The organism is Microbulbifer mixtoriginis (SeqCode), from assembly GCF_052466865.1.
Window position 1 is genome coordinate 2,048,101 of the sequence record NZ_CP174293.1, and the last position, 461,373, is coordinate 2,509,473.

The 461,373-nt window shown below is 47.0% G+C and carries 382 protein-coding genes, 6 pseudogenes and 1 riboswitch (2 of these 389 cut by a window edge); of the genes and pseudogenes, 239 read left to right on the forward strand and 149 right to left on the reverse strand.

Translation table 11 applies throughout. The annotated features are described in order from the left end of the window. The 6 genes in view from ACJJJA_RS09520 to ACJJJA_RS09545 are tightly spaced (at most 15 nt apart) and all read left to right on the forward strand, a layout consistent with a single transcriptional unit that may run on beyond the window. Positions 1-370 carry the 3' portion of a PspA/IM30 family protein gene (locus tag ACJJJA_RS09520; protein ID WP_252085407.1) on the forward strand. 326 nt of this gene lie to the left of the window's left edge, so 370 of the gene's 696 nt are visible here — the last part of the coding sequence; its start codon lies off the left edge, out of view; it ends in the stop codon at positions 368-370. Between the two features lie 4 nt (positions 371-374). Next, entirely contained in the window at positions 375-1,448 is a 1,074-nt protein-coding gene (locus tag ACJJJA_RS09525; RefSeq protein ID WP_252085408.1) for a potassium channel family protein, read from the forward strand. Beyond that, a complete protein-coding gene (locus tag ACJJJA_RS09530) occupies positions 1,433-2,086 on the forward strand; it encodes a YjfK family protein (RefSeq protein WP_252085409.1) in 654 nt (217 codons plus the stop codon). The genes ACJJJA_RS09525 and ACJJJA_RS09530 overlap by 16 nt, the downstream gene beginning before the upstream one ends. Positions 2,087-2,101: 15 nt before the next feature. Then, complete coding sequence (locus ACJJJA_RS09535) at positions 2,102-2,518, forward strand: DUF350 domain-containing protein (protein WP_252085410.1); 417 nt, start codon at positions 2,102-2,104, stop codon at positions 2,516-2,518. A 12-nt stretch (positions 2,519-2,530) separates the two neighbouring features. Beyond that, positions 2,531-3,154 (forward strand): DUF1190 domain-containing protein, encoded by a 624-nt coding sequence (locus ACJJJA_RS09540; protein WP_444888622.1) that lies wholly within the window; start codon positions 2,531-2,533, stop codon positions 3,152-3,154. Between the two features lie 3 nt (positions 3,155-3,157). Next, the gene (locus ACJJJA_RS09545; RefSeq protein WP_444904411.1) at positions 3,158-4,324 is read left to right on the forward strand and encodes a glutathionylspermidine synthase family protein; all 1,167 of its coding nucleotides are present in this window, start codon (positions 3,158-3,160) and stop codon (positions 4,322-4,324) included. A 102-nt stretch (positions 4,325-4,426) separates the two neighbouring features. Here ACJJJA_RS09545 and ACJJJA_RS09550 read toward each other — a convergent pair whose 3' ends face one another. Beyond that, positions 4,427-6,061: a two-component system sensor histidine kinase NtrB gene (locus ACJJJA_RS09550; RefSeq protein WP_444904412.1), complete on the reverse strand. Its 1,635-nt coding sequence runs from the start codon at positions 6,059-6,061 to the stop codon at positions 4,427-4,429. A 318-nt stretch (positions 6,062-6,379) separates the two neighbouring features. Between ACJJJA_RS09550 and ACJJJA_RS09555 the strand changes: the two genes are divergently transcribed. The 3 genes from ACJJJA_RS09555 (at position 6,380) to ACJJJA_RS09565 (ending at position 9,653) form a co-directional block, all read left to right on the forward strand. Further along, positions 6,380-7,792, forward strand: a complete 1,413-nt coding sequence (locus ACJJJA_RS09555) for an amidohydrolase (protein WP_444885393.1) — start codon at positions 6,380-6,382, stop codon at positions 7,790-7,792. After that, positions 7,789-9,090 (forward strand): amidohydrolase family protein, encoded by a 1,302-nt coding sequence (locus ACJJJA_RS09560; RefSeq protein ID WP_444904413.1) that lies wholly within the window; start codon positions 7,789-7,791, stop codon positions 9,088-9,090. The genes ACJJJA_RS09555 and ACJJJA_RS09560 overlap by 4 nt, the downstream gene beginning before the upstream one ends. Before the next feature lie 167 nt (positions 9,091-9,257). Beyond that, positions 9,258-9,653, forward strand: a complete 396-nt coding sequence (locus tag ACJJJA_RS09565; protein ID WP_444888626.1) for an MAPEG family protein — start codon at positions 9,258-9,260, stop codon at positions 9,651-9,653. A gap of 170 nt (positions 9,654-9,823) precedes the next feature. Here the strand turns inward: ACJJJA_RS09565 and ACJJJA_RS09570 are convergent, their stop codons facing one another. The 3 genes from ACJJJA_RS09570 to ACJJJA_RS09580 all read right to left on the reverse strand — a co-directional run bounded on the left by ACJJJA_RS09570 (position 9,824) and on the right by ACJJJA_RS09580 (position 11,687). Next, entirely contained in the window at positions 9,824-10,120 is a 297-nt protein-coding gene (locus ACJJJA_RS09570) for a YebG family protein (RefSeq protein ID WP_252085417.1), read from the reverse strand. A 344-nt stretch (positions 10,121-10,464) separates the two neighbouring features. Then, on the reverse strand, positions 10,465-11,082 hold the full coding sequence (locus tag ACJJJA_RS09575) for a LysE family translocator (protein WP_444885390.1): 618 nt from the start codon (positions 11,080-11,082) through the stop codon (positions 10,465-10,467). Further along, on the reverse strand, positions 11,082-11,687 hold the full coding sequence (locus ACJJJA_RS09580) for a DUF924 family protein (RefSeq protein WP_444904414.1): 606 nt from the start codon (positions 11,685-11,687) through the stop codon (positions 11,082-11,084). The genes ACJJJA_RS09575 and ACJJJA_RS09580 overlap by 1 nt, the downstream gene beginning before the upstream one ends. A gap of 177 nt (positions 11,688-11,864) precedes the next feature. On the opposite strand from ACJJJA_RS09580, the gene ACJJJA_RS09585 reads away from it, so the two are divergent. From ACJJJA_RS09585 to ACJJJA_RS09600, 4 genes are all read left to right on the forward strand, one after another. Continuing rightward, on the forward strand, positions 11,865-12,152 hold the full coding sequence (locus tag ACJJJA_RS09585) for a hypothetical protein (RefSeq protein WP_444898546.1): 288 nt from the start codon (positions 11,865-11,867) through the stop codon (positions 12,150-12,152). Between the two features lie 65 nt (positions 12,153-12,217). Continuing rightward, positions 12,218-13,018 carry a DUF6249 domain-containing protein gene (locus ACJJJA_RS09590; RefSeq protein ID WP_444904415.1) on the forward strand — a complete coding sequence of 267 codons (801 nt, stop codon included), beginning with the start codon at positions 12,218-12,220 and terminating at the stop codon, positions 13,016-13,018. 10 nt (positions 13,019-13,028) lie between these two features. Continuing rightward, positions 13,029-13,583: a sigma-70 family RNA polymerase sigma factor gene (locus ACJJJA_RS09595; RefSeq protein WP_252085422.1), complete on the forward strand. Its 555-nt coding sequence runs from the start codon at positions 13,029-13,031 to the stop codon at positions 13,581-13,583. Further along, positions 13,576-13,950, forward strand: coding sequence for a hypothetical protein (locus ACJJJA_RS09600; RefSeq protein WP_252085423.1), 375 nt, complete (start codon positions 13,576-13,578; stop codon positions 13,948-13,950). The genes ACJJJA_RS09595 and ACJJJA_RS09600 overlap by 8 nt, the downstream gene beginning before the upstream one ends. An 841-nt stretch (positions 13,951-14,791) precedes the next feature. Here ACJJJA_RS09600 and ACJJJA_RS09605 read toward each other — a convergent pair. The 6 genes from ACJJJA_RS09605 to ACJJJA_RS09630 all read right to left on the reverse strand — a co-directional run bounded on the left by ACJJJA_RS09605 (position 14,792) and on the right by ACJJJA_RS09630 (position 21,416). After that, entirely contained in the window at positions 14,792-15,946 is a 1,155-nt protein-coding gene (locus ACJJJA_RS09605) for a serine hydrolase domain-containing protein (protein WP_444904416.1), read from the reverse strand. Positions 15,947-16,471: 525 nt separating this feature from the next. Further along, complete coding sequence (locus tag ACJJJA_RS09610) at positions 16,472-17,497, reverse strand: hypothetical protein (protein WP_444904417.1); 1,026 nt, start codon at positions 17,495-17,497, stop codon at positions 16,472-16,474. Next, a complete protein-coding gene (locus ACJJJA_RS09615; RefSeq protein ID WP_444898541.1) occupies positions 17,494-18,195 on the reverse strand; it encodes an OmpA/MotB family protein in 702 nt (233 codons plus the stop codon). The genes ACJJJA_RS09610 and ACJJJA_RS09615 overlap by 4 nt, the downstream gene beginning before the upstream one ends. Continuing rightward, on the reverse strand, positions 18,188-19,498 hold the full coding sequence (locus tag ACJJJA_RS09620) for a MotA/TolQ/ExbB proton channel family protein (protein WP_444904418.1): 1,311 nt from the start codon (positions 19,496-19,498) through the stop codon (positions 18,188-18,190). Before ACJJJA_RS09620 ends, ACJJJA_RS09615 begins: the two co-directional genes overlap by 8 nt. Continuing rightward, entirely contained in the window at positions 19,498-20,730 is a 1,233-nt protein-coding gene (locus ACJJJA_RS09625) for a hypothetical protein (RefSeq protein WP_444904419.1), read from the reverse strand. The genes ACJJJA_RS09620 and ACJJJA_RS09625 overlap by 1 nt, the downstream gene beginning before the upstream one ends. 71 nt (positions 20,731-20,801) lie before the next feature. Beyond that, positions 20,802-21,416 carry a bactofilin family protein gene (locus ACJJJA_RS09630; protein ID WP_252085430.1) on the reverse strand — a complete coding sequence of 205 codons (615 nt, stop codon included), beginning with the start codon at positions 21,414-21,416 and terminating at the stop codon, positions 20,802-20,804. A 1,108-nt stretch (positions 21,417-22,524) separates the two neighbouring features. Between ACJJJA_RS09630 and ACJJJA_RS09635 the strand changes: the two genes are divergently transcribed. Further along, positions 22,525-23,190, forward strand: a complete 666-nt coding sequence (locus tag ACJJJA_RS09635) for a phytanoyl-CoA dioxygenase family protein (RefSeq protein WP_444904420.1) — start codon at positions 22,525-22,527, stop codon at positions 23,188-23,190. Between the two features lie 288 nt (positions 23,191-23,478). On the opposite strand, the gene ACJJJA_RS09640 is transcribed toward ACJJJA_RS09635, so the two are convergent. Next, complete coding sequence (locus ACJJJA_RS09640) at positions 23,479-23,640, reverse strand: hypothetical protein (RefSeq protein ID WP_444904421.1); 162 nt, start codon at positions 23,638-23,640, stop codon at positions 23,479-23,481. An 89-nt stretch (positions 23,641-23,729) separates the two neighbouring features. Here ACJJJA_RS09640 and ACJJJA_RS09645 point away from each other — a divergent pair, with 89 nt between their 5' ends. Continuing rightward, complete coding sequence (locus tag ACJJJA_RS09645; protein ID WP_444904422.1) at positions 23,730-24,734, forward strand: hypothetical protein; 1,005 nt, start codon at positions 23,730-23,732, stop codon at positions 24,732-24,734. 186 nt (positions 24,735-24,920) lie between these two features. Here ACJJJA_RS09645 and ACJJJA_RS09650 read toward each other — a convergent pair whose 3' ends face one another. Further along, positions 24,921-25,364: a CopD family protein gene (locus ACJJJA_RS09650; RefSeq protein ID WP_444890698.1), complete on the reverse strand. Its 444-nt coding sequence runs from the start codon at positions 25,362-25,364 to the stop codon at positions 24,921-24,923. Between the two features lie 650 nt (positions 25,365-26,014). Between ACJJJA_RS09650 and ACJJJA_RS09655 the strand changes: the two genes are divergently transcribed. From ACJJJA_RS09655 to ACJJJA_RS09665, 3 genes are all read left to right on the forward strand, one after another. Further along, positions 26,015-27,871 (forward strand): VCBS domain-containing protein, encoded by a 1,857-nt coding sequence (locus ACJJJA_RS09655; protein ID WP_444904423.1) that lies wholly within the window; start codon positions 26,015-26,017, stop codon positions 27,869-27,871. Positions 27,872-28,162: 291 nt separating this feature from the next. Beyond that, positions 28,163-29,110: a DJ-1/PfpI family protein gene (locus ACJJJA_RS09660; protein WP_444904424.1), complete on the forward strand. Its 948-nt coding sequence runs from the start codon at positions 28,163-28,165 to the stop codon at positions 29,108-29,110. Between the two features lie 1,070 nt (positions 29,111-30,180). After that, positions 30,181-33,666 carry a fascin domain-containing protein gene (locus ACJJJA_RS09665; protein ID WP_444904425.1) on the forward strand — a complete coding sequence of 1,162 codons (3,486 nt, stop codon included), beginning with the start codon at positions 30,181-30,183 and terminating at the stop codon, positions 33,664-33,666. A gap of 518 nt (positions 33,667-34,184) precedes the next feature. On the opposite strand, the gene ACJJJA_RS09670 is transcribed toward ACJJJA_RS09665, so the two are convergent. From ACJJJA_RS09670 to ACJJJA_RS09685, 4 genes are all read right to left on the reverse strand, one after another. Further along, complete coding sequence (locus tag ACJJJA_RS09670) at positions 34,185-35,660, reverse strand: ricin-type beta-trefoil lectin domain protein (protein ID WP_444904426.1); 1,476 nt, start codon at positions 35,658-35,660, stop codon at positions 34,185-34,187. Between the two features lie 338 nt (positions 35,661-35,998). Further along, a complete protein-coding gene (locus tag ACJJJA_RS09675; RefSeq protein ID WP_444904427.1) occupies positions 35,999-36,283 on the reverse strand; it encodes a 2TM domain-containing protein in 285 nt (94 codons plus the stop codon). A gap of 189 nt (positions 36,284-36,472) precedes the next feature. Further along, the gene (gene maiA, locus ACJJJA_RS09680; RefSeq protein WP_444904428.1) at positions 36,473-37,102 is read right to left on the reverse strand and encodes a maleylacetoacetate isomerase; all 630 of its coding nucleotides are present in this window, start codon (positions 37,100-37,102) and stop codon (positions 36,473-36,475) included. 75 nt (positions 37,103-37,177) lie between these two features. After that, positions 37,178-38,311 (reverse strand): homogentisate 1,2-dioxygenase, encoded by a 1,134-nt coding sequence (locus ACJJJA_RS09685; protein WP_444898530.1) that lies wholly within the window; start codon positions 38,309-38,311, stop codon positions 37,178-37,180. 266 nt (positions 38,312-38,577) lie between these two features. Here ACJJJA_RS09685 and ACJJJA_RS09690 point away from each other — a divergent pair, with 266 nt between their 5' ends. The 18 genes and pseudogenes from ACJJJA_RS09690 (at position 38,578) to ACJJJA_RS09775 (ending at position 51,117) form a co-directional block, all read left to right on the forward strand. Continuing rightward, positions 38,578-39,078: a MarR family winged helix-turn-helix transcriptional regulator gene (locus tag ACJJJA_RS09690; protein WP_444898529.1), complete on the forward strand. Its 501-nt coding sequence runs from the start codon at positions 38,578-38,580 to the stop codon at positions 39,076-39,078. Between the two features lie 25 nt (positions 39,079-39,103). Further along, positions 39,104-40,294: an amino acid aminotransferase gene (locus ACJJJA_RS09695; protein ID WP_444888645.1), complete on the forward strand. Its 1,191-nt coding sequence runs from the start codon at positions 39,104-39,106 to the stop codon at positions 40,292-40,294. A 68-nt stretch (positions 40,295-40,362) separates the two neighbouring features. Continuing rightward, positions 40,363-41,754 (forward strand): class II 3-deoxy-7-phosphoheptulonate synthase, encoded by a 1,392-nt coding sequence (locus tag ACJJJA_RS09700; protein ID WP_444885374.1) that lies wholly within the window; start codon positions 40,363-40,365, stop codon positions 41,752-41,754. A 438-nt stretch (positions 41,755-42,192) separates the two neighbouring features. Continuing rightward, entirely contained in the window at positions 42,193-42,771 is a 579-nt protein-coding gene (locus ACJJJA_RS09705; RefSeq protein ID WP_444904429.1) for a hypothetical protein, read from the forward strand. A gap of 479 nt (positions 42,772-43,250) precedes the next feature. Beyond that, positions 43,251-43,553, forward strand: coding sequence for a hypothetical protein (locus ACJJJA_RS09710; protein WP_444904430.1), 303 nt, complete (start codon positions 43,251-43,253; stop codon positions 43,551-43,553). A 186-nt stretch (positions 43,554-43,739) separates the two neighbouring features. Beyond that, entirely contained in the window at positions 43,740-44,009 is a 270-nt protein-coding gene (locus ACJJJA_RS09715; RefSeq protein WP_444904431.1) for a hypothetical protein, read from the forward strand. Between the two features lie 102 nt (positions 44,010-44,111). After that, positions 44,112-44,375, forward strand: a complete 264-nt coding sequence (locus ACJJJA_RS09720; RefSeq protein ID WP_444904432.1) for a hypothetical protein — start codon at positions 44,112-44,114, stop codon at positions 44,373-44,375. A gap of 320 nt (positions 44,376-44,695) precedes the next feature. After that, positions 44,696-45,001: a hypothetical protein gene (locus ACJJJA_RS09725; protein ID WP_444904433.1), complete on the forward strand. Its 306-nt coding sequence runs from the start codon at positions 44,696-44,698 to the stop codon at positions 44,999-45,001. Positions 45,002-45,093: 92 nt separating this feature from the next. Then, a complete protein-coding gene (locus ACJJJA_RS09730) occupies positions 45,094-45,447 on the forward strand; it encodes a transposase (protein ID WP_444904434.1) in 354 nt (117 codons plus the stop codon). Continuing rightward, positions 45,399-45,818 carry an IS3 family transposase gene (locus tag ACJJJA_RS09735; RefSeq protein WP_444904435.1) on the forward strand — a complete coding sequence of 140 codons (420 nt, stop codon included), beginning with the start codon at positions 45,399-45,401 and terminating at the stop codon, positions 45,816-45,818. Before ACJJJA_RS09730 ends, ACJJJA_RS09735 begins: the two co-directional genes overlap by 49 nt. 15 nt (positions 45,819-45,833) lie before the next feature. Continuing rightward, positions 45,834-46,286 (forward strand): annotated as a pseudogene (locus ACJJJA_RS09740) (transposase); the annotation flags it as partial. 104 nt (positions 46,287-46,390) lie between these two features. Further along, complete coding sequence (locus ACJJJA_RS09745; RefSeq protein WP_444904436.1) at positions 46,391-46,675, forward strand: hypothetical protein; 285 nt, start codon at positions 46,391-46,393, stop codon at positions 46,673-46,675. A gap of 44 nt (positions 46,676-46,719) precedes the next feature. Beyond that, complete coding sequence (locus tag ACJJJA_RS09750) at positions 46,720-47,160, forward strand: hypothetical protein (protein WP_444904437.1); 441 nt, start codon at positions 46,720-46,722, stop codon at positions 47,158-47,160. Positions 47,161-47,305: 145 nt separating this feature from the next. Next, entirely contained in the window at positions 47,306-47,722 is a 417-nt protein-coding gene (locus ACJJJA_RS09755) for a hypothetical protein (RefSeq protein ID WP_444904438.1), read from the forward strand. Positions 47,723-47,824: 102 nt separating this feature from the next. After that, positions 47,825-48,463, forward strand: coding sequence for a LysE family translocator (locus tag ACJJJA_RS09760; RefSeq protein WP_444904439.1), 639 nt, complete (start codon positions 47,825-47,827; stop codon positions 48,461-48,463). 106 nt (positions 48,464-48,569) lie between these two features. Further along, positions 48,570-48,992, forward strand: coding sequence for a DUF4279 domain-containing protein (locus ACJJJA_RS09765; protein WP_444904440.1), 423 nt, complete (start codon positions 48,570-48,572; stop codon positions 48,990-48,992). A 318-nt stretch (positions 48,993-49,310) separates the two neighbouring features. After that, on the forward strand, positions 49,311-49,535 hold the full coding sequence (locus ACJJJA_RS09770; protein ID WP_444904441.1) for a hypothetical protein: 225 nt from the start codon (positions 49,311-49,313) through the stop codon (positions 49,533-49,535). 658 nt (positions 49,536-50,193) lie between these two features. Then, entirely contained in the window at positions 50,194-51,117 is a 924-nt protein-coding gene (locus ACJJJA_RS09775; RefSeq protein WP_444904442.1) for a DMT family transporter, read from the forward strand. 634 nt (positions 51,118-51,751) lie between these two features. On the opposite strand, the gene ACJJJA_RS09780 is transcribed toward ACJJJA_RS09775, so the two are convergent. Then, a complete protein-coding gene (locus ACJJJA_RS09780) occupies positions 51,752-52,360 on the reverse strand; it encodes a short chain dehydrogenase (protein ID WP_444904443.1) in 609 nt (202 codons plus the stop codon). Between the two features lie 126 nt (positions 52,361-52,486). Here ACJJJA_RS09780 and ACJJJA_RS09785 point away from each other — a divergent pair, with 126 nt between their 5' ends. The 3 genes from ACJJJA_RS09785 (at position 52,487) to rho (ending at position 55,917) form a co-directional block, all read left to right on the forward strand. After that, positions 52,487-53,374 (forward strand): LysR family transcriptional regulator, encoded by an 888-nt coding sequence (locus ACJJJA_RS09785; protein WP_444904444.1) that lies wholly within the window; start codon positions 52,487-52,489, stop codon positions 53,372-53,374. Between the two features lie 574 nt (positions 53,375-53,948). Further along, entirely contained in the window at positions 53,949-54,833 is an 885-nt protein-coding gene (locus tag ACJJJA_RS09790; protein WP_444905236.1) for an alpha/beta fold hydrolase, read from the forward strand. Between the two features lie 145 nt (positions 54,834-54,978). Continuing rightward, positions 54,979-55,917: a transcription termination factor Rho gene (rho, locus tag ACJJJA_RS09795; RefSeq protein ID WP_444904445.1), complete on the forward strand. Its 939-nt coding sequence runs from the start codon at positions 54,979-54,981 to the stop codon at positions 55,915-55,917. Between the two features lie 103 nt (positions 55,918-56,020). Here rho and ACJJJA_RS09800 read toward each other — a convergent pair whose 3' ends face one another. The 5 genes from ACJJJA_RS09800 to ACJJJA_RS09820 all read right to left on the reverse strand — a co-directional run bounded on the left by ACJJJA_RS09800 (position 56,021) and on the right by ACJJJA_RS09820 (position 62,882). Next, a complete protein-coding gene (locus tag ACJJJA_RS09800; protein WP_444904446.1) occupies positions 56,021-56,482 on the reverse strand; it encodes a PaaI family thioesterase in 462 nt (153 codons plus the stop codon). Between the two features lie 21 nt (positions 56,483-56,503). Further along, positions 56,504-57,502 (reverse strand): DMT family transporter, encoded by a 999-nt coding sequence (locus tag ACJJJA_RS09805; RefSeq protein ID WP_444904447.1) that lies wholly within the window; start codon positions 57,500-57,502, stop codon positions 56,504-56,506. A gap of 80 nt (positions 57,503-57,582) precedes the next feature. Further along, the gene (locus tag ACJJJA_RS09810) at positions 57,583-59,685 is read right to left on the reverse strand and encodes a 3-hydroxyacyl-CoA dehydrogenase NAD-binding domain-containing protein (RefSeq protein ID WP_444904448.1); all 2,103 of its coding nucleotides are present in this window, start codon (positions 59,683-59,685) and stop codon (positions 57,583-57,585) included. Positions 59,686-59,745: 60 nt separating this feature from the next. After that, on the reverse strand, positions 59,746-60,948 hold the full coding sequence (locus ACJJJA_RS09815) for a 3-oxoadipyl-CoA thiolase (RefSeq protein ID WP_444898510.1): 1,203 nt from the start codon (positions 60,946-60,948) through the stop codon (positions 59,746-59,748). Between the two features lie 56 nt (positions 60,949-61,004). After that, complete coding sequence (locus ACJJJA_RS09820) at positions 61,005-62,882, reverse strand: acyl-CoA synthetase (protein ID WP_444888675.1); 1,878 nt, start codon at positions 62,880-62,882, stop codon at positions 61,005-61,007. A 457-nt stretch (positions 62,883-63,339) separates the two neighbouring features. On the opposite strand from ACJJJA_RS09820, the gene ACJJJA_RS09825 reads away from it, so the two are divergent. After that, positions 63,340-64,539: an acyl-CoA dehydrogenase family protein gene (locus tag ACJJJA_RS09825; RefSeq protein ID WP_444885341.1), complete on the forward strand. Its 1,200-nt coding sequence runs from the start codon at positions 63,340-63,342 to the stop codon at positions 64,537-64,539. A gap of 27 nt (positions 64,540-64,566) precedes the next feature. After that, positions 64,567-65,694, forward strand: coding sequence for an acyl-CoA dehydrogenase family protein (locus tag ACJJJA_RS09830; RefSeq protein WP_444888677.1), 1,128 nt, complete (start codon positions 64,567-64,569; stop codon positions 65,692-65,694). A gap of 76 nt (positions 65,695-65,770) precedes the next feature. Here the strand turns inward: ACJJJA_RS09830 and ACJJJA_RS09835 are convergent, their stop codons facing one another. Continuing rightward, the gene (locus ACJJJA_RS09835) at positions 65,771-66,571 is read right to left on the reverse strand and encodes an IclR family transcriptional regulator (protein WP_444885339.1); all 801 of its coding nucleotides are present in this window, start codon (positions 66,569-66,571) and stop codon (positions 65,771-65,773) included. Between the two features lie 376 nt (positions 66,572-66,947). Here ACJJJA_RS09835 and ACJJJA_RS09840 point away from each other — a divergent pair. The 4 genes and pseudogenes from ACJJJA_RS09840 (at position 66,948) to ACJJJA_RS09855 (ending at position 74,730) form a co-directional block, all read left to right on the forward strand. Then, positions 66,948-68,357, forward strand: a pseudogene (locus ACJJJA_RS09840) (serine hydrolase domain-containing protein). A 23-nt stretch (positions 68,358-68,380) separates the two neighbouring features. Next, positions 68,381-69,175, forward strand: coding sequence for a class I SAM-dependent methyltransferase (locus ACJJJA_RS09845; protein ID WP_444904449.1), 795 nt, complete (start codon positions 68,381-68,383; stop codon positions 69,173-69,175). Between the two features lie 502 nt (positions 69,176-69,677). Beyond that, a complete protein-coding gene (locus ACJJJA_RS09850; protein WP_444904450.1) occupies positions 69,678-71,894 on the forward strand; it encodes a M3 family metallopeptidase in 2,217 nt (738 codons plus the stop codon). 610 nt (positions 71,895-72,504) lie between these two features. Then, positions 72,505-74,730 (forward strand): M12 family metallopeptidase, encoded by a 2,226-nt coding sequence (locus ACJJJA_RS09855; protein WP_444904451.1) that lies wholly within the window; start codon positions 72,505-72,507, stop codon positions 74,728-74,730. Positions 74,731-74,920: 190 nt separating this feature from the next. On the opposite strand, the gene ybiA (ACJJJA_RS09860) is transcribed toward ACJJJA_RS09855, so the two are convergent. Beyond that, a complete protein-coding gene (ybiA, locus tag ACJJJA_RS09860) occupies positions 74,921-75,478 on the reverse strand; it encodes a riboflavin biosynthesis intermediates N-glycosidase (RefSeq protein ID WP_444904452.1) in 558 nt (185 codons plus the stop codon). Positions 75,479-76,015: 537 nt separating this feature from the next. Next, positions 76,016-76,165 carry a hypothetical protein gene (locus tag ACJJJA_RS09865; protein WP_444904453.1) on the reverse strand — a complete coding sequence of 50 codons (150 nt, stop codon included), beginning with the start codon at positions 76,163-76,165 and terminating at the stop codon, positions 76,016-76,018. Positions 76,166-76,808: 643 nt separating this feature from the next. Between ACJJJA_RS09865 and ACJJJA_RS09870 the strand changes: the two genes are divergently transcribed. Further along, positions 76,809-78,680 (forward strand): phosphatidylinositol-specific phospholipase C domain-containing protein, encoded by a 1,872-nt coding sequence (locus ACJJJA_RS09870; RefSeq protein ID WP_444904454.1) that lies wholly within the window; start codon positions 76,809-76,811, stop codon positions 78,678-78,680. A 359-nt stretch (positions 78,681-79,039) separates the two neighbouring features. Here the strand turns inward: ACJJJA_RS09870 and ACJJJA_RS09875 are convergent, their stop codons facing one another. The 5 genes from ACJJJA_RS09875 to ACJJJA_RS09895 form a co-directional block, all read right to left on the reverse strand. Continuing rightward, a complete protein-coding gene (locus tag ACJJJA_RS09875) occupies positions 79,040-80,695 on the reverse strand; it encodes an amidohydrolase (protein WP_444904455.1) in 1,656 nt (551 codons plus the stop codon). Between the two features lie 110 nt (positions 80,696-80,805). After that, positions 80,806-81,867, reverse strand: coding sequence for a PQQ-dependent sugar dehydrogenase (locus ACJJJA_RS09880; RefSeq protein WP_444885331.1), 1,062 nt, complete (start codon positions 81,865-81,867; stop codon positions 80,806-80,808). A gap of 1,011 nt (positions 81,868-82,878) precedes the next feature. Then, positions 82,879-83,280 carry a hypothetical protein gene (locus tag ACJJJA_RS09885; RefSeq protein WP_444885330.1) on the reverse strand — a complete coding sequence of 134 codons (402 nt, stop codon included), beginning with the start codon at positions 83,278-83,280 and terminating at the stop codon, positions 82,879-82,881. 1,166 nt (positions 83,281-84,446) lie between these two features. After that, positions 84,447-84,863: a DUF805 domain-containing protein gene (locus ACJJJA_RS09890; protein ID WP_444888688.1), complete on the reverse strand. Its 417-nt coding sequence runs from the start codon at positions 84,861-84,863 to the stop codon at positions 84,447-84,449. Between the two features lie 28 nt (positions 84,864-84,891). Further along, entirely contained in the window at positions 84,892-86,358 is a 1,467-nt protein-coding gene (locus ACJJJA_RS09895) for an MltF family protein (protein WP_444904456.1), read from the reverse strand. Between the two features lie 149 nt (positions 86,359-86,507). On the opposite strand from ACJJJA_RS09895, the gene ACJJJA_RS09900 reads away from it, so the two are divergent. The 8 genes from ACJJJA_RS09900 (at position 86,508) to ACJJJA_RS09935 (ending at position 89,767) form a co-directional block, all read left to right on the forward strand. Beyond that, positions 86,508-86,792, forward strand: coding sequence for a hypothetical protein (locus tag ACJJJA_RS09900; RefSeq protein WP_444904457.1), 285 nt, complete (start codon positions 86,508-86,510; stop codon positions 86,790-86,792). 129 nt (positions 86,793-86,921) lie between these two features. Beyond that, positions 86,922-87,191: a hypothetical protein gene (locus ACJJJA_RS09905; protein WP_152453976.1), complete on the forward strand. Its 270-nt coding sequence runs from the start codon at positions 86,922-86,924 to the stop codon at positions 87,189-87,191. Positions 87,192-87,250: 59 nt separating this feature from the next. Beyond that, positions 87,251-87,475: a hypothetical protein gene (locus tag ACJJJA_RS09910; RefSeq protein WP_444888690.1), complete on the forward strand. Its 225-nt coding sequence runs from the start codon at positions 87,251-87,253 to the stop codon at positions 87,473-87,475. A gap of 24 nt (positions 87,476-87,499) precedes the next feature. Further along, complete coding sequence (locus ACJJJA_RS09915) at positions 87,500-87,697, forward strand: hypothetical protein (RefSeq protein ID WP_152453974.1); 198 nt, start codon at positions 87,500-87,502, stop codon at positions 87,695-87,697. Positions 87,698-87,701: 4 nt separating this feature from the next. Then, positions 87,702-87,953, forward strand: coding sequence for a hypothetical protein (locus ACJJJA_RS09920; RefSeq protein ID WP_252085482.1), 252 nt, complete (start codon positions 87,702-87,704; stop codon positions 87,951-87,953). Positions 87,954-87,965: 12 nt separating this feature from the next. After that, entirely contained in the window at positions 87,966-88,202 is a 237-nt protein-coding gene (locus ACJJJA_RS09925) for a hypothetical protein (protein WP_444885327.1), read from the forward strand. Further along, positions 88,195-88,500, forward strand: a complete 306-nt coding sequence (locus ACJJJA_RS09930; RefSeq protein ID WP_444888692.1) for a hypothetical protein — start codon at positions 88,195-88,197, stop codon at positions 88,498-88,500. The genes ACJJJA_RS09925 and ACJJJA_RS09930 overlap by 8 nt, the downstream gene beginning before the upstream one ends. A gap of 514 nt (positions 88,501-89,014) precedes the next feature. Further along, the gene (locus ACJJJA_RS09935) at positions 89,015-89,767 is read left to right on the forward strand and encodes a hypothetical protein (protein WP_444904458.1); all 753 of its coding nucleotides are present in this window, start codon (positions 89,015-89,017) and stop codon (positions 89,765-89,767) included. A 94-nt stretch (positions 89,768-89,861) separates the two neighbouring features. Here the strand turns inward: ACJJJA_RS09935 and ACJJJA_RS09940 are convergent. From ACJJJA_RS09940 to ACJJJA_RS09955, 5 genes and pseudogenes are all read right to left on the reverse strand, one after another. Continuing rightward, positions 89,862-90,077, reverse strand: a pseudogene (locus tag ACJJJA_RS09940) (integrase core domain-containing protein); the annotation flags it as partial. 211 nt (positions 90,078-90,288) lie between these two features. Further along, a complete protein-coding gene (locus ACJJJA_RS22375; RefSeq protein WP_507021856.1) occupies positions 90,289-90,792 on the reverse strand; it encodes an ADP-ribosylglycohydrolase family protein in 504 nt (167 codons plus the stop codon). Positions 90,793-90,839: 47 nt separating this feature from the next. Continuing rightward, a pseudogene (locus ACJJJA_RS22380) lies at positions 90,840-91,211 on the reverse strand (ADP-ribosylglycohydrolase family protein); the annotation flags it as partial. 67 nt (positions 91,212-91,278) lie between these two features. After that, complete coding sequence (locus ACJJJA_RS09950; RefSeq protein WP_444904459.1) at positions 91,279-91,458, reverse strand: NrtR DNA-binding winged helix domain-containing protein; 180 nt, start codon at positions 91,456-91,458, stop codon at positions 91,279-91,281. Between the two features lie 305 nt (positions 91,459-91,763). Continuing rightward, positions 91,764-91,991 carry an NUDIX domain-containing protein gene (locus ACJJJA_RS09955; RefSeq protein ID WP_444888696.1) on the reverse strand — a complete coding sequence of 76 codons (228 nt, stop codon included), beginning with the start codon at positions 91,989-91,991 and terminating at the stop codon, positions 91,764-91,766. A 120-nt stretch (positions 91,992-92,111) separates the two neighbouring features. Here ACJJJA_RS09955 and ACJJJA_RS09960 point away from each other — a divergent pair, with 120 nt between their 5' ends. Further along, positions 92,112-92,318, forward strand: coding sequence for a DUF2905 domain-containing protein (locus tag ACJJJA_RS09960; RefSeq protein ID WP_444904460.1), 207 nt, complete (start codon positions 92,112-92,114; stop codon positions 92,316-92,318). Between the two features lie 258 nt (positions 92,319-92,576). Here ACJJJA_RS09960 and ACJJJA_RS09965 read toward each other — a convergent pair whose 3' ends face one another. After that, a complete protein-coding gene (locus tag ACJJJA_RS09965) occupies positions 92,577-94,748 on the reverse strand; it encodes a TonB-dependent hemoglobin/transferrin/lactoferrin family receptor (RefSeq protein ID WP_444904461.1) in 2,172 nt (723 codons plus the stop codon). Positions 94,749-94,972: 224 nt separating this feature from the next. On the opposite strand from ACJJJA_RS09965, the gene ACJJJA_RS09970 reads away from it, so the two are divergent. The 7 genes from ACJJJA_RS09970 (at position 94,973) to ACJJJA_RS10000 (ending at position 104,019) form a co-directional block, all read left to right on the forward strand. After that, entirely contained in the window at positions 94,973-95,503 is a 531-nt protein-coding gene (locus ACJJJA_RS09970) for a MotA/TolQ/ExbB proton channel family protein (RefSeq protein WP_444904462.1), read from the forward strand. Continuing rightward, positions 95,503-95,850, forward strand: a complete 348-nt coding sequence (locus ACJJJA_RS09975; protein ID WP_020414951.1) for a DUF2149 domain-containing protein — start codon at positions 95,503-95,505, stop codon at positions 95,848-95,850. The genes ACJJJA_RS09970 and ACJJJA_RS09975 overlap by 1 nt, the downstream gene beginning before the upstream one ends. 20 nt (positions 95,851-95,870) lie before the next feature. Then, the gene (gene cobN / locus ACJJJA_RS09980; RefSeq protein ID WP_444904463.1) at positions 95,871-99,803 is read left to right on the forward strand and encodes a cobaltochelatase subunit CobN; all 3,933 of its coding nucleotides are present in this window, start codon (positions 95,871-95,873) and stop codon (positions 99,801-99,803) included. 389 nt (positions 99,804-100,192) lie between these two features. After that, entirely contained in the window at positions 100,193-100,807 is a 615-nt protein-coding gene (locus tag ACJJJA_RS09985) for a protease inhibitor BamI-like protein (protein ID WP_444904464.1), read from the forward strand. 246 nt (positions 100,808-101,053) lie between these two features. Beyond that, complete coding sequence (locus ACJJJA_RS09990; RefSeq protein WP_444904465.1) at positions 101,054-101,875, forward strand: reprolysin-like metallopeptidase; 822 nt, start codon at positions 101,054-101,056, stop codon at positions 101,873-101,875. A gap of 492 nt (positions 101,876-102,367) precedes the next feature. Beyond that, positions 102,368-103,045 (forward strand): protease inhibitor BamI-like protein, encoded by a 678-nt coding sequence (locus ACJJJA_RS09995; protein ID WP_444904466.1) that lies wholly within the window; start codon positions 102,368-102,370, stop codon positions 103,043-103,045. 224 nt (positions 103,046-103,269) lie between these two features. Continuing rightward, positions 103,270-104,019, forward strand: a complete 750-nt coding sequence (locus ACJJJA_RS10000; RefSeq protein ID WP_444904467.1) for a M12 family metallo-peptidase — start codon at positions 103,270-103,272, stop codon at positions 104,017-104,019. 189 nt (positions 104,020-104,208) lie between these two features. Here the strand turns inward: ACJJJA_RS10000 and ACJJJA_RS10005 are convergent, their stop codons facing one another. From ACJJJA_RS10005 to ACJJJA_RS10015, 3 genes are all read right to left on the reverse strand, one after another. Beyond that, a complete protein-coding gene (locus ACJJJA_RS10005) occupies positions 104,209-104,565 on the reverse strand; it encodes a DUF4870 domain-containing protein (RefSeq protein WP_444904468.1) in 357 nt (118 codons plus the stop codon). A gap of 62 nt (positions 104,566-104,627) precedes the next feature. Then, a complete protein-coding gene (locus tag ACJJJA_RS10010; RefSeq protein WP_444904469.1) occupies positions 104,628-105,260 on the reverse strand; it encodes a LysE family translocator in 633 nt (210 codons plus the stop codon). Between the two features lie 334 nt (positions 105,261-105,594). After that, positions 105,595-105,951, reverse strand: coding sequence for a hypothetical protein (locus ACJJJA_RS10015; RefSeq protein WP_444888702.1), 357 nt, complete (start codon positions 105,949-105,951; stop codon positions 105,595-105,597). A 387-nt stretch (positions 105,952-106,338) separates the two neighbouring features. Between ACJJJA_RS10015 and ACJJJA_RS10020 the strand changes: the two genes are divergently transcribed. The 6 genes from ACJJJA_RS10020 to ACJJJA_RS10045 all read left to right on the forward strand — a co-directional run bounded on the left by ACJJJA_RS10020 (position 106,339) and on the right by ACJJJA_RS10045 (position 114,077). Continuing rightward, a complete protein-coding gene (locus ACJJJA_RS10020) occupies positions 106,339-108,621 on the forward strand; it encodes a TonB-dependent receptor (RefSeq protein WP_444904470.1) in 2,283 nt (760 codons plus the stop codon). 437 nt (positions 108,622-109,058) lie between these two features. Next, complete coding sequence (locus ACJJJA_RS10025) at positions 109,059-109,931, forward strand: alpha/beta fold hydrolase (protein WP_444904471.1); 873 nt, start codon at positions 109,059-109,061, stop codon at positions 109,929-109,931. Positions 109,932-110,387: 456 nt separating this feature from the next. Then, positions 110,388-111,761 (forward strand): nucleotide 5'-monophosphate nucleosidase PpnN, encoded by a 1,374-nt coding sequence (ppnN, locus tag ACJJJA_RS10030; RefSeq protein WP_444885314.1) that lies wholly within the window; start codon positions 110,388-110,390, stop codon positions 111,759-111,761. Between the two features lie 245 nt (positions 111,762-112,006). Further along, a complete protein-coding gene (locus ACJJJA_RS10035) occupies positions 112,007-112,414 on the forward strand; it encodes a PaaI family thioesterase (RefSeq protein ID WP_444885313.1) in 408 nt (135 codons plus the stop codon). 143 nt (positions 112,415-112,557) lie between these two features. After that, entirely contained in the window at positions 112,558-113,556 is a 999-nt protein-coding gene (locus ACJJJA_RS10040; protein ID WP_444904472.1) for a hypothetical protein, read from the forward strand. A 68-nt stretch (positions 113,557-113,624) separates the two neighbouring features. After that, complete coding sequence (locus tag ACJJJA_RS10045; RefSeq protein ID WP_444904473.1) at positions 113,625-114,077, forward strand: cupin domain-containing protein; 453 nt, start codon at positions 113,625-113,627, stop codon at positions 114,075-114,077. Positions 114,078-114,415: 338 nt separating this feature from the next. Here ACJJJA_RS10045 and pgmB read toward each other — a convergent pair whose 3' ends face one another. Continuing rightward, positions 114,416-115,087, reverse strand: coding sequence for a beta-phosphoglucomutase (gene pgmB, locus ACJJJA_RS10050; protein WP_444904474.1), 672 nt, complete (start codon positions 115,085-115,087; stop codon positions 114,416-114,418). Beyond that, positions 115,084-117,435 (reverse strand): glycoside hydrolase family 65 protein, encoded by a 2,352-nt coding sequence (locus tag ACJJJA_RS10055; protein ID WP_444904475.1) that lies wholly within the window; start codon positions 117,433-117,435, stop codon positions 115,084-115,086. Before ACJJJA_RS10055 ends, pgmB begins: the two co-directional genes overlap by 4 nt. 429 nt (positions 117,436-117,864) lie before the next feature. Here ACJJJA_RS10055 and ACJJJA_RS10060 point away from each other — a divergent pair, with 429 nt between their 5' ends. The 6 genes from ACJJJA_RS10060 (at position 117,865) to ACJJJA_RS10085 (ending at position 125,399) form a co-directional block, all read left to right on the forward strand. Next, the gene (locus tag ACJJJA_RS10060; RefSeq protein ID WP_444904476.1) at positions 117,865-119,118 is read left to right on the forward strand and encodes an MFS transporter; all 1,254 of its coding nucleotides are present in this window, start codon (positions 117,865-117,867) and stop codon (positions 119,116-119,118) included. Positions 119,119-119,194: 76 nt separating this feature from the next. Beyond that, complete coding sequence (locus tag ACJJJA_RS10065) at positions 119,195-120,256, forward strand: LacI family DNA-binding transcriptional regulator (RefSeq protein WP_444904477.1); 1,062 nt, start codon at positions 119,195-119,197, stop codon at positions 120,254-120,256. Positions 120,257-120,423: 167 nt separating this feature from the next. After that, the gene (locus tag ACJJJA_RS10070; RefSeq protein ID WP_444904478.1) at positions 120,424-121,815 is read left to right on the forward strand and encodes an MFS transporter; all 1,392 of its coding nucleotides are present in this window, start codon (positions 120,424-120,426) and stop codon (positions 121,813-121,815) included. Positions 121,816-122,195: 380 nt separating this feature from the next. Next, complete coding sequence (locus ACJJJA_RS10075) at positions 122,196-123,218, forward strand: class I SAM-dependent methyltransferase (RefSeq protein ID WP_444904479.1); 1,023 nt, start codon at positions 122,196-122,198, stop codon at positions 123,216-123,218. A 15-nt stretch (positions 123,219-123,233) separates the two neighbouring features. After that, entirely contained in the window at positions 123,234-124,208 is a 975-nt protein-coding gene (locus ACJJJA_RS10080) for an NAD(P)-dependent oxidoreductase (RefSeq protein WP_444904480.1), read from the forward strand. A gap of 9 nt (positions 124,209-124,217) precedes the next feature. Next, on the forward strand, positions 124,218-125,399 hold the full coding sequence (locus ACJJJA_RS10085; protein ID WP_444904481.1) for an FAD-dependent oxidoreductase: 1,182 nt from the start codon (positions 124,218-124,220) through the stop codon (positions 125,397-125,399). 106 nt (positions 125,400-125,505) lie between these two features. Here the strand turns inward: ACJJJA_RS10085 and ACJJJA_RS10090 are convergent, their stop codons facing one another. Then, positions 125,506-126,225 (reverse strand): glycerophosphodiester phosphodiesterase, encoded by a 720-nt coding sequence (locus ACJJJA_RS10090; protein ID WP_444904482.1) that lies wholly within the window; start codon positions 126,223-126,225, stop codon positions 125,506-125,508. Between the two features lie 374 nt (positions 126,226-126,599). On the opposite strand from ACJJJA_RS10090, the gene ACJJJA_RS10095 reads away from it, so the two are divergent. After that, positions 126,600-127,565, forward strand: a complete 966-nt coding sequence (locus ACJJJA_RS10095) for a UDP-glucuronic acid decarboxylase family protein (RefSeq protein ID WP_444904483.1) — start codon at positions 126,600-126,602, stop codon at positions 127,563-127,565. A gap of 66 nt (positions 127,566-127,631) precedes the next feature. Here the strand turns inward: ACJJJA_RS10095 and ACJJJA_RS10100 are convergent, their stop codons facing one another. Beyond that, positions 127,632-128,411, reverse strand: coding sequence for an amidohydrolase family protein (locus ACJJJA_RS10100; protein ID WP_444904484.1), 780 nt, complete (start codon positions 128,409-128,411; stop codon positions 127,632-127,634). 136 nt (positions 128,412-128,547) lie between these two features. On the opposite strand from ACJJJA_RS10100, the gene ACJJJA_RS10105 reads away from it, so the two are divergent. Beyond that, positions 128,548-129,951, forward strand: a complete 1,404-nt coding sequence (locus ACJJJA_RS10105) for an MFS transporter (RefSeq protein ID WP_252085516.1) — start codon at positions 128,548-128,550, stop codon at positions 129,949-129,951. A 278-nt stretch (positions 129,952-130,229) separates the two neighbouring features. Then, positions 130,230-130,862, forward strand: coding sequence for an MIP/aquaporin family protein (locus tag ACJJJA_RS10110; protein ID WP_444904485.1), 633 nt, complete (start codon positions 130,230-130,232; stop codon positions 130,860-130,862). Positions 130,863-130,884: 22 nt separating this feature from the next. On the opposite strand, the gene ACJJJA_RS10115 is transcribed toward ACJJJA_RS10110, so the two are convergent. The 5 genes from ACJJJA_RS10115 to ACJJJA_RS10135 all read right to left on the reverse strand — a co-directional run bounded on the left by ACJJJA_RS10115 (position 130,885) and on the right by ACJJJA_RS10135 (position 137,041). Then, a complete protein-coding gene (locus tag ACJJJA_RS10115; protein WP_444905237.1) occupies positions 130,885-131,364 on the reverse strand; it encodes an AAA family ATPase in 480 nt (159 codons plus the stop codon). A 198-nt stretch (positions 131,365-131,562) separates the two neighbouring features. Then, positions 131,563-132,420, reverse strand: a complete 858-nt coding sequence (locus ACJJJA_RS10120) for a hypothetical protein (protein ID WP_444904486.1) — start codon at positions 132,418-132,420, stop codon at positions 131,563-131,565. 634 nt (positions 132,421-133,054) lie between these two features. Further along, entirely contained in the window at positions 133,055-134,116 is a 1,062-nt protein-coding gene (locus ACJJJA_RS10125) for a HupE/UreJ family protein (protein WP_444904487.1), read from the reverse strand. Then, positions 134,106-135,020 (reverse strand): peptidylprolyl isomerase, encoded by a 915-nt coding sequence (locus ACJJJA_RS10130; protein WP_444904488.1) that lies wholly within the window; start codon positions 135,018-135,020, stop codon positions 134,106-134,108. Before ACJJJA_RS10130 ends, ACJJJA_RS10125 begins: the two co-directional genes overlap by 11 nt. Positions 135,021-135,124: 104 nt before the next feature. Further along, positions 135,125-137,041, reverse strand: a complete 1,917-nt coding sequence (locus tag ACJJJA_RS10135) for a DUF3604 domain-containing protein (protein ID WP_444904489.1) — start codon at positions 137,039-137,041, stop codon at positions 135,125-135,127. Between the two features lie 175 nt (positions 137,042-137,216). Here ACJJJA_RS10135 and ACJJJA_RS10140 point away from each other — a divergent pair, with 175 nt between their 5' ends. Continuing rightward, positions 137,217-138,245, forward strand: a complete 1,029-nt coding sequence (locus ACJJJA_RS10140; RefSeq protein WP_444904490.1) for an AraC family transcriptional regulator — start codon at positions 137,217-137,219, stop codon at positions 138,243-138,245. A 1,190-nt stretch (positions 138,246-139,435) separates the two neighbouring features. Here ACJJJA_RS10140 and ACJJJA_RS10145 read toward each other — a convergent pair. The 6 genes from ACJJJA_RS10145 to putA form a co-directional block, all read right to left on the reverse strand. Then, a complete protein-coding gene (locus tag ACJJJA_RS10145; RefSeq protein ID WP_444888723.1) occupies positions 139,436-139,807 on the reverse strand; it encodes a VOC family protein in 372 nt (123 codons plus the stop codon). Between the two features lie 138 nt (positions 139,808-139,945). Next, positions 139,946-140,302: a riboflavin biosynthesis intermediates N-glycosidase gene (gene ybiA / locus ACJJJA_RS10150; protein ID WP_444888724.1), complete on the reverse strand. Its 357-nt coding sequence runs from the start codon at positions 140,300-140,302 to the stop codon at positions 139,946-139,948. 330 nt (positions 140,303-140,632) lie between these two features. Continuing rightward, complete coding sequence (locus ACJJJA_RS10155; RefSeq protein ID WP_444905238.1) at positions 140,633-140,707, reverse strand: transposase; 75 nt, start codon at positions 140,705-140,707, stop codon at positions 140,633-140,635. Between the two features lie 170 nt (positions 140,708-140,877). Further along, on the reverse strand, positions 140,878-141,417 hold the full coding sequence (locus ACJJJA_RS10160; RefSeq protein ID WP_444904491.1) for a hypothetical protein: 540 nt from the start codon (positions 141,415-141,417) through the stop codon (positions 140,878-140,880). A gap of 115 nt (positions 141,418-141,532) precedes the next feature. Beyond that, positions 141,533-141,886 carry a hypothetical protein gene (locus ACJJJA_RS10165; RefSeq protein WP_444888726.1) on the reverse strand — a complete coding sequence of 118 codons (354 nt, stop codon included), beginning with the start codon at positions 141,884-141,886 and terminating at the stop codon, positions 141,533-141,535. 377 nt (positions 141,887-142,263) lie between these two features. After that, positions 142,264-145,410, reverse strand: a complete 3,147-nt coding sequence (putA, locus tag ACJJJA_RS10170; RefSeq protein ID WP_444898461.1) for a bifunctional proline dehydrogenase/L-glutamate gamma-semialdehyde dehydrogenase PutA — start codon at positions 145,408-145,410, stop codon at positions 142,264-142,266. Between the two features lie 141 nt (positions 145,411-145,551). On the opposite strand from putA, the gene ACJJJA_RS10175 reads away from it, so the two are divergent. The 4 genes from ACJJJA_RS10175 (at position 145,552) to ACJJJA_RS10190 (ending at position 151,108) form a co-directional block, all read left to right on the forward strand. Beyond that, positions 145,552-146,061 carry an Lrp/AsnC ligand binding domain-containing protein gene (locus tag ACJJJA_RS10175; RefSeq protein ID WP_252085528.1) on the forward strand — a complete coding sequence of 170 codons (510 nt, stop codon included), beginning with the start codon at positions 145,552-145,554 and terminating at the stop codon, positions 146,059-146,061. A 303-nt stretch (positions 146,062-146,364) separates the two neighbouring features. Continuing rightward, positions 146,365-147,519, forward strand: a complete 1,155-nt coding sequence (locus ACJJJA_RS10180; protein WP_252085529.1) for an acyl-CoA dehydrogenase family protein — start codon at positions 146,365-146,367, stop codon at positions 147,517-147,519. A gap of 281 nt (positions 147,520-147,800) precedes the next feature. Further along, the gene (locus ACJJJA_RS10185; protein WP_444904492.1) at positions 147,801-149,813 is read left to right on the forward strand and encodes an alkyl/aryl-sulfatase; all 2,013 of its coding nucleotides are present in this window, start codon (positions 147,801-147,803) and stop codon (positions 149,811-149,813) included. A 71-nt stretch (positions 149,814-149,884) separates the two neighbouring features. Further along, on the forward strand, positions 149,885-151,108 hold the full coding sequence (locus ACJJJA_RS10190; RefSeq protein WP_444904493.1) for a phytanoyl-CoA dioxygenase family protein: 1,224 nt from the start codon (positions 149,885-149,887) through the stop codon (positions 151,106-151,108). A gap of 102 nt (positions 151,109-151,210) precedes the next feature. Here the strand turns inward: ACJJJA_RS10190 and ACJJJA_RS10195 are convergent, their stop codons facing one another. Next, the gene (locus tag ACJJJA_RS10195) at positions 151,211-152,740 is read right to left on the reverse strand and encodes a flavin-containing monooxygenase (RefSeq protein ID WP_444905239.1); all 1,530 of its coding nucleotides are present in this window, start codon (positions 152,738-152,740) and stop codon (positions 151,211-151,213) included. 111 nt (positions 152,741-152,851) lie between these two features. Between ACJJJA_RS10195 and ACJJJA_RS10200 the strand changes: the two genes are divergently transcribed. Next, entirely contained in the window at positions 152,852-153,868 is a 1,017-nt protein-coding gene (locus tag ACJJJA_RS10200; protein WP_444904494.1) for an AraC family transcriptional regulator, read from the forward strand. Here the strand turns inward: ACJJJA_RS10200 and ACJJJA_RS10205 are convergent. Beyond that, positions 153,862-155,433: a DUF1254 domain-containing protein gene (locus ACJJJA_RS10205; RefSeq protein WP_444890624.1), complete on the reverse strand. Its 1,572-nt coding sequence runs from the start codon at positions 155,431-155,433 to the stop codon at positions 153,862-153,864. The genes ACJJJA_RS10200 and ACJJJA_RS10205 overlap by 7 nt on opposite strands. Positions 155,434-156,408: 975 nt before the next feature. Here ACJJJA_RS10205 and ACJJJA_RS10210 point away from each other — a divergent pair. From ACJJJA_RS10210 to ACJJJA_RS10290, 17 genes are all read left to right on the forward strand, one after another. Beyond that, a complete protein-coding gene (locus ACJJJA_RS10210) occupies positions 156,409-157,881 on the forward strand; it encodes a class I adenylate-forming enzyme family protein (protein ID WP_444904495.1) in 1,473 nt (490 codons plus the stop codon). Between the two features lie 150 nt (positions 157,882-158,031). Next, on the forward strand, positions 158,032-159,180 hold the full coding sequence (locus ACJJJA_RS10215) for a type III PLP-dependent enzyme domain-containing protein (protein ID WP_444888732.1): 1,149 nt from the start codon (positions 158,032-158,034) through the stop codon (positions 159,178-159,180). Positions 159,181-159,183: 3 nt separating this feature from the next. Continuing rightward, entirely contained in the window at positions 159,184-160,224 is a 1,041-nt protein-coding gene (locus tag ACJJJA_RS10220; protein ID WP_252085535.1) for a hypothetical protein, read from the forward strand. Next, positions 160,221-161,057, forward strand: a complete 837-nt coding sequence (locus ACJJJA_RS10225; RefSeq protein ID WP_444904496.1) for a hypothetical protein — start codon at positions 160,221-160,223, stop codon at positions 161,055-161,057. The genes ACJJJA_RS10220 and ACJJJA_RS10225 overlap by 4 nt, the downstream gene beginning before the upstream one ends. Further along, positions 161,054-161,581, forward strand: a complete 528-nt coding sequence (locus tag ACJJJA_RS10230; RefSeq protein WP_252085537.1) for a hypothetical protein — start codon at positions 161,054-161,056, stop codon at positions 161,579-161,581. The genes ACJJJA_RS10225 and ACJJJA_RS10230 overlap by 4 nt, the downstream gene beginning before the upstream one ends. Position 161,582: 1 nt before the next feature. Beyond that, entirely contained in the window at positions 161,583-162,602 is a 1,020-nt protein-coding gene (locus ACJJJA_RS10235; RefSeq protein WP_444904497.1) for a hypothetical protein, read from the forward strand. Then, a complete protein-coding gene (locus tag ACJJJA_RS10240; RefSeq protein WP_444904498.1) occupies positions 162,595-164,448 on the forward strand; it encodes an acyl-CoA dehydrogenase family protein in 1,854 nt (617 codons plus the stop codon). Before ACJJJA_RS10235 ends, ACJJJA_RS10240 begins: the two co-directional genes overlap by 8 nt. Then, complete coding sequence (locus ACJJJA_RS10245) at positions 164,448-166,415, forward strand: NAD(P)/FAD-dependent oxidoreductase (RefSeq protein WP_444885278.1); 1,968 nt, start codon at positions 164,448-164,450, stop codon at positions 166,413-166,415. The genes ACJJJA_RS10240 and ACJJJA_RS10245 overlap by 1 nt, the downstream gene beginning before the upstream one ends. Further along, complete coding sequence (locus ACJJJA_RS10250; protein ID WP_252085541.1) at positions 166,412-167,326, forward strand: alpha/beta hydrolase; 915 nt, start codon at positions 166,412-166,414, stop codon at positions 167,324-167,326. Before ACJJJA_RS10245 ends, ACJJJA_RS10250 begins: the two co-directional genes overlap by 4 nt. Continuing rightward, a complete protein-coding gene (locus ACJJJA_RS10255) occupies positions 167,323-168,459 on the forward strand; it encodes a hypothetical protein (protein WP_444904499.1) in 1,137 nt (378 codons plus the stop codon). The genes ACJJJA_RS10250 and ACJJJA_RS10255 overlap by 4 nt, the downstream gene beginning before the upstream one ends. Before the next feature lie 2 nt (positions 168,460-168,461). Next, positions 168,462-168,716, forward strand: a complete 255-nt coding sequence (locus tag ACJJJA_RS10260) for an acyl carrier protein (protein ID WP_252085543.1) — start codon at positions 168,462-168,464, stop codon at positions 168,714-168,716. Between the two features lie 21 nt (positions 168,717-168,737). Next, positions 168,738-169,472 (forward strand): tetratricopeptide repeat protein, encoded by a 735-nt coding sequence (locus ACJJJA_RS10265; protein WP_444885276.1) that lies wholly within the window; start codon positions 168,738-168,740, stop codon positions 169,470-169,472. Beyond that, entirely contained in the window at positions 169,472-170,206 is a 735-nt protein-coding gene (locus ACJJJA_RS10270; protein ID WP_252085545.1) for an ABC transporter ATP-binding protein, read from the forward strand. The genes ACJJJA_RS10265 and ACJJJA_RS10270 overlap by 1 nt, the downstream gene beginning before the upstream one ends. Then, positions 170,203-170,907 carry a hypothetical protein gene (locus tag ACJJJA_RS10275; protein WP_444898445.1) on the forward strand — a complete coding sequence of 235 codons (705 nt, stop codon included), beginning with the start codon at positions 170,203-170,205 and terminating at the stop codon, positions 170,905-170,907. The genes ACJJJA_RS10270 and ACJJJA_RS10275 overlap by 4 nt, the downstream gene beginning before the upstream one ends. A gap of 2 nt (positions 170,908-170,909) precedes the next feature. Further along, the gene (locus tag ACJJJA_RS10280) at positions 170,910-172,139 is read left to right on the forward strand and encodes an ABC transporter permease (protein WP_444904500.1); all 1,230 of its coding nucleotides are present in this window, start codon (positions 170,910-170,912) and stop codon (positions 172,137-172,139) included. A gap of 37 nt (positions 172,140-172,176) precedes the next feature. Further along, entirely contained in the window at positions 172,177-172,920 is a 744-nt protein-coding gene (locus ACJJJA_RS10285; protein ID WP_444904501.1) for an outer membrane lipoprotein-sorting protein, read from the forward strand. Positions 172,921-172,938: 18 nt separating this feature from the next. Next, entirely contained in the window at positions 172,939-174,288 is a 1,350-nt protein-coding gene (locus ACJJJA_RS10290) for a hypothetical protein (protein WP_444904502.1), read from the forward strand. Between the two features lie 50 nt (positions 174,289-174,338). Here ACJJJA_RS10290 and ACJJJA_RS10295 read toward each other — a convergent pair whose 3' ends face one another. Further along, positions 174,339-176,618: a tetratricopeptide repeat protein gene (locus ACJJJA_RS10295; protein ID WP_444904503.1), complete on the reverse strand. Its 2,280-nt coding sequence runs from the start codon at positions 176,616-176,618 to the stop codon at positions 174,339-174,341. Positions 176,619-176,756: 138 nt separating this feature from the next. On the opposite strand from ACJJJA_RS10295, the gene ACJJJA_RS10300 reads away from it, so the two are divergent. The 7 genes from ACJJJA_RS10300 (at position 176,757) to ACJJJA_RS10330 (ending at position 185,383) form a co-directional block, all read left to right on the forward strand. Beyond that, positions 176,757-177,806, forward strand: a complete 1,050-nt coding sequence (locus ACJJJA_RS10300; protein ID WP_444904504.1) for an HAD family hydrolase — start codon at positions 176,757-176,759, stop codon at positions 177,804-177,806. Positions 177,807-178,024: 218 nt separating this feature from the next. Beyond that, positions 178,025-179,683 carry an arylsulfatase gene (locus ACJJJA_RS10305; RefSeq protein WP_444904505.1) on the forward strand — a complete coding sequence of 553 codons (1,659 nt, stop codon included), beginning with the start codon at positions 178,025-178,027 and terminating at the stop codon, positions 179,681-179,683. A gap of 472 nt (positions 179,684-180,155) precedes the next feature. After that, positions 180,156-181,316, forward strand: a complete 1,161-nt coding sequence (locus ACJJJA_RS10310; RefSeq protein ID WP_444904506.1) for a serine hydrolase domain-containing protein — start codon at positions 180,156-180,158, stop codon at positions 181,314-181,316. 328 nt (positions 181,317-181,644) lie between these two features. Next, the gene (locus ACJJJA_RS10315) at positions 181,645-181,890 is read left to right on the forward strand and encodes a tautomerase family protein (RefSeq protein WP_444904507.1); all 246 of its coding nucleotides are present in this window, start codon (positions 181,645-181,647) and stop codon (positions 181,888-181,890) included. A 123-nt stretch (positions 181,891-182,013) separates the two neighbouring features. Beyond that, positions 182,014-182,397 carry a SpoIIAA family protein gene (locus tag ACJJJA_RS10320; RefSeq protein WP_444890602.1) on the forward strand — a complete coding sequence of 128 codons (384 nt, stop codon included), beginning with the start codon at positions 182,014-182,016 and terminating at the stop codon, positions 182,395-182,397. 172 nt (positions 182,398-182,569) lie between these two features. Continuing rightward, a complete protein-coding gene (locus ACJJJA_RS10325) occupies positions 182,570-183,019 on the forward strand; it encodes a GyrI-like domain-containing protein (RefSeq protein WP_444904508.1) in 450 nt (149 codons plus the stop codon). A 684-nt stretch (positions 183,020-183,703) separates the two neighbouring features. Then, complete coding sequence (locus ACJJJA_RS10330) at positions 183,704-185,383, forward strand: NAD-dependent malic enzyme (RefSeq protein ID WP_444904509.1); 1,680 nt, start codon at positions 183,704-183,706, stop codon at positions 185,381-185,383. A 50-nt stretch (positions 185,384-185,433) separates the two neighbouring features. Here the strand turns inward: ACJJJA_RS10330 and ACJJJA_RS10335 are convergent, their stop codons facing one another. Beyond that, positions 185,434-186,738: a patatin-like phospholipase family protein gene (locus tag ACJJJA_RS10335; protein ID WP_444898435.1), complete on the reverse strand. Its 1,305-nt coding sequence runs from the start codon at positions 186,736-186,738 to the stop codon at positions 185,434-185,436. A gap of 1,253 nt (positions 186,739-187,991) precedes the next feature. Beyond that, complete coding sequence (locus ACJJJA_RS10340; RefSeq protein WP_252085559.1) at positions 187,992-188,612, reverse strand: NHL repeat-containing protein; 621 nt, start codon at positions 188,610-188,612, stop codon at positions 187,992-187,994. Positions 188,613-189,421: 809 nt separating this feature from the next. On the opposite strand from ACJJJA_RS10340, the gene ACJJJA_RS10345 reads away from it, so the two are divergent. Continuing rightward, positions 189,422-189,967 carry a hypothetical protein gene (locus ACJJJA_RS10345; protein ID WP_444904510.1) on the forward strand — a complete coding sequence of 182 codons (546 nt, stop codon included), beginning with the start codon at positions 189,422-189,424 and terminating at the stop codon, positions 189,965-189,967. Between the two features lie 215 nt (positions 189,968-190,182). On the opposite strand, the gene ACJJJA_RS10350 is transcribed toward ACJJJA_RS10345, so the two are convergent. The 3 genes from ACJJJA_RS10350 to ACJJJA_RS10360 form a co-directional block, all read right to left on the reverse strand. Continuing rightward, positions 190,183-190,917: a siderophore-interacting protein gene (locus ACJJJA_RS10350; protein WP_444904511.1), complete on the reverse strand. Its 735-nt coding sequence runs from the start codon at positions 190,915-190,917 to the stop codon at positions 190,183-190,185. Between the two features lie 13 nt (positions 190,918-190,930). Next, on the reverse strand, positions 190,931-191,344 hold the full coding sequence (locus tag ACJJJA_RS10355; protein WP_444905240.1) for a MarR family winged helix-turn-helix transcriptional regulator: 414 nt from the start codon (positions 191,342-191,344) through the stop codon (positions 190,931-190,933). 251 nt (positions 191,345-191,595) lie between these two features. Continuing rightward, complete coding sequence (locus ACJJJA_RS10360) at positions 191,596-193,320, reverse strand: hypothetical protein (protein WP_444904512.1); 1,725 nt, start codon at positions 193,318-193,320, stop codon at positions 191,596-191,598. A 533-nt stretch (positions 193,321-193,853) separates the two neighbouring features. Here ACJJJA_RS10360 and ACJJJA_RS10365 point away from each other — a divergent pair. After that, the gene (locus ACJJJA_RS10365; protein WP_444888761.1) at positions 193,854-194,246 is read left to right on the forward strand and encodes a hypothetical protein; all 393 of its coding nucleotides are present in this window, start codon (positions 193,854-193,856) and stop codon (positions 194,244-194,246) included. A 27-nt stretch (positions 194,247-194,273) separates the two neighbouring features. On the opposite strand, the gene ACJJJA_RS10370 is transcribed toward ACJJJA_RS10365, so the two are convergent. The 3 genes from ACJJJA_RS10370 to ACJJJA_RS10380 are packed head-to-tail and all read right to left on the reverse strand — an operon-like array spanning position 194,274 to position 197,634. Then, complete coding sequence (locus ACJJJA_RS10370; RefSeq protein ID WP_444904513.1) at positions 194,274-195,662, reverse strand: hypothetical protein; 1,389 nt, start codon at positions 195,660-195,662, stop codon at positions 194,274-194,276. Between the two features lie 18 nt (positions 195,663-195,680). After that, entirely contained in the window at positions 195,681-196,043 is a 363-nt protein-coding gene (locus ACJJJA_RS10375; protein ID WP_444888763.1) for a hypothetical protein, read from the reverse strand. Between the two features lie 10 nt (positions 196,044-196,053). Then, on the reverse strand, positions 196,054-197,634 hold the full coding sequence (locus tag ACJJJA_RS10380) for a hypothetical protein (protein ID WP_444904514.1): 1,581 nt from the start codon (positions 197,632-197,634) through the stop codon (positions 196,054-196,056). Positions 197,635-198,184: 550 nt separating this feature from the next. On the opposite strand from ACJJJA_RS10380, the gene ACJJJA_RS10385 reads away from it, so the two are divergent. Beyond that, positions 198,185-199,408, forward strand: coding sequence for an enterotoxin (HBL) (locus tag ACJJJA_RS10385; protein ID WP_444888765.1), 1,224 nt, complete (start codon positions 198,185-198,187; stop codon positions 199,406-199,408). A 123-nt stretch (positions 199,409-199,531) separates the two neighbouring features. Here the strand turns inward: ACJJJA_RS10385 and greB are convergent, their stop codons facing one another. Beyond that, entirely contained in the window at positions 199,532-200,032 is a 501-nt protein-coding gene (gene greB, locus ACJJJA_RS10390; protein ID WP_444904515.1) for a transcription elongation factor GreB, read from the reverse strand. Between the two features lie 38 nt (positions 200,033-200,070). Further along, positions 200,071-202,017 (reverse strand): S9 family peptidase, encoded by a 1,947-nt coding sequence (locus ACJJJA_RS10395; RefSeq protein WP_444888766.1) that lies wholly within the window; start codon positions 202,015-202,017, stop codon positions 200,071-200,073. Between the two features lie 291 nt (positions 202,018-202,308). Here ACJJJA_RS10395 and ACJJJA_RS10400 point away from each other — a divergent pair, with 291 nt between their 5' ends. After that, positions 202,309-203,163, forward strand: a complete 855-nt coding sequence (locus ACJJJA_RS10400; RefSeq protein ID WP_252085571.1) for a beta-keto acid cleavage family enzyme — start codon at positions 202,309-202,311, stop codon at positions 203,161-203,163. A 317-nt stretch (positions 203,164-203,480) separates the two neighbouring features. Then, positions 203,481-204,953: an alanine/glycine:cation symporter family protein gene (locus ACJJJA_RS10405; RefSeq protein ID WP_444885250.1), complete on the forward strand. Its 1,473-nt coding sequence runs from the start codon at positions 203,481-203,483 to the stop codon at positions 204,951-204,953. Between the two features lie 60 nt (positions 204,954-205,013). Here the strand turns inward: ACJJJA_RS10405 and ACJJJA_RS10410 are convergent, their stop codons facing one another. Continuing rightward, positions 205,014-205,388, reverse strand: a complete 375-nt coding sequence (locus tag ACJJJA_RS10410; RefSeq protein WP_444904516.1) for a SirB2 family protein — start codon at positions 205,386-205,388, stop codon at positions 205,014-205,016. A 676-nt stretch (positions 205,389-206,064) separates the two neighbouring features. Here ACJJJA_RS10410 and ACJJJA_RS10415 point away from each other — a divergent pair. After that, positions 206,065-207,072 (forward strand): zinc-dependent alcohol dehydrogenase family protein, encoded by a 1,008-nt coding sequence (locus tag ACJJJA_RS10415; protein ID WP_444904517.1) that lies wholly within the window; start codon positions 206,065-206,067, stop codon positions 207,070-207,072. A 237-nt stretch (positions 207,073-207,309) separates the two neighbouring features. On the opposite strand, the gene ACJJJA_RS10420 is transcribed toward ACJJJA_RS10415, so the two are convergent. Both ACJJJA_RS10420 and ACJJJA_RS10425 read right to left on the reverse strand, forming a co-directional pair. Further along, positions 207,310-208,137, reverse strand: coding sequence for a hypothetical protein (locus tag ACJJJA_RS10420; RefSeq protein ID WP_444904518.1), 828 nt, complete (start codon positions 208,135-208,137; stop codon positions 207,310-207,312). 2 nt (positions 208,138-208,139) lie between these two features. Then, positions 208,140-209,270 (reverse strand): hypothetical protein, encoded by a 1,131-nt coding sequence (locus ACJJJA_RS10425; RefSeq protein ID WP_444904519.1) that lies wholly within the window; start codon positions 209,268-209,270, stop codon positions 208,140-208,142. Positions 209,271-210,205: 935 nt separating this feature from the next. On the opposite strand from ACJJJA_RS10425, the gene ACJJJA_RS10430 reads away from it, so the two are divergent. After that, entirely contained in the window at positions 210,206-211,498 is a 1,293-nt protein-coding gene (locus ACJJJA_RS10430; protein ID WP_444904520.1) for a phosphoinositide-specific phospholipase C-related protein, read from the forward strand. Between the two features lie 102 nt (positions 211,499-211,600). Here ACJJJA_RS10430 and ACJJJA_RS10435 read toward each other — a convergent pair whose 3' ends face one another. The 7 genes from ACJJJA_RS10435 to ACJJJA_RS10465 form a co-directional block, all read right to left on the reverse strand. Further along, positions 211,601-212,263, reverse strand: coding sequence for a class I SAM-dependent methyltransferase (locus ACJJJA_RS10435; protein WP_444888771.1), 663 nt, complete (start codon positions 212,261-212,263; stop codon positions 211,601-211,603). A 394-nt stretch (positions 212,264-212,657) separates the two neighbouring features. Further along, a complete protein-coding gene (locus tag ACJJJA_RS10440) occupies positions 212,658-213,101 on the reverse strand; it encodes a YtoQ family protein (protein WP_444888772.1) in 444 nt (147 codons plus the stop codon). 158 nt (positions 213,102-213,259) lie between these two features. Then, on the reverse strand, positions 213,260-213,721 hold the full coding sequence (locus ACJJJA_RS10445; RefSeq protein WP_444888773.1) for a nuclear transport factor 2 family protein: 462 nt from the start codon (positions 213,719-213,721) through the stop codon (positions 213,260-213,262). Between the two features lie 233 nt (positions 213,722-213,954). After that, positions 213,955-214,749, reverse strand: coding sequence for a phosphotransferase (locus ACJJJA_RS10450; protein ID WP_444888774.1), 795 nt, complete (start codon positions 214,747-214,749; stop codon positions 213,955-213,957). A gap of 99 nt (positions 214,750-214,848) precedes the next feature. Further along, positions 214,849-215,520 (reverse strand): nicotinamide riboside transporter PnuC, encoded by a 672-nt coding sequence (gene pnuC, locus ACJJJA_RS10455; protein ID WP_444904521.1) that lies wholly within the window; start codon positions 215,518-215,520, stop codon positions 214,849-214,851. Then, positions 215,513-215,788 carry a hypothetical protein gene (locus ACJJJA_RS10460; RefSeq protein WP_444885239.1) on the reverse strand — a complete coding sequence of 92 codons (276 nt, stop codon included), beginning with the start codon at positions 215,786-215,788 and terminating at the stop codon, positions 215,513-215,515. Before ACJJJA_RS10460 ends, pnuC begins: the two co-directional genes overlap by 8 nt. A gap of 138 nt (positions 215,789-215,926) precedes the next feature. After that, a complete protein-coding gene (locus ACJJJA_RS10465) occupies positions 215,927-218,095 on the reverse strand; it encodes a TonB-dependent receptor (RefSeq protein WP_444904522.1) in 2,169 nt (722 codons plus the stop codon). A 57-nt stretch (positions 218,096-218,152) separates the two neighbouring features. Continuing rightward, a riboswitch (TPP riboswitch) is annotated at positions 218,153-218,269 on the reverse strand. A gap of 618 nt (positions 218,270-218,887) precedes the next feature. On the opposite strand from ACJJJA_RS10465, the gene ACJJJA_RS10470 reads away from it, so the two are divergent. Further along, entirely contained in the window at positions 218,888-219,688 is an 801-nt protein-coding gene (locus tag ACJJJA_RS10470; RefSeq protein ID WP_444904523.1) for a nucleotidyltransferase domain-containing protein, read from the forward strand. A 545-nt stretch (positions 219,689-220,233) separates the two neighbouring features. Beyond that, positions 220,234-220,842, forward strand: a complete 609-nt coding sequence (locus tag ACJJJA_RS10475; protein WP_444904524.1) for an IQM protein middle domain-containing protein — start codon at positions 220,234-220,236, stop codon at positions 220,840-220,842. A gap of 189 nt (positions 220,843-221,031) precedes the next feature. Here ACJJJA_RS10475 and ACJJJA_RS10480 read toward each other — a convergent pair whose 3' ends face one another. Both ACJJJA_RS10480 and ACJJJA_RS10485 read right to left on the reverse strand, forming a co-directional pair. Then, on the reverse strand, positions 221,032-221,580 hold the full coding sequence (locus ACJJJA_RS10480) for a DUF934 domain-containing protein (RefSeq protein WP_444904525.1): 549 nt from the start codon (positions 221,578-221,580) through the stop codon (positions 221,032-221,034). Then, positions 221,564-223,225 carry a nitrite/sulfite reductase gene (locus ACJJJA_RS10485; protein ID WP_444898415.1) on the reverse strand — a complete coding sequence of 554 codons (1,662 nt, stop codon included), beginning with the start codon at positions 223,223-223,225 and terminating at the stop codon, positions 221,564-221,566. Before ACJJJA_RS10485 ends, ACJJJA_RS10480 begins: the two co-directional genes overlap by 17 nt. A 2,405-nt stretch (positions 223,226-225,630) precedes the next feature. On the opposite strand from ACJJJA_RS10485, the gene ACJJJA_RS10490 reads away from it, so the two are divergent. Beyond that, positions 225,631-233,760, forward strand: coding sequence for an RHS repeat-associated core domain-containing protein (locus tag ACJJJA_RS10490; protein WP_444904526.1), 8,130 nt, complete (start codon positions 225,631-225,633; stop codon positions 233,758-233,760). A gap of 1 nt (position 233,761) precedes the next feature. After that, a complete protein-coding gene (locus tag ACJJJA_RS10495) occupies positions 233,762-234,118 on the forward strand; it encodes a hypothetical protein (protein WP_444904527.1) in 357 nt (118 codons plus the stop codon). 200 nt (positions 234,119-234,318) lie between these two features. Here the strand turns inward: ACJJJA_RS10495 and ACJJJA_RS10500 are convergent, their stop codons facing one another. Continuing rightward, positions 234,319-234,483, reverse strand: coding sequence for a hypothetical protein (locus tag ACJJJA_RS10500; RefSeq protein WP_444904528.1), 165 nt, complete (start codon positions 234,481-234,483; stop codon positions 234,319-234,321). Between the two features lie 41 nt (positions 234,484-234,524). On the opposite strand from ACJJJA_RS10500, the gene ACJJJA_RS10505 reads away from it, so the two are divergent. The 3 genes from ACJJJA_RS10505 to ACJJJA_RS10515 all read left to right on the forward strand — a co-directional run bounded on the left by ACJJJA_RS10505 (position 234,525) and on the right by ACJJJA_RS10515 (position 236,417). Then, positions 234,525-234,941 carry a TonB family protein gene (locus ACJJJA_RS10505; RefSeq protein ID WP_444904529.1) on the forward strand — a complete coding sequence of 139 codons (417 nt, stop codon included), beginning with the start codon at positions 234,525-234,527 and terminating at the stop codon, positions 234,939-234,941. A 509-nt stretch (positions 234,942-235,450) separates the two neighbouring features. Next, the gene (locus ACJJJA_RS10510) at positions 235,451-235,600 is read left to right on the forward strand and encodes a hypothetical protein (RefSeq protein WP_444904530.1); all 150 of its coding nucleotides are present in this window, start codon (positions 235,451-235,453) and stop codon (positions 235,598-235,600) included. Positions 235,601-235,916: 316 nt separating this feature from the next. Continuing rightward, positions 235,917-236,417: a hypothetical protein gene (locus ACJJJA_RS10515; protein ID WP_444904531.1), complete on the forward strand. Its 501-nt coding sequence runs from the start codon at positions 235,917-235,919 to the stop codon at positions 236,415-236,417. A gap of 777 nt (positions 236,418-237,194) precedes the next feature. Here the strand turns inward: ACJJJA_RS10515 and ACJJJA_RS10520 are convergent. Next, positions 237,195-237,416: a DUF2970 domain-containing protein gene (locus ACJJJA_RS10520; protein ID WP_252085595.1), complete on the reverse strand. Its 222-nt coding sequence runs from the start codon at positions 237,414-237,416 to the stop codon at positions 237,195-237,197. Between the two features lie 10 nt (positions 237,417-237,426). Then, the gene (gene metH / locus ACJJJA_RS10525; RefSeq protein WP_444904532.1) at positions 237,427-241,122 is read right to left on the reverse strand and encodes a methionine synthase; all 3,696 of its coding nucleotides are present in this window, start codon (positions 241,120-241,122) and stop codon (positions 237,427-237,429) included. Positions 241,123-241,379: 257 nt separating this feature from the next. Here metH and curA point away from each other — a divergent pair, with 257 nt between their 5' ends. The 8 genes from curA to ACJJJA_RS10565 all read left to right on the forward strand — a co-directional run bounded on the left by curA (position 241,380) and on the right by ACJJJA_RS10565 (position 248,444). Next, a complete protein-coding gene (gene curA / locus ACJJJA_RS10530) occupies positions 241,380-242,402 on the forward strand; it encodes an NADPH-dependent curcumin/dihydrocurcumin reductase (protein ID WP_252085986.1) in 1,023 nt (340 codons plus the stop codon). A gap of 41 nt (positions 242,403-242,443) precedes the next feature. Next, entirely contained in the window at positions 242,444-243,124 is a 681-nt protein-coding gene (locus tag ACJJJA_RS10535) for a type 1 glutamine amidotransferase domain-containing protein (RefSeq protein ID WP_444888791.1), read from the forward strand. Positions 243,125-243,240: 116 nt separating this feature from the next. Further along, positions 243,241-243,831 carry a Fe-S biogenesis protein NfuA gene (gene nfuA / locus ACJJJA_RS10540; RefSeq protein ID WP_252085598.1) on the forward strand — a complete coding sequence of 197 codons (591 nt, stop codon included), beginning with the start codon at positions 243,241-243,243 and terminating at the stop codon, positions 243,829-243,831. Positions 243,832-244,135: 304 nt separating this feature from the next. Next, the gene (locus tag ACJJJA_RS10545) at positions 244,136-244,996 is read left to right on the forward strand and encodes a patatin-like phospholipase family protein (protein ID WP_444904533.1); all 861 of its coding nucleotides are present in this window, start codon (positions 244,136-244,138) and stop codon (positions 244,994-244,996) included. A 35-nt stretch (positions 244,997-245,031) separates the two neighbouring features. Then, positions 245,032-245,910, forward strand: coding sequence for a patatin-like phospholipase family protein (locus tag ACJJJA_RS10550; RefSeq protein WP_444904534.1), 879 nt, complete (start codon positions 245,032-245,034; stop codon positions 245,908-245,910). 127 nt (positions 245,911-246,037) lie between these two features. Further along, positions 246,038-246,916: a patatin-like phospholipase family protein gene (locus ACJJJA_RS10555; protein ID WP_444904535.1), complete on the forward strand. Its 879-nt coding sequence runs from the start codon at positions 246,038-246,040 to the stop codon at positions 246,914-246,916. Positions 246,917-247,150: 234 nt separating this feature from the next. Beyond that, entirely contained in the window at positions 247,151-248,026 is an 876-nt protein-coding gene (locus tag ACJJJA_RS10560; protein WP_444904536.1) for a patatin-like phospholipase family protein, read from the forward strand. Then, positions 248,010-248,444, forward strand: a complete 435-nt coding sequence (locus ACJJJA_RS10565) for a nuclear transport factor 2 family protein (protein WP_444885221.1) — start codon at positions 248,010-248,012, stop codon at positions 248,442-248,444. Before ACJJJA_RS10560 ends, ACJJJA_RS10565 begins: the two co-directional genes overlap by 17 nt. 68 nt (positions 248,445-248,512) lie before the next feature. Here the strand turns inward: ACJJJA_RS10565 and ACJJJA_RS10570 are convergent, their stop codons facing one another. From ACJJJA_RS10570 to ACJJJA_RS10580, 3 genes are all read right to left on the reverse strand, one after another. Further along, positions 248,513-249,514, reverse strand: a complete 1,002-nt coding sequence (locus tag ACJJJA_RS10570; RefSeq protein ID WP_444904537.1) for an endo alpha-1,4 polygalactosaminidase — start codon at positions 249,512-249,514, stop codon at positions 248,513-248,515. Between the two features lie 177 nt (positions 249,515-249,691). Then, positions 249,692-252,268, reverse strand: coding sequence for an ATP-dependent helicase HrpB (gene hrpB / locus ACJJJA_RS10575; protein ID WP_444904538.1), 2,577 nt, complete (start codon positions 252,266-252,268; stop codon positions 249,692-249,694). A 105-nt stretch (positions 252,269-252,373) separates the two neighbouring features. Then, positions 252,374-253,927, reverse strand: a complete 1,554-nt coding sequence (locus ACJJJA_RS10580; RefSeq protein WP_444904539.1) for an MFS transporter — start codon at positions 253,925-253,927, stop codon at positions 252,374-252,376. Between the two features lie 319 nt (positions 253,928-254,246). Between ACJJJA_RS10580 and ACJJJA_RS10585 the strand changes: the two genes are divergently transcribed. Then, positions 254,247-254,708 carry a cupin domain-containing protein gene (locus tag ACJJJA_RS10585; RefSeq protein ID WP_444904540.1) on the forward strand — a complete coding sequence of 154 codons (462 nt, stop codon included), beginning with the start codon at positions 254,247-254,249 and terminating at the stop codon, positions 254,706-254,708. A gap of 154 nt (positions 254,709-254,862) precedes the next feature. Here the strand turns inward: ACJJJA_RS10585 and pcp are convergent, their stop codons facing one another. The 9 genes from pcp to ACJJJA_RS10630 all read right to left on the reverse strand — a co-directional run bounded on the left by pcp (position 254,863) and on the right by ACJJJA_RS10630 (position 263,616). Next, entirely contained in the window at positions 254,863-255,531 is a 669-nt protein-coding gene (gene pcp, locus ACJJJA_RS10590) for a pyroglutamyl-peptidase I (protein WP_252085608.1), read from the reverse strand. 94 nt (positions 255,532-255,625) lie between these two features. Continuing rightward, positions 255,626-256,045 carry an ester cyclase gene (locus tag ACJJJA_RS10595; RefSeq protein WP_444890558.1) on the reverse strand — a complete coding sequence of 140 codons (420 nt, stop codon included), beginning with the start codon at positions 256,043-256,045 and terminating at the stop codon, positions 255,626-255,628. A 257-nt stretch (positions 256,046-256,302) separates the two neighbouring features. Beyond that, on the reverse strand, positions 256,303-256,764 hold the full coding sequence (locus ACJJJA_RS10600) for a hypothetical protein (protein WP_444885215.1): 462 nt from the start codon (positions 256,762-256,764) through the stop codon (positions 256,303-256,305). 710 nt (positions 256,765-257,474) lie between these two features. Beyond that, complete coding sequence (locus tag ACJJJA_RS10605; RefSeq protein WP_444904541.1) at positions 257,475-257,876, reverse strand: hypothetical protein; 402 nt, start codon at positions 257,874-257,876, stop codon at positions 257,475-257,477. Positions 257,877-258,139: 263 nt separating this feature from the next. Further along, complete coding sequence (locus ACJJJA_RS10610; RefSeq protein ID WP_444904542.1) at positions 258,140-258,748, reverse strand: OsmC-related (seleno)protein; 609 nt, start codon at positions 258,746-258,748, stop codon at positions 258,140-258,142. Positions 258,749-258,947: 199 nt separating this feature from the next. Further along, positions 258,948-259,403, reverse strand: coding sequence for a hypothetical protein (locus ACJJJA_RS10615; protein ID WP_444904543.1), 456 nt, complete (start codon positions 259,401-259,403; stop codon positions 258,948-258,950). A 281-nt stretch (positions 259,404-259,684) separates the two neighbouring features. Then, positions 259,685-260,758, reverse strand: coding sequence for a 3-deoxy-7-phosphoheptulonate synthase (locus ACJJJA_RS10620; protein ID WP_444890554.1), 1,074 nt, complete (start codon positions 260,756-260,758; stop codon positions 259,685-259,687). Between the two features lie 694 nt (positions 260,759-261,452). Continuing rightward, positions 261,453-262,739 carry an NRAMP family divalent metal transporter gene (locus ACJJJA_RS10625; RefSeq protein WP_444904544.1) on the reverse strand — a complete coding sequence of 429 codons (1,287 nt, stop codon included), beginning with the start codon at positions 262,737-262,739 and terminating at the stop codon, positions 261,453-261,455. Next, positions 262,711-263,616, reverse strand: a complete 906-nt coding sequence (locus ACJJJA_RS10630) for a LysR family transcriptional regulator (protein WP_444904545.1) — start codon at positions 263,614-263,616, stop codon at positions 262,711-262,713. The genes ACJJJA_RS10625 and ACJJJA_RS10630 overlap by 29 nt, the downstream gene beginning before the upstream one ends. A gap of 184 nt (positions 263,617-263,800) precedes the next feature. On the opposite strand from ACJJJA_RS10630, the gene ACJJJA_RS10635 reads away from it, so the two are divergent. From ACJJJA_RS10635 to ACJJJA_RS10680, 10 genes are all read left to right on the forward strand, one after another. After that, positions 263,801-265,468, forward strand: coding sequence for an amidohydrolase family protein (locus tag ACJJJA_RS10635; RefSeq protein WP_444904546.1), 1,668 nt, complete (start codon positions 263,801-263,803; stop codon positions 265,466-265,468). Between the two features lie 18 nt (positions 265,469-265,486). Further along, positions 265,487-266,623, forward strand: a complete 1,137-nt coding sequence (locus ACJJJA_RS10640) for a dipeptidase (protein WP_444904547.1) — start codon at positions 265,487-265,489, stop codon at positions 266,621-266,623. Positions 266,624-266,639: 16 nt separating this feature from the next. Next, positions 266,640-267,224, forward strand: a complete 585-nt coding sequence (locus tag ACJJJA_RS10645; RefSeq protein WP_444904548.1) for a hypothetical protein — start codon at positions 266,640-266,642, stop codon at positions 267,222-267,224. Positions 267,225-267,738: 514 nt separating this feature from the next. Continuing rightward, a complete protein-coding gene (locus ACJJJA_RS10650) occupies positions 267,739-268,686 on the forward strand; it encodes a ketopantoate reductase family protein (RefSeq protein WP_444904549.1) in 948 nt (315 codons plus the stop codon). Between the two features lie 481 nt (positions 268,687-269,167). Beyond that, a complete protein-coding gene (locus ACJJJA_RS10655; protein WP_444885204.1) occupies positions 269,168-269,662 on the forward strand; it encodes an HD domain-containing protein in 495 nt (164 codons plus the stop codon). 488 nt (positions 269,663-270,150) lie between these two features. After that, positions 270,151-270,477, forward strand: coding sequence for a hypothetical protein (locus tag ACJJJA_RS10660; RefSeq protein ID WP_444904550.1), 327 nt, complete (start codon positions 270,151-270,153; stop codon positions 270,475-270,477). A 252-nt stretch (positions 270,478-270,729) separates the two neighbouring features. Further along, on the forward strand, positions 270,730-270,939 hold the full coding sequence (locus ACJJJA_RS10665; RefSeq protein ID WP_444904551.1) for a VOC family protein: 210 nt from the start codon (positions 270,730-270,732) through the stop codon (positions 270,937-270,939). Between the two features lie 255 nt (positions 270,940-271,194). Further along, positions 271,195-272,355, forward strand: coding sequence for an acyltransferase family protein (locus tag ACJJJA_RS10670; protein ID WP_444904552.1), 1,161 nt, complete (start codon positions 271,195-271,197; stop codon positions 272,353-272,355). 717 nt (positions 272,356-273,072) lie between these two features. Continuing rightward, positions 273,073-274,431, forward strand: coding sequence for a serine hydrolase domain-containing protein (locus tag ACJJJA_RS10675; RefSeq protein ID WP_444904553.1), 1,359 nt, complete (start codon positions 273,073-273,075; stop codon positions 274,429-274,431). A gap of 1,386 nt (positions 274,432-275,817) precedes the next feature. Beyond that, complete coding sequence (locus ACJJJA_RS10680; RefSeq protein ID WP_444904554.1) at positions 275,818-276,261, forward strand: hypothetical protein; 444 nt, start codon at positions 275,818-275,820, stop codon at positions 276,259-276,261. 161 nt (positions 276,262-276,422) lie between these two features. Here ACJJJA_RS10680 and ACJJJA_RS10685 read toward each other — a convergent pair whose 3' ends face one another. After that, the gene (locus tag ACJJJA_RS10685; protein ID WP_252085628.1) at positions 276,423-277,475 is read right to left on the reverse strand and encodes a DMT family transporter; all 1,053 of its coding nucleotides are present in this window, start codon (positions 277,473-277,475) and stop codon (positions 276,423-276,425) included. 873 nt (positions 277,476-278,348) lie between these two features. Here ACJJJA_RS10685 and ACJJJA_RS10690 point away from each other — a divergent pair. Beyond that, on the forward strand, positions 278,349-278,750 hold the full coding sequence (locus ACJJJA_RS10690) for a VOC family protein (protein ID WP_444904555.1): 402 nt from the start codon (positions 278,349-278,351) through the stop codon (positions 278,748-278,750). A gap of 447 nt (positions 278,751-279,197) precedes the next feature. Here ACJJJA_RS10690 and ACJJJA_RS10695 read toward each other — a convergent pair whose 3' ends face one another. Then, positions 279,198-279,692: a DoxX family protein gene (locus ACJJJA_RS10695; RefSeq protein ID WP_444904556.1), complete on the reverse strand. Its 495-nt coding sequence runs from the start codon at positions 279,690-279,692 to the stop codon at positions 279,198-279,200. Positions 279,693-280,755: 1,063 nt separating this feature from the next. On the opposite strand from ACJJJA_RS10695, the gene ACJJJA_RS10700 reads away from it, so the two are divergent. Then, complete coding sequence (locus tag ACJJJA_RS10700; RefSeq protein ID WP_444904557.1) at positions 280,756-281,262, forward strand: GNAT family N-acetyltransferase; 507 nt, start codon at positions 280,756-280,758, stop codon at positions 281,260-281,262. Positions 281,263-281,351: 89 nt separating this feature from the next. After that, a complete protein-coding gene (locus ACJJJA_RS10705) occupies positions 281,352-282,116 on the forward strand; it encodes a hypothetical protein (RefSeq protein WP_444904558.1) in 765 nt (254 codons plus the stop codon). A gap of 357 nt (positions 282,117-282,473) precedes the next feature. Here ACJJJA_RS10705 and ACJJJA_RS10710 read toward each other — a convergent pair whose 3' ends face one another. After that, positions 282,474-283,301, reverse strand: a complete 828-nt coding sequence (locus tag ACJJJA_RS10710; protein ID WP_444888820.1) for a DUF2306 domain-containing protein — start codon at positions 283,299-283,301, stop codon at positions 282,474-282,476. A 190-nt stretch (positions 283,302-283,491) separates the two neighbouring features. On the opposite strand from ACJJJA_RS10710, the gene ACJJJA_RS10715 reads away from it, so the two are divergent. The 5 genes from ACJJJA_RS10715 (at position 283,492) to ACJJJA_RS10735 (ending at position 288,489) form a co-directional block, all read left to right on the forward strand. Further along, positions 283,492-284,763: a sensor histidine kinase gene (locus ACJJJA_RS10715; RefSeq protein WP_444904559.1), complete on the forward strand. Its 1,272-nt coding sequence runs from the start codon at positions 283,492-283,494 to the stop codon at positions 284,761-284,763. Continuing rightward, positions 284,763-285,437, forward strand: coding sequence for a response regulator (locus tag ACJJJA_RS10720; protein ID WP_444888822.1), 675 nt, complete (start codon positions 284,763-284,765; stop codon positions 285,435-285,437). The genes ACJJJA_RS10715 and ACJJJA_RS10720 overlap by 1 nt, the downstream gene beginning before the upstream one ends. Next, complete coding sequence (locus ACJJJA_RS10725; protein ID WP_444904560.1) at positions 285,424-285,876, forward strand: hypothetical protein; 453 nt, start codon at positions 285,424-285,426, stop codon at positions 285,874-285,876. Before ACJJJA_RS10720 ends, ACJJJA_RS10725 begins: the two co-directional genes overlap by 14 nt. A 615-nt stretch (positions 285,877-286,491) precedes the next feature. Continuing rightward, positions 286,492-286,812 carry a hypothetical protein gene (locus ACJJJA_RS10730; RefSeq protein WP_444904561.1) on the forward strand — a complete coding sequence of 107 codons (321 nt, stop codon included), beginning with the start codon at positions 286,492-286,494 and terminating at the stop codon, positions 286,810-286,812. 894 nt (positions 286,813-287,706) lie between these two features. Then, complete coding sequence (locus tag ACJJJA_RS10735; protein ID WP_444904562.1) at positions 287,707-288,489, forward strand: YwqG family protein; 783 nt, start codon at positions 287,707-287,709, stop codon at positions 288,487-288,489. Between the two features lie 198 nt (positions 288,490-288,687). On the opposite strand, the gene ACJJJA_RS10740 is transcribed toward ACJJJA_RS10735, so the two are convergent. Then, a complete protein-coding gene (locus tag ACJJJA_RS10740) occupies positions 288,688-288,792 on the reverse strand; it encodes a carbon storage regulator (protein ID WP_444905241.1) in 105 nt (34 codons plus the stop codon). A 35-nt stretch (positions 288,793-288,827) separates the two neighbouring features. On the opposite strand from ACJJJA_RS10740, the gene ACJJJA_RS10745 reads away from it, so the two are divergent. Further along, complete coding sequence (locus tag ACJJJA_RS10745) at positions 288,828-289,166, forward strand: hypothetical protein (RefSeq protein WP_444904563.1); 339 nt, start codon at positions 288,828-288,830, stop codon at positions 289,164-289,166. 96 nt (positions 289,167-289,262) lie between these two features. Here ACJJJA_RS10745 and ACJJJA_RS10750 read toward each other — a convergent pair whose 3' ends face one another. Continuing rightward, the gene (locus ACJJJA_RS10750) at positions 289,263-289,697 is read right to left on the reverse strand and encodes a PACE efflux transporter (protein ID WP_444904564.1); all 435 of its coding nucleotides are present in this window, start codon (positions 289,695-289,697) and stop codon (positions 289,263-289,265) included. 121 nt (positions 289,698-289,818) lie between these two features. Between ACJJJA_RS10750 and ACJJJA_RS10755 the strand changes: the two genes are divergently transcribed. Then, positions 289,819-290,733 carry a LysR family transcriptional regulator gene (locus tag ACJJJA_RS10755; protein ID WP_444904565.1) on the forward strand — a complete coding sequence of 305 codons (915 nt, stop codon included), beginning with the start codon at positions 289,819-289,821 and terminating at the stop codon, positions 290,731-290,733. Here the strand turns inward: ACJJJA_RS10755 and ACJJJA_RS10760 are convergent. Beyond that, positions 290,719-291,504, reverse strand: a complete 786-nt coding sequence (locus ACJJJA_RS10760) for an SDR family oxidoreductase (protein ID WP_444904566.1) — start codon at positions 291,502-291,504, stop codon at positions 290,719-290,721. The two genes, ACJJJA_RS10755 and ACJJJA_RS10760, sit on opposite strands and share 15 nt — an antisense overlap. Positions 291,505-292,281: 777 nt before the next feature. On the opposite strand from ACJJJA_RS10760, the pseudogene ACJJJA_RS10765 reads away from it, so the two are divergent. The 7 genes and pseudogenes from ACJJJA_RS10765 to ACJJJA_RS10795 all read left to right on the forward strand — a co-directional run. After that, positions 292,282-292,548, forward strand: a pseudogene (locus ACJJJA_RS10765) (GFA family protein); the annotation flags it as partial. 185 nt (positions 292,549-292,733) lie between these two features. Continuing rightward, positions 292,734-293,333 carry a dihydrofolate reductase family protein gene (locus ACJJJA_RS10770; RefSeq protein ID WP_444904567.1) on the forward strand — a complete coding sequence of 200 codons (600 nt, stop codon included), beginning with the start codon at positions 292,734-292,736 and terminating at the stop codon, positions 293,331-293,333. A 1,332-nt stretch (positions 293,334-294,665) separates the two neighbouring features. Continuing rightward, a complete protein-coding gene (locus ACJJJA_RS10775) occupies positions 294,666-295,961 on the forward strand; it encodes a serine hydrolase domain-containing protein (RefSeq protein ID WP_444904568.1) in 1,296 nt (431 codons plus the stop codon). Positions 295,962-296,400: 439 nt separating this feature from the next. Then, positions 296,401-296,742 carry a hypothetical protein gene (locus ACJJJA_RS10780; protein WP_444904569.1) on the forward strand — a complete coding sequence of 114 codons (342 nt, stop codon included), beginning with the start codon at positions 296,401-296,403 and terminating at the stop codon, positions 296,740-296,742. Between the two features lie 744 nt (positions 296,743-297,486). Further along, positions 297,487-298,653, forward strand: a complete 1,167-nt coding sequence (locus ACJJJA_RS10785; RefSeq protein ID WP_444904570.1) for an iron-containing alcohol dehydrogenase — start codon at positions 297,487-297,489, stop codon at positions 298,651-298,653. After that, the gene (locus ACJJJA_RS10790; protein ID WP_444904571.1) at positions 298,650-299,090 is read left to right on the forward strand and encodes an acyl-CoA thioesterase; all 441 of its coding nucleotides are present in this window, start codon (positions 298,650-298,652) and stop codon (positions 299,088-299,090) included. The genes ACJJJA_RS10785 and ACJJJA_RS10790 overlap by 4 nt, the downstream gene beginning before the upstream one ends. 1,272 nt (positions 299,091-300,362) lie before the next feature. After that, positions 300,363-302,606, forward strand: coding sequence for a hypothetical protein (locus ACJJJA_RS10795; RefSeq protein ID WP_444904572.1), 2,244 nt, complete (start codon positions 300,363-300,365; stop codon positions 302,604-302,606). 704 nt (positions 302,607-303,310) lie between these two features. Here ACJJJA_RS10795 and csrA read toward each other — a convergent pair. After that, positions 303,311-303,490, reverse strand: a complete 180-nt coding sequence (gene csrA, locus ACJJJA_RS10800) for a carbon storage regulator CsrA (RefSeq protein WP_444904573.1) — start codon at positions 303,488-303,490, stop codon at positions 303,311-303,313. A gap of 681 nt (positions 303,491-304,171) precedes the next feature. Here csrA and ACJJJA_RS10805 point away from each other — a divergent pair. Beyond that, complete coding sequence (locus ACJJJA_RS10805) at positions 304,172-304,681, forward strand: hypothetical protein (RefSeq protein ID WP_444904574.1); 510 nt, start codon at positions 304,172-304,174, stop codon at positions 304,679-304,681. A gap of 242 nt (positions 304,682-304,923) precedes the next feature. Beyond that, on the forward strand, positions 304,924-305,295 hold the full coding sequence (locus ACJJJA_RS10810) for a hypothetical protein (RefSeq protein ID WP_444904575.1): 372 nt from the start codon (positions 304,924-304,926) through the stop codon (positions 305,293-305,295). A gap of 191 nt (positions 305,296-305,486) precedes the next feature. Here ACJJJA_RS10810 and ACJJJA_RS10815 read toward each other — a convergent pair whose 3' ends face one another. The 3 genes from ACJJJA_RS10815 to murI all read right to left on the reverse strand — a co-directional run bounded on the left by ACJJJA_RS10815 (position 305,487) and on the right by murI (position 312,780). Beyond that, entirely contained in the window at positions 305,487-308,945 is a 3,459-nt protein-coding gene (locus ACJJJA_RS10815; protein ID WP_444904576.1) for a UvrD-helicase domain-containing protein, read from the reverse strand. Beyond that, entirely contained in the window at positions 308,942-311,641 is a 2,700-nt protein-coding gene (locus ACJJJA_RS10820; protein ID WP_444904577.1) for a PD-(D/E)XK nuclease family protein, read from the reverse strand. The genes ACJJJA_RS10815 and ACJJJA_RS10820 overlap by 4 nt, the downstream gene beginning before the upstream one ends. Positions 311,642-311,739: 98 nt before the next feature. Continuing rightward, positions 311,740-312,780 carry a glutamate racemase gene (murI, locus tag ACJJJA_RS10825; RefSeq protein ID WP_444904578.1) on the reverse strand — a complete coding sequence of 347 codons (1,041 nt, stop codon included), beginning with the start codon at positions 312,778-312,780 and terminating at the stop codon, positions 311,740-311,742. 31 nt (positions 312,781-312,811) lie between these two features. On the opposite strand from murI, the gene ACJJJA_RS10830 reads away from it, so the two are divergent. The 12 genes from ACJJJA_RS10830 to ACJJJA_RS10885 all read left to right on the forward strand — a co-directional run bounded on the left by ACJJJA_RS10830 (position 312,812) and on the right by ACJJJA_RS10885 (position 322,671). Next, positions 312,812-314,230, forward strand: a complete 1,419-nt coding sequence (locus ACJJJA_RS10830; protein ID WP_444904579.1) for a DNA recombination protein RmuC — start codon at positions 312,812-312,814, stop codon at positions 314,228-314,230. 6 nt (positions 314,231-314,236) lie between these two features. After that, entirely contained in the window at positions 314,237-315,166 is a 930-nt protein-coding gene (locus ACJJJA_RS10835; RefSeq protein ID WP_444904580.1) for an AEC family transporter, read from the forward strand. Further along, positions 315,166-315,630 carry a DUF2489 domain-containing protein gene (locus ACJJJA_RS10840; protein WP_444904581.1) on the forward strand — a complete coding sequence of 155 codons (465 nt, stop codon included), beginning with the start codon at positions 315,166-315,168 and terminating at the stop codon, positions 315,628-315,630. The genes ACJJJA_RS10835 and ACJJJA_RS10840 overlap by 1 nt, the downstream gene beginning before the upstream one ends. Positions 315,631-316,929: 1,299 nt before the next feature. Next, a complete protein-coding gene (locus ACJJJA_RS10845) occupies positions 316,930-317,409 on the forward strand; it encodes a DUF2059 domain-containing protein (RefSeq protein ID WP_444904582.1) in 480 nt (159 codons plus the stop codon). A 98-nt stretch (positions 317,410-317,507) separates the two neighbouring features. Beyond that, positions 317,508-317,942, forward strand: a complete 435-nt coding sequence (locus tag ACJJJA_RS10850) for a hypothetical protein (RefSeq protein ID WP_444904583.1) — start codon at positions 317,508-317,510, stop codon at positions 317,940-317,942. Between the two features lie 302 nt (positions 317,943-318,244). Beyond that, positions 318,245-318,667, forward strand: a complete 423-nt coding sequence (locus ACJJJA_RS10855) for a hypothetical protein (RefSeq protein WP_444904584.1) — start codon at positions 318,245-318,247, stop codon at positions 318,665-318,667. A gap of 90 nt (positions 318,668-318,757) precedes the next feature. Then, complete coding sequence (locus ACJJJA_RS10860; RefSeq protein ID WP_444904585.1) at positions 318,758-319,294, forward strand: hypothetical protein; 537 nt, start codon at positions 318,758-318,760, stop codon at positions 319,292-319,294. A 184-nt stretch (positions 319,295-319,478) separates the two neighbouring features. Beyond that, positions 319,479-320,132 carry a hypothetical protein gene (locus ACJJJA_RS10865; protein WP_444904586.1) on the forward strand — a complete coding sequence of 218 codons (654 nt, stop codon included), beginning with the start codon at positions 319,479-319,481 and terminating at the stop codon, positions 320,130-320,132. 410 nt (positions 320,133-320,542) lie between these two features. After that, entirely contained in the window at positions 320,543-321,010 is a 468-nt protein-coding gene (gene ybaK / locus ACJJJA_RS10870) for a Cys-tRNA(Pro) deacylase (RefSeq protein WP_444904587.1), read from the forward strand. Between the two features lie 168 nt (positions 321,011-321,178). Beyond that, a complete protein-coding gene (locus ACJJJA_RS10875; RefSeq protein WP_444904588.1) occupies positions 321,179-321,640 on the forward strand; it encodes a GNAT family N-acetyltransferase in 462 nt (153 codons plus the stop codon). A gap of 50 nt (positions 321,641-321,690) precedes the next feature. Further along, entirely contained in the window at positions 321,691-322,137 is a 447-nt protein-coding gene (locus tag ACJJJA_RS10880) for a GNAT family N-acetyltransferase (protein ID WP_444904589.1), read from the forward strand. A gap of 93 nt (positions 322,138-322,230) precedes the next feature. Beyond that, complete coding sequence (locus ACJJJA_RS10885) at positions 322,231-322,671, forward strand: hypothetical protein (protein ID WP_444904590.1); 441 nt, start codon at positions 322,231-322,233, stop codon at positions 322,669-322,671. Positions 322,672-322,849: 178 nt separating this feature from the next. Here the strand turns inward: ACJJJA_RS10885 and ACJJJA_RS10890 are convergent, their stop codons facing one another. Further along, positions 322,850-323,482, reverse strand: a complete 633-nt coding sequence (locus tag ACJJJA_RS10890) for a YrbL family protein (RefSeq protein ID WP_444885154.1) — start codon at positions 323,480-323,482, stop codon at positions 322,850-322,852. A gap of 926 nt (positions 323,483-324,408) precedes the next feature. Here ACJJJA_RS10890 and ACJJJA_RS10895 point away from each other — a divergent pair. Then, a complete protein-coding gene (locus ACJJJA_RS10895; protein ID WP_444925259.1) occupies positions 324,409-326,178 on the forward strand; it encodes a DUF885 domain-containing protein in 1,770 nt (589 codons plus the stop codon). Positions 326,179-326,262: 84 nt separating this feature from the next. Here ACJJJA_RS10895 and ACJJJA_RS10900 read toward each other — a convergent pair whose 3' ends face one another. The 6 genes from ACJJJA_RS10900 to ACJJJA_RS10925 form a co-directional block, all read right to left on the reverse strand. Next, positions 326,263-327,426: an acyl-CoA dehydrogenase family protein gene (locus ACJJJA_RS10900; protein WP_444904592.1), complete on the reverse strand. Its 1,164-nt coding sequence runs from the start codon at positions 327,424-327,426 to the stop codon at positions 326,263-326,265. An 11-nt stretch (positions 327,427-327,437) separates the two neighbouring features. Continuing rightward, positions 327,438-329,462, reverse strand: a complete 2,025-nt coding sequence (locus ACJJJA_RS10905; protein ID WP_444904593.1) for an acetyl/propionyl/methylcrotonyl-CoA carboxylase subunit alpha — start codon at positions 329,460-329,462, stop codon at positions 327,438-327,440. Beyond that, a complete protein-coding gene (locus ACJJJA_RS10910; protein WP_444904594.1) occupies positions 329,462-330,265 on the reverse strand; it encodes an enoyl-CoA hydratase/isomerase family protein in 804 nt (267 codons plus the stop codon). Before ACJJJA_RS10910 ends, ACJJJA_RS10905 begins: the two co-directional genes overlap by 1 nt. 9 nt (positions 330,266-330,274) lie before the next feature. Further along, a complete protein-coding gene (locus ACJJJA_RS10915; RefSeq protein WP_444904595.1) occupies positions 330,275-331,441 on the reverse strand; it encodes an acyl-CoA dehydrogenase family protein in 1,167 nt (388 codons plus the stop codon). An 83-nt stretch (positions 331,442-331,524) separates the two neighbouring features. Further along, positions 331,525-333,132: an acyl-CoA carboxylase subunit beta gene (locus ACJJJA_RS10920; RefSeq protein WP_444904596.1), complete on the reverse strand. Its 1,608-nt coding sequence runs from the start codon at positions 333,130-333,132 to the stop codon at positions 331,525-331,527. Further along, positions 333,132-334,025: an SDR family oxidoreductase gene (locus ACJJJA_RS10925; RefSeq protein ID WP_444904597.1), complete on the reverse strand. Its 894-nt coding sequence runs from the start codon at positions 334,023-334,025 to the stop codon at positions 333,132-333,134. Before ACJJJA_RS10925 ends, ACJJJA_RS10920 begins: the two co-directional genes overlap by 1 nt. Positions 334,026-334,240: 215 nt before the next feature. Between ACJJJA_RS10925 and ACJJJA_RS10930 the strand changes: the two genes are divergently transcribed. Together ACJJJA_RS10930 and ACJJJA_RS10935 are read left to right on the forward strand one after the other, a co-directional pair. Beyond that, a complete protein-coding gene (locus tag ACJJJA_RS10930) occupies positions 334,241-334,891 on the forward strand; it encodes a TetR/AcrR family transcriptional regulator (protein WP_252085690.1) in 651 nt (216 codons plus the stop codon). Between the two features lie 189 nt (positions 334,892-335,080). Next, positions 335,081-337,621 carry a hypothetical protein gene (locus tag ACJJJA_RS10935; protein ID WP_444904598.1) on the forward strand — a complete coding sequence of 847 codons (2,541 nt, stop codon included), beginning with the start codon at positions 335,081-335,083 and terminating at the stop codon, positions 337,619-337,621. Positions 337,622-337,655: 34 nt separating this feature from the next. Here the strand turns inward: ACJJJA_RS10935 and yciH are convergent, their stop codons facing one another. Next, positions 337,656-337,979: a stress response translation initiation inhibitor YciH gene (gene yciH / locus ACJJJA_RS10940; protein WP_252085692.1), complete on the reverse strand. Its 324-nt coding sequence runs from the start codon at positions 337,977-337,979 to the stop codon at positions 337,656-337,658. Positions 337,980-338,165: 186 nt separating this feature from the next. Between yciH and ACJJJA_RS10945 the strand changes: the two genes are divergently transcribed. Beyond that, complete coding sequence (locus ACJJJA_RS10945; RefSeq protein WP_252085693.1) at positions 338,166-338,999, forward strand: ion transporter; 834 nt, start codon at positions 338,166-338,168, stop codon at positions 338,997-338,999. A gap of 51 nt (positions 339,000-339,050) precedes the next feature. Here the strand turns inward: ACJJJA_RS10945 and ACJJJA_RS10950 are convergent, their stop codons facing one another. Further along, the gene (locus ACJJJA_RS10950; RefSeq protein ID WP_252085694.1) at positions 339,051-339,515 is read right to left on the reverse strand and encodes a PaaI family thioesterase; all 465 of its coding nucleotides are present in this window, start codon (positions 339,513-339,515) and stop codon (positions 339,051-339,053) included. A 109-nt stretch (positions 339,516-339,624) separates the two neighbouring features. Between ACJJJA_RS10950 and ACJJJA_RS10955 the strand changes: the two genes are divergently transcribed. The 17 genes from ACJJJA_RS10955 to ACJJJA_RS11035 all read left to right on the forward strand — a co-directional run bounded on the left by ACJJJA_RS10955 (position 339,625) and on the right by ACJJJA_RS11035 (position 359,959). Then, positions 339,625-340,770 carry a serine hydrolase domain-containing protein gene (locus tag ACJJJA_RS10955; RefSeq protein WP_444904599.1) on the forward strand — a complete coding sequence of 382 codons (1,146 nt, stop codon included), beginning with the start codon at positions 339,625-339,627 and terminating at the stop codon, positions 340,768-340,770. Further along, complete coding sequence (locus ACJJJA_RS10960) at positions 340,767-340,994, forward strand: SlyX family protein (protein ID WP_252085696.1); 228 nt, start codon at positions 340,767-340,769, stop codon at positions 340,992-340,994. The genes ACJJJA_RS10955 and ACJJJA_RS10960 overlap by 4 nt, the downstream gene beginning before the upstream one ends. A 675-nt stretch (positions 340,995-341,669) precedes the next feature. After that, positions 341,670-342,317: a YiaD family glycine zipper/OmpA-like lipoprotein gene (locus tag ACJJJA_RS10965; protein WP_252085697.1), complete on the forward strand. Its 648-nt coding sequence runs from the start codon at positions 341,670-341,672 to the stop codon at positions 342,315-342,317. A 340-nt stretch (positions 342,318-342,657) separates the two neighbouring features. After that, positions 342,658-343,113, forward strand: a complete 456-nt coding sequence (locus tag ACJJJA_RS10970) for a hypothetical protein (protein ID WP_444888869.1) — start codon at positions 342,658-342,660, stop codon at positions 343,111-343,113. Positions 343,114-343,404: 291 nt separating this feature from the next. Next, positions 343,405-343,956 (forward strand): hypothetical protein, encoded by a 552-nt coding sequence (locus ACJJJA_RS10975; RefSeq protein WP_444904600.1) that lies wholly within the window; start codon positions 343,405-343,407, stop codon positions 343,954-343,956. Positions 343,957-344,033: 77 nt separating this feature from the next. Then, positions 344,034-344,402, forward strand: coding sequence for a SpoIIAA family protein (locus ACJJJA_RS10980; RefSeq protein ID WP_444904601.1), 369 nt, complete (start codon positions 344,034-344,036; stop codon positions 344,400-344,402). 35 nt (positions 344,403-344,437) lie between these two features. Further along, positions 344,438-345,241: a class I SAM-dependent methyltransferase gene (locus tag ACJJJA_RS10985; RefSeq protein WP_444904602.1), complete on the forward strand. Its 804-nt coding sequence runs from the start codon at positions 344,438-344,440 to the stop codon at positions 345,239-345,241. 134 nt (positions 345,242-345,375) lie between these two features. Beyond that, positions 345,376-346,893, forward strand: a complete 1,518-nt coding sequence (locus tag ACJJJA_RS10990) for an amino acid permease (RefSeq protein WP_444890475.1) — start codon at positions 345,376-345,378, stop codon at positions 346,891-346,893. A gap of 14 nt (positions 346,894-346,907) precedes the next feature. After that, the gene (gad, locus tag ACJJJA_RS10995) at positions 346,908-348,281 is read left to right on the forward strand and encodes a glutamate decarboxylase (protein ID WP_444904603.1); all 1,374 of its coding nucleotides are present in this window, start codon (positions 346,908-346,910) and stop codon (positions 348,279-348,281) included. A gap of 116 nt (positions 348,282-348,397) precedes the next feature. Then, complete coding sequence (locus ACJJJA_RS11000) at positions 348,398-349,294, forward strand: SMP-30/gluconolactonase/LRE family protein (RefSeq protein ID WP_444904604.1); 897 nt, start codon at positions 348,398-348,400, stop codon at positions 349,292-349,294. A 690-nt stretch (positions 349,295-349,984) separates the two neighbouring features. Next, the gene (locus ACJJJA_RS11005; protein WP_444904605.1) at positions 349,985-357,115 is read left to right on the forward strand and encodes an FG-GAP-like repeat-containing protein; all 7,131 of its coding nucleotides are present in this window, start codon (positions 349,985-349,987) and stop codon (positions 357,113-357,115) included. A 5-nt stretch (positions 357,116-357,120) separates the two neighbouring features. Then, positions 357,121-357,531 carry a hypothetical protein gene (locus ACJJJA_RS11010; RefSeq protein WP_444904606.1) on the forward strand — a complete coding sequence of 137 codons (411 nt, stop codon included), beginning with the start codon at positions 357,121-357,123 and terminating at the stop codon, positions 357,529-357,531. Positions 357,532-357,649: 118 nt separating this feature from the next. Beyond that, positions 357,650-358,162 carry a hypothetical protein gene (locus ACJJJA_RS11015; protein WP_444925260.1) on the forward strand — a complete coding sequence of 171 codons (513 nt, stop codon included), beginning with the start codon at positions 357,650-357,652 and terminating at the stop codon, positions 358,160-358,162. 177 nt (positions 358,163-358,339) lie between these two features. Next, positions 358,340-358,669, forward strand: coding sequence for a hypothetical protein (locus ACJJJA_RS11020; RefSeq protein ID WP_444904608.1), 330 nt, complete (start codon positions 358,340-358,342; stop codon positions 358,667-358,669). Between the two features lie 105 nt (positions 358,670-358,774). Further along, positions 358,775-359,104, forward strand: a complete 330-nt coding sequence (locus ACJJJA_RS11025; protein WP_444904609.1) for a hypothetical protein — start codon at positions 358,775-358,777, stop codon at positions 359,102-359,104. A gap of 119 nt (positions 359,105-359,223) precedes the next feature. Then, on the forward strand, positions 359,224-359,541 hold the full coding sequence (locus ACJJJA_RS11030) for a hypothetical protein (RefSeq protein ID WP_444904610.1): 318 nt from the start codon (positions 359,224-359,226) through the stop codon (positions 359,539-359,541). 94 nt (positions 359,542-359,635) lie between these two features. Next, the gene (locus ACJJJA_RS11035) at positions 359,636-359,959 is read left to right on the forward strand and encodes a hypothetical protein (protein WP_444904611.1); all 324 of its coding nucleotides are present in this window, start codon (positions 359,636-359,638) and stop codon (positions 359,957-359,959) included. Between the two features lie 106 nt (positions 359,960-360,065). On the opposite strand, the gene ACJJJA_RS11040 is transcribed toward ACJJJA_RS11035, so the two are convergent. Next, complete coding sequence (locus ACJJJA_RS11040) at positions 360,066-361,067, reverse strand: AraC family transcriptional regulator (protein WP_444904612.1); 1,002 nt, start codon at positions 361,065-361,067, stop codon at positions 360,066-360,068. A 117-nt stretch (positions 361,068-361,184) separates the two neighbouring features. Between ACJJJA_RS11040 and ACJJJA_RS11045 the strand changes: the two genes are divergently transcribed. The 4 genes from ACJJJA_RS11045 to ACJJJA_RS11060 all read left to right on the forward strand — a co-directional run bounded on the left by ACJJJA_RS11045 (position 361,185) and on the right by ACJJJA_RS11060 (position 364,864). Then, on the forward strand, positions 361,185-362,528 hold the full coding sequence (locus ACJJJA_RS11045; protein WP_444904613.1) for a flavin-containing monooxygenase: 1,344 nt from the start codon (positions 361,185-361,187) through the stop codon (positions 362,526-362,528). 13 nt (positions 362,529-362,541) lie between these two features. Then, positions 362,542-363,510 carry an SDR family oxidoreductase gene (locus ACJJJA_RS11050; RefSeq protein WP_444904614.1) on the forward strand — a complete coding sequence of 323 codons (969 nt, stop codon included), beginning with the start codon at positions 362,542-362,544 and terminating at the stop codon, positions 363,508-363,510. A gap of 1 nt (position 363,511) precedes the next feature. Further along, complete coding sequence (locus ACJJJA_RS11055) at positions 363,512-364,339, forward strand: SDR family NAD(P)-dependent oxidoreductase (RefSeq protein WP_444904615.1); 828 nt, start codon at positions 363,512-363,514, stop codon at positions 364,337-364,339. A gap of 315 nt (positions 364,340-364,654) precedes the next feature. After that, positions 364,655-364,864: a cold-shock protein gene (locus ACJJJA_RS11060; RefSeq protein ID WP_020412807.1), complete on the forward strand. Its 210-nt coding sequence runs from the start codon at positions 364,655-364,657 to the stop codon at positions 364,862-364,864. A gap of 93 nt (positions 364,865-364,957) precedes the next feature. Here the strand turns inward: ACJJJA_RS11060 and ACJJJA_RS11065 are convergent, their stop codons facing one another. After that, on the reverse strand, positions 364,958-365,833 hold the full coding sequence (locus ACJJJA_RS11065) for a LysR family transcriptional regulator (RefSeq protein WP_444904616.1): 876 nt from the start codon (positions 365,831-365,833) through the stop codon (positions 364,958-364,960). Between the two features lie 121 nt (positions 365,834-365,954). On the opposite strand from ACJJJA_RS11065, the gene ACJJJA_RS11070 reads away from it, so the two are divergent. Continuing rightward, positions 365,955-366,728 (forward strand): FMN-dependent NADH-azoreductase, encoded by a 774-nt coding sequence (locus ACJJJA_RS11070; protein WP_444904617.1) that lies wholly within the window; start codon positions 365,955-365,957, stop codon positions 366,726-366,728. 141 nt (positions 366,729-366,869) lie between these two features. On the opposite strand, the gene ACJJJA_RS11075 is transcribed toward ACJJJA_RS11070, so the two are convergent. The 3 genes and pseudogenes from ACJJJA_RS11075 to ACJJJA_RS11085 form a co-directional block, all read right to left on the reverse strand. Further along, positions 366,870-367,496: an anaerobic ribonucleoside-triphosphate reductase activating protein gene (locus ACJJJA_RS11075; RefSeq protein WP_444904618.1), complete on the reverse strand. Its 627-nt coding sequence runs from the start codon at positions 367,494-367,496 to the stop codon at positions 366,870-366,872. A gap of 2 nt (positions 367,497-367,498) precedes the next feature. Beyond that, positions 367,499-369,457, reverse strand: a pseudogene (locus tag ACJJJA_RS11080) (ribonucleoside triphosphate reductase). Further along, positions 369,373-369,738, reverse strand: coding sequence for an ATP cone domain-containing protein (locus ACJJJA_RS11085; protein ID WP_444904619.1), 366 nt, complete (start codon positions 369,736-369,738; stop codon positions 369,373-369,375). The pseudogene ACJJJA_RS11080 and the gene ACJJJA_RS11085 overlap by 85 nt, the downstream one beginning before the upstream one ends. 459 nt (positions 369,739-370,197) lie before the next feature. Here ACJJJA_RS11085 and ACJJJA_RS11090 point away from each other — a divergent pair, with 459 nt between their 5' ends. Beyond that, positions 370,198-370,683 carry a hypothetical protein gene (locus ACJJJA_RS11090; RefSeq protein ID WP_444904620.1) on the forward strand — a complete coding sequence of 162 codons (486 nt, stop codon included), beginning with the start codon at positions 370,198-370,200 and terminating at the stop codon, positions 370,681-370,683. Between the two features lie 750 nt (positions 370,684-371,433). Here the strand turns inward: ACJJJA_RS11090 and ACJJJA_RS11095 are convergent. Continuing rightward, a complete protein-coding gene (locus tag ACJJJA_RS11095) occupies positions 371,434-372,333 on the reverse strand; it encodes an ABC transporter six-transmembrane domain-containing protein (protein ID WP_444904621.1) in 900 nt (299 codons plus the stop codon). Between the two features lie 19 nt (positions 372,334-372,352). After that, on the reverse strand, positions 372,353-372,919 hold the full coding sequence (locus ACJJJA_RS11100; protein WP_444904622.1) for a TetR/AcrR family transcriptional regulator: 567 nt from the start codon (positions 372,917-372,919) through the stop codon (positions 372,353-372,355). A gap of 95 nt (positions 372,920-373,014) precedes the next feature. Between ACJJJA_RS11100 and ACJJJA_RS11105 the strand changes: the two genes are divergently transcribed. From ACJJJA_RS11105 to ACJJJA_RS11115, 3 genes are all read left to right on the forward strand, one after another. Further along, a complete protein-coding gene (locus ACJJJA_RS11105) occupies positions 373,015-374,136 on the forward strand; it encodes an efflux RND transporter periplasmic adaptor subunit (protein WP_444904623.1) in 1,122 nt (373 codons plus the stop codon). 9 nt (positions 374,137-374,145) lie between these two features. Next, positions 374,146-377,280 (forward strand): efflux RND transporter permease subunit, encoded by a 3,135-nt coding sequence (locus tag ACJJJA_RS11110; protein WP_444904624.1) that lies wholly within the window; start codon positions 374,146-374,148, stop codon positions 377,278-377,280. Positions 377,281-377,664: 384 nt separating this feature from the next. Then, a complete protein-coding gene (locus ACJJJA_RS11115; protein ID WP_444904625.1) occupies positions 377,665-379,635 on the forward strand; it encodes a hypothetical protein in 1,971 nt (656 codons plus the stop codon). Positions 379,636-379,760: 125 nt separating this feature from the next. On the opposite strand, the gene ACJJJA_RS11120 is transcribed toward ACJJJA_RS11115, so the two are convergent. Next, positions 379,761-380,945 carry a serine hydrolase domain-containing protein gene (locus ACJJJA_RS11120; RefSeq protein WP_444904626.1) on the reverse strand — a complete coding sequence of 395 codons (1,185 nt, stop codon included), beginning with the start codon at positions 380,943-380,945 and terminating at the stop codon, positions 379,761-379,763. A 128-nt stretch (positions 380,946-381,073) separates the two neighbouring features. On the opposite strand from ACJJJA_RS11120, the gene ACJJJA_RS11125 reads away from it, so the two are divergent. Continuing rightward, on the forward strand, positions 381,074-381,541 hold the full coding sequence (locus ACJJJA_RS11125; protein ID WP_444904627.1) for a hypothetical protein: 468 nt from the start codon (positions 381,074-381,076) through the stop codon (positions 381,539-381,541). Positions 381,542-381,806: 265 nt separating this feature from the next. Here ACJJJA_RS11125 and ACJJJA_RS11130 read toward each other — a convergent pair whose 3' ends face one another. From ACJJJA_RS11130 to ACJJJA_RS11145, 4 genes are all read right to left on the reverse strand, one after another. Further along, positions 381,807-383,192 carry an L-serine ammonia-lyase gene (locus tag ACJJJA_RS11130; protein ID WP_444904628.1) on the reverse strand — a complete coding sequence of 462 codons (1,386 nt, stop codon included), beginning with the start codon at positions 383,190-383,192 and terminating at the stop codon, positions 381,807-381,809. 187 nt (positions 383,193-383,379) lie between these two features. After that, positions 383,380-384,357, reverse strand: a complete 978-nt coding sequence (gene cmoB, locus ACJJJA_RS11135) for a tRNA 5-methoxyuridine(34)/uridine 5-oxyacetic acid(34) synthase CmoB (RefSeq protein WP_444904629.1) — start codon at positions 384,355-384,357, stop codon at positions 383,380-383,382. A gap of 6 nt (positions 384,358-384,363) precedes the next feature. Next, complete coding sequence (cmoA, locus tag ACJJJA_RS11140) at positions 384,364-385,107, reverse strand: carboxy-S-adenosyl-L-methionine synthase CmoA (RefSeq protein ID WP_252085733.1); 744 nt, start codon at positions 385,105-385,107, stop codon at positions 384,364-384,366. Between the two features lie 122 nt (positions 385,108-385,229). Beyond that, positions 385,230-388,139, reverse strand: a complete 2,910-nt coding sequence (locus ACJJJA_RS11145) for an insulinase family protein (RefSeq protein WP_444904630.1) — start codon at positions 388,137-388,139, stop codon at positions 385,230-385,232. Positions 388,140-388,314: 175 nt separating this feature from the next. Here ACJJJA_RS11145 and ACJJJA_RS11150 point away from each other — a divergent pair, with 175 nt between their 5' ends. From ACJJJA_RS11150 to ACJJJA_RS11160, 3 genes are read left to right on the forward strand one after another with little or no spacing between them, the layout of a single operon-like run. Beyond that, entirely contained in the window at positions 388,315-389,043 is a 729-nt protein-coding gene (locus tag ACJJJA_RS11150; protein ID WP_252085735.1) for a DUF599 domain-containing protein, read from the forward strand. After that, the gene (locus ACJJJA_RS11155; protein WP_444904631.1) at positions 389,033-389,362 is read left to right on the forward strand and encodes a nucleotide pyrophosphohydrolase; all 330 of its coding nucleotides are present in this window, start codon (positions 389,033-389,035) and stop codon (positions 389,360-389,362) included. Before ACJJJA_RS11150 ends, ACJJJA_RS11155 begins: the two co-directional genes overlap by 11 nt. Beyond that, a complete protein-coding gene (locus ACJJJA_RS11160; protein WP_444904632.1) occupies positions 389,359-390,156 on the forward strand; it encodes a methyltransferase in 798 nt (265 codons plus the stop codon). The genes ACJJJA_RS11155 and ACJJJA_RS11160 overlap by 4 nt, the downstream gene beginning before the upstream one ends. Before the next feature lie 24 nt (positions 390,157-390,180). On the opposite strand, the gene ACJJJA_RS11165 is transcribed toward ACJJJA_RS11160, so the two are convergent. Then, entirely contained in the window at positions 390,181-390,708 is a 528-nt protein-coding gene (locus ACJJJA_RS11165) for a J domain-containing protein (RefSeq protein WP_444885110.1), read from the reverse strand. 174 nt (positions 390,709-390,882) lie between these two features. On the opposite strand from ACJJJA_RS11165, the gene msrA reads away from it, so the two are divergent. After that, entirely contained in the window at positions 390,883-391,506 is a 624-nt protein-coding gene (gene msrA / locus ACJJJA_RS11170; protein WP_444885109.1) for a peptide-methionine (S)-S-oxide reductase MsrA, read from the forward strand. Positions 391,507-391,649: 143 nt separating this feature from the next. Here msrA and ACJJJA_RS11175 read toward each other — a convergent pair whose 3' ends face one another. Genes ACJJJA_RS11175 through ACJJJA_RS11185 form a run of 3 tightly spaced genes read right to left on the reverse strand, consistent with a single transcriptional unit; the run spans position 391,650 to position 394,838 of the window. Further along, complete coding sequence (locus tag ACJJJA_RS11175) at positions 391,650-392,489, reverse strand: sulfurtransferase (RefSeq protein WP_444904633.1); 840 nt, start codon at positions 392,487-392,489, stop codon at positions 391,650-391,652. 35 nt (positions 392,490-392,524) lie between these two features. Continuing rightward, positions 392,525-394,168, reverse strand: a complete 1,644-nt coding sequence (locus ACJJJA_RS11180) for an alpha/beta fold hydrolase (RefSeq protein WP_444904634.1) — start codon at positions 394,166-394,168, stop codon at positions 392,525-392,527. Between the two features lie 52 nt (positions 394,169-394,220). After that, on the reverse strand, positions 394,221-394,838 hold the full coding sequence (locus ACJJJA_RS11185) for a trimeric intracellular cation channel family protein (RefSeq protein WP_444904635.1): 618 nt from the start codon (positions 394,836-394,838) through the stop codon (positions 394,221-394,223). Between the two features lie 267 nt (positions 394,839-395,105). Here ACJJJA_RS11185 and ACJJJA_RS11190 point away from each other — a divergent pair, with 267 nt between their 5' ends. Then, a complete protein-coding gene (locus tag ACJJJA_RS11190) occupies positions 395,106-395,987 on the forward strand; it encodes a DMT family transporter (RefSeq protein WP_252085743.1) in 882 nt (293 codons plus the stop codon). Between the two features lie 75 nt (positions 395,988-396,062). Here ACJJJA_RS11190 and ACJJJA_RS11195 read toward each other — a convergent pair whose 3' ends face one another. Beyond that, positions 396,063-397,247, reverse strand: coding sequence for an acyl-CoA dehydrogenase (locus ACJJJA_RS11195; RefSeq protein WP_444904636.1), 1,185 nt, complete (start codon positions 397,245-397,247; stop codon positions 396,063-396,065). Between the two features lie 314 nt (positions 397,248-397,561). Here ACJJJA_RS11195 and ACJJJA_RS11200 point away from each other — a divergent pair, with 314 nt between their 5' ends. The 3 genes from ACJJJA_RS11200 to ACJJJA_RS11210 are packed head-to-tail and all read left to right on the forward strand — an operon-like array spanning position 397,562 to position 403,378. Then, complete coding sequence (locus tag ACJJJA_RS11200; protein ID WP_444904637.1) at positions 397,562-398,998, forward strand: efflux transporter outer membrane subunit; 1,437 nt, start codon at positions 397,562-397,564, stop codon at positions 398,996-398,998. Beyond that, positions 398,998-400,236: an efflux RND transporter periplasmic adaptor subunit gene (locus ACJJJA_RS11205; protein WP_444904638.1), complete on the forward strand. Its 1,239-nt coding sequence runs from the start codon at positions 398,998-399,000 to the stop codon at positions 400,234-400,236. The genes ACJJJA_RS11200 and ACJJJA_RS11205 overlap by 1 nt, the downstream gene beginning before the upstream one ends. Continuing rightward, positions 400,229-403,378 carry an efflux RND transporter permease subunit gene (locus tag ACJJJA_RS11210; RefSeq protein ID WP_444904639.1) on the forward strand — a complete coding sequence of 1,050 codons (3,150 nt, stop codon included), beginning with the start codon at positions 400,229-400,231 and terminating at the stop codon, positions 403,376-403,378. The genes ACJJJA_RS11205 and ACJJJA_RS11210 overlap by 8 nt, the downstream gene beginning before the upstream one ends. Here the strand turns inward: ACJJJA_RS11210 and ACJJJA_RS11215 are convergent. The 3 genes from ACJJJA_RS11215 to phhA all read right to left on the reverse strand — a co-directional run bounded on the left by ACJJJA_RS11215 (position 403,375) and on the right by phhA (position 406,193). Next, positions 403,375-404,544 carry a cation:proton antiporter domain-containing protein gene (locus ACJJJA_RS11215; protein ID WP_252085748.1) on the reverse strand — a complete coding sequence of 390 codons (1,170 nt, stop codon included), beginning with the start codon at positions 404,542-404,544 and terminating at the stop codon, positions 403,375-403,377. The genes ACJJJA_RS11210 and ACJJJA_RS11215 overlap by 4 nt on opposite strands. A gap of 66 nt (positions 404,545-404,610) precedes the next feature. Then, the gene (locus tag ACJJJA_RS11220) at positions 404,611-405,087 is read right to left on the reverse strand and encodes an Lrp/AsnC family transcriptional regulator (RefSeq protein WP_252085749.1); all 477 of its coding nucleotides are present in this window, start codon (positions 405,085-405,087) and stop codon (positions 404,611-404,613) included. A 299-nt stretch (positions 405,088-405,386) separates the two neighbouring features. Continuing rightward, the gene (gene phhA, locus ACJJJA_RS11225) at positions 405,387-406,193 is read right to left on the reverse strand and encodes a phenylalanine 4-monooxygenase (protein ID WP_252085750.1); all 807 of its coding nucleotides are present in this window, start codon (positions 406,191-406,193) and stop codon (positions 405,387-405,389) included. Between the two features lie 195 nt (positions 406,194-406,388). On the opposite strand from phhA, the gene ACJJJA_RS11230 reads away from it, so the two are divergent. After that, positions 406,389-407,813 (forward strand): TyrR/PhhR family helix-turn-helix DNA-binding protein, encoded by a 1,425-nt coding sequence (locus ACJJJA_RS11230; RefSeq protein WP_444904640.1) that lies wholly within the window; start codon positions 406,389-406,391, stop codon positions 407,811-407,813. 6 nt (positions 407,814-407,819) lie between these two features. Here the strand turns inward: ACJJJA_RS11230 and ACJJJA_RS11235 are convergent, their stop codons facing one another. Beyond that, entirely contained in the window at positions 407,820-408,137 is a 318-nt protein-coding gene (locus ACJJJA_RS11235) for an Mpo1-like protein (RefSeq protein ID WP_252085752.1), read from the reverse strand. Between the two features lie 141 nt (positions 408,138-408,278). On the opposite strand from ACJJJA_RS11235, the gene ACJJJA_RS11240 reads away from it, so the two are divergent. Then, entirely contained in the window at positions 408,279-409,502 is a 1,224-nt protein-coding gene (locus tag ACJJJA_RS11240; RefSeq protein ID WP_444904641.1) for a CaiB/BaiF CoA transferase family protein, read from the forward strand. 179 nt (positions 409,503-409,681) lie between these two features. Next, complete coding sequence (locus tag ACJJJA_RS11245; RefSeq protein ID WP_444886062.1) at positions 409,682-410,047, forward strand: VOC family protein; 366 nt, start codon at positions 409,682-409,684, stop codon at positions 410,045-410,047. Positions 410,048-410,332: 285 nt separating this feature from the next. Here ACJJJA_RS11245 and ACJJJA_RS11250 read toward each other — a convergent pair whose 3' ends face one another. Further along, positions 410,333-411,160: a hypothetical protein gene (locus ACJJJA_RS11250; RefSeq protein WP_444904642.1), complete on the reverse strand. Its 828-nt coding sequence runs from the start codon at positions 411,158-411,160 to the stop codon at positions 410,333-410,335. Between the two features lie 960 nt (positions 411,161-412,120). Between ACJJJA_RS11250 and ACJJJA_RS11255 the strand changes: the two genes are divergently transcribed. From ACJJJA_RS11255 to ACJJJA_RS11290, 8 genes are all read left to right on the forward strand, one after another. Continuing rightward, on the forward strand, positions 412,121-413,521 hold the full coding sequence (locus ACJJJA_RS11255; RefSeq protein WP_444904643.1) for a tryptophanase: 1,401 nt from the start codon (positions 412,121-412,123) through the stop codon (positions 413,519-413,521). 349 nt (positions 413,522-413,870) lie between these two features. Beyond that, positions 413,871-414,539, forward strand: coding sequence for a TetR/AcrR family transcriptional regulator (locus ACJJJA_RS11260; protein ID WP_444904644.1), 669 nt, complete (start codon positions 413,871-413,873; stop codon positions 414,537-414,539). A gap of 27 nt (positions 414,540-414,566) precedes the next feature. Beyond that, positions 414,567-415,925: an efflux RND transporter periplasmic adaptor subunit gene (locus tag ACJJJA_RS11265; RefSeq protein ID WP_444904645.1), complete on the forward strand. Its 1,359-nt coding sequence runs from the start codon at positions 414,567-414,569 to the stop codon at positions 415,923-415,925. After that, positions 415,922-419,050, forward strand: coding sequence for an efflux RND transporter permease subunit (locus ACJJJA_RS11270; RefSeq protein WP_444904646.1), 3,129 nt, complete (start codon positions 415,922-415,924; stop codon positions 419,048-419,050). The genes ACJJJA_RS11265 and ACJJJA_RS11270 overlap by 4 nt, the downstream gene beginning before the upstream one ends. A gap of 611 nt (positions 419,051-419,661) precedes the next feature. Continuing rightward, positions 419,662-420,039, forward strand: a complete 378-nt coding sequence (locus ACJJJA_RS11275; protein ID WP_252085760.1) for a BlaI/MecI/CopY family transcriptional regulator — start codon at positions 419,662-419,664, stop codon at positions 420,037-420,039. A gap of 22 nt (positions 420,040-420,061) precedes the next feature. Further along, positions 420,062-421,558 (forward strand): peptidoglycan DD-metalloendopeptidase family protein, encoded by a 1,497-nt coding sequence (locus tag ACJJJA_RS11280; RefSeq protein ID WP_444904647.1) that lies wholly within the window; start codon positions 420,062-420,064, stop codon positions 421,556-421,558. A 3-nt stretch (positions 421,559-421,561) separates the two neighbouring features. Then, a complete protein-coding gene (locus ACJJJA_RS11285) occupies positions 421,562-422,932 on the forward strand; it encodes a M23 family metallopeptidase (protein WP_444904648.1) in 1,371 nt (456 codons plus the stop codon). Between the two features lie 356 nt (positions 422,933-423,288). Then, positions 423,289-424,164, forward strand: coding sequence for an alpha/beta hydrolase (locus ACJJJA_RS11290; RefSeq protein WP_444904649.1), 876 nt, complete (start codon positions 423,289-423,291; stop codon positions 424,162-424,164). Positions 424,165-424,272: 108 nt separating this feature from the next. Here the strand turns inward: ACJJJA_RS11290 and ACJJJA_RS11295 are convergent, their stop codons facing one another. The 3 genes from ACJJJA_RS11295 to ACJJJA_RS11305 form a co-directional block, all read right to left on the reverse strand. After that, positions 424,273-424,542, reverse strand: coding sequence for a hypothetical protein (locus ACJJJA_RS11295; protein ID WP_444885089.1), 270 nt, complete (start codon positions 424,540-424,542; stop codon positions 424,273-424,275). A gap of 174 nt (positions 424,543-424,716) precedes the next feature. Beyond that, positions 424,717-425,358 carry a hypothetical protein gene (locus ACJJJA_RS11300; protein WP_252085765.1) on the reverse strand — a complete coding sequence of 214 codons (642 nt, stop codon included), beginning with the start codon at positions 425,356-425,358 and terminating at the stop codon, positions 424,717-424,719. A gap of 293 nt (positions 425,359-425,651) precedes the next feature. Next, entirely contained in the window at positions 425,652-426,026 is a 375-nt protein-coding gene (locus ACJJJA_RS11305; RefSeq protein ID WP_252085766.1) for a hypothetical protein, read from the reverse strand. Between the two features lie 582 nt (positions 426,027-426,608). Here ACJJJA_RS11305 and ACJJJA_RS11310 point away from each other — a divergent pair. Then, complete coding sequence (locus ACJJJA_RS11310; protein ID WP_444904650.1) at positions 426,609-428,570, forward strand: GMC family oxidoreductase; 1,962 nt, start codon at positions 426,609-426,611, stop codon at positions 428,568-428,570. A gap of 59 nt (positions 428,571-428,629) precedes the next feature. On the opposite strand, the gene asnS is transcribed toward ACJJJA_RS11310, so the two are convergent. Further along, the gene (asnS, locus tag ACJJJA_RS11315; protein ID WP_444885086.1) at positions 428,630-430,036 is read right to left on the reverse strand and encodes an asparagine--tRNA ligase; all 1,407 of its coding nucleotides are present in this window, start codon (positions 430,034-430,036) and stop codon (positions 428,630-428,632) included. Between the two features lie 272 nt (positions 430,037-430,308). Then, positions 430,309-430,605 carry a hypothetical protein gene (locus tag ACJJJA_RS11320; protein WP_444904651.1) on the reverse strand — a complete coding sequence of 99 codons (297 nt, stop codon included), beginning with the start codon at positions 430,603-430,605 and terminating at the stop codon, positions 430,309-430,311. A gap of 184 nt (positions 430,606-430,789) precedes the next feature. Here ACJJJA_RS11320 and ACJJJA_RS11325 point away from each other — a divergent pair, with 184 nt between their 5' ends. The 6 genes from ACJJJA_RS11325 to ACJJJA_RS11350 all read left to right on the forward strand — a co-directional run bounded on the left by ACJJJA_RS11325 (position 430,790) and on the right by ACJJJA_RS11350 (position 437,997). Then, positions 430,790-432,424, forward strand: a complete 1,635-nt coding sequence (locus tag ACJJJA_RS11325; RefSeq protein WP_444886074.1) for an alpha/beta hydrolase — start codon at positions 430,790-430,792, stop codon at positions 432,422-432,424. A gap of 135 nt (positions 432,425-432,559) precedes the next feature. Beyond that, complete coding sequence (locus tag ACJJJA_RS11330) at positions 432,560-434,194, forward strand: alpha/beta hydrolase (protein WP_444886075.1); 1,635 nt, start codon at positions 432,560-432,562, stop codon at positions 434,192-434,194. Positions 434,195-434,245: 51 nt separating this feature from the next. Then, positions 434,246-435,487, forward strand: coding sequence for a lipoprotein-releasing ABC transporter permease subunit (locus ACJJJA_RS11335; RefSeq protein ID WP_444904652.1), 1,242 nt, complete (start codon positions 434,246-434,248; stop codon positions 435,485-435,487). A 72-nt stretch (positions 435,488-435,559) separates the two neighbouring features. Then, on the forward strand, positions 435,560-436,312 hold the full coding sequence (lolD, locus tag ACJJJA_RS11340; RefSeq protein ID WP_444904653.1) for a lipoprotein-releasing ABC transporter ATP-binding protein LolD: 753 nt from the start codon (positions 435,560-435,562) through the stop codon (positions 436,310-436,312). Then, a complete protein-coding gene (locus ACJJJA_RS11345) occupies positions 436,305-437,564 on the forward strand; it encodes a lipoprotein-releasing ABC transporter permease subunit (protein WP_444904654.1) in 1,260 nt (419 codons plus the stop codon). The genes lolD and ACJJJA_RS11345 overlap by 8 nt, the downstream gene beginning before the upstream one ends. Positions 437,565-437,577: 13 nt before the next feature. Continuing rightward, positions 437,578-437,997: a hypothetical protein gene (locus ACJJJA_RS11350; RefSeq protein WP_444904655.1), complete on the forward strand. Its 420-nt coding sequence runs from the start codon at positions 437,578-437,580 to the stop codon at positions 437,995-437,997. On the opposite strand, the gene ACJJJA_RS11355 is transcribed toward ACJJJA_RS11350, so the two are convergent. After that, entirely contained in the window at positions 437,987-438,514 is a 528-nt protein-coding gene (locus tag ACJJJA_RS11355; protein WP_444885079.1) for a DUF2062 domain-containing protein, read from the reverse strand. The genes ACJJJA_RS11350 and ACJJJA_RS11355 overlap by 11 nt on opposite strands. A 332-nt stretch (positions 438,515-438,846) precedes the next feature. Between ACJJJA_RS11355 and ACJJJA_RS11360 the strand changes: the two genes are divergently transcribed. From ACJJJA_RS11360 to ACJJJA_RS11390, 7 genes are all read left to right on the forward strand, one after another. Then, positions 438,847-439,500 (forward strand): GntR family transcriptional regulator, encoded by a 654-nt coding sequence (locus ACJJJA_RS11360; RefSeq protein WP_252085777.1) that lies wholly within the window; start codon positions 438,847-438,849, stop codon positions 439,498-439,500. A gap of 3 nt (positions 439,501-439,503) precedes the next feature. Continuing rightward, positions 439,504-440,382, forward strand: a complete 879-nt coding sequence (gene prpB, locus ACJJJA_RS11365) for a methylisocitrate lyase (RefSeq protein ID WP_252085778.1) — start codon at positions 439,504-439,506, stop codon at positions 440,380-440,382. Positions 440,383-440,480: 98 nt separating this feature from the next. Next, positions 440,481-441,608, forward strand: coding sequence for a bifunctional 2-methylcitrate synthase/citrate synthase (prpC, locus tag ACJJJA_RS11370; protein ID WP_444904656.1), 1,128 nt, complete (start codon positions 440,481-440,483; stop codon positions 441,606-441,608). A 129-nt stretch (positions 441,609-441,737) separates the two neighbouring features. After that, positions 441,738-444,335, forward strand: coding sequence for a Fe/S-dependent 2-methylisocitrate dehydratase AcnD (gene acnD / locus ACJJJA_RS11375; RefSeq protein WP_444904657.1), 2,598 nt, complete (start codon positions 441,738-441,740; stop codon positions 444,333-444,335). Beyond that, a complete protein-coding gene (gene prpF, locus ACJJJA_RS11380; protein WP_444904658.1) occupies positions 444,336-445,517 on the forward strand; it encodes a 2-methylaconitate cis-trans isomerase PrpF in 1,182 nt (393 codons plus the stop codon). Between the two features lie 296 nt (positions 445,518-445,813). After that, a complete protein-coding gene (locus ACJJJA_RS11385) occupies positions 445,814-446,488 on the forward strand; it encodes a 2OG-Fe(II) oxygenase (protein ID WP_444904659.1) in 675 nt (224 codons plus the stop codon). Positions 446,489-446,772: 284 nt separating this feature from the next. Continuing rightward, entirely contained in the window at positions 446,773-449,400 is a 2,628-nt protein-coding gene (locus ACJJJA_RS11390) for a TonB-dependent receptor (protein ID WP_444904660.1), read from the forward strand. Between the two features lie 143 nt (positions 449,401-449,543). On the opposite strand, the gene ACJJJA_RS11395 is transcribed toward ACJJJA_RS11390, so the two are convergent. Continuing rightward, positions 449,544-450,380 (reverse strand): DUF4349 domain-containing protein, encoded by an 837-nt coding sequence (locus ACJJJA_RS11395; RefSeq protein ID WP_444904661.1) that lies wholly within the window; start codon positions 450,378-450,380, stop codon positions 449,544-449,546. A 197-nt stretch (positions 450,381-450,577) separates the two neighbouring features. Here ACJJJA_RS11395 and ACJJJA_RS11400 point away from each other — a divergent pair, with 197 nt between their 5' ends. After that, on the forward strand, positions 450,578-450,823 hold the full coding sequence (locus tag ACJJJA_RS11400; protein ID WP_444904662.1) for a DUF2164 domain-containing protein: 246 nt from the start codon (positions 450,578-450,580) through the stop codon (positions 450,821-450,823). A 49-nt stretch (positions 450,824-450,872) separates the two neighbouring features. Here ACJJJA_RS11400 and ACJJJA_RS11405 read toward each other — a convergent pair whose 3' ends face one another. Further along, positions 450,873-451,817, reverse strand: coding sequence for a DMT family transporter (locus ACJJJA_RS11405; RefSeq protein WP_444904663.1), 945 nt, complete (start codon positions 451,815-451,817; stop codon positions 450,873-450,875). A 103-nt stretch (positions 451,818-451,920) separates the two neighbouring features. Between ACJJJA_RS11405 and ACJJJA_RS11410 the strand changes: the two genes are divergently transcribed. Continuing rightward, positions 451,921-452,826: a LysR family transcriptional regulator gene (locus ACJJJA_RS11410; RefSeq protein ID WP_444885071.1), complete on the forward strand. Its 906-nt coding sequence runs from the start codon at positions 451,921-451,923 to the stop codon at positions 452,824-452,826. A gap of 117 nt (positions 452,827-452,943) precedes the next feature. After that, positions 452,944-453,546 (forward strand): nitroreductase family protein, encoded by a 603-nt coding sequence (locus tag ACJJJA_RS11415; protein ID WP_252085787.1) that lies wholly within the window; start codon positions 452,944-452,946, stop codon positions 453,544-453,546. A 131-nt stretch (positions 453,547-453,677) separates the two neighbouring features. Here the strand turns inward: ACJJJA_RS11415 and ACJJJA_RS11420 are convergent, their stop codons facing one another. The 3 genes from ACJJJA_RS11420 to ACJJJA_RS11430 all read right to left on the reverse strand — a co-directional run bounded on the left by ACJJJA_RS11420 (position 453,678) and on the right by ACJJJA_RS11430 (position 455,287). Further along, entirely contained in the window at positions 453,678-454,154 is a 477-nt protein-coding gene (locus tag ACJJJA_RS11420; RefSeq protein ID WP_444904664.1) for an AgmX/PglI C-terminal domain-containing protein, read from the reverse strand. Between the two features lie 107 nt (positions 454,155-454,261). Further along, positions 454,262-454,768: a GNAT family N-acetyltransferase gene (locus ACJJJA_RS11425; RefSeq protein WP_444904665.1), complete on the reverse strand. Its 507-nt coding sequence runs from the start codon at positions 454,766-454,768 to the stop codon at positions 454,262-454,264. A 189-nt stretch (positions 454,769-454,957) separates the two neighbouring features. After that, positions 454,958-455,287 (reverse strand): cupin domain-containing protein, encoded by a 330-nt coding sequence (locus ACJJJA_RS11430; RefSeq protein ID WP_444890406.1) that lies wholly within the window; start codon positions 455,285-455,287, stop codon positions 454,958-454,960. Positions 455,288-455,408: 121 nt separating this feature from the next. On the opposite strand from ACJJJA_RS11430, the gene ACJJJA_RS11435 reads away from it, so the two are divergent. Continuing rightward, positions 455,409-455,840: a MarR family winged helix-turn-helix transcriptional regulator gene (locus ACJJJA_RS11435; RefSeq protein WP_444904666.1), complete on the forward strand. Its 432-nt coding sequence runs from the start codon at positions 455,409-455,411 to the stop codon at positions 455,838-455,840. Between the two features lie 37 nt (positions 455,841-455,877). Here ACJJJA_RS11435 and ACJJJA_RS11440 read toward each other — a convergent pair whose 3' ends face one another. The 3 genes in view from ACJJJA_RS11440 to ACJJJA_RS11450 are tightly spaced (at most 16 nt apart) and all read right to left on the reverse strand, a layout consistent with a single transcriptional unit that may run on beyond the window. Then, positions 455,878-456,249 carry a hypothetical protein gene (locus ACJJJA_RS11440; RefSeq protein WP_444904667.1) on the reverse strand — a complete coding sequence of 124 codons (372 nt, stop codon included), beginning with the start codon at positions 456,247-456,249 and terminating at the stop codon, positions 455,878-455,880. Between the two features lie 16 nt (positions 456,250-456,265). Then, complete coding sequence (gene pbpC / locus ACJJJA_RS11445; protein WP_444904668.1) at positions 456,266-458,632, reverse strand: penicillin-binding protein 1C; 2,367 nt, start codon at positions 458,630-458,632, stop codon at positions 456,266-456,268. Further along, positions 458,629-461,373: the 3' portion of an alpha-2-macroglobulin family protein gene (locus ACJJJA_RS11450; RefSeq protein ID WP_444904669.1), read on the reverse strand. Its footprint extends 2,382 nt past the window's final position; the window shows 2,745 of its 5,127 coding nt (coding positions 2,383-5,127); its start codon lies off the right edge, out of view; it ends in the stop codon at positions 458,629-458,631. Before ACJJJA_RS11450 ends, pbpC begins: the two co-directional genes overlap by 4 nt.

Consider the following 461,373-nt stretch of genomic DNA (forward strand, 5'->3'; position numbering starts at 1 on the left):
GGATGGCTTCATCAACTCTGAGCGTACCCTGAAAGGGAATATCTCCAAGGCGAAAATTAATGTCCGCCGTATGGAGCAGCAGATTGACCAGATCAAGGCCACCGAATCTGTACAAAAGGCCCAAGTAGCCGTTTCCTCTCGCCATATGGGGGCTAACAGCAAAATCAAAACGGCCCTGGACAGCCTTGATCGTATCAAGACCAAGCAACAGGAGCGTGCTGCGGAGCTGGAAGCTGCTGAAGAGCTGGCAACAGAGGAAAGCGGCTCTGGTCTGGACGCCAAGCTGAAGGCGGCGGGCATTAAGCCCGGTGGCCAGGTCAGCGGCAGCGACAAGCTGGCCCAGCTACTGGCGAGCCGCCAAAAGGCCTGATCCAGTGCTACTTTATCGAGTGCGGCGCCTTCTGGCGTCGCTTTTTGTTAAGGCCAATATACTAACCATTCTTGTCGGCGTGCTGGGTTATGTAATGGGGAGTTACCTATTACTCAGTGCTGCAGGGGAGCATGAGATTGTTGACCCCGCCAACTTTATATATTGGCTGATAGTGACTGCTTCCACAGTAGGCTATGGCGATTTCTCGCCGGTAACGCCCGCAGGTAAAGTGGTTGTGGCAACCTGGGTGATCCCCTTTGGATTGAGTCTATTCGCTTTGGTGCTTACCAAGGTGGGCTTTGTAATTTCAGAGTTTGTGCATAGAGGAAAGAGAGGGTTGCGCATGACAAACCATGTAAATCATACGGTTATAATTGGCTGGAATGGAACGCGAACCCTTCGTTTGATAGAGCTGCTGTTATCGAAAACCAATGGTACAGCAACAGATATCGTGCTTTGTGTCGAGGCCGACATCGAGAATCCCATGCCGGGTAAAATTGATTTTGTCCGGGTTGAATCCTTTTCCCATATTGAGAGCATGCAGCGCGCCGCACTTGTCGATGCCGCGCGAATCATTATCGATAATCCCCTGGATGATGTCACGCTCACCACAGCTTTGTTCTGTGACAAACTCAGTCCCAATAGCCATAAAACAGCCTATTTCCAGGATGAAAATGTCGGTGAGCTATTGCGCTCACACTGCCCGAATATTGAATGCATCCCCTCAGTAGCGGTGGAATTACTGGCTAAATCCTCCCTGGACCCCGGTTCTGCCAGATTACACCGGCAGCTTCTGGATAGCACTTATGGAATGACTCAGTACAGTATTGAGTATCAGGGTGAACGGCCATTGTTATTTTCTGCTCTGTTTGATCATTTCAAAAAGAATTTGTCCGCAACCTTGATTGCGGTACGTCGTCAGGGAATAGTTAAAATTGATGTAAACCCCGCGTTGACCGATGAGGTGAACAGGGGGGATATGCTCTATTACATTTCTGCTAAGCGGCTTACAGAAAAGCGCTGCTTCGATATAAAAATGAATGAAGGAGAGGGGACAGGTACGTGTTTACCAAGCTGATTGACAAACTCAAAGGTAAAGATATTCCAAAGGTGAAAACCCCGGAAATTATGGGATTGCGACTCGGCGCAAGTTTTGAACTGGACCCATTGGCTATTCGCCTGATACTGGATGAACTCACGATTGAATCCTGTTCTCCAACGCAGATTATCAAAGCCGCCGGAATTGTAGAGCTCGATGGAGCCTGGGTTTATCGGTTTTATACTGATGACGATGCCTGGCTACAGGTTGTGGCAGAAGGCGGTCAAAGTGATGAGCATGTAGTAGACGTAAAGCTGTTTCACTTTTACGATACCCTCGATGTCGCCAATCAGCAGGTTTGGGACAGGCTTCTAAAGCAAGAAATCGGTGCAGCTAATTACCAATTGCAGGACCGTAACTATCAGAGAGTCTGGACTGCTACAGGTGATTATCACAACCCGGTGCATATGGCCGAGAAGACCTATGACGCCGATGGGGACTATTCCCTCACCGACCAATTCACCATGCTTTTTGAACGCGATTTGTCCGATCAGCGTACCGAATCCCTGTTCCTTTCAGCGGAAGAGAAAGAGGAGGACGCAGGTTACCTGAGTCGCAGCCTGGTGATTAGTACCGGTATAACTTTGACACCATCACAGCTGACTATTCACGGATAATAAGGAGATGTATTAATGGACCAGCCCTACGATTTGATGACTGGTATCCTCCATTTTGCGGCCTATTTTGGCCTGTCACTGGTATTTTTAATCGCGTTTAAATTTCTTTATGCACTAGTGACACCCCATGACGAATGGAAGTTAATCCGTGAAGACAAAAACGCAGCCGCTGCCATTGGATTTGGTGGTGCGGTGCTGGGTTTTGCCATTGCTGTTGGCGGCGCTGCCAGTAACTCTGTTTCCATTATTGACTTTGCCACTTGGGCAGTGGTTGCTCTAATCGCTCAGCTTATTGCCTTTGCGATTATTCGTTTTGGCTTTATGCCACGTATTGTTGAGCGCATTGAAGACGGTGAAGTCAGCGCGGGTATTATGCTGGCAGCTACCACTATTTCTGTTGGTGTCCTCAACGCGGCTTGCATGAGCTATTAAGCGGAGGTGAGGATGAAGCGTAGTAAAAATATTAATCTTGCGCGGATGCGCAAGGGCAGGGGGGCAAGTTTTGTTTTACGCCCCCTGGCTCTGGGTATCACCGTGGCTCTGGTGGGCTGCTCCTCCGATGAAGAGGTTAAGGTGGTGTCCTCTGTCGAGGACTGTGTGAATAATACACAGCTTGATGAAGCCCAATGTGAGGCGGCCTACCAGAAGGCCCTCGCGGAAGCTGAGCGGACTGGGCCCAAATATGCCAATTTGTCCCAGTGTGAGACGGAGTTCGGTAGTTGTCGCGAGAGTAGCAGCGGTTTTTGGATGCCACTGATGACCGGTTTTATGGTCGCCTCTATATTGAATGATAATGACCGGCGCTATCACTCCTACGGTCATTACAACCCGGTATACCGTTATTCTGCCTCCGGCTCCCGCTATTATGATCGCTTGATGACCGCTGATGGTCAGGTTATCGGTCGCTACGGTAAAAACTCCTATACCGTAGATAAAACTGCGATGGATCCCAAGCCCAAGGTTACCAAGACGGTTTCACGCGGGGGCTTTGGAGCGGTCGCTTCAGCCAAATCCAACTGGGGTGGCGGACGCTCTAGTAGCAGTCGCTCCCGAAGCTGGGGGGGCTGATTGGTGCTGAGGTTGCCGATCGGTGAGCGCCCGCGCTGGAAAGAGCGGGCGCAGGAGTTTGGTTTCCATTTTCACACCATGTATGGGGAGCCATACTGGGATGAAACTGCTTACTATCAGTTCACTTTGGAACAGATAGAGCAGGATATTGAGGACCCCACCGAAGAAATCCACGCAATGTGCCTGGATGTTGTCGCTAAGGTGCTTGAGGATGAGGCGTTGTTAAGGCGCTTCCGCATACCGGAGCAGCACTGGGATTTTGTCCGCGCTTCCTGGAAAAATGGTGACCCCAGCCTTTATTCTCGCTTGGATTTTGCCTATTCGGGGCAGGGTCCGGCCAAACTTTATGAGAATAACGCCGACACGCCTACCAGCCTATATGAAACGGGATTTTGGCAGTGGCTTTGGTTGCAGGATAATGTAGATAGGCGGGCACTTCCCCTACAGTCTGATCAATTTAACAGCCTGCAGGAAAAGCTGGTTAATCGCTTTCGCGATGTACAGTTCCTGACCCCTGGTCGAGAACTACATTTTGCCTGTTGCAAAGATACGGTAGAAGACCGCGGTACGGTTCAATATTTGCAAGATTGTGCCAGTGAAGCCGGCATCACTAATCATTTTGTATTTATCGAAGATATTGGTTGTGATGCGCAGGGAGATTTTACCGATTTAGACGATCAGGTAATTACCTGGATGTTCAAGCTGTACCCTTGGGAGTTTATGTTCCGCGAGGAATTTGGCTCTCTGTTGGGGGGCAATAACGTACGTTGGTTGGAACCACCCTGGAAGGCGATATTATCCAATAAAGCACTCCTGCCCATGTTGTGGAAGTTGTTTCCCGGGCACCCCAACTTACTACCTTCATTTTTCGAAGATGAGCTGGATAAAGCTGAGGGCTATTCGGAGCTGGTTAAGAAGCCCATTTTCTCCCGTGAGGGAGCCAATATTTCAGTAGTACGCGGAGAAGATGTGCAATCGCTTTCGGATGGGCCCTATGGAGAAGAGGGCTTTATCTATCAGGCTATGCATCCACTGCCGAAGTTTGGTCAGAGTTTTACCCTGGTGGGTAGCTGGCTAGTGGATGATATGGCTGCGGGTATTTCAATTCGCGAGGATAGTAATCTTATAACTCAGGATATGAGTCGCTACCTTCCGCATATTATCCTTTAAAATACTTGCCAGAGTAATTTCTCTGGCAAGTATTCGTGTAAGTGTGCCACTTTCTTAAAGTAAGTGGCTTTTTTGCTTTAAGACACAAGTTATTTTAGATATTCAAAGCGCTGTTGTTATCAGTTGCCCGCTTAAAATCAATTCCTCAATTTTGTTGCTGAGCCTATCGTAAGTAAAAGGTTTTTGGATACAGTCGAGAACCCCATCTTTGATAACTTCCTGGACTTTGCTATCGACACTAAACCCGGTTGAAAGCAATGCTTTCACCTCCGGGTTGATGCGCTGCAGAAAGGCGAATAGTTCCTGGCCATCCATTCCGGGCATAATCATATCGAGAATCACCAGGTCTACCTGTTCGTAATGCTGTCGGTAATAGGTGATTGCCTGTTCCGCCGAAGCGAAAGTGGTTACGCTGTGGCCATTCATTTCAAAGAGTGTTTTCGAATAGCTGCGGACAATGGCTTCATCGTCCACCACCATAATACGAAGTTGGCGTTTGGCAGATTGCGGTACAGTTTGTTTTTGCTGTCTACTTACTTTTGCTTCGGCAATCGGCAGGTACAAATTAAAGGTGCTGCCCTCTCCCTCAATGCTATGGCATTGTATGGCCCCCTTATGCAAATGGATGGTGCCATGCACTGCGGCGAGACCCAGTCCGGCACCCCGGCCGCATTCCTTAGTGGTGAAGAAAGGCTCAAAAATTCTGCGGCGCACTTCAGGGGGCATACCTGTACCATTATCGCGAATGGTGATTAACAGGTAATGACCAGGTTGCACTTCAAAATCTGCGATAGTAGTAATTTTTTCAAAGGTAATATTGCTACTACTAAAATGCAGAGTGCCTCCACTCGGCATGGCATCCTTGGCGTTGATGCCGATATTTAATAATGCACTTTTCAACTGGGCGGGATCGCCGACTACATGAGGCCGGCCAGCTTCTAGTTGCTGTTCAACGCGAATACGCCGATCAATGGTGCGCTCAAGCATGGCACAGACATCGCGGGTGATTTCATGGGTATTGCAATCTTTTAGTTGATAGTTACCTTTGCGAGCAAAGGTAAGCAGCTGCTTAGTCAGCTCAGCGGCATGGCGGGCAGTAGTGAGTATATGATTGGTGTATTCGCTGATACGGGGGTCTTCCGCTATCTGCTGGATAACCTCGGCATAACCACTGATTCCATGAATCATATTGTTGAAGTCATGTGCGATGCCGCCGGCTAGCTCGCCAATAGCCTGCATTTTTTGCGCTTGGCGTAACTCCTCCTCCAGCAGGCGCTGTTTGGTGATATCGGTTCCAATACTGAGTATGCCTGTTGGGCAGCCACTTTCATCTGAAAGGATTTTATTAGTCCAGGCAATCCAAACCCTCTTGCCAGACTTGGTGATGTTCTCGTTAATGTTGTAGCGATGTTCTTGTGGATTATCGCAAACATGTTGAATGAGTTGACGTAGATCCCGGCCGCTGGACTCGCAGGCGGGCACTATGGTGCCGATCAGATGCCGCCCAATAATTTCGGCTTCAGAGTAGCCAAAAAGTTGTTGAGCATACTCATTAAAAGAGGTGATTCGCCCGTGCCTGTCGCAGCGCATAATGATGGAATTCGCATGCTCAACCAGTTCGCGATAGCGCTCTTCACTTTTACGTAAAGCCTCATAGACTTGCTGGGAATCCCGGCTTTGGCTACTGGTGACATAAGTGGATGTGGGGAATACCGGCAAGCTGTTTTCCTTGATCACCTATTCTCCTCCGGAATAATTATTGAGTATTTTTTCACCAGAAACTGCATCATGTGGAAACAAAAAAGTATATAGGGAACCTGGGGCCTTTTAAGGGCTGGTTTGCAGTCTTTGCTGACATGCCGACATTTATAAACCCTTTTGTAATTGTGTGTTTATTCAAATGTGATGGGTATCCACTTGCAGAGCAGACGAGTTTCTCGTTAATTCTTTGGGGCTTTTCTTCTCAGAAGCGAACTTTTCTTCTCTAAGTAGTGGCTAAGGTCAGACAAACTGATAGCATTCACCGCCATCTTCAAAACCATTGGATGAATAACTATGCAGCTGCATTCTCGAGTTTTCGGGCGCGGCATCGCGGCTTTGCTTTGTGCCTCGCTGTTGGTGTCTGCCTGCGGAGAGAAGAAAGCCGGGAGTGAGCAGAGATCTCTGGATTTTGCTCGCCTGGATGCTTTCCCTTCAACTTATTCTGTTACTCAGTCCCGGCCGGTGCTGATTCAGGATGCCACTTTGCTTACTGGGACTGGGGAGCAATTAGAGAACACAGACCTATTATTGAAAGGCGGAAAGATTGCAAAGATCGGTCAAGATCTTGAGGCTCCCAAGGACGCCTTGGTTGTCGATGGCAAAGGTAAGTGGGTGACCCCCGGAATTATCGATGTGCACTCTCACCTGGGAGATTATCCCGCCCCCTCTATTGAGTCCTCTCAGGATGGCAATGAGATGACATCCCCCAACACCGCGCAGGTATGGGCGGAACACTCTGTATGGACACAGGATCCCCAGTTCCCCTTAGCCCTGGCTGGCGGTGTGACCACATTGCAGATCCTACCGGGCTCTGCCAACTTGTTCGGTGGCCGCAGTGTAACCCTCAAAAATGTACCGGGTCGCAGCGTACAGGACATGAAATTTCCCGGTGCGCCCTACGGTCTGAAGATGGCCTGTGGCGAGAACCCTAAGCGTGTTTATGGTGGTAAAGGTACTTCCCCTTCAACCCGCATGGGTAATGTAGCTGGCTACCGCAATGCCTGGATTGAGGCCAGCAATTATAAGAAGAAGTGGGAGGAATATGTAGAGAAGGGTGGAGATGAACCAGAGCGAGACCTTGGCCTAGAGACCCTGGCAGGCGTTCTGAACGGCGATATCCTGGTACACAATCACTGTTATCGCGGAGAGGAAATGGCGGTGATGATGGATGTTGCCAAGGAGTTCGATTTCCAGATCTCTACGTTCCACCACGCAGTAGAAGCATACAAAGTCGCCGACCTGCTGGCGGAGAACAATGTATGTGCTGCGATGTGGGCTGACTGGTGGGGCTTTAAGCACGAAGCCTTCGATATGACAGAGGCAAATATTGCTATCGTCGATCAGGCCAAGGCCTGTGCGATGATTCACTCGGATTCCGGTGTGGGCGTTCAGCACCTGAATGAAGAAGTTGCTAAAGCGATGACTGCAGGTCAGCGCGCAGGTTTCGATATTCAGCCAAAGGATGCTGTGACCTGGATGACCATGAACCCCGCTAAGGCACTGGGTATCGATAAGCAAACCGGCAGCCTTGAGAAGGGTAAGATGGCCGATGTTGTTATTTGGTCTGGCAACCCGTTCAGTGTTTATACCCATGTTGATCAGGTCTTTATCGATGGGGAGCTGATGTACGATCGCTCCGATAAAAAGCGCCAACCGCGCAGTGATTTTGAGCTTGGTATTCTCAATGCAGAGGGAGAGCGACTGTGAAAAAAATAGCTGTATTCTATGCGCTGGCCCTGGGGGTTTTGACAGCAGGGGCTCAGGCGCAAAGTATCCTGATTAAGGGCGGCAAGGTACACACCCTGGCTGATATGGGCACACTGGAATCTGCCGATGTGCTGGTAGTGGACGGTAAAGTGGAGCAGGTGGCTCCCTCGCTGAATATGCCTGCCGATCGGGTAATTGATGCGAAAGGCAAGGTGGTGACTCCTGGAGTTATTGCACCCATTTCTGAATTGGGACTGGTGGAGATCAGCGCAGCCAGTGGCACCAACGACCATGCGGTAACTGGTGAGAGTATCGGCAGCGCCTTCAATCCTGTACCCGCATACAACCCCAAATCTACATTGATCCCTTTTAACCGGGCTGGTGGTGTTACCAGCGCTGTGGTGTTTCCAGCTATCAGTACTTGGGATAGCGCTGCGGTAGAGGCCCAGAGAGTGTTTGCCGGACGCGGCTTTGCTATCAAACTCAATGGTGAGTTCGATAGTGTCGAGGCGGAAGATGTTGCCCAGAAGGCTTATTTGGGTGAGGCCGGTGCTCAACTGGCCGGTGGTAGCCGTGCAAACGCCTATGCGAAAATTGAGAATGCCTTGAATGAGGCTAAGGAGTACCGGGACAATCGTGCAGCGATTCGTCTGGGAGAGTGGCGAGAGCTGAATTATAGTCTTGCGGATCTCGAGGCCTTACAGCCGGTGATTAATGGAACGGAACCGCTATTAATTACAGCTAATCGTGCCAGCGATATCCTTGCGGCTATTGAGTTGGCTAAGACTTACAATGTAAAGCTGGTGCTGCTGGGGGCGGCTGAAGGTTGGATGGTGGCGGAGCAGCTGGCCCAAGCTCAGGTGCCTGTCGTGATTGATGCGATTAACAACCTGCCCATTTCTTTCTCCAGCCTTGGCGCCCGCCTGGATAATGCTGCTTTGTTAACCAAAGCTGGTGTGAAAGTTGCCATTAGTGGTCCCGACTACGCTTCTACCCACAATGTATACCTCTCACGTCAGTCTGCTGGTAATGCTGTTGCCCACGGGTTGTCCTACGAGGAGGCTCTGAAGTCTATCAGTACAAATGTGGCAGATATCTTTAGCCTTAGTGGCGGTACCCTGGAGAAAGGTGCCGATGCTGATATTGTAGTTTGGAGCGGTGATCCACTGGAAGTAACCAGCTACCCTGAACAGGTACTGATTGAGGGAGAGCCCCAATCTTTGGTTACTCGTTCAACCCGCCTGCGCGATCGTCATCTTAAGCCGAGCAAGGGGCACGACTTTGGCTATCGCAATTAACTAGTGCTTAGTTTGTGAGCAGATGAAGAGCGGGCAAAGCCCGCTCTTTTTTTGTGTGACGAAAAATGAACAAAAAGGTCCAGCCACTTGTTTAGCATTGGTGTGGTGGGCTGTGTGGTGATAGGGATATATTTACATCTCGTATTAATAAGAAAAAGGAAAATGCCATGGTAAATATTACAGCGCTATATGCCAGCCTCTGTGCAATCCTCATTATCTACTTGGCAGGCCGGGTCGTTCAATTTCGTCGCACTAAGCGAGTAGGCATTGGCACTGGCGAGGATCGTCATAATGAGATTCGTGTGCGCGTGCACGCGAATGCGGTTGAATATACCCCCATCGCATTACTGCTCTTGTTGCTTGCGGAGCTAGGGGGCTTATCTGCACTGTGGTTGCATGTCTTTGGAATCGCCTTTTTTCTATCCCGCATTTTCCACGCTTATGGCCTGACAGCGGGTAAGGGAGGTACCCATGCCGGACGCTTTTGGGGCACATTAATCAGTTGGCTGGTGATACTAATACTCGCAGTGATCAATATTGTGATATCGATAAGATCTCTGTAAAAGCGTTTGTAGCAGTAAAGAATTTTTTAGGCGATCTGGAACGATTAACGATCTTTATGCGGTGAGAGGCTTCAGCTAAATACTGAAGCCCAGCAAAAAAGCCCGGTTGAACCGGGCAGAGTACAGGGATGAAACTTTAAATTACTACCAGAAAATTTCTTCTGGCAGTTTTACTGGTTTGCAGCAAAGGGAGTAACGGTCTCGTCGGAGGACTCTTCACCGCTCTCATCTTCTTCCAGCAGAACTTCTGGTTTGCCTTTGCAGGCTTTGGCCAGGGCATCGCGACGCTTGGCCAGCAACAGGCCGATCTCTTCGCTCACCTGCTCATCAATACCTTCAATACTGCGCTCAATGAGCGTGGTAATGTTGGCTGCAAGCTCCAGCATCTTATCGTGTTCTTCAGCATCTTTTTTGTTGTCGAACATTGCTCCGTCTCGATCGCATTTCCAAACAGCTACTACGGCCATGATATGCCTCCCAATTGCCTTTAAGACATTCCAGTTTGCTTGTATGGCTATACGGTAACTGTATAAATATTCAGTGTCAATGGTGGTTGGAACTGAAGTGGCGGAGGTTTCGTTGCGCTCAAGAGAGTTGCTATTGCGATGATTCGTCTTTAGGAAGCTGTCGTAACTGTCATAATGCGCCACTGCAGCCGGATGTACTCCCCCCAGGCATCCAGGCTGCAACCTCCGCACTGTGCAGGCCCGTTTGCGGGCCTGTTTTTTTTGGGGTGCCTAATCATCATTCTTGCGGGGGTAAGTTTCGATTTTGGCACGCCTGTACGGAGATCGTGCTTAGGTCCTACCCACTAAATAGTGAATACCAAACGTGCGGCCAAGCCAATCAGGAGCAGACCAAACAGCTGCTGGATGCGGTGGCCGAGGTGCTTGCTAACCAGTTGACGTTTGCGGCTGGCATGAACTGCCAGGGCAACGATGCAATACCAGAGTGTATCGACTCCTGAAACCATGGCAGCCATTCCGAGCTTGGTTGTGAGAGCCTGCTGCTCAGATACGAACTGGCTGAATAGGGCAGTAAAGAATACCGCGATTTTGGGATTAAAGAAGGCCACCCCGAAACCTTGTACGATCGAGCGGCGAACACTCATGTGGGGGGCTTCCAACTGGGTCGTTCCCGAGCCGGGAGCCGGGGCTCGGAAGGCCTTCCAGCCCAGGTATACCAACATGGCTGCACCGGCCCATTGCAGAATACTGAATAGTAGTGGAGAGCTGGTAATCAGTACTGCGAGGCCAAAGGCTGTCAGCGCAGCGTAAACGGCAACGCCCGCGCCGTGCGCAATGGCGCTGGCGAGGCCCTGCCGAAGACCGGAGGCGGAACAGCGCATTACGATAAGCAGGCTAGGGCCTGGTGACATTGCGCCTAGGGCACAGATTCCTGCAAGTGATAACCATCCGAGTAAATCCATTATTTAAAGCCGCCCCCTTGTGCCAGCCAGTGCTTTTCTTCTTCAGTGGAATTGCGGCCTAAGGCCGCATTGCGATGCGGATAGCGGCCAAACTGCTCGATAATCGCCTGGTGGGCCAGGGCGTATCGATAGTGGGTGGCGAGATAAGGGGCGATGGACTCATCATCCCCGTACTGCTTCTGCAACTGGGCGAAGTATGCCACGGAGCGCTGTTGGATAGCGGAGTTTTCACTGTGCTCAAGAGGCATGCCGACAAAAATCTGCTGAAACAGCCCAAGTTTTTGCTCATCTGCCCTCTGTAGAATCGACTCGGTGATATCGAGAGCCAGTGGGTCCCCCTTAAAGGCCAGAGAGTTACCGCGGTGGATATTGCGGGCGAATTGATCGCATAACAGCAACAGGGCCAGCTCGCCCTCCAGACTTTGGCGCCAGTGATCCAGCTTTCCCTCAAGGGCCAAATTGGTGATCTCGGTAAAGTCTTCAGCCATTTGTTCGTCCAGCTTTGAGTCTGCCGAAAACCACCGCTTCTGCCGTTCAGGTGTAGGGCGGTAATTTAAAGCGGGATCACCAAACCAAAAGATCAGTATTTCCTTAATACCGGTCATCTACGCGCTCCCCAATGGTTACAGGCCGATTATTGCGACTTTTGTACTTATTGGTCCAGTAGCCATAGGAAGAAGTCCTCTCACAAAATGTTTAAAAAAATATTTTTGCGCCTGCATCCAAAATCAATTCTGGCTCCGTCATAGAGGTGTACAAGGAAAAGCGATCTGGAGGTCACAATGTTTACTGCGGGATCATTTAAGAAGGTACAATTTTGCGCCGTACTGATTTTGGCGCTTGGCGGCATGCAGGCCGGAGCGGCGGAGCTGGGATTCTCGGTGGATGATATTCATCGTCAGCTCACTGAGAAAACAGACCAGCACTTTATGCAAAAGCTCAATGAATGTAAGTCAGGCAGTGAGGTTGAAGGCAGCGGGCTTCCCTACCCGGTGCGGATTGCCGAGGAGAGAGCTCCCCAAGGCGCCACCCCCGGACCTTACAGCCGAGGCCGCATAACAGTGATGTAGCGTGCAGGGCTTCCCCGGGCCGACGGTTAAACAGTACAAGAAAGACAACGATTAGAGAGTAACTAATGAGAGCGAGAAATTCACAATCCCTGCGGGTAGCTACCTACTGGTTGGCGGCGCTGGCAGCTACTTTTGCCGCGATGGGCAGCTGGGCACAGGATGACAGCAGCACAATACCCAACCCGCCAAAGCCGCCGGCAATGGAAAGTGAGGCATCTAAGCCAGATACGCGTGTACGCATCATGCGTGATGAGGAGGGTGTGCTCACCATCAAAACCCAGGGAGAGGACGGCGAGCGCAGTGAGGTCCAGGTGGACTTGGGAGCTGAGTTCGGAGGCCCTCTGAGCCAGCGCATTATCGAGAAACTGGAGCGCAAGGGGATTCTCGATGAGCGGGGACAGGTGGCTGAAGAGGCTCTAGATAGTGTGCCAGACAATGTGCAGATTGGCCTGTCAAAAAAATATGACTCTTCACATGAGGGCTGGGAAGAGTCTCAATCAGATTCTGGTTTCCACCAAGTGGTGACTTTACCAATTCTGGCCTTACTTTGTGTGTTCGGCATGCCGGTGTTGATCGTGTGGCTGGTAACTCGCAATAGCTACAGGAAGAAACAGCTGGTGATGGAAAATATCAATAACATGGTGGCTGATGGTCGGGATGTGCCGCCTGAGATGTTGGATATGCTGGAAGATAGCAGCCCTAAGAATACTGGGGACAGAGGGATTACTCTAATCGCAGTGGGTGCTGCAGTGTTTATCTGGCTCACTTCCCTTGCAGGATTTGGGGTAGGTAGTCTGGGCTTGATCCCACTGTTTATCGGCCTGGCCCGCTTTATCAACTGGAAGCTCGATACTAAGCAGGCGTAGGGACCGAAATATGGACCTCAATGATGAGGATTTGATCAGGCGCACCGTCAAAGACGGGGACCAGCGGGCATATGCCCAGCTGGTGCGTCGCTATCAATCCCAGCTGCGATTCTCGCTCCGCAAGCTGTGTGATGGCGATCAGGGCCTGGCCGATGATATGGCGCAAGAGGCCTTTATTAAGGCCTATAAGGCGCTGCCGGCATTTCGGGGAGATGCCCGCTTTAGCACCTGGTTGTACCGGATCGCCTACAATCTCGTCATGAGCCACAAACGCAAGAACGCTCCAGAAGTGGATCAGGAGGCGGTCGATCGGGCCCAGGCGGAAGAGTCGGTTGAAGAGTCTCAGCGCCTGGGGATGGCCCGGGACCTGAACTCCGCAATGGACTCTTTAAGCGATGCCCAACGCCAGGCGATACACTTGTGTATGCAGCGGGGCTTCTCCCATGAGGAAGCGGCAAGTATTATGAAGTTGCCGCTAGGTACGGTAAAATCCCATGTCAACCGCGCGCGAGCAAAGCTACAGAGCTTGTTGCAGCCGTGGCGCGAGGAGGTGGTCAATGGTTAACTTTGAACAGCGCAACACAAAGGGTGGCGCCTTGGGCGATTTAACTATAGAGGGCAAAGACCCACAATTTGATGCTTGGCTGGCAGAGCAGCTGCAGTTCGATGAGCCCTACCTGGACGATGACGGTTTCTGCGAGAGCGTCATGGCAAAATTGCCAATGCCCTCCAAGAAGAACGAACGTCGCGCCAGTCGTGTTCAATACATCGCTGTGCTGGCGGCTTCGGGTATTGTTGCCTGGCAATTTCCTTTTGGCGAAGTGCTTAACGAAGCCGCGCGCCAGTCTATCAGTCTTTATAGTTTGGTTGGTGTGGGAATGCTTTCCTCGCTGGTAGTGATGGCCGGCGGTATCTTTGCCGCTCGTCGCTGATCATCTTGTAGCGGGGAAGCACACTACACAAAATCTGTGCCGCCTCTAATGATGCATTAGAGGCAGACTATTATGCCTTATACCCCCGGGCTTCTATGGGCTTGGAGATTCCTCTCTTCAAAAGCCCGATGTCTTTTATAACTTAATGCCCCGATTTACTGAGCAGCGCTAATGCATTCAGCATTGAGTTGACTTGAACGCTATATTTTCTAAGCACCTTGATTGGCTGGTGTGGAGTTATGGCGTTGCGCCACATGTCACGATTCTTCCAATTTGATAAAGCAGAAAGTCGCTCGAACAGTATCACGAACTTCCTTGCCATCGGGAAGAGTGCCACCACACTTAATATGGCAGTGGGCAAAGCCTGTTTAACGCCCAGCGGTAATATTCAATTCTTCTAATTCAAACAGTGATGGAGCCTTAAAAGGTGGCTGGCATGGATGAATTAGGTTGGAACTTGTGGCTCTTAAAAGGCGGCAAGCGAAAGCTATGATTTTTCTCTGAATGGAAATTCTAGATTACATCTTTAAGAATTCTCTCTATTGAAAGCTATAGCTTTATCAAGTTGCAGTGTATTTTTGAGTCTTTATATTTAAATAAATTGCTCAGTACTATGTATGATAAATAGGATTCTTGTGGCGGATGACGGTATGCGTTTTCCGTGAGATTATTCTGTCAGGAATATAATTGACTCGCTTTATTCGCAGAGCCATGGGCTTGGATCTTGGAGGCTGGCTCTGATAACTATCCGATACGCGCTGCTGACTTTAATTAATTATCAAGTATATATTCCAGCAGCCGCTGGATTGCGGGCTTGTCAAGACAAGTCCGCTTTTTAGGTTCACTCAAATTGTGTTAGGCGCTCCATAAGAACCTTGCGGATATCTTTCATTGATTTTTCTGCAGTATCACCAGCGGAGTTCATCGCGATTAGAAAAATTATGTTGTGCTTTGGCATGATACGTGCGTCAGTGAGCCAATAGCCGTTACTACCGGTGTGTGTAAGCAGCAATAACTCTGGATCGTACAATGCCCCCCAGCCCAGTGCGTAATGACCATTTACGGGTGAGTGTAGTTTGCGATAAGTTTCGGGCTTCAGTAATTTACCGCGGCCATGTACGCCATTGAGTTGGTCCTCTGCGAAGAGAATCCAATCTTTTAGAGAAATATTGATTGTGCCGGCGGGGCCGAGCGCTTGAGGATTATCACTTTGTATGTCAGCGGGATCGAGTGGTACGAGCTTGCCCCACCAGATTTTTTTATGACCACGCGGTTGGTCCAACTTTCCAGAGGATCCGGGCGCTGCAAATCCTGCATTCTTTATGCCAAGCGGAGTAAAGATCTGTTCCTTGATGAGATCCTCCCAAGTCTTGCCTGTTCGTGCCTCGGCGATGGCACCCGCGATAATGTAACCGAGATTGGAGTATTTAAATGAACCAGTTGCGGATGTAGGTGGCATTGCAAGGTAACTGCGTGCAACCGCAATACGTTGCGCCCGAATACTGGGTACTGACTCGATTAAATCTTCAAATTGAGGAAGTTCATTATTGTCGGTCAGAGGTGATAAACCTGCGGTATGACTGAGCAATTGCGTGATCGTAATGTTGCGGTAAGCGGGGTCCATATTTTTTGCGAAAGACGGAAAAGAATCAGCAAGTGTATCCTCAAATCGCATGATACCTTGCTCAACTAAGCGTGCGATCATTGTTGCAGTTAGCGCCTTGGTATTCGATCCAATATGCCAACGATCGTCGATAGTGACTGGTTCCATATGACCATGTGCACGAAAACCGTCTGCAGCTATAGCAGCAGTCTTGCCATCGATTTGAATCAGCGCGGCGACGGCAGGAAGATCGTTTTTGTCACGTGCTGTGGTAAGTGTCTGTTCGAGAAATTTCTGCAATGCTTCGTCCGCACGTACAGCAATGGTTACTGCTAAGAGTGCGATTGTAAGAAAAATCTTTGACAGAATTTTTGTGTGCCGACTATGCATCATGATAAACCTGTATTAAAAGTAACTTGAAAACTGAGTCAGATCTTAGTTACCGCTAAAAGTGGTACGAAATTTCGAGGGTATTGGCGTACTACTTCGATTTCCGACTGGATCGTTTTGTTTAAGTCCCTAAAGAGTATGTAATTGTGAGGGGGAAATCCTATGCAGAAAATTATTGGCGGTAATTTAAACCGTAATCATGATATTTATAACCTTCCAATACCAAGAAGCTGCTTTTGCAAAGCTTGTAAAAGAGGTTGAGAGTATAAATAGGATAAAAAGCATTTGATAGAGTGTCTTTTAAAAATAATATCAAATAATTTATTTAAGTCATGCGTTTATAAAATTATTGAAAATAGTAAGTTGTTGATGGTCTGCTATATCTAAATCAGATAAGCCGCAGTAGGAAATACCTGCGTGCAACTTTAAGAATCTTCTAGAATTTTTCTTATTGATAGATTTTGAGAGTGAGGAAGCCGGATGTTTGTAAAAGCCAGCTGCCCGAAGGCAGCACAATGAAGTAATTGCTCAGCCTAAGCCCAGTTCTTGCTCAATTTGGGCTTTGCGCCAAACGGAATAGTGAGAAGGCAGTTTCGCTTCTTTGGTGTTATCAGCAATGATGGCACGTTTCATACTGGGCCAGGATAAGACGGCTAAAATTTTCGGAGTGATCACCTGAAAGACTTTGGGCGGCCCCATCAGAGTTTTCAGTTTCTGGATCAGCGGAAGCCAAGAGGCGGGAACTACTTGCTCGGCGATTGCCCAGGATGCTTGGGGTTCACTACCCAACTGTTTGGTAAGGGATTCGTAGCGCAGGGTTGCTGCACGCAGCGCTGCTTGAGGGGGTGCCACTAATACAGTACGAGCTCTCCGCTCGGCGCAAAGAAGGCAAATTTCTCTGGGGAGACTACTGAGTTCAGCCAGCTTAGGGTTAATCGCCCAGCCGTTGGCATTAATATGGCACTGACAAATTGAGCAGGAATACCTCGGGGGTTCAGTGGTGAATAGTGCAGTCACTTTTTGTGGGCGTTCACCGTTGCGCCAGAAGAGTGGGTATTTTTCAAAAATTGCACCGGCAAAGTATCGTGCGTAAATTAACCAATCGATAGCGGTAACATTACCAAAGCGGTCTTTGTGCAGTAAATCTGGAATATCCAAACTATAAAGGTGGCGCAAGCAGTGCGGACAAGGCTTTAGGTTGTCTCGCGGAAAGGACTTTTGTACGGCGGCGAAGTCGCTGCTCGCCCAAAGAGGCCCTTGGTAATTACTTACTGAAGGGCATTTGGGAGAAATATGGACCTGCCCAAAAGAATCTTCCTGTGTTGAGGGTGAATACTCAAGACCAAATACAAATACTGGGATGCCCCGGTAGCGCCAACCGCAAGAAAGTATATCGAGGTCTGAATAGTCCAGCTGAATACCTAAACGAATGGCGCTCGCCAAGCTATTTCGACTCGGCTTGCAAATAGTTAAAGGCTTCTGTTCGGGATTGAGAAGATTTTGAGAGCTTTGCCTTTGACGCTTATGAATAGGCCGCAAGTCGGTTAGTTTCACAGGGCCTCCTCAAGAATCTGCAAAATGTGGCTTTCAGAGTCTCGCACTACTCGGAATGCAACGCGACGAGAGCGATCTGGATCCTCAATACCATTGTTATTGAGGACTGGGCGGGCGGATGAATAACCTACGGCTGCAACTTTTGCACGTACTAAAACTGCTTGATTTGGGGGTAGTAGCGAGTGGGCATATTGCATTACCGCCCGTGACCGCTGCTGAGAAAGACGCAAGTTATGAAAATACCCCTCCTCTGGCGCCGACTGCTCACCCCACTCAGAACTTGTGTGACCTTCAATTTGTATTGCAGCAATGGAATCCATATAGGGGGTCAGTGCAGCAATATAGCGGGGCACAAATGAGGACATAATTTCACGCGCATTGTCACTCAAAGTAAAATCCCCAGTCTTGAATAGCGCATCGCTATTGTTAAAAGAGATAGCTAGGGTCTGTTTATCCAGAGAGGCTCCCCAGCGAGTAAGGTCGCGGGAGAATTCCTGTTGCAAAGTTTGATAAATCGCCAGCTGTGTATCGCGATAGGACTCGGCAAGTTCTCGAATTTTGGCTCGTTCATCTATTAGGGAGCGCATCACGAAGACGGCAATACAGAGAAAGACCATCATTAGGCCGGCCATCATGTCAGATAGGCTGATCCATTGGCTTTCACTGGATTCACTGTTGGAGTGAGCGCTCTCAAACATGCTCCTCTCCGGCTGCCTGCTTCACTTGATTGTCAATTCTTTTCATTTGCTGGATTAACTGGCGAAAATCCCGTGAAAACTCACCGCTCAAGGTACCTAGGGCATCACCCATCGCAGCCATTACACTCTCAACTTCGCTATGTAAGCGTTGATCCAGTAACTCATACTGGCGCTTGATGCTTACGTCTGCATTGGTCAAATCACGAGTGATCACTTGGGATAATTCAGTAATCATCTGTTGATGGGTCTTGGCAATAAGCTGCGCAAGCTCAACCATTGATTCACGATGGCTGTTTGCAGTCTCTTGTATAATGTTGGAAAAGTGGTTGGGGTCGATATTATTTAGGACATCGGCAAGAGCAACGACCTTATTCGTCCTCTGTTCAAAGACTTTCGCCTGGGTTTCACTCAGGGAGATTAGATGTTGAACTTGAGTGCCTAACTGCTGATTCGCTTTTTCGATTCCCTGGGTAATCGACTCAAACTTGGGCGCGATATCCGGAATAGATTTTTGTAGTATTTCAATGGATACCTGCTGTTCATTAAGCATGACAGAGATTTGTTCGGAGTGAGTGCGCTGCTGTTCAACCAGCGAAGGAATAACGTTAAAGATTTTCGGTAATTCAGTAATACGTTGATGCAACTGCAGAAGATTCTCCTGTGCACCATTAATTTCAATCAGTAGAGATGTAGTTTGTTCACGGTATATTGCAGCAAGTTCGGCGTGTTGCTCATGCTGATCGATTAATGCTTGCAAGGCAGGGGATACGGCCTCCAGCTGCCGAATAAACTGCTGTAAGTTATCACCCATTTGTGCGTTCAGCCCCTGATTAAACTTCTCCACAACTGAAGTTAGTGACTGCAGAACCTCTTCACTAATACTGTGTTGAAACTTTGCCAAATCCTGGCGCTGGTGATTGATCGCTTGCAAAATATCATCTGCAGTGGCTTTGGCTGGCTGATCTTTGCTGAATATTTGGAAGATAGTGCGCAAGACCAATGAGAGGAAAAGGCCTAAGATGCTAGTCATAAAGGCGGTTTCCAGACCTTGCATAAGTTCTGAAATTGAGGTGTCGATATCAGCAAGGTCAAAACCATAGATACCAAGAATAATACCGATAAAGGTACCCAGAATTCCAAGAGCGGTCAGTAGAGAAGGCGTTTCTTTTACGAAGCGTGGAAACTTGCCAAATGGGTAAAGGGTCAAGGCTATAGTGCCAAGGGCAAGCATAACTATAAGAAAGGTGTCTGTTACCTGCTCAGGAGATAACTTAGTCAACCAGTGGTAGAAAAACTGGGTCATTATTGATCCTTTACAACTTTCTGCATTGTTATTTCGTGATAAAAGGGCCCGTTGGGTATTCTTCCAGTGCCCTGACTTAGAACTTTCATTTGTGGTAGTGCTTTCACTACATCGGTAATTGTGCGGAACTTTGCCTGCTTATTTCCAGCTGCTTGGATATAGGTTCCAACAAGGCCTGATGGCTGAATCTCGAAAACACCACAATTAACCGGAAGTCGCTCTTGCTTGAACAACAGAAAATGCATCACAGCGCCATTGTTGAGATACTGATATAGCGCATGCGTGATTAACTGAATTTGTTCAGTGGAAAAGAAATTCAGAAGATCCCAGAGTAAAATACAATCCAGGTTTTCAGGCAGGGTGGCCTGTCGTAATGCTGCCTGTACCGCGCTATCAAAGGGTACCTTGCGGCTACATTGCCAGAGAATTGCAGAATAGAGATCGGAAATAAATAGTTCACCCACTTCTCGCTGGAGGTGCTGCATATTCCTACCAGCTTTTTTCCCTACATCCAGAGCTTTACTGACGGGAGAGCGCTTGGCGTGCATTAATGCTTGATCAAGTGCTGTCAAAGGGATTTCGGTAAGGCTTGTTTGTCTAAAAGCGGAAATTGCAGCTGAGGTTCCCCCCGCACGTATAGCGTTTTGTGACTTTACATTACCGTATTCAAACATCAGCTCAATAAGGTCTTTACGCATGCCTTTTCTATGCAGGAGAGAGGAGCGCAGAGAAAAGTTACCCATGGTTTTCATCAGATTGAGCGAAGAGTATCGGTATGTAGGTAATGGCTCCGGCAGTGCTAGGGGGGATGAGTTAAAAGTGAAGCCGGACAAACGCTTGAAGTCAGCGGGGGCTTTAGGCATTGTGCCGGTGTACAGCATTGTGTGGAAGACAGTGCCAGCTTTTAAGTGAGGTCGGATTTCCTCAATTAATTGGGCAATAAGCTCGGGTTCCATAAAGTTGAACAGGTCCCAGCAGAGCACGACATCAAGTTTTACCCGTTGTGGCTTTCTGGTCAGGTGTTCAGTTAACTTTATAGTTCGTGTCTGCAGGTCAAATGAGTGGATTTCAAGTAGCAGGCTACGTAAATCCTCAATAAATGTCTGGCAGGACAGTTCCAAAAAGGTTTGTGTAGTGCCAAATGAGAGGCACCCCAAATCCATTACTTTACCACCTGGTTGAATCACCTCGTCCACCAAGGCGGCAATACCAAACGAATGATGCTGCAACATACTTTCACACCAAAAGCTAGAGCCCCGGCAATAGCCGGGGCTCGTATGGAGGATTAACTGAGGAAGTTAACTCAGCTCTCCACTGTTTCCTCTTCAGTCTCCTTGGTACCAAACAGATAGTCGCTGGTATCGGATAGACGGGATGAATCACTCGCAGTTGAGCTGCTAGAAGTGTAGGAGGAGTTGTTCTGGGAGCGGTTTGCTGGCTTGTCTTCCGTTGCCGGCAGATCTGGGTGCACCAATCGGTCTGAGAATTCCTTGTGGCGTTCTTTCATTTCGGAGTCGGTATCTACCATATCCATAGAGCCACGGAACTTACCACCGTCGTCGAGTTTGATTCGAGGGGCAATCAGATTGCCGTTTACCTGGGCAGTATTTCTGATCTCAATTAACTCATCGGCAAGTGCGTCGCCGTCCAGTGTGCCTTCAACAACAATATTTTTTGCATGGATGTTTGCAGTTACTGCGCCGCCGGTACCAACAGAAAGGTTGTGGCCAACCATAATTACTGTACCGTCTACGGTGCCTTCTACATGAAGATCTTCGGTGCCAATCAACTCACCGCGAAAATTGATACCCTCACCAAGCACTGATTTGGCGCCTGAATTCGAGAGAGATGATTGCTGTTCACCAGCGCTCATGCCTGCTAGAAAAGGTGTGGAGTCATTACTTTTGTCAGTGCTCATCTAAATAAATCTCTTCGTTGTGGAAAAAGTCAGCGTTAAAACTCTTGTAGCCAGGCCCTCGGCTGAAGTCTTATCCGTAAGCCAGGTAATACATTGAGTCGAAAAATTACGAAAGCTCAATGCGGGAACCGTAATCTCTCGATGGCAAAAGATATATGTTCATTTTTTCACAGAAACATGGATATCATTACGCAAATATTTTCTATTATTAAGCCATCTTTATCTCTTATCCATGCTCTTGGCATTGGAGAATTTGGCTGAATACACATTTCATTCAGCAAGAAAAAGTACGTACATATGGTTTCACCTGTACGTAAATCTCTGGTAGATTTTTCATACCTACTCTTAGTAGCTTCAACTTTTTCACAGGCGGTTTGTGCCAGGCTAGAAAATTAATTTAGGCCAGTATGGGAGCATGACAACAGTGAGCACACCAAGTAATTTACAAAACTGAACCCGCAACCTTTAACTGTACAAAAATAGTCCTACTACCTAATTCTAGTGACGATGAATTGCTGGGATTGCTCGACATAACGTCACATTCTTACTTTTACATTAAGGTGTAATTTGTAAGTAAATATTTACTTTTTGTTGTGGAGGGCATACTGCTTATTATCTGCTGATGGGTATTGAGTTCTACTGGGCATACATCAATATAGATTGAGTTGTTACTACCTTACAGCGCGAAAGCCACCGTAAAACGGCTCGGCAATCAATCAAGCTGACCTCGACTTGAATGGGCTGAATTTAGCACGGATTCCACGTTAAAAGTGTGACATAGAGCACTTTTTCCCAGCCCTGACCTGGCTTGCAGTTGCTTTGGTGTTCCAGGTGCAGCAGTGTCAGTGCCATATGCTATTAAGGAGTGTGTTGCTGGGTAGGTAATATGAAGCGTGGAACAATTCCTCATGTATTATGAGCTGACAAAGATGATCTTTTGAATCTAAACCACAAAATACGGATAGTGTCTATGCGTAAATGGGGAAAGCATAAATGAAAGTTTCCGGAAATAAAAATTCCAGCTAGAAAACACTTTCTGGTCGGTAATATTTCGCTCATTGGGTGCGCTGTACATAAAATCCGGACTCTTTTTTGTGGTTATTAAATAATGATCGATTTGGAAAAAGGTTATTCCTTAATTAATGGCATCTTTCCGGAAGGCCAGCTTGAGGTTCTTCAAAATGAGTTTGCAGATTTAAAGCTCGCTAAGCGGACGGGAGGTATACGCAATGTAGAGAAAAAGTATAGCTCTATAGCGGCCTTGGCTACATCGGACTTGATTGTAAATTTAGCGCAGAAGTACTTAATTCAGCGCCCTCGATTGGTAAGGGGTATCCTATTTGATAAAAATGAAAAATGTAACTGGCTTGTTACTTGGCATCAGGATAAGACTGTAGCGGTCTCTTCAAAATTTACTAAGTCTGGATGGGGCCCCTGGAGTGTTAAGGATGGCGCTCACCATGTGCAGCCTCCACTACATGTTCTTAAGCAAATGATTACGATCCGTATTCATCTGGATGATATTGATGCTAATAATGGCTGCTTAAAGCTTATTCCTGGCAGCCATCAACATGGAATTTTGAAGAAAGATGAAATATATCAATATGTTAAAGAGCATATTCCAGTTGCCTGTGAGGCAAAATCCGGTTCTGCACTAATTATGTATCCTCATATTCTTCATGCTTCAGATAGAGCTTTATTCCCTAGGCGTCGCAGAGTGATACACTTGGAATATAGTTGCTATGAGTTGCCAGCTGGGGTTACTTGGGCATAGTGCAACTAGATTCAGTTTTCAGTAATAATGTACGACTTAACGCCCATTACACTACCTTGCTATCAATTAAGATGTTCGTGCTGTATGTTACGATCGAAATTAAAGCATGAAAGGTCGTGTGGCGTTACCTGTCGGGGCGCGGTCCACTGCTTTTGCTTTCTTCTTGAGATTGGGTAAAAAATATAATTATTTACATAGTATTCAGATGTTCTGAGGGGTTGGTCGGCGATCATGTTCTCTTAAATAAGTCGATGATTTTTTAGTTGTCTTGGCTGATTTAAGGGCGCTTTAAGTGTTGGGAATTACTGTTGACTGCTTATCAATTTGTTGTTTAGGTCTTTCCTGTTGTTGTATTTTTTGTCTTGGATTTGATTTTTTCTTATTTGAAAATTTAAGATTTGTTTTTTTATTGGTTTCTCTATTTGGTGGCATTTCGTCTGTTAAAATCATCTGCGGTCAGATAAGGGGTTGGTTTATTTGATTGGATGGAGGGTTTTACCTTCTGAATATAAGAATGATCATATTGAAAATGGTGAAAAATGAATAATCAAATAATAAGGATTTTAGCTTGCTGGGTGTTTCTATTGGGCTCTATTCAGGCTAAGGCATTTGAGCCTAAATCAGATTTATCGGTGAGCTTGGAGCGTGTCCGCTACTGTCAAAACTTTTGGTGTACCCAGCAAGCTACTCAATCTGAGTATCTAGCTTGGGAGCAAGAAGGTGTCAGTAATACATATCAATTATACACTCAGATTGCAAGAGTACGGCAGCCAGAACGAGAAGATGTGCGAAATTTGGTATTTATTGCAGCTGGACAACAGCCTCCGGGATACGGTTCTGAAAGTGCGGTAACAGGCCAAGAGGATAACTTTAAAAGGAACTGTGGTATCTCAGAAAAATCCTGTTCCAGAAGCATAGATGGCCGCTCTCTTGCCCGGCAGGTTTTGGATTCAGAGTATTTTCCAGCAGATGACACCTTCTTTGCCGTAGCTTTTGATGCACAATTTAACTATATGGTGAATAGTGTTGAGAAATCTCGTATAGAAAGTGCCTACCTTAATTGGTTGAAGTCAAAAGCTTATGTATCAAACCTAGAAACCATCTACTTGGCGGGATCATCCAGAGGGGGTTGTTTATCAATGCGCTTGGCAAAGGCTCTGCGTAATGATCCGGACTTTCGTAGCATTCGAACTATTGTTCATAGTTTTGATGGAGTCTGTAAATGGGATCAGAATGAAATGGGAGTAACTTCTTCTTTTTTCCGTAACCCCGAAAACTCAACTTATTTGAGCTACTATACTGATCTCAATACTCAGTTCCCCTATAAAGACAATTTATACATCCGTCAACTGGCAGGCGGTGACGAAGTTATCGAATTTACAGGGGTGCACTCTTTTGTCTATGCAGCAGAAGATATCAATCTAGGTTGGTATGCTCAAAGTTGGGTCGATTTGGATCATATTACTATTGATCGAGATATGTACCCAGCTGTGAGAGATCAAACCGTGGTACCCTTTTTAAAGCATTTGGAAGAAGTTTTTTAATTCGTTACCTTGATTTTAATTAATCTAAAATTCAATATTTGCATGTCTAATTGATTGGGTGTGAGGGCTGCTGTTAAGCAGCCCTCATTAACTAGTTAAGCTTTTTTCTGTGGAGTTCTAATAAGTAAGTGATTAACTGTATTTACGCCGGGTAGTTGGTCAGTTGCTGAGCCAATAAATGATAGTTTAATATAGCCAGCCTGTTCTGAAGGAAATTCCTACGTATACGAATAGAACGGAGAGAAGTGTTACTGGAATTATATGATAAGCGAGAGCTTTTAGGTTTCTGGTTGAAAGATGCGGAATAATCCTGAGTCTTGCGTCAATAGCAAGAAGGAATGTACAGCCCAATATGATTAGCTTATATGAAATAAGTCTCGAAACCGGATTCGAGAAGTTAAACCACTGGGATATATCGGGCAAAAGATTGAAAGCTAGATAGATGCCAGAAATAATCTGTACAAGAAGGGCAGGGATGCCAATTTTTTCATAGCTGCTTTCGAACCTTGAGATAAATTCTATATCCTGACTTCTTAGGGCGGAAGGGAGGATTGTACATGCCAGCACCAGATGCCCCCCGGTCCAAATAGTTGCACCTAGCAAATGCAAAAAAAGTACTACCTCGTACATCTTTATTCCTTTTTGGATCCTTTTAAGCACTATATCTATAAATGTAATGGGTGCCCACTAATTTCTTAGGTTGGTAAGCTGAATATTGTTGACGTGTCACTTGTGAGATTGTTTCAATTAATATGAGATGGTGATTGATATAAATCAAGAGGACACACTGGATCAGATGGTATTAGTTTACTGCCTTCTAATTAAATAGTGCCGAGATCCTATGTCTTTTGTGCATTAGTACTTGAAAAATTCTCATCCCCACTCCACTCGATAATTACCTTAACCTGGCTCGGGTCCTTATCTATTGTCAGAGGTTCTTAATTTAATGCCAATAGATTTTTAAAGTTAAAAATGAAGTCGGTTTAAGCTCGATAAATACTTAAGCTTTTTAGTGGACCTGATCGGCCGGCAAAGATATGTGTTGCGGGGACTACTTACTGTAGGGCTACTTGTAGTGAGTCAAAACTAAGAAATCCTTACTTGGCTCTCAACAGTTGATAAATGATGCCTAAAAATGGAAAAAGTCAATTGTTCGCAATTTGGAAACTCCAGGTACTCAATATAGAAACAATAATGTTTAACCTAGTTCACAAAATAGAAAAAGAATGTTCTTATAATTTTGTTCCAAAATAAGTGTGATTGAATCTGTAGAGAACAATATGAACAAGCTCTCTAAGCTTCTTATGGTTACTGTTTTGTCCGTTTTCGTAATTGCCTGTAGCGGTGGTGGTTCTAGTGACAGCAAAAACAATAATCCAGAGGTAACTAACAATGGTGGTAATGCTGGGCCCAACCCAGGTCCAGGTCCAGGCTCAGATCCAGGCTCAGATCCAGGCTCAGATCCAGGCTCAGATCCAGGCTCAGATCCAGACCCAAACCATGGGGTCATTAGTGGTGGGGAAGGTTACGTTAGTGAAGATAATGTAAAGTCTGCTACTGGCATACTGACTGATAGTACAAACCCAAATAGAATTTTTGAGGAAGTTAATGAGTGGGGAAAATACGGTCGCCTGCAAGTTCTCTCAGATGGCATCTGGACATATACTTTGGATAGTAATCTTTCCGATCCACTAGGTGCTAATGAGCTTGCTACAGATGAGTTTTCAATTGCTGTGGGAGATGGAGATAACTTTACAGTGATTGTTATCGAAGTAACAGGTGCTGATGATGCCTATACTTTCGAACCAGACTCGCCCCTGGCGACATTAATTGTAGGGAGCAGGGAAAGTGCTAATGGCATTTTGTCGCTGCATGATGTGGATGGTAATACGCCGAGCTTTTCAGAGAAAAATATAGAAAGCACCTATGGTAATTTTAACATTAACAGTAGTGGTGATTGGGAATATATCCTTAATGATAAGGCGGATAGTATAAAAAGTGGTGACTCAGTAAAAGATACTATTAATTTCCAGTTGACAGATGGTGCTCAACAATCTGTTACATTTTCAATAGTAACTAAAGACCCCAATGGGTCTGGCTCTTTTGAGCTTTCACTGGATCAAAAACGGGCAATGCTCGATAGGCATAATCACTTTCGTCAGCGGTGTGCCAGTGGTCAATCTGGAGAAGGAGAAGGACCTAAAACTGCGGGAAATATGCAAACTCTTTTTTGGGATGATGCCTTGGCTAAGATGGCGAAGGAGCGGGCATCGGCCTGCTTCTATGGACATCTAGGCGACTCTGCAGGTATTAGGGATTCTTTTGATAAAGTAAAAAGTGAAGTATCTTTTGTGTTGCCCGAGGGATACGTTGAAATTGGTGAGAATGTAGCCATTTATTTTATCAACCCCCCAGCATCTCAATATGATGGCGAGCAATGGGCTGGAGCAGTTCAGGCTTGGTATGATGAGAGCTATGCTTATAATTGGGAGACTGGGCAATGTCACGATGACACCTGTGGGCACTGGGCTCAAGTTTGCTATGGGGAAACTCGTTATGTTGGATGTGCGGTTCAAGAGTGTGATAGGATCAATGGTGTTGATAATCCTGCATATAATGATGGCGCACATGTCGCAGTCTGTAATTATTTCCCCGCAGTCGATAAGTCTGTGTTGCCTTTTGTAGATAATTTTGGGTTTGAAAACTGCAGAACTTGCCTTAATTATGATATGCCTTTTTGTGCAGATAATATGTGCACTGGCGGAATATCAAAAAATTGGAATGCATCTGGTAAAACCGACAAAGATATTGATCAGTGTACAGATGGCTTAGGCAGAGATATTGTACCTTGCAAGTTTGGAGATCATCCGCCACCCGCAAAGGTTAGTGGCTTTAAATATAGGGTAGATGGAATGCAGGTGTTTCTCTCCTGGAATCACACTATTGAAAATGACGGTGTGCTCCATTACGAGTTATCCCGTGATGAAGAATTGCTTGTAAATACCCGGGAACCTTCATACAAAGATTCAGGATTAGAGTTGGGGAAAAACTACCGCTATAAAGTCATTGCGGTGGATCATTCTGGTAGAAAAAGCCAAGAGCCCGCCTTCCTTGATGTTACGATAAGTAATAATTAGGTGCTTTAAAAGCAGATTTTAAATACGACTAATGAGTTAATGAAAGGGAAATACGGGTATGTTCATCGAAAAGGCGATTATCGAAACTGCTGCTAATAAAGCATAATCAAACCGGCTGCCCCTAGTAAATTTGCACCCTAATATAGTGCTTGGTATGGATTTCCTAACTGCCAATAGCCTATTCTAGATAGGTGCAATTCGCTTTTGTGGGGCGCAACCTAAAATAAATAGGTTTTCTAACCTCAATAATAAATAGTTGGATTTTATTTTGAAAAAATATTATATATCTTCGTGGCTGTTCTTTTAAGTTTAAATGCCTATGCTAGCAATGGAAAAGTGCTTGTTGTCGTTTCAGCAGCTGACCATTTGACCCTAAGAAATGGTGGTGTAGTCGAATCTGGGTATTTTGTGAGTGAGCTATCAGAAACCTTGAGGCAGCTGGAAGCTAATGGATATGAATTTGATATTGCCACACCAAAAGGGAAAACTCCTGTAATTGATGGTTTTGGCTTGCAAATGTATTTTTATAAAGCATCAGTGGTATCAAATTGGCCTCAGTATGCTTTAAACCCTAAGATAAAAGCCGAGGAGGAGCGCTTAAAAGATATCGCTACAGCAATGAAATATTTCGGTAGGCTCAAGTTTGCTAATCGTTACGCAAATGACGAAGTATCTGCTTTTCTAGATGATGTTGAATACATAATGGAGCAGCAGCAACTTACTGAAAAACCTTTGCTCTCGCTGGAGTCATTGACACAATCAAAATCTTTAGAAAAATATGATGGAATCTATATCCCGGGAGGTCATGCGCCAAAAACAGATCTCCTGTTTAGCGAGGAGCTGGGTAGTATCTTAACATATTTCCATGAAACCCAAAAGCCGACTGCTATAATTTGCCATGCTCCGATAGTGTTGTTGACAGCAATGGAAGGTATCTATGAACCATTTATCCCCTTAAGTGAAGAACAAAAAAATAACTTCATTTACAAAGGATACAACATTACACTGGGTAACAAGTCTGAAGAGTTAATTCTTGAGAACTTTCTTTATTTAAAAGGCAGTCGCCTAGAGTATTACGTTGCAGAAAAAGCAAGAGAGGCTGGCCTTAAAGTAAGTAATTTTCGTGTACCCTCAATGTCGCAAGTAATCGAAGACAGAGAGCTGGTCACTGGAGCGAATCCGTCCTCGGTTTATTCTCTGGCGGATAAATTTATTTATAAGTTGCAAAAAAGGCAGTAGCTTAGCCAGTAAGCGCAGTTCATTAGCATAGGAGGAATCACGATGTACCTAAAGTGGAGTGATCTCCTTTAAAACGTTTCTGAGTAATTTCTTAACTTGAAGGTTACAGATGTTAAGCGCAACTCTTGTGGGTGGACATTGCCTAGCAAGACCTAATAACTGTAGCCTTCAAGACCTGTCCTCTGGGATAAGTCTGTCACATACAAGCCTGCCTGATTTCAAGAAAAATTATTTCTTTAGAAAGAGCTCATCCCGGCCGGAATTTCCTGAAATTGATTTACGACAGCTTGGTATTTTCTTTCTGTTCGGAAGCAGATAGTTTTTCGTATCATTATCATCCATTTAAGTATTATAAAAACCTACAAAGCCTCAAAGTTGCCGGGTTGCTAAGAAGTGATTCCTTTCGGTTATTTTATTAGATCTTAAATTTGAAACCTAGATAATAAGTCACTTTGTTATCCCCGCAATTCGAATTATAAGGCCCGAAGCTATTGTTTTGTAAATTTTGTAAAGGGCTGCGACCATTCCGATGACTACCATTTGCAGCCTTTGCGACCCGTAAAGACATTGCGGAATTATGAGCGGACCTCCTTAATCTTCAATCTTTCTAATGTCGCTTTTAATAAGTTTAATTCTATTTAATGGCACAAGTCTTCAGATGAATTCCTGACAGGTTGATTTATTGTTCGTTAATTAGAAACCGGTTGTTGTGAAATTTGAAACAATAATCTATTGTCAGTTTCTTACTTTAAAAAATTCAATCCGTTTTATTTTTATGTATATTGTTGCTTTTGTACCAATATTATTTTTAATAGTAGGATGAAATTATTTATTTTCTGTTTTGTTTGTGAGGTTTGAGCTGGTCGGATAAAGTTAATATCATTTTTGCGCCATTTAGGGTCTCTTTAGTTTTTATATCCTTTGCATCTGAGTTTAGAGTTTATTTTTTGGGGAATGTATTGCTTTATTGGTAATTAACATTGCCATTGATTGTTTTAATTTTGTGTTAAGGGTGGGAGATCTTGCTCGGCATATCCTTTTATCAAAAAAATTAAATTTTGGATTTAGTTATGAATTTTAAGAGAGCCGGCCTGTATATCATGCTCCTATCTAGCTTAATCATGCCTACATACGCTCATGCAGGCATATGGGATAATTTCACAAGCTGGATTGCTGAAACCTGGGATAAAGTTGAAGAGAGTGCTGAAGAAACTATCGAAGATGTAGCCACTACAGTAGAAGATGCCGCAACTGCCTCTGTAGGATTCTTAGTAGACACTGGTGAATGGCTATATGATGGCCTGACAAATTCAGTTGAGGGGTCACTTGATTTTTTCTTTGGGGTAGCTGATAACTCAGTTACCGCACTAAACTATTTTGGTCTTGATGTCGATATATCTGATTGGTTTAGCACGGGGCCCCGAAACTCTGAAGATGGCGCACAGCCGTGGACTTTAGCAGACTACGATACTGGATCATACCCAGCCTATCTAGCAGCCTTCCGTGAGCGCCAGGCGGCCTATATAGAGCGAGTTTTCGACTCAGCGAGAGAGGAGCCAAATAATGACCACATGGTTCTCAGGGCTTATCTCGGTTTGCCCTTGGATAGGGCAGCATTGGCTCAGCGATTAACAGAACTTTTCACTCCGGGTAAGCATGCTTATAAAAATCCAGACATGCAGTTGATTCTATATATTCGTGTGTTGGCGGAGAGTGATGAGTACGATGACTTGATTCTAAATGAAATTAATAAGCTCCCTTATTGGCAGGACGAAGACACCGAGCGAGTACGTGTGTATACCTCTGAAAATCATGTGCTTATGTGGCTTTCCACTAGCTGGTTGTTATGGGAAATGGAGGGATGGAATATTGGGGGCGGGCCACAGAAAATCAAAGAGCGCCTTATACGTTATTTAGAAGTTAAAAAACGTTATGGTGTTTATGAGTCTACTTCAAATACCTATAGTGGATTTTCGATATCCGCGCTATTAAATCTTTACGACTATGCCAAGGATCAGGAGATTAAGGAGCTAGCCGGGGAGGTCGCATTAATATTTCTCAATGATATAGCTATGGTGACAAATGATCTTGGCGCTGCAACGGCTACAGATTCAAGGAGCTATGCGGGAAGTTATGGAGGAGTAAACACTATGAAAAATAGCTTCTCAGAGTATATGGCTTTAGTCACCGGCATGGGTCCACAGGTATTTACCGCTGGTAACCATATAGATATATTTGCCATGACTAGCCTTGATGCTAGCAGTGTTGCTTATAATCGTCTGGAAAAACTAAATGGCGAGGTCAATATCAGCTATTACTCAGGCCACCCCATCACTGAGGTGGATTCGGTATGGGCAGGTCTAGATTTGCAAGATAAGATTATTTTTTCCCAATCTGCTGGTGCCTATGCTCATCCTGAACTGGCTGATGAAATGTTGGAATACTACCTGACGCCTGTTGCCGGATTAAATTTCTTCTTTGAAGATATTATCGTGGAATCTAATCTAGCAGACGATTTGGTTGATATGTCTGGAGTCCTGCTTACGGAGACCAGTGCGCCTTTTACTACCAGTTCTGTAATTTCAGAAAAAACCTTGGATCTCTATCGCCATGGTGTAGTGCAGTTGAGCTCTTACCAAGATTACCATGCGGGCAATGCCGGTTGGCAACAACAGCCTTGGGTTGCCACAACCGGCACGCTTCAGGTTACCACGCGTTCAGGAGCGGGAAATGGTGGTTGGAAAGCTGGTGGCCAGAATATGATGAATACGAACTTGCCCTATATCAAGCAAAACAAGAATGTGGCTCTGGTTTTGTACAAGCCGGCTATGGAGTTGCGCTTTATGGATGGCGTAGGTAACGCCACGGATTTTCTACCGATTGATGACTTTGTTACGGAATCAGTTAACTTAACTTGGCCAGCTGATAAGTTTGATGAAACATCCAGATTCAATAACTGGTTATTTGCAAGAGAAGGGGAAGGTTACGTAGCTGTCTATCGTCATTGCCAGGATACAAAAACCTTTATAGATCACGGAAAAACTATAGAGCTTTTCAGCTGCAATGACGACGAGCAGGTTTGGGCAACCGTTGTTGGTAATACTCAGACTCATGGAGATTTTAGTAATTTTATATTCACAGTTTCACAAGCCAAGATTCAGAGCAAGTGGCGTTGGAGTTGGGCAGATAAGCGACATGTATGGGAAACTACTCTTGAGGTAGACGGAAAAACACTGGGTTACAGTTGGGAAGCCAATGTCGATGATTTAACCGACCAGGAAATGTGGAACCTGGCGGGTGCTAATAGCTCATCTACCATAGAAACGGCATCTGTGCGCGGTTACCAGGTAAATGATGTAACTAGTAATTTGACTCCTACAGGCCAAGGTAACTGTGAAAGCTCCAATGATATTCTTCTACATCAAAATGTGAGCTACCATGGTTCTGATCCAATTATTTCAAGAATATCGGAAGACGCTAACGGCGAGTGCTTTCTGCTGAATGTGGAGGAGCAATCTTTGGATACTGAAACTGACCACGGCGGTGAGCAAATCGATGTGGTGCATTTTCAGAATCGACGTTTTGTTGGAGGGGAAGCGGATAAAGTCTATGCCGTAGACCACGAGTGGACCACAGTTCAGCTGGATTTTAGCTATACAAACCCAGTGGTATTCACTTCTGTCATTGGTATCGCCGGTCCCGATCCTATTACGACTGAAATTCGCAATATAACCTCCAATAGTTTTGAGGTTCGGGTAGCAGAATTTTCATGGAATGATGGCGTTCACTTGCCTGAAACTCTGCATTATGTGGTGATGGAAGCGGGCACTTATACAACAGCTAATGGCGCTGAAATTCATGTGAATGCTGTATTGCTAGAAGATAATCTAACTGGTACCCCTGAGTTTCAAACCGTAGGTATTGATTTACAGGATTACCTCCTAGTGAGCCAAGTGCAAGGCAAGAATATGAATGAAACAATTGGTACTCGTATCAAGGATAAACAAACAGGTTCTTTTGACATTAGTTTAATGGTGCAAGAGGCCCACAAAGAAAAAGGAGAAAATCTGCAAGCCGTAGTAGGCTATATAGCTATTGGTAAACCCGCGGTTAAATCAATGAAAATTGCTTTAAGGGGCCACCATGGTAAATATTTGACCGCAACTAATAATGGTGGTAGAGGGCAAACAGTCAATGCCAATGCTTCAACAATCGGAAGCCATGAGACTATTATTCTCAGCGGTAATAGCAACCAGCAGGGCTGCTTTGTCGATGGTGACGATGTGTGGCTGCAAACCACCGATGGTTATTATTATGGTGCCCAAGAATGGGGAGCACTTGATGTAGCCGTTTCTGCCAGATATAGCTGGGAAACATTTAAATTAATTAATCATACGGACAGAACAGGCTGTTTGGAGGATGGTGATCGGATCTCCTTGTTCAATGTCCGACATGGTAACTATATTGTTGCTGAAGAAAACGGTGGTGCAAATGCAAATCGCAAGAATCTTGACATATGGGAGATGTTTACTGTACATAACTTGATCGTTAATTAAGCAATACGAAATGGGCACCTCAACTTGATGTGGTGGGGTGCCTTAATTGATTATGAAGAATCTCTCTCTGGATTGGATTTTTGCACTCAAACTAAACGAGCCCTTCATATAGGAGGGCTTACTTGAGTAAGAATTCCTATACGAGGACAGTTAGTCTGAACTTATGAATTTCTTAATTTCCAAACTTGAATGCCGACTACACCTTGTATTGGCATGGAAGGTAAGGCTTCCACTTCTCCATTTTCATTAAGGATATTTCGGAGCTTATCTTTACCTATGAAAGCTGGATAGCTGCAGGCGATGGCACCTTCGGTGACTGGAGGCAGTGTGAAGCTGGCGAACTGAACTAACTACTGATTTAATTGGGTATGTTAAGAGATTTCTGCATACCCAGGTTAATAGGCATTTATACGGTAAGGGTGTCGATCTTTGATCAATCTTAAGACCGACGCCTTTACTAACTGCAACAATACTCTTCTTTATACTTGACTCCTGAGAGTCTGAATAAAAAGTAATACTTAAAAGCTTGTTTGCTTCCATTCATTCACAGCATTCAGGAAAAATTTCTGACCAGTGTCACTACTGTTGCACCTATAAATTTGAAGTTGTTCTCCATTGTCGGCACTTACCCCTGGTGTATCAATACAGTATTGCCAATCTTTGTCGCGATTTTGAATAATACCGCTTTCCTGTACCTGCCATTTTTCTGAATTGCCACCATCGCAATCCCACAGGTGTATTTTATCACCATTGTCTGCAGAGCCTGAGTTGTAGTCGACACAGTATTTATTGTTGCCTTTAGGTCTTAACTGTCCCTCTGCGGTGTAGACAAACTGCTGTTCGTTGCTCGAGTTGCAGTTGGCCAAGGTCAGGTTGGAGCCATTGCCATAGCCTTGAGAAACATTCATACAGAGATTTGGGTTTTGAATGGACTGGATACGAAAATAACCAGGTAGGCTTTTTCGCACACCGACAAAGGGAATAGCTTGGCCGGTATAGCTGGGCGTGTCATTGACGGTATTTGGGTCCATGCCAATAGCGCTAGCGCCGTGTGCAACAGCGATATAGGAATAGCCAAAATCTGTATTGCTGAAGTCGCCAGAGCTGCTCCATAAATGCATCAATTGTTTACTGTTGGCCGCTTCATTGGCTGTTATTTGGTAGTGATCACCGGCTTTTACATTACCGCAAAATATCTTCTGGGAGCTGCTGGAATCCATGGAGTCGACATTGCCAGAAAACTCTTCAGGATCGGCAGTATCTACATCAGGGCAGAGGAAGGCATGTAATGGGTAGTTATCCAGTGCCGATTCCATACGATTATTGACGTTGCCACTCTGGCCACCGGTAAACATGACCAGGACTTTTTTATTCTGCGATTGCAGCTCGCCCAAAGTAGGCCAACCTATATTCTTTAGGGTGTTTCGATAGTCGGAGGAGGGGGAGCTTGCCTGTAGATGTGCTAGTAAGTCCTGGTAGCTGAATTGCAAATCGCCTAAGTGTTGCTTGATATATTGATCCAACACATATATCTCATCGGCATACCAGGCAGCGAACCAATTACTGTCTGGCTTCATATCAATATAAAGCATTAGCGGTGCATTGAGTTCGTTGTTGTTAAGCCATGCCTTGATGTCGTCAAGGCAATGAACCAGTCGATCATTGTCACCATTACTACGACACATATGATTGCCGATATCACTCTGGCCGTGGGCTACATAGGGCCCATGATTACTGCCCTGCCAGATGCCGTGGTCAACAACATCCACTTCCAACGAGCGAAAGCCCTTATCCAGCCAATCCGTAAGAGTTTCTTCAGTTGCAAGGCGCTCATAACTGTTGTGAGGTTGGAGGTAGTAGAGTTGGTCGATACGGTGATCATCTTGAGGGGGCTTCGCTGTTAATTGCGGTGTAGAAGCGATGCTTGCTTGTGGGCTTGCACAAAAAAAGAGGAGTAAGGGAAATAAAAATGAAAAACTAACTTTATTTGGCACAAGGATATCCATTTTGACTGTTATTATAAGGTTGCCCTAACTGATAGGGCGGCAATATTAGTATGGGTGTGTGAAAATGATATGACATCTAATAAGGTGTTATATTTTTATGAGATTGACCATGCTTTTCGATTATTATTTACAAGCATTATTCTAGAGCACAGACTGTGCGTTTGGATTCTTCAGTGACTAGTGGGTTAAATTTAGCAAGCCTGCTCTCTCGAGGCGTTAATAAATAAAGAGCGCCTGCACTGATTGAAATGGTTTGTAGATCTTTTACAAAGGTGTACACGGAGGAGAGCGTAACCAGGCTTGAAGCGGTAAGGCTGAGTCTTGACTTAAGGCTTCTTTTTTAATCTTTTCTCTACCTGCTTTTTCTCCCACTCAGGCCCAAACAATGTAAAAGGTTTAAAAGTTCGCACAGCGTGGGAGGCGATTCCAATGCCCCAACCAAGGGCTGCCCAGAGGGACCAAAGGTACTCTGGGATGAGGATTAAATTAGCTATTAAAAGTCCAGCAATCACTATCAAATAAGTAATTAGGTGTTGGTAAAAGCCTTTGAGCTTCCTTACATGCTCGATGGCTTCCTTCTCTCTTGCAGAAGTTGCTTGCTCAGGCTGCATTTTTTGATCTCAGTGATAGATACTGCGGTGTTATATTTTATTCATTATGTGCAGAATATTAACCACTGCGCGCTATGGTGGGCAAGTGTAAAAGATGGGATAACAGTTGAGTTTTGTTAAGAGTTTTATGACTGGATATTCATGTAAGCCAGAGCCCGGAGAAGCCGGGCTCTGGCTTACTTAAATAGACTATACAGTGCTATCGGGTTGTTTTTCGGGGTGAGCATCAATAAAGGCCGCTAATTCGTTACAGGCCTGGGTGATCTTTTGTATTTTGGGGTACTGATTCATATCCATACTAAAACGTTCGGCGTTATACACCTGCGGTAGTAAGCAGCACTCAAAAAGCCCGGGGGTGTCACCAGCGGCAAAAGGCGCGGGTTCTAGCTGTTTCTCCAGGGCGGCAAATCCCAAGTGAATCCAGTGCTGAATCCACTGAATTTTCTGCTCTTCAGTCACTTTGAATTCAGAAATCAGATATTTGAGCACGCGGAGGTTTTGCAGGGGTTGGATATCGCTGGCAATGCTTTGTGCCAGGGCTCGAACATGGGCGCGAGCCTCGGCATCTTTGGGTAAGAGCGCTGGCTCTGGGTGAGTTTCTTCCAACCACTCCAAAATAGCCATAGATTGAGTGAGGCTGATGTCCCCGTCATTGAGCGTTGGCAGAAGCCCCTGGGGGTTTAACTGGCGATACTGCTCGCTGTGTTGATCGCCTTTCACTAGATTGACTGGGAGATAGTTATAGCTCAGGCCTTTTAAATTAAGCCCAATACGCACTCGGTAGCTTGCGGAGGAGCGGAAGTATCCGTAAAGGTCCATTCTCTTTCCTTTATTGTCAGTCATTATGGTGGCGGCTGGGAAAGCTGCCGATTAATTTATTAATTCTTTCCCCTGTTATTGTGGCGTTTTCCAGGAGTTCACGTAATCCTCAAACTCTATCGCCTCGGCATCCGGCAGTATATCCCATGGGGTGCGGCTATCGATCATGACCGCCACTTCATCGGTTGCCTTGCGAGCATGTTTTGCGCCGGTGGCAAATGCCTTTGGGTGGGGCCCATGGGTGAATCCCATGGGGTGCAATGTGAGCATGCCGGGGTGAATATTATCTCGGCTGAAAAAATTACCACGGTGGTAAAAGATAAGCTCATCGTAATCGTCATTACTGTGAAAAAACGGTACTTTTAGAGCGCCGGGATCACTCTCAATGGGGCGCGGCACAAAAGTGGCTACGACAAAGCCCGGGCCCACAAAAGTGGTGTGGGCAGAGGGGGGCAGATGGTAGCGATGACTCATTACTGGGCGAATATCTCTCCAATTGATTCTTACCGCGAGGTTGTCACCGGTCCAACCAGTGGCATCTAGTGGGTTAAATGGGTAGGTGATCTTGGAGAGTTGTTGGCGTGCCTTCACCACTACCTGCCACTGGGTGTCTCCCTGTTGGGCGAGAAAGGCTTCGTCGATGCTCGGCACATCCAGGATTGCCTCGTCAAAGATAGCATTGGGGCCGAGAATCCCCTTCTCTGGGAGCTGGAAATGCCCACCGCTTGCCTCGATCAGCAGTAATTCCAGGGGCTCGTTTTCGGTGGGGGAGAGTCTCCACATGGTCCCGCGTGGTAGGAGTATATAGTCACCATCGCGGATACTCAGCCGGCCAAAATCACAGAACAGCTTCCCACTGCCGTTATGGACGAAGAGAAGTTGGTCGCCATCGGCATTGCGTATTAAATGGTCCATGGGTTCCCGGCAAATCCATAGGCCCACCAGGCTATTTTCATTGCGCAGAAGGGGTTTCTGGTCCCAGGGGCTATCGCCTGAATGTTGCAGTTTGGTGCTATCGAAGGCGTGTGGTCGCAGTGGGCCTGTGAATTGGCTCCAGCCTGTGGGGGGATGGCTATGGTAGAAATGCGTACAGGGGCCAAAAAAGCCCTCCTTGCCCATTTCCCTCTCAAAGGTATTGGCCGGGAAATCTGCATGGGCCTGTCGGCTGGTCTTCCCTTCAACGCGGGGAAAGCGAATCCACTTGTTCATGGGCGGCCTCGCATCTTGCTCGCAGGGCGGCTGGCGGAACATTGATCAACTCGATGGACTGCCACGCATGTTTTTTGCGTTTAACCGGCAGACTGGTAACAAAAATGGCGCTGAAAACCCTATACTGTGCGACCAATTTTGTCCGGTGCTCCAGGATGTTGCTGCGCAACATTCGCGCGCGCAGTGGTTACAATTGAAACCAATGTTAGTTAAATTGGACATCTGGTACAACCGGGGTTCGAAGATAGGCAGGTGTGAGAGCAGCCATGACCAATGACCACAATGCGCCGGATGCGGCGGTAAAGCAGGATGAGTTGCGCCTGGAGAAGTTCTTGCCATATCGCCTTTCGGTGCTCTCGAACCGCGTGAGTAACGCTATCTCCCAAGCGTATGGTGCGCGCTTCCATCTCACCATTCCCGCCTGGCGGGTGATGGCCATTCTCGGGCGCTTTCCCGATCTTTCTGCCGCTGAGCTGGTGGAGCAGACAGCCATGGATAAAGTGGCCATTAGCCGCGCTGTTTCCTCTCTACTGAAGAACGATTACATCACTCGCAGTGAAGACCCTGCGGATCGCCGTCGTCAGGTGTTGAACCTGTCTGAGCTGGGGAGTGAGGTATATGCGCGCATAGTGCCGCTCGCGCAGCAGTATGAAAATGATTTGATCGCCTCGCTCTCCTCTGAGGAGAGGGAGCAACTGGATGGCATTATCGAAAAACTGATGGTTCGCGCTAAGGAGTGGTCCGAGCGCGGCTTGATAGACCAATAAATAGGATAAATAAAGGAGTTTTCAAATGTTTGAGCATTTAAGCAGCCTACCGCCAGACCCAATTCTCGGCCTGCTGGCCAGCTACCGTGCGGATGAAAACCCCAGCAAAATTGACCTTGGGGTAGGGGTCTACAAGGATGAGGCCGGCCACACTGCCGTTTTACAGGCGGTAAAAGAGGCAGAGACTCGCTTACTGCAAAGCGAGGAAACCAAAGCCTATATTGGCCCTGCGGGTACCCCAGGGTTCAATTCGGTGATGCAGGAGCTGATACTGGGCGCTGGCCATCCGGCCATGATTGGAGGCCGAGTGCGCTCAGCGCAAACCCCCGGTGGATGTGGAGCCCTGCGCGCTCTGGCAGAGCTGATCAATCGCGCCAAGGCTGGGGCCACGGTTTGGGTGAGCGATCCTACCTGGGCGAACCATGTTCCGCTTCTTGGTAACGCTGGCCTCAACATCAAGAGTTACCCTTATTACGACCGCGCTACCAGCAGCTTGCAGTTCGACAAAATGGTGGAGACCCTAAAGAACGTGGGTGAGGGTGATGTGGTTCTGTTCCACGCCTGCTGCCACAACCCCTGTGGTGCGGATCTTTCTCGCGAGCAGTGGAAAGTACTGGCTGAAATGGCGCAAAAACAGGGCTTCACCCCATTTATCGATATGGCCTACCAGGGCTTTGGCGAAAGCTTGGAAGACGATGCCTATGGTCTACGCCTGATGGCTGAATCTGTGCCCGAGATGTTAGTGGCAGCCTCCTGTTCTAAAAACTTCGGCCTCTACCGTGAGCGTGTAGGCCTGGCGATGGTGATCTATGCCAACGGTGAGAGCGCCGATAAAGGCCATAGCCAGATGCTGAGTGCCATTCGTGGGAACTATTCCATGCCACCTTCCCACGGTGCAGCGATTGTGGAATCTATCCTTACAGATGCAGGCCTTAAAGCGAACTGGGAAGCGGAATTGACCGAGATGCGTGAACGTATCAACGGGCTACGCGCCGGTTTGGTAGAAGGCCTGGCCGCTGCCGGAGCTGCTGGTGATTTCGGCTTTATCCGCCAACAGAAAGGCATGTTCTCCTTCCTGGGCATTAGTCCAGAGCAGGTGCAGCAGCTGCAGAAGGACTATTCCATCTATATGGTGGACTCCAGCCGCATCAGTATTGCCGGTTTGAGCTCCAACAATATGGAATACTTCTGCAAGGCAGTTGCCAGCGTGCTGTAAATTCGGCACATTTGGGGGTGAGCGTATTGCTCACCCTTAAGTTTTACCTAAAGATGTAAGAGTGAAAGATGGAAGTTGAGCTAGGAGTCCCAGTGTCTGAATCCCCCACCCAAATCTGGACCCCGCAGAGCTGGCGAAACTTCACCGCACACCAACAGCCTAAATACACCTCCACCGATGATGTTGCCCAGGTTGCCAAACAGTTAGCTGGCCACCCACCTTTGGTATTTGCTGCCGAAGCGCGTGAGCTGCGCCGTCAATTGGCCCAGGTAGCGGAGGGTAAGGCGTTTTTGTTACAGGGCGGCGACTGTGCCGAATCTTTTGCCGATTTCAACGCAAACCGCATTCGCGATACATTTAAAGTGCTGTTGCAAATGGCTGTAGTACTGACGTTTGCAGGTAATTTACCCGTAGTAAAAGTGGCTCGGATGGCCGGCCAGTATGCCAAGCCCCGATCTGCCGATACTGAAACGATTAATGGTGTTGAGCTGCCAAGTTACCGTGGAGATATTATCAACGGTATCGACTTTACTGCGGAAGCTCGCCAGCCAGATCCTCAGCGTATGGTCACCGCTTACAACCAGTCGGCGGCGACTCTCAACTTGCTGCGCGCCTTCGCCCAGGGCGGCCTGGCTGATTTACACCAGGTGCATGGTTGGAACCTGAGCTTTCTTAAGAACAATCCGCAGCGTGAAAAATACGCACTCTTAGCCGAACGCCTGCAAGAAGCGCTGGAATTTATGGCGGTGTGCGGCGTTACCTCAGAAAATACTCCCGCAATTCGAGAGACGGTGCTTTACACCTCACACGAAGCACTATTACTGGAATACGAGCAGGCGCTCACTCGCACCGATAGCCTTACCGGTAAATGGTATGACTGTTCTGCGCATATGCTCTGGATTGGTGAGCGAACTCGCCAGCTGGATGGTGCCCATGTGGAATTCCTCTCCGGGGTTTGCAATCCTATCGGCGTAAAAGTCGGCCCCAATATGCAGCCTGATGAGTTGCTGCGCTTGATTGATAAGCTCAATCCTGAGAACGAAGCTGGCCGCCTTACCTTAATTACCCGTATGGGAGCCGATATCCTCGCCGATAAGCTGCCCTCACTGGTACGTGCAGTGCAGGCAGAGGGTCGCTCTGTGGTCTGGAGTACCGACCCCATGCATGGCAATACGGTAAAAGCTGGCAATGGCTACAAAACCCGCGATTTTGATAAAGTTTTACGAGAGATCCGCGACTTCTTCTCGGTACACTGGTCCGAAGGCAGTCACCCCGGCGGTATTCACCTGGAAATGACCGGTGAACATGTTACAGAGTGCACTGGTGGCGCCTGGAAAATTTCCGAAGCGGATCTTGCCAGCTGCTATCGCACCCAATGCGACCCAAGACTGAATGCCGACCAAGTGCTGGAGCTGGCTTTCTGCGTATCTGAATGGCTGCGTGCTGGGCGAATTGCCTAACGGCTTAATTTAAATACTAATACATTAAAACCCCTTGCTCTGAGATCGTTAATTGGGCAAGGGGTTTTTCTTTACTGGAAATAAAGCTGAGGGTTAAGTGCGAGCTGATAGTACCAGCGCTCAATCATTTCAAATGTGAAACCTACATCCATTTCGTGACCCAAACAGACCTGAGATTTCGAACGTCGTGACCGTTATTTCTGAGAATTTGTAGATTGGTGATGAAAGCCTAATGAAATCAATGGGTTGGATGCGGCAAGAAGTCTGTGATAGTGGTCATGATGATCATTTTTCCATTTGTGAAGATGGTGCCACTTGATTGTATCTAGTTGATTTTTGAGGGCAAGTCAGAGCCATGGCGGGAATTTGCATCTGAAATAGTAATCAAGATAATAGTGGTCGTGATGATCACTATATAAATGTTAGCTTTACATAAAAATGAACATCGAAGAATTATCAGAAAAACTATACGAAGATCTTAATGGTCGAATTACCGCTGTGGATTACACAGATGGATTAATAATCAATTTTCAGTGCGATGATTGGAATGGTCATGATCAAAGTAGGTTTTTTAAGATCACGTGTTACGGCGTAAAAGAGACTGATGCACAGCCGTCTGAAGTTGGTGAAGTAGAGTTTACTGATAAAAACCCGTTGCTATGGAATCATAATGAGCCGCATGGGTACCTCTACTATTCTTCAGAGCCAGAAAGTAGATATGAAATATTGGGGCGTATCTGGGAGGTTCATGAAAAGACTTTTGGTGGCTGGCGACCATTGACAGACTTTGCTAATACGTATCACGCAGGTCAGTTCATTGAATTCTGTAAGGGCTCTAATGGTCAACTGGCTCAGGGGCCGAAGCAACTTATGGAAATTTATCAGGCATCAGTAATCGATAAAATTAAAACCAATTTTGTACCCTCATATACTCCTGAGGGCGGGTACAAAGCCTTAGTCTTTGATTCTTGCTTTGTGGTTTGTAAATCGGTGGCCGTGGACGAGGTCAGCAGCTAACAATGCAATGCAGCCGACGTCTTACTTTGTGCACTTTTTGCACGGTCGCTGCGCTCCCATTTTCGTGCAAAAAGCACACAAAGTAAGCCGCGTCTGATTGCGGCGTTAAGAGGCAAGTATGAGGCTAATTAAATACGGTGTAATCTGGTATCTTATGGGTGCATTCAGTTGGTACTTGTCCGGCGTTGCTCTTAGTTTTTTTGAGGGCCAAGAAATTTATTTTAAAGGAATCGCCTTACTAGCTAGCCCTATAGTTGTACCGTTTACTTTGTACGATTTTATGTGGAACTCTCAGGAAAAGTTAGAGAGTAGCGTCGTTCCTATGGGGGTATGTTACGCGCTTGCTTTAATTCTAGTGTTAGTATTTTGGTGTAGAAATAAAAATGCCTCTTAACGAGGCCAGGTAAGATTGCCTAGCCGGTGGCTGGACAACCTACGCTCTGCTTCGGCTGCCCTTGCTGGCAGTGTTAGGTGTACGGATGGAGTATCATGACAATCAAAATGTTCGGCTCGGGGGTATCGTAGAGTTAGATATGCCAGATGGCCGAGAAAAAGCAAGAGTTGTTATGCTAGGTGATACCTATAAGCATCTTGAATTTGAGGCCTCTTTTGAGTCGTGGGTAAAAAAAGATAAAATTTTAAAATCTGACTCAATTGTAATTGAATGGCTTGGTAAAAACCCTTTGGGTCATAGTGACCCAAACTATGATCTGGTTGGTAATTATTTGTTTACAGGTATTAGTGCAGATTTAAAACCCATTGGTAGGGCTAGGCATGAGTAAAACACCTAACAAACAGCAGCACGCAAGCCCGGCAAAAGACGCCGGGCAGGACGGCCTACATTGCGCTTCGCTTCATTTCGGCCGCCCGTGTGCTGGGCGTTAGGTGCTACCTTGATCCAAATATTTGAGCTTCTAATTACATTACTAGTGGTCGGCTGCAGTACTCAAACAGTTCTGGAAGAGAGATTGGCTAAGCTGCCATGCTATCACGGATGGAGCAGCTATAAGACTGGAAGTAGTGTGGTCTATTTGCCTAACGAAGTAGAAGTGCTCAATGTTAAAAAACAGCTACCTGTAGATCGAGAACTGGGTTGTTGGCATCTGAAACCCTCTGGTGAAATAATTGTACTGTCAGTTGATCCAAGTGGTATTGCTCGTTCAACTGAATTTGTTCGAGAAAAAGAAGGTCTAACCAAAACTAATAGCCCGGAGGAATTCATTGTTCAAGTTCATTAGTACTATCGCACCTAACAAGGCGCTGTTGTCGCAGCCTTCGGCTGCTGGGACGGCCTGCTACACAGTCCGCCCAAAGCTTAGTGTTATGGTTCCTGAGAATCCATGAGAAATTTAATATTTATGCTGGCTGTATTTCCAATTTTTGCAGCTGCTTATGACACAACCAGATTACATTCACATCATGTCTATGTTGAAGGCGTCCTCCCTGAGCCATATAAAAATGTATCTTTGAAAATTGATTTAGATCCAGAAAATGATGATTTAAAGAGCATCACTCTTAATGTAGATGGAAAATTAATCAGTTTCCCCGAGTCAGAGAGGGCAAAGCTTACTGATCTTGACTTACATACATACATTGCAAATTGAACATGGAATATTTAGTGCTCATGATAGTGAAATGGGCGATGTTCTTTATATAAAAATCGCAAAAAAAGAAAGAAAGTCAATGAAGTGCAATTTTGATCAAGACGGCCTAAACCACGGTGTCTACGATGTTGCATTAATCCAGTATAACTTCGAAGCCCCACCCTTTGTCATGTTGGATAATCCGTACAAATATTATGTTGGAAGTTACCGGTGGTGCATCGAGGAGTAAAAACCATAACAGTCGCAGGCAGTTTGCTCCGGCCCTTCGGGCCTCCGAGGGACGCCCAATGCTGCGGGCGTTATGCATCTTCTGGTGATTCATGAGCTGGTTTCGAAGACAGGACAGTAAAAAGAACAGTGACTATCTTCTCGAGGGTTTGCTCGCAGGGATGGCAGTCTCTCTTGGAAGTTCATTATTAGTCATAGGAGCTTTGGGTGGCTGGTTAGGATTTGTATCCTTTGTCGCTCTTTGTACTGCTACCTACTGGTGTGCAAAGATATTTATATACAAAAAGAAGCTTTTATCGGGTATCGGAAGAAGCGAATTTTGGTGGCTAGGTTTTTTCGCTGGCGGCCTTATCTTCATGGGCTACGGTTTTGCCGCATTGGGAGTGGTAAATGCATAACAAGGCGCTGTTGTCACAGCCTATGGCTGCTGGGACGGCCGAAACCTTCCCCCATTGAGTAGACGCCTACCTTTTGAATAGGGTAGGAAAAAATGCCGAAAATACTGAGTGAAGAGCGGGTTGTTGAATATTCAACAGAGTTTAAAGTTAGAGTGGTAGCTCTCACTAATCAACTGAAAGTAGATACGACCACTATCGCCAACATTATTGGTTTGCATCCAGTAATGGTGTATAGATGGCGACAGGAAAGTAGAGAAGGCAAGCTGGTCGAGAAGCCCAGTCGTAGAATAAGTATGGCAAAGACAACGAAAACTCAGTCTCAAACTGATGATAAAGAGATAAGATGTCTAAAAAAGCAGGTTGAGAAATTGCAAAAGGAAAATGATTTCCTAAAAAAGTGGGAAATGTACCTGAAAGATCCAAAGCTGAAAGATTCTCGTTCATAGCTCTTAATCGATCAGACTTTGGTGTCAGGTACTTATGTAGATACTTGAATGTTTCACCCCAAGGGTTTTATAAGTGGCTCAACCGTGATGAGAGCACTCGAGACATAGAAAATAGGCGAATTCTTGGGTGTATCGAAGCTATCTATGCGCAGCATGATGGTAATTATGGAAGCCCAAGAATTAGCGCAGAGCTGAAAGCTAATGGTGAACGAATAAATCACAAGCGCGTTGAACGCCTTATGAGAGAGGCTGGAATCGTGGGGAAAGCTGGAAGGATCTATCGTCGACGCCCTTTGCCTGGAAATCTTTGCATTAAGGTTGAAAATTTACAAAGAGAGCATGGTATGCCGATTAAACCAGACTCTCAATGAGCTGGTGATGTAACCTATCTGAAGATCAATGGGCAATGGCAATATTTAGCTGTGATTATTGATCTTTACTCCCGGAAAGTGTTGGGTTGGGAGCTGTCGGACACTCGAACTGTTGAGCTAACACTGTCAGCGCTAAATAAAGCTGTCCGTCGCAGAAATATAGAATCAGATCTAATATTTCACAGAGACAGAGGTTTTGAGAACGGTGCTTATGCATACCAAAACCGACTCAAGGAGCTGGGTATTGAGCCGAGCATGAACCGTCCAGGATTTATGAATGATAATGTGTATGTAGAATCATTTTTTCAAACACTGAAAACTGAGAGTTTCAAAGGATTTAATTTTGAATCCGTTGAGGAGCTAAGAACCAACTTATCTTGGTATCTTGATAGGTACTATAACTTTAAAAGAAGACATGGTTCACTTGGGTTCAAAAACTCAGATGAATATGAAAGAATGGCCGCATAAGATGAATATAAGGTGGCGTTTACTTTAAAGGCGGAGGCTTCTTTTTCGTAGCTTTGATGCTGTAAACCTGTCGCTGTTTGAGGCGTAATGTGTAAATGGACTTCATGGCATATTTGATTCTAGGCATATTCGTAGTAGTGGTCTTTGCACCATTAGTGATTCCATGGGGAAAGAAATTACTAGCCTATTGCTTGGCTGCATGGTTTTTCTTATGGATTATGTTCTTTATACAGATCGAACGTGAAAGTGATCCTAGCTATGATACTGGTATTGTAAGTGATAACGTTGCACTGGGGCTGTCAGTATTTATATTTATCATAATCATCGCTATTCGTAGCTTACTTCAATTTATTTGGTCAAAAGTCCTTGCAAAACGTAATCATACATAATAAGAAAGTGAACTTCGCGCTTACGGTGTCAGACAGTCGAAAGCGTGGCTTCGCCACTGGCTGCTGGTTATTTGGACGCTACGCTTGAGTTGAGAATGAAGAGGATTTTTTTATTAATACTTATTGGTATTTTAGGTACTTTATCTTCAGGAGTTCTCGCGTCATGCTTGCGCTCATTAGAAAGTAACTCTGTAAAGTTTAAGGAAGTGCCTCAAAGTGGAGGTCCATTGGTCAAGCTAGTAGCTACTTTTCCATATGAAGTCGAAGGCTGGCCACTTAGATGGGTATCATTTTCGTATTCCTTGGATAAAGGAAGGCACCTTATTCTGACCAATCTAGAGTACAAGCCTCATAAAAACGGCTTAATTTCAACAGTAACGTACAGCCAGGAACATTCTGAAGCAGTAACGCTCTCAATTCTCTATCAGGACCCGAAAGGTAATTGCGGAAAAGAGGCGGTGTATAGTGGTTCTAGCCGAGCATAACAATTACAGGCAACTAGGCTACGGCTCTTCGGGCCTCCGCGGGACGTCTTATCTTATGCATGTTTTACGTGGTCGTTTCGCTCCCATTTTCACACAAAAAGTGCATAAAGTAAGCCGCCCCAGCTGTGGGCGTTAAGCGTCAATTATGACTGAACAAGAATTTATAGAATCAATTGACTTTAGCTTTCCATACAATGACAAAGAGAAAGCTATTGAGCTGATCGTACAAGGAAGAACCATATCAGCAAATGCTACGTTTATGGTTCTTCACGAAATAGTTCGTTCGCCTAGTGAAGTCAATAAGATAACTAAAGAGTCACTTTTTAACCATTGGAGCAAAGGGTTCTCTCATGAACTTCTGCCTCAGGTGAAAGAGGCTGCGTCAGCACTTCTAGCCAACGAAGAACTACCCGTTGAGCGTGCTATAGAGCTAATGGAAAAAATAAAGAATCATACGGGTGAGTATTGCGCTCTTAGTATTGTCTACTTTTCGTGCGATGATACAGAGGGTAAAGCAGACGAAAAATACAATCAGATAGTTGAACAATGGCAAAGCGCTTAACAGGCAAAGGCAGCATCGCCCTCCGGTCTGGACGCGCTAAAGCGCGTTGCTGCTTTGGGCGTTAGCTGCTATTTAGCATTTACTTTTTCTCGGAGAATTGAAATGGATTGGGACAATATTTTTACGTTTATTGCTGTGGCAACATTGCTCGTGATTTCTCCTGGGCCTAATGGATTCCTCATAACGAAAACGGTTCCTTTGTCAGGGCACCGAGCTGGTCTAGCCAATATCGCGGGGTTCGTGGCTGCTTTCTATGTACATGGTACGCTGTCCATATTTGGCATATCTATTCTCTTGGTGCAATCTGCAAACACCTTTCTTGTTTTTAAAATGCTGGGCGCAACATATTTAATTTGGTTGGGGTTAAAATCGCTTAGAAATGCTATAAGTAAAAGCACAGCTGAAAATAACTTAGAGGCAGTATTGCAAATAAAGCCAACATCTATAAAAGGGGCTTTTTTTGAAGGTTTTTTAACTAATACTCTTAACCCTAAAGTATCAATCTTCTATCTCGCTGCTTTTCCGCAATTTATTCCCGTAGATGGCAGTGCTTTCAGTGCATACTCACTTGTTACTGCACACTCACTGGTTAATGTTGTATGGTTTTCGGCTATGGTCTTCACTTTAACCAAGGTAAAAAATACTACCAGCCACCCTAAATTCAAAACTTGGTTAAACTCTATTACGGGTGTTGTATTTATTGGATTTGGCACTAAATTGGCCTTGGCGAAGAGCAGCTAACAAACCAAGTAAGCGGGAAAATTATACGTGGGCTCCCGTCACTCCGTTCTGTATTATGGCCCACTTGTTATTGCCCCATCTTGGGGTGTTAGATATACATAAAATCATGGCGACTCTATCAAAAACTAAAGCAAGCTTGAGGGTTATCGGAGATGAATTATTACCTGAAGAAATCAGTGAGTTATTAGGCAGTGAGCCTACAGCGAAGATGATTAAAGGTGAGCCATTTTCGTGGATGCGTAGTGGAAAACCACGCATAGCAAGGTCTGGAATGTGGCGTATTGAAGCTAATGAAAAAGTGCCAGGTGATTTAGATTCTCAAATATTCGAAATTCTAAATAAGCTGACTTATGATTTAGAAGTTTGGAAAAAACTCTCAGAGAAATATAGGTTAGATTTATTTTGTGGTCTCTTCATGGAGCGTTCGATGGAGGGTATAAGTATAAGCTCTGAAGCGCTGCTTGCGTTGGGGCAGCGTGGAGTTGAAGTAGATTTTGATATGTATGGCCCGGATGATGAAAATGTATAACAAACGCAAGCACAACTGGCCACTTCGTATCTTGGACTTCCAAATCGCTGTGCAGCTTTATCGTCTGTCCAGCAGGCGTTAGGTGATCATGAGTACAGACGGAATAGCCTTAGTCAGCTACATCTTATTTTTAATATCCTGTATCGCCGCGTTGGCAGTTGGGTTCATTGTTTTTTTCTATATCTTGGAGGCGAACAAGAACATGAAGGAAGGAGGAAAGTGGGGCGAGGAAATGCTGTTTGCAGTTTCTACGCCTTCGTTTTTCTCGTGCTACGAGCGTTATGCATAAGACTTATCCATGAAAAGAATCTTTACCTGATGAAAGCCAATAAAGAAGATTGGAGAGCGATCACATTCGCTTTTTACTCCCTAGTACATAATGACCTAAGAGATTGGGAAAAACTTCCAGATGAATTGAAAAATAGTGAGATGGGAGATTTATGCCAGAAATATATTGATACTAAAGATACCCGGTATCTAATAGAGGCAGGTGAAATGCTTGCAGGTAAAAACTGGTATACAGCTCTCGGAAGAACATTTTGAGCTTTTAAAATAACATGAAAAAAAGTTGATAGTCAAGGATTGTTTAGCATTTCAAAATCAAGTGTGATTGTGTTGCCTTATGTCTACACATTAAGAAAAAATGCTTCCAATCTGGGTTGAACTAAGCACCTCAGGTGGAGGCATTTAATTTAAAACGGTCCATCTCAGTATTCTAGGGCAGACGTCGCTTTACAAAGAGTATGTGTTCGGCTGTTTTATCAAGAGTGTAGTAAAAGCAAAGCGCCCAATTTGTACGAAAATAAGGGGGTTGAATTTTGTGATGCGTCAGTTGAGTTATTTGTTAAGTGAAAATTCAAAGAGTTTGGCCTGGGTAAAATTGTCTCTTGTACTATTTGAAAGTTTGACAAAACCAATAAAATGTTGAGGGCTAGGGTATGGTTTACTTGGGTTCAGAATTTCAGGTAATATGAAAAATTTTCGTATAAACTGAATAAAGGTGGTATCTACATTGAAATATCTCTCCCTAAGCTTGCTAGGTGATCTGTTGATGTTTTAAGTTGGTGATCGCCAGATATAATTTTAATACATTTAACTCGTAATTTTCTTAGTCAGTTTTAAAAGGTTGAAATTATATGGGAGGGTGTTGGATTAAAGTGTTTTCTTGTGAATTTTGATTTTTATTGATGGATATAGAAAATTGAAGGTAAAAAGCAGTCGAGGAATATTTCTCAGTATTGTAGCTATGCTCTGTATAGCTGGTATGGATGCAACCGGTAAACTACTTGTTCAAACCTATCCTATTGTGCAAATTATGGCTGTTCGATTTGCAACTTTTTTTATTATTGTAATGCTTATAGCTTCATTCAAAGGTGATCTCAAGCAGGTTCGAAGTAATATTTGGGGTACTCAAGTTTTAAGGTCACTTTTACTTGTGGTTGAGGTTACGGTATTTATACTTGCTTTTAGTATGATGCCATTAGCTGATGTCCATGCAATCGCTGCAATGGCCCCATTGTTCGCCATACTAATGGCTGGCTGGTTTCTTGGGGAGAAGGTAGATAGAAGAAGCTGGATTGCTGTTGCTATTGGTTTTATAGGTGCTTTGATTATTATTCGCCCTGGCTTAGGTATTATGAGCTGGTATGTTGTCATACCGATCAGTGGAGCTATTTTATGGGCGTCCTATCAAGTTCTTTCTCGCCGTGTCAGCCAATTTGATAGTTCCGCTACAACAGTCTTTTATACGGCCTTTATAGGTCTCATTGTATTTGGTGGACTTGCTCCCTTTAACTGGGTGGAGCCGACGTCGATTGGCTGGCAACTATTAATACTTAATGGGCTGCTTGGTGCAATGGGTCATTATTTGTTGATTAAAGCTCTTACCTATGCTCAGGCTTCAACTTTGCAGCCTTTTAGCTATACTTTGTTGTTTTGGGCTATAGTAATAGGCCTTATTTTATTTGACGAACTGCCAGATGAGTTCACACTGATTGGTGCAGCTATTGTGTTGAGTGCGGGGATATATGCTTCGGATGCTGGGCGAGGAATGAGTGCTTCTTTTTTGGGTGAAGCTAAAAAGAGGCTTCGTAGCATTCGGACTACGTCAAAAACAATGAATTGAACTTTGCCCAGTCAAAGTGTGGATTCCTTTAAGTTGGCCACATTATCTTTTAAGTGCTTTTTCTAATTTATTTTTAGCGATAAAGAGTATTAAAGTATGTGGCCGTTAAGTCATTGTGATACAGTTATCTCATTGTAAATTATAAGGACGCTTTGGCTTGCTTAATAATTAGAGTTTGAGCCTGAAAAGTGAATGGTTAATTGATTCTTATTTTTTGTAAGAAATAGCCTGTTTAAATTGGCTAATAATGTGAGGCGTAACATTGCAATGACTCTCAATTAAAAGTGTGCCCTGCCTGATCATCTTGTTATTCTTCAAATAAATTTATGCTTACAATTCTACATGCTCCGATTGCCATCCATAAATATTTTAATCTCTGTAATTATTGCCTCTGAAGGTGAAATATGACTGAGAATAAGTATAAAGAATATTGTGGATTACCTTAACGTATTAAGATTTATGTAAGATATCTGAAAGTGAATGATATCTTTTATAGTTCCCATAAGTCTGCAATAGAAGATTCGTAGCAGCATAAATTGTACCAATCCGTGAAGGATACTTATAGAAGTTTCAGGAGGCCCGCTTCACGATTATAATTAGTTCCTTCACGCAAGAAAGGGGGCTCCCCCCCCGGCTAGGCATCAACGAAGATTACTTCACCAGTTATAAATCCATCTACAGAGCGCTCAAAAGCTTTTCCGACCAAGTGCCCTGGCACGGGCTCAAAGCCTGGCATCATATCACCGTAGACATCCCAGGCTTCTTCCAATACCGTCGGATTAACCGCATTGATTCGAATTCCCCTGGGGAGTTCATAAGCAACGCATTTGACAAAGGTATCAATTGCTCCACTAGTTGTTGCATCGGCAATTGCCATGGGGATCGGCTTGATGTTTAGAATGCCGGATATTAGCGTAAAGGATCCTTTATCGGCGATATACTCTTGGCCGATTCTTACAAGATTGATTTGCCCCATCATCTTGCTTATTACCGTTGTCATCCATTGCTGCTCAGTCATATCGACAAAGTCTGCGTATTCACAGAAACCTGCGGTGTTTACGACAGCATCGAAGTCACCCACTGTCTCAAACAGTCGTCTGATGGACTCTTCATCAGTTATATCAACCTGATGGTCACATCCCTTGCCCAAGCGACTTGCTGTGATAACCCTGTGGCTGCTTAACCCTGTTAATGCGGCCTGTCCCATTTTACCTTGTGCGCCAATGAGGATAACATTTTTCACTCTAAGTACCTGTTTTATATGAAGAATTTACTGCTTGCCGCAATGCGATACTGCTCAATTACTTGGAGAATGCTAGTTTTATTGTGATACAATGTTAAACAGTATTTATTTGTAAGAGATACAAGTGTGAACCAAATAAATCGATTGGAGGTCAAGCAACTCCGAATATTCCAGGCATTAATCTCTGAAAGAAGTGTATCTCGTGTCGCAAGCCAGGTCGGCCTTACTCAGCAAGCTGTTAGTGAACATTTAAAAAAGTTGAGAGATATTTTTAGTGATGAACTTTTTCTCCGGAAAAGCAATGGACTAATTCCAACGCCGACAGCAATAAACTTAGGGAAAAAGGTTGATGTGATCCTCCAGGGGTTAGATAAATTGCTGGCTCCAGCAGTTTTTGACCCAGCTAAAATAGCGCAAACCTATACCATCGCTGCGACAGATTATTCCCAGCAAGTGGTGCTTCCCAGCTTATTGCCTAAACTCAGAGCGTTAGCTCCCAGCTTGAAAGTGGTAATACGGGATATTGCTACAGACAGACTGGAAAAGTTAATGAGTGAAGCCAAGGTGGATTTAATCGTTGCAGATTCGGATGTAAATTCTGAGCTGTACTCCTCTATCACGTTATTTACTGATTACTATGTCTGCGTTACGGCAAAGAGTTCGCCTCTGACCAAGAAGAAACTGAGTTTGGAGGAAATAGCTTCTGAGCCGCATCTTATGGCATCTCCGCTTAAGTCTGGTGCGGCAGGAATTATTGATGGTTGGTTTGCAAGGTACCGTTTGCGTAGAAATGTTGTTATGTCTACGCCATGTTTTACCACGGTTCCACAATATCTCAAGAAAACAGATATGCTTGCTTTTTTACCTAATCGGGTAGCAAGTGATTCAAACCTTGCCATTCTTAATCTGAAAAACAAGCCTGTAGAGTTTGATGTTATAGCCGCATGGCACCCTCGTTCAGATCATGATGCTTTACATAACTGGGTTGTAAACTTGTTGAGAGAGAGTGTCTAGTAAACTTTAGTTGATATTAAAGTACATAAAGGTGCGAGAGGGGTATAGGGGATTCAGGAGGTGCTGAGTAAATGAGATCTTTAGAAACGCAATTTTATCAGAAAAATAAATGACTTTTGATTTTTGTTCGTGCAATAAGAAGTTGAATAGGAGAGGCACGTCGGAGAGGGTGGCGTAGAAACATATCAAGCCCTTAAATGCAGAGATTTTAATAAAGTATGAAACTTTGCTATTCCTGTTGTGATGCCACGGTTTAGCTCTGTGGGTGAGCATACCGATTGTGATATTGAGGAGATGTATATCATTTTAAAATCTAAAGGCATTTTGACTGTCGAAGGCGAGAAGATACGAGTTTCCACTGAATGTATAATTTTAAATAAAAAGCTGGAATCCATGGATTAGTTAATGACTCATCGAAAGAGATGGAATTGTTAATTAATCAAGCCAGTTTGAAGTGGTACCACCTTAGTAAGTCAGTTAATTTGACGGTATAGAATTACCAGGCTTTAATGCCCCAATTTTCATTGGGGTGACGATTTAACAACGTGATTGGGAGTGGGAAAGAGTGTTGAAAATGCGAAATTTCTTAAGAATGGTCTTTATTGGGATTGGTTTATCTGTGGTTAATGTGGCTGCAGAAGAAGTCGAGATAGATAAAGATCTCACTATTTATTATGAACAATCGGGGAGTGGCGATACTGCCATTATTTTTATTCCTGGTTGGATGATGTCGGCAGACATTTTTGAGCATCAACTTGCCCACTTTAAAGATTCTAAAAAGTACCGTGCGCTGGCATATGATCCCCGTGGGCAGGGCAAATCATCAAAGCCCGTCGAGGGGCACACCTATCAACAACATGCTAGAGACCTGGCTAAGTTAATAGAGACATTGGATATAGACAAAGTGATCTTGGCAGGTTGGTCATATGGCGTAACAGAGCAATTGGCCTATTTGAATCAGTTTGGTTCCGATAAGCTGAAAGCGATGATAATGATTGATACTGGACCAGATATAGCGGGAGCAAGCCGTGATGAGTGGGTTTGGTATCTAAATGATGATTCGGACGGCTATTCACGCTCATTTACTGAGGGCATTATAGAAGATCGAGATAATGTAATTAGTGAATTTGTGAAATGGATGCTTGAAAACCCTTCAAAGGAAAATATTGCCTGGGTTACCCAAATTGCTAATCAGACCTCTAGTAGTGTCGCTTCAATTACCAACGCGACCGGATTTTACCTGGACTATAGTAATGATCTTGTGGCATTGGAAGGTAAATTGCCCCTACTGTATGTTGTGAGAGAGGAAGTTAAAAGTGTTGCGGATAAATGGATTAAGGCCAATACACCGTCTGCCACTGCTGTTTATATGGGAAAACACATGATGTTTTGGGAGAGACCTAGAGAGTTTAATCAGGTGCTCGATCAGTTTCTTTCTGCCATGGAGAATGATAAATAATATATAAGCCCCTGCTTTACTTAACTTGTATTTAGAGTGGTTTCGTGGTGATAAACACAGAGGATCAAGAAAATCTGGTTCTCTGTAGTTTTGTTTTAAAAGTTAAAGTGCTCCCCAATGGGGAATGATTTGTAAAGCGCATATTATGTCTAGAAAAATATTATCCTTAAAGGTAAAAAGAAATACGGAGCCTAAAAAGTTTGATAAAAAGCAAGAGGATACTTCTGATCCAAAGAGGCGGTTCTTAAATGGCGTAGCTATTAATCCATCTGAGCCTATTCGCCTTGAGTCAGGTTCTCAGCAACTTACGGTACGGGCGATGGATTTGATTACGCCAATTGGCAAGGGGCAACGAGGCTTGATTGTGGCTCCTCCGGGCTGTGGCAAAACCACTATCCTCAAGCATATCTGCCAAGCAGTGGGGAAGGCTTACCCCGAAATAAAGCTGTACGCTTTGCTGATTGATGAAAGGCCAGAGGAGGTTACTGACTTCAAGCGAAGTGTACCGGCGGAAGTTTATGCTTCCTCTTCTGATCATAGCTATAAAGAGCATGTGCGGGCAGCTAATGAACTCCTTGATAGGGCCTGTAAGGAAGCCGGTGAAGGCCAGGATGTAATGATTGTTGTTGACTCGTTGACAAGGCTATCACGGGTGCATAATGCGCAGCAGAGTGGTAGGGGACGTACAATGTCAGGTGGGATAGATGCCAGGGCTATGGAGATACCCAGAAAGCTGTTTGGCGCTGCGAGAAAGATTGAAGGTGGTGGATCACTTACGATTCTGGCAACGATACTTGTGGATACCGGAAGCCGAATGGACCAGGTGATATTTGAGGAGTTTAAAGGTACGGGAAATATGGAGGTAGTATTGTCAAAGGAAGTTGCGAGACAGCGAATTTTCCCTGCCTTGGATATTGCTAAAAGCAGTACTCGCCGTGAGGAAGTCCTGTTTAACTCGAAAGATATTGCAGCTATAAGAGCTTTACGAAGAACGTTTGCCAGCCTCAAGACTGTAGACGGCACTAAAAAACTTATTGAACTCCTTAAAAAGTACCCGACTAATGCGGAGTTACTTGGCCACTAATTTTGGTTAAGTTTAAGGGGAGTATTTAGCCGCTTAACATTTTAGGGGTTAGTTACTGAAAACCCGAGCCCTTATTATGACAGCTGTTAGTCAGTTGAGGGCTTCACACTTTAATTCTGTGGTGTGTTTTTGCAGGATGCTCTTCAATAGCTTCTCCCTCTAGTATTTCACTACCAGTTTGGTAGCGCATTGTCATCTGGCCAGTTGCAAGCAGGGTTCCTACACTGTCATAAACTTCGGTATAGGTATAAAAGATTTTATGCCCCGAGCTGGTCAACTTACCTATGGCGGTTAACTGGTTGGTTTTGGCTCGACCGGTGAAATTGGTTGTTAATGAAAGCGTGAGGGACTTACGCCGACGATTTGGGTATGGGCAGTAGAGACCACAGTAGGAACCGGCAATATCAATTAACGTTGTAATAAATCCCCCATGGGGTACTCCGTGGCTATTCAAATGCTCAGGAAGTACGGTTACGCTGATCACTACACGACCTTCCTGCCACTCATCAATTTTCACACCCAAATGATCATTAAACGGTGGTTGTTTTTTATTTTGCCAGTTCATTTGGACTTACCTTTTGGGAAGTTAGTTAGGAACAGGGTGCGTTCGGGCAGCCTGCTGGGTGGAGAAATACACTGTGAGCAGACCTGCTGTGACCACTATAAAAATTCCTATCAGCGCAATTGTGTTAGGTAGATGTTGCCATATCAGCCAGCCAAAAATGCCAGCAATAACCACTCCAAAATAGCTGATTGGTGAAACTACACTGGGTTTTGCATAACTATAAGCTTTGGTATAGAGCCATATCGCTAATAAAACAGAAACACCATTAAAAGCCAGGTAGGGAATAGTCCAGCTAGGTATTGATTGCCAGTAGTAGATACCCAGGGGCAGGCTGCACATAAATGAGATAAGGACATAGTAAAACAAAATAAGACTCGACTTATCAGTGTGAGACAGAATACGTGTGCCCACCATAGAGGCAGCTAGAGTAATACCTGACAGTAAGCCGAAGGCGTGGCCACTGCTGATACCATGGATATCAGGTTGAAGAATCAGTGCGATACCAAGTAGCCCAAGCACAATGGGTAGCCAGCTTGTGGCGGGAATCTGTGCACGCGCCCAAAGCCAGGCTACAAGCGGAACAAAAATAGGGGCGGCATTGCGCAGTAAGCCTGCCTCCATCAATGAAATACGGCTGAGTGCATAAAAGTAGGAAAAGAAGCAGAGCCAGCCTGCAAAGCCGCGCAGTAAATGGGTTTTCCAGTGTTGTGTTATGAGCTTTTGGGGTGACTGGCGCACCAGCCAGGGAATAAGTAATAGTAAGCAGATGCTGTATTGGCTGAGAACTATTAAAGGTACTGGTACGGCGGGTGATATCCATTTACTGGCTGCGGCGGCTGTACTGGCAACCATGGCGGTGGCCAGTGCGTAACCTATGCCTTTCCAATTGTTTCTCTTAACCCTGGCTTGGATCGCTTTGTGGTGATCTAACGGTTCTGGTGATTGTTCGAGTTGCAGCTCATTAAACCGCATCTGGCTCAGTCGTAGTTTCGATTCTATTAACGTATCAGGCCTTGTCATTGTGTTGCCAATTAATAATCTCTCAACTTTGGCAATAAGGGTAACCGGTACTTTTACCGGTTACCCTTGAGAAGCGAATACTATCGCTGATCGTCTGCCCATTTCGCAAACGTTTTACCTTCTTTTACCAGTTGGACGAGCAATGGTGCGGGAGTCCAATTGGCTTCGCCATGTTGGTCACGGAATATGCAAATTGTATCGTAGATCTTTTTCAGGCCGATGCTATCTGCGTAAAACATGGGGCCGCCGCGATGGGGAGGGAAACCATAGCCATAAACATACACAACATCAATATCACTGGGACGTTGGGCTATTCCATCTTCCAGAATCCTGGCTCCCTCATTAATTAAGGAGAAAGTAAGGCGATTAAGAATTTCTTTATCAGAGATTTCTCGCCGCTCTATCCCGTGCGCTTTGGCTTGAGCCTCTATAATTGCTTGGACCTCGGGGTCACTGGCACGAGCGCGAGTTTCTGGGTCATAGCGGTAATAACCGGCTCCACTCTTTTGGCCCAGGCGTCCCAGCTCTACTAAAGCATCCGCAATGCAGTAGGTTTTGGGCTCGCCTTTTTCTGCTTCGCTCAGGCCCTCGCGGGCCTTGTGGCCAATATCGAGACCGGCCAAATCTCCAACCGCTATGGGCCCCATGGCCATGCCCCAGGATTGCATTAGGGTATCTATTTGCTCCGGGGTGGCTCCTTCTATCAAACAGAGTTGCGCTTCACGGACATAGGGCCGCAGCATCCGGTTGCCAATAAACCCATAGCAGTTTCCGGCCAGCACGGGAACTTTCTTGATAGTTTTTGCCAACCGCATTGCGGTAGTAATAACATCGTCGGCGCTCTTTGAGCCACGAACGACTTCTAGAAGTTTCATAACATTGGCGGGGCTGAAAAAGTGTAACCCGATAACATCTTCTGGCCGATTGGTAGCAGCGGCGATCTGGTCGATATCCTGGTAGGAAGTGTTTGTTGCGAGAATGGTACCGGGTTTACAGTATTGGTCCAGCTTGGAAAAAATTTCCTTTTTAAGTGTTACATTCTCAAACACAGCTTCGATAACGAGGTCTACCTCTACCAGGTCGGAATAGTCAGTGGTGCCCTGGATTAGTGAGAGACAGTGTGCTTTTTGGGGCTCTGTAATCTTCCCCTTTTTCATACTGATATTGTAATTCTTGTCGATTACTGCCCGGCCACGTTCTACGGCAGCTTGATCGATATCTAGCAGCTTAACTGGGATACCGGCATTGGCAAAATTCATGGCGATACCTCCCCCCATAGTGCCGCCGCCAATAATGCCGACACTGTTTATTTCTCTGATAGGGGTATCTTTGGAGAGACCCTGAACTTTTGTCGCACGTCGCTCGGCAAAGAACATATGCCTCAGGGCGGCGGACTGACTTGAGAGTAGGCATTCGATAAATAGATCCAGCTCTTTAGCCAGCCCTTTATCGAATGGCAGTTTAACTGCTGCCTCCACACAGGAGACAATATTCTGTGGGGCCAGTTGGCCAGGTGCTCTTTTTTCCAGTCGCTGGCGGAAATCATCGAACAAGCCCTCTGGAATACTGGCTGGATCTATTGTGATGTCCCGGACTCTGCGTGGTGGGGCTTTCTGGTCAATTAGCTCACGAGCAAAGGCGAGGGCCCCTTCGAATAGATCATCATCAACCACGTGATCGACCAGCTTCATGCTTTTGGCCTTCGCGGCCGGGATTGGGGCACCCTTGGTGATCATTTCTAATGCAGCTGCAACGCCGGCCAGACGTGGAGTGCGCTGAGTACCACCGGCCCCAGGCAATAACCCCAATTTAACTTCAGGCAGGCCGACTTTGGCAGATGCCAGGGCACAGCGATAGTGACAAGCCAGTGCCACCTCAAAGCCCCCGCCCAATGCGGTACCGTGAATAGCGGCAATCACTGGTTTACGAGAGTTTTCGATTTCGGTAATCACTTCAGATAAGGCAGGTGCCTGTGGTGGCTTACTAAATTCTGTGATGTCTGCACCAGCAATAAAAGTGCGGCCTTCACATATCAAAACCAGTGCCTGAGAGGCATCTTCCTGGGCACTCTTGATCGCTCCCCAAATGCCTTCGCGCAGCCCGTGGGAAAGCGCGTTGACAGGGGGGTTGTTAAGTCGAATAACACCAATATCGCCAATAAGTTCATAATTTACGGTAGACATTGTTATCTCCAGATCTTAAATGACTATTAGATTGTTTCTCCTAGAGGGTCTCGCCGGTTTTTATATACGCTCAATAATCACTGCGATTCCCTGACCAATACCAATACACATGGTGGCTAACCCGTAGCGCCCGCCGCTACGCTCCAGCTGACGTAATGCTGTGAGTAGAATGCGGGCTCCGCTGGCGCCGAGCGGATGCCCAACTGCAATTGCACCACCATTGGGGTTTACCCTGGAGTCCTCGTAATCAATCTCGAGCATTTTCAGGCAGCCCATGGCCTGTACAGCAAAAGCCTCGTTAAACTCCATGACATCCATATCTGCCAGGCTCAAGCCTGCACGAGCCAATGCCTTACGGGTAGCCGGGACCGGGCCTAACCCCATTACTCTTGGCTCCACTCCTGCAATAGCACTGGCGAGAATACGTGCGCGGGGCTTGAGATCTACGGCCTGCCCAGCCTCCTGGCTGCCAATAATGAGTGCTGCGGCACCATCGTTGATTCCAGAAGCATTTCCAGCAGTTACTACGCCGCCTTCAAATAGCGGGCGTAGCGTTTGCAGGCGCTCCAGGCTGGTATCGGGGCGGGGATGCTCATCAGTATCGATAAGGCGGGGTGGTTGCTTTCGGTCCTGTGGCACTTCAATAGGAATAATTTCATCGATAAAAAAGCCATCAAAACGCGCGCTTTCATATTTTGCTTGTGAAGCTAACGCAAAGATATCGCACTCTTCCCGCTGAATATTCAGGTCTGCGGCGATATTGTCTGCAGTTTGCGGCATGGTATGGCTGCCAAATTCTGCAACAATATCGGGATTGGTGAAGCGCGGACCCAAAGTGGTATCCGCCAGTTGCTGGGTGCGATCGAAAGGGCTGCTTGCTTTGGAGAGGACCAAAGGGGCACGGCTCATGGATTCAACACCACCGGCAATGAATAAATCACCTTCCGAGGCCCTGATGCAACGTGCTGCATCGGCAACGGCAGATAAGCCTGAACCACATAGGCGGTTTACCGTAATACCACCGGTGGAGATTGGCAGTCCTGCAATTAGCCCGGCAAAGCGGGCGATATTACGACTGTCCTCACCGGCCTGATTGGTATTTCCGGCAATCACATCCTCAAATTGCTTGTGATCGAAATTATTACGTTCAACCAGGGCTTTAATGACATGCGCGAGCATATTGTCAGGCCTGATACTGGAAAGGCTACCTCCATGGCGACCAAAAGCACTTCGGCCGCCATCATAGATATAAGCTTGTGGCATTGTCAGTTTTCCCAATGATTGATTATTGTTTTGTGAGCAATAGTAAATGTCCGCGCTTAATCAAACTCCAGCGCTACCGGAATGTTTTCCAATGCCTCTTCTGCTACCGTTTTAGCTGAAGGTTTTTCCAGACGAACTTTTGCAACCTGGCCCAGGGCACTATCAAAACGGGCAGAAAACTCTGCAGATATATTTTTTTCCTGAAGTGCCTGGCCAATAACATATTCGGTAGCGCGATTACGCAAAGCGGGTTTGAATACCTTGGCTACAGCGGTTAGGGGGATTTCATCAATGATCTCGATCCGCTTGGGTATCGCTGCACGTTCAGAAATCTGGGTGCGGCAGTAGTCGATAAGCTGCTCTTCCGTGGGAGGATTTTCGGACGGATATAGAGTGACATAGGCCACCGGAACCTCACCGGCATAGGCATCGGGCTGGCCAACGGCAACGGCCATAGCCACGGCGGGGTGACGGCTTAGCGGTTCTTCAATCAAGGCTGGATCTATATTGTGGCCGCCACGAATGATTAAATCCTTGGCTCGCCCGGTCAGATAAAGATTGCCATCGCCATCGACATATCCCATATCGCCAGTATTAAACCAGCTGTGGTCAACCCAAGCCTTGGCGTTATCCTCTTCGGAGAGATAGCCTGAAAAAATATGTGGCCCCCGTGCAAGTACAATACCGACTTCACCGGTGTTACAGGTTCTCACTAGCCGGTTTCCATCCACTTCGGCAATTTTCATTTCCATATAGGGGAGGCGGCGGCCGACGCTGCCCTCGGGTGCTTGCATATCTGTTGGGGGGCGGGCCAGCAGGCAGCTGGACTCTGTCATGCCATAGCCGTTACTTACCGTCACATTGAATTTTTCCTCAAACGCACTCTTAAGCGCTGCGGGTAAAGGCGAGGCCCCGCAGCCAACATCTGTCAGGCAGCTGATGTCATTGTCGCCCACAGGGATTTGCATCAAGATGCCGAGAATAGTGGGCACGGCGCCAAAGCCCTGTACACGGAAGCGGGCGACGTGATGCCACCAGTTGGGGAGCACATTGGGGGAGCGAAAACCTGAGGGGGTCATTATAACAATCGTGCGGCCGGCGAGCAGAGTGCCAATGCCGGCGACCACAGTGCCGAAAATGTGAAACAGAGGAAGGCCACTGAGGGTAGCAAATCGCCCCTTACTGGATGTTGTGTCCACACTCAGCTGTGCGACAAACGCAATATTGCTGTGGGTCAGGCGTGCAATTTTAGGCCGCCCGGTTGTCCCTCCGGTGTGGAAGTAACTGGCAATTTCATCGCCTTGAATAGTTCTCCCACTAATTAAATGGTCATTTGGCTGTTGGGCAATAGCCAATACAAAATTCTCTACCTTAATGCCGGAAGGTATGGATAGGGTGCTAACCGGTTTTTTACTGATTAGCAGCAGTGCCTTCAAGGTTGGAACCTGCTTAATGACCTGCGCAACCTTTTCCCAAATCTCCTCACTGAGATCCTGCCCAAGGCTGACTAATACCTTGGCTTTGGTGGCATTCATGATCTCGGCGATATGCTCCGGTTCCAGCAACGGATTGATAGGGCTGGCGATTCCCGCGGCTTGTCCACCCCAGAGTGCAAAATGCGTTTCAGGAAGGTTGGGTAATAGTAATGAAACGGTATCTGTCGAATTAACTCCGAGAGAATGGAGTAGATTGGCGGTTTGGTGAACTTTTTCGGATAGCTGCGAGTAGCTCACAGTCACACTTTCTTCATCTGGTACAGCGGTGGGAAGAAATTCGATGGCTGCATCTTGTTGGTAAAGACGGGCGGCCTGCCGAATTAAATCGTAGGTGTTTTCCCAGGGATAACGTTGTAACAAAGGTACTTTTTCATATTCCTGGATTTCTGCAAGAGATTGCAGCATGGGACTGCCAGTGGAAGTGGACGTGATAGACATGGGGGCTTCTCTCACTATGGTTATTATGTTGGTGACAATATCAAAAGTGAAAAGAGCATTCCACTCTGCGGAATTCAGTGGTAATGTTTTGTGCGTCGAGTGGTGATTTAAAAGCTAATTGGTGGGAATTGGCGGATAAATATTTACACCAGCTATGTATAAACGCCACTAAGTAGAAAGTTGCGTCAATAGAGTTGGCTCGATAATTGAGGATCTACTTGCGTGAGTCGGAAAAAGTCAAAATAGCGATGCTCAGATATCAATATCATCCTGAAATTGTTTGTAGATAGGTTTACTTAAGACAAAGAGTGGAGCTCGCCGAGCCAGATCGAAAGTGAATTTATTCCGCTTGTATAAGGGAACTTCCGAATTTAGTACATGTTGATTGTGCAAGTTGGTGAAGGAAGTTAGCTGAAAAATCTCTGCCAATTGCACCCATATAAACAGGAGCAAGCGAATGAATATAGATTTTTCCCCCGAAGAATTAGCTTTTCAGCAGGAAGTTAAGCAATTCCTGCAAGAGAAGCTTCCGGCGGATATCAGTGAGAGGACTCTGGATGAAATTCCCCTGGGAAAAGAGGACTATGAACGCTGGCAAAAGATCCTGTACGAACAGGGTTGGGCTGCGACTAACTGGCCAGTTGAATATGGGGGTACCGGTTGGACGCCAACACAAAAATACATATGGGCCAATGAGTGTGCCAACTTCGGCGCGCCAGATGTAATTCCTTTCGGCTTTAAAATGGTTGCACCGGTTATCTTCACTTATGGTAGTGAAGAGCAAAAACAGCGGTTTTTACCAGATATTTTGGCAAGTAATGTTTGGTGGTGCCAAGGGTATTCGGAGCCAAATGCGGGCTCTGATTTGGCGTCGTTAAAAACCACAGCAGTGCGAGACGGTGATGAGTATATCGTTAATGGCACCAAAACCTGGACTACTCTGGGACACTGGGCCGATTGGATTTTCTGCCTGGTTCGTACCGGAGGCCCCGAAGTCAAAAACCAGGCCGCAATTACTTTCCTATTAATTGAAATGAACCACCCGGGCATTACTGTATCGCCCATTATGACTTTGGGCGGTCATCATGAAGTGAATGAAGTGCATTTTGATAATGTACGGGTACCAGTGGCCAACCGTATTGGAGAGGAAGGTCACGGCTGGACCTATGCCAAGGTACTGTTGACCCATGAACGCACGGGCATTGCACGGGTTGCCACTTCCAAAAAACGTTTACAGACTTTAAAAAAACTGGCAGGTGATACTTGTGATGGTGACGTCAGCCTCCTGGAAAATCCAGCCTTTGCGCAAAAGCTCGCAGAAGTTGAAATAGATCTTTTAGCTTTGGAGTTTACTGAGCTAAGAGCACTTGCGGCAGTGAGTACCGGTAATGCCCCGGGGCCGGAATCCTCCATTTTAAAAATTAAAGGAACTGAAATCGCCCAACTTATTGATGAACTTTACATGGAAACTGCGGGTTACTACGGAATGCCATTTGTCCGGGAACAATTTAAAAGCGGATTTGATGGCGAGCATGTAGGCCCTGGAGTTATTACCAGCAGTGTGCCCCGTTACTTAAATAACCGTAAATCCTCGATTTATGGTGGCAGTAACGAAATTCAGAAAAATATTATCAGCAAGTGGGTACTTGGCCTGTAAACGCGACGTTTAATGAGGATTGGAACGATGGATTTTTCCTATAGTGAAGAGCAGCAGATGCTACAAAGTAGTGTGAGCAAATTTATTCAACAGGATTATGACTTTGATCGTCGCAGTAAGTTAATAGACAGTGATACTGGGTTTAGTGAAGATAACTGGAAGTTATTTGCTGAGCTGGGCTGGCTAATGGTTCCATTTAATGCAGAAGACGGTGGTTTGGGTGGCTCTGCTGTTGATCTGATGGTAGTGATGGAAGAGTTTGGTCGTGGCCTGGTAGTGGAACCCTTCCTGGCCAGTGCAGTTTTAAGTGGTGGACTAATAGCAAGCGGTGCCAATGAGGCGCAGAAGCGAGAGCTAATTAGCTTGTTGATGGAAGGCCAGTTGCAGCTGGCATTTGCATTTGCTGAGCCCCAGAGCCGTTTCAATCTGTCTGATATTGCCACTAAAGCTATAAGGAGAGGAGACAGCTACGTAGTGAATGGCCACAAAGCCGTTGTTTTGAACGGCTCAGCCGCAGATAAACTATTGGTGGCAGTACGTACTGGCGGCGGCCAACATGATTGTGAAGGTATCACTTTATTATTGATAGATGCCAACTCTGAGGGTATTCATCGCCAGGGATATGCCACTGTGGATGGGCACCGTGCGGCTGAGGTAAAGTTTAATAACGTGATGGTCCCTGTGGCAAACCGAGTTGGGGAAGAGGGAGCAGCTTTACCTGTAATCGAACAGACAATTGACCGGGCCACACTGGCGTTGTGTGCCGAGGCAGTAGGGGCCATGGAGAAAATTTATAAAAAGACCGTGGAATATACCAAGACCCGGGAGCAGTTTGGCGTTCCCATTGGTAAGTTCCAGGCCTTGCAACACCGGATGGTGGATATGTTTACCGAATATGAACAGGCCCGCTCTATTCTATTAATGGCAGCGTTACAGTTGGATGTGAATAATGGCGTTGCCCCTAAGGCAATTTCTGCAGCAAAAAGCCGCATTGGAAAAGCTGCCCGGTTAGTAGGCCAGGAAGCAATTCAGTTACATGGCGGTATAGGGGTTACAGAGGAGTTGGATGTGAGCCATTATTTTAAACGCTTAACCACAATCCAGTATTTCTTCGGTAGTACAGATTATCATACTCGCCGATTTGCCGGGCACTAGCGAGGCAGGCAGCCGTGAGGTGATGAGTTATCCCCCAGGTTGGTCGCATTGCGCTACTAACCTGGGGTTAAGCTATCTAGTAGCGGATCAGCATGGCCTCTATATTGCCGACCATATTTTTCAATAAGGGGGCGACTTCTTCTTCCAGGAATTCTGGACTCAGGCGGTAAGCAGGTCCGCCCGCATTAAATGTATAAATGCGCCCCTGGCTTAATTGTAGGGGGACAGCAATACCATTAACATCGCGGTTCCAGTCGCCAAAGGAGCTACAAAAGCCGCGCTGCTTATAGCTTGCTACCGCTTCTTCAATTCCAACCTTGATTTTAGGCCAGCGCTCGCTATTTCTTTTCTCCAGGTGCCCATAAAAGTACTCGCGCTCCTCTTGAGGTAGCGCTGCCAGGAAAGCCCTTCCTGAACCACTGGTAGCTAAAGAAACACGGTTACCTATTTCGTAGCGAAAAGTCGTAACATTAGCGGCTGCACAAAACTCGACAAATATCATGTCGAGTCGATCACGGTCAGACAGCCCTACAGCAGTTCCTGTGGAGTTTGCAAGGTCTTGCATTAGGGGTTTGGCAACCTGCCGAATAGCCAGATTAGAGACGAAAGAGTAACCCAGCGCTAGTACGCCGCTACCTAATTGGTACTTTTCCAGTCGGTCTGAGTAGGTCAAATAGCCTAATTTTGTCAGAGTATAGGTTAACCGTGAAATACTGGAGCGAGGCAAGCCTGTGCGTTGGGCGATTTCAAGGTTACCCAGAAAGCCATCACCGGGCTGAAATGCCCGCAGAACATCCAGTCCTCGGGCGAGGGCTTCAATAAACTTGCGATCGGGTTCTGCGCTTTTCTTTCTTGGGAGATCACTCAGCGGAGCCATGGTCTTAAATCCTGCTTCTACAGTAGCAAGTATACAAATTTTACTCCTGGATCTGAAGTTAGATACTTAGCCTTAAAGAGAAATTTAGGCCTGTGAAGGGTGTTTGGATAATAATGAGCGGTAACGTAAATTGTGGTTGTACTTGGGGGGGCAACTGTGAGTCCGGGGCAAGAGTGTTCTTTAAAGCCGATATGGTTTAATTGTATTTTTTGCGAAATACCTATATATACATTCTATTTATCGTATTTTGCATAGTTGCTGCTTGTTTCAAAGGTGAAATTAGTGTTTGAATCCGTTACCAGTGAACTTTTCCAGGTTTGAGCTCATTTAAAAAAGAATTTTAGATATGATAAAAAGGCTTCTCATTAGTATCACAATGGCTTTGATTGTCGTTAGTAACTGTTATGCCATAGATGATAATGTTGGAAAAGAAATAAAATCAGCTCTGGAAGAGCTGTCTAATAGCAACCGCTTAATTGGCTCACATTTTGTTGCGGTAGTTGATAAGAACGGGCTTGATTTCTTTTATGCCTATTCTGAAGGTGGCCCTCAAGTTACAGAGAACACGCCTTTCTTAATCGCAAGTCACACAAAGTCTTTTACCAGTACTTTGATGGCTATCCTGCATAACTCGGGCAAGTTAGATTTAGATAAACCCATATCATCTTATAAGCTCTAGCTGGGGCTTGAGGGAAAAGTTGACACCAATAAAATCAGTGTTAGGGATTTACTTACCCATACGTCTGGATTTACAAGTGTTCAACATACCTTCAAGTCAGCTTTTTTTGGTTATTCCGGTCAAGAGGAGCTGGTACATTCATTAAGTGAGAATCTACTTATAGCGCCAGATTACAACTTTAGGTATTCAAATACGGGCCCGATAGTCGCGTCGATGATTGCAGAGAATGTCACTGGAAAAGCTTGGGGAGAGCTTATAGAGAAGTATATAACTGAGCCTCTGGATATGAATTCGACTACGAATAAGGTATCCAAAATGGATAATTTTCTTCCATCTATTATCACCTCCAGTGATGGTAATATCTTTACTTCAGGACATTTCAAGTCTGATCAAACGATGCACCCCTCAGGAGGCTTGGTTTCTACTGTAAGTGATTTGGTGACATGGCTTCAGGTAAATATAAGTAAAGATAGGTCAAATGTATCTAAGATTAATATTTTTGATGAGCTTCATGAAAAGCAGGTAGATCAATCAAAAACCTATTTCACCTATAAGAGAACAGGCTACACCTTGGGGTGGGATCTGGCAGAGTATAATGAAGAGACTCTTTTAACTCGGTTTGGAAATTATGGTGGATATAGCATCCATGTATCATTTATACCAAAAAGAGAGATTGGTGTAATTGCATTCACCAATCAGGATGCGGCTTATATGTTACCCCATGTAATGGCTAATTATACTTATAACTCAATTTTAAATAAAGCAAATAGAGATACGCTGTTTGAGCAGGAGATTAAGCGGCTGAAGAAGTCTGTCCGAGGCGAGCTATTGGAAGCGCCAGATCCTGCATTGGTTGTCAGTGCCGAAAATTTTCCAGGAAACTTGCTTGGTATCTATGTGAATAGTAATGGCTGGCCGGAGCAAAAACTCTATATTGAGGGTGGTAAAATAATGGTTAGTTGGGGAGGGCTCAGTGGACCATTGCTAAAAACTGGGGAGGTATATAAGGTGCATTTAGGAGCGCTCCAAAGAGATCTTTCATTTCATTTTCAGGGTAAGGGCGTTGTAATGTCTCAGAATGGATCAGTCAAGTTTATTAAAATATAAGCTGGGTGCTAAAGAGGTGTTCCATGAAAGAAAATACAGATTTTTTTGTCAGTAAATCCTTGGCCTCCTGGGATGAGGCTGGACCTGTTCACTGGGAATTCAGCAAGCGGCTACTTGAGAAAGTCTCCGAGTCTAATTTTAATGCCTTAGAACAAGACTTTGATAGCATGTTGGATGGGTTTGATCTTTCCGGAAAGTCAGTGGTTCAAATTTGCTGCAATAATGCGAAAGATTTAATCTCCATCAAAAAGAAAGGTGCCGGGCTCTGTGTGGGGATTGATGGATCCCAAGCTTTTGTCGATCAAGCTCGGCTTTTGGTAAATGCCTCAAGGTGTTCGGATGTAGAAATCGTATGCTCTAACATCTATGAGTTGCCTGATGAGTATATCGGCCGTTTTGACTTTGCGGTTATCACTATTGGCGTACTTAATTGGATGCCGGATCTAAAGCAGTTTATGAGAATTTGTACTTCCTTGCTGAAGTCGGGTGGTTATCTTTTAATGGAAGAAATACATCCGGTTCTAAATATGTATGAGGAAGGTAATCCCTCACACATTGCCATGTCTTATTTCAATCGCGAGCCGCAAAAGGATGATCAAGGTTTGGGCTATTTGGATGGTAGAAAATATCAGGCTAAAGAAAATTATAATTTTCATCACACCTTGTCAGATATTTTGATGGCGGCAATTGAAAGTAATCTATCTCTAAAGAAGTTTGTTGAACTCGGGAAGAATGTGGGTAATTGGTGTGGAGATTTGGAAAGCTCTGAATGTGTTCCGCCAATGGCAATGCTGGCTTGTTGGAAAAAGGACGTATAGATTTTGACGTTCACCAAGGTCCTAAGCTATAGAGCCAATAGAAATAGGCTAAGAAAAGAGGCCTGCCATTAAATTTGAGTCTTAAATTCCTTAATTTTCGTATTTATACGGACAATATTTCTTCCGGCAGTGATACCTCAATATTTTAGAGGGCGTGCCACTGTTGTCTACTTGGTGTTCTGTAGATTTTCTTGGGCAGCAGCATCTGTATTGAGATCGCCCAATTTGCTTTATTGAGAGGCTAAATGAGCCACATTGGCTAATTATTCGAATGATTTATAAGTTCAAATGAAATCACTTAATAAATCGTTATCAAGATAAGGTATACTCTTTATGTCCATGGTGGCGCCGGTAGTCCAAAGGGGGAGGTTGTCGCACAAATCACTCACTTAGCCGCAGTTTCAGACTGCTGAGACGGTAGAATTGGCCGGCATAGGCCAAGAGAGGGTAGAATCCCGCTCTTAAAACTATTAAAAGACCCTTTTTTACGAGGAGATAGCAAATGCGTCAGACAATGATCGCACTAGCCGTAGCCGCATCCCTGGCGGTTGTGGGCGGTTGTGGTGAAAAGGCAAAACAGGCTGAGGTAGCTAAAGACACTGTGAAAGCCGAAGAGTCCATGGCTGTAACTCCAGAGCACGCCAGTAACATGCTGCTGGCAGAGTGGACTGGTCCCTTTGGTGGTGTACCTGCGTTTGACAAGATGAAGCTGGAAGATCTCAAGCCCGCAATTGAAAAAGGTATTGAGATAAGCCTTACCGAGCTAGGTGCGATCGCTTCAGATTCCGCTGAACCAACCTTTGCTAACACCATTGTGCCGATGGAGCGCAGTGGCGCCGAGCTAAGCCGCGCAACGGCTTACTATGGAATCTGGGCTGCGAATATGTCTTCACCAGAGTTCCGCAAAGTTCAACAAGAGCTGGCACCAATCTGGGCTGATTACGAGTCCAAAATTTATCAGAACAAAGACTTGTTTAAGCGCATCAAGGCGATCTACGACCAGCGCAACGCGATGGACCTGGATGCTGAACAGAAGCGTGTGGTTGAGCTGATCTATACCCAGTTCTCTACCAATGGTGCGACCCTGGAAGGTAAGGCCAAGGAGCGCTATGCGGAAATCAACAAGCGCCTGGCTGAACTTTATACCAAGTTCTCCAACAATGTACTGGCAGATGAGGAAGGCTACGATATCTTCCTGGGCAAAGATCAGTTGAGCGGCCTGCCGGAATCCTTCGTTGCAGCGGCGGCAGCACTGGCGGAAGAGAAGGGCGAGAAGGGTAAGTACGCAATAACCAATTCCCGCTCCTCTATGGATCCATTCCTGACTTACTCCGATGATCGCGAGCTGCGCAAGCAAGTATGGACCAACTACTACAGCCGTGGGGACAATGGCGATGAGCACGATAACAACGCCATCATCGCTGAAATCCTGAAGCTGCGAGATGAGCGCGTAGGCCTGCAGGGCTTCGATAACTACGCTGAATGGCGCCTGCAAGACCGTATGGCTAAAAATCCTGAGCGGGCCATGGACCTGATGGAAGCGGTATGGCCCGCAGCAGTTGCCCGCGTGAAAGAAGAAGTAGCTGATATGCAGGCGGTGGCGGATGCCGAGAAAGCCAATATCACTATTGAGCCCTGGGACTATCGTTACTACGCCGAGAAGGTTCGCAAGGCCAAGTACGACCTGAACTCCGATGAAGTGAAGCAGTACCTGCAGCTAGATAACCTGCGTGAAGCCATGTTCTACGTGGCTGGTGAGTTGTTCAACTTCAAATTCACCCCGGTGAAAGAAGGTTCCGTACCGGTATTCCACGAAGATGTTAAAGTCTGGGAAGTCACTGACAAGACCAGTGGCGACCATATCGGCCTCTGGTACCTGGACCCATTCGCCCGTGCTGGCAAGCGTTCCGGTGCTTGGGCAACCATGTATCGTGACCACTCCACCTTTGATGGCAAGAAGAACGTCCTGTCTTCTAACAACTCCAACTTTATCAAGGGCGCGCCAGGTGAGCCTGTGCTGGTGAGCTGGGACGATGCCGAAACCTTCTTCCACGAGTTTGGCCACGCGCTGCACTTCCTTGCTTCCAACGTGACTTACCCGACCCTGAACAGCGGTGTTCGCGACTACACCGAGTTCCAATCCCAGCTGCTGGAGCGCTGGTTGTCTACCGATGCGGTTATCGATAACTATCTGGTGCACTACAAGACTGGTGAGCCTATTCCTGCGGATCTGGTGAAGAAGATTAAGAAAGCCGCCAAGTTCAACTCTGGTTTTGCCACCACTGAGTACTTGGCCTCTGCGCTGATTGATATGAAGTTCCACACTGCTGATCCAGAAGGTATCGACCCAGATAAGTTTGAGCGTGAAACTCTGGACAAGCTTGGCATGCCGAAAGAGCTGGTCATGCGTCACCGCACCCCGCACTTTGGCCATATCTTCTCTGGTGAAGGTTATGCAGCTAGCTACTATGGTTACATGTGGGCCGACGTGCTGACTTCCGACGCCTCTGAGGCCTTCTCCGAGTCTAAAGGTGGCTTCTACGACAAAGAGGTAGCAGCCAAGTTGGTGAAACACCTGTTTGCACCGCGTAATGCTGTAGACCCCGCTGATGCTTATCGTGCTTTCCGTGGTCGTGATGCCAATATCGAAGCGTTGATGCGCGATCGTGGCTTCCCGATCCCGGAGAAGAAAGAGAGTACGGTTGCCTCCAAGAACTAGTTTATTGATTTAATAAATTGTTCATGAAAAAGCCGCATCTTTGGATGCGGCTTTTTTTGTTTAAGTGGTCTTTGAGTTAAGAAGTGCTCGAGAATAAAAATTTATTAACCATATGTTTGCGGCATATGCAATCTGCATTGTAAAAATTTCCTATTCAATATTGGTCTCGTGATCCCCTCATTGGCTGGTAAGTAGATACCCAGAAGTTATTTCTAGGACGAATTTTCAATACTGGGCAAGGTCTTCATTTATAAAAGTAAGTCCCTAGCTATATCTGCTGCCCTCTATTTTTAGCGGAATCAGATAGCTGGTTCTTATGTTCCATTTCTGATTGGTCGTTGTTTTTTTGTTTTGTTATTTGTTAAAAAAATTTAACTAAAAATATTAGGTTGCTTGTTGAAGTGTTCTTCTCTTTTCTGCCCTTGTGCTTATAAATTAGCAATAAATATCCTATCGACCTTAAATTTCAACGGCTGTATTCTTGCCCGCGTCGACATGCCCATTGATATTTTATTATTTTGACTTATATCAATTGGTTTTGTCGCCTTTCAAAATCTTAAACACCAGATTAGGTTACAAATCCGTGAATTTTCAGAGAAGGAACATGAAAATGAAAAAGTTAACCGGTGCAGTGCTGGGGGTTACCACAAGCTTGGCCTTATTAAGTCAATTGACACTGGCATCAGGCCAGGCAGTGGCTAATAGCATTCCAAACTTTACCGAGAATGAATTTGCACAACTGGAAGAGCAATTCTCCTCAAGGAAGGTGATGGTTGATGGCAAACTCTATCAGTTAACTGGGGATATGCTGGAGCTGGTTCCACAGGAATCCGGGCAGGTCAGTATAATGTCAGCCTTTGAGTTGTCAGCAAATAAGTGGCCTGAAGGTGTTGTCTATTATGATTTTCATGAAGACGTAACAGAAGAAAACCGCCAGCGATTCGTTGATGCTACCAAGGTTTGGGAAGAGGTCGCAGATTTACATTTTAAATTGCGCAAAGACCAAACCAATTATATCTACGTGCGAAATGGCAGTGAAAATCGATCTATGGTTGGAATGTCTGGTGGCGGGCAGTTTTTCAGTATGAAAGACTGGAGTATGAAATATATTATTGTTCATGAGCTGGGTCATGCCATCGGCATGAGACATGAGCAGCAGCGTTCTGATCGGGATCAATATGTGATGATCCTGGAAGACAATATAAAGCCAGCGTATATCTACAATTTTGATGTTCGCCAATCACACAACTACAGCGAATACGACTTCCTGTCAGTCATGCACTATCCCTCCCGCGCATATAGTGCTAATGGGGGTGCGACAATTGTCCCCAAAAAAGGCTATGAGAAATATGATGGCATTGTAGGGCAACGCGTTGACCTCGGAGCTGGTGATCAGGTAGGGGCGGCTTTTCACTATGATGCAGTGAATATCAACATTCCTGATCCGGCATTTAAATCTTATTTGCTTGCTTACTTTGATGCAGATAATAATGGTGAAATCAGTAGTTTAGAGGCGGCGAAGGTTGAGAAAATTCATACCCCTGGAAACGGTGAAATTCAATCTTTGCAAGGTATACATCTTTTTCGATATCTAAAACATCTTACTGTTGCCAGTGAAAATCTAACCGAGGTTCCTGAGTTACCCAAGCGTTTGGAGTCTATGAATTTCTCTGGCAACCATTTGGATTCCGTTCAATTTGAGTGGGTAATGGATAAGCCTTTCCTAAAAGAGGTAGATTTCACCAATAATTTATTGGATGTTTATTCCTGTGAAATGCTCACTTTTATCAATGGTGTGATCGAGGGCGGTAATATCCAATACAGCCCGGTTAAGGGTGGTGAAACATTTATTTGTGATGAAGAGGCGGAGCGAACACTTATTTCTGGCAAACCAAGGGTCGACTTACGGGGGAAAGATGGCAAGCTATTTCACATTGATGTCCCTGAAAATGCTCAAAAACTGACTATTCAAACAGAAGAGTCGGAAATAGGCGGTGAGATGAATGTATATGTGGCTCATAACCGCCTACCCGATACCACAGATTTTGACTACAAGTCTGAAAATGCCGGTAATATCGAAAACATACAGATCATCTCGCCTCAGTCAGGCCGTTGGCATGTATTGCTCACACCGGTAGAGCGTTCATTTGAAGGCGTGGATCTAACCGCGACTCTGGATTTGGGAGGTGAGCCTGGCAACCAGCTAGTCAACCTTCAGGAAATAGGTGGGTTGGCTGCCAGCAAGGGGGAGGCCTTGTATTTCACTATGAACGTTCCCCAAAATGCTAAAGATCTACAGTTTGCCATGAATGGCGGCAGTGGTGATGCAGATCTCTATGTGCGTTTTGGTGAGAAGCCAACGGAATCTGTCTACGACTATCGTCCCTATATAAGTGGTAATGACGAAACTGCTTCAATTGCTAATCCGAAAGCGGGTGTGTGGCATATTATGCTATTGGGCTATGCGGATTTTGAGCAAGTCACTTTAATGGGCTCCTTCAAAACGTCTACCCCAGAAGAGTTTCTCGTAGCTGGCGAGACCATCGCCGACTTGGATGGCAAAGCGGGTGATGCGCTCACTTTTAAAGTTCAAGTGCCAGAGGGCGTAGCCAAACTCTCTATTGCCACCGGGACTTCATTTATCGCTTCTCTTGGTGATGCAGATTTGTATATAAAGTACGGTGAGGAGGCTTCTGTGAGCAACGCGGATTTCACTTCAGAAAACTGGACCAGTCATGAGTCTATAAATGTGAATGCGCCCCAAGCAGGTGCCTGGTATGTCACCGTTTATGGCTACACTGATTTTGAAAATCTCTGGTTAAGTGTTGATTATTAACGGCTAGGTAATTTATTGATTTTGGGTGATGGGTTGATTTAAATTTAAATCAACCCATTGCCTGCTTTGCTTTTAAAAAATTGATCAAGTGCAATATTTTGTGTGTGTGCTTGATTCAGTGAAAGCTATTTAGGGAAGGTTGGGTCATATTTTATTGGCGATATTGGTTGAAACTACTTAGGGCTTCATCCTAGGAGGGGTTAAAGCTCAGTTGATCTCTCACTTCCATAAGTGCAAAGCCCATAAGGTTAAGGCCTGCCCAGCTTCTTGGGTCTTGTATTGTCGAGCTATCCTGCGCTTGACCTACCCCCCAAATTTTATCAACGGGGCTAGCCTCCACCAGAATCCTATCCTTTGTATTGAGCAGAAATCTCTTCAGGTCATTATTTTGGGAAAACTTAGCAAGGTTACCATTAACGACAATCTCAAATCGTTTTTTTATCCAGATATCATGGTTAAAACCAACAACCTGCCGGCCTAATTCCTTGGCTTTACCTGGGTGATCTGAGGTTAGAATCTTTTCACAGGCCTTGTGGTCCTTAAAAAGTTTGGCCTTGTGGTACATCATGTAGTGTTCAGCGGTAATAAAGTGATACCCATCTTCCTCGAATTTGGTGTCATACCACTGGCTAAGACAGCTCTTTGAGATCTGGTTATCTATTTCTTGATGCCCCCAAAAAAAGACATACTTAACTTTATTTCCTTTGTCTACGAAGTCGATAAGTTGATCTCTTGACCTTATATTCATTTTTCATCCATTTAAAGATTGTTTTGGTGTAAAACTCTTTGTTCGGAGAGTTTGTTACTGAAAAGCTATAGATTCGCTTTTAATGGAACATTATAGATATAATTGGGGTCGCTGGAGCTCCAGATCACATACTTTTAGTATGAGTTTAGACAAGTATCTGGGGATTTATGCAGAGAATATAACTCTTAGCTAATTATAATTATTGCTGAGATTCTTTCTCTCCTTCAATCCAAGTTTGCAAAACCTATATCTGCCAGATTTCTTGTGAGTCAATTTCAACAATTCATAACTCGAAAGATAAAATCGGAAAACTTTCTGGGCGGTAGGTCGCCATGATCTCTTCCTGATGGCTGGCATAGGCTGCATTCAGGGAAAATGCATATAAAAAGTCTCAGAGCCATTACTTCTATGGTACGCCAGCCTCTAGTGGGGGTACTCAGGTGGTCAAGACGGGTTACTATTGTATGGAGGCAATCAGGGGGGAGCTGCAGGAAGCGGATAATATCTCCACCTGAACCACCTGCGCTGGCGATATCCTTACTGACTTTTCTTTTTATCCAGGGTCTCAAGAACCCTGAGTACGATGTGGTTGGCTCTACAGCCAATTTCATGTTCGTTTGCCTGAAAATTGTTATCAATGGCCAGCTTTAGTAGCGATAACAGTTTTCTCTCTGGGTCGAGCTGCAACCCTTTCTCCTATCAGTAGTCGTGATAGTATTCCAGAAGCGCCTTGCCACGCCTGCCCAGGGCGCCATCGGTAGATAATTTAATACTGCGTATGTAGTGTCGCGCATCAAAGTTGATGCTAAGAATTTTGTTCTCAAATAACTTTTTTTAGAAAATGAATTGCTAGAATTAATCTTAAATAGAGTAAATGTTGCTAAGGGCAATTTTTTGACTTGGATAGTAGTTTGTTTTGCCATTTGAGTGCAGCACAAAGCTAGTATGAGCGCTCAGATCCACTGAAGGTCAACATGGTTAGATGAAAGGAAATAAGCTCAGGTCTTTCGTGTCATTATTTTAAGTCCGAAATCATCATAATTACATCGCACTTCTTACTTGCATGTCACTTGCGGTTAAATGTTGACGCTTATTGTTATGTTGTGGCGTGACACATCATTAATGTTTCCAAGGTGGCTAACTAAGGTATTTATTCGCATCGTATTTTAGCACGCTGGGCGAGAATATGTAAATAAGCTCCCTAATGTTGTGAATTTTTTGAGGATCTTACATATTCTTATTTGGCATGGTTGAAAAGTGTTTGTAAATGGCGACAATATTTTGTGATTGAAATAAAAATTTTTTTTAGATTAATATAAAGCCGAATAAAATGAAAAAAATAATTTACTTTCCCTTGCTAGCTCTTTCTCTGGCTGCAAATGCTGAATTCTATGATCCTATTGATGTGGATACTTTTATAGTATCAGATACCTATAAAAAATTGAGATTACAAAGAGATTTCAATTTAAAGACTCCATTTTCGCAGCAAAGTTTTTGGGGGTCGCACAATACTTACAATACTTACTCTCATAATTACCCATGGCCTAACCAGGGTATCAGTATATATGATCAGTTGCGAATGGGGGCTCAATTCATTGAACTTGATTTGAGTTACGAAAGGAGTGGAATTCGACTATGCCATGCAGTTTGTGGGACTGTTGATCAGAGTTTGAGCGATGGCCTTTTAGAAGTAAAAAACTTTCTTGATAACCCGTCTTTTAAGAATCAAGTTGTTATTATCTACTTGGAAGATAGAAATAATAATGTAGGTTATAGTGATAACGCAAGTGCTGAGCTGTTGGATACAATTAACAATACGATTGGAGATTATATCTATAAAAGCAATGGCATTGGTAGTATTCCGAAGAATTTAACTCCGCAAAATGTTTTGGCTCAAGGCAAACGCGTGGTTATTTATAAAGATCGTGATGTTAGTGTTAACGGTACATTAAATAACATGCTGTTTACTGGCTTGGGGCATATTGGTAGGAGTGCAGAATCAATTGCTAATGATTTTATTCCTCCCCAGAACCCATGGGAGAGTTTTAAGGATTTTGACTTCGATAAAATCCAAAATATTCACAGAAGTAACCAAGCTAATCTAGTTAATCTTGACCATATTGGTGGAGAGTACAATGACCTTGCCGCAATGGTTTGGAGTTGGGATCCGCTAATGAGAGGAAATGCAACTGGTGATAGTTACTTGAGGGCTATTGCTTCTGATGGTGTTTACCTCAATTCTGGCTGGAATGTCAGTGGTAATACATCTGAAAAGGCGCGATTTGCTTGTACAGATGGGAATACCTGGAGGATTACAGCTGGGGAGAACACATTTAATACAGGCGAGACGACCTGTCAGAATGAATTTAATGAGGGATATCACTTTGCGTATCCGAGAAACGCCTATGAAAATCAGCAATTAATAAATGCAATTACGGAATTGTTTCCCGATAGTACTTCTCTGATTGTTTATGACAACCAGCATAAGACTGGCGAGTCAAAGGTCATCAATGTTGAGGGTAGTTTTGGAGGAACCATAAATTTGAGTGAAGACTGGCATGACCGAATAAGCTCTCTGGTGGTTCCGAGTTGCTGTTACATAACAGCATGGACTGAAGAAGATCAAGGTGGGATTCCACAATTTTTCTACGGAGGAACATATAATACCATTTCGAATGGTTTTGATAATGCAATCAAGAGTTTTGCCATTTCTGAGAGGGGGCCTAGCGATCCCTACCGTCCACCGGTAAAAGTGTGGTTAGCATTGACTGTGGGGGACAATCAAGCTACCACTACTACCACACAGGCTTTTTGCGGCCAATCTGAATTGCCAGTATCAGATAGCCTGCCAGCAGAACATACAAATTTTTACAATGGTGAAACTCTGCTAACCACTAATAAGGCTCGCCTTGAATTTAGTGGTGGGGAATTGAACTACTATGTGTGTGAAAAAAGAGTATGGACTTCTCCCAATTGGAGGCCTACTAATGACTCTCCAAGGGTGGTTTTCCAGGGGGACGGACACCTTGTAATTTATGGTTCATTAGAGGGTGGATTCCATCATCCCGTTTGGGGGTCGGGGACACATGGTAAAGGAGTTACCGCGCTTCGTATAGACGAAAACTGTAAGCTTGTATTTGAGGATTCTAGCGGCGTAGTTAAAAAAATATTAGTTGATGGGTCATCTAACTGTTCCAAATGATCGGCAAGGAGTCGCTCTTAATTGCAATGATAAGATTGAGGGTCCTTATTGCTTCAATTTAATCGAATAAATCTTAGTGCAAGTATTTCTTCTATAAAGTTGAAACATATTTTCCTTGCTTTAGATAAAAACTGATAAATCTGCAGCTTATCGATGCACAAACAGATCGCTCAGACTAGTCTGAGCGATCTGTTTGTGAAAAAGTAAATAGGGAGCTAGCAAGTCCTTGTAACTATTTACTATGAACTAAGATCTGCCCTTTAATACGATATCTGTAGAGTCGCGGCTTTAAATTTACGGATCCGAATCCTGCAGTGGATATTCGTTGACCACTCAGGGCAGGAGAAGTGTAGACAAACCTATAAAAACGTATTCTGGTATACCCTTTTCCCCTCAACCCAGGTCTCCATTACTTTTACTTTCCAGATTTCCTGAGGGTCAATCTTAAAGATATTTCTATCCAATAAAATAAAGTCTGCAAATTTCCCTGCTTCAAGGCTGCCAATCATTTTCTCTTGGTGGCCGGCATAGGCTGCATCCAGGGTAAATGCGCGTAGGGCTTGCTCCAGCGTCATTGCTTCTTTGGTGCGCCAGCCTTTGCTAGGGTTACCCTGGCGGTCGCGGCGGGTGGTTGCGGCATGAAGGCCAAACAAAGGGTTGGCGGGTTCAACCGGGAAGTCGGAGCCAGCGGCTATTGGTGTGCCCTGGTTGAGAAGTGTTTGCCAGGCGTAGGCGCCGATCAGGCGTTTATCACCAAGGCGGTCACCCGCCATATTTTTGTCGCTAGTGGCGTGGGTGGGCTGCATGGAGGCAATCAGGTTGAGCTGTGCGAAGCGGGGAATATCCTTCACTTCTATAACCTGTGCGTGCTCTACGCGGTGGCGATACTCTTGCTGACTTTTCTTTTTATCCAGGGCCTCAAGATGGTTGAGTACGATATGATTGGCTCTATCGCCAATCGCATGTACGTTCACCTGGAAGTTGTTATCCGTGGCCAGTTTCAGTAGCGATAACATTTTGCTCTCTGGGTAGAGCAGCAACCCCTTCTCCTGTGGGCGGTCGTGATAGGGTTCCAGAAGCGCTGCGCCACGGCTGCCCAGGGCACCATCGGCAGATAATTTAATGCTGCGCATATAGAGTCGCGTTTCTGGGCTGCCGATATGGCCAGCCTTCAGCAACTTAACATAGTTGTGGCTGTCCACCGATAACATTGGATAAACCCGCATAGGAATGGCGTTTTCCTTGGCCAATTCTCGGTAGGCAGTGAGGGTTTGTTCGTTGATACCCGCATCGTGCACACTGGTCAATCCCAGAGAAAGCGCCGTAGTAAAGGCGTTTTGCAGGGACTTTTTTTCCTGGGCTAGGGTGGGGGAAGGTACTGCCTGTTGTAGCAGGCTCATGGCGTTGTCAATTAAGATCCCAGTGGGTTCCCCTTCGCTATCCCGCAAAATCTCTCCGCCCTCAGGGGCCTGCGTGCTCTTATCGATACCGGCAAGATGCAGGGCTTTGGAGTTTGCCCAGCCTGCGTGGCCATCTACCCGCCGCAACCAGATGGGATGATCAATCTCCAGAGCGTCCAGTTGCTCTCGACTGGGGAATTGTTTACCGGGCCAGGTGACTTGGTTCCAACCGCGGCCAAGCAGCCACTGGCCTGGTTCCAGTCTCTCGGCTTGGTGTTTTATCGCCGCAAGGGAATCCTCCAGAGAGTGGTCGCGTAGATCCAGTAACTCATTAAGTTGCCCAAGGCCCAGCATATGTCCGTGAGCATCAATCAGGCCGGGCAATAAGGTCTTGCCCTTGGCATCTATCCGTTCAGCATCTAAATACTTTCCATCCAGCTCAGTAAAATTACCAGTCTCCAGCACCTTGCCCTGGTCGAAGGCCATGGCATTGAACTGAATTAACGCTTTATCTGTGGTTTGGTATCCTGAAAAGTTATGGATGAGTGTCACTGCCTGGGAGCTGATAGAAGTGGCGGCAAGTAGTGCCGCCGCCAAAGTTTGGGCTAGACGCATATTGGAATGCCTTGTTGTTTTCGTTATTGGCCATTCTATGGTGGCTTCATGCCCCCTGAAAAGTAGATTAAATGGCTACTGGGTTAATGAGTGTGGGAGTAGGGGGCTTCTTACTGATCGGGTTCTATACGAAGTAAATGGCCCTGGGGTCCATCGGTGATGATGTAGAGATTGCCGTCTGCTCCGATTTCAGCGTCTCGAACCCGCTCACCGATGACAATTCTTTTCTCAATATTCAGCGGATCCCCTTGTGGATTGATTACCCTCAGGTCTTGGGTGACCAAACCAGCGGAAAGGAGGTGACCACGCCACTGTGGAAATGCTGTGCCGGTATAAATGGTGAGGCCGCCGGGGGCATGGGTATCAATCCAGGCAAGGAACGGAGAGGTAAATTCCGGGCTGGCAATTTTGAAAGAGATATTGGATCCATCCCGATAATCCCTACCAAAGGTCACCCTGGGCCAACCGTAGTTAGCGCCCTTTTGGACTTGGTTTAATTCGTCTCCAGCTGCAGGACCGTGCTCTGAGGACCAGATAACCTGGCTTTCAGGGTCGATAGCAAGCCCCTGAGGGTTGCGGTGGCCAAAACTCCAAATCTCTGGGAGGGCGCCTTTGGTATTTACAAAGGGGTTGTCATCAGGTACTGAGCCATCAGGGCCAATACGGATTATTGAGCCAAAGTGTGTTTGTAGATTTTGTCCCTGCTCACGGGCAAAGATGTCGAGAAAATCCTGTGGGGGATTGCCGCCGTCCCCAATACTGGCCAGCAGGGTACCGTCAGGGAGAAAGGCAAATCTCGAACCAAAATGTGCACTATTCTTTTTACCTTGAGCTGCCTTGAATATCTCTTGAAAGTCCACCAGCTGGCCACTTTGCCACCTTCCTTTACCAATAGTTAGGCGGTTACTTTCAGTATTGCCACTAGCGTAACTAAAATAAAGTAGCTGGTCTTTGTCAAAGTTTGGGCTGGCAATTACATCCAGAAGCCCTCCTTGCCCCTCAAAGAAAACCTGCGCTGGAAAATCAATAGCTTCGGAAAGGGTATTGTTGCTTATGGTGCGTAACTTACCATCTCGCTGAGTGATGATTAGAGTGCCATCAGGGAGCAAGGCTATACCCCATGGATATGGAATAGGGCCTGTCACCTTACTAATCTTAATTTTGTCTATCACGGGGATCGCGCCCCGGGAAAGAAAAGTATCAGCAGAGCTTACACCAGAGATGATTGTGCAAGTGAACGCTAATAATGTTGTATAAAAAGAAACCCTTCTCACTTTAGGCGACCCCTGGGGTAGGTGGGTGTGCCGAACAGTATAACAATAGGGCTATTGACAACAATATCGATTTGCCCAGTGCAATGAGCACTACGCATTGCATGAAGAGTCTCTTTCTTAGTGGTACCTAGTCTATACTGAACTATTTTTTATTTTGTAAAAATTCAATAGTGAAATAATCAACCATTTCAGCCTATCAGCTAAAAGTAGTAGGAGAATAGTTTACTCAAAATTTTTTAGGTTTTCCGCTTTCTACTTATATCGAGATTGTGATAATGGTAGTGAAATTAGCTGATGTGGCGCCAAAATACTTTTGACTTGTGGGAGTAGACGGGTGTCAATGAATAGCAGATAACGGGGGGGAATAGCAGCTCTTTTGGTGAAAAAAATAGCTAAGGGGGGGAGTTGTTCAGGATATGTAATTGGAATTTATAGGCTTTATGGTTAAGCGGTATTTTAATTGAGCGTGCTATGTAATACCTATGTTAATGCTATGGCCTTCATTTTCTGGGGTTTAAGATCTACATTGACAGGCCTTAATAGTCAAGCAGGCTATAGCAACTCTTAAAGAGTTCTTCTCAAGGAAATCTGATGTTTCAGCGGATCCTACCCCAGCCTCATTGAGGCTAAACAAAGAAGTTAACTCCCTTCTTTTTGAAAGCAAGCATACATGTACTCCATGTATCAACCAAGGAGTAATGGCTACCGGCACAGGCTGAAGTTAAAGAAAGCCTGTTGCTTTTCCTTTCATTGGTGAATAGCTGTTACTCAGGCGACTAATAATTTAGTTTTACGCTATATAATAAGCCATATCTACTAGTTAGGGTTGTTATTTGTTGAGATAGAAATAACGTGTTAAGCAGCTCTTTATATTTTTATTTCAAACAAAACTATTTTAATACTTTTGTCTTAGTGACGATTGTTGTGTTTAGCAGTTGCTTTTATATTTGCCACTTGCCTTACCCCAAGCCCGAACCTTTTGGCAACTGCTGATCGAGATTCACCAAAGTGCAAAGCTTGTAAAATCTCACGATTACGTGCCTGAATGTCGATTTGTCGTGATGTGGGTAAGGTGAGATAGGTACCGCCATAGATGTCACTAAGGGTTTGCAAGGATTGGATGGGTAGTATATCTATCAGCTTGCTTCTCTCTGGATATTTAGGGATATAAACATCCTGCCCTCCAAAAGAAGCTATCAGTATAAGCATATCGCTATAGCCAATTAGCTCGATAAGCTCTTGCATCAGATCTGGTAGCTTCTTGTGATCAATCTCCACACTATAAAAGCGGTTTTGGTTCCCTTGCTGCATTTTGTCATCCTTGTCAGATATAACATGCAACGAGAGTACGATTAACGATATACCCTGGCGTAGAGTGAAATGGTTCCCAATGCGTTATGGTGTGGCTTTGTGCTCTTTTGATTTTTTTAGGGATGGATGAAAGTGAAAAAAGATTTTATGATGAAAGGAAAGGTAGTATTTACAAGTTGTGGGAAAAAGTAACACCGGAGTTTGCAGTATCCGGGGTTGAATTTTGATTTTTTGATCTTTGTAGATATTTAGGAAATATATGTGGGCCCAAAGGCATTGACCTGCTAGCCGATAGCCAAATACTTTAATTCATCATTCTATGGTGGCTCGTTGTTAATGATGAATATTGACATTTTCAATAAATGTCAATGATTTAATACTTCTTGGTTGGGTGGGATTAATCATTGGTTGATCTCTACTTGAACTTTTCTTCTTTTAAGGGGCGTTCTATGAAGCAAGCCCTCTTGAAATAATTGTCTGGGAGAGGAGCTGATAAAAGTTAGTAGCCGCTTAAAACCATGTAGATGTAACTATCAGAGGGGTATTGTTTGCCCATACTCCTAGGAGTCAATCCTTTGATGCTTTATGCTCTTTAGCCGTAATTTATAGGTAGTGCGATACTAAAAGATGAGAGAGAATGTTCACTTTAGAGAATAGTTGTCAGTTTATTGGGTGTGGGGTGGCATTCAAGAGTTGAAAACACATGCCTCATACCCTTCTATCATTCTATTGGAAGAGAAGTCTATATAGGTGTTTGAGGCTTCTTTGCTCCCTATCTTCTTTGCGGTACAGGCTTTACTTTACAGCTTATGAGGATTCTCTATTTGTCTTTATTTGATTAAAAGAGATAAATAGAAAGTAAGAGTATAAAAATTTATTTTTGAATTGTGATGTAATTCACTTGCTGTGTAAGTGAATTACATTGATGTATAGAGTTTAAGTCTTAAAAATTGGTTTCATGTAGGACCGTAATAATGCTTGTGGGGTGTTGTTGCTCTAAGAATTTAGTAGTTTTTTCTTAGAGGAGTCAGTGTTTTTAAATAAATTTTTTTAAACTGGCTGAAATTATTTTTTAATTAGGAGGGTGGTTGTCTGGATATGATAGGTGGCACTGTATGGTAATGTTTGATGTAAGTGCGCCCAGCGGATGGCCAGGCGCTATTTTCCTACTGAGTGTCAGGTCTGTTGTACAAGGTGTCTTCAGGTTCTAGCAACTTTTCGCTGTTTAAATTCCTGGCTGCATTGGGGGCAAAAAATAACTCTGCGCAAACCCATATTGCTCCAATGCCTGGTATGGCAACGATCAACATACGACGGGGTAGCCCAGAACTGCGAAGGCGTTTGCTGCATACTGTTAGCGAAACCCAGATTATGCTTAGCTGAACCGGGACACTGACTACCGCCATAAATATTTCTGCAGTTTTCCAAATTCCATCGCTAAAATTAAAATTGCCATATTCCAATATTAACCCAGTAATAAACTGAATGCAGAGCACCGGTATTATAAAAAGCAGCCAGAACTGTCGCCGCGTTACGTTACCATCAAAGTTGAAATAAAAATCCAGATAGTCTTGATCCCTCATGAGCATTTCCTCATCTGATTGTCAGAGCTTATATGGTGTGGTTCCGAGGTGATGTATTATCATCGGGAATTGCTTCACTGTTTTTCTTAAGGCTCTCAAGTTGGGAACGATAAACGGCTTCTCTCTGAAATATTTTGCGCACATAATGGCGGGTTTCCGTGCCGCGGCAATAGCCATATTTTACCTCTGGACTATTGTAGAACTCTACTTTTTGCAAGAGTACGATGTAATCTTCAACTCCTTTGCTGTTGCTGGTTGAGAACCATTGGTTAGGGTTCACCCCATCCTGCAGTGCTAGTCGGCGGGCATCTAAGACGTGTCCTGCACCTGCGTTATAGGAAGCAAAAGTAAAGGCCATGGCATCCCGTTTCGGTAAATTCATCCAACGTTGATATTGATTCAGATTGTACTTGGAGCCACCTTGGATATTTTGTGCCGGGTTAAAGTTATCCTTTACTCCCATTTCATTGGCAGTTTCAGGCATTAACTGCATTAGCCCCTGTGCCCCGGCGCGGGATATGGCATTAGGCCTGAAGTTGGATTCTGTAGATGCTTGTGCGGCGAGCCATACCCAATCGAAAGGTTCAATTGCATAGCGTTTAAAGAGCTTGTCCCAGGGGCTTAGCGTGTTATTGGGTAGGATATATTCTTGTTGGTAGCCTATTCTTAGCTTGTTCGGTTGGCTCAGAAATTTCTGGAGTATTGTCTGGGCCTCAGCACTTTCCAGCCAACTGTTGAGGTCGTCTAGGAGAGAGGTATCATTATCCTTAGTTAAAGCAAAAGCAACCTTTCGATTTTCCCCAAATACCAGCGAGGTATCTAAGTTATTTCTGTAACCATTACTTCCATTCACGATATGTTCATCGGCGATAGTGAAATCTATTTCCCCCATGCTAACGGCGTCAATAAGTTCAAGAATTGATACTGCTTTATCCGCAAAACCAATTCTGATTGCTGTCATGTTTTTTGCGCTTCCGGGATAGGTCAGGGGAATTTCTTGAGATAGGGCTTTCTCCTCTATTTCATCAAGATAGGCGCTATCTTGATGAATAGTGAGTGTTTTTCCTTTTAGATCCTTGAATACTGCTAAAGCTTTTTTCTTGCGCTGTACGAGCACCTCCCGTGTTTCAAATAATGTGTGACTAAACGTTATTTGTTTTTCCCGTTTGCGGGTGTGAGTAAGATCTGCAGCTGCTATATCTACGTTTCCTTCTTTCACTAAAGTTAATATTTTTTTAATCGATGACGCTTTTTTGAATTCAATATTTACGCCCAGGTGCTCTGCATAAGCTTGTAGTAAATCGCATTCCAGCCCGGCAGGCTGACCACGATGATAATAACAGCCCACCCCATCCATTCGTGTGGCGACAGTTAACGTATCTATTGCCAGGATACTGTTGAGTCGATTCTTCGGGATCTTGCAGGCATAGATAATGACTCCTGAGAGGATCATTGCTGAGAGAAGGAAAATCCAACTTTTATTGAATGACTTCATGATAGCTCCTTGACTTGGTTTAAATCTTGGAGCCTATCGATGTCTCGCTGAGCCAAAAGGAGGAAGCAATTCCCGATTAACTGGTTATAAATCGCGGTTTAGAGTGATCGGGCTACATACCTAGCAACCCTCTAAGAGAAGGAAAAAACATGTCTGATGAAACTGATAGCAACTTGGAAGGAATTGATCCCTCGCCTTACCGGGATCGGCTCGACCCCAAAGTATCTGATGAAACCACTTCAAGTGCTGCGAAAAGCCTAAATCTAGATGGATTGCGCGATCTGTCTGCACTTTCCAAATTACAGGTACGTGAATTTACTCATACCAGTTCTACCCAGATGCAGGCCACATCCAATGCCATGACACAAATGGCTGCGGCTGGCGCCACTGCGGTAAATGCTATTTTGGGTAATGGTAGTAAAGGGGAGGGGTAGAAAGATACTGCACAGCTATCTAATCGCTGATGGAGAAAAGTTTCCCGATTATCAGTGATTGGGATTTTCCGTACAGTGATATAGCCCAATAACTGGGTTGATTAATTAACTGATTGAAAGGAAAAAATTATGTCTGATGAAACCAATACTGTAGACGGTATTCAACCTTCCCCTTATCGCGATCGTGTTGACCCTAAAGTGTCTGACCAGACAACCAGTTCTTCAGCACAAAGCCTGAATCTGGATGGTCTACGTGACCTGTCTGCGCTCTCCAAGCTGCAGGTTCGTGAGTTTACTCACACAGGTGCAACACAAATGCAAGCAACCTCCAATGCTATGACGCAAATGGCGGCGGCAGGTGCAAAGGCCGTAAATTACATCATGGATGGCGGTAAGTAAGGTTTTTGACCTTCAAGGGGTAGCGGTTTATCGCTACCCCTTAATAAAAGGAGCAAGTTATGAGAGATACTTTCCGAGATCGCCTGGCGACTAAAGTGGTTGATCAGATGGCAACTTCTTCAGCACTTAGCCTTCATCTAGATGGTCTGCGCGATTTGTCTGCACTATCTAAACTACAAGTACGTGAATTTACCCATACCGGCGCAACTCAAATGCAGGCAACAGCAAATTCAATCCTGCAAATGTCGGCAGTTGGGGCGCGCACATTTAAAGATACCTTCTAATTTACTGTCTGAAAGGATGAACAGATGGCAAAGGATGATGATACACCAACGCTTAGGGAGCTCTCCGCAGGGAAGGGGAGGCTGATTGATGTGATGTCTAGTGCTTACTTGCAGCGTTCCATCAATAGCGCTGTGGAAACTACGCTGCAAGATCAAGTCAATGCGCGTAACCAGCGTATGTTGTTGATGACTAAGCAGCTAAATAAAATAGTTGATTTGTAATTTTATGAAAGACGAGGGGGGGGCAGCAAAAGAAGGGAAGCGTATGTCTTCCTCTTTTTTGGTTCAAAGTGCAGCCGATCATGTAAGGGATACAGCCTTACAAACCTCTACAGTTGCCGGGAAAGCTTTTCAGAAATGGTTGACCCAACCATTCAACCTCATCTTCCTGCTGATAATTATCGTTGCACACATACAGTTGATCGTGGCTGTGATTCAGAGTTTCTTGATGCTGTTGCTTTCAATGTTCATGCGTTAAGGATTTCAACTTATGCCTAATACAAAACCTACAAGAGAAAGTTACCTCCCCCCGGATTTTGAAGAGCAGCTGGATAAACTGATTAGCAGTCAAGGCACCGATGTTGACTTGGGTGAAGAACTACAGCAGTCAATCATGGCTATCTGCCGAGAAGTTAACGATGCATTGACAAAATCCTTTTCGGATATATCAACTACAGGCTTTGAGATGGATGACCAAATAAAGGGGCAAGGAGAAGATAATGAGTAATCAGACAAAAAATACTTTTCAGCCGGATGTGAGTAATATTTCCAAGCAAATTGTGAGAAACGCGGTAGAGCTACAAGGAATTCACATTTTACAAGGAAAATCTGACTCGTTAAGGGATGAAAGACTTAGCAATATCATGTTAAAAAATAGTGTGATGATGAAGTGGCTTCAGAATCCATCCAATACCAGCTATAAGGAAGTATTAAGTGGTATAGGTGTCAACTCACTAAAAGACGATGTCAGAGAAGCTTATCAGTATGCTCTTGAGATGGTCCATCAAAAGAGTGATAAACGTTAACATAGCGCTCCAGCTGATTTTTAGTGACTAAAGGGCAATAACTCGTGGGGTTTCCTGGAGAGACCGGGGAGAGAAAACACAGCAAGGAGCTTGCTGCAATGCAGCCAGATTATGATTTTGCGATTTTTATCGGCCGCTTCCAGCCATTTCATTTCGGCCATTTGGCTGTGATTTAAGGTCGCTTATAAGAAACCAAATTTTTATATATTGAGATAATTCTAGTTCTCTAGAAAAAATCTTCAGAAATTTAGATGGGCGACGATTGATTGGATAGAGGGCTTGGTTAATCTTTTTTTCTACACTTCTCGTTAGCGGCTTCTCCAATGCTTGATCTGTTCACCATGAAATAAATGTATATGTAATCAGGCTAAGGATTAAGATACAAAGTAAATGCCAAGAGTATACAAAAAGGAGAAACATAAAGACAAAAAACCTTTCTAGTTAGCCCTAGACTTCTGCTAGCTATGTCAATGTAGCTTATTGAACCCTCTGTAATTTTTTAAGATAGGAATTAATGATGCCAGTAACACAACTTAGTCAATTACCCCATGCTCGCGCAATTTGGAGTGCAATAGATCAGTACAATATTTATGTGGTCGCCACAATGAGCGATTCGTTCGCACAAATAGAGGACACTGGAGCCGACTTTCAAATGCCACCTCCAATACTTATGTATCATGAAGGAGACATGTGTGCACTTCTTATAATGGGAGAAAGGCATGGCGCACAATCTCAGGATATAAGAGCAGCTGCAAAAAATACTGCAACTGCAATTTTAAATGTTCCCGACATGATGGTAGCAGTTGAAGAACCTATTGAAGTTAATGATAGACTCTATTCCAATGCTGGGGCTCAGAAACAATTATCATTAATTGGTGATCAAAACCTACTTACATACGACCCTTCTTTGAGAGGTGCAATTAGCGCTGAGCTTGCTGATCAAGGCTATCGTCTAAATACTGATGCTCAGCCCTACCGTTTTTCTGCAGAACAAGGAAGGCGTTATGATCCTAGATATGGACAAAATGGAAATGCGCCAAAGATAAACACCCAAATGGCCACTTCTTTAAGCACCTATGCTAACACGGGGGCACTCATAGTTTATCCAGTTGGACCCGACCATCTAAGGTTTGGGCCCGATGCCTACGTCAGAAATGAGAATGAAACTTTACAAAGTCAACTCCTAGCAAAAAATTGGACGGTACTTGAAATTTCAGAACCTCCTCGTGGCGGTAACGGTAACGGTAACGGTAACGCTCAAAATTAACAGATAAATAAACATATCAAATTATTAATCTGTTGTAGTTCAGACTTGATCTGACAGTCACCGGTTTTTCAGAAGGTGCTCTGTCAGGTCAAATTCAGTTTACGAGCTCCTCCTTCCAGATACTTTTACCCTCTTCAAAGGTTGCTATCGGTGTGCGACCACAACACTTTTTACCCTGATGAGTTCGATCATTATTGTAATATACGAGCCATTCGTCTAGATCCTTTTGTAGGTCTTCTATTGATCCATAGATCTTTCGTCGCAACGATGGTTGGTAGAACTCTTGTAATATAGTTTTATGGAAGCGCTCACGATGGCCAGTACCAAACGATTAGCGAGCAGCAGTTAAGAGAGTGTATCAATCAGCTTCGCCCGGTATTTCGCGATGGCAAGCTGTTGGTCGATCAGGATTTTGAGGCCATCCGCTTACTGGCAGAAATGCCCACACAGGAGGGAATGCTGGCAACAGCTATCTGAGTTCTTCTTATTACATCGCGTTCAAGAGCCGGCTTATACCGGCTTTACCATTCATTGGCGACTGATAGCCCAACCTTATAGAGATCTTCTGCCAAGGTGTGAATTTCTTCCGATAAAGAGATTTGCTGGGCCCATTCCTCAGGTATTCCAGAAACTCCGTAGTAAGCTCCGGCTATTTGTCCGCAAATGGCTGCTGTTGTATCAGCATCGTTGCCAATATTGGCTGCCAAAAGAATGGCTTCCCGAAAACTATTGGTATTGAAAAAACACCAAAGCGCCGATTTTAGGGACTCGATAACGTAACCACTTCCGGTTAACTCTTCATAGTGCTGGTCTAGAAATTGCCCACTGGCAATGGTTTTTACTTTTTCATTAGTTGGAGTTTGTTCGATAGAGGCGAGAAGCTCATTTTTATTGATGCCAATAAATATGGAAAGTATAAGATTACAGAGGAGTCGGCAGCTTTCGATGCATTCGTCCGAGCCATGAGTGGTTCTGGAGCTTTCCCCTGCGAAATAAATGGCATCCGAAGTTGTTGAAGAAAAAATATGGGAATTGGCGCTAAGCGCATGAGTGAACCATTACCTGACGAGCGAGTAGATGTTGAACCACTAAAAGGATCACCTGTTTGCAGATATCGATTTAATGCGGATAAAACTGTTGAGCCAATATCGAAGCACTTACCCGTAGAGCTCATATACCCATATTGGTACCAGTTACAGTAACGATTCATCTGATCAGTCGCACTAAAGCCTTTTTTCTGGAGTAAACTGTGGGCCAGGCAGAGCGCCATGGAGGTATCATCGGTCCATTGCCCCTTTTTTAATCCAAATGGTCCTCCACCTTCCATGTCTGATAAAGGAGTGAATTCCCCTTTGTACTTAAACTCCAACGTGGTGCCCACAGCATCACCGCATGCGAGTCCGACTAAACAGCCTTTTACCTTGTCTAGCGTTTCAATATTCACCTATAAAATCCTTCTTATACCTGCTTGAGAGTGATTGCTAAATAAAGTTAGGGACAATGGGGCAGGGCTATTGCTCCAGATTCCGCACGAAAGTATGTTTCCCTGAACCTGGCCGCAAACTGTACAACGCGGCCGGGCGACCTCGCTCAGTACGTTTTTTACCGGTATCTATCAGAAGATCTGCCTGCTCAATCCTTCTGCGAAAGGACTTTTTCTGCAGTGGCTTGCCGATAATGACTTCGTGCACCTGTTGAAGCTCGGGTAGAGTGAATTTCTTTGGCAGTGCGTAGGCTGGGATAATACTGTAAAGAGCCTTTTGAATAGACGCTCATGTGCCTTATTAATAATTTTGAGATGATCAAAGGCCAAGTTCATTTTCTTAACTTTTTCGATAGGCAGCCAGGCGACATCGGAGATGGTTTCTAATTCGCTTTCACAGGCCTGATGAGCGATCAGAGCAGTGTAACAAATGGTTACAGACCAGCCCCGCTGATCTCTGGAGCCGCCACCAAAGGTAGCTAGCTGCTCAACAAAAGGGGGAACAACTCCGGTTTACTCCTTGAGCTTTCGGGTGACCGTATCCTCTAGGGTCTTATCTTCGCTCTCGGAAATGAAACCGCCCGGCAGCGCCCATTTTCCCTGTTCGGGATGATTGGAGCGCTCTACCAGCAAAACTTTGAGTTGACTATCTTGATAAGTAAACAAGACGGCATCTACGGTAACTAGAGGGGCTTCAAAGTTGCCCTTGTCGTAGGCGGAAAGGAATTCTTTCTCGTTCATTGCCTCACTAAGAGTCAGTTGGTCACTTATGGTAGCTGCCTAATCCTGAGTGCTCAAGGGGGTTAGTGGGGTAAATAAATTCTTCTTGTCAATTGAATAGAGCAAAATGAGAGGAGAGATATGTCACGCTGGTTGATAATTACTGGATTGGTCCTGATAGTCGTTGGTATAGCGCTGCATTTTGCCCCCTGGCTATTTAACTGGTTTGGCCGGTTGCCGGGGGATATTCGTATTGAATCTAGCCGCACTCGTTTTTATTTTCCAGTTGTCTCGATGATTATTGTCAGCCTGATATTAAGCCTCTTAGTTAATTTTTTCCGCAGATAAATATTCTATTGATGCAGCAGAATAAAAAAAGGCCGCATGGGGGCGGCCGCAAGGGACTTATAGGAGAGTATGAGAAAAGGAGGGTGCGTTCTCCGCTAGTCAAAAAAAGGTCGTCCGTGACCTACCTGATTCAGCCTCTGAAATTGCGCAAAAGCGCAAAGTGATTTGTATTTCAGGGGCTTTGCTGGCCGTGACCAGCGACGACGCTTCCTTGCGTCGTATCAATCCGGCTATCCACAAATTAGCCGGATTAATAACTTAGAAATCGTACTTAATGGATGCAGAGAAAGTACGGCCCGGAGCAGAGTTTACGTAGATATCACTGTCTTCATCCCAGCCAGCAACATTTAGGTAGGACACATACTCCTTGTCGAGCAGGTTGTTGACGGCCAGGTTGAGAGACATCTGCTCCATCAGCTGGTAGCCCAGTGTCCAATCTACAGAGCCATAGCCTGGAGTCCCTGTTTCGCCTTCATTGACATGTTCCATGCGGTCTGCCCAGCGCACTAGTACTTGGCTGGAAAGTTGTGCGCCTGTGTAGCTGGCACCAACGACACCGGAAAGCGGGCTGATACTGGTAAGGTATTCGCCGGTGGTATCGTTTTCACCGCGTTGATAGCTGGCATTAGCAAATAGCTCGAACGCTGGAGATAGGTACCAATTTGCGCTCAGCTCCACTCCTTTGATCGTCACTGAGTCTATGTTTTGGTATTGGTATTGCTCAAACACGTGCGAGAAACTGCCATCGTTGTTGAAGAAAGTTTCGCTGTCTATGAGTTCAGTTTGGAGGAAGTCATCATACTCGGTAGTGAAGGCGGCAGCGCTGAAGGCAATGGGGCCCAGGTGTCCACGCAAGCCTAGTTCGAAAGAGTCGCTGGTTTCTGGAGACAGATCATCAGCCGGTAATACCTCGTAAGCATAAGTAGAAGTTGGCTGTTTATAGTGCTCGATATATGCCAGATCGTAGGCTGGTACTTTGAAACCCTGGCCGTATTGGATGAAGGCAGACAAGCGAGAGTTGATTTTGTAGAGGGCTCCCAGATTGAAGGAGAGGTTGCTCTCCTCAATCGTGGCAAAAGGAGTACCGTCAGCTTTTTCTGCACCACCGGGGTCCATTTCGTACCAATCGTAGCGTACCCCTGGGGTTACAATCAGCAGTCCATTGGCAAAAGTCATTTCATCGTTCAGGAATAATCCCGCACGGGAGACTGCATTTTCTGGGAACTTTTCTGTTGGGATATTCATTGTGGATGTACCAGCCACTTCACGGTACTGGAGTAGGGTACGACGGCTTTCGGTTTTTTCCAGGTCTAGGCCGTATCCCAGCGTGTGGGTCTCGCTCAGAGTCTTGCTGGCATTGGAGAGGAAGCCAATAGTATCTTGGCTATAAAGGCCAGTTTCCCACATATCACGGATTTCAAAAACTCCAAACATAGGGGCATTGATGTCCAGCTGGCCATACTGCTCATCTTGCTGTTCGGATTCGTTTTTATACAGGCTAATATTCAGCTGGTCATAGACTGCACTGGGAGTCTCGCTGTGGTAACGCAGTTGGTAAGCGCGGACCTCTTTATCGGAGATTGATTTTTCCTTGACGACGCTGTAGCCGTAATCGGCCAGCCCGCGGAAGTAGTGAAGCAGGCCGTCGGCGCTGTCGCCGGTGCTTTCCTGATTCCAGTGATCAATGCTGAAACTGACAAAGTCCTCACCACCAAGGTTGTACTTGGCCTTGTAAAGCAGGCTCTTTGACTCAATTTCGAAGGGGGCCTGGCTTTCGTCGAAATTTTGTTGCTCCTCTCCATCGCGGAAGGTGGTATGCAGTAGTTGTTCAAAGTTGCCGGTGCGCAGAGCCAGGGTAGGGGAGATGTGTGATTGAGTGGTAATACCGGTGTATCCGGTTTTGATCGCACCGCCGAATTGCTCTCCGTCCTTTAAGTAGTCGCTGGCATCTTTGGTGGTGAATACCACGATGCCGGCAAGCGCGTCAGAACCGTATAAAGAAGACGCAGCGCCCTTGGCCACCTCTACCTGTTTCAGGGTATCTATTTCAATAAAGCCGCGGCCCACGATGTCATTTTTACCATTGGCTCCATAGCCTTCGTTAACCCGCATACCGTCTTTGATAATCAGTACCCGGTCGCCACCCATGCCGCGTACCAGGATATTTTGTGCACTGCCGGCGGCGCCGGTTACTTCAACTCCGGGCTCGTATTGGAACAGCTGATTCATATCGTTCAGCTGAAGCTGTTCGATGTCCTCATTGGTGACAACAGAAACACTTCCTGCGACATCTTTCAGCGGCTTTTCCGCGCGGCCGCTGACCACAATCAGTTCCAGGTCGCTGTTGGCTGCTGAACCTGAAGTTTCGGCATGCAGGTTAGCGACGGAAGCCAGGCCCAGTATGGCCGCTGCAATTGGGCGAAGTTTCATGGTGTTGTCCTTGAGGTAATTTCTGTACTTCTGCTCTTGTTGGTCGGCAGTGGTTAGTTGCTCACCACTGTCGCCGATTGAGGAGGATTATAGGGATGATTTTCTTAATGTAAAGCTAAATGCGAATCACTATCAATTAGATTAAATTTGACGTTGATAGGGAGTTCCGTTAGTTTCCGCGGCCATTAATACAGAGCGAAAGTGCTGGGCTGAGGAGACTTGTAATGAATATTTCGATAATTGAGAACCTGATGGCCGATGTGGCTGATTTGTTTATGGCCCCGGTATTGCTGGCGATTCTGGTTCTTTTTATCTACGCACTTTACGCAACGGGACGCTTTCTCTCCCTATGGCTGCTGCGCCGCCGCAATGCTGGCACCTACAGCTTGGCCTTAAAGCAAGGTCGGAAAGAGGAGCTGCCAGGCTATCAGGTGCACAACTATTACGTGCGACACCCTTTGGCATGTGATGACGAGTTGGAAGTTTTTGCACTGAAAAAGTTGGAGATGCTGCGTATGGCTACACGCATTGCCCCCATGTTGGGCTTGATCGCCACCATGATCCCGATGGGGCCGGCGTTGCGAGCCTTGGCCGATGGCAATATCCAGGGGATCAGTGAAAACCTGATTATCGCTTTTGCTGCTGTGATCTGGGGCCTCGCAATTTCTACCCTGACCTTCTGGCCGGCCTCGGTAAAGAAGCGTTGGTTTGCTGCTGAGCTAATTAACATTCGCAAATTGAAGGAGGCTGCTTAATGCGCTTCCTGGATGAAGATGAAGAGCTCAACCCGATTTTGAGTGCGGTTAACTTGATTGATGTTTTTCTGGTGATTATTGCTGCACTGCTTATCGCTATCGCACAAAACCCGCTAAACGTGTTTTCCAATGAAAAGGTCACAGTCATCAAAAATGCCGGTGAGCCCAATATGGAAGTCATCGTAAAAGATGGGGAAGAAATTAAGCAGTACAAATCCACTGGTGAAATTGGTTCCGGAGAGGGCACTCGCGCTGGTGTTGCTTACCAGATGGCAGACGGCAGCCTGGTCTATGTACCGGAAGGAAAAGAAGAGTCCGCAAAAGACAAGGCTGTAGGGGGTAAATAGTCATGTTGAAGAAGGTTTGTATGCAATTGGCATGCTTCGTCGTAATAGCCTTCACTACGATGATGGTGCAGGCTAACGATAAACCCAAAGTTTTGCTGATGATGTCCAGCCATACCGCGAAAGCCAAGGGGGAGCTGTTATCTGATTTGGCTGCGGACCAGCCGTTTACCCTGGAGATATTTAACAGTAAAGGGAAGAGTGAAGAGCAAATAGCGCAGGCCTGGGGTTCCTCCAGCCTGGTGATGCTTGACGGTATCAATCCGGCACTCTCCCAATTTATGTTTGGAAAATACCAGCCGCTGTTAACCCAGTTCCCCAAAGTGCCTGTGCTTTCCCTGGGAGATGTCGATAACGCCTCCATGAACCAGGGGCTGACTGTTGAACAGCACCAATCCATCGCTGCGTATTTCAATAATGCTGGGCGTCAGAACTACCGGCACTTAATGCAGTTCCTCTCCTCCAACGTCTTTGGCCTCTCTGAGCAGTCTGTAGTTGACCCAATTATTGTGCCTAAAGTGGGTTTTTATCATCCGCGTCTGTCAAACCTGGTGACTGACAGCGAAGGGGATTTCTTTAATTGGCTGCAGGTATCCGCAGAGCAGCCGGTTATAGGTCTGGCTATCCATCGCTCAGTCGTGGATTACGAGCAGCAGCAGGTTGTAGATGCCATCTTGGCTGGCCTGGAAGAAAAAGGTGCTAAGGCTTTTGCCTTTTTCTTTGAAGGTGAGGATCTGCCACTTTCCTATCCGGATTTATTGCAAGACGAAGCGGGGCAAACGCGTGTTGATCTGATGATCAATTACCGCTCCCTCCATTATGTAAGTAAACGTCGCGCGGAGTTCGAAAAGTTGGGTGTCCCGGTGATTCATGCCCTGAACTATACCGAGGGCAGTGAAGCGGATTATCTTGCCGATAATAGTGGGGTCTCTCCTTCGTTAACTCCATTCTTTCTGGTGATGCCTGAAGACACCGGTAGTATCGATCCGGTAATTGTTGCCGCAAGTGAAAGTGGCAATAAGGTTGTAATGACAGACCAGCTCGATGCGTTGGTGGAACGCGCCTGGAGTCACGCCTCTCTTGGCTACAAAAAAAACAACCAGAAAAAAGTGGCTACCTTTATCTGGAACTACCCTCCCGGTGAGAAGAATATTGGTGCGGCTTTCCTCGATGTCCCTTCTTCTATTGAGTCTATCGCCAAAGCCATGACGGAGCGTGGCTATCAAATAGAACAGCAGAACTCCAAGACCCTAATCGATTGGGCCGGCCAATTGCTGCGCCCCTATTATCGCCGTGAAGAGAGTGCTGCACTGATTGATAAAGGTTTGGCGGACTGGATGCCACTTTCAACATACGTCGATTGGTTTAATCGTTTGCCGGCTTCTGTGCGCGATCCTATTGTGGATCGCTGGGGTAATCCGGAAGATAACGCCATGTTGGCAGATCATAACGGTGAGCGGGCGTTCGTAATCCCACGTATGACATTGGGTAACTTGATTGTTCTGCCACAGGGGGTGCGCGCGGAGAATGCCAAAGACCATTCCTCCCTGTATCACGATATGAAAACGCCGGTAAATCATGCTTATCTGGCGGTTTATCTTTACGCGCGCAAAACTTTCGGGGCCGATGCCTATATTCACCTGGGCACTCATGGCTCCCAGGAGTGGCTAACGGGCAAGGAGCGTGGACTCTCTGTGTACGACGCGCCAAATTTGGCCCTGGGCAATATCCCGGTGTTCTATCCCTACATTATCGATAATGTGGGCGAGGCCATGCAGGCCAAGCGTCGCGGCCGCGCGACCATGATCAGCCACCTGACTCCGGGCTTCGCTAAAGCGGGTCTTTACGCCGAAGTGGCTGAACTCTCTGAGTTGATTGGTAATTACCTGATACTGGAAGAAGGGCAAACCCGGCTGAATACCCAGGAGCGCATTATCGCCCTGGCGGACAAGCTGAATATGCTCAAGGATTTAGAAATCAGCGCTGAAACCCTGCAAGCTGATTTCGATGGCCAGCTCAGTCGTCTTCAGGACCACTTGGCCCAACTGGCTGAAATGAGCCAGCCACTGGGTATCCATCGTTTTGGTCAGCTGCCCAAGTCAGAGCATCTCACCAGCACCATGCTGCAAATGCTGGGTGAAAACTTTATCTCCGCCGCCGGCCAATATGAGAGCGACCAGGGCCTGGGTTTGCCGCAGGATCAGGTGCTGGATGAACGCAATGTAGTCGCCTTGGAAGCACAGCCGGGTTATCAGCTGTTAAATGCCTACCTGGCTGGCCACCAATTGCCGGAACTTTCTGAAGAGCTGCAAAATTACCTGCAGCAGGGCCGGGAGTATGCCGATAACTTTGCCGGTATCGCTGAGCTGCAAAACCTGATGCTGGCGCTCGACGGTGAGTACATTCCGGTGAGCTATGGGGGTGACCCTATTCGCAACCCGCAGGCAGTGCCTACCGGTCGCAACCTGATTGGATTCAACCCTGCCAAGGTGCCGTCCAAGGAGGCTTATGAGGCCGGCGTGCAACTGATGGAACAAACCATTGCCGACTATCGGGAAAAACACGGCCGTTTCCCGGATAAGCTGGCATTTTCCCTTTGGTCCCTGGAGACGATGCGTCACCAGGGGGCGTTGGAAGCGCAAATACTGCATGCGCTGGGTCTCAAGCCCAAATGGAATCAGCAGGGCAATGTTACTGGAACTGAGGTGATTCCCTATTCAGAGCTAAAGCGCCCTCGTATCGATGTGGTGATCTCTGCTACGGGCCTTTACCGCGATGCATTCCCTAATGTGATGCTGTGGCTGGCGGAAGCCATCGATAAAGTGGCGCAGATGAAGGAGGAGAACAACTTTGTTTATCGCCACAGCCAGGCCTTATTAAAGCAACTAAAGGAAGAAGGCAGTTCCGAAGAAGATGCCCGCTATCTTTCCTCTGTACGCATTTTCTCCAATGAAAGTGGCAATTACGGTACCGGCTTGAATGGTGCCAGCCTGGCTTCCGACAGCTGGGAGACAGACGACAAGCTGGCCGATCTGTATATGCGCCGCATGGGGTTTGCCTACGGTAAGGATGAATCCCGTTGGAGCGAGGACCAGCGCAATGTTGCACTTTATAGCAAGGTGCTTTCCGGTACCGATGGAGTGATATTCTCGCGCTCCACCAATCTCTACGCAATGATGACTAATGACGACCCTTTCCAGTATTTTGGTGGTATGGGGCTTGCGGTGCGCAATCTCGACGGTAAGACACCCGAAATGTATGTCTCCAACTTGCGTCGCAAGGACAACATTAAAACCCAGACCCTGGGAGAATTTGTCAATCAGGAAATGCGTAGCCGTTATTTCCATCCCCGTTGGATTGAGGCGATGCAGGAATCCGGCTATGCCGGCGCAACGGCAATCCTGGATCGCGTGAACAACATGTGGGGCTGGGAGGTGATGACTCCGGAAACCATCCGCGACGACCAATGGCAGGAGATGTTTGAGGTCTACGTGGAGGATAAATACCAAATGGATATGCGTGAGTTCTTTGAGGAGCACAATGCGGAAGCCCTGGCACAAATGCTGGAGCGTATGCTGGAGGCTGTGCGCAAAGGCTACTGGCCTGCCGATGCAGAAACGCTAAGGAAAATGGTGGAGACTTACACCGAGCTCGCCAACCAGCACGACGTAGCAACAGACAATGAGAAATTTACTGACTTTGTGAATCAGCAGGCCCTTGGATTTGGTCTTGCCCCGCTTGTGAGTGGCCAGACGGTAGATAATGTCGCTGCCAGCGCTCCCGCGTCTCAGCAAGTTAGTGGGCAGAAACTAGAACAAGTAAAAGAGCCCACAGCTCAGGACAAGCCCCAGGACTTCTTGTGGTTATTACTGTTGGCAATTGTTATCACTGGATTTATTAGCGTATTTTTTGAGCGCTTTTTTGAGGGGGCAGGGCAGCGAGTGACCCATGCCTAGGCATTGGGTATTACCCTTGGCAATAAAAGCCAATCCTAAAGTCACTTTTTGATCAGTTAAGGCCAGCAATTCTTACCAGCGTTGCTGGCTTTTTCTTTTTTGGCAGAAAAAATTTTGAGCTAATGTTGTTGTCATTTTTCAGGAACCTGTCGATATTTTTTCGTATCCAGCAGGTAAAGTCAGAGAACACTCACAGGCTACCCATACAGGGATGACATTTTTGTGAAATAATTCTGAAAAATTAATTGCGTGGAAATTAGCATTAAGCGTCTCAGCATAGTGGTCCATGTTAGGAAAGGTTAAGTCTCGGTTTTGCTGTAGCTCATTAAGTAATCAGCACCATTGAGTTTTTTTCTGAGCTAGCATAAATATTTTGCAGTGAGAAGCTAATGAGAAAAATAATTCCACTGATTGCTCTCCTTTGTGCGGGGGGGTATTTTTTCTGGGCAAAGAGTCAAACAGATAGCCCACAACCGATTACTGAAAAACCAGTCTCACCTCCCTCCAAGAAAATTGTTCCAACTGAAACTAAATCTACAGAAGAAGTGGTAGAGATGCCTTCCGCCCAAGAGCAAGAGGCGAACCCTGATAGTGCCTTGATGTGGGCAGAATCGGATGTCGCAAGGCAGATTTTACGTGAATCAGGACGCTTGCCGATCGATTTAAATGGAGAGACATATCTTGAGGTCGATGTAGAGGCTCTGAAGAATTTATCTATCGGAGACTATGTTGATATAGAAATGCCTGGAGTGGAGGGAAGCTACGATGCCCAGGTGGATAAAGTCCAGGAGCATGCCAGTGGAAATAAAAGTGTGCAAATGAATTTGCCCGGTTATGGCAGCGTGTATTTTGTAAATTTCACAATTGGCAAAAACTCGGTATATGGCAATTTAACATTGCCTTCAGGCTCATACTCCCTAGAGGCGCAGGGAAATTATGCCTGGGTGGCTTCGAAAAAAGATTTAACCAGGAGCCACTTGGAGGAAGAGGTAAAACTAAAATAAGAATTTATCTAATGTTAGGGCAGGAGTTTTCTGACCCGGCTAGCAGCAAAGGGAGTGCTGCTTGAGGTGCCTGTTACTGCCAGAGGCGATTGCTTTTACAGGTGGAGAAGAGAGCAGGGAGTAATCTATTTTCCAGTTAGGGCAAGTAAATTTTGTGATTTGGTCAGTGCGGCTAAGAATGTAACCGGTTTCATTGGTCGAATTGCAAAGATTGGGGTAAATAATTTAATAATAAAAGGAACTGCTATGAAGCTAAGAAATAGTTTGGCTGCCGCAATAACGGCTCTTACAATCTCTGGGGTGGCAAGTGCGGAGACGATAAAAATTGCGGTTTGGTATACCGATCCTGCGGCTCAGCATACCGGGGATATTTCCGTAATGGTCGATAATCTGATCAGTACCTCTAACCGCATCTACGAAAATAATGGTCTGGATATTCAGCTGGAATTGGTAGACTCAAGAGAGTATTCCAAGGAGGACCTCCTCATTAATGGAGACAACCTCACAGAATTTTCTGGTTTAACTGAGGCCTTTGAAGAGGGTATTGGGACCCTAGATGAGGTTGCGCAAGTTGCTCCTGGCCCAGTTGGGGTGCAGCGTCAGCTTTTTGAAGCCGATATGGTTGCTCTGCTAGGTAAGGGAGAAAGAGTTTGGGAAAATGGGGTTTTTAAAGGTACCCGCTGTGGAGTAGCCTGGCCCGGATATGGTAGTAACGGTGTTATGCACCCTAGTGCCAAGCGCTTGGCTTATAGTATGACCGCAGTTGATTGTGGGGGTACTGACCTTACATTTATTCATGAGTTGGGCCACAACATGGGGTTGGCTCACTCTCGCACACAAGGTGATACCAATGGTTTTGTTTACTACTGGGGGCTTGGCTACGGTGTAAATGACAGCTTCTCCACTATTATGGCGTACCCATCAGCATTCGGAAGTGAAGCTGTAAGGCTGGATACATTTTCTGATCCAGACAAAATCTGCAACGGGTTTCCGTGTGGCCAGAGGGATCGGGCTGATGCTCACAGAGCATTGGAGCCGATTATTGATGATGTAGCTGGCTATTATTAATCTACTTTTACTCTCTTGATCTATTGAGAAGTTATTGACCGTTAACTCCATTGTTTTGGGGAGGGCTTTGCCCTCCCTTTTTTTGTTCTTTAGCTTTTTGGTTGGCTTATTCTGCAGGTGTCTTTTTTATCTTTTGGTGCAATTTATCGCATCTTTTTTTGGTTATAACTTTATAACCATTTAAGTTCGTCAAGTGGATGAACTTCTCAATATTTTTAAGGACCTATACTTGTTGGTTGCGATGAGGTTTGCAGTTTTTTATGATTTTGTTGTCGACTTCAGTTGCGGTCATTTGTTTATTTTTCTTATCTGTGAAGTGTTTTCAAAAAAATATTTTGAGGTCTTGATACCATTCTTCGTCTGAGTCTGGGCGATAGCGAGAATGTCTGGAAGTAACCTTTTCTGGTTGATATTGCGAGAAAAAATTTTCTTCTGAAGCTTTGGGGGTTTCGGGAGTGTTATTTTAATAAATGAATGTTGGGGTAGTGAGCTGTGAAGAAGTTGATATTTCCTGTTTTGGTGATCTTACTAGGGGCTGGATATTATTTTTGGTCTAAAGGGCAGTCTAATACTGAAAGACAGGTCGCAAAAATTCCAGAGCCTAAACTGGCTATTGATAGGTTTCCTGTAGAAGACACTTTGGATGAAGTTGTTGAAGGTGAGGCATCTGCAATGGATGAGCCTCTGGAAGAAGTTGAAAATATTCTTTGGGAAGAGTCAGAGCTAGCCAAGCAGGTACTTCATGAAAATGGTCGCCTACCAAAAGATCTCAAGGGTGAAACTTATCTTGAGCTTAATGTGGATATGTTAAGGAATTTAGAGATAGGCGAATATGTTGATATGGATCTTCCTGGAGTGGAAGGTGACTACGATGCTCAAGTGGGAAGTATTCAACAGCACGCGAGTGGAAACAAAAGCTTGGAATTAAACTTTCCGGGGCATGCACGCCTCTTTGGGGCCACAATAACGCTAGGAAAGGATGTGGTTTATGCTCAGTTGAACCTGCCATCGGGCTCTTACACTATGGAGGCACAAGATGGTTTTGCATGGATTGCGCCTAATGGGGCTTTAATTCAGGGTCATGTAGAAAATGGTGATCTACGTAGAAAGCCATCGTCCCAAGGTAAGAAGTTAGAAGGCGGCGATCTTTTAGTTGAAGATGAGCTGTAAAGAATCTAAAGATGAGAGATGCATAGTTTCAAATCTTTAGGTCGACAAGGGATGTGTCTATAGGTAACCCGTAAATATTAAGAGTTTATTTTCTCGATAGGTTAGAAAAAAAGGATAGTTTCTTTGCGGGTTAGGGTGCAAAAGCATGTTATGTTGGCAGTTGATCAATTTTTGCAGCTGCCAAAAAAGTACATGCATTAATTATATAAAAAAGGAAGACTACAATGAGTCTCAAAAAAAGTTTAGCTGCTGCCGTTGCAGCTGCTGCAGTTTCCGGTTTTGCACAGGCTGAAACTGTTGATGTAGGCATCGTATATACAGATCAAGCGGCAGCTCATACTGGTGATATTTCTGCAAAAATTGATCAGTATATTGCTTATGCCAATAATTCTTTTAAAAATAACCTTGTTGATATTCAGCTAAACTTGGTAGGTACAGCGAGAACCTCTACAGATCGCCGCCCTACAGAAAGTGACATCGATACTATCACCGCAAGCAGCAGCTATAAGAACTGGCGCGCCTCAAAAAATGCCGATATGGTAATTTTGCTGGGTATGGCCGAAACTAATGGTAATTATATAACTTGTGGTATCGCCTGGGTTGGTCAGGGTAGTAATGGTACTATGTATGCCTCTACCCGTGATGAAGCTTATAGCATCACTGCCGTAGACTGTGGCTACAACACTTTCGTCCATGAACTTGGTCATAATATGGGCTTGAGTCACTCTACTGCTCAGCAAGGTACTCCAGGTGTGTTCCCCTATGGCTATGGCCATGGTGTACAAAATAGGTTTACCACGATTATGGCTTATCCGCATGTATTCGGTACTACAACCCAGTTTGATATTTTCTCAGATCCGGATTGGGTAGCCTGTGATGGTTTACCTTGTGGTGAAAGAAGAAATGGTGTTGATATCTCCAACGCGTACCGCGCAATTGGCCCGATCGTAGATGATATTGCAGGTTATTACTAATAGCTCGCTGTATCTATATGATCAAAGCAAGCCGTCATTTTATATTTAGTGGCAGAAGCTTGCACCTCTAGTCTTCGACTAGAAAAAAGCCGGGGAAAACCCCGGCTTTTTTGTTTGACGACTGTTAGCCGCTAAAATTGTGCGGATACAACTTAAGCTATGTATGTCCGAGCCAGGCGAGCTTATAACTTATTGAAAAAAGCGAATACTGAGTGGGTAGCGCCAAAAAACGCCCTCATTGGCTCGGATGGCCCCAATAAGAATAAAAACTACATTGATTAAAGCGAGCACGATCAACCCCAAAAGACCTACGCCGAGAACGATAAGAATAGTGCTCACAATAGAGTAAATAAACAGGCTGATCATCCAGTTGAAGATCATCTTTCCATGCCTGTCAATCTCTGGAACCTGATCTTTTGTGGTTGCCCACATAATGACTGGTAATACAAAGCCTGCACCAGGAATAATAATCCAGGTCAGTTGACTCAGGTGTAGGAGCATTAGAAACGTATTTCTATCTAGTCCCCATGGTTTATAACTATCCATTAATGCCTTCTCTTGCAATTTTACGTTTCATGTAAACTTTAATATGGCTGAATTTCACCCGGCTAGCGTTCAGTTGCTAAGCGAGCGGCAAGGCCGAGGAAAATAGCCCCCAGGATGCCCTCCGAATGTCGAGTCAATGCGGCGGGCTGTTTAAATACGTGTCCCAACCTGCTAAATGAAAGAGAAAATATTGTATTGACTATGAGGGCTGTGGTACTGAGCAGAATGCCAAGAAGTAATATTTGGGGCATAAGGGGCTCTGTACTTGTGGTGAACTGCGGTAAGAATAAGCTAAAAAATAAAAGCGCCTTCGGATTCATTAAATTATTAATCAGGCCTCTACTGAGGAGCTGCCAAGGAGTTAGCCTTTCTGTTACAGGTTGAGTGTTCTGAACAGAGAGGTTGGCGCGCCAGCTACGCAATAGATTAAATCCAAGCCAGGCAAGATAGAGGGCTCCGACAGTTTTTACAACTATGGCGACCAATGGCATGGCCTGCATTATTTGGCCGAGGCCAAATGCGACGAGTAGCGTTTGAATAAGTCCTGCAATGAAAATCCCCAAACCGATTAAAAATCCAGCTAAAAAACCTCTTGTGGCGGAGTAGGTCGATATCAACACTAAATCTGGACCTGGTGAGATGGCCAATAGGGCAGATGCACCAAGGAAGGCGGTCAAAATATGAATCTCGGGCACAAAGAAAGCTCCTAGGGGACTTGTAGCTGGGGGATTATAACCCTGGGGTCACTACTTCCCCTGAAAAGTAATGTCATGTTATGAGGAAATCCAAATTGTACTTTTGCTTCAGATGATGCAGCGTAGTTATCTGGAGAGGAGGGTTATTGGGGAGATAATCGGAGTCTTGGGTTTAAGTCAGAAAATGAGCCTTTACTAAGAGTATTTATTTGTGGGTCTCTTGGATGTAAAGGGGTATTCACCTTCTTCGAAAGCAGGCAAGGGTTGATAGTGTAACCTTAAGTCTGTTTGGCTCTTCGCACAATCAACCCCGCCTCTGCTTCTCAGTAGGCCCCTACTGCTCCTGTATCATTTCCACTGGGCCATGATCATCACAGTGATCACCGTGTACATGATGCAGGTGTCCATCTACCAGGTAATCGAAGTGATCTCCATGGGGAATACGTTCGTGTCCGCAGTTTTCCCCATGGACATGAGTGGCGTGTGTGCTGGTAGTGATAGGATTGCAGCTCGCGGGATTTCTGCTGCTGACTTCCAGCACGTGCTCATCGTAGTGGCCATGGTGGGGATGGTGTAGATGGCCATTGTGCAAATAACAAACATGGTCTCCATGCCGTATAGCGGCATGCCCGCAGTGGGGGCCGTGCTTATGGGAGTGGTTGTCCGCCTGATGACATGAAGAACTGGTCATTTTGAGCCCTCAATGGTGGCACTGAACTTCTAATTACATCCTTGTCAGCTACAACAAGGATTCCTTCCGTGCATTCGCATAATTCTACTTTAGAAACGTATTGACCCCTTTCAAAGCAATAAATACGTTTTAGGGTCTGTGGCAGCGTCTGCTCACTTCACCGGGAGGATGTCTGGCGGAATCTTACTTCCTTAGCAAATATGACCAAATACAGGAAATGGCCACAAATTACCCCGTCACTCGCATTGCAATCGATTGCAATCCTGCTCTATAGTTGTTCCAAAGTGTCGTCTCACAGGACGGGTACATAAATTGCAATCGTTTGCATTGGCGTGTACCAGACACATCTCAAAATCCAATAAGAATGACGATGAGAGGGAAGTTTTAATGAAGAAGAATCCTCTAGCGCTGGCTATACCTCTTGGGGCCATGCAGCTGGGCTTCTGGGGCTATGCCACAGCCCAGGAAGCCACTTCACCATTGGCGTCTGAAGATAGGGTGATTGAGGAAGTGATCACCACGGGAACCCCAGGTGGCGCCGGTATAAAAAAGCTGGATGCGAGCTTTTCAATCACAACCCTGAGTGACGATGAAATCGGTAAAGCTTCCCCGTCTAGTACTGCAGATTTGCTGAAGTCTATCCCAGGTCTATGGGTTGAAAGCTCTGGCGGGGTATCTGGCGCAAACATTGATGTACGGGGATTTCCGGGCGGCAGTGACGCTCCGTTTGTGACGGTCTCTATGAATGGCTTGCCACTTTACCCGGCACCGACTCTTTCTTTCATGGAAAACTCTTCTCTATTCCGGGTGGATGAGACTATCCAGCGCGTAGAAGGCCTGCGCGGTGGCCCTAACCCGGTTTACTCTAACGGCCAGCCGGGTCTCACGACCAATTTCATTTTGAAAGAGGGGACCGAAGAGACCGAGGGTCGCTTTAAATACACCACTTCGGACTATGACCTTCAAAGGGCTGATGCCCTTCTGACCGGGAAGCTCAGCGAAGATGTGTACTACATGATGGGTGGGTATGTGAGTTCTTCTCCCGGTATTCGCGATGCCGGTTTTGATGCGGAAGAAGGTCACCAGTTCACCTTGCATCTGACTAAAGAGATGGATAATGGCAAGGCCGGTTTCTACGTACGAGATACTAAAGATACTGGCACCTGGTATCTGCCAAATGCTTCCTTCCTGGCAACTGACTACACCCAAGTGGGTCCCAGCAATCGTAAAGTTTCAGTACCCATTTCCCAGGCCGACGGAAATGGTGGCTCTGAAACACGCTGGGAAACTTTTGATATGGGAGAAGGCCGTGGTTGGGACGGTAGCGTAGCTGGCGCCTACCTTGAGCTGGACTTGGGCAATGGTTGGAGTCTTACTGAGCGTTTTGGTTTGACCAGCGGTAATGCCGATACTTTAGGCTTTGTTCCAAATGGTCGCCCGGTATTACCCAGTGAGTTGCGATACGACGATGGTACAAGCGTGACTTCAGCTACTACCGTGTCTGGGGCTGAGGTCAGTAATGATACTTTGTTGCAGCAATTCGGTGCTTGGGTAGTACGAAAAGATATTGAAGCAACGACTAACGATATCAGCCTAGCCAAAGAGTGGGATGACTTTAAGGTAACCGCAGGCTATTACACTTCTAGTTGGGAAGTTGATGAGTGGTGGAGTCTTGGAAACCAAGCGTACTATGTACTTGGTCATGATGGTGAGCAAGTTGCTGGCGATATTTCTTGTGATGATAAAGAACTCGACCCAGTTCTCTGTTGGAGCCATGATCTTGAAGCGATAGGTGATGCCCGAGAAAACGCATTCTACATTGCAGGTGAGTTTTACCTGGGCGATTTCACTTTTGATTTGGGTGTGCGCTCTGCAAATCGTGAAACTAACTACTCAGTAGATGAAGGTGTTCGTGATGGGATTTTTAACACCTATAAGGCGGATGAAGAGGGTACTGCCTATACAGCTGCAGTAGATTGGGCCTTCGCTGAAAATATGGGGGCTTTCTTCCGTATAAATTCAGGCTTCAAATTTGCGGACTTTGATAATTATCGCGAGTTTGGCGAGAGCTTCCGCGCGGGTTCCGATTTGATTATCGATATCGACCAATATGAGCTGGGTTACAAGCTGCAGGATCAAGACTACTCGCTGTTTGCCACCCTTTTCTACAATGAAACCCAGGGAATGCCTGATTGCATTATTGGTAGCACCACATGCGCCCGCCTGGAAACAGAGGCGTTGGGTCTTGAGCTTGATGGCAAGGCTCACTGGGGTGACTTCACTTTGGGCCTGAATGCAACTTTGCAGAAGCCAGAAATAACCAGTGGTGACTTTAAAGGCAATCAAGTGATGCGCCAGCCCGAGTACCAAGTACGCCTAAGCCAGAACTACGATTTCACGATCAACAATATTGATATGGCAGTGTTTGGTGGAGTAAGCCGCGTGGGTGATCGTTTCAACGACAGTAAAAACTCGGTGACCCTGCCGGGTTATACCAAGGTTGATTTTGGAGCAGTGGCCTACTTAAACGATATTACCGTCCAGCTTGCACTGGATAACCTCACCGATGAGGAGGGCATTACCGAGGGAGATCCAAGGGATCCTCAGGCAACCAATGTTCGTTATATCCTGCCGCGCAATATCAAGTTAAGCATCGCTTACGACTTCTAGTTTGACTCAAACCTCTCCCGCAGGTTTTCTGAGCTTTGCCGCACAATTTCTATTGTGCGGCTTTTTTATGCCTGCCTTCTTGCCACTTGTCTATAAAATGCCAGACTTGGTCGAATTTTCAGCATTATTAAGATTGATTATTGTCCCTAGCAATTAATGAGACTCTTATAAAGTAAATATTATAGTGATTTCCCTGGCAAAGGTTTTCTGGGATAGTGCCTGTAGATGTTGCTGGATAAATTGGTAAGTTGTACGAGTTGTTCTTTCGACAGGTATATTGTTCAGTTAAATATGCAGCATTAAGAACTACGTCTGTGTCGGGTAAGTAGTGTTATTTGATTTAGGTGAATGAGGGATAGGAGTTACTGGTTTGATAATGGTTTGGGTGCCGATATTCACCGTAGATATTATGTAAGCTATAAATTCCAAGGAAGATTATGAAAATTTATGCCGCATTTCTTCTCAGTGTTCTTTGTTGCTCAGTTTGGGCGCAAGATGAGCATAAGTATGAGTTTGTTACCATTGGAGGGAATACAATATCCTATCTTTGTAAAGAGGAGGGTGAGGGGAAAAAAGTTGTATTGATGGTTTCAGGTATGGGGTTAGATGCCCATAGTACCTATAAAAATACCTTTCATAAATTCTCTTCTAATGATTTTATGCTTTGTATCTACGATCGGCCTGGAGCTGGAAAAAGTGCGCATGCTGTTCCAAAAGTTAGATCGATGGATGCGCTTTCTGCTGAGCTTGAGGCCTTCGTGGAGTTTAAAAAATGGGACTCCGTAGTTCTTGTGGCCCACTCATTTGGTGGTTTAGTAGCAAGGGCATTTGCAAGTGAAAACCCCAGAAGGGTGTCTGCCCTTCTATTTGTGGATGCAGCCCATGAATCCTGGTATGGAAACCTGAGGTCTTCTTTATCCAAGGAGGGCTGGGCAACGATGCAGTGGATTATGGCGTGGGAAAAGGAAAAGCATTCCTTCGAAGATTTTGCAGAGTCTGCATCAAAACCAGAGCGTTATAAGTTAAAGAAAGAGATTCCAATCACGGTAATGAGTAGAGGGTTGCCACATACCGCAATTCGTCAGACTAAAATGAGTTATGCAGATGTAGATGCTTACAACAGGACTTGGGATCAGTCGCAAATTGAACTCACCAAGATTAGTGACAGCGCCAAGCATGTAATTATGAAATACTCCTCGCATCTGTACGATGAAACCGATCCGTGGATTATACTTGAAGAGCTGAATCAACTTTTATCTAGAGTTAAGCCTTCCCCTGAAGAATATCTGGGACGTGGGACATCAAACTAAAGTTTGATGCTATTAAAGAATCCCGAGCTCAATTTTGGTGAGAATTTTTATTTTTATAAATGTGTTCAGGGTTGATCTGGTAATGTGTTGCTCCTAAATAGGGTAATTGTCAAATTAAGCCTGAACCAATAGGTGGGACGGTTTTCATGCTGCGGGCTTAATAAGTAGTGCCCACTTGCAATGACCTGCCAAAGAGTACCTGTGATCAAGATGTAAACTGGGTCAAAATAATGTGAATCGCGACTCAGTCCCAAAGAATTAAGCCTGTGTTTCTCTGTTGGCACTTCCTGTCTCAGGTGAATGGTTTAGTTGTACGTCAACTTTTCTTGGCTATTAAATCCAATTGCCTCGGTTTAATTAAAAAAGAAGCCTAGTCATCAACTTAGATTACACTTCTATAGCACCAGAACACTATTTTCTGTAAAGATCCCAATTTCAGTTCAATAAGAGGGTTGCATGTCTATTGATCTTATCGATGCACAGGTTTCATCTACAGGGCAGTTTGAGATCCTATCCAAGTATGAAATTAATCGGCTTAGTAGCGAGAGCCGTGGTTCACAATACCAAACCTTTAGAAACTGCTCACTAGCGGTGCTAAATAGTGGCGGTTTTATGGATGATGGTAAGGAGCTTCTGGAAACCTTTGCTAATTTTGATATCTCTGTTGTCCCCACAGAGCGCAGTATAAAACTACAGCTTAGAAACGCCCCGGCCAGTGCTTTTGTTGATGGCAAAATTATCAGTGGTATTGCAGAGCATTTGTTTGCGGTATTGAGAGATATTATTTATGTAAATAGTGAAATTACCGGCAGTAAGTTACATGACTTAACATCTTCTCAGGGCATTACTGATGCGGTTTTTCATATTATGAGAAATGCCGGTACCTTCGATAGAGTCCGCACGCCTAGGCTAGTAGTATGCTGGGGAGGGCACTCAATCTTATCTGAAGAGTACGATTATACTAAGCAGGTCGGTTATGAATTGGCTCTGCGCCACCTTGATATTTGTACCGGTTGTGGGCCGGGAGCAATGAAGGGGCCAATGAAAGGTGCCACAATAGGCCATGCCAAGCAGCGCGATCGCCATGGACAGTACCTTGGTGTTACCGAACCCGGTATTATCGCTGCAGAAGCACCAAATGCAATCGTCAATCAACTGGTTATTCTCCCAGATATTGAAAAACGCTTAGAAGCTTTTGTACGCACAGGCCATGGCATTGTGGTTTTCCCAGGGGGGGCGGGTACTGCTGAGGAGATCATCTATCTCCTGGGGATACTCCTACACGAAGAAAATAAGGATCAACCATTCCCTGTTATCTTCACCGGCCCACCTAGTGCAACGGAATATTTTGTTCGTATTGATGAATTTATCGCCTCTACTTTGGGTAAGGAAGCTCGTTCAAGATACCAAATTATTATTGATAACCCACAGGAAGTTGCTAGACAAATGTCGGTAGGCATACAAGAGGTCAAGTCCTTCCGCAAAGCAACGGATGACGCCTATTATTTTAACTGGAAGTTAAAAGTCGCTAACGAATTTCAGCAGCCGTTTATACCAACTCATGAAAGTATGCTGAACCTCGCCTTACATAAAAGCCAAGAACCTTATCTATTAGCTGCCAACCTGCGACGTGCATTCTCTGGCGTCGTATCTGGTAATGTAAAAAATGAAGGGATTCGGATGGTTGAGGAGTATGGACCTTATGAGCTGCGTGGTGATTCGAGCATTATGCGCAGCATTGATATTATGCTGGAGTCTTTTGTGAAACAACAGAGAATGAAGTTGCCGGGTAAAGAGTATGTTCCCTGCTATAAGGTAATTTCCAAGTAGTTTCAGAATTTTCTATCAGAAATAGTAATGTGCAAGGGATGCTAGGTGGGGTAGGGCTCTTTACAATGCTGCCCTCTATTTGAGAAGGCCTCTGGAAAAATAATTATTATGTACAGTAAGAATTACACTCCTTTGTGAGTTTGCTGTGTAACCTAGATATAAAAAGATGTTTAGTGGGACTAAAGAAAAATCTCTGCTTTAATTGGCTTGTTATTATGACCGGTTAGTTGTTAATAAGGATTTATATGAAAGACCATAACTATTACAACAAGATTTGCGAAGGTAAACTTCCAGGGCTTCTCGGGATTGAGCTTGTGAAAGTTGCTGAGGGCGAGATCCATGCAGAGATGAGAATTTTGGAGTCTCATCTGGCACCTAATGGCTACTTGCATGCTGGTAGCGTCGTTTCTTTGGCCGATACGGCCTGTGGCATTGGTTGCTTGGCAAACTTACCAGAGAAGGCTTCTGGCTTTACTACTGTTGAACTGAAGTCGAATCATCTGGGAACAGTTCGTGATGGGGTTGTTCTTTGTGCTGCAACACCTGTTCATAAGGGGCGGACCACTCAGGTATGGGATGCTTCCGTAGTTTGTAAGAGTACGGGTAAAAAGCTGGCTTTATTCCGCTGTACGCAATTGATTTTATACCCGTGACCGATGATTGCCCCCAGCTTGAACAGCTGTACTTATTTGCAGGGGCTCCTTCTGGAAGTTATATTCTTACCATATTGGGAGGATGATCGATCAGAGTCACTCTCCCCCTTGCCTTATAAGAATAATCCGCTGGTGCTTTTCAAATGCTTCGTCCATTTCTACTTGCTCTAATACTTCTCTCTTTCGTTTTTCCCGTTCTCGCAGAAGAAAAGCCATCTGGCCAGCTAGATAGTTGGCGATTGGTGAGCTTTAAAAATGAGCCGTTATTGAATTTACATCTATATTTGTATGAATTGGCAAGAGATAAAAATCTATATGCGACTCTAAAGAAGGAGGAAGGCATTGTTGCTGATCAGTTGTACCTCTTCGAGAGGGCGATCAATGATTATATTACACATGGGGCTGAACAAAATATTAATATTATTCGGTCTAGCGGGGAAGTGGCAGATCTAACAGCGATGCTTTTATCAGGCACTCCTGTCGATTCTGAATCAGTTAATAATAACTTATATGCTCATTTGCAGGAGCTTTCCACTCTTTATAATGAGCAAATGTGGGGTCTGCATAGAGAAAGTAACTTTAGGTGGTATCTAAGCTTACGGGAAAAGCTGGATGTGTATGGTGACCCAATTACTAGCCTGCTTGAAGACCTCTTTGGTGAAAAACTGCTAGTAAATGCGCATACAGTGAATATTGTCTATAAGCCCGGTATGCGACAGGGAGCTACCACTTCAGGAAGAAGTTCTCAAACCATTATCAATAGTACCTATTCAGATTACTCAGGCTGGCTTGCATTAGAAATGTTTTTTCATGAGTTAACACATGCTAACAGTGTGAATCGCAAAAGCAAACTTCAAGGGATAATCAGCAGTGAGTTTGATAAATATGACTTAAAGGCTCATAAACATATTTGGCATCCAATTCAATTTTATACAGTTGGTGAAGTTGTTAGAAGAGTTATTTCAGAGGAAGAGCCAAATTTCACAGATTACGCAACACTGAACGGTTTATATGTTGGGCGCTGGAATTATAAATCCCTTCTTGATAAGTATTGGATGCCTTACTTGAATGGTTTGGTTTCAATGGAGGTGGCGGTAGCTGATCTTGCCAAAAATCTGTCAAAAGAAAAACGTGAGAATTAAGTGCCTCTTTGGTTGGGATCAATTTTAAGGTTATTGTTAATTTCATTATAGGTCTTAAAGGAATAGTCATGCAGCCTATCAAATTATCTGAACACCCTGAAGGGGGGAGATTTCTTGAGGTTTTCAGATCCAATGCAGTGGTGACCAATAACAAAGGACAGAGGAGATCAGCGCTCACTCACATTTACTTTTCATTAGATAAAGGCGAGGTAAGCCGATTTCATAAAGTGCAATCGGATGAGGTGTGGAATTTATATCAAGGCGCAGGGCTCTATCTTTATACTTGGAATGACTTGGATAAGAATGTTCAGAGGATGGAAATTTCATCCAAAAATAATACGTTTTGTCAGGTTGTTCCAGCTGGAACTTGGCAGGCAGCTGAACCTATTGGAAAGACAGTTCTGGTAGGCTGCTCCGTTGGGCCAGGATTTGAATTTGCTGATTTTAGTCTGATCGATCCACAATCGATTGAGGCTAAAAAGTTAATCTCCATAAATTCCGACATGTTGAAGTTTGTTTAGTTTTAGATGGGTGATTGTTCTCCTGAAAATGAAGGGGTAAAAGGGTATCTATAGCATTGTAGGCCATATATTCCTTACTATATTTGGGGGTTGATTGTTGGTTTGGGGTTTATAAGTCTGGGGAAATGGGGCTGGTAATTTTTTGCTCAATCACACAGTGAATTCTTAGGAAAGGTCAGATACTTATTCTGGTTTTATTTCTTCGAGTACACGTATTTTCCAAATATGCGATATAGGGTGATTTCTCCTTTACAATATTAGAAAGCAAGTAACACTGAATAGAAGGAGAGCAATCTTTCTATTCAGCTTGAATATTGATTTTGCAACAGCTCTTACATTTAACTGATTGAAGCTGCGTGGATAGCAGAAAGAAAAAAGTCTTTAGGGACGAACTCCGACAGGCTGCCGACAATAAAATCAGCTTCTCTCAGGGAATTTTCACTCCCCACCCCAACAGCAGTCATTCCCTTGGCGGCTTTGATCGCAGCGACCCCGGCAGCAGCATCCTCAAAGGCAACACAGAGTTCAGGTTCAACTTGTAGGCCTTGCGCTGCTGCGAGGAAAATATCCGGGCAGGGTTTAGGTGCGGACTGTTCTGGATCGGCAATTGTTGAGAAGTAATGTGATATCTTCAATGCTTGCAAAACGGCCGGCGCATTCTTACTGGCTGATGCCAGGGCAATGGGGATTTGTTTCTCGTTTAACCAGGCGAGAAGCTCTCCAGCACCGGGCAGTAGATCTTTTGGAGATAAGCTGCGAATCAGTTTCTGATAATAACTATTCTTTCTGCTAGCTAGATCGATCTTTTCCTTTTCACTAAACTGATCGCTCTCTTCCCCAAGAATCACTTCCAGTGAGGCCATACGCTCCAGCCCCTTAAGCCTTTCACTGGTATCTTCAGCCCATGGGCGTTTGAGTTCTTGGGCCAGTTGGTGCCAGGCTTTCAGGTGTAGTCGTGCGGTATCTGCGAGTACGCCATCCAGATCAAAAATTGCAGCACGATAGATCACTGTGTTACCTCCACTGGTGGTGCTATCTCAAATGTTTGGGTTTCGCCTGCTGCGAGAAATACGGGTTCTTGGGCGTGATGTAGGGTGATAGGCTCGCCGTTTACCAGGGTATAGCTAGCCTTGCGGCCACTAATTTCTACGGCCAGGGTGCGACCACGGAATTGCAGGCGGAAGCGATAACCTTCCATACCCGCGGGTACAAACGGGGCGAAGCGCAATTCGGTACCATGCAGGCGCATACCGGCAAAGCCCTGCACCATGCACATCCAGGTGCCGCCCATACAGGCAGTATGGATACCGTGCTGAGTATTATTGTGGTGATTGTCCAGGTCCATTCGTGCTACTTGCTGGAAGTAGTCGAGCGCTTTTTCCGGGTATCCCACCTCGCTGGCAATAATGCTGTGGATGCAGGCGGATAGGGTGGAATCGTGTGTAGTGAGCGGTTCGTAAAAGTCGAAATCGCGGCGTTTTTGTTCAATGGAAAACTCGGAACTTTCGAGCAATAGTCCCAAGACTACATCTGCCTGCTTGCAAACCTGATGTCGATAAATTACCAGTGGATGGTAGTGCAGTAGCAGGGGGTAATGATTTGCCGGTGTTTGCTCAAAGTCCCACACTGGCTTGTCGAGGAAGCCATCATCCTGCGGGTGGATACCTTGGGATTGGTCGTAGGGAAGGTACATGGCCTTTGCGGCTTTTGCCCAAAGCATGGGCTCCTGTGGGCCCAACTCTATACGCTGGGCCAAGGCCAGGCACGCTTCTGGATCAAAGGATTGCAACCATTGGTATACCTCTGCAGCATACTCCAAATGCGCACGGGCCATCAGGTTGGTATAGAAGTTGTTATCTACCAACGCAGTATATTCATCCGGGCCAGTGACTTCATTAATACAAAATTGGTTGTTTCGGCGAGGGTTGAAGTGGCCAATTTCCATCCATAGGCGGGCCCCCTCAATAACCAGCTCCGCCCCTTTTGCCCGCAGAAACTCTGTATCGCCAGTGACTCGGCTGTAGTGGCGCACCGCATAGGCGATATCCGCATTGATATGAAACTGGGCGGTGCCGGCAGGGTAGTATGCAGAGCACTCCTCCCCGCCAATGGTGCGCCAGGGAAAGAGGGCGCCCTTGCTGATCGCCAGCTCTCGGGCACGGGCGCGGGCCGCATCCAGGATCGAGTGGCGATACTCCAGCAGGTGGCGGGCCATATTGGGCTGGGTGTAGAGAAAAAACGGCAATACATAGATTTCTGTATCCCAGAAGTAATGGCCGTCGTAACCATCTCCCGAGAGCCCTTTAGCAGCGATATTCGTACGTCCATCCCTGCCAAGGGATTGGAATAGGTGGAAAAGATTAAATCGAATACCTTGCTGTAGACTGTCGTTACCAAGTACCTGGATATCGGATTCTTGCCAGAATTTATCCATCTCTATGCGTTGGGCCTTGGCATATTCGGCAAAACTTTTATTGGCGCTGAGTTCAAGGTATTTGCGCAATGGTCCAGCTTCAATCGGCTCAGCACTTTGCTCTGCGAAGTAGGCTAAGTATTTGGTCAAGCACAGGGGCTTGCCGCGCTGGGCATTGCAGCGGTATTCGGTGGCTACTCGGTTTTCATGACGTAGATTGGTCACGGTGTGACCCGCACTAGCCTGCAAGCGGTGTATGGCTGCGCAGCGAATCTCATAGCCGCTACTTCTGACTGAGAGCGGTAGTGCCAAGTAGTCACCATCAGCGACGTTATCCAGCCATTGGATATCCTCCTGATTGATGGGAGAGGCCAAGCGTGGATCATCGCTGTGCTCGGCTTGATCGATATTGCCATCCAGCCCCGTCAACAGGCGTATTTCCCCATCAAAATCCAGTGGAGTGACTTCAACATGGATGAGCACTAGGTGTTTTTCAGTTAGGCAGATTTGGCGCTGGGTTTTGAGCCTGAGAGTTTTCCCAAAAGGCGAACGCCAGGTGAGGCTGCGCGCAAGGGTTGCGCTGGCCATATCCAAGTGGCGCTCATATTCAAGTAGTGCACCCTCCGCGAGGCTGAAACGCTCCCCATCAATCCAGATTTGAATACCCTTGCCGTCCGGTACCGTTAGCATGCGCTGATTATTGCGGGCGTAGCCGTAAGCGGCCTCGCCGTAGCGAATAGGTTCACTGGCGTAGACCCCATTGAGGTAACAGCCATCAGAAAAGGGCTCGGGATCAAAGCCTTCCTCAAAGGTGCCTCTCAGTCCAATAAAACCATTGCCCAGGGAGAATAGGGTGGCGTTAAGAGGGTAGTCATCCGCTTGAAACTCTCTTTCCAGCAGGCCCCAGGGGTGAATTTCAAGCTTATGTTGTTGTTCTTTCTTCATACCACTTACACAGAAACTGATGGTTAGGTGCTTTGCCAAAGTAATTAGTACTTTCGGCAACTGCCTGCAGTCTATCGCTTGTACACATTAAAATGCAATCGATTGCATTTCGGGGGTAAAAAATCTCCTTGTACGGTAACTATGTGCTATTTGCGAGTATAAATATCCATTAACTTATTGATAATAAAGAATTTATTGGCATTGTTGTTATCTAGTAACCCGCTAGTCTGACCGGCGATCGCGGAATGGTCTCTGTTTGGCAGCTTGAAATATTGCAAACGATTGCAATTCTTTTGTGGTAAGTCATACTGCTGAGTTCTGGGGGCGTGAAAATTTACAGTCATCAACCCACACTAAGAGATCAAAAAATGTACAATAACAGGCTGGTACGGCTGTACGCCTGAGCCATAGACCGATAAAGATTTCCTTATGAACAATCAGCGCATACTGCTTTCCCTATTCGCCATCTACTTTGTATTCGCCATTCTCTTGAACAGTGTCGGCACTGTGATACTGCAGGTGATTAATACTTACGGCGTGAGTAAATCTGCAGCCAGTGTATTGGAGGGCTTTAAGGATATCCCCATCGGCATCGTATCTTTTCTGGTGGCTTCGCAACTGCCGCGTTTCGGATTTAAGCGCGCCATGCTTATGGGGCTCGCTATTGTTACCGGGGCTTGTATTGCCATGCCCTTATTGCCGGGTTTCTGGACAGCAAAGCTACTGTTCCTTTCCGTGGGAGTCGCATTTGCCTTGGTGAAGGTCGCGGTTTATTCAACTGTGGGCCTGTTAACCCGTGGTCCAAATGAACATGCGAGTATGGTGAATACCCTGGAGGGGGTATTTATGGTGGGGGTTCTTGGTGGGTATTGGCTGTTTAGTGCCTTTATCGACTCTGCAAATCCAGGTTCCACAGCTTGGTTGAGTGTGTATTGGGTGCTGGCCGCGATTTGTCTGTTTGCCTTTATTTTATTGTCGCTGACAAAAATGGATGAGTCGGGTACCCGGGTTGAGGGCACCAGTCCACGGCAGGATTTCTGGGCAATGATAAAGCTGATGGCCAAGCCCCTGGTTTATATTTATGTAATTTCCGTTTTTATCTATGTGTTGATCGAACAGGGTATCGGCAGCTGGTTGCCCACGTTTAACAATGAAATTTTGAAGCTACCAGCGGCGATGAGCGTCCAGGCTGCCAGTATTTTTGCCGCAGGGCTCGCCTTGGGCCGCTTGGGGGCAGGGGCTATTATGCGGCGTTTACACTGGTATCCAGTGCTGAATGTCTGCCTGCTGGCAATGGCATTACTGGTGGTACTGACTCTTCCGCTATCCAGTGATGTGCAGGCCAACCCGGATATCAACTGGTTCAACGCGCCGATTGCGGCCTTTATTCTGCCTCTGATTGGCCTGTTTATGGCTCCCATTTATCCGGCAATCAACTCGGTGATGCTGAGTTCACTACCGACCCATCAGCATTCGGCAATGACCGGGCTACTAGTGATTTTTTCTGCACTGGGGGGCACTACCGGTTCCCTGATTACGGGTTCGGTTTTTGAAGCCTTTGATGGCCAAGTGGCCTTTTACTTATCACTGGTGCCGATCTCGGTAATTCTAGTCAGCTTGTTCTTTTTCCGTAGGGCAGTGGAAGGGCGAGAAATTGGGGCCTCAGCCAGGCTGACGGTTTGAGCTATCAGGGTTCATTTTACAAACTCTTGTAGCACGCCTAAGATGGCGTATTTCCCGCGAACAAGGTGAAGTACGCATGCCTAAGGATTCCTCCTCTCCCGTCTCCATGTCCGATATTGCACGGCTGGCGGGAGTTTCTGAATCCACTGTTTCCCGCGCGCTGAATAACAACCCGCTAATCAATGAAAAGACTCGGGAGCGTATTCAGCAAATCGCGCGTAGTATGAATTACAAAATCAACGAGAGTGCACGCAATCTGCGTTTAAAACGCAGCCATACCATTTCTGTCGTCATCAATACCGGCAGCGCCGGAGGCCAGACTTTTTCCGACCCCTTTATGTTGGACATGATTGGCGCGATTGCCGATCGCTTGGCCGAGCACCGATATGATCTACTGTTTTCAAATCGTATCGTTACAAGTGACGATTGGCATGCCTACTTAATGGGGTCCCGCCGCGCCGATGGGGTAATTGTGATTGGCCAAGGGGTGGACGACAGCCCCCTGCGTGAACTACAACGCCAGGGCGATCCGTTGGTAGTATGGGGAGGTACTACCAAACCAGATCTCGATTACTGCATTGTAAGTAGTGACAATCAGATGGGAGGGCGCCAGGCCACCGAGCACCTACTCAAGCTGGGCCGTCGTAACATCCTCTTTCTTGGTGATACTGCGCACCCCGAGATTTACGGTCGCTACGAGGGTTATAGGGCCGCGCTTAGCGCAGAGGGGCTGGGTAATAGCGAGCGTCAAATTCAGGTTTCTTTCTCCAGTGAAAGCGGTTATCAATCCATTGCAGACTTGCTAAAAACCGAGGGGTTGAGCTTCGATGCGATTTTCGCCGCAAGTGACAGCATTGCAATGGGAGCCATCAAGGCTTTGCAGAGCCAGGGTTACAAGGTTCCCGACGATATTGCAGTAGTTGGATTTGATGATATCCCCATCGCGCCTTTCTATACGCCCCCACTAACGACTGTGCGACAGAATATCCAGCGCGGCGGTGAGCTGATGGTGGAGAAGATGATGCAGTTGATCGGTGATAAGACAGCAGAGCCAGCAGTGCTGCCAACCGAACTGGTGGTACGCTCTTCCTGTGGCGCTAACCCTGATTTCCAACCGATCCAGGAATATAGTCAGTAATCAATCTTGGCAGCTCCCCCTGGAGTTGCCTGATGCGTTCTTGGACTTCTTCTGGTTTCTCCAGGCACGCCAATCTTCTACCGAGTCCGTTGCTCTACGACCTAATAAGCCAAACTGTCAAAGCAATGGTCTTTGCTCTGATGAAAGAGAGCGCTCGGTAGAACTCAATGGCAGATTCCAATACATCCAAAAGTAAAGAGAGGTTGTTGGCGCTGATTGGCCTCAGCTTCGCTGTATTTTTGGTGGCAAATGATCTAACCATATTCCCCGCCGCCATCCCCACCATTGAGCAAGAGTTTAATTCTGACATTACAAGAGCCCAGTGGATTATCAACGGCTACATCCTCGTATTTGGTGTTCTGATTATCACGGGTGGACGCTTGGCTGATATTTATGGGCGACGACGCATTTTTTTTATAGGTGCAGGTTTTTTTGCCTTCTTTTCGCTGCTTGCCGCTTTATCCATGGATATTTGGATGCTGCTAGTGTCCAGGGCCTTAATGGGAATTGGTGGGGCGCTGATGTGGCCGGCAATATTGGGGATGGTCTATGAACTCATACCAAAAGAGCGCGCGGGCCTGGCCGGTGGTCTAATCATGGGGGTGTGTGGAATCTCTGACTCCTTTGCCCCAATGTTAGGAGGCTTTTTAACCGAGTTTGCGAGTTGGCGATGGATATTTCTTCTCGATGTTATAGTCGCTGCATTAGTGTGTTTAGGGTGCTGGAAAACGGTCGCTGATGATAAGCCAGAGAAGATTGAAGAGCATATTGACTACTTGGGAGTGACGACACTCTCTATTTCTTTGTTTAGCTTGTTAATGGCCTTGGATCTTGTCGTAGAGCTGGGCTTTAAAAGTCCGATAGTTGTCCTCTTATTTATCATTAGCGTATTTTTCCTAGGAGGCTTTACTGCTGTTGAGCGTAATGCCGGAAGTGATGCACTAATTCCCAAAGATGTTATGAGTAACAGGCGTTTCTTTGCAGCATGTGTAGTGACCTTATTGCTTTCTGTAGTCTTCTTTTCTGCGCTTGTATATATTCCACAGTTTCTCACCAAAGTGCGGGGTTATTCCCCAACATTGGCCGGCATTGGGCTGATGCCGATGATGATGGCTTACGGCTTGGTTTCCTATATATCCGGTAGGCTTTACGAAAAAATAGGAGCCAAGGTGATCATAGCGATAGGCTCGGTATTTATCAGTGCAGCAATGTTTATGCTCTCCCATATACAAGTAAATACCAGCTTTCGAGAGTTGATACCAGGCCTATTGGTGCTTGGTGCCGGGGTTGGTTTTTTCTTTTCGACGGTGACTACAGTTGCAGTGACCATTGTTGCCCGCAACCGATCGAGTCTGGCTGGCGGGATTATCTATATGTTCCAGATTGCCGGCGGTGCATTGGGCTTGGGAATGAATACCACCATAATTGCCTTAGCCCCAGATCTGTCAACCGGTATAGACCGAGCTTTCACGATTAATGCCTACTTAGCACTCATCGGTCTGGTGGTATCAGTTTTGTTTATTGAGGGGGAGCCTTGTAGGGTAGGGAGTACAAAATAAAATTTCTAAAAGGATAGTAACTCCATTTATTATCAGAAAACCTAAAACTCCTTTTTTCCTAACAAGCAATATTGTCTAGATATTTATACCAGCATTAATCTTTTTGGGGGACAATATGTCTCTAGGAGAAATCACTCTTAGGTAAGCAGTCTTTATAGAGTTGGTTGTGTAGGGTGAGAGTGTACGAAGGGTTGATATGGAAGGAAATTGCTAAATTTTAGAGCTTGTTTCTAAGGATATTTTAAATCTTAGTCCGTATTATTTGCTTGGTAACTACCAAGAGTTCGCCCACCATGCGGTAATCCGTCAACATTATAATTCCTCTAAATGTTTCCTGTTTAGTCAGGAAGTGGCAAGAAACACAGAGGGCGGATTAGTCTATGAGTATAGGGATGTTACAGAATTACTCCCAGGAAACCTTGGGAGCTAAGATCTGTATTGATAAAAGTTGGCCTTTTTTTCTGCGCGCCTTGGATTCTATACCAAATAAAAAATTTTGTACCACTATCGATTATGGCGCTGCAGATGGTGGTACTTCTATGGAGTTATGGGGGCGAGTATTTAAAAAACTCGGTGATAAAACAATATGCCATATCGCTAATGATTTACCATCCAGTGATCTGTTAACACTCGCTGATAATCTAAACGAATTAAGAGCTAAGTTTGAAAATCTAGTGGTCTTTATACAACCCAGTAGCTTTTATAGTCATGTGGCACCCCAGGCTTCAATCAATATTGCTCTGGCGGCTACCACAATGCACTGGCTATCTAAAATACCTGGCACTTTTATAGAGCACATACACGCAAACAAGGTGCGTGGCTTGCGGCGCGAACCCTTTAGAGCGCAGTCCGTGAATGATTTTGATTCACTGCTTGAGGCGAGAGCCTGGGAGTTTGAAGTGGGTGGTCAGTTTGTCCTTGTGGATTTGGCTCAGGATGATAGCGGCCATTTGCTGGGTAATAACGCAAAAGATAAAGACATGTTCGACACGCTGTATGATATTTGGTTGCAGCTGTATAAAGCTGGAGAAGTATCGAAAGGTGCCTTTGAAGGGGCAGTCTTTCAAAATTATTATCGCACAGATGAAGATATTTGGCAGGTTTTAAATATGCCTCATCATAAGAAAAACTGGATCGTGCATGAAGTGTCAATACAAATGACAACATGCCCATATCGCAGTCAGTTTGATTTGGATGGAAATGCTTCAGCCTTTTCCGAGGGGCTAATGAAAACCATACGGAGTTGGAGTGAGCGAACATTTCATACATCAATTGATGAGCATGGAGGAAGTTCAACTGCGATTAAAAAGTTATATGATGAGTTGCAAGAACGTATTTTTAATAGCCCTGATAAATATAGTATGGATTATGTTCATCACTATATTCGTTTGGAGCGTCGCTAATACGGTGGATCTATCATGAGCGTAGATTTACTTTCGATAGAAATGTCATGCGGAACACTCCACTTCGCTTGCGCTAAAAGAAGTTCGCTGCCAGCGAATGGCGGCTTGAGAGTATTAGAGTATCAGAAGGATGAATATGCTGCTGATGAAGCTTGTCAGTTAGCAGAGCGAATGCAGATTAAGCACCAAACTTATCATACAGGATTTAGGGGTGGGAAAATTGTTGCAAATGTCAACAGCATATGGCAAGGATCCTTTGATGAAATTATTACCATAGCGGCATCAGAGCTCAATAAAAGAAAAGGGGATATGTTCACCGGCGCAGACCTTAACTTTGGAAACACGCAAGTGATGCGTCTAGCTGCGAAAACCCAATATGTGTTAGCGGCATTAGGTTCAAAGATGCATTATGCAGAAGCTACGGCATCAGGTGCTTTAGGTGCTATTGCAGCGGGAAAATCTGCACTCAATATACCAAGGGCAAGGGTTCTAGTGCATGGCGCAGGAGCTGTTGGGAGCAGAATCGTTAAAAGGTTGGTAAAAATGGGAGAGCTGGTATCTGTTTATGATCATATCTTGGAGCGGGGGAATATTTCAGGTGCCGTAAATTCTGAAAATATAGAAAATTGGATTTTACAGGACTGGGATATTATTGTTCTCGCCTCAGCCTCCCGGATAATTGATGTGGCTTTGGCCAGGAATCTAAAAGCTAGAGTGTTAGTTTGTGTGGCTAACTTACCTTTTGCAACTGGCGCTCAACAAATATTGGAAGAAAAAGGCACGATAGTATTTGATGAAGGGCTTTCTAGTGCCGGTGCAGTGATGGCTGATTCTATTGAATTTTACAATCCAGAGGTTTGGCGATCTGTGAGTCCACGGCAAGTGTATCATTTTATATTTAGTAGAATTTCTGAAGCTTGCTTTAAAAAATTGGAATCCGGGTACCCCCATCTTAGTTATTTAGGAAGACAGTTTGTTGGCTACGGTTAGAGCGTTAAGATGACAAGCTACTATGATGTGATAATCATTGGTGCGGGTATGGCAGGGCTGAGTTCGGCTTATGCGCTACGTAAATCTGTGGATTCCATTCTAGTTTGTGACCAATTCCAGATTGGAAATACTTTTGGTAGTAGCTCCGGTAGTACGAGAATGTTCAGAGCGATGTACTCCAATCCATATTACTGCCAAGCTGCAAAATATTCTAATGTACTTTGGGAGTCTCAGGAAAAACAATATGGTAAAAAACTTAGAGTATCCCATGGCCTGTTATTTTATGGTGAAGACTGGGGGGAGGAAACCATTGAAGGGAGTATCTGTGCGGCTAAACAAGTCATGCAGAGGCAATCAATACCTTTTGAAGAGTTGACTGCAAAGGAAATTAATGCGCGCTGGCCACTGCGTACCAAGCCCGGCTGGCAAGGGCTATTTGAGCCAGCAGCAGGCGCTGTGTTATCCGGCGAGTCCTTAAATTTTTGGAAAAATGAAGTGATTCGTTGCGGCCATAAAATTAGATTAGGAACCAAAGTGGTTTCGGTCTCTGATGGTACTGATGTAAATGTCCTACTTGAGAATGGTACTAAAGCTTCATCCAAGCGTTGTATTATAGCAGCAGGCCCTTGGTCTAGATATTTCCTTGAACTATTGGGGTATCAGGTACAGCTTCAGATTTGGCCAATGTTATGGGCGTACTATACGATTGAAAGAGATCGTATGGATACCTATCCACAGTGGTTCTGTTTTCAGGAAAAAGCAAAGAATGATCCTGATCAAGGGCTTTACTATGGGTTTCCTTATATGGGGGATAAGAAGAACGGCACAGGTTTGATCAAAATCGGTATTGATTGGGCACCAGATAAGTTAAAAAGGTCAGATTACATTCCCTCTTCGAATATGATAATTCCCACAGAACTATTGCAAATTCTAGACGATTTTGTATTTTCTTATATAGAAGGTGTTAGGTCCCGCTCAGAGGCGCACTTATGTCCTTATACAATGAGTACAGACGCAGGGTTTGTATTAGATCGCTTGAGCAAAAATATTTTTATCTTTAGCCATGGTTCAGGTCAAGCCTTTAAGTTTGCCCCAGTGATTGGGGAGAATTTAAAGCGTCTAGTATTGGATGAGACACCTTTGTTTGATTTGTCACCCTGGTCTGTAAAAAGAGCCGCTTTGCAAGTTTGAAGTGTTAAGGGGTATGAGAATCAATTAAGATAGGTACTAAATGTTCGCGTAAATGTTTTTATTTTTAAGTCAAAAATAATTGCCGATTAAGTTTTTGATTGGTTGGTTATGTGCCCATAATTTTTTCGTTAAAATCCAAGACCATTTGTGGTCTGTCAGTAAATACTCCATCCACACCCTGTGAGGCAAGTAGTGCTAAGTCGTCAGGGTTATTTACAGTGAAAATATAGTTTTTTAACCCTCGATATTTGGCATCGTTAAGTAAATCTTTGTGGAGGAAGTCCAAGGCAGTATGTAGTGAATAAGCTTTCAAAGGGGCTGTACATGCGGCTAGATCAAGGGGAACCCCAACTATTATTACACCGCGGCGAACTTCTGGTAGTAGGCGTAGGCATTCATATAATTGTAATTGATCAAATGAAGATACTATATATTGATCAAAAGTAGCCCCCCTATCTGTAACAAATGTACGAATCTCTTGTGCCAATAGTGTCGCACAATTAGGGCCTTTGAGTTCTATGTTTAATTGAGCCTTGTCACCTATTAAGTCTAAGACTTCTTGTAGCGTTGGAATCTTACTGCCACAGGGTAGAGGCATAGCTCTAAGAGTTTCTGGTTGCATGTCTGTAATAATTGAATTCCCAGGTTGTAAGCGACCTAGGCGCCTGTCATGAGTAACAAGAAGTTGACCGCCAATATTCCATATATCAATTTCCACTCCTCCAACCTTTAAATCCAGTGCTTCGCCTATTGCCTGTAAGGTGTTTTCACTATACGAGTCTTGGTAACCTCGGTGAGCAAAGCAGAAGAGAGTGCCTAATGCCATTTTCAGAAAGTCCAAGTAGTTGATATAAATAAATGATTTATAAGGTGTATTCTAGAAGATTGTATTGTTATTAATGCTAATCGATAGTGGCTTGTAAGTGTTAATGGGTAGTTCTCTCAAATAGTAATGTGTTTCCTTAGCTAATTTGGCTGAGACTTAATAGGTCACTGTTATGGGTTGAATTATGAATCCTTGTGGGGCTTACCATTTAACAGTGGCGTGAAATATTGTGATACAATTATCTTTATGGCATAAATAATAAGTGGCTATATTTAACTCTATCTTAAAGATAGTGTATTTGATAGGTTTTATGGATTGGGTGTGTTATTCGCTTCTATGATTTATAGGTTTGGTGTTTTAAATGTGGAATTATAATGTCACGAATATTGGTTGCAGGTGGCGCCGGCTTCTTAGGGGCTCATCTATGTGAAAAATTATTGGGAGAGGGGCATGATGTCTACTGCGCTGATAATTTACACACGGGGGTAAAGCACAATATAAAACATCTGTTATCGAATTCATGTTTCAATTTTATTCAGCATGATGTAACAAACGCATTATATGTTGATGTTGATGAAATTTATAATCTGGCTTGCCCAGCTTCGCCAATTCATTACCAGGTTGATCCAGTACAGACGCTAAAGATTAATATTAATGGCGCAATTAACATGCTTGACCTTTCAAAGCGAGTTAACGCCAAAATACTCCAGGCTTCATCAAGCGAAGTCTATGGAGACCCTGAAGTGCATCCTCAGTCTGAGCAGTACTGGGGAAAGGTAGATCCGGTGTGTATGCGTTCATGTTATATTGAAGGGAAACGGTGTGTTGAAACCCTGTTTTTCAGTTACTTCCGTCAATATGGATTACAAATTAAAGTAGGTAGGATTTTCAATACATACGGACCAAGAATGCACCCAAATGATGGGCGTGTAATAAGTAACTTCATCGTTCAGGCGCTTAAGGGTGATGATATAACCATATATGGTACGGGCCAACAAACACGAAGCTTTTGCTACGTTGATGACTTAGTTGAAGGATTGATTCGCTTGATGGGGGCTCCAGCAAACATAACGGGCCCCATCAATCTGGGAAATCCATCTGAGATTACTATTAGTCAGCTGGCTCAGCGTATACTTTCATTAACGGGGTCATCTTCAAAATTGATCTACCTACCATTACCTAGAGATGATCCTCGTCAGCGTAAACCAGTTATTGATCAGGCAAAATCTTTACTTAATTGGGAGCCCAAAGTAAAGCTAAACGATGGACTTAAACAAACCATTATTTACTTTGAGAAGCTGCTTTGTGCAAGAGGGAGCTCTGGGTTATTGAAAAATTAATTTCAAAGCCTTAAACATTGAAGTTGGCAATATTGATTGATAGATTAATACACATTAACTTCCTATCTATTCATTCTGGTGAAAATAAAATGCTTTAGCATTTTGCCAAAGAACTTGGTTGGCTCCCGTTTCATCCAGGGTATTTTTAATTAATGTGACATCCTCATCTCGAAAAGGACGCGGTGCTCTAGTAGACGGTAAATCTGAACCGAACATAAGGCAGCTAGGGTTAGCCTGATAAAGATCCTTAATGGCGTTAGATGGATTGAAGTCCAGGCGCCCAAATCCTGTTGCTTTCACTCGTACACCTTTTTCGGCAAGAGATAGCAGCAACTTGAGCCCAGATTGACTCAACCCCAGGTGATCAATAGACACGCTGGGTAGGGTTAGTAAGGTGCTTTCTAGAGGGGCCAAATTGGCTGAATCTATATAGAGTTCTACATGCCAATTGACCAGATCATAGACTCTTTGTGCGAAATCTTTGATAGTTGCTGCAGAGATTGAACCCCCACGCTTTAGATTGAATCTTACAGCACGGACGCCATGTTCATTGAGCGCCAATATCTTTTCATCTCTGGTATCTGGCGGAAGCTGGATCACTCCTACAAAATTCTTCCCTAGGTTTTTTAGGGCATCCATTAGGTAGGTGTGATCATTACGCTGAAAAGACCCGGAAATAACTGCACCACCGAGAAGGTCGTAATTTTTTACCCGGTCCAAATAGTCGCTGGTGGTAAAGAAATCAGGCGTAAATCCTTGATTTGAAAAAAGAGGAAAACCAGGGGTAATAATGTGAAAATGACTGTCGAAAATAGCAGTTCTATCTGTAGGCATAATAAATAACATCTAAAGACTTTGGGTTGAGTGACTTTCTAAAAGTAATGCGCTCACAAAAAATTAATACTAAAAGGGTCAGATAGGCCAAACTTTCTAGAACGATTTTTTAGTTCGTGCTGTAAAAATAAGTGCCGGGAAGGATACCATGACAGAAACTAGGACTCCCCTGACAAAAACCCAATTTTGGGGTTTGGTAGCACTCAGTCTAGCGGTATTTCTTATTGCAAATGACTTCACAGCTTTCTCTGTAGCGATTCCTGCAATGGAGAAGGAGTTTAACTCTGATATCACTACGGCTCAGTGGGTAATAAACGGATATACCCTGGTTTTTGGCGTTCTAATCATCTCCGGAGGGCGCTTGGCCGATATGTTTGGGCGCCGACGTATCTTCTTTATCGGCACTGCAATCTTTGTCTTTTTTTCTCTTCTTGGTGGACTGGCTGTAGACATGTGGATGCTCCTAATATCTCGGGCACTAATGGGTATTGGAGGCGCAATGATGTGGCCGGCCATTCTGGGGATGATCTATGGATTAATGCCGGAGGATCGTTCAGGCTTGGCGGGTGGCTTAATTATGACAGTCTGCGGAGCATCCAATGCCATTGGGCCAATGTTGGGAGGAATACTAACTGATTTAGCTAGTTGGCGCTGGATCTTTTTTATTAACATCCCCATTGCGATTCTGGCTTGCCTAGTTTGTTGGAAGGTGATCGCCGATGACAGTCCGGATAAAATTGATGAAAAAATAGATTATGCAGGAGTAACGACCCTGTCTATCTCTTTGTTTGGTTTGCTCGTTGCGCTGGATTTGGCGGTAGACTTTGGTTTTAAAAGCCCCTGGATAGTCTCTTTATTTGCAGTTTTCTTGATATTTTTGGGGCTTTTTATCATCGTAGAACGCAATGCTGGCAAGAATGCCTTAATCCCTGAAGATGTAGCTACAAATAATAAGTTCTTTGCGGCGGGTATGGCAACATTACTACTCTCTGTGGTCTTTTTTGCAGCATTGCTCTATATCCCTCAGTTTCTGACCAAGGTTAGGGGTTACTCAGCAGCATTTTCTGGAATAGGGTTGTTACCTATGATGGCGGTATTTGGCATAGTTTCCTATATATCTGGCAGTTTGTATGAAAAGCTTGGAGCAAAAGTGATTGTTTCTGCAGGTACCATTTGTATGTGTATAGGAATGTTTATGCTTTCGCACATGACTGCCAATACCACCTATCCGGTGCTTATTCCCGGCTTGATGATTCTGGGTGCGGGGGTTGGGCTCTTCTATTCCACAATAACGACTGCGGCGATAACGGTAGTCGATCCATCCCGATCAAGTCTAGCTGGAGCAATACTTTATATGTATCAAATAGCCGGTGGGGCATTAGGATTAGGAATGAATACCACCATCGTTGCTATGGCTCCAGATCTTCCCACAGGTATTGATAGAGCTTTTACAGTCAATGCCTACCTTGCCTTGGCAGGCTTTGTAGTGTGTGTTTTGTTTGTAACAGGTAAAGATGTGAAGGTAGATTATGAAGAAGAGGGGATTTTGTGAAGCTCTTTAGAGAATTTATAAGGTGCTCTAACTTAAGTTATTAGGGAGGACAGAGATTCTCAGTGATCACTCTTCAATGATTGAAAGCTATTTAATCAATAGAAACATCTTTGGTAAATAAAAATCACGTAAAACCAGATCTAAATTAAGCCATTCTATGATGTTTAATAGTCTACAATCATCTAGGCAATTTTTAAGTGCCCAATAGAAAAACAATTTTTCAGTCAAATCGATTGTATTAATGCTGAGAATAATTTGCTGATGTTGAGAGGATGCCTATGAATTATACTTTTATACAAAAGTTATCTGCAGAATTGATTGGTACCTTCATTCTCGCTGCAGCGGTATTAACCTCTCTAACCCCAAGCAACCCTTTTCCCATAGCGACACCTATTGCTGCGGGGCTTGCATTGGGCTTATGCGTATATCTCCTTGGGGGCATTTCTGGCTGTCATATAAACCCAGCAATTTCTTTTTCCATGTTAATCTCCAAGAAGATTAGCTTTAAAGACTTTCTGGGTTATGTAATTGTTCAAGTTTGTGGAGGAGTTTTGGCGTTACTGATGGTAACCATGTATGTGCCATTGGGGCAGGAAGGTTGGCTGGTTTCCCATAAAGCCTCTGTTTTTAGCGGTATTGGTGAAGCATTGGGGACTGCTTTCTTTAGTTTTGGGGTTATGTCTACGACATATAATAAAGATATAAGTAAGGCCACCTCAGGGATTGTTGTCGGTGGCTCATTACTGCTAGGGTTGATTGTATCCCACAACGCTTCATACGGAATTTTAAACCCGGCTGTGGCTTTGGCAACAAAGGCCTGGAGCTGGGATTATTTATTCATGCCCTTTGTTGGTGGAGCTGTAGGAGCATTGATTAGTTATTTACTATTTAGGCCCAGTAAACATACTTAGTAGCATTGTAGAATCACCCTTTTTAAGTATAAGTTTGATTTTTATTGTAAATAGATTTCTTTCCTTGGAAGGATTTATAAAATTTCAAATGTGAGTCGTAAGAAAAGGTATCTAGCCTTGTTTTATAATCCTTTATCCAATTAACCAGCATATTTAGATTTGAATCTTGAGCTTCTTTAGAGTCATACTTATGCGGTTCCCATGGTCTAGACTTGGCATTGTGTATACATTGCTCAATGCTAAGATCCATAAATATGATTTCAGTGGCTTGGTCAGCCAGAATTTCTAATAAATCTGTATAACACCCCTCTACCACCCAGTTTTCATGTTCCTCTAGAAAGTCAATGACCTTTAATTGAGATTCATCTAGAGGCATTCTTTGCGGGGGAGAGGTTGGCAGCCATGCTAAAGTGTCTAAATCTAAATGTGCAAGTCCTAACTTCTGGGAAAGATACTTTGCTAGAGTGGATTTCCCTGAGGCTGAGTTACCAAATATTAACACCTTGCTCAATGATGTATCCTATAAAATAGTTGAAGAGAATTAGTTTAATAACTCTTCCTGTGGATTTTAAGAGCAGAAATAGTAGTAAAGAACGATGTATGTGCCTAGCTTGTCTCGGTACTAAGGTTGACCAAGAGTACTATTTCTGCGCGTTGAATAGATATTTTCTTGTGATGTAAAATAGCCGATAGTTATATTCTACCCCATAATAACTTTCGCCATATTTAGATGCGGATGCTGTGGATTATACTTAATTCCGTTGTTCGGTGAAAAACCGTAATGCTCTGCCAGCGCTGTTACAAGCACGTAAGTATAGAAGTCGCCTATGGATGTATCGCCACTGAATTTGCCAGCAGCATCTAAGAGTTTTTGCTTGTTTTCTGATAATTCTAGAGCGGTTTTATTAAAATTTTTAAGGTCTCGTATATCGCTATACATCCACGCGACAATAATTGTATTTCCTACTGCTGTTGGTGCAAAAAGACCAATGATATTTGAAGCAATAGCCAGAAAATCACGACGGACAGCTCTATAGTGTTCGCTCCAACTGGTATCCACCGCCCCAAGATTTTGTTTTAGACTTTTAAGTGCAAGTATAGTGGCCACAATTCCATTGATCTTTGAGGGGATATCGTGGATGGATGAGGCTAAAGAAGAAGTTGAAATGCCAAGGTTAATTTTTCTGTCTTTTTTGAGAGCATTATTTTTCTCAATTTTCTTGTCAATATTGTTTGTAAGGTGTGCTGTGGAACAAAGTCTTTGATAATCTACAACCGTTAACAAAAAGCTGTTTTTCATCGAGTCAAGCTGTGAGATTTCACTAACTGGCACTTTAGAAGTTAAGTATTCCCTGAGAAAGGAGTGAATAGCCAAAATACAACTAACTTCACTGTTAAGGTGATTCCAATATATCTGACCTTCTATAGAACGATCGCGGCCAGCAACGTAGTTGTTGCTGACATCTCTCTTGATAATTTTACCCCATACATCATAGCCAGTAGAGCAAAATTTAATCATTTGCTGGATTTTTAAGTCGGTGAAAATATCTGGAGTCATATGCAATCCCTTGATGAAATTAAATGTTCAGTATTTTCTCATTATTATTAGTTCTTCAAGCGCAAGAAAATTACTTAACCAAAAGATATAGGAATAGCTAGACAGGTTGTGAGTAAAATTTGATATAAACCATATTTTGAAGAGGCTGTATACCAAATGCCTTTACCTATAGCTACCCGTTACAAACCGAGCGAATACTAGCATACTCACTTCTCAAGCAAATTACCTCTTGGCACACTGACTTTAAGGGCTGGATTACTGGCTTGAGATGAAAGAATCTGAAAAGAGCCAGCTATGAACACTTACACCTAATTGGCACCAATGTGCACACTGCAGCGGACTTCAATATCTGTACTGACGTTTTAGTTAGTCTCTTTATGAGGTAATGATGAAGTGGATTGTACCAGATATGGAAAGTTTGGCACCTTATGAATCTTATTATATATCGGTCTGATACCCGTGCAGGGTGTGATTTGAACGATGTTTCATTGAGTTGCAGCACTGCAAGCGCAGCATTCTTTTCATAGCGATAGTACAAATAATACGATATGGCTGAGCCTTTTGGGTCTTTCAGGGTTCGAAATGCTTTATTGGATTAATATCGGTTTAACCTACAGTTAACAGTTTACTTAACTTAGTAAACCAAACCCAGAGCTCTGTCGATTGACCAATATGCACTAACTACTCCAACTGGATAAATAATGTACCCTGACTGTGCGAAGATATATTTATAAAAAAATGAAACGCTCCACCTTGAAAAGGTCCACTTGATCAGGAAAATTGAAGCAATCAAGACTAAAACAAAGAGTATCTGCCCAAGCTCTACACCTATATTAAAGCTAAACAAAGCGATGATTTTCTGACTTTGTGGAAGACCTAATTCTGTTAATGCACTGGCAAACCCGAACCCATGTAACAACCCAAATCCACCAGCTACAATAGCAGGATAACGCCAGGTCAAAGTATTTTTATTACCCCGCTCAATGGCGTATACAATTTCTGCGGCTAGAAACATAATGCTTAATGGGATCAAAACTTCCACAACATCAATTCTAATGGAGAATAGATTTAAACTTGCGAGCCCCAATGTGAGGGAGTGTCCTAATGTAAATCCACTAATAGCGACTAAAATACTCTTAAGGCCTTGGGCAATAAATACTAAACATAATACAAAAAGCAAGTGATCATAGCCCTCTAGTATATGTAGAAATCCAGCCTCAATATACTGTTTAATACACTCCCAAATAGTTAATTTGTAAGGTAAGTCTATTACTAAGATCTTTGGGCCACTAAAGATGTTGATTGTATCACCCTTAAGTTTTTTATATTGAATTAAGCTTGATAAGGCAGGGTTAGCAATTGGGTATGAGATTTTTAATTTAAGGGTGTTCTCTGCTCCTTTAAAATCATGCAGGTGGGAGGCTTGACATAGATAGCTCTTAACATGACGCCCAGAAAAATCTAATGTAGTTGAGTGCCTTTGGCAAAAATTTCCTGTCAAACTTACTTCAGGCTCAGTACCTGGTTGCATAACTGGCGGTGTTTTCCAGCGAAGGATGTATCTGCTTTCCGAGATCTCTTTTAATTCAATGTAAAGCGGTCTTCCATCATGCGCAAAGCTTAGATTATTAAAGATTGTACCTAGTAAAGAAATTATAATGGTTGTAATGGTCTTGTAGAGACTTCTATTTAGCATAGGTTGTTTCTATAGGCACATAAGGTAAGGAGTTGTCCCACTCAACTCTATACTCAGCCAGCAATTCTTTAAATTTCATTTTTTTATTCACTTCCAATTTTTCTCGTCGATAATCCTCTAGAACTAATGGGTAGGCCTCGCTAAGGCTGGGTAGGCGACTTTTTTTGTGATCGCTAACCAATATCAGGTGTAGACCATATGGGGACTCAAGCGGGCCAGACCAGGTGTTTAAGGGCAGGCGGAAAACATTCTGCGCCAAAGTATTTCCGAGATGGTTAGCTACTAGTTGAGAAGTTCGTTCTACATAGTTTCGATGGAAAAGAAACCTATCCCCATAGAGGGAAGATTTTTCAAAAGGGATTGATTGTTTTAAAAGTTGATCCAAAGTCTTCTTGGCGGTCTCCTCTAAATTTTCTTTAGAGTAATGCCTCGCATCAAAGAAAACATGGGTGAAAGTAATTGATGCTTCGATGCGATATTTTTCTTGATTAAGTTGAAAGTAATTTTTCAAATCTTCATCAGTAATACTTATCTTACTAGAAAAACCTCCAGTTACGTAGTCCAGCTTTTGAATAAGTCGTCTTCGTATAATTTGATCATGCTCCTGTAAACCTAGATTGATCGCTTCTCGATAAAGTATTTCTTCCCTAATGTAATCATCAATCAAGTTGAATTTTTCAGTTTGAGTTAGGCTTTGCCAATAACGCCTAGCAAATGTTTGGTTGAATGTTTTTTTCTGAAATTGGAGGTGCTCAATGATCTTGTCTTCGTTTATAAGTAGGGTGTATTCTTGATTGAATCTATTATCTTTGTTTAGAAATTCTGCAGCGATGAATAGTATTAATGCGATAATGAAAAAGTGTAGAAGGGGTTCTTTTCTTAGTTCTTCAAACTTCCACTGCATTTAATGTCCTCCATTGATATTTATAGAGAGTTTCTATTCTTCATCAGAATGGATTAACGAAATTAACCATCAGGCTTCTTTAGTTATCGGGTTTATTAAAGATATTAGGGGGTATACCAGATAGGAGAAGTGTAAGCACGCTCCTGGAGAACCGCGGGCCCTTCAGGTGGTATCTGAATACTTCCATTATTAACTTCTTTTGAGGCTACGGCATCGTAGAGTGAATGGCGTGGAGTAGGGATCTGCAATACTCGAACATAGTAAAAAGCGCGTGCATTTACATCAAAATCTGGGTCTTGCCATAAAGTGGATAATTCAATAGAACCAATCTTATTGGTATATTGTCCTGTTTCTCGATTTACTGTATCACCCACAGAATCTAATTTTCCTTGGTTGTTAAGAGTACGTTCCCCAGACCAAGCAACATTGAATATTTTTTCATGGCTTTTTCCTGTCGTATCTAACCAGGATTTAACAACTTGGATTCTATCCAGATTTGCTCCTTTGGGATCTTTAACCGCACGTATGAGCAGCTGAATTGGTTTGTTAGCTTCTTGTGGTTTGGTCAAATCTCCTCCCATAGGTACGCCATGGATGTATCCCAATTCGGCGATATTTTCAGCATTTATGGCGTGCTTAGGGAAGTTCCAGCCGGCAAAGACACGTACCTGTATTCTAGGTCCGGTAGTGGCATACACTTCACGGCGTTTAAACGCAGCGAAAAGGCTCTCTCTTGTATTTTCTTCTGCCCAAGCGGCAGCGAGTCCAGAAGCAGACATATTCCAGCCAGTAGCCTTGGTCCCGCCAATGACAGTGTTGGTGCGCTTGCTAGTTGGTATGGAATCATGGGCAAACTTACCCCAGAAATTGTTCTCCTCTGCAGTAGACATACCAGTATGTGAATCCGTGGACCCTATAAAACCCAACTTATAAGGGTTTACACCAATCTTATCCTGTATCTCAAGGCCAGTACGCAAGGCGGATCTAATGAAGTCACCTTTAGCAATACGGTAAGCCTCTGGATCAGCTTGTAAGTAAAATGGATAATTTTCGAAGTCGGCGAAGGGATCTTGCGGCGAAAGTTTTGAATGGGTTTCTGAATCCCCCTTAATTTGTGTTATTTCGACTAAGGGCTCCCAGCGCATACGTGTGCGCGCATACTGTGCATCAATTGGCTCACCGCGCAGTGTGGTTTCTGCGAACATGTAGCCTTTGGAAACATTGGAGTTATGGGGAATGGCAATAAATTCACTGCCAGTTCGTTGAGAAGTCTCATCTAACCAGTACCATAAATCCTCTGGATATTGGCTCTGGTCAGACCCAAAAGGAAGATACTGCCTAGCCTTTTCTGCACCATCTGGGGACACCACGACCCGGTGTAAATTAGCCCCGGTTGGTGTTGAACTCCATTCCCAGCCTATAAAGCTGGTGAAGGTACCTGGGTTATTGTGACGCTCTGCGGCGTCGATTATATCGTTCCAGGCGTTTGTCCGGGTTTTATTCAAATCTCCAAGCACTGGTTCCGGGGGCTGGTTAGCTGGATCCTGGACAGGATCAAGGTAGGTTTCCGAGTCTAGTGCTTTAGCTGGCAGCAGCTCATTGAAAATATCCATACCCTCATTGATCGATACCTTATAGCGAATATGCTGCTTGGCAAACCAGCGCATCATCGACTGATAAAAGGACATCTCGCTATCGAGCTCATCTGTTTCATTAACCACTGCTCTCATAACACCCAATCCTTCAGCGTGATCCGATACCACTAGAAAATCCAGAGGTGTATCGATACGTACTTTTGCATGGGTATAAGGGTGAATGACCGGTTGCCCCTTTGCCCAGCGGTAAGCGGTATCCGGGGTTGCCGAATAATTTTGGCTTAAGAAGGCATCAAATGAGTATGAGGTATGAAGGTGCATATCTCCCCAAAAAAGCTGAGTCGGCTCATTGGCAATAGCAACATGATGCACAGTGGCTACTGCCAGCCCGGTAAGAAACACAACTTTTTTTATAAGACTTTTCATGTTTTTAATCGTTATAGTTGTTTAACTTTTTTAAAGCATAGACTCACTTAACATGCCAAGATTGTTAGGATAATCTTGACAGGCAAGGAAATGAGTCAGTGGATGCTAATCGATTGGCTTATAGGTTTCTTTGCCGATAAGGCCAATCTCTTGACTAATTAGGACATATGTGTAAATGGCTGAGTATGGACACACGACCATTGCAACCTGGGTATTACCCATTATTGAGACCTTGAAACCATATTGTTCTGCCCAAGAAATCCTACGGTGTGCAGAAATTGACCCAAAATGTATTGAGGATGCAAATCAAAGAATACCTCTAGATAATATGAAAAAACTATGGGAATTCGCCGAAGCTATCTCAGGTGATGATTGTATTGGATTGCAAGTTACTAAGTACGTCAAACATACAAATCTTCACGCTCTAAGTTATGCTCACTTGTCGAGTAGCTCCATTAGAGAAAGTTTATTGAGGTCAGCACGATTTTCAGAGGTGGTCACCACCGCAATGAGAATTAATATACATGATGAAAAGAAGCAAGTTATAGTATCTTGGAAAAAAGTCGATGATTTTATTTATGAGCCAAGTATTCATGCTATAGATGCCTTTATGGCATTGCTAATAAAGTCCATTGGGAAGATATGCCCAGATGTCCATCAACACTTAATATCTATTAATCTACGGAGACCGAGACCTTCCGTTCTTAAATACCATCAACGGATGTATAGGTGTCCAATCAATTTTTCGGCTAATGCTTGTGAGATTAGATTTAAGCAAGAGTTTGTTGACCGGAAGCTCTCTTCAGGAAACAATGAGTTAGTTAGCATTAATGAACAGGCCCTGATAAGTTATTTAGAGCGATTGCGGAAGAGTGACATAGTCAGTATGACTAATAGAGTGCTTATTGACCTGATGCCCTCAGGAGATTTTTCACAAGAGGCAGTGGCCAGGGAACTTGCTATTAGTTGTCGTAGCCTACATAGAAAACTCAAAGAAAAAAATTCCAGTTATCAGATCATTCTGGATAAAATACGTAAATATCAAGCGGTTCAATACCTTAAACAACATGAGCTTCCTATCACTTTAATTGCCTATAAACTAGGTTTCTGTGATACTAGTAGTTTCTCTCGAAGCTTCAAAAAATGGACTGGACAATCACCGCGCGAATTCCGGAATAATTGTAGTGAAAGTGTCTCTATTTAAATTCGTATAGGCTGAGTGCGAGTATGATCTTCCAAAGAGACAGCGGCTATATTTGAGTTTTGTATATGTGAGATTAATTGAGTCCAGATATTCTCTTGTTTGGTGTCGGTGATCCTGATCTTCTTGAGGCTTCTATATACAGGCCTTTGCATATTGAGCTATTCAGGCCAATCCATTTTTGGCGATCTTTGTTGTGCGAATATAGTGTGAAGATCTATTACTTTATGGGCAGTATCTAGAATATTAAGCTCGTATTTCTTGTCTCCTATTACCATATCTTTGGTAGTTCGATGGTCTTCTTAGCTTTAGTGTTTACGTCCTGGACGATCCAATATGTAGGATGGTGTAGCACTGACAGGCTCTTTGGAGGATAGTTGGAATCATATCATCTACTATTTACTAGGGTAGGATGGCTAAATTTACGGCCATAAAATTTTAGGCTTATATATGATTTAATACTGTGCTAACAATCAGTAGCATACAGTAACTATGATGAAGTATGCCCCATATTGTTGTCTCAGCCGTTAGAGGCTAATTGTCAAGGGTCGGTCTTAGTAATGTGCTATTTGTGGATACTTTACGCTGGCTATAGATAGCCTCTATACATCTTAGAATTTGTCTATTTTCTATATATCGAGTACTCTCATCACTGTTAAGCCGCTTATAAAAAACTTGAGGTTTAATATTCAAATTTCTACACAAGTTCCTGACACCAAAGTCCCCCCGATTAGATACAGCGAATACAAATCTTTTAGTTTTTGATATTTCAGGTGCGCTCTTCAATTTTTTAGGAGACTATTATCCTTCTGTAATTTTTTAATCTGCTTTATTAGACGTTTTATTTCTTTGCCGTCATTCTAAGGTTAAGATTTCATTGTTATCGTCATACTTAATCTACAACTGAGCTTCTCGACCACCTTGCTTTCGCTACTCTCCTGTCGCCATCTATACATCATACTGTATGCAGGCCAATGATATTGGTGATAGTAGTTGTTTCTACTTTCAGTTGATTAGTGAAAGCTACTGCGCTAACTTTGAACTCTGTTGAGTATTCAATAATACTTTTTCGCTCAGTATTTTTGGTGTTTTCGTCTACCTTATTTAAAAGGTAGGCCTCTATTTAATGAGAGATGGTTTCAAGCATTCTGAGCAGCCTAGTCGAGTGATTTTCAAAGTACCTGTTATATGTTTTATTCATTAATTACACAGAACCCATTACCAAAAGGGTCTGAACAATACGCAATGGAACCCCATTCACCACTTTCACCGCCTTCATGCTTCCCTCCTAGCTTAAGAACTCGATCAACTATTTCATCTACGTTCTCTGTTAGAAAGTCAATATGGATGGGGGTCCAATGACGAGAATAATTTCGTTTGGCTGACTCCGTGGGAGCTGAAATTGATCCCGCTTCTTTCTCTTGCAGATAAATATCACAATTTTCAACAGAAATTACAGACATACTACCTTGATCTCTTAGTTTTTTACAGCCAAGAGCTTCAATATAAAAATTTTCAGCTTGTTTAAGGTTAGAAACATCAATGCTGACAGAAAGCTTTATCATAATATATCCTCTAAAATTAATTTTGGACAAATAACACTAAGAAAGAAGGCATAAAGCATAAAGGCTGTGCGAAAATGGCGGAGCTGCTCCACGTTTGAATCCCAACCCCAAAGCAGCGGTGTGAACATCATTACTTTGCTATGTACCATTACCTCTAAGCTGATTACGAATAACCATCAACGCAAAACCAAGGAGGTTTAATCCTCTCCATTCATTAGGGTTCTGGCATCTATCATCGTCTTCTGCCAGACCTATCCCCCAGATCTTATCTACTGGACTCGCCTCAACAAGAATTTTATCGCCTGTATTCAGAGGGAATTCCTTGAGCTTATCATTATTCTTGAATTTGCAGAAATTCACACGAACAACAATATCAAAGCGTTCTTTGTCCCTTATATCTTGATCGAATCCAGCTACTTTGCGACCTATCGCCTTTGCTGCACCTGCTTCTTTGACTTTAAGAAGTTCTGCTGCTGCAGAGTTGTCTCCAAGCAACCTTTAAACTTAGCAAATGTCTCTCGGGTTTTCTCGATTGTTAGCATCTTTCTAATCGTGCGAGGATGTGGCAACCGCCCTCGCCATCGATAATAACCCAATCTGGAGACTTTTAAATGTCGACACATCAAGCTAACCGGAATTGACCCTACATGCTCTTGTATCAGTGTGTACTTTACTCTTGGTGGTTCGCAAAGTACGCAGCTGCCTTTTTAGAAATACAACCTCCGGACGAGCTTCATGCAGTTCCTTTTTGAGCTTGCGAACTTCAGCGCTTTCCTGTTTGGAATAGTCGATGCCGTCTGAACTATTGAACTGCTTATCAGACAGTCAATTAAATTGACGACGCCAGTTGTAGATCTGCTGTGCGCTGACGCCTAACTCTCGTGCCACAGAAGCTGTTATTGCTCCAGCTTTTTCTGCTCACTTAACTGCCTCTCTGCGGAACTCCTCCGTGTTAGGCCTAAACCTAACTATACGGGGTGTCTACTAAGCTTGGGTGAGTCTTAAATATAACGCCAAGCTAAATGGACTGAAAAGCCGCAAGGCTTTTTGTGTCCATTTTGAACGTCTTGTTATATGTTTTTATTAGCATGTAGGGTCTCTACATAGTATTCAAGTGGTTTATTGGGCGACACTAAATCTATGATTGTAAAAGGTAGTAGGAGTATATGACTATAATGTTTTTCATTAACTGAATAGGTATTAGAATGATGGAGCTCTCCGTTTTTATATAGGTCAAATTTATATATGAAGAGGTCTTTATTTTCTCCCCAAGTTGGGATGAGGCCTAAGCTCAGCGCACTAATAAAAGAATCGCCACCTGCACCTCCGTGCCAATATTTGATATCTATATCAAGGTGGTAATTGCTCTTAGCTTGGGCTGTGTGTACTGGGACGGAGTCTAGCCTAACGCTAGTATTTAGGGATTCTTTGGTTTTTTCAAGAATATCATTCCTAGTCCATACTTTTGTATTTTCACTGATACTAATTGAATAAGAGTGTATTTTTATGGGAGATTCATTGGTTGCTTGCTTCACTACGGGTTCTAACTGGTAGGTGGTGCAGCCAGAGACAACCAGAATCAATATGAAAAAATAACCTTTAAATTTCATGAGATGCTTCCATACATATAACGCCCTGCATAACCGGCAGACCGTGCAAAGCGTGGGCTGTTCGGCGGAAGCCACGTAGTGGCTGGAGCGAAGTTGATGTGCTTGTTATGAGTTTCTACCTTGGGCCCATAGGCTTGATAGTCTGAGGTCTGGAAACTACTTTCTTTGGAGCAATAGAACTTTTAGAGCATTTTGGGCAACGAAAATCTTCTATATTTTCTTTGTAACCTGCTGACAACATTATTTGAGGAGGAAATGTACACTTGCAGAGGTTATATCCCAAAGCTTGAGCAATCTGAGCTTCTGCCAATTTCGATGCTTTTTCAGCTTCGTTAAGCCCCTTATCAATTAGATCTTTATCTTTCGAATTAGGCAGAGCATCTTTAGTTTTTTTGGCAAGTCCAATGGCATCTGAGAGTAATGACAAACCAACCTTTACACTCTCCATTGCGCCGTTAACTTCATCCATAAATTCACCTTTTTGATTCATAACAGTGTATTCAAAAGCAGCTGTATTATATCCCCATTCATATATCCCAACACCATAAGCTACCGGCCTAGCGAAAAAAACCAGAAAATTCAGTCTTTAAGACATAATTAGTACGAACGTCAAAATGTGGATATAAGAAGCTGCATAGTTACCTTGTTATTTCGTGGCTTTTGATTTTAGGATAATCGAGCGAACAGCGCTGTAGCTACATTGTTTTAAGCATTATTGCCATTTAACAGTGACATTTGTGGGTTTGGCTAAATAGGGTGGGGCTGTGAGGTGGGGAGGGGGTGGTCGGTGATTGTGATTTTGAAGTAAAAAGAGCGGGCTTTGCCCGCTCTCTCAGCTCTGAAGGCTTACTGCCCCAAGCTAAACAGTTGCGTATTACCACCAGTGGCAACGGTATTGATGGTTTTGGTTTTCTCGGTGGCAAAGCGGAACAGGTAGTGGGGGCCGCCGGCTTTGAAGCCGGTGCCGGAGAGGCCTTGGCCGCCGAAGGGGTTTACACCTACCACTGCGCCTACCATATCGCGGTTTACGTAGCAGTTGCCCACGTTCACACGCTTGAATACCGCGTCGGCGCGGCCTTCGATGCGGGAGTGCAGGCCGAAAGTGAGGCCGTAGCCGGTGGCGTTGATACGGCGGATCACGTCTTCCAGTTCTTCGGCTTTAAAGCGCACTACGTGCAGGAAGGGGCCGAAGACTTCGCGCTTGAGCAGGGAGAAATCTTCAATTTCTACCACTTGCGGGCCGAAGAAGGTGCCTTGGATGGGTTTTTTGTTTTCGTCGAAGGCAAATAGCGGTTTTGCTTCTTTGGCCATACGCTCGCGATGAGTTTCCAGCAAGCCCAGGGCTTTCTCGTCGATTACTGGGCCGATATCGGTTTCCAGTTTACTGGGGTCGCCAAGGGTCAATTCTTCACAAGCGCCTTTGAGCATATTGAGCAGGTTATCTGCAATTACGTCCTGCACACACAAAATACGTAGGGCGGAGCAGCGTTGGCCGGCACTCAGGAAGGCGGATTGAATTACATCGTCCACTACTTGCTCGGGCAGGGCAGTGGAGTCTACGACCATGACATTCTGGCCGCCGGTTTCGGCGATCAGCGGTACGATCGGGCCCTCTTTAGCGGCCAACTGTTGGTTGATCAGGCGCGCAGTTTCGGTGGAGCCGGTAAAGGCTACGCCGCCCAGGCGCGGATCTTCGATCAGCAGTTTACCCACGGCGGCGCCGGTACCGGTAATCAGGTGCAGTACCTTGGGGGGAACGCCGGCGTCGAGCATGATACGCACGGCGTGCGCGGCGATGATTGGGGTTTGCTCGGCGGGCTTGGCCAGTACGGCATTACCGGCGGCGAGGGCGGCAACCACTTGGCCGGTAAAGATGGCCAGGGGGAAGTTCCAGGGGCTAATGGCCACAAATACGCCGCGGCCGCCAAGGAACAGTTGGTTCTTTTCACCGGTAGGGCCGGGCAGCTCGGTGGGCTCAGCAAAGTGTTGGCGCGCGGCATTGGCGTAATAGCGGCAGAAGTCTACCGCTTCGCGCACTTCACTAATGCCGTCGTTGAGAGTTCGGCCCGCTTCCAGGCAGATAATGGCTGCCAGTTCGTTGGTTTTCTTCTCATAGAAGTCGGCGATACGATCGAGAATCTCAGCGCGGCTGTTGCCACCCTGTCGGTCCCAGTCGATCTGCGCTTCGGTGGCGGAGGCGTAGGCCCGCTCAATTAAATGTTTGTCGGTATTGGCGGTATGGCCGATTACTTCGCCGCTGGCTGGGTTGTAAACCGGCTCTTCAGACTTGCCCATTACGCCATCAACAATAGGGCCACCGAGGAAGTGCTTGCCCTGTTGTTTTTGTACTTCTTCCAGCAGGGGTTCTACTGCGAGTGGGTCGGTCAGTTCTATGCCGTGTGAATTTTTCCGTGGCAGGGCCTCTGCGCCCATATAAATATTCTCCGGTACAGGAATTTGCGGGTGGCGGAGTGGGTTGCAGGCTTCGCTTAAATCGAGGGTATCCTGCACCAGTGCTTCAATGGGTGTGTCTTCATCCATAAAGCGGTTCACAAAGGAGCTGTTGGCGCCGTTCTCCAACAGGCGACGCACCAGGTAGGGCAGCAGGTCGCGGTGGGCACCCACGGGGGCGTAAACCCGCACGGGTACACGCTTGCCGTGTACGGCTTCGATCTGTGCGTAGAGCAGGTGACCCATGCCGTGCAGGCGTTGGAATTCAAAATTGGTGCGCTCGCCGGCCATTTCCAAAATCAGGCCCACGGTATAGGCGTTGTGGGTGGCGAACTGCGGGTAAATCGCTTCTTCCGCGTCCAGCAGTTTTTTTGCACACACTTGGTAGGACAAGTCGGTGTGGCATTTGCGCGTGTACACCGGGTAATCGCTCAAGCCCATTTGTTGGGCGTGCTTGATTTCGCTATCCCAGTAAGCGCCTTTAACCAGGCGCACCATCAGCTTGCGGCCGGTGTCGCGGCCCAGGGCGATCAACCAGTCGGCCACATGGGGGGCACGCTTCTGGTAGGCCTGCAAAACAAAGCCGAGGCCCTGCCAATCTTTCAGTTCCGGGTCGCGGGCCAGAGCTTCAAAAATATCCAGGGAAATATCCAGGCGCTCGGCCTCTTCCGCATCGATATTCAGGCCCATATCGTATTTGGCGGCGGCCACACACAGGCGCTTTACCTGCGGCAGCAGTTCGCCCATTACACGCTCGCGCTGCAATACGCTGTAGCGGGGGTGCAGGGCGGAGAGTTTGATAGAGATGCCGTTGGCCTCGACAACATCGCGCTTACTATTGTCTTTGCCGATAGCTTCGATGGCCATCATATAGGCGTCGTAATAGCGCTGGGCGTCGGCCATGGTGCGCGCACCTTCGCCGAGCATATCGAAGGAGAAGCGGGTGCCGGGCAGGTTTTCCTTGGGGCCGCGCTTCAGGGCTTCTTCGATGGTGCGGCCCAATACATATTGGCCGCCCATAATTTTCATGGCCTGCATCATAGAGGTGCGCACCATGGGTTCGCCGATGCGGCTGATCAGGCGCTTCATCCAATGAGAGGGGCGCTCGGTGATATCCGGGTCCAGCTCGACAACGCTGCCGGTGAGCATCAGCCCCCAGGTGGAGGCGTTCACGAACAGTGAATCTGACTGGCCACGATGGCTGGACCAGTTGCCGGAATGCACTTTCTCGGCAATCAGTTTATCGGCAGTATCAGCATCGGGAACCCTGAGGAGGGATTCCGCTAAGCACATCAGTGCCACGCCTTCTTTATTGGAAAGGCCGAACTGCTGCAGGAAGGCATCGAGTGTGCCGCGCTTGCTGCGCTGCTGGCGCGAGTGGCGCACCAGCTCGCGCGAGGTGTTCAGAATTTTCTTGCGCAGGGCGTCACTGGGGCGGGGGGCGGCCAGGAGCTCGCTAACACATTGGTTTTCGTCGGCGTGCAAATACTCGTGTGCCCGCTCTCGGGCATTCTGGAGATCTCCGGCGAAGTTTGTCGACATATCGTCTCCCAAGCTCTATATCTAGGGTCAGAATAAAAGACCGGATTATGTGCGAAAGTGCTTAGAATTAATCGCCATTTTGGCGACGGTTGTGGTTAAATATCACGCCTAAATGCGTGATTGCCAGTAGGGTATTTTGTAATGTCTCGACAGTTGGAAGATCTGGATCGTATCGATCGCCAAATACTGCGGATTCTTCAACGGCATGGCCGTCTGCCAAACGTAGAGTTGGCGCGCCGTGTGAACCTCAGTCCCACCCCCTGCCTGGAGCGGGTCAAGCGCCTCGAGCGAGAGGGCTTTATCCGTGATTATGTGGCGTTGCTGGACCCTCTCAAGGTTCATGCCGGCTTGGTGGTATACATCCAGGTGACGTTGAATAACACCGCTACCGAGGCCCTGGAGGCCTTTAACCAGCATGTGGCAGGCCTTGAGGAAGTGCAGGAATGTCATATGGTGGCCGGCGGCTTTGATTATCTTGTGAAGATTCGCATTAAGGATATGCTGGGTTACCGCCGTTTTCTCGGTGAGAAGCTGGCCTCGGTACCGGGTGTACGGGAAACCCACACCTATGTGGTGATGGAGGAAGTAAAAACAGATACTGCCGTGGCGGTACCTGATCCAGAGCCTAAAGGTAAAACTACCAGGCGCTAGGCCTGCGTTTGAACGGTCAAGGATGGCCGAAACGCTCACCACTTGGCAGATAATAAACAAACAAGGTTGCCGAGACGGTGGGGGAGAGAGCACTCTTAGGTATCTTTCCGGGATAAGCTCGAACAGGGCTACACACCTAAACACTTCCCAGCACCGCAAACCTTTCTATTGATTGCAGATTTCCCAGGGGAAAATGGCGAATTGGCAACCAATGTCTGCCAGGATTTTATTATCCTCAACATTATGAGTGAGCGGTGCCCTGTGCCGCCCATCCAACCGCGATAACGATAAAGTAGGTACTGTATGGATTTTTCACTGAGCGAAGAGCAGCAGATGATTCAGGATGCGGCGCGTCAGTTTGCCGAGAGCGAACTGAAGCCCATCGCCGCAGAGCTCGATAAAACCGGTAACCGCGAGTTGATGCTGGCCAAGCTGAAAGCCTTGGCTGAACTGGGTTTTATGGGGATCAATATCGATCCCAACTACGGTGGCACCGGTGCCGGCACCATAGCTTTCAGCCTGGCGATTACCGAGCTCGCCCGCGGCTGCAGTTCCACGGCTACGACCACTTCTGTTACCAATATGGTGGCCGAGGTCATCCAGGCCGTCGGCAATGAAGAGCAGCGACAAAAGTATTTACCCAAGATTTGTAGCGGTGAATATGCCGCGGGTTCTTTTTGCCTGACAGAACCGGGGTCAGGTTCCGATGCCGCAGCCATGCGCACCCGCGCCGTGAAAGACGGTGACGAATATGTGCTCAGTGGCAGCAAACTGTTTATCAGCAGTGCTGAGTTCGCTGGCATTTTTGTAGTTTGGGCAGTAACCGATCCCGAGGCGGCCAAAGGCAAAGGCATTAGTTGCTTCCTGGTGGAGGCTGGCACACCGGGTCTGATTATCGGTAAGGCCGAGGAGAAGATGGGGCAGAAGGCATCTGTCACCAATGAAGTCTCCTTTGACAATTGCAGAATCCCCGCCGCCAATCTGTTGGGTGCAGAGAACCGCGGTTTCCGCATTGCCGCCGGCGAGTTGGCCGGTGGGCGCATTGGTATCGGCTCACTAGCGCTGGGCATCGGTCTTGAGGCATTGGACTGCGCTCGCAGTTACATGCACGAGCGCGAGCAATTCGGCAAGAAGTTGGCGCAATTCCAGGGTTTGCAGTGGCAACTGGCTGATAAATATACCGAGTTGGAAGGTGCTCGTTTGCTGTTGTTACAAGCCGCATGGCAAAAAGATGCCGGTCAGGCATTCGGCCCTGCGGCCTCTATGGGCAAGCTGTTTGCCAGTGAAAAAGCCAATGAAGCCTGCTACCTGGCCCTACAAATTCACGGTGGGGTGGGTTATACCCGCGAGTATCCGCTGGAGCGTATGAGCCGCGATGTACGCATTACCACTATTTACGAGGGAACCAGCGAAATACAACGCCTGATTATCGCCCGGCATCTACTCGATGTGCGTTGATGGATTTATGTAGCCAGTGACTTGTGGCCCTGGGGAGGTGGACTATTTCCGACTTGCCCAGTGCCCCCGGAGCCGCACCTTATAGTGTCCCAGCCAGGACACCCTGGCTGGCCCCGCCTTTCATAGCGGGGCTAGTGACTAACGACCTTCCTCTGCCAGCCTATAATCCTTCCTATTCTCTACAGAAGAGCCTCTTCTTCCACTTTGCTCTCAACCATTATTTTTTACTAATCGGCAGATCCACTACAGGGTTTGGCGCAATTTAATATCGGGTGAGAAAAATGAAAAAAAACCGAGGTGCTATTGCTAGAAATGGCGCTCTGATCTTATTTTTTTTGTTATTCATTCCCAGTTTACTGTTGGCGTACGAGCCAAAGCCTGCCAGCGTAATTACAAAAAAAGAAAATCAGGCGGTACTGAAAGAGTTGCCCTTTGCCAATCGGGAGGATTTTGCTGATGTAAAAAGGGGATTTATTGCCCCACTTTTGAATGACGGTATTATCAAGAATGAAAAAGGTGATCAGGTATGGAACCTGCAGGCCTTCCAATTCGCCAATGACCAACAAGCCCCTGCCACAGCTAACCCCAGTCTCTGGCGCCAGCTTCAGTTAATCTCCCAGGGCGGTCTCTATGAAGTGATACCGCGAATTTACCAGGTGCGCAGTGCGGATCTCTCCAATATCACTTTTATTGAGGGGGATACTGGGGTCATTGTTATGGACCCCTTAATCTCTACGGAAACCGCAAAAGCCGGGTTGGATTTATATCGTGAGCACCGAGGGCATAAACCGATAGTGGCAGTGATTTATACTCACAGCCATGTCGATCATTACGGCGGTGTGCGTGGGGTTGTTAATGAAGAGGAAGTAAAATCTGGCAGGGTGAAAGTGATCGCACCCAAAGATTTTTTAATTGAGGCGGTCAGTGAAAATGTGTTTGCCGGTAATCATATGGCGCGCCGTGCCAGTTTTATGTATGGCAACCTTATACCCAAAGGCCCAATGGGTACTCTGGGATCGGGCTTGGGGCTGGAAACGTCCACAGGTACGGTCACTCTGATTGAGCCTACCGATACGATCAGTAAAACTGGTGAAACAAGAAAAATTGATGGCCTCACGTTTGAGTTTTTGATGGCACCGGGCTCCGAGGCCCCAGCAGAAATGCACTTTTATATTCCCGAATTAAAGGCGCTTACTGCTGCGGAGAATGCCACTCACACACTGCACAACCTTTACACCCTGCGTGGCGCCAAGGTGCGCAATGCCCGAGCCTGGTCTCGCTATCTCAATGAGACACTTCAGCGTTGGGGGGGGCAGGCGGAGGTGCTCTTTGCTCCACATCACTGGCCCACCTGGGGGCAGGAGAAGGTCGTCAACCATTTGAAAAAGCAGCGCGACCTATATAAGTACCTCAATGACCAGACCCTGCGACTGGCCAATCACGGCTATAACATGGTCCAGACTGCCGAGTTAATGCAGCTACCCCCAGAGCTTTCCCAATACTGGGCCAATCGTGGATATTATGGCAGTGTCAATCACGATACCCGAGCGGTCTGGAATTATTACCTTGGGTTCTTCGATGGAAATCCAGCGCGGCTCTATCCAATGCCACCCACGGCGGCGGGAAAAAAATACGTTCAATATATGGGGGGTGCGGCCAATCTCATAAAGCAAGCCAAGAAAGATTATGAGGCTGGAGAATACCGCTGGGTGGCGGAAGTGCTGGACAAGCTGGTTTCCGCTGAGCCCAACAACCGCGCTGCCCGTGACCTGCTGGCGAATGCGCTGGAACAGATGGGTTACCAACAAGAGAATGGTACCTGGAGGAACTTTTTTTTAAGTGGTGCCAGGGAATTGCGTGATGGTATAGAGCGATTGCCAGTGCCATTAACTGCCAGTGCCGATACCATCCGCAGTATGCCTACTGTGCTTATTTTTGATTATTTGGGAATTCGATTAAATGGGCCCAAGGCCACCGGGAAGCAGATTGCTATCAATATTAGTTTGCCGGACATACAGGAAGCGTACTCTCTTGTGCTTGAGAATGCTGTGCTCAACTACGGCCCGCCAATAGAAAAGCCCCAAAGCTTCGTTACTATTAATCGCAATGATCTCAACGATATTATCCTGGGGGCATCCTCTATACAGGAAAAACTGAGTGAAGGTGCGGTGAAAATTGATGGGGATGTGGGGCAATTAAAGGTATTGCTTTCCCTTATGGATAGGTTTGATTTTTGGTGGAATCTGGTTACTCCAGAACCTATGAATATAAATACTCCAGCGGAACAGCCTTAACCATTTTTCTCTGGCTGATATTAGAAATTATGGGGTTTCATTTTCGTTGGTAACTATAAGTCGGAATGCTTATGAAAAAGGGCACTTTGGCGGAAATGCTTAAAGGATTTGGCTCTATAGAGGAGGTTGCTGGTGGATTTGAAATTACAAGTCTGCAATCCCTGCGGGTATGGGTGATGGTGGCATTGGTAATGCTTCATAAAGTATTTGTTCTGCCATGGCAAGGGAAAAAGAAAAAACGATTGCTTGATGATCTGGATTCACTTAAAAACCTGACTGTAACTATTTCTCGAGATAAGCTGGATAGGCCAAAGGAGGGGGGCTGCTTTCTCAATGAAAAAGATTTAGACTTTTTTGAGAAGAATGGTTATCTGCCTCCGTTTCAGGTTATTTCTAAAAGTGAGGCAGAGCAACTTAGGGGTGAGCTACTGGACGAGTTTTCATGTGATTTTCATGGGAAAAATTACATGAGCGAAAAAGTTAAAGACATTGCTGAAAGGCACGATCAGTGGTCGATAGAGGTGGCCGGGCTTTATCAGGCATTGAGAATAAAGTCACTAAGAGTACTATTTCGCAGGCCGCAAATAACCGAGCGCCTAGCTAGCTTGTTGGGTGATGAAGTTATGTGTTGGCGGAGCCAAATGTTTCATAAGTTCCCTGGTGCAAGGGGGACGATATGGCATCAAAATGCTACTTTCCGAGAGACAGGGAAGTATGCCAAGTTACAGCCAAGCCAGAAGATGGACCCAGCTGTTATCCAGTTGAACGCCTGGGTGGCGCTTACAGACTGCACGGAGAAAAATGGTTGTTTGCGTATATTGCCGGGGTCAATGGGCGACGCTCGGATGGATTATCTCTATGGTTATGTTCAGGACAATCAAATCTTTTACTTGTCATTGTTGCCATTTTCTATTTCTCATTTATATGCGTTGCTCAAGATAGCGCTCTATGGAACTATTTTTGTTAAGAGTACACTACTTTTTCGTACAGCAGTTGAGCTGTTAGGTGAGGACTACTTTGATAAGTTTAAAGTTGTTGACCTCCATATGAAGGCTGGTGAATGCCTGATTTTTTCCTCCTTGAATATGCATGCTTCATATCCAAACACCAGTAATGATGATTCACGGTTTTCTGTTGTGGCTCGCTGTACACCAAATCATGTTAGGGTGGCTCCATCAGGAGTTGATGTGTATTCAACGGCAGAAGGGTTAGTTGAATACAAGCTTCCAGACGTACCCAATTTTCAAGTATATGGGACAGATAGTTATGGCTACAATAAAGTAATGGACGACTAAGTTTTCATTCTTGAATTTTGTATAAACCTTCGTTTATTAGCTTCACTAAAAACCTTGCTTCTCCACATAATACTGGGGCATCGCTTAACGATCCTCTCTTGTTTAATGGGTGGCCATATCTTCTGTTATGCCAGTGTTAGCTGTTTCTTTTTCTAAGTTTGCGGAAGCCTTTTTTGATTGAAAGGTAAGATAAGCATCCTTAATAGGCTCCTGTAGTAAAATTTTGCAATCTTGTTCGTAATTATTCAGTAGGCGCCACGGATATTTATTGCCCTGGCGGGGAAGGGCATGATTTCCTCTTCTGACATAACCGGAACTCAGGCTGCTCATCACAGAGTTGATTTCAGCACAGGCCTCGTTATCTTCCGCCAAACAAATCTCATACTGATGTTCATCCATATAATTGATTAAACGGCAGATGTAGCGGGCAGAGATATCTGCTTTTAGGGTCCAGGGGGCATTAGTATATCCAAACACCCAAGACATATTGGGGACACCTTCCAAGAGCACAGCTTTGTAAGTGAGCTTCTCACTGATGGGTACTTTCTTGCCATCAATACTCAGCTGCATGCCTCCGAGCACTTGGATATTTAATCCGGTAGCTGTGATAATGATATCCGCATTGATCTGTTGCCCTGATTCCAACTCGATACCCTGTTTGTCAATGGCTTTTATCTCCCCGGTTTCTACTGAGGCTTTGCCTGATTTTATTGCTGCAAAGAAATCATCATCGGGCACTGCGCAAATACGTTGATCCCAGGGGCTGTAGCTCGGTGTGAAGTGACGCATATCAAAGTCGTTGGGTAGGCTTTTGCGAACACCCCGCAGGAACAGTTTGCGCATAAAATGTGGCCAGCGTTTAGAAGCCTTAAAGAGCCAGCGTTGTATTTTTATATTTCGCCAGCGCGCAAAATTAAACACCCAGGATTTTGGTAGAAACTTTAGTAACAGTGCCGAGAGTTTATCGAACGCGGGTACGGAAATAACATAACTAGGAGAGCGCTGTAACATGGTGACATGCTCGGCTTGATCGGCCAGGGCGGGTACCAGGGTAATAGCGGTGGCACCACTGCCAATCACAACAATTTTTTTGTTTTGGTAATCCAGTTCTTCCGGCCAGTGCTGGGGGTGGATGTAGTCACCCTGAAACTGTTCGGCACCAGGAATTTTTGGGAGATATCCCTGGGAATGATCGTAATACCCGGTACATGAGATTAAAAACTTGCAGCTGTAGTAACAGGGCTTGCCGCTCTGAGTATTGCTTCCCTGCAGAATCCATAGTTCTTTTTGGCTATCCCAGTTGGCGCTGAGGAGGTCGACATTAAAGTGAATATCTCTACTAACTGCATACTCGTCTGCAGTATCAATGAGGTATTGGCGGATAGAGGGTCCATCAGCAAGTACTTTCAGTCCCGGCCATGGGCGGAAGTCAAAGCCAAAGGTGAACATATCTGAATCCGAACGAATACCTGGGTAGCGGAATAAATCCCAGGTGCCTCCGATTTGAGAGCGACGCTCTAGGATGGCAATTTTCTTGGAGGGGCATTCGCGGCGCAGGTGGCAGGCGGCTCCGATACCGGAAAGCCCGGCTCCAATAATTAGCACATCAAAGTGAAGTGGTTGCAAAATCATCATCCTTCTTGTGTCTTTAGACGCAATAGACTGCGTAGATGTGGAGCCTTTTTATTGCTACATTGCGACAAAAAATTATCTTGAGGCGTCAGCTGGCGCCCTGGAGGAGCAATGGGTAGTTTGATACGAGCCAGTGTGCTTACGGGGTATAGCGAACTGGCATCGGAGTTTGGAGGAGATGCCCGCACATTTCTTACGGAATTCAGTATTCCTGAGGATATTGTCATATCGGATAGCCGCTTGCTGTCACACTTGGATGTAGCGCGCTTGCTGGAACTAACCGCCGAGCGGTTACAGTGCGCTGACTTTGCCCTTCGTCTGGCAGCAAGACAGGGGGTCGATCGATTGGGGGGGATTGCGGTGATAGCCTGCAACTCCACTTCGGCTAGAGAGGCGATTCTGGCGGTGGCTAGGTTTATGTCATTGCACAGCCCCGCTATTCACTTGCGTATTGAATCTGTCCCTGGTGGTACTTTTGAGCGCCTGGTATTCGATCAACTCGATCCGGCTTTATCGTGCTTTCACCAGATCCATGAGCAAACCTTGGGGAATGCGCTGGTGATGTTGCAAATGCTGATGGGCGCGAATGTGGCACCGCAGCGAGTCCTGTTGCCACATGCCGCTCTGACCGATCCCGCCGATTACTTTGAATACTTTTCCTGCCCGGTGGAATTCCTTTCCGGTTACTGCGCCATGGAGTACCCGGCAGAGCAGCTGGATACTCCGCTCGCTTGTGCCGATCCAGTTACCAAACGGTTGGCCATCAATTATTTAGAGCAGCAGTCAGTTTCTGCCGATGCCTCTTTGAGTACACAGGTTAGGGAATTGATGCGGCAATTGCTGCCTACTGGCCAGTATCAGGTGGGGGTGGTCGCGGCCCACTTAAGCCTACACCCACGTACTCTGCAGAGACGTCTGGCAGGTGAGGGTTTGCGCTTTGATGCCTTGTTGGACCTGGTGCGCAGGGAGATGGCTGCGGAGTACTTGGCAAATACCGAGCTGGCTCTGGGACAGATTACCGGGCTGCTGGGATATGCGGAGCAGAGCACTTTTCAGCGCGCTTGTCGGCGGTGGTTTTCGGATACGCCGCGTAACTACCGTCGCCGGCTGGCCCCTGCCGATCAATAGTCTGTGGGCTCAACCTCTCCTGGGCGCCAGGTCTTCTCCAGCCAGGGCCCCAGGGGGCCATAGAGTCGCAATATCACAAAAAACCCCTTGCCCGGCACTGTCTCCAGCCAGTTGTGTTCGAAGCCCTTGGGGGCTTGGGGACCAAAGTAGATATCGTAAGAGCCGTCGGAATTTTGTTTGATCCCTTTGCTCTGGCTGCTTACCGAGGGGAATTTCTGGCTTGTCTTGAGCTGTGAGCGGGTCTGGCTGTCGTAGATATTAACGGCCCAGAAAGCGTTGACAGGCACCTCCGGCGGTAAGTGCAGTTTGTACTTCTTGGCGCCATCGAAGGGCTCCTTATTTTCATCGACAAAGGCGATGGCGTAATCAGAGCCCTTGCCGGGCTCAAGAGCAATCATTGCCGGACTTACCCCAGTGTAGGGGTAGAAATAGCTGACCCGTGCATCGCTATTGATGGTTTTGCCATCGGGGCCATTAAAGAAAATATTCTTGCCGGGAAATGCCATTACCCAGGCGCTGTCGGTGCCGGGGTAGATCTTGATATCGGCAAGGGATTTGTCGGTGCGGGGATACCAGACGATAGAGCGGGCGATGCCATTGCCGATGGCAACGGCATCGGTAAGGATCTTGGTCATGCGTTCATCGGGGCTAAACGCTTTGCCTTTTTCGATACCAATAGAGGCAAACAGGCCGCGGGTTTCCGGGTTCAGCATGCCAATCCATTCGTACTGAATGACTTCATTGAGGTGTTTATAAAATTTGTAGTTGTTGGGATGAATGGTATTGAAAGCCTTGCCTGAAGCGCTAATGAACACCATCGGCGGGGGGGTTCCCTTTCTGGAGAGGGGGTAAATCCTGAGGTGGTCTTTGACACTTTGGGCGGCGGCTTCCAATGGCTGTTCCCCTGGTGAGCGCATAAATACCCATACTCGAAAAGAGCGAGGGTAGACGGGAAAATACCCAAAGGGCAGATTGCCTTTGTAGTCTGGCGGAAGAACCAGATATTTACCGCCGCGCCCTTTATCTGGCCCGGAGCGACCAATGTCCTCCACATAGCGGAACCAGGCATCATTAAATGCTCCCGAAACCCCTGGTGGTGAATGCAGCACAGTGGGGCCATCGCGCTTGAGATCCAGAAAGGCGAGGGTGTAAATCGTCGATGTGTTTCCGGTTAGAAATAGAGATTCAGAATTCATCAGCCGATCAAAGATTAAAACCTCATTGGCGGCTTTAGCTCCCAGCTCACGAGCGCCTTTCATTAATCCGTGCACCGAGGCCCCTTGAATGCCTTTTAAGAAGCTATCTACTGCACGCATATGATCCAGGTAGTCGTAGAGTTTCTCTGCCGTATCGGGATAAGGGGCGCCATCGCGAAACTTGAGCAGCCCAATGCTGCTTTCTACTTTATCTGGTGTACTGATGGATTCTACAGACTCCCTACTCACATCAGCGCTTAGGTTAGGATGCAATAGCGCAATGAGGATTAATGGAGTGAGAAAAATCATCCGCGAGGTTATGTTGGATTTTTGCGGCTGGTGGGTGAGCGGCAATGGCCAACTGTTCAATCTCAATTCCTCTTTGATTTTCTATGACAGCTCATAAGACTGATGCAGTAAAAACTCGGGCTGCAAATCACATAAATCATCTTTATCGTTTACAACTTCTGTAGCGAGATGTATTGACCGGAATGCGGTTCAAAAAAACTATCGACGCAAGCACATCCTGGGAAATATTTAGTGACTGATGGTTCAGGTTTTTGCGGAGGCTGGAAGCCAATAAATCGGCTTCTGCTTTGCCTATATTGTTTCCAGTGAAACTATTTGTGCCGCATGAAATTAAAAGCCAAGTGAATCCCGCAAGACTCTTCATGATCAAAACCAAGCGTTGGTCTGATTATATTAGCCGCTACTTCTAAAAGCCTTTTTTGGCTTAATTTTCCACCAATTCTTGTTAAGAATTTGGCCATTAGCCTGATGGAAGTGTCGCCAATAACTCCCCAAAGAGCGCACTGGAATGGCTGTGTTGGTTCTGAGCTCGTGGTGCCTGATGCATTTAATGCCGAGAAGCACAGTAAATAATTTTTTTGTTAGATGTTTAATGTAACAAAAGGTCAACAACTTAAAGATATAATGTCAATTTCAAAAGGTTAGGTTGGCCATGTGACTATTGAGAGTGGTGAGATACTTTAGAGATAAGCCTCATTAATAATGGAAATAATTTGCACATTAATAACTGATTTGCGGAATTCAAGGTGTCACTAAAAAATAGTTTCCCTTTGCTGCCCACCAATAAAATTATTTTTCTGCTGAATGTCCTGTTCAATAATAATCAAAAGTCAACATAAAAAAAATTTAGGAAATTATGACTTTCCTGAACTGCATGAGCCGGAATGAAAACTTCATCACAGGATTTCAAGATAATGCTTGTCATTATGGAGAGCTCACTTTATAAAATGATCGTGCCATCTAGGTAGCTCCAGTTTCTTTTTTGGGGGGAAGTCGGGAGCTATAGAATAATTTTTAAAAAAAATATTTGGACTAATGATGTTCTCGCTTGCCGACCTGTTCGATAGGGTTATTAGTGGCTTCTGGAGTGGAAGCCTTGAAAATCTGACTGGGGAAAACTTATCAAATCAATGCTGTGAGAGGGCTCTGTCTCTTTTGCAGTTGGCCGATACTCCGTTGGTCCATGGAGACAGGCTGGTAATCAGAGCGCAAAACGATATTCCTACAGTGGCAACAATGTTGGCGGCCTGGCACCTCGGTTTGGTGGTGGTTCCCGTCAAGGGTGATGCCTCACAATCCGCAGTGAGTACAATAGCAAGCGACTGCAATGCCAAGGCCATTGTGGAAGGTGAAAATGTTATTTCGCTGGCTACTTATCGACCGCAGCAGCGATTATTTGAACTCAGCACACCTGTCAGGGTGACAGGTGTTGACCTGGCCCTCATTATCTATACCTCGGGAAGTACCGGTAAGCCAAAGGGCATAATGCTCACCCACCAGAATGTGCTTACTTCTCTGGATTCACTCTCGCAGTATCTTCGCTTGGCTGAGACGGATCGCATACTCTGCCTTTCACCATTGTCATTTGATTACGGTTTATACCAGGTGTTGTTTGCCCTCAAAACGGGGTGCTCAACAATTCTTTACGATAAAACGTTCAACCCTCTTCATGCTTTGAAAGTAATATCTGATCAGAAAATTTCAGTGTTACCCATTGTTCCGGCGATGGGGGCTGCCTTGGCGAAACTTTTGACACTGGTAAAACCTGATCTTTCTGTACTTCGCGCTTTAACCAATACTGGTGGGCACCTACCTGAGTATGTCATTCGCACTTGGAAAGAATATTGTCCGGCGCTCGATGTTTTCTCAATGTATGGTCTCACTGAGTGTAAAAGGGCCCTTTATCTGGAACCGGAGCTTTGGGAGCAGAAGATGGGGTCTGTGGGTAAGCCTATTCCCGGCCTAGATGCTCGAATTTTTCTAATGGATGCCGGTACCAACGCCTATAGAGAGGCCGAGGTCAATGAAATTGGTGAGCTTTTCGTGCGTGGCTCCGGAGTTATGCAGGCATATTACGATCCCTGTGCTCAAGGGGGGGCACAAATCTTTAATGGTCTGTACCGGGATGATAACTGGCTTGCTACTGGCGATTTATTTAGTCGGGACCAGGAGGGTTTCTATTACTTCAGGGGGCGCTCCAAGGATCTGATCAAGCAAGCAGGTTTTTGCCTTTTCCCCAAAGATTTGGAAGCCGTAATTGATACATGCCCGTTGGTACACCTCAGTGTAGTGCTCGGTTCTTTAGATAAGTTTCAAAATGAGGTTGCGGTTTGTGTAGTTGAACTGCAGGAAAACACGCCCGAAAATCAACAGCAGCTCAAAGTGTGGTTGAAAGAGAATCTGGATGCTGATTACACTCCGAGGGAAGTGCGATTTGTTGAATCAATCGACCTGACAGCAAACGGCAAAATTGATAAGAAAAAACTTGAACAAGAGCTTCAAGCATGAGTTTTCTCAGTTGGAAATACTGAGACTATTTGGTCGGCGGGCAGCGGACTAGCTTAATAATAAATAATATTTTAGACCGGTAAGTCGTAAATACGGCTGAAATATTTGTGCCCTATATAAGAATGAATTTAAATTTATCCTGGTGATATCATGAAAGCTTCATTGGAAAAGCTCGTTGCCCAGCTGAGCCAGCAAAGGCAACACTTTTCAACACCGTGCTATGTCTACTCCCTAAAAGATATTGCCGATAACTACCAAAAACTGAAAGGCCGCCTGGGAACATCTCTCATATATTCCCTAAAGGCGAATAGCTGCCTTGATCTTGTCGTACGTAGTGGTCATGTTTTTGAAGATGGAGTTGAAATTGCCTCTGTGGGGGAGTTGAATCTTCTCCCTCGAGGTGAAAGCCCTCGCTATATCAATAACCCTTCCGCAGATAAAAGTTTCCTCAGAGCGGCAATTGCAAGTAAGTGCACACTGGTGATCGATAATCTATCCCAGTTAGAAATCGTTAAGGAGTTTCAGGGGAAGCGTCCGATTAATCCGCTGATACTTCGTTTGAACCCCAGTACCTTGGATCAATTTGAGAAGGCTCCGGTAACCACGAGAAGAGACCACTTTGGCTTTGGTTGGAGTGATGTTGAAACGGCCTTGGCATTCTGTAAAAAACATGAGTTGAAAGTTGCTGGATTCCATGTGTTCCGAGGATCCTATAATTTCGCAAAGCTCGCTTTTAATACTGCGCAAGCAGCTTTGCAAATAGTTGAGAAATTTGAGAGGGAGCTCGGCTATGCCATTGATTTAGTTAACCTTGGCGGTGGCTTTGATCTGAATTGGGAAAGTATTGATTTTAATTTTGAACAATATAGGGAATTACTTGGTGAATTTCCCTCTCACATAAAAATCGCCCACGAAAGTGGGCGTGCTCTGGTTGCCAGTGCGGGATATTTTGTAACTCAGATTCGCTACGTGAAATCGATAGAAGGGCAGCAGTACGGAATCTGTGATGGCGGCATGGCGCAGAACTTCCTTTTAGCGAAAACGGAAAGTACTTTTAAACGCTTCAGTCAGCCACTGATATTGCGTGGCGATGAAATATTGGAATTTGAGAGCAGTACAGAGAGCTGTTTGCTGGTAGGTACTTCCTGTAACAAGGAAGATGTGATCGGTGAAATAAAAGGCGGGCCTGTACAGCCTGGCGACTTGGCTGTTTTCAGCAATTGTGGAGCCTATAACGCGAGCTATACCGTTGCTCCATTCCTGAGTTTACCTTCTGCTAAATCCTACCTCATGGAGTAACTTATGGAACTGCAATCTATTGCCGGTAGCTTTGTAATCAATCAGCTTTCTTCCGTTTCTCCAGTGCCAGCTTCACTGCAAGGGCTTCTTGAGGAGGCCTGTGTGCGTCTGTTCGACGCTTCAATGATCATTGAAGACCCTCTGACAGAGCCTGCCCCTCTTCGAGAGCCATCGGTCAAGCAGCCACTAGAACAATTTGAACAAACTTTTGTTATTGATCAAATTATTGACAAGGTGCGCGATGAGGGGTTGGCCCACCATTTCCATGAAATGATAGGACTGTTTGGTTCCATCATGATGAGCCTGACGGCGACTGAAGATCAGCTGGCTCAAGTGAATAACTGGGTGGAGCAGGGGATTTTTGGTCACTTCTTGATGACAGACCCCGGTGGCCCAAGCCTGCAGAGCTGGAAGACTGAGATACAGGATGATGATGGTGTTTTGCAGCTTAATATCAATAAAATTCATGGTATAGAGGCACAAAAGCTAGGGTTTGCCATGGTTGTTGCCAAACAGGCAGCAAGGCCATTCCCAGTTACATTGATGCTGCCTCCTGAACTCTGTGCTGAATTGAAGCAGTCATCTGTTGGTGAGCCCTTCCTGGATGGCAAGCTGCAACTGGGGAACTGCCGTGGTCGTGTCCCAGTTACTAAAGAGATGCTGCTTAGCAAAGGTGGTCTGGGGAGTGTTAATCGCTTCCTGACACTTGTGCGTCCCCGTTTTGTGAAGTCTCTGATGCACTTTGTGCTTTGGTTACGAGATCAAGGGGAGGTTGAGTTGTCTGTTGCGGATCAGGAGATTGTCGAGTATCTGATTTATCTCTGTAATGAGCAAACCTCGGCCACCATCTTCTCAATGCATAGTGTGAATAGAGTGCTGGCAACAAAATTTGCCAGTAACGAATTACTTTTGCACTTGGTATCTTCGGGTAAGGTACAAAGCAAAACTCGCCAGCGGGATTTGCTGGCGTTTACCAAGATGGAAGGAAGTTCCTACCGCTGCTTTTTCGAGATTTATAGTAAGGCGAAAGGGCATCGGCTATGAGCTTATACCTGAAGTCAGCGGCATTTACCCCCATAGAAAATATTACTTTTGCAGAGAGTGGAGGCTTGCAAGAAGCCTTCGCACAAATCGGTGAAATTATATCTGAACAGAGTGCTCGTGTAACAGAGGTTATTCCAGAGGAAGTAAGGGCTGAGATTAACCGACACTTTCTTTGTTCAACCATGATTGAGCTACCTTTTACGACTGGGGCCGTTAATACGGACGATTTAAACTCTCTGAAAAATCGACCAAGTATTCCTGTGACCAGTTTTGTGAACACTTATGAGTGTGCATCCTGGGGTTACAGCCTGCGCTATTACTTGCGACAAAATCCCGCTGTACGTTATGTGCTAGTCAGTATTCTGGATGCCAATCTACTGGATTTAAGCTTTTGGCAGAGTAATGAAAATTGGGGCAAGAGCGGCTTTGGTTTATGTACATTGCTCTTGGAAGTCGACTCATTCAGAGTGGAAGATATTACAGCTGGTTGTGCGGTTACCTATAACACAACACCAGAGTTTGCAACAATTATCAGAAAGATGGCCAGTGCTGGGAAGGATCTAACTTTATCTTTGCCATTTTTCCCAGAAAACATACGACAAATATTTACCCGTTTACTCAGTAGTTTCCAGCAGCTTCCCGATCTTCATGAAAGGTGGGGGCACTGTTTTGGTAGTGATCCCTGGTTAAACATTATTAGCCACGGAGTTGAGGGTAGATTCCAAGAGGAAGAGAAGCTATTGGTATGTTCTATTGCTCTCAATGGCTATTACTGTACGGCTGAAGTTAGGGTTGACCAGGGTAGCACTTTTTACTTGGCGGAGGCGGTATGAGTAAAGTGATAGAGCTTTCCAGTAGGTTACTGCGCAATCCCTATCCGCAAACCCCTAAACTCTGCGCAGCCCAGACATTGCCCTTGAAAGGTGAATCTGATTTTCTAGCAATTTCTCAGTTACCGGTGGGTACAACTCCAGTACTTTTAAGCTTTGCTGAGCACTATCAACTCTTGGTTGAGCTATTGGAGTGCTTGGATCAATCTGGGGTTCTGATCGAAACAATCTTGATGAGAATGCAGATGCCTGCTGGTGGAAGAATGCCAAAAGTATTTCTACATGAGCGCGTCTTAATGTTGCAGGATATTCAGGCTGAGGAATATATCTTACAAAGGGAGGGCAAACCGTATCTGGTTATTGAGGATAACTTGGTACGACACCCTCTGGAAGCAGGCAATAATAGTATTCACATCAGGATATCTGCTACAGAGAACTGTGAAAAATTAGTTTCTTTATACTCTGAAAAATTATTGGAATTAGGTTTTGGTGCCATTGAAAAAATGGCCAGGGAAGGAACCGCATAAAATGTATATAAGAAGCCTCTGGGTTGATCATAAAGGGGAAACAGAGCAACTGTTGAACTCCCTAAACCATTACCTTTCGGGATTGGATTATATCCCAGAGCTTGTATATATCGTTTCAGCCGGCGAGGCTAATGTGTTACTTGAGCGGCCGGTTATTGAGTTTCTAGTTCAGCTGGAAGAGGCTGGGCATAACATTCAATTTGTAGGTAGTGCATGTACCAGTTTTCATGCTGCGCTTTTAAGTTATTCCAAACGTCATGAAGAAGACGCCCTAGTTATAAATTTAGAGCTGGGTAAAGAGCGGCAGCAGGAATGCCTGGATGCCCTGGGTATAGGAATAAAGCCTGGGCAGGACGGTTTGGATGTGATTACAGGAGTGGCAGTTTCCTGGTTATGTAGGCATTACCACGAACGGAGTTTATGCCAAATTTCCAGTTGTGATATTTTATCGCAAGCGCCATCACTCAATGGGGCGCCTGAGCTGGTGCAAAACCTCAAGAAATTAATGGCGACTGATCTGGACAATTCCTGCCGTGTAGTGTCCTTTGATATTCAATCTCGCTGGGCGAAAGGATTGCTGAAAGGCTTTTCTCATGAGGATAAAACTCATTGGCTGCCTAGTGTTGAGCTTGATGGGCTTCACTATCTTAGTATTAAGCCTCTTGCGGAGATTGATAAATATTGTTTGAGAGACGAAATTGAAGGTCTCTGGATAATCACTCTTGGTGGCGGTGGTAGGGCTGGTTGCCTCCGGGTACACAGAACCCCACAAGCAAATGGACAGCTGCTTTCCCGTCTGGTGAACACAGAGACCGTTTCTCTTGAAGAGGCTTATCAGGGTTTTAATGCAGCACAAAGTCTCGAAGATGCATACGGCCAGGATCACCTTCCTCATGTTCGCGGCGCCATGATTTATCCCCAGAAAAAATACCGGGGAAGACATAACCAAATATTTCACTGGGTGCTGGGTTCCGGCAGCTGGCGGTCACTCTTGGAAAATCAAGGAGCCAAACATGGGTAGAAATATCTATAAGTCTGATTTGCGGGAATTTAAATTTCTTATTGAAGACCAGTTTCATCAGGCCAAAACACTATTTGAGCACCCTCGCTATAGTGATTGCTCTGCTGAAATCGTAGATGATGTTCTGCAGCGTGCGAAAAAATTTGCTACCGAGGTATTGGGACCAGGTTATCAAGAGGCTGATGAACAAAGTTGCCACTTGATTGATGGCAAGGTACAGCTGCCTTCCTCTTTTCCGGAGATGTGGAGTCGTTTTAAAGAGGAATGGGGAGACTTATCTTCTAGCAGTGGCGGTCAGGTAACCGATCTTCCGCCCTTTATAATGCAAATGCTGTTAGAAATGTTTATGGGGGCTAACCCCAGCTTTATGACCTATGGTGGTTTTTGTTTGCCATCTTCTACCCTGGTAGAAAAATATGGTTCAGAAATTCAAAAAGCACTATTTAAGGACAAATTGGCTACTTCTGAGTGGACCTCTTGCCTTTGTTTGACTGAGCCACGGGCTGGCAGTGATGTTTCCCTGGTCGATACCAAGGCCGCGCGGCAAGCAGACGGTACCTATTTACTCACCGGCGAAAAGTACCTAATCAGTGCTGGTATGCACGACCTAACAGATAATACCTTGTACTTTGTGATGGGTAGAGGGGAGAAGAGTGGCTCGGGAACCTATGGTTTGTCTTGCTTTATCGTACCCAAATACTGGGTTGAAGAAGATGGCAGCCTAGGAGAGTTTAATCATGTTGAATGTATCTCCCTTGCTGACAAAATGGGTTTTAAAGGTTGTGCCAATACTCACCTTACCTTCGGCAAGAATGGCCAATGCCGTGCATATTTACTAGGTGATCGGGAAAATGTTGGATTATTGCAGTTCTTGACCCTGATGAATCAGGCAAGAATTAGCACAGGGGTTTATGCCCTGGGAATGGCTTCCTCGGCTTACTACAACGCTCTAGCCTATGCCAGTAAACGCATTCAGGGTAAACGTTTTCATGAAAGCTTCAGCGCTACGGCCAGTAGGGTCAATATTGTTGAGCATGTAGATGTGCAGCGCATGTTACTGGAAATGAAATCCAAGGTTGAGGGCTGCAGGGCCTTGATCGCCAAGCTGACCCTATCTGAAAGCTTACTCAAGACATTCGAGGGGAATGAGGCTAAGAAAACTGAGGCTACCTATCATCAGGGGCTGGTAAACCTGCTGACTCCCGTGGTGAAAGCCTATATCAGTGATCAGGCATGGCGCATTTGTGAACTGGCCATTCAGACCTGTGGTGGCCAGGGTTACCTGAAAGAATTGGGTATTGAGCAGTATGCTCGGGATATCAAGGTACTCGCCATTTGGGAAGGAACTAATTATATCCAGAGCCAGGATCTTATCCGAGATAAGTTAGGGCTGGGCAACTCCAGCAAGCTGTTTCAAATTTATAAGAGTGAATTTGAATCATTTATTAATAGAGCGGGTGATTTCCCCAATTTCAAAACCGAATTTAGCCGCCTTCAAGAATCCTTTGAGCACTTGGAGACTGTCCTGAAAACCGTACATGTGTGGGTCAGGACCAAAGAGATGTTCAAAATTCCGGCTTACAGTACTCGTATTCTGCACATGATGGGGGACATTACTCTTGCCTGGTTGTTGCTAGAAGCTGCCTGTAGTGCATCCAGTCGCCTGAGTAAAGGAGAGGGGGATAAAGCTTTCTACGAGTCCAAGGTCACTAGCGCTAAATTCTTTATCAGGAATGAATTACCCAGAACCAAGATGGTGATGGACATTATTCAGGATCATGATTCATTTTGTCAGGTTGACTCTCCCGTATGGGACTCTCTTCTCACTGGGGTGGAATCGCTGTGATGAATGCTTTCGATCAAATACAAAAAGAATATGACGTTGTCATCATTGGCGGTGGCTGGGCCGGGTTGACTCTGGCTCGGCAAATTAGACGCGGTGACCAGGATGTTTCAATTTTGGTTGTAGAAGCCAGTGATAGTTTCCGTGCAAAAGTGGGGGAAGCTACTGTTGAGATGACCGGCCATTACTTTATGAAGCAGTTGGGCTTGGTTAATTATCTCTATAGGAACCACCTTCCGAAAAACGGTTTGCGCTTTTTCTTTGATAAACCTGATCACAGCTTGTCTCTAACCGAAATGAGTGAGCACGGAACTACTAGTATTCCGCCTCATCCAGCTTTCCAGCTGGATAGAGCTCGCTTGGAGGCGGACCTGGTTGAAATGAACCGGGAAGATGGTATTCAAGTTCTGATGGGTGTGAAAGCCAAGGGCCTCAGTATTGAGTCTGACGATAACCGTCATTCCGTTCAGCTGTCTGTGGCTGATTGCAAGACTGAGATTGCAGCCCGCTGGTTGGTGGATTGTAGTGGGCGCAATCGCTTTGCAAAGAAACATAAAAAGTTAACACGCCAGGAGAATGTACCCGAGCACTTCTCTTCCTGGGGACGCTTCAAGAATATCCGGGATATTGACTCCATGGGAGATGAATCTTGGAGAAAACGGGCTTTTGGCCGCTTCTTATCTACCAATCATTTTTCCGGAGATGGCTATTGGGTGTGGTTTATTCCACTGAGTGGTGGCTATACCAGTGTCGGAATTGTCGGTGAAAAGGATAAGTTTGAAAAACCACCCACCAAGCGTGAAAGCTTCCTGGATTTCCTGATGAATTATCAGGCAATTTCAGAATTGTTAGATGGCGCTGAGCTGGTGGATTTTGAAGCTTGGGGGCAGCTTGCCTATCGTGCGGATGAATTTATTTTCCCCGATCGTTGGGCCACCTCTGGTTTTGCCTCCATGTTTCTCGATCCCCTGTTCAGTGGTGGTGGCGATATGATCGCTTTATTTAATGATCATATCTGTAAATATATCCTGATGGATCTCGCTGAACCTGATAGAGACAAAGCCCAGAATATACTGAATCAGGAGCTAGCCATTGCGAACCAGACCGTAAAAGAGTTTTATCAAGGCCTCTATGCTCATGTGGCCAATGTATACCCGGTTATTGATTCTGCTGAGCTCTGCTCACCTCTGTTGGCATACAACACTGCTGCTTATTTTCTTGAAATCGCCTGGGACTATATGTCAGGCAGCTACCTGGATCAGGAGTACTGGCAGCGTAAAAGTTACCTGCGCCGAGGTTATATGGCATTGGAGCTTATATTACAGAGGCAGTTGATAGATACCGCGAAAGTTCTTAAATCGGAAGATCGTTATTACCGTAGGAATGATGAAGGATTTTTTGAGTCTGGAGCGGATCATTACAAGTATTTTGTCTACCTGATGGGCACTGCTGGTCGGGATGGTTGGCGCATTGATTTAAGGGTAAAGCTGTGGGTTGAGATATTTCTCAAGGTGATTGAGGCCAAATTGGATTTCCCTGGGCTAGCTAACAAAATGGTAGTTCAGCAAAGTATATTGTTGCCGGATTTATTGGGGAGGCCCAATTTAAGCACTGCCGATAAGGGGTGGTTGCTGGAGAAAATTTCTGAAAAATTCTCAGAAATACTCTCAGATGAAGCGGAGCGCCCTGTTCAAGTTAGAGTGACGGAAGACTCTTTCCATACGGAAGCGCTGGAAATTAAGGATTCTTCGGGAGAGCTAACTATAGATGAGCTTGACAAGCTCGCTAAAAAAGCCAAATCGCTCTGGTCTCAAAATCAGGAATACATTGCGATGCCAGGTATGGTACCGGTTTTCTTGGCGTTTGCACGTAGCCAACCCGACAGCATTATGGATTCTGTAATTGATCAGAGAAAAGCTATGGGAATGGATCAACAAGCCTCAGAAAGTCCTGTAGTGGAGGCGGTGTGATTCAAGAGTTTTTCAAAGCGCGTGATAGTAAGAATCTGGCATTTCGCTGGCTGCCAGCAGAAGATACAGAGACCGCGCTCATATGTATGCACGGCAGCACTTTTAGCAGTCAGTGGTATTTAATGTTTGGGCGAATGCTACACAAACAGGGAATGTCCATTTGCTTACCGGATTGGCGAGGGCATGGGAAAAGTGAGGGGCGTCCTGGAGATCTGGATTATCCGAACCAATTACAGGATGATCTGCAGGATCTGATAGCGCACCTCAAGGAGAGAGGAGTTCGCCGTTTTGTACTCGGTGGGCATAGCGCCGGCTCCCTTGCCTCTCTGCGATACCTCGGAATATATGGTACCAAGGACATCGTGGGTTTTTTTGCTATAGCACCACCGCTAACCCAGGCAGAAGAAACTCGAAAGTATGATATTGCCACTTCAGGACTTGAGTACTTTATCCGCTATTTTCGTAAACGGCGACACAGCAGACCAATGGCGGGCCCAGAGCAGCAAAATTTGCCCAAAATAAATCTTTGGAAATATTGGCTGGCGATGCTTATTCCTGCATTCAGGCGGATGCCTGTTTTAAGCTTCCCTCCAGTAGGTTCAGCTGCTGGTAATCAGGGTAGGGTACTTGATTGTAGCTTCAACTTACTTAGTGCTTACACTATTAAGAGATATACCGATCTATTCGCCAGTATTGATATCCCGTGTCATATCACCGTGGGCCAGTACGATGAAGTAGTCGATGCACATACCTTATATACGGTAATGAATTGGTATATCTCACCTAAAGTAGAATCCTATTTAACTGAGATTCCGAATGCTACCCATATGTCAGCTATCTCAGCTTCGGCTAAACCGATCTCCAGCTGGCTCGATAAGGTGGTAGAGAGGCGATTGGAGGCTGCTTTGTGAAACAAATGGTTTATGATATTTCTGGGGTAAAGCCTGTAACACTAGCAGTGGGTGCGGAGTTCTCTGTGTTGGACTTATACCCCGATAAATATAAAAAATTATTGAGTACATCAGGGGTTAAGCATAAGGGTGTTATCCAGAGAAGTGATCGCAATTGCTTTCACATTAAAGTTGCAGATTTGTTCAATTTGCCCCTGTATTACTTTACCCTGAATGAGCAACTGTTCATCAGTGCGAAATTGTCTTCATTTTTGGCCGTAGGTGCAGATAAAGTCGATCTGAACTATTTGGTTGAGCTTGAATATTTCGGTTTTCCTACTGAAAGAAAAAGCCTGCTGGAAAATGTCAGAATGATTTTTCCGGGTGATGAGGTGACAATCACAGCTGAGTCATTAATCTGGCTGGATGATACTCTTGCTACAGAACCTAATTTGAAAGCTGCTTTGGTAAAGCCTCAAAGCAGAGGGGAGGCCTTATACAATCTTCTCCCCATGGTGGCTTCACAATTATTTACACCTTTCGATCATGTGTTCTTTGCTCAAGTGTTTGAGCAAGTAGAAGCTTGTGAAGAGCTTTTGTGCGAAATTAGTAAAAATAGCCTGCCGCGAAAATTTGGGTTTAATCGTCAAAGGTCAGATATCTTTAAAGCGGCGCACAAGTCCAGAAAGGTTGAAGGTATTGATCTGAAAAACTATGTTAGAGAGATTAATGATCAGCTTGAATCGAGCTGGGAAGCTTCTGGTAAGGAACAGGATAGGGATGTCTACCTGGCAGAGTATTTGTATCATCCTTATATTCTTTTTCATCTGAATATTCTGGCTGCAGAGTTAGGTAAGGAGGTCAGGATTGTCGACGAGAGTAATTTGAAAGAAAAGGGTGGTCTGAATCAAATTTTCTCTTTGGATGACAACCCTATAGTTAATGTTTATGAGTCTTTTCAGAGGGTGTTTTTTTACGGAAACCGATGGCTTTCACGCATCTGGTTTTTTATACCCCCTATGATTAGCGCCAAGATTATTAAGCGGCAACAGAAATACTCTGAAGGTGAGCAGCATGTATGTATATATGCTTTGACCCTAGATTATTTGTTGCGATTCTATCCCTTGAAAGTTGGTAATGTAACTGGAGATTAGGTATGTCTACAGCAGTCGTAGAGAGCAAAGTACAGGAACTCTGTGAGCAGATCGCTCTTATGCTGAATGTTGATTCTGTTGATGCGGATACCCCTATTGCTGAGTTGGGTGTGGATTCACTCAATATTGTTGAAGTGATATTGATTTGTGAACAGCTTTATCCTGGTGTGATGAGCCCAGAAAATCTGGTTTTTGATGAGCACACTACCCTAAAGGAAATGGATACACAGTTGCTCGAAAATTCAGCTGAGATTTAAATCTTTTTTAGGGGGTAGCCCATGTTTAAGAAAATGCTAACAATATTAATAAGTAGTCTTCTGATTGGTAACATTATTGCCTGGTTTTCAGGGGCTGCTCCCATTGACTTCAAAAAGATAGACTATAGCAAAACTGAATTTGAACAATTGGAGTTTCTGACAGCTGAGCTGGATCAGAATCAATCTGACCCTGAATTAATGTTGCAACTTGGGCAGCTGTACAGCTACCACAATGAAATAGACAGAGCGGATAATTTACTGGCTACCGCCTACCAACAAGATCCTGAAAATATGCTGATTAAAGCAGCCTATTTTTCCAATGAAGGTAAGTTGGCTGGTGCCATGTTCGATCCGGCCATGGGGTTGTATAAACTTTATCGTCTGCGTCAAGCGATGAATCAAGTGGATGAAGCGGCGCTACAAGCTAGCTCTGACTTTAATGTGCGACTGGTTCGGCTGCTCACTTTTTCTTTTGTTGGTGAAGTTAGCGGTCACTTTGACAGAGTGTTTGAAGATGAAGACTGGTTCATAGCTCTGATAGAAAAAGATAATGATGCTTTACCTGGGGAAGTCAAACAACTTGTGTATCTGGCTCTCGCTAATGCCTACAGGATTAAAGGGTTGGATAATAGTAATGAACTTAATATAGCTCTGGATTATTACCAGAAAGCAGAAAGTTTGGCTGAATGTCCTTCTACCATGTTGGATGCCTGTGAGCAGTTGAGTCAAATGGTTATTACTTTGGGCGAAGCCTAATGTTGGTTGAATTGCGCAATGTATCCAAACGCTATGCTATGGGTGATATCTGGGTAGACGCCCTAAAAGATATCACTCTTTCCTTGGGAAAAGGCGAATTTCTCGCTGTGAAGGGGCCTAGCGGTAGTGGTAAGAGTACTTTGCTTAATATTTTGTCGGCTCTTGATCAGTGCGATTCCGGCACTGTTCAGGTTGGCGGTGTCAATATCGGTAAATTGGGAGAGCACAAGCGTTCAAAATTCCGAAACCGGCACATTGGCATTGTATTTCAGTCCTTTAATTTGATACCAGTGCTTACTGCCCTGGAAAATGTGATGTATCCACTGACTCTCAGGGGAGTGAAGAATGCCAAAGCAAGGGCTCTGCAGGCACTGAAAGATGTAGGCCTTGAAAAACAGGCTGGGCAAAGACCAACCCAGTTATCGGGGGGGCAGATGCAGCGGGTAGCTATAGCCAGGGCGATTGTCACACGGCCTGATATTGTATTAGCAGATGAGCCTACGGCAAATCTGGACTCGAAAACCTCAGAAACGATCATGGCGCTGATACAGAAATTGAATAGAGAGCAGGGCATAACCTTTGTTATTTCAACACATGACGATTATGTAACTAGCCTGGCATCCAGAGTGATTACTATTTTGGATGGAGAGTTAGTGAGTGATCGCCTTAGTGGTGACGTTCTGGCTAGTGGGTATGATAGATCCAGTATTACAAGTTCGGGGGTTGAGGTATGAAAATACTTAGCACACAGGATTTTCTGAAGGTACTTACAGTTTTCTTTTTTCTGTTTGTCAGCCTTCCAAAGGTGATTGCTGAGGAGTACATACCCCCTTCAGAGATCCCCTCTTCTAACCTCGAGAGAGTTCGCCTGGTTGAAGATTTAAATGAAGAATCCACACCAGAACAAAAGAAAATTGCGTATTTGGCCGAATTGGCATTGCTGACTTCCTCAGGGGATACACGAGTTGAACAAGTGGAATCCCTGGAACAAAAAATGACCAAATTGAAGAGCACGCTGAACAATGATCCAGAGTTGAGTGCCGCTCTAGGATCGGCAATTTCCTTTCGATCTAGTTTCTATCTCGATCAATTGGCAAAGCTATCCTTATTTTCAAGGCGGGGAAATCGCATGATGGATAGGGCAGTAAAGCAGGCCCCTTTCAATCTTGGGGCAAGATTGCAGAGGGGCATCAGCTGCGCAAATATGCCGGCCTTCTTGAAACGGGCCCGCTATGCAGTAGAAGACCTGGAGTTAGTTCAACAAAAAATTGGTGGTAAGTACGGTGATGAGTTCCAGGCATTTGTCGACTACTACCTTGCACAGGCCTATGAACGTAATGATCAGGCAGATAAAGCCAGAGAACTCTGGACAAGGTTGACAGCTTCAGAAACCGAGTGGGCGAAAAAATCTCGCCTGGCCCTGGAGAAACTTTAGTTATGACTCTGGGTTGGAAGGTAGCGCTGTTAAATATTCTTAGAAACGGTCGACGCAGTATAATCACCCTTGCGGCGGTTATTTTTGGCTGTACCAGCTTGATTGTGTTCGGTGGTTTTGTTCAGTCCATGTACGATGGCATGCGTGAAAGTATGATTCGCTCGCAGCTAGGGCATATCCAGATTTATGCCGATGGCTACAACCAATATGGTAAAGCCGAGCCAGAAAAGTACCTGATTCCCTCTGCCAGCTTAGAGCAGATTACCCAGCTAATTGAAGAGAAGAGCCAGGCTTTGGTTGTTGCACCGCGACTGAATTTTAATGGTCTTCTGAGTGATGGGAAGCAGTCAATTGCAATATCGGGTATTGGTATCGATGCTGAAAAAGAGGTACTACTTTCCTCTGCAATCCATATTGTAGAAGGTGAAGATCTATTTCCTGAGGATGTTGCTGCTGCGCATTTGGGAGAGGGGTTGTTCAACTCCCTGGACGCTCAGGTAGGGGACTACCTAACATTGCTTGCAAGCACCCAGGATGGAGCAATAAATGCGGTAGACATTCAGATAGCCGGTGTGGTGACCACTGGCGTGAAGGAATTGGATGATCGCTTACTCAGAGTCAATTTGCCACTTGCGCAGGAATTACTTTATACCTCGGATCTAACCCGGCTGGTTGTATTGCTTGAAGAAACTGAACAAACCGATCTGGCTGTAGACGCCTTGCGTAATGCATTTAAGCAACAGAATCTAGGGCTGGAATTAAGAAGCTGGTGGGACTTGGCGGCTTATTATCATCAGGTTGTTGGCCTATTTAATGGAGTGTTTGGTTTTATCACCTTAATTGTCCTGGTGATTGTAGCTCTAAGCATATCCAATACCATGTTGATGGCTGTGATGGAGCGCACCCGAGAGATCGGAACTATTCGAGCCATGGGCGGGACACCTACGCAGGTAGTTGGCTTAATTCTTTTAGAGTCTGTGTTTTTAGGTATTATCGGTAGCCTCTTAGGATTGCTTATCGGAATTCTTGCGGCAAAGGGCATTACTTATGCCGAATGGATGATGCCGCGGCCGCCGGGCAGTACTCAGGATTACCCGATAAGGGTATTTGTGGTTAATGAAATTCTTATCAAAACCTTTGCCTTAGGTTTTTTGGTCTCCTTAATTTCTAGTGTTTATCCAGCAGTAAAGGCTTCCAGAATACCGGTAGTGAATGCGTTGAGGTTCACTTGACGGTAATGCAATAGGTTTATAGTAGTAGGGTAAAAAGATGAAAAGAATCCGTTTTATTTTTTTTGTTGGGTTTTTATTCTCCCTGGTCGTACCAGCAGTGGCTGAGGTAACGGCTGAATCCCTGGTGAATCGATTAGATGAAGTTAGGGGGTATAAGGATCAAGGATTTGTTTTTAATATTACTAATATCAGCTATAAGAAAGATAAAGAACCTCGAACTAATACGCTCAGTGTTAAAGTGTTTAACGATAAATCTTTGATTCACTTTGAATCTCCCGCCCGTGAAAAGGGGAGGGCCATGTTAAAGGAAGGTAACAATATGTGGCTCTATATTCCCGGAACTCGCCGAGTTATTCGTATTGCACCGTCTCAGCGGCTGATCGGGGAAACCAGTAATGGAGATGTTGTTGGGACTAATTTCTCCAGAGACTATCGTGCAGAAATTATTGGAGAAGAAACCCTCGAAGGGCAGGATTACTGGTTGTTGGAGTTAACTTCAACGGCTTCCGGTGTGGCTTATGCAAAAGTGAAAGTGTGGATGGAAAAGACAGAAGGAAACCAACCCTTTAAGAGTGAATTCTATTCCCGGTCAGATCGCCTATTGAAAACAGCTTTTTACAAAGAATATAAAACCTTTGGCGATGAATTGAAATTACATAAGCTCCTTCTCGTGGATGCCCTGTTGCAGGAAAACTATACCTGGATGAAATTCGATGATTACCGTCTCAAGGAATTGGATCAGGCTATTTTCCAGAAGGCCTCATTGGGTAAGCTGAATTAATATAGAAAGACCATGGCGATGCCAAATTTAACCCAGCATAAACTGGCCATAATCTTAAGTGTCTCTGCCTCAGCTGCTTTAGCTAGTGCACAAGAGTATAAAGACCCTTTCTCTAATGAGCTCTCTGAAAGTTCTAAATCACAAGATCTTTCATCCAGTAATAGGGAAAGTGGTTATTATTGGAATTATGATATTTCCGCTATTGCCTATCAGCAGCAGAATAGCGTGCGGGAAGACCAGTATTTTAACCCTGGAAATCTACAATTTGGTGAAAGAGAATCTTTGCTAGCACTGGATTTCAGTAGTCAGTTTTTATCGGGGCCACACTTTTCTACTTTTACTCGCCTAGCCTTTATTCAAGACTATAAGGTGGATGACGGTGGCGCCTCTTCAGAAGAGTTCAATGCCTACTTATTGGAGGGATACTTATCTTCGTACACATCTAACCGGAGACTGGGTATTAATATTGGCAGGATCAAACCTCAGTGGAGTAATGGTTACAATTGGTCCCCTGCCAACTTACTCAAGCCTGTCTATGACCGACCAAATCTGGATACAGATGATCTGACTCAACAACAGGGTTGGGATATGGCGCATCTGGATCTTCGCTACGGTGACTGGAACGCGGGTATCTACATTGCTGAAGTGGAAGATAATCTGGATCGGAAGCTGGACCATCCGTTTGCTGACCACGAGTATCAATATGCATTGGTTCTGAATAGGGAGGGAGATCTGGATACCAGGTTGGTAGTACACCAGTTGGACGGTGGAGAACTGAATGCGGCCCTGGGTTTGAGTGCATTGGCACGTGATAATATTACTCTACGATTTGAGGGGGCCTGGGAACAGCAGCGCGAGCTGCCAGTGGCTAGTGATATCTCCTATGGAGGTCTACAGGATCACGGTTACCTAAAAGCAGTGCTAGGTGCTCAGATGAGCCTTAAAGGCGGCTGGGATATTACGGCAGAATATCTTTACAACGAACATGGGTATGAGTCAGAAGAGTGGGACCAGGTTATCGAACAAGTGGATCTTGCCAAGCAAGGTTTACTGTCTGTTCAGGCGCCAGCTGCCTTTAATTTCCTGATTGATAGCTATGAGCTGTTATCGGTGGGGCAGTTGCGCCGGGAGTATTTGTTTTTTATGTGGGGTAACACCCGGATTGAACGCAAGTTTCAGTATCGCCAGAGTATTCAATATAACATTGATGATCAGAGCCAGTATCATAACGTGGAATTAATCCAAAATTGGACAGAGCATTTCAGCACTCGACTTCAGGCCCAAGTGTTTAGTGGCTGTGAGAGCTGTGAGTTTGGCCTAATTCCGAATGAGCACTTGCTCCGCTTGAGTTTTTATTACGATTTTTAGTAATCTACTAATTGTTTAGCTTCAACTAAAATAATAGAAGGCTTTTGGGACTACTGATCGCTTCCAGCAAGGAAGTTTTCATATTTTTTTGCCTTCTCCAGGTTGCCGGATTCCCGATTAATGGAGATTAAAGCCCGAAGGATATCTATTGAGGAAGGGAATTGCTCAAGCCCCTTCTCAAGCGTTGCCAGGGCTTGTGTAGAGTTGCCGGCGGAGTGTAGTGCGATCGCATAGACATATATATAGCGGCTATCAGTCTGTTTAGCCTCAGAGGCCTGTTTGAGATAACCGATAGCCTCTGAGTGACGTTTCTGTCGTATTAATGATAGCCCTAAGGAGTGTTGTATTGCTGCCTTCCTCTCTGCTTTATCCAGAGCGTTTCGCAGCACTTCTTCTGCACTTTTCTCTTTTCCCTTTATTCGATAAAGGTCTGCCAGATTGATGTATGCAGCTGTGTAATAGGGCGCTTTACTTATAGCTCGATGATAGAATACTTCTGCTTGCTGAGAGTTATCTCTCTGTTGAAGTAGACCCGCCAAGTTGGATAAGGATTCTGGTCGATCACTGTTAAACAGTTCTGAGGTTATATATTCCTGAAGTGCCAGAGAAAATTGCTGGCGAACCTGAGCAGGGTAATTTCCCAGGGGTAAGGTTGCTAGAGCATTGGCGGCCAAAGAGCGGGTGACGCGTTCTCGCTCGTAGAGTAGAGGTATTCCCAGGGCAGGTCGTAATTGCTCCGGTATTCTATCTAATGACTGTGCCAGTGCCAGACTGAGTAGTGGTTCATCGCTTTGTGCTATGGATTGCAATAGTTGTACAGAATCGCGGCTGAGGTATTCCGCCAGAAAGGTTATAGCGGTTGCTCTAGCGATTGCTGGCTGTTCTCGGTCTAGGATCAATTTACTTAATTTCTTCTCTGCATCCCATGCTCCTGTAAGGCCTGCGTATAAAGCCTCGCCAAAGTGTTTTGTCTCTGCTGGGCCAAATCGCTTGCGCAGAACTTCAGCAGCCCACTGATTGCTTTGATTCTTATGGCAATTGATACAGGCATTTGGTGTTTTTAATTGATCTGAAAGGTCTGGACGGGGGATGCGAAAACTGTGATCGCGGCGGCTATCTACCTGCATAAAGTTCTTTGCTGGCATATGACAATTGATACATCGCGATCCGGGGCTGTTTATTGGGTGAAGATGATGATTGGTTTGAGCGAACTTCTCAGATAGATGGCACTGGGCACAAACCCCGTCGCCACTGCTACGTAACTGTAAACTATGGGGCTCATGACAATTGCTACAGGTGACGCCTGCGCTATACATTTTACTTTGTAAAAAAGAGCCATAGACATAGACCTCTTCGTTAATTTGACCATCCGCATGATAGAGAGGTGGTTGTAGCAGGGCGAGGTTATAGTGATCCAAAAATTTACTCCCAGCAGTTGCGCCAGGTGAGAATGTCGCGCGCCTGGAATGGCATTGTGCACAAGTTTGTATTTCTTTGGCGACCTTGGTTGATTTGCTTGAGGCTATTCCAGTTTCAAGGTTCATTTTCCACTGGTTTGTATTTATCCTCTGTAATTCATGAGTAAAGCCAAAATTTTGAAGGCTCTGTTGTTGATTCTGAGCCCATTCAAGATGCTTGGAGGCGGGCCCATGACAGGATTCACAAGCGATATTTATCTCAGACCAACTGGTTTGAAATGTATCAGTTTGAAGATCGTAATTTTTTTGTAGATTAGTAGAGTGGCAATCCGCACACATAAAGTTCCAGTTTTGATTAATACCACTCCAGTGTAGGTAGTTTGTATGTTCGATCTTTTCATTAGGGTATAAATGGAACCAGCGTTGACCACCATCTACTGCTGGGCGGTTATCCCAAGCGATACTGAGCGCCTGTAGCCTCCCGCCGGGAAATTGAATCAAGTATTGCTGGAGAGGAGTTACCCCAAAAGTGTATGAAATGGGGAATTTTTCTAGAACACCTTCAGTTCCTTCGGTCTCGACAAAAAAATTTCCTTTTCGCTTATAAAAGGTTGTAATTACTCCGCCGTGGTCAAAGGTGGTTCCATCGAAGTTGCCGAGGACAGTGTCTTCACTAGCTGGCATCATAGCTTGCGCGTGATGGGAGTCTTTCCAGGCAGTGCTTTCTTTTTGGTGGCAGTTTTGGCAGGATGCTGAACCGGTATATGTTGCGTGCTCTTTCTCCGAATGATTTATCTGATGGGTAGTGGTTAAGATAGATTCGTTTTCATCAGTTTTACCCATTTCGGATTTTTCATTGTTATGCCCGCCACATCCAGCTAGTGGTAATAGAGCGAGAACAATGAAAATCATGTAAATTTTTCCAGCTATATTTATCATATATTTAGTTTTATTGACTTTTCTGTTGGATTGATCTGGCTTTGACAAGCCAAGATTAGTTCACTGTGTGCCACTTCAAGCAATCCATGTTTACTTGAGTCTCTTAACCTAATGGCTTTCTCTCAAAGAAAATTGACAGTTTTTTGCTTGCTGCTTCTGATAAATATTTTCCTTTCCAGCACGGGTGTGAGTGAAGATCTTCCATCATGGAATAATACGTCAACAAAATCTGCCATCGTAAGTTTTGTAAAGAAAGTGACGCAAGAAAGCAGTTCCGACTTTGTTCCTCCAGAGCTACGTATTGCTGTATTCGATAACGATGGCACTTTGTGGGCGGAAAAGCCTGCTTACGTTCAGTTACTTTTTGCGATAGACGAGATTAAGCGATTGGCACCTGAGCACCCGAAGTGGCAGAAGGAGCAACCTTTTGCCTCCATTCTAAAAGAAGATTTTCACAGCTTATTGACCCTTGGCAAAACGGATAGGTTAAAAATAATCAGTACGACTCAAACAGGTATGACAGATACGGAATTTAATAAAATTGTAAATTCCTGGCTTACTGCCGCCAAAAATCCCCTTACGGGAAAGCCCTATCGAAATATGGTTTATCAGCCGATGCATGAATTGCTGGAGTACTTGCGTGCAAATGGCTTTAAAACCTATATATCTTCAGGTGGTGGAGTTGATTTCATTAGGACACTCTCAATGAGCTTCTACGGTATCCCGCCGGAACAGGTTATTGGTAGCCGTTTTAAATTACGGTATGAAGATGATGATGGTCATCCTCAAATCATTACAACGGATAAACTTGACTTCGTGAATGATGGTGTAGGTAAGCCTATTGGCATAAGCCAGGTTGTAGGGTTCCGTCCAATTTTTGTTGCTGGAAATTCAGACGGTGATTTGCAGATGTTGGAGTGGTCTACTTCCGGTAAAGGGCCTCGTTTTGGCATGTTAGTTCACCATACCGACAGTAAGAGGGAGTGGTCTTATGATAGTGGTTCTAAGGTAGGGCACCTGGATAAGGCTTTAAAAGCTGCCAAACTCTATGGGTGGACGGTTGTAGATATGGCAAAAGACTGGGCAGTGGTTTTTCCTCAGTCTAAAGTCACCACACCTGAAAAGGAAATATCCGAAACACCGGCTGAGGATGGTGGTTAACATCCATCTTTCATGCCCTTAAACTCATTGCCGGAAAAACCTTCCCGTAATGAACGATTCAAACAAGTTTGTCTAATCTTGTTGTATTACCCTTCCTAAAAAGCGTGAATTTACATCTATTGGCACCAGTAATTTTTAAAAGGGTTTTGTTGTCAATAGAGGTTTATTTGTCGCTATATGCACTCTCTATAGATGTTAAATGATTTATGAGACCCAATATGTTTTCATCCAATCTGGTATTCCGTCGATTGTTCATGGGTGCAATTGTATTGTGTTTTTTGCAATGGCACGTTATTGCTCAGCCTCAGCCTCAGCCTCAGCCTCAGCCTCAGCCTCAGCCTCAGTTGGAGGAGCAGGGGCAAACTCAAGCCCCACCGGAGCTTCAAGTACAGGACACCCCGCTTACAAAGCCCAATATCCTGGTGATTTGGGGGGATGATATCGGTATTTGGAATATCAGTTTTAATAGCCGAGGCATGATGGGTTATGCCACGCCCAACATTGATCGATTGGCTGTTGAGGGGCTGTCATTTACCGATTACTACGGCCAGCAATCTTGTACGGCCGGAAGGGCCGCTTTCCTGGCAGGTAATGTGCCAGTGCGTACTGGAATGACCAAAGTAGGGCTCCCAGGAGCCAAGGAAGGCTGGCAAAAGAGTGATGCGACAATTGCCACGGTTATGAAAAGCCTCGGTTATGTTACTGGTCAGTTTGGTAAGAATCACCAGGGTGACCGGAATGAACATCTGCCCACTAACCATGGGTTTGATGAGTTTTTCGGAAATCTCTACCATCTCAATGCTGAAGAAGAGCCAGAGAATCGCGATTACCCCAAAAATCCTGAATTCCGCAAAAAATTTGGCCCGCGCGGAGTGATCAAGTCTTATGCGGGTGGCTCCATTGAGGACACAGGCCCGCTCACTAAAAAACGCATGGAGACAATTGATGATGAAACTCTAGCTGCAGCTATTGACTTTATAGAGCGTGCTCATCAAGCCGGAAAGCCTTTCTTTGTCTGGTGGAACGCTACTCGGATGCATTTTCGTACTCATGTGCGAGAGGAGCATAAAAATCTGGCTGGACCGAACAGCAACGAGTATATGGATGGCATGGTAGAGCATGACATTCTGGTGGGAAAATTACTGAGCTTACTCGATCGTCTGAAAATTGCTGACAATACGATTGTATTTTATTCCACCGATAATGGACCACACTTCAATACCTGGCCTGACGCGGCCACAACTCCCTTTCGCAGTGAAAAGAACTCCAACTGGGAGGGGGCTTATCGGGTGCCGGCTTTTGTTCGCTGGCCTGGAAAATTCCCAGCAGGCACTACCCTGACGGGCATCGTTTCCCATGAAGACTGGCTGCCAACACTGGCTGCCGCCGGCGGAAACCCTAATATCAAAGAGCAACTAAAGCAGGGGGTAGAATTGAACGGTCGTCGCTACCGCAACTATGTCGACGGTTATAACATGTTGGATTACTTTTCTGGTAAGGCCAAGTTGTCACCACGAAAGGAATTTATATATGTTAATGATGATGGTCAAATAGTCGCTATGCGTTACGAGCCATGGAAAGCCATTTTCCTAGAGAATCGTGGTAAAGGTTTTGAAGTCTGGCGCGAACCTTTTACTGAACTGCGTATTCCTTTACTGTTTAATTTACGTCAGGATCCTTTCGAAAAAGCACAACATAGCTCCAATACCTATAATGATTGGTTTATTGATCGTGCATTTGTATTGGTTCCTATGCAGCAGCTCGCTGCCAAGTTCCTGAGCACCATGAAGGAATACCCCCCCAGTCAAGTTCCCGGCTCTTTCAATTTGGAAAAAGTACAAAAACAGCTAGAGGCTGGAGCTTCGGGTAGTAACTGAATTTTCATAGGGCGCTAAATTAGGTCACAGGGCATGAAAAGGTGATGAATTACTCTCTAAATAGAGAGGGAGGGTAGGAAGCTCAGGTCTATAGTAATCGCTTTAAGTCAAGTAAAGCACATAGGTGATTTTTCCTGGATGCACTTTGATGCGTAGCAATAAGCTGTTGTAATTAACAACGCTCTGGTTTGATACAAATTGTCATTCAGGTTTAGGGGAGTCAATTATAGTTGCTGTGGTTTTAAAGGTAACCTAATGATTTTTCCCTTAATCTAAAACAAGGCGTTTCCCCAAAGTTTGAATAGTGTTCAATTCTTAAAGTTAAAAAGTTATTTTAAGTTATCTTTCCCCCTTGTTTTCGGTTCTATCGTACCTTATCTGCCTGCTCAAAAGTTAAATTAGCTTACTCCCTTTATATGCCTGTATAGTGTCTCAGGCGCCTTATCGGCGTTTCTGTATATGAAATTTACAAATGGAATTTGGTGATATGTATAAATTTATAATATTGATCGCTTCAGCGGCTCTATGGTTGCCCCTACAATCAAAGGGCGCTGATAGTGCTCCACAGCAAGCAAAACTTTTGTTTGAACAGGCCGTTTCCTCAGATACTGTTCCTGGTATTAGCGTGGCCGTTGGCGATACTAATGGCACTCAGTGGGCTAAAGGATTTGGGTATTCAGATCTTGAGTCTAAAGTTCCTATGACCAAAAAAACAAAACTCCGTATTGGAAGCGTTTCTAAGGTGATTACTGCGGCTGCTTTGATGCGTCTGGTAGAGCAGGGAGTTTTAAATTTGGATTCAGAGGTAAGACTTTTGGTGCCAGACTGGCCTGAAACCCACCCAGCGATAAGCTTGCGCCAGTTAACCAATCACACCGCTGGAATTCGTGACTACATTATTCCGCATGAGTTTCTCTCGAATGTGCAATACAACAACACTTTAGAAGCTTTGAATATTTTTAAAAATGACCCTTTGCTTTTTATTCCCGGTTCGGATCAGAGTTATTCTACTTATAATTGGACTCTACTGAGTGCGGCAATGGAGTCAGCAAAAGGGGAAACCTTTAAGGAGATAGTTAGTACTGAAGTTTTTGAACCTCTAGGATTGAAGAGAACTACCTTTGATGATGCGGCACCAATTATCCCAAGTAGACAGGGCGCTTATTCTTTTTTTACAGGTGTGCTTATAAATTCTCCAGAGGTGAATAGTAGCTATAAGTATGCTGGCGGTGGAATATTATCCACGCCAAAAGATGTGGTGAAATTTGCGCTTTCTCATCTGAAGCCTGGTTTTCTGCAGGAGGAATCCATTTCTGAGCTATTTACTAACTCTAAACTTTCAGATGGAACAGAAACCAATATTGGTATTGGTTGGTTTCTTGGGGGGGAAGATTTCTTAGCTGGATATAACTCGGAAGAGTATGCGGATATAAGGCGTATTCTCCAAGTACACCCTAATTTGCTATACCACACGGGGCTAAGTATAGGAAGTACAAGTGTGCTTATACTTTGTCCTGAACACCAGCGGGCAGTGACTGTTATAAAGAATGTGGACTTGGAATCCAGTGCGGATCTGGTTGCCCTTGCCCTAAAGACCCTAGATCTCTTTCATAGTAATGAGCAAGTAAAATAGAAGACTCAACTCTCTGCGTGTACCTTAAACCGGCCTCGTAGTCTCTGGATTGCGAGGTATCCCCGATCCTGAGTTGAAATTAATTGCTGTTTACCCACTATTGTATTTATATACAGTATTTGATAGGTTTGTAGTAGATGGAGTGCTGACCTGTGGAGAGTTTGAGTTAAGAATGAATTTTTAGTCATTGCTACTATGCATCTTTTAGCTCTGCAGTTATTGCATCCAATTGAGAGATGGTTCTATCTAATGCCTTTTTGTCTTCTGTAGAGTTGTTTTAAGTTTGATTGATTTTCTAAATTTCACTTAGTACCAATTGGAGGGTTTTATGCCACATGTAACAATTACAACAGTTAAAGAGCTAGTTGATGAGCGTGTGAAGAAGGAGTTGCTGAAAAAAATCAGTGATATTATGGTGGAGGTCGAAGGCGGCGGAGATGAGAGTTTTAGGCAGCATGTGTGGGTTTCTTTAGACTTGGTTGAGGCAGAAAACTGGTCGTTAGGTGGGCAAATCTTAACGAAAGAGATTGCCTTGCAAATCAAAAAGAAAGCAGATTCCTGTAGAGCGTTGTAGAGTATTTCCTTCTGATACTTTTATCCTGCGCTTAAAATAAGCTTAATGTGATAAATAGGATGGTACTGTCCACAGCATATTATTAATTTCTGACTGTAGATTATTGGAAATGGGATTAACGAGATGATCAAAGCGATAGATATCGGTATTCCTAATGCCCTCGCTTTCAGGGTATCTGATTCAATTACAGAAAGTGATGTTTCTGAGACTTTGGCTCAAGCAAAGTTGCTTGGTGAGAAGTATAAGAGGATCACTATCTATGAGGAAATTGAGTCATTTAAGGGGCTTGAGTTCTCGGCAGTGCTAGAAAAATTGAAATACTTGGTTAATGTTGGTATTTCTAATATCTCTGCGGCAGCCATTCTGACGGATAAGCAATGGCTACAAAAGATTGTGAAGGCTGAAGATAAGATATTTAGGAATATAGATATCCAGTGCTTCTCTTTGGAACAGCGTGACGAGGCGGTTCAATTTCTCAACCGTTACAGGCCAGAAAAACTCGATTAACTCAGCAAGAGGTAGTTGTGGAATTTTTCTTCGGTTTGGGGCTCAAAGCAAGGAAATTACTACAGGGAAGGAGCTACCCTTAGTAAGGTGAACCCCTTTAGTTGTTCATCCATGCACTTAGCTGTGTATTGGAATACAAGTAACATCAATAATTGATAAAAATGAGGTAGTTATGGTCGTTGAACAAATTCCCGGCTTTGATCTGGTGGGGCTCTGCGCAAGAACAAAGAATGAGAATGAGGCGGATGCCTCTACTGCGCAAATAGCTCCCCTGTGGGAGAAGTTTAGTACCGAGGCAGCTCCCAAGTTTACGGGAGCTCCCCAGATTTATGGGGTTTATACCAACTATGAGTCAGACCATAGCGGGTTGTTTGATGTCTATGCTTGCTCAGATCTGCTTTCAACAGATATGTCCGAAGATTTCAAGCCGATACATGTGCAATCGGGTAAGTATCTGGTGTTTTCCGCCCAGGGAGAAATGCCGCAGACGGTTATCGACTTATGGGGTGAGATATGGAATTACTTTTCCTCTCCAGATTGTCCTCATCAAAGAGCCTACACCACAGACTTTGAACATTACCTGAGCCCAAATGAGATAAGAGTTGCCATTTCAATCAAATAGTGGCCTTGGGGGCTCCTAAGAAGACTGTGCCTACAGGTTTAGGGCCCCTCTATCTTGCTTCGCTTCTACAAAGAGCTTTTGCCGAAAGGCTTTCTGATGGTTGAAAAATGATCGCCTGCTTTACCAAAACTTCATGACGCCCAGATAGACAGCATGGTCACTATGGACATGTCCCAGCGCCAAAATAGACAGTACTACTATTGCTGTCTCGGTTCGCTTGTGCATTAGGTGCTGGTTGGTGACATCCTATTTCCCACCTCTTCGATACTTTGTCTTTGCAGGTACCAATTCTTCCTCCTTCAAGTTTTCTAACCACATTTTCCTAATTTCCTCTTGAGAATTCCCATGAAACTATGGGGCTAGGAGGGAAATACAGCTGGGCAGCACACTTCTCCTTACAGGCTTCGCAGTTGTTTATTTCTTACTCTCGTTGTTCCTGGAGTCGTTTAGTCTCAGCCCTGAGAGCATCGGTAAAAAGCAAGCTAGCATGATTAAAAGGCACTTGTCCTGATTCCAAGGTGCAAAGGGTAGGCCTTGTTAAAGTCCATAACACTAGATAGTCTTTAAGCCCCCTTGGACTGGCGGGTCTGTGCAAATTAGTGGCTCCCTTTGCATTATTCAGTAAGGTTGGAAGCTTTTTTGCGCAATATGTCTCGTCTATCACCGCATTGAAAAAGCAGGTTTATGAGCAACAACGAAAAGCGTCCCTTATATATCCCGCATGCTGGCCCCTCTCTACTGGAAATGCCACTGCTAAACAAAGGCAGTGCATTTACCCTAGAGGAGAGGCTCGAGTTTAATCTGGCGGGTCTCTTGCCGACCAATGTAGAGACTATTGAGGAACAGGCTCGACGGGCCTATTACCAGTACCAACAGTGTAAGACTGGCCTGGATAAGCATATCTTTTTGCGTGGTATACAGGACGATAATGAAACGTTGTTCTTTTACCTGATTGAGCATCATATTGATGAAATGCTGCCGATCATCTATACGCCTACCGTTGGGGCGGCCTGTGAGGAATTCTCTAATATTTATCGCAACCATCGAGGTCTGTTTGTTTCCTACCCAGACCGAGAATACATAGATGATATCTTGCGCAGTGCCACTAAGGAAAACGTCAAGGTTATCGTCGTTACCGATGGTGAGCGTATCCTCGGTCTTGGCGACCAGGGTATTGGCGGCATGGGGATTCCCATTGGTAAATTATCTCTATACACCGCCTGTGGTGGTATCAGCCCAGCTTACACACTTCCGGTCACTTTGGATGTTGGCACCAATAACCGCACTCTGCTCAGCGATCCTATGTATATGGGTTGGCGCCATGAGCGTATCTCTCAGAAGGAGTACGATGAGTTTTTAGAGCAGTTTATCGAGGCGGTGAAGCGTCGCTGGCCCAAGGTTTTGGTGCAGTTTGAAGATTTTGCTCAAACAAATGCCATGCCGTTACTGCAGCGCTATAGGGATCAAATCTGCTGTTTCAATGACGATATCCAGGGTACCGCCGCTGTTACCCTGGGCACTATTTTGGCTGCTTGTAAAACCTGGCAGGAGCCCTTAACAGCCCAGCGGGTTTTGATTGTGGGTGCTGGTTCTGCCGGTTGCGGAATTGCTGAACAGGTGGTGTCCGCCATGGTACAGGCGGGGCTCAGTGATGCGGATGCGCGCTCGCGTATTTTTATGTTTGATCGCTATGGATTGGTCACCTCGGATATGAAGGGGCTGCACGACTTCCAGGCGGCGCTGGCTCAGTCACCGGATATCTTCGATGGGGCGCCAGAGTCAGACCTGCAAAGTCTGATCAGTAGGGTGAAGCCGAGTATTCTTATTGGCGTATCCGGGCAGGGTGGGTTGTTTAACCAACAAGTAATTGAGGCGTTACAAGCTGGCCATGAGCGCCCACTGGTGATGCCGCTTTCAAACCCCACCTCCCGCGCGGAGGCGACTCCTACGGAAATATATACCTGGACTAAGGGGGAGGCTCTGGTGGCTACCGGTAGTCCTTTTGCTGCCGTGGAAATTGATGGGCGCCACCATCCGGTTGCTCAATGCAACAATGTGTATATCTTTCCTGGTATCGGTCTTGGGGTGATCGCAGCCAACGCCACACGGGTTACCGATGGCATGTTGATGGCAGCTTCCAACGCCCTGGCGGAGCAGGCACCAGTGGTGAAGCAGGGGGAGGGCGCGCTGCTGCCGCACTTGGATGATATTCGTGAGGTGAGCATTGATATCGCCAGAGCTGTAGCTGCTCAGGCACAGCTCGATGGAGTTGCCCCCAAAGTGAGCCACGAGCAGTTAGAGAGGTCTCTCAAGCGCAACTTCTGGCACGCAAACTATCGCAGTTATCGACGCCGTTCCTTCTAATCACCCTTAAAAAAATTTAAGCCGGGTACTTTTTACCCGGCTTTCTTTCCTTAAGCCAACTGCTCCCCAGAGTAGAAAACTTCCGGCCGGCGCAGCACAAGATAATCCTCCCATTGAAATCCGTTGCTTAGGAACTCGATCGCCGCTCTTACGCCGGACAGGAACAGGTGTTCGCAGTGTTCTCCTGGCATGGCGAAATCCAACCAGTGGGGATGCTCACCGTTGGTCATAGGTTCTATAGCGATCTCTTTCACCAGCGTGTGGTATTCCGCATTTAGGCTGGCCCGCACATGGTTGTCGAGCATGTTACGGCAGGTATTGATTAGCCCCATGGCAAAGCGCCCCACCTTGTCAGACTTGGGTTGATAGTGGTCCACTTCCAACTTAATACCAAAAGTGGGTAGTTTGGGGGTACCGACTGGCTTGTGGAAGATATCAAAGGGGAAGTTGGATACCAGGCCACCATCCACAAACTGAATTTCTTTAGGAAAACCATTTTTAAAGAACAGCCTGGGATCACCAATTCCCTTGATACTGCGCCAGTTCTCGGCCACTGAACTGCATTCATCCAGCTGGGGAATATTCTTCACTGTATAGGGTTTGAAAAAACCCGGCACAGACATAGAAGCCCGTACGAATTCGGCGGGATTTATCGCATCCGGGTTGCTAAAGTAGAGAGGGGCTTTTGCCGGAAAAACAGCCCGTGTCTCAGTGGTAATATCCGCTGCTACCAGCGCCACTTCTGCAGCGCCCACCTGATGATCGGGTTCTCCCCGATAATGGAGAGTGGGAAACTGGTTGATACGCTGCTTAAGTTGCGCGGTATTGGTAATGCCCAGCTGGCGTAACTCTTCTTGCAACCATTGGCTAAAAGCGTCGCCAGGATTGAGGCCCTTATCTCGCAATAGCTGTTTGCAGGTACGCAGGGAGTCGAATGGGTGTAGGGCCAGGCTACTAAAAAGCCCTTTACCTTTGAGCAGGCGCTGCACCGTTTTACGCGCAAAGCGCTCACCATCTTCAAAGCTGGCAAAGTCCGCCTTAGCCATAATATCCAGTAACTTTGCACTCTTAAGTGAGCTCGGCGTACCGGCAGCGGCTAAAAATAGTGCATTGATGGCACCTGCGGAAGTACCTGCAACCTTGCGAAAGCGAATACCGGCCTTCTCAAGGATGTAGGTGTAGCCCACCAGGGCAATTCCCAGCATGCCACCGCCTTCCATCACCAGGTCGACATACTGGAGGCCGTTAGGGTCCTGCACATCACTAAATGACTTGCCTTCGATCGATGTCCGCGAATTTTGCCAAAGTGTATCGGCTTCGGAGATGGCGCTGGTCACCCACGCTGTGTTACTCATATGATCTTTCCCTGAGGTGGCAGTAGGTTCCATACGAAAGTTGAAATTAGTATCGGCTAAAAGAATGGGGCAGGGTATCATCCAGAATCAAATTCGCCATAGCATCCAGTTTGATTTCGTGTCTTCCCACTTGGGCATCACTAGATCCAGTAAGCGGTAAAATCTCTAAGGCAGTGCTTTTACTAAATGAGGATACAAAGGTGGGCGTGCACGGATACGGTTTTCGTTGCTACGGTGGCCTTCATCGATAGGCGCAATCAGGTCTGCACTAAAGGTGAGTAATCCGGTGATTCGATTTGAGATCCGGCTGGAAGCTCAGCGCCTTGTCCCTTGCCTGTAGTACCACAGTCAAGGGCTTGCCAAAATCTGCGGTATGCCAATGTATGGCATCCACCGTCGCTGCCAAGCTGCGCAATAAGCTCTAGTAGCCGTACAGTGCCAAATACCTGCCAGTAACAGACAGTGATCTTACAGGTTTTATTGTTGAGTCGAGTACGGTAGCGGGATCATCTTCAGCAGCCGTTGGAGCGTCGGTTAGCTGATCAACAGTAGATCATTGGATCATTGTCACCCAGGACCAGCTCTCTGCAGGCAGTGTTTTGTTCCGTGCTGGGCTGCACACTATGTCCGTTAAGTGGTCTTTAGATTTTTGTGAAAGTGGCCAATTTTCACCTGCAAAATGAAAGGTCCACTGGCGCCAACTCTTGGCGCAGTATTTACGAGAGCACACCCGGCTCTGATTTCTATTGCGGGCTTCGTGGCTTGGGAGTGAGACAGAAACTTAATCCTGATTGCATAGTATGGCCAGCGCGGGGATCTTCACTGCGTATTCTTTTCGTAGTTTCGGTACGGCTATGTAATTAATTCCACGGTAATAGATATCTCCAAAGGGAAATCTGTTTCTTATTGGGGTAAAATTTTTTCCGGGCTGTTGAGAAACTGAGAAAGCGTTATTGCCAGTCCGCTACTAACGAGCTTGTGCTACAGGTGATATAGGTTAGAGGCCTGTGAGGTTGCAGGCTTGTTTAAAGTAGTGGGCAAGTTGTTGTGTCTACTATCCGGTGGTTTTGGGGCTGGGTAGACTTTGGTGTGAGTGACTGTGCGTAGTTTCCGAGTACTAATGTCACGGCTAGAGCATTAAACATGTTATTAATGCGCCACACCCTAAAAATGCGAGAGGTTCACTTTTTGAGTTGGGCTGCCAAATAGCTAGTGAATAATTCATATTATCCACTAGCTGAAATTACTGACTGTTAAATTGATACACCCATATTGTCTTTAGTGCCGACACAATATCCAAATATTTCGTGGAAATAGAGGCTTTTACATTCAAAGTTGGATTCGATATGGAAAGTGTCATTTGGGAATTTAGGATCGTAGAGTCCCAGGTTGCTTTCGGTTCCCACACAGTAGATATCACCTCTTGGGTCACCGGGCCTAAAGGCAATCCAGTCCAGTTTCCAGCCGCCCAGATCACCCTGATCATCCCACTTGTTATCAATGGGGTTCCATTTGCCTACGTTACCTTTTTCACCAACACACCACATTTCTCCGGAGTTATCGAAGGCAATCATTTTTAGGTCCCAGGGCTTTTCAATGTCCGGTTCCTCCCATGCTCCAGTGGTGGTATTCCACTTGGCAAGATTACCTTTAGTTCCAACGCTCCACATTGCATTTGACTTGTCAAATGCAATCATTTTGGAATCCCAGGATTGGTTGTACTCTTTTTTGTCAACGAGGCCAAAAGTTCTTGAATTCCACTTTCCGATGTTATTCGAAGTTCCCACACACCACAGGTTATCTTCTCTATCAAAAGTGACCATATTTAAGTGCCACGTTGAGAGGAATCCTCTGTCTTTAAAGTTCATTTCCATGATTAATCTCCTTTGGGTTTTTGGATCGGGGCTTTCTAGTGCTTCGGGGTACCAAAATCTGAAGACTTAAAGTGAATTCATTGGATAATTAGTTAATAAACCAGCTGGAGCCTTGGTAACATTTTTGTTGGCAGTTTTCAGGAAAAAGTATGCGTAGCCTTTTGAAAGGATAAGTTTTTTATTTACGCTTAGTACTTTCCAGTAAAGACTTATTTTGTGCCGGCTTATTTATTTTCCATTCGCCGGATACGGTCTATTCAATGGCGGCTATTGCTGCAAAAAGTGAGATTGAGGCCTTGTGGCTGGTTATATTTCTGTCCACTGAAGGGCAGAGCTGAAGGGTAGAACTGGCCACTCGGCTTGATAAAAACCTCCTAATCAGTTGTTTCAAGCGATCTTAAAGCAAAGGTCTGTAATTTAATATCCTCCCCCGCTAAAAGGGCGGGGATTCCTACAGGTGGTTGGTGCCATCTTGGAAATGGTCTTCCAATAGAAGAAAAGTTAGAAAAATAAAATAATTGCGGGATCCCTAGATGTCGGGGATGGTGATTCAGCTGCCGGATGGCGTCAAGGGCATTTATACCCTTCTATCCTGAGCGTGATGCAGCGGCTTAGGCTGTGGGAGTCACTACCGGATAACTCGTGTTGGTGACAGACTCTCCTTGATTGTTTTTTGCGCTGCTGTGGTGGGCCTTCGGTATGGCTGGGGTAGCTAATCTATAGAGAGCCCTGTTCGCGGAAGGACTGTTGAGGCGCTAATGACGCCAGAGCAGTGGCTGGGGCTTGTTAGCAGGGAGAGGAGGTCAAATATGATTCGGCATATTGCATGTATCTTGGCGAGCCTGGTTCTGGGATTCTGTGGGAGTTTGAGCCTGGCCGAGGCGGAGCAAAACAAAGGAAGGTATCTCGGGGCCTTTAATGACCCGGTGGCCTATTGCCGAGTCGTGGTCAATGCAGATAACCCGGAAGAACCCTATATAGGCCCGGCAAAACCGCAGGTAGTGTTATCGGGTATTTACCAGGCGGCTGGTATTTCTGCCGGTGCTCCGAGGGATTGGGTTGCGGGGGGTACTTTTTGGCGTTGTATGCATGGTGGAGTCTATGCGTGCTTTGTCGGCGCCAATCTTCCCTGTGAAGAAAAGGCGGACACTTCGAAGGAGCCCAGTGAGGCAATTGCCGCTTACTGTAAGAGCAACCCTGCGTCGGAATCTATACCAGCCGTTGTGACTGGACGGGTGACTATCTATGCATGGCACTGTGAGAATGGCGTTCCAGAAATTACCCGCCAGGCGCTACAGGTTGATGAGCGGGGTTATATTGCTAATTATTGGTATCGGATGGATCGATCAGGATAAAGAGTAATTTTCGCGAAAGTGGTTTGCCTTATGATAATGGAGGGCTTCTGCTACTGAGGTGTAAAAACATAACGCCGTTGTGAAATGCAGGTAAACTATTTTGGGTTTAGCGCACTTGGGGTTAGCGTACTTAGTGTTAGTGCCGGAAAGGCCCTAGGGGAGGGGGTTACTCCCCCGCTGCTTTTGTGGTCTCTAAAATCTGCAAATTTTCCCCTTTAGGTCTGCTCGTTATCCAGTTTTTTCGCGAGCTTGTGCCCTTCATCAGAGTCCCCAAGTTTCCAGTAGCTGGAAATGTAAATATGGGTTTTGGGGATTTCTTTATCCTGCTTAAAAAATTTTCGTAACTGCCGCATGCTATCAAATTCGCAGGCGGCCCAGATGGCGGCTTGGCCTGGAAGCCAGGGCAGTGCCTGAATCTTAGGAAGCAGTAGTTCGCCGGTGGGGAAGGAATTTACCACCCAGTACAGTTGCAGGTTTTTTGGGTGTTTCAGTGGCTGAATATCCGATTCGCTTGAAACTTCTATCACCGCATATCCGCTGGCCTCATCAGGTAGTTGGGCCAGGTTAACACTGATGGCGGGTAGGGCGGTCATATCCCCAGCGAGTAAAAACCAGTCGGCCTCGGGGTTAACCAGCTTCTTGGGGCCTGGTCCTCCTATCAAAATAGAGTCTCCGGGTTGTGCATTGGCCGCCCAATTTGAGGCTGGCCCTTCATGTTCATGCAAGGCGAAGTCGATATCGATTTCTGTCTGCCGTTGATGCCTGATGGTATAGCTTCTCATCAGTGGGCGTTCACCCTCACCCTGAGGTAAAACCAGTTTTATATAGGCGCTTTCCTGGTCGCAGGGGAAGGATTCCAACTCTTCGCCACCCAGAGTGATACGTAACATGTGTTCTGAGACTTTGGTGGAGCGCAAAACGACCAGCTCTCGTGTGCGTTTTTCAGCCATGTATTGAGGCTCCTTAATCTGAAGTAGAGTGTTCGGTCAGGTTCTCGATCATAACGCTGGCGATATGGGCAAACGCCTTGAGTTCTTTTTCGCTCAGATTGTGAGTCATTACAGCGATAACCTCTGTTTCCAGGTTATGCACTTTTTCAAGAATCTTTTTTCCTGATGCTGTGGGAGCAAGGAACTGACTGCGGCGGTCATTGGGGTTGTCTGTTTTTTTGATAAGTTTGGATTGAACCAATTCATTAAGAACCCGTGTAATCTGGGCCTTATCTTGATTCATTCGCAGTGCAATTGACCGTGCGGTACTCTGCGGATACTTGCAAATTCCCTTGAGCACGCGTATATGATTTACCGGAAGGTCAATTCTTTGCTCCTGAATGCTGATCCGCAGCTGCTTTTTGTAAGCGTGGATTAGCTGGTGCAGGGTTTCGTTGACTGAGTAGCTAACAGGGTTGCCGCATTAACTTGATTGATATTATCAACTTTATTTTAGGTGGTTGATTGTGTCAACTAAATTGAAGAGTATTGTTTTGGGTCGAAAGAAGCTTTTCGGCGGGGGAGAAATTAGGGGGTGAGCTTTGCAAAAACTTTCGCCTTTGGGCGCGGAGTATTGAAAGCTAAAAAGCCGACTAAAGGGGAGGGGGAGCCCCTCCCCAAGAGCGAAAGGAGTCGCGCTTACCAGGTTAAGCTGATATCGGTTCCATCAAACTTTACATCTGAGTCATACACATATTTCAATGTGCCCTTCCAGAAGGAGCCGTGCCACTCCCAGTCGGCATCGTAGCTGACCTCATTGAGCACCTTTTGACTAAAGGCTTCAAAGCTGCCATAGCGCTCCTCGCTACCCATAATCACTACCCAGGTTTGTTCGTTCCAGTCGCAGCTAACGGTGTTGGAGTCGCCGTTGCCGCAGGGATAGCGCACGGCGATATAGCCGTCGTCTTCCTTGCCGAATTTCCAGTTACCGCTGCGCTTCTCCTGCTCGAAACCTTCAGGCCACTGCAATGCTACGTTGGAGCCGCCGGAATGGAACAGTTCGATTGCCGGATAGGGGTTGTATTGGATTACGGCAACATTGTTCACCTGCTTAATCTTGGGGTGGTGATCGTTTTGCATGGTGCTGTTGCCATCGCCAACCTTCGCCCAGACCGATTGGGTGCCGGTAGTGGCGATCCAGGGTGTTTGCTGATAGCCCTGGCGACCACCCCAGTAATTCTGAATGGAGTGCATCATCACACCGCCATCCTTATACATGGAAAAGTTAGCGCCAGAGAGCACGGAGCTGCGGCTGAATACCGCTCCGGCCTTGGCGGCAGCAGGGGCGGCAGCTTCTGAAAGCCCCAGGAACTGGTCGAAGGCCTTCAGTCCTTCATAGCCTTCAAGTTGATATTTACTGACGAACCAAGCGGTATCGGCAGCTACATCCGGGTGGAAATAAGCCCCCTGACTCCAATAGAAAGGCACGCGCTCTTCGCGGGGGAAGTCAGCATAAATATCGTTTTTGGCATCGCCGAGAGAGTGGCCTACCGAGTAATTCATATTCAGGTCTTTACCGAAATACTTGAAGATGTCATCGGTAATTTCCAAGCCTGAGGTGGCCAGCATTACACCTGCGGGGCTCGGTGTTCTCACTGATTCCTTACCGAGACCCGTCAGCAGGTAAATGATGCGGTTGATGTTGCCGCCGGAACCGTTCCTGCGGTAGCCATCATTACTGCGGCCTGCGGCTGAGAAAAGGATGCCCTGGTCGTTGGTGACCAGCAGTATGTCCTGCAGCAAGCGTTGCGCAGCGCCCGTGGCCAGCTCGCGAATTTCTGCATCTTCAGAAAAATCGACGAGGTTAAGTAGCGCAGATAAGGTGTAGGGGTAATAGACCGGGGAGTAAAACTCATAGAAACCATACTGGTTTTTTACTTCCAGGTAGCGCTTTAAGCGCTTGTAAGTTCTGTCGTCTTCAAATGCACCGTACTTTTCCTGTAGAAGATACTGGGCAGATGTGTACATGATCATATGGTTTTCAGAGGCGAAGACGTGATCCCCAGTGCCGCCTTCCTTAAACCAGAAATGATATCCGTCCAAAGCAGCAAAGAGCTCATCTTTGATTTCTGGGCGGAAAAACAGGATACGGATGAGCCTGGTAAGGGTGAAGTCTGAATTCTTCTTGCCGCCATTACGCAGGACATCCAAATTCTTATTCAGCGCCTCCCAATTGAGCTCATCGCCGGTGTATGCCTGTAAGACGACAGCGGTATCATTAGTGGAAGAAACGCCCTCTTCAATATATTGCAGCTGCCTATCTTGATAGGCGCTCTCATCAAAAGACTGCGCATTGACACTGGCTGAATGTATCGCCAATCCTAAAAAAATCGGGTACAGCATTCCTACTACTGGTACTTTCATCAGTACTTGTTCCTATTTTGATTTTGATTTCTGGTGTTAAACACCATAAATGTACCACTTGTGTATTACAGGAATTTATTGGATTAAACGATAGGTATTTTCTCTCGCTGAAGGTTGCCGATTCGATCAGCTGGGTCCCTTGGTTCTCACTTTTAAAATATATTTTTACTCAGGTTTCTTTTGGGGCTGATTGTTTATTTTTTATGTCTTAACAATGAATTCTAGTGCTTGTTAATTGGTACGGTTTGGTATTAAAAATAAGTTTGCTATTTGTTTGGGGGTAGATGGTCTATTACAGGTTGGTGGGTTTTGTAGTCTTTTGAGGCTGTGCAGAAGGGCTCGAATAAAAGGCGTTGAACGGTTGCTGCTTTTTGCTGCCGTAAAAATTTGTAGTGGTGGTGTTGGTCTGTTGATAAGGAGCTTGGCTTGGAGGTCTCTAATTTATTCAGGCGTGAAATCTTGGCGCGGATTTAAGTTTGCTACTTTAAAGTCAGCGTTTAAGGTTTAGGCTTCTACAGGTTCTGGGGCAAAAAATGAAAAAACTACTAATTTTCTTTGCGGCAGGCTGTTTGGGTGCTGTGGCAAATAGCGTTGTGGTCTGGTTGTTTGGGGATTTTGGAATAACCCCATCTCTCGGTGTATCTATCACCCCTACATTATCTGCTGAATGGCTATATCCCAGAGTGGTATGGGGTGGCATTTGGGGTCTGTTTTTTATTCTTCCTTTCCTACCATCAAAGCTGTTGTTGAAAGGAAGCATCTTGAGTCTACTCCCCACGGCGTTCCAGCTTTTTGTTGTTTTTCCTGTGATGGCCGGTAAAGGTATGGCAGGGCTTGAGCTGGGGGCGCTTACCCCAATTTTTGTAGTATTTTTTAATTGGATCTGGGGGATTGTTACCGCGCTCACCATAAAGTGGGCTGAGTAATTCCGCTTGGTTCCTTTTTTGATCGGTTTACATTAACAGGATTCTTTTGGCGGCTTTCAAGCCCCGGCTGGTCGTTGTTGAAAGCCCCTCCAGCCAGTGATCAATAATGCGGTAAGCAAGTTCGTGTCTTTGCGGGCCGCTTCTACTCTCAGTTAATTCCCCCAGAACCCAGTGATTGTGTGCTATCCAGGTATCCCGAGCGATAGATCGAATTTGTGGGTCTGCCTCGCAGAATAGGGGCAGCGCCGTACTGAGATTGCTGGATTGTTGTAAGGTCTCCCTGCTAATAGGTGTTTGCCCTTGGGCTTTCCACCAGTCTCGGGCGCCTTCGGGGTCGTGTCCAAAACGTTGTTTGAAAGATTGGGTGAATGGGCTGAGGAAGGGCCAGTTGCCTCCTTTTACTATCCGCTCAACGATTTCTCTGGTGGTTGCCCGGTCGCCAAAATTCTCCGGATCGTAGAGCACACGGTCTTTAGCTGCGGCATGTATTGGGCTGGTGGCATCGGCGGTAATCTGGGTATTTGCCGGCAGGGCAGCTGCGGCAATCGGCAGCAGTGATGGAGCACCGAGTCCTAGGCAGTGGAATCTTTGCAAGGGTATGTTGTGATCCTGGTAGCCATCTGTAATGCCTTTAAGCACTTGTGCCAAGCGCACATAACGGCGTGGTACAGGCCTATCCAGTTTGAAAGAGGCTCGGTTGAGCACAAAGAAGTCTGTCGCATTTAAATCCCCGCAAATACTGGCCAGTCCTAAGGCAGCTGAATGCACCCCGCTTTGTGCGGCCAGCCGACCGGCGTCCCGGCCGGTGTTGTAATCCATTGCGCTCAGTACTGCATAAACAGTCAAGCCTTGGCTTAGTGGGTGTTCAGCGATTTTTTCCCATAGTCTAAGGCTCTGACGATTGCGCGCGGCGATACGCTCTGGTCGCCAGCCGGTAATTTCCCGCTCCAGGTCCAAAGCCACCAGGCAGGTAGTGGCAAAGTCCTCCTGAGCGATCAGGTGGGTGGGGTGCATTAATAGCTGGCGTTGCAGCAGGAGATTGGTATCAATGCTATTTGAACGCTCATTACAGTTGGCCAGCACTCTCTCCGCCAGTGTATCTGCTAATATGCGCAAATCTTTTGGGACTTCATTGCCGCGGGGCAGTTGACCCAGTTGACGGCGCAGAGCTTTTACCCGCAGGGTTACTTGTCGGGCTTCTTCAGAGAACTGCGAGATGACCGCATCAATCAGTTGTTTGGTGCCGTTATCGGCAAACAGGGGCAACCCTCTGCGGCGCACTTCTGCCGCCATTTGTAGATTGGGATTGGTAATCCGGTGGGCAGATAGCAGGTAGCCTTCGGCGGTAATCATATGGTTGGCAAAGGCATCCAGTGTCTGCCGGCGTAAATTGGCGATAAATCGCATGGTGGTCATTTGCCAGCAAAAGTCTCCTCAAATCAGCGCGTGGGAGCAGGCTTTGTATTCATCGAGTAGTGCGTGGGCTACTTCCAACTCAATTTCGAGCTCCAGGGCTATCTGCTCGAACAGGTCCCAGGCAGCGAGCACGTCTGGGTGAGTTTCAATGCACTCGGATACTGCGTGATCCATTGGCTCTATGGGAAAATCCATTTCATCCTTTTGATGTAAGTTGGGCAGGCTGGGTATCGCTGTCTCCAGGCATTCGCTGCGCACTGCCTCTTTGGCGGCGTGCCACTCCGCTTTTGCCAGCTGTGCCATCGCCAGAAGTACATCTAATTCCGCAATCTGGTCGTGGACTCTGTCCAGTTCTGTCATGCATCCATCATCTGGTGGCATAGTAGCCCTCCTAAGGACGAATTAGGGGCGTAAATAGTAGCTCTCCGGCCCCCAAGGTGGCCTCAGAGTGCTCATCAACTTGGTGGGCACCAAGAGACCAGTAGAGATTGGCGTTGCTACGCCAGGGCTGGAACCAACGGTTGGCGAGCCTTATAAAGCTCACTTCGAAGCTGGACTTACCAATCTCGACCAGGGCCAGGGAATCGACCTCAACGGCGGGTTTACCATCGAACAGGCTTGAGTGATGTCTATAAGTGCCACTGAGTCGGCAGAAAGCGCCTGGACAAATACCGGCATGTGGTAGGTGAGCAAAGCGCACCACGGCATTTGCCTCGGCATTACTGGAGGGATCTTTCAACATCAGGTGGCTTAATAGCATGCCGCCCTCCTGAGGTGGGGAGGTGACCTCTTCGACAAAGCCCCTGATTTCAACAAACTCTCCCTCTGGAGTGGCTTCTAGCTTCGACAGTTCTATATTTTTACCGTTGGGAAGCGTTGTCGAAAAAGGCATGGTGTAGATATTTTTCTGAAGGTTTTTGATCTCTCTATCGGAATTAAGCCCCTCGCAACCAAGCGCAAGTCGATAACAGGCAGCCTGGCTAGCGATGGCGATGCGGGTGAGAAAGTGCGCATCCACCGCGAGATCGCCAAGCCTCTCCGCCAAGCCGCCACTACCACGTCGCAATAATTCAGTAATTGTGTTGTGTATTACAGCTTGAGCGCTTGCGAACTGGGGGAGCTTGCTCTCAATATCTCCGGCCAGAAACAAGCACGCCTGTTTGATTTCCACTGATTTTCCAAGAAGTAGGGCGCTGTAAATACGCTTGTGACCACTTTTAAGTAGGCTGGAAAATACTTTTATAATCGTTTTAATGGAATGTATATTGCGCTTGGAAAAGTCGGTACTAGCTGCTTCAGTATCTAGAGCAATATTGAATTGGGCATGTGTTAGCGCGAGTAGCCCTCGACTTAGGCACATGATGACAGCATCTGCAGCACTATTTAATCTCAGGGCCATTGAAGATGTATTTTCTGGAAAATAAGCCTTTAATAGGTCTATATTTTTTATCTCCCCATTAGCTAATCTGGCCATGGATTCCTGCAGGTTAATTCTCTCGTCCAGGCCTGCAATTTTTTTGCGTAAACGCGTGAGAGTCTGTTCTGAGAGCTTATTACCGGCTAATTCTTCTGCTTTAACGAGAATCTTATTTAACCGATCTTCGGGGGCCATGCTGCGAATTCGCTGCTTGAGGTTTTCAGACCATTGGTTTCGACTCTCACCAATAGCAATGCCACGCAGCACAAACAGAAACTCTAAACCCATACGGTGATGCAGAGTGTGCAGATAGTTGGTGCTTTCTAAGTGGCCTTGAAGATTGCGATACTCACCATAGCCCAACCCTATACAGAGCCGTGCCTGTTGATCTAGTTCTTTCCATGAGTGAGATAATATCGATTGTTGAAGAGTCAGGGCCTCGCGAAAGAGTTTCAATAATTCAGTAGGCTGTTTGTTAAAGGCAGGGAGTAAATCAAACTGGGCACGCTTTAAAGTATCTTTGAGAGGGTAGGGGCTTTCATTGGCCATTGGCATCAGTGTCTCCTGGATGCGATGGGTGGCTCAATATTTACTATTGGCGAAATTGCAACCTTTTCTATTTGGCATGTTATTAAGCATAGTAAATTGTTGGGCGGACATACTTTCGGAGGCTTATTTGCTTTGATGCTTACTTGGGGTTGGGGTTGGGGTTTATATAAAGATAGGTCGGTCTGATTTAGTTTAAAATTTTAGGTTTTCAGGGGGAGTATTTTAAACACCCTTTAATTCAACGATTTTATTGGATTGAAAAATGGGTGCGGTATTTATAGTTCTATAGGTCAGAGCAAATGAGTTTCCCGTCAGACATACTGTTGAGAACTCTATCCCTTATTTCAATTTTTACTGGCTATTGAGTTGCTCATTGCGCTGGGTTTGGCGCTCTATATTTGAGATGTGAATATAAATATATTTCTATTTTCGATTCATTATAAAGGGTGGCATATTGGTTACAGTTAAAGCTTGCTATATTGGGCTGCGCCTAAATCAAGGTGTTTCTTGGAGATCTCAGGTTTCATCTTAAATATTCATTAAGAGAGAAATAAATATGTCACAGGTAAGTGATGACGTAGATTTGGTGGCGGAGAAAAGTTCCAGTCCAGTGGTGGTGAAACTTTCATTAGCAAAAGCTTTCAAGCATAGTGCTCCATCTATTCGCGAAACTCAGAATACGTACAAGCAGAATGTAGTTGCAATAAACACTCTGGTGACTAGCGTTTTGTCCTCAAGCTTGCCTACCTTAAATCAAAATCCACCGGATTGGAGTGAGTTTGTAGCGGCCTATACACAGGCCAATACTGATGCGCTTGATTGGGTGAATAATGTACTGGCCAGGCTTCTGGATGTGCCCAGTGAGGTGCAAAGTTACAACGGTATTATCAGTCAGTTGTTGCAGGATGCTTTAACCCAGGCAAATACACTCAATAGTGACCCAGGTAATACATCGGCTCTTAATATATTGAAGAACGACCTGGATTCAATCACCTCTCAACTGGGTATTGTTTCGACCTTTATCAGTGGCGCAGTTCAGGCAATTCAAGGGTTTCAGGATAAATTGCCTGATATGGCGACTCAATTGCAGTCAATTGCCGATAAGTCTGTTCAGGATGCACAGGCCGATGAACAGCAAATTGCTGATTTAAAGAAAGAAATAAAAAATCTTCAGGCAGATATCAAATCACTGACAACAAGCATTGTTGCTCTTGGTATTGCAGATGCTACGGCTATTTCTTTGGGTACTGTCGCTTCTATAGTAGCCTTCCCTGAAGGCCTGCTGACCTGGTTTGTTATGGGGCCAGTGGCTGCAGTGGCAAGTACCTTTATTGCACTGGATGCTGCCAAAATTGTTGCAGACCAAAAGAGCATCAAGGCTAAGCAAGCAGAAATGAATCTGGTAACTGCAGATGTATCAACTCTTCAGATGTTGTCGCAAAGCTTTGGGCAGCTCGCTGAGGAGACCCAGCAGGTTGAAGATAATTTGCAGGCTGTATTGCAAGAGTGGCAAACTCTTGAAAGTGATGTATCTGGCGCCATTAGTGACATTCAGACAGCCATTTCTGACGAGGAGGGCGCTAACTTCTCGGCCGTAATCAATGACCTCAATGATGCGATCACTGAATGGGATGATGCCTATTCCCAGGCGGGCAGCTTGTATCTTGAGCTTAATGTGAATGATGCAGATCTAACAATTGGCATGAGCTCAGATCAGGTTCAGTCTGCTTTTGCCAGTGGCAATGCGGTTGGAGTAATTCAGTACTACAACAGCCTCTAGAAATAGATAACGCAATATTTATTCAAAGGCTTATTTCGAGGGAAATAAGCCTTTTTTATTTATCAATTAAAAAATCTATCTATTTTTCCTGCTGTTATGCTTAGGGTTATGAGGAGTTGGCCTCTACTCTTCGTAACGGATTTCAGTAATAAAATAGGTCTGCCATTTTTCCCCCTGACGAATATCTATCTCATCGTCGAGTCTGCGCCCTAGCAATGAACGAGCTACGGGAGAATCCATAGAGATCAGGCCGGCTTTTACATCAAATTCATCTGGGCCAACGATTCTGTAGCTTATGACTACACCTTCTTCATCTTCCAACGTGACCCAGGCACCGAAGAAGACTTTTTCACGGTCTTCAGGCACTTGATCTACTACGGTGATTTCCTCCAGGCGTTTGGTCAAAAAACGCACACGGCTGTCTATTTCACGCAGGCGCTTTTTACCGTAGATATAGTCGGCATTTTCCGAGCGATCGCCCAGCTTAGCGGCATCACTTACCGCCTGGGTGACTCTGGGGCGCTCCTCCTCCCATAGATACTTAACTTCGGCGCGCATACGTTGCGCGCCCTCCGCAGTGATATAGCGGGAGCCGCGCGGGCGCGGTGGTCTCCATCTTCCCATGGTATTAATGGCTTCCTCTAAAGGTTTGGGATGATTGATTACAGATTCTCAATGGTAATTCCGGGGCCGGCTTCAGCCAGGGGAAAATTGAAAATACGGCTGTAAAATTCCAGCTCTCCCTCCAGGGCCATTTTGATGCTATCTCCACTACGGAAGCCGTGCCCTTCATTGGCAAAGGTGATATGGGCAACCGGAATACCGCGCTCTTTCAGGGCTCTCACCATAGTTTCCGCCTGGTTTGGTGGTACTACCTTGTCTTCCAAACCTTGGAAGAAAATCACCGGGCAGCTCAGTTGCTCCACATGATGAATAGGAGAGCGTTGCTGATAGGTTGCTTCGGCGGATGGCCAGGGGCCGACTAATTTGTCCAGGTAGCGGGATTCAAACTTGTGAGTGTCTTTAGCGAGACTGCTCAATTCGCCGATACCATAATGACTGGCCCCGGCTTTGAAAGTATTGTGAAAAGTCAGTGCTGCTAACACGGTATAACCACCTGCGCTGCCACCCTTGATCAGCAGCCGCTCCGGATCGGCCAAACCCTGATTGACCAGGTATTCGGCGCCTGCACAGACATCTTCCACATCATAGATGCCCCACTTATCGGTAAGGCGGTCGCGGTACTCGCGGCCATAACCGGTGCTACCGGAATAATTCACATCCAGAATGGCGAAGCCGCGGCTGGTCCAGTACTGTACTTTCAAATTGAGGCCGGCAGAGGTGGCTCCAGTGGGGCCGCCATGGCTAAAAACAATAAGCGGGGGGTTTTCGCCCTCTGGTGCCTTGAAGTCCGGGTTGTGCGGGGGATAGTAAAAACCGTGTACCTCTCGCTCATCGACATAGAAAGTAATGGCCTGGGCGCTGGAGAAGAGTTCGGCAGCCAGTGAGCGTTTGTTACTGCTGGCGATTGTCTCAAGGGCCTCACTTGCCAGATCAAAAGTGATTATTGCAGGGAAGCTGTCTCTTGCGGCGGCAATCATAATCGCTTTGCCATTTTCACAGCGCAGGCTCTCAATATCACAGTAGGGCTGCTGGATCAGCTGGTGTTCCCCAGTAAGGGTATTTACGCAGGCCAAATACCAAAGACCATTCTCGGTGTAAGTACAGAGAATTTCCTCAGTACTGATAAAGCCATAAGTGGACATTCCGAACACCCACTGCGGTGTGGCGAATTCAGCCTCTTTTTTCCAAAGCGGGGTATCTTGTCCCAGCTTGTATAAATTCCACCAGTTGTTGCGGTCGGAGACATAGTAAAGCTCCCCCAATGGCGACCACTGGGGTTGGAATATGGATTCGTTATTTCCGCCGGCCACTTGAGTGATCTCAATGGCCTCTCCTTGCTCACTCAGAGTGGCCAGGCACAGTTCGGTGCCATCCCAAGGCAGGTTGGGGTGATGCCAGCGCAAGAAGCTCAACAGGTCTCCGCTGGTGTTCAAGGTGGGGTTTGAGTAGAAGTCTGCGCCTTCAACCAAAACCCTTGGGGGGCTAGTCAGCGGAGACTGTAGGTCGATGGCGATAATTCGTGCACGTGCTTCCTGTCCCTGAGCGTGGCCGCTGTCGTCTTCTTCAATACAAATCAAACGATTTCTTTTTGTGTCGAGGTGCAGGTCTGCATAGCGGGATTCGTTTTCTGGAGTAATAGCCTCAGGCAGGTCGCTACCGATCTCCATCCGGTAAATACGCTGATCTTCCGCAAGTACAAAGTACAGGGTGTCGCCGTGGACTAGGTAGCTACCACCGCCATATTCGTGCGCCTTGGAGCGAATACTTAGCGGGGTGGGGGTGAGATCGCGCCGGCCATTTTGCGGGCAATACTGCACCAGAACATTACGCCCCTTTTCTGAAGGACGCGACTCTAACCAGTAGTAACGCCCATCCACCAAGCTGGCTTCCGCCAGGCGAACACTGCCTTCAACCAATAATTCTGCGTTGATTGCAGATTTCCAGCTGCCATAAGGGGTGGAGTTTGTTATGGAGTGATCACTCATCGGATACCGGTTTCCTAAATTAGATTTTTTTGCATTCTGCCGGGCCTGTTTTAGCGATACAAGGTGCCTTTTTACGGGTTAAAGCCTGTGTTAGTCTTTGATGACCAAGCAAGCGCTTGGTGGCGGGGTTTGATACCTCCTTCATTAACCCCAAAGTATGGATGCGGCTCAGGGTATTTCGCGCACGGATGAGGCGCAGGTACTGAGAGCATGACAATCAGCGGAATTCGGCAAAGCCTAGTGTGCCGAACCTAAAGCGGCCCAAATAAAGATAATTCAGGAGAGCCTGCGATGTCCGATGAAGTGGTAATCACCTGCGCCCTAACCGGGGTGCTCACCAATCCGCAACAACACCCGGTTCCGGTAACGCCGGAACAAATGGCAAACTCAGCCCGCGAAGCCTTTGATGCCGGGGCTTCGGTAATGCATGTACATTTTCGGGCTCAAGAGCCGGGCAAGGGGCATCTTCCCAGCTGGGAACCGCAAGTGGCGTTGGAAATTGCCGATGCAATTCGGGCTAAGTGCCCCGGAGTTATTTTAAATTTTTCCACCGGCACTATCGGTCGGGACCAGCGCGGACCTCTCGAGTGTGTGCGCGCAGGTAAGCCGGAAATCGCCGCCTGCAATGCGGGCAGCTTGAATTACTTAAAAGCCCGTTCCAACGGCACCTGGGCCTGGCCGCCGATGGTGTTCGATAATCCGGTAGACAAGGTGGAGGAACTGCTGGCGGTATGTCGTGAAACGGGTACCAGGCCAGAGTTTGAGTGCTTTGATGTAGGTATTGTCCGCTCCGTTGGTATGTATGCCGATGTGGGTATGGTCGATAAGCCCAACTATAACCTGGTGATGGGGGTGGCTTCTGGTATGCCAGCGGATCCCGAGCTGTTGGAGTTGCTGCCTAAATATATGCGTACAGATAGCTTGTGGCAGAGTACTGTGATTGGGCGCGAGGAAATCTGGCCGGTGCACCGCAAGACTGCGGAGCTGGGCGGCCATTTACGCTCTGGAGTAGAGGACACTTTCTATTTGCCTGGTGGCGAGCGTACCTCTGGCAATGGCCAGTTGATTGAGGCTTTGGCCGTGATCGCAGAAGAGAGTGGTCGTAAGGTGGTGTCTCCAGAGCGGGCGCGGGAAATCTTCTGCTAATTCTTTTCAGTGCATAGACCAGTGGACCCTCAGTGTCACTGGTCTACCTCTCAGAGCCCACTTCCTGTTGGCTTTTCCCCATTTTATACCTGCTCTATCTTGCTTGGGCGCCAAGAGCCGAGAATCCTTTTCGCTTCCCTTTCCAGCTGGTCTGGATTTTTTAAGCGCCATAGAACCAAGTGATTCTTACTTTTCCTGCAAAAGGTCCGCTTGGTTACCTACCCGTTAGCACTGTAGCGGCTGCTAGTCTTTAGTGGGGATAGCCGTTTCCAGCGGTTGATCTATGCATAAATATAGGCTGTGCCAGGGAGCGGTGGATGCAAGAGTTGTTGGACCGAATAATCAAGGCGATTGATTGGGCCAACCGGCTTTTGTGGGGGGGGATTGAAGGGCAGTGGTGGCTCGGTGTCCTGATTATTGCTTTGCTACCTATTGGCCTTTACTTCTCCATTCGCAGTCGCTTTATTCAATTTCGCCACTTTGGTCATATGGCGATGGTAATGGTGCGAGGTATTCATAAGGATCATCCGGGCTCAATTTCCGCGTTTCAGGCGTTTGCCACCAGTGCCGCAGCACGGATTGGCACCGGTAGTTTGGCGGGTGTTGCCGTGGCAATTACTGCTGGGGGTCCTGGGTCGGTTTTTTGGATGTGGATGGTGGCTTGGCTCGGTATGGCCACCAGCATGGTCGAAAATACCCTCGCGCAAGTTTATAAAGAGAAAGGTGAGCAACCTGGGACCTTCCGTGGAGGACCGGCTTACTACATCAAAAAAGGCCTAGGCCCTAACTGGAAGTGGCTTTCAGTAAGTTTTTCCATCTTCTTACTGATGTGCTACGGCTTTGTCTTCAACTCCATTCAATCGAATGCTATGGCCACGGCCCTAAACGACGCCTGGGAAATCAACCCCATGCTGGTCGGGATTGTGGTAGCTGTGATTGCGGGCATTATTGTGTTTGGTGGTATCCGCTCTATCGCACGCTTTGCCGGAGTGGTGGTGCCTTTTATGGCTATCGCCTATTTAACAGTGGCGTTTATGGTTTTGCTGATGAACCTGGGGGAGTTGCCCAAGATTCTGGGTATGATATTAAGGAATGCTTTTGGACTGGAACAGGCTGGCGCAGGAGCCCTGGGGGCGGTAGTTTCCAATGGAATAAAGCGTGGGCTATTTGCCAATGAGGCGGGGCTTGGCTCTTCACCGAATGTGGGTGCAGCAGCGGATGTTAAGCATCCACTGGTGCAGGGCTATGTGCAAATGGCTTCCGTTTTTCTGGATACCATTGTTATCTGTACCTGTACCGCGGCAATTATTTTAGTTGCCGATGTGTATATGGTGGGCAATGTGGAGGGAGTTAAATTAGCTCAGGACTCTCTGTCTAGCGTGGTGGGTTCCTGGGGAAGTGGTTTCGTGGCGTTTGCACTGCTGTTTTTTGCCTTTACTTCGATTATTGGTAATTACTATTACGGTGAAACCAATATTTTTTATCTTTACCATACTCCCACTTCTATATTTTGTTATCGGATAATTTTTTTAATTTTTATCCTGTTTGGTGCCTGGGTTTCTTACAGTGGAAGTACTGAGAATTTTACCTTACTCTGGCGCATGGCAGATGTGGCGATGGGATTTATGGCCTCTACCAACATATTGGCTATTACCTTGCTCTCCGGTGTCGCTTTCAAAGTGCTGGGAGACTATGAAGCACAGCTTAATCAAGGAATTAAGGAGCCGGTGTTTGATGCGAGAAAATACGATATTAAAGGGATAGATCACACAGTATGGGATCGGAATTGAGCTCGCTGCCCACTGAGTTGTGAGCACTGGCTTTGTGGGCAAATTGAATAAAAAAATGTATTAGAGAGTAGGCTTTTGAATTGCCAGATAAAAAATAAAGCCAATCTGCACCATGGCCAAAAGAGCCGCGATGATGCGTGTACGTTGAGGCATGGATTGGCGCAGTGCGAAGAATCCGGCAACCACATAACCGAATACCAGTGCAACCTTTACCGCAAGCCAATGAAAGACAGCCGGATTCCAGCTGCCGATAACAACCAGCGCTACAGCCGCAGATAACAGCAGGGTATCATTGGCATGGGGCATCCAGCGAAGGAAGGTTTTTCTCCAGTGAGGCTTTCCTGAGAACTCCAACCCCATTCGCAACAGAAAAAGAGAGAGGCTAAGTACTGCGGCTGTGATATGGGTATGCTTAATCAGTGTGTAGGTAAACATCTATAAAGCTAAAGGGTTGTTTCAAATTAAATTTCTTAGTCATGGTGTAAAAGTCACCAAGTTTGCTAAGAGTGCAACTAGAGCCGCTGCTGATAATAGCGGCTCATAGCGATTCTGTACATCAAAAAGATAGAAGGGTACTTTTCTGCGTAAGTAATTGAACCCTATCCATATTCAATATTTATCAGTTAGTAGTGAAGGGGCAAGCGGCTCCATGTTGACATTTGGATAGGTTGCTGGTGAGTTGCACTCCGGTGATGCTCTCTAAGGCTTACCTTTATTTCTTTTTAATCTTGGAGTGTTTGCTGCGTTCCTGATGCAGGATAGTGTGAGAGTCTGAGGAGATAAGGAGTAAAGAGGTAACAGGCTTTTATTAAATTTGAAAAAAAATCAACCGAGTAGATGCTGGGTGTCAAAGATATTTGTTTGAGTGACCAGTGAGCTTTTGTAAAGCAACTTGCTTTCAATAGATACTTTGACTTTACGATTCAGTCCTGTTTCTATCGCACGATTACAGTTAGCCTACATCTGTTTGGTGGATATTCTTGAACTCTCTCTCATGGTGAGTAGACTGAACAATTCGAAATGGCCTGTAAATACGAGTGTTACTCGAGAGGCAGTGAGAGAAATTGTTTACGGCTTAGTGAAAGCTATTTTTCTTAAAGGATATGTCGATATGCTAAAGGCAGAGTATCGTGAGCGCGGCCCTGTGCCGCAGGATGTGATTGAGGCGGTTCCGTTTAATGAGCCGGAACTGGAAGAGGGGCAGGTATTACTGGAAATGCTGGCTACACCTATCAACCCCTCAGATGTACTCACGCTGACCGGTGAATATGGCATGTTACCGCCTCTGCCTGCCATTGGCGGGAACGAAGGTGTTGCCAAGGTAGTTAAGCAGGGTCCGAATGTGTCAGGCCTTGATATTGGCCAAACTGTTCTGTTGCCCGTTGGCAGTGGCACCTGGGCCACGCACATGGTGGCAAATGCTAAGGGACTTATCCCTCTGCCAAATGAGGTAGATCCCATACAGCTATCCATGATTACCATTAATCCCCCAACGGCCTACCTCCTGCTCAGTGAGTTCGTCGATCTGAAAGAGGGAGACTGGGTGATTCAAAACGCAGCAAACTCTGCGGTAGGAACTTATCTGACAAGTTTGGCAAAAATTCGTGGTCTGAAGGTAGTCAATGTAGTACGCAGATCCTCACTGATCGAGCCAATGCTGGAAGCCGGTGCCGATGTGGTGCTGGTAGATGGTGATCAGGAAGGGGAGAGCCTAGCCAAGAGGGTTAAAGCTGCAACCGCAGGTGCTGAGATTCGCTTGGGTATAGATGCCGTTGGGGGAATGGCTACTGCTAGGCTGGGTGAAGCCCTTAGTGAGGGTGCCACACTAGTCAACTATGGTGCCCTGAGCGGTGAACCATGTCTGCTCGCTCCAGGGGTGATTATCTTTAAGGATATTACTGTACGTGGGTTCTGGCTGGCTAAGTGGTTTGCTAATGCTTCACCTGAGCGGCAGCAGGAAGTTTTTGGAACCATTACGAGCCTAGTTGCCCAGGGTAAGCTTTCTGCACCAATTCATGCAACTTATCCCCTTAGCGATGTGAAGGAAGCCGTTAAAGTTGCTGCGGCAGGTGAGCGTAACGGTAAGGTTCTTCTAATTGGTGAGTCGCTACACGTTTAACTTACAAGACATCTTCTGGTAAGAATAACGTCACACTGACTTATAGGTGCCCTTTTAGGGCACTCTATAGTAGAAGTTGCGGGGTGGCTTATTAACTTCAGGCTATCCTTATTTTACACTCTAATCAGCTAGTTAATTTTTCACCGGAGAAAATAAGAATCTGTATTTTACAGTTTTCGCAAATAATAATGTATAAATATGTAATCTGTTCTAGGTAAGCCCGCTAATTAAAATACTTTACCAGCCGCTCAGATCTTCTGTATCTTCTCCCCAGGAGCTTGTAGTCACTCGCTCTACAGTGCCGGTAACAACCTGGCTGCCTTCTTCCATTTTGGTAAGCTCCAGGTTATCCATAAAGTCCCACAAAGGAGATTTGCTAATGCGCAAGGCTTTTTCGCTGGGAATATGATGTGGAGGCCAGAATTGGCTGGGGGTGTATGCAATATGTAGAAGATGCTTGTCTGATATGTGGGTATATAGGTTGAAACACCAATTTAGACTTTGGTTACCGTCAATAATTTCGTACCAGTTTCTGCCCTTGAATTTGTATTCTTTAATTTCTTCTATGTTCCAGGCGCTAAAAGCGTAATTGAATCCAGAATCAAGGAAATGGCCCAGATTATCTTTATGCTTATTAAATATAAATTGCTTTAACTGGTTGTGATCAGAGAGGTCGAAGACTCCAGATTTGGATGGTTCCCGTATCTGGATCACTCGAATCTCAAAGCAAGCAGTGCCAATAATCCAGGCATCTTCCGATCCCACATCTACACTGCAGCCGACATTGATTGAGTGAAATTCAAACCAAATATAGGGGCTCTTATTGCCCCAAAGTGGCTGTCCACCATAAAATCTTGGATAGCTATCTTCTTTGTTGATTGGCGTAGTGTATGGGGCATAATGATTGCCTCCATAAATATGCTTTACTAACTTTCCTGTAAAAGACAGGTGCCAGCCGCCTAAGTCGTAATGGTGTACGGGTAGCGCATTGAAGGGCAACCAGTAAATATCATTGAGTTGCTCAATAATAGGGTGGCCTAGATCCAGTGAGTCTACCTTAGCCATACTTAACCCCATCCATCTTTGAAGTTTCTTACAAATCTTATAGCCGCGTCTGAGAAAGTACGATTATTGTCAATGCTATTTATATATTTATTTTGATAATAATTGCTGCCCCCCTGTATCATTTTGTCGAACTCAGACCAGGGCGCATCCATTTTCTGGAGGCCAATCACCGCGTTATCTCCATCCTTTACTTGGTGCACTTTACTGGCTATATCATCCAGGCTATGCCTGTAACTGGTCTTTTTCGTTTGTGCACCTACGGCTTCAACTTCCCGCATCAAAAGCCCAATATTTTCTCGTGGGTTAACAAAATAAAAACAATGCTGTTGTAGCTTTTTCCCTCCGGCTATCTGGCTAAACTCCTTCAAAGTACGGTGAAGCATCTTGGCACCCTCTCCGAAAACATACCAATGATGCTTTAAAGTTTGATCTCTCTCATCCCAAGGTAGCGATTTATATAACAGGCGGGCAAGCTCTCGAGGTCCGGCGTCTGGCCCAGAGAGTTTCTGAGTCGCCGTTTTCCAGACTCCAAGCTCATCGACGAGATAGCTTGGAGCATAGTAGAGTGAAAAACAGTCGTTTAGTTGCTTTTGGTTTGCATTTCCTGTGGTCTTTAAGTAGGCACCATATTCTTTTGAGGTAGATAACGCATCATATTTAGTACCATCAAAGAAAGCGCCAATTGCGCCAATTACGGTGGGAATAGTGTCATCTTCAATGGATTCAACTCCCCATCCTCCCCTTCCTAATTTCGAGAGATAAAATCCTGCTGGCAGAGACTCCCCTCCGGAAATTCCGTTGGCTCGCTTGAGCTCAGTGATATAAACACCAGGACCTCTATTATGACTATTGCCCTCTTGATACACGGTATAGCTAACCTGTACAGCCCCTATATTTTCGCGGTGTTGAAAGCCATTAGTTTGGTTACTTTCGGAGGTGATTCCAGCAGCGGTACTGCTGAGCTGATTCATTTGGTTTGCCGTTTTTCTGCCCGCCTCCGAGTTGATATCGATCAAATCAATAAACCGAGGAAGCAGTTTTGGATCAATAAAGACAGGCTTTCCATTTTGTCCTTTAGTGGTTTCGTGGAAAAAGATAAAGCCTGTGTAGTCAATATTGTGAGGGTTAGTCATATACTCTCATCCCTGATAGTCATTCACCATAGCGCTAAGGCGCTAAATCCATTGCGCGATCATATCATGGAGTGACTTGATATCTGCCAATCTTAACTACTGCCAATAAGGGTTTTTATGTGATTTATTTCACATAGAGAAAATGTGGTACGTGTGTAATATTTTGGGGGTTGTGGGTGATGAGTTGAGAGCCTTGCTTAGGTGTAATTGGCTGTAATTTTTGTGCTGAGAATAACCTTGACATAGTCGCCTGAGAGGAGGTTGGGTGTGTCCTTTTTGGTTATGGCTGTTGTTGGATCACTTGATTTTCTGCTGTCTTAGCGATTTTTTTGTGTTTTGCGATACGTATTATTGCTATCCATAAATGATTTTCTAGTGTTTTTCTTTCAGAGAAAATTTTCTGTAAGTCCTATTCTTTTCTTGCTTTATAGCGGTTGGGAGGGAGCAGCTGAGGCGATGCTCTTCAGTGAAGTTGTTGGTCTGGATTTTATGGTTGGCTCTTAAATTCAGTTGTTTGAATTCATTATTTGGGTAAGAAATACAGCCCCTTTGTATGGTTTTATTTCGCTTTTTGGCTGGTGATTTCAGTAAAAAATATAAATTATTTTAGCTTTGTTGAGTGAGGGGCTTGGTCTGTTTTCCAGGTGCGGATATAAATATGGGCTTATGTGCGGGTCAACTGTATGCTTTATAAGGGTTGGCACTATTAGCATGAACGTGGCGTATTTAAAGTCTAATTAATTTTCTTTTGGGGGCTTTCCTGTCAGGTAAAAATAGAAGCTTTTGTCCCTTATATACCTATCCAGTCAATCAGATTTGGTTTCATTCTATGATTTGATTATTTGTTTGATTAATATCTAGAGGTTCCGACTTGGAATGTATGCCTTTCGCAAGGCAAGATAACAATAAAGTCACTATAGTGACACAGGTATATCATGGCAATAAAAAAACAAATGATCAAATTATCCCTTTATGGGCGGCTAGTAATTCTTATGGTGGGCCTTTTTCTAGTTCCGGGCGTCAAGTCGACAACAACTCAGGGTGTTATACAACTGTCCCTGCAAGAACAGTTAGATAAAGATGTGCCTTTCAACCATTCGCAATGGGTGGGTACTCACAACTCTTATAATGCGCGGGAGTGGGACAGTGCCTACTGGGCGGATCCCAATCAGGATATTTCAATCTATGATCAGTTAAACTCTGGTGTGCGTGAGCTTACTTTAGATGTCGGCGATTACGGAACATTTTTTGGGGAGAATCAGCTGCGGTTATGTCATGGTGTCTGCTTTGGTGGTGAAAAAAAATTTCGCCGTGGGCTGGAAAGTATTGTTCGTTGGTTGGAAGAGGGGAATGTTCAGTCAGTCATATTATTGAAGCTTGAAATAAATTCTGATCATTATGGCCAGATAGCCAGTCAGTTGAGAGCTGAGTTAGGAAGCTATCTTTATGAGGCGAGTTTCTCTGGAGGGGGATCTAATCGTTGTACCGGCCTACCGGTGGATTCCTTGAGTAAGCAGAATGTGTTGGATTCTGGAAAAAATATAGTTGTTGTAAATACGGATTTAATCTGTCCACAATCAGGGAGCTTTAGGTCTGTGGTACACCTCGGTCTGCAATATCAAGGGTTCCACAAAGACAAATTTAGTAAACCTACAGACCCCAATACTTGTGAGTTAATGACAACCTCGGTAAGCAAGCAAATGACGCGGTTACACGATCCAAGTACTCTTTATGGCATTGGTAGTGGTGGTAAAGGGCCGCAAGACAAAGAAATTACTGAGTCTAATGTAAAAAGCTATCTTTCCTGTGGGCTCAATATTTTTGAAATGTTCTGGTTCAATGGTGATGGTAGTGCGGGGCATCTTGAGCCCGAAGACTTACTCTGGTCTTGGGAAAGTGCGGAGCCGAACAACTGGAATGGCAATGAACATTGTGCTATTTCAAAGGCGAATGGTCGTTTTAATGATGTGGTGTGCTCCAAAAGCTATCGCTTTGCTTGCCGTGATGAAGGTGAATGGAAGATTACTGCTGCTGATGCGGACTGGTCTCAGGGAAAAATGGCTTGTAAATATGAGTATCCGGGATCAGTTTTTGATGTTCCATTCAATGGCTATGACAATGCACGCCTTATGAGTGCCAAGATCGGAGCTGGGACTTCCACAGTTTGGCTAGCGTATCACGATCTAAATCAGGAAGGCCTTTGGCAAAAGGGTGTGAACAAACAATAGAATAATACTGCTGCTTCACATAAGAGGAAATCAAGGAGAGAGGTGGCCTTAATGATGAAGTAATATTTACCAAGTATTCTCGCAATTGTTGGGGGGCTGGGTTTATCGCTTGTTCTTTGCTGAGAAAAGTGCAACACAGCCCCGAATTTCTATTGAATATTCTGAGAATCTACTTTGCAGGAAATTTTCCAGATCTTTCTGGCTGTCTAGGGTGTTAGAGAATATTCCTTTCTTGTTGTAGAAGGTCATTAATCGTTTGGCGATTGCACTTTTGTGAACACCTTCATGTAAAATTGTAGAGCCAAAGATAGTGCCATGATCTGAGAGTAGTTTATTAAGATAATCTATGGCAATAAGCTTTTCTGATAGTCTCCCCGGTAAGCAGTGGAATAAATAATTAACAGAAATGGAATCAAATGGCTCTATATCATTAGGCATTTCACCCAGTACGTTTGTGCGAAATAGAATAGGTTTGTATCTTGCAACACGCTTTGCTGAGATATCCAAGCAGTTCTGGTTTAAATCCATAAGTGCCAATCTGATATGAGGTGAGGGGAAATGACATTTATCCATAAAATAGCCGGTGCCGACACCCACGTCCAAGTGGTTGACGCTTACATTTTCATCAAACTGCTGAAGAATTGTTGGGGTAGGGCAGCGCCAAATAAAGCGATTTGATAAAAATAACACCCAAAAATCATATAGCCATAACAGTGTCTTGGAATATGCGGCTTGGCCCTTCCAGACTTCTTTACTTATTCTCATGATACTCTCCAAGCTACTGGGGTGGCCGATAGCTGATAAGGTTGCTCCTGATTGAGGATGTAAGCGTCTATCGTGGGAAACCCGCCTGAACCTTTTAATTGATCTCCTGAGTTTAATTATATGAATCGTACATTTGTGGCCTTTAAGGTCAGTATCCTTGCCTCGGTTTATGTCTGCGCCATCTATTGATGGATTGGTTGGACACAGTGGGATATAGCAAAACATGAAGATGTTGGTATGAAATGCTAATGGATTAATAGGTCATATCAAGGGAAAACCGATCAGTTACTCCAGGCATAAGTAGCTACAGATTAAAAAGAGTGGGGAAAATGAAGGTGAGCGATTATACGACAAACCAGCGCCGGTTATTGGCCGGCGCTGGTGACATATGGCGTTAAGCTTGGGTAGTGAGGTACTTCAGAATATCGATAACTTGTGCAGGGCTCTGGGCCCAGGCTTGGGCTGAACCATCGACTTCTTTCAAGGCGTGAACCAGGGATTCATCGTGTAGGGTGATATAAGGCTTTCCCAGAGCTGCACAGTAACCGGCATCGAATGCGGCGTTCCACTGCTTATATTTTTCTCCAAAGCGAATGATCGCCAGGTCGCAGTTCTCAATAGAGTGTTTGATTCGGACGGCATTGACCTTGGCCGATTTATGATCACGCCAAAAAGAGTTGGGCTCTTCACCAAGACCGTCACCCGCCGCATCACTGGCATCGTGATCAGTCACTGCGGATGAAAAGGTGATATCTAACCCTAGATTTTTGCAACCCTCTATAATTTGGGTTCTCCAGTTAGAATGAATTTCACCGGAAAGGTACACTTTTAGCTTCATGGGGCCGCCTCTTGGGATAATAAGCACTATGTATCGTATAGCTGTGGCTTATTTTACATGATGCTGCAGTGGATAGGAAAAGACACGGTATTGGCTGCAGCCTCTACAGTGAATGTAGGGCTGGCCCTAAGGCCAGCACATTGAGCTTAACTTTAAAGTTAGAGTTTTTGCTTGATAAAGGTTACTTTATCTGGCGTTTTACCAGCTGGTAGCCGGGTAGAATGCATTTGGCGGAGTAACCAGTTCCCATCTACCTTCGCTAGGACGGCACTCTCCAGCCAGATAACATCCTCGCTTTTGTTTTTCTGGGTAAAGTTGGCTTTGTTCCAATAATTGACAGTCAGTAATTCGCCTTGCTGCTCGTAGTTGATGATGCTGAAGTAATTCGTTCGGGTGTAACCAGCGGGCTTAACTACATTAACAAGATCCTCTATGGTCCAGATCTCCCCATGTTCTAAAAGGATGAATGAATCAGTAACCGTACTTCTCATTGCCTGATGATCAAAATTTGACATGGCGGCAAAAAGTTTGTCGATGGTGTTAAAAGCTTCAGGCCTCTTGTCGGCATAGCAGCTGGCGGTGACGAAGAGGAGTAGCAAGCCGAAGAAAGTTCTGGTCATAATGTGTATCTCCCTATACTCATGCATTTTGATGGAAACCTGTGCAGGTCTGCAGTGATTATATCTTTGCAAAGCAATGGCCGGTCAATACTGATCTTATGTGGTTGGTATCTTGAGCTGTATTATTTAGGAAGGCTTCACCCATAAAGGCTCCCCTTTAATTCCTGTTATGTTTATTTGGGGGCTCGGCAGGGCTTTTGCCGGGTTGATGAGGTGGGCTTACTAAGGAGCTACTAATCCGGCCGGGATGCAGCTAACTCTAATATCGCCTGGCATTGAGATTCGATGGTGCTTGAGTCACAAGAGGCCTTTTTTGCACTCCATTGCAGTGCATGCCAAAGCACACATAGATATTTATAGATAAGCCGCCAATGGTAAAGGCGCTGCCTGTCATCTCCATTTGGTGGGCGATGGAGATAATTGACCAGTAGCTGTTGTTGCTCCGCAGGGGAAAATTGGTGCTCCTCCACCAAAGCGGCAAGGTCATAAAATCGATCTCCCATGGAAGCATATTCCCAGTCGATTGCGATTAGCTCCCCGTTGGTACTTTCGATCAGGTTTTCTTTGGTTAGGTCATTATGACAGAGACCGGGAGTATCATTTGCAGCCTTTAAAGCGCTAATACTGCTGGATAGTTCGCGGTGTAATTGTTTAAGGCGTGGATAGAAATCAGCTCGAGTATTAATCGATGACCAATAGCGGTCTATTTTCTGATCAATATCCAGGTGGTTCTTAACCGGCGGGAGAGAGTGAATGCTATTAAGTCGTTTGGCAAGCCGCTTCAAAGAGCTGGGGCCCTCTTTGTGCCAGGGCTTACCTTGAATAAACCTTGTTACCAAATAGTGATATTGAGGGTCACAATAGACAAGGGGAGCACAGAGCCCGGCGCGAGTGGCCTGGTTGAGGACTTGGGCCTCTGTTGCCCGGTCGAGATCCAGTGCTTGGCTAAGTGGGGAGTTATGGCGAATAACCAGGAGCTCTTCCCCTGATGAAACTAAATAGGTTCGATTGGTCTGCCCACCTGCCAAGGTCCGTATAAACCTAGGCCTGGACTGGCTCCACTGATGCCAGTCGCAGGGAATGATGTCGCTTAGGCTTTGGCTCATAGGTATAGAGAGGGCGAATTGCTACTGTAAAGCGGCGGAGGCTTGTCTTCCCGTTAAAGAGGTTAGCCCGGGCTGCTCGGCCTGATTTTGCTTATTGTAGATGGATCTCCACTGGAAAAAACCAATAACAACCAATACCACGTAGAGCAAAAAGAGGAGCGCAGTCAGGTAGAGCCCTCTATCCAGGTAAAGGTAGATGGAGGCCCCATCCACTACAACCCAGTAGATCCAGTTCTCCAAAACTTTGCGGGTCACCATGTAGGTGGTCACCACAGCTCCCAAAGTGGTGAAAGAATCGAGATAGGGTAGGGCGGCACTGGTAAAGTTATCTAGCAGATAACCGAATACTAGGGTTAGCAGGAAAACACCACTAATCACCATCAAGTGGGTTTGCAGTGGCCAGCGATGAATTCTTAAATCTTTGTTTTTATCCTCGTGATGACGCCATTGCCACCAGCCAAAAATCGCCATGCCCAGGTAGAACACTTGCAGTGCTGATTCCATTAGCAGGCTGACATCCCAAAATAAAACTAAATAGATTGCCGTGCTGATAAAGGCAGCATACCAGCAGCTGATTTTCTCGCGCATCGCCAATAACAGGTAAGCAAGGGCGAGAACAACAGCTGCCACTTCCCAAAGAGACATGGCTGCAATTGAGGTGCGCAGAATTTCTAGGAGCTCTGAGTTAAGCATGGGGTTTTGCCGGGGCTAGGTCGCCATCAATAAATTTACAAACAAAAATAGCGCGTCCAAACTGCTCATAGGATTTGCGCATTTCTATTTTGAGAACATCCATTAGCAAATCATATTCGCCAAATACCTGAGTGCTCATAGTGTTAGTGATTACTCTCAGGCCTGAATGGCTATTCAGGCGTTCAATAAAGGCTCGAATACTGGGTATGTACTCATCTTTGAGAGGGTACATGCTGATTTCTGCGGAGAGCTGCATAGCTTTTCTCATTATTCACCGAGATCCAGGGGGTAACTATCCTTGGCTCCTATCTATCCAGCCCGATTAAGTTCGTGAATTATCAGATAGCTATGTATCTGATAATTCACGGGCGTTAACCATTGGCTAATTGCTAAATTACAAGGTGTCCTATTGGAAAGTATAAGTACCGGTTATCCCGGCAATACGTGGTTCACCCTGTTGATAATAAGCTTCTGAGGTATAGCCATTAACTGGGTTATTTCCGAAATAAAAGCCTCTGGTATAGTAATCCTCACCTGTCAGGTTTCTACCCCATAGGGAGACTTCCCAGTTATCAAGCCGATAGGTGAGGCGGGCGTTAACCAATTCGTAGGCCGTGGATTTTTCATTGTGGCTATTAGAGAAGTAAAACTCATCCTTGCCTTCCAATTCCAGACGCAGTACCCAGTGGGTAGTGAGATCAATCTCGGTGCCAGTGAAGAACTGATAGCTTGGCGCATGAGCTACATCACGCCCATCCAGATTTACCGGTAGTACCGTGCCGGTTTCTTTATCCATCTCTGTATCTACGTGTGTACTGCTTATAAAGTTTTCAAACTCGGCGTTTAGCCAGCCTGCAGAAGCGAAGAGGCGCACAGTATCCGTGGCTTGGAAATTTATTTCCGCCTCAAAGCCGTAAGTTTCACCACCTGCTGCATTACCCAGGTATTCCCTAAACTTTTTACTTTCTGGATTAAAGAGTGATTGTTTGGCTTGAACATCGCTGCGGTCTTGGTAGAAAGCTGCTAGCTGCGCCTGTAGGCGGTTATCCAGCCAGTTGCCTTTGGCGCCGAGTTCGTAGTTAAGCAAATGCTCTGTATCGAACTCGAACATCTCCCTGTAAGTTTCTTCATTACCCGCGAACTCTGCGATGATCGCACCGTTCACACCCCCTGCCTTATAGCCGCGTGAAACGGTGGCGTACAGTAGCGTGTCTTCAGAATAATGATATTCCAGGGTTATATTTCCACCCCACAAATCCTCATTGCTATCTGCCTTAGTGGAATAGGAATCAGAATAATCCGCGCTGCGTTTTTCCAGGCGAAGCCCGGTAATCAGGTTGAGAGCGTCGGTTAGTGTGGTGCTCAGCTGTCCGTAAACAGCGCTGTTTTTGGTATCAAACTCACTGCTAAAAAAACTGTATTCCGTGATTGTGCCTTTAGTTTTTCCTGAAGTCTGCAGGAGGTCTTCTTGCTCATTACGATGATAAACCCCCAGTACCCAGCTAGTGCGCCCCGCAAAGAGTTTGGAGCTTTCAGTGGAGAGCAGGCGTAAATCCAGGCTGGCGTTGTCTTTGTCCCGCTGGTAATTGTCAGTTTGGCTGTATTCCAAAGGGTGAAATCCGATATAGCTCCAGTCCTCATCGTATCCGTATTCGGTATCGGAATTGGCATGGCTTAGGGTGGCTCCAAGAGTGAAATTCTCGTTACCAGACCACTGCCCAGTTAAAGCGCCAGCCCAGCTTTCCTGCTGGTCCCGACCGGGCTTGTCGGAGAGGGTCTTGCGGGTATTGTATAGAGAGAAGGCATCGTAGCCGTTATCGGCGTCAAGGTAGAAAAGGGTGAGGCCGAGTTTTAAATCGTCACTGGGAGAATAGGCCAGCTTACCGCGCAGTACGGATTCATCAATATTGTTCGTGTCATCACGACCCAGGTACTGATTTTCCATATAGCCGTCGGACTTTCGCTCGCTGGCGGCTATACGGTAGCCAAGCTGCTCAGTCAGGCTGCCGCTGCCAATGGCGGTAAGGCTGCGACCACCGTATTCACTCAACTCGGCGGAGACTTTGCCCGTTGTTTCTGAAGTGGGCGCGGCACTGCGCATATTGACCAGGCCTGCTAGGGCATTGGCACCATACAAGGTGCCTTGCGGGCCACGTAGAATCTCGACTTGTTCTATGTCCAGGGTGTTGGCGGCCAGGCCTAGGCCTGTGAAGTCGATACCATCAATAACCAAGCCGACAGAAGGGTTTACTGGGTCGATAAATTGGCTGCGTTCACCGATACCACGAACCTGGATAAAGCGCCCCCGTGAGGCGCCCGTAGAAGAATTGACATTAGGTGCCATGTTCAGGAGTTGGTCCAGGTTGCCAGCTCCGCGCGCCTCAATACTGCTGGTGCCGATTACACTGACACTGCCGGGTAGATCTAGCAGGTTGGTATCACGTAATTGAGCTGTCACTACCACTTCCTCAAGCCCGCCCTCCATGGGCTTAGCGGCCATTGCTAGCCCAGCGGACAGGCCAGCCACAAGGCCGATAGATTGAGCAATCGGGCGGATTGTGAACAGTTTTTTCATGGTTCTCTCTCGAATCAACACTAATGAAAGAGACCCGGAGAGCGACGAGGGGAGGGCTTTGGCACGCCTACCTATTCCTACGCCGGTATTAACCGGATCAGGTTCAAGGGTTTGCTTAAGGTGATCTTCTTGATCCCTTTGCATCTCAGGCCTTGGCCACCCCTTAGGTTTTTGCGGGCGCGATGATAGCAGATGTTTCGCCTTTTATGGGCAGGAAGGCTCTTTTGAGTAAGATTGTGCCGCCTGGCTATGGGGGATAGAAGTATTGGTATTGAAGGATATTCAATATAATTTTAGTTTTCGGTTGCCAGGCTATGGCTAGATTTAGGTGTTGGAGTAACAGTGAAAAATTGTCCCGGTTGTAATGAGAAGCCTATCTCTCTGATTGGCTGGTGTAGTGGTCTCAACTCGATAAAATGTGTCTGTAAAAGCTGCGGTTTGAATTTGTCAGCAAATTTTGTCACTTGGCTTGTAATGTTTGTCATTGTTGTAATGATGGGTGCAGTTGCTTATACCGCATTAGTTCACTTCGATGTGCATTTTAAGCAGGACCGGTGGTTGCTGATTGGTTTGATCTCTATCCCTGTGCTTATCGGATAGTTGCTGGGGTATTTGGTTGGTGGCTACAAGGTGCAGAAAAGGGGCGGTAGGTAGAGTAGGGTATATGCAAGTATTCATCGTGTGGTGACTCCCTACGTTGAAGGGGCTAATAGTGGCATTTCAAAGGCAGTGTCACTCTCTTGAATAGTAACTTTTGTCCATTGCCCATGGTAGATTGGTAGAGAGAAATTGATGGAATTGGTAGTACAAGAAAAATTAAAAGCACTTGAAGCTGAGAAAGGTATAGAAATTTTATATGCCTGTGAGTCTGGTAGTCGGGCGTGGGGCTTTGAGTCGCCGGATAGTGATTGGGATGTACGTTTTATTTACAAGCGAGATCTTAACCACTATTTGACACTTGGGACTCCTAGAGATGTTGTAGAAGTGCCTTTCGATAAGACCTTGGGGGATGAGCTTGACCTTGTTGGCTGGGATATCAATAAAACCCTGGGACTGTTAAGGTGCAGCAATCCGACATTAATCGAGTGGCTGTTTTCACCAAAAGTGTATTTCAAACGGCAAGAGGTTTTGGATGAACTTCGGAGCCTGGCACTCAAGTGTTGGCAGCCGCGGGCCTTAGCGCATCACTATATCAGCATGGGGTTTAACTGTTATACAAAATTTGTGCAAGAAAAGGACGCTGGTGTTAAGGAAATTAAGGTTAAAAAGCTGTTATATGTAATACGCTCAATTCTGAATGCGCTTTATATAAAAAGATTTCTGTCAATCCCTCCAGTCAACTTTATGCAAATGTGCGAAGAATTACTAGAGGATGATCAAGAGGAATGGCTATTCAAGCTGATAGTCAATTTGATTGAGCAGAAAAAGGGGGTGGATGAAGGCAGGTTGGTGGTTCTGGATGGTCAGCTTGATAGCTGGATTAATGCCAAACTGGATCGCGGAGTGGCTAACTCAATTGAAGAACGACCTAAATTAGATTTGCAAAGTTTTGATAAGGTTTTTCATTGGGTGTTTGGTGTAAATCTTAAGTGATATTTCTTTAAAGTTTGGGACCTGACTGATTCAGCTTGGATAGTGGGTATTTTATTTTCGGCTTCTCAGTTTTATTGTTTTCGAACTTAAATTAGTTTTTTTTCCAAAAAATCAACAAAGACTTTTGTTTTTGCTGGCATAGCTCTACCGCTTGGAATTAGGGTGCTTTCCGGTGGTCCTGGTACTTCTTTTTTAGGGGGCTGTTGAACAGTTTTACCATTCCGGATGGATGTAAATGGTTTGGTTAAACCTCCTGTAGTTTTCTCAGTAGATATTGCTTGTATTGTAAATGCAACTCAAACATCAAGTTTGCTTCTTTCTATTTCATGGGAGGCCAGCTTTTATCTTGACTCTCTTTTAAATAATGGTTTAAAAATTTCTGGGTACCATTACATGGTCTTACAGGTGAAAGGTAATTTCCACCTTGAGGCATTTATAAACTCACAGTATTCATTAGCTGTTCATGCTGCTTTCCATATTCTTTCAGTGACTTTTAGGGAGATCCCCTGTTTCAACTTTATTCACCGGATGGAAGGAAGCATCTTATGACTGAGGCAGAGAAAAGACAGAGAGCAAGAAGTCGCTGGAGACATTTGCGTTCTACATTGAAAACGCTGGGGCTTTTAGGTCGCTCAAGGGGGGCAAAAATGGTAGCCACTCCTTATTGGCCGGAAGTTCATCATCCCAATCACCAGGCGACTCATGGCCGTAATGGCAATGTCCGCTATCTCTCCGACCGGGATAGGCAGAAACATCTGGCCACATTTACAGGAAACATGCTGGTTATTCCTACGCAAAGAAGGTTTGAGCTGGGTATCTTGCAAAACACTGCGGGCAACATAATTTATGTTGTGGATTCACAGCGTAATTTCTATGTCGGAAGAAAAAATTTAGGTCATTTCCATCATTCCTCATTTCTGGCTGGTGGGTCGGTGTTGGGTGCAGGAACCATTGTGCTGGGTGCTGGTTATCAAATACTTGAGGTCAATAACCACAGTGGCCACTACAGGCCAGGTGCCCGGGAATTGAAGCGGGTGGCGCTTGCTATTAGTACGCTCGGTGGGGATTTGAATCAGATACCATTTCGTGTATCGGGGGCTGGGCCCGATGTTGTTTATGGTAATGGGTTAGCACTTCTTGACGCGGCGATCTAGTTGGTTTGGTTAGTGCTTAATAGGGGGAAGCTGGAAAGGGCTTGGGTCGACCTAAGTTTTCTGTATATGAGATTTGTGAGGGGTTTCAGGCAAGGGATTTAATTGGGGAAATAGAAGAGGACAATGCCGGGGTAGAAGCAGTGTGCCCTTGCCTATGTGGACAGAGGCACACTCAGTCGAGTATCGACCTTAGAAGCGTCTGCGGAACATTGGCAGAGGTTGATCTACACCGGACTGATAGCTGTCCCCAAAATCCTGTAGGGATTCTTTTAGGCTGGTGAGGGATTGGTTGCCTTCAAAGGCGTAGGCGTTAAAGCCACAGCGCTGCAGGTAAGTGAGCTGGTCGCGCATAAAGCCACCCACCGCACGCAGCTCCCCTTTAAAGCCAAAGCGCTCGCGCAGCATACGGCCGGCGGTAAAGCCGCGGCCATCGGCAAATGCCGGGAAGTTAACTGCGATCAACGGAAAATTATTCGCCTCGTTGCCGATAAGCTCAGCACCTTCGTCGCTGTCTATCCAGACCCCTACTTCTGCACTGCGTTCTGCCAGGGCCTCCCGATGGGCTAACCACTGGCGCAGCGGTAGGATCAGCTTGCCGGAGGGCAGGCTATTTGGATCAATAGTTCCCTCTTCCTCCAGTTGAGGTAGTAGCTGCCAATCATTGGCGCTGACCTCACCATTGAGAATTAGCTCGGAGGGGTTGCCCGGCTGTGGGCCCAGCTTAACTGGCTTTGGCATAGACTCTCTCCTTGAAGGGCTGCAGGCCGATGCGGTTATAGGTGTCGATAAAGGGCTCTTCTGTCTGGCGCTGTTCGATGTAGAGATCGAGGATCTTGCCGATCACCCCAGTAACTTCTGCACGAGAGAAGCTGGGGCCCAGTACCTTGGCCAGACTGGCTTCGTTGGAAGCACTGCCGCCTAGTTGTATCTGGTAGAACTCCTCGCCTTTCTTGTCCACACCGAGGATGCCGATATGGCCCACATGGTGGTGACCACAGGCATTCATACAGCCGGAAATGTTCAGATTCAGATCGCCCAGGTCGTAGAGGTAATCCATATCGTCGAATTGGCGCTGAATGGCTTCGGCGACTGGGATCGACTTGGCGTTGGCCAGGGAGCAGTAGTCGCCGCCGGGACAGCAAATCATATCGGTGAGAGTGCCAATATTGGGTGTGGCAAAGCCGTGTTTGCGCGCCTGTTGCCACAGCTCGTACAGTTGGCCCTGTTCCACATCGGCCAATACCACGTTTTGGTCGTGGGTGGCACGGGCTTCGCCGAAACTGTAAGCATCGGCCAGATCGGCGATGGCCTCAAGCTGGCGGTCGGTGACATCACCAGGGGGCACACCCGTTGGCTTGGTGGAGAGCTTGATAGCACGGTAACCCGGTACTCGGTGAGGGTAAGTATTGCGGTCCAGCCAGCGCGCAAAAGCCTTGTCGCTATCAGCCTGCTGCTGCAGGGCTGCCTCGCTGGCTGTACCATCAAAGCTCTTGTAGTCAGGCTCGGTAAAGAAGGACTTGGCCCACTGCAGAGCTTCTGGGGTCAATTTCTCTACCCCGTCTTTAATGTGCTGCCACTCTTCTTCCACGCGGCGGCCAAATTCTTCGGGGCCTAGGGCTTTCACCAGAATCTTGATGCGCGCCTTGTATTTGTTATCGCGACGGCCCAGCTGGTTGTATACCCGTACAATCGCCTCCAGATAGGAGAGCAGATCTTCCTCCGGCAGGAAATCGCGGATGGTTTCGGCGATAACCGGCGTGCGGCCCTGACCGCCGCCGACAAGCACCTGGAAGCCAATCTCTTCGCCGCGCTTCACAATCTGCACACCGATATCGTGTACACGAATCGCAGCGCGGTCCTGCTCGGAACCGCTAACCGCGATTTTGAACTTGCGCGGCAGGAAGGCGAATTCCGGGTGGAAGGTGGACCATTGGCGGATTAGCTCGCAGTAGGGGCGGGGGTCGGCAATCTCGTCGAGAGCGATGCCCGCATAGGGGTCAGAAGTGGTGTTGCGGATGCAGTTACCGCTAGTCTGTACAGCGTGCATCTCCACTTCGGCCAATTCGGCCAGAATAGCCGGTACATCTTCCAGCTGGGGCCAGTTGTACTGCAGGTTCTGGCGCGTGGTGAAGTGAGCGTACCCTTTATCGTAGTCTCGGCTGACGCGGGCGAGACGGCGCAGCTGGTTGCTGTTGAGCAGGCCGTAGGGCACGGCGATGCGCAACATGGGGGCCAGTCGCTGAATATAGAGGCCATTTTGCAGGCGCAGTGGCAGGAATTGTTCCTCACTCAACTCGCCGGCGAGGTAACGTTCCGTCTGGCCGCGGAACTGGGCAACGCGATCATTGATGATGGCGCGATCCCGGTCGTCGTATCGATACATAACAGCTTGATTCCATTGCCTTTGTGCGCGGATGGTGGAGAGAGGGGCAAGCCCCGGATGGTTCTCCGCTGGCGCCTAACATACCAGTACGCTTATGCAATAAATAACAATATTTTCCGCTATGTCTGTAACCAACAGTTATAAGAGGGTACCGCTGGCTTAGGAGAACCGGCAAGTAAGCGTTTTCTGTTCCCGTTGATCATATTTGATTGCGGGTATCTCTGTAGATTATAGCGACAACGCTTTTCTGAGGGTTAGCCAGGGTAACTCGCGTGAAGCCAAGGAGTACCAATGGAGAGGGTTTCTGCGTTGTCCACCTTACGGACTTCGATAATGGTCATGAGCTTGTTATGGAGGTTACTGGTTTAAGAATCTATGGGAGAGATGCTCAGGTATGTCGATTCTGGATTGCTGTAATTCTGATCTTATTGGCCGGGTGGCTATAGCGGCTCTCGCAGGATTGCATTCCTAGGAGTCCCCTCGTGTATTCTCTGCGAAAGTAACGCATCCTCAATAGCAATAAGGGAATTGATATGAAGTAGATTGTGGGCACACCTTTGTCTCTTATCAGAGCTTTCGGTACACACGATGCTTTTAGCGATGTGCGCCAAAATGAGGTGCTGCATGAGTGTAGTGCAAGAGATTCTTACAAGATGGCCTACCGATTATGATCGCTCACTATACCTGTGGCCCAATTAATGCCCCAAATTCTGTTGATATTTTCAAAGCATAGTAATCAATATTTAGTGAAGGCTTCAGGGGTAAGGGGTGTGGACTTCAACCTAGCCGGCATTGAGGCTCCTCCCGGTATCTGGCCGGAAAGGGAGGGCTGTGAATAGCCCAGCAGAACTCCATCGGCCTGGTTTCCCGATTTCGTCGCTCCCTTTATTATCTCCAATGCTTCATTCTTGAAATCTCGTTTGCGTTATCGGTACCTTCGTTTTGATTATTGTATCCATTAATTTTTTAGGGGGGTAGGGCTGTTACGGATAGTCGTTTTGTAAATCTAGCTTGAAAAGTTTGAAATATTTGGCTTTCGACAGTTTTTCTTGTTGAGCTTTCTTCACATTTTTTCGATTCTTTCATTTCATGAAGTCCCAAAAAATTTTTAACAGGTTGGACTATAAAAAATTGCTTATAAATGTTGGTCCGCTAATCCAGGTGAGTTGTATGCAAGGCTGAAGCGGGTGGGGGTGATCGGTACTCTCTATTGAGTGCATTTTTCGGCTGCAGCCCTAGAAGATATGGAGAAGAAAGGTCAAATGCTTGATGGGCTATCTTCGGGAGGTTTTAAGGTGTATTACATTCGGGATTATACGGTTTCCAAGATATCGTAGGGGGTGGCCAAGCTCCAGTAAAAATATAAATGCAACTTGTGGGTGTATGAATACCCTGACAACTTGTAGTAATGCCGTCACCGGGCAAATCTAACAACCTTAATACCAGCCTGACAATTGGATAAATTCATACATTTTTTATAACTTTTATCTCTTTTTTTGTGGTGATTTAAGTTAAGCTAGCCACAATTTCGTGTGTTTCATTTTTAGTCTTTTTGTGGGGTTGATGTGTCCAAGGATTGGAAGTTATTTTTTGCTGTATTTTTCTTCTACTTGTTTTCTTTGTTGACGACCTCGCTGGCTTATGCTGGGATCTCTGGGCCTTCATCCAGTTCTACAGGAAAGGTTGTTATCTCGTACACAGATATTTCACGAGCATCAGAAGCCGAATTTAGAGTATACAGGGATGGGGCTTATGATGGCACTTATTCAACAAGTCCCCGTGGAGGTACAAAAACATTCACCCTTTCAAGTGGTAAGTACACGATTAAACTCTACGGGGGTAGAGCCTGCTTACAGCCTGGGCGCAATGGTGAATGTTTTGAACCCGGTGATATGATTTTTCGCGGCTCTCATAATGTTAATGTCAATATTGTGAAGCCTGGCGTTGTTTCCTTACCGGCTACTAATACCTCAGGAAGTTTCACTGTTAGCTGGAAGTCACCAACAACAAAACCAAGTCGATATATCTTGTGGGAGCGCAAGGATGGGGGTTCTTGGAGCAGTCCCTACCATGGGAGCTCAAATTCGAAGGCGCTGACTGGGCGCACAACAGGAAAATATGAGTATCGGGTTCAAGCGTGTTTTAGCGGTTGTAGTTATTATACTTATTCCAGCGCGATCACAGTTGTAAGAACACCTGCGTCTATTAGCACTCCTTCATCTAGCACTAACGGAAGTGTAAAAATCTCCTGGCAAGCAGTTTCCGGTGCCGCTAAATATGTTTTACAGGAACAGAAAAATGGCGGCTCGTGGAGCGGAATTTACACTGGTACGCTCACTAGTAAAACCTTTAGTGGGCGTGGAACAGGCACCTACAGGTATCGAGTAGCAGCCGTTGAGGGCAGCTTGACAGGCTCGTTTAAAAGTTCTGGTGATGTCATTGTTTCCCGTGCACCAGCAGTACCGTCGAATTTTGTAGTGCCAGGTGCTAGCTCTAATGGAAACTATAGGGTTAGTTGGGGTGCCGTTTCAGGGGCAACAAAGTACTTATTGGAGCAGACAGGCAGTACTTCTGGAAGTTGGAGTCTTTCATCGACCAGTAAGACATTCACTTATAGTAAAAACAGTAGTTACTCTTACCGGGTAAAGGCTTGCAGTACTTATAAGAATGTCGATTCCTGTAGTGCTTGGACGAGTAAAAAAGACATTACTGTACGATTTTCTGAGCTAGTTGTTCAGTCTGTTTCTAAGACTGGTGTAGTTACTTTGCTATTTAACACTGACTGGCCAAAAGCGCAGCGGTGTACTTTAAGGCGAGGTTTTGCAGTTGTTAGCAATACAAACTATGGTCCAGGTGAGGTTTTTCGTGAAACGTTAAATGTCAGTGGTACTTACCACTATCAATACAATTGCGATGTTTGCTTGCAGGGGGCATTTCCTAACTGCTCTGAGCCTGATGAGGCAGGGTCTGCCTCGGTGTCAGTTACTGTAGTGATTGCACCCAACCAGACCACGCTCTCTATAGGGAGTTCACAATCTTATGATGGCACCGTAAGTCTGACTTCCAATAGCTCTGGCCCCATTGAGAAAGTGCATTGGCAGAAACGTAAAGCCGGTAGCAGCTGGCCTGCGGATAATAGTTACAGCACAGCAACTAGCAGTACCTTTTTTGTCACCAGCCTCGCCGATGGCAGCTGGGAGCTTCGTAGTAAAAACTGCAATTCTTCCGGCTGCAGTGCCAGCTGGAGCTCCCCTGTCGCTGTTACTGTCCGGAACCAACCGGTACCCACGGCCCCGGCGCTGGATGCCATAGGCAATAGTGTTACCGGTTCACTTAAACTGAACTGGAGTGATCGTTCCAGCCAGCAGGTTTACAAGTACAAACTTTACGAGAACGGTAAGTTCCTTAAAGAGCTCACAACCAGCTCTGCCAAGCCCGCGCCTCTCACCGGTACCACGCTCAAGCGCGATGACGGCAGCTACAGCTACTACTTGATAGCTTGTAATTTGCGTACCTGTTCCGCGGCCGGCAGTGCCCAATCTGTCATCGTCGCCAAAACCCCAGGTGCGCCCAAATCTCCTAACCTATCGGCAAGTTTCTCGCGTTCCGGTGAGGTTGATCTCACTTGGGGGAGTGCCAGCGGTACGGTCGTGCGCTATGAAATTATTGCCGGTACCGCATCTTCTGCAGAGGGGCCGGTAAGTTGGGGTAAAGCCGCCCCAATTAAGCACACAGATCTCAAGCATTTGAGCAAAACGCTGTCGCTGGATAACGGCTTTTTTGCCTATCAGGTCCGTGCCTGCAACCAGGTATCGAGTTTCAGTAGCTGCTCAAATACGGTTGCCACAGATATTGTTCAGGTTGACCAAACTCCGCCACCGGTAACGGTGGAGGTGCCTCCCTATAAGGCCACAACACTGTCTACTACCGACCCTCGTGTGTTGGCTTCCGATCGTGTCGGCATATTGCCGGGGGAGTTCCGCGTGACTGAATCTGGCGCGGCGACTTATACCATTCCGCTCCAGGTGGGTCCTTCATCCGGTGGCAGTACACCGGCGCTCAGTGTGACATACAGCAGTTCCGGTAATAACGGCCCTCTAGGAGTTGGCTGGGGTATCAGTGGGCTGTCCGTTATCACTGCCTGTCGCAGAACGTTTGAAGAAGACGGTGCTAATGGCAGTGCCTTCGATCGGTTCTGTTTGGATGGCCAGCGTTTGAAGCTCGTGTCTGGTCAGTATGGCAGCCTCGGCAGTGAGTACCGTACAAGTGTGGATAGCTTCGTGCGTGTACGGTTGGTCTCGAGTGCCACTGGCAGTGGCCAAGGCTTTGAAGTGTACCGTAAGGATGGCTCTGTCTCTTATTACGGTATGAACGCAGATGCGCAGCAGGAGAAGACCTGGTATTTAAATACCCAAGAGGACAGTGTTGGTAACCGTATCGAATACAGCTACCTGAAAGACACCGCACTCGGTGAACACCTGATTGAAGCGGTCGATTACTCCGCGAATGGTCACTATACAGCGCTGAATCGGATTCAGTTCCACTACGATACAAATCGTAGCGATAAACGCTATGGCTACCTCTTCGGGCAGAAGACCGCAGCAACCCGCCGACTCACCGCCATTACTTCCAGTGCGGACTCGGTGGAATTACGCCGCTACAACTTCAGTTACCAGAAAAGCGCTACAGGACGTTTGCTCCTGGAAGAGGTTGAGGAGTGTGTCCAGGGTAACTGTCGCAGACCCACGATATTTACCTATGCCCAGTCCGCTGGGGCAGGCATGGTGAGCGCTGCAGCCAACCCCAATATCTTCCACTCAGGTTATGAGGGAGGTAAATATGGGGATATCAATGGCGACGGTCTCACAGACCTGGTGTTTATCCGTTACGACGGCAGTCATGGGAAACGGTATATTCGCGTTGCCTTGGGCACTGTCGGGGGTGAGTTGTCGCTGCAATCTGGACAGATGCGCATTCGCGCCAATGAGCGTAGGGAATGGCACTTGCTGGATTACAACAATGATGGCAAGGACGACCTACTACATGCGCCGATAGACGACACCGGCACTCACTGGGCCGTGAATTTATCCAATGGCAGCGGGTTTAGTAGCACCGATATCCCCACAGCAATTAGCTATCAAAAGGATCAGTTGGGCCAAATGCACGACTTTAATGCCGACGGCCTACCCGACTTTGTGCGCTTTACACGGGGCTTTTCCACCCACTCTAGCAGCCAGTCCCCTCAAATAATGATCCGGGAGTTGCAGCGCAGTAATAGTAGTGGAGCATTATCATTTGTGAGCAAAGATTCTACGCGATCTTTGTTCCTTCCTACCGTTACCCCGCCCGGGGGAATTGATGGTCTATACAATAAAAGCACCGCTATAAAACTCCGCGGTGAAGATATCGTTGCTGATTTTAATGGCGATGGTATTGCAGACCTGACCGCGATTATGTCAACGAACTGGGTATGCACAGAACTTCCTATAGATTGCTATAACGGCATTAGGTCAAGAACAGACTATCACTTTGTTGTGCTTATGTCGGATAGTGGAGGGCGGCATAGCAGTGTTTTCTCGAGCAGACTACCCGATGGGAACGAGGGTGACTCTGTGCAACATAGGGTGGGGGACCTCAATGGTGACGGTCTGCCTGATTTACTTTTCCGCTTAAATGCAAATATAGCCTGGGGTGCGCACTATTTTAACGGAGAAAAATTTGTCTCCGCAGGTTTCCTGCCTAAGCAAGTAGATGACGATATCCAGTTGTACGACTGGGATATGGATGGCCTGGTGGACATTCTTTACCCCAATGCCAACGACAAAGAAAACAATGAATACCAGTATCTCTATGTACTGCCCAATCAATCCAATGGCTTTGGTAGTCCTATCGATACTGGCCTGTTGTTAGGCGCCGATGCCAATGATCATAGCCACTTGGTGATGGATTTGACCGGTGATGGTCGCCCTGAAATTGTTGAGAACTGTGCGAACCGCGATGAGCAAGAAAATCACTGCGATGACATGCGCAATCGCTCAGGTTTCTTTAGTGGTCTAGGTGCTACAGATAAATATGTGCGTGTGTTCAAGCCCAAGCATACGGATAAACCGGTGGATGTGCTTGAGTCTGTAGAGAATGGCTTCGGGGTAAAAACAGAAATCCGTTACGCGCGCCTGAATGATAACAGTGCGAATGTTTACACCCGTAAGAAGGGCTCCTTTAAGCTGAACTACGGACGCGGCTCGCCGGTATTTGATTTGTACTCACCGATGTACGTGGTGCAAAAAGTAATCTCCGATGCACCGGCGGCCAATGACAATAACAATACGGTCGAGGCCCATTACCACTACGCCGGCGCGCGTATGCAGAGTGGTGGGCGAGGTTTCCTCGGTTTTGAGTCGGTCACTACTTATGACCCGCAAAATGAGGTGAAGACCACTACCCACTACCGTCAGGATTATCCCTTCATCGGTATGCCCTCACAGACGGCCAAGGTGATTGAGTCCAATGCCAGTAATATCAAAACCCCGGCTACCTGTGAGGGTAGTGGGCTCACCCTGATCAGCTGCTCTATTAACACCTTGGAATCCATAGCACCGGTATCGGGCAAAACGGTAATGCCCTATATCCGTCAGGCAGAGGATAAATCCTACAGCCTGAGCGGGAGTTATCTGGGTAAGGTGGTAACAACCACCAACTACACCGCAGCCAATGATATTCACTATGGCAACGTCAGCTCGGTAACGGTGAAGCACTATGATGCTTCTAATAACTTAGTGCAGAGCAAAACCACAAGTAATACCTACGACAATGTGGTGAACAGTGATCGCTGGCACTTGGCGCGCTTGCGTGAGAGTAGTGTTACTACCCAGAGGTATGGAGCCCTGGCGGCACCGCAAATCCAGCGAACCGCGCATTTCGATTACGATAACCTGACTGGCCTATTAACCGATGAATGGGTAGCTAAAGGTAGCGCACAAGAGTTACATACCCATTATGAACACGACCGCTTCGGCAATCGCGTTGCATCCACGGTAACCAATGCACAGGGCGAAAGCCGTACCGGTCGCACGGGTTTTGACGGCTATGGCCGCTACGCATTAAATCGGGTGAACGGACTTAAACAGACCGCCGAACAAGCTCTGGAGATGGACCCCTTCGGCCAGCCACAGCGCGTGCTGGATATCAGCGGTGTGGAAACGCATTACGCCTATTCCCCATTCGGCAATCGCTATTTTGAACACCACGAGACCGGCAGCCATGCTACTACCTTGAGTACACTCTGTGCTGATAGCGGCGGCTGCCCCACAATAGCCGGAGTGCCGTCTCACTTTAAAGTGACCACTAGCGGGATAGAGCAGGCCAAGAGCGTGACGTACCACGATCGCCTGGGCCGAGAGATTCGCAAACAAACTCAGGATTTTCTGGGTAATTCAGTGTTTGTCGATACCCAGTACGATGAGCAGTCCCGCGTTAAAAGGGTCTCCGAACCTTATAGCAGCGGCGGCTCTCCACGCTGGACTACATACTCCTACGATATTCTCGGGCGCACCACCAAAGTGGATGCTCCCAGTGGCCAGTGCGATAGTACGATTACCTTTAATGGTCTGACGAAAACTATTAAGAACTGTGCTCAGCAAGCCAAGGTTACCCAGAAGAATGTCCTCGGTGAGTTGGCTCAGGTTACCGATAATATCGGCGGTAAACTGCAATACAGCTACTATGCCGATGGCAACCTCAAACAGGTGCGCACCCTAAATAGCGGCGGCGGTGAAACATCGGCAACTTTTATTGAGTACGATAATCTCGGCCGCAAGACCCGTATGGTAGATCCGGATAAGGGCACCTGGACTTACGGTTACACAGGATTTGGTGAGCTGGCCTGGCAGAAGGACGCAAAGGGGCAGGGCACCGCCATGAGCTATGATGCCCTCGGCCGCATGGTGACTCGCGCAGACTACACCAGCTTCGACAGTAACAGCCAAACGGGCACCCTGCAGAACTTCAGCCGCTGGTACTATGACCAGGACCCCGGCTGTGACTCCAAATACCGTTTCGATGGAAAGTTGGTCGCTGTAGCCCAGGCCCCTGTCGCTATTGCTGCAGGCTGCAATGCCAATATGGAGGATGTCAGCTACCTCAAGTTGCTGCACTACGATATCTACGGTCGTCTGGGCGAGACTACCACCGTGCTCGGCGTACTGGATGGCGAAGGGGACTTTTATGAAAAAGTTACCTACGACCAATACAGCCGCGTCAGCCGCAGCTTCGATGCCAGTAACCAGCAAGTAGGTAAGGATAATAAAGACTATTTGCGCGGTGTAGAAACGGTATACAACCCATTTGGTTTTAAAGTGGGTGTGCGTGATGTAACCGCCCCCGCAGATAGTGGTTATTATTACCGGGTTAAGCGCATGAACCTGCGCGGCCAGGTGGAAGAAGTATTGCTCGGCAATGGCCTCACCACCACTTATGCTTACGATCCACAACATCACCGCCTCACCAGAATCCTCACCGATATCAATCCCGGTGTTGGTCAGGTGCAGAATCTGCATTACGACTGGAATGCCATCGGCAACCTGCTCTCTAAAACCGACCTCAGTGGCGATGGTAGTTACAGCAAGGACCTGCAGGAACGTTTTGAGTACGACGGCCTCAACCGCCTGCGCTATGCGCGCCTCTATCAAGCCGGCAGTCAAGCTGCCACCCAGGAGGTGCGCTACGATGATGCCGGCAATATCACCTATAAAACGGGCGTTGGTAGCTATGAGTACAGTGGCCCACGCCCTCATGCCGTAACCAAAGCCGGCAATACCAGCTATCACTACGACGACAACGGCAATATGAGTAGCGACTCAGGCAGTCGTACGCTGGATTACACCGTCTTTGATAAACCCAGCCTGATTAGTAAAGGCGGCCATGATACGCGCTTCTCTTACGGCCCGGACCGCAGCCGTTTCAAGCGGGTGGATGACAACGGCAAAGGCACAGTGGCCACCTTGCAGATCGGCAGCATCGAGAAAGTGATTGAGCGCAGCACCTCCGGTGCTTTTATAAAGAGCTTTTATCGCCGCAATATTGCAGGGGTTGCTATCGAGCGTATCGAGCTGAATGCATCCGATGAAATTGCCGGTACCAGCACCCAGTATTTACACAAAGACCTCCAGGGTTCCCTGGATGTGATTACCGATAGCACCGGTCAGGTTGCCAAAGATACTGCGGGCAACAAGCTGGTTTACAGCTTTGATGCCTGGGGCAAACGCCGCAATGCACTGAGCTGGGAACAAATTGCCGGCGCGCCTGCAAATACGGTTAGCGCCCTCAGTGTGGGAGCCTTTAATCACCTGAGTAGCAACCGCGGTTATACCGGTCATGAAATGCTGGATGAGGTGGGCCTAATCCATATGAATGGACGAGTCTACGACCCAACCCTGGCCCGTTTTGTCTCTGCGGACCCAATGATTGATGGGGTCACCTCGGTTCAGGGCTACAACCGCTACGCCTATGTGCACAATAATCCGCTGACTTATACGGATCCATCTGGGTACAGTTCCTGGAATAAGTTTAGAGATGCTTTCATTAATAGCCGCGATATTCATCGCTATATGGCCGGCAAGCCATTCTTGAATGCAATTGCACAAGTTGCCATTTGTGTAGCTTCTAATGCTGGTTGTCCGGCGGCATTAGCCATGTACAACGCAAATCAAACCTATCAACTAACAGGAGATATAGGGTTAGCTTTCCGCAATGGTGTCTTTGCAGCAGTTTCAGCGGCAGCCTTCTCCGGCATGCCCAGAGGATGGAGTCCGACTAATATTGCAATCCGTGGAGTAACCGGAGGTATATTGGCAAAACTGGGTGGTGGAAAATTTGCGCACGGTTTTGTCTCGGCGGGAGTTGGTGGTGGATTTGGGAAAAATACGCATGTAGCCGTTAAGATGGTGGTTTCAGGGCTGGTATCTGAGGCCACTGGTGGCAAGTTTATTAATGGAGCTGCGACTGCTGCGTTTTCGACGATAATGACTTCAATAGCCAAAATGAATTTACATAATGGCAGTGGTAAAACTAGTGATGATTTGATGTCTGAAGCTGAGATATTAAAAGCTTTAGAAGAAATGAGAGGATATGAGGAGTTTGCAGCTATTGAAGAAAAAGCTGGAAAGTTCAATTTAAAAATTGATCATACAGTTCGGAGTAGTGAGTTTGATCCAAAAACAAATACCATAACCATTAAACCTAGTGATTTGAATAGCGAATATGGTGCGACCCCTCCACCCGGATTTGAGGAAAGTTTGGAACACTTATCTTTTGAAGAGTGGGATAGGGCAATAGAGAATTACCCCAAATGGCATCGTTTTAGTATTCAAAGAATTCTATTTCACGAGGCTCTCCATTCTTTACAGCCAGCGTCAGGATTAAAGTACGCGCTTAATCCAGCAAAATATGAAATTCCAGTAATTGAAAGGACAAATGAATTTATGTACAAACATTTTAATGAGCCATATCGAAAAGATCATACTACTGTCAGGTGGTGATATGAGGTGGATTATAATTTGTTTATTTAATTTAATTTGGAGCCTATCTTGTGCCGCCTCAACTTGTGACATTGAAAAGGTGAGAAAATATTTCGAGGTTACTGTTTATTTGTCAGAGCCGATCCCAGTCGATACTATCGAGCTAAAAGAATCGGTTGAAAACGAAAAAGGTGTCTTTTTGCCTTTTGGAAACCTTAATTCTGAGTGGTTGGCTTTAAAGAATAAATACAAAGAGGGCGATTGTTTTGTTTATTTCAAAACCCCCCAGCTAAGCTGGAAGGCTTTACATGGCAGGGAAGGATATTTACTTGTCCGCCAAGGTGAGCCTATTTCAGCTTTGATAATAAAAATGAATTAGTGAGCATTTTGAGGGCCTAGCGGGCTATTGCCTAGTCTCCATTTGAACAATTGGGGGCAGAGTTTTGAACACCCTGATAGATCTTTCTATCGGGGTTCTGTTTTATCTTTATTCCATCCTGATTGAGTCTAATGCCAGGCCTTATATCTGAGGAGCCTAATAATTCTGTCTATAGACAATTGAAGTAGTATTACAAAGATTTACAGGAAAGCTTTGAGTACGACGGCCTCAATCGCCTGCGCTACGCACGCCTCTATCAGGCCGGCAGCCAAACTGCCACCCAGGAGGTTCGCTATGATGATGCCGGTAATATCACCTATAAAACAGGCGTTGGTAGCTATGAGTACAATGGCCCACGCTCCCATGCGGTAACCAAAGCCGGTAATACCAGTGGAGAACTAAGATTGTGTCACTATCGAAAACTAAATTAATTTTCTTGAGCTACCTCTTTCTAGCTTCTTGCATGTCACTAAATGTGATGCCTGTCAGCGAAAAGCCAAATATACAAATGCTGAATAGGGGGGTTGAGTGGAAGATTCGAAGAGCTATTTCACCGAAAATGCTTTACCCTAAAACTGAGTTTGATAAAGGCCAAGAAGGTTGGGTGCTTGTTCGAGGAGATATAAGTAAGCAAGGAATTGCGAATAATCTTAATGTGGTAGATTTCAGCCCGAGCGCTGCATTTAATTCAGCTGCAATAAGATATCTAAGGGGCTCCCAGTTTGAACCCTATAAGCAGAAAGGTAAGGCCTCTATTCTTAAGGATTATTACTTTCTAATAATTTTTGAGTTAGGTGAAGAGCATCCTAGATATAAAGGATAGAGAGGAAAGCTAGATCTTTATTTTGTCCCTAGTGATAAAGAGGAGATTGAATTCCCTACGCTTAAATAACACTTTCTATCTAACGGAACCACTACTTAATAGCCTCGGCAAAGTACTTGTTGGGGTTCTGCTTTTAAGATATATCCCCCTTTTCGAACTCAGTAATAAGTTTTGAGTTTCATAATTTTGCCAAAAACCGATCTTTGTGGCGATCACAGCTATAGCTAGGACTTGCTAAAGAGCATTGAATAGAATGGCTTCAATTGCCTGTGCCAAGCATGCCTCTATCAGACTTGTATTCAAACTGTTACCCAAGAGATGCGCTACTATGATGCCAGCAATACTAGCTATCAGTGCGACAACAGCGGCAGCATGAGTGGCGACTTGGGCAGCCGTAAGCGGTATTTGATAAACCCAGCCTAGTCACTTAGGGCAGCCACGATACGCGCTTCACCTACGGCCCGGACCGCGGCCGCTTCAAGCGCGTGGACGACAACGGCAAAGGCACTGTGACCACCTTGCAGATCGGCAGTGTAGTGAAAGTGATCGAGCGTAGCACCTGCTGTGCAACTATCAAGAGTTTCTTTCGCCGTAATATCACAGGGATTGCTATCAAGTGTATCGAGCTGAATGCATCCGATGAAGCCGCCAGTATATAGAATGAGCGCAAAGATCCCTAAGGCTCCTTGAATCTCATCACCGATCGTTCAGGCAGGTTGACAAAGATACTGCTGGTAACAAACTTGTTTAAAGATTTGATGGCCCAAACGGGTACCAGAATACACTGATTAGGAAGTTGAAAAGATTTAATTTCCGTATTTATGAAGATGAACAGCTTCACTCTGTATAGCAACTTCCTTATCTCCCATATTGAGATTGCTCATGCTTGTTTGAGAAAAGATTACACATAAGAAACAAGGCTGTGTAATTTGAATTGAAGCGAAAACTTAAATTAACTTCATAAAAGGAAATGTTATGTCATTACCAAAAGATATAGAGGAGATGGGAGCCGCTGTTCACCCTGTTGGTGATTTTGATTTGCACTATCAAAATCCAAAGCCCCATGAAAATGGTAGCCGTTCTATTTTGACGATGAATGTATCGGTATATCTTGAGCTCGGTTATCAGTCTAAGCACGATAAAATAGTACATGGATATTGCAGTAAAAACGATATACAACAAAGAAATACTGATGGCAGCCAGATTTATTATAAGGATAATCCTAGTGCGGATAAGGTGCTGAGTACCTTTTACAAAGCGCGTGCAGAGACTGCTGCAGTGATAGCAAAAGATTATTTTGTTGATCAGTGGTTAAAAGGAAAGACACTTCAAGAAAATAAGAAGATGTTCCCCTCTGTGCAAAAAGATGAGCAAGACGATGGTTATCACTATGATGTTACATGTTACTACACTCCGGATACTACCTATGTAGTATTTCATTGTCATCCGCCGAAAGATATCAAAGTGAAGCTTTAGTTAGAGTTTAGGTGAATTACTGATTTAGGTAATGAAGCTTTATGATTAACCTTCCAGGCTAGATAATTTGGTCTTCAAGGGAACATTTGCTTCTCTTGGAGACTAAAACATAGTTTTTACTAAAAGAATTGCATAGTATTTTTCAGGGTTCTATTTGTCAGCGATGTTTATCTTTAGGGTATGCGCAGCATTTCCGATTTAGATGATTTTCGATTGAGTATGGAAATTGCCGGTGCGTTGGCGAATATAGTTAGCGCCCTCTGCGTGGGAGTCTGTAATCCCCCAAATTGCAATCGCAGTAATATCGGTCATTAAATGCTGGATAAGGCAGACCCTTTCCCTATAAATGAACAGATCTACAATCCAACCCCGGCCCACCTTGCAACTGCAGACTCAATTTGCTCTACTTGATACGCCGCTGCCTGCGGCTCACCTACTTTGAATAACAATAATGTGTAATCGGAGAAATTCGATGAAGGAAGAAGTAGCTGTTACCCCGGAAGAAGACAATTTCGCAGATGCCATCGCCGCTGTAGCTCTGGTCGCTATCTTTGTTGCAACCTGTATTTTCTGGGTTGCTACCCGCTGACCCATATGATGTCCCGACCCGGAGCCGAGCCGTACCGGGTACTTCTCCGTAAATCCCCCTCTATGACTCACAGCAATACCTTCCATAGGGCTATCTGCTTGGGCTGAAATCTATTTATGCAGAAATTTGAGTGATCAAGCGGGCGAACTGCCCGCTTTTGCTGAGAGAATTCTAGCTGGGGGAGAGCTTTAGCCCATATTGCCCAGTACGGTCTTTACGATCAGTATCAGGGTTAAGACAAACAAAATGGTGAAGACAATTCCGGCGACAACAAAGTGCATCATGCTGCCGCTTTGAAAGTCCTTCTCTCGGTTCTTGTTGCTCTGAACTCCAATGGCCCCTGCCAAAGTGCTTAGTACAATCTGGCCTAGTCCGGGCTTCCTTGCTCGTTTCTTATTATTTTCCTGCATGGGGGGATCCTCACTCTTCGAGATTTGGGCGCAGCCAGCGCTCCAGTTCCTGTTCACTAATTCCTTTGCGCTTGGCCAGGCTTTGCAGCTGGTCCCGACCGATTTTACCGACATTAAAGTATTTGGCCTGCGGGTGGGCGAAGTACCAGCCGCTGACTGCGGCCGCTGGCATCATGGCGAAATGCTCGGTCAGGCTGACCCCGGCACTTTCTTCGGCGTTCAATAAACTGAACAAAGTCGCCTTTTCTGAGTGGTCCGGGCAGGCGGGATAGCCGGGCGCCGGGCGGATACCCTGATAGGCTTCTTTGATTAGCTGCTCATTGCTCAACTCTTCGTCTGCCGCATAGCCCCAGTATTCCTTGCGTACTTGGCGGTGCAGGGTTTCAGCAAAAGATTCTGCCAGTCGGTCCGCCAGGGCCTTCACCATAATTGCGTTATAGTCATCGTGCTTGGCTTCGTAGTTCTGTGCCAGTTCGTCGGCGCCAATGCCAGTGGTAACTGCGAAGCCGCCGACATAATCGATATAGCCGGAATCCAGAGGAGCAACAAAATCTGCCAGTGAACGGCACAGACCATCGCCGCCCATCTTTTGTACCTGTTGGCGAATATGATGTAAACGCGCCAGTTCATCACTGCGCGCTTCATCTTTGTACACAATGATATCGTCGCCGATGCTATTGGCGGGCCACAAACCGAACACAGCGCGGGCGCGCAGCTGCTTTTTGGCAATCATCTCTTTCAGCAGGCGCTGGGCATTGTGGTAGAGATCGCTGGCAGCCTCGCCGACCACTTCATCCTTGAGGATAGCCGGATACTTGCCCGCCAGATCCCAGGATAAAAAGAAGGGTGTCCAATCAAGCGTATCGAGGAGGTTTTCCAGTGGAAAATCTTCGATAACGGTAATTCCCAGTTTTTTGGGTTTTACGGGTTGGTAATTTTGCCAGTCGAATTCAGGGGCGTTATCTCGGGCTTCCGCATAGGTCAGCCGGGTGTCGTTGCGCTTTCTATTGGCGGTGCGGGTGCGCACCTTTTCATATTCCGCGCGGACCTTTTCAACAAAGGCGGGGCGCAGTTCATCGGAAATCAAGCTGCTGGCCACCCCCACAGCGCGCGAGGCATCGGCCACATACACTACCTGATTGCGATTGAATTGGGGATCAATCTTTACTGCGGTGTGTGCCTTGGAAGTGGTGGCACCGCCAATCAGCAGGGGGATATCGAACTTCTGGCGTTCCATTTCTGCGGCGACATGCACCATCTCATCAAGGGAGGGGGTGATTAAACCGGATAGGCCGATAATGTCACAATTCTTTTCCCGGGCGGTTTGCAGAATAGTTTCTGCGGCCACCATCACGCCGAGGTCGATTACCTCGTAATTGTTACAGGCCAGCACCACCCCGACGATATTCTTGCCGATATCGTGCACATCGCCTTTTACCGTGGCCATAAGGATACGGCCGTTGGGCCGGCTGTCCTCGGTTTTTTCCGCTTCGATAAACGGTTGTAAATAGGCGACGGCCTGCTTCATCACCCGTGCCGATTTCACCACCTGGGGCAGGAACATCTTGCCCTCGCCAAACAGGTCGCCAACGATATTCATACCGTCCATCAGCGGACCTTCGATCACATCCAGGGGGCGGCTGCTATTGGCGCGGGCCTCTTCTGTGTCTGCCTCGATATAGTTGTTGATTCCTTTTACTAAGGAGTGCGCCAGACGTTCTTTGACCGGCAGCTCACGCCAGCTGAGGTCTTCCTTGCGCGCAGTGCCGCCGCCTTCACCCATATATTTGGGGGCGATATCCAACAGGGCTTCGGTGGCTTCGTCATTGCGATTGAGGATGACGTCTTCCACCTTTTCCCGCAATTCTTCAGGCAGCTCGTCATAGACTGCCAGCTGACCGGCGTTGACGATGCCCATATTCAGGCCGGCCTTGATGGCGTGGAATAGGAATACCGAGTGAACGGCCTCGCGCACCGGGTTGTTGCCGCGGAAAGAGAAGGAAACGTTGGAGACACCACCGCTGATTTGAGCACCCGGCAGGTTCTCACGAATCCAACGGCAGGCCTCAATAAAGTCCACCGCGTAGTTGTTGTGCTCTTCAATGCCAGTAGCGACGGCGAAAATATTAGGATCGAAAATAATATCGGTGGGATCGAAACCAACTTCTTCTACCAATACCTCATAACTGCGCTTACAGATTTCGATTTTGCGCTCAAAGGTATCCGCTTGACCTTGCTCATCAAAGGCCATCACCACTACGGCGGCACCATAGCGCAGGCACAGTTGCGCCTTCTCAATAAACTCCTCTTTGCCTTCCTTGAGGCTGATGGAGTTCACGATGGGTTTACCTTGGATGCACTGCAACCCGGCCTCAATCACCTCCCATTTGGAGGAGTCCACCATAAAGGGCACCTTAGCGATGTCGGGCTCGGTGGCTGCCAGGTTGAGAAAACGGCGCATGGCGGCGTGTGCATCGAGCATCGCCTCATCCATATTGAAATCAATCACCTGCGCGCCATCTTCCACCTGTGCGGCGGCGACCTGCAGGGCGGTATCGTAATCCTCTTCCAGAATCAGTCGCTTGAAACGGGCGGAGCCGGTCACATTACAGCGCTCGCCCACATTGACGAAGAGGGCGCTTTCGTCGGCCACAAAAGGCTCCAAACCGGAAAGGCGTAAAGCCGGTTTGATCTCGGGCAACTGGCGTGGAGGGATATCGGATACCACCTCTGCAATGGCGCGGATGTGTTCTGGAGTGGTGCCGCAGCAACCGCCGAGAATATTGATAAAACCACTGCGGGCAAATTCTGCCACGATCGCCGCGGTTTGCTCCGGGGTTTCGTCGTATTCGCCAAACTCATTGGGCAGGCCGGCATTGGGGTGCGCGGAAACATAAGTGGCACAGGCGCCAGATAAAGCCTCTACATAGGGGCGCAGTTCGGTGGCCCCTAGGGCACAGTTAAGGCCAACGGAGATGGGCTTGGCGTGTGCGATGGAGTAGTAAAACGCCTCGGTAGTCTGGCCGGAGAGGGTGCGGCCGGAGGCGTCAGTAATGGTGCCGGAGATCATAATTGGCAATTCGAAGCCCAGCTCCTCAAACAGCTTCTGCATGGCGTAAATGGCCGCCTTGGCATTGAGCGTGTCGAAGATGGTTTCAATCAGGATCAGGTCACTGCCGCCCTCGATCAGGGCGCGGCCGGCTTCCACATAATTGTGTACCAGCTCATTGAAAGTCACATTGCGCGCACCCGGGTCGTTGACATCCGGGGAAATACTGGCGGTACGTGAGGTAGGGCCAATCACTCCGGCCACCCAGCGGGGGCGCTCTGGGGTGGAGAGGGCATCCGCCGCGCGGCGGGCCACTTCTGCTGAGGTTCGATTCAGCTCTACTACAAGATGTTCCATGTCGTAATCAGACTGGGACAGCTCAGTCGCATTAAAAGTATTGGTCTCGATAATGTCGGCGCCAGCTTCCAGGTATTGCCGGTGGATCTGTTCGATCAGGTAGGGACGAGTAATGCTTAAAAGGTCGTTATTACCTTTCAGATCCTTATGGAAGTCAGCAAAGCGGGCGCCGCGGTAATCTTCTTCCTGTAATTTTTCCCGCTGAATCATGGTTCCCATAGCGCCGTCGAGAATCAGGATGCGCTGAGCGAGCGCGGCTTTGAGTTGCTCCAGGCGTTGATTACGGGACAGCGCAGACATTGACCAATCCTTAATTGTCTATGGCGGGAAAGGCATCAATCTTAGCACACGGATACTTGTCAATAGGGGCTAAATTGATGGGCAAAAAATACTACGACACAATAACCGGTAAATTTTTACTAACGGCGTGCAATTTCTATCTATAGTTTGGCCTTCACTAGACATAAAAACTCAGGAGAGGGCCTGGCTCGCCAATGGTACAAAAGGTTGTACCAAGTGAAAGTCTGGCTCAGTGAAGGAGATACATCGTGCAATCAATGGATAAGAACCGCCGGGTTGTATTGGCTTCCCGGCCCGAAGGGGCACCGAGCGAAGACAATTTTAGTATTGAGGAGTTGGGGGTGCCCGAACCTGCTCGGGGTGAGGTGTTGTTACGAACGGTTTTTCTCTCCCTGGACCCCTATATGCGCGGCCGCATGAGTGATGCCAAATCGTACGCAGAGCCGGTACCCCTGGGGGGCGTTATGGTGGGTGGCACAGTCAGCCGGGTGCTTGTGTCACACCTGGATGATTTCGAAGAGGGAGACTGGGTGCTTGGTTATTGCGGATGGCAGGATTATGCAATCTCAGATGGTGAAGGATTGGTGAATCTTGGTAAAAATCCCAGCCACCCCTCCTATGCACTCGGTGTTTTGGGTATGCCGGGTATTACCGCCTATTACGGGCTGCTGGAAATTGGCCAGCCAAAAGCAGGGGACACTCTGGTTGTCGCTGCAGCTACTGGCCCTGTGGGCTCCACTGTAGGGCAGATTGGTAAAATTCAGGGGTGCCGGGTAGTTGGTATTGCCGGTGGAGCAGAAAAATGCCGCTACGCGGTAGAGGAGTTGGGCTTTGATATCTGTCTCAACCACCGAGCAGAGGAGTTTCCCGAGCAGTTGGAGGAGGCCTGTCCAGACGGTGTGGATGTGTATTTCGAAAATGTGGGCGGAGATGTATTTGATGCGGTTTTACCGCTTCTCAATGACTTTGCCCGGGTTCCCGTGTGTGGGCTGGTTGCTCACTACAACGCTACGTCACTGCCCGAGGGTCCGGATCGCCTGAGCTTGTTGATGCGTGAAATCCTTACCAAGCGCCTTAAAATCCAAGGATTTATTATTTTTGATCAATATGAGCGCTTCGGCGATTTTATTATTGGTTTGAGTCACTGGGTTGGCGAGGGTCGCATCAAATACCGTGAGGATCTGGTTGAGGGGTTGGAAAAAGCGCCCCGCGCCCTGATGGGGTTATTACAGGGGGAGAATTTTGGCAAAGTCGTGGTGCGCTTGGGTACCGACGATTAATTGCAGAACTGCATCAATAACAGGCACCAGGGAGGTCGCCGATGAAAATTTTAATGGTTTTGACTTCACACGATAAGCTGGGCAATACCGGTAAGAAGACTGGTTTTTGGCTGGAGGAGTTTGCCGCGCCTTACTACGTCTTCAAGGATGCCGGGGCGCAAGTCACACTGGTTTCCCCCAAAGGCGGGCAACCACCGCTAGACCCCAAAAGTGATGAACCAGATTTCCAGACCGATGCCACCCTGCGTTTCCGCCAGGATCCGGCAGCCCAGCAAGCGCTTGCCAATACGGGCAAGCTTGCCAATGTGCAGGAGGCGGATTTCGATGCTGTTTTTTATCCCGGTGGTCACGGCCCCCTTTGGGATCTGGCAGAGGATAAGGATTCCATTTCCCTGATTGAGGCGTTCTATGGGGCTGATAAGCCGGTGGGTGCTGTGTGTCATGCACCGGCCATTTTTCGCCATACCCGGCGCAAAGGCGGCCATCCCTTGGTTTCCGGCAAGAGTGTCACCGGCTTTAGTAACTCCGAGGAGGAGGCGGTGGGATTGGTGGATGTTGTGCCCTTTCTGGTGGAGGATATGCTTAAAGATCGCGGAGGTAACTACTCCAGCGAAGACGATTGGGCACCCTATGTGGTCGTGGATGGCAAGCTGGTCACTGGTCAGAACCCCGCTTCTTCGGAGGATGTGGCACAAACCCTGATGGGAATGATCCCCGTTTGAGCCATTTTCGGGGGGCTGCTCGCGGCCGTTACCCTCCCGAAAAACACACCGGTTTCACTTGGGCGTTTCTGAGAGTAAAATACCCGACAAAGAAGCTCGGTTATTTGAGAAGGCTTATGTCAGAACTGAATGTCACCATCACTGAATCCGCGCAGGAGTACCTGAAGGAACTGCTGGCCAAGCAGGACTGCGAGGGAATCGCGATTCGTATGTTTGTCTCCAATCCAGGTACTCCCAGTGCCGAAACTTGCATTGCCTACTGTCGCCCCGGCGAGGAGGAGGCAGAAGATGTGGTGATGGAGATGAACGGCCTCAAGGCCTACTTTGAAGGCCGCAGTGTGCCTTACCTGGACGATGCCAGGGTTGACTACTCCTCCGATAAAATGGGTGGCCAGCTCACCATTCGCGCGCCCAACTCGCGAATGCCGAAGATCACCGATGACAGCCCAATAGAAGACCGTATTAACTATGTACTCTTCAATGAGGTAAACCCCGGGCTGGCGGCTCATGGTGGCCAGGTGAGCCTGGTGGAGGTCACAGAGGATAAATTTGCCGTGTTGAAGTTTGGCGGCGGCTGCCAGGGTTGTGGCATGGTGGATATGACCTTGAAAGAAGGTGTTGAGAAAACTCTAAAAGAGAAAATCCCCGAACTGGCCGGTGTTAAAGATATTACCGATCACACTGATAAGTCTCAGGCTTATTACTAATAGTTGGGTCCGTATGCTCTTCCCGGAGAGAATTAAAAGGCGAAGTAATACTTCGCCTTTTTTCTTGCTTATCTGAACTGGTTAGTTCCTTTCTTATGATTTTGCCTCCCTTCTTACCTGTCGCTGCACTCCTTATTAACTTCTGAAGGCGCCTGGGCCGCCCCGGACTTTGCCTGCCCCGTATATATTTTAAAGACCTCTTGGATTTGTAGCTGGGGTGGTATCCACGCTCAAAAGGGGTGTATGGCGCCTTGTGGGCGCTCTGACTTCAGTGGCTATAGCGGGCAGGCCGGGATAGAGTTCTATGTTCGATCAGGTGGTATTCGCCGGTGGAGGAGTGCGCTGTACCTGGCAGATTGGGTTTTGGCAGTCTGTTGCAGACAGGATTCAACTTAGACCCAAGGTGGTGAGTGCCGTCTCAGCCGGCGCCCTGGTTTCCAGCCTGATATTGATGGGCAAGTCCTTGGATGCAGTAGAGTATTTTGCCGAGGCCTTCGAGGAAAATCCCAGCAACGTTCACTGGGGCAATCTCTTTCGTAAAGACCCGCTATTTCCCCATCACCACATCTACCGTAATGGTATGAACCGACTGTTTGAGGGCGGTTTTGAACGCCTGCGAGAGGCTGCAGAAATGCGAATAGCAGTTAGCCATTCGCCGGGCTGGTTAAATGGCTCTTTAGCACTAATTATCGGAGTTGGTATTGATTACTCCGATACCTTTCTCACTCGTTCTCTGCACCCAAACACCGCCAAGCGCCTTGGTTATCGACAGTCCTTTTACTCGGTACGAGACTGTAACAATGTGGGCGATCTGCAAAAACTGATCCTCTCCTCCTCTTGCACGCCACCTTTTACGCCCAGACAACAGGACGGGGGTAGAGAGGTTCTGGATGGCGGTATCGTAGATAGCGTGCCGGTAGGTGGGCTTAAGCCGGGGCCAGGCCAGGTACTGATTCTGTTAACCCGCAATTACCCACAGTACCCAAATCATTTCAGTTGCCAAAAGGGTGAGCAACTCTGGACTTATGTGCAGCCGAGCCAGCCCTTGCCGGTGAGCGTCTGGGATTTTTCCAATCCACAGGGGGTGTGGCAGGCCTTTGATGCGGGTTATGCCGATGGAGAGGCATTCCTGGCGGCATATTCTCCCGAGGGGAGCGCCAAGTGAAGAATTGGGTTATTGCTAGGTGGAGCAATTAAAGGGTGTTTGATCAGGTGGTATTTGCCGGTGGGGGTGGCCGCTGTACCTGGCAAATTGGGTTTTGGGAAGTGATTGCCGACCAGATAAAGCTCAAACCGAGAGTGCTCACAGGGGTTTCTGCTGGGGCCATGATTGCAGGTTTGATATTGATTGGTAGAGCAACTGCTTCGGTGGATTATTTCTCATCGGTATTCAATGAGAATCCTCGCAATGTGTATTGGAGAAACCTTTTGGGCAAGGCGCCAGTGTTTCCCCATTATGAAATCTATAGGGAAGGTATCAAGGAGCTATTTAGCGACCGTTTTAAAGACTTGAAATCCGCCGCGGAACTCAGGGTTGCTGTTTCCCGGCCACCCAATTGGCTGCCAGCATCATTAGCATTGGCTGTTGGAGGGGCAATTTATTATTCCAACAAATATTTGCACCGCAAAATGCATCCAAAAGCGGCGCGGCGGTTGGGTTACAAACAGGATTTTTTCTGCGCTCAGCAATGTACTGATATCGGAGAATTTACGCAGCTGATCCTGAGTTCATCGTGCACACCACCATTTACGCCAAGGCTGAGCTTGGCGGGGAAAAAAGTTTTGGATGGCGGGGTAGTGGACAATGTACCGGTTGAGGGCATTGACCCTGGTGAAGGGCGAGTGCTTATTTTACTGACCCGTCGCTATCGGGGCTTTCCCGATTGGTTTACCCAGTCTCAAGGCAGGCAATTGTGGACTTATGTGCAGCCATCACAGTCGCCCCCCATTAGTGTTTGGGACTTCACTAACCCTGAAGGCTTGATCAATGCGTATGAAATAGGGCGCCGCGATGGACGTATATTTATGCAGAACATGTTGGCTGAGCGGGGTTTTTATACGGGCTCGCAGAAAAAGTAACCCGGTATTTTAACCGGCATAAACAGGCGCCAAGAGATGATTGCTACAGATTAGATTTATTCAGCGGGGGAAGTTCGGTAAGTGCCGGCTCAGGAAGAGCGGTACAGTGGTAACAGGGAGCTTTTCAATGTTTGATCAGGTAGTTTTTGCTGGCGGTGGCGGCCGTTGTATCTGGCAGATTGGTTTTTGGGAATCTGTATCTGGTGAAATCAATCTATCTCCCAGAGTGGTGAGTGCTGTGTCGGCGGGTGGTCTTGTGGCGGGCTTACTGCTGATCGACAGGGGCCCGGAGGCGGTGGAGTATGTTCGCTCAGTTTTTAGTACCAATCGCAAAAATATCTATTGGGGTAATTTATTTAGGCAGGAGGCGGTTTTTCCCCAATACGCTATCTGCCGCGATGGGATTCGACAGCTGTTCGAAAACGGACCTCAGGCCCTGCAGAGTGTGGCTGAGCTGCGTCTGGCGGTTAGCCACCCGCCCGCCTGGATGTACGGTCCTTTGGCGCTAACTTTTGGCGCAGTCATTTATTATGCCGACAAGGGATTTACCCGCAATCTGCACTCCACGGCAGCCACCAAACTTGGCTTCCGCCAGAATTTTTACCGCGCTCAAGATTGTAAGAATATGGATGAACTGGAACATTTAATTCTGAGTTCCTCTTGCACCCCCCCATTTACTCCAAGGCTCCATCTGAATGGCAGGGAAATTCTGGATGGCGGAATCGTGGACAATGTGCCGGTAGGCGGATTGGATAGCAAAGAAGGCAGGGTGTTAATTCTGCTAACCAGTCGCTTCCGTGATTTCCCTGACTGTTTCACCCAGCGTCAAGGTGAACAGCTATGGACCTATGTGCAGCCCTCCAAAACGTTGCCGATTAAAGTGTGGGATTTCACTAACCCGGAAGCGGTTAACAAGACTTTGGAGATAGGTCGAGCTGATGGTAAGGCCGTATTGAGAAAGCTTAGAGAGGGCTCAACCCTTAGTGATGACCTAATCGCGCTTTAAGCTAATTTTGCTGATTAATTTTAAAAGTTGGGTGGCTCCACGTGGGAGTAAAGGGGGCTGCTTTCTTGGTGGAAATACCTGGGATGGCAGTGCTGAGGCCCCTGGTTGCACTAGCCTGCTGAATCCATTAGCTTATGCAATTAGTTGCATATAAGCTTTGTGCGGCGGTGCCCTAAGTGGAGATCGGCTTTAGGCTTTACAAGGGCAGTTTGCCCATTGAACAGGAAAGGATGCATGTTTGATCAGGTTGTATTTGCAGGTGGCGGCGGTCGCTGTACCTGGCAGATTGGCTTTTGGGAGTCTGTTGCCGCAGAAATTGGGCTTTCTCCAAGGAGGGTAACCGCAGTTTCTGCTGGGGGGCTAATGGCAAGCCTGATCCTGATGGGGCGTATTGAGGCGGGTAGGGAGCACTTCTGGTCGGCTTTTGCCGCCAACCGCAAGAACGCTTATTGGGGCAACGTGCTAAAGAAAGAGCGGGTGTTTCCCCAGTACGGAATTTACCGCAATGCCATGCTGGAGTTATTTCGCGATGGCCTTGAGCCCCTGAGTGCGGCCGCAGATCTGCAGATTGGTGTTGTACACCCACCGCGCCTTTTGCCTGCTGGGTTGGCGTTTGGGGTGGGGGCTTTGGCCTATTACACCGATAAGCACTTATTGCGCAGTCTTCATCCAAAAATAGCTCTGGGCCTGGGTTTCAAGCAGAACTTTTACCGCGCACAGGATTGCCAGAGTGTGGAAGAGTTGGTGGAGCTCATTCTTTGCTCATCCTGTACGCCGCCTTTTACACCGCGTTTGCGTCGTGCAGGAGATCCCGTGCTCGATGGTGGAGTCGTGGACAATATCCCCGTGGCTGGGCTGGATAGTGAGGCGGGACGGGTGTTGATTCTGCTCAGCCGCTGCTACCCCCGTTACCCAAACCGCTTTACCAGGCGCCGCGGAGAGCAGCTTTGGACCTATGTGCAGCCCTCGCGGCCGCCTTATCTCAGCGTTTGGGACTACACCAACCCTGAGTTGGCACAAAAGACTTACGAGCTCGGCCGTACCGATGGTCGGGAGTTTTTACAAAAACATATGCTTGAACAGGAGATGCTCAATGAGCAATACCAATAACCCAATAGCGGAGTCAATCGCCCTGTGGCACGAGATGGTTGCGGAGCGGGACCTCAGTCGCCTGCCCACTATCGTTGCGGAGGATGCGGTATTCCGCTCACCGGCGTTCTTTAAGCCTTACCACAGCTCTGCGGCGGTTTGCCTTATCCTCAATACCGTAATGCAGGTATTTGAAAGCTTTGAATACGATCGCAGCTTCACCACCGAGTCAGGCCGCGATCTGGCTTTAGAGTTTAAGGCCAGCATTGGTGACAAGAGCCTTAAAGGGCTGGATATCATTCGCTTTGATGAGAATGGCAAGATCGTGGAGTTTGAGGTAATGATACGTCCCCTCAACGCCCTGCAGAAACTGGCGGAAGAGATGTCCGGCCGACTGTCCCAGTATGTGACTCAGTACAAGGACTCCCAGCCGGCCTGATTCCCAATTTCCACCCATCCAGTTGGTGATGGGTGGAGTTTTAGGCTCCATGAAAGTGAGGTTTACGCTTATTCCTCGGTTTCGAGGGAATCGAAATACTCAAAAACGTCGATGCCATCCATATAAGCACCATCGAAGCCCGCATCTACGATCCTGAAGATATAGGAGCTGTTGTTGCCATAGATAATGTCCTGCCAGCCGGCTTTCCAGTACTCCACGTAATAGTTGCCCGATTCATTGGGGACTTCGTCCAGTAGCCAGGCCGGTGGATCGGCGGGCCAGGAGCTTTGCCAGTAGTAGCGGTTACTCTGGGCCATGCCAATATTGACATAGGCCATCAGCAGGCGATCCCCGCCATTGTTCTTCTTCTTTAATTGCTTGATCTGCTCTTCTGTATAGGTCTGGTTATCCCTAAAGAATAAGTCGATGATCAGCAGGTCGTAGTCGGTTTCGGATAACTTGTCCACGAATTCCTGGGGTGTGGAGAAGCTCGTAGTATTGGTGATATTAAGGAAATTTTTGACATCTTCCAGTTTATCAATGTCGTCATTGTTCACATTGAAAGGTTTTTCTGGGTAGGAAGGAATATTGTCCAGAAGCGTATTGTCGGCTGCGAAGGAGATGTAGCCGGCTTTCTCGTTCTCCTCGTAAGACTCGTCAATATTGCGTTCGCTATAGGCGTAATCGGTCACCAGGATTTCACGGCCTTTCTCCTTGGCCAGGTTGAGATAGTCCTGCAGGCGCTTGCTTTCAGTTTCGCTGGTGGGTTGGTCTACATTACCGTTCTGCCCAAAGAAGACCGCCTCCTGGGCGATACCATCGGTAGAGTTCACATAGGCGTCATCTACCGGGCCATTGGTCCTGGTATTGGTGGTGATCAGCTCAATACCGTTTTGCGGAACGATAATAAAGTCTCGCTCAAGGCCCTTTGCATACTTGCTGATATCCTCCACAAACAGGCGCATTTCTTCATCGTAATCGATATTTACGGGAATAATGATGTCAGGTAAATCATCACTACAGCCAAGAAAGAGTAGTGGGCTGAAAAATAGCGCTAGCTTCCTATGCAAGGTCGTTCTCCAACTAGATGTAATAGTTAAGCTTAGATGTTTTGTCTGTTAGTAATCTATTGGCAGAAAAGTACAGATATTGTTCCCCATTGGCAAACGCCAACTTAAATTGCTGCAATCTAGTGGGGGATTGCTGAATGTGGACTTAACAGGGCTGAAAAACTTGATTTGGGGCTCTTAGGAGCCCCTGGGGTTATCCATTCTCTTTTTAGTCTTGTTGGTGGCGACCGCTGTGCGGGGGTCATCTGGCCAGTAGTGCTTCTGATATTTAATACGCAACTCCTTTTTGACCTCTTCGTAGGTGTTTGCCCAAAAATTAGCCAGATCGCGAGTGATCTGTACCGGGCGACGAGCAGGGGAGAGCAGGTGAATCATTAGCGGGTATCCCCCACGCAAAACTGCGGGGGTTTGTGCCAGGCCGAAGAGTTCCTGTAAGCGCACAGCTAGGATTGGTGGGGATGCTTCGTAATCGATAGCAATGCGTGAGCCGCTGGGTACGGTGTAGTGGCTGGGAGCCAGCTCATCAACTTGCTGAATATGGGCCCAGTCGAGTTGTGCGCGCAGAATATTGAGCAGGTCCAGCTGCTTGAGCTGCTCAAATTTATGGAAGCCATGTAGATGCGGTAATAGCCAGCGCTCAAGGTCCTGCAACAGCGTATCATCACTCCAGTCGGGCAGCGGAGCGCTTTCCAGTGGTGACTTGCCACTTTCCTCCTTTCGCAAAAACGCCACCCGCGCGCGAAATTGTAGGGCTTCTTTACTCCAAGGCAGTAGAGAAAGCCCTTTTTGGCGAATGGCATCAAGTAGTGCCCGGCTCAATAACTCTGATGGAACATCTTTGGCGACTTGCTTCTCCAGCACCAGTTTGCCCAGTGTGACCTGCTCCAGGGCTTCGGCACGCCCGGCGGTATCATCCCAGCGAATAGTGGTATTTTGCTCGATTTGGTCGGCAAAACAGCGCTGTAAGGCGTTTTTTGAAATTGGAGCGGCCAGCTGTATTCTCGCATCGCGCCCCAGTCCATCCAATTCGGCAATCACAAGGAAGTCGCTGAGAGCCAGGGCGTCTTCGTGCGAGAAATGTGCGCCTCGGCCGCTGCAAAGCAGGTAGCGGCGTGCACTATCTTGGCGGCTTTTGGCAATTCTATCCGGATAGGCGAGCCCCAATAGCACCCCGACTCTATCGGCCTGGTCAATGCTATCGCTGTTACGAGGTTCTTGCGGCTTGAAATCCTTTAATTGCCCCTGCCAAGTGTTGGCCTGCTGGCGAATATGTTGCACCGCACCGCGGTCGATATTTTGCCCCTTAGGATGGGCCTGTAGTGCTTCGATACGTTTGCTGATGTCTCTATCCCAGCGTGCTTCTCCCCGGAAGATATCCCTCTCTGACAGTAGCGCCGCGAGTAGGCAGGCCTGTTGTGATAGATGCCAGTCGAGGCTGCGAAGCATCATATGGGCGAGGCGTGGATGGCAACCCAGGGTGAGCATGGCGCTGCCGTGTGGAGTGATGCGCAAGTCTTGGTCTAGTGCGCCCAGTTGCTTTAATAGTGCCTGGGCTTGGGCTAGAGGACCTGTGGGGGGAAGGTCCAGCCAGCTCAGGTCGGTGGGATCACTGACTCCCCACTGGGCTAATTCCAGCGCCAGGGGGGCCAAATCGCTGCGTATTATTTCGGGGGTGTTTTTACTGCTGAGGCTGCGTTGACGGCCCTCGCTCCACAGTCGCAGGCAAAATCCTGCGCTGAGGCGCCCGGCGCGGCCGCTGCGCTGGGTGGCAGAGGCTTGTGAGATTCGGCAGGTCTCCAGCCGATTCATACCGCTGTTAGGATCGAAGCGAGACTCTCGCATTAAGCCGGAATCCACAACTATGCGGATTCCCTCAATCGTCAGGCTGGTTTCTGCCACATTGGTTGCTAGCACCACTTTGCGTTGATCAGGAGCGGCCGGAGCGATGGCCTGATCTTGCTGTTCGCGGGTCAAGTCTCCATAAAGTGGGGTGAGAATAATGCTATCTGGTTTGAGATCAGCCGCAGAGGCGAGTTGTTCGCGCAGTAACTCCTCCACCTTGCGAATCTCGGAAACTCCCGGAAGAAATGCGAGCACACTGCCTGACTCTTTGCGAAGTGCTTCGAGAATCTTGCGACTCATGAGCGCAGGCATAGAGCGGTGATCATCGGGCTCCTCCCGCGGGCCAAGGTAATCGATATGTACGGGGAAGCTGCGCCCCTCACTACTGACCACTGGCGCACCGCCGAGCACCCTGGCTACCGCCTCGGTTTCCAGGGTTGCAGACATTACCAATAGTTTCAGGTCTTCGCGCAGATATTCCTGGGATTGCAGGCACAGTGCCAGGGATAAGTCGGCTTGAAGACTACGCTCGTGAAACTCATCAAAAATAACCAGCGAGGTTTCTGACAGTTCCGGATCAGACTGCAGCAGCCGGGTAAGAATACCTTCGGTAACAACCAGGATACGGGTTTTCGCACTTCGCCGCCGTTCCCCGCGTACCTGGTAACCCACAGTCTCGCCTAGCTTCTCTCCGAGCTGGGCAGCCATACGTGCCGCAGCCGTGCGCGCAGCCAGGCGACGAGGCTCCAACATAATGATATTGCGTTGCCCCAACCAATCGGTTTCGAGCAGGGCCAAGGGAACAACGGTAGTCTTGCCTGCGCCAGGAGGAGCTTGCAGTACCACATTGTTGTGTATTTCCAGTGCTTTGAATAACTCTGGTAGGGCGGAATAAATTGGTAACTCTGGCATAGCAGAGAATTATAGAGGATTAAGGGGTGTGAGTGTATGGGGCTATTGTACTCCTACAAAGTAGTAATCATTTGGCACTGAGTACTATTTGTAACTGATGACTACTTATAATGCCCCATCTTTGCTAAGAAACTGAGTGGTATTTCTGAAAAGTAAACTAGCCAGTAACCCAGTGAGCGATAAGCAGAGAAAAGCGATCATTAACGCATGAAATCCAGAGTGAAATGATGCTTGTCCCCACTCCAAAACTTGAGAATGTAGCGAAGAATCTGGGAAAACTCTTGTTACTTTTTTAAGAGGTTGAGCTCCAGTTATAAAGGGGAGAACATCCAGCATATTAACTTGGTGCTCATTGGAGAGAGTTTCTTTTGAGAGCTTTGTGAAAGTTCGGACACTGACAGTGCTTACTATTATTCCTGTGAATGATATTCCTGCAGCATACCAGAGGTAGGTGTTAGAGATGAACAGCCCATAAGCTGCTCCCTTTTCATTTTTTGGGGCACTTTGAACTGCTGCAAGATTGGTTGAGGAGTACATTATTCCAGCAGTAATGCCCATAAAAACCATGCCGAATATGAGGTAATGCCAGGACAGTTTATCTGGCATCAGTATTAGTGATAGAGCAGCTGTTAGGCAGGTAAATTGGGCAAAGACGATGGAGGGGATGGGGTTGAATTTATTATTGAATATTCCAGCTGCAATTGAGGAAAAACATAAGAATATTGTCATTGTGAGAATGATGAGGCCAACCTTGACGGCTTCATAGCCAAGTATATTCTCTAGGTATAAAGGTAAAATAAATAGGAAAGAGCCAAATATCATTTGAAAGCATGCGCGAGTTATAAGTAATCCTTGGAAAAGTTTGTTTTGGAGTAGGTTCAGGTTTATCAATGGTTGGGATAGGGTTCTCTGCCAAAGGAAAACAAAAATTAAGATAACTAAAGAGGATGCAAGAGGTAGAATAAACTGAAAGCTGGCTATTCCTTTGTGAGGTTCAAGATTAAGTGAAAGTAATATTAGGAGGTAGGCAGCTAGAATAAGAAATCCTGATTTGTAATGAATATATATTTTTTTGTTTTGAGTATCTCTTTTTGCGAAAATTTGCAAGATGGTGAGACATAGCAAGCATACAGGAATATTGATTAAAAAGGCCCATCTCCAACCCAGGTGGGTGACAATAAAGCCGCCTAGAATCGGGCCTATTGACTGAGCTGTAGCGGTAAAGATCACCAGTAGGCCAACGGCTAGGCCTTGTTCAGACTTTTGAAAGTGACTTTCCGCTAGAACAAAAATCATGCCGAAAGAGGCTGCCATGCCAGATCCTTGTATAAACCTGCCGGCGATTATGGTCTCAAGGTTGAGGGCTGCACTGGCAATTACTGATCCTAGAAGAAAAATGGTTATGCCCAGCATGAGGGTGTTTTTATGACCAAATCGATCTCCAAACTTACCCGTAGTAATGATTAGCCCGCCCATGGCAATAAGATAAATATTGTTAACCCACTGCAGCTGATATATTTTTGCGGAAAAATTTTCTCCTATAGTAGGGATCGCAAGGTTGATCACGGTGACATCAATATTAATGATCATTAGGCCAAGTCCAAGGCCGCCTAGTACCCACCATCGATGTTGATAAGGAAGTTCCGTTTGCTTACTCATGCCGTCCAATTAATCATGACTTTAGGGAAAGTGAGGGGATCTTTTTAGCTTGTAAGTAAAATATCTCAATAAATGAAGATGTATCTGCTATCAGAATTTTGGAGTGTCTTTAGTTTCTCTAGAATCTCATTATGTATGGTAATTGAATGTTTGATATTAAAAGTTATAGCTTTGTTATTGGGGATCTATTACTTATTGGATTGGACTGTAACAATATATGACAGTGATGTTCATTATTTGGTTGTCTACTTGAACCTATCAAATTTTAGGGGGCATCTATTGTTGATTAAGTTGATCTGAAATCTGAGTGGAGAAATGTATGGGGCTAAATTTAAGGCGTGTAGTAACAGGGCATGATAATTCCGGTAGACCTATTGTGGTTCTAGATGACAGCGGTGAACATATATCTAGCTGGCGCTCGCATATGGAACAGCAACAATTCTGGACGACAGTTGAGCTGCCCGTAGAGATTGACTCAGAGAATAGTGATAAGGGCGCACGTGAGGTCGGTACTGTGATACCTGGTGGCTCAATCTTCAAGGTGGTGGAGTTTGGTCCTGGGGTAACTCCTCGTATACACCGCACAGATAGCCTGGATTATGCAATTGTACTCTCCGGAGAGATCGACATGGAGATGGGGGAGGATACGGTAATCCACTTATCGGAAGGTGATGCTTTAATTCAGCGAGCTACCATTCATAACTGGGTCAATCGGGGAGATAAACCCTGCAGAATTGCGTTCGTATTAATCAGTGCCCAGGGCGATACTGCTATCGGTTAGCGACGGACTATTAAAAGCTAGTGGAGAAGGATATGCCACCCATGAGTTAAGTGGAGAATTATTGATTGTGAGCCTATCGGAGCAGGTTTGCTTTTCATTAGAAATACATCTCTCTGGGCATCAGGCAGTGTAAATATTCAACACTGAAACCGGGCTAAATTTGGGGCTTGGAGAGAATAGGTTCATCAATATCCTCAGTGTGCCCCAGTGCAGCTTCAATTCCGGCATGTACTCCGAGAGCCGCTGTCTCTCTCGACATACTGGGGGTGCCGATGTTTTCTGCCAGCGCGGCTACTTGAGGTAATTGAGGAAGGTGTATCCAGCCTGCGCGAATATCCAGCTGATTGGTAATAATATAGTGAAGTACCCCGTACATCAGGTGGTTACAGCAGAAGGTGGCGGCAGTGTCGGAAATATCTGCGGGAGCGCCGGCATTGCGCATGGCTTTTACCATGGCGCGAAGCGGTAGATTACTGCGATAGGCCACCGGGCCATTGGGAATGGTGGGCTCATCCTGCATCTCCACCCCGCGGTTATCTTTAAGGCGGTAGCGTGTTGAGTCATTATAGTTTTGTGCAATTCTCTCTACAGTGATAACTGCACGGCCGGCATATTCACCGAGCATCATCACTATTTGTGGGCGAAGTTCGTTAATAGCCCTCGTGACGATCTCGATACATTCGAAAAAATTGTTTGGCACAAGTAGACCGCAGACTTCAGCGCTGCCAATACGGGTGCCATCCAGTACACGCATCACGGATTCGGCCGGGTTGATTGGTGTATGGCCAAAAGGTTCAAATCCAGTAACAAGAACTTTTGTCATGGCAGTTTATTGTTGATAGTAATTCGATGAGATCCGTATCTAACTAAATCCCCGAATTCACATTTGCCAGATCCGGGGTTTTAGCTCCTGGGGTTTACTTGATCAGCCCAAGCTCCTCAAGGAAAGAGTATTTATCCCAATCCACCCAGCTTTCTACCATCTTTCCACCTTCGTAGCGATCAGTATGGGTGCCTGTCCAGCTGCTGGTTTTATTGGTGGCCTCATACTGCATGAATTTACCTGTGTGAGTGGCCGTTACGCGCCAACGGGTACATACATAATCACCCTCTGCAACTTGCAGTAAAATCTCCATTTTTACGTCGGAGAAGCTATTGTGAAACTCCTTCACTAAGTCTTGCCACTCCTCCAGCGTTTCTGTTGAGGTACCTCCAGAGGCATCTGGCATTTGGTGATTTTTGTAATTGGCAGATAAATAATCTGAGGCTTCATGTGGGGTATTGTCCCCCCAAAGCTCAAGTAACTTTTTAGAAGTTGCTTTATGGTTGGCGGACATAGTGCTCTCCAGGATTGTGGATGGCGACATTTGTGTTGTCAGGCAGGGCAAGCATAGTGTAGAGAAGGAAAAATGCCCTATTGAGGCTGCTAGAAATTGTCCTTTTACACGGCTATTCGATCAGTCTTCCGATTGTGTATCGTTTTGATATTGTTCGACAAAGGTTTCAGAAAGGTTCAACCAACAAGAAAGGGGCCTTGCGGCCCCTTTAGTTTGCTTCGCAAACTCTATTGATAGGTCATCAGTTACTAATCCTGTTAGCGGTAGTTACTGATGCACTGATTGTATTCGCGGATGTAGATCTTACCACCATTCGCATGGTTACGGTTCGCCTTGTCTGCCGCGAAATTCATGCAGCCTCTTACTTGGTCTTGAGTCAGACCGTAGTAGCGAGGCGTAGGCGCACGCCAATAGTAGTTAGGTCGAGAACCGCGCCAGTAATAACGAGGCTGAGAACCGCGCCAGTAGTAACGGGGCTGAGAACCGCGCCAATACATATTTCTGGGCTGCTCATATTGACGGATAGCTGTGGGCGGATTTACTGGGTAAAAATAACGGCCTTGTTCATTAAAGGCATAAAAGGTATTTCCGCTTTGATAGTAAGTCTTGCCGAGTATTTGTACTGGTGAAGAGCCGGCAGGTAGCTGAGCGAGACGCTCTTGAGCTACACCGTACCCCGCAAGAGAGAACAGTAAGATCATTGAAAATAAATAGCGCATAACGTTTTCTCCTTCTCCCAACTTGGCAACAAGTCTACTCAAATGTGTGTTGTGTCCCAATGCGCTCTATTGGAAGTTTCGGTTGCTTCACCACTAGTTTTAAAGACTACAACGAAATAAAGGAAAATAAACCAATAGTAAAGTTTTCTGATATATTCATGGGGTGCAAAAATTGCTCTAATTGATGATGTTTTTAGGGAATTTAAATTCTACTCCATGGCAAAGATAACAACAGGGCAGGTAAAAGTGTTTTTCAGTTGGAGGGAATATGAAGTTGATTGTCTTTTGGTCGTCTAGCCCTGAAAAGGGCTTTGCCATGAGATGAATATATTTTTTTATTTTCAGTTGTGTGGCTGTGGGGGGGTGAATTCTGTGAGTATTAATGATGCCTGTTGTGTTTAACCTATATAAGGACACTAGTGGGGCCTACTTTGCTGGAGGTGCGGATGTCTTCCAGGGAGTGATGTTTGCCATGCAGAGCAGAGTTGGCTAGTGGCTGGATAGGGTATTTACTAGGTTTTATCGCTACATCGGTTGACTTGGTGGGATTGTTGCTTTGTATTTGGCTGGTTTTGATCGTTCTTAATCTTTTATCGTAGTGTATCAAAGCGTATTGTTGAGCGTAGATGAAAAGTCACTCAGTCTAGCTATTGGTCGCACGCAAAAGATGGAAGGGTTTAAAAAGTTTTCTGAATTAAGCTCCTCATTTACTACGGGTTTGGTAATAGTCTACGGGTGTTTTCTAAACACATATTGTATTCGCGTATATAGATTTTGCCACCCTTAGCAGGATTGGCATTAGCCTTGTCTGCTGCCATATTCATACAGCCTGCAATTTGTCCTCGAGTCAGCCGCGGCCCTGGCTCCGTACGAGTAGAAAGAAAAGATAGGTTTCTTGGGCGTTCATATTGGCGAATAGCGGTAGGAGGATCTACCGGATAGTAGTAACGTCCTTTTTCACTAAATGCATAGAAGTTATTGCCACTTTGGTAGTAAGTTTTTCCGAGAATTTGTACTGGCTGGGCATCAGCTGGAAGTTGTGCGAGTCGCTCTTGAGCAGTGCTGAAATTGGCAATGGAGAGTAACAATAGTACCAAAAATAAAAAATGCATTCTGCGACCTCCCTCGCGCAACCTAGCAGAATTTTACTTTAGTTAAATGTAAGCCCCAATGTGCTTTTTAGGGCTCCTATCTGCTGTGAGAAAGATAATTTTAAAGCGATTTATAAAGACAGTTTCACTTTTCCAAATAAAAACTGAGCAAATTAATCTATAGAGAGGTGGCATATGGGGAACCAAGATCTAAATTCGGAAGCTTTTGGTTTCATAATCTGTCTGTTAGCGCTTCACCCTGGATATCACCAAGCCAGCTTGGTTTATGTAAAAGGTATAGGTTTGTCGTTGAGATAAAGAGAGGTTGTGACTGGTGTGGCTTTGGCTACCGTTTGTAGCGACATACAGGCTTGCCGGCAGCAGTGGGCAAACTCCACGAGTTTTTCCTCGGTCTCATCACTTTCTATAATCAAGTGAATCTCCACCCGGTCACCCTGGCCAAATACCTTTTCGGGTTGAATTCCACCAAAGTTAAGAGTGGTTGAAAATTCGGTCTTTTGTTCAAGCCTTACCTGCTTAAGTTGAATATTAGAGAGTTGTGCCAGCATCTCTACATGAGACATCATGCAGAGTGCCAACCCTGCAGAAAAGTACATGATGGGTGATGGAGCGCTACCCCGGCCTCCAACCGCAGTTCCTTCATCACATATCAGCTCCCAAGTTCCTCCATTAGGCACATTCGAGAAAATAGTTGCCTTCTTTAAGTGATGTCCTTGGGGCATTTGTTCCACATTGATATGGGCATGAAATCTTAAAAGCTCCCCCTGTTTCACTTTGTCCAGGTGAGGTGGGGGAAATGTATCTTGCTCAGCCTCATCATTAAGCTTACGAACGATGGTTGTCGAGGACATATCCCATTCTACGGATTCCATAGTGGGTACCTCTTAATGGTTGTGGGTTGGTAGTGGTTGTGGGTTGGCTTTGAAAGTGCCAGATGCTCAAAAGAACATAGAAATGTCGGTAGTTTAGAGTTTCTGCTATGGGCTCCCCAATTGCAGGGGGAAAATCAGGGTGTGTAAATGTGAGGTTTTTCGCAGAGCCTTTAGGAGTTATGGTATTTGTCTATTGATCTTAGGCAAGCAGTGCTAGGCCTGTCCGTTGTTCTAACTCATAAGCATAGCGTTGAGCTTCTTTTAATTGCTGGTAGGACCTTGCCGTAATGCCCTCATTAAAAGTCGCGTATTTGAAAATAAGCACTACCTGATAGCTGGTATGGCCACTTCTGCTCTCTTTAGAGTGGTGAGAGTAGGAAACTATTTTAATACCTTTGAAAATCGTGAGGGGCTTTTCTTCTGTCCAGTTGTGCCAGAGAATTCGATTCTGAGACACGTATTGCCTAGTTTCAAAATCAATATAGTGATCTTTCTTGAACGAAAAAGTGATTACGGCGAGAAGGCAAAGTAGGGTGGTGGCAATCCAGGAGAATACAGAGCCAGTATCTAGGGCAAAGCTCAGGCTCACAAAGAGCCATATCAGGACAAAACCACCCAGTATATAGGTAAGTATTTTATTAGACTGCAGTTCCATTTAGCTGCTTCTATTCTAAAAGATTTATTCTTGATCAATATTTATACAGTCTTGGTTCCCTGCATATCTGGAAAACGAGGGAAAACCACTTCCTATGCCCTGTTTACTGTGGGGAGGGTACTCCTACGGCGTCCCATTGTCAGCCTTTCTGAGGCTTTTGGTGGTTAGGAGATATCTAAGCTCGCCATGAGGACGCTTGGGAGGGGCTGGCAGCCAGTATTAGAAATAAATAGCTGCCAGTTAGAGAAAAAGGGGGCACAGCCCCCTATAAAGTCACATACTTAGCAAGTTCTACTCTTCAGTGGCTCACGCAATTGTTCGGCCATACCCAGTAATAGGGACTCGGTAGTTTCCCAATCAATACACTTGTCGGTAACAGAGACGCCGTATTCCAGGTCATTCAGATTGGCGGGAATCTTCTGATTACCGGCTTTCAGATTACTCTCCACCATAATGCCAATAATTGATTGATTACCATCAAGAATCTGGTGAGTCACGTTATCTACCACCAGGGGCTGTAATTCGTGATTTTTATTGGAGTTGGCGTGGCTGCAGTCGACCATGATATTGGGGGTAATACCGGCGCTGCGTAGTTCCTGTTCACACATGGCAACGCTGACCGAATCGTAATTTGGTTTGTCGTTACCGCCGCGAAGCACAACATGGCCATAAGGGTTGCCGGAGGTATGAATAATGGCAACCTGACCGCGCTTGTTGATACCGAGGAATCTGTGGGGATTAGCGACAGATTGCAAGGCATTAATCGCTACTTCTAATCCGCCATCGGTACCATTCTTAAAGCCCACAGCAGAGGAGAGGCCACTGGCCATTTCCCGATGAGTTTGGGATTCGGTAGTACGTGCGCCAATGGCTGACCAGGAAATCAGATCTTGCAGGTATTGGGGAGAGATTGGATCCAGTGCTTCTGTTGCGGTGGGCAGCCCCAGTTCGGCGACATCTAAAAGTAGCTTGCGGCCGATATGAAGGCCTTCCTCAATCTTGAAGGAATCATTCAAGTGGGGATCGTTGATCAGGCCCTTCCAACCAACTGTGGTGCGGGGCTTTTCGAAATAGACTCGCATTACTATAAGCAGGGTATCGGAAACCTTATCTGCCACCGCTTTCAGGCGCTTGGCATAATCCATTGCAGCGTCCACATCGTGAACGGAGCAAGGTCCGATAACCACCATCAAGCGGTGGTCTTTACGATCGAGGATATCACGCACGGCGCTGCGCCCTTTGGCGACGGTCGCTTCGGCTGCATCGCTAATGGGGAGTTCTGCTTTCAGCATCTCCGGGCTGATCAGGACTTCCTGGGAGACGACATTCAGGTCGTCGAACTGCTGTGTAGTCATAGCGTCTTCTGATTACTCTGTTCCTTAGTGCCGCTCTGCACCTGCAGGCGGATGACTTATCCTACTGTGCCGCAAAGAATAGGGCGAGGGTTTCATTTGCAACCAAATATTTGGCCTGATTTTGGGATGTGCATTTGTATTTTTCCTATGACAGTTTGGCACTTCAGGAGCGTTTAGAGGAAGTCTCTTAGGAGAGTTTTGGCGTGGAAGAAGTGATGATTTGGAGCTTCATCAGTTGAGTACAAGCCTACCTATGAGTACCCAGTGATTAAGAGGTGATCAATGGACCTTCCTTTCAGAGTTGTTCATGCTGAAAGGAGCTAGCTTATGATGAGCCACTCATTATGTGAGAAGTTCAGTTTTACAGAGATAGGAATAGCAATCCAAGTAACCACCTTGATAGATCTAATGCCAACTGCTTAGATGGCTTAACTCAGGGTAAAAAATTTAGTCTGTAGCTAAAACGTCTTATATAGCCTTTGCGGGAGAGTTCAGAAGTACCCCTGAATATGAGGGGCAGTATTCATGAAGTAAGCTGATTTCCCCGGACTGCACCTTGTGTCAACAAAGTACTAGGAAAGCTGAAGATGAAGAGGGATTGATCTCTAAGGCTTAGATGACCTTATATATTGCGCTCATCCCTGAGCTTTACATTTCTAGACTTTTCAAGTCTGTTGATGTTGCAAAGAAATCGTTAGTTACTCAAGAAGCGCCAATAAATAAAGTAAAAGCTAAAACCTATCATTAAGCACAGGCAGGCATAAGTGTAAACTAAGTACCACCCTTTTAAGTGATACTCTCTTGGTACCCATTTCCCGTTCATAACAAGAATGTTGAGTAAAGCAAAGATTGGAGCACAAACGAAAGATAAAGTGGTTACAAAGTCGATAAGGTTTTTTAATTGATCAGCAAATAGGGAGATAATAAACCAGCTTATAAGGCTTAGTATAACAAGGGTGGATACGTAGACTCTATTTTCTGGAATCTTGATGTTATTCGATGATCTCAAGGCACTTCGCCAAACTTGAGGAAAGCCATCGGAGACTGCAAAGGTGGTTGAGAAAAGCGCGACAAAACAGATAATGCTGATTGTTAAATGGCTCCAGTCACCAAGGGATTCGGTATAAATATTGATTAGCTGACCAGCAAATATGCCTGCAGATTGGGATAATTCGATATCTTTCCCAAACATTACTAGTGCACCTAACCATACAAATACAATCGCTAATAACAAACTGGTGAAATAGCCAACCTTAAAGTCAAATATGAGAGATTTCCTGGCAAACCCTCTATCTGGTTTTTCCTTTATCCTTCGCTCCGACCAAATAGAGTGCCAAACAGAAACTTCAATCGAAGTTGGCATCCAGCCGACTAAGGCGACAACAAATGCGATGCTCACAGCTGGTACTATATCGGCTGTTAAATGGGATTTAGAGGGAAGAAGCCCATATTGACTTATTGCAGCAATGAGTGTGATCAAGCTGGCAATAGCCAGTATGAGGACCATCCACTTTAAGCTTTCATTCAGCCATTTAAATTGGCCAGCAATCAATATTGCACAGGTAATGACCAGAATGATGGCAGACCACTCTGAAACATTTAGGATGTCGCCAAATAAATTGAGCGCTAAAGCAGCTGTGACAATCGTAACTGCAGCTTGAACAAAGAACATTGTTAGAAATGTGAGAGCCATATAACTATAAAAACCCACTCGACTGTGTTTTTTATAGCCTTCCAATAAACTCTCGCCGGTGACAGCTGCATACTCTGGACCGATTTTGAAAAAAGGGTATTTGACTAAATGCGCTAAGAAAATAAAACCAATCAAAGCGAAAGCGTAATCTGCTCCTGCGCGAGTAGACTGCACGATATGAGACACGCCAATACTGCTTGCGGCCCAAATAATTCCAGGGCCTAGGTTTGAGAAAGTGCGTTTAAATACATCCATTAAATCAGAACTGCTCGGAATGATGTTGCTCAAAAAAGCTCTTAGCCACATCGATAAAGGTTTTAACCTTCAAGGAAAGCTCGCAGCGATGAGGGTAGAGCGCAAAAATAGTCAGTGGCTTTATTGTGAATTTAGGTAAAATCTCAGTGAGTTGGCCAGAGTCGACATAAGATTTGACAGAGTAAAAAGGCGCTTGGATTACTCCTTGTCCTTCAGCAGCTGCCTCATTCAATAGCCTCCCATTGTTAGATTGCCAGGCCCAGGGGAGTTTGATTTTTTTTATCTCTTCTTTGTCTTGAAATAGCCAGTGATCCCCTCGTATGCTGTGGTTAAAGAAAAGTAATTGATGCTTCTTTAATGAATCCATGTTTTCAGGGAGCCCATTCTTCTCAATGTAAGAATCACTTGCCCAGAGTGCTAGCTTAGTTTTCGCGATAGATTGGACGATATAGCTAGAGTCGGGTAATTCTGGTGCGATTCTAAAAACGAGATCGATTTTATTGTCGAGTAAATCGAGTGGGTCATTGCTGAGGTGAAAATCCAGAAATACCTGAGGGTATAGCCTGCGGTAATTGGCAATCAATCCTGAAAAATATTGACTGCCTAGCTCTATGCTGGTCGATATCGATAGCCTGCCTCTGGGCTCTTGATTATATTCAGACATCGCCTGGTCGACGGAGTGGAGTTTTTTTAGTATTGGTGAAATTTGCTTATAGTAATCATCGCCCGCTTCGGTTATTGATACTTTGCGTGTATTGCGCATCACCAACAGGCAGCCCAGTTCCTCTTCTAACTGCTTAATGTACTTACCAACCATTGCTGCGGAAATGCCGAGTTCGCGAGCAGCAGCTGCAAAGTTTTGTTTTTCGCATACCAAACAGTATGCCTCAAGGGCGTGTAACTTGTTCATTGACTCCCCTGATGGCTAGTCTTCTTCTCTTCTTAAGGTGGGCGTAAACTGGAGTATACCGATAAGTATAATAAACCAATAGTTTATATACTATAAACTTAAATGACATTTAAAGTGTATCCCAAATGACGCAAAATTTTGCTATTAGGTTAAAAATCCCCACAGTCTTCTTTTAGATAAGTACATGAAAATAAAACAAATTTTTATTCTAGTGGCTCTATACATTGCTACCAACGGCGTTGTATTCGCAGAGGAAAGTAAGCTAGAGCAAGTCTTGCTCATTAACGCCAATATAGTGGACGTTAAATCGCTCAAAATTGATGAAAGACAGTCGATTCTTATCGAAGGCGATAAGATCAAGAGAATTTCTTCAACGAATAAGCTCTCCAAAGTGAGGGGGGCCAGTGTTGTCGATTTAAAAGGGAAGTTTGTAATCCCCGGCTTGATAGATGCGCATGTCCACCATGCAACAGATCCGGATAGCTGGGATAAATTGTCAATCACTACTGAGCGACTTCGATACCTGCTTCGTGGTGGTGTCACTTCTGTGAGAGATATGGGCGGTGATGCGCGAGCCTTGGCCTACTTAAGACGTCAAGCAGAGGTCGACGCCATCGCTTCGCCAGACATTTACTTTTCAGTCATTATTGGCGGGGAATCCTTCTTCTCGGATCCGAGAACCATTGCCTCAGCTAAAGGGCGTACACCAGGCCACACAACATGGATGAGAGCGGTAGATCATAATTCAGATATGGACTCAGTAATGCTCCAGGCCATAGGCGCTGGTGCAACAGGCATCAAGATATATGCAGATGTTGAGGCCGAGACAGTGCCATTGCTTGCAAGTGCAGCCAAAAGACATGGTTTAAAAGTCTGGTCACATGCTTATATTGGCCCCTCCAAACCTTTGGATATTGTCAATGCTGGTGTTGAAACTATTTCACATGCCTCTGATATGTCCGCTCAGCTAGTTGATAACTTCAAGGCGTGGCGCAGGAAAACAGCTGAATTCGATGATTCAACCTGGGAAAAAATGCTGCAAAAAGATAGCTATTTAGTTCTTTTTGACGCGATGAAAGAGAAAGGGACAATATTAGATGCGACGCTTACAGTATTTGAAAGAAGAAATGACTTAAACGAAAAATACAGGCAGCTTGATCAGCTCAGTACACAAATGACACAATTTGCCTATCAAAGCGGCATTACCATTGCGGCTGGCACGGATGCATTTAGTGACCTTGAAAATGACACTACACCGATGATTCATCATGAGCTAAAGCTGCTCGTAGATGAAATCGGCATGACACCTCTCGAGGCAATTCAAGCTGCAACTTTAAATGCGGCGAAAGTGATAGGGATAGAAGGTTCTGTCGGTAGTATTGAAGAGGGAAAGAAAGCAAACATGGTTGTGCTTTCAGAAAGTCCCGAAACAAATATTGAAAATAGCCAGGCGATAGCTCATGTAGTAAAGAACGGTCGTTTTATTTTTATTGGTGACGATCCACAGTTGCCTTTCTCTTCTTCACGTGAAATGAATGGAACCATTTGGTTATCCGGGCAAATCGGTAATCATCCTTCAACTTTAACCTTGGCAGGTGAAAGTCTGGAAGCTCAGATGCATCAAACAATGAAGAATATTGGCCAAGTTCTTGAGAGCAAAAACCTGGGCTTTGACGATGTAGTTAAGTGTACTTTGATGCTCGCTGATATTGATGATTGGCCAGCGGCGAACAACGTCTACATCCAGTACTTCAGTGGAAAAAAACCAGCGAGGAGTGCTTTTGCAGCAAGCGGCCTGGCACTTGATGCCAAAGCTGAAGTGGAATGTATTGCTTCACGAAGCACTGATTAATTCTGGAGTGGGGATCTTATGAGCGATATAAATAGAAGAGCACTAATTAAATCTCTAGTATCAGGTGGCGTTGGTTCATATTTGGCTATTAACTCGGGTATATTAAATGCTTTTTCTGGGGTTAATGCAGGAAAATCAACGTGGAATTCATACGGTTCATCGATTGTAATTGATGGTCTCAGCGTAGCATTCTCGCTCAGGGAGCCAGTCTCTGAAGAAGCTCTGGGAATATTCAAGAGCTCGGGGATTAGTGCCTTGAATATGACAGTTCCCTATCCAGGTGATGACTATTCCGAGACTTTAAAGAAGGTTGAAAAAGCTAAGTCCATCATCGGGCAGAACTCAAACTACTTGCGCTTAATTCAATCCGCATCAGATATCCTGAAAGCGAAGCAGGAGAGTAAGCTCGGTATCATAATGGGATTCCAATCAACTGAAATGTTTGATGAGTCACTTTCAGGTATTTCAGAATTCGCCAAAATGGGCGTTAAGATAATGCAGGTATCCTATAATGGTCCTTCTATCCTTGGCAGCGGCGGTCTCGTTAAGGAGGATTCAGGGATAACTTCCCTTGGCAAGAAAGCCATAGAAATAATGGAGGCGGAGAAAGTTCTGATCGACCTCTCGCATTCAGGAAAGAAGACAGTTTCCAGTGCTATCAGTCAATCAAAAAGACCGGTTGTGATCTCTCATACTGGCTGCAACGCAATTTACGACCACCCTAGAAATAATGACGATACAGAATTAAAAGCTGCTGCAGACACCGGTGGCTTGGTTGGAATCTACTTAATGCCATTTTTGGAAGGTGGCGAGCATGAAATAAAGGCCGATGTGGTAATAGAACATATACTGCATGCCTATAAAGTATGCGGTGAAGATCATGTTGCCATAGGTAGTGACCAAGGCGTAGTGCCGGTCAATGATGGTCCAGAGTATCGAGAAAGTATTCGTAAGGAAGTTGAGCGTCGTATTGCGGCTGGAATTTCGGCGCCCGGCGAAACACCAAATCGTCCACCCTTTATTCCGGAATTAAACTCCGAGAGACGGATGGAGCTTATTGCCTATAAGTTAAGCCAAAAAGGAATTCCTGATCGAGTGGTAGAAAAAATAATTGGTAAAAACTGGTTGCGTGTTTTTGCTACCGTATGGAATTAAAGGAAGGTGAGATTCAATGGTTAAATATATAAAGTTTGATGATGTTCTATCTCGACTGGTTGTTTGTGTTACGCTTCTCTTTTCACCTTTGCTTTTTGCTGAAGAGCTTAGCACTTACTCAGAATTTCCAAAAGATTCAAAGACTGAAGTAATTCCTTTTCCGATCGAATTTGCCTCAGATATCACCTTGAATGGTATTGAAGAGCTTGTGTTTCTGCCTGGTATGTATAAACAAGAAAAAGAAGATTTTTTTAGCTATGCTTTTTCTTGGACCCACAAGCCAGAGAAGAATCAAGTTTTTGGAAAGTTAGAAATTCAGGATTTTATAGCCGCCTACTATAGGGGGTTGTACAAAGCTGTCACTGAAGGCAAAGAGTATGAGCCTGCTATTACAATGGAGTGGGTTGATCGCAAGTATACTGGCCAAATAAAGTGGATTGAGCCATTTATAACTAAAAAAGAACAGACCCTCTACTTTAAAGGGGATCAAGTTAACTGTAAAAAAACGAGTGAGCTTCGGTGGTACTTTATTGTTTCTCCACAGAATTCCTCTCATCCTGTATGGAGAGAACTTCAGTCGATAAAGCCCAAAAGCTGTTAGTGATAAAAATCAAATGTTATCAATCCTTATAAAGTATTTTATTTTAGGGGAAACCATAGAAAGCTCACAGCTTATACTCATCTGATTTTCAGAAATTTTTTTGGTCTTTTAGGTGAATAGGCCCTAAGTGTTTCTCTGCTTTGGGCCAGCCCCGTTCGTCATAAACAATGACTTGGCTGTCTGGGGTAGTAACCTAGCCGGCGATTTATTAGTATCCGACTATCAGTAAATTCCTTCTTATATAAAGTATCTCTTATCTTTAAAGAATCTACACCACTACCAGCATTCAAAGGCTGAGGGATGGCTATATATACCTTTACGAGAAACGCACCTGGTTGGGCTCATAACATGGTTCGTTTGTCCTAACAGCAATAGTCGAGTAGATTTTTTTCTCCAGGCCTTAATGCAAAAGCTAAAGTAATAGTTAGGCGTTGATTTCAAAGCCCTTTTGATTGCTATTCTTAGCAAGTCGATATGGTTAAAAGACCATTTGAAGCGCGGGGAAAAGAACGAGATGAATATTATTGTTATGGGCGCCGGAGCCCTCGGAAGCTACTTTGGCGGCCACCTGGCGAGGGCAGGACACAAAGTGCTCTTTATTGCTCGAGGGAGGCAGCTGAAGGCACTTAAAGAGCGTGGTTTAACGGTGCTGCCACTTGAAGAAGAGCCCTTTACTATCCAGGTTGATGCTGCGGAGACTACGACTTCGGTGGGGGGAGTGGATCTAATCCTATTCTGCGTTAAGACCTACGATACCGAAGCAGCCATAAAGCTTATCGCCCGTGCTGTAGGTGAAGATACAAAGGTGCTTACCCTGCAGAATGGTGTCGACTCCTTGGATTCCCTGAACGAAGCCTTTGGGCGAATAGCTATTCTGGGCGGTATCTCATGGACTAATGTGGCGATCGAAGAGCCTGGAGTTGTGCGGCACAGATATCCCGGCCCACTTGTCTTTGGTGATCCAAATGTAACTGGCTCAAAGCGCACCCAAGTGCTTAAAGATACATTTCTACAAGCTGGGGTTGTCGCTGAGGTCAGTGATGATATCACTCGGGCTATTTGGGAGAAGTTCCTGTTCATCTGTGCGGTGAATGGAATGACAGCACTCACACGATTGCCTGTGGGTACGCTCCTAGCCTGCCATGCCTCTCGCGAGTTATTTGTTGACATTATGTGTGAGGTTTATTCCTTAGCGCGGCGAAGTGGAATAGAGCTTTCGGAGGATACGGTTGAGCGTACAATTAGGCATATGGAGAAGGAGTTGCCTCCTGGAGTACTCAATAAGACTCTTGGTTCGATGTACTTCGACATAGCATCTGGAAGGCGCCTAGAGCTTGAGTCTCTAAATGGTGCAGTTGTGCAAAGAGGGAAGCAGCTGAAGGTAGCAACACCGGTTAACAGTTTTGTCTACGGGGCATTGAAGCCCTGGGCCAATGGCGAGCCTATGCGCAATGGGGTATAACAAGTTGAGCAAACACCCCGTATATAGCGCCTGATTCAAACGTTTGCTCCCATTTCCTTGATCAGTGTACACAAATAAGCCGTTGCTGAGTCGGATTCGGGGTTACTCCATAAAAACACAATCATGGAGTTCTTGGGTTAATGGTTTGGAGTAGTCGATAACTCCCGTTTAACCAGATACCGCCAATGTGGTCATGTAGTGACCTATCTTGCCCTCCCCATTACAACCATGCCTCAATGGTCTCGCGTATCCGGAATCCCCTGGAGCTACCGGATCAGTGTGATGTCATGATCGAAAACGATTGTTATAGTAATAATATTAGCTGGAGGGGCCTGTGACTGTGTTCCTCACCTAGAAGGTGGCTTCAACACGGACCATAGGCAGCAGGTAAATGAAGGGGAGGCATCCCCACTGAGTAAAGGCACGCTCGTAACAACTAGAGGACTAGGTTCTGAGAACTAGAGAAGAAGCATTTCAGCTATTGGACAATCTGGATGCGCCCCAGCATCTCATTAATCACGTTACATTAGTTGGTGAGGCGGCCGATCTCCTGATTAAAAAGTTTATCGAAATGAAAGTGAATTTCGATCCGGACTTTGTCCGTGTTGGTGTAGTGATACATGATATTGGAAAAATTATACATACCAATGAAATGTATGGCCCAGGATCACAGCATGAACCTGAAGGTGAAAGGATATTACTATCAAAAGGTTTTACACCAGCAATCGCTCGATGCTGTCTTTCTCATGCCCGTTGGAGTGATATGGAATGTACGATAGAAGAGCTAGCGATAGCGCTCTCAGACAAGTTGTGGAAAGGTAAGCGCGTAGAGGAGCTTGAGCTCCAAATAATAGACCGAATATCACATATCTTAGATGTGGAACGTTGGGATATCTTCTCCGAATTAGATTTATGCTTTGAGAGTATTGCTAGTGAAGGCCTTAAGCGGTTACAGCGGAGTGTCACTAGTGGATAGATTATTCGAGATTCCTCTGAATAAAATGGTACGTTTTTTCTAATAAAAAGCATTCAAAATTTACGTCACTTTATTAAGAAGCTCCAAGATTATAAATTAACAGCCAATTGATATATCTCTTTCCTTAAATCCTGATATGGTTACTGGGGAAAATGATGCACGTGTTGGCAGAAGCCAGTGATTATCTACTGCTTGATCTGCTTTTGTAGGATGTGGAAACCGAAGCTAACAGATCAAGGGGGTATTGTCGATTTGATTGTTTTGAGTAGTCTTAAGCCTTGATAGCCGAATTACTGTGAACCTTACTCAAGACATAGAAGTTTTTGGGTTTATTTTTGGTTCGGATTTGAACTCATTTTTAATTGGCGCCGTAATCTTTAGATTCGATAGTGAGTTGAAATATAACTTGCATCAGGTTTGAGGGTGAAATGATACTTGTATTAAAGAAAGATTATAAATAAGGTGCTGGGCACCAAGGGAAGATTGTGATGTGCAGCAAAGAAAAGTTGGCTGGTTGGGCGTTATCAATATATGCTTTTCTGTCACTTATAATATATATTTTTGGTTTTGTTGTTTTCTATTTTTTCTTTTTTAGTGAATTTCCTGAGTTGTTATCGTGGGCATTCATAGTTCTTTTAGTGTTATTGATATCTATCAATTCTATTGGTCTGGCAGCAGGTATAAAGTTGATCCAAGAGGATAGAGGGGCATACAAAATAGCTATCCCTTATTCAATATTCTGCTTACTCAATTTTCCTGTCGGCACAGTGGTCGGCTTTTTCTGTCTGTGGGTATATTATGAGAAGGACGGTTAAGTCATGGTGGGTAGATATTTCGTAACCAGCCTCTCTGTGGTGAAGAGTCTATGTATTCTTATGTTGAGTGCTTAATATTGTTGGCCACATTTATGGAGTCATGATATGAAGATGAACTATGTGGTTCTCGGTAGCAATGATCTGGAGACATCAATAAGGTTTTACATTTCACTTTTTGAAGATATGGGATTTGAATAACTATTCTCTAATGAAAGGATGACTTTTTGGCGGTACAAAGAGTTTACATTTTCGGTGGCAGAGCCCTTTGATGGGGAAGAAGCCACGAATGGAAATGGAACAATGATTGGATTTAATACTGAATTAAAGAAAGAGGTGATAAGACTATATGATAAAGCGGTTGAACTGGGTGGCACCTGTGCGGGTAAACCAGCTCAACGGGGCTTGAAATTTGCTGCATATGTAAGAGATTTAGATGGAAACAAGATATGTTTTTTTGAATAGAATTTATGTTATTTCAATGAGGTGGGTGATTTTTAACTTTAGGTTGTCTGCTTTTGGTGTAATAGTTTATAGAGTTATAACTATCAATTGATAGAGTTTGATAGGAAGCGTCTTGAGAAGAAGAGTAATGCACAGTGGCCTGATGGCAGTTTCTGTTAAAGCTTAAGTCTACTAAAATTGTTTTTTATTGCAGCCAAAAGGGAATATAGGCAAGTTCTATGCTATTGAAATTTAGAATGTCATGGAAAGAGCTGTATGAATAACGTCAGGGTTTCCGAGCTGGATTGGTTAAGAGTCATATTGATTTTGGCGGTATTCCTACACCATGCATTAATGCCATTTAATGGGGATGAATGGCATATCATGAATGCGGAGTCTAACAAGTTGCTTGATGATGTTATGGTATATTTTGAGCAATTCAGGCTGCCAACACTATTTTTTATTGCTGGTGTAGGAAGTGTATTGTTGCTCCGTAAAGTCTATCCATCTCAGTTTTTACGAGATAAATTTTTCAGATTGTTTATTCCTTTACTTGTAGGGGTGTTACTTGTTGTGCCGCCTCAGAATTATATTGAGGATATTGGTCAATATGGCTCATTTTTGCAGGCCTTCCCTCAGCTTGCACTTAAGTTTGATTCAAACCACCTATGGTTTATTGAATACTTGGTCTTCTTTTCATTGCTTGCAGTACCGTTTTATTTTTTTCTAAGGTCACAATGGTCAAGTTCATTTAAAGGATTTGTAGAGTGGTTGTCGGATACATCAAGTGGTCTATTTGGATTAGTTTTGGTATTGATTGTAATCAGAGTGGGGCTGAAATTATATATTCCTGATAATGGTCATGGCATAGGCAATCTGTCTTCCACTTTGTTTTATCTTTATTTCTTCTTTGTCGGTATGTTTTTCATACAGTCTCGGAAGGTTTGGGCATCATTAGAGAAGTATCGGAAGGTAAACTTTGTGTGGTTGCTGGTCAGCTCATTAATTTTTTATGCTTATTACTATTCTCCGGACTTAAGCGAGTATTTGTCGTTGCAAGCTCGTTGGTCAATTTGGTGGTTTGTAGGTTGTTTAGTCGCCTGGTCAGCGTTATTGACCCTGTTAGGTTATGCTCAACGCCACCTAGCAAGCACCCCTAAATGGCTAAAATTTAGTAATGAATTGATATATCCATTTTACATTTTTCACCAAACAGTCATCGTTGTGTTTGGTTACTTTGTAATTAACTTGTCAATGTCTTTGACGTATAAAGCTATGGTACTAGCTGTTGGTTCTTTTTTGATAACTACAGCTATATGCTTGTTAGTTGTATATCCATTCAATGTAACACGTAGACTCTTTGGGCTTAAGCCTAGAAGAAGTAACGTAAGTGATGATATTGCTTGTAATAAAACAATTCACGGGACTGTCAGGTGATCGTAGTGTAAGTATGAGAGTTGCAGTTTCTAACTGATAAGGCATGGTTGTTATAAAGAGTAGATGGAGTACCGTGATGAGCTTTTCTAACTTTATTAGGAGAGTGGTCACATAATAATTTATAGGGCTACTTTGGTTGAGGACACCTGTCTCTAATTAGCAACTTTTAGCTCCTAGTATTGTAGGTGAGACGTATGTTTTAATTTTTTGGATATCACTGGTTCTGAGAGTTAGTATTAAAATCTTAACTTCCCACTGATGACAAAGCTGTAAGTGGGCTCTGCGATGATGGGGCTTACTGGAGGAGCGTGGTGATCCCTTAGACGGTAGATGTACTTAAATGGAAAAGAGTAGCAAAGAAACTCTTGCAAGTTTAATTGGACTACGGAGCTTGCCTGGCCATGAATGGTAATCCCCACTACAGCAGAACAGCTCAATATATCTAGTACAAAAATCTCACCTAGAAGATGGCAAGTAAGACCATGGTATCAATTTTACTTCAGAGTAAACCCGGACTACTCAGCGTCTCGCCCTATCAGATATTGATTCGGAAAACTGCTCTTCTTAAGTTGATAGTTTTGATTAAGTAAACTGTAAGGATAGCAGTTACTTAAAGTGAAAATTGGAATAATCTTTTAATAAAAATTAAAATCAATGTTATATTCGATTTTTGAGAAGCTTCTTTGTACAACTTCGTTACAAAAGGATAGGGGTAAAATGAAAAGATTAATACTTGGCATATTTCTGCTGATGTTGAATTTAAATGTGTCTTTTGCTGATGTGATAGAAGATAGACAGAGGCGTTACAAAGAAATTTTGGTGGAAAACGTTAAAATAGGTGAGCCTGGCGTCGCGGTTATTGTCAGTAAAAAAGGAAAGGTAATTTTCCAGGGGGCTTATGGCCTCGCAAATCTAGAGCACAATATACCTTTGACAGCTAATAGTGTATTTCGCTTGGGTTCTATCACTAAACAGTTTACTGCAGCAGCAATAATGATGTTGCAGGAACAAGGTAAGCTTTCACTAACGGATAATATTCATAAATATGCACCTGATTTTCCAACTGAAGGGAGTGATGTAACCATTGAGCATCTTTTAACTCACACTTCTGGTATTGCTAATTACACTGAAGATGAGGAGATTTTTGCTAAAGAAATACGGTTGCCGACAACCATTGACGATATGCTAATTCGATTTGCCAAGCACCCGATGAAATTTAAGCCAGGCGAGCAGATGCGTTATTCGAATACGGGTTATGTTCTTTTGGGAAAAATTATTGAGGTTGCTAGTGGGCAATCATATGCTGATTTTATCGATGAAAATATTTTTAAGAAAGTCGGCATGAAATCTAGCTACTATGGTGGTTCCAAAGTTATCCCAAATAGGGCTAATGGTTATGATACATCACCTGATGGCGTAGTTAATGCTACGTATATCGATATGATGTGGCCTCATGCTGCTGGAGCACTTTTATCTACTGTGACAGATCTGGATATATGGTTCAAAGCTTTACGAGATGGCGAGGTACTTTCCAAAGAAAGTTATCAGAAAATGATTGAACCGTTCAAGTTGAATGATGATTCTATGTCAAATTATGGTTATGGGTTGGGCATCGGAAAACTTAGTGAATATGACATGGTAGCACACAGTGGTGGTATACCAGGTTTTACTACTGATGCATTTTATATTCCATCTGAAGATTTGTACATTGCCGTCTTAAGTAATCTAAGTAGCCGTAACCCAAGTTTAATTAGTAAGTTATTAGCAGCTGAAGTTCTTGATATACCTGTGCCGAAGTTTAAATCAGTCGAATTAGATGAAAGTAAAGTTAAAGGGCTTCTGGGTAGCTATAAGATTGATGAAAATTCCGTTAGGACATTATCTTTGGAAGATGGAATTTTTTATTCTCAACGAAGTGGTGGTCCAAAATACGAAATTATTCCAATGTCTGAGAATAGTTTCTATTTCGAGAATACTTTGACCTATATGGTTATTGAGCAGGATAAAAATGGTAAGCAGGTCATGAGTTTCTATAATGATCTCGCCGTAAAGCCCCAGCAGGCAGTCAAGTTGTAGAAATATTTTACCCCCTCTTAAAAGAAGGGTAGAGAGGGGGTAAATTGCCGTCATCAGGTGTAAGGATAATATGAAAGTTGACTTAATCTTTCTTTATCGTATTCATGTGTAATCAAATATGGGAAAGCTTCTTATGGATAATGCTCCCACTGCTACGATAGGCATATTCTTAATGCCTATTCTAATAACAGGAGGGGTAATCCCAGAAACTCATGAAGATTCTTGTAGTTTTTTTCGCATAGTAGAATTAAAGTGGAAGGCTCGACAGAAGTCGCTTGGGCAATCAACTGAAATAGCTTGGATAAATTAAAAGAAATGTCGGAATCACCCTGTAAAAAATCTAAGAGTAATATCATCATATTCAGTAACCATATCTGACGAATTTGTATTTCAATCTACCAATTGAGAATTATGAAAATACACCATTTAGAAATTGTTACTCTAAATGTAGATAAAGTATGTGCAGCATACGAAGCTGCTCATAATGTCTGATTTGATGATGCCGATGAACTTCTCGGTGGAGCTCGAACATATAGCTTAAAAGATGGCAGTATCGTCGATGTGCGTCGACCTTTACGAGAGTCAGAAGAGCTCGTAGTTCGCCCATATTGGCTTGTTGAGGACATAGAAAAAGCCATAAGCTTTATTAAAGCTCAAGGGGCAAAGATTGCGGTTCCACCATTAGAGATACCTGGTAAAGGGATATTCGCTATTTATATCAATGGCGCTCTTGATCATGGATTTTGGCAAGTTTGACAAGGGTAATTTTATTAGCTATCGAGTAATAGCTCAAAAATTGTCTTGATTTTATTACGATGATTGAAGCTAGGTTCACTCTCTACAAGCCCTACAATCGATCAATTTTTGATCTCCATGTAATTCATCTTTGTGGTAGATGAGAAGGAATTTAGGGGACGTGGATTCTCCCTCTAACAATTAGTTTAATTCTTATCTTAACTCAATAATCTATATGCAAGTATTCCGCTAGAGAATGATTAAAGTATCTCTGGCTCAGCTGGCTTCAGATTTAAGCATGTGATCAAAGCATTGGGTCGACGGTTCGGTACTTAATCTAATTATGAAGCCTGGCCTGAGTAGAATAATTTTTACAAGATCGCCATATATCCCTGCTTAGACAAGTAATACAGTTAAATACGCATTTTGGATGCATGTAAATTTTAATAAGGAAGCCTTTAACTACAGTTTAATCTGGCAAATTTGGGGTGACTAAAAGACCTTGGTTTCAAATGGTTCTTTTTTATATGTTATAATGGATTTAGATTTTAGGTTTAAATATGCGCCAGTTGACGGGCTTTACGTTTTACGTTGGGCTTTTCATTGTTCTGAGTATTTTTCATTAAAACATTATATTTTAAGGTTAAATCTATGTCGAAAGTTAAAGTAGAGTGGAAAGTTATTTTACTCTCCGCTTTCGCTGGGGCTTTCTTAACGGGTGTATCCCAATATTTACTTTTAAATGCTTCATATGATAATGATATTAAAAAGGCAAAATTATTGGTGAGGCAAGAGCTCCTTATGAAAGAGCTAGAAGAGCGTAAAAAAGCATATAAAGGTATAAGAAAAGCTGTCCTGGAGTTTCATAACGCCAGGTCTGAAAGAGATATGCTGGTTGCTGGAGTTAAAATTAATGCCCTTAAGCCATATTTTGAAAGGGTATATAGATCTCAAGCAAGTGTTGAAGCTTGGCGGGAAAAAATGATGGAAAAAATTAAAAATAAGGATAAAGAAGCTTCTGACGATTTTTTTGAAGAGATGGAGGCGGCTTTTCATGCAGATTTAAAAAGAATTGAAAGTCAAATACTTGAATAACCTTTAATCAGCACATCCGTCAATTAAATTCCCTATGCTTCTGAACCCTGATTTTGAAGACGTAAGCTAATGATCTAGCTTAAGGTGTTATTTTAATGATAGATTTAACTTAAACCTGTAACTCTAAATTAAATATAAAATGTGATCAGTAAAATACTGATTTATACACCCTTAAATGAGCATGGCTTTTCATACTTCATTTCGACGGCTTTTTGTTCACGATATTGACCGAGTAGTGAGATTCCTATTCCGGCCATGATAATAATTCCTCCAATAATTTGAGCAAAGTTTGGAATCTCTTGAAGGATAACGAAGGCGAAGAAAGTGCCTGCTACGGGGGTGATGGCGGTAGCGATAGAGATGTCGGCAGAGCTGGCCCCTCCTTGGAGCCCTTTAAACCAGGTGATCTGCCCAAAAACAATAATGACCGCTCCATATACAAGCATCCACACCCAGAGGAATGGGGAAAGGAGGTCGTTAAAGTGGTTGGCCCCAAATACAGAGAGGACAATGACGGAGAAGAGGATCACACCTGCAAGCATGCGGAAAACTGAAAAGACGCCAATAGGGACGCGATCAAGCAGTTTCCGACTGACCTGAACGGCAATGACGCCTAAGAGTGTTGCTACAGCGGTTAAAATTTCTCCAGCTTTGGGGAGGGTTTCTAGGAATTGGTTCATTGCTGGATTTCCAAGATTCAGCATTTTCATGCTCATTGGATCTTCCATCGGAGGTTGGTGTAGCACAAAAATTGCAATAACACCAACCGTTACCACAAGGGCACCCACTATTGAGAACCCTGTTGGCTTCTCCCGGAACATTAAAAAAGCAAATAAGAGTCCTAAGGGAGCATCTAAAGTTGCGATTAAAACGACATTAGTCACCTCTGTGATCATTAGAGCAATAAAAAAGAAAGCTGGGGCAAGAACACCAGACATCAAGATGAGCACAAACATGTAAAACCAGTCCTTGAAAGGGTACTGTTTTAAGATGCTGAGGCGCCAATCTTTCCTATAGATTATCAAAAGGGTGATACCCGCCAAGAGATTTCCTGCGAACAAGAGATTGCAAAAAGAGATGGGATTGTTTCCATTAATGAGATGATGGGCACCGAGCTCCCCGATTTTCGCAACAACAGAGTTGGAAGCGGCAAAGATAAGAATCGAAATCCATAGCCAAAATCGGGTACTTTTTACGGTGTGCTGATTTTCCATTTTGATTCCCCTGAGTGCTATGGCAGGCTTAAGCGGATTTACCTCGCCCTTTGCCAACTACGACTTATCTGATAGTGAAGGTGGGTCATTCTAATCTGGATTAGTTTAGACTAAATCTCATAATCGGCTGCCTAAAAGCAGTTAAAATTAATCTATATATCCACGTCAGAGTGATTTTTCTGGTCAATGTTTGAGGCAATGTTACACACTTTCCACCTGCGCCCAGTAAAATATTCGAATTTAGTTCGGAAAACATGATTGTGAAATTTGATTGGGCGGATAGATTTTATAGGCGTAATTTCATCTCTTATGCTGCATCGTCAAACAGTCAAGAGATGGATATTTTCTACGAGCTGAAAGTTTTTATGACTTAGTGACGCTAATGGATGAAGCTGGATGTTCGACTGCCTAAGATGGTAGATCTCTTCTCGATGGATAGGGTGAGGCCTAGGGCTTGGAAGTCGATAACTACTTGATCGTTTTTCACTTCCTGCACTGTGACTGAGACACTGTAAATAATTCTTAGTTTTGGACGGTTGAGCGCTAATGGTTAATCGGCTCGTTTTCTGCTGACACTCAAGATCAAGGTAAGTATTCTGAGCTGGGGAAGCTTGGTAATAAGTGGTGCCTGTAGTCTCAGTTTGGTGAACATAAGGGTAGAGAGTCTCGACTTGTTAAAGGTGGGTGTTAGGTCCCAGTGATTAGGGATTTTTTCCAGAGTAATGAATATATTTTACTCTTTTATCTCGAACTAACTTGGTTAGCTGGTTCTTCATGCTTCGTTTAACTTTCTTCTTCAGTCAATAGTCTTGGTAGTTTATATTTTGCTGGTGGGTAGCCAATGGTTACTTCGACTGTATCTTTGTGAAAGGAGTGCTAGATATCAAGCCGTTTCATCTATCGTTCGTTGTTCCAAACCTAGAAAAGGCAAGGGAGTTCTACGTAAACCTACTTGGCTGTGCTGTAGGCCGAGATACAGGAGAATGGATTGATATAATATTCTATGGACATCAAATTACTATACATCAAGAAAAGGATGGAATGGTAGCCAAGCCTATAGATCACTTTGGCCCATCACTAGAGAAAAAACAGTGGAGTGAAATATTAGCTTTACTCAAAGACAATTCGATCCCATTTGTACTGGAACCACTAGTGAGAGGTGAGGATTCTGAAGGTGAGGCTGGTAAATTTGTGGTTAAAGATCCGGCGGGCAATTTACTTGAGTTTAAATACTACAATAATTTTTCAGGCACTGTGGCTGGTAACAATAAATAAAAAAGACAGCTAATAGCTATAGCTGTGTATTACTTAGCAAGTTAGTTCGACAATCCAGACTTGATGCATCTTGCAGTCTAATCAAGTTCAACCTGTTTATCTTTATTGAAGATCAATTCGGGGTGTTTCCCGGTGGGGAAGCATTGTGAGCGATGCCTGGTGCCTGGCGGCAGAGTAAGTGATGGGCTTTAATGGGGAAGGCGGGCAATAGGCTCTTAAAGCTTGGGGGCTTTTCAATTTATTCAGGGTACTCGAATTTCATATTAAAGGATGTAAAGTTGGCTGGTTGATTTTTAATTTTTCTAAGTATTCTTTTTAACTGTTAGTCTAGATGAATTGTACTTCTGTTTTGTAGGTGTCTAGGGGTATATGTTTTCAATAGGGTTGCCAGATTCGGATTAAGATTGAAGAAATAACTGTACTAACTATGACAGCAGTTCAACTTCTTTAATTGTGGTTATTAATGCCTAGCTTATCAGCGATTAGGTAATCTAAGCTAAATCGACCAGGACCTGTAGTTATTAACCATACAAATAAAATAATATATAAAACTTGGGGTAGGTAAATAAACCAGCTTAGCCAATCCAATGGCCCTATGCCTTTGGGGATGACATGCTCAATTTCAACAGTGGTGATAGCAACAATCATTACGATAATTAGTATAATCGCAACAATTGTAGAAAAAAGCCCTGCTATTAATAGTAAGCCACCAAAAAATTCTACAGAAGCTAAAAATATAGCCATAAGCTCATGAAAGGGCACTCCTATTTCTTTCATTAAATTTATTAGGTCTGCATGTCTCTCAGGTACAAATAGCTTGTTATACCCAGATACTGAGAAGAATAACCCCAATGACACACGTGCTACTAAGATAGGTATCCATTCCCAATTATGAGCACCAACAAGTATTTTCTTCGTCAGTGGAGAATTTTGTGTAAACATAAGCGCCTTCTTATATAGCTGTATTCTAACTGTCAGTTTAATTTTAAATGCTTCGTATGCTTTTAAAGTCTTCTTTGCAGTCGGTGCCAAATGTTGAGATATTTATATTTCCACCTGTAGGTGTGTATATTTTAACGTCTTTTTTCTGGGAGCTGTCTGCAAGCAAGTAACCAGCTCAGTCATTAATATTGCGTCGTAAATAAATTATTTTTATTTGGGTATTAAGCGCAGCTAAAATAGCTGGCGCAGACGCAAATTGCCTTATTCGTTATACATCGAATCGGCATGATTGGGCATATCCTAAATGCCAGTGACCTATCTTGACTGCGCACTCATTTCGGGTGCGAAAGCTAGAGAGATATTAAAAAACACGACAAATGCAATACAATCCGCAATGCTTCCACCATCTTAGCCTATTCAAATGTCAGGGCAAATCAAATCGATGATTGACCTTTTTCGCGCCATATGACGTGTTTGTGGTTGGGAGGCCCGCAGAGCTCCTTATCCAATGGAAGCTTTACACCTATTTCTGATTTTTGCCGGAACTCACTTATGGTCAAGTGTGGAGATGGATCAGAATATCCTGTAGCCCTTTTGCAATCGTGGTGAACAAAATAATCGATAAGGAACAGGAGGCAGTGAGTGGCTATATCAAGGAGAGAGATTTTAATGGGGAGAAATGTACAAATGAAAATTGCCGCCTGGCTTAATTCAAGAATTTATAAGAAGCTCGGACAAAAACAAGAGCAAAAAAGCATACTCTTTCTTCTTTAAAGATTTGCCCATTTTGCTTCCTCTTCTGTAACCGAAATATTATCCCCAGCTGTTATTTTTTACCGTTTCGGTATTTTTGATCAATCTCTTTCTTTTCTACCGGTGCTCAAACTGCGGTGGGCATTCCTTGATGAGTTCGCTTGGAAAGTGGCTTAAAGCCGGAAGGTAAGGTTGGGGCCTGGGTTGTGTTCTTTGTATAGTAGGTATGATAAATTTTGTAAATGTAAAGATGCATAATATAGAACAGCTATTTTTGAATTAACTGTTAACCTCTTTAAGAGATCATAAATTGAATATTAAAATTCGTAATGAAAGTGGTGGAGATGTTGAGGCAATCCACCGAGTTACAGCCCTAGCATTTCGGGATGCTCCACATACTAATCACACTGAGCAGCTTATTGTGGAGGGTCTTCGCAAGGCAGGTGCATTATCTTTATCTCTGGTGGCTGAGTCAGATGGAGAAATTGTAGGTCACGTTGCCATTTCACCAGTAAACATTTCTGATAGCTCGACCAACTGGTTTGGACTTGGGCCGATCTCAGTATTGCCAGAGTATCAAGGAAGGGGAGTTGGCTCGAAGCTTATGGAGAAAGCTCTTGCAAACCTTAAAGAAAAGGGGGCAGAGGGTTGTGTAGTACTTGGGGACCCTAATTACTATGGGCGCTTTGGCTTCAAGGTGATCGATGGATTGGTTTTGCCAGGGGTTCCAGCTGAGTACTTCCTGGCACTGTCATTTGGTAGCAGTTTTCCGCAGGGAGAGGTTGCGTACCACGAGGCATTCTCGGTACAAGGTTAAGAATCGGTCACGTTGATTGGCTACTTAGCCTTGTTAAGCCTTGCCGTTTTTTTAGTCGTTTTATATCAGCTTGACAAGGAGACTTTAAGTTGACAAATGTTATTACAAATCGGATACGTGTTTCCCCAAAAAACAATGAGATAAGCAAATCTTTAATTGAGATGCTTTTATTTGAAATTAACCATTTTAGCTACGGGAAAGTTTTATACTCCGTCTGTACCGGCAGAAACTTTACTGATTTTGTATTTTGTTCACAGCGACCTTTTGACCCTCCTAATTTGGATAAGATACTCAGCTATAATGATGTTTGGCTATTGACGTCAGACGAAGGTGGTTTTCATGATTGCTTTGCTCACCTTAATGTCCAAGATAGCTACAGGCCTGCCGTATATACTGCAAACCAAATATTAATCAACGGAAATATATATAAGTTACATGGTTTTATTAAGAAATTACTTGGTGAAAGGTGTAATGATAGTTTACTAACCTCTGAGAATACGTTGTTGTGTGATATCTCCTCCACTTTTAAAGCGAGTAACTATATAAGATTGTGGAATGAGAATGGTGTTGTGGAGGTTGATCAAACCTCAATCATTGGTGAGTCAGATAGCTCCGAAATTAAAATTATTGATGGAGACTTAGAAGTCTTTGAGTCTATATTTTATAACAAATTATGCTCAAGTCCGGATTCGTCTGATTATAGGATACATAATGAATTAAAGTCAGTAAAACTCTTATTTAATAAAAGAGTGGTTAAAGATTATACATATGCACGAAGCCAATCGAATCCAGATCGCTTCTTTTGGACAGATAACAGCGCAGATTATTGGGATAATTTGATAGCTGCTAGTTAACTATGTCTCATAGCATAGTTTGATTAATATTCATCATAAAACTCTATCTGAACTAGTATAAAAATTGACGTTGCTACCTTTTCAAGCTTTTAAGCTACCAATCCTTACAGTTTTTTTTGCTGTCGTACAAGGTGGTTGAAGCTGCTTTCTTATACTGTGGATGATAAGGAGATCTCCGCGAGTTTTTAGTAGTAAGTCTCTACTTCCATTTAGTTAGCTGGCTCATAGTGTTTTGTTTAGCTCTCGCAGTGCAGTCAGTAGCTTGAGTATCTCTGCAACAGCTAGATTCACGAACCCTGGACTTCTACAGCCAAACTAAAGGAAGAGCTTCATTCACGATAATTTGGCTATGTAAGCTTAGATCCGTGGCAACCACATTCCCATCGTAGCGGCAAAAATACCAATGGCCATAAACACAGTCAAAGGTATCAGGGTACTGACAAAAGCAATCTGAGTACCTTGTGCGGTTCCACGCTTTTGACAGTGAAAATACCATTCCAGCATGGCCAGCGGGAGGAGGTATTGGCCGAAGCCCAGTGCATACAGGAATGGCCCGGTAAAAGATTCCCAGTCGACTCCCCAGCCGCCGGTGAGCATTGCCCAGCCCATCAAGGCTACACGAAAGAACCACACCGCACTGGCAGCCATAAATAGGCGTAAGGCCCAGCGACGGTGCTCAGCAAAGCGTCTGGCCATCGCGGTACGCACCGCCAGAAAGGCAAACACCAAAATTAGTATGCCGTCCATGGTGATACTGATCTGTGATACCAGATTACCAATAGTGTGCCGCGTCCAGGTCATGTAGAGCCCCGCAATACTGGCGATGACGGCAGTCAGCAGATAGCTGCGTCCCAACCAGCGATGGAAGTTGGGGGCATGCCGTCGCACCGAAGGGATCAGCTGCAGGGGCCCACCGCCGATTACAATTGCGGCCAATAGCACGTGGCTCACCGAAGCCAGGTTGCCCCATGTATCTCCCTCGCGGAAGCCTGCCGGAAGGTGCAGTCCTTTCAAGCCGTGCACTCCCGATTCAGCAATGGGTGGGTAGAAGACGGCCAGGATATAGGCAAAGAAGATCGCATGGCCGATGGCCGCGATGCAGAACCAGGTTTTTACCGACAGGTAAACGGCCCGCCGGGTGTCGAATGATCGCGGCAGTGTTTGGCTGAGTACAGCGTCGTTCATGGGGTTTCTCCAGGCGTTTATGGTGCGTGCTTGGGCTGAATGTGCCTGCCGAGCATGTTCGGTTTTTCCAGGCACACGCACATCGGCCACAGGCAGGAATCTGACCTCCCCCAAAAGGTGGAGATGCGACTGCTCCCGCCTCCCCCGAAAGCCCCATGACAGCTGGTTGCGCCTGGTTTAGCATGCGGAAATGAAATCGTCGTCCCTAAATACACCTGCGCCGAATCCGCTCAACACCAGCTCGGAACTACCCAAGCTTCCGGTGTGGCAGCCCTTCCGCGGGCCATTCGAACGCAGGCCGCACTTGACTGATCTGCTCATCGCCCTGCTCATGTTTTTGCTGACGCTACTGATGTGGTCGCGCGAAGAGGCGCGGGAAGTGCTGGCCATGCAAAATCTGGGGGATGTTATTGCTTTCCAGTGTGCGTTCATCGGGTCCTTCGCTCTGTTGTGGCGCCGCACACACCCCTGGCAGGTACAGGCCATTATTCTCGGCGCAACAATATTGCTGGAACTGGGTTTACCGGCGGATGGCATCGTTGCCATGGCGGTTTCGCTGTATAGCCTTGGCCGCTACGAGGCCAACACCCGGGCCAGTTTTATCGGAGTCATCGCAACGCTGGTTTTTGTGGCGATTGATCAGAGTCTTCCGGTTAAACCAACCGCGGCAGGCACCGTAACGGTGATGCTGGTATGGGCGCTGTGGTATATCGGTCGCCGGCTGCGCTTTCGCGGTGAATATCTGCGCTTGCTGGAAGAGAGAGCCAAGTATTTGGAGCGCGAACGCAATGCCGAATCCGAGCGCGCGGTTGCGGCTGAGCGCACCCGAATCGCCCGCGAGATGCATGATGTGGTGGCGCACCAGGTGAGCCTTATGACCGTGCAGGCTGGTGCCGCCAGGGCTATCAGCCGCAATAACCCGCAAGCCGCCAGTGAAGCCATGGTTTCTGTGGAGGCTGCTGGCCGTCAGGCCATGACAGAAATGCGCCATTTACTGGGCGTACTGCGCCCGACCAGCAGCGACACTGCCCTCACGCCGCAACCGGGTCTCAATGATTTACCAGCTCTGATTGAAAAGGTCCGGCAGGTGTTAAGCGAGGTCGACTACGAAACCCACGGTATGTTGGAGAATATACCTACCAGCGTCGCTCTCACCGCCTATCGTATCGTTCAGGAATCTCTCACTAATGTCATCAAGCACGTTGGAGCCGCTGCGCGGGTTCAAGTGAGCCTGCGCGTAGACCATGAGACTCTAGTGATTCGTGTAGCCGATTATGGCAACACCACTGGCGACTGGCCCATGGTGGAAACAACTATTGACGAGCAGCCTGGCGGTGGGCACGGCATTGCAGGCATGCGCGAGCGCGCGGAATTGCTCGGCGGCCATCTGTATGCGGGCGCGGTCGATGGTGGTGGTTTTGAGGTGTATGCACAACTACCCACAGGAATGGTGAAAACATAATGTTGCGAGTGATGGTGGTGGATGACCAGGCTTTGGTACGGTGTGGTTTTGCGCTGATCCTGAACAATGAGCCCGATATTGAGGTGGTCGCCGAGGCGGGTACCGGCATTGAGGCAGTTGAAGCCGCACGAGCGCATCAGCCGGATATCATCCTGATGGATATCCGCATGCCGGAGATGGACGGGCTGGAAGCCACGGCACGCATCCTGGAAGCTAGTGATGCAACTTGCCGTGTCATTATTTTGACCACGTTCGATCCCGATGAATACGTGTTTCGTGCGTTGAGGGCAGGGGCCAGTGGCTTTGTGCTCAAGGATATTCCCCCGGAGGCACTGGTTCAGGCAGTACGCACCGTAGCAGAGGGCGGTGCCATGCTTGCACCGGGCATCACTCAACGCCTGATCAGCCAGTTCGCACAGAAATTGGGGGCAGGGCGCAACCTGTCAGAACGCCTGGAGCGCCTCACTACTCGCGAGCGCGAAGTACTGGAGGCCATCGCCGCCGGTAAAAGCAATGCCGAGATTGCGGAGGCCCTGTTTATTGGCCCCGCCACTGTGAAAACCCACGTTTCAAGCCTGCTCTCCAAGCTGGGGCTACGCGATCGTGCTCAGGCGGTCGTGTTCGCTTATGAATGTGGCCTGGCCACAGTAGGGGAGCGTGATGTCGGCTTCTAGATCAACACGTGTTTTGCAACGCAATGCACTGTATCGGCTTGCCGCCATCGGCGCAGTAATTTTGGGTTTGTTCCTCACTCTCGGAGCTCAAGGTCACTTTACTGCCGTTTGGCCACTGGTAACCAGCGACGGAATGGGTTTATCCCGTCGCTTGCTGTTGATGTTGCCCGGCGTGATGCTCGCCGGCACCGCGGTGTTGAACTTCCTACTCTCCAAACCACTCTGGCAAGAACGTGGTTACGCCCTTAACGTTACGCTTGCGGGTAATCTGCTTGCCATGAGCTATTTGCTCTACCTGTTGTTACGCGGCGTACCCAATCACCCTATTGGCGTTTTCCTCGCATTGGAGATGTCTTTTGTACTGCTGCTCGTAGTAACAAGGGCGGGACTGGTCTGGCCTGCGGTAGCAGAAGCGCCGGTTGAGAAGGGCATGCAGTAATGTATACGCTCGGGGATTGCACAAGCTACCCGGCACCTTAAACCTCAAGCTTGTTATTAACTTGCTAGCTTCTTTCTGAAGTCAGACAAATCGATTTCTCTTTGTACTTTTGAAGCCCTGACCGGGTCGTTTTTGGAAAACAACTTCACCCGTCAAAATGATTTTGATCACCACCAAAACTTTCAAAGTGAAACATCTGTACGTTAGTCCATCTTAAAGTGATTCGAATCGAGTCTTCCCGATAAGCGTGTTGCTTTTTCGCCAAAGCTCGATCGATAGCTTCCCGCATAAGCTTTGCTGAAACAAAATCTGCCTGAATGAATATTGATGTTTAGACCAGCATATCCTTGTTCAGAGTTCTATCGAAATCTTACTTTAAATATATGTGCCAGCTAAAGTGAGGGTTCTTGGTCCTCTTTATCTTTTTCGCTTACGAATGTGGTCTAGCCATTGTGGGGGAGCGCGGTGCCGGCTTCTAGATCAAAACCCGCTTTGCAACGCAATGCACTGTTTTCTCCCCGAAAATTTCAATTAACTTTGTTATTTGATCGTAAGTTTTCTCTGCTACAATCGGTGCGCGTGAAAACGTTATCTTTATGGCAAGAAGTCTGAAAGATGGATGAACTATTAAATAATTTAGATAAGTTAGCAGTTAATAATAGGCTTGAATCTCAAGCTCTTGAGGGGGCAAAAAAATGGGTGAGTTCCAAAGATTTTGATATAGATAATTCCGTAACTAGAAAATTCAAGTATGAATTTCATGCTCATAAACTATGTTTCAAACATGAGTTTAAGACTGCTCCATACATAGAAACATATTTTAATATTGTTCTTGATGACGTGGAGGTAGGTTATTATTGTTGGGTTTCTGATCTAAATGGTGAAGTCCTTGACGATTTGTTAGTAATAACAGATCATGAGTTGAAGTATGGCTAACAAGGCTCTGATATAAACAAGAGGCTTTTATCTTAATTCGCCGCTGTAAGAATCCAAATGGGTAGATTTCAAAGTTGGAAAAAAACAAGTAATAGACTTGGGAGTTATATGTTCCCTTTGGTGACCAGCTTGGCTGGGGATTGGTTTAGGAAATGATCTTAGAAATCAAGAGTATGATAATATTGTAACCACAATCAGAAGTCATGAATTTCAAAACAGCTGTAAATTACAGCTGGATATTGAAACAGTATTCCCACTTGGTTGGTCACCATCCAGTTTTGATATTAAATTGGAAAGGGATGGGAAAGTAGTAAGTACTTCAACAGGTAAATACTTCAAGCCTGATAGGATCGAAAGGTCCCCAGGTGAGTTTTATTACATGTTTAAGTGGTCTGAAATGCAAGAAGGGCGATTAATAGCCTCATATCTAGAGATGGAGATTGAAAGAGGGAATGCACTCAAATGGATAAAGGTCTCCGCTTGCGAAGTATTGGAGAGGGATGACTATTTTTACGCTAAAACTGATTTTTGTGTGGGTGAAAAGAGAGTCGTAGTTCAATGCTCTTAATGATTTTGTCTTGCGAACGGTTTCTATTTTGCTTCAACTATTCGAAAATCACGGCATTATTATGATAATCACGTTAAATAAAGCGCTATCTGATAGAGGGCAGCTCCTCAAGATATTAGGGTCTGTTCACTTCCTGCTGATGCTAAAGTTTGGGTAGATATATAGCGGGAAATAAGCACGGTAATTGATGATATAAATCAATGTGAGGGGTAGATCGTGCCGATGAGTTTTGGGTTTATAGAAAATCGTGGTATATATGCGCTGTAAAATTAATTGCTGGTCTAAAAGGCAGGGTTTGAGTCGCTGGCTTGAATATGGAGTAAAAATTGGACGTTGTATTAAAGGCAAAGAAAATTCGTTCCGAATTAGAGAGGTTTAGCATTCCGACAATTAAGCTTTTTCCAAAAGCAGAGAAAGCTGAGCATGCTTGGAGTACAAAATTTGGAGGAAAACCATATTGGCCAAAAGGTAAAACATACCCTGTTTCAGATGATGGAGCCAAGTTGATTCTTCTAGCTCAGCTTAACTTTGATGAGTTGCCTAAATTGGATCAATACCCTGAAAGTGGAATACTTCAATTCTTTATTGAGGATGATGATATTTATGGGATGGATTTTGACCGACCAATCAAGGAAGTAATTTCATCGCCAAGCGGCTATCGGGTAATTTATCATCCTGATTTTGAACGGAATGAATTGCATCTAGAAAACGATCTGCCGGAAGCAAATGATGAGAGCTATCTTCCCGCTTCAAGGGAATATCGAATTGAGTGTACTCTCGATAAAGAGGTTCCATCTCCTACTGACTACAGGTATGAGATGTATGAATCTGATCCACTTGAGTATGAAGAAGACCTTGCTGAATACGTTTACGATACTTTTTCTGCTGAAGGTAGCAAGATCGGCGGTTATGCTAACTTTACACAAGAAGATCCACGCGTCTCTGAAGAAAAAGATAATTGGCTTTTGTTATTCCAAATGGATTCAGAGTTTCTTGGTGAAAATCAAATAATGTGGGGTGATATGGGGGTAGGTAACTTCTTCATCGAAAGAGAGGCGCTTAAAAACAGAGACTTCTCTAGAGTCTGGTATAACTGGGATTGTTGTTGAGAGTCGAAAGCTAACAATAATAGCTAGGTGGCAATCTACGGGAAGTCTAATTTAGATGTTAGCGTGAAATTAAAGCTTTAAAGTATCCTATTTTTTATTAAAAATTAGACAGCATTGAGGGGGTTGTGTCGGGTCTCCTTCCTCGGAGAGTTCGTATCATGACTAACCCACATTATCTACTTTCTCTTTCCTTTTGAATCACACGTCGACTTCTCCTCGATGAAGAAAGGAGGGAGCGTGGATGCCTACCTTTACTTGATTGTCTTTTACTTCCAGTACTTTTATTGAGATATATGTTCCAATGCGTAGTTTATCGCTTAAGAGAGTGTTCGTCGTTGATGGGTAAGATCATAAAGGATGTTAGATTCAGAAATGGTGAAAAAGCTACCATGTTTAAGCATGCCAATGGATATTGGCATTGTCCTGTATGTGGTAGTCCTGAGTTGGGGGCTCCTGCTTACTTAGAGGACGGTAGTGGCTCTTTTCAAATATGTAGCTGCGGATTTGAGTTTGGTTTCGATGATGAACCATCGGCATCCGGTACAAAAATTAACTCTGTCATTGGTAATTGGGAAGTTAAAAGGCATCGTAAGTTACAATACTTATCTTCCAAGTCCGATCAATATAAAGAAATGCTAACAAATTTAAGATGTATCGGTATTGAGCTAAGCACATAGTAAAAGCATGTATCTCTGCCCCCCATCGGGTGATTCCGGCGTTGTGTATTTTAACTGGTCCTGCATTTCATCCAAAATAGAAAGTGGAGAAGACCTTTAACGTTTGTGTGTAGTAACTCGAAACGAGCTATGCAGCCTATCGAACCAGTAGTTGAATACATAGGTATATATTACGATGTAAATCACCATGACTATCTCAAGCATAAATGCTTCTAGGATAGTCAGACTAAAGCTCCAGGCGATTACTGGCAACGTCAGTACCAACATACCCCCCTCAAACAATAACGCATGTATGGCTCTAACGATAAATGTCTTTTCTGGGTTTTTACGTATATTCAATAAGTACCAGTCAAAGGCGTGATTGAAAATCATGTTCCAGACCAACGCAAATAATGATAGTCCAGCTGCTATTGCCAGCGACTGGTGTACCTCCAAATCAAACATTGGTACCACTAGTAAGCCACCCGTGAGCAACAGGAAAAATTCGTAGGAAACTGCCTGCACTAAACGATTCTTCAATGAAAAAGTCATCAACCATACTCACTCTGCTTGAGAAAATATGCTTGAATGATATATAGTTAAGTTAGATGGAAAAAGTTAGATACCATATGTTAGATAGATAGATAGATAGATAGATAGATAGATTGAATGAATGGCAGTTTCTATTGAACAACTGGAAGCATTTGTAGCTACTGAGCAGGCTGGCTCGTTCTCAGCGGCTGCACGTAAATGTGGAAAGGCACAGTCGGTAATCAGCTCACTGGTATCGAACCTGGAGGTTGACTTGGGAGTCAATCTATTTGATCGAAGTCAACGATACCCGCGATTGACGGAAGCTGGTGAGTCACTGCTGGAACGCGCACGGAATCTTATCGAGCAACGCGAGCGTTTGATGGCGATCGCACAGAGGTTGTCTCTGGATGTCGAGGCTCGGTTGACGTTGGCTATTGCCCAGCATGTTCGTATTAAAAACCTGGGGGGACTCTTTCAAGAGTTTGAGACCAAATATCCGCATGTTCAAATTACGCTCAGAGCGGGAAGTGTTCAGGATGTACAGACCTGGGTTGAAGGGGATATAGCCCAACTCGGGATTATCACACAGCTGGATGAAGTGCCCGCTGGATGCGATTTCAGAGCCCTGGGCCATCTGAAGCTTACAGGCATCGCCTGCGTTGATCACCCGATTGCGAGACTCACCGAAGTTACCTGGGAAGACCTGAAACAACACCGACAAATCTTATTGCAGGAGTTTGAGATATCCAGCCAGACTCGCTGGCTGGTGTCTCCCGACGTGTGGAGTGTGTCACGTGTCGATGATGCACTTGACCTTGTTGAGGCCAATTTGGGTTGGGCAGTATTGCCACTACACGTGGTTGCGAAGGGGATAGCGGCGAAAAAACTGATACAGCTTCCCCTAGTATTTGAGCAGGAGAAAGAGCTGTCACACGGTGTAGATGTTATCTGGTCCAGTAAGCGTCCACTGGGTCCCGCAGCCACTGACTTGATGAAGCGGCTGAGCACAGAGGACGCAATACTGAACAAGGATCAGTCGCTACGAAGCGTTTGACAGATCTCGGGCAAAATCTGTGATAGTTGTATCTGGTTTACCTAACACCTGCCAAGTTTTTTGACTCACTGGTTGCTCCTTTAGCTGTTCTACGTAAGTCAGCATATGCTCCATGAATACTGCCTGCTCTTCGGGCAGTCCCATTTCTGCAATGGCGGCGATAGGGTGGAGGACAATTTCTGTTCCCGGAGAATAGCCCTCGACAAACTTCTTGGCTGCTTCAGGCAAAGACATCCCCTCAGTACCCTGAACCGAAAAACTCTGGTTGTAAGCCATCTCATTCCCGATAGCATTACCGATCATCTCTGCCAGATCTGTTGTATTGGTGTAATAGATAGGGTGAACATGATTACCGATGATAGCAAATTGATCGTTCTCAATGAATGTAGGAAAAGTATCTAGGAAGAACGAACAGAAGAAGAAAGTGTAATCAATGCCAGAATTTTTAATGGCCTCTATGCCCGGTTTACGGATTATATTGCTCTCATACTCTAGGCCCTTATCTGCTAATTCCGGATGTAGATAATCAATACCTGCAATCTGCATAATGTGCTGCACACCAGTGACCTTTGCAGCCTCAACGATATTAATCACTCCTTCACGTTCAGTGTGAAAGGGTAAGCTAGGGTCAAGTGACGTAGTATTCAGGGTAATATAAAGCGTTTTGGTACCAACCAGTGCCGAGACCAAGCTCTCTTTGTCCGAGACATCTGCTTCGAGAAGCTGGATACCCTCCGGGAGGATAGTGCGGGCGCTAATTACGTCCCTCACGATCGCAGTTACCTTTACACCTTTTGATCCAGTTTTCGTGCTACCTGACGACCTAAATAACCTGTGGCGCCAATAATCGTAATAGTTTTCTGCATGATTCAACCTTTAAAGTAATGAATGAAGTAGCCCATACTTTGCCTAAGGTCTAAAAAATCTTACAGTTATGTACCATCTATCAAACAGATACTACAGCAGTTTTCACTGTATCAACGTATCTAAGCGACCGACAGGTTTTAGGGGGTAATTAACTTAAAGTCGGCCATGACTGACTACTCTTTAGTCTAAATACTAAAATATCGTCTGCATCAAATTTGAAATTTGCGATTTCGCCTTCTGATTAAATGATCACCTAATTTGGGTGGCGGGTGTCATCGGGTATTGGTATTCAGTTTATTTTGCTCATCCATTTATTATTAATGTATAGCAAGTATTCCATTCGCTATAGGTTTCTTTACCACATAGCAAGTCTCTTAGAATAACTAGCGTCCATTTATCGCCAAATACATCCAGTCCGTTCACGATAGGGCAATCGGAACGCATAAATTGATCGTCAGGGCTCGTACACGCACACTTATACATAAAAAATGAAATGGTAGATTAGTGACTTCAATTCCGTAGGTAATGGTAGAAATTCATGCCCAAAACATCAGGAGAGTGTTTGTACCGTTTTAATAGTTATAATTGCTCCGAAAAGCCTGTAATGGCTGGACACGGCCATTGTACAGATTGTCAGAAAGTTAGTGCCGCAGGACACATTGCCGATATTGCTGTTCCTCACGGAATTTAATCATAAGCGGTGATTTTGCGTTTCATGAGACGCAGGTGGATAGTAGAAATACAGTAAGGAGGAGTTTTTGTCCTCGCTGCGGTTCGCATAATTATGCAGAAAACAGTGGTATGCCGTGGTTAGAATTTGTCCATGCCGGAAGTCTTCATGATTTGGAGCAATTCAACCCTACGATGATCGTATATGAAAGTAGCGGCGAACCTTGGGATAATCTGGACCCAGATTTACAAAAGATTGAAAAAGTGCCAAAGATGTGATTCTAGCCACTCGGACCAGAGGCCTACAAGACAGTTCGAGCTATGTCTAGTGGGTGCTTATTACGTTCCTGCTTGTTTGAGATTGTTATTAAGCGGCGTTTTATACAACGTTTGAAGATTTGTATTTCTACGAGTAAGCCTGCATAAGATGCCATAAAGGATTTACCCCTCGAGAGAATCAGCCAATGAGAAATTTAGCCATATTGATATTTCAAACTCTTGACGGTGTAATGCAAGCACCCAGTATACCCGAGGAAGATTTTTCAGGCGGCTTCCGTCATGGAGGTTGGGCAAAGGATTGTTGGAATGATGTTATGGAACAAGTTATAAAGGAGGCAATGTCGGAACAGTATGACCTGCTATTAGGCCGTAATACATATAATTTATTTGCCTCAAATTTTGCCAGTGCTGAACCTGATAACCCAGTAGCAGACAAACTAAATCGGGCAAAAAAATATGTGGTGACATCAGGTACTGATGACCTAGCATGGAATAATTCCTTCAAACTAAATGGCTCTAATGCAGCTGTAGAGGTCGCAAAAATTAAAGAAATAGATGGGCCCCTGTTACAGGTTCACGGTAGTTGGCAGCTAGTGCAGTTACTTCTTAAGCATAACTTGGTAGATGAACTTAGACTTTGGACCTTTCCAGTAGTTGTTGGTGAAGGAAAACGCTTATTTGAAAGCGGTGAAATTTCGTCGAAATACCAGCTCATAAAATTTGCGACGTGTTCTTCAGGAGCCTTTATGCACTTCTATCAACCACTAGATCGCAGTGCAGTATGAAATTTTACTTAGATAGACACTCACTCGTATGGTCTCTGATGCAAGGCAATATATTTCTTTTCGGGTTGAGTAATTTTCGCGGTTAACACAAAAGTGAATCCACAGAGTGACCAGTGATGCAAATGGCACTCGACGAGATTAAAGAGCATATTGAGCTATTTACAAACCAAATGCAAAATGATGGTTTAATCGACGATGAAGATTTTAGGTAGAATACTTCATACCATACCCCACCTGAATAGATTGTAAATGGCAGAAATCAGACTGGTAAAATCGATCAAGATTTGCACAATGAATTGTCTGAAACCCCAATCGATTTCATCCCTTTAGGTTAAAAGGCATAACCGGTCAATACATCAGCCGGTAAATAATGCAGTTACTGACTTAGGTGTTTGTGTGATATCTGTATCTTGCTGTCTAATACAGTTTTATCTTCTATTGATAAGACTCGGCTGGAGTTTCCTTCCTTGAAGAGTTTGTTCTCAACACCTTCCAGTGTCTAGTTCTTGTTCTTTTTTACGCTCACGTAGATCTCTTCTTAATGGACAGGGAGAGATTTGCGGTGTGTATGTGTACCAGTACCCATGCTGTAAGAGTGCAGCCTTTAGAAGTGAGGCCTGGTAATTTGTTCTTTGGGGATAAATAAAAGAGTGTGTAGGGATGGAAAGTGGCTTCTTGGTCCTATTTATTTTAGTGTATGACCAGGCTGATAAGCTTTGGAATGATAGAAAAGCGTGATATATAGATATAGTTTCTGAATTAATTGAAAAGGTATTTGATAGTGTGGTTCTAAAATATGTTGCCTAGTAAGCGTAAGGTCATATGGATCTTCAAAAGGGATTTAAGACGTAAATTACAAATAATTGGGGTAATAAGATAAAGTATTTAGCCTCTGAGATAGCTAATAGTATTCAAAGCCACTATCCCAAATTATCTAAGTATCAAATGTACGCAACCAACAAGCAGCTGTTATTCCCTTGCCAGACGAAGAGCTGGGAGAACAAGTTGGAGCGGCTATCGTATGTGCAGACAAGACGCCAAGCCTACAAGGATTGCGCTACTTCTTAACCGAGAGGGGCCTGGCCAACCTTAAGCTAACAGAGCAGCTTTATGTGTTACCGGTTACCGCAGTCGGTAAAGTTGACAAAAGAAGCTTCTAGAATTTAACTCTTAGCGCCTGTTTTAATAGTCAAGTTGTCGATTTTAATTGGCTAAAAATTAGTAATTGTATTCATCTGAGGTTCAGAAATTAGTGAAAATAATACTATTGATATAGAGCTGTACGGCAGACTTTTACTCAGTCAAGTAACATTCAAGAAAGGAAGCTTTGGCATGGAATATCGTCATAGAAAATCAGTATTTGCTCAACCTCTCCTCTTATTCACGCTATTAATCTCCAACAATGGAAATGCTGTAGATACTAATGCTTCAGCGATTTATCTTGATAGTCCGGAAGTATACAATGAGGTATTAAAACCAGGTAAGAAGCATACTATTGATCGTATGATTAAAAAGTATATGCTGGACCACAGTATTCCAGGCATGGCGGTAGCTATAGTTACCAATCCAGAAAAGCCTGTTATATGGTCTAAAGGCTACGGTGTAAAAAGCCTTGAAAATAATGAAAGGGTTACCAGAAATACTTCATTTTGGCTGGCATCCATCAGTAAGGTAGTTATGGGTACTGCTATGGCCATAGCGCAGGAGGACGGATATCTCTATTTAGATCAGGAAATTCAAAACTTACTGGGTGAAGATGACTTTAACATTGACAATCCAGACTCCTTACCTATCACCATCCGAGACCTCGTAACTCACAGTTCGGGAATTAAAGATAGCGTGGCTTACCGGTGCAGCTACTATATCGATCATGGTGACGGCACTCATACAAAGTTGTTCAACTTAATAGAGCCTGGATTCTGTCCAGATAACAGCCCAATTACACTGGATGGATTTCTCGGTGCCTATTTGGACAGTGAGGGGGAATTTTACGATTCCAGTAGTAACTTCACTGGCTTACCACCCGGGCAAGACTACAAATACTCAAATATCGCCGCAGCATTAGCAGGCTACTCAGTGGAACTTAGCACGGGCTTAACTCTGGCTGATTACGCAGAGCAAGAGATTTTTACCCCTCTTGGTATGCGCAATACCAGCTGGAATTTCTCCAAGTTAAACCAGAGTAACCTGGCAAGCCCTCATACCACAGTTGACAATACCCTATCTTCAATTCCATTTTATGAACTCGCAACCTGGCCAGATGGTGGCCTACGGAGTAGTGCATTTGATATGGCGAGATTTTTAGCTGCAGTAATGAACGAAGGAGTGTTAGCTTCACGAAAGTCTGGCATCAAGATCCTCGAGGCAGAATCAGTTATTCAAATGCTGACGCCTTCCCAGAATGGTTTTGGGGTCTTCTGGTATTCTGATTGGCTTTGGAATTATGGGGGTAAAGACCATATTCTAATCGGTCACAACGGAGCTGAGCTTGGATATTTTTCCTACCTAGTGTTCAACCCAAAGGATAACGTCGGAGTAATCTTATTGGCTAACACTGATCGTGGAGATAAGACAGAGAGTATTGAAGAACTAATTAAAGATCTTTTTGAGGCGACTCAAGTACGGTGACAACCTGTTTCAGGGCTCTAAATATTTCTAAGGGGGAATAAAATTCTCCCTTAGAAATACGACGTTGACTTATGTCATTGCAAAGTGCATGGCGCTTAAAAGTGTAGGAAGCACCTATCTGCCAGATATCATGATTTTTCTAGTCAAACTCAGCATGTTCAAACACGTTTACAACGTAATCGCTATCTTGCCAATATTGTGCAGTATCTATTCAGCACTCATATACAGGGAATCCGTAAGATAATAGCGAAAGCTCGCACCTACGTGAAATAACTTTTACTGAGCTTTTTCGACCATTGGAAACTGCCACCCGAATAAGCTTTATCAATCGTATAAGACCAATCCAGCTGACCAAAGCTATAGCCACCGAGCAATTACATACAAGCTCTGTTATATTTTCTGGACAACTCTAATACTCCTGTACTAGAGAAACTCTTGAGTGATCTTACCAGATCGTAGGCAAGGGTTGTATTTAGAGTGCTGGGATGGCATCGCTGAATGCCAAGTCATGGAAGGCTCAAAGGGCTGTGTCATCACATCAAACAAAGATGGAATAATTTTAGGCTCTAGAGAGTATGAGATTGCTTCAGAGGGTATTAAGGAAACCTGTCACCATGGTTATAGTCTCTATAGCTGGGCAGTGGTTGAACGAGTTGAGGAAGTTAATGGGGCAGTTTATATTTTTGTGGATCAAGCATTAGCTTTAATTTTTACAACTGAATCATTGGAGCTAATAAATTTTAAAGTTAAATTTTTAGATGCAATAAACAAGCATATGTAACACGCCCAAGATACATTTAGGTCAGAATATGATCTCTGTCTTTTTCAATAAAGATCTCTTTTTCTTTCAATATATCGTTTGAAAACGTCTTTGGCCTGAGTTCCCCAATGGTGGAGTAGCGCGCAGGAGAAGAAAGTTAGGTATTAACCTCGGTAAACGGCCTTGTCTATATGGCATTGAAGCCTTGGATCTATTGCTGGCCCGTGCCCAACCTCGTGCGTCATTACCAGATACGTTAAGCGTGCGCTCACACTGGATGAGGGGCTGGAGAGAGGTTTAGCTGCCAAATAATCTAGATACGTCAGAGAATCTTATAAATCTCATATCTCAGCTTGGGGTAATATTTCTAGAATAAACGAAATACCGTTACTATAAGGGGTGCTACTGGAGCAAAAGTAAAGAACATAGGCCTCTTGCGGCACCTTTTGAATACATCCCTGGAGACTTGTAGTCGGGAGTTTGCGTTATAAGGCTTTGCATGGGACCTATTCAGCCAAACCGGCTATTCACTAAGCCCAATAATACTATCAGTATCAACGTGCATCTTTATTGCGCAATACTATTGAGTAGCCCTTTAATCGGCGTATCTACACTGGTGACTTGGTGATTCATTTATCGTAGTCTTGACTGACAACTGATTAGCACCAAATTCACTCTGAGCTAATCAGAAGTTCCCTAGGATTTGAAATGGAACTATTGCCAAACGAAACTGTGACACATAATAATTAAGGCGGTGACAATCCTATGTTAAGTTTTGAATTTAATACTACAAAATCGATTATAAACAGTCCTGGCGGGTTAAATAAAATTAGTGAGATATGTGACCAACTAAATATAACTAAGTTGTTAGTGGTCACGGATCAAGGTATTGTAAATTGTGGTTTGGTTGAGAAACTGAAGGAGCAACTACATAGTAAATTTGCGACCATTATCTTTGATGGAGTTAGTGCTGATCCTAAAGAGCAGATCGTATTGTCGGCAGTAGCCTTAGCAAAGCAGCATAATGTTGATGGTGTAATTGGATTTGGTGGTGGCAGTTCAATGGATACCGCTAAAGTTGTTGCTGTTATGATGGATTCTCACCAACCTTTAGAACAGCTTTATGGGCTTGAACGAGTTCAAGGAGGTCGTGTACCTTTGGTTTTAATACCTACCACTGCTGGCACCGGTTCAGAAGTAACACCTATCGCGGTTTTAACAACAGGGGAAACCACCAAAGATGGCATCGTCGCTAAACAATTATTACCAGATGTTGCCTTATTAGATGCACAATTAACTCTAGGGTTACCAGCTCATGTGACTGCTGCAACTGGCATTGATGCTATGGTGCATGCCATAGAGGCATATACGTCTAAGCATAAAAAAAATGCCTATTCTGATATGCTAGCTAAGCAGGCGTTGTTATTGCTATCAAGAAATATAGAACAGGCCACACATCATGGCGAGGACATAGAAGCAAGACAGAATATGTTATTGGGTGCCTGCCTTGCAGGTCAGGCTTTTGCCAATGCACCAGTTGCCGCTGTACATGCTCTAGCTTACCCATTAGGGGGGCATTTTCATGTGCCTCATGGATTGGGCAACTCGTTAGTATTACCACATGTAATGCGCTTTAATCAGAGTGATACAGCCAAGCTCTATAGTGAATTGGCGCCATATATTTGTGAACACATAAATACGTCTCAATCAGATCAAAAAGTGTGTTCTGATCTCATAGTCTTAATTGAGCGGCTAATTGAACGATTAAAATTACCCCGGACCTTAAAGCAATTAGATATTGGCGAGCACCATTTAGAGATGCTCGCCACCGATGCAATGCTACAAACTCGCTTACTAATCAATAATCCGAAACCTCTGTCTCATGATGATGCACTCTTGATTTATCAGGCTGCTTATGAGGAGGCTTTGTGAGTAAGCAGGCTGTGTTACGTACAGATTATATTTATTTTGAAGAGTTAACTACCAGATGGATGGATAATGATGTGTATGGGCATGTAAATAATGTAGTTTACTACTCATATTTTGACACCATTGTGAACAGCTTTTTGATTAATAAGGCTGAATTAGATATCAAAACCAGTGAGAATATTGGCTACATAGTCAAATCTGATTGTAATTATTTGGCCAGTATTTCTTACCCTGAAAAAATACTTGGTGCTTTTAGGGTTAATAGAATAGGCAATTCTTCGGTGGAATATGGTGTTGCGATTTTTAAAGAAAATCAAGAAAATGCATGTGCGCATGGCTCTATGACGCATGTCTTTGTTAATCGCCATACCGAACAGCCGACAAAAATTTCTGGTCAATTGCTCAAGGCGTTACAAAGTGCATCATTTGGTGCTGGTTAACTTTTTAGTCGATAGGGTTGAGGTTATACTTTTTTGATTGGTTGGCGTCCAGGATTACTCTTTACGTTGATGACCTATTTTCGTTCAGCCGGTTATTAAGATGAATGGGAAAAGGTAACTGATAAAATTAGAGTATACAGATTGCAGTAACGCTAGCTATTTATTGAACTCAGTTGATCGTCCCAGCTAGTCTTGGTTTTTCAGTTATAGAGGGTGGGGAGTTATTTTCTGATAAGTGTGAAGATAAATGAAGGATTGTGACATTGCCCATCATAGAAATAGTGTGCGCTCAAAGGTGCCACTATGATAATGAAAGAGGGGAGGAGGTTTGGTTGGTGTTCCCTCCATTGTGAATCAGCTCCCACTGTCTTTCGGTGCCTACTTTTTGTTCTCTTTTTATACATGTATAGATCTCTTCACGATAGGCGGAGAGGGAGTTGGGCGCGTACATGTCTATTTTTTCTTGATTGCTTTTCAATTCTAGTACAGCAAATGGGACATTTGGTCCTGTTTAAAGGCTTTCTCCGGCTCGGTGCTTTAGGGTCAACCTATTTGCTCCCTAGTAGCATTCAAGCAGTGGGTGGGCAACCCTTGCTGGGGGAGCTTGGTAAGTAATGCTTTTCGGTTGGGGGATGGCCGCAGTGGTGTAAGCGACCTCGGCACAGTAGGGGTCGTAAGGGTATAGATCACGGGAGATGGTATTTTTAGAACGATTGAGCTGTAGCGTAATGACTCGGGCTGAATAGTTCTACCCATTGAGATCCTCGATCTGGTAACCTTCCTTCAGGCGCAGCTGGTTGGTAAAGGTTCCGATGTGGTTCCTGGCTTGTTTATCTGAAAGCTAACCACCTACTGCTAGCTGGTACCCTTTCCTATCGTCAGGTATGTCGGTTATTGTGAGTATCTAGGAACAAACAAGGCTATTAATTGGCTGATTTTGATGTAACTTTATCAGCATTAATTAATGTATTCTTTAATTTAATATTATCCCCTTTTTAGACTATTTAAAGGATGAGCCTGGGTTTTTCAATAGTTAATTCGAGATAAACTCTTACTTATAGACAATTCCCCTTCTTTTGGATTATTTATTAACTACGTGGATCTCTTCATTTTTTACAATGTTGATGTGATCGACATTTTCTTGTTTATCTGTTTCACAGACAAACGATTGCAGAGCTAATAAGGTCGCGTTGGCTTTGGTTTACATACAAGTCAAAGACCAATAATGATCAATAACTATATTTACAGCGGCATACTGGACGAATAAATCTCATGGGAATTGTTTTTAACAAGAAACTAATGGCTCTGGCCTTGACTACATTACTGGCTGCTTGCGGTGGAGGGGGAGGGTCATCGACAGATGCTGAGCAACCCTCGAGTAGTGGACCGAGCTCTGGTGATAATGGGGGCTCTGGTGATAATGGGGGCTCTGGTGATAATGGGGGCTCAGATGATAGCGGGAGCTCTGATGGTGGGCAAGGTGGCTCGGATGATACCCCAATTCCAGATAATGTCGGTACTTCTGTTATGGTTGGGGACGTGGAAGTAACAGAGCTGGGCTTTGCTACTCTGACTGCTGTGGATGTTACACTACCGGAAGCAATGAATAACGCCAAAGAAGTGTATCAAATGGCTCACTACATTGCTCGTACCGATGGTGAGCAGAATGAGAACGATATCAATATTCCCATTCGTAACTATGTGGCAACTTGTGCGACCGATACTGAGACACCACGTATGTTCGTCTCGACTACTTTATCGGAAGGTGCTAGTGCCGATGATTCGACTTATGGCTCCGTATATGAGCTGAAATATAATCCTGAAACCTCGAGTTTTGACCAGACTGGTAATGCTTCAATTTTAAAGCAGTGTTATGAATCTCATGGCATTGCTGTCAGTAAGGACTGCTCACGTGTGGCGGTACTCTGTAATACTGAATATCGAGCGCATGAAAGATATGAAGTTCAAGGGGACCTTATCGAGAAGTATGGCGCTGGCTATATGAAAGTTGAGGATAATATCGATAAAATTGAGTCACTAATTAGTAATAATATTGGCTTGATGATTTCAAATAATCATGGAAAATATATCAGTTTCTTTACTGATCATCCTACACTCAAGTTTGAAGATTTCCTTCCAGGTTTGAAGGATAATTTTCCGGATACTGATTTTGGTGATTCTCCTTCATTTGCCACTATTAAAGGTTCTGAAATGCAGGAGGAAATGAAGTATATCATTGATAATCTTTCTGAAACTGATCATGCAGATTTTCTCCAACATGTACGCAAAAATGCTTATAAATTTAATGATCAAATCTGGTTGTTGGAATGGGATAATGAACCTCTGAATGAGATACCGGAGGCTTATATTGTCAATAAAATGCATGGTGGTACACATGTAGGCACTGAGGAGCTAATTTATGTTGATACAGACAGTCAAGAGCGTTCCAGTTATGCTTTCTCTGTATCTGCGCGTGTTTTTGATAACTATGGAGACTCCCATTACTCGGCAGGTCTGACAGTAATTAATCGAAATGATTGGTCATTGAAAATGAGTGGCTCGGATAATCGAGGTTGGGACTGGGCTTGTGGAAACGGCCATGTATTAAACATTCGATCATTTTATAGCTCACACACTGAGAGCTATGGAGCAATTTGTACTTCTGATTGGAACGACTCAATCAAAGCTACTCATGGTCAACTCGGTAATATATCTATAAAAATGGAATGGAGTAATTCCTTTGAAGGGTATCCAAACCATTTTATACCATCTACTTCTGCGATGGTATCTAACGGTGGTGGACATACCGTAGTGCCTGTGGATGAAGTAACTAATTTATCTGTTATTGTCTCTCCCAAGTTTATTGAAGATGCGGATATGGAGCGATTTCTGCGAGATGAAGTGAAAGTGGATCCTAGTGGTGAAGGTCCATTTGAGGACGACTGTAGTGCCTATGATGAATTTAATTGTTTCTTCTCATATATGAACTATAAGTATTGGTACCCAAAAAGCGATGATTTTCCATCCATAGCACGTCAGGGGCTCTATTCTGGTGGTAATTTAGACTCTTCCTCTCTTACTCGTATTGGCATAGCAAAAGTTAGCGAGAAGGGAAGTATTGATGGGCAGGCCTTTAAGTGGTTGGTAGAAGATAATGATTGTCAAATCAGTGATCCTCAGCTAGTTGATCTAAAAAATGGTCGTTATTTGTTTGGGTATGCCAAGTTCCAATGTATTTCAGATAACTTGCCTTATGATCGGATTTACAGCCCAAAATCACTGCGTCTTTTGGTTCCGAAAGCCTATTACGTGATGGAAATTGATGTGGACTTGAATGTTCTTGAAGGACCGATTCAGTTGCCTAATCATGGTTGGGGAGGATTGGATGAGCCAATGTATATGGGTAATGGCAAAGTAGCTTGGAGCTACATCAAAAATCCAACCTTTGAAAACTATGGTGGTGGTCAGCAGAACAAGTGGCAAGCGATGGTTTACCACTCGAAGAGTGCTGAATAGACAATAGCTTTCCACTAGTTCGAAAAAGTTTCTTGTTCTTCAAAGGTGTATTATAGACAGCAAATAGGAGGGGTTATCTACTATTTGCTGTTTCTCGACTATTTATAATTTTTCCATTCATTTTTCTGTCGAAGTGGAGTGGGCGAGACTGCGAGAGCGGTCGGCGCAGAATGGAGAAAAAATTCAGAGCTTAAGAATCTTTACAAGCTATTGAGTTTACTCTGTTTTAAGTCATCGATATCAATATTTTTCTCTGATCATCAGAATCTTGTTCACCACTCTAGTTGGTGGGTGTTGCTCGTACTACTTGTAAAAACTGCAATATATAATTAGGTAGCGTAGTCGAGCCGGTTACACTTTGTATTTTTTATGGTATCACTATGCAGTTTCACCATAAATACCGCATTGTGCTGGCCCACTGACTACGGCGCTTAGGCTGCAGAAAAACCTGTGTGTATCTAGGACTCTTCAGATACGGACCAAGTAGGGTGTTTCTACGTGAGTTCTGATTTAGTTTTTACTGGTAAGTAAGCTATTTTTCACGTAGAAGCACAATGTAACAAGTGAGGTAGAATTTTTCTACACCCTCATTTCATTAGTGCGACAATCAAAGCTTGGTGTATCTTACTGCCTAAGAATGCTTGGCCTCACTATATTGGGCACGGATGTGGTCTCCATCCTTGGAGAGTCTATCCTCAACACCTTCAATTGCCTACTTTTTGTTCTCTATTGATGCGCACATAGATCTCTTCCCGATGGACGGGGAGGGATTTGGGGGCGCGGATGCCTATCTTTACTTGATTTCCCTTCACTTCCAACACTGTGATCGAGACATTCGTTCCAATTCTTAGGTTTTCGCCAGTTCGGCGCTTTAGGATCAGCATGTTTGTTTCCTAGCGATACTCAAGCTGTGGGTGGGCATTCCTTGGTGGGGAAGCTTGGTAAGTGATGCCTGGAGGTAGAGTGGGGTGGGGCGCGGGGGCGGTGGGCGCAGAATAGGAAAAGGCGGGCGCTAGGCTCCCAGAGCTTGGGGAGTCGCTCCAAGCTGCTGATTGTGCTCCACTTTATTGAAGACGAGCGGGTTTCTAGCGTAGTATGCATACAGCCATCTTGATAGTGTGTTTATCAATTTGGTTAGCTGGCCCCTGGTGTTGCAGCACCTTGGGTCAGTGCCTTTTCTCTATTCTTACTTCAAGTTACTGTTCCCCTTTTGACGGCATGACTCTGTTAGAAAATTCTTTGAGCCTCTTGCGATGCAGGCCTTTAAGAATCAGTTTTAGCCATGGCCTACAATGCTGATAGATGTTTATCGATTTTACGCGGCTTGGACGCGGGGAAAAACCTAATAAATTCCAATAAGATTATTTCTGCGCCTATATTTCACTTTCGAAGTCTTCGATTTATTATTAGATTTATTGTGTGAGGTACTGAAGTGACATTGATGAGATCCAATTTAAAAAGCCCTGAAGTAGATTTAGGATGCTGTTCAAGAGAGAACCTATAATTTGATTTAGACTGTGACTGAGAGTTTAGATAGGGGTTTCTAAGAAATGCGGAGACTTAGTGTGATAAAAATAATTTGTATGATTTCGCTATTGTCTATTCTTTGTGGCTGCTCTAATCAAGCAACTATGGTCATTTTTTCTCAGCCAGAGGGTGCTTACATCACAGAAATAGACACAGAAAAGCCCTATGGGATGACCCCTGTTTCTGTGGTTTACAATCCTGATGCTTTGGAGGGACATATAGACTCCGAGGGTTGTTATCTTGTTAAGGGGTTTCGGGCTCAATGGGTTAGTGGGGCAATCTCGATTGTTGACCCTATTAAACTATGTGGTAGTGCAACAGGAGAATATAATATATCCATAAATCGACAATCATCGCATGCTAATTTAGATAAAGACTTACAGTTTGCACTCCAATTACAAGCAATAAGAGCTCAACAGCAACAAGCTAATGCAGCGCAAAACTCTGCTATAGCAGCTCTTTGGTCTGCGTGGGCTCAAAGTCAGAATAACAGTGTTAATTGTATAGTGAAGCCTGTAGGGAACTCTGTGCATACAAATTGCAATTAGATTGTATGAAAATATATAAGCTTGAAAGGCATACTTATCTACATAGAGATTGATCTTTAGGTGATGGGATACATAAAAGGCCCAGAGATAAATCTGTGTTGTCAAAAGAATATGCCATTTGGTTTAAGGATTGTTCGACCAGCTCTGTTGTGACCCATAAAGAGAGGCTGATTAAATCCGCTAGGTGTTTTGGCGGCCTTAAACTATGTGAGTTTTGTTAGATTTTTGAAGAGGTTTGATTGATGGGGAAATATATACGAAAAGAAGTTATTTTCATCAAAGCTGTCGGCTTATCAATATTGCCGTTCATGTTTTGTATGTTGCTTGTAAATGAAGAGGTCCTATATATAAAATTTCCTGTTTTAATTGCAGGTCTATTTGTAAGCAATTTTTTGGCTAGTAAGTTTAAGCTAACTCAACAGAAATATAATATTGAGTCATTAATTTTGACGGCTTCTTTGGTTTTGGTTGCCGTTATTTTCTATTCTCTTGAAAAGCATTTGCCAATCTATATTGATAGTTTTGGCATAACTATGGGAGAAAGACATATTTTTGTAGCAGTATTTTTCATTCCATTTCTTGCTTTAAAGATTTATCGGTATTTCTCTAGCTGAAGTGAGGAAGATTGATAGTTTTCAAATACTATATGACTTATTTGCTACGGGTACCTGGCTGAACCAGGTAAATCAGGTTTCTGTTGCGCACGATTTGGGTCAAACCTAATAGGCGTAGTTTCGGAGATGGCCTATTTCTTACCACTATATAAAAAGTGCAGGTGCGAGCCCTGCACTATGCCTAGCGCACCCTAATCCAACTCCACCAACCTCTGCATCAACGGAAAATACAGCGCACACCGAATATTCCGCTCCCCCCGCGCATAAAAGAGCTTACGGTAATTCTCCAACTGATTCCGATACTGCTCCAGCTGAGCCGCAATAAACTCTTCCTGGTTTTCCTCGCCACTGGGCTCTGCGGTTTTGTAATCGACAATCCAGCGAGTTCCTTCATTGTCGATAAAAGTGCGGTCCACAATGGAGCGCCGTAACTGCCGGCCGCCGCTGTGGAGTTCCAGTTCGCAGGCGGATTCCCTTAGTGAACCATCTAAGAGCCAGCGGCCGGTGGGGCAGTTGAGGCTGTTGCGTACGGCGATTTCCACTTTCTCGGCGGCGCGGTCCAGGCTGGTGGCGGATAGCCCCAATTGCTTTAGGCGCAGTTGCCATAGGGGGCGTTGGGCTTCCAGTTTGCTGGGTGTCCAGTCGTTAATGTTGGTCTCGGCAATGGTGGCTAGGGTTTCGTGGGCTATGGTGCCGGCGTGTTTTAACCAGCGCAGGGCTACCTGGCCCAGTTCGGGAGTATTGTCTTCTTCCTCGGTTTTGGGTTGGTAGTCTGGCATGCGGTATTGGGCCAGCCATTCCTGCCGGGGCATGGCTTGGGGTTGCCATTGGTTGGGCAGGCGCAGTAGGTAGTCGTGATCTCTGCTGGCTTCGCCCTGGTTGAGCAGGGGTTCTTCCGCTTCCAGCCAGTGGCACCAGTCGCTTTCCTGGTGGTGCAAAACACTGGGCCAGATGCCGGCGAGTAGGGCGGCGCTGCCGGGGGCTTTTAGGTGGCCCTTTTTTTCATCCCGGTTGATGCAGGCTAAAAGATGCAGTGAGCGGATGGCGCGGGTGCAGCCTACATACAAAAGGCGGGTGCCTTCCAGACGTTCGCGTTCGCTGTTGTCGTGCTTCAGGTATTCAAAAACCGGGTCGCGGCCGCCGCGCGCGTTTTTGGGAGCGAGCAGGAAGCGGCTTTCGCCTTCGCGGTTGAGCCATTCGCTCCAGCGCAGCAGTTGGTCGCTGCCGGGTTTTCCGCCCTGGTCCAGGCCTGGGATCAGTACGTGTTCGAACTCCAGCCCTTTGGATTTGTGAATGGTCATCACCTGCACTTTGGCATCCTGGGCGGGGCGAGCGTAGAGCTGTTCCAGGGCGAGGGTGAACTGTTGCCAGTCGGTAATGGCTCCGCCGGTATCGAAGGCTTCTAATAATTGCAGAAAATCCTGCACATTATTCAGGTCGGATTTTTGCGCGACGGTGGCGGGGCCGCCCAGTTCCAGCCAGAGCCCTTCAATCCAGGTGCGCAAGGATTTGCGGCCGCGCTGTTGCCAGGCGTGCAGCAGTTTGGGGGCCACTTGGGCCAGGCGCGTGCGCCCTTCGTCGCTGAGCAGGGCGATATCTTCCACTTCCTCCAAGGCCATTAATAATGGGCGTGCGCTGGTATCGGTTGCGGTGATATCCCCATTGCCCCAGTTGGCCAGGGTGTAAAGGTCTGGCAATAGCAGTCCGCACCAGGGGGCGCGGAGTACGGCCAGCCAGCTGATTCGGTCGCTGGGATCGAGCAGGGCGCGGGTGAGGCTGAGTAAATCCAGCACCACCATTTTGCTGGCGAGTGGCGCCAGCTCTGGGGCCTGGAAGGCGATATTGGCGGCGCTTAGGGCTGGCAAAATCTTTTGTAGATGTTTTTTCTTGCGCACCAGAATAGCGATGCGGCTCTCCGGATCTTGCGCTTGTAATTGCTGCACCAGCTCAACCGCTTGAGTGGCTTCGCGGTTGCGGTCTTCGTCATCGATGCAGCCGTAGAAATTCACCGAGGGCTCGGCCCATTTGCTGCCTTTAAACGCTTCGGATTGCAGATAGCGCACAGCGCCGCGACCGATATTGTCCGCTTGCGGAAAAGCCCTTTGGAAAGTCTCGTTGACCCAGTTCACTACCGCACTTTCGGAGCGAAAATTTACCTGGAGGTCGAGGGCTTCCAGGGGCACTTCACCGATACCGCGTTCGCGTGCATCCAGGAAAATACCCACGTTGGCATTGCGGAAGCCGTAACAGGACTGCATGCCGTCGCCGACAATAAATAGGGTGCGGCCGTCTCCCTGCTGCCAGCCGGTAGTGAGTTTTTCCAGCAGTTGTAGCTGGGTGTGGGAGGTGTCCTGGAACTCGTCCACCAGAATATGCTGGGTTTGCAGGTCCAGTTTCAGGGCCAGGTCTGTGGGGTTATCGCTATCGCCCAGGGCGATCAATGCGGCTTGGGCCACTTCGGTATAGTCGGTGGCGCCCAGCTGCTGGAAGACCAGCTTTAATTCTGCGACCAATTTGGGCAGTACCTGGGCGAGCCCTTGCAGCAGTTGCCATTGGCTCTGTTGCAGTCCGCTGGGAAGCTTGCCCACTTCCCGCAGGGCGGAGAGCAGCGGTTCGTTGCCGGCCAGTTCTGCCAGCAGGTCTTTCATGCGCTGTTTGTATTCTTCGGCGATGGGGCGTTCGGGATCTTTTTTATCCGGCAGGCCAAAACCGAGTTTTTTATTGATGCCGCCGCCTTTGCGCAGATCACCGGTGGTGGTGAGGAGCAGGCTGCCGAGGGCGAGCCAGGCGGGCAGACCGCTGCTATCTGTGCTGGGGAAATCGTCCAGTTCGGCGAAGAGGCACAGGCCGTGGCTGGGGTTTTCCTTTTGTAAATTGCCGCCGGCATAACTGGCCAGCTCCAGCAGTTCCCCGGCGACACTGCCGAGGGCTGTGGTGAGATCTTGCAGTTTTTCTGCTACCAGTTCGTCGATAACAAAATGGAAATAGTCCTGGGCGCCATCGAAGTTAACGCTCAAAAGTGGGCCGAGCCATTGCTCGCGCTTGTCCAACAAAATGCGCAGTAGCTTATTGAGCTGGCCCAGGTCGTTGTCCAGGTGGAGCAGTAGTTGCTGTAGGTCTGCATCTGGGGTTTCGCCATCGAGGTGTTTGAGCAGGTTCACCACGGCCAGTTCGAAGGCGATTTGGGTGCGCTCCAGGGGTTCACCCGGTGCGCCAAGGCCGCTTTCGATCGGCAGTTGGCTGGCGAGGCTGCGGCAGAGGCCGTCGATGGTTTGAATGCGCAGGCGCTGGGGTGTTTGCAGCAATTCCCATTCCAGTTCGCGATCCCGCTCCAGCAGGGCGCGGGCCAAATCCCAGGTGATGGCATCGTGGGGGTTGTCTGGCCGGGCTTGGTCGCGGGCGCTGTGCAGGGCGTCGATCAGGCGCTCGCGCATTTCACCGGCGGCTTTGCGGGTGAAGGTAATGGCCAGCACTTCTTCCGGTTGTTGGCAGGCGGCGAGCAACTTTAATACGCGCTGGGTGAGCAGGCCGGTTTTACCGGAGCCTGCCGGGGCAGATACGGCAAAGCTGCGGCTGATATCCAGGGCTTGGCTGCGGGCGTCGGCATCGATGGGGCGGCGCAGGGCGGGAGTGGTCACAACTTCGTTCATTCGGTTATTTGCTCCCTTTCCGGCCAGCGGTTTAGGGGCCAGAGTTCACTGTTGTTATCGGTGGGGCGATCAAAGGCGAGGGTGGCTACACCACTGCGATATTCGGTGGCGAGGGATTCCAGGCTGTAGCGCCAGTGCTCCACCAGATTGCTCCAGGTGCCGTAGGGGGATTCCTTTTCCGTATCGCCCACGGCTTTAATGCCGGTGATGGGGTGCTCCAGGTCTCCGCAGCCATTCCATTTGCAGTCGCCGTTGCGCACCTGGCCGAAGGCGATGGCGTGGGCGTCCGGTTGGAAGAGGGCGTAGAGCGGCAGCTGGGGTTCGCGGATGCGCTGGGTAAGCCAGTCGCGAATACTGGGGACGCCGGTTTTGTAATCGATTACCAGTTGTTCGCCGCTGGCGAGTTGATCCAATCGGTCCAGGCGCAGGTTAAAGTGCAGCCCGCCGATTTCCACGGCTTGTTCCCATTCGACTTTTTCTACGGAGAAATTGGGCCTGTCCAGTTCGACGGACAGCCATTGTTGCAGCAGGCGCTCCAGGCGCTGCTTTTCCATGGCCCAAAATCCGATCGGCAGGTGATTGTATTTTTTGCGCACACTGCCGAGGGAGCGCTCCACTGCGCGTTCGATTTGCGCTTGGCGTTGCTCGTCGTCCATGGCTTGCAGTTGTGTGAGGGTGCCGCACTGTTGCCAGAATTCCGCCAGCACCTGGTGCACCACATTACCGCGCTCGGCGGGGCCGAGGCCGATATCCGGTTGGGTAAAACTGCTGGCGCCGAGGCGGAAACGCAATTGCGCATTTAGCGGGGACAGGGCTTGGGCCTTGAGCACAGAGGCACCGCCGCGCACCCGCTCGCATTCGGCGGGGGTGAGTGGCGGTAGCTTTTTGTCTTCGATTTTTTCCAGCTGGCAGGCTTGCGCCAGTTGGCTGTAGTGATTGTGCAGGGCGCCTTCGGCAAAGTGCTGGGCTTGTTGCGGGCTTTCAAACAAGCTGCTCAGTCCCTGCTGAACGCCGTCTTCTTCACAGGTGTAACTCACGACGATATCGCCGCTGGCATTGAGCAAGTCGGCGGTGAGTTCGCGGGCCAGTTCCAATTCCCGCTCGGCGCTGGCGCGGGGCATCTTCCAGTGTTTTTGCCATTGAATTGGCAGCAGCGGATTGGGTGCCGGTGCCGGCGGCCATTGCTGCTGGCCGAAGCCGACCAGGCGCAGGTGATCGAAGGCGAGGCCGCCGGCTTCCAGTACCCCGAGAATTTGCAGGGGGCCATCGCGGGTTTCCGCTTGGAAGGGGGTGCGGCTGGCAATCTGACGCAGCAATTGCTGGGCCTGGGTGAGAGTAAGGTTGCCACCGCAGGCGCTGAGTGCGGCGAACTCTTCCAGGATGGATTCCCATTGCATCAGCTGCTGGTATTCCTGGCTGTCCGGGTTGCGGTTGCCGGGCCAATTTAATGCAGTAAGTGTTTCGGAAAAGCGCGCGGCCCAAATTTCAGCGGGCGCTCGCTGCCAGCGCCGGGCGCGTTCGGCCATTTGTTCCAGCTGGCGGGGCAGTTGCGGTGATTCCAAGTGGAGGACTTCTGCGCTGCGCTCGGCCCAGTAGCGCAGGGTTGCGCCGTCGATGCGTCGCAGTTCCAGTTTTTGTAAACGGCGAAACAGGGCGCTGCGCAGCCAGGTTTCACTGTCGTCACCCCAGAAAGGGCTGAACAGGATATTTTGCAATTGGGGGTAATCCCATTCGTCTTGCAGCAGCGATAGCAATTGTAGGGCGGCGCTGCCGACCGGTGTCTGTGCCAGGGGCGTACCGGCGGAGAAGTTAAACGGCAGTGTGTAGCGCGGTTGCTGCGGGTCCAGGTATTGGGGTTCGAGCACACGGGAAAATACCGCTTCCACCTGCGCGCGGCACTGGCCCAGATTGTTTACCACTATGCCTACGCTGTGGCCGGGGTTTTCGGCGAGCTTTTGCCCGGCCCAAAGAGCTGCTTGGTAGAGTTCTTCATCTAAATCGGCGCAGGCGGCTGCGGACAGTTCGCTCTGCTGGGAGATTCCCGGCCTTTCGAAAACGCTTGCGGCACCTGCGTGAATCAGGGCATTGGCGAGGGGCGAAATCTGGGCAAAGCCGGCGGTATCAATTTGCGCGACGGGTTCCAGAATGCCTTCCTGGAATGCGCGCAGGATCAATTGATCGCGCTGGTCTGGCGTGATGGCGCTGTGGGCCTGAAGCTCAGTGGCAAAGGCTTTGATCATGACGCACAGCGGCAGCTCGTCGCTACGCATAGAGAGTGCGAACTGTTCCAGTAGGGGAGTTAGCGCTTCATCTATTTGCGAGAGATCGGAAATCAGCTGCCATTGGAGCAGCTGCGCCAGGGCGCTATCGGCATCCCGGCACAGTTGCTGGCTGTTGAGCAGTTGCCGGTCCAGGGACTCATCCAGGGCGCGTTGCCAGAGTAACTGCCGCTGCTCGCGATTCAATACCTGCTGCAAGGCGGGCTGCCAGTTGCGTTGTTGCAGCTGGAACCAGAGCTTGTCCAGCCAGCTTCGCAGGGATTCCACCGGCGGCGGCATCCAGCAGGCACCGGGCGACTGCTGCGCGGCAAACACCTGTTGGCAACGGTTGCGCAAACGGTTGTTGGGGGTGAGCAGCAGTCCTCCGGGGGGAAGCTGCGCAAATATTTCGAGAGCGGGAAATGCCGGCTTCAGCATGAATTCGGGTACCGGTTAGGGCTTGTTATTCGGGGAACGGTCGCGGTTTGTGACGGAACTGTCAACCCAGGTGCGCAGTTCTCATCATTTTGGCGATCTTAGTTGTTGGATGCGAGGGGTTCGGCAACCGGGGCGAACTCGCGGAAGGCCCGTTCGATATTGCCGGTTAGGTCAACCGTGCTGGTAATCAGGCGGCCAGTATTTGGGGCATCCGGCAGTATCAGCTCAAGTTCTTCCAGCCACCAGCGCACTCGCCGGGCGATGGCTTCGCCGGAATCCAGCCATTGGATTGAGCGAGGGGCGAACTGGTCCAGTTCTTCTCGCAGCAGGGGAAAGTGGGTGCAGGCCAATACGGCAATATCCACTTGGTTACCGCCGGCGGTGTGGAATACGCGGTGCAAGACCGGCTCCAAATCCTCTGCGGTGATGGCTTCGCCGCGCAGTTTGCTTTCCGCCAGATGCACCAACTCCGGTGCGGGCACATTAATTACCCGGTTGCCGTTAGCAAATTGCTCGATCAGTTCGCGGGTGTAGCGGCGGTTTACGGTGCCTTCGGTGGCAATCAGGGCAATGGTGCGGGAACGGCTGGCGGCAGCGGCGGGTTTCACCGCGGGCACAACGCCCACTACGGGTTTCTTCAGGGATTCGCGCAGTTGGGGCAAGGCCAGGGTGCTGGCAGTATTGCAGCCCACCACTAAAATATCGGCCCCGCAGTGTTCCATCATGGCCTGGGCCTGCTGGACGATCCGCGGGCGCAGCTCCTCTTCGCTTTTATTGCCGTAGGGATAAAATCCGTTGTCCACACCCAGGTGCAAGGTCAGGCCCGGCATCAGGCGGCGGATCTCCCGCGCAATGCTGATGGCGCCCACGCCGGAATCAAAGATCAGGGCGCTGGGGGCTGGGCTATCTGGGTGGGCGCTGTGTTTGTGCATGCGTTCTGGAGTACCAACATCGAAACCAATCCTCCAAGAATACCCTAAAACCCTTTGTAAGTTACTGCTGCGCCACGCATCCTCGGTAGGCTTCATTGGGGTTAAGAGTACTTTCCCTGGCCAAGCTGTTAGAATGGCCGCCTCGCCCACGGCTAGTAGTGGGTATGTCGATTGCGGGCGCTTGGTCTGAGCAGAAGCCTGCTTCACACTTCTATTCCGGGTCTGGGAGTACCTCTATATGCCAGCGTTCCCGCTGCAATTGAACGCCGATCACGCGCTATTGGCGGCTATCGCCTTGTTGATCTTGCTGGGGCTCGCTTTCTGGGTGGGCCGTTCTGCTGGGCGCAGAAGAATCCTGCAAGCGCAAACAGCGCAGCAGGAGGCGGTAGCAGCTCAGAGAGAAACTTTAGCGGCGCAGCAAGTCATACAGGCACGCCTGGATACCAGCCGCGAGCGGGAAACTCAATTGGGTGAAGAGGTGGATACGCTGCGCGGTGAGCTGGCGGCTAAGTTACAACAGCTGACCCGCAGCCAGGTACTGGTAGAAAAAGGGGAGGCGGCCCTGGCGGAGCAGCGCAAGCTGATGGAGCAAATGCGTATTGCCATGGGTGAGCAGTTCGAGAATCTGGCCAACCGGATTTTTGAAGAGAAGCAGCAGAGCTTCGTGCGCCGCAGTGAAGACAGCCTGCGCAAAAGTCTCGATCCGCTGGAGCGCCAGCTGGGGGATTTCCGTAAGCGAGTAGAACATGTCTACGATCGCGAAAATGCTGAGCGCAACAGCCTGCTGGGGCAGATTAAAGCGTTGCGCGAGCAAACCCAGCGCATCAGTGATGAGGCCCTGAACCTGACTTCGGCCCTGAAAGGAGATCGCAAGATCCAGGGTAACTGGGGTGAAGTAGTGCTGGAGCGCTTGCTGGAGGAGTCCGGCTTGCAGAAGGGTCGCGAATACGAAACGCAAGTCACGCTGACGAGTGATGGCCGCAGGCGCCAGCCAGATGTGATTGTGCGCCTGCCGGAAAACAAAGACCTGATTATCGATTCCAAGGTCTCCCTGGTGGATTACGAGCGCTACAGCTCGGCGGAAACCGATGAGGAGCGCACCCAAGCCCTGAAACAGCATGTGAATTCCCTGCGCGCCCATATCACCGGCCTTAACAAGAAAGCCTACGAGCAGCTGGAGGGTGTGCGCACCCTGGATTTCGTCTTTATTTTCGTGCCTATTGAGGCTGCGTATATGTTGGCGATGCAGGCGGACCCGGACCTGTTCCGTTTCGCTTATGAGAAGCAAATTGTCCTGGTGAGCCCCACCAGCCTGATGGCGACCCTGCGTACCGTCGAGAATATCTGGCGCTACGAGAAACAAAACAAGAACGCGGAAAAAATCGCTGACGAAGCCGGCAAGCTGCACGATCAGTTTGCTATGGTGCTGGAGTCACTGGACGTTCTTGGTGACCGCTTACGCCAAGCGGATGACGCCTACCAGCAGACTTACAAGCGACTGGCGACAGGGCGTGGTAATGCGGTGAAGCGTATCGACAGCTTGCGCAAGCTGGGTGCTAAAACCCGTAAACAGATCTCTGCGGACTTAAGGGAACGAGCGGATCAGCCCGAGGTAAAGGGTTTGCCACAGGCTGAGGAAACTGCTGCGGAAGAATAACTTTTTATGGAAAATCTTGTATTCGCGCTATCAGTCACAGGGCCGATTTTCCTGATGATTATTGGCGGATACCTGCTCAAGTATAAAGGGATAGTTCGGGACAGCTTTATTGATGATGCTTCAAGGCTTGTTTTCCACGTAGCCTTGCCGGCACTGCTTTTTATTAATATCTATTCCTCGGATACCAGCCCCGCGCAAGAAATAGACCTACTGGTAGCAGGGGTTCTCGGCACTTTTGTAATGCTCCCGTTGGCATGGTTGCTGGCGCGGCCGGTAGCGCCAATGGATCGCAGTGCATTTATCCAGGGAGCCTTTCGTGGAAATGTGGCGATTGTCGGCCTTGCCTGGATCGAAAAAGCCTACGGAAGTGAGGGTGTTTCCAATTCCGCAGGGTTGGTCGCGGCACTTACGATTCAGTTTAATGTTATCGCCGTCGCTCTTTTCGTGCTTTACAATAAGGACAGAAAATTTGGCTGGCGGGTGATGCTGTGGGAGCTGGTCAAGAACCCTCTTATCCTCGGTGTAATCGCAGCCATTGTGTGCCGTTTGTTGGCTGTAAGGTTGCCGGAGGTGCTGCACGATACCATTCAGTATCTTGCATCTGTGGGCTTGCCATTGGGGCTTATTTGTATTGGTGCCAGTATGAAAATGCGAACACTGATGCGCAGTTCCCCTACGGCGCTGGCGGCCTCATTACTTAAACTGGTTGTTGCCCCGATTGTCTGCCTGTTGATTGGTTTGGCATTGGGCATGAGCCCTGAGTACTTGGGATATTTGATCCTGATGGCGGGTGCTCCCTGTGCGATCTCGGCCTTTGTAATGGCCCATGCGATGGGCGGGAACAGCCAGCTTACGGCGAATATTGTGGGGCTCAGCACATTGCTTTCTGTTGTTACTGCCAGTATCGGGCTGGCATTGCTTAAGGTGTACTTTTAATGACCGTTTTCCCAACCTGGTTGCTTATTCTTGCAGCAGTAATCATTTTTGCTCTCGCTATTGTGGCTGGCTACTATCTACGCAAACTATCAGTAGCGCAAAAGAAACAGGCCGAACAACTGGCGGAGTTAGAGCAAGCTGCCGAAGATCAGCGCGAAAGAGTAAACGACAGCATCCAGATTATTGCCCGCACCCTGTTGGATGATGGAGTAGGGCTTACCGAAGCTTCCATTCGCATCCGCGTACTTCTGGATGCGCTTCAGGTGGAAGATAGTGTGCGAGAAGAGTTTGTTGCTTTCTACACCATTGCAGAAAAAACCAGCCATATTCCAATTCTAAAAGAATGGAAAGCACTCCCTCGCAAAGAGCAATTTCAATATGAGCTGGAGATGGCGCAAGTGGAAGCAGACTATAAAGATTTCGCCCTAGATGCAGCTAAGCGTATTTCGGGTCGTACTTTTTGAACTCAAAAACTGACAAGTGAAAAAGTACTCAGCGAGCAGAAATCTGCTCGTTGAGATTAGGTGAAGTCTTTCCTCTAAAGCCAGTCTAAATCGCCACTTGAATTAATTTTTTATTAAATCTCATATTTGTGAAAATATATCCCAGTTAACTCACCTGCTATCAATTGTAAACGCCAGCTTAGATATGTTTATAAGTTGACATCTAGCCTGCTTTTTAGCCTAATCCGCTCAAGGTATCTAAAGCCAAAACCAGCTTCGTCTGTTTGCCGCACTTGGAAGTGGGCTAACTCATTGATTTTTAATGAAATTAGCAGTTTTATCTAAAGTAAAGAAAGCGAATATGTAAAGAGCCGGTGTTATCTGTCTACCAGGTGACTCTATCGTCGATAGCTTTCATTTGCTGAAGCTCTTATTTCTGCTATTTAAGCCGGTTAGAGATGTAGAGAAGGGTGTTATAAGAGCGTCTGCATAGAGTTAATTGCTAGCTGATATAAAGCGTATGGAAGTATTAATAGTCCTCTTTTTCTCCATTATTTTTCGAAAAGCAAACGGGAAGCATATATTTCGACCTAGTATGAAAGGTGCAACTTATGTGGATAAGTGGGTTTCAGGTTGCTCATTAAGTATCTTTCGAGTGCTTGGCGGGGCTAGTAATTGCTTGTGGATTAAAATCACAGAGAGAGAAATAGAAATTGGCCCTCACTTTCCATTTTCGCTATTTTTCTTGCCAGAGATTTGGGGGTGTGAGTGCCAGTTGAAGAAAATAGATCTTGTAAAAGTTGAGAAGTGTTCGGTGGGAGTTTTGCTCTTATATGAAAAAAATGGTCAGAGAAAAGAGCTTAGACTATATCCTTCGGACCCAAAGAGATTCATTCGGACGGTTAATGACTAACAAGCCAAAGTAGAGCGCTGGATTTTCTGTTGCACCCTTGACCTCACTGGGAGATCGCATTCGCTGGGTGCTACGTCATTGGTGGTTGGTTATGAATAATACAAAAAAGGAAAGATAATATTCTAGAAGGAATTGCAGGGGTTTCCTGCAAAAATATTTTTCCGGTATTTAAAATTGTGGCTGGATATATTCAGGAGTTTGAAGATGTGCCCTTCGGCCAAAGAAATAATGTTAGTCAAATATGTGAATATTTTATGGATGGGTTCTTAGGGCCCGAAGGCTCACTGTTTGGACTGGTGAGGTTTGTTAAGGTTGTGCCAGATAATAAGCATGAGGTATTAATTCAGTATCTTAACAGTTTAATTGATTGATGTGTTTAATTTTCAAGGTGAAGTATAGAGGTTAAAGTGAAAAGTATATTATTTTTGGTTGCGTTTATTTCTATGGGGGTGTCTGCTCAGCAGCCTAAGGTTGATTTGGCTATGGAGTTGATGGCGATTATGGATTTTGATTCTCAAACGGATGTTATAGTTCGGAATCTAAGTGCTATGCAAATTCGTCAATTGGAGCAGTTCGATATTCCTGAAAAAGCCAAGCCATTAATAAGGGAGTACATGGAAGAAATCAATAATCTACTCTTCTCTACTTTTCAGTCCGAGGAAGTAAAGAGGCAGTATGCAGATTTGTACGCAAGTGTATTCTCGGAAGAAGAGCTGAAAAGTATACTGGCATTCTATAAAAGTGATCAAGGAAAGGCTTTTTTGAAAAATTTTCCAGAGATTGTGGCGGGCATAACAAAGATATCAGAGGGTCAGGTTCAATCTATACTTCCGCAATTAGCTGCGATAGATCAAGAGTTTAAAGAAAAGCTGGAGGGGCTTGATTAAGAATTGAGGGGTGCTTGGGGGCTAAATTAATTTTCCATATATTATATTGTGATGCGCTCCTGCCATTTGTAAAAGCTGAGATAAATGACGTGTTAACTATGAAGAAAGTTGAAGATTACACCATTCAAGAGTTGCAAGAAGCTATTGATGGAATAGATCAGGAAAAGTACCGAGAAAAATATAGTGAGCTTCAGTCTGAACTATCCAAGAAGAGAGTGGAGATTCAAGAGCTAAATGCTCAGATTGTGAAGTTGTCTGGATCCACCCCTTTGCAGGGGGCGATGGATGAAAGTCAAAACACATTTACTTTCAAACGTTGCTTTTTAGCATGCTGTTGCAGTATTGGGTTGTTATGGTTGCTTCTTGGTATTCTAGGATTTTTTGGTTTTGGAACAATCATCGCAAATGGTGAGCAAGTACACGGTATTAGTGCATTGGTTTCCGCAGTGCTTGGTGGTGGTATTAGCTGCCTAATCTTTGGTTTTATGGTTTGGCTGGGTGAGAAGGCCCTTCGGATTTTCGAAGGCGCATGAAGTAATTCGCAAGTGAGACGATTTGTCATTAAGTTCGAATAATAAAGATCGAAATGGAAATGAATAATACATTTTACCTGGCTGCCATTTTTGTGATGGAAGACGCTGATAAACTATATTGGGTTCAGTTTCCCTTATTTAAGTGGCTATCTTGATTGACCTTCACTGAGTTGGAAGTTCTGGGTGAGTTATCCAAAATCGGAATATCAATATTTGTTGTTGATATTATCTGGTGCACAGGCCTACCGGGGTCGGGTAGTCAAGTTCTGGTTAACGTTTGTAGTTGATTTAGGTGAAAAGTAGTGAAAATAGAAGCAAGACAAATGTTCCAGTCAAGTGGGTTGATTGATGATCTTGTCCTATATGCGAATTCAGAGGATTACTTGCGGCTCGCTGATATTGTTGGAATAGCTATTAGTTCAAATAAGCCAATGCTCATGATGTCTGAGTCAGAAATATCAATCGAGATTATTTGTGATGAAACAAAAGAGGAGCTTTTTACGGCTCTTCAGAACAGGGCTAACGACTACTTCTCAATGGATGATTGGAATAGCCGGAACATTTTAAGAGTATACGGAAGTGGTGATATCCTTGCTAACTTTCAGCAGTTTCTGGTCAAAGTATCTGGGCGAGTTCCCGGGTACAGTTATATCAGTGAATACTCAGAAGACTATAGTTACTCGCGCTATTCACCTGAGTGGAGGCTTCATGTTGAATCCTGCTGATAAGTTAATAAATATCGTCACCAGATAGCAGCACTCTATGTTGTTAGTTCTTAGCTGTGGGCGCCTGAGGTTTTAAGTACAAATTAGATTATGAATGATATTTTACTTGGGGTGATTTTATTTGGTCTTCTTGTCCTAGGTCTGTTTGGGGTCATTTTTTTGATTCCGCTTTGGTTAAAGGCGTCAACTGAGTCAGAGCGAGATCCCAATCATCTTTACAGTATTTTTTGGGAGGAGGCTGGCTTTAAAGGAGAAAAAATTTCATCCGCTTCAGGGTGTCTTTTCCCCTTCATTGTTTTGGCTAATCCTAATTTTGATATTGAGGGGTTGATTTTATGTATTGTTGTTTCGGTAGTTTGCGGGCTATATCACTCTTCTGTTTATAGAGGTTATGCGATAATTACCGGCAAAATGAAAGTGGCTGGTGTGGCAGCTCTATGTATGCTTACTGCCGTTAGCTTTATGGTAAGGTATCAAGCGTTATCAAGCTTTTATATTATCTTCTGTGTCGCTTCAATTGGTGCTGCTTGGGGTAGTTATGCTGTCTACAGGCGCGCTTACCTAATTCGATTAGAAAGGGTGGTATGGAGAGTAAAAAACCAGACTAAGCCGCCTCTTGTAAGCTAAGCCCCATATGAATTCTACTAATAGGCGAAGTGGTGTAACCTATATCTGGCTAAGAGGCCGCAGGAGGATAATATAGACGGCTAAAGCGACTGTCATTACATCTCTATTAGGCTGGGTGGTTATCATTTATGATACAGAGGTCTATAAATGGTGATGTTTCACGTTTCATAAGGGGCTGCCCTATATGAGCATAAAACCGTCAAAGATTTTACTGATAAATATATTGATTACTTGTGCATTTTATGTGGCCGGTTTTGTCGCATTAGGCAGCTCGTATCCAACTATCGATTCTAGTGGTGAGCAAATAGTCCATTGGTTTTTAAATAATGGATCGAATGCTCGATTTTATGCTTGGACAGCCGCTTTCTTTTCTCTTGGCCTCGCTATCTTTGGTGGGCAGGTTTCAGCTCTGTTACCAAAGCCGAGTAGGTATATCTTTCTGGCAGGTGTACTAGGGTTTGCTATCACTGCCCAGGTGCAGGCTTGGCTATGGGCAGGATTGGCACTGCATCCTGAAGGATTAGAGCCTGCAGTTGCTCGCACACTCTTTGACATATCTTCTTATTGGGGACCTTTGGTGAATGGGTCAACAACTGCGATGGCGGTAGCTTTCCTTGTTGTAGGGTTTGATAAATATGTTGAGATCCCGCGTTGGCTTACATGGCTCAGTATCATTTTCTTTGTAGAGCAGGCAATTGAGACGATTACTGTATTCGGTCACAAAGGCTTTATAGCCCCGGGGGGAACTATGAATGTCTATTTAGGGGGCCTTATAGGGTTTCTATGGATTGCAGGGGTTGTACGTTGGGCGATACCACGCATCAATCAGTCCTCTTAATATAAAATTAGTAATCGCAGTTTTATTTCGCTTATGTGCTGCACTAGGAATACCTGATGCGAATTTTCAGCATTGGGCTGTATAAAATTTTAGGTAATGTAAGGGCTGAATCTAAAAGATTAGGAAAGAAACTTAGCGGGGGGTTCCTTTGGTATCTATGGAAACCTTCTCAGCCGTAAAAATTCTACTCTAAACTCATCGGTCAGGGTTCTATAGATTTCTTCATATTTACATTATCAGATTTCGATTGCTACATTCGTTTGAGAGCTGCAATCTGTTATGGTGGCTAATTGATAAGGTATGGCAAGGCATAAATACTAATAGGTTGTAGCAGACCTTTGGTTTTCAGTGAGATAGTAATGCTACTTGCCTGTCGCCCCAGTTACGGATATTAGAGGCTCAGGAGTAAAATGACACCAGCGATTTCTATGGCCAAGAAGGCTAAAATCTCTCATAAAGTACATGAATACACGCATGATTCATCGAGTGAATCATACGGATTGGAGGCTGCTGAAAAATTAGGGGTGCACGAGTCTAGGGTCTTCAAAACACTAGTTGTTAGCCTGGAAAACAAAGAGCTGGCCGTTGGGATAATTCCTGTTTCATCAATGCTCAGTATGAAGCTCTTAGCAAAATCTGCTGGCGCTAAGAAAGCCACAATGGCTCCAAAATCAGATGTAGAAAGATCAACTGGTTATGTGTTAGGAGGTGTTAGCCCATTAGGTCAAAAAAGGCGACTTAAAACCATCATTGATTCTTCGGCTAGAAATAACGCTACGATTTATATTAGTGCGGGCCGCAGGGGGCTTGAAATAGAGCTGGCTCCTGATGACTTAGCAAGTCTTGTCAGCGGAGTTTTTTCTGAAATATGTCAGTAATTACATATCTAATTGTATTGAGTGATTAAACTAGTAGGGGAGTGATTATGATCAAAGTACAAACTTTCAAGGGCTAAACTTAGCAATTCCATACGTTTCAAACTACACAAGGGGTGTGCTGGTAATGGGGATTGATACACCATTGCGAACAATAAAGCTGAAAATACTATGAAAGCTATCGAATATCTAAAATTTAGCGAGGTAAATCCGCACAAATTTCTGCCTATATTAAATGGCCATAAGACAAGAAAGCATCTGATTGAGCATGAGATATTTACACTTAAAACAGTAACAGAATGGATGCATTCAAAAATAGAGGTAGATAAAGAGGCTGGTTGTAGAGTTAGAGCCATTATTGTTGATGATGAATTAGCTGGTTGGTGTGGGATTCAACAAGAATGTGGAAAGTATGAGATCGCGATTGTCATTGATGACCAGTTTTGGGGGGTAGGCAGAATAGTGTTTCAAGATCTAATGAGGTGGGCGCGGGAGCTTAATCATGATGAGGTATTAGTCAACTTCCATCACACTCGTCCTATTTATAAGTTCTTGGAGAAAATCGCTGAGGATATTCATGAGTCTGAAATATATGGCAGTAAATTTACAACGTATAAAATCAAGTTGAAATAACATTGTTCAAAAATCAATGTTGATAGACACTAGAAAATTTAGTACTCAGGATGATTCGAACGTTCATTGCTACAGACTTTCCAAGAATCTTGGAGATCTATACTCTCTCTAAGTTAGATGAGCTTAGATTTGAAGCTGTGGAATTTGAGTTTCTACCGTTGGAAAAAGATGCGAAGAGGCTGTCAGCGCTAAGGGAGTCAGATATTTACGTCTACGAAGATGAAACAATTCTTGGCTATGGCGCAATGTTCCAGCAAGAAATTCGAGCTCTGTTTGTATGTCCGAGTGCCAGAGGGGAAGGGGTAGGGAAGTCGATACTTGAGTTTCTGCTAACAAAGATCAGTGGCCAAGCTAAGTTGTTTGTTGCAAAATCTAATTGGCCTGCAATCAAGTGTTATAAAAAGGTTGGATTTGAAACAACTAAAGAGTTCACTGCTGAATACAATGGTACGCCGGTGCAGGCTATCGAAATGGTTTGTTCAAATAAGAAATGTTAGCATCTCGATGCTTAATACTCCGGCCCTACAGGGCTCCCAGAGGTTGCCCTAGCTTTACCAGGCGCTGGCCTAGCTCTTTCTAAGGAATTAAATATGACTGGTAGGCTTAATTATTTGGGATTGGCGGGAATACTTACTCTGATCATTACAGGGTTGCATGTTGGTTGTATTCTGTTTGGTGCGGAATGGTATCGATTTTTAGGTGCCGGAGAGGCAATGGCTCAAATGGCTGAAGCTGGAGATTCTTATCCTACAATAGTTACAGGGATTATTGTGAGTGTTTTGCTAGTTTGGTCTGCGTATGCTTTTTCCGGGGTTGGCCATATACTCAGACTCCCATTATTACGCACAGGGCTTACACTTATATCTCTAGTGTTGCTTGTGAGGGCGCTCGGTTTTTACTTTATAATGCCGGCTTTTCCAGATAACTCATTAACCTTTTGGCTTGTTAGTTCAGCATTGTGCTTTACTTTAGGTGTAACCTACTTGCTAGGCTTGCTTCAGTCATGGGAGCGTTTATCCAGCGAGGCCTAACCAAGCTGTCAAGAATTGTTACTAAAAATACAACAGTAAGAATCTAAAGCATCGCTTAATTTGCATGATCCTTTTGATCAAAATAGAAGTAGTTTCTAGAAGTTTTATATTAATATCTGATGTAGCCAACATAACTTTGTCATCTCAAAGAAGAGGATATATGGGGTTGGATGTATCTCTAAAAGAGCAACTCATACCCTGATTTTTTAAGTTCTTTGTTAACGAGTCTACGTAATTTGGCTGTGCACCTGCGGTTAGCCCTCTGGTTATATAAGCGGGATATCGTTCGTAGAGAAGGGAGTCTGCGGCTACCAATGCCGTCGATAACCACAAAATGGCTATTAATCTCATCCCATACAATATTAACCGTACGTAAGTCACGAACGACAATAAAGGTCTGCTCTAACCATTTTAGTAGGTCAATAAGGCCGTCGATATGCTTCTGGTTGAACTCCTGACTGGTGATCAATTTATGAAGAGTATCAGCTAACTCTCCAGTATGTTTTTTAACGGCTCTTACAGTAATCCCCAGCCCTAAGTTAGTATCCACAAATCCTTTAAATTCTTGTACAAAGTGCGTATCTTTCACCTTACCTTCGCGCAAATAGATGTGCTCGGAAACCTCCTTTATGTATGGCCAATAGTAAGTAAGTCGGCGTAGCCGAGTGGAGATGGAAAACTTGTAATCCATTGTTCTTCTAAACTGATCACTAATTACTTTAATAAGGAGATCATCTGATTCCGGGTGAGGAAATACTAGCTTCTCATTTCCCTTTGCGATGGCTTGGTCTAACCTTAACTGCATATCCATAGTGCTTGCTCAAGAAAACTAGTCTTTTTTATTTTGTATTCCACTTTGAGGCTTGGTAGCCGATCAAAGGGAATGACTACTTAATTATAGTTAATATTTACTTTTTCTCTTGCGAAATATTAGTTGAGAGAAAATGAGTTTAACTACTGTGCTGATACTGGCTGTAAACTTTAGTGGACTTTATTTGTATAGGTACGGTGGTTTAGCAATTGGTAGTTAGGGAGTGAGTAGATGTAATTTTTCTGGAGACTAAGAGAGCCTCTGAATAATTTCGTGATACCTCTGGCCTTTAAATCAAGACGTGGCTTTGCAGGGGTGTCTAAACCTTTCAAACAGTCGCAATGCTGAGTATGAATGGCTCTGCAAGCACCGTAAGAGCTGGCCATGGAGGCCAATGGTGCTGCGTGCACGAAAAATAATCGAAAAATCTGATTTGAGAAAGTAATAGAGTGTGCTAAGCAACACGTTTGAAGGAATATGTTTTTATAAACTGAATAGAGGTTATATGTGTGCTGAGGGTGCTATTTTTGGAAACTTGTCGTTAATGGTTATGTGGGCTTACCTATTGCCGGTGAAGAATAGCAGTATTTTCTTTAGGTTTAATGAAATCAGATAATGCTCGATTTTTTAAAGATTAACTTATGCTCCTTGTCATTTACTGCGATGATTTTCTATCTTAAATTTTCAGACACAAGCAATAGTCTAACCGAAGCCTAATGACTATTTCTCTCCACTATTGACTCTATCAACCAAAAGAGTCATATATTTTATCTTTGGGGTTTATCTATCAATACCCTCGCTTCGCCGATACTTCGCATTTGGGGTGTTGAAACTCATTTTATTTCAGTGCTTACTATAAAACAGAAAATTGAAGTTTTCTTTTTAGAAGCCTTTTTAGTTAATTTTATGTTGTGGTCTTAATAAGAATGATTAATGTAAAGAGAGCGGGTTTAGGTGCATTGGTAGTTTCATCGGTTCTTATGGGGTGCTCTGTTGCCGATAATAAGATTGGTGTGACTGATAAGAAAGCCGTTGACGATTCGGTGTTACTCCATAGCTTAGCGGATCAGTATGCCGAAGTATATTTAGAAAATTTCCAACCATATGCTTACTTCTCAGATATGGAGCTGGACAGGCACAACCTTTTCTTAAGTAACTCCCCCGCGAACTCTGCCTCTCTAGCGGCCTCTGAGGACAAAATTCTCAGTAAATTGGCTGAAATAGATTTGAACGGGCTAAAAAGTGATCAAGAGAAAGTGTTCTACTTCAAGCTGAAAGAGCGATTGGAGTCGAATGTTGGCTTAAGGGTCTGTAAGACTGAACTCTGGTCTGTTGATCATATGTTTGGCCCCCATATCATACTTGGATTTTTGACGGAGGTTCAGCCGGTTGAAACTGCCCAAGACAGGGCAGATGCGATTGAGCGTTGGCTTGACGCGGCTCGTTACTATGAGCAAGAAATAGCCAATCTCCGCCGTGGGTTGGAGCAAGGCTACTCCGCACCTCAGAGTGTGGTTAAGAGAGTCATTCAGCAAGTTGATGGTTTGACCCAAGTACCCATTGATGAGCATCCTTTCCTGGGTTTAGCGAAGAAAGCTAAGGACCCGGAATTTGAGGCAGCATTTAAACAGGTACTTTCAGATCACGTTATCCCCTCAATGGTGAATTATAAGAATTTTCTAGAATCCACCTATTTACCTGAAGCCAGAGCCGAGCTTGGCATCCATGCGATTCCAAATGGCCGTGAATGCTATATGGCCCAGTATCGTTCTTATACGACATTGCAGAGAACACCAGAAGAAGTTTTTGAGTTGGGTTTAAGTGCTGTCAACGCAAACAAGAGCGAAGTGGTTCGCTTAGGTAAGGCGTTCTATCAAGTAGATTCTTATTCTGAGGCAGTGGCAAGGGCCAGTGAAGATAAAACTCAGAAATTTAACAGTGCTGATGAAATGCATCAGTTTTTTGATCGCTTGGTAGATAAGTCTAGAGATTTAACCGTAGACTTTTTCCATGAAATGCCTTTGATAGAAATGGAAGTGAAGGCCATCCCTGAACATGAGCAGGGTTCTGGTCGCAGTGCACACTATATTCCGGGCTCTAAGGAGCGAAAGGCAAGATTTGGATATGACCCGACAACCTACCAGGATGAGTCATACGCTTCTGCAGAGAAGGTAACTATCCATGAAGGATACCCGGGCCATCATATGCAAATTGCTCTCGTACAGGAGCAGGAAAAGTTCCACAAAATAGAAGATGCTTTGTCTAACTCTGCTTTTGCTGAAGGTTGGGGTAGGTACTCTGAACATCTAGCGGAAGAAGCGGGGATGTATCAGTACGGATCAACCAAAATCCTTAGGCGTGCTTGGCCTGCGCGAGGTATGGTAGCGGATACCGCAATGCATATACTTGGTTGGAGTGATGAAAAAGTTGCGGAATTTTTGCAGGATTCTGGCGCTTCATTTGCGAAAGGCCCGAGGACTCTGATGGACCGAATGGCGGTTATGCCTGCGCAGCTTACCTCTTATGATTCTGGTGCCCTCGAGATTTTCGCCTTGCGAGAACTGATGCAGAATGAACTGGGTGAGGACTTCGATATTAAGGACTTCCATGAGATTATTCTGAGAAATGGCAATGTCCCTATGGCCGTACTGAGTGAACAGGTAAGGGACTTTATCGAAAAAAAGAAGAAAGGTTAATTTAGGATCTTTACTAACTCAGTCCCACACCCATGCGGGACTGAGTTATAAATAGGCTTAGCAAGAGACTTTTATCCTGCTCCTCTAAATTCCCATCTGCCTGGAAGCCAGATCCCGCATTATTTCTTCAGATCCGCCACCAATCGCATTCACTCGCACTTCACGATAGATACGCTCAATCCGACTGCCACGCATATAGCCTGCGCCACCTAACACCTGCATCGCTTCCCGGGCGCAGAATTCAAGGGTTTCTGTGGCTTGGACTTTGAGTAGAGCGATATCGGCTACCTTGAGCTGATGCTGTTGCTCCGCCCAGGCGCAGAGGTCCAGATAGGCTTGGGTGGCATTGATGCGTTGAAGCATCTGGGCAAACTTGTGTCGAATCACCTGGTGATTGGCGAGGCGCTTTCCGAAAGTTTGGCGCTCTTGGGCCCACTCAATGGCATCCTGCAAGCAGACCCGGCTGAATTCTACACAGGAAGCGGCAATGCCCAGGCGCTCGCGATTGAAGTTGTGCACTATGGGCAAGAAACCTTGGTTCTCACCGCCAATTAGATTGCTCGCGGGCACGCGCACCTGATCAAAAAAGATACTGGCCGTATCAGAGCACCACCAGCCCTGCTTTTTATCGAGCAGCTGCCGGCTAACCCCTTTGGTATCCGCAGGGATTAAGAGCAGGGAGATACCGCCGAAGCCTTCTTCACCAGTGCGCACGGCAGCAGTAAACCAGTTAGCGCGCATGCCGCCGGTGATATAGGTCTTTTCGCCGGTAACGATATAGACATCCCCATCACGCTCTGCGCGGCACTGGAGATTGGCTACATCGGAACCTGCGCCTGGTTCGGTAATTGCCAGGGAAATATGCTTATCACCACGTAATACCGAGGGAATAACCTGATCTTTTAGGGCCTCACTGCCATAGTGCAGTAATGGGGGCAGGGCAATGCCGTGGACCATCAGGCTGGCGTAGAGGCCACCAGCGCCGGGGCGGGCTAACTCCTCTGCGGCAACAATCATATGGAAGACATCGGTTTCGATGCCGCCGTAGTTTTCCGGATAACTCATCTGCAGAAGGCCAACTTCTGCGGCTTTTTTCCAAAGCTCGGCGGGTAGTTGGCCGTCTTCGTCCCATTGAGTGATATAGGGGCTGATTTCGCGGTCGACAAAGCGGCGCAACTGGGTGCGCCATTCCTGATGGCCTTCGTCATAAAAGGGGCTTGCCATACGGGAGGCATCAATATCGTACATGCTGATCTCCTTTAGGAAGTAGCGTCACTGGGAATTTTGGCGGTTTCCGTGGGAGCGGCTTCGATTTGAACTAACAGCTGGCCACCGCGTACCTGGTCTCCTTCACAGGCGCCCAGTTTAATTACGGTACCGTCGCGGTCTGCGCGCAGGGCGTGCTCCATTTTCATGGCTTCCATTAAGGCGATAGTGTCTCCCCGCTGAACGCTTTGATTGGGCTCAACCAATACCTGCACCAGGCAACCGTCCATAGGGGCTGTGATGCGGCCACTGCCTTCATTAAGGCTTGATTTGGCCGGGGCGTGGGTGATATCGACAAAATGAAATTGCCTGCCGTCTAACAGGAGATGCAGATTGCTTTGGTTGGCTAGGAGCAGTCTCTTTTGGCTAACGCCATCCAGCAGGAGTTCAGCACTGTAAACTCCACTTTCTTTTTGTGATTTCTCAAAATGGACCCACTGAATCAGGAACTGCTGGTCGCCTACTGAGATTTGATAAGAATTATCTACTAACGCCAGCAGTTCACAGTTTAGGGTTTGTCCTGCAATTTCCAGTCGGTAGTTGATCGGCACGCTGCTGTCGCCACTGCGCCAGTCACTGCGGCCGCTACGCCGATCCTGAGGGTTGGCTTGGTGTAAGTGATTAAGTAATGCGGCTTGGGCTGCAATAACTGCTGGAACTGGTTCTGCGGATGTCAGCGTGCTGTTTTGGTCGAGGAAACTGGTATCGGCATCGCCAGCGATAAACTGTGATTCGGCCAGGATCTTCTGCAGGAAATGGATATTGTTTTTGGGGCCGATAAATTCCAACTGGGTCAGGGCCTGGGATAGCTTGCGCCGAGCTTCTTCTCGATCCTGCCCCCAGGCAATTAATTTGCCGAGCATGGGGTCGTAAAATGGCGTAATTTCACAACCATTTTTCAAAGCGTGGTCGATACGGATTCCTTGTCCCTTTGGCGCTACCCAGTGGAGTACTTTTCCGGCCTGGGGCAGGAATTGTTGTTCCGGGTCTTCGGCATACAGGCGGACTTCAATGGCGTGCCCCTGCTGGGTGACTTGTTGCTGGGAAACGCATAGGGCTTCGCCGCGTGCTACTGCCAGTTGCCAAGCTACCAGGTCAAAACCGGTTACCATTTCTGTTACCGGGTGCTCTACTTGCAAGCGGGTGTTCATTTCCAGGAAATAGAATTCGCCGTTGGGGCAGAGTAGAAACTCTACGGTGCCCGCGCCTAGATAACCACAGGCTCGCGCGGCGTCGACAGCGGCTTGCCCCATTCTTTCCCGCAGCTGGGTGTCGACCGCTGGGGAAGGGCACTCTTCGACCACTTTTTGATGGCGTCGTTGTACGGAGCAATCCCGCTCCCCCAGGTGAATACAGTTGCCATGACGATCCGCAAATACCTGGATTTCGATATGGCGAGCGTTGACCAGTGCCTTTTCCAGAATTAATTCGTCGCTGCCGAATGCACTCATGGATTCACTGCGGGCGGCGCGCAACTGGGATGCCAGTTCGCTGTCTCCGTGAGCCAGGCGCATGCCGCGCCCACCACCGCCTGCGGCGGCTTTGATCATTAACGGGAAGCCAATGCGCCGCGCCTCGGCGATCAGGGTATCGTCGTCCTGGGCACCCTGGAAGCCGGGAATACAGGGTACGCCGGCAGCGGCAACAAAGTCCTTGGCTTTGCGTTTGTTGCCCATTAGCTCTATGACTTCGGCACTCGGGCCAACAAAACTCAGTTCATTCTCTTCGCAAGCGCTGGCAAATTCCGCATTCTCAGCGAGAAAGCCGTAGCCGGGGTGGACGGCGGTGGCTCCGGATTTTTTAGCCGCGTCGAGAATTTTCTGGATATCCAGATAGGACTCCGCCGAAGTCTGCCCGCCAATGGCTACGGCGATATCGGCAGTCTGTGCGTGAAGTGCATCGCAGTCCGCATCGCTGTAGACGGCGACTGTGCGATAGCCCTCCGCCTGGGCAGTACGCATAATTCGCAGTGCGATCTCGCCGCGGTTGGCGATTAACAGGGTCTCTGTTGTCGACATCAGTGCTGCCACTCCGGTGATCGTTTTTCCAGAAATGCACGGGCGCCTTCGCGCCCTTCATGGCCTTGAATTGCACGGGAAAACTGTTGTGCAGCGCCGTCGAGTAGTTGGCCGAGGGCAGTCTCATCGCTCACCCGCGCTGCATCCAGCAAGATCTGCTTGGTCGTTGCCAGGGCGCCGGGAGCGCAGGCATTGATCGCGCCCAGGTGTTCCTGCAGCGCGCCTTCGAGGTCTTCGGAATTATCGAGTAACTGATGAATTAACCCAATTTCCAAGGCCTGCTGTGCATTGACTTTGGCTCCGCTGAGGGCCAGGCGGCGGGCCTGGGAGAGGCCGACCCTTGCCACGACAAAGGGGGCAATTTGTGCAGGCGGTAAACCCAGGCGGGTTTCCGGCAGGGCAAAGCGGCAACTGCGATCGGCGATGGCAATATCGGCACTGCAAGCGAGCCCGAAACCACCGCCCATTACGGCACCTTCCAATACCGCAATGACTACCAGGGGAGTGCGATTAAATCGCTCCATCAATTCGCCGAAGCGGCGGTTGAGATGGAAGAACGCATCGCTATTACCATTACTCGCGCCCTGTTGCGCATTGAGCATATCGGCAATATCCCCACCGGCGCAGAAATGGTGTTCTGCGCCCCGCAGTACCAACGCTCGCACCTGCGGGTCTTCTTCCGCTTCTGCGAGCTTTTGCAGAAGCTCATCTACCATTTGCAAACTGATGGCGTTGCGCTGTTGTGGCCGGTTTAGAGTGAGGTGGCAGGCGATGCCGATGGTTTCATCAATGATTGTCTGCATGGCCTGACCTTATGCGTTGGGTTTACGCTTGCCGGGCAGTATGCCCATCAGCTTACAGATAATGCCGAGCATTACTTCATCGGCGCCGCCGCCGATTGCGGTGAGGCGGCTATCCCGATAAGCGCGGTTGATAACGGTTTCCTCGATATAGCCCATGCCACCCCAGAACTGCAGGCACTGATCGGGAATAGAACGGGACAGGCGGCCAGCCTTGAGCTTGGCCATAGAAGCGAGGGTAGTGACATCTTCACCGGCTACATAAGCTTCCACCGCACGCCAGGTTAGAGAGCGCAGGCATTCCACTTCAGTCTGCATTTCTGCGAGGGCGAAATGGATAGTTTGATTGTCGATCAATGGTGCTTTAAAGGCATGGCGTTCGCGCACATAGTCGATGGTGGTACTTACGCAGTTCTCCAGTCCTTTTAAGTTCAGCGCGGCGCCGGCGAGGCGCTCTTCCTGGAATTGCAGCATTTGCAGCAGGAAGCCGGCACCCTCATCGCCGATGCGGAAATGTTTGGGCACTCGCACATTGTCAAAAAAGATAGGGGCGGTTTCTGATGAGCGCATGCCCAGTTTGTCGAGCTTTTCGCCGATGCGTACCCCTGGCGTTTTCGCCGGAATAATGACCAGGGATTTGTTGCTGTGGGCTTTGCCCTCACTGGTATTCACCAGGGTGCAGAAAAAGTCTGCGCAGGGGGCGTTGGTGATCCACATCTTGCTGCCGTTGATCACATAGTCGTCGCCATCGCTTTTGGCAGTGGTTTTAATCGAAGCAACATCGGAACCGGCGCCCGGTTCGGATACAGCGATTGCGCCGATCATCTCTCCGTTCACGGCGGGAATCAGGAACTGCTCTTTGAGATCCTGGCTGCCGAAGTTGGCCAGGGCAGGGGTACACATGGAAGTCTGCACCGAAATCGACAGGGGCACGCCGCCACAGTGGGCACCGCCAAGCTCCTCCAGAAAAACGGTTTCATAACTGAAGTCGAGACCCAGGCCACCGAAGTCTGTGGACTTGCTGATGCCTAGCAGGCCCAGACCGGCCAGTTGTTGGAAAATTTCGCGGATGGGAAAGCGGCCGGCCTTTTCCCATTCGGCCACGTTGGGATTGATTTCCTGCTGTACAAAGTTTTGTACGGTGCGCTGCAGTTCCCGGTGTTGATCGCTAAATATCATTATTATTTTCCCTGCCTTGAAGTGTGAACCCGGTGATGGTGTGAATGGGCAACTGCACTTCCTTGTTGCCCAGTTTTTTCGAATTAAAACCTAGCTACGCCAAAGGTATTTTTGTTAAGTTTGCTCTGCTCTGCTTCATTGCAAACTTCTAACAACATACCTAAAAGTTTGCGCGTATCGCGGGGATCGATAATGCCGTCATCCCAGAGGCGCGCACTACAGGCGAGAGCATCGGAATTGCCCTGCATAAATGCGCTGGTATCGTTTTCCAATTTGTCTAATACCGCCTCATCGATATTGCCGCTGCGTTGCATTTTTTGCTCGGTGACGATGCGCATCACCTTACCGGCCTGGGCTGCACCCATCACTGCGGTGCGTGAATTGGGCCAGGCAAAAATAAAGCGGGGATCGAATCCGCGACCGCACATGGCGTAGTTGCCGGCCCCATAGGAACCGCCCACGACAATACTGAGTTTTGGCACGCTGGCATTGGCCACGGCCTGAATCATTTTGGCGCCGTGCTTGATGATGCCGTTGCGCTCCACCTCGGTACCCACCATAAACCCGGTGGTGTTATGCAAAAACAGCAGTGGCGTGCCACTCTGTTCGCACAACTGAATAAACTGCGCGGCCTTGTTGGCGCCCTTGGGGGTGATCGGGCCGTTATTCCCAATAATTCCCACAGGGAAGCCTTCGATACGAATATGGCCGCACACTGTTTGCCGATCGAATTCCGGCTTAAAATCCAGCATGGCGGAGCCGTCGGCGATACGAGCCAGTATTTCGCGCACGTCGTAAGGCTTTTTACTGTCTGCTGGAATCAGGCCGAGCAGGTCATCGATAGGGTGCAGTGGGTCCCGGTAATCTTTATCTACTGAGTTTTTAATGGGTGAGGGTAGGGCGGCAACAATCTCTCTTGCTATGCGAATACCATCGGCGTCGTTCTCTGCTAAGTAATCGCCACTGCCGGACTCGGTACAGTGCATTTCCGCTCCGCCGAGGCTTTCCGCATCGGCAATTTCACCGGTGGCAGCTTTCAGCAGCGGCGGCCCAGCCAGGTACATGCCGGTTTGCCCGCGCACCATAACGACATAATCTGACAGGCCCGGCTGGTAGGCGCCGCCGGCAGTAGCGCCGCCGTGTACCACAGTAACTTGCGGAATACCGGCGGCGGACATTCGCGCCTGGTTGGCAAAACCCCGCCCACCGGGAGCAAAAGTGTCGCTGGCGTACATCAGGTTGGCGCCACCACTTTGCGCCAGGGCGACTACCGGCAAATGATTTTCCAGAGCGATCCGCTGCATTCGCAGGGCTTTATCCATCCCGGCTGGTGAGATGGTGCCGCCTTTTACGGCATAGTTATCAACCCGAACCATACAGCGTCGACCACTGATTTGACCGATGCCGCAAATGGCACCGCCACCCGCACCGGTACCGTCCTGGTCGTCAAACAATTTATAGCCGGCGAGGGAGCACAGTTCAACAAAAGGGGCGCCGGGGTCGAGGAGCAAATTGAGGCGCTCCCGTGGCAGCAGCCAGCCCCGTTCACGATAGCGGGCCGCCTTACTTTTTTCAGCTTGAACCGGGCGTTGCTCAGCTTCACGAAACTGGTTGATCTGCTCCAGCATGGCAGCCTGGTTGTCATTGAATTCTGCCGAGCGGTTGTCGAGCTGGGAATCAATCGGCTGCATTAGAGCTTGCCCTCCGCTTCCAACTCTTCCACAACTTGCGGCCGGCGTTTGCGATGGAATCCGTTAAAGCGTTTAGAGTTGTTCGCGGCTTGTGGCTGCCAAAGAGGAGAGTGGTGTTTGAGGCTGGAGCCACCATCGATACGCAGGGTTTGCCCGGTAATATAGTTGGCCGCATCGGAAAGTAGGAAGCACACGGCCCCGCTAACTTCCGCTTCTTCTCCCAATCGGTAGAGGGGAATGCTGTCGCGGAAGCCCGGTAGTAGCTCGCGCAGGAATTTGGGGTCGTAAGTATCAAAACCGCTGGAAAGAATATAGCCTGGCGCCACGGCGTTAACTCGAACGCCAAAAGGCGCCCACTCCAATGCAGCGGTTTCGGTAATATTTTCCATGCCTGCGCGAGCGGCACCGGAGTGGCCCATCATTGGCATGCCGCCGGCGTTATCTGCGGTGATATTTACGATACTGCCGCCGTGCTGTTTCATAGATTGAACAAAAACTTCTCGGGACATTAAAAAGCCACCGAGCAGGTTACTGCGTACAACAGCATCGAACCCTTTTGTGTTGATCTGCTCAAGGGGGGAGGGGAACTGGCCACCGGCATTGTTCACCAACCCATGAATCTGGCCTTGGGCCTGGACAATTTGCCCAACCGTTTCCTGAACACCCTCTTCATCGCGAATATCCAGGCTGAACAAACTGCACTCACCACCATCGTTATTGATTTCACCGGCAACCCTTTCCAGCTTGTCCAATTTACGCCCAATCAATACAACATGGGCGCCGAGGCTGGCCAGTTCGTGGGCGATACAACGGCCAATACCACTGCCGCCGCCGGTGACGATATAGGTTTGCTCGCTAAAGCTGCCTGAGCGCAGCTGGCTTTGATAGCGCATGAAAGTTTCCTTTTCTTGGGCCTTTAAGGCCTATTCAGTTTTTATTGTTCTTGTTGGCGCTTGCGCCTGCGTGTGGGAAAACGCAGAATAGCTTAACGCTACCAAGCAAGCGCTTGGTATTCAAGGGTTGGCGCCTTTTTGATTGTGTGATTGTTAGGTTGCCGATTAGTCTGCAAAACAAAGCAAAAAAGAAAGCAAAGAATTGGGAGTGTTTCGTGCAAGAGGGCGCACAAGTGGTGGTAGAGGTGCAAGGTGCTATGTCGCCACAGCAACTGATTGGAACCCTGGTAAAGGCAGGAGAGCTTACGGACCCGGCCTCCCCGCGGGGGCGTTTGCTCAATGCTGCCGCGCGCCTGTTTGAGCAAAAGGGCTTTTCACGTACTACTGTGCGAGACCTGGCGGCGGAAGTGGGCATTCTGTCTGGCAGTATTTTTCATCACTTCTCCAGCAAAGAGCAGATTCTCTGCGAGGTGATGAAGGAGGTAACTATTTTCGCCAGTGCTCGTATGCGTAGTGCGGTGGAGCAGGCCGCGTCACCTCAGGAAAGACTGCGGGCCTGTATTCAGTCTGAGCTTGAGGCGATTCACGAGCGGGCGGTGCCGGGCTTTTCCATCTTGGTAATGGAGTGGCGTAGTCTGTCAGATAAAAGCCAGAAAGAGGTGTTGTTGCTGCGCGATGAGTACGAGCAAATATGGCTGGATGCGATCAATTCCGCCCGTTGCCCAGGTGGGGATGCCACAGTGGTGCGCCGACTTATGGTTGGTGCATTGAGCCATACCTACAGCTGGTTTAAAGCCAGGGAAAATGGATTGACCATTCCCGAGCTCGCCGATCGGGCCTATCAAATCTTCGCGCCCAAATCCTAAGCGTTAACAATACGAGTTACTGGCAAGGTGCCGTTAAAACTGTGCACTTTGCCACCTTTCCTGCCAATTTCTCTCTTTTGAAGAGTTTCCTGAGAACTGGTGCGCACCTGTTTTTCTCCGAATCTTTTACCCTGCGCGCAAGATGATAAGAATGTGACAATAAGCGTCACTTGGTGACAGGAGAAGGGAATGTCGGGCCAGGATTTATACCAGGTGGTTTCCACGGGAAGGACACTCCACGCCAAAGAAGCAGGGGCTGTGACTCGGGATATCGCCAAACTATTTTCGGTTCCAGAGGCCCAGGCTCGCAGATTACTGTTAAAAGGCTGGGTGATTAAAGACAGCCTGGCATCGTCACAGGCCCTGGAGTACAGGGCCAAGCTGCACAAGATCGGTCTTCGTGCCGAGGTTTGTCCTGCGGGAAAGTTCGATAACCAACAGCTGATTGCAAAAATCAAAGTGGCCCAACGGCGCAAGGCCAATGCAGCAGAAAAGATACCGACAAGTACGGCCTCGAGAGATGCATCCAAGGCTGGGACTGCACGAGAGCAAGAGGTAGAGAAACCGCTTTCGGTGAGCAATACCAAAGGAAGCGTTGCCCCCCCTCTGGATTCCGAAAAGATCAAACCACAGGCAACAGAGCCTGAAGCCAATGAAAAGAGGCCGCTCTTCGGCAATAGAAAAGCGCAGCTGGCTACAATGGGTTGGCGAGTGCTTTTCGGATTACTCCCTGCTTTAACGGTACCTACAATTTTTATCGGCTTGGCAGCTCTGTGTCTCTATGGTGCCGGTGCACTGCTCTGGCAAACACCCTTGGCAGTTTGGCAGGGGGAGTTAACTGGTGGCACTTTACTCATCAGTCTAGGGGGGGCGGCAGTCTTTATTTTTTTATTGTTGCTGGTCGCTTTGCCTTATTTTTGCTTCCCTCGAGAAATGCGTCCAAGGCCTGGCGAAGTCCCTCTGAAGCAAGCGGACAACAAAGATTTATTGCCCTTACTTGAGCAATTGTCTAGTGCAACAAAACTGCCCAGGGTGCAGGAGCTGATAGTCAGTCCAGACGCTCGTATTTATTGCGAGCCCAGGTTTTCTGAGGTGATACGTCAGCAATTGCGGTTAAACCTGGGCCTGGCCAGTGTGGCTTCCCTTAGTGGCCGCGATACCCTGGCGTTAGTGGCACGCAGCCTTGGCTTTTATCAGGGAAAACTCAATGGGCTACTGGCTTGGCTGGTGTTAGATGGCGTTAGGCGCTTGGAACTGATGCAGTGGGCACTGGAAAATGATCGAAGTGTGTTGTACCGAAGCGGGGAACCGGGTCCGCTGAAATCCTTGCATCAATTACTGGCAACTTGTGGCCACTTTCTATTGCCATTGATTGAGCGGCTAGAAAATCTGCACCGTATTGTCACTCGGGGTAGCGCACGCTATCTGGAATGCCGGGCTGATTTCTGGGCTGCCGACTTGATTGGCAGTGGGGCTTTTGCCGAATTTGCCGGTAACTGGCATCGCCTGGTGCATGCTGACCTAATGGTTGCCGAGACCGCCCGCGAGGCCTCGGCAGTGGGGCAGTGTTTTGAGAACATCCCTGCCGCTGTAGCCTGGACACTGAACAATCTGGATGAGGAAACCAGTAATACCATTGAGCTTGCGATGGCTCAGGCCAGTGATCCTTGGGATGTTTTTGAGGCGGCGGATCTACAGCGTATTGAGGTGGTTCAAAAGCGCAATATTAGTGGGCGTCTACAACGGGAGCTTGGCTGCACGGAGCTTTTTGCCGATTTTCCCAAGTTGGCCAGTGAGGTCAGCGGGGAGGCTGGCGCATCGGACTGTCAGGTTGTGGAGAATCGCCGATTGCTTTGTGCCAGTCGCGAAGCGGAGGAAGCGCTACAGATTCTGGATGTTTATTTTAACCGTCTGCCGCCGCTCAACCTTCTGCCACTACGCAGGCCTGCAACTCAGGAAATGCAGGCGATGGATTTACAGGCCAGTATCAATTGGCTAAGGAGCAAGCTCATTGAGCTGCGTGAACTCCGGGAACAACGCGAGAACACACGTCAGCTTATGGTGTCGGTGCAACTTGGCGCGGCGCTGATTCGGGCCAAGGTGCGTATCGAACCACAGGAATACTCTCTGAATAGCGCAAGCCTTGCAGCGGCGCAGGAAGCATCGGCGTTAAAGCGGTCTGAGTTGGAGGAAATCGAGCGTCAGCTGCAGAAGATCTACTCGGTGTTTTACCAACGGTTGTGCTTGGCTTTAGTCGCTATGCCGGCACGGGAGCGCCAGCAGGCAAGGGGAATACTTAGCCAGTTGGCTGCTTACGACGCGCTGGCCACACACCTCGAGCGCCTTGCGGGGTACAGTACCAGCCTCTCTGTATTCTCACGCCGCTTATCCCCAGGTCTTGCCGAGCGGGAGTTGGTACAGAAATACCTGGCCCTCTCTGCTCGGGAGTTGGATGCGACCTTTGCCACAGTGGAGTCTTCTGAGCTATTAAAAGCCCAGGGTTTGGATAGCGCACTTTGTATCAAGGCAAAACGCGAGCCATTGCAACAGCTACCGCAGCGCCACCAGGAGGCATTGGCTGTGGTGCGTACTATGGAGTCCCGCTGTAACTATGCAAGTACGGTAATTCTGGAGCGCTATCAAATCCAGCTGGCGGCCCTGCTGCAACGTTGTCTGCATAGAGAAGGGCAGCTGGAAGTGAATCCTTTACGTCTCCTGCAAGCGGTTTAGAGCCTGTTGGTATTCAATGAGTTGTCGCCAGGCTCTATCCGCCGGCAAGCTTCACTTTGTAGTTTTTGGATTCCAATAGCGCTTTGATTTCCGCGCGCTTGTCGCCCTGGATTTCGATCACACCGTCTTTCAGGGCACCACCGCAGCCACAGCGTTTTTTCAATTCCGCCAGTAGTAACTTCAGCTCACCATCGGTGCCGTCCACGCCACGCACACAGGTAACCCCTTTGCCCTTGCGTCCTTTAGTCTCTCTTTGGATGCGCACAATCCCATCACCCTGGTGACGCTTCTCTGCTGCGGGCTCTTCTTTGATACGACCGCGGTCGGTGGAATAAACGAGACGGTTCTCCTTGGCCATGGTTGGGCGCTCTCCAAAAAATTGTTGCACAGGGTAACTGGGGCGCGATTGTGCCCGAGGCGTGGGGGAAGTCAAAGAGGTCGCGGCTGAATATCTGGATGAGGGTGGAATAGGGGGCGACCCACCAGCCCCCAGCAGGTAAAATTTGAGCGCAAATCCTTGGTAGCTGGTAGAAGAGGTTGATCCATGGCGTTGACTGGACGTCGCAAACTGCTCAATGAAGTGATCTTTGGCACCGAGACGCCCGCAGGGCGCAATTTTGATGTGTTTTTGATCTGGGCAATTTTAATTAGTGTGGGACTGGTACTGCTGGCTTCAATTGGACCAATAGCTGACCGTTACGGCACGCTTCTGATCACATTGGAATGGCTTTTTACCGGGCTGTTTACTCTGGAATATGCCGCCCGTATCTATTGTTCAGTAAACAGGCGCAAGTATATTTTCAGTTTCTACGGTGTTGTTGATCTGCTGGCAATTCTGCCCAGCTATCTGGCTCTTCTGTATACCGGTGCAACCTACCTATTGGTAATCCGTTTGCTGCGGGTGTTGAGAATCTTCAGGATATTGAAGCTGGTGCGTTATTTACAGGATGCCAACCTGCTACTGCGGGCCCTGGGTTTGGCCCGGCGAAAGATCCTGGTGTTTTATTCCAGCGTACTAGTGATGTGCGTCATCTTCGGCTCATTGATGTTTGTGGTAGAGGGGCCGGAAAATGGATTTACCAGCATCCCCACCAGTGTTTACTGGGCCATTGTAACGATTACCACGGTTGGCTACGGGGATATCTCTCCGCATACGCCACTGGGTCAGGCGATAGCGGCCATGACCATGTTGATTGGTTATTCAATTATCGCTGTACCCACCGGAATTTTGACTGCAGAGCTGGCCGGTGAGATGCATCGCGAACGCAAGCATCACCGCTGCAACAACTGCGGGCGCAGTGTCCATGATCCAGATGCTGAGTTTTGCAAGTTTTGTGGTTACCGGCTCGAGCCGTCTTTACAAGTGGAAGAGGTTTGATTTGATTGCGGGTGCCTCACAGAGGCTCCCGCTAACCCTAATTTTTGCTGATTACCATTCATCGGGTACACGTACCGCGACTACGTCGGCCTTAGCGCAGAGGCGCCCGTCACTGCTGAGTTCACAGTGCAGGATAGTTTTCTTGGGGCCGCGCTCGACAATGGTGGCTTCCAAGAGTACTGGTTGATCAATAGCGGCGGGAGCCAGGTATTTTATGTCCAGCTTGCCGGTGGCGAACCAGATCTTGTCTCCGCTACCTACCTTGCGACCAGCCTGCAGATAGCCATCGGCGATAGCGGTACACACAGTGTGGCAATCGATGACTGTGGCGATAATGCCACCGTTCAAATATTGAGCGGGCCCTGCATTGTGGTAAGGGCTGGGAGTGAATAGACAGCGGGACTTATCCGGCTCTACCCAATAGCTTTTAATACGCAGGCCTTGGTCATTGTCCGGCCCGCAGCCAAAACAGTGGTTGCCTTGAATCTGATCCTGAATGGCGATTTGCTCAGTCATAACTATCCCTCGCTGTGGACGCGCATAGTAACGATTTGCGCCAGGGAGGGGAAGAAACTAACCTTGCGGACCTGCAATAGAGTTACCCAAATTATTTGGACCTAGATACATGGAAATATACGGCTTTTGCGCCCCCGGTTTTGAAGCCCTGTTCGAGGCTTTCGCCAAGAATTTTCGCGAGTGTGGAGATACCGGTGCCGCCTTCGCGGTGCGCCAGCATGGCGAGTTGATCTGCTCCCTGTGGGCGGGCAGCGCCGATCGGGATGGGGAGCAACCCTTTACCGAAGAGACTCTGGTCAATGTGTTTTCATCCAGCAAAGGTGTACTGGCACTGCTAGCTATGCAGCAAGTACAGGCTGGCAAACTGGATCTGGATCGCCCGGTTGCAGACTATTGGCCGGAATTTGCACAGCACAAAGAATCTGTCACCGCGCGACAATTACTTAGCCATCGCAGTGGTTTGGTCGCTTTTCGCGAGCGGGTTAAAGACAGTCTTATTTACGATTGGCAAGCGGCCTGCGATGCGGTTGCCGAAACCGCCCCCTGGTGGGAGCCGGGTAGTGAACAGGGATATGCGCCTTTTCTCTACGGCTGGAGCCTGGGCGGCCTGATCGAACGGGTTGCTGAAAAACCTCTGTTGGAACTTTATCGGGAAATGCTAGCCAAACCCCTCAATCTCGATGGCGGCTTTGGTGCGCTGGGGCATAGTTCAAGCCGAATTGCCGATGTGAGCCCATTGAAACAGCCATTGCCGGAGTTGCGTGAGAATGCCATTGGCCGGGCAATTAAAGAGGATCGCAAAGGCCCCGTGGCCATGGCGTTTAGCAACCCCGTTAGCTTGATGATGGGCACCAATAGCCCCGAGTGGCGCGGTGCCCTGATTCCTGCAGCCAATGGCCATTTCAGTGCGCGGGATCTTGCTGCAGTTTACGGAGACCTGGCGGGGGGAAATCCAATTACCCTGGGGCAAAAATGGGTCGATGAGGCTTCAAAAGAGCAGAGCCGAGGGCGGGATAAAGTATTACAGGCCGAGGTGAGTTTTGGCTGTGGCTTTATCCGTAGTACTCAGGCGGCCGATCTGCGTTTTGGTGGAAAGCAAGGTTTTGGTCACCCTGGTGCTGGGGGTAGCGTCGGCTTTGCCGATCCGGAGCAGGGACTGGGGGTGGGTTATATCACTACACGACTGGGACAGAGCCTGTTTATGGATCGGCGCGCAGTTAGCTTGGTTGAGACTCTGTACGGATTATTGAAATGACAGAAGACGTTTTAAAGCTGATGGAGCGAATTGACGAGCTGGAGACTCGCTTGGCTTTTCAGGAAGATACGATTTCTCAATTGAATGATGTCATTGCGCGCCAAGATGCGGATATTCGCTCTGTAGTAGCAAGAATGCGTGAGCTTGGAGAGAAGTACAGCGCGCTGACCTTTGAAATGCAGGCTGGCGGCAAGCCAGTCGACGAAAAACCCCCTCATTACTGAGGAACATTAAAAGCAGGGCAATAAAGTAGGCGGGCACGCCACTTGATTGCCTTAATAATATGCTGGCGCAGAAATACAAATTTGCCGGCTTTGATGAAATTTATGTCGACAGGCATCGCCAAAATTTATTGAAAATAACTCGATGTCACTTCGGCGCTGCCTTAAGTATTAAAGCATCTAAAAAAGTTTGTATTGTATCGTCTTTGCTATTGACAAACTTTTCCACACTCAATAGCGGGCTAACTGGCGCTCTAGTATTTATCGGCCCAGCTGGTACATAATTTATTGTGTCGCCTATAACTCGTTGTTTTTAAAGAGAAAACCAGAGAGTTTAAAAAATAAACAAATCGCTGTAAGCGAGAGTCAATGCCGCCTGGCGGGGACCTTCGTTTATTAATGCACAAAGTTATCCACAGAAGCTGTGGAAGAAGTTTGCAGCGTTTACTTTTTGTGCAGCAACTTAGTGCGAAAGTGCCGCAAGCTGGAAATTCGATGCTTGCAATGGGGACTGGTCAATAGAACTGGTAATGGCTTCGCCGTAATCTTCACATAATTTGGTTGGGTTGATTCAGCCGCCGGTCAGCTTTTAGCTGGATAATGCCGGCACTGTGATGGAGCACTGGGTTCAGTGCGTCCCGATACCCATTTATTAAAAGTGCGTTAGGAGAACCAATAATGAAACATTGGGTAGCAATTCTCGCTATGGGCTCACTGGTAGGCTGTTCCACCCTGGATCCCTACACCGGTGAAAGCAAAACCAGTAATGCCGCCAAGGGGGCCGGAATAGGCGCCGTAGCAGGTGCTATTGTCGGCGTGGCAACAGCGAGTAAGAAAGACCGCAAGAAGGGAGCTCTGACTGGTGCTCTGGGCGGTGCCGCGATTGGTGGCGGTATCGGTTACTACATGGATCGCCAGGAAATGGCTTTGCGCCAGCGTCTGGAAGGCAGTGGTGTGCGAGTCCAACGTGAAGGGGACAACATTCGCCTGATCATGCCGGGCAACATCACTTTTGGTTCCAATCGCTCAGATATTCGCACGGATTTCTATGACACACTCGAATCCGTAACGGTAGTTTTGCAGGAGTTTAATAAGACCGCCATCCGCGTGAGTGGCCATACCGACAGTACTGGTTCCGACGTGTATAACCAGTCCCTGAGTGAACAGCGGGCTAACTCTGTGGCGAGCTTCTTCAGCCATAACGGCGTTTCTTCCGGCCGCGTACAGGCTGTTGGTTATGGTGAGCGCTATCCGCTGGCCAGCAATAGTTCTGAGTCTGGCCGTCAGGCCAACCGTCGTGTTGAGTTGGAGTTACTGCCTCTGTAAACACTTTGTGCAGCGGGTAAACGGCTGCACTGTCAATCACTGCGTCTCGATAACCCCAAGCTCAGGTGGAAGTCTTGTACGCAGTGAAGTTACTTTTCTTTTTTAGCTAATAAAATTCCAGTTGAAACCCTTCCCTCTGTATAAATTCTCTCCTTTCGATTTCTATTAGGCACTGAGTTGCACAAGGTTCTAGCGGACACCCTGGACGTTTTTTGCACCCATATAAGTTTTGCTCCGACAAATGATTCCGGTGCATAGCTGAAGGTTAAAAAACCCGGCGATTGGCTGGTTGGCTGTGCTATCTCTACATCTACTAATAAGTAAATAGTGGAGCAAAGCCGTGAGTCATCGCCTGTTCAAATGGAAATCCATATGGGTCTTTGCCTTGGTGCTAGTGGCCATCCAGGTTTTTGCCTGGCAGGAGGAAATGGCGGAATCCAGCACTAACCTGGAGGTCCGATTTGGCGCGGCTGCCGTAGTGGCACAGGTGGAGGTCATAGGTATTCACCGGGATGTAGACAGCGCGCTGTCGGAGCCGGGTGTCACGGCGATTTCAGGCTATGTCTATTCCGCGGTGCCAGGCCAGGTCTGGAAAGGTATTGTGGCGGACCAAATTACCTTTCGCCTGGGATTGGAATATTGCGACAAGAAGCTTGAAAAGGGCGAGCGCTATCTGATTTTTGCCAGGCTCGATAGCTACGGCAGGTTGCAGTTGCAGAGCTGTGATTCCGCGGTTGTTGAATCGGAGGCTGAGGCACTGTTGGCTGAGCTCAATGAATTCAGCTCCCAAGGCTGATTTCTCCAAAAGGCCACACTCATTAGAATATTCGGTTGTAAGTCGCGGGCCAGTTACAGCAATCCAGACTCTTCTGCGTAACCCCCGTGCCTTGAAGAACCCTCATGCCGGGTTATTCTTATCATTATTGGCGCCACCTTCTTTGGCCGATTGAAGTTGAACTTCCTTTGCTTCGGCGTCAAGAGGCTGCAAGGCCAGCGATTATCGCGCGGAAGTAGGTTCCCAGAACCCTGGGGGCTGGCCAAGCAAGAGCGCAATTCTTGTAACTGCCTGGGGTCGAGAGGTCGATATATGAAGAAGCTATTGATTCCACTGATCATCCTGCTGCTGATCATCGGATACTTTATGTCGCGTAGCGGCGAACATAAGGCCAAGGAAGCCTACGATTCGATGAACACTCCGAATAGTGAGCAGATGAATGACAGTTCCAAGCCACCTGGCAGCGGAAGTGATTCAACTACTCCCAACAGTACTACCACGCCACCAGACGGTATGGGTAACCCCGATGCACAGATGCCACAGGGCTCTGGGCAGACAGATCCAACACCGCCTGGGGGGAATGGCTCCAGCAGTGGGGAAGGCCCGGATACTATGGGGGCTGGATCGACAGGGGATGCTGGCGCCGCGGGTGCTCTTCGTGGGCGTCCTGGTGAGCCTGGCGCAGAAGGGGACTCTGCAGATACGCCTAATGCAGATTCAGATACCCCAGCGGGCAGCGTAGCGGAAGATGCCGCCAATGAGGCCCAGAAAGCTGTGGAAGGTGCAGACAACATGGATAGCACTACACCGGATGGCGATAGTGAGATGGATCAGGGCGTGGACAACAACGAAGACCAGCCCTAATAAAAGGATTATTAGATACTCAGTTAATAAGGAGATATTGCGGGCCACCTGTTGAGGCGGCCCGCAACCTGTGCAAAATGATCGAACATAAATGGCTAGAGGGACATACCGTTTTACAGGTTCGGCCGCGTGGAAAATTTACCGCAGAGGATTTTCATCAGCTGGCAGAAAAAATAGATCCGATTATTCGCGAGCAGGGCAGGATAGAGGGTTTACTGATTGACGCTGAAGATTTTGCCGGCTGGGAAAATTTTGTCGCGATGGTCTCGCATTTTCGCTTTGTACATAATCACGAGAAGCATATCCAGAGGATTGCGGTGGTGTCAGACAATCCGGTTCTGAAATTTATGCCGCACCTGGTTTGCCATTTTATCAGTGCGGAGGTTCGGCCTTTCCCCCTTAATGATTATCCTGAAGCCCTGGCATGGTTAAAAAATCCGGGTTAGCATCGCGCACCGTTTAACTGTTATATGGAGTGCCGGTGAGCCCAGTCTTGGCCATTATTGCGACGACTTCCGCAGACCTGCCCAACGCCCAGGAATTATCCAGTCAACTCAACCTTCCCTGTTTGGGTGTTACTTCCCCCACCGAAATTAATGAGGTTCCCCAAGTATTAGCTTGTGGAGAGCAGTTGCAACTCTGTGCGACCGGGCGCAAAGCACCGGGGCCAGTTTCTGTTGATTTCGTTGGTGGGGCTTTGGCGCACCGACGCAAATATGGTGGGGGTAAAGCCCAGCCGGTTGCCAAGGCCGTGGGTTTGCGCCCTGGTTTTTACCCTCGCGTGTTGGATGCCACTGCCGGGTTGGGCCGTGATGCTTTTGTGTTGGCGACCCTGGGTTGCGAAGTGAAGATGCTTGAGCGCAATCCGGTTGTACGCTTGCTCCTTCAGGATGGCTTGCGGCGATTGCAGGAGGCTGCCACTGCCGACCCGGAACTGGCCACCATTGTTGGGCTTTTATCTCTGGCCGATGATGTTGCACCGGCCGCAGACTGGCTGGCCCAGCAGAGTGAGGAATCTTGGCCGGTTGTTTATCTGGACCCCATGTTTCCGCCCCGGGGCAAAAGTGCCAAGGTAAAAAAAGAGATGGTGGCTTTTCATCACTTGGTTGGAGAAGACCTGGACGCGGACGATCTGCTAGAGCCAGCTCTCAGGGCCTGTTATTACCGCACCGTGGTCAAACGTCCCAAGCTGGCACCATATCTTGCAGATAAAAAGCCAATGCTTTCTTTTGAAGGGAAGTCAGGGCGTTTCGATATTTATACCAAGCACGGTGTGCCGGGGTAATAGGCGGATTTTAAATAGAGTTGGCACCTACTAGTATTTTTGGATTTTCTACACCTTAAGTCATTGTCTAGCTTATCTACACTGGCAGATAGTCATTCGCTAAGTACCTAATCCGATAGAGTGGGGGGGTAGCTGTGAGGCGTAACATCGACGAATCGCAGCAGCCAGATATATCCAACCGTAAAATATTCTCTGCCAGCGCTCTAGGCTTTCTCACCGCGGCAACGATCGTAACCAGCCTTCGCAATTTGCCCATGATGGCGCAGGAAGAGATGACGATGTTTTTCTACATCGGCATTTCCGCCCTTTTATTTTTGATTCCGGCTGGACTGGTGGCAGCCGAACTGGGCAGTGCTTTCTCCGATCGCACCGGCGGTGTTTATACCTGGGTGGGAGAGGCTTTTACGCCCAAGATGGGTTTTGTCGCTATTTGGTTGCAATGGGTGGAGTGTGTGGTCTGGTATCCCACCGAGTTGGGGTTTGCCGCAGCCGCTATTGCTTATGCGCTCGGAGAGCAGAATCTCGCCAGTAATACCTACTATATCGGCGGCTTCTGTATCGTTGCCTACCTTATTGCCACTGCTGTCGCCCTTTCGGGAACCAAGTTTCTGGTGGTAGTCACCAAGTATGGATTCCTGGTGGGCACATTAATGCCTTGTTTGATTCTTATTGCCCTGGCAGTGGGCTGGGTGGTGATGGGAAACCCCTTGGGCTGGGAAACCGCTACCGACCCGGCTGTAGCCGTAAGGGAAGATGGGCAAGTACATCCACGCTGGTTTCCCCATATTACCGGCCTCGGTGCAGTAGCCTTTCTTGGGGGGATACTGCTCTCTTTCGCCGGAATTGAGGCCCAGGCCAGCCATGTCTCCGAAATGCCCAATGCCCGCCGTGGTTATCCGGTGGTTATTGGCATTGCCGCTGCCGTTTCTTTTCTGATCTTTACGCTTGGGGCGCTCGCCATTTCTGCCATCCTTCCCTATCAACAGATATCTATAGAGACGGGATTATTCACAGCGTTTGGTCAGGGGTTTTCCCAGTTGCTGGGTATTGGTTGGCCGGTTCAGATTCTGGCGGGATTGATTGCTTACGGTGCCCTCGGGGGAGCCCTGGCTTGGTTGGCCGGTCCCAGCAGAGGGCTATTGGCCACGGCCCAGGATGGCATGCTGCCCCCCTGGTTTCAGCGGGAAAATGCTCGCGGCGTACAGAAAAATATCCTTTACGCCCAGTGCCTGATTGTCTTACTCATCTCATCGATTTATATCCTGGTGGATAATGTGTCGACCGCCTTTGTTTTGATCTCGGTTATGGCGATAAGCCTGTATATCATTATGTACTTAATGATGTTTGCTGCGGTTATCCGTTTGCGCTACACCCAGCCAGACCTTCCCAGGGGTTTTAAAATTCCCGGTGGAATCACCGGCGTTTGGATTACTGCAGGCACTGGCATGGCCGCAGTTTCTTTTGCGCTGTTGGTGTCCTTTTTTCCTCCTCAGCAGCTGTCAGTGAGTGACCCCAGACTGTATGTAGCTTTGGTCTTTTCCGGGATTGTTATTACGGTGACTATTCCGCTATTTATTTTCTACTGGCGTAAGCCTTCCTGGCGTAAAGAGGGTGGGCATAAGCAGCAATCTTTTTCAGACATTAACGAGTGACAAGGAGGTCGGTCGTGAAGCAAAAGTCGCCATTCGATATGTTTTTTGATGAATACAATGAGGATATCCCTGAGGATCATTTCCCCAAGGGGAGTATCTCTGCGCATGCGGCGGAAGCGATTGTTACCAGTGAGACCTGGTCTGATGCCAAGCCGGCCATGAATCTTTCTTCTTTTGTCACTACATTTACCGAGCCAGAAGCTTTCGATGTCGCTAAAAAACATTACCTGAAAAATTATATCGACCACGATATGTATCCGCAGTTATTTGCTATGGAAGCGCGTATGGTGCGCTGGCTGCATCAACTGTGGAATGGACCTAAAGGAGTGGAGCCCTATGGTGCTGCAACTATAGGATCCTCTGAGGCCTGTATGTTGGCGGGATTGGCCCATAAATGGAACTGGCGCAAAAAGAGAGAGAAGACAGGCAAGGATACTTCCAAGCCAAACCTGGTTACCGGGGCCAATGTTCAAATTGTCTGGGAAAAATTTATGCGCTATTTCGATGTGGAACCGCGCATAGCAGCCCTAAAACCTGGGCATTACCGCTTTAATAGCGTACATCTGGATGATCTGGTAGATGAAAATACCATCGCGGTGGTGGCGATTGCCGGGCAGACTTTCACAGGAGAAGACGACGCTTTTCGCGCTATCCATAACTGGTTAGACCGCTACCAGCAGAAAACAGGTCATGATATCCCAATGCATATTGATGGCGCCTCTGGAGGATTTGTAAACCCGTTCTTATACCCCAACTACCACTGGGATTTTCGCCTGCCGCGGGTGAAATCTATTAATGCGTCGGGGCATAAGTTTGGCTTGGTGCCACCGGGGCTGGGCTGGGTGATTTTTCGCGAGTGTTCTGTTTTTGATGAAGATCTGATGTTTTATGTCAATTACCTGGGGGGAGAGATGCCTACGGCTACTTTGAACTTCAGCAGGAATGCATCACCGGTTGCCTACCAATACTACAACTTTATTCGTCTCGGTTTCGAAGGTTATAGAGATATTATGCAGCACACTTTGGAGAATGCGCAGCTATTACGCCATCGTCTAGTAAAAAGTGGCTACTTCGAAATTATGAATAAAACCCAGCGTATACCTGTAGTGTCGATGACCCTGAATTCTAAATATACCAACTTCAATGAATACGATATATCTGACAAGGTACGTGAACGCGGCTGGGTATTATCCGCCTATTCCATGCCGCCTAATGCTCAATCGGTAAATTGCTTGCGTATTGTAGTGCGCCCACACCTTAATCTGAATGCGATTGAAGGCCTTGCTGACGATATTATCCATGCGTGTGAGTGGCTAGAGCAGCATGGGGGTAATGCCACTCCACCAAAATTGCATGATCCTCATAAGGTAGCGGCGAGTAAATGTTAAGAATTTGAGGTATCTCTGTAATGATTATTTAAATAATCGATGAGTAAAAAAGTAGAGTGACTTAAATTGTTCTGCAGAGAAGATTGAATCCAACGGTAAATCCTATGGAAAGGTGTGTGCTGAACAGTGACTTGCAGGAACCGGAAGGCCCGGTCTGTTTGCCTGATGGTCAGGTATTTGTTGCTGAAATGTCGAGCGCACGGAATTGTGTTAGTCGCATTGATATACGAGGAGGATATCATCAGGTCGGCCATCCCGGCTGGCGGCCCAATGGAATGGCGATCGATGGCGATGGCAATTTTTGGATAGCGGGAGGCGGGGGGAAAAAGCTGGTACGCATGAGGCCCGATGGGACAGTCCTCAATACTTATGAGGGACCTGCAGATCGCCCCTATCTTTGGCCCAATGACCTGGTATTTGGTCAAAATGGTTTGCTGTATATGACAGACTCCGGCATTGACCCGGATAGCTTTGTTGAGGGGCAGGCAATCCGGCCCGACTTTCGAAAGTGTGATTATGATGGGAGGGTACTTGAAATTGACCCTCGTAATGGCCGCGTATTGCGCATAATAGATACGGGTTTGTTATTCCCAAATGGCATTGCATTTGATGCCAATGACTTACTGTATGTGGCAGAAACCCTAACAGGAAATATCTACCGCTACGATCTCAGCTCCTCAGCCCTCGGTGCCCCTGAGCTATTTGGCAATGTTAACCTGGGATCACCAGAAGAATTTATTGGGCCTGATGGAATGGCTTTTGGTGATGATGGCCGGCTTTACTGTGCCGTATTTGGTCAGGGTGATGTGAGCGTTTTGGATCACGTTGGCAGGGTGGCTGAGCGCATTCCGACTTGCGGGAAGCGCCCCACCAATATCGCTTTTTGTGAAGATCAAAAGGGTGGGGCAGTGGTGACAGTTTTAGATGCTGGTTGCCTGGAGTGGTTTGGCCTGTCCTGTCGAGGTAGAGACCTCTATCGTCCTAAGATACAAGATTTATCTAGGGGACAATAAATTTTAATAATGAAACAATGGGGTTGATTGCTCTTAGCTGCTAAATTTCCTTGGTCAATGTGACTGCCTTTCGCATTTGAGTCTTGCTCAGGGTCAATAGCCTGTGATTCTCTAATTTCTTCTCGAAGGTTATAGATTCACCTGAGTGGGCTTTGTATCACTATTTCAAAATTTTATTTTCTTATTTTAAATTGGTGTGCTGTTTTCTGTTGTCCCCGTTATTTAGTTGCTTGTTGCTTGTTTGGGTGATGCAGGATTTGCAGGTTAAAAAATATGACTGCTTGGTGGTTGTGAGTCGTGATTTATTTGAGTGAGGCTGTATAAAAATTTGAACTTTTCTTGCATATTTTGATACCTGATTGTTAAAACTTTTTTCTTTTTTATTACGTTGATTTGGTTTTTTTTATCTTAAACATCATTTTAATGAAACTGCATCCCGATTTTTGTTGACCGGAAAGTCAAAATAAATTTTAGGTCAGGTTTTTGGTTTGTTTAAAAAATATGCGGCTATTATACTCCGCGCTCCCTCGGGAGCAGTGTATTTAAAGGGGTGTGCTGTGATCTGAGGATGCTTATTTTTAAGAAGTTTGATTTAAAAAATAATACTTCTAAAGCATATTTATAAGGTATAAGTTTCCATTTTTTGCCTTGATAGATTGAATCCCCGTTGATGTCTTTGTAGAGATATTTATGCGTATTTCGTTGTTTTTTCTGTTGGCTTTTTGTGCCGCTTTCTCTTCTACAGTAGTTGCAGCTACGGGGATTCAAAAAAATGGATATACCATTTATCAGGGCGATATCAACGATGATGGCCGTGAAGACTTATACTTTGAGTATAATCGTCCATTAGTTCTTTTACATGGAGATATAGTTACCCCTCTGGTAATGCCGCAGTTACCTAATTTTGTCTTGTACTTAAACAAGGACAAGGAAAGTTATGAAGATCCGGTAGAGACGACTCTTACCGATTTGGAAGTTGCCAATCTTCAAAAATTAGAAAAAAACCTTTCCTTATTTGGCGATTTTAATGGTGACGGTGCAACAGATTTGCTCCTTCTTGCCTCTATGCCTCTGATTATTCATGCACAGGGAAATGGCTTGCCAGCGCTTATTCAAACTCTCTCCACCGATAACAGTGATGACACAATAGCTTATGCGGCAGCAATCCTCGCCAGTGTAGGTGTCGACTCTATTGTGATACAGGATAAGAATGAAGATGGCAGAGAAGACATCACTGCGGGGGACTTTGTTTTTCATGCAGACGAATCCGGCGCTTTTGGTGAGTATTCCACTCCAGCTAATATTCAATCGCCCAATATGGCTGGGGCTTCTGGGGGGCAATTCCGAGTCAATGAATCCGGCGCGGCGACCTACTCCTTCCCAATCGCAACTGCTGCAGGTACAGCAGGAGTTGTACCAGAAATTTCTCTGAACTATAGCAGTGGTGGTGGTAACGGCCTGGTTGGTAAAGGTTGGGCTATTGGTGGCCTTTCTGGAATTTCCCGCTGCCGCCAGACATTATCAATTGATGGTAATGTTCGGCCTATTAGCTGGACCGAATCCGATCGATTCTGCTTAGATGGTCAGCGCCTAATACAAGTTAGTGGCTCTCAATATGGCGCAGTTGGTGCGGTATATAAAACTGAGATGGATTCTTTTGCCACAGTCACATCAATAGGTGGCAGCCTTGGTAAGCCGTCTTATTTTAAAGTGGAACGTAAAGATGGATCGGTCAGTTACTACGGGAATAGTAGTGATTCCAAGCAGCTTGCAGGGAGCAATGTGCTCACTTGGGCACAGAATCGTTTTGAGGATAGTATTGGTAATCCAATCGAGTTTTTGTATGAGGGTGATTCGGAGTCAGGGCACCGAGTTCGGTCTATCCGCTATGCCTATGGTTCGGGCTCCTATGAAGCGGAAGTAGAATTTTTCTATGAAGACCGCCCAGAGCACCTTCGAGGCTATACCGCAGGCTATGAACTTAAAACTACTAAGCGCCTGGAAAAAATCACCTCCAGCTCTAATGGTAAAGTAATTCGTGAGTACAATCTGGGGTATAACCCAGTCTTACCCTTTGTACCCAGTGAAAAATATAATGATCGAACTTCCTTACTGACATCCTTACAGGAATGTGTAGGCTCTAGTTGCCTTCCCGCGATCAGCTTCGAATGGTTACAGGCGCCGTGGTACCAATTTGGAGAGAAGTCAGAAGCTATCGATTTCTCACCCACAAAGCACCGTTTTCTATCTGATTATAAATATGCAGATTTTGATGGCGATGGTAAGCAGGATATCGTTTGGATCGAAGGGTACGCTGATGACGGCAGCGATACGGATATTCGTGTTAAATATGCCCTTTCATATGGCTCAGTTTTTTTAAAACAGAACTTCACTGGCGGCGTGTTTACTTCTGAATACTTTACCGGTGCTAATGTTGGTGAGGGGTTCGCTATCCGGGTATTGGACATTAACGGTGATGGCCGCCATGATCTGGCCATATATGATCCACGCTCTAATTATAATTACCCTGCTGGGGTCTGGCTTGTCTACCCGAGTCGTTACGATACCGCGAGCAAGCGCTGGAAATTAGATTCCAGACCAATTAATACCCACAGAACCAATAAAGATGCAATCTTTGCCGACTTTAACGGTGATGGCCTGGCAGATTATATTTCTGTTAGCTACAGCAGCAGTTCTGGAGCAAAAGTTAATGTTCGCTTAATGGAGCCTGCGGACAAACCGCTTTCCTCTATTCGATACTATGAATTTAGTGATGAATACACCAGTTATCCACTGAATATTTCTGGCGCTGCCAGTATGAAGGCTAGCGGACGTGTGCCAGATACCCTGGGGGATTTTAATGGCGATGGCGCCATGGATATCCTCGTAGCAACTTCCGCTGGGTTTGAAGCTGCGGTATTTGATCAAGAGACAAAGGAGTTCCGCTCAATTGGTGTGCTCTCGACGACGAATACTTCAAAAAGTCCTATTGCGATAGATATTAATAGCGATGGCCTCACGGATATTGCCTACCCTGGAAATTCCGGTAGTTTTTATAGCAAGCTAAGCACTGGCACAGGCTTTAAGGATCTGGGGTACCTTGGAAGCAGTAGGGGTTCTTTTGTAGACCTGAATAACGATGGTTATCAGGATTTTGTCTGGCCGGTTTCTTCTCCCTGGAATGATGTAAAAGTTCGCTACTTTGATCAAAATACCGGCGAATTTATTGACTCTTCCGATAGCAGACCTTTTGACCACCTCTCTGACTGCTCAGGTAGTGCTACCTATTGTGGCACTATAGCTTCTAATGACATGATATGGTTTGCGGACACGAATGGCGATGGAGAGGCCGATTATCACCGCTATGATGCCTCTAGTGGTATCGTTTACACCCGCCTGGATAATACCCGCGATTCTCAATATAAGAATATTCCGCGCAATGTAATTAATAAGATAGATAATGGTCTTGGTAATATTACCAATATCACTTATCAAAATATGCGGCGCGATGAGATTTACACCCGCTTGGATGTAGAAACGGAAGGCAGTAGCGCTGCTTTCTATACCGCACTCAATGGCGATTGGGATTTACCTGCGGATAGTCACACCTTAGGCAAAGATAAGCCGGTATTGGATATTCTGAGCCCCATGTACCTGGTTGCTAAGGTGGAAAGTTCTGCCCCTGCCGCCGCTGCCGAACCGGGTTCTGTTGACCAGTCTGCCCTCAGCTCGGTTTCCTACCACTACCATCAGATGAAACTCCAGGCCGCTGGCCGGGGTATGTTGGGTTTCCAGAAAATCAGCACTACCGATAACCAAACCGGCGTAGTGACGGAAACCACCTACCGCCAGGACTTCCCCTTTGTAGGCATGCCGCTAAAGACCGAAACCCGCACTGCCGAAGGGCAATTGCTAAGCCGGGCGAGCAACAATTGGCGTCTACAGGGCTGGAATGGTAGCGGGAAACCACTGCCGCCTTATCAACCTTATATTTATCAAGCGGTGGAAGAAACTTTTGACCTGAAGGATGCCGGTAGCACCCAGGGAGAACTGCTGCAAAGCGTTACCACCACAAACAGCTACGATGCCTATGGCAATGCGCTCAGTATCGATGTTGTCACAAAAGACGGCATCTCCGGCGATCAGTTTGTTAAGAAAACGGAAAATACCTATGGCAGTAGTGTCTGGGAAAAAGAAAAGGGCCGCCTAACTGCAACAAAAGTGACCAGTACTCGCCCGGGTATGCCCAGCCATATTCGCGAGTCAGCCTTTACTTATTATGCATCGGGCGTGCTCAACGGCCTTTTAAAAACCGAGGTTATTGAGCCTAATAAGCCAGAATACAAGCAGACTACCGCTTATGAGTATGACAATTTTGGCAACGTTAATAAGAAGACGGTAACTGCTCCCGGCGAAGCCGCTCGCAGTGCAAGAACGGTGTATGACCTTTCCGGCCGCTATGTGTTTGAAAGCTACAATGCCCTCGATCACCTAACCGAAAGGGTGGTTTCCCGTAATCACTTTGGCGCACCGTTGGAAGTGAAGGGGATGAATGGGCTGGAAACCGGGTTTGCCTACGATAAGTTCGGCCGTGAAACCATCAGTCAGAGTAATACCGGCGCGGATAAACTGACGGACTATGAGCGCTGTGTTATCGCCTGTCCGGCCGGTGCACAATATATGGTGACCACTCATAGCAGTACCGGTAGCTGGAGTAGGGAATACTTCGACGCACTGGGGCGCTCTATACGGACTGAAACCAAGGGCTTCAACAGTAAAATCTATACCGATAAAGAATACGATAATCTGGGCCGCGTGAAGTTTGCCAGTGAGCCTTATTTCTCTGGTGATACCCGCCTATGGTCCAAGATGGAGTATGACCTGCTCGGCCGCCCGAGCCGTGTGACTGCGCCAGATGGCTCAGTGTCCAGCATCACTTATAGTGGCCTTAAAACCATCACCACCAATGATAAAGGCCAGCAAAAAACTGAGATCAAAAATGTGGCTGGTGAGTTGGTAGAAGTCATTGATGCGATCGATGGCCGCCTCACCTACGAATATGACAGCCAGGGTAATCTGCATAAAGCCAAATCCTGGGGCAAGGCGAATACTGCCGGTGCACATATCGATGAGGGCGACGGTCTCAGTTATCCCATTGTGGTCACGATCGAATATGACGATCTTGGCCGAAAAATACGAATGGACGACCCGGATAAGGGAGAGTGGTACTACGAATATACCGGCTTTGGTGAGTTGAAAAAGCAAACCAATGCAAATGGCCACACCGTAGAGTTAACCTACGACCAATTGGGCAGACAGTCCACGCGTATTGAAAAGTCTAAAGGCTCTAGTGCCCCCACTAGCGATGTTATCTGGTTGTATGACACTGCCACTAATGGTTTAGGCCAGGTGGAAATGATTACGGACAGTGTCTCCGGTTATGAGGCCTTGTATCAGTATGACCAGGTAGGCCGAAATCATATCCAGGCGGTGGATTTTGATGGGGCTGGTGCGCAACCTTCTTATATCACCACTACAAAATTTGATGGCCATGGCCGTGTTGAATACAACTACGATGCTTTAGCCAAAATACTCGATGACAATAAGTCTGGTACTCAGAATTTCTACAATGCCTATGGGTACCTCTACAAGGTAGTAGATCTGGCCACCGGGGACCTGATTCAAGAGGTGAAAGCCCAGACCGCTCGCGGCCAACTGAAAGAGCAGCTATTGGGTAACGGCGCAACGTCTAATTTTACTTACGAAGCTGCCAGCGGCCGCCTAACAAAGCAGACCTCTACGGTATTGGGAGCCTTTGGTATCCAAGATATCAGCTACCAGTGGGATACCCTCGGCAATCTCACCAGCCGTCACAACCAGAGCGGAAGCAAGGATCTGCGAGAGAGCTTCTGCTATGACAAGCTCAACCGTTTGATAAAAACCCACAAAGGTAGCAGCAACGTTAACTGTAGTGGGCTAAGTACGTCTGAACAGGATATTCGCTACAACGCCATCGGTAATATCACTTACAAAGCCGGCGTAGGGGATTATATCTACGGTGAAAATGGTGCTGGCCCCCATGCGGTAACAACCGCCGGAGGCGTTAGCTATAAATATGACCTCAACGGCAATATGACTTCGGATGGTTTCGACGGTGGCCGTACCATCAGCTACACCACCTTCGATAAAGCCTCCGTAATCAAGAAGGGAAATAACACTACTGAGTTCCTCTATGGCCCCAGCCATAGCCGCTACTACCGCAAGGACACCAATAGTAGTAACGGGGAAGTGACAGAGACCTGGTATATCGGCGGTATCGAGCGTATCCAGAAGTCCAGTAAGCCCAATGAGATCGAGTGGAAGCGTCACTTGCTGGGTACGGCGGTCTATACCGTAAAAACCGACAAGGAATTCAAGGTACTCTCCACCGATAAGCTGTTCCTCTACAAGGACCACCTGGGCTCCATGGACCTGATTGCCGATAAAACCGGCAAGGTGGTGCAGGAAATGTCCTTCGATGCCTGGGGGCAGCGTCGCAATAGCGCCAACTGGAGTGCGTTATCCCTCACGGCGCTATCGAGCTTCGATCACAGCCGCACCACCCGTGGTTACACCGGCCATGAAATGCTGGATGAGGTGGGGCTGATTCATATGAATGGCCGTATCTATGATCCGCGTTTGGGGCGCTTTATGCAGGCGGACCCATTTATTCAAGCCGCTAAAGATACGCAGATGTATAACCGCTATAGCTATGTGCGTAATAATCCGCTGAATGCTAGTGATCCTAGTGGCTATTTCTTAGATAAGCTGTGGAAGAGCGTCAAACCGTATATAGGTGCGATTGTTGGTATTGCGCTAACAATTTGGCAGCCATGGTTAGGCCCAGGTTTGTGGCAGAGCTTTGTGTATGGTGCTATTGCTGGCGGTATAGGTGCTGGAGTCAATGGAGGTAATGTATTTAAGGGAGCGCTAATGGGCGGGGTTAGTGCTATGGCCTTCTATGGAGTAGCAAAAGGCTTTGAACAGATGCAAGTTGCTGAAGGAGCGCAACATGCGATAAAAGCAGGTAAAAACCTTTACCTCTCACCGAGCAACTTTGCCAAACTGGTTGTCGCCCAAGGCTCAGTGGGCGGCGTGATGTCTATCCTTCAAGGGGGCAAATTTGGGCATGGCTTTGCAAGTGCTGGCCTTACAAAGTTAGCAACGCCAGGAATCCTGAGTTTTGATAATATTGCTGCGGAAAGTATCGCTTCTGGTGTTGTTAGTGGAACGGTTTCTGAAATAACCGGAGGAAAATTTGCCAATGGTGCGACTTCGGGGGCATTCCTCTATGCGTTTAATGCATTAAGTTCAAATTGGGCTGAAAATGCACAAAAGGATCCAATTCTTGAAAAAGCTGATAACTTAGAGGCTGATGGGCAATTTCGATTTGCACGAAGCTCTGCTAGTTCTACCGCAAGACATTTGGGGGAGGCACATGAAAGTGACTATGGAATTATAGTGAAAGCTGACCGCAGGTGGTATGAGCATCTAGGAATTGCTCGTGAGCCTGGAGCTCTTATCGATATACCAGACAACAAGTACTCCATTACAGAAGCTTTTGTTCGAACTGCATACAGTCCCGTTCAACCTGAGTCATCTGGTTATATATATGCTCCGGCAGATATCACGAATGCTGTAGCTGTGAGTATTTATAGATTTAGTAACAATGCTGTTGTGGACTATAACGCTTATGCAAAATCTATAAGCGCACCAGTTTATGTTCAGTCAAGAGAGGGTGGATGCACCGTATATGGTGCATCTTCATCACGAGGGTGTTAAAGCACATGAAGTTGAATATTGTTTTGATTCTTGCGATTGCGGCTGCCTTATTGGTAGCGTGTGACGAAGGTGATTCCGTAAAGCTAGTTTCTATGTCAGCGCTGCTTAGTTTTCCGGAGGAATTTGATGGCGATAAAGTGGTAGTTGTCGGATATCTGGGGCGTGGTGCAGATCTTTATTTAACTGAAGAGCACTCTAGAATTGATGATAGAAGTTCAGCTTTACTTTTAAACCTAGAAGGTGAGTCGAGGGCAGAAATTATTAAATCTTCATGTAAAGGGAAGTTTGTAGAAGTCGTTGGAAATTTTGGATTGGTTCGTATCTCGGGGTTAACGCCGAGGCTAGGAATTACTGAAGTTACAACCATCTTGGATGAAATAACCCGAACTCCTTGCAGCAATAGATATGAACAATAATAAATGGGGTCAGAGTAAAGTATTGGCGTTATATGGCTCTTAGTGAGAATGATAGGCTTGGGAGTAAGTGGCCGATGCTGATTTGGCCTTCGAGAATGACTTTTTATAGTGTATTTTGATGGCTAGGTCTTTGATAGTTTTAATAGTGCTTCTCTGTGGCTGTTCTCAGGCGCAATCAGATGCTGGGAATTCAGATTTGAATGGAAAGGTATCTGGTTTTATGGATGGGGCGGAATCAACTTTAATAAAATTGATTCCGGAGATGCGTAATTATTCGAATGGTGAGCCTGTCTATACTGATAAGTTTTTATGTTCTATAGATCCTGATACAAATGAGAGGGAAAAGTATTTTTTTATAAAGAATTCTTTGCTCTTGATGACAGGAGAGGAGTTTCCTTGTGAGCGAGGTATAGATGCTTATAGGCGATACTTTACATTAGAAGATGAAGCTCTTTACTGGGTATCGTTGGTGTCAGGAAATGAGAGGTTTCTCAATTATTTTGAGAGATTAAACGGTGTTTGTAAGTTGAGTGAGCGGTACCCTGAGTCCTTAGAGTTTCTAAAGTACCGTGGTCATAAAGATATTGCTGAAAGGCTTGAGATTAAGTGGCTGGGTTGTGATCGGCAATAGCTAACTTTTACTGGGGTAAGAATAAAGTATTGGCGTTATATGGCTCTCTATGGATAGATTGATTTTTAGGGAGCAGGCTCGGCTGTCGAGGTGAGGGTTGGGCCGAATATAAGCCGGCTATTGCCTCGGTTGCTGCAACTGATTTTATTGTTTGAATAATGGCGTAAGGTGTTGATAGTGAGTGGACTTAAGAAGTGTTTATTTTTAGGTATGGTTTTTTTAAGTGTTTCGGCGGTCGCCTACGAAGGTCCATTTGTTTCTGATGGCACTCCTTGGGCTAGGCTGGCATCTAACGGTACCTTTGCAATTTACCCTATGCCTACTGCCGCTAGCTGTTTTGACGATAAAGTCAGTGTTGTCAATACAGAGGACCCGGAGATGAAAGGTATGGTGATGTCTTTAGTGCTTGCTGCACAAATGTCTAACAGAAACGTTAAAATGTGGGTGGAAAAATATGATTCCACTACGCCTCAGCGCTGTAAATTGGCATTTATAGAGATTGATTGATTGCATGCTAGTGTATGCCATTATGGGGTCTAGTTTATGTCTGCGAATAAAGCCTGGTTCTAGATTCTAAGTAATTACTCTTTTTTTGGTTTGTGAGAGTTGCCAATGAAAAGCATATGTAGAGTTTTATTTTTGGGGTTTTTCTTCTTGAGTGTTTATGCGTCAGCTGCGGAAGGCCCTTTTTATTCTGATGGTACCCCTTGGGTTAGAGTGTCCTCCAATGGAGATTTTGTTATTTATCGTATGCCCTCTTCGGCAGGCTGCTATGGCGATAAAATTAGTGTGGGTAAGCTGGAAGACCCCGACATGCGAAAAATGGCTCTATCTTTGGTGACCGCTGCCCAGATGTCAGAGAGAAGGGTTAAAGTATGGGTGAATTATGTTGGTTCTACTACGCCGCAGCGTTGTACGCTGGCATTCATTGAGGTGGAGTAATAGATAGATTCCCCTGCCTGCGATGGGCTGTCTTTTGTTAGTGGTGGTGGAAAAGTATCAGCCATCTTCATGTTGGGTTTTGTTTTCATGTTTTTGGTGGGTAGCCCTAAGGATTATTTATGAAAAAAATTATTTTTGTCTTTTTAATGTCTTTTGTTGCTCAGGCCTCTTTGGCGGATACTTCCACTCCGTTAATTACTATTAAAGCTATTGGTACCGGCTGGGGATCAAGTGACCTTTTTATTGAGTCCAATGAAAATGTCATTGTGGAAGATTGTTCAAATGTAAGGTTGAAGGTAAGTTCAACCAACCCGATGTTTAACCATATCCTCTCCATAGCACTCTCCGCTTACCATACTAAGTCGAAAGTAACCCTTAGGGTGAAAGGCTGTGATGGAACCGATATGAATGCAGTGGCGATCAAGATTACAGATTAATCCTTTAAGCTCTTAGGCTTATGAGTGTGGGCCAAATAGAATCCTGCGTGGTTAGGATTTGTTGTTGAGTCGAATGATAGTATCGGAAGTTTTTGTGAAAAAATATATTTGCGTTTTTTTGTTGTTCTTTATTTCTCAAATCGCTATGGCGGATACAACTACGCCTCCAATTACCATTAAAAGTGTTGGGATAGGTTGGGGCTTGGCCGAGCTCTATATCGAGTCTAATGAAAATGTCATAGTGGAAGACTGTGCTTCTGCAAGATTGAAGGTCAGTTTAACTAACCCAATGTTTGATCATATTCTCTCCATAGCACTCTCCGCTTATCACACCAACTCGAAGGTGACCCTTAGGGTGAAAGGCTGTGATGGCAGCGATATGAATGCTGTCTCTATAAGAGTGTCCGAAGACGTTTAAGGTTTGCGGTAATGATAGATGCAAAGGCAGTGGTAAAGACTAGCTCTGTTGCCGGCTGCCTATAAGCTAGGTAAGTCAATGAATTCTAATGACCCGATCAAGTTTATCAAGAGTTTATAATGTGGCTTTCCCTATAAGCACTAGGCGTTACTCCACCCCAACGCTTAAAAGCTTTTCCAAACGCACTCTCATCCGTGTACCCAAGCGCTACAGCGATTTCCAGGTTGGTTTTTTCCCCCTCTCTTAACCACTGCTTTGCATAATAGCTGCGTACCTCATCCTGTAATACACGGAAGCTAAGCTGTTCTTCTTGTAATTTTCGCGCTAGGTGCCTTGGGCTAAGGCAAAGGCGCTGTGCGACTTGCTCACGTGTTAAGTTTGGAGCTTGCTGCAGCAATAGGGTTACTTTCCGGTGCAGGGATTTCTTTGTAAGCGCCTGTAGGAGGGCTTCTGCCTTTGGCTTTAAGCAGGCCTCCACTTCTTTATCTGCGGCGATTAATGGCAGCGACAGATCTTTAGTGGGAAATTGGATTGCCGACACCTCTGCATTGAACTCTACGGGTATTTGTAACAGTGCCTGATAGCGTTGCTGCAGGGCAAGGCTAGGCGCAGGGTAGGCGAGTAGTAGTTTAAGGGGCTGAAACTTCCCGCCAGTTAAAATTCGGGTTTGCGCAATACAAGCAGCGAGCACCGTTTCTACTCGGATTTGCGCAAAATTCAGGAAGTTGGGGTGATAGCAGAGGTTTACCGAGAATGCATCGCGTCGCAGTTCAAAGTGCCCACCTTCGCCCAGCAGTGGGTGGTAACTAATCAATTGCTCTATCGCCTCTCCCAAATCTTTTTGCGTCATCAGCAGGTAACCCACTAGGCCGATTTGGTTGGCCTGCATGGCAAGCCCGAGCTTAATACCCAGTAGAGTGTCGGGGTAGCTATTGATTACCGACTCCCACAGCCGCTCCTGCAGATGAATAGAGATGCGTTCCTTCTGGTGTATTTGGGACAGGATTTTATTGGTTTCCCCCGGTATAGGGAGATCCATGCTGGCTAGAGCCTCTAGTAAAGCTTTGGTATAGCTCAGATTAACGCTTCTGGTGTCGGTCAAATCCATTATGAATGTCCCAAAATAACCAGTACCTGCCCGATAATGACGATCCTTAGGGTGTTTGTCACGATATATTCCTTCTGACACGTCTCTTAAACAAGTCATCAGGGAGGGGCAACTACCGTGAAACCTTACGCCGTAATTGGTGCCGGCCCTATGGGGCTTTGCACCGTTCGAAATTTACTCAAGCATGGTATTCCCTGTATCGGCTTTGAGTTGCACGGTGATGTGGGTGGCTTATGGGATATTGATAACCCCACCAGCACTATGTATGAGTCGGCCCACCTTATTTCCTCCAAGAAAATGACTGAATTCGCTGAGTTTCCGATGGGGGAGAGTGTTGCTGACTACCCAAGCCATCGGAAGATGCGGGATTACTTTTGCTCCTATGCGAGAGAATTTGGCCTTTACGGCCATTACGAGTTCGATACAGAAGTTTTGAGATGCGAGCGCAGTGGAGAAAACTGGCTGATTACCACTCGTAGAAAGTGGCAGGAAAGAACTCGGGAGTTTAGCGGATTACTCATTGCCAGCGGCACTTTGCACCACCCCAATCAACCCGCACTTCCAGGCCAATTTAGCGGGGAGTTGTTACATTCTGCACAATACCAGTCCTCTGAAATCTTTGCTGGAAAAAGAGTCCTGTTGATTGGTTGTGGCAACAGTGGAGCGGATATTGCTGTAGACGCAGTCCATAAAGCGAAAAGCGTTGATATCAGCCTGCGCCGAGGCTATTACTTTCTGCCGAAGTACATAGCCGGTAAGCCTATCGATCAGCTGGGCGGCAAGCTTCGGTTACCGCTCTTTGTTAAGCGGCGCCTTACAAAAGCGCTGGTCAAATTTTCTTTAGGCAGCCCATCTCAATATGGTTTGCCAGAGCCCAATTACCGACTCTTTGAATCCCACCCGGTAGTCAACTCCTTACTGCTGCATCATATTGGCCATGGCGATATCAACCCCAGGTCTGATATCAAATCGGTGCATGGGAATAAGGTGAAGTTCTCAGAGGGTGGATGTGGAGAATATGACCTGATCGTACAGGCCACCGGTTACAAGTTGCACTATCCGTTTATCGATAGCAGTGAACTGAACTGGAGTGGTTATGCACCGAGCCTGTATCTGAATGTATTTCACCCTGAATCCGATAACCTATTTATGATGGGTATGGTGGAGGCGGCTGGATTGGGATGGGAAGGGCGTAACAAGCAAGCAGAGCTTGTTGCCCTTTATATTCGCCAGTTAATTTCTGGTGCACCATCTGCTAGTAGATTTAGGAAAATCATTCAGCAGAGATCAGCAAATCGTGTAAACGGCGGTATGCATTATCTGGACCTTGAGCGCATGGCGTATTACGTACACAAAGACGCCTATTTAAAGGCACTCAGAACGCACAAGGCAGATTTACAAAAAGACCTGCTACCGCGAGAGGAGGTTTTTCATACAAATAGATCAGAAGCGACTTCCTGACAGGAGCCTCAGAATGAACAAGCGGGTTTTAATTACCGGGGCGGCGGGATATATCGGTCATCAGCTTGGGGAGCAATTGAGTAAGACTTTCCCTGTGATCGGGGTGGATATTCGAACTAGAGCCGCGCGTTTTCCCGTTCTGGCGCGGGATATTTGTGATAAAGACCTTGGCCAGTTTATTCAGGCGGAATCTATAACCCATGTGATTCATCTAGCCTCGGTAATGGCTGCGGGTCGTGATCATGCCGCTGAATACCGTATAGATGTGGAAGGCACAAGGAATATATTAGAGGCCTGTCTCTACGCTGGGGTTGAACATATCACTGTGACAAGTAGCGGCGCCGCCTATGGTTATTATCCGGATAATCCACCCAGGCTCGAAGAGCATCATCCCTTGAGGGGGAATCCTGAATTTGGCTACTCCAATAACAAGCGTAAAGTAGAGGAGTTGCTGGCAGAATACCGTGAGCGGTATCCGTATCTCAAACAGCTGGTTTTTCGCGTGTCTTCTGTGTTGGGTGCAAAGACCAATAACAAAATCAGCGCACTTTTTAGCCGAAAAGTACTTCTGGATCCCGGTGGGCACAATTCCCCCTTTGTTTTTATCTGGGACCAGGATGTGATCCGCGCACTTACATTTGGTGTGAGTACTGGGGCGAGTGGCATATTCAATCTAACCGGTGATGGCAGTCTTAGCCCCAGGGAAATAGCTCAGACTCTGTCTAAGCCACTGGTAAGGCCACCAGTCTGGCTGATAAAAGCGGTTCTCTGGCTGGGTTACAGCCTCTACTTAACAGATACCCACCCAGACCATGTAGCCTTTTTGCAATACAGACCGGTATTGGATAACCGCCGCTTGAAAGAAGAGTTGGGCTTTATTCCGGAGAAGACTTCCAGAGAAGTCTTCCGCCTGTTTGCAGAAAAATCTCTCGGCATTGTAACGCTCTCCAGTAAATCGCCCTTGCTTGTGGAGGATAGTTGAAATGGTCACAAATCAGTCGGAAAATTTACAGAAGACTTTTGTGATTACTGGGGCAGCTGGAGGCTTGGGCTGGGCGATTACCCTGTGCCTTGCAAAAAAATATAGAGCTGAATTTGTTCTGGTTGATATTTCCACCGAAAAACTTCGCCAAAGAGAGGCCCAGCTTAGGGCTCTCGATGTTCGAGTCAGAATATATACCGTTGATCTATCAAATTATTTGGCCGTAGAGGAGCTGGTTGAATCCTTACGGAATGAGTACTCGAGAGTTGATCTGCTGGTAAACAATGCCGGCATTACACACCGAAGCCTCTCTACACAAACGTCCAGCGCGGTTAATCGTAAGGTGATGGCGGTGAATTACCATGCACCGGTAGAGCTTACTCAAGGTATGTTTGCGGAGCTTAAAGCGGCCTCTGGCTGTGTGGTGAATATCAGTTCAATGGCGGGATGGATGCCGGTATTGGGGCGCGCGGGCTATTGCGCAGCCAAGAGTGCATTGCACCAGTATTTCGAGGTATTCCGTGAGGAAGTTCGGAACGATGGAGTTAGTGTATTAATGGTTTACCCAAGTTTCCTGGCTACAACGATTGAGCAGAACGCTTTAGCTGGAGATGGTGGGCAGGCCAAGCACCAAAGGAGCACCGTGGGAGCAGTGCGTAGCCCTGAGTGGATGGCCAATCAGATTATGACGGCATTGGAAAAGGGCAGGGAGCGTTGGTTTCCGAAAGATATAAGCCTGATTGGAGCCTACTTGTACAGGCTGGCCCCGATGACCTTTCTCAAACAATTAAGAAGGCGCTTTCGTATGGAGCTAGGTACAACTCCCTAAGGTACAGCTCCCTAGTGGGAGCACTCTAGGACGCTGAGTGAACTATAGCTAGAGAGGAAAATCTTTAAAATAGGCCATTTATAATACAGCTATTGAGTTAACTGCTTCATTCCTACCCTTAATTTCTATTTTTATAGACACGAGTTAGCTTTAGGTGCTACTATCCTGATAGCTGGTATAAACGCCCAGTTTTTATTTTAGTTCAACTCGTAGTTTTAGTCATAATCCTTCGTTCTGTCTCTTTTAAATTCTCAGTTTTTGCCCGCTCGACCAACAGGTCAACTATGATCAATTTATTTTCTCAGGATATTTATTATGTCTAACACAACGACTGGTACTGTTAAGTGGTTTGATGAAGCCAAAGGTTTTGGTTTTATTGCACAAAAATCCGGCCCCGATGTTTTTGCACACTTCAGCAATATTGCCAGCAGTGGCTTTAAAACATTGCAGGAAGGGCAAGCTGTAGAATTTACAGTGACCCAGGGTGCCAAGGGCCCTCAGGCAGAAAATATTATTTGCCTTTAATTTTTAAGTCTTATTGCTTTTTAGTGATGGCTTGTTTGTCGCCCTTTCGAGTTTTGCTCGTAAGGGCGATATCGTATAAATTGTATATATAGTTTATGCTATTTCTTCAAGTAGCCAATCAAGAAACACACTAACCTGCTCGTTATTTATATTACGGCCTGGGATTACTGCGTAGTATGAAAGCCCTTCAGCCTTTTGCTTTATAGCTGCGCTTTTATACGGCACCAACCATTCGTTCTGTAAGGCATTCTGAATCAGTAGGGAGCTGACTAATGCAATCCCCTGGCTCGCTAGTGCGGCTTGTATGACATGATACTCCTGATCATATTGACGAATGGTAAGGTTTTTATTGAAGTCGCCAAGTAAGGATTTCCAACTGAGTGGGGTTAAAGAATGGTTGATCCACTTGGTTTCTAATAGCTGCGCCTGCTTGAGATCGGTTATGTTTGATAAGTAGTTCCGCGTAGCATACATACCCACTGATTCAGTAATAAGCTTTGTGGTATTTTTGGCTTTTGGATCAAATTCACCGTAGCGAATAGCTATATCAATGTGTCGGTCGCGCTCAATATCATCTATCTGTTCACCGGTCGAAATGGATATCTCGATACCAGGATGCTTCTGATAAAAGCGCTCCAGGTGGGGAACCAGCCACAGAGCCGCAAAAGATGAAGTTGTACTGACAGCAATCACACGATTTGAGTTAGCGATTTCACCTATTGCTGCGGCAAGTTGCTGAAAAGCTCGTGAAGTTGTTTCTGCGAGTAGCCTTCCTTCTTCTGTTAATTGTATTGCGCGGGTTTTACGCTCAAACAGCTGGCTGCCTAGCGTTTCTTCCAGGCTTTTTATCTGATGTGATACTGCTGTAGGGGTAATAAAGAGTTCCTCCGAAGCTTTCTTAAAGCTACCGAGCCTCGCAGCTGCATCAAAAACCTTTAAGGAATTGAGGGAGGGTAGGTTTGGATACATGGACTACTCTTCCTTATAGATGAAATTAATTCATCTATAAGGAGAAATATCTCATTTGTCAAGAATGCTTATAGACTGCACTATCGCTGGACCAAATGATGAATTTTTCGAGGTCTAGTAGATGAAAACCCTTCTTCATATTGAAGCCAGCGCTCAGCTTTTTGGGGCTATTCAGGTACCAGAGGAGTATAGGGACATACCAAAACACTCCTCTATCTCCAAGGCCGTTGCCGCAAGTTTTGTGAAGCGTTGGCTTGGGCTAAGACCAAAAGATAAACTCATCTATAGGGATGTTGGCCAGACCCCGCCAGGGTTCATTTCCCAGGACTGGATTGCCTCTGTATTCACTCCAGAAGATCAGCGTAGTGAAGAGCAAAAATCGTTGGTTACATTATCGGATACTTTGATCAATGAACTCGACCAGGCGGATGTCATAGTAATGTCCTCCCCAATGTATAACTACGGTATGCCGGCGGCTTTAAAAGCCTGGTTCGACCAGGTGATACGCATCAACAAGACCTTCACCTTTGACTTGGCCCGTGGAGACTATCCGCTTGAGCCCATTATGTCGGGGAAGGTTCTGGTGCTAATTACTTCTGCCGGAGAGTTTGGCTTTGCAGAGGGGGGAATACGCGAGAACATGAATCACTTGGGTCCTCATATCAGGACACTGAGCCATTACCTGGGGGTCGATCAGGTATATGAAATCAATGCGGAATTCCAGGAATTTGCGGATGAACGGCATCGAAATTCGGTAAACCAGGCCTTGTTGCAAAGTCAGTCATTGGCCGAAGAGCTTGCGACTAAACTCAAAAGTCAACTTACTCACTCTCATTCAACGCAGCCCAAAGCGCTCGCCCTAAGAAAGCAAAGTATTGCTCAAATACAAGATTGAACTGCTGGCGCTGGTGCCCTATCGGGAAGAGGCCAAGCTAGGCCTCTTTACTGACCTTTAAGCCCGCCATCAGAAGAGTCATAAAAAGAAGATGTCCTTGGCCGACCATCGATTCTATTTCGTCCCCCAAATTTTTTAGCTCTATGAAATAAACTTCAGGGTTTGGTCAAGCGCTTGCTCAGTATTACAGCGTTGCACCTCTAAATGATGAACGCCATTGTTGTGAAGCTTCTCCTGAATTTGAGCTAGCTCCTCATCACTGGTGAGGTGAGGATGTCTGGTAAGGCGTACTTGTATTGCTGTTCCCGCCTCGACGAGTAGCTCTACACATTGCCAGGGTGCGGTACCGCTACCATCCACCCCGGTAATGGCTGGGTAATTTTCCGGTAACGCTTTTATATCCAGCCCAACCCAGTCCAAACTGGGGATCAAGTGACTCAGTTTCCGAGGGTAGATCCCGGCAGTATGTAAACCTATCCTGAACCCCAGGCTTCGGGCTTGGGCAATGGCGGCTTCCAGTGCCCCCTGGGCAGTTGGCTCTCCGCCAGAAAATACCACCGCATCCAGCAGTCCTTTCCGGCTGGCTAGAAACTCCAATATCTGGTCCCAGTCGTACGCACTGGGCGCGCGGGCCGGCAACAGGTCACCATTATGGCAGTAGCGGCAACGCCATGGGCATCCCTGGCAAAAGACCACCGCGGCCAATTCACCAGGGAAGTCGATAGCGGTAAATGGTGTAAAACCGCCTACGCGCAGCTTTTCAGCCATAGCTATTTGTCACTACCAGCAACAAAAAAGCGGCGTTCTCTGTGTTCCGATTGTTTGCCTGGATTCCAGAAGGAGACCGGGCGGTGATAGCCCATCACCCGACTCCAGACTTCACAGCGGGTGCGCTCTTCATTTTTGAGTGGTGAGGTTGGTTTATTCATGATGTCTCTCCTTGATGGTTGGTTTTAATTGCTGCAGCAAGATTGCTCACGAGCGAGCAGGGCCTCATCGCAGCGGGGACAGAATTCGTGCTCGCCGCTCAGGTAGCCGTGTACTGGGCATATAGAAAAGCTTGGAGTTACTGTGATATAGGGCAGCCGGTAATTTTTCAGGGCGCGCTGTAATAAGCGGCGGCAGCTATCGGCATCTGGTAGTTGTTCGCCCAGGTAAAGGTGCAGCACAGTGCCACCGGTATAACGGGATTGTAGGGATTCCTGCCGGGCCAACGCTTCGAAAGGGTCATCGGTAAAGCCGACTGGCAGCTGGGATGAGTTGGTATAATAAGGTGCTTCCGCGCTGCCTGCCTGAATAATATCCTCATAGCGCTTTTGGTCTTCGCGGGCAAAACGGTAAGTAGTTCCCTCAGCGGGTGTTGCTTCGAGATTATAGAGGTGGCCGGTTTGTTCCTGGAACTCTGTCATTCGCAAACGAATATGGTCGAGCAACTGCTCGGCCAGTTGTTTACCAGGCTCTGTGACGATACTTTCACGGTCGTCGCTAAAGTTTCGCAGCATTTCATTAATGCCATTAACTCCAATGGTGGAGAAGTGATTACGCAAAGTGCCAAGATAGCGACGTGTATAGGGAAACAGGCCGGCATCCATATGCCGCTGGATCACTTTTCGTTTCACTTCCAGGGAATCCCGTGCAAGTAGCAGCAGTTTATCTAACTGGGTGAGGAGGAGATCCCAGTTTCCTTTATACAAATAGCCCAGGCGTGCACAGTTGATCGTTACTACTCCGAGAGAGCCGGTCTGTTCCGCGGAGCCAAATAATCCATTGCCACGTTTAAGCAGCTCTCGCAGGTCCAGTTGTAGGCGACAGCACATGGAGCGCACCATGTTTGGACTGAGGTCTGAGTTAATAAAGTTTTGGAAGTAGGGCAGTCCATAGCGGGCAGTCATGGCAAATAGCCGCTCCGCATTTTCGCTCTCCCAGGGAAAGTCCTCACTGATATTGTAAGTTGGAATTGGGAAAGTGAAGACCCTGCCGCGCGCGTCCCCCTCGCTCATCACCTCAATATAGGCGCGGTTTATCAGGTCCATTTCCACCTGCAGGTCACCATAAGTGAATGGCATTTCTTTGCCGGCAATCACCGGCACCTGGTCTTGCAAGTCTTGAGGACAAACCCAATCGAAAGTGAGGTTGGTAAAGGGAGTCTGGGTGCCCCAGCGGGATGGCACATTCAGGTTAAAAATCAGCTCCTGCATGCACTGGCGTACGCTGGCGTAATCCAGCTGATCCTTGCGTACAAAGGGTGCGAGATAAGTATCGAAGGAGCTAAATGCCTGGGCTCCAGCCCATTCGTTTTGCAATGTGCCAAGAAAGTTAACGATCTGCCCAACTGCACTGGTCAAGTGGGCGGGCGGTGCCGACTCCACTTTGCCAGGAACTCCATTCAGCCCTTCGTGCAGCAGGGTACGCAGTGACCAACCGGCGCAATAGCCGGCTAACATATCCAAGTCATGGATGTGTAAATCACCATCCCGGTGGGCTGCACCAATCTCCGGGGAATAGACATGATTTAGCCAGTAATTGGCAATCATTTTACCGGCACTATTTAAAATCAGGCCGCCGAGGGAGTAGCCCTGGTTGGCATTGGCAGCGACACGCCAATCTGCCTGCTCCAGATATTCTTCAATGGAAGCCCCAACATCTACCAGAGTTTGTCGATCATTGCGAATGCGCGCATGTCGCTCCCGATAGGCGATGTAGGCCCGAGCAGTATTATATAATCGCAATTGATTAATATTTGCTCGGCAATATTTTGGATTTCCTCAATATCGACTGGTGTCACAGCATCAAAGCGATGATTAATCACCTTCAAGATGCCCTGGGTTAGCCAATCAACTTCATCTTCACCAAATTCACCAGTTACTTGTCCTGCGCGTATCAACGCCGAAGTAATTCGTTGTGGGTCAAAAGCCACAGCGCGACCATCCCGCTTTCGCACCAGAAAACTGCTTAGGTTTTGAGTAGGAGATGCGTCACTGTCAATTTCTGGGGTAGAGGTACTGGTCATGGGCTTTCCTTCACAGATTGTGAGGGAAGGTTATAGAAGTGCAAGAGAGGAGCGCTTGATCTGGATCACTATATATGGTGTCTACTGATAACTTTTAGCACATTATATTGTATCCATTGGCTGGGGTGCCTAGCTGAAAAATATTGTGTCTTCAAGATGTCGGCACTGGGGTAATGGGGGTAAGGGTATAGGATTTTCAGGTAGTTCGTATAAGAAACAATCTATTTGGTACTTGGCGCTAGATATCGATATGTCATTGATATTTTCATATCAAGTGATTGGCACTATTAGAAAATGATTAGAATGCAGAGCCTTTGCTCTTTCTGAGGGGCTTTAAGGATGTTATTTTTATGTCAATATTTTATTTGGCTTCATTTTTTCAAAAACCAAATATGATAATTATGCGAGTTTTCTTGGAGGGGGTAGTAGATATGCCTGGTTGTGATTTGGGGAGTGTCAGTGAAATTTGGTGATGCGGTTAGACGTGTGGCTTTAGCCTTCATTCGAGAAAAACAGTTACCCGAAAGTGTTTGGTATGGAGATCGTATCGATTTCACATTTACCTCATTGTTTTGGGGAGCGCTTTTGCTTTCAGCCTCAATTGTACTTTCCCCATTAATTTGGATACTTCTCCAGCCCGTGCTTTATTTTATATCCCAGGATATATCTAATCCTGTGGAGAGATGGCTCTGGCTTCTTCTGCTAGTTGTATTTATGGTAATTGTTAGGGTGCTTGATAGCTTTGTTCGGAAGGCAGATAGGAAGCTTAGAATTTCATATGATGACTTGGGTTTGGGAGAAAAATTGATCTATTGGTTGGCTTCATTAGCTGCATTCAGTTGGATGTTTTCTCCTGGATTGGTAACAACTATGGATAGACTGTTTACAATGTTATTATGTATGTGGTATGTCTTTTTTTGTTCTATTCTTGCCGGTATGTTTTAGAGAAGTAGTCGCGATCAGGTATGTTCACTAGCTGCCTTGGTTGTTAAGGAATGGAGAATTGGAGCTAAAATAATTAGGGTCAGAGTAAAATATTTACACCAAATTATACTTTTCCATTAAGTGGATGAGCAGAATTCCCAGTTGCCGCCCACAGCTTGCTAGCCCCATCCAGCAGCTGAAAAACCTTTATCTTTGCAGCAGCTAAAGAAAGCAACTCAAAAATAAAAATAAACCTCCACTAATTGACCTCAGTGAGAAAAAGATCGTTCTCCTGGTTCTATTGGCCATCTCTTGTTTGTTACAGATAGGAAGTGGAACGGCGAGAGAGTAGGTGTTGCTGAAGCCTGGGTTGCTGCGTGAGAAATAAAAAATCGCTCAAAAATAACTGCTGTAGATTGATCCAGGCTTAGCAGAAAATGGCAGAAAGAAAGCCTCGACAATCTCAAAAGCCGCACCCCAGTGCTTTCGCACCTTTATACAGGCCAAGCCCACAGCCTCTGTTAATCCCGGCGGTTGCCTAAGGCAAGTTTCACCAATATATCTGAAAAAGAGCTTGTGCCCAAAGGGAAATTCTATTCGATGAAATTTAAACCTGGATATCTATAGATTAGAGAGCTGAAGTCCAAACCATATTTTGTTTTTGCATGCACTTTCGTGGAACCGATCATGAGGAGAAAGAGGGGGCTATTAATAAAGAGTGATACTTATTCCATTGATAGTTGAATCATACTCCAAACTATCCCCTTTTCCTTATGAGCCAATCCGATTTGAAATTTCCTTCAAACGAATAACCTGCTGAACATAGAGTGGTAATGCAGATACCTTCCCAATAAAGTCGAAAACGTACATTAACAGGGCAACGATCAATCCATAGTTCACTAGGCCCCCATCGATTGCCGCTATGGGAGCGTAAACAAACAAAGCGACTATGCCAGCCCACAATATAAAGTAAGTACCTGTTTCCAGGTCGCTCAATTCAATATTCCACCGCATAAGACGCCGGAAGTGGGCTTTTGCGTGCTCAACATTTGGCTGTTTAATCGCATCAACCTGATATTCCAGCTCATTATTATAAGATTCATTCAGCTGGTAATTGGTATTCCCGATTACGCAATAGATCAGGGTAATCAGAGCTAGGAGAGCCAGGCAAGCGAGAAAGATATTGAGATTGATGGCGCTAATAATAATGAGTAACCCCACCGTGCCAATAGTAACGGTAATAATTTCCGGTAGGCTGTTTTCAAAAAATTCGACTATTTCAGTTAATAAACTAGAGCGCGCAGTAATAGTCGATACGGACTGCTTCTTTGCTTTTTCACGGGCTACCATTTCCGAAGTAACTACTTGATAAATATGTGCGTAGACTCTGGTATCGTAAAATCTTCGGGCGCTTCCTATAAGAATAGAAATGCTACCTAAGGTTGCCAATAAATAAATGCCATCATAGGACTGTTCTAATAGACTATTGATAGCCCAGCCGATGGCAAGTGGAAAAAGTAGTTCGAGGAGTGTTTCAATAACCACTAGCGATAGGGTCAGAGATACTCGCCACTTAAATCGGGTAAAAATCGAAAGTAAAGAATGTTTGTGCTTGCCTTTCGTATAATCATCATCTGTTGATTTTGAAACAGTGGTAACTGGCTGAGTCATTTAACAACACTCTCAATGGTTAACGAGCAACGCCATTGCAAAATGTGTGAAACGCTAAATCGGCCAGCGTATCGTGATCTATGGACTCTGCATTTTTTGTTAGCCAGGATGTATAAAGCAGGCCCTCTACCAGGTTTACCACCCAGGAAGTAGGAAGTTTCTTGGACAGGCTGCCTTCAGATTTTGCGTATTCCACCAGTGTAGCGATTTCACTCTCTTGTTTCTCATAGATAGCGGTGAGCTCTGGGTCATCTTCATTAAAGTCTCCCAACTTCATTAAAAACTCCATTTCGGCCGACAGCGGAAAAATCGCTTTAAACATCAGGTGGAAGGCTTGCAGAGCCGATTCAGCCTCGCTTTCCAAGTGTTCGGTCGCTTTATCAAATGCCTCCAGGCAGTGAATCGCAACCGCCTTAATCAGCTTTTCTCTCGTGTCATAAAGACGGTAAAGGGTAGTGCGCCCAACTCCGGCCGCCCGGGCAATATCGCTAAAGGATGCCTCCCTATTTTTGCTCAGGAGTTCCATACCTGCCTTCATGATCGCAGTTTGTGACTTCTGAATACGCGCATCTAGGTGATCAGTCATGGAGTTATTACCCGAACTTTATGGAACATACTTGTATCATAATGCCTTGCGAGTTATGGTGCAAGTGTGTTCCATAAATTGTAAGTTGTCTAGGCATGATGAAAATTGCGGGAATCTGGTTAAAGCGGCGGGCTGCAGGTATTGCTGCCACCAGCTTGCTGGTCTTGGTGGGGCTGTGGCTTATGGTTGAGCAACAGCCAGCAGCCATGGTGGAGAAGCCCAAAGAGTTTGGCCTTACTGTTACTGTCGTGGAGGCAGTACCGGCGGATGCTCAGCTTGAAGTCAAAACAACAGGCATAACACAACCCCGCTGGGCGACTGAAGTTATCGCCTCAGTCAGCGGGCGTGTCACCCATATTGCTAACCACGCAATGCCGGGCAATCTCATTAGGAAAGGAGAAATACTGGCGTCGCTACAGGATACTTTTTATCAGGCTGAGCTCAGTGCTGCTCAAGCCAGAGTGTCAGAGGCTGAACTCAACTTGGCCGAGATACTCACGCGTCAATACGTGGCAAAACGAGGGGATAAAGCGAAGTCATCATTTGGCCGACTGGAGCCGCATGTCAAAGCCGCAGAGGCAAATCGAGAAGCGGCGAAGGGAGCTCTCGCATCCTCACAGCAGAGGTTGGCTGATACACAAATTAAAGCGCCTTTTGACTCGGTGATTATTGCCGATTTAATCCATCCTGGCCAATGGATAAATGAGGGGGATGTACTCTTTCGAGTAGCAGCCAGTGAGTACCTGGATATCCAAGTTGAGCTTTCTGAGCAGACTTGGCAGCGGTTAAACGGCCTTCAGCAAGATCCCTGCAAAATCACTATAGAGGCGCCTGACGGACAACAATGGCAGGCCTCGGTCCGTTACCTAAGCCCAATCATGGATGCGGACACCCGCCAGCGCAGCCTTATGTTGCAAGTGGCTAACCCCTTTCAGCGCGAAATTCCCTTGCTCGCCGATCAGCAGGTTGATGTAGTGTTTGGAGGCAACACGCAGAGCTATGTTGTCAGTGCACCAGCATCGGTTCTTACAGAAGATGGGAAAGTATGGAGCGTTTCTGAACAATCACTCCTTTTGGAAGAGATAGAGCTACTGGATATGCGGCCGGATTCGGTTCTATTTCGTTACAAGAATCGACCCCACCAGAATCGTCAACTTATTCGCTTTCCTTTGACCAACTTTGTAGAAGGTCAAGCGGTTGCAATGACTATCCACTAAGGCCTGGAAATGAAAACACTTTCACGCTGGTTCCTGGATAACCCAGTTGCCGCTAACCTTCTCATGGCTTTCATTCTGGTTGCAGGCTTGCTGACCTTTCAAAATCTGCGGGTGGAAAGCTTTCCACAAATTCCACCTACGGAAGTCGAAATCTCCGTTGTCTACCCCGGCGGCACTGCCCGCCAGGTCGATGAGAGCATTACACAGCGTATTGAGGAAGCTATTAGTGGTGTTGCAGGAATAAAGCGCATAACCAGCCAATCAAGCAAAGGTTACGCTTCATTGGTAGTGAAAAAAAATACTAATGTGAAGCTGGATCGTTTGATTGAAGATATTCGCAATCAAGTTGAAAGTATCGAAGGCTTTCCCGCATTGGCGGAGCGGCCGCGTATTTATCGCAGTGAATATACGAATCTTGCGGCGTTTGTCATGGTCTACGGTGGTGACAATAATGATTCGCTTCAGCAGGTATCCTCACGAGTAGAGCGAGTGCTTAAGAAACATCCTGCTATTTCCAAAGTGACAAATCTGGGGAAAAGAAAGCAACTATTGGCTATAGAGCCAGACCTCAGGAAACTTCAACGCTACGGTTTGTCTCTTGAGAACCTAACGGAACGTATTCGCCAGTGGTCAGTGGAATATCGCAGTGGTGAATTAAGAACGGCCAATGGAAATATTGTGCTGCAGGGCAGTTCCCTGGCTGACAACTTGGCGGAACTGAGGAATATCCCCATTATCACTACATCGACAGCACGAGTGAGACTCAGTGATATCGCTACTGTTAAGCGAGATTATGAGCAAACCGACAGTATTGTTCGATATCAAGGGCAACCTGCAGTCGCACTGATGGTATCCACCAGCCAAAAAGACAACCTGTTTCATATCCATGAAGCCACAAAATCAGTATTAGAATCATTGGAATCGACATTACCCAGGAACATGCAGTTGGATGTAATGGCGGATATGTCTCCCTATATTTCCGAGCAATTAGACTTGCTAAGTTCCAACGCCTTGCAGGGATTATTAATCGTCTTATTGCTATTGGTGCTTTTTTTAGATACGCGGCTAGCCTTTTGGGTTGCCTTAGGTATTCCCATATCCCTGGCTGGTGCGATTACATTGATGGGTTTTCCTTCCCTGGATTACAGCATCAACGATATCACTTTATTCGGTATGATTTTGGTACTGGGGATATTGGTAGATGATGCCGTTGTGGTCGGTGAAAGTATTCACCAGGCGAGACAAAATACAACTGACACCAAAGAAGCTGCCTGGAAGGGGGTTGAAGCCGTAGCCGTGCCCACAGTTTTTGGCGTATTGACTACAATCGCGGCCTTCTCACCGATGCTATGGATTGAAAATGAGTTGGCAAAGGTGCTGTCAGGATTCTCTGCTGTAGTGATATTTGCACTGATATTTTCATTAATTGAGAGCAAATTTATATTACCTGCGCATTTAAGCTATCCAAATACACATACTCAAACTAGTGGCGCAATAAAACGATGGATTGAGATTGCCAGAGAGAAATGTAACCGTTTATTAAATCAATTTTCGGATAAGATATATACTCCGCTTTTGTCATTGAGCCTGGCAAACCGGAAAATAAGCATTAGTCTATTTGCCACCTTTCTGCTGCTGGCCTATGGCGCTATGTTCAAGGGGCATATCGCCTCAGTATTCTTCCCTGAAATTCCCGGACGCTATGCCACGGTTAAAGTCACTATGCAGCATGGAGCTGCAAATACTTTAACGGAACGTAATACCGATCAACTTGAACAGGCCATCAAGCGCACCGCAAATAGGTTGCAACAGGAGTATGGGTTGCCGGAGTCACCTGTTAGCAAATATATCGTGTCAAAGGAAGGCACCAAGACCATAGAGTTGACAGCGGAATTAACACATGATGCCCTGGCCAGAGTAGAGAGCAACCGCTTTTTAGAGGAGCTGCGGCTGCAAACAGGTATCCTGGAGGGAAGCTATGCAGTGAAGTTTAGCCTTACGGAAGAGCCGGCGGGGGATACTGCCATTGCGGTGTCTGCCAGCAATCGAGATCAGGCGAAACAAGTGGCTGGCCGCCTCAAGGCTCTACTCGCGGAGTTACCTGGTGTGAACGATGTATACGATGATAGCCAACTTGCCAAAAGACAGCTGAAAATTACGGTCAATGAGCGGGGAGCCAGCCTGGGAATTGATCAAAGTCATCTGGCAGTGCTGATAGGGGGAGCATTCGGCCAGATTGAGATACATCGCCTGTTGGATAAAGGTGAAGAAACTCTAGTGTTGGCTCGCTTTCCTCAAACAGAAACTAAAACACTTGAGCAGTTAAAAGCTACACCTATTAACCTGGATAACAACAGCTATGTAAGCTTAGGCGAAATTGCCCAGCTTAAGTACGAGCGTGAACCCGAGGTTATTTATCGACGTAATCGCGATGAAGTGGTCAGTATCTATTGGCGTCAGAATCGCTCTGTCAATTCACCGGAAAACAACTGGGAGCGGTTAAAAGAAGAGCTGGTGCCAGAACTGGAGCGCCTTTATCCGGGTGTCCAAATTAAAGCCGTTGGTGAATTCGCCGAAATAGTAGAAGTACAGGCTGGATTTAAAAAGTCCATGTTGCTGACGCTTTTACTTATCTACGTTTTGTTGGCGATACCACTAAAATCCTATTGGCAACCTTTGATTATTATGTCGGTGATTCCAATGGGCTTTGCAGGGGCAATTATTGGACACGGCCTGTTGGGCTTCCCAGTAAGCTTATTATCCTTGTTTGGAATGATGGCAATGACTGGGGTAGTGATTAACGATTCCCTGGTTTTAATGAGCCGATTTAATCAGCTCTACGCGCAGGGCGTACCAGTAAAAACAGCGCTACTTCAAGCTGGGAAAAGTCGCGTAAGGGCAATTTTCTTAACTACGGTGACTACTATCTGTGGGTTGCTACCCTTATTAGCCGAAACCAGCGAGCAAGCCCAATATTTAAAGCCAGCGGCTATATCCCTGGTATTCGGGGAGCTATTTGCTACACCGATTACCCTAATCTTAATCCCTTTGTTACTTTCTTTTGGGCAGTACAAAAATACATCTAGGAGTGATAGCGCTTCACTTACTGAGCAAAGTTTACTTCAGGAAGTGAGGCAATTGTGATCCCTTCATTACTAAGTGCTTATTAGATCCATCACTAAATGCTTATTGTCTGACCATTAAGCTTACCGGTTACTCGGTAAGAATCAAAATTGGAATCCCTTTAAGTCAACTTTGGAAAGTAGCTACGCGAGTATGATCAGCTGCTTTCATGAGCCTTTTTGTTAGCGGAGTGTATTTTTCACCCAATTTGTATATAGGTGACAAATTACGTCAGAAAGGCACCGATATAGGCAGGCTTTAGTTTCTTCATTTTTTTAAATGCGACACAGAAAATTATTCACGAAAAAATAAAATTATTTTCGTATTTTCATTTCGTGACTCATTGGAACTTAATTCTTAATCCTTACCTAACACACAAATCAAAAAATAAGATTTCAGGCGATTATGGACAAGTTATTTAGCAAGAAACTATTGGTGCTGGCATTAACTGCAGCTTTGGCTGCGTGTAGCGGCGGAGGGGGCGGTTCTTCAGACTCTGAACCTGAGACACCAGCTGTGGGTGATGGTGGCAGTAATAATGGTGGTGATCAGGGTGGCGATAACCAAGGAGGTGATAGTGGTTCCGGCGATACTGGGAGCGATACGCCCCTTCCCGATAATGATCCCTCAACGGTAACGGTTGGAGACGTTTCTACTTCCGATCTGGGGTTTGCCACTATAACTGCTACAGATATCACCCTGCCTGATGCAATGGTAAACGCCCAAGAAGTTTACCAGCTTGCACACTATATTGGCCGAACAGATAGTGAGCAAGATGAAGAAAATATCGACATCCCTATTCGTAGTTATACGGCAACTTGCGCTACGGATACTGATAAGCCGCGGATGTTTGTATCCACTACATTATCAGAAGGGTTAAAAGCTTCTGATCCAACATACGGTTCTGTTTACGAGCTGCAGTATAACCCTGAAACCTCAAGTTTCGATCAAACGGGTAATACCACGATCCTTAAGCAGTGCTATGAAACCCATGGTATTACTGCAAGTGCAGACTGCTCTAGAGTCGCTGTTTTATGCAACACCGAATATAAAGCCAGTGAGCGCTATGATATTAAGAAAGACATAGTGGAAGAGCATGGCACTAGCAAAATGAAGATTAACGAGGATAACCTCGCTAGTGTTGCCGGTACTGATAATGAGAAAAAGTACAATGATCAGATTTGGTTAATGGAGTGGGATGACAAACCCTTATCTGAAAAACCGGATGCTTACGTCGTTAACAAAATGCATGGCGGCACCCACTTAGGCACCCAAGAGCTTATATATGTTGAGAATGACAGCAAAGGGCGTACAAATTATGCTTTTTCAGTCACTGCACGTGTACTCTCAAGTGGTTCTCATTATTCAGCGGGATTAACCGTGATTGATCGGGATGATTGGTCCTTAACAATGACGGGAGATGATCGTAGAGGCTGGGATTGGTTATGTGGGCATGGGCACGTACTTAATATCCGGGCTTTCTATAACCCTGGAAATGAAATGTTTGGGGCGCTCTGTACCAGTGATGGAAATAAATACCACCCTTCACCTGGCTTGAATGCAATTGCGATCAAAATGGAAGATGATGGCTCATCCATCTTGGAAGGCACCTACAATCACGTCGTTCCTACAACAAGTGCAATGATTTCGAATGGGGGAGGCCACACAGTCGTTCCGGTAGATGCTAATACCAATCTCTCAGTGGTTGTTTCGCCGAAGTACATCGAAGATGAGGATATGGATAGGTTCTTACAGGATACACTCGGTATTGATACCAGTGGAGATGGCCCCTTTGATGATCAATGTGCTGCTAAGGCCAATAAGAATTGCTTCTTCTCGTATCTCGAAGAGATCGAATATGATGAGGGTAACTATTCACTGATACCAAGGCAAGGGCTCTATTCTGGCGGCGCCCTGGATAAATCATCCTTAACTCGTGTAGGTATTGCTAAGGTTGATTGGGAAGGTAATATTGAGGGAGTTGGCATCAATTGGTTGGCGGAAGATTCCGACTGCCAAATTAGTGACCCCCAGCTCGTCGACCTGAAGAACGGCCGCTACCTGTTTGGTTATGCACAGTTCCAGTGTATTTCCGATAACCTTCCCTACAATCGCAGTTACAACAAGAAAGGCGAGGCTATGCGTATGTTGGTACCTAAAGCCTATTATGTGATGGAGATTGACGCAGACCTCAATGTACTTGAAGGGCCAGTAAAACTCACCGATTATGGATGGGGTGGATTGGATGAGCCGATGTATCTAGGTAACGGCAAAGTGGCCTGGAACTATATCAAGAATCCTACCTTTGAGAATTATATTGGCGGTCAGCAAAACGTGTGGCAAGCGATTGTTTACCACTCTAAAAGTGTGAACTAATCCAACTATTCATCTTTATACGGGGGTAGGCTTGCCTACCCTCGCAATTTCTGATGCTTATAATTGCACGGCTTTAGTGAGTTTAAAATAATTAAAGGCTCAAGTCGTATCTATTCAATATGATTTTAACTTTTTACTGCAGTCTTAATATTACATCTTTCAACTACATCATAGATTTTTTTAGATAGCTCTTTAAGCATATTAATCTGAGGTCTTTCTGCATTCCTGTTGGTGAGAATGACAAGTGCAAGCCCTGTTTCAGGAGCAACATAAGCGGCCGTGTATACCCCAATATTGCCACCCCAATGGCTTAAATAGGAGCGCTTTTTGTAGTTATAGCTATTCCATGCAACAAGTTGACTTTCCAGATGGTCTGGAATGCCACTCATGGAGCGCTCAGCAAACATCTCTTGAAGCACCTTTTGGGAGGAAATAGTCTCCCTCATAAATACACCTGAATTAGCAACCGCACCGAAGAATTTTGTCAAATCTGAAACTGTTGAGCGCAACATTCCTGCCGGATATCCGGGAGTACTACTTTGTGCAACTGCGACAAGCTGGCCATCAGAAAGGGCTTGATAAGGCGTTGCGACTTCTAACCCAGACGTATCTGCTATAGTCCAGAAGGTATGATCCATTCCCAATGGCTCAAAGAAGTTTTTCTGAGTCCAATCTTTTAAATTCAATCCAGATTGTTGCTCGGCCCAGTTGCCCAACAAGTTATAGCCCATATTGCTGTAGCTCCATTGCTCCCCGGGCGGGGATTTCAGGAAAGACTTATCTGCTGAATAATATTTGCCATTCTCTAGAAGGATATCTTCCAGCAGCTCGGAAAGCTTCATTGCTGAATCTTGCCCGGGCGTTCTGAAATCCACCTCATAATACATACCATCCTGTATGCTGGATGTATGTGTAAGCAGTTGGAGTAGGGTGATTTCCTTTGAGGGGTGATGGGGGTTCACTAGGAGAGAGCCTGATTCAAGAGTCACAGAACTTTCTAGTTCGACCAAGTGCTTATCAGCAATCTCCATTACCGCCAAAGCTGTGATTGGCTTGGTTACTGAGGCAATCTGGAAAATAGTGGAGGGAGTAACCGGTGTTTTGTGTAACTTGTCAGCAAAGCCAAAACCTTCTTCATACACCAATTCTCCGTCTAACGCTGCTCCTATCGCTATCCCCGGTATATCGGCCTCAACTCTAAGAGCTTCAATATCCTTTGAAAGGTCTTGTAACTGAACAGAGCAGTTTGTTTGAGCTAGCGCTCCCCAAGACTGTAAGAAAAGAGTGAAGATGATCCATTTTGTCCGCATTGCCATCCTCCATAAATATATTTATAAACATATTTATAAATATATTTGAAGGTTATGGTAGAATCAAGCATCAATACTCTGCTGATGAGCCCCAAATTAATTTGAAAGATGGATGAGAGTTGTCTTTTATGAGCCCTGAGAATTACTTTATTGGCAAGACTGCGGAGACTATCTCTACTCTTATCACCAAGCAGTGCGAGATAATTCTCACGAGAAATGGTGTGCAAGTTCCGGTTAAATCTTGCTCAATCATCGTGACTTTGCATCGATTGGATGGATTGTCATTGAATGAAATTGCTCGTGAGACAGACTCCTCCCCTCAGCTTATTAAGCAGAAACTTCCGAAGTTACTTAAGCTCTCACTCATTAAGCATGAAGATGACTCAAGTGATAAGCGAAGGAGGCTTTTCTTTCTGACAGATAAAGGAAAGCTGCAGGTAGAGAAAATACTTGAAACATTTCAGGAGTTAGAGCGTTCACTGGATAGGCTCAATAAACATCTGGGGTTCAGCCTTCCCGAAAAGCTCGATGAAATAAAACGGGCACTTACTGAAGTTCCACTTCATTCAGATGGCGAGCATTCTATTAAACAATAATTTGCCTTTGAGGAAGGTGAATTATGGAGTAATAACACCTTTCCTCAATAATGTTCATGGTTTATGAAGCTACTAAGAGAGTGCGGAGTAAACAATTGATAGGGGACATGAGACATTCCAACAATATCGTGGTTCTAAGGTTCCAATTGAATAGTTCTCGATAGTGATCCTGCCTTAATGACAAGAGATGAGCATGTTTTGGGTGTGCATTTTTGAAAGGGCAAGCTTGCCGAGGCCAAACCCAGCCCCGGCATAAAGAAGCCCATCAGCAGTTGACGGCGTTAACCGCCAGCCCGCCCAGAGAAGTCTCTTTGTATTTACTCTGCATATCGATACCGGTCTGGCGCATGGTTTCGATCACGCTATCTAGCGGTACGATATGGGAGCCGTCACCGCGTAGGGCCAGGCGTGCGCCGTTGATGGCTTTTACCGCGCCCATGGTGTTGCGTTCGATACAGGGCACTTGCACCAGGCCGCCGATGGGATCGCAGGTGAGGCCCAGGTTGTGCTCCATGCCAATCTCGGCAGCGTTTTCGATTTGCTGATTACTGCCGCCTTCCACGGCGGCCAGGCCTGCGGAGGCCATGGAACAGGCTACGCCGATCTCACCCTGGCAGCCCACTTCGGCGGCGGAGATAGAGGCATTTTTCTTAAATAGCATGCCGATGGCGCCGGCAGTGAGCATAAATTTCACCACCTGCTCTTTGAGTTCTCCGTGTACTTTCGGGTCGTGCACAAATTCCACGTAATAGGCGATCACTGCGGGAATAACACCGGCGGCCCCGTTGGTGGGAGCGGTAACGATACGTCCGCGAGCAGCATTTTCTTCATTGACGGCAAGCGCGAACAAACTCACCCAGTCGAGGATGGCGAGGCCGCGATTGCGCTCTTCCGCTGTTTGTTTGCTCAACTCCTGATAGAGCTCGGCGGCTCGGCGGCGTACCTTCAGGCCGCCGGGCAGAATTCCTTTTTGTTGGCAGCCCCGCTCTATGGAGGCTTTCATCACTTTCCAGATATTCCACAGGCGGTCCTTGACTTCCTGCTCGCTGCGAAATGCTTTTTCGTTTTCCATGGCCAACTGGGCAATGGTCCAGTCGTGCTGATCGCAGATCTTCATCAGCTGTTCGGCACTACTGAAATCGTAGGGCAGCAGCGTGGCAATTTCTTCTTTGTGAGCGAAGTCTTCTTCTGAGAGAACAAAGCCGCCGCCGATGGAAAAATAACTGCGCTCGAATAGCAGTTCTTCGCCGCAATAGGCTTGGCAGGTCATGCCGTTGGAGTGTTGCGGTAGGAACTCTTCCATATGGAAGAGCAGGTCGCGATCGCGAACAAATTCTATTTTGTGGTCACCATTAAGTGTCAGCGCTTTTTCGCTGTGAATGGCGGCCATCTTCTCATCGATACTATCGACATTGATGGTATCGGGGGTTTGGCCAAGCAGTCCCATCAGTACCGCCATATCGGTGCCGTGGCCGATACCGGTCAGGGCCAGGGAACCGTAAAGGTGTACTTGAATGCGATCGGTTCTTGCGAGTTGGTCGCGGTCGCGCAGGTCCTGAACAAATTGGCGGGCGGCGACCATTGGGCCCACCGTATGGGAGCTAGAGGGGCCTACGCCAATTTTAAACAGTTCAAATACGCTAATACTCATATAAATTCTCTGCGCTGGGCCGCAGACAGTCGCGGCCTTCCCTTAAGGATATAGTTGCACCATTTGGGGGCGCACTTTGCCCTACAAGGCGCAACAATCAAGATGGCAGTCGCTATTCCGTACAAAATTCTATTTGTTACGGCTTTTGCGGAATTTATGAGTTTCCAGATTGTGGCTGTGAAACAAGCTATGGCGCTTCCGCGACCAAAACAGCCCGTTTGGGCGCGGGGTGACCTTCTATTGTTTTGTCCGGTGATTGCGGATCGAGAAAGTCGGCCAGTGATTCAAAGTGCATCCAGTCGGTGCGCCGCTGTTCCTCCAGGCTGGTGATATTCAAGTCTACTGTCCTAGGATTGCGAAAACCGCACTTTCGCAGCCAACTTTCCAGGGTGGCGCAGCTGGGAAAGAACCATACATTGCGCATTTTAGCGTAGCGGCCCTCTGGTACCAGGCAATCCCCGAGCCCGCCATCAATCACTAAGGTCTCCAGCACCAGTTGTCCACCAGGGCGCAGGGTCTCGCGCAACTCGCGCAGGTGGTCCATCGGCGAGCGGCGGTGGTAGAGCACACCCATTGAAAAGGTGGTATCGAAAGCGCGCAGATTTGCGGGCAGGGCTTCGATGCCGAGTGGCAGCAGGTCTACCGGCTGTTCGTCGCCGAGATATTTTTTCAGGGCGTAAAACTGCGCGACGAATTTTGCCGAGGGATCTATGCCGATCACCCGCCGGGCCCCAGCGCCATAGGCGCGCCAACAGTGGTAGCCGTTGCCGCAGCCAACATCCAGTACCAGTCTGTTTTTCATAGGCGCGAGGTGCGGCAGCACCCGGTCCCACTTCCAATCGGAGCGCCACTCGGTATCGATAGGCAGGCCGAATATTTCCCAGGGGCCTTTGCGCCAGGGGTGTAGTTTTCTCAGTTCCTGTTCCAGTCGCTGCAATTGCTGAGGCGAGGCGTCGCTGGCCTTGCCGATACGCACGCTATTGCTGAGCTCGATGCTGGAGGGAGCGATATCCGGTAGGGCTTCGACAGCTGCGCGCCAGTCGGGCAGGTCGCCCCAGCGATGAGGGCTAAGGTTTTCGGCTACCTGTTGAGGAAGCTGAGCCAGCCAGCTGCGCAGCTCTGGGATATGTTGCAAGCCTTGGTAGAGTTGGGTGTAGTCAATCACGGGTACTTACTTATCGGGGCTGCCTTTGATGGCGATCAGGGAGGCAAAGTTAAAACATTGGAACCAGACATCGACGCTAGTGAAGCCGACGCTCTTAAGGCGAGAGCGGTGGGTGTCTAAGGTCTCTGGAATCAGCACATTTTCTAAAGCGGAACGTTTCTGTGCAATTTCCAGTGCGCTGTAGCCATTGGCGGCCTTGAAAGAGTGGTGTAACTCAATCATCAGTTCATTGTGGTCTTTATCGGCGAAGTCCACTTTCTCGGAAATAATCAGGATGCCGCCGGGGCGCAGTCCCTGCTGGATTTTGCGCAGGATTTCCTCGCGCTCCTCAACCGGAATAAATTGCAGGGTGAAATTCAGTACCACAACGGAGGCGTTTTCAATCGCCACGTTTTGCAGGTTGTCGCAAATGAGTTGCACGGGTACTTCACCGCTATCCGCTTCGAGTACCGTGCGCGCCTGGGATACCATCGCTTCGGAATTATCTACGGCAATGATTTCGCAGTCTGCTGCGGGAATACGGTGGCGCATGGCCAGGGTGGCGGCACACAGTGAGCTGCCCAGGTCATAACAACGGCTGCCGGCTTGGGCATAGCGTTCCGCGAGGGTGCCGATCATGGCCACGATGGTGGTGTAGCCGGGCACGGAGCGCTTGATCATGTCCGGGAAGACTTGCACCACCTGCCGATCAAATTCAAAGCCGGCCACCTGGCCCAGTGGGTTTGCGTAGATATTATCTTGTTTGCTCATCGGGACTTCGCTTAGGGATCACGGCATGGATCCAGGAGAAATGATTACTGCCGAGTACTATTTGTCTGCAAGCGGGTAAAACCGGCGCCCCGGCAGCTAATACTGCCGGGGGCCTGCCTCACTTACAGTTTTTCTTCTTGCAGGTTGAGCTTCGCAGCCGCTTCACTGCCCTGGGGGCCGGTGACAATCGCGGTGCTGGCTTTGGACGGTTCCAGGTACGTGGCACCAACGCGCTGCAGGTCTTGCAAAGTAACTTCGGTTACCCGCTTGCGGAACTGTTGGCGTACTTCGTGGCTGCGTCCATAGAGGCCTGAGTGGAAATTCTTTTTGGCTTCACCGGCGGGTGAGCCGGGTTTATCCAGGCCACCGATTACACCGAGGATGGACTCCTCCACTTGCTCTTCTTTGTGCTTGCCTTCGGCCAGCCACTGCAGGGAGGCATCGAAGTCCTCTAGGGTTTCTCCCATACGCGGATCACGATAAGAGTAAAAGCGGAACACCCCGATATTGCTGTCGTGTCCGGCACCACCACCGTAGGCGCCGCCCTGTTCGCGAATCGTGCGGTGCAGGAAGCCATTGCGCAGGAAACCGCTCAATACGGACAGCGGCGCGGCATCCGGGTGCGACATGGGTACGGTGGCGTAGGCTTTGGAGCAGAAATTCACCTGGCTGTTGGCCACCCAGAGCTCCTGTACCCGTTTGCGCTCGAAAGGCGCGTCCGGATTGGCCGCAGCCGTGCTGGATGAAGAGATAAGTGGTGCCAGTGCCTGGCTGAAGTCACTGAGTTTTTCCTCTTCGCCAATAAGCAAGAACTGGCGCGGGGCGGCGAGGATTTTATTGTGGATTGCCTGGAAGTGCGCAGAAAGTTGCTGCAGGCCATCTTTCTCATCGAGCCCTTTGACCATGGCTCTCAGGTTGCGCAGGCCAAGCAGTCCGCCGCTAGCGTGGCTCTCCCAGGCTGCGCGATTGTAGCCAGCACTGGCGGCTGCCATGGCGAGGGCATGGCCGTTGCCGACAACACCCTGTTCGCGGCGCGCCAGGGTCTGTTGCAATAATTCTTTGATACGGGCGTGCTCATCGAAGCGCACCTGCGCCATGGTGGCCTGCATCAGTTCGGTGAGTTCGCCCTGGTTTCGAGAGAGTGCCTTGCCGGAGAGAATAAAGTGGCCGGACAAGTGATCGAGGTTGTCGATGGCGGTGCGGCTGCTGGTGAAACCGTGCAGGGCACCGGCGACACGGGTCTGCCACTGCTGGACTTCCAGGTAGTCTTTATCGGCGAGGCCAACCTCGCTCAATACCTGGCAGTAGTAGGGCAGTAGTGCCTTTTCCTCTTCGCTAAACTCGGGCAGGGCGCACACCATTTGTTGGTAAACCAGACCGTTGGTGCCAGCGCTGTAGCGGGTAAGTTTTTGTTCGCCGATCTCAGTGATTTCACCCTCGGCATCGGGCATTTCTGCGGGAATATCCTCTACCCCCACTTTGGGCAGGATGGAGGCATCGTCTTCGCGATTCTGGCGGTCTGTGAGGGCCTTGGCAGTTTCGACAATCTGGGCTTTTTCCTGCTCGCTGAGGCTTGCTTTGATCTGTGCCAGCTGTTCCTTCTCCGCCTGCTCTTTGCGCCCGGCCAGTTTATCGTCCGGGCTCATCACCAGGCGCACGCGGTGCTGGTTTTCCAGTAGGAGTTCGCGTGCTTTATTGGCGATAAACATCGGGTCTTTGATCTGATCGCGTAATTTTTCCAGGGTAGCGTCGATATTCAGCAGGCCAACCGCATCACCGCGGTGAGTGGCGCCGGTAAGCGCGGTGAGGATCAGTTGCAGCCCGTAAGGGTAGCCGTCACCACCGATTTCGCGCTGTTGCAGTTCCAACTGATGCAGACTGGCAGCTACTTGCTCGTAGGGGATGCCTTTCTCGGCGACTTCTTCCAATACGGAGAGCACTTGTTTTTCCAGCTCGTCGGCGCGCTCGCGCTCGCTGCCTTCAATGCCACAGACAAATACCAGCTCCCGCTGGGAATCGTCCAGCCCGATAAGGGGGGAGGGGGAGGTGCCGAGGTCAGTGGTCTCGAGCAGTTTCATCAGTGGGGAGGCGCTGTTATCCAGCAGCACGCCGGCGAGCAGGTGTGCAGTGAGGGCTTCTTCCAGATCGGTAACGTCGCCGAGTAGCCAGCTCAGAACGATATGGGTTTTTTCTTCCAGTGCTTCACCGCTAAGCGGGTAGTGCTCTTCCACCTTGAGCGGGGCGTGATAGCGGTCTTCGCGGCCCACTTCGATCGTCTTGTCCAGCTTCTCAAATTTGTGCAGCGCTTTTTCTTCGAATGCTGCCTGGTGTTCGGCGGCGGAAATATCGCCGAAGGTCATAAAAATGGCGTTGCTGGGGTGGTAGTGACTGCGGTAGAAATCTACCAATTCCTCATAACTGAGTTTGGGGATATCTGTAGGCTCGCCACCGGAGTTGAAGTGGTAAGTCGTGGTGGGGAACAGATATTTACTCAGGGTGTGCCAAAGCTGCGAGCTGACCGAACTCATGGCGCCCTTCATTTCATTGAACACCACGCCTTTGTATACCAGCTCGCTGCTGGTGTTTTCGGTTTCGGCAAATTCCAGGCGGTGCCCTTCCTGGGCAAAATCCAGTGGGTCCAGTGTGGCGAAAAATACCGCATCCAGGTAGACATCGAGAAGGTTATTGAAATCCTTGCGATTCTGACTGGCAAAGGGGTAGGCGGTCCAGTCCGAGCTGGTGAAGGCATTCATAAAGGTGTTGAGTGAACGCCGAATCATCATAAAGAAAGGGTCGCGCACCGGGTATTTGTCACTGCCGCACAGTGCGGTGTGCTCGAGAATATGGGCCACACCGGTGGAATCGTGTGGCACAGTGCGCAGTGCCACCAGGAAAACATTTTCCGCGTTGTCTGCGGCAATGTGCAGGTGTTGGGCACCGGTGGTGGTGTGGCGGTATTCCTCGACACGTACGCCGAGGGAATCGATATCTGCGCTGGTAACCAGTTCAAATGCAGGATGTGAGTTGTTCAAAAGACAGCTCCCTGGAGTTATAGAAAATTTTCTGGCCGGCCTCTGCTGCCGGCGAAAGGGCGCTATTCTACCGCTTGCACACACCGGAAAGACAGTGTTGACAAGGATGTCAGCAAGGCGAAGACTTCACCTACCGAAGCCCCGGCATAAATGTAGACGAACAGGGAGATAGAGGTTGTCCTGGTTGGATATCGCCAGCGTCACTGGCTTTTTAATCACATGGGTCGGTTACACCGTCTTTGCACGCAAGAAAGCCAAAGAGACTTGGTGTCTCACATCATCATTACAGTGGTACCGGGTGGAGTGGATGCTGCGCATGCTCGATCGGGATATGCGCATGGCAGATACCGCAATCCTCAGTAACCTTGAGCGGGTGATTGGTTTTTTTGCCTCCACTAGTATTCTAATTTTGGCGGGCCTGGTGACGGCCTTGACGGCGAATAAAGCTGCCATCGAAGTACTCACCAGCTTGCCTTTTGCCGAGCCCACCACGGTTGAGCAGTTTGAACTGAAAGTGATGCTGCTTATCCTGATTTTTATTTTCGCCTTTTTCAATTTCACCTGGTCCCTGCGCCAATACTCGTTTGCCAATGTGTTGATTGGAGCCGCACCTCCGCCGGAAGCGGGTGAACTGTCGGAGGATGAGCGCCTTCGTTTTGCTATCAGCACCGCTAAGGTGATCGACCACGCCGGGCACAGTTATAACTACGGCCTGCGCTCCTATTACTTTTCCATGTCGGTGCTGGGCTGGTTTATCCATCCGCTGCTGTTTATTGCCGGTTACCTTTTTGTGGTTTGTGTCTTGTATCGGCGGGAATTTATGTCCCGCGCACTCAACTCGATTTTGGCGGCGCGGGAGGGCGGCCTGGAGCGCCAGCAGAGGAAGAAGTTCAGTGGAAAATAGTGAAATTGTGGCGGCTTTTGACAAGGTAGCCAAGCTGCGGGGCTGGGAGCAACTTCATACGGCAAAGAACCTGGGGGTGGCACTTTCGGTAGAGGTGGCCGAGTTGAATCGGCATTTTCAATGGTGCGAAGACGCGGATATTCATTCGCTGATGCAGAGTGAGAATGCTAAAGAGGTTGCTGCAGAGCTGGCGGATATCCAAATGTACCTGTGTAAGTTGGCAGAGGTGCTGGGGGTGAATATGGATTTAGCGCTGCGCGATAAGATTGCGGAAAACGAGCGCCGCGCGATAGAAGTTTTAAATGGTGGGGCTCCATGAGTGAGGCAGGATTCAGCGACAGGAACTTTGACGACCTGGCGCATCGATTTCGCGATCGTATTTATGGCGGCCTCAAGGGGGATATCCGTCTGGCGGTGCTGAATCGGGATTTAGCTGCGATCGTCAGCCGGGAGTCGCGCACCTTAAAAATCGTGGATGCAGGTGGTGGCCAGGGGCACTTTGCCATGGACCTGGCTGCTGCGGGGCATCAGGTGTACTTGGCAGATATTTCGGCGCAAATGCTGGAGCACGCTGCCGCTGAAGTTGAGGTGAGACATTTACAAAAGCGGGTAACCCTTTTGCATAAGCCCCTACAGGCGTTGGCGCAGATGAAAGCGTTGCAGGGCGCGGACCTTGTGATTTGCCATGCAGTGCTTGAATGGCTGGAGGAGCCACGCTTGGCCTTACAGCAGCTACACCGTTTGCTCAAGCCGGGTGGCCATTTGTCCCTCACTTTTTACAATCGGCGCGCGCTGGAATTTCGCTTGTTGCAGCGTGGCAGTTTTCGCCAGCTGGAGCGCAATATCGATGAAGACTATTGGGGTGGGCACCCCGGGAGCCTGACACCACAAAACCCACTGCTATTGGAGTGGGTGAGCGATTGGCTGCAGGAGGCCGATTTTGAGGTGACCTGCCACAGCGGTATTCGTTGCTTTCACGATTTTATGACGCCTGCTATTCGTGACAAGTTACCCGCTGCGGCAATCGTACAAAAAGAATTGGAGTATTCTCAGACCGATCCTTATCGCCAGTTGGCGCGCTATGTTCACCTCTTGTGTCGTGTACCAGAATAACCTTGCCCTGATAAAGAGTTGCGATCAAAGCGTATTCAGCAGCAGTTCTTTGGCGGCATTTACTCGTGAGGCTAGATAGTCGTTGCCGCCGCGATCCGGGTGTAGCTTTTGAATAAGCTTGCGGTGAGCGCCGATAATTTCATCGCGTCCGGCATTGGCGCCAACCCCTAGAATTCGTCGCGCTTCGTGTTCACTCAGAGGCGGCCCTTGGTCGGCCTGGGCGGCTTTTTGTTCCTGATGGGGTTCTTGTTCTTGTTGTTGGCTTTGATTTTGTCGATTGCGCGCATAACGCTCGAACAAGGGGGCCAGCCAGGGCATTAAACGAGTGAGTTGATTGAGCAGGCGGCCCAGCACCGGTAGGATCAACAGAACCATGGCACCGACCCAGTGCAGCCTTCCGCTGACGGCTAGTAACACTACGATGACTGCTGCACCCAGTAGGGTGATAAAGAAAATCTGCTTGCGCCTATCGCCTTTTGAGCTGGACTTGATTTTCTGCCAGGCATACCAGATGCCGAGTAAGATCAGTATTAGAAGAATTAAACGTGCCAATGGCGGCTCCTTAGGTTCTGCACTTGCCAAGTTTGTGCCCAGGGCTTAAATATCTTTTCGATCCCATGGATTGTCAGGTTAACATGGCTCGCCTCAAGCCTTTCCAATCTCTGGGCGGAATGAGGGCTTGTGGCTATCCTGTTTGAAGAAAATTTCAGCACTTGAGATAACAGTATGCAATACGACAAATTCCAGATCCCGGATGCGGATCAGATTTTGCCCGGCCGACCACAGCCGATGGAAATCACCGGTATCCATCATGTCAACGGCAATTCAATCCAGGAGCCATTCCCCGAAGGCATGGAAGTCGCAATTTTTGGCATGGGGTGTTTCTGGGGTGCAGAGAAACAGTTTTGGGACATTGACGGTGTCTATGCCACTGCGGTGGGTTACTCGGATGGTGCCACCGAGAATCCAAATTACGATGAGGTATGTAGTGGGCGTACCGGGCATGCCGAAGTCGTTAAGGTAGTGTTTGACCCCAACAAGGTCAGCTACTCGGAATTACTAAAAACTTTTTGGGATATGCATGATCCCACCCAGGGAATGCGCCAGGGCAATGATATCGGTTCCCAATACCGCTCCTGTATTTTCTGCACTCACGAGGGGCAAAAGAAAGAAGCGGAAGCGAGTAAAGAAGCGGTGCAAGCAGCCTTGAACGAAAAGCAGCGCGGTGAGATTACTACCGAAATCAGTATGGCCCAGCCATTTTATTACGCCGAGGAATACCACCAGCAGTATATGGCGAAAAATAAAGAGGCCATCTGTCCAATATTGCGCAACCCCATGTACGATTGAGTCAGATCCGTTCGGCCAGAGGGGCGGTAACCACCGCCCCTTAATCCTGCCTGCCCAATAATCTCATTTTATTTCTTACTCAGCTTTTTCATGGTCTGTCATGTCAGCTCATGGTGCGTTTATTGAGGGTGCTGCTTTCAGCTTTATTTCCCTTGCCGTTGATGCGCGCACCAGTCACTCCAGCTGCCGGGATAGAGCAGGGAGTCCCGGCGTCCGGCAAGTTGTTGGGCAAAATAGTTCACACAAGCTGTCACCCCGGAGCCGCAGTAATTCAGAATCGGGCGTCCATCGGAGCGAGCGTCCCATAGTGCTTGGAGTGCTGCAGTTGACTTCACTTTACCTGCATCATCGGTCATTTCGCGCCAGGGTTGGTTAATCGCACTGGGAATATGGCCGGCAATAGGGTCTATGGGTTCGTGTTTTCCGGCGAAGCGATCCTCATCGCGGGCATCGATCAGCTGCCAGGGTGCATTGCCCAGGGAGGCCTTGAGGGTTTCGTAGTGCACCAGCAGGTTATCTTTGGGGTTTGCTTTGAAATTACCCTCTGGTGTGGTGGCTGGTTCACGGGTCTCTAGCGATAGGCCGGCATCGAGCCAAGCCCGCAGGCCCCCATTGAGAACCTTAATATTGGTGTGGCCAAAGAAGAAAAACAGGAACCAAGCCCGTGCGGCAAAGCCCAGGCGATTATCATCGTAGACAACGACTGGCGTCTCGGTGTTGATCCCCAGTTTGCGGGCGAACTGTTGGAACTGGGCGCTGCTGGGCATAGGATGGCGCCCACCTAATTGATGGGTAGGGGCCGATAAGTCCCTATGCAGGCTGGCATAGTGGGCTCCGGGAATATGCCCCGCTGCATACGCCAGGGCGCCACTCTCCTTATCGGCGAGGTCATAGCGACAATCCAGAATCCCTGCGGTTTTGTTAGCGATTAATTCCTGTAAGTCTTCCACCTCAATAAGCGAAGCGCTGCGAACTCTGTCCATGCTGTTTCCTGCTGTCCTTCAAAGACACCAATTGATTAAGGGCTGCTTTCTGGGGCCTGTACTCCGCTGGAAGGAGCCTCTGTCTGTTCATCTTGGTTCTGCCCCTGCTGTTCTTCCTGGATCTGATCGGCCAGCTCCTGCTGGCGGCAGGTTTTGGTGGGCTCGGTCTGGTCGCTCGTCGGGTTATCGAGAAAGCGTGCTGCCGCTTTTTCGGCACAGCTGCTGGCGGAAATAATATCGTGAGCTAATTGAGGGAAGAGCAGCCACTGGTGATTGGGTAGTGCCTTGCGCGCTACATCTACATCTTCGGCTGATAAAACAGGATCTAGGCCGCCGTGTAACACCATAACCGGCGCGGGAGTGGCGATGGGTTGTGATTCCAGCAGTGGTGCGGCGGGGATCGCCCAGATTCGGCATTGTAGTTGCAGCAGCTTCAGGTCTGAGCGCACGGCGCCACCGAGAATGCCGGTGTCCTCGGCGCTTTCGCGGGCCTCGTCGAAATCGACAAAGGGGGCTTCCTCATAGCAGAAATGGCTGACTCCGGCGGCATCGCCGAAGTAGGGGTCCAATACGATCTCCATAAAGTGCCCTATCGCCTTTTGCGCGGGCTTCAGACCTTCATCGCCACTGTTTTCCAGGCCCTCAATGAATTTTGGCAATTCACTGTAAAAGTTCTCGTTGTATAGGGCTTGGAACAGTACCCGTAGCAAGCGTTGGCCAGTGAGTACAAAGGGGTAGGGCTGGTTGGAATAGCGGTGTTTGATGGAGATCGTGCGCGGCTCTTCATCCAGGGTTTGCACCAGATTTTCCAGGCGGCGGCGCAAGTCTGGGTAGCGGCTGTTGCATTTCGCATCTTCAATACAGTGCTTGAGGCCGCGCTCGTAAGCTGCCAGTGAATCTTGTGCCAACTGTTGGGTGTAGACAATATTAGGAAAGACGGCGCTGTTGAGTACCAAGGCGCGGGTTGAATCGGGGAAATCCCGCGCATAGGTGAGGGCATAGCGAGAGGAGTAGGAAACGCCGTAGAGGTCGAGTTTATCGATTTTTAACCGCTTGCGGAGTTCATCTACATCCCGCGCAATCACCGAGCTGTTGTACTGCGCCATATCTGCGCCCTTGCTCAGGCGGCTATAGCAGCGCTCCATACTGAAGGCGAAGACTCGCGCTTCTTCTTCCGGGGAGAGGTTGCGTTGGAAAGCTGTCTGCGCATCTTCGATAAATTCGCTGCAGGTAAGGCGCGGCCTTGCCATGCCGGTGCCGCGCGGGTCTATCACAATCAGGTCGCGCCCATCCTCTACAGTCATGGCGGCGTAATTCAGCCACAGCCAATCGCTGGCGTTTTCCGGTTCCAGGCCCATGCTGGCACCGGGGCCACCCGCCCCAAGATGCAGCAGCGGGGCCTTGTTTGGCGCTGGATTCTTGGCGCGAAAGCGAATTACCGGGAAGCGGATTTTGCGCCTTTCTGGATGGGCGTAATCCTCCGGTACTTCCATCATGAAGCACTGAGTGGCGGGCCAGCTGTCGTCTGTTTTGAACCAGCAGGATCTGGGGTATAGGTGGGTATAACTTCTGGGCTTTTTCGCTGCGGGGGAAGTTGCCCCCTGTTCAGACCGATCACAGGCACTCATCAGCAGGCCGATCAAAATGATGGAGGCGGTCAGTGGGCGGAAGTTTCGCACTAAGAGTATTCCTGTGGGCCGAAAAAGTTCTGGGTTTTGTAAATTGAGTCGCTCAATGATTGCCAAATCGGGCAATGGGAGCGGATAGATTCCATCGCAAGGCCGCTAAGCGAATTGACAAGGTCACCACTACAGCGATGGCAATCACCAGATCCCCCGGCAACTTACCACTGGCATCCAAGGCAACTAATGCAGCGGCGCCGGTAAGAGCTGCTGTGGCATAGATCTCCCGGCGCAAGAGCAATGGGATATCGCCGGAAAGTACATCGCGAATTACTCCTCCGAAGGTGGCGGTCATCATGCCCATTACGATCGCAATAGTGGCGGAATAGCCAAGTTCTAAACCTTTCTGCGTGCCGATTACTACAAACACCGAGAGGCCGATAGCGTCTGCCACCATCAGCAGGCGCATGGGTACCTGTAGATAGCGTATCAGGTAAAAACTAATTACACCGGTCGCGACAGCAATCCACAAATAGTAGGTGTCCTGCAGCCAAAATACGGGGATATTGAGGATGATGTCCCGGATGGTGCCGCCTCCCGTAGAGGTAACACAGGCGAGTACTACTGCGCCAAATAAATCCATCTGCTTGTGACCTGCAGCGAGTACGCCACTAAAGGCAAAGACTGCGATACCGATCATATCGAACCAATGCAGCAGCTCATCCATATCATCATTACATCCTGGAATTGGCGGGCAGGGGAGAATAGCACTTCTATTTAAGCAAAGGGAATCGTCTACTTTGCCGCTGGAGAGAAGTGTGAGGTCGCGCAGAGTGGGGCATTAGAGCAATTCCGTTAGTGGTTGCTATGTTTGGCAAAGCGGGGAGTTGTTTTCTTCCGTTCCAAAAATTTTTACCCCCCTATAAACGCTAAAAAGAGAGCCTGCTGAAGTGGTAGCGAAACGGGCAGAAGCACAGGATGGATAACTCTTAACATGCCAATTCATAGCATTTTAAAAGCGCTGGCTTGTGTATTCATCATTGGTATGGCCTATCCGATTGTTAAGTTGGCTCTCAGTGATGTTCCCCCTTTGATGCTCACGGCGATGAGATATGCCTTGGCGTCTATTCCATTTGTTTGGTTTTTCCCTTTTCCAAAAACCTCAGTATGGAATGTTGTCCTGATAGGCGTATTTTTACAGCTTCTCACTACGGGACTGGTTTACTTGGCGATGCGCACTGATGCGCAGGCAGGAATTGCCTCGCTGCTGGTGCAGTCACAAGTGATTTTCACCTTAATTTTCAGTATCTGCTTTTTTGCGGAAAAAATAAGTTGGCAGCAGCTTGTGGGTCTGTTGATAGCGGCCGCTGGCTTTACATTGTTTTTCATTGATGCCGATAAGGGAGGGGCCACAACGCAGAAAGGGTTTTTGCTCTTGATGGGCTCGGGTATGGCTTGGGCCATTGCTAATCTGGCTTTGAAAAGAATGCGGGGAGTAAATTTATTCCATCTGATGGTCTGGGCATCGCTGGTGCCGCCAATTCCTCTATTCGTATTGTCCTATTTCTTGGAAACTCGAAAGCCCGTTCAGCATTTACTGGAGGCCTCGCCAATAGCCTGGGGTGCGATCCTCTATCAAAGCTTATTCCTTACGTTGCTCGCTTATGTTTGGTGGGGGGACTTGATTAGGCGTTATTCAGCTGCTTTTGTTGCCCCCTTTGGGCTGCTGGTACCGGTATTTGGCTTGATGGGATCCTGGGTGATTTTAGGCGAATCGATGGATGCGATGGAGTGGGGTGCATCTCTATTGGTTTTTATCGGAATTGCTTTTTGTGTGATTAATGTGCAGGCGATAGAGGCACAGGCCAGGCAATAGCAGTGCGCTAAAAGGGAGAGAAGTTTACTGTGAGCGCGCCACCCGCGTATGCCGCGGGTGGCGCCCGGTGAGGCGTTAGACGAACGCCTGTAGGCCGGTTTGGGCGCGGCCCAGAATCAGGGCGTGAACATCGTGGGTGCCCTCGTAAGTATTTACCGCTTCCAGGTTCATCACATGGCGAATCACGTGGAACTCGTCGGAGATACCATTGCCGCCGTGCATATCGCGGGAAATGCGGGCGATATCCAGGGCCTTACCGCAGTTATTGCGTTTCACTAGGGAGATCATGGTGGGGTCGAACTGCTTGTTCTCATCCATGATGCGGCCAACGCGCAGGGAAGCCTGCAGGCCCAGGGTGATTTCGGTTTGCATGTCGGCCAGCTTCTTCTGGAACAGCTGGGTTTGAGCCAGTGGGCGGTTGAACTGCTTGCGGTCCAGGCCGTACTGGCGCGCTGCGTGCCAGCAGAACTCACCGGCACCCATGGCGCCCCAGGAAATACCGTAGCGGGCGCGATTCAGACAGCCGAAGGGGCCGCGCAGTCCGCCAATTTCGGGGAACTTGTTTTCTTCGGGTACGAAGACATTGTCCATCACGATCTCGCCGGTGATGGAGGCGCGCAGGGAGAACTTGCCCTCGATCTTCGGCGCGCTCAGGCCTTCCATACCCTTCTCTAGTACGAAACCGCGAATGATGTCTTCGTCATCTTTGGCCCAAACCACGAATACATCGGCAATGGGGCTGTTGGTGATCCACATCTTGGCGCCGCTGATACGGTAGCCGCCGTCTACTTTTTTGGCGCGGGTTTTCATACCGCCGGGATCGGAACCTGCATCCGGCTCGGTCAGACCAAAACAGCCAACCCACTCACCGCTGGCCAGTTTGGGCAGGTACTTCTGCTTCTGCTCTTCGCTGCCGTAGGCGTAGATCGGGTGCATTACCAGGCTGGATTGCACGCTCATTGCGGAGCGGTAGCCAGAGTCCACCCGCTCGACTTCGCGGGCTACCAGGCCGTAGGAAACGTAGTTGAGACCGGCACAGCCGTAGCCTTCGATGGTGGAGCCCAGCAGGCCCAGCTCGCCCATTTCGCTCATGATTTCACGGTCGAAAATCTCGTGGCGGTTGGCCTCCAAGACCCTCGGCATCAGCTTGTTCTGACAGTATTCGCGTGCGGCATCGCGCACCATGCGTTCTTCGTCGTTCAACTGCTGGTCCAGCAGCAGGATGTCGTCCCAGTGGGCGAGTGGCTGATGTTTACTCATGGCTAGTCTCTTCTACTTCTTCCGTTATTAATCGGCACCGGGGTTTGTCGCCAATCCGGCAAAAAGTTGCCGAATCTTGAAAGGGACATTGGCAAGCATCCCGCGGCAAAACCCAGTGACCATTCAGTTTATTGTGGCGCATCATACCTAAGTAGCTGCGATGGGGCACTCCTAACGGCAGCAAAATTTAGACTGGTTTGAGCATGGCTGTGTAAACAAGGGTAAAACGCCTTGCGAGCTATTTTTGTCGGAAGATAATGGGCGCAATAATTCTCTGTTTTTCCTGTTTTTAAATACTTTTCCGGTGATTTTTCTTGGGCTTTTACCGTGTTTTGGCAATTTGTGTTCCACTGCTGGCCAGCTGTTCCTCTCAGCCCCTTGAGACTGTCGAGCCGCAGGATATTTTGTCTCTGCCGCAGACATTCAGCGCCTCGGGTGCTGAAGCGGCCGATGTCCGGTGGTGGCGAGGGTTTGAAGACCCACAGCTCGACCAGTTGGTAGAGCTGTCTCTGCGGGATAATCCCAGCTTGCAGGCCAGCTATTGGCGCCTGCGCCAAGCTGCGGCGGCGGCCCGTGGAGCCCGTTCAGGGCTGTTCCCCCGAGTGACTGCCCAGATAGAAAATACCGAGCAGCGCTACTCCTCTGGGGAATTTACCGACCCTTCCAACGAGGGTAACAGCTGGAGTACCCGTATCGCTGCCAGTTATGAGCTGGATCTCTGGGGACGCGTGCGCGCAGGAGCCAGCGCGGCTGAGGCAGGGCTTCAGGCCCAGCAGCAAAATCTACATACCGCCGCTCTGAGCCTCGCGGCGGAAGTCTCCTCAACCTGGTTGCAGCTGTGCGAACAGTGGGGGCAGCACAACTTACTGCTGCAGCAGCTGGAAATTAATCGGAAGTCTCTCAGGGTGCTGGAGTCGCGTTTTGCACGCGGGGTCAGCGACGCCGCCGATGTGCTGCAGCAGCGCCAGTTGGTGCAGCGCTCTGAGCAGGAGCTGGAACAGACAGGCGCCGATATTGAAGTGCTGAAGGTGCAACTGGCCACTTTACTGGGCATCAATCCGGATCAGTTGACTGGATATATCCACAAAGAGGCGAGTCTGCCGTTTTTGCCGGCCCTGCCTGATACAGGCATCCCATCGCAACTGTTGCTACGGCGCCCAGATGTACGGGAAGCCCAGCGCAAGCTGGTGCAGGATTACCACCTGGCTGATCAGGCTTGGGCGGACAGGCTGCCCGTACTGAGTCTATCCGCTGTGGCCAGTAACGGTACCAGCCTCATCAGTGATATTACCGAGAACTGGCTGTTGGCTATCGCCGCCTCCCTGGAAGGGGTGATCTTCGATGGCGGTGCGCTCAGTTCCGCAAGGCAGCAACAGGATGCGGCTTTGCAGGAACGTTGGGCGCTATATCGAGAAACCGTGAATCAGGCACTGTCAGAAGTCGAGCAGGCCCTGATTCGCGAAGGTGCCTTGAATCGGGAACTCGAACACCTGCGAGAACGAAAGCGTTTATCCGACCTGATCGTGCAGCGGCGCAACCGTGCCTATACACGCGGTGCTGTCGATTTTCTCAATCTGCTGACGGCTACCACCGAACAGCAGAGCCTGGCTCGTGAGGTGTTGTCTGCCGAACGCCAGCTGCTGCAAAACCGAGTCACATTATATCGCGCACTGTCCGGGGGGCTGCCGCAGCAAGACCTGCCCGAACCGGAGCCCGCAGACCTGGAGTTGTACTTGGAGGGAAATAGTTGATGTTAAAGAAGTTCAATCCGCGCTCGCTCATACCTGTGGCTTTACTGGTGTTGGCAGCTGTGATTGCCGCCTGGATGCTGCGGGAGAAACCCACAGTCTCTCGCGGTGAGCGCAAGATGCCACCGCCGGCTGTGGATGTGGCGGTGGCGGAGCAAGGGAGTTTCCCCATGACTTTAAGCGCCCTGGGAAAAGTGACCGCGCGCGAATTGGCGGAGTTGCAGCCTTTGGTAGACGGGCAGGTGGAGTGGCTCGACTACGATCTGGGGCCGGGCGCGGTTCTACCCAAAGGTAAAGTACTGCTGCGTATTGATTCTGAACCCTACCAATTGGCCTTGAAATCCGCTCAGAGCACCCTCGCCGGCCGGCGTGCGGAGTTACAGCAAGAGTTGGGGCAGCAGCAGGTGGCACAGGAAGAGTACGAACTGCTTGGCACTGCTCTGGGAGAAGCCGACCGTGCACTGGTATTGCGTGAACCCCAGAAAGCTGCGGCCGAAGCAGCCGTGCAGTCGGCGGAGGTCGAGGTGGCTCTGGCGCAGCGTAATCTGCGCCTGACCGAAGTGCGTGCCCCTTTTGACGCATTAGTGGTGGCGCGTAATGTGGATGTGGGGGATCGAGTATCCCCCGGGATTAATCTCTACAGTTTGGCCAGCGCTAGCCGCTTCCAGATTGCTGTTGAGGTACCTGCTAGCCAATTACACCGTCTGGATAGTGGCGATGTGGAAGTCCGCATTTATGGCAGTCAGTGGCCCGCCGGCAGTTTCCGCCAGGGAGAGTTTGTTCGGGTGATACCGGTGCTTGAGGAGCAGGGGCGGCTGGCACGCGTACTGGTGGAATTGAAAGATCCTCTCTCTGTATTGGACCCCTCTCAGCCGCAGCTTTTGCTGAATGATTTGGCTAGGGTGGAAATTGTCTCACGAGCTGAGGAAGCGCTGGTGCGAATCCCCCTTACGGCCCTGCAAGATGACAACCTGGTTTGGGTGGTACGCGACAATCGCACCAATATCCAGCCGGTTGGGGTTGCCTATACCAGCGGCGATTTTGCAGTGCTCGATAAGGGGCTAAACGGTGGCGAAACCCTGGTTACGACTCGTCTGATCACCGTTACCGAAGGTATGCCGGTACGGATTGCGGCAGGCCCCGGTTCGGTCAAAGAGCTGCCCGCCGATGCTGCTGCTTCAGCCAGTGAGGCCCCGGGTGCCGGAGCGCGACGCCGTGAAACTGGGGGTGACAATGACTGAAGGCAAAAAAAGTGATGCGACTATTGATACCCGCCAGGGCGCTATCGCCTGGATGGCGCGCAACCATGTAACCGCCAACCTGTTAATGCTGGTCCTGATTGTGGGCGGGCTGGTTTTCTCCCTGGTGGTGAAGAAAGAGGTTTTTCCTGAGTTCAGTCTGGATAGGGTGACGGTTTCCATTTCTTATCCCGGCGCCAGTCCGGAAGAGGTGGAGCGTGGTGTATTGGTGGCCGCCGAACAGGCGGTACAGGGTATTGTCGGCATTAAAGAGATGCGCGGTGCGGCCAACGAGGGTAGCGCTTCACTGATTCTGGAACTTGAGGGCGATGCGGATGCCAATCTGGTTTTTCAGAATATTCAGCAGGCCATTGATTCGGTGACCACCTTCCCCGGTGACATTGAGCGCCCACAGGTGAGTCTGGCCGAGCGTAAGCGCGATGTATTGGACCTGGTCCTGCATGGCAATCTGGAGGATCGCAGTTTGCGCGCCCTGGCCATGCAGGTGTACGACAAACTGGAGGCGCACAGCGGTATCACCCAGTTGGAGGCCCAGGGCGTTCGAGATCTGGAAGTGGCCGTTGAGATACGTCGCGACGATTTGCGGCGCTATGGCCTGACTCTGACAGAAGTTGCCCAGGTGGTAAAAAACGCGGCGGTGGATATTCCCTCCGGCAGTGTTAAATCCAATGCCGGCGAAATCCTGGTTCGGGTTACCGAGCGGCGTGATTGGGCGCGCGAGTTCGGCAATGTGGTGGTAACCCGTGGCAGTGGCGGCGGCCCGGTGTATCTGCGTGATATCGCCAATATCAGCGATGCCCTTGAGGACGAAGCGCGCAACATGGTGTTTAACGGGGAGCCCGCCGTCAGTATCAAAATCTACCGCGTAGGTGAGCAGACACCGATGAGTGTCAGCGAGGCGGCGCGGGAAGTGCTCGAAGAGGTCAGAGCCAGCCTGCCGCCAGGAGTGACGCTGACCATTCGCGATGACGACTCGGAGATCTTTAAAGAGCGCCTCTCTCTGCTATTGAAGAACGGATTTATCGGCCTGCTGCTGGTATTTGTGGTACTTGGTGCCTTCCTGGAGTTGCGTCTGGCATTTTGGGTGACCCTCGGTATTCCCACCAGTTTCCTCGGTTCACTGCTGTTTCTGCCTGGGCTGGATATCTCAATCAGCATGGTGAGTATGTTCGCCTTTATTATCGCCCTGGGTATTGTGGTGGATGATGCCATTATCGCCGGGGAAAATATTCACGAATGGCGGCAGAAAGGTTATAGCAATTTAGAGGCGGCTATTGCCGGTGCTCGCCAGGTAGCGGTACCACTGACCTTTGCCATCCTCACCAATATCGTCGCCTTCATTCCTTTAATGGAACTGCCCGGGTTTATGGGCAAGATTTTTGGCGTAATTCCTTTCGTGGTGGGTTCGGTATTTATCATCTCCTGGGTGGAGGCGCTGTTTATTTTGCCGGCGCACCTGGCCCATTCACGTCGGGGTTACAAGAGTCGGCGGGCCCGCCGTTTCGCCGCTCGACAAAAATTGTTGGCACGCAGCCTGGACCGTTTTGTACAGAGGCGTTTCCGGCCCTTCTTGAATCTTTGTGTAGCGCACCGCTACAGCACCATTGCCATCGCTATTGCCATCTTGTTGGTGATGGCGGGCTATGCGGCCAGTGGGCGTATGGGCTTCACCTTAATGCCGCGAGTGGAGCGGGATTCTGGACGCTTCGCGGTAACTTTCCCTACCGGTACCCCTCAACAGCAGTTGGAGAAAGCCAGGGCGCAGATTATTGATGCGGCCGATAGAGTGCTCGAACAATATGATCGTGATCAGGTTTTCCTCGGTAGTCGTGGCCTGATCGGGGATGATGCGATTCAGGTGGATGCCTATTTTGTTGCGGCGGATCAGCGCAGTTTTTCTACCGGGGAGTTTGTACGTCAGTGGCGAAGGGAGGTAGGGCCGATAGCCGGTTCTCTCAGCGCAATTACTGCATCCGATCGCGGTGGGCCCGGTGCCGGTTCCTCTCTCACTGTAGAGCTCCGCCATACCGATACGGACATACTGGAACAGGCCGCATTACGCTTGGCTGGTGAGCTGGAGAAATTCCCCAATGTCAGCGACATCGATGCGGGTATTTCTCTCGGTAAAACCCAGCTCGACTTGACCCTGACGGAAACGGCCAAAAGCTTGGGCGTTTCTGCGGAGGAAATTGGCCGCCAGCTGCGAGCCTCCCTCTATGGGGCTGAAGCCTTGCGTCAACAGCGCGGGCGCGACCAGGTGAAGGTGATGGTGCGCCTGCCGGAAACTGAGCGGGTTACGATGGACGATATACACAATATGATGATCCGCGCCGGCAATGGCCAGTGGCTGCCACTTCTCGACCTGGTCGAAATTGAGCAGGGGCGGGCCTACGCCAAAATCAACCGTCGCGAAGGGCGTAGGGTAACCACGGTTACTGCTAATGTGGAGCCCAGCGATCAGGCGGCACTGGTGATTAACGAGCTGAATATCAGTGTGATGCCGCAACTGAAAGCGGAATTTCCCGGCCTCGGTATCTCCTATGAGGGACGTCAGGCGGATGAGCGTGAGGGACTCGCCTCACTGGGGATGACATTTATGCTGGCGATGGCGGTGCTCTACCTGTTGCTGGCGATTCCGCTGAAGAGCTACATACAGCCATTAATTGTGATGATTGCCATTCCCTTCGGTGTGATCGGCGCGTTGCTCGGCCATTTGGGGATGGGCTATGGCCTCAGTATGGTGAGCCTGCTGGGTATGGTGGCGCTCGCCGGGGTGGTTATTAACGATACCCTGGTGATGATCGAATACAGCAATCGCTTGCGCAATGAGGGTGCTGATCTGGAAACTGCAATTAAGCGTGCAGCGGCGCGCCGTTTTCGCCCAATTGTGCTGACTACAGTTACCACTTTCTGCGGCCTGATGCCGATGATTTTTGAAACTTCGGTGCAGGCGCGCTTTATGATTCCGATGGCGATTTCCCTCGGCTACGGAATCCTCGCAGCTACAGCTATTTCTCTTTTGTTGGTTCCCTGCCTTTACCTGATGTTCGGAAAGGATATTCCCTTGTTGTTGGAGAAGGCGAAAGTAGCGATTAAATCCCTAGTCAGGCCAGCGCAGGTTTAATCCCTGCGCAGTTCGTCTTTGGTGGCGATAGGGTTGGGGAAATTCATCACCACGATATAAGAGGACACCAGGAAGGTCAGGATGGCGGTGGCCTGTATCAGGTGCGAGGCTTCGCTGCCGATGAGATTCTGGCTAAAGGCCAGTAGGGCGATCAGTAGGGAGAATTCACTGATTTGTCCCAGGCGGAAGCCGATATCCCAGGCCAATATTTTGAGTTCGCTGTGGCCACCGAGTAGATAGCGGAATACCACCGGCTTGGCTAGCAGCACCACCACGGCAGTTACCAGTGCAGGAACCAGAATTTCCGGCAGCATCGACAGTTTGAACTGGGCGCCAAGGCTGAAGAAAAACAGGATCAAAAAGAAATCCCGCAGGGGCTTCAAGTTGAGGGCTATGTACTGGGAAATTCGGCTGGCAGCGAGGGTGATGCCGGCGATAAATGCGCCGATCTCCCGCGACAGCCCCAGCGTTTCCGCTAGTTCCGCCATGCCCATGCACCAGCCCAGCGCCATCAAAAACACATACTCGTGAAAACGGTCGAAACGGCTAAATAGTGGCAACAATAGGTATTTCACCACTACCCAGGCAAACGCTACTAATAAGGGCAGGGCTCCGAAAGATAGGGCTACTTGTCCCAGGTGCATATCCCCACTGCTGTCACTGAGCAGAATCATCAAGCAGACGATGGCGACAAAATCCTGAAACAGTAACAGGCCCACCATCAACTCCCCCAGCTTCTTGTGGTGTAGTACCGTGGTAGGCAATAACTTGATACCGATAATGGTGCTGGAAAACATCAAGGCCATACCGATCACCCAGCTCTCCATAGTGGTAAAGCCAAACAGCTGACCGATAGAAAAACCAATACCCAGGAAGATGGCGCAACTGATAATGCCAACAAAGGTGGCTTTGCGCAGCACCGAGACCAATGCCTGGGGCTGCATATCCAGCCCCAGCAGGAACAGCAGGAAAATGATGCCCACGTTGGACATATCTGAGAGCAGGCGCAGATTATCGATGACCGCAAGCCCAGATGGTCCCAGCAGTACACCCAGGGCGATATAGGCGACTAATAAGGGTTGGCGGCCGAAGAGTGCCAGGGTGGCAACTATCGCGGCGCCACTAAAAATGAGAAAGAAGGATTGGAAGAGGGAGCTGTCCGCCACAAGTCATCCTTGAAAGTGAGCGAGGTCTCATCATTATCCACAGATGGGCGAACAGCTAAACCCTTATCACTCCTGGTTTTCTGAGGGAATGGGCAGCTCAGTGGTGCTTTTGATCTGCTCCAGGGCGAAATTCGAAATGATATCGCTGATGCCTACGTGCCTGATCAACTCCTTGTAAAAGCGGTCATAGGCAGAAATATCGCTCACTACCACTCGCAGCAGGTAGTCGTAGTCCCCGGCCATTCGGTAACAATCCACCACCTCCGGTAGTTGTCCTACATGCTTTGAGAAGGCTTCTGCCCACTCCGGGGTATGCTGGTCGGTTTTTACCTGGGCGAACACCGAAACTGGCAGGCCCAGAATTTCCGCATTGAGCAGGGCGACCTTGCGGCGGATGATGCCGCTTTTTTCCAGCTTCTGCACCCGGCGCCAGCAAGGGGTCTTTGTGAGTCCCACACGCTCCGCCAGCTCCTCAATAGAAAGGCTGACGTCCGATTGCAGAATAGCGAGCAGGTGTCTATCAATCGCGTCAAGTGAGGACATAGTGCTACAGCGCTCCCTTGGCCTAGGGTCTTGTGTCCCTGTATCGAAGTAGAAGCCCTCACTGGCATTGCCCTGGCGGTGGTTTGATGTTCTGGGTGGTTAGAAGGCTGGCAGGTAGTTTGCCTCTTCCTTTTCCACCTGACGTAACGATAGGCTCATGGGAATTGCGCCGGTAGTGGAATTTTCCCCAAGTGCAACTTCAATGAGAGCACTTTGTGCAAATAGGAAGTGGATGCGGGTATTGAAAGGATATGGGAGAGAGAGTGCCGGGCGCTGTGGTAGCGCCCGGCAGATAACTTTTAGGCGGCATTCTTCGGCGGGAAGCGGGGCTCGAACAAACCAAGCTCAATGGCTTCGCGCACCATGGCCATCAGGTCAATTTCGGTAAGCTCCTGCAGCTGCTGCAAATTGTTCAGAACATAATAAACCGGCTGCACAATGTCGATACGATAAGGCGTGCGAAGTGCGTCGATGGCGCTGAAGTCGAAGCGCTCTGGTTCATTACTCAGTGCATAGAGGGTTTCCTTGGGAGAGGAAAGGATACCGCCACCGTAAATACGCAGGCCGTCTTCGGTGCTGAGCAGACCGAACTCCACGGTGAACCAGTAGAGTCTCGCCAGATAAGCGCGCTCTTTAGGGGAGGCTTTTAGGCCTAACTGGCCATATTTCTCGGTAAAGTTGGCGAAGGCCGGGTTGGTCAGCATGGCGCAGTGGCCAAAAATTTCGTGGAAGATATCCGGTTCCTGTAGGTAGTCGAATTCCTCAGGGGTGCGAATAAAAGTGGCAACAGGGAATTTGCGATCGGCGAGCAGGCCAAAAAAGGTTTCAAAGCCGATCAGAGCGGGTACACGTGCCACTTCCCAGCCAGTCTCCCGGCGCAGTACAGAGGAGATTTCCTCAAGCTGGGGGATGCGATCGCGGGGCAGGTCGAGCAGCTCAAGGCCGTGCATATACTCATCACAAGCGCGACCGGGCAATACTTCCAGCTGGCGCTCTATCAGGCGCTGCCAGGTTTGATGTTCCAGCTCGGTATACTCAATAAAGCCCTCGGCGTTGGGCTCTCGGGCCACGTACTGGGTGCTCTTCTTGGCTGCTTCTTTTTTCATGATTTTGTCTCCTGCGGCCTGCCAGTCTCTCCAAGTGTTGGAGGCTAGTGGCCCCGCCGCTGAATCCTTGTTGTTATGTGTCACCTCTATTTTTAGTCAGAGGCCTGCCTTTAGGGGAGGCTTAGCGTGGAGGTATTGCGTCCTCCACTACAAACCTCTTACACTTTTTGTAAAGAAAACTTTACAGGTGGGCTGGTGAGAGTCGAAATAACCTGCGCTAATCGTGTCGGTATTTTGCATGAAATTATGCAAATATTCGGCGAATATCGGATTAATGTAACCTCTGGGGAGCTGGGGGGGGACAGTGGAGATAAGGTCTACCTGTTGGCGCCAGGTATGCTCACAACCCAGTACCAGGCTATTGAGAAGTCTCTCTACCGTGTTCCCGGTGTCCAAAGGGTCAGGCGCATCTCGTTGCTACCCTTGGAACGGCGATATTTTGAACTGGATACCCTCTTACAGCACGTGACCGATCCAGTGCTCAGCGTGGACCATGCCGGCCGGGTTATTGCCGCTAACGTTGCTGCTGCGCGCGCCTTCGGGGTCAGTCTCGATCGGGTACCGGGTTTACAGTTACAGCGTTTTCTACCGTTGATGCAGGTAGCCGAGTTGCTGAGAGATTTTGCGGTGCCCCGTTTTGGGCTCCCGGTTGTGGTACGGGGACAAAATTTCCGTGTGGACTGGTCACCGATAGCCTTAGATAACACTGGTGATGTGGACTCTTTGGCCGGTGCCGTGTTGCGTATGCAACCTGCGGAGAAAAGTGAGTTTGCTGCAGGACTTCCACGCCCTGTGGCGCTGTGGGATTTTGATTTACGCCGGGAGACTTGCCTGCAACTGCAGGACCTCTCTGAATTGAATTCTCCTTTGCTGGTTTGTGGCGAGGCGGGGACCGGTAAAACTACTTTTGCCTGTGCGGTGCATTATTTATCACCCGCTGCTGCCCGTGCAGATTGCCACCGTATTGTGCCCCAGAATGGGAAAATGGAAATCCCCAGGCATCTGCGCTCAACTGGAACCTTAATTTTGGAGGATCTTCATCAGCTGGATGGCGAGGCCCAGCTGACAATCGCCCGCCGTTTGCGCAGCCTGCCACCTTCAATACGCCTAGTGGCCACTTGTTCCGAGCCTCGGTCATTGGTGCCGGCTCTAGCTCAGCACTTTAGTGCGCTCTCCTTGGTCTTGCCTCCTTTGCGCAATATGCGACCGGCGCTACCACGATTTGCTGAAACGCTCTTGCGACAGGAGTTCCCCGATCAGGAGGCGCCTGTTTTGGCATTGGAGGTGCTCGAACTGATTCGCCGTCATGACTGGCCGCAAAACTTCAATGGTTTACGTGACTACCTGGCAGCTGCCCTCGGCAGCTGTAAACGTCGTGGCGCCAGCACAATAGATATTGAGGACCTTCCGGACTTAACCGTGCCGGCGAGTTTACCCTGGCGGGAATGGGGCAGGGGGCTCAGCTACAAAGAGATGATGGAGCAGCTGGAGCGATCATTACTCAGTGAATTGTTGGTGGGGCGCTCCTCTACTAGAGAGCTAGCCAAGGAGTTGGGCATTTCCCATACCGCTGTGGCCAACAAGCTGCGTAAATACGGCCTGTCGGCCCACAAAAAATAGGCGAGTTCAGCGTTCAATACGCCCCAACAGCATATCCTTGAACATCACAAAGTCCCCCATAAAACTATAAAAGGGGTACTTAAAGGTGGCAGGTCGATTGTGTTCAAAGAAGAAATGCCCAATCCAGGCAAAACCATAACCAGCCAGCGGTGTAGCGGCAAACCACAGCATATTGCCTGTGCTGATCGCTGCGATCACGGTGGCAAATACGAGGCTGGTACCAATAAAGTGCAATCGTCGGCAGGTTAGATTGCTGTGCTCTTGCAGGTAGAATGGGTAAAAGTCGCGGAAAGATTCGAATTTTTGGGCTTCTATAGCAGCCATGCTATGCCTCCTTATTTTTATTGCTCCCGCAGTGTAAGGCCAATTCAATAGTCTTCCAAGCTGGGCGCATATCGGGAATATCTGTTAGTCTGCCGCAAAAATTTTCGGGGATGCACCCCGTATTAGTGAAACGAGGAAGTTATGGCAGGACCGCTCGCGCATCTCAAAGTACTCGATCTCAGTCGTATTCTTGCAGGCCCCTGGGCCGGACAGGTTTTCGCCGATTTTGGCGCCGAAGTGATTAAGGTGGAGCGCCCTGAGCGCGGTGATGACACTCGTCACTGGGGCCCTCCCTACCTCAAAGACGCCGAGGGCAATGACACCGCCGATGCTGCGTATTACCTGAGCGCCAACCGTGGCAAGAAATCGGTCACTGTAGATATCACCACGGAAGCCGGCCAGGACTTGATTAAACAACTGGCTGCCCGCTGCGATATTCTTCTGGAGAACTACAAGGTAGGTGGCCTAAAAAAATACGGCCTGGATTATGACGCTATCAAGGCCATTAATCCTGGAGTGATTTATTGTTCCATTACCGGCTTCGGTCAAACCGGCCCCTATAAAAACCGCGCCGGCTACGATGCCATGATTCAGGGGATGGGCGGATTGATGAGTATCACTGGTGTGCCCGAAGGGCAGCCAGGTGCCGGGCCGCAAAAAGTGGGGGTGGCCGTTGCCGACCTGATGACGGGCATGTATGCGGTTTCCTCGGTGCTCGCCGCTGTAGTGCACCGCCATCAGACGGGAGTGGGGCAGCATATCGATCTGGCCCTGCTGGATACCCAAGTGTCCTGGCTTGCTAATCAGGCCCAGAACTACCTCACCTCGGGTAAAAGTCCCGAGCGCCAGGGCACAGGCCACCCCAATATCGTGCCTTACCAGGCTGTGCCCTCGCAAGACGGCTATTTTATGTTGGCGGTTGGCAACGATGACCAGTTCAAGCGTTTCTGTAAGATCGCGGGTATAGAACAGCTTGCAGAAAACCCCGCATATGTCAGTAACTCCTCACGGGTAATAGCCCGCGATGAGCTGATCCCTCAAATTGAGAATGCTACCCGCCAGCAGAACTCTGCCTGGTGGTTGGAAAAACTCAGCGAAGCCCATGTGCCTTGCGGACCGATCAATACTCTCGAAGAGGTCTTTGCCGATCCACAGGTGCAAGCGCGAGGTATGGTGGTGGAGCAGGATCACCCGCGAGCCGGCAAAGTAAAAACTGTTCGCAACCCGGTACTCTTTTCCGAATCTGCCCTCGATTACCAGCAGGCTCCACCGGTATTGGGTGAGCACACTGAAGAAGTACTGCGCGAGTTACTGGGAAAAGATGAGCAGCAAATTGACCAACTGCGCCGCAACGGCGTCGTGTAGTTAATACCTGGGCCCGGCAAACATATTTTACCGGGCTTAAATCACAATATTGAGTCAGATTTAACTGGGGAGGCAAGGAAGCCCGGCTCTTAAGACATGCTGTGAATAGATCGTGATTGGCTCGTAAACGGTTTATTTTTTGCCTATATCTTATAAAGGAAATAGCACAGGGAAGCATTATGCAATTGGACCATTTCAATATCACTGCACCTTGGAGTCAGCTGCTGCAGGTGCGGGACTTCTATACAAAAGTCCTTGGCCTCACAGAGGGAGAGCGACCAAACCTTAAAAACAACGGATTCTGGCTCTACGGTAATGGCAAACCGATTGTCCATCTCATGGAGGGAGAAGTCTCTGAACAACAGGCTACAAAGCCCTATTTGGACCATATGGCTTTCCTTACCGAGGACCTTCAACCGATAAAACAACAGTTGGATTCGATGGGTGTTGCCAGCGAGCAGAGGGATGTACCGGGCCGTAATCTAAGGCAGTTGGTATTTTTTGATCCGGTGGGGATCAAGGTGGAAGTGAATGCGCTGGTTTAGGTGGTTAAAGACTTCCTAAAAGGCTATATGTTACTGATCTGAGATGTTCAATCTGACATTGGAAGAGCTTATCAGTAGTTATCATCAGTCGGCTGGGAGTAACAGGTTTGTCAACGTTGTTGTCGTTCAGCATGATCAATTGGTAATTTATGGAGCTGTTGGCTTTAGACTTTTCCATTTCTGGATAAAGAGTATAGATATGGAAGTGACTTTGAAGGAATATTGTAAAATAAATCCAGCAAAGCCACTCATTTCCACTTTTAGAGTATTAGGGTTTAACTAAAACTATTGGTGGTTGCGGTAAGCTTCCTCGAGCAGATGCTGGAGGGGGAATTCCGCAGTGGGGAATTCGTTGCCGCGCTCGTCTTTTGCGAGAACATGAATGAAGTGTTCATCCCCTTCAGGACCAGAAGTGGTAGATATGTTGAGTTTGTATGGCGCAGCAAATTTAGCTTCATTGTTAGCCATAGGGATCGGGATATATAGCTTTGCTTCCCCGTTTCCAAACCATAGTGAATCAATAACGATGACACTCTCATGGTTGTTGTTTGGGTTCGCCGCTATCTTGTCGTTTAGTGATAATCTGAGCCTGTTCCCGTCGAGAGTAAGAATTTTAATATCAGTGACTTTTCCTGGGGTTACATCAACCAAGCGACCTCCGACATGAAATAATGGCTGTCCTTGGTTTCCTGGTTGATTTGCACCGATAAAACTCTCTGCTTCAGATACAAAGCCGTCAATGTAAATATTCTGATCGCTAGAATTTTGAAAATCTACACCATGCACTTCAATGTTGAGTTGGCGGTATACCCAGGTGTTGCCAATTGTGGCCCGGTGTAATCCATCAGTGGAGTTGAAATTCCTTACGGATAATTTGGACGCATTGGGGAAGTTTACATCTAGCGAGGTTATCACAGCGGGAGATGAAGGATCTGCCTGATCAATGATCAGTGTTGCAGAGTTGGCTCCATTTAAGTCGAGGCCTGGATACTGTATTGAGGCATTAGATGAAGTAATATCTTGAATTTCGTATTTGAAGGTTTTTGCTTGTGCTTCAAAGGCAATGAAGGCTGCAGAAATAGCTGCTGTTACTAAGGCATATTTAGGAAACATATCAATCTACTGCTTAATAATTGTATTTTTTCACCAAGTGATGCTGAAGGTCTAAATAGTGAAGTTTTTGGCCTGCCCACTTGACGTGTTAAATGTCACACTTTGGAATAGTGTCTCTTGAAAAAAAGCTCTTTAAATCTTGAAGTGTGAAATAAGTTGTGAAAATTTTCAGTTTTTTCAAGCGATTGATCGCTTGAGGTAAAATATCTGAATTAATTTATCCCTCCGTGATTAAAATTATCCGATAATTTGTGGTGAGCTTACAGTACGGTTTTAAATAAGTAAATAAAGCTGGCTTCAAGGTGTGCACTGTATTTGGTACTGTAATTCCATATTTGTTAGTCTTTTGCTCTTTTAAGGTTCAATTATGATTAGATGAGCTTGAGTGAATGTGCTTCGTTATTTTGGCAGAGTAGAAACGTGTATGAATATTCATGTGAGTGAGTTTGCTTTTACGGTGAGTGGGTTTAGGTAGGGCCTAGCAATGTGGCTACGATGAGCCCCGTCCGTGTTGGTTCGCTTTTGGGTTTACGCTGTTTCGATGGACCTTCCATTACTCAGAGAGGCTTTGAAGAAATGGCCGAGATGGATCCAGTTAGAATGTTAAAAGTTGGCGCACCTGGCTACCCAGAAGTTGATTTTTAAATCACTGGCGGCGTTATTACTTTGGCATGGTAGGTAGCTAAGATTTTTCTTTGCAACTGTTATATCACCAACAATCTTTTTCATGTTTGGTATAGATGCCTATAAAAAATCGTCAAAACCATATATGTAGGGTTAGTCCACGCTACTAGTATCTTGATACCCTCTATGCCCTTCACAGGTAAGGCAATCCTACTTCCAATCACTTCTCATTCGCACATTTACCACTTCATCTGTACTATATCCGCGTTAAAAACAGCATGCAGTGTGACTGAGTCAATAATTCAGTTCACGCTGTCAGGATTGATAAGGAAAATAATGATGAAGCGTATTCCTGAGCCATTCCGCATTAAGATGGTTGAGCCGATCAAAATGACCACTCTGGACGATAGAGAGAAGGCTCTGGCGGAAGCTGGTTTGAACCCTTTCTTGCTGCGCAGTGATGATGTCTATATTGATCTGCTAACAGATTCTGGCACTGGGGCCATGAGCGATAACCAGTGGGCCGGTTTGATGTTGGGGGATGAGTCTTACGCAGGTAGCCGCAACTATTACAACTTGTGCCAAGCAGTGGAGCACTTTTTTGGTTATAAATTAACCGTTCCCGCCCACCAGGGCCGTGGTGCTGAACAGATCCTGTTTCCCGCTCTGATTGAGCGTATGCGCCAGGTACGTGGTGGTACGACACCAGTCTTTATCTCCAACTATCACTTCGATACCACCGCGGGCCATATTGAGTTGAATGGTGGTAAAGCGGTTAATGTGTTGGACAAGCGGGCCTTTGATACCTTAACGGCTTATGACTGGAAAGGTAATTTTGACCTGGATCTTTTGGTCGAGACCATTAAGGAACATGGGGCGAATAATATTTGTGCAATTATCACCACGGTAACTTGCAATAGCTCGGGTGGCCAGCCAGTTTCCATGGCGAATATGCGCACAGTATATGAGATAGCCGCGAAATACGATATTCCAGTAGTGATCGATTCGGCACGTTACTGTGAGAACGCCTACTTTATCAAGCAGCGCGAAGAAGGTTATCAGGACAAGTCGATCCTGGAGATTATTCGCGAGATGTATCAATACGGCGATATGCTGACCATGTCTGCCAAGAAAGATCCGATGGTGAATATTGGTGGCCTATGTTGTATCCGTGATCATGAGGAGCTTTTCCAGGCGGTGCGTACCCGCTGCGTACCTATGGAGGGCTTTGTAACCTACGGGGGCATGGCGGGGCGTGATATGGAAGCATTGGCGCGGGGTCTTTATGAGGCCGCCGATGAAAATTTCCTGCAATACCGCATCAGCCAAGTAGCCTACTTAGGTGAGCGTTTGCGCGAGGGTGGGGTGCCCATTCAGTCTCCAACAGGTGGCCATGCGGTGTTTGTCGATGCGGCTAAGATTCTGCCGCATATCCCACCAGAACAATTCCCCGCACAAGTTTTAACTAACGCGCTGTATCTGGAAGCGGGTATCCGTGCGGTGGAAATTGGCTCCTTATTGTTGGGGCGTGACCCGGAAACCGGTGAACAGAAGAAGGCGGATTTGGAATTGATGCGCCTGACGATTCCGCGTCGTGTATATACCAATGATCATATGGACTATATCGCTGATGCGATTATAGAGCTGCAGAATCGAGCACATGAATTGAAGGGGCTGACCTTTGAATATGAGCCGCCAGTGTTGCGACACTTTACGGCTAGATTTAAGTCTCTGTAAGTAATGGATGGCTCAGGAAATTTCTTTTAGTTTTTTCTGCTGGGTCATTTATCTCCCTAAAAGGGCCCTTCGTGGGCCTTTTTTTTTCTGAAGTTCTGATCTGCTATCACGCGCTGGCTTTTTCTTTCCCTGTCCGTTGGCAATAAATGTACCCAGGTGCTAAAGGCTGCTCCCCAGTTTTCTAATGAGCTAAGGGCTCCTGGAGTGACGGGGCAGTCTGGCAGTGCTTTTTGTGTGAGTGCCTCGGAGAGCCCCTTTAGTTTGTGACTTATTAGTCTGGTTTTCATCTTGTATTCCCGGCAAATATCCAATTTAATTAATCAGGTGATTAATTAAATTGGATATCAAGTTGACTAACACCATACCCAGTCGTGGCCGTGGACGGCCCAGGGACCCAGAGCGTGAAAGGCAGGTACGCGAGTCCCTGATGCAATCTGCCCATAGACTTCTTCGTGAGAAAGCGTTTCGTGATATCTCAATTCGCGAGATCGCTCAGGGTGCTGGGGTAAATTCCGCCATGATCAGCTATCACTTTGACGGTAAAGAAGGGCTGATTATCGAGGTTATACGCGGTCAGTTTATGCAGAGTGGCCCGGCATTTCTCACTATGAGTCTGGGGGATAAGGAGCCCAGTCTAGAAACCCTGAGGGATGCAATGGCTCGTATTATCCGCCTTTATATCCGTGAGCCCTGGATACCTCGTTTTATTGTGGGGGAGGTGGCCTCCAAGCCTGGTCGAATGCGCGATTTATTCACCGATAGGCTGGCATCTGTACTGGGCCCTATGTTGCGGGAGCTCTTACAAGCGCTTCAATGCGCCGGCCACCTACGCCCAGATTTAGATATTAATCTTATGCCGATTTCTTTTGTCAGTTTGGTTGCATTCCCCTTTATTGCGGGGGATCCCTTCAAGGAGATTTTCTCTTTTAGGTTGGATGAAGAAACCAGCGATAAGTGGATTGACCACACCGTTAAGTTGCTGCTCCATGGAGTGGCCAACAACGCTATAGCCGAGTAACAGTCGAATATTGGGAGATTGGTGGTGATGAAAAAGGTACAGCTACAGAAACTGATGAATCGCCGCCTGGCGCTTCCTATTCTTGTTGCCGTTGGTATTTCTCTTTCAATGGCATTGGTCATGAGTAAGAGCCCGCCCAACCACGATGTGCAGGATGCACTGATCACCCCGGTAAATGTTGTGTTGGTGCAAGAGCTGCCGCTACGTGCCCAAGCAGTAGCTTACGGTGAAGTGAAACCCAGCACCTTTCTTGAAGCCAATGCTGAGGTGAGTGGTCGGATAGTCTACACGGCGCCGGAGTTAGAGAGTGGAAATATTATTCCTGCCGGCACCCTGGTATTGAAAATTGATGATACTAGCTACCAATTAGCCTTGGCGAGGGCTGAAAGTGATTTGGCAGCTAACCGTGCTAATTTGCAGGAACTCAAGGTGGAGGAGGTTAATAGCCAACGCTCTTTGGAGATTGCCGAACGTACGTTGAAGCTGGGTGAGAAAGAGTTAGAGCGCAAGCAAACGTTAGTGGCCAAGGGCACGGTTTCTCGCTCAAGTGTGGATGTCGAAGAGCAAAATGTGCTGCGCCTGCGTCAGGAAGTGCAAAACCAAACCAGTCAGCTCTCCTTATTTCCAACGCGCCGCAAGGTAATCGAGGCCCAGATTGCGCGCTCTGAGGCTCAAGTGCGGGATAGTAAATACAGTCTGGAGCGTACCCAGGTAACCTTACCCTTCGATGCGCGTATTGGTGAGGTCCATGTAGAGGAAAATCAATATGTGGCAGGCAATGCGCGCTTATTCGATGCCAGTGGTCTGGATCAGGTGGAAATTGCCGCTGAGCTTCCCATGCTTCATGTGGCGCCACTGTTGCGTAATCTCAGGCCAGGCAGTGACCTTGTGCCAGCGCCAGAAGAGCTTCCCAAAATACTATTGGGCTTGGAGGCGCGCATCACTCTGGTTGGTGGGCCTGGAGACAATGAGTGGAAGGGCCAGGTCGTACGTTTGGGAGGGGCCCTCGATAGTACCAGTCGTACGCTTTCAGTAGTGGTTGCCGTAGACGATCCCTATGGCGAAGCCCTCGCCGGAAAAAAGCCGCCGCTGTTTCGAGGCATGTATGCTCGTGTTGAATTAATAGCACCCTCCGCTCCAGCCCTAGCCATTCCCCGCCGCGCCTTGCATGAGGGTAGGGTGTATCTGGTGGAGAATGGCAAGTTACGCCTGCGGCAGGTGCAGGTGGATTACCATCAGGGCGATACTACGGTAATTCGTGCAGGCCTGTTGCCCGGTGAGCAGGTTATTGTCACCGATGTGATACCGGCGATTGATGGTATGGGCGTGTCTGTGAGCAGCGGCCAGCAGGCCGTGGTGGTGAATACTGGAGGTACACTGCAGTGATTCGTTTTTTTGCCGCACACCCCACCGCAGCGAACCTGTTAATGGTTGCACTCATGTTGAGCGGACTGTTTGTCCTACCCAGTATGAAGCGCGAAACCATGCCGGAAATCGATAAATTCGAAGTGCAGGTTTCCGTCCCCTATGCCGGTGCCGCCGCTGCTGAGGTCGAAGACAGTATTTGCCTTCCTTTGGAGGAGGCCACTGACGGTATCAGCTTTATTGATGAACGCCTGTGTGAAGCTAAGGATAATCTCGGGCTGATGACCCTGAAAATGCAGGAAGCTGGAGATATGAACCAGTTTGTTGCGGATGTGGAGTCTGCGGTTGATAGCATTGATTCGCTGCCAGCAGAGAGAGAGCGCCCGGTAGTCAAGGAAATGGGGCGCACTCAAGGCGTTGTCAGTATTGCTATCAGTGCCGATCTGCCATTGCCACAATTGAATCAATTGGCGGAACACTATCGCCGCGAATTACTGCGTGACCCAGCCATCCCTATAGTGCGTATCTCGGGCTTCTCAGATCATCAGCTGCAGATCGAAATATCCGATTACAACCTGCGCCAGTACGGGCTCAGTGTGATGGAGTTGGCCAATATTATTGATCAGCAAGCTATTGATATGCCTGCCGGCAAGGTATCCACACCTGATCGTGAATATCAGCTGCGTTTTACTGAAGAGCGCCGTAACGTAGAAGAGTTGGAAAATCTTGTAGTCCTTAAAGGCGAAGATGGTGCCGAAGTGCGCCTTGGCGATATCGCGAAAATTTATGATGGCTTTGAGCTGGCGGAGGACAAGATTATTTTCGATGGTCATCGCGCAGCCTTGCTCAATGTAGAAAAAAACAGTGTGGATGATAGCCTGCGTGTACTGGAAGCTGTGCGTGCTTTTGTCGATCGTGAAAGTGCGAAGTTGCCCGAGGGGATCAGGCTAACCCTTACCCAAGACAGCGCCTCCATCGTTGCCGATCGATTGCAAATGATTATCTCCAATGCCTGGCAGGGCCTGATTCTAGTTGCCCTAGCGCTGTATCTTTTCTTTAGTGGTCGCTATGTATTCTGGGTGGTGATGGGACTGCCGGTATCCTTTCTAGGCTCCTTTGCCCTGATCACCGCCATGGGCGTATCCATCAATATGATCAGCTTGGTAGGTTTACTAATTGCTATCGGTATTTTGATGGACGATGCCATAGTACTTTCAGAAAGTATTGCCAGCGAACATCGCGATGGTCGCTCCCCGTTAGAGGCTGTAGTGAATGGGACCAAGCGCGTTGCCCGTGGAGTCCTGTCTTCTTTTGCAACCACAGTGATGGTATTTGGTGGGCTGATCTTCATTAAAGGGGATATGGGGCAGGTGCTTAAAGTGCTGCCGATTGTCCTGATTTCAGTATTAATTGTTAGCTTGTTAGAAGCCTTCTTAATTTTGCCTGCACACTTGCGCCATGCGCTTGAACACAAAAGCCGAACACCCGCTTGGAAGAAGGCTTTTGCCAAACGCTTTGAAGGCTGGCGTGAGAGTGTGGGGCGTGCGGCAGATTGGGCTGTTAAATACCGTTACGCCTTTGTTGGTGGGGTGCTCGGTCTATTCTTCTTGACTGTAAGTTTGTTGCCGGCTGGGATTGTGAAGTTTCAGGGGTTTCCAACTTTGGAGGGCGATCTGCTGCAAGCTCGCATCCTAATGCCTCAGGGTACCTCCTTGCAGGATATGGAAAAACTGGTCGATAAACAGTTAGATGCTCTTGATTTAGTAGCCGCTGAATTTTCTGAAAGGGAAAGCGCTCCTCTCGTCAATCACGCAAGTGTAACCTTTGGTGTCAATGGCGATGCCTTTGAAACTGGACCCCATGTGGCAACGATTAATGTCGACTTACTGGCTGCGGAAGGGCGTAAAACCAGTTTGGATGAATTGCGCCATGCTTGGCGTGAGGCTGCAGGTGAAACCCCTGGTGCGATCGCGATTCTTTATAAAGAACCAGCCTTAGGTCCCGCGGGCCGTGCTATTCACATACGCATCAGCGGACTGGAGCTGGATCAGCTGAAAGAGGTTTCTATTCGCTTGCAGAATTGGCTGCGAGGATACGACGGTGTAGTGAATGTGGTGGATGACCTACGTCCAGGCAAGCCGCAATTAAACATAAAAATGCGTGAGGGTGCCTACGCATCTGGCCTGGATGCCAGTAATGTTGCCAACCAGTTACGTGCGGCTTATCAAGGAATGGAGATTGATGAGATTCAGTACCGGGGAGAAACCTATGAGATCCAAGTGCGTATGGATGCGGATTCCCGTGGAGCCCTGAGCCGTTTTGATGAACTGGTCATTATCCATCCTGTTACCAAGCAGCGCGTCCCCTTGATTGCCATTGCCGATGTTGAGATGAATCGTGATTACGCACGGGTTCAGCGAATAGATGGTGAACGAGTAGTAAGTGTATTTGCCGACGTCTTTACTGAGAAAGCTAATGCGGGCCAGGTGCTTGGGGATACCCAAGAGAAATTCCTCGCTGAACTTAAAAAAGAATTCCCCGGTCTTCGTGTCGATATGCAGGGAGAGATTAAGAACAGTGAAGTCACAGGTAAGTCCATCGGCAGCGCCTTGTTGGTCGGTGCTATTGGTATCTACCTGATATTATCTTTACAATTTCGCAGCTATGTAGAGCCCTTAATTGTATTGGTCGCCATTCCACTAGCGTTGATCGGCGTTATCTGGGGCCACCTAATTATGGGGCAGAATATGTCTATGCCAAGTATGATGGGCTTTGTCTCTCTTGCCGGTATTGTGGTGAATGACTCCATCCTATTGGTGGAATTTGTAAAACGGCGTGTACGCGAGGGTATGGATGTTCATAGCGCTGCAAGCCAAGCCAGTCGAGACCGCTTCCGCGCAATCTTCTTGACCTCCCTTACAACGATCGCTGGTCTTTTGCCCCTACTGTTTGAAACAAGCTTGCAAGCCCAGGTGTTGGTACCCCTGGTAACCAGTATTGTATTTGGAATCAGTAGCTCAACGGTGTTGATCCTTTTGGTGCTGCCGGCGCTTTATGGAATTTTGGAGGACTTTGGGTTTACGGAAAACCTGGAGGAGGGAGACACGGCAGGTTCGCATCAGAAAGAAACACTTGTTGTAGCCTAGTTAATCCTAGACTTGAAGAAAGTCGTATGATCTTTCATGCGGCTTTCTTAATCGACTTTGCGCTTGGTGGGTTTAGGCGTTCGACCAGTTTTATTATTTTTACCGCTTGAACCCATATTGAAGTGTAGTGAGCAGTCTCGGTATGAGTCATGCTGACCTATTCAGCTTGATAAGAAGATGCATTGGATTGTCAGTGAAGCTATCGTTGGAGTGGCTGGAAAGCAGAATATGAATATAAGTACCTATACACTCTCTGCAGGTTCTGCAGCGGTTTTCTGATTGAATTTGAATCCGGACTCCCTGGCAAAGTGGTTAACTAAGGTTTATCCAAAAATTCCTGTGCGTTTTTGCTAATGTTTGATTTATAGCTAGGCCTCCCAGACTACCCACTCTTTCTAGCCTAATTCCACTTAATTACTAGATGACGGCTTACGAATCTTCGTACTTGGTTGTTATCAATTTTGGTTTAGTTCCCACCATTAATTGCTGCGCAAAAAATCATCGGGAGATGAAGACCGGTAGAGCCATCTATTATTTGACGGCGTGCGACTCTTGTCGCATACTTGCCCTCGGTGTAGCGAAAATGCGATTAACGTCACGAGAAAAAAATAATGAAAGAAGCCAAACCTTCCCCCTCAGAGCTTACTTTGCTAAAGGCGCTCTGGAAGCAGAGTCCACTAAGTGCAAGAGAGTTGCATGAAGAGGTGAAATCAGAACTCCGCTGGTCCTATTCATCCACCAGGAAAACGTTGGACAGAATGCGGGATAAGTCTTTTGTGATTCAGTCTGAAGTACACGGCATTCAAGTCTATAAGGCAGCCCTTGAAAAGGTCGAAACACTTGCACAATATGCCACAGACTTCGCCTCACGGGTTCTTGAGCTGGATGGTCCGCTTCCTATAGCTATGTTTGCTAACAGTAAATTAATGAATGACCAGGATCTGGAAGAGCTACAGGAAATGTTGAATGCCTGGCCTGAAGCAGACTGAATCGGGGAGGCTGTGAGATTATATGCAGGAATTACTATCCTCGTTGTCATTCTTTACGCCCAATCTTTTTGTTACATCCATATTTTCCGTAATTTGGGCATGCTTCATTTATATCACTGTAAGAGCAATAACCTCTCTGGCCAGTTTTAAGTCTAGGCGTGTTACTAGCTGGCGTAGCTTTTGGGTGTGTGTTTTATGTGTGATTAGTCTGCCATTTTTTCTTGCGCAATTTTTGGGTTTCTTTTCAACGGGCTTGGTGCCTGAGTTTAGATATGATCTTACGCCTCCAGAGGCGGCTTTTAATTATACAGTAATTGAAAGTGCTCAGCTGGAGAATAAAACACTAACTTTGAATTATATCGACATTCTAACGGGCTCCTGGATGATTTTGTATCTTGGTGGGGTATTACTGAGCCTGATAATAATGTTTAGAAGGCATAGTCGATTGGTTAAAATGCTGGATATTGCTAATGAGGTGGACCTCAAGCGACAAGTTGCCAGTAATCTGCTAACCAGTAAACAGTCTGATTACCTGTCTAAAAAGAATGTAAAACTAATTGTTACAAAGGCCCAGTGCTCACCTTTCGTTTTTGGTTTACTTAACTTGAGGCTCGTTTTGCCTGGTTATCTAATGTCGATGGATGCCAAGGAAAGACAATTAATTATGGAGCACGAATTAACCCATATAAGAAGGCGAGACCCTTTGCTTATTATGGTTGCCCATGTTTTGGTGAGTTTTTTATGGTTCATTCCATTTGTTAGGTGGGCTAAAGAGCAAATGTTATGGGCTATTGAGTTATCCTGCGACCGAGAAGTATTAAAATCCTCCGAAATAGGAAGTGGAAGAGTATATGCCCAGGCAATGCTACGAACATTACAGCAGTGCTCTGGGCAAACCAGCTGTAAGGGTGTTGCTGCCTTTTCAGTATTTGAAGAGGCTAATCAGTTAACTTTTTTTAAAAAGAGAGTGGTGTATATCAGGGAGGCTGCTTGTGAAAGTTCTGAGCTTAATAGATTGGTTTCAGGGATCTTTAGAGGAGCACTTGTATTTTTTACCATATTTCTAATATTTTTTGGAGTTTTTGTAAATTCTAGCTTTTCAATCGCCAGCTCTAAAAAAGAAACATGGATAGCCCCGGTTGAAGGTGCACGTATAAGCAGTCAATTTGGAGGTTTAGAGGAGTTCAGAAGGAAACCTCACCTTGGTACGGATTTCGCAGCTCCGCTGGGTTCGCCAATAGTTTCTGTTACTAGTGGAATTGTTGTTGTTTCAACTGATCACTACAAACATAGAAATTACGGAAAGATAATTATAGTTGATCATGGAGATAATACACAGACACTTTACTCGCATTTAGATTCTCGGGAGGTGAGGGTTGGTGAAAATGTGAAAGCCGGACAAAAGATTGGAACAGTTGGTGTTACCGGGAAAGTAACAGGTCCTCATCTTCATTTTGAGTTGATTGAGCAAGGTGAAAGAGTTGATCCGGAACATTTGCTTGCATTGTGGTTTGGTTGAGATATGAAAAAGTGTCTAGTTGGAAATGCTGATTCTGAAAGAATACCGTTTTCTTTTGGCAGTATTACTCTTAAATTGATTTATATTCTAATGATGGTACTGCTATACCCAAAGGTACTTCAGGCAAAGTCTTTTGATCAGAAAGAGAGTATCTTTAAGCTTAATGAAGATGTTCTGTCTATATTTTATTCGGCAAAAACGGATAGGTTCTATTTGAGGGTGGAAAATACTCAAATTGATGAGTCTGAAATGGGTGGTGTATCCCTTGTTACCAATAAATATGACCGAATAAAGTCCGTATCGCTTGCTAAAAATCAGGGTTTGTTATCCTTGCTTATTGAAAACTCCGTTGGTAATAAAGATGCATATAGAGTCATACAGCTTTTATCTGAGCACTTTGATGTCAATGCAATACCAGTGGGGAAGGTTTTTCAATTAACTTTTGATGAGCAATCACGGTTTCAAAGTATTGGGGTGAAATTGGCATTTGCTGAGAGTCTAGAGATTAAGAAATCTAGTCAAAAACTCATCGTTATCAGGAAGAAAAACCCAACTACTTTGCAAAAACATTATGTTGAAGGTGAGATTGCAGGTAGCTTATATAAGTCTGGTCTACAGCTTGGTCTGAATAATGCGATACTGACTAAGCTGAATGAAATTTTAAGTTACGAGATAGATTTTCAGCGTGAGATTCGTTCAGGTGATCGCTTTTCCATCTTTTATAGTACTTTGCGGGATGATATAGAGGGTGATGAAGTTTTCAATGCAATACATGTTGCTAAGATTTCTCTAGAAAGTGATTCCGTTTCCCTTTATCGCTATCAAGATCATGAGTCAGGCGTTGTTGATTACTTGGACCCTAGTGGAAAAAGCTCAAGAAGCTTCCTTATGAAGACTCCATTAAAGAATGCACGTCTATCATCATATTACGGCAGACGTAAACATCCAGTATTGGGGTATACAAGAATGCATAATGGCCTTGACTTTGGTGCTCCATCAGGTACACCAATACTTGCCGCTGGAGATGGCACTATAGAAAGGGCCTCTTACTTTGGTAGCTTTGGAAATTATATTCGCATTGCCCACAAATCGGGCATTCAAACTATTTATGCGCACCTTAAAGGTTATGCCAAGGGTATCAAGGCCGGTATGAAAGTGAAGCAAGGGCAGGTGATAGGTTATCTCGGGGCTACAGGTAGGGTTAAGGGGCGGCATTTACATTATGAAATTCATAAAAATGGTAAAGCAATAGATCCACTTAGATTGGATCTTCCTACTTCTGATCGTTTAACAGGAAAAAGTTTGGAGCGCTTTTATGAATTTGTTGAGGCGGTAGATGAAACCTTAAGGGTCTACAAGGCACTTAAAAGCTGAAAAATTATTTATTTGTTTGAGCTAGGGGCCCAGTATAAATGATAGAGCATTTTTTCTATCTTATGTGGGTGGCAGAGCTTGAGCTTAGCTGTACTGCATGTTTGGTTCCGATAGTGATCGTTTATTAATAATGAGAGTAGGAAAGCAGAGGCCTGAGATTTACCTTTGAGTGAGATAATGGTCTCGGTTGGATATAAAAATCTAAACTCCTTACTTGTTGCCAGGTAATTTCTTATTTTCGCTTCTATGCCGCATGTCTCTCATATACCTGTGGTAATTAATGCTTTTATGATCTGATTGCTATTTGGGTAGGTAAAGGTTTTTGGGGTATAAAAGTAAACTCTGAGGAGTAGGGTGTGTATAAGTTAAAATGTATTGTAGTCGTGTTATTCCTATATTCCGTTCCTGTGCTGGCTGAAGAGCTTGTTGTTCCCAAGCCTGGAGCTTTTGAGCTAGATAATTCTGAGGTTTTTACAATTCATTCAAAAATATTAGGGCGAACATATGATTTATACATTAAAACGCCTGCTGGGTATTATGATGATTCTCAGAGTGATCGAACTTATCCCACCCTTTATCTAAATGATGGCCCTTATACTTTCAAAGTCGCTGCAGGTGTGACACATCTGAAAAGTATGAATAAGGCGATTGTAATCGGTATCTCTTTTGCGCAAGGGGAGCTGGGACAGTTTAGTCGAGTGCGGGATCTTACCCCGGTGGTTGATAAAAGTTGGAGGCGCTACAAGACCGGCGGTGCTCCAGAATATCTTAGGTTTATTGAGGGAGAGGTTATCCCGTTTGTAGAGAAAAATTATCGTGCAAATCCTGTAAAAAGAATCTTGGCTGGTCAGTCTTTAGGCGGGTCATTTGGAGCCTGGGTATTGTTGAATAAGCCGGATCTGTTTTCCAGTTATATTCTCACTAGTCCATCGCTTTGGTATAAAAATGAAATGATTTTTGATATTGAGGAGGCGTATTCAAAAAGGAATAAATCATTAAGTGCAAATATTTACCTTGCAACTGGTGCTCTGGAGACTAAAGAAAACGGGGGGATGAATCATGACATGGTGGGCGGTCACAAGGCCTTTGTTGGGCGTTTGCGTTCACGAAATTATCAGGGTATGTCTCTCAATGATGAGGTGGTAAGCGGGGCTGATCACTATTCAACCTTTCCAATTGGCTTGGCAAAAGGTTTAAGGTGGCTTTATCAGGATCAGTGGAAGATGCACTAATGCATCACGACATTGAATTTAGGTAAGCTCTTTGATCATCTGCTCATAGTAAATAGGTGAAACCTAAGTAGTGGAGGGTACCTTGGTGTGTATATGAAGCTAGTCTTTTTATAGCATTTCGGTATACCAAATCTTAGGTGTACCTATGACTTCAGCCTCTTTTCGGGAGTCATGTAACTCGTTACTGTTCACGAATGCTTCAGCTTTCTCCTTGGAGGTGAATTCATGAATCACGGTCACATTATTGGGGCTGCCTATTTCTTGATACACTGATGTATTTGTACTGCCCATTCGCTTTAAAATTGGCATGAAGTCTATAAGGACTCCCTGCCATTTATCAAAATCTTTCACTGAGGCCTGCATAAAGAGGTAAACCATTAGATATTCCTCAAGCAGTGGTTATTAGGGGGCGTCTGGACTAACTATAGCATCGAACACTTCTCTTCGATGTGGTCAGTTAGAGGCCCGGCAAAAGAGAACAGAACTCGCCTAACTCTTCGCCGGGTTATAGATGCAGGTGCCTTGATAAAGAATTTATCTTATAGCCAGATATTAGTTCATCACTCCAAGCTTACAGCCCTTGTTTTTGATCTTGACCCATTTGCTCATAAAGTTAACTGGTGATGTGTAGGCTTCATAGATTACCGCTTGTCCCCAGGGAGTTACTGCACCTTGCATAGGTTTTGAATAAGAGAAGGCCCCCATTACCCAGGCACTCTTGGTAACGCAGTCTCCACTTGTGGGAAAGCTGGAGGTAAGAGTTGGGTTGTGGTTATAAACAAGATTGGTGGCGTTCAAGAGCTGTTGGGCTCTATTTACAACAGTTGCTACTTCGGTATTTGTAGCAGGGTGTACATAGATAGTGATGTCATTTGCTGAGCTTGGGTAGAACATAACATCATTTACAGTCCCATGGGTTTCACCAGTGGCAGAGTTTTGTGCCCAGGTTTGCCAGCTGCTGTCGCAGACTTCGTCCCAGCTCTGTAATCCGTTGGCGTCCACAACAAATGGTGATACATGTCCACCGCCTATGGTCTTCTTAAAATTACTAAATGACGTTAGGGTTTTACCTGCTTGTATCATTACACCTATACAACGCATATTGGCTTGAGGTACTCCCAGAGCGGTGCTCAGATCGGCGAGCATGTCATTGCAACTGGTAGCAGTAGTGCGGCTCCGGACTTGATTGGGCATAGCGTATTCTCCTTCAATATAGGGGGTTGTTTCTATTGGGTTCTTTTTAAGGTGGTTTTTTTAAGGCAAAACGAATTGATGTTGATTTAAATCCGTAGTTATTTTCAAAAGGAATGTTTAAGTGGCCACTTCTTTAGCATTACTTACAGTTAAGGTAAATTAAAAGAGAGTGGATTAAATAAAATCTTCTGGGAAAAGCCTTTTTTAATTTTTGCCTACAGTATTATTTAGTAAGTCTGTAGGCAATAAAGACCTTCGATTGTTATTGGTTTGCTTGTTTGTGTCTAATAGCACTAAATGGCTTTATCGGCTCTTTTGAAAAGAGTTATTGCTTTCAGAGACATTTCTTTCAGCAGTTCGATAAAACGTGTTGCTGTCATATTTCTTTCAGGGGAAATGTAATATTGCCCAGGGCCTTGTTCAGTAATTCTTAGGCCGTTTGGAGGGGTTGTTCCGGCAGGGAAGCGACAGACCCATCCGATGAGCGTTGATTGATTAATGCTCTCTTGGTCGAAGATTCTTATTCCTTTTCCGTTTGCAATAACGATGCTGATATTATTTAGAAAGGTAGTATCCAGATTAGATATCAGCATATTGACATCCTCCTCTCTGGAATAACCAAATTTTGGTAAGGAATTGGAGTCAATATAGATTTCTCTGAGGGACATCTCTTTCTCCCTTTTAAAACCAATTTGGCCATTGGTCAATAGCTGTTGATAGTTGCTAATTCAGAAGCTTTTTATCTTCTCTACTTTTTTGAAAGCAGAAGTGTTTTTTTTAATTTTTTTGCTTCTTGACTTGAATCATAACTGTGGCTTGGTGTTTGGCGCAACAAGTACGATTGTTTAACTGTTATATTTTATAAAATTCGATAATTGGCGAGTGTAAAGTTCACACTAGTTCACATTTTGTCGCCTTTTGTAACTCCGGGGGAGTTCAACTCGTAAGTTAATCAAAAATTCCAGTTTATGAAGGTAATGGCTTTGATAGAGGCGTTGTTGGAGAAGGTTCTCTTGGGGTTGGGATTGGAGTTCTGGGTGGTGAAAAGGCTTAGTTTGTTATAACTCATTGTGCTGACATTTTGCGATGCTCGTTTTAAAACGAGATTTTACTGGTTGCTTAAAAATATGTTCTAGATAGGCTTGAAAAGCTTTAGAGTTAAATAATTAGTATTGGTTTTTTAGATTGTATCTGTTTCATCCCTTAGCGTGCGTCGTGCAGCCTTTAAAACATTAGAGCGAATAACTAATATGGATAAGAAGAAAACGCCGGAGAAAAAAAATCATCTAGCAGGCATTGACCGAAGAACTTTTACCAAGCGCGCCCTTCAAATGGGCTTGGCCGCAGGTGCTGTTGCTTCTGGGTTTGGCTCTGCATTTTCGGGTAGTTCAAATCAGTTTTATGATGTTTATGATTACGTAATTGTTGGTTCTGGTGCGGGAGGGGGTCCATTAGCGGCAAACCTGGCAAAGGCGGGCTTTTCGGTATTGGTGCTTGAGGCGGGGGCCAATGACCTTAGTGATGACACGCATAATATTCCCGCTTGGCACCCTTTTGCGTCAGAAGACCGCAAGCTGAGCTGGGATTTCTTTATTAAGCATTACGCGGATTTTAATCAACAACAGCTGGATGATAAGTATATTCCAGGTAAAGGTGTTTTATATCCGCGGGCTAGTACTATAGGGGGCTGTACGACACACCATGCACTGATTACTGTCTATCCCCACAACAATGACTTTGACCGTATTGCTCAAGTGACAGGAGATAGTTCTTGGGGCAGCAGCAATATGCGGCGATATTTTGAGCGGCTTGAGCGATGCCAATATGTTTCCCGTCCAATATTTTCGAATCCCTCTCGCCATGGTTTTGATGGATGGCTTCCTACTAATAGAGGTAATCCGGCTTTGCTGTTGGAAGACCCGGCAATATTAAAAATCGTCAAGGCAGCATTGGCGAAATACGGACTGGAGGGGGCCTTTGAACAGATTATTTCTGGAAACCTACGCTTAGATATCAATCACTGGGATGTGGCCTCAGGAGAGGAGGGGCCTTTTATTGCCCCGATGGCTGCAGATAGCAGAAGTCGTCGCAAGAGCGTACGGGAGCACCTTTTGGATACCCAGAGTCGCTATCCAAACCTGTTACATATTCGCACCAATGCGCTGGCAACAAGGGTGATGTTTGAAGGTAAAACGGCTATTGGGGTGGAGTTTATGGAGGGGGCGAACCTCTATAAGGCTGACCCTTATCACGATGATACCGGCTCCATTGGTACTATGCGGCAGGTGAGGGCGAGTAGGGAGGTGATTCTTTCGGGAGGGGCATTCAATAGTCCTCAGCTGCTGAAATTATCCGGAGTGGGTCCAAGCCAAGAGCTTTTTCAGCACGGAATTGATCAGATAGTTGACTTGCCTGGTGTAGGTGAAAACCTGCAGGATCGCTACGAAGTCGGCATTGTTAGTGAGATGACCGAGGATTTGGCCCTTCTCAAGGATTGTACCTGGGGCGAGCAGGGTGACCCCTGTCTGAATCGATATCGCTACGGTTGGCTGAATAAAGGCCCCTACAGTGGCAATGGTCCAGTACTGTCTTTGGTGAAGCGCTCCCACCCCGACCTACCAGATCCTGATTTGTTTATTTTTGGAGCGCCCTCTGATTTCCACGGTTATTACCCCGGTTATTCTCAGGCGCTAAGGGATTACAAAGATCGCTTCTCCTGGATCGTACTTAAAGGTCATACTAACAATACGGCTGGGCGGGTAACTTTGCGCTCTGCCAATCCGCAGGACACCCCAGAGATTAACTTTCACTATTTTGATGAGGGTAGTGGTGATTATGAAAAAGACTTACAGGCCGTAGTGGAGGGTGTAAAAATATCCCGGGATATTATGTCGGCCCCTATCGTTGGCCAGCAGGTAGCCAGGGAGTTATTGCCCGGTGGAGATGTGCAGACCGATGAGCAAATCGGTCAGTTTGTTAAAAATCAGGCATGGGGTCACCACGCTTCGTGTTCCAATAAAATGGGGCCAGCCAGTGATCCAATGGCAGTAGTGGATAGTAAATTCCGGGTACATGGCACCAATAATTTACGAGTGGTGGATGCTTCGGTATTTCCACGTATTCCGGGCTTCTTTATCGTGGTGCCGGTGTATATGATTAGTGAAAAAGCTAGCGATGATATTATTGCGGCGGCAACGGGCCAGATTGCCTGATAGGGCCTTGCTAAACCCAGGTTGAAAAAGAAAAAGCCCCGCAGAGCGGGGCTTTTTAATTAGAACGAGATGTTCTTTGGTGTGCGCGGGAAGGGGATAACATCGCGGATGTTACCCATGCCAGTTACGTAAGACACGATGCGATCGAAGCCCAGACCAAAGCCTGCGTGAGGTACTGTGCCGTAGCGGCGCAGGTCGCGGTACCAGTCGAGGTGATCTTTGGGGATGTTCATTTCATCCATGCGCTCGTCGAGCTTCTCAAGGCGTTCTTCACGCTGAGCACCGCCGATAATTTCTCCGATACCCGGTGCCAGTACATCCATGGCGGCTACAGTTTTACCGTCATCGTTCATACGCATATAGAAGGCTTTGATATCCTTCGGATAGTTCAGAACAATCACTGGCTTCTTGAAGTGTTTCTCAGCCAGGTAGCGTTCGTGCTCAGAGGCCAAGTCTATGCCCCAAGAGACGGGGAATTCGAACTTCTCTTTACAGTTTTCCAGGATTTCGATGGCATCGGAGTAGTTGATGCGAGCAAAATCATTCTCGATGATGTTCTCCAGGCGGCTGATGGCCTCTTTATCGATGCGCTGGGCGAAGAAGGCCATATCGTCGGCACGTTCCTCCAGTACGGCTTTGAAGATGTACTTCAGCATTTGCTCAGATAGATCAGCAACATCGGCCAGATCGGCAAAAGCCACTTCCGGCTCTACCATCCAGAACTCGGCTAGGTGGCGAGTGGTGTTGGAGTTCTCCGCACGGAAGGTGGGGCCAAAGGTGTAAACCTTGGATAGGGCCAGACAGTAGCTCTCAACATTCAGCTGGCCAGATACGGTGAGGAAGCTCTCCTCGCCAAAAAAGTCCTTGCTGTAATCGATAGCGCCTTGCTCATTGCGTGGCAGGTTTTCCATATCCAGAGTGCTGACCCGGAACATTTCGCCGGCGCCTTCACAGTCAGAGGCGGTGAGAATGGGCGTGTGTACGTAGTTAAAACCGTTCTCGTGGTAGAAGCGATGAATCGCCTGAGCGATACAGTTGCGAACTCGAGCCACCGCGCCGCTGACATTAGTACGGACGCGTAGATGCGCGTGTTCGCGTAGGTGCTCCATGGTGTGGCGTTTGGGGGACATTGGGTAGGTGTCTGGGTCTTCTACCCAGCCGACCACTTGAACTTCAGAAGCTAACAACTCGATCGATTGGCCCTTGCCTTCTGAAGGCTTGACGGTTCCAACAATATCCACTGCACAGCCGGTGGTCAGGCGCTGTACTTCAGACTGGTAATTGTGCAGATGATTCTCGGCAATGACCTGAATAGGGTCAAAGCAACTGCCATCGTGTACTGCCAGGAAAGAAAGACCGGCTTTGGAGTCGCGACGGGTTCTGATCCAGCCCTGTACGCGAACTTCTTCGCCCTCACGGCCGGTGGATTTTAATAGGCTATCTACGGATTCGACTTTTACTGTCATTTTCTATCGGTTTCTCGCTAGTCCTGAAGGTGGTGTTCTGCCGACTTGCCTAAAAGCTGACCACGCCACCAAGGTGAAGTTACGGCGGGCATATTGACCTGTTGCTGAGGGGAAATCCAGTCCCTTGGCAATTTGGAAGCTTGCCGGGAGAGCGGGCCTATTTGGGTGGCGCCATTGAAAAGCATCAGGATTGTGTGGGTAAAGCGCTTGGCGGCTTGCGGGAAAGAGAGAGTGGGGCCTGGGTTAGATACCTGCCCCAAAATCGCACGGGCCTAGCCGCGCGGCTTCTTCACCGTGTGCAGTACTGTGTCTCGCTCAAAGAAGACATAGAAGTCGTTGTATTCCCAGCGGGTGATAGCGGGCTCGCCGACGGGACCCATAATACTGAGGGGCTCACCAAGGCGCGTGCTGATATCGTTTTTCTTCATGCCGCGAGCTTCACCAAAGGACAGCTCTGCGCCCTGGGAGCCTACAGGAATCTCCAGGGTTTTTGCCTGGGCGCCAAATGCCAAAAGAAGTGCCACGGTACCAGCGATCAGGGCCACTCCGTTGCGATTTCTGCTGAACATTTATTGTTCTCCGATTTAGGTGTTCGAATACGCCGGGCCATTAAAACAGAAAAAATGCCAAAACACTTGGACTTCTTCACGTTTTTATACCGAAGAAGGCGCCTTGTAGGGGAAAAAGGTACGGGGAAGGAGGGTATGTGTGTGCTAGGCTGACCATTGGGCTTAGTCCTGTGGGCGGGCATGGATGCGACTCTCAAAAACCTTCTCAGTTCTGGGGCTATTGCTTGGCGCTATTCTCTTTGCTCTCTCTCTTACGCCCTCTCTGATTCCACGCACTGCCCTCATGCAAGGTGTTCTCGCCGGAACCTCCTTCACTTTTGGCTATGTGATCGGCTTGTTTATGCACTGGCTGTGGAATTACTTTGAGCTTCCCGACATTCCTCTCGGTCCTGGGGTGCGCAGAGTGCTTAAACGCTTAGCGCTGGTTGCCTGCATATGTCTGATCATTATTTTTCTTTGGCAGGGGGCGCACTGGCAGAACTCGGTGCGGGCCTTGATGGGTATGCAGCCAGTTACCGGGATCGGGCCCTTTACCGTGGGGTCCGTGGCCCTGCTGGTCTTTCTCTCATTCTGGGTGATGGGTAAAGGGTTTCGCCGAGTCATTCATGCTGTTACCAAGTATCTATCCGTGCATATTCCTGAAAGGGTGGCTTTGCTCATTGGGTTGCTGGTGGCAGTGGCACTTTACTGGGGCATTCTAAATGGGGTGCTCCTGAAGGTAGGGGTGCATATTGTCTCGGTCATTTGGGAAAAACATGATCAGGCAATTGCAGAAGGGCTGAAGGCACCTGAGGACCCCAACAAGGTTGGCGGTGCGGACTCTCTATTAACTTGGAAAAGTGTCGGGCATCAGGGGCGTCGCTTTTTAACCCTTGGCCCCTCTGTGGAGGATATCCGTGAGGTTGCCGGGTTAGGCAAAGAGCCGATAAGGGTCTTTGTGGGTTTGCGGGCTGCAGAAACTCCATTGCAAAGAGCTTTCCTGGCACTTGCTGAACTAAAGCGCCTCAATGCATTCGATAGAGAGATATTGCTAATTGCGACACCCACTGGCGAAGGCTGGTTAGATCCTGGGGCTATAAACTCCCTGGAATTTCTTTATCGAGGGGATGTGGCTACCGTTGCTACCCAATACTCCTTTTTGCCAAGCCCGATTGCATTATTAACAGATAATCAATATGGGCTGGATTCCGCCAGGGCTTTGTTTAAGGTGATCTACGAATACTGGGAGGAACTGCCAGTTGAAACTCGCCCAAGGCTGTACCTCTTTGGCTTGAGTCTCGGTGCTCAGTTATCAGAAGCCTCCTTTGATTTTTATGACATTATTGATGATCCTATCGATGGCGTACTCTGGGCAGGGCCGCCATTTGGCACAGGCATCTGGCGCATCATCACGGATAGTCGCGACCCCGGAACCCCAGCCTGGTTACCGCAGTTTAAGGGGGGAGAGGTTGTTCGTTTTGGTAATCAATATGGCGGTTATTTAGGGCAGGAACCCTGGGGAAGCTTTCGAATCGCCTTTTTGCAGCACGCCAGTGATCCAATAGTCTTTTTTGATCTGCGTTGGATGTTTCAAATGCCGGATTGGTTGGAGCGCCCACGAGGGCCGGATGTCTCTCCAGACCTCTACTGGTTTCCTATAGTGACCATGCTGCAACTACTGGCAGATCTAAACTTGGGGATTGCGCCACTGGGGTTCGGGCACCGCTATGCACCTGAAGGGTATGTCCTCGCCTGGATGGCGTTAACCGAGCCGCCCGACTGGAGTGACGAGGAGTTAAAGCGCCTACGGGAAAAGCTCAGAACTTATCCAGTGCGTTGAGTGCGGTCTGCCGTAAGAAGGTACTCTTTCAAGATCAAAAACATTTCTGGCTGTTTATTGGGTTACATGGGGCTGTTCAGTGAGAAGTTGGCGCAAGCCATTTTGATCTGGGGCTCAAGCTTATCGGCGGCATGAATGCAAAAATTAACCGCTTTCTCAATTTCAGGTTTACTGTTGGGCGCGATATGCTTCGCTCTGAGCCTCACTCCTTCTCTGATTCCTCGCAATGCCTATGTGCAGGGTATTCTTTCCGGTTTTTCATTCACCGTTGGATATTCACTGTCTGTGCTGGTCCGCTATGTTTGGAAGTATTTGGGGGTTCCCGATATCCCGCTAGACCATCGGCAGCGACAAATACTGAGGGGGCTGATAATTATTTTGGGTGTCAGCCTTATTTTAGTTTTTCTTAGGCAGGGGACGGAGTGGCAGAATTCAGTGCGCTCATTGATGGGCATGCCGGCAATTTCTGGCGTCGCCCCAATTACGATTGGTGTTGTTGCGCTCTGCGTATTCCTGCTCTTTAGATGGGCAGGCAAAGGCTTTCTCAGGGTGGTTTTGCGCGTATCTGCCCGTTTAGAAAAGACCATCCCTCCAAGGGTGGCAGCCCTTACCGGGCTGCTTGTCGCGTTGTTGCTTTATTGGAGTGTGTTGAATGGAGTGTTGTTGCAGTCGGGCCTCTATGCAGTCTCACTTATCTATGAAAAGCTGGATCTGATTGTTGTTGCGAACTTGCCGCCTCCGCAAGATCCCAGCAAGTCAGGTGGAGCGAACTCGCTACTTGCCTGGGATAGGTTGGGACATGAGGGGCGCCGATTTTTGTCTCTTGGGCCATCTGCGGAGGATATTCGGGAGGTTGCAGGGGAGGGCATGGACCCCATTCGAGTTTATGTGGGAGTGCACTCAGCAGACACGCCACAGCAGCGTGCACTATTGGCACTTGAAGAGTTGAAGCGCGTAAAGGCGTTTGAGCGAGAAATTTTGCTGATTGCAACCCCGGTTGGGGATGGCTGGATCGACCCAGGGGCAGTGAATTCTCTTGAATTTCTGTACCGAGGAGATGTAGCTACAGTGGCCGTACAGTACTCGTATTTACCGGGCCCCATCGTATTGTTTACAGATGCTCAGTCGATCAGAACATCCGCTCGCATACTGTTCAAGGTGATTTACGATTACTGGGAGGAGCTACCGGTAAACACTCGCCCCAGACTTTATCTATACGGGCTAAGTTTAGGAGCCAAGCTCTCCGAAGACTCCTTTCAGTTCTACGATGTGATTGATAGCCCCATTAATGGTGCTCTTTGGGCTGGCCCTCCGTTTAGTATGCGGTCCTGGAGAATGATTACCGATAATCGTGATCCCGGCACCCCCGCTTGGCTCCCCCAGTTTAAAGGGGGAGAGGTGGTGCGCTTTGGAAATCAGTACGGTGGTTATTTGGGGCAGAAGCCCTGGGGTAGATTCCGTATCGCCTTCCTGCAGCATGCTAGTGATCCGATTGTCTTTTTTGACTTTCGCTGGGCGTTTCGCAGACCTGACTGGCTGGAGCGCCCCAGAGGGCCCGATGTGTCTCCGGACCTTCGCTGGTTCCCTGTTGTCACTATGTTGCAGCTGTTAGCGGACTTTAATGTAGGGGTCACACCACGGGATTTCGGACACCGCTATTCGGCAGCAGGATACACGCTCGCCTGGATTGCCCTGACCGAGCCTCCGGATTGGAGCGAGGCAGAGCTGCAGCGCCTGCGGGCTAAGCTAAAAATTTTTCCCAAGCGCTGAAGTTGTCTAAATCCTTGGATTTCTTGACTATTTTCCGTTTAAATCGGCTCTATGTTAAAACCTGTCCCCCTTTTTATTGGCCTGAGATATGTGGCTGCCCGCCGCAGGCAGCAGTTCATTTCCTTTATTAATGGCTTCTCCCTGATTGGCATGGCGTTAGGCGTTCTTGCCTTGATCGTCGTGACTTCTGTGATGAACGGCTTCGATCGTGAGTTGAAAACACGGATATTGAGCGTGGTTCCCCACGGCTTTATCGAGCGCGAAGGCGGCTTGCAAGAGTGGCAGGGCGTGGCTCAGAAGCTTGAACAGCAGCCCCATGTGGAGGCGGTGAGTCCCTTTGTAAAAGGGTTTGCCCTGTTGAGCGCCTACGGCGATAGCCACGGGGTCGAGTTCCAAGGTGTAGACCCCAAGGCCCTACGCGACGTCTCTGAAGTTGGCGAGCATATGGTGATGGGTAGCCTGGATGAGTTGCAGCCCCGCAGTTACCAAATAGTGCTCGGCCGTATTCTCGCTCAGCAGCTCAATGTGCTGCCCGGCGAGTCCGTCACTCTGACCCTGCCCGAGGTGGCGGTAACTCCCGCTGGTATCTTCCCACGCACCAAACGCTTTACCGTCGCTGGAGTTTTCTCGGTAGGCGCTCAGGTGGACCAAAATGTGGCATTGATGAATGTAGAGGATGCAGCCCGATTAATGCGCATGTCCGGCAGGGTGCAGGGATTACAGCTGCGTTTTGACGATATGGATAATGCCCTGGGTAGGGTTGAGCCCTACGCCGCGGCCCTCGGAGAGGGTTTTAGTGGTGAGGATTGGAGCCATTCCCAGGGAAGCCTGTTTCAGGCGGTGAAGATGGAGAAGACGGTGGTCACTTTAATGTTGATGATCATCGTAGCCGTAGCGGCTTTTAATATTGTCTCGGCCCTGGTGCTGATGGTGGCGGACAAGCGCTCCGATATCGCCGTGCTCAGAACCCTTGGGCTCACTTCACGCCAAATAATGGCAGTGTTCGTTGTGCAGGGCAGTGCGATCGGGCTAATAGGCGCATTTACTGGCGCCTTGCTGGGAATCCTAATCGCGCTCAATCTCACCGAGATGGTGAGCTGGATAGAAAACCTTTTGGGCGCCAAGATTTTTGATCCGCGGGTATTTTTCGTGAGCTATTTGCCATCGGAGTTTCGTGTTGGCGATGCAGTGGTAGTCTTATCCGCCGCTATCTGTATGAGTTTATTAGCGACACTGCTGCCCGCATGGCGGGCGGCCCAAATCGAGCCAGCGGAAGCTTTGCGTTACGAATAATTGTCATATAAATCATATAGCTACGATCAACATCTAAAGTGATTTCTCAGAATTTGGAAGCGGCAAATATTGATGAATAGTCGAGTGGAAATAGACACTGAGAAGGCGAGGCCGGCAACGACTCCCGGTGATGCTGTCCTGGCCTGCCGCCAGCTGCGCAAGAGCTATCGCCAGGGCGGCAGAGATCTTGAGGTTCTGCGTGGTGTGGAGTTGCAAGTAGAGCGGGGTGAGAAGCTTGCCATCGTGGGGGCCTCGGGCTCCGGCAAATCCACCTTGCTCAACTTACTCGGCGGGTTGGATACGCCGAGTAGTGGAGAGGTTTGGGTGGCCGGTCAGAACCTGGCGACACTCAATGCCAATGAGCGCGGCTGGTTGCGTAATAGCAGTCTCGGTTTTGTCTACCAGTTTCACCACCTGCTCAATGAATTCAGTGCCCTGGAAAATGTGGCAATGCCACTGCTGATTGGTAAGCACAGTGTGGCCAATGCCCGGACCGAGGCCAAATCCATGCTGGAAGCGGTAGGTCTGGGTGAGAGGGTTGATCATAAGCCTTCGCAGCTCTCCGGGGGAGAACGTCAGCGTGTAGCGATTGCGAGGGCGCTGGTGACTCGCCCTGCCTGTGTGCTGATGGATGAGCCCACTGGCAACCTGGATAGAACCACGGCAGGGGAGATTCACAAATTGATGGACCGACTCAATCAGGAGATGGGTATCAGCTTTGTGATTGTCACCCATGACCCGGACCTTGCCGCGGCCCTGGATCGCTGCTTGCACCTAGTGGATGGCGAGCTTCTCAGTGATTGGCACCAAGGTGATCATGTTTAAGCCACTCCCAGCCTTTATCGGCCTGCGCTATGCCGGAGCCCAGCGCCGCAGCGATGACTCCGTAGGCCTGGTGTCATTTATTTCCGGCCTGTCGATGATTGGTCTGATTCTCGGCGTTGCCTTGATGATCGTGGTGATGTCGGTAATGAATGGCTTCGATCGCGAGCTGCGTGAGCGTATTCTCGGCATCATGCCACACGCGACTATCTATAACGCCACTGTGGCGGTGGATTGGCCTGCTCTGCGCGATCAATTGGCGGCGGATGCTGAGGTGGAGTCCGCGGCGGAGGTTTGGCAGGTGAACGCACTGGCTCGTCGTGGCAGTGAGGTTACACCACTGTTGGTGCAGGGCGTAAATCCGGACACCATCGTCAATGTATCGAATATTAATGATTTCCTCAGCCCTAATGCTTTCTCAGCCATGCTTGATGATTCCGAGCCGGGAGTAATTCTCGGGCGCGGAATCGCAGAAAAACTGGGGGTGGAGCAGGGCGATTACCTGTCTTTGATAGTGCCCAATAACGATGCGGCCTCGGGTAGCCGTCGCGCCGCACGTGTGGCCGGTTTCAAGGTGGCGGAGGTCTTTCATTCTGGGACAGTTCTGGATCAATCGTTGGCCCTGGTTTCCTGGGAGCAGGCCCAGGGCCTGGCTGGCCAAAAGGGTGGCGCAGGCATCCAGTTACGTGTGACCGAAATGCTGGAAGCCAACTGGATTATGCGGCGGCTGTTGAAAGACCTGCCTCGCGATGGCTATTACGGAACTGATTGGAGTCGCACCCACGGTAATCTCTACCAAGCGATCCAGATGTCCCGCAATCTGGTGGGTTTGTTGGTGCTGCTGATCATTGCCATTGCCGCTTTTAATGTGGTCTCGACTTTGGTGATGGTGGTAATCGACAAGCACTCGGATATCGCCATTCTGCGCACAATGGGCGCTAGCACACGGCAGATTCTCCTCACCTTTGTCAGCCAGGGGGCGTTAGTGGGATTAGTTGGCGCACTCGTTGGCGGTGTATTGGGGGTCCTGGCTTCACTGGCGGTCACCGACCTGGTGGCGGGCCTTGAATCCACATTAGGCATTCAGTTCCTTAAGTCCGATGTGTATCCGGTGGATTATCTGCCATCAGAACTATTTTGGGCAGATGTGGCTTTGGTAGTTGGTGCGGGCTTCCTGCTCAGTCTGCTGGCCACACTCTATCCTGCGTTCCAGGCCAGTCGTGTGCAGCCTGCCGCGGCGCTGCGTAACGAATAGGCGGTTTTGATTGGTGCCGAGCAAGGCTTTCCATGTTTTGCGCAAACTGCTGCCGCTACCGGCGGCACTTACTGCCTGGGTCCTCGTTCTTGTGGCGAGCCTGAAATTTGAAAGCTGGCGGGTAATGACCTTCTGCCCGGATGGTATGCGCGAAGGATCTGTGTGCTATGTCGCAGGTTGGCAGGTCTTACCTCTATGGTTGATCTGCCTGGGCGCCATGATCTCTGCCTTGGTGGTGGTTTGGGTGGTGGCCTTAACCGCCGCAGGAAGTCGGGTTAAGGCTGCATCCATATCTTTTTTGCTAGGGACTTTTGTAGCCCTGGCATTGGGGGCTGTCACCGATTATGCCCTGCCGGCACTGCTGGCCATAGCAGCAGGCGCTGCGGCTTTGGGTTGGGTCGGCAAGTGCTATGGAAGTGAGGCTAGCTGCTGACCGCAGAGCGGCGCTCAATACGTAGCTTCCAGCGTTTTACTACATGCCAGCGCCATAGGGCGCGCATAGAAAAATAGGCAACAGTGGCAAAGAAAACCCCCGCCAGCACTGAGCCAAAAAACAGCGGCATCCAGATTTTCCCTACTTCTTCCGTCAACCACTCCCACGAGAGCTCGATATCAAAGTCTACCGGGGGCGTGCCCAGAATCCATGCGCCCAGTTTGTAGGTGCTATAGAAGATTGCCGGCATGGTCACCGGATTGCTGATCCACACCAAAATAATCGACAGTGGAAGATTGCAGCGCAGCCATAGAGCGAGCAGTGCGGCAATAATCATCTGCCCTGGCAAGGGCAGGAAGCTGGTGAACACGCCAACGGCAAAGGCGACTGAAACTGAGTGTCGGTTCAGGTGAAATAGGTTGGGATCGTGGAGAAGAGTCCCCAGAAACTTGAGCCCATTCTTGGCTCGGATTTCTTCGGGGCTTGGCAGCCATCGCCTGATAATACTCTTCGGCATAACTCTATCTGAAACCTGGGTGCTGGCAGCCTTGTTAATGAGTGCTGTACCGGGGTTTGGAAAATTCGTTCGTCGGGATTTTTTCCCTACCCCAGATAAGCATAGAGCGCCCAGGGTGGTAGGGCATGCCGTATCTGGCGCGGGCGCTATTATGCCCACTTAGTGATGGCAAAACTACTACCGTGATAGAAGTCATTTTACGCCATTAATTGTCAACAATTAGTCATGCGGATTCGAGTTGACGCCCAGGTCGCACTCATTTATGGTCTGCAATCCCAAAGAATTGTCGACAATGTTAAAGTCATATGGGTGTCACTGGAGCCAACAGCCCCTTGCGGGAGCCACATCAGAGCCTGGCTGAGCGCCTGTTTTTGACCTTGCGCGGTGAAATTGTGGAAGGTCGCATACCTGCAGGCAGCAAGATTAGTGAGCCGGAATTGGCCCGCCGCTTCAATGCCAGTCGCGGCAGCTTGCGTGAAGCCCTGATGCGTTTGGAGTCTCTGGGTTTGCTGGAGCGCCGGGTAAACATAGGTGCCCGTGTGGTGGAGCTGAGTGAGCGTGGTCTGCTGGAACTCTACGAAGTGCGCGAAGCTTTGGAGGGCATGGCCTGCCGCCTTGCCGCTGAGCAGCGCAGCGAGGAAGACCTGTTGGAACTGCGCCAGATGTTGTCGCGCCACGAACAGCAGGAAGAGCTGCAAGCCGGTAAGGCGTATTTTCAGCCGGAGGGAGACTTCGACTTCCATTTCCGTATTGTGCAGGCCTCGAAGAATGATCTACTGATCGACACCCTGTGCAACCGTCTTTATTACCGTGTTCGTATGTATCGCTACCAGCTGGGCATGGCCAGCCCCAGGGCACAGCGCGCTTTTCGCGAACACAGCCACATTATCGAAGCCATAGAAGCGGGGGATGGTGAATTGGCGGAGCTGTTGATGCGCCGACATATCCGTGCTTCCAGGCAGAATATTGAAAATAAACTGAGGTAGAGCATGAGCCAAAAGCCTTCCGCCGGCGCGCGTTTCCGCAGCGCCCTTGCCGAGAACCAACCGCTTCAAGTGGTTGGCACCATAAACGCCTATTCCGCCATTATGGCCGAGCGTATTGGCCATAAGGCGATTTACCTTTCCGGTGCTGGTGTTGCCAATGCTTCCTACGGCCTGCCGGATCTGGGTATGACCAGCCTAGACAATGTGCTAGAGGATGTGCGTCGTATTACTGCAGCCAGTGAGCTGCCGTTGCTGGTGGATATCGATACCGGCTGGGGTGGCGCTTTTAATATCGCCCGTACTGTCAAAGAAATGATTCGCGCCGGTGCCGCAGCGGTGCATATCGAAGATCAGGTGGCACAGAAGCGCTGTGGCCACCGCCCGAATAAAGAGATTGTTTCCAAGCAGGAGATGGTGGATCGTATCAAAGCTGCCGTGGATGCACGCACCGATGATGACTTCTTTATCATGGCCCGCACTGATGCCTTCGCCCAAGAAGGTTTGGATGCCGCTGTTGAACGCGCTCAGGCCTGTATCGAAGCTGGTGCAGACGGTATTTTTGCGGAAGCTGTCACCAAGTTGGAGCACTATCGCGCATTTAAAGACGCGCTGAACGTGCCGATTCTGGCGAATATCACCGAATTTGGTAAAACCGAGCTCTATAACGCCAAAGAGTTGGGCGAAGCCGGCGCAGATATCGTACTGTATCCGCTGTCGGCGTTCCGAGCTATGAACCGTGCGGCGGAGAATGTGTATACCAGCATTCTGCAAAATGGTGACCAGAAAGCGGTAGTGGATACCATGCAGACCCGCGAGGAGCTTTACGACTACCTCAATTATCACGTATTCGAGCAGAAGCTCGATGAGCTGTTCAAGAAGTAATTCACTTTATAAACCGTGTGAGATGCCGGGTTAGGTTGCTTGCATGGCGGTTTTCGGACGAACACAGAAACTGTGCCTACAAAGGGGAGATAAGGAAGATGGCAGAAAAAGCATTGAGTGGCGCCGGCTTGCGTGGCCAGGTTGCGGGTAAAACTGCGTTGTCCACGGTAGGTAAATCCGGCTCCGGCCTCACTTACCGCGGTTACGATATCAAAGACCTGGCCCAACACTGCGAGTTTGGAGAAGTTGCCTACCTGATTTTCTACGGGGAGCTGCCCACCAGCGACCAGTTGGCGGAATACAAGGCCTTATTAAAAGGTATGCGCGGTTTGCCGCAAGCACTGAAAGAAGTGCTGGAGCGTATTCCTGCCGATGCCCATCCGATGGACGTAATGCGTACTGGATGCTCCATGCTGGGCAACCTGGAAGGGGAAGAGTCCTTCGCGCAGCAGCTGGAAAAAGCCAACCGCTTACTGGCTGCTTTTCCCTCCATCATTTGCTACTGGTATCGTTTCACCCACGACAACGTGCGCATTGAAACGGATACCGACGATGACAGCATCGGCGGCCACTTCCTGCATATGCTGCGCGGTGAGAAACCCAATGCCCTGCATGAGCAGGTGATGAATGTTTCCCTGATCCTCTACGCAGAGCACGAGTTTAACGCGTCCACTTTCACTGCGCGTGTTTGTGCCTCTACCCTGTCTGATCTGTTTAGCTGCATTACCGGTGCTATCGGCACTCTGCGTGGCCCGTTGCATGGCGGCGCCAACGAGGCGGCAATGGAAATGATCGAGCGTTTTGCCAACCCGGATGAAGCAGAGAAAGAACTGCTGGGTATGCTGGAGCGCAAAGAGAAAATCATGGGCTTCGGCCACGCGATTTATCGCGAATCCGATCCGCGCAACGAGATCATCAAAGCCTGGTCTGAGAAACTGTCTGAAGATGTGGGCGATAAGGTCTTGTACCCGGTTTCCGTACGCTGCGAAGAAGTCATGTGGCGCGAGAAAAAGTTGTTCTGTAATGCCGACTTTTTCCATGCATCCGCTTATCACTTTATGGGAATTCCCACCAAATTGTTCACGCCGATTTTTGTAATGTCGCGTGTTACTGGTTGGGCTGCCCACGTATTTGAACAGCGTGCAGACAACCGCATTATTCGCCCGAGCGCTGAATATGTAGGTGTCGAACCGCGCGAAGTACCGCCTATCGCCGAGCGCGGTTAATTTTCATTTCACTATTGAAATGAGGCACACCCAGTGTGCCGGCTTCAGGTTGCCTTTTTGGGCGATCTGGAGCCTCTCTCAGAAGAGACACGACTTTAAAAAGATTCGACTGAACTGATTTACCTAGCTATGAATACTGATTACCGCAAATCACTGCCCGGTACCGACCTCGATTATTTCGATACCCGCGCCGCCGTTGACGCGATCCAGCCCGGAGCCTATGCCAAACTGCCGTATACCTCACGTATTCTGGCGGAAAACCTGGTGCGCCGCTGTGAGCCGGAAAAACTGACCGACTCCCTGAAGCAGATTATCGAGCGTAAACGCGAGCTGGATTTTCCCTGGTTCCCGGCGCGAGTGGTGTGCCACGATATCCTCGGTCAAACCGCATTGGTAGACCTGGCCGGTCTGCGCGATGCCATTGCCGATAAAGGCGGTGATCCCGCCAAGGTAAATCCAGTTGTTCCTACCCAGTTGATTGTGGACCACTCCCTCGCGGTAGAGCACCCCGGTTTTGAGAAGGATGCTTTTGAAAAAAATCGTGCGGTAGAAGAACGCCGCAACGAAGATCGCTTCCACTTTATCAACTGGACCAAAACCGCATTTGAAAACGTCGATGTGATTCCCCCCGGTAACGGCATCATGCACCAGATCAACTTGGAGAAAATGTCTCCGGTGGTGCAGGTGCGTGAAGGCGTGGCCTTCCCGGATACTTGTGTTGGTACCGACAGTCACACGCCGATGGTCGATGCTCTGGGTGTGATTTCTGTGGGCGTTGGCGGCCTGGAAGCTGAAAGCGTAATGCTCGGCCGCGCCTCTTATATGCGTCTGCCGAATATCGTTGGGGTGGAACTTACCGGAAAATTGCAGCCCGGGATTACCGGTACCGATTTGGTACTGGCTCTCACTGAATTCCTACGCCGCGAGCGTGTGGTCGGAGCCTACCTGGAATTCTACGGTGAAGGGGCTTCCAACCTGACCCTGGGGGATCGTGCCACTATTTCCAATATGACTCCAGAGTATGGCGCTACTGCGGCCATGTTCTCCATCGATGAGCAAACCATCGACTATCTCAAACTCACCGGCCGCGATGATGAGCAGGTAGCTTTGGTAGAAAAGTTTGCCAAGGAAACGGGCCTCTGGTCCGATACTTTGAAGGATGCCGAATATGAGCGCGTGCTGAAGTTCGATCTCACTACAGTGGGCCGCAACCTTGCAGGTCCTTCCAACCCCCACGCGCTGCTGCCGGCCTCGGAACTGGCCAATCGCGGTATCGCCAAGGCCTGGGAAGAGAAAGCTGGTGAGATGCCTGATGGTGCTGTGATTATTGCGGCGATTACCAGCTGCACCAATACCAGTAATCCGCGCAATATGATTGCCGCAGGCCTGATTGCCCGCAATGCGAACAAGCTTGGCCTGACCCGCAAACCCTGGGTGAAATCCTCCCTGGCACCGGGCTCTAAAACGGTAAAAATGTATCTGGAAGAGGCCGACCTGCTACCGGATCTGGAGCAGATGGGTTTCGGTGTAGTGGCTTTTGCCTGTACCACCTGTAATGGCATGAGCGGTGCCCTGGATCCGAAAATCCAGCAGGAAGTGATCGACCGCGATCTGTATGCTACTGCGGTCCTGTCTGGAAACCGCAACTTCGATGGTCGTATCCACCCCTATGCCAAGCAGGCTTTCCTGGCTTCACCGCCGCTGGTCGTTGCCTATGCTATTGCCGGCACCATCCGTTTCGATATCGAAAAAGATGCGCTGGGATACGATGCCGATGGCAACCCGATTACCCTGAAAGATATCTGGCCCAGCGACGAAGAGATCGATGCGATCGTACGTCAGAGCGTGAAGCCACAGCAGTTCCGCGATGTGTATATTCCCATGTTCGAAGAACGGGATGCCGCAGAAGAGCAGGGCCACGCACTCTACGACTGGCGCCCGATGAGTACCTATATCCGCCGCCCACCTTATTGGGAAGGTGCCCTGGCAGGCGAGCGCAGCTTGAAGGGCATGCGCCCGCTGGCGGTGCTGGGTGACAATATCACTACCGACCACTTGTCTCCCTCCAATGCCATTCTGGCCAGCAGTGCTGCCGGTGAATACCTGGCGAAGATGGGATTGCCGGAAGAGGACTTTAACTCCTACGCAACCCATCGTGGTGACCACCTCACTGCCCAGCGTGCAACTTTCGCCAACCCGAAGCTACTCAACGAAATGGTGCGCGATGATAAGGGCGAGATTCGCCAGGGCTCTCTGGCTCGTGTCGAGCCGGAAGGGCAGGTTACCCGTATGTGGGAGGCGATCGAGACTTATATGGATCGCAAGCAGCCGCTGATTATCATTGCTGGTGCCGACTATGGGCAGGGCTCTTCCCGTGATTGGGCTGCGAAAGGTGTACGCCTGGCCGGCGTAGAAGCGATTGCCGCCGAAGGCTTTGAACGTATTCACCGCACTAACCTGATCGGTATGGGCGTGTTGCCGCTAGAGTTTAAGCCGGGAACTACTCGCGAAACCCTGGGTATCGACGGTACTGAAAGTTTCGACGTAATCGGTGAGCGTACCCCCCATGCCACGCTGACTCTACTGATCCACCGCGCCAACGGTGAGACAGTTGAAGCTCCGGTAACCTGCCGCTTGGATACTGCAGAAGAGGTTTCCATTTATGAGGCTGGGGGTGTTTTGCAGCGCTTTGCGAAAGACTTCCTCGAAGCAGAGGCGACGGCTTAAATGTTGAAATTTGCTCCTCAAGTCAAAATCCCCGCGACTTATATGCGCGGGGGCACCAGTAAGGGCGTTTTCTTCCGTTTACAGGATCTACCCGAAGTTGCGCAGGTTCCAGGAGAGGCCCGTGATAATTTGCTGTTGCGGGTAATTGGCAGCCCGGACCCTTACGGAAAGCATACCGATGGGATGGGTGGAGCCACTTCGAGCACCAGCAAAACAGTGATCCTGTCTGCCTGTGATAAGCCCGATCACGATGTGAACTACCTGTTTGGCCAGGTTTCCATCGATAAGCCCATGGTCGATTGGAGTGGTAACTGCGGTAATCTCACTGCGGCTGTTGGAGCTTTTGCGATTAATAGCGGTTTTGTGGATGCTGCGCGAATTCCAGAAAATGGTATTTGTACAGTGCGCATTTGGCAGGCCAATATTGGCCAAACCATTATTGCCCATGTACCTATTACCAACGGTGAAGTGCAGGAAACCGGAGATTTCGAGCTGGATGGTGTAACTTTCCCGGCAGCCGAAGTGGAAATTGAGTTTATGGACCCCTCGGACGGCGAGGGTGCCATGCTTCCCACCGGTAACCCAGTCGATGATCTCGAAGTGCCAGGAATTGGTGTACTCAAGGCGACCATGATCAATGCCGGTATCCCCACGATCTTCGTCAATGCGGAAGATATTGGCTATACCGGCACCGAGCTGCAGGATGCCATTAATGGCGATAGCAAGGCGCTCGCCATGTTCGAGACCATCCGTGCCCACGGTGCGGTGAAGATGGGCCTGATTTCCTCTGTGGAGGAAGCCGCGGCTAGGCAGCACACGCCGAAGATCGCCTTTGTCGGCAAGCCGCAGGACTACATTGCCTCCAGTGGAAAAAAGGTAGCGGCGCAAGATATTGATTTGCTTGTGCGAGCCCTCTCCATGGGTAAGCTGCACCACGCCATGATGGGTACAGCCGCCGTGGCTATAGGAACTGCAGCGGCTATTCCCGGCACCCTGGTCAACCTTGCCGCCGGTGAGGGTGATCGTAACTCCATTTGCTTTGGCCATCCTTCAGGCACATTGCGGGTTGGAGCCCATGCGAAAGTGGTTGATGGCCAGTGGGTTGCCACCAAAGCCATTATGAGCCGTAGTGCGCGCATCCTGATGGAAGGCTGGGTGCGAGTGCCAGGCGATAGTTTCTAGTCTTGGTATAATCACATCTTTAGGGGCGTGATACGCCCCTTTTTAGTGGTCGACTTGTACTCTTGAAGGGTTTCTATTTTATTAGCCGGCTCACACAATACTTTCGTAGACTCTCATACAGCTTTGGGCTACCTTTCCCTGCACCCCGAGCCACCCATTCCAGCCCCTGGCTTATCCTCGGCCGCAATCTCACTCGGGTCTTACGCTGTTTCTATAAGAATACAGTTTGATTATTAGGTAGTGCTCTTGGCGAAATTACACATCGCCGTGCCTCTTATTGTTAGCAGGAAATAAACTTGGTAGCAGCCAAATCGTTAATGTCGCTCGGTGGCGATAACACTACCGATGAAACTCTATTTGCACACATCGCTAGGGATCTTACCGAGCAGGGCTATAGTATTCGCCATGCCGCACTACCCGAATCACTCTCCAGTGCGCTTTTTACCTATCAGCAGGAAATGAACGGAGAGAAATTTATTGATGCAGGGATCGGGCGAGGTGACGATTACCTACGGAATGAATTCGTGCGAACGGATGAAATTTGTTGGATTACCGGGGAGTCTGCTACAGGAAGAGATTGGCTCAGCTGGGCGGGCCAGCTTCAGGTTTATCTCAACAGGCATCTTTTTCTGGGGCTTTTCTCATTTGAAAGCCATTTTGCCCATTACCGACCTGGGGACTACTACAAAAGACACTACGATGCATTTCGCGGAGAGGCGAACAGGGTACTCTCATTAGTCGTCTATCTTAATCCAGGCTGGAGCGCTGCGGATGCTGGTGAGCTTGTGCTCTACAAAGATGAGCAGGATAGGGTCGGCACCAAAGTAACGCCGTTAATGGGAACGGTAGTGACTTTCTTAAGTGAGGAGTTTCCCCACGAAGTTCTACCAGCCAATCGGGATCGCTACTCTATTGCAGGCTGGTTTCGGGTAAACACTTCTGTAACCGATCGGGTTGACCCGCCCCGTTAAATTAATGAGTTACCCGCTTAAAATTAACCTCTAGTAAATCACCTATCTAGGTAAACCTACTAGCGCCCTGCGGTAACCGCAGGGCTTATAGGGCACTAAATCATCGTCCGATTGATTTAGAGATCCGATTGATCCTAATCGCGATCCGCCCCATCGTATCTCAGTTTCACAGAACTCTCCTTTTTGAGATTTTAACCTAGCCGACGTACAGCCGACGGCCCGTAGGTAAGCCACGCATAACAATCAAACCGGCTTTCCTGTTGCAGCAGATTGGAGAGACATCAATGACAATTAAAAAACCACTTACCCTTGCGATTGCAATGGCCAATATAGCGGTGGCCTCAGCCTGGGCACAGGAAGCTAGTAATCAAGAAGATGACTGGGCGTTGGAAGAAGTCACTGTTACTGCGACGAAGCGCGAAACCAACCTGATGGAAACTCCAGTAGCCATTTCCGCTTTCACCCAGGAAGAGTTAGATCGTCAGGGTATTAAGAATGTAAAAGATCTGGGCAGTACAATTCCCAATGTGGATATCGGCTATGATGCTTCTCAGTCTTCACCAGTGATTTCTATGCGTGGTGTTCGCTCTACCAATACTACTGAGTTTGGTGATCCAGCTGTTGGCTTACACTTCGACGGTATTTATTCTTCGCGCCCCCAGTCTGCAATGGCAATGATGTTTGACTCTGAAAGGGTAGAAGCCATGCGTGGGCCTCAAGGTACTCTTTACGGGCGTAATTCTACTGTTGGTGCCATTAATGTTATTTCAAAAAGACCGGTAATTAATGAGTTCGAAGGTTCCGTGGGCGTTGAGCTTGGTCGCTGGAATCAAGAGCTGGTCAAAGGCGTTATCAATATTCCGGTTTCAGATACCTTTGCTCTGCGTGCGTCCTTTATGGATGAGACACGGGATTCCTACCTTACCGGGTTTTATGACGTTAACCAGTGGGATAATCGCTATATTGATGCTGACTCTGTAGGTGCGAGCGTTTTATCTGATGACGCTTCAAGAACCTTTATTCAAGCGAATAACGCTGAAGGAGCCACAGACTATCAGCTGGTTAGGGCGGATGCTGAAGATTTTTATGGGAATGTTGATCAGCAAGCGGTGCGTATAGGTGCGTTATGGGAACCGACTGACGATATTTCTTGGTATGCCGTAGCGGAACACTATCAGGATAGTAGTGCAGGCGGCATCAACACTATTGACTGTGAAAAGGCTGAGCAGCGCGAAGATGGAACAACTTGTGAAACCTACTACGGCTCCGGTGCTGATGAGTACACCGTAGCGGTGAATGTACCAGGTGAACTTGATCTCACCATGACTTCATTCCGTTCTAACTTCCGCTGGGATTTCAGCGATACCATGGCGTTTGTGTATAACACCGGGTATGCAGTTCAGGAACGAAGCAACCTGATTGATATTGATGCTGGTCGCAATACCTGGGATATGAGTATGAGCATTACAGACTCAGAAAATGTCTCTTACTCCCATGAGTTACAGTTGCAATCTACAGGTGATGGTCCCCTACAGTGGATTACAGGTTTGTTTTATTTCCACGAGACCACTGATCTGAATGGTTACTTCCTGGCCTCATTAGATAATGCCGTATTCTGGAGGCAGCCAGATAGAACTATAGAAGCCAGCGCAGTATTTGCTCAGGCTACCTATGACCTTACTGATACCCTCCACCTAACTGTTGGTGGTCGATATACGGAAGATGAGAAGAGTGATGTAGGTGGTAACAACCTGAGTTGCACTCGAGACTGGTCCACTGAATCAGATGAAGAGTATGGCTGCTTCCCTGCCTATTTACAGGGCACCTTTAATAGCTTCTCTACCAACCACTTTGCTGACAGCTCAATTTATACAATTGATACTTACAATGATGCCAGCAAGAGCTGGGATTCATCCGACTTTCGAATTGGTCTCGATTATGACCTGACAGATGAAGTCATGCTGTATGCATATGTTGCAAGTGGATTTAAGTCCGGTGGTTTGGGTGATGTTGTCATCCAATATGAGCAAGACCCGGACACGGCTGAGTACATCTACGATGATGAGGGAAATCGGGTTGTTCAACAGGTAATTGACACTAGCTATGATGAGGAGAAGGTCATTACTTGGGAGCTAGGAGCAAAAGGTACCTTCTTGGATGGTCGACTAAATCTGGCTAGTACCTTCTTTTTCTCCGACTATAAGGATATGCAGCTAGCTGCACCTGATACTGCATACTCGTACTATGCGGTAGAGCGAGAAGGTGAGAACGCAGGTGAAATTACGACCGAGCCCGTCGTCATTTACCTTACTAAGAATGCTGCTAGCGCAGAGATTATGGGGCTAGAGTTAGAGTTTGACTGGGCCCCCTATCCGAATGGCCGAATCAGTGGTTTTGCTACCTGGATGCAAACAGAAATCACCTCTGATTTTCAGAACCGCTGGAATTTCAATAACCAAGCGTTATTCGAAATTTCGGATTACGGCTTAGCTCATGACAATACTAATGAAGAGCTCTTCCGAAATTTGAAGGGTAATGAGCTGCCTGTATCACCTGAATTCAGCTTCACAATCAATTATGATCACACCTTTGAGTTGGTCCACGGCGGTGCAATTATTCCGTTTATAGGCATCCACTGGGAAGATGAGTCTTATCTGACCTACTGGAATGTTGACAAGCACGACTTCCCCACTGGTGGTACTTCTGCTTTTGATGACAGTCGTGATTCCTTCTGGATGGTAAATGCTTCCGTGAAGTATGTAAGCCCGGACGATCAGTGGAACGTTGAAGCCTTTGGTAATAACCTGACTGATGAGATTGTTCCCTACTACGCTGATGGAAGTGATGGCCTCGTATCTGGGCCATTCTCCACTCCAATGAGCTACGGTGTACGCTTTAACTACAACTTCTAAGTAGCTACTGTTATTCCATAGTAAAAAGCCGGGTCAATTTAGATGGTCCGGCTTTTTTTATGGCTCGTGAGTGAAGTCAAAACTTCTCACGAGTACTTTAGCCCATATCAAGACATGCGTGTATCTTGGGGCTATGTAAACTGTTAGGTTCTGGTTTTACGCCAAATTATGCGAATCAGATAAAATACAAATAGGGCGATAAGCATCCAGGGTAAAAGGTAGGCGATTGCAGTGATTGCCTCAGATAGCCCATCAGACAAATTTTCACCAAAATGAGATAGGGAGTCTAATATGGGACTCCAGAAAGAAGTATAAGATTTTGAGTGTAATTCAATTTCAACCACATCCATCTGAATTCGCTTGAGCAGTTTAGCTTTTTTACCTTGTGAATACTCAATATCAGATTGTACCGATGCTAACTTTTCAGCAACCTTTATTAGAGTATCAATGTCACTCGCAGATTTTTGTTCCAGTTCTATAAGTCTCGATTGATACTGGAGTAACATTTCAAGTCGTTTTTGGCTGTCGATAATTACATCCTGTAAATCTTCTGCTTTGGTTTCCCGCTGTATCACTCCTCCTTGCTTTGATGCCAGATCAATGATTTTATCGACTCCGGTGGGGTGTATTCTAAGGTGAATCCTTCCGTAGGGCTTTTCATCATTACGGAGACTAGAATGCAATATAGTGCATTTTTTCTCCATCTCCTGTTGGCAAAGTAATTGGAGTTTGTGGAATACAGGTTCAACTTCTTCAGCAGGTAGTTCAGCTGTCAGGAAATGTTCGTAAGCAATATACTGATCTTGTCCACCTCGATTGCCCCCTGTGATAGGTTCCGGGAACCGGATATCTGCAACCCTGTTGCTGGTGGTATGGGCATTGGGACTGTATGAAGTTGTTGATCTATCACTGCTTGATTCTGAGCAGCCAGAGCTACTGCCCAATATAAGCAGGGCAAAGACGTAGTTAAAGAGTCTCATTTTGATCCCGTTTTTTAGTTAATCCGAATAGATTCGAATCTAACATTGTCCGGTTTAGTTATAAAGATATGCGCCGCTGTACATGTTGTTTACTTAGAGTCATGCATTTGGGATTCATTAAGGGTCTCAACATTTATGTTATTCTCATATGGGGCTGAGTGTTTGTTCTAAATTTGTGTATTGATGGAAAATAGGTGATGTCGACAATAGAACTGGAAGAAAGGCGAAAGTTAGAGCTAATCGAAAAGATTAGGGGTTATTTGTCTAAAGAATTTGAGTTGGAGATTGGCAGTTTTGAAGCGGAGTTCTTTATTGATTTTCTTGCAAAGGAGATGGGGGCAGGGTTTTATAATCAAGGTCTACATGATGCTCAGGTAATAGTGACCTCTAAGTTGGAAGATATTTCTGATGCAATTTATGAAATAGAAAAGACTGTCGACTAGAAATATTGCCCCTATTGATGGCAATTTGATTCTATTGTTCTTGAGTTGTTCAGGGGTATTTTTTCTTGGGTTTTTCTGCTTGGATAAATAACATGGCTGCAAATACTAAGATTATTCCAGGTATAAAGTTGATAGAGAATTTCGTCATTTCCAATGCTGTAGCCAATGCCAGTACAAATACCGGATTCAAGAAGCTGTATGCTGCAACTTTGGTCGCCCCGATTCTTATTGTGCTAAATTGCAGTAGGAAAAAACTGATTAATGTTGTGAATAAGGCTAAATAGAATAGCCCTCCGTAAGTTTCGATAGGTATATTCCGCCATTCTATTTGGCTTAAACTTGGGAATGAAAGCAGTAATAACCAGAGGGCGCCAAATAGAATAACCCAGAATGTCATAACCTCTGTAGGCTCCCCTGAGTGGACTCTCTTGATCAGTGGATTATACAAGCTGAGCGATATAGCACCTAAGGTGAATATCCAATCCCCTCTATTTAGATCCAGCGTTATCGCTGTTGTAATACTCCCTTCAAATACAATCCAGGCCGCACCCAATGTTCCAAGGGTAAGACCGATGACTTTGCGGGCGCTGCTACGCTCACCATTGATGATCAAGGCAAAGACGGCAGTCATTGCAGGAACGGTTGTAAAAAGGGCGCCGGTATTTACTGCTGTGGTGTATTTGAGCGCTTCAAACATACACCAGAAAAAGATAACCAATGGGATGCTGAGTAGCGCATAACCCAGTAGCTTTTTGAGGTGTGGAAGCTGAAATCCATGCTTTAAGAATATGAAGGGCGCAAATAGCCCTGTTGCAATTAAGAACCGAATCATCATCAAGCAATCTGCCGGTAACGAATCGGCGATTAACGCACCAACAGGAAATGAGCCAGCGACAAGTAATGTGCAGGCTATCATCAAGCCGTGAACCCACCACAATGATGTGCCGCTGCTTGCCGTTGCTGTAGGGTTGATACCCCTTGAAAGTTCACGCATGACTCTTCCCTCAATAAAAGCGAGATCAGAGTAACTCGTTTCTGATAAACTGATAATCCATCAATTAAGATACATACTGTTGAGAAAAAGGAAACAGTAGTTTATGGAAAGTTTTGCAGCCATACCGGTATTTGTCACAGTGGCCGAAACCGGTGGCTTTTCCCCGGCCGCCAAGTTGCTGGGGATATCCAAGTCTGCAGTTAGTAAACGGGTCAGTCAGCTGGAAGAGCAACTTGGGGTAAAACTATTGCATCGCACCACCCGCAAGCTGAGTTTGACAGAGGCGGGCGAGCATTTTTTTCAGCATGCCCGAATCGCTTATCAGGCCGCACAGGACGCTCAGGATGCAGTGACTCAGCTTCAAGGTGAGCCTCAGGGGCGCTTGCGAATCAATGCCCCAATGTCCTTTGGCAGGTTGCATTTGGCACCGCTTATCCCAGTGTTTCTCAAGCGCTATCCAAAAATCACGATTGATCTGGTGATGGACGATAAGGTGGTAGACCTGATTGGAGAGGGGTTTGATATCGCTATCCGTGGTGGTGACCTGCCTGATACCAGTTTGATTGCCCGCAAGCTGGCGCCTCTGCAAAGCGTGCTCTGTGCCTCTCCCGCGTACTTGGAAGAGTTCGGCAAACCGATCGAGCTTGAACAGTTAACAGAGCACAATTGTTTGATGTTTACTTATTCCAGGGATGTAAAAGAGTGGAATTTTATTCAGGATAACCATCTGCACACCATAGAAGTCAGGGGTAACTACCAGGTCAATAACAGCGAAGCGCTGCGGGAAGCCATTCTCCAGGGGCTTGGCATCGGCCGCCTGCCGACTTTTGTCGCAGGAGCAGATATCAAGAGTGGTCTCCTGGTGCCGTTGTTTGAAGAATATCAAATGCCGGCCAAGACTATTTATGCCGTATTTCCTGAGCGGCAGTATATGCCTGCCAAGGTACGGGCCTTTATAGACTTTGCCATTGAGTATTTTGGTGGCGACATTCCCTATTGGGATTGCTAGTTTGTTAACTTTTTCTCAACAATCATTTAACAAAAGAGCCCATTATCAAGCCAGAAGAAACCCAATAAGCTTTCTCTCATCGATATACACAAGATGATTAATTGTCAGAGGGAAATTATGGACCTGTTTACTGCTGTTGAAACTCGCCGTTCGGTAAAGCATTACGATGTATCTGAAAAGATGACATCAAGTGAGTTTAACCAGCTTATCCAAGCCACAATGTTATCGCCAACATCCTATAACATTCAGCATTGGAGATTCCTGCGAGTAACAGATTCCAGGCTTCGAAGCAGACTTAAGGATGCTGCCTGGGGTCAACAGCAAGTGGAAGATGCGTCTGAGCTGATTATTCTTTGTGCAGATATAAACGCTTGGAAAGATCGACCAGAACGCTATTGGGCTGATGCACCCAGAGAGGCGAGGGAACTTTTAGTCCCAATGCTAACTGATTTCTATAGAGATAAACCTCAATTGCAGCGAGATGAAGCAATAAGGAGCTGTGGCTTAGCGGCGCAAACCATGATGCTTGCGGCAAAAGCACTGGGCTATGACACCGGCGCACTGGTTGGGTTTGACTCAGATAAAGTGGCCGAGCTTATAAACCTGCCAGAAGGTTACCTGATCGGAATGATGATAGTCGTGGGTAAGGCTAGCAAAGCAGCGAATGGACGTGGTGGCCAGTTAGCATTGGGTGAAGTGTTATTTGAAAACCAATTTTGAGCATAACTTACATACCGTAGTTTAGTATTTATGCTTGCAATCTGTAGGGCTGTTCTTGTGATCAATTATCCATATCTCCGCTAGTGGGATAATTGATCACAAGTGGATTAAAGCACAAAGTCAATTGGCGGTTATTGGGTGGGTAAAAAATGAATCGGGTAGTGAATTGTTGTTCTTCGTGTGTCGCTGGCACCGAAGTTAAATTCCTGAATCTTTGCCATTAACTGATCGGTAAACGGCTTGGAATCGAGGCTGGAGCTGGCCAATGCGATATTGGCGACTTCGCCACTAGGTTCAATATCGATAATAAATTCTGCGCCGCCTTCAAGGTCAGGGTCTTGTTTGCGCGCACTCAAGTATAAACGATAAAGCTGGCCTTTGTGTTTATCAAATACCTGCTGAATTTCTACTCTGCTACGCTCTCGCTTTTTCTTAACGGTTTTTTTAAGGGTGGCATCTGCTATGGCTGGTGGTTTTTTATCAGAGAAGCTGGCGTTTCCGCTTTGATCGACCCACTGATAAATTTCCGCGCTTGCAAGATTACTGGAGAGTGTGAGACTGATACAGAATAAGCTTTGATAAGTAAATCGGTTCATTTTTCCATTCATACTTCGATATTCTTGACCAAGTACTTAGTCTACTTTAGGTGCTACCTCTAGGGGGAGATTAGCGTATCGATTGGTTAAACCTAAGGTTCGTGAATTTTCTGTAGCAATTAATCGCCTGGCTTTACAAGGTATCTTTGTACAATTTTCCCATCTGCTTCGATCTCAGAATCCAATAATCCACCACATGCCTTAATTGTATTGGCAGAGGCGGGGTTGTCTTTGTGACAGTGAATGTGAATTGTCCCGGCTTTCATTTCCTGAAGCCACTGGATCGAGAGCTCCATCAGGCGTTTACCGTACCCTTTGCCTCTATACTTGGGTCTGATCCCCAAACCAATATGCCCACCGCAGTGGGTAATTCTATCGTTCAGGTAGTGGCGAATATTGGTGACGCCTACGATTTCAGTTTCATCAACAAGCCATAGTGTAGAACTTGGGACAAAGCCTTCCGGTAGGTTTTTACCCTGTGCAAAGTTAATGAGCTTTTGGATGAGAGCTTCGAAGTCCGCATGATCAAAATCCATAGGAAAGGGATAGCGCTCTTCATCATTCAGCTCTTCTATATATTGCCGATAACTAGCCTCATAGATTGCTGAAGGGGGTACTAATTTCAAAGTAATGCCTGGGAATTCGAGTAATGAATAGGGTGAAAGCAAAATTTAGCCTATAAAAATTAGCTGTGTAATCTTTAAAGAATTGTTAAAACATTTGAGTTGGCAGAAGGGGAAAAGGGACGGCTGTAAATGACTGCATCCCGGGCGCCCTATGCCAGGAATAGGACCCCAAGACGGTAAAAAAAAATTTTAAGCTGCCTGAAATTTCAACAAGACAGTACATCCTGTTTCTGACTGGGGAATATGTGCTGAGCCAATGGGGTTGTGAATAAATGATCCCTCGGGATGATCGTCTCTGCCATCATTAAAGATCCCTGAAATCACAAAAATTTGTTCTGCACCGTCAATATGTGTTTCCACACCTGGGTATCTGGCTCCAGGTAGAAACTCGAAGACAGACACCCAGCTTCCTGCTTCCTCTCTCCAAAGACTTCTCTCGAATATGCCGGGAGCAACCTCCCTGGCTTCAATATTCTTCCAGTGACTAGACGTGATGCCAGAAAAATTCACTTGATTCATAGCAGTACTCTTCCATCTTAAACAACAATATTTTGCGCGCAAAGTATTGTTGTTTAAGTTCGGGTTTACCGTCAAGTACTTTGCGCGCATAATATATAGATCTGTTCAGTGAGTAATCAAAATGACTCCAAAAGAGTTCAATCTCCAAGAGTTGGTGTGTTTTGCCTTATATTCGACAGCGAACTCTATGGTGCGTGAATACAGGCCGGAGCTTGATCAGTTTGATCTTACCTACCCGCAGTTTCTGGTGATGATGAGCCTTTGGAATGAAGACTCTGTTTTTATCAAAGAGCTAAGCCATCAGACTTACCTGGATGCAGGCACCTTGACTCAAGTGCTGAAACGCCTAGAGGCTAAAGGGTTTATCGAGAGGCAAAAGTCCAGCGTGGACGAGCGGGCAAAAGTGATTGTCCTCACCCGAAAAGGGCGCGATCTAAAGCAGAAAACCTCTCATATACTTGTAGATATGGCCTGCAAGGTCAGATTAACGGCTGAAGAGCAACAGGACTTGACCTCACTGTGTCATAAAATTTTATCCCGGCTGAAAAAATAGGGTTGGACCTTATTCAATCGTCCATCACTTTGGTTTGTTATTTATGATTTTTTAATAACTCTTTGGCTTTGTTTGGAACTGACTCATAACTTGGGTATTCAGGAGCCCTTGATGCACAAAGACTCAGTAGCTTTATCGCTTCCTTTTTCTGATTGACTTTAAGGTAAGCTATCGCTAGAGAAAGTTGTGCATCTGGTAGGCAGTAGTGGGGCTTTAGATCAATGGCTCTTTTTAAATCCGCTATAGATTGTTTCCAATGATTTAATTCTTGGAGGCACATACCATAAGCGATGTAATATCTTGGGTCATTAGATGAGGCCGTTAACTGTGCATAAAGCTGGAGAGCTTGAGAAAGCTTCCCAGAAGTTTGGAGCTCACAAGCCCTGCGATAGCTTTTATCTCTGTCCATATTGATAGTGCTAAATTTAATCGTTAATTCCTACATATATTTCAATCCGATCCACATTCCCGCTCTCATCCAACACTGCAATTTGATGCTGCCCACTCTGTGGTGAGAGTGCAAAATTTTGAGTGCCCAATGTTTCATCCTTAGGTTCGCCGTTGATAAACCAGTAGCGTTTCCCTTGTCCTCCTATCGCGCTGAGATTTATACGTGGTAAAGGAGCGCTGTTACTGGTAGGAAGGTATTGGTTACCATTGATGGCACCGACAATTTTCAGTGGGGTACCCGTAGTTGCGGTTGGGGCGTTACATTCGGGCGCTGTCGGTGGGATTTGTTGGTGCCGAGTTTGGTTGGTGGGCAACCAGGACTCCAGCTCCTTTGGCCACAGGGCAAGGCTTCTCTTTGTAGCAGAGGAGTCCATACAGCTGGGTTTTACCCGCAAGCCCTGTTGGTTGGCAAAGAAGTGGTAAGTTTGTGCAGCACGTAAAGGTTCTCCTTTTGGGGGGAGGGTTCGGGGCGCCCGGCCCTGGATAAGCCAGGCATTGCGCTGTTGGTGGCAGAGTTCATCTTCGGTTAACGACTTCTGGCCTCCTAACGGCCAGCAGATTTCTGTTTGGATTATTGATTCGGGTCTTGCCAGGCGTTGCTGCTTGTTACCTGGTAGAGATGAAATCACTGCGTTTAACAATGGCGTTGCACTGATGGAGCCGTAGTAGCCGGGGAGGGGGGTGCCGTCTGGGCGACCTACCCAAATTCCTACGGTATAGCTGGGGGTTACACCGATCGCCCAAGCATCGCGGTAGCCGTAACTAGTGCCTGTTTTCCAGGCAATATCTGCTTTGCTTTGCCTTACTAGATTGCGCCAGCGGCGTGAGCCACCACTGTTGGAAGCCAGCATCTCAAATGTGATCCAGGCGGCCTCTGCAGACATCAGGTACCGCTCTCGCAGTGGAGTTTCGGGTAAATAGCGGGGTGCTGCGGATAGCCCGCCGCGTGCTAGGGCTGCATAAAGTCCGGTGAGTTGGTCCAGGCGGGTGCCAACGCCACCTAAAATCATGGCTAGATTAGGTTTGCCGCCGCTGGGAAATTGTAGTGAGAGGCCGGCATTTTCCAGTGTCGCTGCGAATCGGCCGGGGCCGTAGTGCTCCAGCAATTGCACGGCTGGGATATTGAGAGAGCGCTGCAAAGCGGCAGAAGCACTGACCGGGCCGGAAAAACCACGGTGGAAATTCTCTGGGCGGTAATCTCCATAAATTCGCGGTGCATCACTGAGCAAGGAGGCGCTGTGGATCAGGTCTCCATCGATTGCCAGTCCATACAGAAATGGTTTGAGAGTAGAGCCGGGCGAGCGCGTGGCTCTCGCCATATCTACATAGCCATATCGACGTTTGTCACCGAAATGGGAGGCTCCCACATAGGCGCGTACAGATAAGTCGGAATTCTCCAGTACTATAACGGCGGCAGAAGTTTTCTGCGGATAGCTCTCCATATAATCGCGCAGATAGTCCTCCAGTCCACGCTGAATATTGCCGTCAATGGTGGTGTTAATCACCTCTTGATCACCGATGCTTTCTACCAGCCAGCGGGATAAATGAGGGGCATTCTGTGGAAATTCCAGACGCTCCGCATAAACGTTTTCTAGCTGCGCGCGCTCGACCTCGTTTGCGCTCCAAACGCCGTAGACCTGTAACCGGGTCAGAACTTTATCCCGAGCTTTTTGTGCTCGATTTGGGTACCTGTCCGGTCGCAAGCGACTGGGCGCTTGGGGTAATACTGCAAGGAGTGCCGCTTCGGCGTGGGTGAGATCAGCGGAGGATTTACGCAGGTATAAACGGCTGGCGGCTTCCACGCCTTCAATATTGCCGCCGTAAGGTGCCAGATTGAGGTAGAGATCGAGAATTTCCTGCTTGCTGAAATGCCATTCCAATTGCAGGGCGCGCAACATTTGTTTGGTCTTACCGATTAAAGTCCTGTGATGTGGATCTAGCAGGCGCGCTACCTGCATGGTCAGGGTGGAGCCACCGGAGACCACATGTCCATTGCGAAGGTATTGGCTGGCCGCCCGAACGAGCGCAAAGGGATTGATACCTGGGTGCTGATAAAAATGGCGATCCTCATAGGTGAGTAGTGCCTCGATAAATCGTGGCGCTACTTCATCTTGCGTGATGGGGTAACGCCACACGCCGCGATTATCAGCGAAGAAACGCAGTGGCTTACCATGGCGATCAGCCACTACCCGCGCAAAACCATGTGTTTCAGGCAAAGGTAGGGGGAAAATAGTATCCAGGGCCAACAATGTGACTAAAAGAAAGAATGGTGAGATCAGCAGCACGCGAAACATGCGGCTGCTGTTTTTCCATCGAGCTGTTAGTGTGGCTAACAGTTTCAATGCTTGCCGATTACCTGTACTTGCGCCATTGGGTTCTTGCCAATGGAAAAGCGTTCAGGGTTATACATATCCTCCACAAAGGGAGGTGGTACCTGGTAGTGACCGGGAGTTACTGCTCGGGCGATATAAAAGAGGTTGGTGGGTTTCCACTCAGATTGATCCAAGGCTGCCACAAATCGATCATCGCGGAATTCCATGTGTTGTATATTGTCCTGGTCGTCCTGCCATTGGGCGATACTCTTACCGTCGAATTTAAGCTCATCCACTTTGACACTATCGGCGAGGTTCTGGTTTTCCAGCTCAAACCCTGCGGGTAGCAGGTCTACTGCGAGAAGATCGGGCAGGCGTCGGTCCGCGTCGATTTGCAAGCGCACCAGATAGAGTTCACCTTCACGTACCTGAGTCGGCACCACACTTGAACCGTCTAGTTTGTGGTAGCTGCGCGTGATTTTAACGCCCTTATCCATCACCTCTGTAGGTGCCTGTTTGCTGTAACCATTAATGGTAATAGCAGCGAAGAGTTTTTCTATTTGGCTGGTTACCTCAAATACCTCTGCGGCTTCACGACCACGGAAGAGAGTATTGTGTGGATTATCATCATTCACTTCCCGTAAACCATCAATGGTTTTTAATAAAGCAGACCAATCTTCACCGCCATTAAGCTGTAACTGAACGCCGGCCATAAATATACTGCCTCGTTCCTGCGTGCTTAGGTACTCCCGTTCACGGAGCAGATTCACCATTTCAAACAGCATCTCTTCGGCTTTGTCGGTAGCCAAATTATGCTCCAGCAATAGGGAGATCATCTGTGCAGTATCGCGCAGGTTAGAGCCATAATCGCCGTAGTAACTAAGGCGCTTGCGCTCAATGGAAAGGGCTTTTTGTAAGGCCTCTTGAGACAGGGTGTTATCGCCCATGGCCTGGAGAGCAATTGCCATATGTAACTGTGGTAGAGGGGATCGGGTTAAGTCAGCACCGCTTTCGTAAAGGCTGCGCAATTGGCCGAGCGAGATTTTTTGCACACGGGATAGCACATAGGCGGCATAGGAGCGGGCAGCATAAGCGTAAAAGTCAGGGTCACTACTATAGCGCTGTTGATAAAAGCTACCGCGCTCGCGGGCATATTCCTTCAGGCGCTTGAGGGTGGACTCCAGGCGTGTGTTATCGAACACAATACCTTGATCACGAGCGCGCAGAAGTAAGTCGGCCACATAAGCGGTGAGCCATTGGTTCTCTGCTGATTCCGCACTCCACAGGCCAAAACCGCCGTTGCCTTTTTGCATACTGAAGATACGTTCGATACCTGCATCGATACGTCTCGCACGCTCGATTTCGTCCAGGGGTTCGATGCCCAATTTTTGTTGCTGTAGCGGCGTTGCCATCACCAGTGGATAAACACGGCTGGAAGTTTGCTCCAAGCAGCCATAGGGATAGCGAAGCAAGTTTGCTAGGTGGTCCTGAAGTTGCAATTGCGGGCGGCTATCCAGGGATACTAATGTTTGTACCGTGTCCGGCATCAGAGAATCCAGGAAAGCCTTATCCGGGCTGAAACCCTCATCCTGCCCTAGAAGACGGCGTTGGGTGCGCGTAGTGGCGGGCCAGGCCGGGCGAACACCCAGGCGCCACTGGCGTTCGATGGTGATATCCTGGCCATCTTCATCTAACGCACCATTTACTGTCAGTTGGAATTCCGCTTCACCAGTGGCGTTTTTGGCAGTAATTGGGAAGCGCAAAGTCTTGCGCTCGCCATCGGCCAGCTCTAATAAGCGCTCCCCCATTTTCATGTCTACTGCACCGACAGATTGCATTTCCACAGTTAGTTTTTGCCTACGGCCACTCAGATTATTGAGGTCCAGCGCCAGCGTGCTGCTATCCCCGGGAGCCATAAAACGGGGTAGGGCAGCTTGGGTCACTAATGGGGAAGCTACTGTTAGTTCTCCTTCAGTACTGCCGACCCCCTCTTTACTAAATGTCACCGCCATTAGGCGCAGGCTGCCATTGAATTCCGGCAGCTGAAGGGAAACTTTCGCTTTGCCTTGCTGATCGAATTTCACTGGCCCGGAAAATAGCGAAACGATCTGCACATCGGAGTTAGGCTCTTCTCCACCACGCGCCAGTTCAGCATCTCCACCGAAGCGTTGCTCCAACAGCTTGCCATTACCAGACTCAATAATTCGGTGATAGATATCGCGGACATCGACACCATAGCGGCGCTGGCCGAAAAAGGCTTCAAAGGGATCTGGTGTTTCAAAGCGGGTGATATTGAGCACGCCCACATCTACCGCTGCCAAGGTGGTCCAGGCTGCGCCGCCATTTTTGCCGATGGAGTCCAGGTCCGTGATTACGGTGACTTCTATCTCTGAGCCGGGCAGGGCGCGTGCCGGGGCTTCCAGGCGCACAGGCAAGCGTCGGGCTTCCCGGTCCAGTGGCAAATGAGCCAGTCCGAAAGCGCGATTAGGGGCGATACGCTCATTCTTATCGGCCGGGCGTAGTGCAGTTACGGAAATATAGGTATCGTGACTGTCCCAGTCTGCTGAAATGGGAATTTCAACTTTGGTGCCCGATTTCTCTACCGATACACGCTCGGACCACAGCAATCGATCGCTCTCTACCAACACCAGCGCTTCACCGTCTGCCGGTGGCACTATAGTGAGCTGTGCTAAATCTCCAGGTGCGTATTTGGGTTTATCTAAAGATAAAGCCACGGTATCCGGGCGGGCTGCCTGGCCTTTCGCTACTTG

Coding starts and splice junctions, on each gene's coding strand:
- ACJJJA_RS10370 (WP_444904513.1), bottom strand. CDS start 195,662: ATGACCACCATGCGATTTATCGCCAATTTACGCCGGCAGACACTGGAT.
- ACJJJA_RS09585 (WP_444898546.1), top strand. CDS start 11,865: ATGTTTACTGCGGGATCATTTAAGAAGGTACAATTTTGCGCCGTACTG.
- ACJJJA_RS10120 (WP_444904486.1), bottom strand. CDS start 132,420: ATGACTCCAGATATTTTCACCGACTTAAAAATCCAGCAAATGATTAAA.
- ACJJJA_RS11405 (WP_444904663.1), bottom strand. CDS start 451,817: ATGCGTGAACTTTCAAGGGGTATCAACCCTACAGCAACGGCAAGCAGC.
- ACJJJA_RS11305 (WP_252085766.1), bottom strand. CDS start 426,026: ATGTCCCTCAGAGAAATCTATATTGACTCCAATTCCTTACCAAAATTT.
- ACJJJA_RS11275 (WP_252085760.1), top strand. CDS start 419,662: ATGAAAGAAGCCAAACCTTCCCCCTCAGAGCTTACTTTGCTAAAGGCG.
- ACJJJA_RS10065 (WP_444904477.1), top strand. CDS start 119,195: ATGCCTAAGGATTCCTCCTCTCCCGTCTCCATGTCCGATATTGCACGG.
- ACJJJA_RS10445 (WP_444888773.1), bottom strand. CDS start 213,721: ATGACCAGAACTTTCTTCGGCTTGCTACTCCTCTTCGTCACCGCCAGC.
- ACJJJA_RS10140 (WP_444904490.1), top strand. CDS start 137,217: ATGGCTGAGTATGGACACACGACCATTGCAACCTGGGTATTACCCATT.
- ACJJJA_RS10420 (WP_444904518.1), bottom strand. CDS start 208,137: ATGGCTAAGGTAGACTCACTGGATCTAGGCCACCCTATTATTGAGCAA.
- ACJJJA_RS10810 (WP_444904575.1), top strand. CDS start 304,924: ATGGGGAAATATATACGAAAAGAAGTTATTTTCATCAAAGCTGTCGGC.
- ACJJJA_RS11050 (WP_444904614.1), top strand. CDS start 362,542: ATGAACAAGCGGGTTTTAATTACCGGGGCGGCGGGATATATCGGTCAT.
- ACJJJA_RS10795 (WP_444904572.1), top strand. CDS start 300,363: ATGGGAATTGTTTTTAACAAGAAACTAATGGCTCTGGCCTTGACTACA.
- ACJJJA_RS10325 (WP_444904508.1), top strand. CDS start 182,570: ATGGTCGTTGAACAAATTCCCGGCTTTGATCTGGTGGGGCTCTGCGCA.
- ACJJJA_RS09640 (WP_444904421.1), bottom strand. CDS start 23,640: ATGATTTTAACAGACGAAATGCCACCAAATAGAGAAACCAATAAAAAA.
- ACJJJA_RS10600 (WP_444885215.1), bottom strand. CDS start 256,764: ATGCGCTATTTATTTTCAATGATCTTACTGTTCTCTCTTGCGGGGTAC.
- ACJJJA_RS10440 (WP_444888772.1), bottom strand. CDS start 213,101: ATGAAGCTAAAAGTGTACCTTTCCGGTGAAATTCATTCTAACTGGAGA.
- ACJJJA_RS10605 (WP_444904541.1), bottom strand. CDS start 257,876: ATGCATTTTTTATTTTTGGTACTATTGTTACTCTCCATTGCCAATTTC.
- ACJJJA_RS10830 (WP_444904579.1), top strand. CDS start 312,812: ATGCCAGCGTTCCCGCTGCAATTGAACGCCGATCACGCGCTATTGGCG.
- ACJJJA_RS10105 (WP_252085516.1), top strand. CDS start 128,548: ATGACAGAAACTAGGACTCCCCTGACAAAAACCCAATTTTGGGGTTTG.
- ACJJJA_RS10315 (WP_444904507.1), top strand. CDS start 181,645: ATGCCACATGTAACAATTACAACAGTTAAAGAGCTAGTTGATGAGCGT.
- ACJJJA_RS11105 (WP_444904623.1), top strand. CDS start 373,015: ATGATGAAAATTGCGGGAATCTGGTTAAAGCGGCGGGCTGCAGGTATT.
- ACJJJA_RS10915 (WP_444904595.1), bottom strand. CDS start 331,441: ATGATATTTAGCGATCAACACCGGGAACTGCAGCGCACCGTACAAAAC.
- ACJJJA_RS09570 (WP_252085417.1), bottom strand. CDS start 10,120: ATGGCCGTAGTAGCTGTTTGGAAATGCGATCGAGACGGAGCAATGTTC.
- ACJJJA_RS09655 (WP_444904423.1), top strand. CDS start 26,015: ATGAACAAGCTCTCTAAGCTTCTTATGGTTACTGTTTTGTCCGTTTTC.
- ACJJJA_RS10095 (WP_444904483.1), top strand. CDS start 126,600: ATGTCACGAATATTGGTTGCAGGTGGCGCCGGCTTCTTAGGGGCTCAT.
- ACJJJA_RS11320 (WP_444904651.1), bottom strand. CDS start 430,605: ATGTTCAGCAGAAATCGCAACGGAGTGGCCCTGATCGCTGGTACCGTG.
- prpF (WP_444904658.1), top strand. CDS start 444,336: ATGTTGAAATTTGCTCCTCAAGTCAAAATCCCCGCGACTTATATGCGC.
- ACJJJA_RS10710 (WP_444888820.1), bottom strand. CDS start 283,301: ATGAACGACGCTGTACTCAGCCAAACACTGCCGCGATCATTCGACACC.
- ACJJJA_RS10190 (WP_444904493.1), top strand. CDS start 149,885: ATGAAAAAGGGCACTTTGGCGGAAATGCTTAAAGGATTTGGCTCTATA.
- ACJJJA_RS10980 (WP_444904601.1), top strand. CDS start 344,034: ATGATCGAACATAAATGGCTAGAGGGACATACCGTTTTACAGGTTCGG.
- ACJJJA_RS10380 (WP_444904514.1), bottom strand. CDS start 197,634: ATGCCAATGGCCAATGAAAGCCCCTACCCTCTCAAAGATACTTTAAAG.
- ACJJJA_RS09620 (WP_444904418.1), bottom strand. CDS start 19,498: ATGACCCAGTTTTTCTACCACTGGTTGACTAAGTTATCTCCTGAGCAG.
- ACJJJA_RS10135 (WP_444904489.1), bottom strand. CDS start 137,041: ATGAAAAGTCTTATAAAAAAAGTTGTGTTTCTTACCGGGCTGGCAGTA.
- ACJJJA_RS10965 (WP_252085697.1), top strand. CDS start 341,670: ATGAAACATTGGGTAGCAATTCTCGCTATGGGCTCACTGGTAGGCTGT.
- ACJJJA_RS09930 (WP_444888692.1), top strand. CDS start 88,195: ATGAGTAATCAGACAAAAAATACTTTTCAGCCGGATGTGAGTAATATT.
- putA (WP_444898461.1), bottom strand. CDS start 145,410: ATGTCGACAAACTTCGCCGGAGATCTCCAGAATGCCCGAGAGCGGGCA.
- ACJJJA_RS09815 (WP_444898510.1), bottom strand. CDS start 60,948: ATGCCACAAGCTTATATCTATGATGGCGGCCGAAGTGCTTTTGGTCGC.
- prpB (WP_252085778.1), top strand. CDS start 439,504: ATGAGCCAAAAGCCTTCCGCCGGCGCGCGTTTCCGCAGCGCCCTTGCC.
- ACJJJA_RS11005 (WP_444904605.1), top strand. CDS start 349,985: ATGCGTATTTCGTTGTTTTTTCTGTTGGCTTTTTGTGCCGCTTTCTCT.
- ACJJJA_RS10410 (WP_444904516.1), bottom strand. CDS start 205,388: ATGTTTACCTACACACTGATTAAGCATACCCATATCACAGCCGCAGTA.
- ACJJJA_RS09800 (WP_444904446.1), bottom strand. CDS start 56,482: ATGAACTGGCAAAATAAAAAACAACCACCGTTTAATGATCATTTGGGT.
- ACJJJA_RS09700 (WP_444885374.1), top strand. CDS start 40,363: ATGGAAGTTGAGCTAGGAGTCCCAGTGTCTGAATCCCCCACCCAAATC.
- ACJJJA_RS11055 (WP_444904615.1), top strand. CDS start 363,512: ATGGTCACAAATCAGTCGGAAAATTTACAGAAGACTTTTGTGATTACT.
- ACJJJA_RS09765 (WP_444904440.1), top strand. CDS start 48,570: ATGGCGACTCTATCAAAAACTAAAGCAAGCTTGAGGGTTATCGGAGAT.
- ACJJJA_RS10955 (WP_444904599.1), top strand. CDS start 339,625: ATGGAAATATACGGCTTTTGCGCCCCCGGTTTTGAAGCCCTGTTCGAG.
- ACJJJA_RS11095 (WP_444904621.1), bottom strand. CDS start 372,333: ATGACTCAGCCAGTTACCACTGTTTCAAAATCAACAGATGATGATTAT.
- ACJJJA_RS09565 (WP_444888626.1), top strand. CDS start 9,258: ATGGTAAATATTACAGCGCTATATGCCAGCCTCTGTGCAATCCTCATT.
- ACJJJA_RS10515 (WP_444904531.1), top strand. CDS start 235,917: ATGTCATTACCAAAAGATATAGAGGAGATGGGAGCCGCTGTTCACCCT.
- ACJJJA_RS10400 (WP_252085571.1), top strand. CDS start 202,309: ATGTCCGATGAAGTGGTAATCACCTGCGCCCTAACCGGGGTGCTCACC.
- ACJJJA_RS09845 (WP_444904449.1), top strand. CDS start 68,381: ATGAAAGAAAATACAGATTTTTTTGTCAGTAAATCCTTGGCCTCCTGG.
- ACJJJA_RS09625 (WP_444904419.1), bottom strand. CDS start 20,730: ATGTTGCAGCATCATTCGTTTGGTATTGCCGCCTTGGTGGACGAGGTG.
- ACJJJA_RS10975 (WP_444904600.1), top strand. CDS start 343,405: ATGAAGAAGCTATTGATTCCACTGATCATCCTGCTGCTGATCATCGGA.
- ACJJJA_RS11130 (WP_444904628.1), bottom strand. CDS start 383,192: ATGAGTATTAGCGTATTTGAACTGTTTAAAATTGGCGTAGGCCCCTCT.
- ACJJJA_RS09925 (WP_444885327.1), top strand. CDS start 87,966: ATGCCTAATACAAAACCTACAAGAGAAAGTTACCTCCCCCCGGATTTT.
- ACJJJA_RS09535 (WP_252085410.1), top strand. CDS start 2,102: ATGGACCAGCCCTACGATTTGATGACTGGTATCCTCCATTTTGCGGCC.
- ACJJJA_RS10475 (WP_444904524.1), top strand. CDS start 220,234: ATGACTGAGGCAGAGAAAAGACAGAGAGCAAGAAGTCGCTGGAGACAT.
- hrpB (WP_444904538.1), bottom strand. CDS start 252,268: ATGCCAGAGTTACCAATTTATTCCGCCCTACCAGAGTTATTCAAAGCA.
- ACJJJA_RS10350 (WP_444904511.1), bottom strand. CDS start 190,917: ATGGCTGAAAAACGCACACGAGAGCTGGTCGTTTTGCGCTCCACCAAA.
- ACJJJA_RS10215 (WP_444888732.1), top strand. CDS start 158,032: ATGAAAGCTTCATTGGAAAAGCTCGTTGCCCAGCTGAGCCAGCAAAGG.
- pcp (WP_252085608.1), bottom strand. CDS start 255,531: ATGACAAAAGTTCTTGTTACTGGATTTGAACCTTTTGGCCATACACCA.
- ACJJJA_RS10015 (WP_444888702.1), bottom strand. CDS start 105,951: ATGACCAGTTCTTCATGTCATCAGGCGGACAACCACTCCCATAAGCAC.
- ACJJJA_RS09965 (WP_444904461.1), bottom strand. CDS start 94,748: ATGAAACTTCGCCCAATTGCAGCGGCCATACTGGGCCTGGCTTCCGTC.
- ACJJJA_RS11235 (WP_252085752.1), bottom strand. CDS start 408,137: ATGGCTGCTATAGAAGCCCAAAAATTCGAATCTTTCCGCGACTTTTAC.
- ACJJJA_RS10360 (WP_444904512.1), bottom strand. CDS start 193,320: ATGAAAGTACCAGTAGTAGGAATGCTGTACCCGATTTTTTTAGGATTG.
- ACJJJA_RS10835 (WP_444904580.1), top strand. CDS start 314,237: ATGGAAAATCTTGTATTCGCGCTATCAGTCACAGGGCCGATTTTCCTG.
- ACJJJA_RS09710 (WP_444904430.1), top strand. CDS start 43,251: ATGGAGTATCATGACAATCAAAATGTTCGGCTCGGGGGTATCGTAGAG.
- ACJJJA_RS10895 (WP_444925259.1), top strand. CDS start 324,409: ATGATTAATGTAAAGAGAGCGGGTTTAGGTGCATTGGTAGTTTCATCG.
- ACJJJA_RS10885 (WP_444904590.1), top strand. CDS start 322,231: ATGACTGGTAGGCTTAATTATTTGGGATTGGCGGGAATACTTACTCTG.
- ACJJJA_RS09960 (WP_444904460.1), top strand. CDS start 92,112: ATGTCACGCTGGTTGATAATTACTGGATTGGTCCTGATAGTCGTTGGT.
- msrA (WP_444885109.1), top strand. CDS start 390,883: ATGCAATACGACAAATTCCAGATCCCGGATGCGGATCAGATTTTGCCC.
- ACJJJA_RS09915 (WP_152453974.1), top strand. CDS start 87,500: ATGGCAAAGGATGATGATACACCAACGCTTAGGGAGCTCTCCGCAGGG.
- ACJJJA_RS10620 (WP_444890554.1), bottom strand. CDS start 260,758: ATGACTACACAGCAGTTCGACGACCTGAATGTCGTCTCCCAGGAAGTC.
- ACJJJA_RS10060 (WP_444904476.1), top strand. CDS start 117,865: ATGAACAATCAGCGCATACTGCTTTCCCTATTCGCCATCTACTTTGTA.
- ACJJJA_RS10130 (WP_444904488.1), bottom strand. CDS start 135,020: ATGCAGTGGAAGTTTGAAGAACTAAGAAAAGAACCCCTTCTACACTTT.
- ACJJJA_RS09730 (WP_444904434.1), top strand. CDS start 45,094: ATGCCGAAAATACTGAGTGAAGAGCGGGTTGTTGAATATTCAACAGAG.
- ACJJJA_RS09595 (WP_252085422.1), top strand. CDS start 13,029: ATGGACCTCAATGATGAGGATTTGATCAGGCGCACCGTCAAAGACGGG.
- ACJJJA_RS10375 (WP_444888763.1), bottom strand. CDS start 196,043: ATGCCACCAGATGATGGATGCATGACAGAACTGGACAGAGTCCACGAC.
- rho (WP_444904445.1), top strand. CDS start 54,979: ATGTCTAGAAAAATATTATCCTTAAAGGTAAAAAGAAATACGGAGCCT.
- ACJJJA_RS10545 (WP_444904533.1), top strand. CDS start 244,136: ATGTTCGATCAGGTGGTATTCGCCGGTGGAGGAGTGCGCTGTACCTGG.
- ACJJJA_RS11330 (WP_444886075.1), top strand. CDS start 432,560: ATGCAAAAATTAACCGCTTTCTCAATTTCAGGTTTACTGTTGGGCGCG.
- ACJJJA_RS10005 (WP_444904468.1), bottom strand. CDS start 104,565: ATGGATAGTTATAAACCATGGGGACTAGATAGAAATACGTTTCTAATG.
- ACJJJA_RS10610 (WP_444904542.1), bottom strand. CDS start 258,748: ATGGAATCCGTAGAATGGGATATGTCCTCGACAACCATCGTTCGTAAG.
- ACJJJA_RS11015 (WP_444925260.1), top strand. CDS start 357,650: ATGGCTAGGTCTTTGATAGTTTTAATAGTGCTTCTCTGTGGCTGTTCT.
- ACJJJA_RS09905 (WP_152453976.1), top strand. CDS start 86,922: ATGTCTGATGAAACCAATACTGTAGACGGTATTCAACCTTCCCCTTAT.
- ACJJJA_RS11075 (WP_444904618.1), bottom strand. CDS start 367,496: ATGGCTGAAAAGCTGCGCGTAGGCGGTTTTACACCATTTACCGCTATC.
- ACJJJA_RS11265 (WP_444904645.1), top strand. CDS start 414,567: ATGAAAAAGGTACAGCTACAGAAACTGATGAATCGCCGCCTGGCGCTT.
- ACJJJA_RS11010 (WP_444904606.1), top strand. CDS start 357,121: ATGAAGTTGAATATTGTTTTGATTCTTGCGATTGCGGCTGCCTTATTG.
- ACJJJA_RS10085 (WP_444904481.1), top strand. CDS start 124,218: ATGACAAGCTACTATGATGTGATAATCATTGGTGCGGGTATGGCAGGG.
- ACJJJA_RS11245 (WP_444886062.1), top strand. CDS start 409,682: ATGCAATTGGACCATTTCAATATCACTGCACCTTGGAGTCAGCTGCTG.
- ACJJJA_RS11310 (WP_444904650.1), top strand. CDS start 426,609: ATGGATAAGAAGAAAACGCCGGAGAAAAAAAATCATCTAGCAGGCATT.
- ACJJJA_RS10905 (WP_444904593.1), bottom strand. CDS start 329,462: ATGTCGACAACAGAGACCCTGTTAATCGCCAACCGCGGCGAGATCGCA.
- ACJJJA_RS11120 (WP_444904626.1), bottom strand. CDS start 380,945: ATGCGGACAAAATGGATCATCTTCACTCTTTTCTTACAGTCTTGGGGA.
- ACJJJA_RS11280 (WP_444904647.1), top strand. CDS start 420,062: ATGCAGGAATTACTATCCTCGTTGTCATTCTTTACGCCCAATCTTTTT.
- ACJJJA_RS10220 (WP_252085535.1), top strand. CDS start 159,184: ATGGAACTGCAATCTATTGCCGGTAGCTTTGTAATCAATCAGCTTTCT.
- ACJJJA_RS10715 (WP_444904559.1), top strand. CDS start 283,492: ATGAAATCGTCGTCCCTAAATACACCTGCGCCGAATCCGCTCAACACC.
- ACJJJA_RS10750 (WP_444904564.1), bottom strand. CDS start 289,697: ATGACTTTTTCATTGAAGAATCGTTTAGTGCAGGCAGTTTCCTACGAA.
- ACJJJA_RS11335 (WP_444904652.1), top strand. CDS start 434,246: ATGTTAAAACCTGTCCCCCTTTTTATTGGCCTGAGATATGTGGCTGCC.
- ACJJJA_RS09600 (WP_252085423.1), top strand. CDS start 13,576: ATGGTTAACTTTGAACAGCGCAACACAAAGGGTGGCGCCTTGGGCGAT.
- ACJJJA_RS09850 (WP_444904450.1), top strand. CDS start 69,678: ATGCGTCAGACAATGATCGCACTAGCCGTAGCCGCATCCCTGGCGGTT.
- ACJJJA_RS09770 (WP_444904441.1), top strand. CDS start 49,311: ATGAAAGCCAATAAAGAAGATTGGAGAGCGATCACATTCGCTTTTTAC.
- ACJJJA_RS10785 (WP_444904570.1), top strand. CDS start 297,487: ATGTTAAGTTTTGAATTTAATACTACAAAATCGATTATAAACAGTCCT.
- ACJJJA_RS09820 (WP_444888675.1), bottom strand. CDS start 62,882: ATGTCTATCACGTCCACTTCCACTGGCAGTCCCATGCTGCAATCTCTT.
- ACJJJA_RS09725 (WP_444904433.1), top strand. CDS start 44,696: ATGAGCTGGTTTCGAAGACAGGACAGTAAAAAGAACAGTGACTATCTT.
- ACJJJA_RS10945 (WP_252085693.1), top strand. CDS start 338,166: ATGGCGTTGACTGGACGTCGCAAACTGCTCAATGAAGTGATCTTTGGC.
- ACJJJA_RS10040 (WP_444904472.1), top strand. CDS start 112,558: ATGCTTCGTCCATTTCTACTTGCTCTAATACTTCTCTCTTTCGTTTTT.
- ACJJJA_RS10185 (WP_444904492.1), top strand. CDS start 147,801: ATGAAAAAAAACCGAGGTGCTATTGCTAGAAATGGCGCTCTGATCTTA.
- ACJJJA_RS11065 (WP_444904616.1), bottom strand. CDS start 365,833: ATGTATCCAAACCTACCCTCCCTCAATTCCTTAAAGGTTTTTGATGCA.
- ACJJJA_RS09665 (WP_444904425.1), top strand. CDS start 30,181: ATGAATTTTAAGAGAGCCGGCCTGTATATCATGCTCCTATCTAGCTTA.
- ACJJJA_RS10385 (WP_444888765.1), top strand. CDS start 198,185: ATGTCACAGGTAAGTGATGACGTAGATTTGGTGGCGGAGAAAAGTTCC.
- ACJJJA_RS10755 (WP_444904565.1), top strand. CDS start 289,819: ATGGCAGTTTCTATTGAACAACTGGAAGCATTTGTAGCTACTGAGCAG.
- ACJJJA_RS10340 (WP_252085559.1), bottom strand. CDS start 188,612: ATGGAAATGAACTTTAAAGACAGAGGATTCCTCTCAACGTGGCACTTA.
- ACJJJA_RS10565 (WP_444885221.1), top strand. CDS start 248,010: ATGAGCAATACCAATAACCCAATAGCGGAGTCAATCGCCCTGTGGCAC.
- ACJJJA_RS10480 (WP_444904525.1), bottom strand. CDS start 221,580: ATGCCAAAGCCAGTTAAGCTGGGCCCACAGCCGGGCAACCCCTCCGAG.
- ACJJJA_RS11435 (WP_444904666.1), top strand. CDS start 455,409: ATGACTCCAAAAGAGTTCAATCTCCAAGAGTTGGTGTGTTTTGCCTTA.
- ACJJJA_RS10500 (WP_444904528.1), bottom strand. CDS start 234,483: ATGGGAGCGTGGGCCATTGTACTCATAGCTACCAACGCCTGTTTTATA.
- ACJJJA_RS10225 (WP_444904496.1), top strand. CDS start 160,221: ATGAGCTTATACCTGAAGTCAGCGGCATTTACCCCCATAGAAAATATT.
- ACJJJA_RS10775 (WP_444904568.1), top strand. CDS start 294,666: ATGGAATATCGTCATAGAAAATCAGTATTTGCTCAACCTCTCCTCTTA.
- ACJJJA_RS11060 (WP_020412807.1), top strand. CDS start 364,655: ATGTCTAACACAACGACTGGTACTGTTAAGTGGTTTGATGAAGCCAAA.
- ACJJJA_RS09825 (WP_444885341.1), top strand. CDS start 63,340: ATGAATATAGATTTTTCCCCCGAAGAATTAGCTTTTCAGCAGGAAGTT.
- ACJJJA_RS10295 (WP_444904503.1), bottom strand. CDS start 176,618: ATGATTTTCATTGTTCTCGCTCTATTACCACTAGCTGGATGTGGCGGG.
- ACJJJA_RS10725 (WP_444904560.1), top strand. CDS start 285,424: ATGTCGGCTTCTAGATCAACACGTGTTTTGCAACGCAATGCACTGTAT.
- ACJJJA_RS10470 (WP_444904523.1), top strand. CDS start 218,888: ATGGAATTGGTAGTACAAGAAAAATTAAAAGCACTTGAAGCTGAGAAA.
- ACJJJA_RS09745 (WP_444904436.1), top strand. CDS start 46,391: ATGGCATATTTGATTCTAGGCATATTCGTAGTAGTGGTCTTTGCACCA.
- ACJJJA_RS10720 (WP_444888822.1), top strand. CDS start 284,763: ATGTTGCGAGTGATGGTGGTGGATGACCAGGCTTTGGTACGGTGTGGT.
- ACJJJA_RS10260 (WP_252085543.1), top strand. CDS start 168,462: ATGTCTACAGCAGTCGTAGAGAGCAAAGTACAGGAACTCTGTGAGCAG.
- ACJJJA_RS10925 (WP_444904597.1), bottom strand. CDS start 334,025: ATGCGCTATCAAAGCCAGCTGCGCTCAGGCAGCTTTAGCGAGCAAACC.
- asnS (WP_444885086.1), bottom strand. CDS start 430,036: ATGACAGTAAAAGTCGAATCCGTAGATAGCCTATTAAAATCCACCGGC.
- ACJJJA_RS10580 (WP_444904539.1), bottom strand. CDS start 253,927: ATGAGTAAGCAAACGGAACTTCCTTATCAACATCGATGGTGGGTACTA.
- ACJJJA_RS10675 (WP_444904553.1), top strand. CDS start 273,073: ATGAAAAGATTAATACTTGGCATATTTCTGCTGATGTTGAATTTAAAT.
- ACJJJA_RS10395 (WP_444888766.1), bottom strand. CDS start 202,017: ATGAGTGATCACTCCATAACAAACTCCACCCCTTATGGCAGCTGGAAA.
- ACJJJA_RS10000 (WP_444904467.1), top strand. CDS start 103,270: ATGAGTCTCAAAAAAAGTTTAGCTGCTGCCGTTGCAGCTGCTGCAGTT.
- ACJJJA_RS10435 (WP_444888771.1), bottom strand. CDS start 212,263: ATGAGAATAAGTAAAGAAGTCTGGAAGGGCCAAGCCGCATATTCCAAG.
- ACJJJA_RS09835 (WP_444885339.1), bottom strand. CDS start 66,571: ATGGCTCCGCTGAGTGATCTCCCAAGAAAGAAAAGCGCAGAACCCGAT.
- phhA (WP_252085750.1), bottom strand. CDS start 406,193: ATGAAAAAAGAAGCAGCCAAGAAGAGCACCCAGTACGTGGCCCGAGAG.
- ACJJJA_RS10770 (WP_444904567.1), top strand. CDS start 292,734: ATGAGAAATTTAGCCATATTGATATTTCAAACTCTTGACGGTGTAATG.
- ACJJJA_RS11160 (WP_444904632.1), top strand. CDS start 389,359: ATGAGTGAGGCAGGATTCAGCGACAGGAACTTTGACGACCTGGCGCAT.
- ACJJJA_RS11325 (WP_444886074.1), top strand. CDS start 430,790: ATGCGACTCTCAAAAACCTTCTCAGTTCTGGGGCTATTGCTTGGCGCT.
- ACJJJA_RS09920 (WP_252085482.1), top strand. CDS start 87,702: ATGAAAGACGAGGGGGGGGCAGCAAAAGAAGGGAAGCGTATGTCTTCC.
- ACJJJA_RS10840 (WP_444904581.1), top strand. CDS start 315,166: ATGACCGTTTTCCCAACCTGGTTGCTTATTCTTGCAGCAGTAATCATT.
- ppnN (WP_444885314.1), top strand. CDS start 110,388: ATGTCTATTGATCTTATCGATGCACAGGTTTCATCTACAGGGCAGTTT.
- ACJJJA_RS10820 (WP_444904577.1), bottom strand. CDS start 311,641: ATGCTGAAGCCGGCATTTCCCGCTCTCGAAATATTTGCGCAGCTTCCC.
- ACJJJA_RS11205 (WP_444904638.1), top strand. CDS start 398,998: ATGTTAAAGAAGTTCAATCCGCGCTCGCTCATACCTGTGGCTTTACTG.
- ACJJJA_RS09990 (WP_444904465.1), top strand. CDS start 101,054: ATGAAGCTAAGAAATAGTTTGGCTGCCGCAATAACGGCTCTTACAATC.
- ACJJJA_RS10950 (WP_252085694.1), bottom strand. CDS start 339,515: ATGACTGAGCAAATCGCCATTCAGGATCAGATTCAAGGCAACCACTGT.
- ACJJJA_RS09885 (WP_444885330.1), bottom strand. CDS start 83,280: ATGCAGCAAGGGAACCAAAACCGCTTTTATAGTGTGGAGATTGATCAC.
- ACJJJA_RS11420 (WP_444904664.1), bottom strand. CDS start 454,154: ATGAATGGAAAAATGAACCGATTTACTTATCAAAGCTTATTCTGTATC.
- ACJJJA_RS10495 (WP_444904527.1), top strand. CDS start 233,762: ATGAGGTGGATTATAATTTGTTTATTTAATTTAATTTGGAGCCTATCT.
- ACJJJA_RS11085 (WP_444904619.1), bottom strand. CDS start 369,738: ATGACCAGTACCTCTACCCCAGAAATTGACAGTGACGCATCTCCTACT.
- ACJJJA_RS10650 (WP_444904549.1), top strand. CDS start 267,739: ATGAATATTATTGTTATGGGCGCCGGAGCCCTCGGAAGCTACTTTGGC.
- ACJJJA_RS10900 (WP_444904592.1), bottom strand. CDS start 327,426: ATGTACGATATTGATGCCTCCCGTATGGCAAGCCCCTTTTATGACGAA.
- ACJJJA_RS10635 (WP_444904546.1), top strand. CDS start 263,801: ATGAAAATAAAACAAATTTTTATTCTAGTGGCTCTATACATTGCTACC.
- ybaK (WP_444904587.1), top strand. CDS start 320,543: ATGACACCAGCGATTTCTATGGCCAAGAAGGCTAAAATCTCTCATAAA.
- ACJJJA_RS10175 (WP_252085528.1), top strand. CDS start 145,552: ATGTCTCGACAGTTGGAAGATCTGGATCGTATCGATCGCCAAATACTG.
- ACJJJA_RS10075 (WP_444904479.1), top strand. CDS start 122,196: ATGAGTATAGGGATGTTACAGAATTACTCCCAGGAAACCTTGGGAGCT.
- ACJJJA_RS09580 (WP_444904414.1), bottom strand. CDS start 11,687: ATGACCGGTATTAAGGAAATACTGATCTTTTGGTTTGGTGATCCCGCT.
- greB (WP_444904515.1), bottom strand. CDS start 200,032: ATGGGAAGATGGAGACCACCGCGCCCGCGCGGCTCCCGCTATATCACT.
- ACJJJA_RS10645 (WP_444904548.1), top strand. CDS start 266,640: ATGGTTAAATATATAAAGTTTGATGATGTTCTATCTCGACTGGTTGTT.
- ACJJJA_RS10335 (WP_444898435.1), bottom strand. CDS start 186,738: ATGAGTAACACAGCGTGGGTGACCAGCGCCATCTCCGAAGCCGATACA.
- ACJJJA_RS09605 (WP_444904416.1), bottom strand. CDS start 15,946: ATGATGCATAGTCGGCACACAAAAATTCTGTCAAAGATTTTTCTTACA.
- ACJJJA_RS10630 (WP_444904545.1), bottom strand. CDS start 263,616: ATGAACAAGTTACACGCCCTTGAGGCATACTGTTTGGTATGCGAAAAA.
- ACJJJA_RS09970 (WP_444904462.1), top strand. CDS start 94,973: ATGAATATTTCGATAATTGAGAACCTGATGGCCGATGTGGCTGATTTG.
- ACJJJA_RS10660 (WP_444904550.1), top strand. CDS start 270,151: ATGTGCAGCAAAGAAAAGTTGGCTGGTTGGGCGTTATCAATATATGCT.
- ACJJJA_RS11255 (WP_444904643.1), top strand. CDS start 412,121: ATGATGAAGCGTATTCCTGAGCCATTCCGCATTAAGATGGTTGAGCCG.
- ACJJJA_RS09590 (WP_444904415.1), top strand. CDS start 12,218: ATGAGAGCGAGAAATTCACAATCCCTGCGGGTAGCTACCTACTGGTTG.
- ACJJJA_RS11100 (WP_444904622.1), bottom strand. CDS start 372,919: ATGACTGATCACCTAGATGCGCGTATTCAGAAGTCACAAACTGCGATC.
- ACJJJA_RS10365 (WP_444888761.1), top strand. CDS start 193,854: ATGAAAAAACTACTAATTTTCTTTGCGGCAGGCTGTTTGGGTGCTGTG.
- ACJJJA_RS10160 (WP_444904491.1), bottom strand. CDS start 141,417: ATGAAATTTAAAGGTTATTTTTTCATATTGATTCTGGTTGTCTCTGGC.
- ACJJJA_RS10815 (WP_444904576.1), bottom strand. CDS start 308,945: ATGAACGAAGTTGTGACCACTCCCGCCCTGCGCCGCCCCATCGATGCC.
- ACJJJA_RS10070 (WP_444904478.1), top strand. CDS start 120,424: ATGGCAGATTCCAATACATCCAAAAGTAAAGAGAGGTTGTTGGCGCTG.
- ACJJJA_RS10685 (WP_252085628.1), bottom strand. CDS start 277,475: ATGGAAAATCAGCACACCGTAAAAAGTACCCGATTTTGGCTATGGATT.
- ACJJJA_RS10555 (WP_444904535.1), top strand. CDS start 246,038: ATGTTTGATCAGGTAGTTTTTGCTGGCGGTGGCGGCCGTTGTATCTGG.
- ACJJJA_RS10345 (WP_444904510.1), top strand. CDS start 189,422: ATGATTCGGCATATTGCATGTATCTTGGCGAGCCTGGTTCTGGGATTC.
- ACJJJA_RS09855 (WP_444904451.1), top strand. CDS start 72,505: ATGAAAAAGTTAACCGGTGCAGTGCTGGGGGTTACCACAAGCTTGGCC.
- ACJJJA_RS11240 (WP_444904641.1), top strand. CDS start 408,279: ATGGCAGGACCGCTCGCGCATCTCAAAGTACTCGATCTCAGTCGTATT.
- ACJJJA_RS10405 (WP_444885250.1), top strand. CDS start 203,481: ATGCAAGAGTTGTTGGACCGAATAATCAAGGCGATTGATTGGGCCAAC.
- csrA (WP_444904573.1), bottom strand. CDS start 303,490: ATGCTGATCCTAAAGCGCCGAACTGGCGAAAACCTAAGAATTGGAACG.
- ACJJJA_RS10745 (WP_444904563.1), top strand. CDS start 288,828: ATGGGTAAGATCATAAAGGATGTTAGATTCAGAAATGGTGAAAAAGCT.
- ACJJJA_RS11430 (WP_444890406.1), bottom strand. CDS start 455,287: ATGAATCAAGTGAATTTTTCTGGCATCACGTCTAGTCACTGGAAGAAT.
- ACJJJA_RS10415 (WP_444904517.1), top strand. CDS start 206,065: ATGCTAAAGGCAGAGTATCGTGAGCGCGGCCCTGTGCCGCAGGATGTG.
- ACJJJA_RS10920 (WP_444904596.1), bottom strand. CDS start 333,132: ATGCAGCCGATTGATTCCCAGCTCGACAACCGCTCGGCAGAATTCAAT.
- ACJJJA_RS10960 (WP_252085696.1), top strand. CDS start 340,767: ATGACAGAAGACGTTTTAAAGCTGATGGAGCGAATTGACGAGCTGGAG.
- ACJJJA_RS10310 (WP_444904506.1), top strand. CDS start 180,156: ATGGAATTTGGTGATATGTATAAATTTATAATATTGATCGCTTCAGCG.
- ACJJJA_RS10020 (WP_444904470.1), top strand. CDS start 106,339: ATGAAGAAGAATCCTCTAGCGCTGGCTATACCTCTTGGGGCCATGCAG.
- ACJJJA_RS10430 (WP_444904520.1), top strand. CDS start 210,206: ATGGCAATAAAAAAACAAATGATCAAATTATCCCTTTATGGGCGGCTA.
- ACJJJA_RS11410 (WP_444885071.1), top strand. CDS start 451,921: ATGGAAAGTTTTGCAGCCATACCGGTATTTGTCACAGTGGCCGAAACC.
- ACJJJA_RS10615 (WP_444904543.1), bottom strand. CDS start 259,403: ATGGAACTGCAGTCTAATAAAATACTTACCTATATACTGGGTGGTTTT.
- ACJJJA_RS10240 (WP_444904498.1), top strand. CDS start 162,595: ATGGGTAGAAATATCTATAAGTCTGATTTGCGGGAATTTAAATTTCTT.
- ACJJJA_RS11400 (WP_444904662.1), top strand. CDS start 450,578: ATGTCGACAATAGAACTGGAAGAAAGGCGAAAGTTAGAGCTAATCGAA.
- ACJJJA_RS11415 (WP_252085787.1), top strand. CDS start 452,944: ATGGACCTGTTTACTGCTGTTGAAACTCGCCGTTCGGTAAAGCATTAC.
- ACJJJA_RS10195 (WP_444905239.1), bottom strand. CDS start 152,740: ATGATTTTGCAACCACTTCACTTTGATGTGCTAATTATTGGAGCCGGG.
- ACJJJA_RS09935 (WP_444904458.1), top strand. CDS start 89,015: ATGATGCCAGTAACACAACTTAGTCAATTACCCCATGCTCGCGCAATT.
- ACJJJA_RS10080 (WP_444904480.1), top strand. CDS start 123,234: ATGAGCGTAGATTTACTTTCGATAGAAATGTCATGCGGAACACTCCAC.
- ACJJJA_RS10520 (WP_252085595.1), bottom strand. CDS start 237,416: ATGCAGGAAAATAATAAGAAACGAGCAAGGAAGCCCGGACTAGGCCAG.
- ACJJJA_RS10230 (WP_252085537.1), top strand. CDS start 161,054: ATGAGTAAAGTGATAGAGCTTTCCAGTAGGTTACTGCGCAATCCCTAT.
- ACJJJA_RS10890 (WP_444885154.1), bottom strand. CDS start 323,482: ATGGATATGCAGTTAAGGTTAGACCAAGCCATCGCAAAGGGAAATGAG.
- ACJJJA_RS10330 (WP_444904509.1), top strand. CDS start 183,704: ATGAGCAACAACGAAAAGCGTCCCTTATATATCCCGCATGCTGGCCCC.
- ACJJJA_RS10560 (WP_444904536.1), top strand. CDS start 247,151: ATGTTTGATCAGGTTGTATTTGCAGGTGGCGGCGGTCGCTGTACCTGG.
- ACJJJA_RS11025 (WP_444904609.1), top strand. CDS start 358,775: ATGAAAAGCATATGTAGAGTTTTATTTTTGGGGTTTTTCTTCTTGAGT.
- ACJJJA_RS11355 (WP_444885079.1), bottom strand. CDS start 438,514: ATGCCGAAGAGTATTATCAGGCGATGGCTGCCAAGCCCCGAAGAAATC.
- ACJJJA_RS10670 (WP_444904552.1), top strand. CDS start 271,195: ATGAATAACGTCAGGGTTTCCGAGCTGGATTGGTTAAGAGTCATATTG.
- acnD (WP_444904657.1), top strand. CDS start 441,738: ATGAATACTGATTACCGCAAATCACTGCCCGGTACCGACCTCGATTAT.
- ACJJJA_RS09760 (WP_444904439.1), top strand. CDS start 47,825: ATGGATTGGGACAATATTTTTACGTTTATTGCTGTGGCAACATTGCTC.
- ACJJJA_RS09810 (WP_444904448.1), bottom strand. CDS start 59,685: ATGTCTACCGTAAATTATGAACTTATTGGCGATATTGGTGTTATTCGA.
- ACJJJA_RS09755 (WP_444904438.1), top strand. CDS start 47,306: ATGACTGAACAAGAATTTATAGAATCAATTGACTTTAGCTTTCCATAC.
- ACJJJA_RS10935 (WP_444904598.1), top strand. CDS start 335,081: ATGTCGGGCCAGGATTTATACCAGGTGGTTTCCACGGGAAGGACACTC.
- ACJJJA_RS10850 (WP_444904583.1), top strand. CDS start 317,508: ATGAAGAAAGTTGAAGATTACACCATTCAAGAGTTGCAAGAAGCTATT.
- ACJJJA_RS10245 (WP_444885278.1), top strand. CDS start 164,448: ATGAATGCTTTCGATCAAATACAAAAAGAATATGACGTTGTCATCATT.
- ACJJJA_RS11110 (WP_444904624.1), top strand. CDS start 374,146: ATGAAAACACTTTCACGCTGGTTCCTGGATAACCCAGTTGCCGCTAAC.
- ACJJJA_RS10680 (WP_444904554.1), top strand. CDS start 275,818: ATGTCGAAAGTTAAAGTAGAGTGGAAAGTTATTTTACTCTCCGCTTTC.
- ACJJJA_RS10045 (WP_444904473.1), top strand. CDS start 113,625: ATGCAGCCTATCAAATTATCTGAACACCCTGAAGGGGGGAGATTTCTT.
- ACJJJA_RS11030 (WP_444904610.1), top strand. CDS start 359,224: ATGAAAAAAATTATTTTTGTCTTTTTAATGTCTTTTGTTGCTCAGGCC.
- ACJJJA_RS11125 (WP_444904627.1), top strand. CDS start 381,074: ATGAGCCCTGAGAATTACTTTATTGGCAAGACTGCGGAGACTATCTCT.
- ACJJJA_RS09695 (WP_444888645.1), top strand. CDS start 39,104: ATGTTTGAGCATTTAAGCAGCCTACCGCCAGACCCAATTCTCGGCCTG.
- ACJJJA_RS10055 (WP_444904475.1), bottom strand. CDS start 117,435: ATGAAGAAAGAACAACAACATAAGCTTGAAATTCACCCCTGGGGCCTG.
- ACJJJA_RS09615 (WP_444898541.1), bottom strand. CDS start 18,195: ATGTTTGAGAGCGCTCACTCCAACAGTGAATCCAGTGAAAGCCAATGG.
- ACJJJA_RS09900 (WP_444904457.1), top strand. CDS start 86,508: ATGTCTGATGAAACTGATAGCAACTTGGAAGGAATTGATCCCTCGCCT.
- ybiA (WP_444904452.1), bottom strand. CDS start 75,478: ATGAATATAAGGTCAAGAGATCAACTTATCGACTTCGTAGACAAAGGA.
- ACJJJA_RS10465 (WP_444904522.1), bottom strand. CDS start 218,095: ATGAAAAAACTGTTCACAATCCGCCCGATTGCTCAATCTATCGGCCTT.
- ACJJJA_RS10110 (WP_444904485.1), top strand. CDS start 130,230: ATGAATTATACTTTTATACAAAAGTTATCTGCAGAATTGATTGGTACC.
- ACJJJA_RS09555 (WP_444885393.1), top strand. CDS start 6,380: ATGCAGCTGCATTCTCGAGTTTTCGGGCGCGGCATCGCGGCTTTGCTT.
- ACJJJA_RS10880 (WP_444904589.1), top strand. CDS start 321,691: ATGATTCGAACGTTCATTGCTACAGACTTTCCAAGAATCTTGGAGATC.
- ACJJJA_RS09985 (WP_444904464.1), top strand. CDS start 100,193: ATGAGAAAAATAATTCCACTGATTGCTCTCCTTTGTGCGGGGGGGTAT.
- ACJJJA_RS10270 (WP_252085545.1), top strand. CDS start 169,472: ATGTTGGTTGAATTGCGCAATGTATCCAAACGCTATGCTATGGGTGAT.
- ACJJJA_RS10125 (WP_444904487.1), bottom strand. CDS start 134,116: ATGCTAAATAGAAGTCTCTACAAGACCATTACAACCATTATAATTTCT.
- ACJJJA_RS10280 (WP_444904500.1), top strand. CDS start 170,910: ATGACTCTGGGTTGGAAGGTAGCGCTGTTAAATATTCTTAGAAACGGT.
- ACJJJA_RS10910 (WP_444904594.1), bottom strand. CDS start 330,265: ATGCAGACAATCATTGATGAAACCATCGGCATCGCCTGCCACCTCACT.
- ACJJJA_RS11390 (WP_444904660.1), top strand. CDS start 446,773: ATGACAATTAAAAAACCACTTACCCTTGCGATTGCAATGGCCAATATA.
- ACJJJA_RS10460 (WP_444885239.1), bottom strand. CDS start 215,788: ATGAGAAAAGCTATGCAGCTCTCCGCAGAAATCAGCATGTACCCTCTC.
- ACJJJA_RS10595 (WP_444890558.1), bottom strand. CDS start 256,045: ATGTCCGCCAACCATAAAGCAACTTCTAAAAAGTTACTTGAGCTTTGG.
- ACJJJA_RS11175 (WP_444904633.1), bottom strand. CDS start 392,489: ATGGACAGAGTTCGCAGCGCTTCGCTTATTGAGGTGGAAGACTTACAG.
- ACJJJA_RS10200 (WP_444904494.1), top strand. CDS start 152,852: ATGGGTAGTTTGATACGAGCCAGTGTGCTTACGGGGTATAGCGAACTG.
- ACJJJA_RS09830 (WP_444888677.1), top strand. CDS start 64,567: ATGGATTTTTCCTATAGTGAAGAGCAGCAGATGCTACAAAGTAGTGTG.
- yciH (WP_252085692.1), bottom strand. CDS start 337,979: ATGGCCAAGGAGAACCGTCTCGTTTATTCCACCGACCGCGGTCGTATC.
- ACJJJA_RS09975 (WP_020414951.1), top strand. CDS start 95,503: ATGCGCTTCCTGGATGAAGATGAAGAGCTCAACCCGATTTTGAGTGCG.
- ACJJJA_RS11220 (WP_252085749.1), bottom strand. CDS start 405,087: ATGTCCTCACTTGACGCGATTGATAGACACCTGCTCGCTATTCTGCAA.
- ACJJJA_RS11395 (WP_444904661.1), bottom strand. CDS start 450,380: ATGAGACTCTTTAACTACGTCTTTGCCCTGCTTATATTGGGCAGTAGC.
- ACJJJA_RS09895 (WP_444904456.1), bottom strand. CDS start 86,358: ATGAAGTCATTCAATAAAAGTTGGATTTTCCTTCTCTCAGCAATGATC.
- ACJJJA_RS09870 (WP_444904454.1), top strand. CDS start 76,809: ATGAAAAAAATAATTTACTTTCCCTTGCTAGCTCTTTCTCTGGCTGCA.
- ACJJJA_RS09675 (WP_444904427.1), bottom strand. CDS start 36,283: ATGCAGCCTGAGCAAGCAACTTCTGCAAGAGAGAAGGAAGCCATCGAG.
- ACJJJA_RS09955 (WP_444888696.1), bottom strand. CDS start 91,991: ATGAACGAGAAAGAATTCCTTTCCGCCTACGACAAGGGCAACTTTGAA.
- ACJJJA_RS10860 (WP_444904585.1), top strand. CDS start 318,758: ATGAATGATATTTTACTTGGGGTGATTTTATTTGGTCTTCTTGTCCTA.
- ACJJJA_RS11070 (WP_444904617.1), top strand. CDS start 365,955: ATGAAAACCCTTCTTCATATTGAAGCCAGCGCTCAGCTTTTTGGGGCT.
- ACJJJA_RS10425 (WP_444904519.1), bottom strand. CDS start 209,270: ATGACTAACCCTCACAATATTGACTACACAGGCTTTATCTTTTTCCAC.
- ACJJJA_RS09685 (WP_444898530.1), bottom strand. CDS start 38,311: ATGAACAAGTGGATTCGCTTTCCCCGCGTTGAAGGGAAGACCAGCCGA.
- ACJJJA_RS09690 (WP_444898529.1), top strand. CDS start 38,578: ATGACCAATGACCACAATGCGCCGGATGCGGCGGTAAAGCAGGATGAG.
- ACJJJA_RS10865 (WP_444904586.1), top strand. CDS start 319,479: ATGAGCATAAAACCGTCAAAGATTTTACTGATAAATATATTGATTACT.
- pnuC (WP_444904521.1), bottom strand. CDS start 215,520: ATGCTTAACTCAGAGCTCCTAGAAATTCTGCGCACCTCAATTGCAGCC.
- ACJJJA_RS10285 (WP_444904501.1), top strand. CDS start 172,177: ATGAAAAGAATCCGTTTTATTTTTTTTGTTGGGTTTTTATTCTCCCTG.
- ACJJJA_RS10035 (WP_444885313.1), top strand. CDS start 112,007: ATGAAAGACCATAACTATTACAACAAGATTTGCGAAGGTAAACTTCCA.
- ACJJJA_RS10165 (WP_444888726.1), bottom strand. CDS start 141,886: ATGGATGAAGTTAACGGCGCAATGGAGAGTGTAAAGGTTGGTTTGTCA.
- ACJJJA_RS10145 (WP_444888723.1), bottom strand. CDS start 139,807: ATGATAAAGCTTTCTGTCAGCATTGATGTTTCTAACCTTAAACAAGCT.
- ACJJJA_RS10640 (WP_444904547.1), top strand. CDS start 265,487: ATGAGCGATATAAATAGAAGAGCACTAATTAAATCTCTAGTATCAGGT.
- metH (WP_444904532.1), bottom strand. CDS start 241,122: ATGTCTGCGCTGTCCCGTAATCAACGCCTGGAGCAACTCAAAGCCGCG.
- nfuA (WP_252085598.1), top strand. CDS start 243,241: ATGTCAGAACTGAATGTCACCATCACTGAATCCGCGCAGGAGTACCTG.
- ACJJJA_RS09630 (WP_252085430.1), bottom strand. CDS start 21,416: ATGAGCACTGACAAAAGTAATGACTCCACACCTTTTCTAGCAGGCATG.
- ACJJJA_RS10485 (WP_444898415.1), bottom strand. CDS start 223,225: ATGTATCGATACGACGACCGGGATCGCGCCATCATCAATGATCGCGTT.
- ACJJJA_RS10100 (WP_444904484.1), bottom strand. CDS start 128,411: ATGTTATTTATTATGCCTACAGATAGAACTGCTATTTTCGACAGTCAT.
- ACJJJA_RS11300 (WP_252085765.1), bottom strand. CDS start 425,358: ATGCCCAATCAAGTCCGGAGCCGCACTACTGCTACCAGTTGCAATGAC.
- ACJJJA_RS10290 (WP_444904502.1), top strand. CDS start 172,939: ATGCCAAATTTAACCCAGCATAAACTGGCCATAATCTTAAGTGTCTCT.
- ACJJJA_RS11440 (WP_444904667.1), bottom strand. CDS start 456,249: ATGGACAGAGATAAAAGCTATCGCAGGGCTTGTGAGCTCCAAACTTCT.
- ACJJJA_RS10300 (WP_444904504.1), top strand. CDS start 176,757: ATGGCTTTCTCTCAAAGAAAATTGACAGTTTTTTGCTTGCTGCTTCTG.
- ACJJJA_RS09720 (WP_444904432.1), top strand. CDS start 44,112: ATGAGAAATTTAATATTTATGCTGGCTGTATTTCCAATTTTTGCAGCT.
- curA (WP_252085986.1), top strand. CDS start 241,380: ATGGATAAGAACCGCCGGGTTGTATTGGCTTCCCGGCCCGAAGGGGCA.
- ACJJJA_RS11185 (WP_444904635.1), bottom strand. CDS start 394,838: ATGGATGAGCTGCTGCATTGGTTCGATATGATCGGTATCGCAGTCTTT.
- ACJJJA_RS09875 (WP_444904455.1), bottom strand. CDS start 80,695: ATGCGTCTAGCCCAAACTTTGGCGGCGGCACTACTTGCCGCCACTTCT.
- lolD (WP_444904653.1), top strand. CDS start 435,560: ATGAATAGTCGAGTGGAAATAGACACTGAGAAGGCGAGGCCGGCAACG.
- ACJJJA_RS11040 (WP_444904612.1), bottom strand. CDS start 361,067: ATGGATTTGACCGACACCAGAAGCGTTAATCTGAGCTATACCAAAGCT.
- ACJJJA_RS10275 (WP_444898445.1), top strand. CDS start 170,203: ATGAAAATACTTAGCACACAGGATTTTCTGAAGGTACTTACAGTTTTC.
- ACJJJA_RS10210 (WP_444904495.1), top strand. CDS start 156,409: ATGATGTTCTCGCTTGCCGACCTGTTCGATAGGGTTATTAGTGGCTTC.
- ACJJJA_RS11345 (WP_444904654.1), top strand. CDS start 436,305: ATGTTTAAGCCACTCCCAGCCTTTATCGGCCTGCGCTATGCCGGAGCC.
- cmoA (WP_252085733.1), bottom strand. CDS start 385,107: ATGAGCAAACAAGATAATATCTACGCAAACCCACTGGGCCAGGTGGCC.
- ACJJJA_RS10305 (WP_444904505.1), top strand. CDS start 178,025: ATGTTTTCATCCAATCTGGTATTCCGTCGATTGTTCATGGGTGCAATT.
- ACJJJA_RS09790 (WP_444905236.1), top strand. CDS start 53,949: ATGCGAAATTTCTTAAGAATGGTCTTTATTGGGATTGGTTTATCTGTG.
- ACJJJA_RS09635 (WP_444904420.1), top strand. CDS start 22,525: ATGATCGATTTGGAAAAAGGTTATTCCTTAATTAATGGCATCTTTCCG.
- ACJJJA_RS09575 (WP_444885390.1), bottom strand. CDS start 11,082: ATGGATTTACTCGGATGGTTATCACTTGCAGGAATCTGTGCCCTAGGC.
- ACJJJA_RS10320 (WP_444890602.1), top strand. CDS start 182,014: ATGATCAAAGCGATAGATATCGGTATTCCTAATGCCCTCGCTTTCAGG.
- ACJJJA_RS09650 (WP_444890698.1), bottom strand. CDS start 25,364: ATGTACGAGGTAGTACTTTTTTTGCATTTGCTAGGTGCAACTATTTGG.
- ACJJJA_RS09540 (WP_444888622.1), top strand. CDS start 2,531: ATGAAGCGTAGTAAAAATATTAATCTTGCGCGGATGCGCAAGGGCAGG.
- ACJJJA_RS10875 (WP_444904588.1), top strand. CDS start 321,179: ATGAAAGCTATCGAATATCTAAAATTTAGCGAGGTAAATCCGCACAAA.
- ACJJJA_RS10265 (WP_444885276.1), top strand. CDS start 168,738: ATGTTTAAGAAAATGCTAACAATATTAATAAGTAGTCTTCTGATTGGT.
- ACJJJA_RS11210 (WP_444904639.1), top strand. CDS start 400,229: ATGACTGAAGGCAAAAAAAGTGATGCGACTATTGATACCCGCCAGGGC.
- maiA (WP_444904428.1), bottom strand. CDS start 37,102: ATGGACCTTTACGGATACTTCCGCTCCTCCGCAAGCTACCGAGTGCGT.
- ACJJJA_RS11190 (WP_252085743.1), top strand. CDS start 395,106: ATGCCAATTCATAGCATTTTAAAAGCGCTGGCTTGTGTATTCATCATT.
- ACJJJA_RS11295 (WP_444885089.1), bottom strand. CDS start 424,542: ATGGTTTACCTCTTTATGCAGGCCTCAGTGAAAGATTTTGATAAATGG.
- ACJJJA_RS11250 (WP_444904642.1), bottom strand. CDS start 411,160: ATGTTTCCTAAATATGCCTTAGTAACAGCAGCTATTTCTGCAGCCTTC.
- ACJJJA_RS11195 (WP_444904636.1), bottom strand. CDS start 397,247: ATGAGTAAACATCAGCCACTCGCCCACTGGGACGACATCCTGCTGCTG.
- ACJJJA_RS10585 (WP_444904540.1), top strand. CDS start 254,247: ATGGGGCTAAATTTAAGGCGTGTAGTAACAGGGCATGATAATTCCGGT.
- ACJJJA_RS10090 (WP_444904482.1), bottom strand. CDS start 126,225: ATGGCATTAGGCACTCTCTTCTGCTTTGCTCACCGAGGTTACCAAGAC.
- ACJJJA_RS10730 (WP_444904561.1), top strand. CDS start 286,492: ATGGATGAACTATTAAATAATTTAGATAAGTTAGCAGTTAATAATAGG.
- prpC (WP_444904656.1), top strand. CDS start 440,481: ATGGCAGAAAAAGCATTGAGTGGCGCCGGCTTGCGTGGCCAGGTTGCG.
- ACJJJA_RS09890 (WP_444888688.1), bottom strand. CDS start 84,863: ATGAGGGATCAAGACTATCTGGATTTTTATTTCAACTTTGATGGTAAC.
- ACJJJA_RS09805 (WP_444904447.1), bottom strand. CDS start 57,502: ATGACAAGGCCTGATACGTTAATAGAATCGAAACTACGACTGAGCCAG.
- ACJJJA_RS11285 (WP_444904648.1), top strand. CDS start 421,562: ATGAAAAAGTGTCTAGTTGGAAATGCTGATTCTGAAAGAATACCGTTT.
- ACJJJA_RS10695 (WP_444904556.1), bottom strand. CDS start 279,692: ATGTTTACACAAAATTCTCCACTGACGAAGAAAATACTTGTTGGTGCT.
- ACJJJA_RS10025 (WP_444904471.1), top strand. CDS start 109,059: ATGAAAATTTATGCCGCATTTCTTCTCAGTGTTCTTTGTTGCTCAGTT.
- ACJJJA_RS10535 (WP_444888791.1), top strand. CDS start 242,444: ATGAAAATTTTAATGGTTTTGACTTCACACGATAAGCTGGGCAATACC.
- ACJJJA_RS09705 (WP_444904429.1), top strand. CDS start 42,193: ATGAACATCGAAGAATTATCAGAAAAACTATACGAAGATCTTAATGGT.
- ACJJJA_RS11115 (WP_444904625.1), top strand. CDS start 377,665: ATGGACAAGTTATTTAGCAAGAAACTATTGGTGCTGGCATTAACTGCA.
- ACJJJA_RS09910 (WP_444888690.1), top strand. CDS start 87,251: ATGAGAGATACTTTCCGAGATCGCCTGGCGACTAAAGTGGTTGATCAG.
- cobN (WP_444904463.1), top strand. CDS start 95,871: ATGCAATTGGCATGCTTCGTCGTAATAGCCTTCACTACGATGATGGTG.
- ACJJJA_RS10180 (WP_252085529.1), top strand. CDS start 146,365: ATGGATTTTTCACTGAGCGAAGAGCAGCAGATGATTCAGGATGCGGCG.
- ACJJJA_RS09645 (WP_444904422.1), top strand. CDS start 23,730: ATGAATAATCAAATAATAAGGATTTTAGCTTGCTGGGTGTTTCTATTG.
- ACJJJA_RS10235 (WP_444904497.1), top strand. CDS start 161,583: ATGTATATAAGAAGCCTCTGGGTTGATCATAAAGGGGAAACAGAGCAA.